This is a genomic window from Cobetia amphilecti (assembly GCF_032923285.1).
Classification (GTDB): Bacteria; Pseudomonadota; Gammaproteobacteria; order Pseudomonadales; family Halomonadaceae; genus Cobetia; species Cobetia amphilecti.
Genome location: NZ_CP136695.1, coordinates 2,534,439 through 2,995,811 on the forward strand (window position 1 = coordinate 2,534,439; position 461,373 = coordinate 2,995,811).

A 461,373-nucleotide genomic window follows, 5' to 3' on the forward strand; every position below is an offset into this window, starting at 1 on the left:
CAGGACGACAACGACACCAGCTGACTGACACTCATGCCAGACAAAAGATCCGCCATCTCTTGATCGAGACCCAGGCGTACCAGCGCCATTTCCGTATCTTCGACCAACAAGCGCTGCACAAGCAGAAGATACGACAGATTGACACTCTGTATATCATTGAGCAGTGAGGACATCATGATTCCCTGAGTGGTCTGATCGTCCCGAGCTACCGCCAACCCTGGCGCTCGACCGTCATTCCTTATGGTTTTGATGTGATGAAACGAAATACTCAATGGCGCCGGACCAATGGCGCCATGCGGGCTAGCGGCTTCATGACCAAATGAGCCACCCACTTTAAGATGGCGATTCTAATACTTAATCACGTAATGGACCAGACTCTTCATCAACATTTTTTTACATACCACTACGCTATATGCACAAAAGCTGCATCAAGCCGCCGAAATGGCAGCAAGGTGTGTCAGAAAAGCCCTCAATCTTGTCTTCAAGACGACTTGCATAATCACGATGCACCAGATTTGTCATACAAAGCAATAGCAAGCGGATGGTGCGCACAGTATGTTGCATTTTCGTGAAAGGTGGGCCTGACCCTTTCCCGCCACCCGGGGCATGCCTTGTACAATATCGAGCAATTGCCCCGAACGGGCCGCCAACAGGCAGCAAGTTACCCCTGCGTAAAGGCGAGGAATAACGCAATGTCAGCACTTGTCCAGAATGGGCTATCTGCTATTTCAACGCTGTGAGAGGACCCGCCAGCGGCTCGCCCAAATGGGCTTCTCTCGCCGCTTCAACACAATAAAACACTGCATATGAGGGTTCTGGCACAAACAACATGCAGGATCGAGCTGCATTTACAGGGCGACCCTCGGCGGAGTTTCAATACCGGATCCACGCAAGCAGTTCGCCTGAGTGACACTTTATTTAAATATTATAAATAAATTATATTTCTCGATATCCTGGCCTGTGGCGTGACGCCTGAAGTGTCACTTCACACCTCCACAGTCGCCATGCAGTGGCATGCCATAAAAACATTCGCCAGGACTCAATGAGCAAGAATCGTACAAGGATGAAACATCATCCTGCAGGGCGGGGCATTCGAGAATCTTACTCGGAAGGCGTCTTCTGTGAGCGATGTCTCTCTGCCCATAGCTCGGCGATCTTGACGACGACCTGCATCAAGGCTGTGGGCAATTCCTTGCGTGCCGGCAGGCCGGTGGCCAGCATTTCGACCAACTCGGGCATTTCATGCACGCTCAGACCCAGCGAATTGGCCCGCTGCTGGATGCGCTGCCCCAGCCTCTCACCCTGGGTATGCATGAAATCCGTCGCTTGCTCTGCCGTGGCCCGAGGGGCATCGACAGATGTGCCATCAGAAGACGCGGGCGCCTCATGATCAGGCACTGCATCGACGGGGCGTACGTGCACCCTGGGCGCCATCCCGGCCAGACCTTGCGCGAGCGCATGCTGCAGCTCGCGCAAGGCCGTATCACGCTCGCCTGCGTTGCTGGAGGGTTGCGTCAGTCGCTCTATCTCGACCACCAATGCCACAGGCGCAGAGAGCTGATACCAGGTCAGGTTCAGTGCAAGCGTTGCCCGCGCGGCAGCATTACTGCTCTCACTGCTCCTGCTCTTCTCCCCCCTCTCACTTTCCGCACTTTTCACACTACCGGGCGCTGGCGCCTGCCCTTCGCCCTGCTCCGCAGTGTCTCGCGTGGCAAGATTTTCCTGCTCGGAAGTCACCTGTGGTTTGCGATCGCTGCCCGCCTCGCCATCGCTGTCGCCTGCCACCAAGGTCAGCGACATCTTCCACCGTTGAGCCTCGCCGTGATCACTGCGGCGACTGTCAGGTGTGGCGTCATGCGCAGCCACGGGCGTCACGCCCAATGGCGCTGCACGTCGCACCTCCTCATCCCGCGAGCGATGCCGATAAGGCGGCCCCGGGAAATACAGGCTGAAGAAGACATGCAGGCCGGGCATCAACAGGCCCTGCCAATGGAAGGGCTGACCCAGAATCAACAACAGCTGTTGCTGTACCAGCCCGCTGGCAAGGGCGTCTGAGCCACTCGCCTGGCGAGATACATCAGAGGCGGCAGGTTGAGCGACGCCCAATTGCATGTTGGCGCGATAGGCACCCAGCGCACTGGCTTCATGAGAGCCAGCGCCCTGTCGGGCCGCGTCAATGCCACCCGGCGGCAAGAGCATGTCACTGCTCGGGCGAGCCATGCCCGGGCGCGACTCACGGCGCAGCTCTGCTCGCATGTCTCGCATGCGCCAGACAAAGGCGTCCTCGCGTGCCGCCTCCCAGGGGATGAAGCGCGCCTCCGCCAGCACCGGCCATTGCCGCCAGGCCAACAGAGCCTCCAATCTGGCATTGGCAAGCTGCGGATGACCGGCGAGGTCGGCCAATCCCAGCCGATTCTCGACCCAGGCGAGCAGGTCCGCTTCGTAGAAGAGCCCGCTCTGGTGGATCTGCTGGCTCAAGGCCGCCGACAGACTGAGAAGTGATGCGCTGGACAGCGCCATGGGCGCCAGAAGACCGGGCAAGGGCTGGCCGCGCGCCAACAGAGAAACCAGCGACTGCCCTTCCGGCAGCGCCAACCCGACCCGCGCGGACGGCGAGCCGCTGGCTACCAGCTGTGACAGGGCATCGAGCAAACGCGACATCGTCTGCGTCTGCGTCGTCAGTTCGACGGAAGCACCGGACAGCGGGAGGGAAGAGGAAGCTGACGCGAGGGCGCCAGCGGGAGAAGTGGAGGCTTGCGAGGCTGTCAGCAACGCTGCGCTGGCATTCAATGACGGGGCCGCAGGCCTTGCGCCTGAGCCTGTACCAGTTCCCGTATGGAAGAGCGGATTGGCGCCATTCTGGCCGCCACTGCCCTTGCCATCTTCCGCCCCCAGCCCCTGGCGCGACTGGAGAGCGGAGGTCGGGAAGACGACACCGGAGTCCGCCGGCGGCGGGCGTTGTGCCGCCCTCCCCAACACCTGATGGAGCAGACTATCGATCAAGGGATTGATGCCGCTCATGTCGTGCAATCCTCATTGCCAGGGAGGCCGTCAGGGAGTCATGCGCGAGGGCTTGGAGGCTCGGCTCTCCCCGCGCCCGACCAAGCCTTGCTCTGCTGAGCTTGGCCGCCCTGATCGTAACTTGCCTGGTCTTGGCTGTTCTGGCCTTGGCTATTCTGGCCTTGGCTACTGTGACCTCAGCTATTTTGACCGTAGCTGCCCTGGCCATAATTGCCCTGGCCATAGCTGCGTGCCAGCTTGCGGCGCGTACCCACATCCCCGAGCACTTCCTGCAACTGACTCTGGCGCGCCTTGAGCTGGACGGTCAGCTCTGATTCCAGCGTGGTCAGCGTGCGCAGACGTTGTTCCAGCGCCCTGCGCGTCTCGGCGTTGCCACCTCGCGGCATGCGCAGCTGCTGCATCTTCTCGATATAGCTGGCCTGCCCGCCGAGTACCGCGGGCCAATCACCCAGGCGTGCTGAACGCAGCATGGCATTCATCTGCTCCAGCAGCTCATCGCATTGCTGGAAGGTGTCATCGGCGAGCAGTGCATTGCTGTCCATGGTCAGCCCATTCCCTTGTCGTGTACGGCAATTTGACGCCAGGCGTCTCCCAGCTCGTTGAGCAGGCGACGCGCCTCTTCGAGCTTTTCCGGGCTGTTGCCCAGGTTGGCCTGCATGATCAGGCGCGCGATGTAGTCATACATGCGATCAAGATTGGTCGCGACCTCATTGCCCTGCTCATGATCCAGACAGGCACGCAGACCTTCGGTGACGATGCTGGTCGCCTTGGCCAGCGACTGCCCCTTGGCAACCACGTCGCCGGTCTCCATCTGCAGACGCGCCGCCGCCAGCGCGCGGTCTGCTCCCTCGAACAACATCACGATCAACTGGTGTGGACTGGCGGAAAGCACACCGGATTCCACGCCGACACGGGCATAGGCATTGGCGCCACGATAGCGACTCATGGTGATTGGGTTCCCTTGTTCATGGCGTTTGTCAGTATCTCTGTCAGATATGGAGCCGTCGTCGGCATGCCGTCTCGACTGCGGGCATCGCCGGACTCATCGAATCTCGCAAGCGCATGGCGGATGGCCTGGGCCTGGGTCAGTGACCAGTGACCAGTGACCAATGACCAATGACCAGTGACCAGCGACCAGCGACCAATGTCTCAGGGCATCAGCCACCGATCAGCCCGTCATGTCCCAGCTGTTTTCCAGCGTTTCCAGCTGACTGGTCAGGTAGTCACTGGTGGATGTCAGGTTGGCCACCAGGATGTCGAGTTCCGTGAACTGCTCCCGATAACGCTCGATGGTGGCCTCGATGGTGTCTTCGGTCTGCTCATACTGACTGGCGAGACTCTCCAACGACCCCTCGATGCCTTCCGTGGTGCTTTCCAGCGTCCCGTCCTCCCCGACCACCTCTTCCAGCAGACTGGACATCTGGCTGGCGAAGCCGCTGGTGCCCGCCTCATCATCGGAGATGAAGAACCCCGACATCACCGCCAGCTGCTCACTGTCGGCAGCCTCGATCACGGCACTGTCGAATTCGAGCTTGCCATCGTTGGTACGGCTCACTCCCAGCGAGGAGAGCGCATAGAAATCGCCCTCACTGGTGAAATTCAGCGCCGAGGTCAGGCGACTCTCGATGGTGCGCAGCGTCGAATCGCCCAGCAATTCCCCCGCGGTCCCTTCATCGGCATTGAAGGCGGTGTAATTGTCGATGGTGTCCTGCAGGTCGTTGTAGGCATTGACGAAGGTCTCCATCGCCTTGCTTACCGACTCGGCGTTCTCCTTGACGGTGACCACGCTCGCAGTCGTGTTGGTCTCGCTAAGCGTCAGGGTCAAGCCATCCACGGCATCATCGATGACATTGGAGGTGGCTTGCATGCTGATGCCGTTGACGCTGAACTCGGCATTGCGCGCCGCGACGACTTCCTCCATCCCGCTGGCTGAAGGATCATTGCTTGTCGCGTCATAGCTCGCCGGGTCATGGCTGAGCAGGCTATCGAGCTCTGCCACCTCACCGCTGGTCGAGAGGCTCATCACCGCCTCGTTGCCCGTCTCGTCCGAGGTCATCACCAGGCGATACGGCGTGTCGGAGCCATCATTGACGATCGAGGCCGTGACCCCGAGACCCGCCTCATTGATGGCATCACGAATGCCTTCCAGCGTGTTGTTGCTCTCGTCGATGACGATGCTGGCGCTGCGCTCGGCGTCCGCCGCATAGCTGCCGTCACTGGCCAGCGTGCCCAATGACAGCGTCAGCGTGGTCGCAGTGCCATCACCGATGGCCTCATCACGACTCGCCTGGCCCGTCGTCGCCAGACTCTGCGCCTGCGCCAGCTGGGTGACAGCCACCGAATAACTGCCCGCACTCACTTCCGAGGTTGCCGTGGCACTGACGCCCGAGCCAATGGCGGTGGTGGTCATGCCGGCATAGGTGTCGGCATCGGCCAGCGCCGCGGCGGCGGTATCCAGGGATTCCAGGCGACTTTGTATCGTGCCCCAGGCCGACAACTCGGCCTCGTAACTTGCCTGCTGGGTCTCGATCGGCGTGAGCTTCTGACGCTCTGCCGTCTCCAGATCCGTCAGCAGACTGTTGAGGTCGAGCCCAGAGCCAATCCCCAGCGATGAAATCGTCGCCATATGCACCTCTCGATAGGGTGAAGGTATTTTCACATGCCCGCTGAGCCGCCATCAGGCGAAAAAGCACGCATACCGGGCGTATTTGTCTGTCTGAGTGTTGGGGCTATCGGCACAGGGTTCGTGAACTTGAGGGCTTTCTTGGTTCGTGAACTTGAGGGCTTTCTTGTGCAGACGTTTTCTTGTGTGAGCGCCTTCTTCTTTCGACCGCCTTCTTCTTTCGACCGCCTTCTTCTTTCGACCGCCTTCTTCTTTCGGCCACCTTCTTCTTCCGACCATCTTCTTTTTCGATCGCCTTCCTTTTTGATCACCTCCCGAGCACACCCCTCACTAGACCTCAGACTACAGAAAGGTAGTCACCCTACAGCGCCTACGACGTATCGCTTACCGCACCGCAAACGTTTGCGGTTCATAATTGGCGCCATTGTGAACCAGCGGATTCAGACACTGGATCGACTCATTCCTGCTTTACCCAAGGACTGCGACGTGAAACGACACGGCATCTTGAACGGACCTCTCAGTGGCCACCTCGCCCGTCTCGGCCATACCCATACCGTGGTGATCGCCGACGCCGGCCTGCCGATTCCCGAGGGCGTGCCCTGTGTCGATCTCGCGGTAGTCCCCGGCCTGCCCGCCATGCTGCCGGTGCTGGACGCCCTGCTGGCCGAGCTGTGCATCGAGGCCACGACCCTGGCCGAGGAACTGCCGGTCAAGAGCCCCTCGTTCCATAACGCCATCGTCGAACGCCTGGACACCCTGGACCGCCTGTCCCTCGCACCGATCGCTCGCCAGCAGCTCAGTCATGAAGCCTTCAAGGCGGCGCTGCCCGAGGCGAGCGTCATCGTGCGCACGGGCGAGTGCACGCCGTACGCCAACGTGATCCTGCACTGTGGAGTGCCCTTCTGATGCAGAGCCATGCACAACCGCGGGTGCTGATGGCACTCAAGGGCATCGACAAGGGCTTCTCCGGGGTCAGCGTGCTCAAGGGTGTCGACCTGACGCTGCGCGCGGGGCGCGTGCATGCGCTGGCCGGCGAGAATGGCGCCGGCAAGTCGACGCTGATGAAGATTCTCTCCGGCGTCTATCGCTATGACGCCGGCACGCTGTGGCTGCGGGACGAGGAAGTGGTCTTCACCACCCCGCGTCAGGCGATGGACAGTCGCATCGCCATCATCCACCAGGAACTCAATCTGGTGCCGGGCCTGTCCGCCGGCGAGAACATCTTCCTCGGCCGTGAGCCACGCACCGCGCTGGGCACCGTCGACTGGAAGCGCCTGCACCGCGATGCCCGCCAGCTGCTCGACCGTCTGCGCCAATCGCTGGATTCGCGCACCGCCGTCAGCGAGCTGAGCATCGGTCAGCAGCAGATGGTCGAGATCGCGCGTGCGCTGTCGCTGGACGCCGAGATCATCATCATGGATGAGCCCACCGACGCGCTGACAGACATCGAGACCGAGATTCTCGCCGAGGTCGTCGCGGAGCTGCGCGCCGAAGGCCGCTCGCTGGTCCTGATCACCCACCGTCTGAACGAGATCTTCAGCATGTGCGATGAAGTCGCCGTGCTGCGCGATGGCCAGATGATCCACCAGGGGCCGACGGCGGAGCTGGATGAAGATGGCCTGATTCGCCTGATGGTCGGTCGCGAGCTGGCAGAACGCTACCCTTACACGCCCGCCAGCCCTGATGGCGAGGTGATGCTCGAGGTCAAGGATCTCGAGGCGCCGGGCGTCAAGGGCATCAGTTTCTCGGCCCGCCGCGGAGAAGTGCTCGGCTTTGGCGGCCTGATGGGCGCCGGGCGCACCGAACTGGCCCGCGCCCTGTGCGGCGATACCCGCATCAGCGCCGGCAGCGTGCAGCTGCATGGCCAGCCTGTGAGACTTTCCTCACCGGCCGAGGCATTGGCCGCGGGCCTGGTGTATGTACCGGAAGACCGCAAGCAGGCGGGCCTGATTCTCGCCCACTCGGTGGCCAGCAACATGTCGTTGAGCGCCCTGCCGAGTTTCTGTGGCGCGTTCGGGCGCATTCGTCATGGCGAGGAAGCCGCCGCCGTCGAAAGCTTCGTCAAGAGCATGCAGATCAAGGTCAGCAATACCGACCAGCCGGTCGATACGCTGTCCGGCGGCAACCAGCAGAAGGTGTCGCTGGCCAAGGCACTGATGCCGGCGCCGGAGCTGGTGATTCTCGACGAACCGACCCGTGGCGTGGATGTCGGCGCCAAGCGCGAGATCTACCTGCTGATCAACGAGCTCAAGCGCCAGGGCAAGTGCGTGCTGCTGATCTCCTCCGAAATGCCCGAGCTGCTCGGTCTGGCCGATCGCATTCTGGTGGTCGCCGATGGGCGCATCTCCGGCGAATTCAGCCGTGAGAACGCGACCCAGGAAGCGATCATGACCGCGGCCTCGGGCCTCGAGAGCCCGCTCAGCGGCGACAGCACTTCGAAAACCAGCACTTCATCGACAAACGCTGCATCGCGCGATACCGCCCGCCCGTCTTCTACCCCCGATTCCTCCGCTTCCCGCCACGAGATGCCGAACTGATGTCTACTCCTTCTTCCTCTGCCGCCAGCGGCCGCCGCCTCGACGTCAGGCGCCTGCTGGTCGAGAACAAGGCGCTGATTGCGCTGGCTCTGTTGATCGCCGTGAGTGCCGGCCTGTCCGACAACTTCCTGTCGTCCGACAACCTGCTCAACGTGCTCCGCCAGACCAGCATCAATGCCATCATCGCCATGGGCGTGACCTTCGTCATTCTCACCGCGGGTATCGATCTGTCTGTCGGCGCGGTACTGGCGCTGACCGGCGCCTTCGCGGCCTCGATGACCGCCGCCGGCCTCTCCCCCTGGTTGAGCGTGCCGGGCACCATCATCGCCGGTGCCGGCCTGGGTGCCATTTCCGGCCTGTTCGTCGCCTTCGGTCGCATCCAGGCCTTCATCGTCACGCTGGTGGCGATGACGATGCTACGTGGTGCCACGCTCGTCTACACCGATGGCCGCCCGGTCTCCATCGGCGTCAGCGAAGCCGCAGACAGCTTCTGGAATCTGGGCGGCGGTTACTGGCTCGGCGTACCAATCCCGATCTACATGATGTTCTTCGTCTACGTGCTGTGCTGGGGCGTGCTGCATCACACCCGCTTCGGACGTCACGTCTATGCGGTCGGCGGTGGTGAGAAGGTCGCGCGTCTGTCCGGCATCAACGTCAATCGCATCAAGATCAGCGTCTATGCCATTGCGGGTGCCTTCGCGGCACTGGCCGGTGCCATCCTGGCCGCGCGTCTGGGCTCGGCACAGCCGAATGCCGGCACCGGTTACGAGCTGGACGCCATCGCGGCGGTCGTCATCGGCGGCACCAGCCTGATGGGTGGCCGTGGACGCATCTTCGGCACCTTGATCGGTGCACTGGTTATCGGCGTGCTCAACAATGCGCTGAACATCATGGGCGTCTCCAGCTACTACCAGATGATCGCCAAGGGCGCCGTCATACTGCTCGCGGTACTGATCGACAGCCGCGCGCAGAAATAGAAGAGCAAGTACGTAATACACAACACGATTTCATTCCCGGCAGCATCGAAGACCCTCGCCCCCGTGCGCCAACCACGGGGGCCCTCCAGCGGGTCGCCGACAACAACGAAAGGACCATCGCCATGAAGAAGAACGGAAAACTGCTCACCTCCACGCTGACCACCGCCATCACTGCCGCAGGCCTGAGCTTGATGCCGGTGCAATCCGCCATGGCCGACAAGATCGCGCTGGTGGTCTCGACGCTGAACAACCCGTTCTTCGTCAGCCTCCAGCAGGGTGCCAAGGACAAGGCCGAGGAACTGGGCCACGAGCTGATCGTGCTGGATTCCGGCGATGACGCCGCGCGTGAGCTGTCCAATGTCGAGGACGCCCTGTCCCGCGGCGTCGATCTGCTGCTGATCAACCCGACCGATTCCGATGCCGTGGTCTCCAGCGTGCGCACCGCCAATGGCCGCGATGTGCCGGTGGTGACACTGGATCGCAGCGCCAACGGCGGTCGGGTCGCGGCGCACGTCGCCTCCGACAACGTCGCCGGTGGCGAACTGGCAGGCAATTTCATCGCCGAGAAACTCGCAGGCAAAGGTGAGATCGTGCAGCTGGAAGGTGTCGCTGGCGCCTCGGCCACGCGCGATCGCGGTGAAGGCTTCATGAAGGCCATCGACGGCCAGACAGGCCTCAGCCTGGTGGCCACTCAGCCGGCCAACTTCAACCGCACCCAGGGCCTGAACGTGATGGAGAACCTGCTGCAGGCGCATCCGGGCGTGAATGCCGTCTTTGCCCAGAACGATGAGATGGCGCTCGGTGCCCAGCGTGCCCTGCAGGCCGCCGGCAAGGACATCCTGCTGGTCGGCTTCGATGGCACCGATGAGGGCATCAAGGCCGTGCAGGCCGGCAAGATGGACGCCACCGTCGCCCAGCAGCCGGCACTGATCGGCAGCCTCGGCGTCGACACCGCCGACAAGCTGCTCAAGGACGAAGACGTCGAGAAGACCATCTCCGTGCCGCTCAAGCTGATCACCGAATAAGCGATCACACGGCTCACGCCGCCTGCATCGCGGGACAGGACGCCGGCCACTGGCCGGCGTTTTTTCGTCTTTTTGCGTCTTTCCATCAATGGCGTGTCTTGCTCGCCTCGCAGGGCCAGTGACGCCCGCTCGACTTTCACCATCAGGCTCACCACCAGGGATAGAACAGTGATTCGACTCAAGGATGTGGCGGCACACGCTGGAGTTTCGGTAACCACGGTGTCGCATGTCGTGAATGCCACCCGCCCGGTGGCCAGTGCGACCGAGGCGCGGGTACGCGAATCGATCGCCGCGCTCGGCTATCGACCGGACAGCGTCGCCCGTGCGCTGAAATCCAACCGCAGCCGCACCCTGGGGATGATTGTCACCAGTGCGCACAACCCCTTCTTCGCCGAGGTGATCCGCGGCGTCGAGGACCGCTGCTACCAGGCAGGTTACAGCCTGATCCTGTGCAACAGTGACGATATCGATGCCAAGCAGCTCAGCTATCTCGAGACGCTGCGGGATCGACGCATCGATGGCCTGGTGGTGATGACCGCCGAGAACGGCGCCGGCTTTCTCGAGGCGCTCAGTGCCCTGCCACTGCCGACGGTGATGATGGACGCCGAGCCCCAGCCGGGCTGGGACATGACGGTAGTCAATGATGATTCACGCCTGGGGGGCAGGCTTGCCATCGAGCACCTGCTGGCGCAGGGGATCGAGCGCATCGCCCTGCTGACCGGGCCTCGTGATCATGCCCGTTCCCGCGAGCGCCTGAGCGGAGCACTGGACGCCCTGCACACCGCCGGCCTGGGACTTGCCGAGGACTGGCAGATCGCGACCCAGTTGATGCTGGCCGACGGTCATCGCGCGGCCCACCTGCTGCTGGCCAATCCGGCCGACAGACCTGATGCCATCTTCGCCTTCAATGACCTGCTGGCGCTGGGCTGTCTGCGCGCCGCCCAGGACCTGGGCCTTGAGGTACCTCAGCAACTCTCGATCATCGGCTACGACGATATCGAGATCAGTGCCTACCTCTCACCCGCCCTGACCACCATCCGCCAGCCGATCTATGCGCTGGGTACCACGGCCGTCGATCAACTGATCGCGCGTCTGGAAGGCACCCCCTTCCCGGGCCAGACTCAACTGGCCCCGAGGCTGGTGGAACGCGACAGTGTCGCGCGGCCAGGCCAGTGCCTTCTGGGCCACGTTTGAGCGCAGCCAGGCTAGATCACAGATCTATACCAGATGAGCATCAAACATATCAAACAACAACATTTCTCTTATAGGTCAACACTGCCTACTCTGCCCCTCGTGAATCACCGCTGCCACGCTTGGCAGCACGAACATGAGGACACCCAGGTGACAGGCACTTCCCCTTCAAGCTCTTCCCAATCGGACACTGCCCGATCAGATACTGTCCAGGCAGGCACTGACACGCCGGCATCGACACCAGAGGCCGACAGCACGCCCGCCATTGGCCGCGGGTTGTTGCTGCTGATGGCGATCGCGGTCGCCGCGACCGCCGCCAATCTGTACTACAACCAGCCGCTGCTGGCGGAGATGGCCCGCTCACTGGGCGTGAGCCAGGGCATGATCGGCCTGATCCCCTCCGCGACCCAATTCGGGTATGCCGCCGCCATCCTGCTGATCTCGCCGTTGGGCGACACCATGGACAGACGCCAGCTGATCCGCAATCTGTCCATCACCCTGGCACTGGCCTCACTGGGCATCTTCCTGGCCCCCAGCTTCTGGCCGCTGTTGCTGGCAAGCTTCGTGGCCGGGCTGGGCGCCAACATCACCCAGCAGCTGATACCGCTGACCGCCTCGCTCTCCACCCCCGAGGCGCGCGGCAAGAACATCGCCACCCTGATGACGGGACTGACCATCGGCATACTGCTGTCACGCACCCTGAGCGGCAGCATCGGCGGATACTGGGGCTGGCGCAGCGTCTTCCTGGTCGCGGCCATCATCACCGTCATCATCGGTCTGCTGCTGCATCGTCATCTGCCCAGCCGCGCGCCTGCCGTGCAGATGGCCTACCCCAGACTGATCGCCTCGATGGGTACGCTGTTCAAGCAACATGCCCTGCTGCGGGAATCCGCGCTGACCGGCGCGCTGTGGTTCGCGGCCTTCAATGCCATGTGGGCGACGCTGGCCATTCACGTCACCGATGCGCCGTTTGACTACAGCGTCCAGCAGGCGGGGCTGTTCGGCATCATCGGACTGGCGGGAATCTTCGGTGCCAAGGCGGCGGGCCGACTGGTCAATCGTGTCGGCGCGGGGCGCCTGATCAGCTTCGCCCTGGTGATGGTGCTGGCGTCCTTCGCGGTGCTCGCCGCGTGGGGTGACAGCCTGGCCGGACTGATCGTCGGCATCATCCTGCTGGACCTGGGCGTCTTCGCGGCCCAGATTCCCAACCAGGTGCGCGTGTTCTCGATCGACCCCAAGGCCCAGAGCCGCATGAACGCCGTCTACATGCTGTGCTACTACCTCGGTGCGGCAGCCGGTTCCGCCATCGGCGTCAAGATGATGAGCGTGTATGGCTGGCAGGGCATGTCGCTGTTCGGGCTGGCACTGGCAGCGGTGGCACTGGTTCATCATGGTGTGAAGCAGCGCCGCTCGGCCTCTTCAACACAGTGAGATCAGGACAGTGAGATCAAGACAGTGAGACGAGAGCGCAAGCGAAGCGATGAAAGGCTGAGAGCCTGAGATGGCACCTGGTCAGCACGTCGAGTCATGGGCAATCACACCCCATGCCACGGCAGCTGGCCAGGCGCCTGAAATGGTGGCGCAATTCAGGTAAACTCTGCGCGCCATTTCGGTGCGTCGCCGAGGTGGTACGCGATTCACGACCCGTTATCGGGGCAAGAACCCGTCAAACCCTCGAGATCCACATGAAGCTCATCGTCAAACTTATCCTCGGCATCATTGCCGGCCTGCTGATCGGCCTGATGGCCCCGGATGCCCTCGTACGTGCCGCGCTGACCGCCAAGGTCATCATCGGCCAGCTGATCAACTTCACCATCCCGTTGATCATCCTGTTCTACGTCATGAGCGGCATCGCGTCGCTGCCGAAGAATTCCGGCGCCATGCTGGGTCGCACCGTCGGCATGGCCTACGGGTCGACGATTCTGGCCGGCATCTTCGCCTTCCTGGTGGCCAGCAACCTGCTGCCCGGCATGCTGTCCGGCATGGCACCGGTCGCTGAAGGCCGCGATGCCCTGACTCCCTTTCTCGATCTCGAAATCCCCGCGGCACTGCCGGTGATGACGGCCCTGGTGCTGGCCTTCGTGTTCGGCGTGGTCATCAGCCGCCGCGAACTGCCGACCCTGAAAAGCGCCGTCTTTGAATCGCGTGAAGTGGTCGAGGTGTTCCTCAATCGCGTCATCATCCCGCTGCTGCCCCTGTTCATCGCCGGTACCTTTGCCGAGATGGCTTACGAGGGCAAGGCGCTATCGACACTGGATACCTTCTGGAAGGTGCTGGTGCTGGCGATCGTGATGCACTGGATCTGGCTGAGCACGGCCTACCTGATCACCGGCCTGATCCAGCGTCGTTCTCCGCTGGGCCTCCTGCGCAACATGCTGCCGGCCTACCTGACGGCGCTGGGCACCATGTCGTCGGCGGCGACCATTCCGGTCAGCCTGCGTCAGACCAAGGCCAATGGCGTCAGCGATGAAGTGGCCAACTTCAGCGTGCCGCTGTGCGCCACCATCCACCTGTCCGGTTCCACCATCACCATCGTCACCTGCGCCACCGCCGTGATGATGATGAGCCACAACCTGGCACTCGCAAGCCTCGGCGAAGTGATTCCATTTCTGATCATGCTGGGCCTGACCATGATCGCCGCGCCCGGGGCACCGGGTGGCGCGGTGATGGCGGCGCTTGGCGTGCTGGGCAGCATGCTCGGCTTTGGCGAGGCGGAACTTGGCCTGATGATCGCGCTGTACCTGGCCCAGGACAGCTTCGGTACCGCCACCAACGTCACCGGCGATGGCGTGATCGCGCTTTGGGTCGATCACTTCGCGCGCCGCGATGGTGTGGTGGCTACGCCGGAGCCGGATGCCGCGACCGGCGAAGCACCGGTGGCACGCTCACAGCCGTGAGCTGCCGCATGTGCTGAGCCACATGCGCTGACAGTCGTCAAAAGCCCCGCCTCTTTTCGGAGACGGGGCTTTTTCATGCCCGCGGCCATCCATACGCTCATCTCCACGGTCTTCCTCACGATCATCTTTACGGTCAGCCTGCAGGATGGCGTGCCGACGGGAGGTGAGACATGACGCCGCGCCGCGCCTGACACCCACAGGCCAAACGGCTACCATTGGCGCCCACGCGCGAGCGCTGTCATCGCTGCCGTACGCCATCACCCTGTTACCGTTGCCGGAGTGCCAGATGTCCCTGCTTCCCCCTGCACTGTTCTGTCCTTCGATATCACTACCGATATCTCGCCCGCGCCTGGCACGCATGTTCGCCACCCTGTCGCTCACCTCTGCCAGCCTGACCCTCGCCCAGCACGCCAGCGCGCTGGAGATCGGCATGCCCGCCGATGGCGGTGTCAGCGTCAGTCCCGCCGTGATGCTCGAAGCCGAGGGCACCCTCGATGACCAACTGAGCAGCCCGCTGATGCTCAAGCAGTTCTCAAGCCACGAGGCCGTGGAGCAAGGACTGAGCGATGGTAGCCTCGACGCCGCCTACCTGACGCCGCAGATGCTCAAGGCACTGACCGAAAGCGGCATGTCACTGCGAGTGCTGGACGGCGCGGATCTCGACGATGTCAGCCTGGTCGCGCGTGACGAACTGATCCGCTACACCGAATTGTTCGAGCCGCAGGAGCTGCTGATCCGCTTCCTCAACGACACCACGCGTGCGGTGCGAGTGGTGATGAGCGATGACGATGCACGCTCGCATCTGGCCTTGAAGCAATGGGTCGAGGCCAAGGTCGGCTCCAGCATGCAGCTGGTCAGCCCGCGCTCGCTGGAAGAGCTCGAAGGCGATGAATATGTCGGCGATGCGCCCCAGGCGCTGATCAACAGCCGCAAGATGCACGCCGCCTTCCTCAACGGCGATGACGCGACGCGTCTGGTGGCGCTGCATCCGCTGTCCAAGGACTGGCTGCCGCGCGCCGACATGCTCGACCTGCCGCGCATGCTGCTGGTCAGTCGTGCCAATATCGAGGACGCGAGTCTTGAGGCCGAGCTCGAGTCGCTGGCCGTCGCACACGCCCGCATGCAGCAGAGCCTGCACGGCGAGGAGCCGATGAAGCTCGCCTTCACGCTCAAGCAGGCCTGGCCGGCGGATGCCGGTGAGGCGCCGAGCCTGCCCAGGGTGGTGCATGCGCTGAACGGGCGCGCTATCCCGACCGCCGACATGCGCACCGCCCTCAAGGACTGGCTGGGCGAGCAACAGTCAGCGGTCAGCTGGCCTGAGCTCCAGCAGTAGACCCAGGTGTAGACCCGGCCGCAGGCCCAGCAGTCACGCCCGCCACAGGGCAAATGACATACACAAAAAAACCCGCCGATTGGCGGGTTTTTTCGATCAACGGCAACGATCAGGCGTCGAGGGCTTCAGCGATCTGGGACTGAGCCTTCGGGCCGATGCCCTTGACTTCAGAGATCACGCCATCGGCGTGAGCCTTGCGAACCTTGGCGACATCGTCGTAGCCAGCGTCAGTCAGGGCACGGATAGCGGCAGCGTTGAGGCCGAGGTCTTCCAGAGAGGCCGCATCGGCTTCTTCGGTCGCTTCCTCGACGGCTGCGCCCATCGGCATCATGCGAGACTGGGCGATGGCCTGTTCGCGTGCCAGACGTGCCTTGTACTGCACCAGCTTCTGGTTGAACTCGTGTTCGACCTGCTTGCGGTGCTTGTCAGAGGCTGCGGCTTTCTCGCTCAGGCGTTCGTTGCGAGCGCGCAGGTCTTCGACTTCCTTCTTTGCCTTGTCACGGGCATTACGGAGCTTGTCGGCTTCTTTGCTGGCTTCACGCAGCTGACGCTCCAGCTCCTTGATGCGGGCGTTCTGGTCCTGCTTGGTGTCCTGCTCCTGAAACAGGGATGCAAGCTGGTCGTCAAGATTAGCGTCGGTCATACTGCTATGTTGCCTCGAATAATTGATAAAGAGCTAAAGTCTGGGCGCACATTCTACCGCAGTTCTTCAGTTTGTGCTGCATTTGAGCGCAACCCGAGCGGGATGAATGTGAATCGGGGGTCCTGCATGGGGCAATATTACCCCAACTGTGTGACATCGCCAGCCACGGACGACACTGAACGCGGGATGAGACGTCACTGAACGCACACGACAACCGAACTATCGGCGCCATGGCGCAGGTCACGGAAAAGACAGCCCGCTGATCATGGGCTGTCTTTTTTTCGCGGTTACCCAGCACTTGCGCAGGCCTGTCAGCAGAGATCTCAGTGTCTGCATCGGACTCAGTGCTTGCGCCAGTCCTCGAGCTTGTCGCTCAGCTGCTGACGACGCGTGTCGGGCGATGCCAGCGTCTCGGACTGATGACCTTCCCCGAAGCGATTCTCGAGATAGTCCATCAGGTTGATCAGCTCATCATCGGTCAGGCTGTCATCGAAGGCCGGCATGAAGACACTGTGGCCATTGTTCTCACGCTGCACGCCATTGAGGATCGCCTGAGCCAGATTGTCCGGATAGACACTCCCGGTCACGCTGTTGTGGAACAGCGACGGGTAGTAGCCATCCTGGGTGCCGGCGCCATCCGCGCCGTGACACATGGCGCAGTGACCCAGATACAGACGCACGCCCGGAGTGGCGTCGGTCAGCTGACCGACCAGGTCTTCATCATCGGGGCGCTTCTCCAACGGCTGACCACGCAGCAACAGCACGTCATCGGCCGGTGCGCCCTGATTGAAGCGCGTGGCGACCTGCGGCTCGCTTTCAGCCTCGCGATCGCCATCATTGACCGCCTCGCCCTGCTCGCCCTTGCCATCCACCGCCGGAATCGACTTCAGATAGACCGCGATGGCGCGCAGGTCATCTTCACTCATGTGACGCATGGAGTGTTCAACCACATCCGCCATCGGGCCGCCAGCCTGCGCCTTGCCCTTGAGGTTGCCGGTCGCCAGATAGGTCTGGATATCCTGCTCACTCCAGCTGCCCAGACCATCCTGCATGTCGGGCGTGAGGTTGAAGGCGCGCCAGCCTTCGATCATCGCCCCGCCGAGATAGCCTTCTTCATCACCGGTCAGTGCCGTTTCCTGGAAGGCGAAGCCACGCTCGGTGTGACAGCTGCCACAGTGGCCCGGCCCCTGAACGAGATAGGCGCCACGGTTCCAGTCGGCGCTCTTGTCGTCGTGGTCCTGCCACGGCTCCAGAGGCGAGAAGATCTCTTCCCACAGCGCCATCGGCCAGCGCATGTTGAGCGGGAACGGAATCTCGCTTTCGCGGTTGGGCGTGCTGCTCGGCGTCACCTCATGCATGTTCCAGGCGTAGAGCGCCTTGATGTCCTCATCCGTCAGACGGGCGTAGGACGGGAACGGCATCGCCGGATAGAGGTTGTGACCATCGGCAGCCTCGCCCTCGCGCAGCACACGGGTGTACTCCTCGAGGGTGTAGTTGCCGATGCCGTGCTCGGTGTCCGGGGTGATGTTGGTGGCGTAGATTTCGCCCACCGGCGTCTCGAAGCCGAGGCCACCGGCATATTCATCGCCGTCCTCGGTGCTGTGACAGGCCGCGCAATCGCTGGCGCGCGCCATGTACAGGCCCTTCTCGATCAGCGCGGGGTCATTGGTAGCGGCCTTGTCGGCTTCCACCTGCCTGGCGTGCTCGTCATCACCGCTGCCACAGGCACTGAGCAACAAGGCGCTGGTGCCAGCAATGGCGGCCAGGCGGACGGCACGGGTCAGGCGTGCAGGGCGAAGGATCGGGCGGGCACCGCGACCTTTCTCATCAATGGCATCACGGGTGCCAGCAGTACGGACGTGCGGGACCATGCTTATATTTCCTGTTCGAGCAGATCGGCAATACGCAGAGACAACGCCGCAATGGTCAGGGTGCAATTGACCGACCCGACGGTGGGCATGCTGCCGGAGCTGGCGACAAACAGGTTGTCATGGCCGTGTACTCGGCAATCGCGATCCACCACGGAGTCTTTGGGGTTGTCTCCCATCAGGGTCGTACCGCAGATATGCTGGTTGTTGGAGAACTCATCACGGAACGCAATGTCGGTGCCTCCCATCAGCTGAGCGATACGCGCATATTGTTCACGGGTATGCGCGGCGCTGCGCTTGACGTAATCATCAATAGCATAACGGAATTCCGGGCGCGGCAGGCCGAGAGCGTCACGTTTTTTTGACGGCGTGATGCGATTGGCGGCCTCCGGCAACAGCTCGTGGAAGCTGTCGAACTGCACATAGCGGCTGGCGCGGTTATCGATCTGCGCCTGCAATTCCGCACCGAGCCTTAGCGGTGTTTCCGACAGCACCTCCGTCGTCATCTGCTGCGTGCGGGCAATGTTGGACAGGTGCAGCTTCTTGGACGCGAAGTCCTTGCGGAAGTCGCCGTCGCGCCAGGTGATGATCGAGGTCATCTCCTGAGGGCCACGCCCGGCCCACAGCGGCTCATCGGCCAGAAAGCTCACCCCGGTGCCGGGATGGTCCATAAGATGCCGGCCGACCATGTCGTTCTGGTTACCCACCCCATCGGGGGTATGGGCGTTGACCGACATCTGCATCAGCTTGGGCGTCTCGATGCCATTGGCCGCCAGCACCACCCGCGCCGCACTCAGGCGATGCTGCTTGCCGTCGGGGTCCAGATAGCGCACTTCGCGAATCTTGCCGCGGGCGTCGCTTTCCAGGTGATGCACGATGGCATTGTCGATCAGTCTGGCACCGGCACGTTCGGCCTTCTCGACATGGATGATACCGGAATACATCGCGCCGATCGGGCAGATGGGCATGCAGTTGTTGTTGCCACAGCAGGTCGGGCGCTCATCATAGGGGCGGCTATTGCGCGCCACCGGCTCGGTGACCATGTCAAAGCCGTGGGGATTGATGCGCTCGCTGACCCGCCGCTCGTTCCACGACAGCGGCAGCGGCGCCATCGGATACTCGGCACTGCGCGGGCTGCCGAGATCGACATCATTCGGCCCCCAGACACCCAGCGCGACCTCGGCACGGAAGTAATAGTCTTCCAGGTCGTCATAGCCGATCGGCCAGTCGCGCCCGACGTCATACTCGCTCTTGAGCACGAAATCGCTGGGCAGGAAACGCCAGGATGACGCCGCCCAGTGCCAAGTAGTGCCGCCGACAGCGCGAATGTACTGGGCGTCGTAGGCCTGCTCGCCCTTCTGCACCAGATAGTCGGCATTCTCGCCGTAAAGCATTGGATGGGGCGCCGCCTTGCTGGCAGGATAAGGCCCCATGAAGTCCATCTTGTTGGCCTGGTTGCGGAAGCGCTCGACGATCTGCCAGCGCTGCATGCGCGGGCCTGCTTCCAGCATGATGACCGACTTGCCGGCCTCGGCCAGGCGATGTGCGATCAGGGCACCGGCGACACCAGACCCGACCACGATCACATCGGCATCATACGAACGGGATTCCTCGGCCATGCAGGATTCTCCTCGGGGGAAATGGGAACAGAAACAGGGGCGGTCAGGACGCCGCTGACAGGTCTAGCACGCAGGCGATGTCAGTAGCTGATGCCATGCTCGGCAAGAAGCTCAAGGCCAAGGGCAGACTCAAGCCCCGCCGACCTACCACGCGCTAGCCTGGGGAGAAAGGGTGGCCACTCAGGCCTTGGGTACCTCTGCCCAGAAACCCGGGCGGTTAGGACAATAGCTACGCACCACCTGCACATCGCGCGGCCCGGCATACATGCCAGCGCGCTCGAAGGCGATAACCTCGGCAGCGGGGTCACTGATCGACTTTCCGACCGTGCCCAGCATCCAGGCTTGCAGCAGACGGCGCACCAGCGCCATCTCGCCGCCACTCAGGTCTTCTTGAGTCAGGTAATCACGCGACTCGCCCAAGGCCAGCAAGCGGGTCTTGAGGGCCGGCAAGCTGCCGACACCGGGCACTCCCTCAGCCGGAATTCTCGCCATCGCCTCGAAGTAACGCTGACCCAGCCGCTCATCCAATGTCTTGTCGCTGAGTAACCAGCGCGACAGGGCCATGAATGTCGCGAAGGCACTGTCATCCTGGGTCTGATGCTCGTCAGATACTGTCTCGGCCAGGGCCTGAAGGGACAGGCCGCCGAACACGGCAATGCCTGCTCCACCCAGCCCCAGCTTCAATAGCTGACGACGTGAAGGATTAGTAGCGCTCTGGGATGTCGACATGCGGCCCTCTCGGACAATGAATGGTTCACTCGGCGCCAGCTCACAGCGCACAAGGCGGTAATGCCACCTGAGCTGCACTCAAGCAACCAAGCATACCTTCTGCGGCTTTGGAGAGCTCTTGAGCAGCCCCTACACAGGGATTGATGAGCAGTATGGTAACAAGCGCCATCACATTATAGACAAACGTATAATGAACAAGGAGTTCCTGTTTAAGCAACGCCAGAGGCATGCTTTGCGCAACCCAGCCAGTTCACAGGCAAACGTATCTTACTGGCCTAATGACAAGGGTTGGTCGAAACCGCGAGAGTTACCAGCGGGTATCGGTAAGTCCGTGCGAATGCCTTGGGCTGAAAGCGGCGTCAACCGCGCCTGCCTGACGCTCGCCGGTAGTTCCCTGACTGTGCTCGGCGCAGTAGGATGTGGGCAAAGGCAGCAGGTGTGGCCAGACTGGCTCGCTCTCGAGCCGACGCACGCGCCGTCCATCACTCGACTTCAGGGAAGACTCGCCATGCTTCGTCACTTGCGTACTCCGCTCGCTCTACTCATGTGCACCGCCGTTCTTGCCGGGTGTGAGAGCGCCTCGCGCATGGCCGACAGCATTTCACTGCCGGACTTCGGCTCCTCGCAGACCGAACAGGGCGAGCAGCGCGTCCAGCGCACCGTCGCCTTCCCGGAGGCGGAGTACGCCAAGCTCGACAAGACCGGCACCTCGGTGATCAAGGGCCGCATGTCCTATGAGTGGCAGGGCCAGACGATCTACGCCAACCGGGCGGGAATCTCGATCGCGCCGGTCACCACCTACTCCGCCGAAGCCGCCGAACTGGCTCTGGCGGGCAAGACGGCGTCTCGCGCCGACCCGCGTGCCCAGGCCTACACCCACATCGTGCGCACTGACAGCAATGGCTACTTCAATGCCACTGGCCTGCCATCCGGCACCTTCTATGTCGCCGGTGTCATCCAGCTGCCGGACGGCACACGCAGCCCGCTGATTCTCAGTCAGGTGCAGATCGGCCGTGGCCAGACCCGCACCATCGAGCTGAGCCGCTGACAGCCCGCGTGTTTCTCTTGCTCTGCTTGCTGCCCTTGCACCGTCGGATGATGGCCACCGCCCCATGACGACACTCTCGCTGCGCGCCTATACCCCGCAGGCCACGAGTCATGACCACGACCACCACCAGCTGGTGCTGCCGATCCGCGGCCATCTCGATATCCAGGTCGGCAGCCATCACGGCACCGTGGTCACCGGCGAGTGTGTCATCATTCGCCCCGGGGAGTCGCACCTGTTTCATGCCAAGGACGCCGCGCGTTTCATCGTCGCTGACCTGGACTACCTGCCCGACAATCTCGCGGCGTCGCAACGCGTGGTGTTCTCGATCAGCACCCTGCTGATGAACTACCTGCTGTTTCTCGAAGCGCAACTACAGGGTGAGGTCGACAAGCACATCGATCAGCTCTCCATCGCGCTGTTTCTCGGTCTGCTGGAGAAGCAGACCTGTGATCAACGCGTCGATCGTCGTCTGCTCAGAGTGCTCGACGTCATGAACGCGCAGCTGGCCCAGCCCCACGATGTGGCATCCCTGGCCCGACTCGCCCACCTGAGCCCGACCCAGTTCCACAAGGTGTTCCGCGACAATCTGGGCGTCAGCGTCAAGCAGTACCTGACCGCCAGACGCATGGAGCGCGCGCGGGCGCAGTTGATCCATACCGATCTCAGCGTCCAGCAGGTCGCCGAGGCCGTCGGCTATCAGAACCTCTCCGCCTTCTCTCGGCGCTTTTCCTGCTACTTCGGCCAGTCGCCACGCGAGATGACACGCCAGTATTCGAGCCTCACTCCCGCGAGCGACTGACTCGAACATCTGAACAAGCGATTGAGCACCCGAACCCAGCAGTCAATCACCGCACTCTGGCGGCATATGACGTTTTGATTCTCCTGGCAGAACAGTGCGTAGTTTCAGCACAATATATTCTCGCGATGAGGCGTAATCTCGTGCACACCGAGACACACTTCATTGCGAGCCATCCACCATGCAGCACTACTTCTCCCGGACGCCCTTCCGCCCAGCGCTGGAACGCCAGATCGGCAATCTTTCCGTCCTCACGGCCGCCCTGTTATGGGGTACGACCGGCACCGCCGCCCACTTCAATCAGGATGTCAGTCCCTTGGCCACCGGCGCCTTCGCCATGGGCTTTGGCGGCATTCTGCAGGCCGTGCTGTCGCGACGAATCCTCCATGAGGAGCTGGCCGTCCTGCTGGTCCACAAGCATCTCGTGCTGTGGGCGGGGCTGTTCATCATCGTCTACCCACTGGCCTTCTATTCGGCCATGGAATACACCGGCGTCGCGATGGGCACCGTCATCACCATCGCCACGGCGCCGTTGGCGGCAGCGGTGCTGGAATATGTGCTGGACCGCAAGCGCGTCAGTGCGCAGTGGTACGCGGCGCTGATGCTGGGCATGGCCGGCGTGGGGTTGATGGCCATGGGCGAGACACGCCTGGCAGACACGGCGGCAAACGCCACTGCCAACGGCGTTGCCAGCGATAGCCGCAAGCTCATCGGTATCGGGCTGGGCGTGCTGGCCGGCGCGAGCTACGCCACCTATTCGCTGCTCGCCAGACGCATGATACTGCTGGGCGTGCATCGCCGTGCGGCAATGGGGGCGATGTTCGGCTGTGCCGGCGTCATGCTGTTGATCGGCCTGGCCATCAGCTGCCTGTTCCTCGATCCGCGTCTGTTCGCCACGCCGGTGAATTCGGCGGTCGCCATCTATATGGCGCTGATCCCGATGCTGCTGGCCAGCCTCATCTTCGGACGCGGGCTTGCCAGCGTGCCCATCAGCCGGGTGACGGTACTGACCATGTTCGAGCCACTGGTGGCGGGCCTGTTGGCCGTTATCGTGGTCGGCGAGCAGTTCACGCTGATGGGCGCCATCGGCATGGTGCTGATCATGACCTGCCTGATGCTTCAATTGCGTTCGCAGGCAACGCAGGCGCCGATGGCCAGCCCGCAGGCAGACCTCGCGTCCTGGACGACGCCCGACACGGCCTGCGACGCTCTAGTTGATACACACGGCGACACTGCCCAATGGGGTGAGCGTGATCCGTGGAGCGATACCGAGCATGGCCGCGATGCCAATCAAGGGCCGGAGCGAGGAGCGGAGTCATGGCAGCGTCATGACGCCTGACGGCAATGAGGGAATTGTTGGCAAGTTAGAGTACGCGCCCTGAGCGGCAGCCAGCTGGCGCGGCAACTCACTTGCCCGAAAGTGGTTTCAGCACACTTTCGCCAGCGCTTATGCTGCGACTGAAAACGGCCACGGGATTGGCAAGACACGCAAGGACATCACCATGACAACCACACGCTCCGATATCGCTGCCTCTTCAAGGTCGACCGACATGGGGAGCCTGGCCGTCCTGTTTGCCGCGCTGCTGTGGGGCACCACCGGCACGGCGGCCCACTTCAATCAGGATGTCAGTCCGCTGGCGACCGGCGCCTTCGCCATGGGCGTCGGCGGCCTGCTTCAGGCAGTGATCGCACGGCCCAACATCATGGGCTGCCTGGGCCTGTTGATGGCACAGAAGCGCTGGGTATTGCTCGGCGCCATGTGTGTCGTCATCTATCCGCTGGCCTTCTACTCCTCGATGCATCTGGCCGGCGTCGCCATCGGCACGGTGATTACCATCGCCACGGCGCCACTGGCCGCGGCGATTCTGGAGCGCCTGTTCGGCCACCACCGACTCACGCTGAGCTGGTATCTCAGCCTCGCGCTGGGCATTGCCGGTGTGGTGATGATGGCGATGGGCGAAACGGACACTCATGGCGGAGACATTGCCGCCGTCAGGGCCGGCGACGACCCGATGGCGACAGGGTCAGGGGGCGTGCCTGATGCTGACTGGCAACGTCTGGGTGGTATCGTACTGGGCATCATCGCCGGCACGACCTACGCCGCCTATTCGCTGATCGCCCGGCTCATGATGGACCACGGCACCCACGCCCGCGCTGCCATGGGCAGCCTGTTCGGCGTCGCCGGTATCGCGCTGATCGCAGGCCTGGGCCTCAGCATGCTGGTGGCCGACCCGCGCCTGTTCGCCACCCCCGGCAACACATCGGTCGCGCTCTACATGGCATTGGTGCCGATGTTCCTCGGCTATATCGCCTTCGGCTACGGCCTGAAGACCGTCGCCGCCAGCAAGGCCACCCTGCTCACCCTGTTCGAACCGCTGGTCGCCGCGCTGCTCGCCGTCACCATCGTCGGGGAACATATCGCTCCGCTCGGCTGGCTCGGCATGGCGCTGATCGCCGTCTGCCTGGTGATTCAGGTGAAGCCAGCAACCGCCTGATCAACGCGAGCGGCACGACGAGATGGCCCCGGATACAAAAAACACAAAGCCCCAGGCTGAGTTTCAGGCTGGGGCTTTGCATTGCTGGGCATAAGCTCTCGGGCTCACGCCATTTCAATCACTCGCCGTGAAGAGCGCGCGACGTCAGTGCGAGGCAAGCTCGGCGGCATCAGCTTGCGGCGTTATCCGACGTACGCCCTTGGCATCCTGCGCGTAGGCACGATGACGCACATCCCAAAGCTCCACGGCATGCTGGATGTTGAGCCAGAACTCCGGCGTATTGCCTAGTGCAGCCGCCAGCTTGATGGCCATCGGGGCCGTCAAGGTCCCCTTGTCATGCACGATACGGCTCAGGGTATTTCTGTGCACTCCCATCGCCTCGGCCAAGGTGCGAATGTCGATGTTCATCGGCTCCAGAAACTCTGCCGTCAACATCTCTCCTACCGTCAGTGGGCGCCGCTGGGTATTTCTCATCACTGCTACCTCCTCTAGCCCTTGTAAGCATGCGGGTCTAGATATGTTTGATGGGCAATCCCTGCCTCCCATCGAAAGATGAGTCGATACTGCTTGTTGACACGAATCGAGCAATAACCTGCGAGATTGCCCTGCAGATGCTCGAACCGATTGCCCGGTGGAATCCTCAGATCAGACTCCTGACTTGCGGCATCGAGAATCTGCAACTTGCAATAGAGCGAACTGGAGATCACCGCAGGTATCTTGCGGTGGCCAACATCATGCTCATAGAAGCTCTCGAGCCACACATCCCTGAATTCCACCGCCATGGCAGCACCTTTTTCCCCTCATTCTATGCACAACCATGTTGTGCATCAAGTGGCTCTACCCTGAAGTAGCTCTCCCTAGACGCTTCTTCCCCCATGAAAAACGCCCAACGAGTCCAGGACTCGTTGGGCGTTTCATATTTCTCTGCCCTTCACATCAGAAGCTCAGCCACTCAGGCCGCCGTCTTGTTGGCCAGTTCGACCTTGGCAAGCTTGATCAGCCCGCCATAGACGACGAAGGCGACCACAACACCCACAACGGGCGGCATGAAGGGTGAGCTCCAGGCGCACAGGCAGGCGATGGCGTAGGCGGCGAGGCCCGGCCAGTGGTAATCGATCTTGGGCATCTCGGCGAGGCGCGGATACTGCCCTTTGTGACCGAGCCAGAAGTTGGCCATGATCACGCCGCCGATCGGCGGGATGAAGGTGCCGAGCAAAATCAGGAACGGAATCAGCCACTCATACATGCCGAGTACCGCCAACACGGTGCCGATGGCCGCGCCGCCCAAGGTGACACGCTGACGATGCGGGGTACGCAGCAGATTGCAGCCGGCGATCGCGAAGTTGTAGATGGTGTTGTCCTGGGTGGTCCAGATATTGAGGAACAGCATCAGGACGGCGAGGCTGACCAGCCCCTGGGCGATCATCACGTCGACGATATCGGCCTGCTGGTAAATCATCGCGCCGAGCGCGCCGGTGAGCACCATCAGGCCATTGCCGACGAAGAAGGCCGCCAGGGTGGCGATGACGGCGATTTTCGGCGAACGCGCGAAGCGGCTCCAGTTGGTCGCCTGGGTGCCGCCACTGATGAAGGTGCCGATCACCGCGGTGATGGCGGCCGTCCAGCTCATGGAATCCGTCGGCGTCAGTGCCGCAAGGCCTGCGACACCGCCGACATCGATCATGCCGGTGTAGAGACTGAACAGGATGAACAGCAACATGGCCGGCACAGCGATGCGCGAGAGCATGTCCAGCCCGCGATAACCGATCATCGCCGTCAGACAGAAGGCGAAACCGAAGATGACCATCAGCGGTGTGGTCAGCCACTCCGGCAAGCCGAGCGTCTTGACCAGCACGATGGCAATGGTCGCGGTGCCCCAGGCGTACCAGCCGATCTGGGTGAACCCGAGCACGAAGTCAGACAGGCGGCTGCCCTTCTCGCCAAAGCACAGCCGGCCCATCAGCACCGAATTCAGACCGCTCTTGCAGGCGATATAGGCCAGGGCGGCAGCGTAACCGCCGAGCAGCAGATTGCCGATCACGATGATCCACAGCAGTTCATTGAGCGCGAACGCGGCACCCAATGACCCACCCGCCCACATGGTGGCGGTAAAGAAGGTGAAGCCGAGCAGCACCATCGAGGTGGAGAGCAGCCCCCGTCGTGCCGAGGCAGGCACTTCGCTCAAGGGATAATCATTGCCGGATTCGCCTGCCATCGTTGCATGGTCTGCGGAATGAGGTGAGGAGTGTTCTGCCATGAGTGCCTTCCTGGAGCTCGGTCGTGAGTCGTCGAGCCTTGTGGTGGTGTCAGCCTGCCTGAACGCCGGCCACCGCCCCCTGCGGGCAAGGTGGCGGGTAGAGCGGCGGTCGCTACCCTATCACCACGCAAGATTCACGCCACCCATCCTCAAACCGTGCAAGATGCCAGCTCGCCGCCCGTGCCATGAAGCTGACACAGCCGTCAGGTTCTGGCCTGGCTACAGGCGCGGTTAGGCGCAAGACAGCCTCCAGAAATGATTATGCGACAAGTCCGGCGCAGTACCTACGACCCCCTCAGGTACGCCGACGTTGGCATCATCTTGACCGCCAGACACCAGAACGCCACGCGGCGCACTCTTTCAGTGCAGCGCGTGGCGTGGCTCTCGCCCTCCCTCACTGACATCAAAACCTGACGCCGAATACAGGATGCAAATTTTTCAGCCTTTCCTTGTTTAGTGGTTCATGCTGAAGCCCTTCAGCTGCTCGCCAGCACCCCTTCGCTGGCATTGACCTCTTCGCTGTCCATCAGGCGCAACCGGACCGGCACCGATTTCGAGGCGGGCGTGTTGCTGCGCGCATCACGGTGATCCAGCGGAATCAGGTCATTGGTTTCCGGGTAGTACGCTGCCAGACAGCCGGTCGGGATGTCGTATTCCTTGAGCTTGAAGCCCGCCATGCTGCGCTCGACGCCGTCTTCGCTGACCGTTTCCAGCGTCACGCGCTGACCCTCGCTCAGGCCCAGCGTCTCGAGATCCTGCGGGCTGATCATCACCACCATCCGCGTGCCATAGACGTCACGATAGCGGTCGTCATTTGAATAGACAGTGGTATTGAACTGATCATGGCCGCGCATGGTGATGAGCAGGAAGGTGCTATCCATGTCCAGGGTCTCATGGGTGACCTTGTCGAGCCCCTCCTCATCCGTGCCCAGCCCCTGGGGGAACAGGAAGTTGGCACGCCCCGAGTCGGTATGCCAGATACGCTCGCGCGGGGCGATGCGAATATGGAAGCCGCCCTGAGCCAGGCGCGCGTTGTAGTCAGGGAAGATCTGCGGGAAGACCTCTTCGATGCGATCACGAATCCGCGCGTAATCCGCCTGCAGCCAATCCCAATCCAAGGTGGGATGCGGCGGCAACGTCGCCTTGGCCAGCTGGCAGGTGATGGCGATCTCGGAGTGCAGGCTTGGGTCCGCCGGCGCCATCACGCCACGCGACGGTGCCACGTTGCACATGCCGTCCTCGGCACTGGAGACCTGCTCCGCGCCCTTGCCATCGGCGCCGGCCTGCAGGTCACGCTCGCTATGGCCAATCGTGGGCAGCACCCATCCATGCTTGCCAGGGTGCAGGTGACTGCGGTTGAGCTTGGTGGCGATATGCACCGTCATGTCCATCTCGTGAACCTTCTCGACCACGCGCTTCTGATCAGGAATCGCGCGGAAGAAGTTGCCGCCCATGCCGATGAAGGCGCGTACCTCGCCGCGTAGAATCGCCTCGCAGCATTCGGCGACATCATGGCCGTTCTCGCGCGGGCACTTGATATCGAAGACCCGATCGAAGGCATCCAGCATCGCGTCATTGGGCAGATTCTCAATGCCGACGGTGCGGTCGCCCTGCACATTGGAATGGCCGCGTATCGGGCAGGCCCCCGCGCCGGGCTTGCCGATATTGCCGCGCAGCAGCAACAGATTGATGATCTGCTGGATGGTGTCGCCGCCGCGCGCATGCTGGGTGATGCCCATGCCCCAGCAGCAGATCACGCGCTCGGCCTCCAGATAGGTCTGCCCCGCCTGTTCCAGCGATTCACGTGACAGGCCGGACATGGCGACCAGATCCTGCCACTCTAGCTTGCGGCAATGCTCGGCGAAGGCATCAAAACCGTGGGTGTGCTGGGCGATGAAGTCGTGATCCAGATAGCCCACCGCATGCGGATTGCGCTCGCGCAGCGCATCGTCGGCCTCGATCACGTACTTGCACATCGCCTGCACGGCGGCGAGGTCCCCGCCAATGCGCAGCTGATGATACTGACTGCTGATCTCGACACCCTTGCCGCTCAACATGTCCTTGGGTGACTGCGGGTCGGCAAAGCTGACCAGTGCCCGCTCACGCAGGGGGTTGAAGCTGACCACCTCGGCCCCGCGGCCACGCGCCTCGTGGAGATCCCCCATCATGCGCGGGCTGTTGGTGCCGCTGTTCTGGCCGAAGATGAAGATGGCATCGGCCTGCTTGAAGTCCTCGAGATTGACCGTCGCCTTGCCGATGCCGATGGACTCCGGCAGCGCCCGCGAGGTGGTCTCGTGGCACATGTTCGAGCAGTCCGGGAAGTTGTTGGTGCCGTACATGCGCCCGAACAGGGAAAACAGGAACGCCGCTTCGTTGGAGGTGCGCCCCGAGGTATAGAACTCGACCTGGTTCGGGTCCTCATAGCGCTTGAGGCGCTGGCCGATCTCAGCGTAGGCCGCTTCCCAGCTGGTGATCTCGTAGCGGTCCGTCTGGGCGTTATAGCGCAGGGGTCGCGTCAAGCGCCCTTCCTTCTCCAGATGGTGATCCGACCACTCGCGCAGCTCGCTGAGCGTGTTGTTGGCGAACAGCTCATCACTGACACGTTCACGTGTCGCCTCCCACGCCAGCGCCTTGGCACCGTTTTCGCAGAAGTTGGCACCCTTGGGCTTGTCGCCATTCGGCCAGGCGCAGCTCGGGCAATAGAAGCCATCGGGCTTGTTCATCTTCATCAGGCTGCGATGGCCTTCGATGGGCAAATGCTCCTGCCAGATGAACTTCTCGACCGCCTTAATCGACGGCCAGCCACCGCCCGGTGGACGGTCCAGCTGACTGCCGGACAGCGACGCCGATAACGCCGGTGCGTGAGACCCCTTGGGGCTGAAGGAATCGACTGGCGTGGTCTGGTCTTGGGACATGTCGGGGCTCCTGACGGTGGCGGCCGGCAGCTGGCATCGATCAGACACCGTTGCGGGCACGCCACCGAGCAAAGAATTCAAGGGTCACCCTTGTTTCCTTGCCTCGCGCCAAGGCTTTTTCAAGGCCGATCGGCGTTGCGCACTTGAACTTCCGCCGATCCGCCACCAGAGTTGTACACACCTGACACAAGCAAGCCCGCACTTGAGCAAGACCGCACACAAGCAGACCCGCCACTCAACACGCCAGACATGATGAGGAGCTGGAACATGACCGTATTTGAAGCCCTGCGCGAGACCCACGACGAACAACGCCGCCTGCTGGACATGCTGCTGCAGACCGAAGGTGACAGCGAGCCGCGCGATGACCTGTTCAAGCGCCTCAAGGAATCGCTCACCAATCACGCCGGTGCTGAGGAGCGTGCGCTCTACATGCCGATGATGGAGCACGACATGACGCAGGAGAAGGCGCGTCACAGTGTCGCCGAGCACCATGAGATCGATGAGCTGGTCGAGAAGCTCGAGGCGACCGACTACAGCTCGCCGGGCTGGCTGGCCACAGCCAAGCAGCTCGAGCACCTGGTGACCCACCACCTGGATGAGGAAGAGCAGGAAGTCTTCCAGCTGGCAGGCCGCGTCTTCGATGACGCCACCAAGAAGCGCCTGGCCGAGGAGTATCACCAGGACATGAAGGCACGCGAAGCGGCCTGAGCCAGAATCCAGCATCGGGCCTAATCGAAAGCGCTTGGCGTTGTGACAGGCTGAACGCTATCGATAAGCGCAGATGAAGCACACGAAAACGGGCTGACCACATCATGTGGCCAGCCCGTTTTGTCATGCGTTCATCCTGCGGTGAAGGCGCTGCTGTCTCTCACAGCGTGTGTCATAGCGAGTGAGGCGAAGAGTCATCCATCACGTCATCAGCAACGAGACACTCAGCTTACTTGCGACGCGGCTGGCGTGCGGCACCCTTGGATGCCGGCTTTCTGGTCGGGCTGCCTGAGCGCTTGCCATTGCCTTTTCCGGCCTTCGTCTTGTCATCAGACTTCTCCGCACGCCCGACGTAACGCGCGATCCAGATGGTGTGCTTGGCCCCCGAGCTACCATGCGCGTAGACCTGACGTGCCTCGGCCTTGAAACCGGCCCGCGACAGGCGCTGCGAGAAGCGCGCATCGGCCGTGGCCGACCACACCGCCAGAATGCCGGCCGGGCGCAACGCCTTGGCACACACCGCCAGCCCCTCTGCACTGTAGAGCCAGTCGTTGTCATCCGCGGTCAGGCCTTCCGGGCCATTGTCCACATCCAGCATGATGGCATCGAAGCCACCGGGCGCTTCACGCAGCACCTCGGCCACATCGCGATTCTCGACTGTCGTGCGCGGATCCCGAATTGGATAACCCGCCTTGGCCCCCAGCGGGCCGTCATTCCAGGCCACCACTCCCGGCACCAGCTCGGCGACGACCACCTCGGCATCTGCCTTGAAGTGCTTGAGTGCGGCGGCCAGGGTGAAGCCCATCCCCAAGCCGCCGATCAATACGCGCTGCGGCGTCGCCGGCGTGCCGCGACTCTTGAGCAGACCGGCAGGAATCTCAGCCAGCGCATCTTCCGAGCCATGCATGCGGGTATTCATCAGCTGCCCGCCCTTGCCGCTCTCGATCTTGATGACGAAGTCCTCGCCATACTCGAACAGACACAACGAATCCGTCGTGCCGGGGATAGGCGCGGTATCGAGCAGCACAAAGCGTTTCATGGCACATCCATAGAAGGAAAAATGATCATCTGTCAGGTGGCTTGGTGGCCATCCTGACTATATTCAACATGACGGACATCTGTACGACATGGGGGAGCGTTATTCTAACAGTCAGAACCCCGTGGCAGGTATTCGCCTACGCGAAGGCATGAAGTTTCGTGAAATCACGATAAAAATGAGAGCATGCGCGCATCAAGGCTGGAAGATATTCGCGAATTCTCTAATACTAGCATTTGAAGAACGCAACACCGTCGTAAACCAAACACTCTCAGCACGAACACTCTCAGTACGAGCTGTCACCTTTAGACCAATGACCGATGCGCCAAGGAAAGCGCAGGGGTCACGCCGGAAGATGGGCAAGCCCCACCGTCGGCGAGGCAGAGTGACACTTGAAGTAACACTCAAGATTCCGACTCATCGGAACCCGAAAAGAGGATATTTCGATGCCGCATACCCATCCGGAGCGACTCGCGTCGGTCAGTTCCAGCCAGGTCGAGGAACACTTTCGCGATCTCCACCCCATCGTGGCGTTAGTCTCGGCCACTCGGTTGCTGCAATTCCTCGAACGGGAAGGTCTGACATTGCATGCACACCGGGCCCTGTGCGCCAGCATCATTCGCAAGGCACTGCCCAGCCTCGAAACCGGCCCCGGGCATGATCCTGCCAATCTGCCGAGCCTGCACGGAATAGAACAGACCGAGGAAAGCGAGCCGCGTATTCCTTTTACCCAGTCCAGCGCAGCGGGCGCCAGCACACCAGCCACCATGCATGACAAGCATGAGGATATCGCCTCCTGACAACCGTCAGGCTTGCCGATGACGAGACATTCTGACGCCCAGCTCCGTTCACACGGGGCTGGGCGTTTTTATATCGCTAAACAAGAAAATCATGATCAAGGGGGTTTAATCCGCAAAGATCGTCCACAGATCTGTGGGAAGACGTTCAGCGTCTGAACGCGCAGCAGCGCATTCACGATCAACGAACCGGAGGTGACGGCATGACTCAGCAACAGCCCCCACAGCATCAGAACCATCAACCGGGCGATGAACATCGCATGGACCCCAAGCCCGAATATATCCGCGAGAGCTATCGCGGCAGCGGCAAACTGCTGGGCAAGGTGGCAGTCATCACCGGTGGTGACAGCGGTATCGGTCGCGCCGCCGCCGTGCACTTCGCACGCGAGGGTGCCGATTGTCTGATCACGCACTTGGGCAGTGAAGAAGTCGATGCCCAGGAGACCATCCGTCTGATCGAAGCCGAAGGCAGACGCGGACGCCGCATCGCAGGGGATATCGGCGACCCGGCCTTCTGCCGCAAGGTCGTCGAGGGCGCGATGGAGGAATTCGGACAGCTGAATATTCTGGTCAACAATGCCGCTGAGCAGTACGACTGGGATGACGTGACCGAGATCGATGACGAGCAGATCGAGCTCACCTTCAAGACCAATCTGTTCAGTCACTTCTACATGATCAAGGCCGCCGTGCCGCACCTCTCCAAAGGCGATTCCATCATCGCCACCTCATCCGTCAACGCCTTCAAGGGCAATGACAGCCTGATCGATTACAGCGCCACCAAGGGCGCCATCCAGGGGCTGGTACGTTCACTGTCCGGCACGCTGATGGACCGCGGCATTCGCGTCAATGCCGTCGCGCCCGGCCCGGTGTGGACTCCCTTGATCCCCGCCAGCTTCGAGGATGAGAAGGTCGCCAACTTCGGCCAGCAGGTGCCGATGGAACGCCCCGGCCAGCCAAGCGAAATGGGCCCGGCCTACGTCTATCTGGCCAGCGAAGACTCAAGCTACATGACAGGCCAGACGATTCACCTCAATGGCGGCGTCGTGCTCAACACCTGATCGCAGACCTTCAGCACACACCTGAGCAAGCCGGGTGTGATGTGACATGCTCAACACGAAACAGGCCGCCCCATCTTGGGCGGCCTGTTTCGTGTGTCGCGGGCTATGTCCGCAGGATGACTCAGCGTGCGCCGCGCAGGCGCTCGGCCTGGGCCAGCGTGCAATCACTGAGCAGATCCAGCGCGCCCAACGCCTGGCCTCCGGTCACGAAGGGATGCGCTTCGCTTGGCTTGCGAGTCTCAAGGTCCGCGATTCGTCCGGGCGTGCCGTCACGCTTGGGGTGATTGGACAGGAAGACGTCTACGCCGGCTTGCTGCGCGATCTGATGCATGCGTGACGCCGAGGCAGAATAGCCACGCAGTCTGGCCTCATCCGGCCCGAAGTTGAAGCCAGTGCCGCCCCACAACACGGCGTGATGCACTTCATCGCCATCCTTGACCGGGAACACCAGCGACAGCGTGCCGGGGGTATGGCCGGGCGTGATGTACATGCCGAGCGTGGTGTCACCCAGCGTCAGCCTCTCATCGTCGATGACCTGATGGTCCCGCTCTGGCGGCTCTCCCCAGCGCGGGTTGTCGATGCGCTGCTCGGGGTCATCCAGCATGTCCCAATCGATCTGGGTCATGATCACCTCGGGCGCATACTGCTCCACGATCCAGGACTGGCCGCCGTAATGGTCGCCATGGCCATGGGTAATCACCAGATAGCGAATATCGGCAGGGTCCAGACCCAGCTCGCGCATGCCTGGCGCGATGATGGTCTCGGCCTGATTCGGAGTGTTCATCGCATCGATGAGAATGATGCCCTCGGAGGTGGTCAAGGCCCAGCTCGACACCTGGCCATTGCCGACGAAGTAGAGATTGTCGAATACCCTGTGCGGCCCCAGCGACTTGCGCTTGTCAGCGGAGGGCTTCGATCTGGGTCTGGGCTTGGCAGTTTCATCCTCGGAGTGTCGGTGGCGCTTGCCCGCGTCCACCAGGGGTGCCTCGAGGCTACACAGGCTGTGAAGGCCGGGATACCCCTCACCCGCCGCCAACCCCCGTTGCGCAAGCTGGGTCGCAAGCGGCGACATCGCCGCAGCAGGAGCATCAGCTGGCTGCGATGCCGCGCTGGCCAAGGCGAAACCTGACAGCGGCAGGCCGATCACCCCTGCCAACAGTCCTGCCGTTACTAGCCGAGAATTCCCCATAGATAGCCCTATCTCACCAAGATGAATGGATTCAGCGTCGAAGATTGTCACCAACGTCACATTTTCGCAACAGTGCGTTGCGCTGCGCCAATGCAAAGCATTATCATTCAAAAAGTGCACGAATGATGCACACACATAACGATAATCTCGGGAACTTCAATCGATGCCAGCGCACCCTCCTGCACCTCACCGCCCCATGGCCTCACGCTCAGCCGTCTTGTTGGCCCTGGCGGCGCTCCCCTCTCTGGTGGTACTCCCGAGCCATGCCTCCGACCAGCTGGAAGACATCGTCGTCACCGCGTCCGGTCACGATCAGATGGTCAAGGACGCCCCGGCCTCGATGAGCGTGATCACGCGCGAGAGCCTTGAAGGCCGTCATTACAGCGACCTCACCGATGCGCTGCGCGGCTTGCCCGGCGTGACGGTATCCAGCGGCGGATACTCCAAGGACATCAGCATTCGCGGCATGCCCGGTGAATACACGCTGATCCTAGTGGATGGCCGCCCGATCGACAGCCGTGATACGCGACCGAGTGGCAGTGGTGGCTTCGAGCAGGATTGGCTGCCGCCACTGGAAGCGATCGAGCGTATCGAGGTAGTACGTGGCCCGATGTCGACGCGTTATGGCTCCGATGCCATCGGCGGGGTCATCAATATCATCACCCGCAAGACGCAGGAGGAATGGGTCACCAATCTGCACTATGACACCTTCATCCCCCAGCACAGCGTGTCGGGACATGAACGCCAGAGCCGCATTCGCACCTCGGGCCCGCTCATCGATGGGTTGCTGGGCCTGAGCGTCAGCGCCGGACAGACCACGCGCCAGGAAGATGACATCACCCGCGGCTACCCACAGCGCAAGCGTCAGGACCTCGACACCAAGCTCAGCCTCACGCCGGACGACAACCAGCGCATCGAGGCCGAATTCGCCTACCATGACCAGAATCGCCAGACCGAGGAAGACCGCAGTCAGGGCCAGGACAGTGATCGTGATTGGGATACTCGCCGCTTCAGCCTGAGCCATCAGGGTGACTGGGCCAGCGCCAGCACCAATTCCTACGTCCAGTACGAGACGTCACGCAACGATAGCCGTGACATCACGCTGAGCAATACCAAGGCGAGCAGCAACGTGCTGATTCCGCTGGGCGATCACCTGACCACCCTGGGCGTGAGCTTCGAGGAGGAGCACCTCGAGGACAACGACACCAACGCTCTGAGCGAGATCAACGAGATCCGCAACAGCCGCTGGTCACTGTTCGCCGAGGACGAATGGCTGCTGACCGACGACTGGGCGCTGACCGGCGGCGTGCGTCTGGATGAAGACGAGAACTACGGCAGCCACCTGTCACCGCGTCTTTACAGCGTCTATCAACTGGCCGACAGCTGGACGCTCAAGACGGGCGTGGCGACCGGTTACAAGGCGCCAAGCCTGCGTCAGGTCGCCGACAACTGGGTACAGGACAGTCGCGGCGGCGATATCTACGGCAATCCGGATCTGGAAGCCGAGACCTCTCTCAGCCGCGAGATCGGCCTGCTGTATGACAATGCCAGAGGCACCCAGGCGGGCGTGACCCTGTTCCGCAGCGACTTCGATAACAAGATCGTCACCGAACTGTGCCCGGATGGCGCCTGCGCCGGCGGCGCGGATGATGCGCGCTGGTACAACAACGTCGACAGTGCCGTCACCCAGGGCGTCGAGCTGAGTCTCAATCAGGAGCTGCGTCACGACCTCGCGCTGGCACTCAGCTACACCTATACCGATTCCGAGCAGACCAGTGGCGAGAACAAGGGCCAACCGCTGACCCAGATTCCCCGCCACCAGGCCACGGCTCAGCTGGACTGGCAGCTCAACCATCGCCTCAATCACTGGACACGAGTCGACTGGCGTGGCGAAGAGACTCAGCCCGCCACCGGTGTCACCAGTCGTACCGTTATCGCGCCGTCCTACACGATCGTCGATACCGGCGTCAGCTTCGATGCCACCACTCAGCTGACACTTAGCGCCGGCCTCTACAACCTGTTCGACAAACGCGTGCGCTACGACGATTTCGGCTACGTGGAAGATGGTCGCCGCCTGTGGGTCGGCGTCGACTACACCCTCTAGCACTGACTCCGGCCGCCAACGGCTAGCCTCCCATGCAATGAGCGATCAGTCCGCTGCATGGGAGGTAATCGCGGCTTTCCTCGCCACGCCTCTCTTCTCTCCTCTTCTGGTCTCCTCTTTTCTCTCCTCTTTCCGCCTTCCCCCTTTGTCTCGTCTTCAGTGCCTCGCTGGCCTGTCACCTCTGCTCTCCCTGCCAGTATCAGGCCCTGCTGTTTGTCCGTATCAGTCATTTCAGTCGGCTGAAAGCCAGTGGCCTCTCTATTCTGGTAGCAGCCACAGGCGTTGCCGTGGACAGGACTGAGCGTTACCCGCTCTGCAGGAGGCAAGCATGTCCAAGCTGATTCTTTCACTGGATGGCGGCGGCATACGCGGGGCGGCCACCGCGCAGTTTCTGATGCGTGTCGACGCGACACTCAGAAATGACCACCAGACCAGCCTGCGTGAGCGGGTCGATTTCTATGCGGGCACCAGTACCGGCAGTCTGATCGCGCTGGCGCTGGCCACCACCAACATGAGCCTCGAGGACATAAGCGGGCTCTACAGCGCGACCAGCGCCAAACAGATCTTCGCCGACAACCGCGGCTGGTTCGAACTCGATGGCATCAATGCGCCCAAGTACGAGGCCAAGGGCAAGAGCACGATGCTCAAGAAGCACCTCGGCCAGGCCAAGCTCAGGGATGTCCCCGCTGGCAAGCAGGTGCTTGTCGTCACCTACGGGATCGAGAGACGCCGCCCGCATGTCTTGAAGTCGAGCAAGCGCGAGCATCACAAGCTGCTGGCCTGGCAGGTCGCGGACGCCTCCAGCGCGGCGCCCACCTACTTCCCGACCCGTGACATGAAGCTGGGGCCAGACAACGAGCAGACCTGGCTGATCGATGGCGGCGTCATCGCCAACAACCCCACCATGTGCGCCATCGCCGAAGCCTGTCGTCTGTGGCCGCATGAGCCGCGTCGCGTGTTGTCGATCGGCACCGGAACACGCACGCGCAAGATCAATGGCCCGGATTCCCAGCACTGGGGCGCAGTGCAGTGGGTGCTGGAAGGCAGCCTGATCGACGTGCTCTCCGATGAGAAGGTGGTCGGCTATCAGGCCATCACCATCTCGCCGCCGGGCAGCTATATCCGCGTCAATGCCGAGATGCGCCCACAGCCCGGCATGCTCAAGGCACCTGATGACGCGATGGATGACATCAGTACCACCAACATCAAGCACTTGAAGGCCATGGGCGATTTCTGGTTCGCGCAATACGGTGACGCCGTGGTGGCCCTGATCACCGACCGCTATCAAGGCCCGTCGCTGGATCGCATCGATCCCGCCACCGGCAAGCCCGAGGCCTACGAGCCTCACTGAGCACGCCTTGCGCGACGCGAACTCGGAGACGCCTGTCAGCGATTTTGCTACTCTGCGCTGCCGTGCTTCACGCTGACCCGAGTTTATTTAATGACACATGGCACACCGCAAGACACTCGCATTCGCCCCGCCACCTCAACATGGCGAATGCTGGTAACTCTCACTTTATCTCTGGCGATTCTCGTACCCACTACAGCACAGTCAGACGATGATATGCGCTTTGACCAGCCGGAAGCCTTCGCCACCCTGAAGAAGGCGGTCAGCTATTTCGATGAAATGGATACCTTGCCGGAAGAGGCCTGGATCAGCCGCGATCAAGCGTCTGCGCGCAGCGATATGGACGAGATGATCGAGGAAGCCATGCAGGCCCTCGACGTGCCACAACTCTCGACACTGCGCAGCACCTATCGCCAGGTCGAGGACAAGATTCGCGAATCGCGCGGCGAGATTTCCGAGTTGAAGGAAAAGCGCATCCTCGCGCCGGACACTGATGTCTCGACGCTGACGCGCCTCACGCCCACCGATACCCTGCGCGAATTCACCGCCAGCACGCGCGGCGATTATGATCTGCTGATCGCCGCGCATGAGAAGAACATCGCCGCCTATCAAGGCGAGCTGACCACGCTGGAAGGCAAGCTGGCCGCGCGACTCGAGGAGATCGGCATCACCCTGACGCCGGACCAGGTCCAGGTGTGGCTGTCCTCGGTGGTCGGCGATGATGTGCTGACCATGAGTGTCGTGTTCGCCAGCATCAAGTCGGTGGCCCAGCAGCTCGCCGAGCTGACCCGCGACAGCGGCGAGAACCTCGACTACGCGCGCCGCTATTACGGCATGGTCGTCATGCTTCACCGCATGATCGTGACCATGCAGCAGGACTTCATCACGCGCGTGAATGATGAGGTATTGCCGCAACTTCAAGGCTTCGCCGACGAAGCCGAGGCCACCACGCGCGAAGCCCGTACGCTGATCAAGCAAGGCGGATCACGCGAGAGTCTGGAGAACAACATCCGCGCCAATGCGCTGACGCTCAAGACGATCAACCTGTATCGCTCGCTGGTGACCGAGCAGCGCGACCGCGTCACGACCTCTCTGACCAAGAGCCAGCGCGAGCTTGCGGTGGCGACCAATACCTATCGCACCGTCAAGCTCAGCGCCCACGTCGCCGACCTGATCCGCCAGGGCGTCAAGACCTTCGACACCCTCGCCGGCCTGCAAGTACCGGTTGCCACCAGCTTCGAGAACAGCGCCATGCGCGAGGAATTCCGCAAGCTGACCGAGCGCATGCAGCAGGCAAAATAACCCACGCAATCAGCGTCGATACCACGCCTTCGCCCTGCCGGCGGAGGCGTTTTCAGTTGTGGCGGCGAATATCCCGCATGCTCAGAATGCTCTCCAGCGTGCGTCTCAGGCGCGCCACCTCACTGACCAGACTCTCGCCCGCCAGCATGCCGACCCCCAGTACCAGCCCACGTCGTGAATCCTCGCTGCTGCAGACCATGCTCAGTGGCCGCACGATCAGATGCTCCTTGACCATCAGCTGCGCGACGCGCTGGTCATCGATCTCGGGGGCGAACTGCACGCACAGGCTGATGCCGCGCGACGGCGGCGAGACGCTGATCACGCCCTTCACCTGACACAACTGGTCATGCACCACCTGCTGCCGGCCGAGATAATCGCGCTGGATGCGCTGATACCAGGCGTCCAGATCGCCATCGGCGATGAACTGCGCCAGCACCGCCTGATCCAGCATGCGCCCCTCGCGGAACACCTCGCTGCGCAGGCGGTTCATCGGCCCGGCCAGCGCGCGCGGCACCACCAGATAGCCCAGCCGCAGCCCGGGAAACATCAGCTTGGAGAACGACCCCACCAGCAGGCGATTGCCGGAATCGGGATCAAACAGCAGCTCACCGTGATCATCACCGCTGAACTCGTAATCATCCTCGAGGATATAGGCGGGCTGACAGGCCTCGCACAGTCTCTGCTTGTCACGCCGCGAGGTGGGCACACTCAGCGGATAGTGATGCGAGCCGGTGAAATAGGCGATCTGTACCGGCCCCTCGCCAAGCGAGGTGAGATCGTGTCCTGCCTCACTTGTCGTATCACTCGTCGCATCGCTCACCGGCCGCCAGGGGATCTGCCGGGTCTCAAGGCCTGCGGCCAGAAAGACATTGCGCGCGCCCCAATAACAGGGCGACTCCATCACCACCCGCTGCCCGGCATCCGCCAGCGCCAGCGCGCACAGCTCGATGCCGTGGTGGGTGCCCTCGGTGATGATGATCTGCTGGGTATCACAATCGATATTGCGCCAACGACGCAGAAAATCGCGGATCTCACGCTTGAGTGGACCATAGCCGCCGCTGGAGTAGGACAGCAGCAGCGCGTTGTGCGGCACCGTCACGCTGGCATATAGCTGACGCCACTTGCGCATCGGAAAGCGCGCGATGTCCGGAATGCCCGGCACGAAGGCGCCACTCTGGATCAAACTCGCCCCTTGCCCGCCCAGCACCTTGCGGGCCCGCGCCGACAACGGCAGCGGTGCCGGTGCTGCCCCCGTCGCGCCCGCCCCTGATTCACCCGGCCCTAACTCCGCCGCCCCGAACTCCCCCGACCCCGCGCTTGTCCTGCGCGCATGCGGGCGACGCGTCCAGGTGCCCTGCCCCTGGCCGGTGTGCAGATAGCCTTCCTCGATCAGCGACTTGATCGCCAAGGCCAGCGTATTGCGCGCCACCCCCAGCGCCTCGCACAGCTTGCGATGCGGCGGCAGCCGCGCGCCCAGCGGCCATTGCTCACGAATCACCTCGAGCAACGCCTGCTCCAGCCGCACCTGCTTGCCCAGCGTCTCGGACTGGCGGCGATAACATTCGATCAGCGGCTCAAGCGCGGCCAGTTCCATCCCGGTCTCCCGTTGTCGTTGACGTTACCGTTGTCGTAGTGCTGTCACGCAGCTACCCGAGGTCGTCCCCCCCCCGCCAGCCACTCGCCTGACAGGCGGCGCGCAACGCCCATTCAGCCTTGATTATCCGCAGCCCCTGCCGATTGGTCCAGTCAAACGTAAAATTGGTCTATTCGCCATCGGGCATGGCGCTGGTAGCGTGTGTTTCAGGCGTTGCCTACTGACTGATGCTCACAGCGAAATGATTGCTGAATCGCTCTTGGCTCCCCCTTTACAGGAGCGACCTTTCAGCAAGCATCAGCCAGCGACAGGACTGTCATTACTTCTCGTTCATGCCAGCAAGCTTTGGATTTGAAATTGAGAAGAGCGCACGGGACATCAGCAGAAACGGCTTCGCTATATAACAAATTCCAAGATCGATTTGAGTATTCCAATGAACAACAGTACTCCCCCTGCAGAACAGCTAGTCAGAGTCCTTGCGCGTGGCGACGTCCTGGCACTTGCCTTCGGCGCCATGGTCGGTTGGGGCTGGATCGTCCTCACCGGCGGCATGATTCAGGATGCCGGCAGCGTCGGCGCCATCATCGCTTTCATCATTGGCGGCATCGCCGTCGTCCTGATCGGTCTGACCTATGCAGAACTGGCAGCAGCCATGCCCAAGGTGGGCGGTGAGCATGTCTACAGCTACCGGGCCATGGGGCACTTCTCTTCGTTCCTGTGCACCTGGACCATCATTCTCGGCTATCTGAGCGTGGTGTCCTTCGAGGCGGTGGCATTGCCCACGGTCATCGAGAACCTCGCGCCCAACTATGCCGTTGGCCACATGTGGACCATCGCCGGTTGGGATGTGAAGGCGACCTGGGTGGCTGTCGGTGTCGGCGGCTCGCTGGCCATGATGGCGATCAACTATGTCGGGATCACCACCGCCGCACTCCTGCAGAAGGTCGTCACAGGCGTGATTCTGATCGCCGGCGTCCTGTTCGTGACCGGCGCCTTGTTCGAAGGTGATGTCGCCAACATGACACCGCTGTTCACCCAATCCGAAGGCGGCGTGGTGGCAGGCATCATCGCGGTGCTGGTACTGGTGCCTTTCCTGTTCGTCGGCTTCGACGTCATTCCGCAGGCCGCAGAGGAAATCAATCTGCCCTACAACGCCATCGGCAAGGTGCTGATGATGTCCGTGGTACTGGCCGTGGTCTGGTATGCGCTGATCATCCTGGCCACCAGCATGGCACTGGACCATGACTCCCTGCTGGCAAGTTCACTGAGCGTGCCGGACGCCATGGGCGCCCTGTTCAATTCGCCCTGGGCCAGCAAGCTGATGATCCTTGCAGGCATCGCCGGCATCATCACCAGCTGGAATGCCTTCTACATCGGTGGCTCTCGCGCCATCTATGCCTTGGCACATGCCGGCATGCTACCTGCCTGGCTGGGCAAGCTGCACCCCAAGCACAAGACGCCCACCAATGCGGTACTGCTGATCGGTCTGCTGTCCTGCATCGCGCCTTTCTTCGGTCGTCCGGCACTGGTGTGGATCGTCGATGCGGGTGGCCTGGGTATCGTCATCGCCTATCTGTTCGTCGCGATCTCGTTCCTGATTCTGCGTATCCGTGAGCCCGATATGCCGCGTCCGTTCCGCGTCCGCCACGGCAAGCTCTGCGGCACACTGGCCATCCTCCTGTCCTTCGGCATGGCCTGCCTGTATCTGCCGGGTAGCCCTTCCGCGCTGACCGGCACCGAATGGCTGATCTTCGGCGCCTGGATGGCTCTGGGTCTGGTGATGTATGTCATCGCCCTGAAGCAATTCGGCCGAGCCTATAGCGACCGTGTCATGGCCCCGGCTTTCACGGCGCAGTAAACACGCAATACCTACACCGCTGGGCAGTCTGTTCCGCCTGCCCAGCCATCTCGACTCAGTCATATTCGAGCCGACTCGAGAGCAGCTGACGCCTCTTGCGACATGCTGCTCACTCCATGAATGACCTGCACGCCAGAACGCCAGAGGAGCTTCACATGTCCCGTTCCGCCCTCCCGATCAGCGACTTCCTGAAGCGCTACGTCAACTCGGAAACCAGCAGCGACGTCTTCGTCCCGGCGCTCATCGGTACCGAGCACCGCGAGACCGGCACCACCTTCAACGTGACCAATCCGGCCACCGGCGAGCAGCTGGCGCGTGTCGCCGAGGTCAGCGCCGATGACACCCGTGACGCCGTCGCCGCGGCCGAGATCGCCGGCAACGCCTGGAAGAAGGTGCCGGTGAAGGAGCGTTCCGCACTGCTGCGTCGCTGGTTCGATCTGGTGCTGGCGCACCGTGAAGACCTCGCCCAGCTGATGACGCTGGAACAGGGCAAGCCGATGGCGGAGTCGCGTGGCGAGGTGACCTATGGTGCCTCCTTCATCGAATTCTTCGCCGAAGAAGCCAAGCGCATGGCCGGTGAGACCCTGCCGTCCCATGGCGCCGACAAGCGCCTGATGGTGCTGCGCGAGCCGATCGGTGTGGTGGCCGCGATCACGCCGTGGAACTTCCCGCTGGCGATGATCACCCGCAAGTGCGCCCCGGCGATCGCCGCAGGTTGTGCGGTAGTCATCAAGCCGGCCGAAGCCACGCCGCTGACCGCACTGGCATTGGCGGACCTGGCGCTGGAAGCCGGCCTGCCGAAGGGGCTGATCAGTGTCGTCACCGCCATGAAGCCGATCGCCATCGGGGAAGTGCTGACCACCGACCCGCGCATCCGCAAGGTGTCCTTCACCGGCTCCACCCCGGTGGGCAAGACGTTGATGGCGCAGTGTGCTTCCACCGTCAAGAAGACCGCGATGGAGCTGGGCGGCAACGCACCCTTCATCGTCTTCGATGATGCCGACCTGGATGCAGCCGTCGATGGCGCCATCGCCTCCAAGTTCCGCAACGCCGGCCAGACCTGCGTATGCACCAACCGCTTCCTCGTTCAGGACGGTGTCTACGACGCCTTCGTCGAGAAGCTCGCGGCACGTGTCGAGAGCATGCAGGTCGGTGATGGCCTGGTCGAAGGCAACACCATCGGCCCGCTGATCAACGATGCTGCGGTCAACAAGGTGCAGAGCCACGTCGATGATGCCGTCAACAAGGGCGCGCGCCTGGTCACCGGCGGCAAGAAGCACGCTCTCGGCCACAGCTTCTTCGAGCCGACCGTGCTGGCCGATGTCACCACCGACATGGTCGTCGCGGATGAGGAAACCTTCGGCCCGCTGGCGCCGGTGTTCCGCTTTGGCAAGGACGAGGAAGCCATCGCGATGGCCAACGACACCCCGTTCGGGCTGGCTGCGTATTTCTACGCCAACGATTACCGCCGCATCTGGCACACGCTGGAAGCGCTGGAATACGGCATGGTCGGCGTCAATGAAGGCCTGATCTCCACCGAACTCGCGCCCTTCGGTGGCATCAAGGAATCCGGTCTGGGTCGCGAAGGCTCGCACCACGGTCTGGAAGAGTTCACCGAGCTCAAGTACGTCTGCATCGGCGGCCTTTGATCTCACGACAACGTCTCACCACTTGCACAAGACAACGGTGGCATGGCCCGCGCCATGCCACCGGCAACAAGAAAAGGAGCCTGACATGAGCCACTCTCAGCTGAGCAACGAACAACTCGACGTCCTCAAGCACAAGTACGTCGCCAAGGGTGCCGTCACCGCCACGCCGCAGTTCGCCGACACCGCACTGAACGCGGAAATCTGGGATGCGGACGGCAACCGCTGGATCGACTTCGCCGGTGGTATCGGCGTGCTCAACCTGGGCCACCGTCACCCGAAGATCGTCGCCGCCGTCAAGGCGCAGCTCGACAAGGTCATGCATACCGCCGCGGGCGTCATCTCCTATGCCCCGTACGTGCAACTGAGCCAGAAGCTGGCCGAGATGACGCCTGTGCGTGGCCCGGAACGCAAGACCTTGCTGGTCAACTCCGGCGCGGAAGCGGTCGAGAACGCCATCAAGATCGCGCGTGCCGCCACTGGCCGCAGCGGCGTCATCACCTTCGACGGCGCCTTCCACGGCCGTACCATGATGACCCTGGCGATGACCGGCAAGGTGCTGCCGTACAAGAATGACTTCGGCCCGATGCCGGGTGACATCTTCCGTGCGCCCTACCCGAACCCGATTCACGGCATCAGCGAAGAGCAGTCCCTGAACGCCATCCGCACCCTGTTCAAGACTGACATCGCACCGCACCGCACCGCAGCCATCGTCATCGAGCCGGTGCAGGGCGAAGGCGGCTTCTACATCGCTTCGCCGAGCTTCCTGACCGCGCTGCGTGAGCTGTGTGACGAGCACGGCATCCTGCTGATCGCCGATGAAGTGCAGTCCGGCTTTGCGCGTACCGGCAAGCTGTTCGCGATGGAGCACAGTGGTGTCGAGGCCGACATCATGACCATGGCCAAGAGCCTGGCCAACGGCATGCCGCTGTCGGCCGTCGTGGGTACCGCCGAGGTGATGGATGCCTCCGGCCCGGGTTCGCTCGGTGGCACCTACAGCGGCAACCCGCTGTCCTGCGCAGCGGCGCTGGCCGTCATCGACGTCATTCGTGAAGAAAACATCCTGGAGCGCAGCACCCAGATGGGCGAGCTGCTGGCCGCGCGTTTCGCCAAGTGGGAAGAACGCTTCGCACATGTCGCGCACTCACGCAACCAGGGCTCCATGGCCGCATTTGAGCTGGTGGACGCCGATGGCCAGCCGGATCCCGCCGCGACGGCTGCCGTGTGTGCCAAGGCCAAGGAGCTGGGTCTGATCCTGCTGTCGTGTGGCTTCTACTCCAACACCATCCGTATCCTGGTGCCGCTGACCGTCGAGCCGGAAGTGCTCGAGGAAGGTCTCGATATCGTCGAGCAGGCGCTGGAAAGCCTCGCCTGATCGCTTGCCTGTCGCAGAACGTCTAGCGCAGGCATGCAGAAAAACAGCGGCCACCTACGGGTGGCCGTTTTGCGTTTTCTGCAACCTGACATCGCACATTATGACACGACAAAAGGTGACGCCATCATTGTGAAAAGACTGAAGATATGCCGCACGACCCGGCCACAAGGCATGAAATGAATTATCACGCCAAGCCCTGCCGCTGCGGAGTTCTTCAACCACCAATCGCGCACCTCACCGTTAGTTGCCCATCTAAATATATAGCCAATCGGCTTGATGATTCGTTGGGATAGCCTTTATCGCTCATTTATCATATCCGGCCTGTTTCCCTCCCACCTCCAGCCGGTTTCTGCCATGCCACATGTGTCCATCCACCCGCACTGCCTGCACGAGCGTTGCCTGCGCGGGCAAGCTCTGATCGTCAGTCAGATCACCAGCCTGAGCGACAGTCAGATCATCAGCTCCACGAGTGACACCCACCATGTCTGACAGCAACGCCACCGACTTCAAACGCAGCATGCAGCAGCGCCATCTGGTGATGTTGTCATTGGGCGGTGTCATCGGCACCGGCCTGTTTCTCAGCTCCGGCTATACCATCCAGCAGGCGGGCCCGGCGGGTGCGGTACTTGCCTATCTGATCGGCGGCCTGGTGGTCTATCTGGTGATGATGTGCCTCGGCGAACTGGCCGTGCATCACCCGGAACCCGGCGCCTTCAGCGCCCACGCCACTCGTTATCTGGGCCCTGCCACCGGCTATACCGTGGCCTGGCTCTACTGGCTGACCTGGGCCGTGGCGCTGGGGTCGGAATTCACCGCCTCCGCCGTGTTCATGGGGCGCTGGTTCCCCGGCGTCGAACCGTGGATCTGGTGCGGCATCTTCTCGCTGATCGTGTTCGGCATGAACATCGTCTCGGCGCGCTTCTTCGCCGAATCCGAATTCTGGCTGTCGCTGATCAAGGTCGCCGCGGTGATCGTGTTCATCGCGGTGGGCGCCGCCGCCATGTTCGGCTTCACCCCCCTGGCGGGTAACGTCGAGGCGCCGGGCGTCACGCGTATTCTGCAGGAAGGCGTGTTCGATCACGGCGTGATGCCGATCCTGATGACGCTGCTGGCCGTCAGCTTCGCCTTCTCCGGCACCGAGCTGATCGGCATCGCCGCCGGCGAAAGCGAGAACCCCGAGAAGAACGTGCCCCTGGCGATCCGCGCGACCCTGTGGCGCCTGATCATCTTCTTCATCGGCACCATCATCGTCATCGCCGCCCTGTTGCCTCAGGACAGCGCCGGCCTCAAGGAAAGCCCCTTCGTGGCGGTCTTCCAGCTCACCGGCATTCCCTACGCGGCGGATATCATGAACTTCGTGATCATCACCGCGCTGCTGTCAGCGGCCAATTCCGGCCTCTACGCCGCCTCGCGCATGCTGTGGACCCTGGCGGACCAGAAGACGCTGCCGCGCGTGTTCAGTCGCGTCAATCAGCGCGGCATTCCGGTGCCCGCACTGCTGATCACCATGCTCGGCGGCTTGCTGTCGTTGCTCTCCAGCGTGTATGCCGAGGACACCCTCTATCTGGCGCTGGTGTCGATTTCCGGGCTTGCCGTGGTGCTGGTGTGGATGGCGATCGCCGCCAGTCAGTTCAGCTTCCGCCGCCAGTGGCTGAAGGCCGGCCATAGCGCCAGCGAGCTGACCTACCGTGCGCCGCTGTATCCCGTCGTGCCGATTACCGCCTTCCTGTTCTGCGCGCTGGCCTGCATCGGCATCGCCTTCGATCCCAACCAGCGCATCGCGCTCTACTTCGGCGTGCCCTTCGTGGCGCTGTGCTATCTGGTGCACTATCTGACCCATCGCACGTCTGGTGACGCCGCGAAATCTGTAAACCCGACCCCGCAGGAGGCCCTCGATGCCCGCTGATGCCACCCGCAATCCGCTGAGCGCCATCACCGCGCGCCAGCCCTTCATGATCGTCGATGGCGCCCTGGCCACCGAGCTTGAGCGCGCCGGGTTCGATCTCAACGACTCGCTGTGGTCGGCCAAGGTGCTCGCCGATGATCCGCAGGCGATCGTCGATGTCCACCGCGCCTACTTCGAGGCCGGTGCCGATGTCGCCACCACGGCCAGCTATCAGGCAACGCTCGAGGGCCTGATGGCACGCAGCCTGAGCGAGACCCAGGCCAGCGCCTTGATCCAGCGCTCCGTGACCCTGGCGGCGCAGGCCCGCAGCGACTATCTGGCCGCGCACCCGGAGCGCCTGGACTGCCCGCCGCTGGTCGCGGCCTCCGTCGGCCCCTATGGCGCCTGGCTCGCCGATGGCAGCGAATACCGTGGCGGCTACGCGCTGGACCGCGCCGGCCTGCGCGACTTCCACCGTGCCCGCCTCGCCACGCTGCTCGATGCCAAGCCGGACGTGCTTGCCGTCGAGACGCTGCCGTGTGCCGAGGAAGCACTGGCCGTGTGTGATCTGCTGCGGGATGACTTCCCGACGGCGCGTGCCTGGATCGCCTTCAGCGCGCGCAACGCCACCGAATTGAGCGACGGCACGCCGATCCGTGACGCCGTGCGCGCCATCGCCGACTGCGAGCAGGTGGTCGCCATCGGCGTCAACTGCACCGCGCTTGAGCACATCGAATCGCTGGTGCGCGAGATTCGCGGCGAGACGGACAAGGACATCGTCATCTACCCGAACTCCGGTGAGGTCTATGATCCGGTCACCAAGACCTGGTCTGCCGCCTGCGCCGTCTCGGTAGATGCCGATGGCCACGGCTCTGAGCATGGCTCTGAACATGGCTATGACCACGACCATGACCTCGCCGGCTGGACACCGCGCTGGCTGGCCGCCGGCGCCACGGCTATCGGTGGCTGCTGCCGCACCGGCCCGGACGACATCCGCGCCCTGTCGGATCTGCGCAAGGCACTGAGTTGATTGAGTTGCGGAGTCCGGTGCAGTAATTACACAGCACTGAACCCGAACGCCCTGCCCGGTCATGACACATGATCGGTCAGGGCGTTTTCGGTAGCGTCCCACGCCCAGAATCTCTAGGATGGCAGGACACTGGTGAGCGATTGCTCAAAATCATTTCGACGTGCTTGTTTCGACGTACACTTTTCGCGACGTAACTTTTCGACGTGCTCTCACGGTGGCCTTCACGCTGTAGTGAAGAGCGCATGAGAGATCAGCAGGAGAATCCCGATGTCACAGCTCGATATCCAGGTCGCCTACGACGTGGTCTGCCCCTGGTGCTGGATCGGCAAGCGCCATCTCGATGATGCCATCGCGCAACTCGACTTCAAGGATGAGGTGCGCGTGAACTACCTGCCCTTCCAGCTCAATCCGTGGGTGCCGCGTGAAGGCATGCTGCGGGCCGACTACCGCGCGCAGAAGTTCGGCAGTGTCGAGCGCGGCGCGGAACTCGATGCCCAGGTGGCCCAGGCCGGCGCGCAGAGTGGCGTCACCTTCCGTCATGCCCTGATGGAGCGCACGCCCAACTCCACCGATGCCCAGCGCATCGTCTGGCGCCAGCAATCCAAGGGCCTGGCGGAGCGCCCGCTGCTGGAAGCCCTGTTCAGCGCCTACTTCCACGATGGCAAGGACGTGGGTGACCGGCAGGTGCTGGCCGAGATCGCAAGCCAGCACGATGACGACCTGAGCATCGAGCAGACGCTGGCCTTCCTTGAATCCGACGCGGGCGAGCAGGAAGTCGCCGCCCAGCAGGAGGCGCTGCGCAACGCCGGTATCCAGTCGGTGCCCAGCACCATCGTCGGCCAGTACTACGTGCCCGGCGCGCAGCCGGTGGAAGTGCTGGTGCAGATGCTCAACGAGGCGCGTGCCCAGCAGGCGGGTTGATCCGCCCCGCATTACCCGATTGCCCTGACAGACGACACGCCCTTCGCAAGGATGGCGTGTCGTTTTGCGTTCAGGCATAAAGGAAAAGCTTATAGAGGCAAGCCACGACAACAAGACGACTCACGACAAGGACTGCTGCATGCCGCGCCCCATCATTCTCGATTGCGATCCCGGCCACGACGATGCCATCTCGCTGATTCTGGCCCTCAGCGCTGCTGAACTTGAGGTGCTGGCCGTCACCACCAGCGCCGGCAATCAGACGCCCGACAAGACGCTCAACAATGCGCTGCGGGTGCTCACCCTGCTGGGCCGCCACGATATCCCGGTGGCGGGCGGTGCGCCCAAGCCCTTGGCGCGCGAGCTGATCATCGCCGACAACGTGCATGGCGAAAGTGGCCTGGATGGCCCTGAACTGCCAGACCCCGGCTTTGCCCCCGTCACCCAGAGCGCCATCGAGCTGATGGCCGAGAAGGTTCGCGCCTGTGAGCAGAAGGTCACGTTGGTGCCCTCTGGCCCGCTGACCAATATCGCGCTGTTTCTCGCAGCCTACCCTGAGCTTCACTCGCGCATCGACAGCATCGTGCTGATGGGCGGCGCGGCCGGTGTCGGCAACTGGACGCCCGCCGCCGAGTTCAACATCTTCGTCGACCCCGAAGCCGCCGACATCGTGTTCAAGTCCGGCCTGCCCATCGTCATGTGCGGGCTTGATGTCACCCATCAGGCGCAGATCATGGATGAGGACATCGAGCGCATCCGCGCCATCGACAATCCCGTCGCCCAGTGTGTCGCCGAGCTGCTCGACTTCTTCATGATCTACCATCGCGACCCGAAGTGGGGCTTCAACGGCGCGCCGTTGCATGATCCCTGCACCATCGCCTGGCTGCTGGCGCCTGAGCTGTTCACCACGGTGGAGTGCTGGGTCGGCGTCGAGACACAGGGCGAGCACACCCAGGGCATGACGGTGGTGGACCGCTATCAGCTCACCGGCAAGCCGCACAACGCCAGGGTGCTGTTCGAGATCGACCGCCAGGGCTTCGTCGAGCTGATCGTCCGGCAGCTGGCGCAGCATTTCCCTCGCTAGCCCCCCTAGATAGCCCCCTCGCTAGCCCGCTCGCCAGCATCCAGAAGGCAGTCGCCCAGCCAGCGCCGTGCGAGGGGGTCTTTCCTGCTGAGAGCAGCGCTTCCCTATAGAGAGCCGCCATGTCAGAGACCGATCGCCACGCCAGTGACACCCCGCAACAGGCGCACGTCCATAAGCACGAGCATAAGCACGGCCATAAACACAGCTACGACTACCTTATCGTGGGCTCGGGCTTTGGCGGCTCGGTGTGCGCGCATCGCCTGACCGAGAAAGGCTATCGCGTGGCGGTCATGGAACAGGGCAAGCGCTGGACACCGGACAACATGCCCCGCTCCAACTGGCGGCTGAGTCGCTGGCTGTGGCGGCCGATGCTGGGGCTGCGCGGCTTCTTCACCATGAGCTTTTTCCGCCATGTCATCGTGCTGCATGGCAACGCGGTGGGCGGCGGCTCCATCACCTATGCGCAGACGCTGCTGGTGCCGCCCGACAGGGTGTGGGACAACGGCCAGTGGGCGGGGCTCAATGACTGGCATGCGGTGATGCCGGCGCACTACGCCACGGCGAAGCAGATGCTCGGAGTGACGACCAATCGGATCATCGCGCCGGCGGATCACCACTTGAAACGCATGGCGGAAGTCGCCGGCTGCGAAGACACCTGGTACCCCACCGAGGTCGGCATCTTCTTCGGCCCCGAGGGTGAAAGCGCCACGTCGGCTGCCGGTAGCGCGCATGCAGACCCCTACTTCGCTGGCGAAGGCCCTGAAAGACACAGCTGCATCGGCTGCGGGGGCTGCATGATGGGCTGCCGACATGGCGCCAAGAACAGCCTCGACAAGAACTATCTGTATCTGGCCGAGAAGCACGGTGCCCAGGTGCACGCCGAGACCAAGGTGATCGATGTCGTGCCGCTCAATGGCAAGGTGGATGGGGCCGATGGCTATGTGGTGACGACGGTGCCCTCCACCTTCGCCGGGCTCTATCTCGGGCTGGGCAAGCGCCGTGTCACCTGTCAGTCCATCGTCTTCGCAGGCTCGTCGCTCGGCACCCAGGAGTTGCTGTTCCACCTCAGGGACAAGGGCTCATTGCCGAACATCTCGAACGCGCTGGGCAAGCGGGTGCGTACCAATGCGGAGTCGTTGATCAGCTGTCGCATGCCGTACAGTCACGATGACATGTCCAAGGGCATCGCCATCGGCTCCGGCATTCATATCGATGAGCACACCCATATCGAAGCCACGCGCTATCCGGCGGGCTCCGACTTCATGGGGCTGCTGTTCACCGCGATGGCCAGGGGCAAGCCCGGCTGGACGCGCCCCTTCTCGTGGCTCAAGGCCATGGCGAAAGTGGTGGTAGCCAATCCGCGCCGCGCGCTGAAATTCCAGCTGCCGTGGGGCTTCGCGAAGGAGACGATCATCTTTCTGTGCATGCAGACGGCGGATGGCCACCTCAACATGACACTGAAACGCCTGTGGTACTGGCCGCTGCGCAAGGCGCTGGTCACCGAGGGCAAGCGCATCCCGACCTTCATCCCCGAGGCGAATGATTTCGTCACGCGTGGCGCAGAGGCCATCGGCGCCATCCCCGGCAGCAGCATCCCCGAGATACTTTTCAACATCCCGACCACAGCGCATTGCATGGGCGGCGCGGCCATGGCGGCCTCCCCCGAGGACGGCGTCTGCGATGGGCAGAATCGCGTCTTCCATTACCGCAACATGCTGATCTGCGACAGCTCGATGCTCGCCGCCAACCTGGGCGTCAATCCCAGCCTGACCATCACCGCACTGGCGGAACATGCGATGAGCCATATCCCACGCAAGGACTGACCTTCACAACGCCCGATGTGGATAGTGCTGGTGCATGAAGTGATAGTGCAAGAGGTGCTGGTGTAGAGAGAGAACGACGGCTGGTATCATTGCCCGCCAGCAACTCAGGCGATGTGCGTGCAACGCGCGGGATCGATCAACACGGGAGCACAGCAATGAAACGGGTGTCACTCTTCACCATGGCGAACTGCCCACACTGCAAGACAGCCAAGCAGTATCTGGAGCAGCAGAAGATCGGCTTCCGCCTGGTGGACGTCCGATCCCCCGCGGGACAGAAGGAATTCGCCAAGACAGGCTTTCGCAGCGTGCCTGTCCTGAAGATTGGTGATCAGTTCCTGAAGGGGTTCAGCGTGAAAGGCTTCAATCAGTTGTATAAGGGTTGAGCGCGGGAGCTTTCAGTAGCGACAGCATCTCCTGCATTTTAAATATATCGCAATACTCATACACCTTATGCACAGCGTGGATATAGCACTACATTGGAAGAAGATTATTATACCATTAGAAGAATCTCGATCGCTTCAATATGAGATTTTACAATAGCGCAAGAATTATCATCCCGCCAACAATTTAAACTATCTAACAATAGAACTAACCACACATAAAAACCAAACACTCTAGAATATAAGTTCTGTCCCCACCTTATCTACCCCAATCATATAGCTTTCCTTCAGATCCTATCCACATACCATCACCTAAGTATGCAGGGCCGCCAGCTCCATCTGAACATGCATCATAGATATCTTGCATTTCATTATCATACGAATCTAATTTTTTCGCTTTACTCTTTAGCTCTTCCGTTCTTTTGTCTGCCGAGCCTTGAGGGACAAAATAGCGACTGAGGTCTTCTTCATTACTACTAAAGCTTTTTGCGAATCGAAGCACACCCTCAAACAAGTTGAATTTTGTATGGGGCAAAGAGTGTCTAACAACTTCCCCATCATGTAGTGTCTTATCGTAAAAACCATAAGAGGTCACTTCCCCATGCTCTTTCTTTGAAATAATCTGGATATCTATTCCATTTTTTCTATGAAGTATATATGCAACATTAGCATCATTAGTTTTTGCAAAAGCCGCTCTATACATTTTATTTCTGAGCTTACATGACATCCACCCCAAATCTTTAAGGGATTTTGCAAAAGCATAAGGAGTCGATACTCCTATGTGTACAGGTGATTTTTTAGGAAGAACGATATTTCCACTATAATCTAAGGCTATTTCTTCTCTTCGACATTCAATTCTTCCATTACAGTCCCAGTTCAAATATCTAAGCTGTGCGATTCGAGCAAATCTTAACTTTCCATCTCCCCTTCTAACTATAACCTCATCACCAGCTTTCAAGTCAGTACGAAAACATTGGACAGGAAATTCTTTAGAGCTTTCAGAAAAAGAAACGAATGCAATTATATAACTCATCCCCAACCTCCACTATTAGATAGTATAACTTTACAGACAAACAGAAAATAACTTAAAACACGAGGTCATCAAATATCTCAGGTTTTGGGTAATACTTACAGAAAACCTTTCATACATCCTAATATATTATATGCTTCTATATGTCATGGCATTCGGCCCCACATCCAAAGTGGCCCCTAATACAACATAAGCATATACAATCACTTATAGCTAAAATTAAATAGAATCTCTATAACAAAATAAAATCAAAGTTACTCATTATACAGATCAAGGTACATTATGTAATCCCACCTCATGCAGCCGCTCAATATTCGCCACTAGATCGGTAAATCTCTCCCCCTGGATATGCACGTGATCCTTCAGCGCTTGCTCGGCAGCAACGGCGTCGCCGGCTTCGATGGCGGCGACGATGGCTTCGTGTTCCGCGTAGGAGCTGTGCATGCGATGGCGGACGTGGAGTTGCAGGCGGCGGTATGGCTTGAGGATGGCGTGCAGGCGCGTAGCTTCTTCGGTGAGGAAGGCGTTGTGGCTGGCGCGGTAGAGGCAGTGATGAAAGAGGCCGTTCTCGTAGTAGTAGCCATTGGCGTCGTCGGCTTCCAGGCGTTCACGGCAGGCGGCGTGGGCGTCCTTGAGTTCAGAAAGCTCCTGCGTGGTGATGCGCCGCGCGGCGAGTCGACCGCACATGGCTTCCAGTTCCGCCATGACTTCAAAGCGTTCCACCAGCTCCGAGACCCCCAGCTGCGTCACGAAGGTGCCGCGCTTGGGCACCACCTTCACCATGCCGGAGGCGGCCAACTGCTGCAGCGCCTCGCGGATCGGCGTGCGTGAGCACTGGTACTCGCGCCCCAGGGCCTCGGGATCGAGCTTGGTCCCCGGCGGGAAGCGCCCTTCGACGATGGCATCTTCGAGCAGATCGCGAAGGCGCTGGGTGTGGGACATCTTGATCATCTGCGGCGTCCTTTTACTGATGCTGAGCACTGATGCTGAGTGCTGATGCTGAGCACTGGTGCTGATGCCTTGCGGCCATGTTGCGGTGACGATGGCGCCAATCCCTGCCGACCTCCACCTCAATCCCCTCACAGACATGCCAACCGGCTATGAGGCCAGTCGCTGCCTCGTCCCCTTGCCTTCATTGAACAGGGGAAGTGGCCGCGCAGGAAACTGACTTTAGTCGTGTCTGGCATGCCAGGACTTGACGCTAACACACCAGACGCCTATCTGTTGTATACAACAAGACGAAGCCAAATATTCAAGTTTCAGACGCCATACTGAGCAATGGATATGACCCCATCATCGCAGCTTCGCGTCTCGCGCCTTGAGGAAGACCGCCATGAACATCAATCTGAGTTTTCTGCAGGATCTGCTGACCCATGTCGGCCAGCGTGCCCGCCAGCAGGTCGGCCTCTCGCCAGGCGCCGGCAATGAAGACACCGCCCTCGCCCGCCTGACCGAGAGCTGCCACAACCTCACCGAGAGCAGCGGTGAAGCCTCGCGCATCATGATGGCCCAGCGGGCGCTTGAGGATTATCAGCAGCTGGACCACGAGCAGCGCCTCGCCTTCTTCCATGTGCTGGCCGAGCACTACGCCGCCGATGAAGCACGTATTCACGCCGCCTATGCGGCCTATCGTGAATCCCCCGACAACGCCAACCTGAGCACGCTATTCGCCGCCAGCGAACCCAGGCGCCAATCGCTGCTGCGCCGTCTGAACCTGTGCCCCGGCGGCACCTATGAAATCGTGCGCATGCGCGCCGACCTGCTCAAGCTCATCAAGCAGCACCCGGAGCTCAAACCGCTGGATGCCGACTTCGCGCATCTGTTCGCCTCCTGGTTCAATCGTGGCTTCCTGATGCTGGAGGCCATCGACTGGAACACCCCCGCGGCGGTGCTGGAGAAGATCATCCGCTATGAGGCGGTGCATGCCATCCAGGACTGGAGCGACCTGCGCGGGCGTCTCGACCCCGAGGACCGCCGCTGCTACGCCTTCTTCCACCCGGCCATCGGCGATGAACCGCTGATCTTCGTCGAGGTAGCGCTGTGCAAGGGCGTGCCCAACAACATCCAGCATCTGCTCGCCAACAGCGGCCAGACCACCGAGCGCGAGGCGGACACCGCCGTCTTCTACAGCATCAGCAATTGCCAGAAGGGCCTGAAAGGCATCTCGTTCGGCAACTTCCTGATCAAGCAAGTAGTGCAGGAGCTGCAACGTGAACTGCCCAATCTCAGCCGCTTCGTCACCCTCTCGCCGGTGCCCGGCTTCAGTCAGTGGCTCGAACGTGCACGTGACGAGGAAGGCCTGGAAGTCTCCGACCTGCTGGCCCATCACCTGCAGCACGATGACTGGATGAATGACGAGGAAGCCCAGCAGAAGATGGCGCCGGAGCTGCGTGCCCTCGCCGCCCACTATCTGGTCAACGTCAAGCATCGCAGCGGCCAGCCGATGGACCCGGTCGCCCGCTTCCACCTCGGCAACGGTGCCAGCCTGCATCGCCTCAACTGGCCCGGCGACACCTCGCCCAATGGCCGCCAGCAGGCCCACGGCCTGATGGTGAATTACCTCTACGAGCCGCACCGTATCGAGCAGAACCACGAGGCCTTCAGCCGCAACGACAGCGTGGTGTGCAGCAGCGAGGTCAAGAAGGAGTCGAAAGCCAACAAGGAACTGGCCAAGGTCCCCAGGCGCGAAACTAAAAAGGAAACCGATTCCCTGTCCAGTTCGGCCCAATCCAGTTCACCACTGCCATCAAAAGCAGCCGAACAGCCGCCCGCGCCGAAGTCGGCTGCTGATGCCAACGACAGCAAGCAAGCGCCTGAGTCTTTGGAAGAATAAGCCGCTCGAAAAATAAGTCGCTCGAAGAATGAGTCGCTCGGCAGGCACGCCGCCTGCCGGAGCACACCTGACCACGACGTCTCTCGCTTTGCGTCAATGACGTCTCATGACAAGACAACACCTCACTACAAGAACAACGCCATTGGAGCCAATGATGTCTCACGCCAACCACGACAACCTCTATCTGCAATTCGCGCGCAACTTCGATGAGCGCCCGGATACCACCTTCCTCGATACCGTCGAAGGCCACGGCTACACCTTTGCCCAGGCGCGCACCGCCGCCGGCCAGATGGCCAGTGCCCTGCGCGAGCTGGGCGTGGCACCGGGCGACCGCGTCGCGGTGCAGATCGACAAGAGCTGCGAGACCGTCATCCTGTATCTGGCCTGCCTGCAGGTCGGGGCGGTCTATCTGCCGCTGAACACCGCCTACACAGGTGAGGAGATCCGCTACTTCCTGGGCGACGCCGGCCCGCACCTGTATGTCTGCCAGCCCAAGGTGCTGGAGACGGCACGCGAACTCGGCAAGCAATGCGGCGTGCCGCGCATCGAGAGCCTCGGTACGGAGCAGGACGGCAGCCTGATGGAACAGGCCCGCCAGTGCAGCGCGAGCCACGAGGTCGAGCCACGCGCCGCCGATGATCTTGCCGCCATTCTGTATACCTCCGGCACCACCGGACGCAGCAAGGGCGCGATGCTGACCCAAGCCAACCTGGCCTCCAACTGTCAGGCACTGGCCGAGGCCTGGCGCTTCAGCGCGGACGACCACCTGATCCACGCCCTGCCCATCTTCCATACCCACGGGCTGTTCGTGGCCTGCAATATCGTGCTGACCGTCGGCGCTTCGATGACCTTCCTGCCCAAGTTCGATGCCGAGCAGATTCTCGATCTGATGCCGCGCTCCAGCGTGCTGATGGGCGTGCCGACCTTCTATACGCGCCTGCTGGAATCCGAGCGCCTCAACCGCGAGACGACCGCCAGCATGCGCCTGTTCGTCTCCGGTTCCGCGCCGCTGCTCAGCGAGACCCATAGCGAATTCAGCGCACGCACCGGCCACGCGATTCTCGAACGCTACGGCATGACCGAGACCAACATGAACACCTCCAACCCCTATGATGGCGAGCGTCGTCCGGGCACGGTGGGCATGGCGCTGCCCGGCAGCGAGGTGCGCGTCACCGACCGCGAGACAGGCGCCATCCTGCCGCGCGGCGAGACCGGCCTGATCGAGGTGCGTGGATCGAACGTCTTCAAGGGCTACTGGAAGATGCCGGAGAAGACCGCCAGCGAATTCCGCGAGGATGGCTTCTTCATCACCGGTGATCTTGGCCATATCGATGCCGATGGCTATCTGTGCATCAGCGGCCGCGACAAGGACCTGATCATCTCCGGCGGCTACAACATCTACCCCAAGGAGGTGGAGCTGCTGATCGATGACATGCCCGGCGTCAACGAATCGGCGGTGTTCGGCGTGCCACATCCTGACTTCGGCGAAGGCGTCTGCGCGGTGGTGGTGATGCAGCCCGGCCACCAGGACAGTCTCGATGAAGCGGCGGTGCTGGTCGCCCTCAGCGACAAGCTGGCCCGCTACAAGCAGCCCAAGCGCGTGTTCTTCATCGACAGCCTGCCACGCAACGTGATGGGCAAGGTGCAGAAGAAACAGCTGCGCGAGGAGTATGCCGAGCTGTTCGCACCTGAGCCGGCCCGCTCACACGGCTGAGCCACCACAGCCAGGCCTGACCCCCGATACATTCGTGCCAGCGGCATGGCGTGACGCCATCACGTCATGCCGGTGGGTTAACTCACCCTCAAGCCCTGCCAAGGACAGACAAAGGACAGGCAAAGGACGCGCAATAGTCAGACACAAGACACGTAAAGCCAGGCTAGCCAACCTGGAGAAAGAGATAAGTTAGATACATCAGAAAGACGACAAGACGCCACACTGATTCACCACCACTTCTCCACAACAACAAGAAGGTATTACGCCATGGTGATCTACGGAGTTGCCCTGCTCGCAGGGTGCATGATGGCCGGTCTCGTGATCGGTGATCTGCTCGGAGAAATGCTCAATATCGATTCCAATCTCGGCGGCGTCGGCATCGCGATGCTGCTGCTCATCTTCATTACCGGCGTGCTCAAGGACCGCGGCAAGATGGCCGACAGTACCGCCAGCGGCATCAATTTCTGGAACGCGATGTACATCCCCATCGTGGTCGCGATGGCCGCCAGCCAGAACGTGGTCGCGGCCTTCAGCGGCGGCATGGTCGCGCTGGTGGCGGGCGTACTGGCCGTGGTGCTGGGGCTGGCCCTCGTGCCGCTGCTGACCGGCAAGCGTCCCGAGAATGCGCTGGAAGATGACCCGCTCGCCGGCGAGACCCGCTATACGCCGACCAGAACCTCAGTGACGACGGGTGCGCCGGTGCTGGACCGCAGCCGCCAAACCTCCTCCACTCCTGCGCACAGACACTGAGGGCTGAACCATGATCGAGTCACTCGTCCAACTGTTCGACAAGTATCATCTGGTCGCCGCCTTCGCCGTGATCGGCCTGGCGATGTATGTCGCCTACTGGATCAGCAACAACCTGACCCACGGCAAGCTGCACGGCTCCGCCATCGCCATCATTCTCGGCCTGGTGCTGGCCTATGTGGGCGGCGCGACCACCGGCGGCAGCAAGGGGCTCTCGGATGTCACGCTGTTCTCGGGGCTTGGCCTGATGGGCGGCGGCATGCTGCGTGATCTCGCGATCATCGCCACCGCCTACGGGGTCAACCTGAAGGAAATCCGCCAGACCGGCTTCCGCGGGGTCGTGGCGCTGTTCGTCGGCGTGCTGATCTCCTTCATCGCCGGTGGGGGCGTCGCCATCGCCTTCGGCTATACCGACCCGGTCGATATCACCACCATCGGCGCGGGCGCGGTCACCTACATCGTCGGCCCGGTCACCGGTGCCACCCTGGGGGCCAGCTCCGAAGTGGTCGCGCTGTCGATCGCGGCCGGACTGGTGAAGTCGATTCTGACCATGGTCGCCACGCCGATGACGGCGCGCCTGATCGGGCTCGACAATCCCCGCTCCGCGATGATCTTCGGCGGCCTGATCGGCACCACCAGCGGCGTCGCGGCCGGTCTCGCCGCCACCGATGCCCGCCTCGTGCCCTATGGTGCGATGACGGCCACCTTCTATACCGGCCTGGGCATTCTGCTCGCCCCGACGGTGCTGTTCCTGGCGGTACGTGCGGTGATGTAAGCGTTGCTCTGTTACAGACCGCTCTGTTACAGACCGCTCTGACACAAGCTGCTCTGAAACAAGCGCTGAAACAAGACGACGGCGGCATCAGCAAGGACAAAACGTCCCACGCTGATGCCGCCGTCGTGTCTTTACTGTCTAGCTGCTTCCTTTCAACTGCACGCACGCGCTTTCGCACTTTCGCGCAGGCAAGCCTGATCAGCGCTCCCCCAACAACATTTCCATCACCGAGCGCGCGGCGGGCCACATCACGCTGCCGTGGTCTTCGCCTGCATAACGCCGCCATTGCACCTCGATCTGCGGGCAGCGCTCGCCCAACTGGCGGGCATAGGCATGGGCGTTGTCGATCATCGCACGCTGGACACGCAGCCTGTCCCGCTTTGGGTCATTGCGCTGTGGCTGCGGCGATTGCTCGCGTCCGCCAGCGGCAATCAACACCGGGCCCGCCGCCTCGGAGCAGGCAAGACGCAGCGGCCAGTTGGCCTGGTCATTCTCCTGCAGCCACCACAGCGATGGGCTGATCGCGAAGATCGCGCCGAAGGCTTCTGGCTGTTGCTGCTGGGCATGGAGCGCGAACAGGCCGCCAAGCGAGTGACCGACCAGCGCTGGACGTTCGAGATCGAGCGGATAGCGTGAGGCCAGTTCAGGCGGCAAGGATTGCGTCAGATAGGCCAGAAACTGCGCCCCGCCACCCGTGCCTTCAGGTGCGGTGCCGCTGGTGAGCGGTGGCGTGAAGTCCTGGTAGCGCAGTGTCGTGACGGTGGCGCGCGTCGCCGCTGCCTGCTCGTCACTGCCCGCATAGCCGACCGCGACGATGGCGAGGTTCGCCGGTGCCTTGTCAAAGCCGCGACGCCCCAATATGTCTCGCGCCGCCGTGAACAGATCGAGATGGCGATTGCCGTCCAGTACCAGCAGCACGGGATAGCCCCCTTGCGGCGGCGCAACCCTGGGCAATGCCACCTGGATCAGATAGTCGTGCCCCGTGAGGCGCGAATGCTGGGTGAAGGAGGTCGTGGTGCCTGCCAGCGCCTCATCAGTGGCGTGAGTCATGGCAAGGGCCGGCAAGCCGACAGTAGCGGATGTCAGCATGATGAGCCCCCATGCCTGTAGCCGGGCGAAAAGCCTCATGCGTGCACGCAATCCGAGAGCCACCATCAGAACTCATACTTCATGGTCGCGACGGCGCTGGCCGGGCGTCCCACGAAGTTGAAGACACTGGCAGAACCGGCGCGCACGTAATATTCGCGGTCGAACAGATTGTAGACGTTCAGCTGGCCGCTGAGTCGTGGCGTGAACTGATAACCGAGCATGGCATCGAATACCGCGTAGCCCGGTGCATGGATGGTGCCCTGGGTGTTGTCGAAGTCACTCAGCGCCGTCATGCCGGCACCGACGGAAACGCCGTCCAGCAGGTTGCCTTCGAAGCGATACTGGGTCCACAGATTGACCATGTTGTTGGGCATCAGCATCAACAGGGCATCGGAGCTGCCGGCCTCCAGCACTTCGGAGTCCATGTAGGTGTAGCCGAAGATGACATCCCACTGCGGCGTGATGTTGCCGGCCAGCTCAAGCTCCGCACCGGTGATGCGCATCTTGCCGGAATCCACCGAGTAATCGACGCTGCTGTCAGTGGAGGATGCCGCGCGGTGGCTGTCGGTCAGCTGGAAGCCACTGATGCGCGCATTGAGGGCGCCATCCAGATAGCTGCCCTTGATGCCGATCTCGTATTGCTCGCCTTCCCGCGGGTCGATCAGGTCACCGTCCTCGCCTTCGCTGGTCTGAGGCTCGAAGACCTTGGAGTAGCTGGCATAGACGGAGTGATCGGCGTCCAGGTCGTACACGAGTCCGCCGTAGGGCGTGACAGCCGTGTCCTGCATGTCGCTGCTGCCGCCATTGATCTTGTCTTCTGAATCCGCCGAGAAATGGCTGACCCGCGCGCCCAATATCACGGCCAGCGGCGCCACGGGACGCAGCGTCACCTTGCCGTACAGGCCCTGTTCTTCGAGGGTGGTCTTGGTGCGCGACAGGCTGTAGCCACTGACGCCGTCACGCGCGTTGCCGAGAATGTCGACATAGGCCAGGTTGTTCAGCTCGCTGATGCTGGCGCTGGAGCCGGTCAGGTCGCTGGTGCGCGCCGCGGTGGTGTCCGCTTCTGAGGTCTTGTAGTCGACCCCGACCACGAATTCGTTCTGGTTGCCGAAGGCATCGAAGCCCTGGGTGTAGCTGGCATCCACGCTCACCGAGGTCTCATCGGTGAAACCGGCATAGCCCGCGACACTGCTCATGTCGCCGCTATCACTGAGCGCGGAGCCACTGTAGGCGTACTCGTAATCGGCATTGCGATCACTGTAACGCGCCGCCAGCCGTCCATAGCCGCGCGAACTGAAGTGGTGCGTCAGCTCGGCGATGACATCGGTGGAGTCGCTTTCGAAGCTGTTCCAGTCCGCGCCATAGAAAGCCGAACTTCGTGCGTAGGTGAAGTCGCCATCGCTGCCCACCGGCTGACCCTGATTGACGGTGATGTCCTTAGTGTTGTGGATCACACCAAGTGACAGCTCGGTGTTCTCGTCAAGATCGATCTCCAGCGCGCCATAGAAATCATTCAGCGTGTTGTCGTTGTCATCGACCCACTGCGCCTGCTCCGTGGAGCGGGTCACCAGGCGCCCGCGGATACGGCCCTGCTCATCGATGGGCCCGGAGATATCGACGCTGACGCTTCTGTCATCCAGCGTGCCGACGCTGCCGCTGATGGAGCCCTGGAAGGTATCGGTCGGACGCTTGCGCACCAGATTGATGACGCCGCCCAGCTCACTGGTGCTGTTGAAGAGGCCAGACGGCCCGCGCATGACCTCGACCCGATCGATGGCGGTCAGCGAAGGCACCGAGCCCGTCAGGCTCGACATCGGCGCGGACAGGCCATCGATGCTGTAGGCATCGTACTCATAGCCACGCGCAAAGATGGACGAGCGGCCACTGTCGTTGTTCAGCACCCGCACGCCCGGCGTACGCGCCGCCAGCTGATCCAGGGTGATGAAGTTCTGGTCCTCGATGGCGTCATGGGTCACGACGCTGACCGACTGCGGAATGTCGCGCAGCGAGGCCGGCACCTTGGAGCCCACCGTGGCGGCATCCACGCTGTAGCCACCATTCTCCTCACTGGAGGCCATGTCATACAGGCGCAGGCCAGTGACCCGCTGCGTCTCCAGCACCAGCGTCGATTCGTCCGCCTGCGCCGGCAGGCTGACCAGCACCACGCCGGCCCCGAGCATCAAACGACGCGCCCCTGCCCCACACAGCACGCCTCCGCGAGTCTTCATCTTCTTCATCATGTCCCCTTGCCTCGTGCTCATTGTCTTGTGCTCACTGCCTGTCGCCACTAATGATAATTATTTGCATTTGATGCATTGACGGGGCATTTTGGCACTCAATGACGGCAAAAACCTTTGCTGAACGCTTCTTCATGTTTGCAGGTGCGACAAGATGCATGTCCGGTCACAACGTGGTGCCCCTCTCCTACCCAAAGCCACTGCTTCATCCCCCTCGTCCTCTGACAGAGCGCCTCTCGACAACCTTCGTGGCGACAGCGCAAGGCCCAGGATCATCGAGCTGGAACACGTCCACCGCATGGCGCGCGCCCTGACCAGCGACCACCAGTGCGAGCCTGCCGAGGGCCAGTCCGGCGATGGTGCGCTGATCGGCAACATGCATCTGCACGAGGCTCAGCCCGGGTTGTTCATGCGCCTCAACCGTGTGCGCAAACGTGCCGACCTGATGATTCGCTCCCGTATCGAGCCGTCCCTCAAGATCGCCGTGGTGTGGCGCGGGGAGCCGAAGGTCAGTTTCGGCCCGGACAGCCATGCACTGGCACCGGGGCGCGCGCTATGCATCGCCCTCGATGAAGTGACGGAATTCGCGCTCAAGAGCGTGAAAGGCACGCAGGAGCACAGCACCATCCTGTCGCTGACGCCGGCGTGGCTGAAATTGCATCTGGGGGTATCACGCGCCAGCCAGCTGATGCCCGAGGCGCGGCATCTGGCCCATTACGTCTGGCAGCCGTCTGCGCGTCTGATCGAGCGACTGGAGGAATTCAGCCGCCAACGGCCGGGGACGCTGGCGCTGCGCCTCGGCATCGAATCATTGGCGCTGGAAGTGATCAGCGAATGTCTGGCGGCCAGCGCCTCTCTTTCTCATCCGACTCCCGAAGGGCTTGGCGAGCACTGGGCGGCAAGGCTGGAAGACTGGATACACAGCGGGGAAGCCGCCTATCTGAGCCAGGCGGAGATGGCGGCGCGGCTGGGCATGAGCGTGCGCCAGTTGCAGCGCCGCTATCGCGACGCCTACGGCCAGACCCTGGCGCAGGACCTGCGGCGGCGGCAGCTGACCCGAGTGGCGCACCTGCTGCAGGACCGCAAGCTGACGATTGAAGCCGCAGCCGAACTGGCGGGCTATCGCAGCGCGGCCAACTTTGCCACCGCCTTTCGCCGCCAGTTCGGCGTGCCGCCCAGTCAGCGGCCGGTGGTGCCGGCGTAGCGACGCTTGGACTTGGCGATGACCCGTTGCTAATGTTGAGCGTCGTCGCGGCATGCGCCCTGCTGGCGGTGCAGGCAGACCGCAGCCGCATACGGACGAACGACAACAGTACGCAAAAACAGCACGAACTGAACATCACGAAGAACAGCACGACACAACAAGATCTCGCCACGCTCTCGCACAAGGACACTGTCATGTCGGTTGACAACATGAAGCTGGAATCCCTCGCCCTGCATCACGGCTATACCTCGGAAGCCACCACCAAGGCGGCGGCGGTACCGATCTACCAGACCACCTCCTACACCTTCGATGACACCCAGCACGGCGCGGACCTCTTCGATCTCAAGGTGCCGGGCAACATCTACACCCGCATCATGAACCCGACCAATGACGTGCTGGAGCAGCGCATGGCCGCCGTCGAGGGCGGTATCGCGGCGCTGGCGGTGGCTTCCGGCATGGCGGCGATCACCTATGCCATCCAGGCGCTGGTGCAGGTCGGCGACAACATCGTCAGCACCAGCCAGCTGTATGGCGGCACCTACAACCTGTTCGCCCATAGCCTGCCGCGTCAGGGGGTAGAGGTGCGCATGGCGGCCTTCGATGACTTCGCCGGCCTCGAGGCACTGATCGATGACAAGACCCGCGCCGTCTTCTGCGAGTCCATCGGCAACCCTGCCGGCAACATCGTCGATCTCGCGCGTCTGGCCGAGATCGCCCACCAGCATGGCGTGCCGCTGATCGTCGACAACACCGTCGCCACGCCAGTGCTGTGCCGCGCCTTCGATCACGGCGCCGATATCGTGATCCACTCGCTGACCAAGTACATCGGCGGCCACGGCACCACCGTGGGTGGCATCATCATCGATTCCGGCAAGTTCGACTGGGTCGCCAACAAGGAGCGCTTCCCGATTCTCAACGAGCCGGACCCCTCCTACCACGGCGTCGTCTACACCGAAGCCTTCGGGCCGGCTGCCTATATCGGGCGTTGCCGCGTGGTGCCGCTGCGCAATACCGGCGCGGCGCTGTCACCGCAGAGCGCCTTCCTGCTGCTTCAAGGCCTGGAAACCCTCAGCCTGCGTATGGAGCGCCACTGCAGCAATGCGCTCACGCTGGCCGAGTATCTGCAGCAGCACCCGAGCGTCAGCTGGGTCAACTACGGCGCGCTGCCGGATAGCCCCTATCACGCCACCTGCCAGAAGATCACCGGCGGCAAGGCCTCCGGCATCGTGAGCTTCGGCATCAAGACGGACGCGACTGGTGACGACAAGGCCGAAGCCGGGCGCATCGCCGGCGGCAAGTTCATCGATGCGCTGCAGATGATTCTGCGCCTGGTCAATATCGGCGATGCCAAGTCGCTGGCCTGCCACCCGGCCTCCACCACTCACCGCCAGCTCAACGAGGAAGAACTTGCCAAGGCCGGTGTCTCGGCGGATCTGGTGCGCATCTCGGTGGGGATCGAGCACATCGACGACATCATCGCCGATGTCAGCCAGGCGCTGGACAAGGCGGTAGCCTGACCCGAGCGCGGCTCTTAAACGACAGTCAGGCGCCATTCAGGCGCCAATCAGGCTGCCTCAGTGATATCTCAGCGCCCGCGAAGACACCCCTCTTCGCGGGCGCCTTGTGTTGCGTACCCCGATGACTGCCGCTTCGCCCAGGCCTGACAGAACCGCAATGGCAACAAAGAAATATAACGGTATATAAAAGGACTGGACTACAGGATTGGCGAACCATCGAGACTCAGCATAAATCTGGTTAATACCAAGAATAAAAAATCGAAACTACCGAAATACACGAACAGAACACACTCTTGGTCAAGGCGCACACAGAGGCGCCTGTCACAACGATAACAACTCCAAGAGGTGTCCCGATGAAGCGTACCCTGCTGACCGCTGCAATTGCCGCTACCGCTATCCTGCCGCTGAGCGCCGCTCAGGCTCAGGATATCAAGCTCGGCCACGTGCTGGCGCCCACCCATAGCTGGAACATCGCTGCGGAAGGTTTTGCCAAGGATGTCGCCGAGGCCACTGATGGCCGCGTCAATTTCCAGGTCTTCCCCAGCGGACAGCTCGGCAACGAGAAGACGGTCGTGGAAGGCATGCAGATCGGCAGCGTGCCGGCTGGCGTGATCGGCTGTGGCTCCTTCCAGCCGCTGGATGCCCGCTTCGGCATCGTCGAGCTGCCCTACTCCTGGCCGGACCGCGAACACGCCTACGCCGCCTACGATGGCAAGCTGGGCGATGCGCTCGAGGAAGTCGCTGACGAGCACAACATGAAGATCCTGTCGTGGTGGGAAAACGGCTTCCGTCACGTCACCAACAACCGTGGCCCCATCACCACCCCGGAAGACCTCGCCGGCCTGAAGATTCGCGTCACGCCGGACAAGATGCGTCTGGATACCTTCACCGCACTGGGTTCAAGCCCGGCGCCGCTGTCCTTCGGTGAGCTCTACTCCGCGCTGCAGCAGGGCGTGTTCGATGCCCAGGAAAACCCGCTGGCCATCATCTATTCCTCTTCCTTCAGCGAAGTGCAGGACTACGTCTCCCTCACCGGTCACGTCTGGGCACCGGCATGTCTGACCATCTCCAACTTCACCTGGAACCAGCTCTCCGAGCAGGATCAGGCCGCGGTGCAGAAGAGCGCCGACGAATGGCGTGACAAGCAGCGCGCGATGACCCAGAAGGATGACGCCGAGCTGGTCGCCAAGCTGGAAGAGGCAGGCATGCAGGTCAACGAGGTCGACACCGCGCCCTTCAATGCCAAGGTGCAGGGTGTCTGGGCCGAGTACACCGACGTCTTCGGGCCTGAGCTGATGGGCCTGGTCGAGCAATACCGCAAGGGCGAGTAACGATGTCTTCCGCCTCTCCCTCCGTCAAGCCGCTGGCCGTGTTGTGTGCCGTGCGTACCTTGATGATCACCCTCTCACGTTGGAGCTGCCGGGGCTGTCTGGCCCTGGCTGCCAGCGGAGTCGCCGCGCTGTCGGCACTGGTGATCTGGACCGTCTTCATGCGCTGGGTCATGGGTCAGCCGCCGCACTGGGCAGAAGAATTGCCGCAATTGGTGCTGGTATGGACCACCCTGCTGGCCGCGGTGTCCTGCACCCGCAACCGCACTCACCTGAGCGCGGGCCTGCTGCCGCTGCTGGTGCGCTCGGTGCGTATCCAGCGCATTACCGGACGCATCACTGACGCGATGATCCTGATCATGCTGCTGTTGCTGGCCAAGGCAGGCATGGATCTGACCGCCATCACGATGCGTCAGACCACCACCGCGCTGCAGATTCCGGCCGGTATCGTCTATCTGTCCGTGCCGCTGTGCTGCACCGCGATGGCACTGGTACAGCTGGAGCACCTGCTGACGCCGACCGCAACCTCCCGTGACCCCCTGGCCGATGACGCCACGTCATCCCCACGCCAAGGAGATGCCTCATGACTCTCGGCGCCCTGGCTCTGCTCGGCGTATTCGCGCTCGGCATCCTCATCGACATCCCCATCGCCTTCGCGCTGTTGATGTCGGCCCTCTTCTACCTGCTGGCCTTCGGTGCCGCGCCCATGATGGTCTCGGCGCAGCAATTCGTGGCCGGGATGGAAAGCTTCACCTTGCTGGCGATCCCGCTGTTCGTGCTCGCCGCCCAGTTGATGAACCGCGCCGGCCTGACCGAACGTCTGGTACGCCTGTGCATGGCGATGGTCGGTGATATCCGCGGCGGCCTGGCGGTGGTCGCGGTGCTGGCCTGCATGATGTTCGGCGCGCTGTCCGGCTCCGGCGTGGCGGACGTGATCGCCATCGGCAGCATGCTGCTGCCCACCATGGCCCGCAACGGCTATGACAAGGGCTTCAGCAGTGCGCTGGTCGGTACCGCCAGCTCCATCGGCACCGTGATTCCGCCCAGCATCGTGATGATCGTCTACGGCACCACCTCCAATACCTCGGTGGGCCAGCTGTTCATGGGCGGCATCATCCCCGGCCTGATGCTGACCGTCGCGCTGGTCGGCGTCGCCCTCTACATGTCACGCAAGCATGGCTGGTCGGGCGGTGTCGCGGCCCGTGTGCCCGGCGAGCGTCGCCGCGCCCTGCTCAGCGCCATGCCGGCCCTGATGGTGCCGGTGATGATCATCGGCGGTATCCGCTTCGGGGTCTTCACGCCCACCGAAGCCGCCGCCTCCGCGATTCTCTACGCCATCATCATCGGCACCTGTGTCTATCGCAGCCTGACCTGGCGCGGCTTCCTGGACAGCGTCCGCGCAACCGCCGAGACCACCGGCGCCATCCTGTTGATCATCGGTGCGGCCGGCATGTTCGCCTGGGGCCTGACCTACGAGCAGGTGCCGCAGGCCATCGCCCAGCTGATCGGCGAATTCACTGACAGCCGCATCAGCGTCCTGCTGCTGCTGACCGCCGTGCTGCTGGTGCTGGGGTCCTTCATGGAAAGCGTGGCGATCATCATCATCGTGACACCCATCGTGATGCCGCTGCTGGCGCAATACGGCATCAGCCCGGTGCAGTTCGGGGTACTGCTGACCGTCAACCTGGCCATCGGCGCCAATACGCCGCCGCTGGGCATCGACCTGATGGCCGCCTGTCGCATCGCCGGCATCAACGTCAGCGATTCGCTGCGCCCGCTGGGCCTGATGCTGGGCGCGATGCTGACCGTGCTGATGCTGATAACCTTCATTCCGGAACTCGTGCTGTTCCTGCCCAACCTGATGGAGGGCTGAGTGATGACCACCGCCATGGACCACAAGCTTCCCCAGCGCTGGCTGTTCGTGCCGGGTGACGACGCTGCCCGTCTGCAGGCCGCCCTCACCAGCGGCGCCGATGCCATCGTGGTCGATCTCGAAGAGTTCACCCCGGCCGCCGGACGCAAGCTTGCCATCAGTCGCTTCGCCGACTTCGCCAGACGCGCCCGTGACCTGAAGGTGTGGCCGGCCGTGCGCCTCAACCTGCTGGAGCACGGCGGTCGCGACGAACTGGCAGAGCTGATCAGCACCACCCTGGGCGATCCCACCGGGACTCCCGCCGCCATCTTCCTGCCCGCCGTCGAGCAACGCGCCCAGCTGGCCGCGCTGGATGACGCCCTCGCCGAGCAGGAAGCCCTGCATGGCCTGCCACGGGGCAGTCTGAAGAGCGTCGCGACGCTGGAAAGCCAGGCCGGACTGCTGGCCGCCGAGGAACTGCTCGCCGCGGGCGATGACACGCCACGCCTGCTGGGAGCCCTGATCGGTACCGGGGATCTGGCCACGGATCTGGGCCTGATGCACGACCAGCCCGCCGCCATCACCGAGATGCTCAAGCCGTGGCGTCAGCGGCTGGCGCAGGCCTGCAAGACCCATCGCCGGCTGGCCATCGATGGCCCGTGGCGCTGGAAGCACGGGCTGGGCACCGACCAGCACTGGGCCAATCAGCAGGGGCTGCAGGCGCGTTGCGTCATCTACCCCGAACAGCTCGAGGCGCTTTATGACCTCATGCCCGCTCGCGGCGCTGACCCGATGCCCGTCGACAGCACCGCGCCTCAGATCTGAGCCGCTGCCCTGCCGAGCGCCGCACCGAATTCATTACCGCGTCAAGAGTACCGACGTCTCAACACCGAATTCTCAACACAGATTTCTCAACTTCCGAATTCTCAACACTGATTTCTCAACAGCGAATTCTCAACACCGAATTCTCAACAACAACGAGAGCACTCCCATGACTCAGGCCGCGAACACCTCCTCCGCTTCCACTCTGCCGCTGCGCAATGGCGGGCAGATCCTCGTCGACCAGATCCGTCTGCACGGCACCAAGCGTGTCTTCCTGGTGCCGGGCGAAAGCTACCTGCCGTGCATCGATGCACTCAATGAGCACAAGGGCGCCATCGAGCCCATCGTCTGCCGCCAGGAAAGTGGCGCAGGCTACATGGCCGAAGCTTACGGCAAGCTGACCAACGAGCCGGGCGTGTGCTTCGTCACCCGTGGCCCGGGCGCCACCAACGCCTCCATCGCCGTGCACACCGCCTATCAGGATTCCACGCCGATGATCCTGTTCATCGGTCAGGTCGGGGGCGACTTCATCGAGCGCGAAGCCTTCCAGGAAATCGATTACCGCCGCATGTTCGGCGAGATGACCAAGTGGGTCGCGCAGATCGACGACACCTCGCGCATTCCGGAATACATCGCGCGTGCCTATCAGGTGGCACGCAGCGGCCGTCCGGGACCGGTGGTGCTGGCACTGCCCGAAGACACCCTGTGGGGCGAAGCCCAGGTCGCGGACGTCAAGCCGCACCCGCGTCTGGCCACCTATCCGGGTCAGCCGCAGCTGGATGAGCTCAAGCGCCTGCTCGCGACTGCCGAGCGCCCCTTCCTGCTGGTCGGTGGCAGCGGCTGGACCCGCGATGCCCAGGTCGCGCTGGAAGGCTTCGCCGAGCGTTTCGATATCCCCACCGGTGTCGCCTGGCGCCGTCTGGAGTGCGTCGATGCCGAACTGCCGCAATTCGCCGGTCACGTCGGCATGGGCATGCATGACGCGCTGCGTCAGCAGCTGGTCGAGAGTGATCTGGTGATCGCCGTCGGCACCCGTATCGGCGAAGCCACCAGCGAAGGCTACAGCTGGATCCAGTCGCCGGTGCCGACCCAGAAGCTGGTGCACATCTACGCAGACCCGGAAGAGCTGGGCCGTGTCTATCAGCCGACGCTGGCCATCAATACCGACGTCAACGGCTTCGCACTGGCGCTCTCCACCCTGTCCCCGGATAGCGCCCCGCGCTGGTCCGGCATTACCCGCGAGGCGCGCGCCGCCTATCTGGCCACGCTGGAAGAGCAGCCGTCGCCGGGCCCGCTGAGCCTGGACAAGGTCAGCTTGACCGTCGACCGCATTCTCGATGGCAAGGGCTGCATCAGCGTCGGCGCCGGCAACTACGCGCTCTACGCACACCGCTACGTGCGCTTCCGTGGCCTGGGCAGCTCGCTGGCCCCGACCGTCGGTTCCATGGGTTATGGCCTGCCCGCCGCCATCTCCAGCAAGCTGGAATTCCCGGAACGCCCCGCCGTCTGCTACGCCGGTGATGGCTGCTTCCAGATGAACCTGCAGGAACTGGGCGTGGCACTGCAGTACCGCCTCGGCGTCGTGGTGCTGGTGTTCAACAACGGCATGTGGGGCACCATCCGCGCCCACCAGGAAAACGACTTCCCGGGCCGCGAGATCGCGCTGACCTTCACCAACCCGGACTTCGCCGCGCTGGTCACCGCCTACGGCGGCCTGGGCCAGGTGGTGGAGAAGGACGAGGACTTCGAGGAAAGCTTCAAGCGCGCCCTGGAATTCGCCGACCGCGAGCGTCTGCCGGCCCTGATCGAGCTGCGCTATGACCCGGACGGCATCGCCCCGGGCAAGCTGCTCAGCGGCATCCGTGAAGATGCCCTCACGCGCAACGCAGCCGAGTAAGTCACAGGGAGGCGCGCCTTCCCGCCTTCGGACGACCTTCCCGTCGCCCGAAGGCGGGAAGGTCGCCAGTCAGAACAGTTGAACCATGCCGCCAGAGCGCGACGACAGGAGTCATACAACAACATGTCCACTACCACTACCCCTTCAGCTCCCTCTGCCAATACCGAACAGACCCAGCAGATTCTGGATAGCTTCGCCCTGCGCGTCGACGGCAAGCGCCTGTGGGACGCGCTGATGACATTGGCCGAGATCGGCGCGACGCCCAAGGGCGGCAACTGCCGTCTGGCCCTGACCGAAGAAGACCGCGCCGGCCGTGAGCTGGTCACCGGCTGGCTCGAGGCCGCTGGCCTGACACTGCGCGTCGACGAGATCGGCAACATCTTCGCCCGTCGTCCGGGCCGCAATGACAGCCTGCCGCCGGTCGCCACCGGCAGCCACATCGACACCCAGCCCACCGGCGGCAAGTTCGACGGTTGCTACGGCGTGCTGGCTGGCCTGGAAGTCATGCGCGTGCTGGATGAGCGCGGCATCGAGACCGAGGCCCCGCTGGAAGTGGTGATCTGGACCAACGAGGAAGGCAGCCGCTTCGTGCCGGTGATGATGGGGTCCGGCGTGCATGCGGGCTTGATCCCGCTCGAGAAGGCCCTGGCCGCCACCGACCGTGACGGCGACAGCGTTGCCGCGTCACTGGCGCGAACCGGCTATGCCGGCGACGTGCCGGTGGGCAGCCATGATTTCGGCGCCTATTTCGAGGCGCATATCGAGCAGGGCCCGGTGCTGGAACAGGAAGAGATCATCATCGGTGCCGTCACCGGCTCGCTGGGTCTGCACTGGTTCGACGTGGTGGTCAGCGGTCAGGAAGCCCACGCCGGCCCGACGCCGATGCCCTACCGCCGCGATGCGCTCAAGACCGCCTGCGCGCTGGTCAGCGACATCCTGACGCTGGCCGATGCCTACCAGCCCAACGGTCGCGTCACCTGCGGCGAATTCAATGTGCATCCCAACTCGCGCAACGTGATTCCGGGCCAGGTGCGCTTCAGCGTCGACCTGCGTCACCTGGAACCGGCCGTGCTGGCCGAGATGCACGACCAGCTCAAGGCGCTGTGCCTCAAGCATCACGCCGCCAACCAGAGCGACAAACAACGCGTGGACATCGAGCTGATCGAGGTCCAGCACATTCCGCCGACGCCCTTCGCGCCGGAACTGATCGAGATGGTGCGCAGCGCCAGCCAGGAACTGGAACTCAGCTACCGCGACATGGAAACCGGCGCCGGTCACGACGCCGTGCAGATCGCCGGCATCAATCCGGTGGCGATGATCTTCGTGCCCTGCGAAGACGGCATCAGCCACAACGAGAGCGAGAACGCCGAACCGTCCGATCTCGAGGATGGCGCCAACGTCCTGCTGCTGGCGATGCTCAAGCGTGCCGGCATCGTCAGCTCTGACACTGACGACGCCAATGCGACCCACAACACCGCGGAGAACGCCCAATGAGCACTGCCACATCCGCCCCGCTGACGCATGCCGACTGGCAGCAACGCGCCGCCGCGCTGACCTTCGAGACGCGTGCCTTCATTGATGGCGCCTATACCGAAAGCACCGGCTGCGACACCTTCCCGGCCTACAACCCGGCCACCGGCGAAGTGCTGGCGCATATCACCGCCTGCACCGAGCAGGATATCGACCGCGCCGTGATGGCCGCGCGTCGTGCCTTCGAATCCGGTGTCTGGTCGCGTCAGTCCCCCCAGGCCCGCAAGGCCGTGCTGCAACGCTTTGCTCAGCTGATCAGCGACAATGCCGAAGAACTGGCGCTGCTGCAGACGCTGGAAATGGGCAAGCCGATCGGCGACAGCCTGGGCTTTGATCTGGCGGAAACCGCGCGCTCGGTGGCCTGGTACGCCGAGGCCATCGACAAGCATTACGGCGAGATCGCGCCCACCGGCGAGAACGTGCACGCCACCATTACCCGTGAAGCGCTGGGCGTGGTCGCGGCGGTGGTGCCGTGGAACTTCCCGCTGATGATCGCTTCCTGGAAGTTCGCGCCGGCGCTGGCACTGGGCAACAGCGTGGTGCTCAAGCCGGCCGAAGCCTCAAGCCTGAGTGCGCTGCGTCTGGCGGCACTCGCCGATGAAGCCGGCATTCCGGCAGGCGTGTTCAACGTCACGCCGGGCCTGGGCGCGGTGGCGGGTCAGGCGCTCGGCCTGCACATGGAAGTCGATGCGCTGGCCTTCACCGGTTCCACCGCGACCGGCAAGCGCTTCATGCGCTATGCCAGCGACTCCAACCTCAAGCGTGTGTGGCTGGAGTGTGGCGGCAAGTCGCCGCATATCGTGTTCGCCGATTGTCCGGACCTGGACCAGGCCGCGCGCGCCGCCGCCGACGCCATCTTCATCAATCAGGGCGAAGTCTGCATCGCCGGTTCGCGCCTGTATGTCGATGAGGCCATCTTCGATGACTTCATGCCGCGTCTGATCGCCTGCGCCCGCGCCATGCCGGCCGGTGACCCGCTCGACCCGGCCACGCGCATGGGCGCACTGGTCAGCGCGGACCACCACGAGAAGGTGCTCGGCTTCGTCGAGACGGCGCTCTCGGAAGGCATGACGCTGCACCAGGGCGGTCAGGCGATCGCGCCCAGCGACGCCACCGCCGGCGGCTGGTATCTGGAGCCGACCATCGTGGAAGGCGGCCAGAACAGCACCGTGATGCGCGAGGAAATCTTCGGTCCTGTGCTCGGCGTGACCCGCTTCAGCGGCGAGGAAGAAGCCATCGAGCTGGCCAATGATTCCATCTACGGGCTGGGCGCTGGTCTGTGGACCCGCGATCTGGCGCGTGCCCATCGTGTCTCGCGGCGTCTCAAGGCGGGTCTGGTGTGGGTCAACTGCTACGCCGATGGCGATATCAGCGTGCCCTTCGGTGGCGTCAAGCAGTCCGGTTTCGGGCGTGACAAGTCACTGCACGCGCTGGACAAGTACTCCGACCTGAAGACCACCTGGATCAATCTCGCCTACTGAGGCCAGTGACGACCCACCCACCCAAGAAGGCACCGCTGTCATCCGATGTTGCAGGATGGCAGCGGTGCCTTGGGTGGTAGTCGAGAAATGAGGTTGGAAAGCGCTTGAGAAAAGGGGCTTGAAACTGAGGTTCGGTCTAGTGAGTCTCGGCCGCGCCCTCGCCCTCACCGGAATCAGGCCGTTCAGCATCAAGATCAGCATGCACGGCGGCAAGCGGGTCGCGACTGGCCGGCGCGCCGTCGGCTGGGTGAGAGGCCGCGGCGGGCTGCATTTCCAGCCCGCGATGCAGGCGCTCTTCCAGCGGCACCTTGGCCAGCGCGTTGTGCATGAAGTTGACGAAGGTGGATTCGGCGGCACTGAAACGCGCCTCGCGATGCCACATCAGGTGCAGGTCGATATCGGCCACGCCACCGTAGGGCGGCAGGGGCCACAGCTCCCCTTCCGCGACTTCACGGCGCACGATGTGCTCGGGCATGCAGCCGATGCCCCAACCGGCCAGCACCATGCGGCGGATTTCCTGCAGGCTGCTGGACTGACCGATCACCGGACCCTGCACGCCTTCGCGGGCACGGAACATCGCCAGCGGTGACAGCACGCCATCAAGCTGCTCACTGCCAAAGGAGACATAGCGTTCATTGCGCAGCGCATCCATCGGCAGGTTCTGCTGACCGAACAACGGATGCATGCGACCACAGAAGTAGCGGTAATTCTGGCGCGCCAGCACCTGGGACATCAGCTGTTCAGGCGTCTGCTGGGCCAGACAGATACCCAAGGCCCCCTGGCGCTGCAGCAAACCCTGCTGCACCTCGTGACTGGACATTTCCTGGATCGAGAAGGTGACCTGGGGGAAACAGCGGTGAAAGCGTGCGAACACGCTATCAAGGAAACGGCATTCAATGCCGGTGATGAACAGGAGCGAGACATGTCCGGAAATCTCCGTATGACTATTGCCCACCTCAGAGGCGAGACGCGCCACATTGGCGTAGATCTCCACCGCCTCGCGATAGACCACCTGCCCCGCCCCGGTCACGCGAAAACTGTGACTGTCCCGTTCGATCAGACGCTGCCCCAGGCGCTCTTCCAGGCGCTTGAGTGACAGACTCACCGCTGGCTGTGACAGGTAGAGACGCGCCGCGGCCCGACTGACGCTTTCCTCCTGGACGATGACGATGAATGTTCTCAGCAGGTTCCAGTCCAGCGTGTCATGTATGGGTCGCATGGCGATTGTTCCTGTCCCGAAAGTGGCGCGACCGGCAAGAGCGCAATGAAACGCACTCTCGGTGGTACGCTAGATGGTAATAAAGTCAGCACCGCGTCACCAACGTCTGCCCTCGAGTGATATATTCCCCCTCGCTCAAGACACTAATGACGATCAATACAATATCAATAAAGCGGAAAACACGACGATGTTCGATACCCGAGAAACCTTCATTCTCTCGATCATGATCATAGCATGTGGCGTATTTCTGATGGGGCTTTCGCTCTATTTCTTCCGCCGCATCAAGACCTATGATGATTACAATGTCGCAGGCCGTTCCACCTCGACCTTCCCGCTGATCTGTACGCTGATCGGTACCGCCGTCGGCGGTTCTACCCTGCTGGGCTTCGTCTCCAAGGGCTACACCTTCGGCATGGGCCAGCTGTGGCTGCCGGTGGGCATGACCTTCGCGGGCATTGCGCTGTACTTCTTCATCGGCAAGATCCACGCCGAGGGCGAGCGCCTCAACATGGTGACCCTGGCCGACTTCCTGGTCAGTCGCTTTGGCGAAGGCGTCAGGGTGCCGACCCTGCTCAGCATCCTGTGTGCCTACGCGGCCATCACCGGCATGCAGTTCGTGGCCGTGGCCACGGTGCTCAAGCTGGTGTTCGGCCTGGCACTGCCGGTGGGCATCCTGCTGACCTGGGCACTGCTGACCGCCAAGACATGGCTGGGCGGCCTGATGGCGGTCATCTGGTCAGACGCCATCCTGGGCACCCTGCAGACCCTGGGCATCTTCTTCCTGCTGGTCACCGTCTACTACGCCAGCGGCAGCTGGGAATTCATCAGCGCGGCCCCCATGCCCGAAGGCAACCCTGACTTCCTGAGCCTGACCGGCATTTCCGGGCATGAACTGGCGGTCTACATGCTGACCATCGGCGCCTATCAGTTCGTGCGCCAGGACCTGTGGCAGCGCTTCTGGGCCGCGCGCAGCCTCAAGGCGGCACGTACCGGTTACGCCGTCGCCATCGTCTTCACGCTGCTGGTCGGCGGTGCCGTGGTCCTGATCGGCGCCTTCGCCAAGCTGGGACTGGATATCGCGGTCGCCAATCCGGACCTGTCCTTCTACGCCATCATCAAGGCCACCCTGCCGTTGCCGCTGATGGTCAGCATGGTCGTCGTGCTGCTGGCGACCATCATCTCGTGCGCCGATTCGTTCTTCATCGCCGGTGCGTCCTCCATCGCCAATGACATCATCAAGCCGCGCATGAAGGGCCGCGATGATGCCTTCATGCTGCGCATGAGCCGCCACTCGGTGGTCGCCATGTCCTTGATTTCGCTGGGCCTGGCGCTCTACGCACCGCGTCTGCTCGATATCTGGATTCTCGGCAGCGCGATGCTGGTCTGCGGTGTGCTGGTGCCGACGGTGGTCGCGCTGTGCCGTCGCACACCAGACCCGCGTGGCGGGGTAATCATGATGTGGGGCGGGTTGGCCACCGCCGTGCTGTGGCAGGTGCTGGGCCATCCCTTCGGCCTGCACCCGGTGATGATCGGCCTGCCGGTCTCGCTGGCGTTGATGCCGCTGGCGCTGCGCAAGCCGAGCCTGAGCCTCTCGACCGAGTCCGCGGCGCGCTGAGGCGACTTCTCGGCCCGCTGGCCTGTCGCACTGACTAGCCGAGCTGACTGATTGAGCTGACTGACTGAGAGAACAGTTGCGCTCAGTGCTTATCAAGTAATGATGCACCACCCGAAAGCCCCCGTTGCCGATGCTCTCAAGAGGTCATCGGCAACGGGGGCTTTCCCGTGTTCAGGATCCATCGCTCTGCGGGTTTCCTGCTCGCCACTATGACGGCCATTCTGCTGACCGAGCAGATGGCTTCAGGCAAGTTTATCGCGAGCGACTACCCACTATCCTTGCGACGACTTGGCTGCCTTTTTTGCCATCAATCGGCCAATTTCTCATCGGAATCCCCTCATGTTGTCACCGCGCAATACACACATATTATCTTACATAAATTTGGCAAATACTGCGTATTGAAATTTGAAAGCCCAAAAGGCTGATGATTCGTTGACCGCGAAGGGAGGGCCTCATAGATTGAAGGCGTACCATCACAACAAGAAGCAGGGACAGGTACCGCATGCATCTCCCGGACGCAGCATCATGGTCACGAGAAGTCCCGCATGCACTGCCCCGCTCACAATAACGATAACGTGGATACTGCTATGAAAACCCTCAAGCCCGCTCTGTTGCTCCCGCTGCTCGCCCTCCTCCCGGCCACCCAGTCCATGGCCACCGAATTGCGCATGCTGTCCAGTTACGACCAGACCACTGCCTACTCCCGCGAGATTGCCCAGCGCTTCATCAAGGAAGTCGAAGCCAACAAGGCCGCCGACCTCACCATCAAGCTGACCGGCCCGGATGTGGTGCCGCCCTTCGAGCAGCTGCAGCCTGTCGCGGCCGGTGTCTTCCAGCTGCTGTATACCCACGCCGCTTACCACACCAACACCACCGGCGTCGGCGCCGCGATGGATGGCGTGGCGGTGAATCCGGAACAGACGCGTGAATCCGGCCTGTGGGACATGGTCGATGAGCACTACAACGGCCTGGGCCTCAAGCTGATCGCGATTCCGCCGCTGGGCAGCCACGGCTTCCAGTACGTGCTGAAGGAGCCGATCACCGGTACGCCGGGTCTGGATGGCCGTCGTCTGCGCGGCAGCCCCACCTATACCAACGTCACCAAGGGCCTGGGCGGTACGCCGGTGCTGATGTCCAGTGGTGATGTCTACTCCGCGATGGACCGTGGCGTGATCGACGGCGCGGCCTGGGGCCTGAATGGCGTCAAGGACATGGGCTGGCAGGAAGTCGCCGGCTACTACTCCAAGCCGACCTTCGGTCAGACCTACAACTTCGTGCTGATGAACCTGAATGCCTTCAACACCCTGTCGCCGGAACAGCAGCAAGTGCTGCTCGACGAAGGCCGTGAGCTGGAAACCGAGATCGTCCCGATCCTGGATGAACTGGCGGTCGAAGAGTGGAAGGCGCTGGACGAAGCCGGCATGCAGCCTACCGAATTCGCACCGGAAGACGCCGAGCGTCTGGATGCCCTCGTCACCGACGGTATCTGGCAGCTGGGCATCGACAAGACCCCGGACACGGTGACCGCCATGCGTGAACTGGCGATCGAGAAGAACCTGACCACCGTCAGCGAGTAAGGAATCCACCATGCTAACCCTGCTTGCACGTGTGCATGACGGCGTGACGCGAGCAGGCTTCCTTCTGGGCGGTGTCACCTTGTGTGGCATCGTCCTGTGCTTCTGGCTGGAAGTCATCGCGCGCTACTTCTTCAACTCTCCCACCCTGTGGTCCGGCGCGATGGTGGCTTACCTGCTATGCCTCTCGATTTCGCTGGCAACGCCGGAACTGGCACGCACCCATGGCCATATCGCCATCACCGTGCTGCCGGAGCGCCTCGGCCCTGCCGCGCGCGCCTTCTATGACCGTCTCCTCGCCCTGGTGACCGGCGCCGTCTGCGCCGTGGCCGGTTGGATCTGCGTGCAGGAAAGCCTGCGTCAGTTCCATTACCACACCACCACCGCCATGGGCCTCGACATTCCCAAGTACTGGGTCTCCAGCTTCATCGCCTACGCGATGATCAGCGCCGCCCTGTACTTCCTGCGCCACGCCTTTGGCCGCTCGACTAGCCGCGCGACACCCTCGGCGACCGCCGACACCAGAAAAGGACCCTGAGTCATGGAATGGTATACCTCTCTGGGCCTGGCCATCGCCTTGCTGATGGGCCTGTTCGCCCTCGGCATTCCCGTTTTCGCCGCCTTCCTGACCATCAACGTACTCGGCACGCTGTGGTTGATGGGCACCGCCGGTTTCGGCATGTTCGCCAACAGTGTCTACGACAGCATGACCTCGGAGACGCTGACCACCATCGCGCTGTTCGTGCTGATGGGGGAGCTGCTGTTCCGCTCCGGCTCCATCGATGTGATCTTCGACTCGCTGGATGCCCTGATGGGTCGCATGAAGGGTCGCCTCTACTTCTTCGTCGTCGCCCTCTCGACGCTGTTCGGTGCCCTGTCCGGCTCGGCACTGGCCGTGACCGCCATGCTCAGCCGCTCGGCGCTGCCGACCATGCAGGAGCGCGGCTATGACGACAGGCTCTCCATCGGCCTGATTCTGGGCGGCGCGAGTCTCGCGCCGATCATCCCGCCGAGCCTGTTGGTGATCATCATCGGCTCGATGGTGGATGTCTCCATCGCACGCCTTCTGATCGCGGGTATCCTGCCCGGCATCCTGCTGGCCGCACTGTTCATCCTCTATGTGAAGGTACGCATCACGCTGGACCCGCGTCGCGCGCCGCCCGTCGATGAAAGCGGCGGCGGCACGGCCCAGGAAAAGCGCCGCGCCGTGATCAACATGCTGCCGTTCACCATCATCATCTTCGCCGTGCTCGGCCTGATTCTGCTCGGCATCGCCACGCCGTCCGAATCCGCCGCCACCGGCGTACTGGGCTCGCTGGTAGTCGCGGCCTACTACCGCAAGTTCTCGTTCAAGATGGCCGGCGAGGCGGTGATGTCCTCGCTCAAGGTCAGCACCATGATCATCCTGATCCTGGCGTGTTCGAAGCTGTTCTCGCAGCTGTTGAGCTTCACCGGCGCCACCAGCGGTCTGGTGAGCAGCGTGACCGGGCTGGACCTCGACCCGGTATGGATGCTGCTGATCCTGATGCTGATTCCGCTGATCGCCTGCATGTTCATCGACCAGATCGCCTTCATGATGGTGGTGATTCCCATCTACGCGCCGCTGGTCAAGTTGTATGGCTTTGATCCGGTGTGGTTCTGGACGCTGTTCTTGATCAACATCTCGGTGGGCAGTCTGACCCCGCCCTTCGGCTACAACCTGTTCGCGGTGAAAGGCGCCGCCCCGGCGACACCGATGCAGACCATCTACGCCGCGGCCTGGCCGATCGTCATCTGCTTCCTGTTCGCGATGCTGATGCTCTACTGGGCCCCGTGGCTGACGACCTTCCTGCCCAGCCTGATCTGACCGACCACGACGAGAGACTTCCATGTACCAACTCAATGACATGCCAGCGCAGGTCGCGCCTGAACGGCTGGAACAGCTCAAGCAGTGCGAGACGGCCACCATCGGCCACTTCCACACTCACGGCTTCGTCGAACCGGCGATTGCCAGCATGCTGCCCGAGGTGCGCATCGCCGGTACCGCCGTCACCGTCTCGCTGCCGCCGGAAGATGGCACCCTGCTCAACCACCTGATGCGCCTGGTGCGTCCGGGCGATGTGCTGATCGTGCATCGTCAGGGCGATCGCCACCGCGCCTGCTGGGGCGGCGTGATGACGGAAGTCGCCTCGCGCCTCGGCGTGGCAGGCGTGGTGATCGATGGCATGGCCACCGATGCGCTGACCATTCGCGACAAGCAGTTCCCGGTCTGGAGTCGCGGTGTCGCCTCGCTGACCACCCGCTTCGCCGGTATCGGCGGCGCGCTCAATGTGCCGGTCAGCATCGGCGGTGTCGTCGTCAATCCGGGCGATGCCATCCTCGCCGATGAAAGCGGCGTCATCGTGATGGCGCCCGAGGAAGTCTCGGCCATCGCCAGCCACGCCATCGAGGTGCAAGAAGCCGAAGAAGTCCTGCTGGCGAAGATTGCCGACGGCGCCTGCCTGCCGGACCTCACCGGCTCCAGCAAGCTGATCGAGGAAGTGAACGCACGCGGTTGATCCACCCTCCTGATTCGCCCGCGAGACGCTGATTCTCTAGAGAGAAGCTGAGTCTTTAGAGAGATGCTGAAACCAAAAAAGGCCACCAGATTGCTCTGGTGGCCTTTTGGGTTCTGACACGGTCTGTCTGACATGGTCAGTCCGACGCGGGCTGAGGACTGCCCATCACTGATGGGTGATCACCGCCTCACAGCTGACCGGAAAATTCAGCGAATTGGCGATGAAGCACAGCGCATGCGCCCGGTGGTGCAGCTCATGGGCGAGCGCGATATCGTCACCGGCGGCCAGCGTGATCTCGGGGCGCAGCACGATGGAGGTGAAGCGTCCCGCCTCGCCCGGGCTCTCTGCCTGAGTCTTGTCATCGGCGGCGGGCGCACCTTCCTGCATCGTGCCCTCGGCGCGGTCGTGATAGCTCATGACACGAATGCCGGCCTCAGCACACAGATGCAGATACCACAGCTTGTGGCAGGCCGAGACGGAGGCCACCAGCATGTCTTCCGGATTCCAGCGGCCAGCGTCGCCCCGAAAGGCGGGATCGGCGGAGCCTTCCAGGCTCGGCTTGCCACTGACACGGGCCACGAAATCACGCTCATAGGCGGTGTAATGGCGGGTGCCATCACCGCGATTGCCGGTCCACTCAAGTTCAACCGAATACTGGTGTCGTCTGGACATCGTTGTCTGCTGCTCTCTCACAAGGGGAACCGCGTGCGTCGCATGACGCGCAGTCTGATACTTCTGCCTGATTAGGCATCTGAACAGCGTCAGCACGCAAGAAGTCACCGTAGGCCGATGATAGGATTGAATCGATCGCACTCTGACAGGATGTCACGCATGGCGTTTGCCGTAACACGCTCCTTTGGGGCAATTCCCGGGCTGGCTGCCGCCGCCCTGACGCTCGGACTGGGCCTGAGCCTGGGCTTGTGTCTCATCACCCCCGGTGCCTCGGCACGCGCCGAAGCCGCACAGTTTCGCCCCACGCCCAAGGTCATCAATACGCTGAGCAGTACCTACGGCTTCGTCATCGCCCAGGACATCACGCTGTCACGCATCGCCGATGAGTATCCCGGCCTCGCGCCGGATGCGGAACTGGCCTCCGCCTACTTCAAGAATGCCTTCCCGAACATCACCCATCGTCTGGCGGAAAACCTCGCCACCCTGATGGGCAAGGACCACGCACGCGAAGTGCTGGAGGGCATTCGCCGTCAGATAAAGAAGGAACTGGATTCGCAGCTGACCACCGACAAGCTGACCAGCGACTTCGCGGCCCGCTTCATCGAGGCCATTCACCTGCGCGCCCAGGGGGAATACCTGCCCTCGCCGTTCAAGGAATTCCTGCTGGCGACCAAGTATCAGATCGAGCCGGTGTACGAGCTGTACGACGGCTATTTCCAGGAATTCCACACCAAGGGCCACGCCAAGTCACTGGGCATCAACCTGGCGCTGCATCTGCCCGCCTCGTGGTCTGCCGCCGAGGGTCGCCTGCCGCATATCGTGCAGAAATGGCAGAGTCAGGCGGGTACCGGTACCGACATGATCATCCTCGAGATCTATGATCTGCATGGCGACACCGTCAGCGACGCGCAGCTCAAGGTAATGGCCGCCACAGACCAACTGGCGCAATGGGCGCCCATCAACAGTCAGATGCTCGACTCCGGCCTGACCCGAGTGGATCACCGTCAGGTCTACTGGTTCGATATCGCCATGACACAACGACACCAGGGCATGCCCATCACCTCGCAGACCCGCGAATACGGCCTCTTCCTCGATGACAAGCTGATCCGCCTGCACTGCACCAGCTACCACCCCACCGCCGACGGCACCACCTACGCCAAAGCCAAGACAGACCTCACCGTCGACGAAGGCTTCAGCGAGATCAAGCCGTTATGTGAGGGGGTGATGGGGAGCTTGGTGGTGATGGAACATTAATGTAAAAACCAGAAATAACCCAAAATATCGTTTATAAAAACACAGATCAATATAAAAAATGGGCAATACCTCGCCAACAATTCGTTAACTAGGCACGTTATTGTCATTTTATCGAAATTCACTATATTTACAACCAACACCCTAGCATTATTATTTGATATATACTATAGCTTTACCGCCATTAATTTATTTTGACTTCGCCTATTACACAATTCAAAATAGATTAACCTTGAGCTTTATACAGCCGCAATAAAGACGTTTATACAATATTATTCAGCCTAACTACCCCAGACCTCCAAAGATGCATCAGTGCCAATAATTCTTTCGTACACCGGCACCGCCAGTTCATATACATTATTATTTCGCCTATTCCTATCAGATACTTTATCAATTTTAAAACCAGGCTGTGCCAATACGATTTTATAACTCCACTCGTTTACAGAAAAGCTTTTTACAATATTATTAAAGGCTTCGTTTTTCCCAAAAATGATTTTAGACTTTTTAGCATCCTTTAATCTATCATTGAGTCGATCAAATAAATTTGGTGAAGATACCCAATGTATACTACGCATAGCCTGAGCAAATAGCTCATCACAATCTGATTTTCTACACCCAGGAGCATCTCTAGCTGAATATTTGCAATGTACAAGTGTGATGACAGATAGAGTTACATCTACTACTATCATGTCTGCTATTTCATTAGCCCCATCATCTAAAAAAATCAAATCACTACTTTCAATCAATAGCGGCATATAGAATTCTGCAACATGATTAATTACCGGCTTATCAATGCCTGCCTCATTACCAATCACTATATCCTCATAAGCCTCCGCCCTTATATTACATCCTTCCCAATTCTTCACAACCCATAAATTCTCCGGGAGTTTTTCTATACTTTTATTTGGTATTAACTTATTTCTTCCAACAACCACAGTGCCATCAGGCATAATAAGTGAAGGTAAATATCTATTAAAAACTTCTTCAATATCCCCCTCTGCTAGGGTTTCATTATATCTATCTACTCTTATTACAAAACCTCTAGCTCCGTCTATCTTTAAAAACGGAATTTCATTAGTGCCATACTCAAATTTAAGTTTATCATCCCCGATTACAACTTCACCACTTACTACACCAGTAGTATTATCTATCGCTTTAATCAACATATCAGGGACAATATTATGGTAACTGCCTCCCTTTACCCTACTTATAGTTACGTCCAAAGCTCTGTAAAATAAACTGTCAGGTATTATTGCAATTGGTAACTCATAAACTCTATCAATAGTTTCAGATTTCATCAAAAATGACAACCCAGGCAGATTGTTTATAACTGGGCCATCGTTAATTAGACTACTTAAATTTTCACACCACGCACCAAACTCAGATGCAGTACCACGTTGCGCAGACCAAACACGACCATTTTTAACACCAACCCCCCATACTTTTTTATTCTCAAATTTTAGCAAGGCATGTCCAATACCAAATATACGACCATCACTTGCCCTAACAGAACTCTGTACAGAAGTTCCGATAAAAGTCTTATAGGCTGGATGTGAAGGTCCATTAGTTGCAGCATTCTTCATACCTACCATTAAATAGTCTTTTTGCGGAAATGTCGAAAGGACTTTATAAAGCCTATTATGTGGTAGAGGATGTAGATTTGCGTACATAGCAGCTTTGATATTTTTAAAAGCTTTCATGCTAGTGGTTAGCTCAAAAAGAAGATTTCGGCTATGATTCACATATATAATGTGAACATCTAGCATATTCTCTATATAAATTTGGTTTGAAGCCCATTCTATGGGTTTAGGCCATGAGGTTACTATAGTTATCGGCGATGACTTATCTGCTTGCTCGTAATAAGCAATCTCAACACCTTCCTTACTTTTATAATCAATTAAATTAATGTCACCTAATATTGTGGATGTTGGAAGCTCATATATTGTTGCACTAAAATAAACTGAAAGCTCTGGTAACTGGAAACTTTCTTTAAAGATTGAGGTCGATTGATATAGCTTTGCAGATGAAAGCTTCTTTTCAGCTATTTCAGGTAATAGCAAGCCCCAAGATTTGTTTGTTTTATAAAGTGGAATAACTTCCTTTTTAACTTCATCTATATTTGCGATCAGCTTAGCGTTTGCCTGTTGGCTTTGATGCTTTCTAGATATCCGGCCCAAGAACTGAATTGTATATGGAATAGACCTTGGCGTTGAGTGGAGTACTGCAATGTTGAGGTTTGGTATATCCAATCCTTCGCTAGCCATACCAATACAAATCAATCCATCTAACTCACGGCATCTGACTTTATTTATGATACTCTGATTTACATTAGAGCTTCTTTTATTATGAATCACATCGATATTAAAGCCTTGAGCTCGATACAAGGTCAATAACGCCTCAGCATCTTTAATCGAGTCAGTTCTTACTAAAATTGAATTATTCTCATTGAGATTAAATATTTCGAATGCTTTTTCAATTAGTGTCTGATCGCTTACGTTTTTATGAAAACCTGCATTGATAGGCACCAAATCAACTGCTCTCAAGACTCCATCTGCAAGAGCTTCTTCTAAGCTATAATGATATACAATTTTAGCTTTCATACGTTGTCTATCTTGACGATAAGGTGTTGCAGTGAAGAAGAATCTTGGTATTAATTGGTAGAATGAATTTAAATCTCGCCATGTTGGAGCGGGTTCGTGATGTGCTTCATCAATAAAAACTGCATCTAGTAAATTAGCAGGTATCGGTGTTAGATCTTTAAAATAAGGTGATATACTATTGGGATGAGCAACTATAATGTCATGCTCACGTAATAACTCAACCCATGTTTCTTTATCCTTGACCCTTTTCGTTACCTCGTAGACATTCACAGGACCTAGATCATCATCTATACAGCCAATTTCCTTTAAAATATTCAGGTTAGTAAATTGATCTTTTAATTGTCTTCTAAGGATAGTGCTAGAAACCACGATTAACACTTTTTTTAACTTTAACTCAAAACAGGCTGCTAACATTACAGCTGTTTTACCTGTTCCTGTGGGCATGCTAATCAAAGAAGCTATTTCTTTATTCTTTAGAGTTTGCTGGCTCTTCAGAGCCCAAATAGCCCCTAATTGACAATTCCTAAGACCTGGTGACTTTATCGGCTGTAGCCTATAGCTTTGAATATTGTTGACAAAAAAACTCATACATTACCTATGTAAGTTGTTTAAGCTTCCTCACCACCGACGGCTGGCTAATTCCTGCCCTCTTCGCTATTGCATAGGTACTGGGCAGCTCGGCTGCCATCTCGCGTAGCCATTGCGCTTCGATACGTGCCAGGCCTTCCTTGAGAGTTTCGTTGGGGCCGAGTTTGGGGACTGGCATGGCTACCGCCCCCTCAGCGGCAGGCTCTGAGAGGGAATTGGGACTATGAGAGTTATCGGTAGTGGTAAAACTTTCAGTAACGCCTATTCCATTAGATTTGTCATTACTGAAGCCAAATGAATTGCCTAGTCCATTAGCGTTATTCGTGGAACAAGTGTTGAGCAGTGTTTTCACTGAGTCGCTGTCGATGACATCACTGGGGGCGCTGAGCCAGGCGCGTTCCAGCCAGTTTTCCAGTTCGCGGATATTGCCGAGCCAGTCCTGGCGCATGAGGATGGGCCATAACGAGGCGTCGAGGAGTTTGCGGCGACCATGACGTTGATTGAGGCGGGAGAGGTGTTGCTCGATCAGGGCGGGAATGTCCTCGCGGCGTTCACGCAGCGGCGGCAGGCTGACGGGGAGCACATTGATGCGGTAGTAGAGGTCGAGGCGGAACTGGCCCTGCTCCACACGGGCGGCGAGGTCTTGATTGGTGGCGACGACCAGTCGGAAGTCCGCACGGCGGGTGGTGGTGTCGCCCAGGCGGGTGATCATCCCGTCCTGAATCACCTTGAGCAGCTTGGTCTGGGTGGCCAGCGGCAGCTCACCGATCTCATCGAGGAACAGGGTGCCGCCTTCGGCCTGCTCCATCAGGCCTGCCTTGCCACGGTTGCCCGCGCCGGTGAAGGCACCGGCCTGATAGCCGAACATCTCGGACTCGAACAGGCTCTCGGGGATGGCGCCGCAGTTCACCTCGATGAAGGGGCCGTCGGCGCGTTGGCTCCAGCGATGCAGTTGATGGGCGAAGGCCGTCTTGCCGACCCCGGATTCGCCCAGCATCAATACCGTGGCGTTGGTGGGCGCGACCCGCTTGAGCAGCAGTGCTATCTCGCGCATCACCGGGCTTCTGACCTGCAGCTCACCCAGCTCCAGCGCGGCGTCTTCGCACTCGGCCTGCTCGCGCGCTGATTGTTCACGTTGCCGCTGTTCAGCTTGGCTCTGTGCATATTGCTCCGTGTCGTGGACTGCTTGCGCTGCCCCCGCCGTTGCCCGATCGCCCTCTGCCTGACTGACGCCACTCAGCTCACCGCCGCGCGAGTTGCGGCGCAGGTGATCACTGAAACGCTGCTGGAGCACCGCGTATTCCTGCTGCAACAGCTGGATATCGGTGAGATCCATCGAGCGGCTGACCACGCACTCGAGCTTGCCCGCGACGAACACCGGATGCGCCTGCGCCACCACCCGACGGCCGGTGGCGGTGAGCTGCATCATCTGCAGGGTGCGCCCCGTGCGCAGCACCTCCAGGCTGATAGAGGGCTTGAGCACGCCGCTAGCTTCCAGCTCATGCACGTTGGCAGCACACAACTCCTCGCGGGTCATGCCATAGACCGCCGCGGCGCCGGGGCTGACATCTGTCACCTGACCATCCGCATTGACCACGAAGTAGTGATCATGAGCGGTGTCGATGATGGTCTTGAGAATCTGACGGTCGAGCTCTGACATGGCGGGCACCTCATGGTCGAGCCTGTGAATCGGGCGGGGCTTTCCAGCAGTTCTTTGCAGCAGTTCTTTCCAACGCTTCTTTCTATCGCTTCTTTCTATCGCTTCTTCCTGCCGTTTCTTTCCAGCAGGTCTTTCTCGCACTGCGCTGAAGACACTCTCGATGATGCCCGAATGTGATCCACAAATGAATCAGTGATCCATTTTTGAATCATTTATGGCGCACGAGTGATCCATAAATGAATCACTCAGCCACCGCCCTCAAATAAAACTCAATAAAATCAATAGATTAATAATTGGCATGGTTACTGCAATGCTAGGGTATGCGCCAAGGAAGATCGCCGGCTTTCATGACACTGTCCGGCCTGCCGATCAGGCGAACAATCACAATACCCCGCTCGCCGTCACGCTAGCGCGAGCGACTCAAGACCCTGGAGAGACAGATGAGCGAGTTCAATCAGCCGCTGGGCGGCAACGACATGCCACGTTTCGGCGGCCCGGCCACCATGATGCGTCTGCCGGCTCAGGAAACCGCGGAAGGCCTGGACGCCGCCTTCATCGGCATTCCGCTGGACATCGGTACCTCCAACCGTCCGGGCGCACGTCTCGGCCCGCGCCAGATCCGTGATGAATCGCGCATGCTGCGCCCCTACAACATGGCCACCCGCGCCGCGCCCTTCGACAGCCTGCAGGTGGCAGACATCGGCGATGTGCCGATCAACACCTTCCACCTGCCCAAGAGCATGGACATCATCGAGCAGTTCTACGATGAGGTGCTGAGCCACGACTGCGTGCCGCTGACGCTGGGCGGCGATCACACCGTCACCCTGCCGGTGCTGCGTGCCATCGCCAAGAAGCACGGCCCGGTCGGCCTGATCCACATCGATGCCCATGCCGACGTCAACGACCACATGTTCGGCGAGCCCATCGCCCACGGCACACCGATTCGACGCGCCCAGGAAGAAGGCCTGCTCGACAGCAATCGCGTGGTGCAGATCGGCCTGCGTGGCACCGGCTACTCCGCCGATGACTTCGACTGGTGCCGCCAGCAGGGCTTCCGTGTCGAGACCGCCGAGATGTGCTGGTTCAAGTCACTCGCCCCGCTGATGGCCGAAGTGCGCGACATGATGGGCGACCGCCCGGTTTACATCACCTTCGACATCGATGGCCTGGACCCCTCCGTCGCCCCCGGCACCGGCACCGTGGAAGCCGGCGGCCTGACCATGCCGCAGGGCATGGAAATCGTGCGCGGCGCGCGCGGCCTCAACATCGTCGGCGGTGACCTGATGGAAGTCTCCCCGCCCTACGACACCAGCGGCAACACCGCGCTGATGGGCGCGACCCTGCTCTACGAGATGCTCTGTGTACTGCCGGGCGTGCAACAGCGCGACTGATCCACGAACGACCCACGAATGACCCGCTGTCCTGCTGCACCCGCGCCGGGGGCCCGTCCCACCCTCGGCGCACACAGAATCACCCGAGACGATACGGCATGATGCATCACACAATGCTCGGCTAGAGCCTGACCATTACAACAAGATCTAGGTGACCCGAATGACAACCAGCATCGACTCCGCGGCGGACCATACGCCGCCCCGCGCTATATCCGGTTCTAACTCAAGTTCTGTATCAAGTGCTGAACAGCCTGAGACCGCCAAGCCACAGAAAGCGCAGAAAGACCTCATCGCCACCCGCCCCGTGCCGCTGACGGCCAGGGGACTGATGAAATTCCTGGTGCCGTCACTGCTCGGCGTCAGCTTCTTCCTGGTGCCGTTCAGTGTCGGCGACACCATCAACATCGGCATGGGCCTGATGGCCGATTGGCTCAAGGCCACGCTCGGCAGCGCCTTGCCCGCCATCGCAGTCGCGGTGCTGTGTCTGTCGGTGATCCTCACCGGCTTCGTCAAGCTCGCCAAGCCCGCCTGGGCACGCCAGGGCGCGGCGCACGAGCTGTTCGATGTCTCGCCGGTATGGTTCGCCATGCGCGCCCTCGGCGCCATCTTCGCGTTGATGACCTACTTCCAGTGGGGGCCGACCCAGGTCACCGCAGCCTTCACCGGCGGCGTGATGCTCAATGATCTCGCGCCGGTACTGCTGACCTTCTTCTTCTTCGCGGCCATTCTGCTGCCGCTGCTGGTCGACTTCGGCTTCATGGAATTCATCGGCAGCCTGGTGCGTCGTCCGTTCCGCGCCATCTTCAATCTGCCCGGGCGCAGTGCCATCGACGCCACCGCCTCGTGGATGGGTTCCGGCACCGTCGGCGTGCTGATCACCACCCAGCAGTACGAGCAGGGCTTCTACAGCAAGCGCGAAGCGGCAGTGATCGCCACCAACTTCTCGGTGGTCTCGATCGCCTTCGCGTTGCTGGTCACCAGCTTCATGAACATCAACCACCTGTTCGTGCCTTTCTACCTGACCGTCGTCATCGCGGGCCTTATCGCCGCCGTCATCGTGCCGCGTCTGCCGCCGCTGTCACGCAAGCGTGATGATTATCATGAGCCGGTCGGCTGCCAGATCAGTGAAGAGAACCAGAGCGACTGTGGCGTACTGCGCTACTCACTGGGCATGGCGGTCGCGCGCGCCGAGCATGCGCCGGGCCCGCTCAAGCTGGTGAAATCGGCCGGCTTCAACGTGGCGGACATCTTCCTCGGCCTGCTGCCGGTGGTGATCGCCATCGGCACCGTGGCGCTGATGCTGGCCGAGTTCACGCCGGTGTTCACCTGGCTCTCCTACCCGATGATTCCGCTGCTGGAACTGCTGCAGATTCCCCACGCGGCAGAGGCAGCCCCGGCGACGCTGGTCGGCTTTGCCGACATGTTCCTGCCGGCGGTGCTGGCCAAGGACATCGACAGCGAACTGACGCGCTTCGTGATCGCCTGCCTGTCGCTGACCCAGTTGATCTACATGTCCGAGATCGGCGCCCTGCTGCTCAAGTCGAAGATTCCGCTCAAGATCTGGGAATTGGTGGCCATCTTCGTACTGCGCACGCTGATCACCCTGCCGATCATCGCCGGTATCGCGCATCTGTTCGTGTTCTGAGCCAAGCGGGCACTCAACTTGTTTCTCATCTCATACGGGAGCACCACGGTGCTCCCGTCATTGGAATAACCTGCCATGACCTGTGCTGAACTCCTGATCCGACTGCTGCGTGACACCTACGGCGTCGACACCGTCTTCGGTATTCCCGGCGTGCATACCGTCGAGCTCTACCGTGGCCTGGAGCCGGATGCCGATCCCGCCGCGCGCAGCATTCGCCACGTCACCCCGCGCCATGAACAAGGCGCCGGCTTCATGGCCGATGGCTATGCCCGCAGCACCGGCAAGCCCGGGGTGTGCTTCATCATCACCGGCCCGGGGATGACCAACATCACCACCGCGATGGGCCAGGCACTGGCCGACTCCATCCCGATGCTGGTGATCTCCAGCGTCAATCGCACCGACACCCTCGGCCGTGGCCAGGGGCGTCTGCACGAGCTGCCCAGCCAGCAGCAACTGGTATCGGGCGTGGCGCGCTTCAGCCACACCCTGCTCGACCCGTCCGCGCTGCCGGAAGTGCTGGCCCGCGCCTTCGCGCTGTTCGATGGCGCCCGCCCCGGCCCTGCGCATATCGAGATTCCCATCGACCTGTTCAATGCCGAGATCGCACCGCCCGCCGGTCGCACCACGCATGACTTCACGCGCCCGCGCATCGGCCGCCTCGCGCCGGACCCGGCCCTGCTCGCTGAGGCCGTGAGCCTGCTGCAGGGCGCCGAGCGTCCGCTGGTGCTGCTGGGCGGTGGCTGTGTCACCGCACCCGACGCGGCCCGCCAGCTGGTGGAGGCGCTCGATGCCCCCACCGTCACCACCATCAATGCCAAGGGCCTGCTGGGCGGCGCCCACCCGCTGGATCTCGGCGCCAATGCCGCGCTGCCTGCGGTACGTGAACTGGCGCGCGACGCCGATGTGGTGCTGGCGATCGGCACCGAACTTGGCGAGACCGACTACGACGTGGTGTTCGATGATGGCTTCGTGATCGGCGGTCAGCTGATCCGCATCGATATCGACCCCGAACAGCTGGCGCGCAACCAGCAGGCGACACTCGCCATCGTCGCCGACGCCGGCCTGGCACTGGAGACTCTCGCCGCGAGCGTTGCTGATGGCCTGGGCGAAACCTATGACAAGACGGCTGACGCAGAGGCGGGCAAGACACGCGGCGCGCAGATCACCGCCGCCACGCTTGAAGCCCTCGCGCTGCCGACTGACCCGGCCTTCGCGCCCTACGTGCCGCTGTTCGACACCCTCAAGCAAGCGCTGCCGGAGGCGATCTGGGTCGGCGATTCCTGCGCGACCGTCTACGCCGCCAATCACCTGCTCAGCCAGCCGGCGCCGCGCCGCTACTTCAATGCCTCCACCGGCTACGGCACGCTCGGCTACGGCCTGCCCGCCGCAATGGGCGCGACCCTGGGTCGCCCGGACCTGCCGGTGATCGCGCTGGTCGGCGATGGCGGCATCATGTTCACGCTGTCCGAACTCGCCTGCGCGGTGGAAGAACAGCTGCCGGTGGTGATCGTGCTGTGGCACAACCAGGGCTATGAAGAGATTCGCCGCTTCATGGACAACGCCGGCGTCACGCGGCTGGGCGTCGACATCAAGGCCCCCGACTTCCAGCTGCTCGCCCAGGGCTTCGGCTGCGCCGCCGTGGCGATCGACTCCCCCAGTGAGCTGGCGACCGCGATCAGCGAGCGCGACGCAAGCGCCCCGCTGCTGGTGGAAATCGACGCGGCGGGATGGCAGCGCTCAATCGCCGGCTGAGTCCGGCTAGGCGCAGCGCATCATTCTCACGAACAATGCCCGCCTGTGACCCTGTGGTGGCAGGCGGCATGGAACTCTCATGCCAGAAACTCACATGTCAGGAATGTCCATGCACAAGCTCGATCATCAGTTCATCAACAACGAGTGGGTCAAGTCCCACGGCGAGCGTCGTCTGGCGGTCACCAACCCCTTCGAGGAGACCGTCATCGCCGAGGTGACGGCAGGTGATGCGCGTGATGTACAGGCCGCCGTCGCGGCCGCCGCCGAGGCCTTCGAGGGTTGGCAGGCACTGAGTGGCGCCGAGCGTGCGGTCTATCTGGAGGCCTTCGCCGAGGGGCTGACCACCCGCCGGGAAGCGCTGATGGAGATGTCGTGTCGCAACAACGGCAAGATTCGCGCCGAGGCCGAGATCGATCTCGATGACGCCATTGGCTGCTACCGCTATTACGCCGCCCAGGCACGCGCGCTGGATGCGCGTCAGGGTGCGGAGGTCGCGCATGATGTCGAAGGCTATGCCGCGCACACCTATCACGAGCCGGCAGGCGTGGTGGGATTGATCACGCCGTGGAACTTCCCGCTGGTCACCAGCGCCTGGAAGGTCGCGCCGGCGCTCGCCGCGGGCTGCACCCTGGTGATCAAGCCGTCTGAAGTGACGCCGCTGCCGGAACAGGTGATGGCCGAGATCGCGCTGGAAGCCGGACTGCCGGCGGGCGTGTTCAACCTGCTGCACGGCGATGGCGAGGGTATCGGCGCGCCGCTGACCCGTCATCCGCGCATCGACAAGATTTCCTTCACCGGCAGCAATGTGGTCGGCGAGAAGGTCATGCAGGCCGCGGCCTGCGGCACGCGCGGCGTCTCCCTCGAGCTTGGCGGCAAGTCGCCGATCATCGTGCTCGACGATGCCGACGTCGAGGAAGCCGCCGACTGGGTGATGGCGGGCATCTACTTCAATGCCGGTCAGATCTGCTCTGCCACCTCGCGCCTGCTGGTGCATGAAGCCATCGCCGATGAGCTGCACGCCGCACTGGCCAGCCGCATCGATGCGCTGGTGTTGGGTGACCCGCTGGACGCCGCGACCCAGATGGGCCCGATGACCAGCGCCCGCCAGCGCGACACCGTGCTGAGCTATCTGAACGTGGCGCGCGAGGAAGGCCTGACGGCGCTGCGCGATGGCACCCATCGCAGCCTGCCGAGCAAGGGCTACTTCGTGGCGCCGACGCTTTACACCGATGTGCCGGTGACAAGCCGTCTGTGGCGCGAGGAGATCTTCGGGCCGGTGCTGTGCTCGCGCCGCGTCGCCGATGAGGCCGAGGCGATCCGCCTCGCCAATGACTGTGATTTCGGGCTGGTGGCCACGGTGGTCAGCGGCGACGCTCGCCGCGCCCAGCAGCTCGGCCGTCGCCTGCGCGCCGGGGTGGTGTGGTACAACAGCGAGCAGCTGCCGCTGGTGCAGGCCAGCTGGGGTGGCTTCAAGCGCAGCGGCATCGGCCGTGAGCTGGGGCCGTGGGGCCTGGCGGGCTATCTGGAGGTCAAGCACATCATCGGCCCGGTGCTCGACTGAACGTATTGACTGAACGTATTGACTGAACATCTTGTGTGACCAGATAAGAAAACGCCCCGCCTCGGCAATCACCGAGGCGGGGCGTTTTCGTTCACGGCTCTTCCTTGCAACCAGCCCCTTCTCCTATCAGCCGACCGCCGCCGTCTGGCTGATGCCATCCCGCGCGCATGACTGGCCGCAATGGCTGCCGTGAATGCTCAGCGCCTGCCAGGCATCGAAGGTACTGAGGTAGATGTCGCCACCGAGATTGGCCGGCAGCTCCGAGCACTTGAGGCGGTCCATCACCGGGCCCTTCACCTCACTCAGATGCAGCTTCACGCCAGCGGCGCTCAGGCGCTCATTGATGACTTCCAGGCTTTCCAGCGCCGAGGCGTCGATCAGGTTGACCGCCTGACAAGCCAGCACCAGATGCTTGAGCGAGGGGCGTTCGGCCATCAGCGCCAGCACCGTGTCTTCCAGATAGCGCGCATTGGCGAAATACAGGCTCTCGTCAATGCGCAGAATCGCCAGTTCGGGGTCGGTCTCCACCTCATGACGCTCGACATTGCGAAAGTGCTCGCTGCCCGGCACGCGCCCGACCAACGCACTGTGCGGCTGACTGGTGCGCTTGAGATAGAGCCCCAGCGACACGGCGATGCCGACGATGATGCCGCTCTCCACCCCCTGCGCGAGAGTGATGATCAGCGTGATCATCAGCGCCGCACCGTCACCCTTCGAGTAGCGGAAGGTGCGCTTGATCGCCGCGATGTCGATCAGGCTGGTGGTGGCGACGATGATGATCGCCGCCAGCGTCGCGCGCGGCAGCCAGGCCAACCAGTCGGTCAGCCACAGGCTGGCGAGCAGAATGCCGATGGCGGTGAAGGCCCCCGCCAAGGGCGTGGCGGCACCGGCATCGAAGTTGACCACCGAGCGCGACAGCCCGCCCGAGATCGGCATGCCGCCGCTGACGCCTGCGCCCATGTTGGAGACGCCCAGCGCGATCAGCTCCTTGTCGGGGTCGATGCGCTGACGGCGCCGCGCGGCGAGGGTCTGGGCCAGCGCCAGCGATTCGACGAAGCCGACCACGCTGATCAAGAGTGCCGAGATCAACAGACCCGACCAGTCATGGCTGACAAGGCTTGGCAGGCTGAGATCGGGCAGCCCGCCGGGCACGGCACCGACCAGCGCCATGCTGCTTTTGCCCTGCTCAAGCTGTTCGCCCTGAACGAGAGGATCACTCAGGCCCCAGGCCAGCAGGCTGGAGACGATGACGGCGATGATCGGCGTGGTCTTGCACAGCATGCCCGCCGCGCTCTCGCTCATCCGCAAGGCCATCAGGCCGTGCTTGAGATGACGGCGTGCCAGGATCAGCCACGCCAGGCAGCCCAGCCCGATGGCGAGTGTCGGCCAGTGCAGCCCTTGCCCGCCTGCCGACAGCGACTCGCCCATCGCGATCAGATTGCCGCCGCTCAGGCTCAGGCCAGTGATGGGCCCGAGCTGACTGGCGATGATCAGGATGCCCGAGGCGGTCATGAAGCCCGAGATCACCGGGTGGCTGATGAAATTTACCAGCACTCCCAGGCGCAACAGCCCCATGGCGATCAGCATCGCGCCGGAGAGAAAGGCCAGCAGCAGTGCGGCGGCCAGCATCTCGGGCGTGGAAAGCGCCGCACCATCGGCGCCGCTCATGCCCGCGATCGCCGAGGCCGTCATCAGCGAGATGATCGCCACCGGCCCCACCGCCAGGGTGCTGCTGGTGCCGAACAGCGCATACAGCACCAGCGGCAACATGCTGGCGTAGAGGCCGACCTGCGCCGGCAGCCCCGCCAGCAGCGCATAGGCCAGCGCCTGCGGCACCAGCATGACACTGACGATCACCGCCGCCAGCAGGTCACGCCCAAGACTGTGGCGGTCATAGTGGGCAAGCCAACCCGCCAGCGGCAGCCAGCGGGCAAGCGAGGACCCCTTTGCCTCTCGAACCGGCTCAGACATCGCGTGACGCCGGACGCGCCAGCCATTCGTGGCCCTTGAGCAGCAGGTTCCAGTAGATGAACGGCAGACCCCGTGCCTTGAGCTGCCAGGCCAGGCGAGTCGGACGCGTGCCGTCATTGACCCACTTGGGGAAGGTCGGCTGCAGTTCGCCGCCGTAGCCGAATTCCGCCAGCACGATGCGGCCATTCTCCACCGTCAGCGGGCAGGAGCCATAGCCCCGATAGCCCGCCGTGAGCGCACCACCGGTCAGCGTGGCCAGCAGGTTCTCGACCACCACGGGGGCCTGCTTGCGCACCGCCGCGGCGGTCTTGGCATTCGAGGTACCGCTGACATCGCCCAGCCCGAAGATGTCGGGATGGCTCATGTGCTGCAGGGTCTCGGGTTCGAGATCCAGCCAGCCGGCGGCATTGGCCAGCCCGGATTGGGCGATCAACGCCGGCGCCTTCTGGGGCGGCACCACATGCAGCATGTCGAAGGACTGCTCGACGATCTGCGGCTCGCCACCCTCCTCGGCTGCCGGCACCTCGAAGCGTGCCGTCTGCGTCTCGCCATCCACCGCGACCAAGCGCTGATGGAACCTCACGTCGATGCCATAGCCCGCGACCGCCTCTTCCAGCGCGGGCACGTAGGCCGGCACGCCGAACATCACGCCGCCGGCGTTATGGAAGCTGACCTCGAGCTGCGACAAGACGTTCTCGCGTTGCCAGTGATCGCAGGCCAGATACATCGCCTTCTGCGGCGCACCGGCGCACTTGATGGGCATCGGCGGCTGGGTAAACAGCGCCTTGCCGCCCTTGAGGGTCTGCACCAGCTGCCAGGTATAGGGCGCGAGATCATAGCGATAGTTGGAGGTGACGCCATTTTCGCCCAGCGTCTCCTCCAGCCCGTCGATGGCGCCCCAGTCCAGCTCAAGACCGATGGCGATCACCAGGCGCTCGTAGCGCAGGCGATGGCCATTGCCGAGCGTGACTTCATGTGCCTCGGCATCGATGCCGGTGGCCGTATCGCGATACCAGTGCACGCCCTTGGGCATCACCGAGTGCATCGGCTTGCGCGTGAATTCCGGCGTGAAGATGCCGCCACCGACCATCGTCCAGCCCGGCTGATAGCTGTGCTGCTCGGCGGGTTCGACGATGGCGATGTCCATGCCCGGCTGGCGCTTGAGCAGACTGGCCGCCACCGCGATACCGCCGGCCCCGCCACCGATGATCACCACCTTGTGGGCGTTGGGTGCCAGGCGGTGATTGGCGGCGCGGGTCGCTTCCGAGGCCGAATCAGCCCCCTGATTGTCACAAGGCGTCGTTGCAGAATCCGAAACTGGCGGGGTCTGTGGCGTGCTCTGGCTCATCGATAAGGCTCCCATCGCGGAAATTCGTCCATTTGAGTCACAAAATTACGTAAGCAAGCTACATAGGCAAAGCGCCTGGACATACTCCCTGCCGGCATGGCAGCCATCACAGCTGATCAAACGGCAGGTTGAGCGGAATCTTGAGATAGGCGCGACCGTTGTCTTCCGCCGGCGGCATCTGGCCGGCGCGCATGTTCACCTGCACCGCCGGCAGCATCAGACGCGGCATGCCAAGCCCGGCATCACGCTTGGTACGCATGTCGACGAAGGCCTGCTCATCGATGCCGTCATGCACATGGATATTGTGCTCACGCTGCTTACCCACCGACGTCTGGCAGCAGAAGCCTTCACGCCCTTCGGCCGAATAATCATGGCACAGGAAGATGCGTGTGCTGTCCGGAAGCGAAAGCACCTTGTGAATCGAGCGATACAGCGTACGCGCATCGCCGCCGGGGAAATCGCAGCGCGCGGTGCCGTAATCGGGCATGAACAGCGTATCGCCGACGAAGACGGCGTCACCGATCACGTAGCTCACGCAGGCCGGCGTATGGCCCGGCGTATGCAGCACGCGGCATTCAAGCCCCCCGATCGCCAGGCTGTCGCCCTCTTCCAGCAAGCGATCGAACTGGCGGCCATCACGCGCGAAGCCCGCCTCGGCGGCGAAGATATCGGCAAAGATGTCCTGCACTTCGCGTATGCGCGCCCCGATCGCCAGCTGGCAATCCAGCTTGCCTTTCAGGTAGGCGGCCGCCGACAGGTGGTCGGCGTGGACGTGGGTTTCGAGAATCCACACCACCTCGAGGGATTCGGCTTCGATATGCGCAAGCAAGGCATCCGCTGAGCGGGTACTGGTGTGGCCTGCGGGATAATCGAAGTCGAGCACGGGATCGATGATCGCGCACTGGCGGGACTGCGGATCGCGCACCAGGTGCGTGAAGGTGTTGCTGTCTTCGTCGAAGAAGCTCTCGACCTGGGGGCGCTGTGTTGAGGTTGCCATCTTCCGACCTCCTGTTTCGCTCAAGGATTGATGCCTCAAGCCTACGCCTGAAACGGCAACAACGCAAAAAAAGAATAACGTTAAAACCAAATAGAATATACAGGAGTGATTTTCAATAACCTGTTGTTCTAGCGAATTAATTCCCAAATAGGTAATGAGCGACAACCCTTACCGAAATGCCTTTAACCATAAGGTATAGCTGATGGACTGAAGAGCACACGCTATGCTGGGATTGCGCGGTGACACGATTCAGCTCTACAATCTTGCACGATTAAGTTTCACAAGTTGATGTCACTTACCCTAGCCCTCATTGGACGAGCTACGCCATGTCACGAATACTTCAATGGTCGATCACGGTTGCCCTCGCCGGCTTCCTGTTCGGTTTCGATACCGCCGTCATCTCAGGAGCTGATACTGCACTGCAAAGTCAGTGGGGTCTCAGCGATCTGAACCACGGCCTCATCATCATGTCGATGGCACTTTGGGGCACGGTAATCGGCGCCATTTTCGGCAATTGGCCAACCGACCACTTCGGGCGCCGAGCCACGTTGATTGGCATCGGTATCCTGTATCTGGTCTCGGCGTTGGGTTCCGCTCTGGCCACTGATCCATATGTGTTCTCGTTCTTCCGTCTGCTGGGCGGGCTAGGCGTGGGGGCCTCTTCCGTCGCGGCGCCTATCTACATCTCGGAAATCGCACCGCGCGAACGGCGTGGAGCGCTGGTCGGGCTCTATCAGTTCAACATCGTCTTCGGGATTCTGATCGCTTTTGTCTCCAACTACTTCATCGGCTTCATCGATGGCGAGAACTGGCGCTGGATGTTGGGCGTGGAAGCTGTGCCTGCCGCACTCTATCTCATGATGATCTGCAAGGTGCCACGTAGCCCGCGCTGGTTGATTCTCAAGCGTAATGATGAAGCTGGAGCAGCCGAGATCATCAAGCTGATCAACCCCAAGGCCGATATCGCCGAAGAAATCGCCATCATTCGTGGCACCGAGAGCGACGGGAGTGCCAAGCAACATACCCGCCTGTTCGCCTGGCGCTACCGCCTGCCTATCCTGTTTGCTTTCCTGATTGCCGCATTCAATCAACTTTCTGGCATCAACTTCATCATCTACTACGCACCGCGGATTTTGGCCGAGGCTCAGCTCGAATCTAGTGCTGCATTGCTCTCTACAGCGGGAATCGGGGTCATCAATCTGATATTCACAATGCTGGGTATGTCATTGATCGACAAACTGGGGCGCCGGACCCTGATTCTGATCGGCTCCGCCGGGTACCTAGTATCACTGTGCCTAATCTCTTGGGCATTCTATCTGCAAGACTTCTCCGCCATGGGCGGGTATGGCGTGCCGGTGCTGCTTGGCGTATTCATCGCTGCACATGCCATGAGTCAGGGTGCTGTAATCTGGGTATTCATCTCTGAAATCTTCCCCAACAAGGTACGCGCCATGGGTCAGTCCTTCGGCAGCTCTGTGCACTGGATCTTCGCGGCACTGATCGCGCTGCTGATGCCGACCATCCTCAGCCACTTCAGTGGCGGGCCGGTGTTCGCCTTCTTTGCCTTCATGATGCTGCTGCAACTAGTCTTCGTTCTGTTCTTCATGCCCGAGACCAAAGGTGTCTCGCTTGAGGAACTGCAGGGCTGCCTGATTCGTCCCTCACGCAAGGAGAAGGCCGCGGAGCTCGCGCCACAAGGCAACTACTGATGCTCTGAATGTCTGGGCTTTGACACTGTTACGACAGTGTCGCCGGGCCTGACTCAACATCGCTATCCAGACGCCGACACCCCGCCCTGTGCGGGGTGTCGGCGTTTATGGCTCTGGCAGTCATGCCCGCCAGGAGCCCCTGCCGGGCGTCGCCTCACGACATGAGAGCGGCTCCGCTACCCACAACGCACATGGCTTGCTGCCCTCCTCCTGCGCTGACGCGCGCCAGATCGCTACGTGCAAATAGCGTGGTATCGTCGCCGGCTCAATCACCAGCCAGAGCGGCGATTTTCAGCGCCATATGTCGGGATTATTACGGATATATTCTTTGGTCTCGTCATTCTTGCCAAGCTAATCAAAACAGTGAAAAGATCGCTTCCGAAACGTTTCGGGTAACGGTTTCCGCTCACAGTTACCGCAAAGGAAAAGTGCCATGCCGCCGAACATCACACTCAAGCATCTCGCCAGCCAGCTGGGCCTGTCAGTCACGACGGTCTCGCGGGCATTGGGCGGATTCGAGGATGTCAGCGCCACGACCCGTGAGCGAGTGCAGGCCTACGCCAGTGAAGTGGGCTACAAGCCCAATCAGAGCGCACGCCGTCTGAAGACAGGCCGCACCTCCTCGGTGGGTTACATCATGAACGGCGCCCAGGGCGACTTTCGTGATCAGTTCAACACCCGCCTGCTGGTCGCGCTGGGCCAGGCGCTGCACGACGCCGCACCGGAACATGACCTCATCGTCACCACGGTGCCCGAGGACCGCGACGAGCTGGACACCTACAAGCGCTTCATCGATGGCGGCAAGGTCGATTCCTTCGTGGTGGCCCGTACCCGCATTCAGGACCCGCGCGTCGACTTCCTGCTCGACAGCGGCATCCCCTTCGTCACTCACGGTCGTACCGGCCGCGCCAGCGAGCACGACTGGGTCGACATCAATGCCGCCGACGGCTTCATGCGCGCCACCTGCCATCTGATTGGCCTGGGCCATCGCAACATCCTGTTCCTCAATTTCTTCAGCGACCTCTTCACCGCTGTCGAACGTGAAACCGGCTATCTGCAGGCGATGCACGACGCCGGCCTCGCGCCCAGCTCACGCCATTGCCCACACGGCTATGCCAGCGCCTATCAGGTCGCCCATGAAGCGCTGTCCGGGGCCAACGCCCCCACCGCCTTCGTATGTGCCAGCGACATCTTCGCCTACGGCGTGATGGAAGCGGTCAGCGCCTGCGGCCATATACCCGGCAAGGACATCGCCATCATCGGCGCCGATAACCTGCCGCCGCAGATGTACCGCCAGCCCAGTCTCAGCACCCTGGACATCTCGTTCGAGACCGTCAGTCAGGCGCTGATCGAACTGGTGCTGGCACCGCAGGATGGCGCGCCACGCCATCGCTGCTTCGATTACGGCCTGCTGCTGCGCGATACCACTGCCTGAGCACACAGGACCATCGACTGACCTCACGACGCCAGACGCCTGACCGCAAACGCCTGATCTGATAATGCCATCGCCAGAACGTGGTCAGCGTGACGCCAGAAAAACAACACCCGCCCGGGGAGACCTCCATGCGCAAGATGCCAACCGCCCTCGCTTTGCTGGCGCTGCTGGGCAGTACGTCCGCCCTCGCTGACATCACCTTCTTCAGCACCCAGGCCAGACCGCTGGAAGAGGCCCAGCAGATGCGCGAGATCGCGCTGGCACCCTACGCCGAGGCCATCAATTACATGCCGCAGGAGACAAGCACCTTCCTGTCGCGTCTCGAGGCGGAGAAGACCAGCCCAGATGGCGCGCTGGATCTGCTCGGCGGGCTGCACGGCGAACTGGGGTCGCTGACGCCCAGCATTCTGGCGCCGCTGGATGACCTGCAAGGCTCGCTTGCGGAGGCGGGCATCAGCCAGCAGTACATGACGCTGGGCAAGCTGGGCGGCGACCAGCAGCGCTACATTCCGTGGATGCAGGCGACCTACATCATGGCCGCCAATCGCAAGGCGCTGCCCTACCTGCCCGAAGGCGCTGACCTGAACGCGCTGAGCTATGACGAGCTGCTGGCCTGGGGCCGCAACATGCAGGAGGCCACCGGCAGCCCCAAGCTGGGCTTCCCGGCCGGTCGCAAGGGGCTGATCCACCGCTTCCTGGAAGGCTATCTCTACCCGTCCTTCACCCACTCGGTGGTGCGTGAGTTCCGCAGCGATGACGCCGTGGCCATGTGGCAGAAGTTCCGCGAGATCTGGGCGGTGACCAATCCGCGCTCCACCGCCTACGGCTTCATGCAGGAACCGCTGCTCAATGGCGAGGTGTGGGTCGCCTTCGATCACACCGCGCGCTTGAAGGATGCCTTCAACAAGCAGCCGGATCAGTACGTGGCCTTCCCGGCCCCTGCCGGCCCCAGCGGGCGCGGCTACATGCCGGTGGTCGCTGGCCTGGCGGTACCCGCCAATGCCACGAATCCCGAAGCCTCGCGCAAGCTGATCCGCTATCTGATGACGCCCGAGGCACAGATTCGCACCCTGCGGGCCACCAACTTCTTCCCGGTAGTAGAGGCTGGGCTGCCCGATGACCTGCCCGCCAGCATTCGCATGTCCGGCAAGGCGGTCGCGGCCCAGTCCTCCGCTGATGACGCCGTGCTCTCGCTGCTGCCCAGTGGCCTGGGCCAGCAGTCGGGCCTGTTCAACAAGATCTACCGCGATGCCTTCGTGCAGATCGTACTGCGCGACGCCGACATCGAGGAGACGCTGGATATCCTCGCCCCGCGCCTGCAGACGCTGATCAACACATCAGGCGCAGGCTGCTGGCTCCCGGATACGCCCAGCGACGGCCCCTGCCCGGTCAAGTAAGCCGCTGGCACCAGAACGCAACACTCAAGAACGCATCACTCGTCACACACGCATCACTCGCAACACACGCAATACAGCAGCAGCAACGGCACCCCCCGACGGGTCGCCATGACGGAACGCCAACCCCTGTCATGCCGACCCGGTGCCACCAAAACATTCCGACAAGCCATCACAACAACGCCAAAGGTGAGCAAAGATGAAGCACGATCGCTGGCTACCTTATTACCTGATCGCCCCCAGCCTGCTGTTCATGGGTGCCTTCTTTCTCTATCCGTTCATCCAGATCTTCGCCGAGGCCTTCACCAGCAGTGACGGCAACGTGGGCCTGGCCAACTTCACGCGCATCTATCAGGACTTCAACTTCTGGCCGTCACTCAAGAACACCCTGCTGCTGACCGGGGTCGTGGTGCCGCTGCAGCTGGTGCTGGCCATCGGCATGGCGCTGATGGTCACCAAGATGAACAAGGGCCGCGACAGCACCCTCTACATCTGGACCATCCCGCTGGGCATCTCCGATCTGGCCGCCGGCATCATCTGGCTGGCGATCCTCGAGCAGTTCGGCTTCCTCAATAGCTTCCTGAGCGCGGTCAGCGTGATCGATGCGCCGGCGTCCTGGCTCAACTATCAGAATGCCTTCGCGCTGTTCCTGGCCGTGGTGGTCGCCGAGATCTGGCGCGGTACCGCCATCGTGCTGGTGATCCTGGTGTCGGGCATGGGGCTGATCCCCAAGGAATATGACGAGGCCGGTCAGGTGTTCGGCGCCAGCTACTGGCAGCGCCTGTGGAAGATCACTCTGCCGATGCTGCGCCCCAGCATCCAGTCGGCGCTGATTCTGCGCACCCTGCTGGCACTCGAGGTCTTCGCGGTCGTGATGATGCTGGGCGGCAGTGACATGCCGGTACTGATGAGCGAGACCTTCGACTGGCAGTTCCTCTACCAGCAGACAGGTGCCGCTGCGGCCTACGCGGTGTTGATCATGCTGATCTCGGTGGTCATCACCGGCTTCTACATCAAGTTCCTCAATGTGCCGAAGGAGGCTCGCTGATGAAATCCTCTTCTTCCGAGGCCGTCATGCCGTCATCGCTTTCGTCACGCGCAAGCGCCTCCTCCGACGACTCCTCACGCCAGGTAGCGCAGACCGCCCACAAGCCACGTCGCAATGACATGGCCTGGAAATGGCTGTTCCGGGCTGGCGTCTCGATCCTGGTGCTGTGGGTGCTGGTGCCCATCGCCCTGCTGATGCTCAACAGCGTCAGCACGCCGGAGCAGATCACCGGCTGGCCCAAGACCCTGACCCCGGCGCTGAGCTTCGAGACCCTCGACTTCTTCTGGCACTACCAGGGCGTGATCAGCGCACTGGGCAACTCGCTGCTGGCCGCCGTCTTCACCATGGTGATCGCCATCGTGCTCGGCGCACCGGCAGGCTATGCACTGGCCCGCTTCGTGTTCCCGGGCATGAATGCCTACCGCATGATCATCATCCTGTCGCGGGCCTTCCCGATGCCGCTGCTGGCGCTGCCGCTGGCCGTCATCTTCATCCAGGTCGGCATCGATGACTCCATCCTGGGCCTGGCGATGGTGCACGCCACCCTGGCACTGCCGTTTGCGGTGCTGATCACCTCCAGCCTGTTCATGGGCATTCCGGTGGAACTCGAGGAAGCCGCCTGGTTGATGGGCTGCAACCGCTGGCAGGCCTTCCGCCGCGTGGTGCTGCCGCTGGCCGCCCCGGGCATCACCGCCTCGGCCGTGTTCGCCTTCGTGATCTCGTGGAACGAGGTGTTCGCCTCGGCAATCCTCACCGTCGAGAACCGCACCCTGACCGCCTTCCTGGTGCAGAGCCTTTCCGAGTCACCTGCCGAGATCAAGTATGCCGGTGGTCTGATTCTGGTCGTCCCGGCGCTGCTGTTCCTGTTCGCGATCAGGAAGTACCTGTTCAGCATGTGGGGCATTTCCAACCGCTAACGTACGCCCGCTCATCAGGCCAATGACCGGCGGCGATCTTCATCGTCCCTCGCAAGCGAGTTCACTTCCTCGCCGCCGCTCTCGATCAAAGGAGTCAGACCATGTCAGCCATCCAAATCAGCGCCGTACGCAAGCAGTTCGGCAAGCAGGAAATCCTCAAGTCCATCGATCTCGAGATCCGCGACAAGGAATTCACCGTGCTGCTCGGCCCGTCCGGCTGCGGCAAGTCCACCCTGCTGCGCATCATCGCGGGGCTGGAATACGAGAGCAGCGGCTCGATCCGCATCGGCGAGCGTGAGATCACCTCGCTGGCACCGCGCGATCGTCGCATCGCGATGGTGTTCCAGAACTACGCCGTCTTCCCGCACATGACCGTGGCGGAGAACATCGCCTTCGGCCTGCGCGTGCGCAAGGACAGCGAGGCGCATATCCAGCGCAAGGTGAAGGAAACCGCCGCACTGATGCATATCGAGGACCGCCTCGATCACTACTCCGGTCAGCTCTCCGGCGGTCAGCGTCAGCGGGTCGCGGTCGCGCGCGCCCTGGCGATGGAGCCGGAAGTGCTGCTGATGGATGAGCCGCTGTCGAATCTGGATGCCCTGCTGCGTCTGGAGATGCGCGCCGAGCTCAAGACCATTCTCGCCGCCTCCGACACCACCACCATCTACGTGACCCACGACCAGGTCGAAGCCATGAGCCTGGCGGACCGCATCGCGGTCATGAAGGGTGGCCAGATCGAGCAGTACGCGCCGCCCTCCGAGATCTACCACTACCCGGCGACCGAATTCGTCGGCAGCTTCATCGGCAACCCGCCGATGAACTTCATCCCGCCGGATGCACGCTGGAATCACCCGACCCGCCCCGAGCAGTCGAGCCAGCAGGTGCACAAGTGCGGTATCCGCCCCGAGGACTTCGAGGTGCGCTTCGAGCCCACCGAGAACTTCGCCCCGGTGCGCGTGCTGGTCTCGGAATTGCTGGGATCGCACAAGCAGCTGACCGCGCGTTTCGGTGACGAGATGATTCGCGTCAACGTGCCGAGTGATCTCGATGTCGGCAATGGCAGCGACATCCATATCCGCCCGCTGGCCGAGAAGGTGCGCTTCTACGACCACAGCGGCCACCTGATGTCGGCGTAAGGCACCCCGACCCCTCTCTACCCAACCTTTCATCCCGAACGGAGCCGACTTACATGAATGCCAAGCTCGACGCGCTCAGCGCTCACGACGTTCTCAAGCTCAACGACCTGGGCGGCTACACCGTGCCCACGCGTGGCCTCTATCCCTTCCAGTGGAACTGGGACGCCGCCATCACCGCGCTGGGCTGGCTGGCCGCCGGTGACGAAGCGCGTGCCTGGCGTGAGGTCGAGCGCCTGCTGGAAGGTCAGTGGGACAACGGCATGGTGCCGCATATCGTCTTCCACGGTGACGCGGAAACCTACTTCCCGGGGCCGGAAGTCTGGGGCGTCAAGCATAGCCCGTCGACCAGTGCCATCTCCCAGCCGCCGGTGCTGGCAAGTGTCATGAAGCTGCTGTTCGAGGAAGGCCGTGATCGCCGGCTTGCCGAGGAAAAGCTGGCCGCCACCCTGCCCGGCGTCATCCGCTACCACCTGTGGTTCTACCGCGATCGTGATCCGGAACACACCGGCCGCGTGTGCAGCTATCACCCGTGGGAATCGGGCATGGACAACAGCCCCCAGTGGGATGGCCCGCTGGCTGGCGTGCCGCCGGTCGATGCCGAATACGTGCGTCGCGATACCGGGCTGGTCGATCCGTCCGAGCGCCCGCACAAGTACGAATATGATCGCTACATCTATCTGGTGAAGTTCTTCCAGCAGAACGAGCACGACGCCGAGGTGCTGTATCGCGACTGCCCGTACCGCGTCGAGGACATCAGCCTGATCTCCATCCTGCACCGTGGCACGCGCGACCTGATCGCGCTGTGCGAAGAGGATGCCGCAGGTCTGGGTCTGGTCAACACCAACGGCGAGGCACTCTTCAGCCTCAAGCAGTCGCTGGCGCGCACCGAGGAAGGCGTGCAGGCGCTGTGGAGCGATGAGCTGGGCTGCTTCCTGAGCCGTGATGCGCGTGCCAACGTGCTGCTGGAGCACGTCACCACCGCCGGCATTCTGCCGCTGTTCGCCGGTGTCGCCAGCGGCGCCCAGGCGCAGCGCATGGGCGGTCTGCTCGAGGAATGGCTGGAACAGGCGCCCTTCGGTGTCGCCTCCACCCATCCGGCCAGCACCCGCTTCGAGCCGAAGCGTTACTGGCGCGGACCGAGCTGGTTGCACATCAACTGGATGCTGGCCATCGGCTGCGAGGAATATGGCATGTCCCGCGAGGCCGACCAGATCAAGCAGGCCAGCCAGAAGTGCATCGAGGCCGCCGGCTACTACGAGTACTTCAACTCGGTGACCGGCGAAGGCTGTGGCGGTCGCGACTTCTCCTGGACCGCGGCGATGGACCTCTACTGGCTCAACCCGCTGGAGAGCTTCACCGCCAGCAAGGCGGCAACCGGCGTCGTGGAGGCTTCCTGATGACTCAGCACGCCTCTCAGCAGCAGTCTCAACAACAGTCTCAACAAGCCTCTCCACTGATGCAGGCACCGCAAAAGGCACCGCTGTCACGCCAGGCAGTACCGCCCATGCCGGCAACGTTCGCCAGCCGCGGCTTTCTGGGCGAGCATATCCGCTCGATCATGGACTTCTATCTGCCCAAGGCGATAGATCATGAGCGCGGTGGCTACTTCCAGGCCTGGCGCGACGACGGCACGGTGTATACGCCCGCGGCGCGTCATCTGGTCAGCAGCACGCGAATGGTCTTCAACTTCGCGATGGAATACCTGCGCAGCGGTGATGAGCAGTGTCTGGCCGCGACCCGTCACGGCATCGACTACCTGCGCGATGTCCATCTCGATCCGCAGACCGGTGGCTATCTGTGGTCGCTGAGCGAGCAAGGCGAGGCGGACCACACCAACCAGTGCTACGGCCTGGCGTTCGTGATGCTGGCCTATGCGACAGCCTGGCGCGCCGGTATCGAGGAGGCTCGCGGCTGGCTCGAGGAGACCCGCGCGCTGATGGAAGACAAGTTCTGGTCGCCGGAGGCGGGGCTCTATGCCGACGAGGCCAGCGCCGATTGGCAGACGCTGTCCGACTACCGTGGCCAGAACGCCAACATGCATGCCTGTGAAGCCATGCTGGCCGCCTTCGAGGCCACCGACGAGGCGCACTATCTGGAGCGGGCCATGACCCTGGCCAGCAACATCTGCCAGCGTCAGGCCGCCAAGGCCGATGGCCTGATCTGGGAGCATTACGATCACGACTGGAACGTCGACTGGGACTACAACCGCGACGACCCCAAGAACCTCTATCGTCCGTGGGGCTTCCAGCCGGGTCACCTGACGGAATGGGCCAAGCTGCTGCTGATGCTCAAGCGACATCGCGATGACGACTGGCTGCTGCCGACCGCGCAGCGTCTGTTCGATACCGCCTTGGATCTGGCCTGGGACAGCGAACGCGGCGGCATCTACTACGGCTTCGCGCCGGATGGCACCATCTGCGACGACGACAAGTACTTCTGGGTGCAGGTCGAGAGCCTGGTGGCCGCGGCGCTGCTGCACGAGGCCACCGGCGATTCACACTACGCCGAGTGGTACGAGCGCCTGTGGGGCTACGCCTGGCAGCACTTCATCGATCACCAGCACGGTGCCTGGTATCGCCTGCTGAATGCCGACAACCAGCGCTTCGATGACCTGAAGAGCTCGCCGGGTGCCAAGTGTGACTATCACAGTCTCGGCGCCTGCCATGAACTGTTGCGCGTGATCACCCGCGACTGACTGCCCGCCGGGCCGTGAATGGCGGCCCGCAGCCAGTCTCGATACGCTCGACACGTTCGATACACCCGACTACCCGACACGCCGCCTCCCGCGGCGTGTCGGGTCGCTGCGTTGTGGGCGCCTGGTTCAGTGGCAATGACGACCCGCGCTATTATTTCGAACACCCTCCGTGTTTCTTTAGAGCACCGCTCCTGACAATACTGGATTGCGCTGACCGCCCCGACAGAGGGTGGCAGCCGACAGCCGCGGGCATGCCCCGAGGCGCTGCATTCCAGACGTTTCATCAGCTAGAGAAACTACAATAACAAGCGGAGTCCCACATGCCCCTTTCTCAACTCCTGGACTGGCGGTTGCACCTGCTGGTCGTGGTGCTGTCTCTCGGCGCCGAACTGATCGGTATTCTCAAGTTCCCGCTCGGCCCCGGCACCTTGCTGCTGTTGCCGCTGTTCTATGCCTTCATTGCCGCCGTACTGTGCAATCCGCACCTGTTCAGTGGCACCAGGCGCTTCATCCCGCCGGTGGTCAGCGCGGCGGCAGGGCCGGTCATCCTGCTGTCGATCATGCCGTTCATTGCCCGCTTCGGTTCCACCATCGGTCCGGCCATCGAGCAGCTGATCTCGGCGGGTCCGGCACTGATCCTGCAGGAGCTGGGCAACCTGGGCACCATGCTGATCGCGATGCCGATCGCGGTGGTGGTGCTCAAGATGGGCCGCGAGGCGATCGGCGCGACCTACTCCATCGCGCGTGAGCCCAATATCGCGATCATCTCCGACAAATACGGCCTCAAGGGCCCGGAAGGCGTCGGCGTGATGGGCGTCTATGTCGTGGGCACCATGTTCGGCACCCTGTGGTTCGCGTTGATGGCGGGCTATCTGACCTCACTGGACATCTTCGACCCGCGTGCACTGGCCATGGCCTGCGGTGTCGGCAGCGGCAGCATGGTGGCGGCGTGTTCCGGCGCCATCGCTGGTGCCCTGCCGGAGATGGGCGAAGAACTGCTGGCCTTCGCCGGCGCCAGCAACCTGCTGACCTATGCCACCGGCCTCTACGTGTCGCTGTTCATCGCCCTGCCGGTCGCCGAGCGCCTGTTCCGCTTCTTCAGCCGCAAGCGGGCCGGCAGCGATGACGCCATGAATGACGAGGAAGCCAAGCTTGCCTCCGAGGCACTGGTTGAAGATCGCCCGGAAAACCAGCTAGGCAAGACGGCCATGGTCGTCGCGGCAGTCTGCGTGGTCGGCTGGGTGGTCAATACCATCAATGGTGCCAGCCTGATCGACGCCGCCCCCGGCATGCTGATCCTGTACGTGATGACCATGCTCGGCCTGCTGGTCGCCCGCGTCATGCCCTTCTACCTGCCGGCCATCGCCTGGGTGTCGCTGGTCAGCATCCTGATGACGTTGCCGTGGTTCCCGGGCAGCGGCTGGATCACCGAGCAGCTGGGCTTCGTCAACTTCCTCGCCATCGTCACGCCAGTGCTCGGCTATGCGGGTCTGGCGCTGAGCAAGCGCGAGTTCAGCATGTTCCGCCAGGCGGGCTGGAAGCTGGTGATCATCTCGCTGCTGGTCTTCACTGGCACCTATATCGGCTCGGCGGTCGTGGCGCAGGCACTGCTCTGATCACCAGGGCTTCGGGCTTTACCTTTCGCATTACCTTTCGCTTCTCACTTTGCTACCCCCTTCTCATCACTTTCACGCCGGTACTCCAGGGTGCCGGTTTCCACAGGAATTCAGCATGCAACTACCCGACAAGATCGACGAGGCACTGCTGCGCAGCTGGCGTCATGAGTTTCATCAGCATCCCGAGACGGCCTTCGAGGAGCACCGCACCTCGGCGCGCGTCGCCGAGATCCTGCGTGCGACAGGCCTGGAAGTCACCACGGGACTCGCCGAGACCGGCGTGATCGCGGTGCTCGACGGCAAGCTGGGCACGGGCCAGACCATCGGCCTGCGCGCCGACATGGATGCGCTGGATGTCACCGAGGCCAACGCCGTCTCACATTGCTCACACACACCGGGCAAGATGCATGCCTGTGGCCATGATGGCCACACCACCATGTTGCTGGGCGCGGCCTGTGAACTGGCACGCGACCCTGACTTTGCCGGCCGCGTGGTGTTCGTGTTCCAGCCGGCCGAGGAGAACGAAGGCGGCGGCCGCCGCATGGTCGAGGACGGCCTGTTCGAGCAGTTCCCGATGGATGCCATCTATGGCCTGCACAACTGGCCAGGGCTGGCACTCGGCGAGGCGGCGGTGCATGAAGAGGCGGTGATGGCGGCCTTCGATGTCTTCACCCTGACCCTGAGCGGCCACGGCTGCCACGCCGCCATGCCGCATCTGGGCAAGGACACCATCCTGGCGGCCTGTCAGCTGGTGACCCAGCTGCAGGGGCTGATCAGCCGCGAGACGCCGGCGCACCAGACCGCGATTCTCAGCATCACCCAGTTCCATGCCGGTGATGCCTTCAACGTGATGCCGGAAGAGGTCGAACTGCGCGGCACCCTGCGCTGCTTCGACCCGGCACTGCGCGCGCATCTGCAGCAGCGCTTCCATGACGCCGTCGATGCCATGGCGACCTTCCACGGTCTCAAGGTCAACTTCGACTATCAGCCGCGCTATCCCGCGACGCTCAATGCGCCCGGCCATGCCGAACGCTGCGCCAGCGTTCTCGAGCAGCTGCCGAGCATCCAGCGGGTCCATCGTGATCTGCCGCCCTCGATGGCCTCGGAAGACTTCGCCTATCTGCTGCAGGAATGCCCGGGCGCCTATATCTGGCTGGGCAACGGCGAAGACAGCGCCTCGCTGCACAACCCGCACTACGACTTCAATGATGCTGCCACGCCCATCGGCGTCAGCTACTGGACGTCGCTGGTGCGTCAGCTGCTGGCCGCCGCCTGAGGCCAGGTGAACAAACCCTCGAGGGATGCTCAGCATGAAGATCTGCGTGATTGGCGACGCGCCCATTGGCACTCGGGCCATACAGGCGCTTGCGCATGCCGGAGTCGAGGGCGTCATGGCAGTGGCAGCGCCCGAGGGGCAAGTCGCGAGTCATTCGTCCTTCAGCGCCGAGGTCTACCTGATGGCGCTGGCCACATCGCAACAGGTGCAGAAGGTACTGACGGGCAAGCAAGGCCTGCTGCGCAGGGCGCCGCCAGGCAGTACCGTGATCGATCTATGCAGTGGTGACGTCACGCTCAGCCGCGAACTGGCCGTGCAGACACGCCTCGCCGGCCATCACTGGCTAGAAGCGGCCACCAGTCGCAATCCGGCTGATGAGGCGAATGACAGCCTGACGCTGTTGATCGGCAGTGATGAGGCGACAGTGACGCGCATGTCAGCGCTGCTCGACGCCATCTGCACGCAGCATCTGCACGTCGGGGACGCCGGCTGTGGCCATGCCGCCGCCCTGGCCAGCGACTATCTGCATGCCGCGCACCTGATCACCACTGCCGAGGCGGTCGCCATGGCCTATCGCGCGGGCGTGACACCCCAGGCGTGCATCGATGCCATCAATCTGGGCGCCGGGCGCAGTGCCGTGAGCGAGGTGAATTTTCCGCGCTGGGTGCTGCCGGGCCGCTATGACTCGGGGATCTCCACCGGTCAGCTGCGCCGCGACCTGAGGCTGGCGCGCAGTTTCGTCACCACGCTCAACCTGCCGGAAGGCTTGATGAAGGCAGTCTTCGAGCGCTGTCAGCCGCCGGAGCTGTGTCCGGCGGACGAGGATGATCTCCATCATCTGTGCGATCGCTGGCTGAGCAAGGTGCCTGCCCAGCTGCCCCCGCCTCGACTAACCGAAACCAGAGCCCCTAAACCACAAGCCCTTGCTATCAGCGCGCTTCCTGACGCGGACCACTGAAAGCCGCGATCCAGCGCTCAAGATGGCGCAGTAGCTGCAGGCTGGCACGCGGCATGCGCCGCCCGACCCGCGTGATGATATGTGCGCGGGCCTGGCGGAAGCTGGCGCACTCCACATCCCGCGCGATCAACACGCCCTCCTGAAGCTCACGCGCCGCGGCGAAGGCCGGCAACAGCGTGATGCACAGCTCGGAGCGCGCCGCCTGCTTGAGCACTTCCATGGAATTGGTCTGCACCACCATATGCGGGCGCACCCCTGCCTCACGAAAACCATCGTCCATCAGCTGACGCACGCCGTGGTTCGGCCCCCACAGCGCCATGGGATGCTGTGCCACTTCCTCGAGCGTCAGCGCATGGGACTCGCTCGCCAGCGGATGCTCCGGTGACATGATGGCCACCAGCGGCTGCGGGCTCGAATGCCAGAAGCGCAACTGGGGATGGATCCGCTCGTGATACATCAGGCCGATATCCGCCTCATCCTCGATCACGCTGTCGATGATGCTCTGCATGCTGCCGGTATCGACCTTGAGCGTGATGCCGGGGTACTGCTTGCGAAAGGCGCGCAGCGGGCTGTTGATGATATCGCCGACGAAGCCTTCGCCGATGATCAGGCGGATTTCCCCGGTTTCCAGACGTTGATAGGCATCGAGGCGCTCGCCGAGGTGCTGGTCGAGCTTCTCTCGCTGCAGAATGTAATCTAGCAGCATCTCGCCGACCCGCGTCGGCTGCACGCCGTCACGGGTGCGCTCGATAAGCGAGGCGGCCATGGCCTCTTCGAGCAGACCTATCTGACGACTGACAGCCGAGGGGGCGATGTTCAGACGCGCGGCGGCACGCCGGATGGAGCCGGCTTCGACGGTGACCTGAAAATAGACGAGACGCTGATGCGGGATATCCATGAGGCGCTCTGCAAAGGATGGGAGAGTGGCTAAGAAAAGCGGAGAGTCTTCACACAAGACGCAGCCAGCAGAGTACCCGATATCCGGGCGCCTCGGGCAGCGCGCGGTTGAACTCATCCTCCCTCAACGCCATATCAAAATAAATCATCGCCTCGCCTCCTCGCCTCTCCTCCTCTTCATGACAGTTCTCACAGCTCTCGGCGCTGTGACACGAGGGCAGACGATCAGCGTCGCGGGCTGACCGAATGGAGGGGCAGACACAAGCGCCATTCTGAAGCCAGTGCGCGAATAGGCTAAGATGGACCATCGCTTCACTGACTGTGCCTGCGTGACAAGCCACACAGTCCCAAAAACAAGGAGATTCAATATGCTGACCATCTCCAATTCGGTAGCGCTGGCCGACTGGGAAATCGACCTTACCCAGATTCGCGCCCAGGGCAATGGCGGACAGAACGTCAACAAGGTCGCCTCCGCCGTTCACCTGCGCTTCGATGTGCAGCGTTCGACGCTGCCCGGCTTCTACAAGGAGCGCCTGATGCAGCTGTCGGATCAGCGCATCAGCAAGGAAGGCGTCATCATCATCAAGGCGCAGAGCCATCGCACCCTCGAGCTGAACAAGGAAGATGCGCTGGCGCGCCTCAAGGCGATGATTCTGGAGGCCGTCAAGGTACAGAAGGCGCGCCGTGCGACAGCGCCCAGCAAGGGGGCCAAGCGTCGCCGGGTCGACAGCAAGACGCGCAAGGGCAAGATCAAGGCCATGCGCGGCAAGGTACAAGACTGACCCCACCACAGGCGGCGGCCAGCTCACAGCTCACGTCAGGGACGACAATTCATGCGCAACATCATCAGCTCGGCCGTGCTGGGCGGCCTGCTGGCCGTGGGGATGGTCTGGAGTGGCAGCTATCTCAAGCAGGCCGCGCAGGTGTGGGAATCTTCCAGCCGCGTGGTCACCGTCAAGGGGCTCGCGGAGCGTGAGGTCAAGGCCGATCTGGCCCTCTGGCCGCTGCACTTCAGCGTCAATGCCAATCAGCTGACCGGGCTTCATGAGGCGCTGGCCAATGATGAGCGCAAGATTCGCGCCTTTCTCACCGCCCGGGGCTTCCCCGCCGACCAGGTCAGCGTGACCTCTCCCCAGGTGACTGACCTCTATACCAACAGCTACAACGCTCAGCGCCCGGATGAACGCTATCGCGCCGAAGCCACGGTGCTGGTGCGCTCGCCCAAGGTCGACCTCGTCAAGCAAAGTGCCTCACTAACCGGTGAGCTGGTGCGCGAAGGCATCCTGCTCTCGGCTGACTATGCCTATCGCACCGAATTCCTGTTCACGGGGCTTGAAGCCATCAAGCCCGACATGATCGCGGCCGCGACCGCGGATGCCCGGCGCGCCGCCCAGCAGTTCGCGGAGGATTCCGGCAGCACGGTGGGTCACATCAAGCATGCCAGCCAGGGCTATTTCTCGATCTCGGATCTCGACAGCTATACCCCTGACATCAAGAAAGTCAGAGTCGTGACCACCATCGACTACACCCTGAGCCACTGATCACCTCTCGACAGCCCCCTTCTTCGCCATATGGAGCCCCCATGTCCGATACCCCGCTGAGCAAGACCCAGACGAGCTTCTATCGACGCCTGTTCGTGGCCCACCTCATCGCGCATGACATCGCCAGTGTACCGGCCATCATCGCTGCCACCGGCATGCCGCGGCGCACCGCCCAGGACACCATCACTGCCCTGGGTGAGCTCGAGATCGTCTGTGAATTCCAGCGTGAGGAAGGCCAGCGCAACAATATCGGCCACTACGTGATTCGTGACTGGGGGCCGATCAATGCCCAGTGGGTCGCCGACAACGCCGAGCGCCTGCAGAAGACACTGGGCTATGCGTGAGAGGCGTGAGCTTCATCGAAAACGAGGTCCGAGAAATGACGGTCGAAAATGAGGGTCTAGGGATGAGGATCGAGAAGTGAAGGTCGACAGATGGCTTTCAAGAACAAGCTCTCAAGAATGAGCTCTCAAGCATGAGGCCTGCAGCATGATGGCTGAGATATGACGGCCGAGATTCTGAACAGTGCCGTTCAGCATGGCGTGATCGCCATGCTGATCCAGCTGGCGCTATGGCCGCTATTTGGCGTGTGGTCGGCAGGTGCCATCGCCGTGGCCCTGTTTCTGGGCCGCGAGATCGCTCAGCACGAATACAAGGGCGACGGCCCCAAGGCGGAGCGCTGGGACTACGGACTGCTGCAACACTGGAATCTGGATTCCTGTCTCGATGTCGCCCTGCCGCTGCTCTGCTGTATGTGCCTGGCCAGCACGGTCTGGGCGCTCAGGCGCTATCGGGCCAGAACATGACCCTGTGCGCGCCCTGCGAATAAATGAGACGCGCACATGCACGTCGAAGAGCAGATGCACGGCGAAGAGTGAACGTCGTAAAAAGCGTGTGCCGCAAAAGCCCGTGCCGCAACAGTGTACGCCGTAAAAAGTGAAAAACCTGCGCAGTCTTCTCTGAACGGCTCCCCTTCCCCAGCGCTGCGTTCTACCCTTCCTTGTCCTGCTGGTTTTTCTTGTCTTTGTAGTCTTTCTGGCTGTCTCGCTTGCCCTGCGCTCGCCTGTCTCTTGCCTGCATCTGGCATGCTTTTCCCCTCAGCACGGCGCAACGACATTCGCTGAAGAACGTTGCCTCAAGCATCATCAGCCAACGGCAACGCTGGTGACACTGCGCCGTGCGGCGCTCGATGCAGTGGCAGAAGGCACAGAGGCTGCGCGACGACGCAGCGGATGTCGGGCGCGATCCTGCAGGTATGCCGAGAGCGTTTCCGGGCGAATGCCGGGATGCTGGAAGACGTAATCCTCGGTGATGATCGACAGAAATTCAGCACTGCGTGCACCCGCGACCTCAAACCCCAGGATGAAATGCCGCGACTGAGAGACCTCGAAGCAGTAGTTCTCGGCGGCCACGGCGCAGGTCTGCACCACATAGCCTCCGCCCAGCTGTTCTCTGAGGATGGATCGTTCGGGATTGAATCGAGATGCCGTGTAAATGTCTATGATTTTCATTATCACCCCAATATCGACTGGCGCAGCATATACGAAAACTCTAATACTTACATGCTTAGATAACTCATCCTGTTTACCTCGCCTTTCGAACCGACAGAAAATTGATCCACATCAATTCAATCGGCAGCGCTTTCAGGGTCACATGCCAGAGGCATCTACCTGGATCAACACAAAAGAACTTGCGCGAGCACAGCGCTGATTGAGCTGAGGGGCCAGGAAAGTGAGCAATACGGGCGAAGGCGAGATGCGGGAGACAGGCTGGTTGTCGCGGGAAGGGAAATGAAGAAGGGAAATGAGGAGCGGAGAATGGAAAAGAAGAGCGCAGAACGAACAGTAAAGAGGCAGGTATCTTTCGGACATGCGAAAACGCAAAAAGGCCATCCGTTTCCGGATGGCCTTTTCACTTGAATCTGGTCGGGACGACAGGATTCGAACCTGCGACCTCTGCAACCCCATTGCAGCGCGCTACCAAGCTGCGCCACGTCCCGACAGTGCCTGGAAGAGCTTCCCCCTCAAGACGAGACGTAATGTACCGCATTGATCTCAAAAAGAAAAGCAGGAATCTCACATTTCTTTACCTGCGTCGTGATCTGTTGTCGCAGTGACGCCTGAATCCGCTGTCGGCATTGCAAAATGCCCGGGTGCGACGCATGTTCAAGAAGCAGGCATTCATTTCGCACCTTCGAATACAACGCCCCATGAACGACAAACGTCCAGAGGAGTTCGCGACTGATGATCCAATTCACGCTTACCACCACGCTCAAGGGCGGCACCAGCGTCAGCGGAGACCCCATCAAGGTCAGCGCCGACAGCGCTCCTGCCGCCGGCAGCCAGATCACCAAGGGGCAATGGCCGGCACTCGATGCCCTGTCACCCAACTTTCCGGTGACAGTCACAGGAGTCGAAGAGGATGACGATGGCAACACCCTAGTGCGCCTCAAGGAAGCCGATAGCCCGGATGCCAACGATCCCGACAGCTACCGCTACACGCCCTGGAAGTAAGCGAGCGGCGCAGGAAATCATTGGGAAAGCGTGAGAGGGTATCGCGTCAGGTCAAACAGGCGTCATCTTGCGCATTACCCGAAAATCAACCTATATCGTTGCGCGCAATGATATATAAGACAAGTTTTGACCCGCACTTCGTTAGCATAAGGTTTGCGCGTCTTCGTTGGCTCTGGCCAGCTGTGGCTGATGATGAGGTGGTGTATTATCCGCCTTTACCGGTTGGTGCCTGGCGTGCACTGACATTTCGATGCCCGAGGTCACATGGTCAGCCCATTGAAATTGATAGTTACCTCCTGGCGTTGGCTGGTCGGCAAGACCGGCTCCGCGCGCGAGATACTCCATCATGGCTTTCTCGTTTCCGCTGTCTTCATCGGATTGATCTCGGCCCTCTTCAATTCCCTATTTGACCTCACCCTTCCTGCGTACAACATCGTGCTGGTCACCACCAGCGCGTTCATCGCCCTGATGTGGTATCGCTCGCGCTTTCATGGTGAGTTCCAGCGCATGGCCTGGTTGTTCTGTGCGCTTGTGACCTTCGTGATGCTGCCTGGCAATTGGCTATTCAATCATGGCGCAACCGGTCCCACCCTGCTGTTCTATCTAATGGCGGCAGCCTATGTGCTAGCGGTACTTCCAGCTAATCCCAAGCGCCGTGGCATCATCATCATTGGACTCATGTTCATGCCTTGGGGGCTGCTGGCCTTCGAGTATTCAAGGCCGGGGCTGGTCAGCGGCTATGCCACAGAAGGCATGCGCTTCATTGACATGGGCTTCAGTTACACGCTCTCTTTTGGACTGCTCAGCGTAGTGATCGCAGGCTACGCTCGACGCATCCATGAAGAGCGTGATATTGCCAATGCCTATGCCGCTCGACTCGAGCGCCTCAACTTGCTGGATAGCCTAACCGGACTCTACAACCATCGCGCCATCCACGAACAGGCTAAAGCCTGGATCAGGCGTTCGCAAAGTTCCTGTTTGCTAATCTGTGATCTGGATCATTTCAAGATGATCAATGACAACCACGGGCATCCATACGGCGACACGGTACTGGAAGAATTCTCACGCCATGTCAGTCTGCTAACGCAGGAGTTCTCGGGAGAAGCAGGGCGCTATGGCGGCGAGGAGTTCATGATCCTGATTCCCGGCACCCTGGCGACGGCTCGCCAGTTCGACAGATGCCTGCGGGAGCGCTGCGAAGCCTCGCCCCTGCTGCACGGGGTGATACTCTTCAGCACCGGCGCCAGCGAATTGCACGAAGATGACACCCTGTCGAGCTGGGTCAAGCGCAGTGATGACGCTCTCTATCACGCCAAGGAAAATGGCCGAGGCCGTCTGATGGTCGACAAGGACCTGAACGTCATCTGAACCCCGGCAGGATCGAATCAGCCTCGATCAAGGCAGCCGCTCCGGCTGAGCCATCCCTAAATACATCGCCCCCGCAAGCAAGGCTTGAGGGGGCGATGTATTTAGGGGCAGAGCAAGGGCAAGATGCGAGGCCAATACACCCAACGCGAAGCAAACCGAGGCCGCTTAGCGCTCGCCCTTCAGCCATTCGAGATTGATCTCGTGCTGGCCGTTGTCATCGGTGATGAAGATGGTTCCTTCGGAGATCATTACGGTCCACTTGATGTTGCGTAGCAGCGACTCAGTGATGGCGTCCAGCGAACCTTCCGGCACGGCCGCGATGTTGAGGTTGGAGAGCCCCGCCACCGCCGGCACGACCTTGGCTTCCCACACGCGCAAGCTGCCATAGGCCAGCAGCGAGGTTCGCTCGGTGCGTCGCGAGCACCAGGTCAGGCGCTCGGCATCCGGCTGACCGACTTCAATCCAATGCAGGACACGGCCATCGAGGCTCTTTTCCCACAGCGCCGGCTCATCGACATCGGACAGGCCACGACCGAACGCGATGTTCTCGCTGTACCACAGGGCGTGGCCCAGCAGACGCACGCAGAGACGCAGTTCGGTTTCGGAGGGATGACGAGCCACCGTGAAGCGCAGGGTCTCGTAGACGCCGCGATCCAGGTCGGTCAGCGACAGATCCACCTTGTAAGGCGTGGAAGACAGGGCCATGAAAATCTCTTCTTGAAAAGGCAGACGTCTTGGAAAGGCGATGGCAGGCAGTCACTCTGCCGATAAAGCACCATGCTCCTCGACTGAACCACGCGCATGACAATACAAGCGCGTGGGTGCGGAGCGCAGAGTCTACCCTAGCCGGGCCCTGAACGCCCGACTCCTGCCTGGCATGCCCGCCCTCAGGCGAGGTGACGCGCCACCAGGGCATCGATGGCATCGATATCGCTCAGGCTTTCGCGCGCCATGATCAGCTCGCGCCCGAGCGACAGCGCACGTCGCTCGGCGCGTGCGCGGGTAGTCTCATCGCTGATGGATTCGAGCTCCAGAATATGCGCAAGCCCCACGGTGCGGCGGATCAGCTCACAACCGGCGTAGCCGAGCGCATCACGTAACATGCGAGCCAACAGACGATCTGCCACGCCCGGCGCAGCGAAGCTGGCATCCGGCGTGTGGGCGGCCTGCTCACGATACTCACGAGCGAAGCTTTCCCAGCTGGCGACCGCCTGGGCACGCAGCTGCGCCACGTAGTCACGCTTGTCGCCCTGCTCTGCCTCAAGCTCGGTATGCGCACAGGCCGCCAGCCACAGTGCCGCCAGCCAGCTGCCGATATCGAAGCCCCCCGGGCCGAAGAAGCCGAATTCGGGATCGATGACCTTGGTGCTGTCTTCCCGCACGAAGATCGAGCCGGCATGCAGATCGCCATGCAGCAGCGCCTCGGGCGCGGACAGGAAACGCTGCTTGAGCTCGGCCACTTCGACTTTCAGGGCGGCGTCCTGCCACAAGGCTTCGGCATCCGCGCGCAGCGCCGGATTGATGCTGTTGCGCTCGTGATCGCAGAACGGATCGATGAAGAACAGGTCTTCGGTGATCTTGCACTGATCGGGATTGATGAAGCGTGCGACGCGCGCCTTCTTGTCGTGGGCATCGAGTGCCAGATCGCTGCTGCGATACAGCGTGGTGGCCAGAAAACTCCCCATCTGCTCGCCCAGCCGCGGCAATGACGCGCGCTCCAGGAAGGCATGGCGCAGATTGCGGTGATCGCCGATATCTTCCATCACGATCGCCGAGCGAGCTTCATCGAAGTGATGGAGCGCCGGTACCAGGTTCGGTGCGCAGGCGGCCTCGAATTGCAGGGTTTCCGCCTCGATGCGCACACGTACCAGCGACAACGGCCAGCTTTCGCCGATGATGCGCACCCAGGGCAGGCCCTGCTTGACGATCACCGAGGCGGAGCGGTCCGGCGTGCAGACGCGATAGACATAGTTGATGTTGCCATCGCCGATCTCTTCGACCTGAAGTTCTTCAGCGGTCGTGAAGGCCGGATAGCGCGCACCCACGTGCTGGCGCGCGAAGGCGATCACATCCGCATCATCGCGAAACTGATAGTCGATGGAGGGTGAAGTGCTAGCGGTGGAGTCTTGAGCAGTCATGGCAGGTCTCAGCGCTGAATCATGAAGTCGCCGGCCTCGATGGCGCTTGGCGTGCGTGGCACGTGAAGCACTTCAAGGCTCTCACCTTATTTCTTAAAGAAATAAGAAGGCGATCAGTTATAGCGAGAAGATGCCTCCTGGCGCGGCGATTGGCAAGACCTGCCGAGTGAGTTTTACTCAGCTCGGCAGGCGCTTGTCGCATGCAGGGTGCTGCATTACTGGATGGGTGCCAGCAGATAGGCCGCGCGCGAGACCAGCTTACGCCACATCGGCCGCGCATCCAGCTCTTCGCAGCTAATTTCACGACAGTGGCGGAAGTCCTCTTCGAGCATCGCCTCCACTTCCGAGGCGAACTGGTGATCGGGCACGAACGCCGTGATCTCGAAGTTGAGGCGGAAGGAGCGATTGTCGAGATTTACGGTGCCGATGGTCGCCGTATGGCTATCCATCAACATCACCTTCTGATGCAGGAAGCCGGGCTGATAGCGGAATACACGCACACCGGAGCGAATCATCTCGGACAGGAACGAGAACGCCGACAGGAATACCAGTAGGTGATCGGGACGCTCAGGAATCATCACCCGCACATCCACCCCACGCAACGCCGCGATCTTGAGCGCATCCTGCACCCCCTGGTCCGGCACGAAATAGGGACTGGTAATCCAGATACGACTGACCGAGGAGTGAATCGCCTGCTGCACCAGCAGACTGGCCGTCTCTCGGCGGTCCGCCGGGCCGGAGGGCACGATCACCACATGCTGACATTCGTCACAGCTGATCTGTGGCTGCCATTCGAGCGACAGCACCTCACCGGTCGCCCAGTGCCAGTCTTCCCAGAAGGCTTCCTGCAGGCCCATCACGCTGGGCCCCTCAAGCTTGAGGTGGGTATCGCGCCAAGCGCCATAGCGCTCGGAATGACCCAGATACTCATTGCCGACATTCAGCCCGCCGACGAAGCCGACGCGGCCGTCGATGACGGTGACCTTGCGGTGATTGCGGAAGTTGATCTGGAAGCGATGGCGCCAACCGCGCGAGGAATTGAAGGCACTGACCTCACACCCCGACTCCATCAGATCATTCAGATAGCCATCGGGCAGCTTGCGCGAGCCGATCTCGTCATACAGGAAACAGACTCGCACGCCGCGTTCGGCGCGGCGCATCAACTTCTGCTTGAGACGCACCCCCAGCTCATCGTTACGTACGATGAAGAACTGGATCAGGATGTAATCCTCGGCGGCGTCGATAGCATGAAACAGTGCATCGAAGGTGTGCTCGCCATTGATCAGCAACTTGGCGCGGTTGCCGGTAGTGACCGGCATCATCGCCAGACGCTCGATGGCATCCAGATGGGTGGGATTGCCTCCCAGCGGGCGTGACAGCCACGGCGACAGCTTGGGCCGAAAGCGCATCAGCACGCGGCGCATGGTCGAATCGCGCTCCTCACGAGCGCTGACGTAACCATAGAAGCGTGGACGTCCGAACACCCAGTACAGTGGCAGCGCCACGTAGGGGAATGTCAGCAGACACAGAATCCAGGCGATCGCCCCTTGTGAAGTGCGGCTCGACATCAGGGCCATGACGGCAGACATGGCACCGAGGATATGACTGGTCAGAAGTAGAAAGCCGAGTAGCCAGGCGGTCATTGCAACTCCATTGCAGGCGTCAGGGTTGCCAGAGTATGCCACAGCAGCGCGCGCGACGATGCCGTTGCATTGGCGCTCAGGAAGATGTCTTGAGCGCCGCAAAGCCAAGAACCCCGCCGATGAATGATCACGGGCGGGGTTCTTCATGTCATCTCACAAGGACGTATGTCACAAGGACGCATGTCGCAGGGACGTGACGATTCATCACTCGGCCGTCATCAGGCGCGGCTGGCGATGATTTCCTTCCACTTGGCTGGGCCCGTCTGGTGCACGGAGACGCCCGCGCTGTCGACGGCCACGGTCACCGGCATGTCTTCGACCTCGAATTCGTAGATCGCTTCCATGCCCAGGTCTTCAAACGCCAGCACGCGTGACTTCTTGATCGCCTGGGCGACCAGGTAGGCAGCGCCGCCGACGGCCATCAGGTAGCTGGACTTGTTGTCACGTATGGCGTCGATCGCGGTCGGGCCACGCTCTGCCTTGCCGACCATGCCCAGGAGGCCGGTCTCTTCCAGCAGGGTGCGCGTGAACTTGTCCATGCGGGTCGCGGTGGTCGGGCCAGCCGGACCGACGACTTCGTCACGGATCGGGTCGACCGGGCCGACGTAGTAGATGAAGCGACCCTTGAGGTCGACCGGCAGCTGCTCGCCGCGCGCCAGCATCTCGGTCATGCGCTTGTGAGCGGCATCACGGCCGGTCAGCAGCTTGCCATTGAGCAGCAGGGTGTCGCCCGGCTGCCAGCTCTGCACTTCCTCGGGCGTCACGGTGTCGAGGTTGACACGCTTGACGCTGTCGCCCGCTTCACGGGTGATTTCCGGCCAGTCCTCGAGCTTGGGTGCCGGCAGTTCTGCCACACCGCTGCCATCCAGGGTGAAGTGCACGTGACGGGTCGCCGCGCAGTTCGGGATGATCGCCACCGGCTTGTTGGCCGCGTGGGTCGGGTAATCCATGACCTTGATGTCGAGCACGGTGGTCAGACCGCCGAGGCCCTGGGCGCCGACGCCAGTCGCATTGACCTTCTCGAACAGCTCGAGACGGATCTCTTCGGCGCGGTTGGAGGCACCACGCGCCTGCAGCTCCTGGATATCGATCGGCTCGAGCAGGGATTCCTTGGCCAGCTGCATCGCCTTCTCGGCGGTACCGCCGATACCGATACCCAGCATGCCGGGCGGACACCACCCAGCGCCCATCTTCGGAATCTGCTCCAGCACCCAGTCGACCACGGAGTCGGACGGGTTGAGCATCGCGAACTTGGACTTGGCTTCGCTGCCGCCGCCCTTGGCCGCAACGTGGATCTCGACGCTGTCACCCGGCACCAGCTTGTGATGGATGATGGCCGGGGTGTTGTCCTTGGTGTTGGCACGCTTGCCGTCCGGGTCTGCCAGCACGGAGGCGCGCAGCACGTTGTCCGGTAGCAGATAGGCGCGACGCACGCCTTCGTTGACCATGTCATCCAGACCCATGTCGGCCTCGAAGCGCACGTTCATGCCGACGTGAACAAAGACGGTGACGATACCGGTGTCCTGACAGATGGGACGATGACCCAGGGCACACATCCGGGAGTTGATCAGGATCTGCGCGATGGCATCCTTGGCGGCAGGATTCTCTTCACGCTCGTACGCCGCGTTCATGGCGTCGATGAAATCCTTCGGATGGTAGTAGGAGATGTACTGCAGCGCGTCGGCGACGCTCTGGATCAGGTCATCCTGGCGGATCACGGTCATCAGGATCGGCTCCTCAAGGGCAAGCGATGGGAAAGACAGACACACTGGCGCGCAGGGCACAGGGGCGATTACTGTTGTCAGGCACGGCAATCGCGCCGCCACGGGGCGAGCGTCAGGTCAGGTGCGCAGAATTATACCTCATGCGAGCACGAGGCGGCAGAGCGAATCCTGCAACCCGCAAGTCATGAGAATTCAGCAGGTTAGGGCCCAGTCTGCGTGAGGCTCTCCCGGCCGGAGCCGCCTGCTTCGCTGCCGCCAGTCGAGTGCATCGCGAGGCGACTGACGCCGTCCCGCTGCGGTACCGTCTTGCCATGCAGCCTCTCCTTTTTTAACCACGATGACCGTTCAATGACGCCACGCTACTGTTCACCACGCCCCTGCTCGCCACCTTTGTTCTTGCCACCCTCCTTCTCGTCACGCTCCTTTTCTCGACGTCTGCTGTCACTGGCCGCTGCCGCGCTCACTGTGTTGCTGGCAGGCTGTGGCACCCAGCCGGGTTCTGACGCAGGTGACGGGAGCGATACCTTCGACTGGGTGACGTCTTCTCCCGAGGGCAAGAGCAATTCGCGGGTTCGCCATCTGGTGCTGCACTACACCGATGATGATCTGCGCGGCTCCCTGATCAGCCTGACCGGCTCTCAGGTCAGCGCGCATTATCTGCTGTCGGCGCCGATGCCTGAGACCGGCCTGCCGCGCGTCTATCCGCTGGTGCCGGAAGCGCGCCGTGCCTGGCATGCCGGCGTCAGCCAGTGGGGTGAGCGCAGCAACCTCAATGACACCTCCATCGGCATCGAGATCGTCAATGCCGGGCCGCTGGCACTCGTGCCAATGCAGGCAGGCGAACAGGAAGATGCCAGGGCGGCGGTCGCCAGACGGTGGTCCCCCTCGCGTGACTTCGCGCCTTGGAGCGAGGCGCAAATTACTGCATTGCTAACGCTGCTCAAGCCCATCATCGCGCGTCATGGCATCAAGGCGGTGGATGTCGTCGGGCATTCGGACATCGCCCCTGAGCGCAAGACCGACCCCGGCCCGCGCTTCCCATGGCAACGCCTGCATGAGGCCGGCATCGGCGCCTGGCCACGCACCTCTGACGTGCTGTGCTTCCAGCGTCAGCTGGCAAGCGAGGGTCTGCCATCACAAGAGGTTCTGCTCACGGCGCTCACGCATTACGGTTATCCGGTGGACGCCGCACGTCCCGAATTGGCGATTGCCGCATTCCAGGCACATTTTCGTCCCGGGGCGATCAGCGGGGCTTTCGATGCCGAAAGTGCCGCGATATTGCTGGCGCTCAACACACGTTACCGCCAGTCACTGGGCTGCCAGCCAACCTGAGACCGCCAGGTGTGGGAACCGGGCAGTCACCTGAATGTCATTTCTCTGCCACATTTTTGACGCAGCATCGGTTCGTCCTTAACGCGCCAAACAGATTTGCATGGCAGTTTGACGACCGCCATCTACTCTGGGGTGAGGCATGACCAGAGAGGGTCATGGACAGACAAGCTAGCGACTGGCTCGGAGAAGCCGGAATACCCCATCACAATGAGGTTCATCATGGCTGACAACATTCTCAGTGCAGTACCTGATACGGCAGCAGACATGACAACACCCGCCACATCCCCCGGCGCTCTCGGATTCGTCGTCTGTGATGACAATCGTATCTACGGCGCGGGCATGAGCGAAGAAGACTGCCTCGATAACGCCCTCGAGTGCCTGTGTGGTTACTGTGAGCGCAGCGCGCTCAAGAAAATGCTGGAACTATGCCAGGCCGGCGTGCGCTACCCCCTGCGCCAGCTTCCCGCCAGCCAGGCATGCGTCAACAGCTGCCAGGCCTCGGGCCCCACCGATCATTACCGCATTCATGACGGCGTCGCCTACATGCCCGAAGAGTTTCCCAAATCGCTATCAGCCTGACCTCTGTTCACGCAGGTCACTGGTGCTGATAAAGGGACTGGCACGAGCAGCACACCAGTGACCGAGCCAGCCTTTGTCCTCTCCTCCTTCCCACACTTCCACCTCATCCCCATCTCGAGAGCGAAAGAAGACGCCGCCCCCGACACTGACGATTCAGTTCCGGGGGCGGCGTCCTGCCTTGGTGAATCCGATCACTGCCAGCGATCAGCCTCCGAGATAGGCGCGGCGCACGTCGTCGTTGGCCAGCAGCGCCTTGCCGCTATCCGCCAATACCACTCGACCATGCTCCAGTACATAACCGCGATCGGCGATCGACAAGGCACGATGGGCGTTCTGCTCCACCAGGAAGATGGTGGTGCCCTGCTCGCGCAGCTGCTCGACGATCTCGAAGATCTGCCCGATCACGATGGGCGCCAGCCCCAGCGATGGCTCATCGAGCAACAACAGCCGCGGCCGACTCATCAGGGCGCGCCCAATGGCCAGCATCTGCTGCTCCCCACCGGACATGGTGCCGCCGCGCTGCTGGAAGCGCTCCTTGAGACGCGGGAAAAGCCCCAGCACGTGCTCGATGCTGCGCTCGTTCTCCTCCTTGCTCTGGTAATAGCCGCCCATGGCCAGGTTTTCCTCCACCGTCATGCCGGTGAAGATGCGGCGACCTTCCGGCACCACCGACAGCCCGCCACGCATCACGCGCGCCGTGGGCGTGCCGGTGATCTCCTCGCCCTCGAACCACACCCGCCCGCTGGTCGGACGCGGATCGCCACAGATCGACATCAGAAGCGTCGTCTTGCCGGCGCCGTTGGCACCTATCAGCGTCACGATCTCGCCCTGGCCGACGGCCAGCGAAACATCATTGAGCGCCTGCACCGGCCCGTAGTGGGTGGTCAGATGCTCGAGGGCCAGCATGGCCTCCCGGGGCGCGAGTTCCTCACCGGCAAGCGTGGCCTCGGGCGTCACGTCTTCGACATGCTCACTCATGATCACTCTTCCCCCAGATAGGCCTTGATCACGGCATCGTTGCGCCGTATGTCCTTCGGACTGCCATCCGCCAGCGGCTGGCCCTGATTGACCACGTAGATGTGGTCCGAGATGCCCATCACCAGACTCATGTCATGCTCGATCAACAGCACCGAGATGCCCTCATCGCGGGTCAGGCTGACGATCAGATCATCCAGATCACGTGTCTCGTTGGGATTGAGGCCCGCCGCCGGCTCATCCAGCATCAGCAGCCGCGGCCTGGCGACCATGCAGCGCGCGATCTCGAGTCGGCGCTGCTGGCCATAGGCCAGATTGCCGGCCTCGCGGTTGGCGAATTCGAGCAGACCGACTCGCTCCAGCCAGTCGCCGGCATGCTGCATCAGCGCCTTTTCACTGCGTCGATAGCCCGGCGTCTTGAACAGTCCCTTGAGAAGATTACGCTCGGCGTGCATGTGCTGCGCCACCAGCAGATTCTCGATGACGGTCATCTCCTTGAACAGCCGCACGTTCTGGAAGGTGCGCACCATGCCGGCCTGGGCGATGCGATAGCCCGGCAGTCGATGCATGGCGCGGTTCTGGAAATACACCTCGCCACCGGTGGGCTGATAGAAGCCGGAGATGCAGTTGAAGACGGTGGTCTTGCCCGCACCATTCGGCCCGATGACCGACACCACCTCGCCCGGATGCACCTGGAGCGTCACGCCGTCCACGGCCTTGAGGCCACCGAATTGCATGGTGAGATCGCGCACATCCAGCAATGGCGCTCCGCCCTCGGCGCGCGCCTGACGACGCGAGGAGGCGACCGGTATCGGATTGTCGCGGTCCTGCTTGTCACGGACCTGATTGTCATGTGTGTCAGCCACGGTCGAGCTCCATCTGCGGTCGTTTGAGCGGCACCAGTCCCTGAGGACGCCAGACCATCATCAACACCATCATCAGCCCGAACAGCAGCATGCGATATTCATTGAATTCGCGTGCCAGCTCCGGCAACAGCGTCATGGCGATCGCCGCCAGAATCACGCCCAGCTGCGAGCCCATTCCGCCCAGCACCACGATGGCCAGAATGATCGCCGACTCGATGAAGGTGAAGGACTCGGGGCTGATGAAGCCCTGACGCGCGGCGAAGAAGGCGCCGGCGAAGCCCGCGAAGCTCGCACCGATCGTGAAGGCCGAGAGCTTGATGCCGGTGGGGTTCATGCCCAGCGAGCGACAGGCGATATCATCCTCGCGTAGTGCCTCCCACGCGCGCCCGATGGGCATGCGAAGCAAGCGGTAGATCACGAACAGCGTGATCAGCACCAGGATCAAGGCCAGCAAATACAGGTAGATCACCTTAAGGGCCGGGTCGTAGTCGATGCCGAAGTACTCATGGAAGGCGATATTGCCCTCGTCGGCCCGCCGCGAGAACTCGAGGTTGAACAAGGTCGGCTTGGGAATGCGCGCAATGCCATTCGGGCCGCCGGTCAACTCGGTCCAATTGTTGAGCAGGATGCGGATGATCTCGCCGAAGCCCAGCGTCACGATGGCCAGGTAATCCCCGCGCAATCGCAGTACCGGGAAGCCGAGCAGATAGCCGAACAGCGCCGTCATCAACCCGGCGATGGGCAATGCCTCCCAGAAGCTGAAGCCCAGATAGCTGTTGAGCAGCGCATAGGTATAGGCCCCGACGGCGTAGAAGCCCACGTAGCCGAGATCCAGCAGTCCGGCGAGCCCCACTACCACGTTGAGCCCCAGGCCCAGCATGATGTAGATCAGCGTCAGGGTGGCGAGATCCACCGCCGAGCGGTTGGAGAGAAACGGGAAGATCAGCAGTGCACCGATGGCCAGCATGATCCACAGTTGACGCTTCTGACCGCTCATCACATCAGGGACGCTGAAACGCGAGGGTTTGCGGGTGCGCGCCCGCCACTCCTCGATCTGCGGGCGTACCAGCTGATGCAGGAAGACGGCCAGCGCCGCAGCCAGCAACCAGCCCCAGGTATCCATGCCCATCAAGCGCACCGTGGTGGTGATGCCGGTGGATTCGAGCTGTACCCCCAGCACCGAGCCGCCCAGCACGAGGGTCAGCACGGCGGCCGCGAGCGCCGACCACCAGGGGCGCCGATAGGCAGGCTGGGGCGGCAACGTCTCGGCAGGCGAGGTGCCCGCCTTCTTCAGAGTCTGTTTCGCAAGCTTGGGCATCAGATCTTCTCCACTTCGGGCTTGCCGAGAATCCCGGAGGGACGGAACAGCAGAATCAGGATCAGCAGTCCGAAGGCCACCACATCCTTGTATTCCGTGGACAGGTAACCGCCGGTCAGTGCCTCCGCGACTCCCAACAGCAGCCCGCCCAGCATCGCGCCGGGGATGCTGCCGATACCGCCCAGCACCGCCGCCGTGAACGCCTTGAGGCCGGCGAGGAATCCGATGTAGGGATTGACCACGCCGTAATACATGCCGAGCAGCAGGCCCGCCACGGCGGCAAGCGCCGCCCCGATCACGAAGGTCATCGAGATGATCATGTCGGTATTGATGCCCAGCAGACGCGCCATGCCGGCATCCTGCGAGCAGGCACGACAGGCACGTCCCAGGCGGGAGCGCGAGATGAAGAACGACAGCAGCAGCATGCACACCAGGGTGACGCTGAAGATGATCACCTGCATGTAGGAGAGATTGACCGCGAAGCTTTCCAGCCCGAACTCCCAACCGCCCGGGATCAGGCTGGAGATCGCCATGTCACGCGAGCCCTGGGCCAGACGCATGTAGTTCTGCAGGAAAATCGACATGCCGATCGCCGAAATCAGTGCGATCAGACGCTTGGAGCCACGTACCGGGCGATAGGCCACCCGCTCCACGGCAAAGCCGTAGGCGCAGGACACCAGTACCGCCACCAGCAAGGCGGCCGCCATCAGAAAGAAGGGGTTGGCGATGCCCAGCATGCCCAGCGCCGCGATGACGATGAAGGTCACGTAGGTGCCGATCATGTAGATCTCGCCGTGGGCGAAATTGATCATGCCGATGATGCCGTAAACCATCGTGTAGCCGATGGCGATCAAGGCATAGGTACTGCCGATGGTCAGGCCATTGATGACCTGTTGCAGGAAGTAGAGGATGTCTTCCATTGAAACGACCCTTGGCCGCGACTGTCTTCGGCTTGTGGCCGGTGACCGTCAGGGAAATGCCGCATGCGCGGCGACAACGGGAAGGCACGGCGATATTGCATCACCGTGGACTCGACCGAACGGAGAAGCCCGCCATGCCAGCTGGCATGACGGGAAGCGTCTCGGGGTTGATCCACCACGGCCACATGAGGTCTCGAATAAGGTCTCAAATGATCGCTCAAATGAGGTGCCAGATGAGATGTCACATGGCCGTGGCGAAGGCTGGGCTCAGACGAGCAGAGGCCAGCCGATGATCAATGTGCCGCTTCGCTCTTGGTTCCGTCGGCGTGCCAGTTGTAGACGACGAAGTTGAAGTCCTTCAGATCGCCCTTCTCGTCGTATTCGACCTTGCCGATGGGCGTGTCGAAGCTGTTGGCGCGCAGATATTCGGCAACGTCATACGGATCGGTGGAGTCGGCGCCCTTGATGCCATCGGCGATCAGTTCCACTGCGGTGTAGGCCGGCATGACGAACGGGCCGGAGGGGTCCTGATCCTTGTCCTTGAAGGCCGCGACCAGATCGGCGTTCTTCGGGTCTGTCTCGAAGGCCGGCGGCAGCGTCACGTAAAGCCCTTCGGAGGCCTGACCGGCGATCTTCGAAATGTCCGGGTTGCCGACCCCTTCCGGGCCCATGAAGGGGGCATCGAAGCCCAGCTCACGCGACTGACGCAGCAAGAGGCCCAGCTCCGGGTGATAGCCGCCGTAATAGACGAAGTCGACGTTCTCCTTCTTGAGCTTGGAGATCAACGCCGAGAAATCCTTGTCGCCCGCCGTGATGCCCTCGAACAGCACCACATCGATGCCTGCTTCCTCGACGGTGTCGCGCACGCCGGTGGCGATGCCTTCCCCGTACTGCTGCTTGTCGTGGATCACGGCCATGTGCTTGGGCTTGATCGTCTCGGCGATATAGCGCCCGGCGACCGGCCCCTGCAGGGAATCCAGACCGATGGTGCGGAAGACCAGCTCATAGCCCTGCTCGGTGATGGTCGGGCTGGTGGACGCCGCCGTGATCATCATCACGCCTTCCTCGGCGTAGATGTCCGAGGCAGGCTGGGTCGCGCTGGAGCACAGGTGGCCGATCACGTACTGGACACCGTCATTGACGATCTGGTTGGCCACCGCCACCGCCTGCTTGGGATCACAGGCGTCGTCGTATTTGACGCCCTTGAGCATCTCGCCGTCGACGCCACCGGCGGCATTGATCCGCTCGATGGCCATCTCGGCACCGATGAACTGCATGTCACCGTACTGGGCGACCGGTCCCGTGACCGGGCCTGCCATGGCGATGGTGATATCGGCCTGAGCCTGGGTGGACATCGCCGCGGCGATACCGAGAGCGAGAAGAGACCTGCGCATCATGATGAGAATTCCTGTTCCCGATTATTGTTGTACTACGGCCGGGCAGACCTGACTGACGCCTGGTGGCAGCGCTGGGCTGACCGAAAAGGGCTGGCGACAGTGTCTGTCATTCGCTGACCTTGTGCGCCGCTGCCAGCCTGCAGGCAGGGGGTCGACACGTCAGGAATGCCTTGAAAGCATTATTGGCAGCAGCGAATACGCATGTAAAGTGACCGTTTGGGCGCTCATGAATGCGGCTCGGCAGCCTGCCAATAGCGAAAAGCACCACGCTTTCCAATGCGGCCAGACAATCCTCGGAAATCCCGATCAAAGCCAGTCATTGGCACATGCCAACACGCGGATAACAGGATTTCCCTCTCCTCTCGCACCATCAGGACGCACCTCAGCCCCCTGCCCGGCTACGCCCAAGGTTGTAAGAGAAGCAATCCTGCCGCCCTCCCCGAGCAACTGGCTGCTCCTGAGCCATCTACTGAGCTGCAATGTGATGATCTGCAAGGCAACATGCAAGATAACGGGATAACTTGTTGATGGCACTCCCCCGTCAGATATCCGCTAGCCCTGAACGCCACGCGCCCGACGATGGGTGACATCGTCGGGCGCGCAGGGTCATGCCTTGAGTGACTCGGGTGCTGGGGATGGAGGATAGCGTCAGCCCAGCGCGATCAGGCGATTGCGGACATCGTTGATCTGATCGCGCAGTCGACCGGCTTCCTCGAACTCGAGGTTCTTGGCCGCGGCAAACATGGCATCTTCGAGACGGCTGATTTCCTTCTCGAGCGCCTGAGGGCCTTCGGCCGCCAGCGCAGCGTAGTCCGGCGTCTCTTCCGCCACCTGACGCTCGCTGCCCTTGCGACGGCTGCTCTTGCGGCCCGGCGCCTGGGCACCTTCCATGATATCCGCCACCGACTTGGTGATGGTGCGCGGCGTGATGCCGTGCTCGTCATTGAAGGCCATCTGCTTCTCACGACGGCGTTCGGTCTCGGCGATGGCCCGCTGCATGGAATCGGTGATGCGGTCCCCGTACAGGATGGCCTTGCCGTTGGCGTTACGCGCCGCGCGACCGATGGTCTGTATCAGGGAGCGTTCCGAGCGCAGGAAGCCCTCCTTGTCGGCATCCAGAATCGCCACCAGCGAGACCTCCGGAATATCGAGGCCCTCACGCAGCAGGTTGATACCGACCAGCACATCGAACTTGCCCAGACGCAGGTCACGAATGATCTCGACGCGCTCGACGGTATCGATATCGGAGTGCAGATAGCGCACCCGCACGTCGTGCTCGCCCAGATACTCGGTCAGGTCTTCCGACATGCGCTTGGTCAGCGTGGTGATCAGCACGCGCTCGCCGACCTTGGTGCGCGCGCGAATCTCCGAGAGTACGTCATCCACCTGGGTCGAGGCCGAACGCACCTCGATGACCGGATCGAGCAGCCCAGTGGGACGTACCACCTGCTCCACCACCTGGCCAGCATGCTCTTCCTCGTAGGGGCCAGGCGTCGCCGAGACGAATACGGTCTGCGGCAGAATGCTTTCCCACTCCTCGAATTTCATCGGGCGATTGTCGAGGGCCGACGGCAGGCGGAAGCCGTACTCCACAAGCGTTTCCTTGCGCGAGCGGTCACCGCGATACATGCCGCCGACCTGCGGCACACTGACGTGGGACTCATCGATGAAGACCAGCGCGTCCTTGGGCAGGTAGTCGAAGAAGGTCGGCGGCGCATTGCCGGGATCACGCCCCGACAGATAGCGCGAGTAGTTCTCGATGCCGTTGCAGTAGCCCAGCTCCATCATCATCTCGATGTCATAGAGGGTGCGCTGCTCCAAGCGCTGGGCCTCGACCAGCTTGTCGTGCTTGCGCAGGTAATCGAGGCGCTCGACCAGCTCTTCCTTGATGTGATCGACCGCAGCGACGATGGTCTCGCGCGGCGTCACATAGTGACTCTTGGGATAGATGGTCATGCGCGGCACCGACTCGGCCACTTCACCGGTCAGCGGATCGAACAGCCGGATGGAATCGATCTCGTCATCGAACAGCTCGACACGCACCGCCTGCTCTTCGGAATCGGCCGGGAAGATGTCGATCACGTCGCCGCGCACCCGATAGGTACCGCGCCGGAAATCCATGTCGTTGCGGGTGTACTGCAGCTCCGCCAGACGCCTGAGGAAGCCGCGCTGATCGATCTGCTCGCCACGATTGAAGTGCAGGCGCATCTTCAGGTATTGGTCCGGATCACCCAGGCCGTAGATGGCCGAGACGGAGACCACGATGATCGCATCGCGGCGTTCCAGCAGCGCCTTGGTCGCCGACAGGCGCATCTGCTCGATGTGGTCGTTGATCGAGGCATCCTTCTCGATGAAGGTGTCCGAGGAGGCAACGTAGGCTTCGGGCTGGTAGTAATCGTAATAGGAGACGAAATATTCGACGGCGTTGTCGGGGAAGAACGACTTGAACTCGCCGTACAGCTGCGCCGCCAGCGTCTTGTTGGGGGCCATGACGATGGCCGGACGCTGCAGGCGCTCCACGATGTTGGCCACCGTGAAGGTCTTGCCGGAACCGGTCACGCCCAGAAGGGTCTGATGCGCCAGACCCGCGTCCAGGCCGGTGATCAGCTTCTCGATGGCCGCCGGTTGGTCACCGGCCGGCTGAAACTTGGAATTGATGCGAAATGGTTTGCTCATGCGCTCTCAATGGTGGCAGTCAGTCGGGTCTTCAACTGACGACAGGCAGATGATTGCCCAGCGGCATCATTCGCTCGCGGGCGCTTCTCGACTGGTCACCGAGACCCGGGTGCTGGTCATCAGGCGATGGATGGGGCAACGCTCGGAGATCTCAATCAGGCGCGCGCGGGTCTCGGCATCCAGCTCTTGGCCCTCCTCGGCCAGGAACTGCATGCTGACCGTGAGACGATATTCGCTGTTGCTGCCACGGCGCTCGTCGCTGTCGTCCCGGTCCACCGTGGTGATGATCCCCGCCAGCGGCAAGCCCTTGCGCCGGGCGTACATCTGCACGGTGATCGACTTGCAGGCCCCCAGCGACAGGTCGAAGTAGTCATGCGGGTCCGGGGCGCTCTCGTCGCCACCGACCACCGCCGGCACATCGACCAGCAACTCATCAAAGCTTGCGACCTGTACCCGTTGCACGAAGCTGCCTGATCGACGGCTGATTACCTCGATACTCATTCGTCACCTCCCTGTCGCTGATCTGTCCGTGATCCCGCTCGTGAGACGTTGCCTGTTTCCCGCCTGTGCAGCGTCACCGCACTGCGGTCACTTGACCTTGTAACCGGCCTTCTCGACCGTCTTGACCAGCGCGTCATAACGCACCTGACCGTCGACTTCGGCAAAGCCACGCCCGACCTCGGCTTCCTTGACGCCATCCATCATCATCAGCGCCGTGGTGACCTTGTTGACGTCCTTGACGCTCTCGACGCCGATCAGAGTAAGAGAAAAACTGGCCATCGTGTCATTCCTGTCATGCAGTAAAAAAGGGGCGCCGCGGCGCATTGCAGCCGTCAAGAATAGCACGGTTGCCTGACAGTCAGCGCCCATCAGACTCGGCGCGAGCCAGGCCGTAGAAACGCCTGGCAGGACGGGAACACTGATTTGCCCGTTCTTTTACTGCCACTTGGGGCACAAGGGGCTGACAGCCGCCAGCTGGCGCGTGACAATGCGGGCATCCGACATGCCGCATGGTTGCCAGTGCGCCACCGGCAGTTCACTCCTTCGCAACAGGATGGTGGTAGATGAATCCCTTGAAGACCCTGATGCAAGACCACGGCTACCAGCTCGGCGAGGACGGCCGCCTGACGCTGGGTGAGCCAGCCGACGCCTCCATGCCACTCGCTGACATAACCAAGAATATACTGACCGAAAATGCACTGACCCCGCTGGGCAATTTCGAAGTACTCGAGGTCTGCGGCAAGGATGGCGAACGCTTTCTGCAGGGACAGACCTCACAGCAGCTGAGTCTGGTCGATGGCGAGTTGGCGCCGCTGACGACCTTCTGCACCCCGAAGGGACGCATTCTGGCCATGGCCCAGCTGCTGCGCGTCAGTGAAGAGCGTCTGTGGGTGGTGATGCCGGCTGGCACCGCCGAACCGCTGCGTGCCCATCTGGCCAAGTTCGCGCCCTTCTACAAGGTAACGCTGGAGGTGTCGAGTGAGCTGAGCATGCTCGGCCTGCTCGGCGAGCAGACTCTGGCGGCCTGTGCCGATGCCCTCGCGGCACCTGCGCTGGCCGAGCATGACCTGGCCATGCGCTCGGTCCTCCAGTCGCCCTTGCAGTCGAGCGAGGAAGAAGAACCGCAGACCTGCGCGCTGGCGCGCCAGCCGTCAGGCAATACCCAGCGCGCGATACTGGTCGGACCGCATGCCGCCCTGGCAGACCTCGCGACGGCGCTTTTCGCACGCGATGTGGCCGCCAGCGACGAAACCCGCTGGCGCCTGGAAGATATCCGCGCCGGTCTGCAGTGGGTCACCTCCGCGCAGACTGACAGCTGGCTGCCGCAGATGCTCAATCTGGAAGCCCTCGCCGCGATCAGCTTCAAGAAGGGCTGCTACACCGGTCAGGAAGTCGTGGCACGCGCCCACTTCCGCGGCCAGGTCAAGAAGCGCCTGCAACGCCTGACGACGGTGCAGCCGGCCGACTTGCCAGCGGTGGGCAGCAAGGTCACAAGTCCCGACGGCAAGTCCCTCGGCGAAGTGCTGCAGGCAGCCCATGATGAGCAGGGACGTCTGGAGCTGCTGGCCGTGATCAGCCTGCGCGATGAAGAGATCGCATTGGCATTGGAAAATGGCACCCAGCTTGAGCGCAGCGCACTGCCCTATGCCGTCGAGCGTCGCGACCCGGAGCAGCTCAAGGGCTGAAGGGTACGGATTGAAAGGCTGATCGTCCTGAAGGACTGATCGCTTGAAAGCCGCCACAGGAAAGCCCCGCACGTGCCTACGTGCGGGGCTTTTATCTACCACGGATTGCTGATTTCAGCCGCCTGCCGGGGCGCCCAGCCCTTACAGCCCTTCCGGCAGCCAGCCATCTCCTGCGATCAGGTGCTCGATCAGCTCCTGCACCGGCATCGGTCGTGCATAGAGATAGCCCTGATGCAGCGAGCAGCCATGCGCGAGCAATTCGGCTCGCTGCTCCGGCGTCTCGATGCCTTCGGCCACCACTGCAAGATGGAAGGCCTCCGCCAGCCCCAGCATCGCTTCGATCATGGCCTGCCCCTTGCTGGAGCCCAGCGCCGTCACGAACTGCCGATCGATCTTGAGCTTGTCGAACGGTAGCCGCTGCAACTGTGACAGCGAGGAGTAGCCCGTGCCGAAATCGTCCAGTGCCAACGCCACGCCGTGAGCCCGGATGGTCTGGAACAGCACGGCCAGGGCCTGGATGTCATCCGGCAGCTGGCTCTCGACCAGTTCAAGCGTCAGGCGCTCACACAGCTCCGGATGCCGGAACAACATTTCCAGGTCTGACAGGAAGCGCTTGTCCATCATGTGGCGCACGGTCACGTTGACGCTCAGATGCAGCTCATGGCCGCTTTCGTGGACGTGCATCAGGGTCGCGATGCTTTCCTTGAGCACCCAACGCCCCAGCGCGACATCCAGGCGGGCGGACTCGACGATGGCCATGAAATCCGCCGAGCCCATCAAGCCATGTTCGGGGTGCTGCCAGCGAATCAGCGCCTCCGACAGCTGCAAGCGGCCGGTACGCCCGTCGACGATCGGCTGCACGAAGAGCCTGAGCTGATTCTCGCGCAGCGCGACGGTGAACTCGGCCTCCAGCTGCTTGAGGCGACGCAACTCACGCTCCGCCTCATCATCGAAGAAATGCCACTCGCGTTGGCATTGCTGGGTATCGTGCAAGGCACGCTCGGCGCGATAGACCAGCGCATCCACCTGATGGCCATCCTCGGGATAGCGCGTGATGCCCAGGCTCGGCTGCAGATAGATCACCTCATCATCGAGCGTGACCTTGTCGCGCACGGCATTCAGCAAGTTGTCCAGCCAGCCGCTGATGCCGCCACGCGTCGCTTCCAGCAGCCGGCGCTGGACCATGATCAGCAACCTGTCGGTCTCGAGGCGCGCCACATCGCCCGAATTTCCCAGCAAGGGAGCAATGCGCTTCTGGACCTGCTCCAGCTGGTAGTTGCCCGGCTCGGCGCCGGCATGATCGTAGAGCACCTGCAAGCCGCCGATCCGTAGCGCCATCAGCACGAAGCCCTCCATCGGCGCGACCTCGCCCAGCTGGTCAATCCTCACCTTGATCATGCGTAACATGCCCTCACGGCTGAGCAGGCCTGTGTCGAGATCCATCTCGCGCTCCTTCAGCAACTGCTGCTGGAGCAGCACGCGCTCCTGCTCCAGTCCTCTTACCACCAGCGTATCCAGGGTCATGTCCAGCAACGGCATCATCTCGGTGGGGTTGAGTCGATGCCCACGACTGGCCACTAGCAGCAATTCGCTGCGCCCGGGATGCGGCGAGACCGAATAGCCCATCAGCTGGCTGGCGCCCAGTCGCTGACACAGCAGCAGCGCGCGATCTTCCTGCTCATCGACACTCCTGTCGACGCTCCCATCGTCATCGCGTCGCGAGCGATCACCGGCTGACACGCACACGCGCCCCACCGGCAGGCGCCAGAGAGGATCACGCCGCAACGATGCCTCACTCAACCACTCACGCTCATCGTGACTCTGCAGAATCAGGTAGCCGGCGTTGGGATTTCCCACCTCACGCCGATAGATGATGATCTCTGCCCCCAGCATCTCGCGCACGCGCTGCAGGTACCGAGTGAGAGAGGCACGCGCGTTCTGCGGCGTGTGGGTTTCATAGGGGACGCTCAGGAATTGCTGATTGAGGATGCTGTGGCGCTGGTATTGATGCTCGAGATAGGCGCCATAGGCCCGACTCGCCCTTCGGCGCCGACTATCGCGCACCAGCATGCCGATGGTGCCCATGCCCGCCAGCAAAATGATCAACAGCAGCACCGCCAGCGGAGTGCCCATCTCCTGCAGCAACTGAGCGACGCGATTTTCATCCTGCCAGCAGGCCTTGGCATGGTTGTAGCGATCGGCACGGCCGGATGCCGGCAAGGCCACGCAGATCTGCTGCGTCGCGATGGGCTGTGGCATGGCGTTGCTGACGACCTGCAAACCCTTCAAGCCCAGTACGGCCGCCTGCTCGTCCAGCAGGTCTGTCGTGAGCGGCATGCCCAAAATCAACAGCCCCTGCTCGTCTCGCGGTGGCAAGGCCTCCTCATCCTCGTAGAGCCCCTGCATGCCGATCAGCCATGGCTGGTTATCGACGATCAACCAGGCCAGCTGGGGTTGTGTCGGTGACTGGCGGGCAGCCTGCATGACGGGGGCGAGCGCACGTCGCCAGCTCACCGGCTGCTTGCCCAGCCAGTCGGCCCCCGGCGACCCGGCGTTGTGCTGCACCCAGGCTGCCACCTGCCCATCGCCACGCACCGCAGAGATCAGATGTATGCCGGTATTGATGGCGAACTCGGGGCCATACATGTACTCGAGCCAGGTCGTGTCGAGCTCGGGCTCGCGCAGAAACCTGGTCACGGCTTCTTCCCAGTAGCCGTTCTCCTGCAACTGTCCTGCGAGCAGGCGCTGTTCACTCTTGACCCACAAGGCCATCCGCTGCCTGTCGGACTCACGATCCGCCTCGCGGGATTGCGTGATCTGGCTGGCCGTCAACCAGGCAGTGGCCAGCAATGCCGCCAGCAACAGCAGCGGCAGCAGGTACATCCGATAGCGGGGGCCAGCAGGCAGGGAGGCGTGCGCGAAGACAGCAGAAGACTCGTGTGCCGGCACACGAGAGGAGGAACGCGATGCTGAAGAATCTGACATTGATTTACCGATGATGAGGCGACCTCCTGAACCGGGTCGGCAGGCTGTCGCCTAGCCTATGAGGTCAGTCTAGATCAGACGTTCAGTTGAAGAATACGCTGCACATTCGTCGTGGTGGATAACGCGATATCGTGGCGACTGCTCGCGCGGAGTTCCGCCACCACGTCCGCGACCTTCGCCACTCGCGATGGTTCATTGCGCTGACCCTGAAACCCGCACAGCGGCATGTCGGGGCTATCGGTTTCCAGCACGAAGCCATCGTCGGGCAGTGACGCCACCACTCCGCGCAGCTTGTTGGCACGCGGGTAGGTCACGCTACCGCCCAGCCCCAGCACGAAGCCAAGCTCGAGAAAGCGCTCCGCCTGCACCTGACTGCCCGCGAAGGCGTGGATGATGCCGCCACGGGTGAGTCGTGCCTGCTTGATACGCTTGGCGACTTCGTCATTGGCGCGCACGCAGTGCACGATGACAGGCAGGGAGAATTCGCGTGCCATGCTCAGCTGGACCTCGAACAGCTGCCATTGGGCATCATGATCGGCCAGTCGCGCATCGAAGCCACATTCGCCCAACGCGACGACCTGGCCAGCATGCTGATCGAGGGCCTGATGAAGCGCCGCCAGCGCGTCATCGCCATGCTCGGACAGAAAATAGGGGTGCAGTCCCAGGGCGCCGAAGATACGCGCCGGTGAATCCACCAGCGCCAGCACTGCCGGGAAGCTTGCCACCGTGGTGGCGGGCACCACGAAGGCCGAGACATCTTCCTGCTCGGCACGCGCGATGACCGCCTCACGATCCGGCGTGAAGTCAGCGAAATCCAGATGGCAATGGCTGTCGATCAGCATGGAATCTCCCGGGGATGGTCGTACAGCCATCGTGCTATATCTGCGTGTGACAGACAAACGAAGGGACCGGCCTGGTGGCCGGTCCCCTGAGGACGAGTATCGATATTGCTTGTCAGTCACCGTGACTGACGCAGATGGCCTAGGCCGCCTCCACCGGCGCTGCCGGCGCCAGCTCGGAGGTGCAATGACCACAACGGGTCGCCGCCAGCGGCACCTTGGAAAGGCAATACGGGCAATCCTTGTCGGTGACCTCTTCCGGCGCTTCCTCGGCTTCCTTCTTGAGCTTGTTGATCTGTCGGATCAACACGAACACCGCCAGCGCCACTAGGGCGAAGCTGATGATGGCATTGATGAACAAGCCATAGTTCAGCGTGACGGCTCCCGCTTCCTTGGCGGCCTCGAGACTGGCATAGGGCGCGGCCTGAGCGCCTTCCTTGAGGACGACAAAGAAATTGGCGAAATCGACTCCGCCGATCAGCAGCCCGATCAGCGGGTTGAGCATGTCACCGACCAGACTCTTGACGATCAGTGTGAATGCCCCGCCGATGATGATGCCGACCGCCATGTCGACGACGCTTCCCTTGACGGCAAAATCACGAAATTCCTGCATGAATCCGGACATCTGTCATCTCCTGTCACTCGCTAACCATCCGGTGGATTGCCACGCATCATGCATGGCCCGCACTGAGACACATCCCACGCCATTGTTGTTGTCATTGTCTGCGCCCTACCGACCTTCGCCCCAGCAAGCTTCATCACACGGATGCCAGCAAGACAACATGACCCAAACATTATGCCGTGCTGATGCCACGCCATGGGTTGGCTGTGTAAACGTAGGGTTACACGCATGTCTGGACACAAAAAACGCCACCTTTATCCGGGCATAAAAAAACGCCACCCCGAGGGGTGGCGTTCTTCATGGCGTGATCGACAGACTCGCTATCGCAGCGCCATTACTACATCGCCGCTGCAGCAACTCCGTCGCGGCAACGCCGTTATGGCAACTGTCTCAGTGCTCACGAGTCGCGCGGAAGGTAATGTCCGGCCAGCGTTCCTGGGTCAGCTGCAGGTTGACGCGGGTCGGCGCGATGTAGGTCAGCCAGCCACCGCCGTCGTAGGCCAGGTTGGCACTGGCCTTGCGCTTGAAGTCTTCCAGCATCTTGGTGTCATCGCAGTAGATCCAGCGTGCGGTCTGCACATTGATCGCCTCATAGATGCACTCGACCTTGTACTCTTCCTTCAGGCGGTGAGCGACCACGTCAAACTGCAGCGTACCGACGGCACCGACGATCAGGTCGTTGTTGTCGAACGGCTGGAAGACCTGGGTCGCGCCCTCTTCGGAGAGCTGCTGCAGGCCCTTCTGCAGCGCCTTCATCTTCAGCGGGTCCTTCAGGCGCACGCGCTTGAACAGTTCCGGCGCGAAGTGCGGAATGCCGGTGAAGCGCATGTCCTCGCCGATGGTGAAGGTATCACCGATCTGGATGGTGCCGTGGTTGTGCAGGCCGATGATATCGCCCGGCCAGGCCTCTTCCACGTGGGAGCGGTCCGCCGCCATGAAGGTCAGGGCGTCAGGAATCTTGACGTCCTTGTTGATGCGCACGTGGCGCATCTTCATGTTCTTCTCGTACTTGCCGGAGCAGACACGCAGGAAGGCGACACGGTCACGGTGTTTCGGGTCCATGTTGGCCTGGATCTTGAACACGAAGCCGGTGAAGCGCTCATCGTGGGCGGTGACTTCGCGGGTATCGGTATCGCGCGGCTGGGGCGGCGGGGCATATTCGACGAAGCCGTCGAGCATCTCGCGCACGCCGAAGTTGCCCATGGCAGTACCGAAGTAGACCGGCGTCAGCTCACCGCGACGATAGGCCTCGAGATCGAACTCGTGGGAGGCGCCGCGCACCAGCTCGACTTCCATGCTCAACTCTTCGATCAGGTCTTCGCCCAGCACTTCGATGGCTTCGGAGCTATCGAGGCCCTTGATGCGCACGTCATCGGGAATGCGGTTGCCCTGGCCCTGCTTGTAGAGATGGATCTCGTCATTGAGCAGGTGATAGACGCCCTTGAAACCCTTGCCGACACCGATCGGCCAGGTCATCGGCGCACACTGGATGTTGAGCACCGTCTCGACTTCGTCCATCACCTCGATGGGGTCACGCGTCTCGCGGTCCATCTTATTGACGAAGGTCAGGATCGGCGTGGTGCGCAGGCGGCAGACTTCCATCAGCTTGATGGTGCGGTCCTCGACACCCTTGGCACCATCGATGACCATCAGTGCCGAGTCGACGGCAGTCAGCGTCCGGTAGGTATCTTCGGAGAAGTCCTCGTGCCCGGGGGTATCCAGCAGGTTGACCATGCGGTCCTTGTAGGGGAACTGCATCACGGAGGTGGTCACGGAGATGCCACGCTCCTGCTCCATCTTCATCCAGTCAGAGGTCGCGTGGCGATCGGCCCGCTTGCTCTTGACCGAGCCGGCCATCTGGATGGCATTCCCGAACAGCAGCAGCTTCTCGGTAATGGTGGTCTTACCGGCATCCGGGTGAGAGATGATGGCGAATGTACGGCGCACATCCGCCGACTTGGCAATCTGGGAATCTGACATGAGCTGAAAGGCATCCGGCCCGACGTGAGGCACGCCGCGCGCACTGTTGGGTGAATAGCAGAACAAGACGAATGGCGCGCATTGTAGCGGCTGCCGCGGCGCGGCAACAGAGGCGAGCGTGATCTACACGCCTTCGATCATCCCTACGCGCACGAAAATGCCAAGGCCTTACTCCTCGCCCTCGGACAGGGTCTCAACGATACGGCACTGCGCCACCACCCCGCCGGCACAGCAGTGTGTCAGGCGCTGCAACTCCTCCTCCATGACGGCGAGATCGCGCTGACGCTTGCGCACCTCGGCCAGCTGCGCCTCGATGCGCGCGTCTATCTGATGGCACGGCAACGCCTGCTGATCCGCCAGCCCCAGCAAGGCGCGGATATCGTCCAGCGAGAAACCCAGACGCCGGCAACGGCGGATGAAGGTCAACCGGCGCAGTTGTGCTTTGCCATATTCGCGATAGCCGTTGACCGCACGCCGCTGCGGGGCCAACAGCCCTTGCTTCTCGTAGTAGCGGATCGTCACCGCCTGGACGCCTGAGGCCTTGGCCAGCTGACCGATGCTCATCGCCCCTGTAACAGCCCCTGTGCAAGCCGATGATCTTTGCGGGTCTTGCGCTGCTATTCCCGGCTCGCGCTCGGATCCTTGTGTCATGATGCTTGACCTTATAGTGACTATAACCTCCATGCTGTCAGCAATACGACAGGAGGCCAAGACCCCTTATGAAAAGCTGTTGCGAAAGCAAGTCCGACGAGCTGGTAGAGCTCAGAGCCTCTCAGGGCAAGGTGCTCAAGATATTGCTGGCACTGAATGCCAGCATGTTCTTCATCGAATTCACCGCAGCCTGGTGGCTGGGCTCCACCGCACTGCTGGGGGATTCACTCGACATGTTCGGCGATGCCAGCGTCTACGCCCTGACCCTTTATGTCCTGCATCGCAGCGTGCGTGAACGTGCATTGAGCGCGCTGGTGAAAGGCATCGTGATGCTGGCGCTGGGCGTGATCGTCCTTGGCGAGGCGGGCTATCAGGCCCTCAATGGCGTCGCCCCTGCCGCACACGGCATGGGCGCCTTCGCCCTGCTGGCGCTGGCCGTCAATCTGGTCTGCTTCGGCCTGCTGTGGCGCTTCAAGTCGGATGATCTGAACATGCGCTCCACCTGGCTGTGTTCACGCAATGACATCATCGCCAATGCCTCGGTCTTCGGGGCCGCGATACTGGTGGGCTGGACGGGCTCCCGCTGGCCGGATGTGCTGCTGGGGGCGGCGATTGCCGCACTCTTCCTGCAGTCCGCCTGGCAGGTGATTCGCGACGCGCGAGTAGAGCTTGGCGAGGCCAAGCAGGCCGAAAGCGCGCAAGCTGAGCATGAGCAAGACGCAAGCTCGCAAACCTCTGACGCTCCGCCATCATCCTGCGCCACCCGCAGTTGTTGCGCGCCATCCACGGCTGCCGTGGTGGTCGAGCAGACACCCGCCAGCGGCGACAGCTCCAGCAAGTGCTGTCGGTGAGACGATGACCCGAGACAAGAAAGCGCCCCGTCGAGACCGCCGAGGCGCTTTCTTGTCGGGATACCGACAATGATCAGCCCACCGGACAATCTGGCTGACGCTCGGGGTGGGCCTGCTGGAAGGCTTCCATTGACTGACAGGCCGCCTCGATGGCCAGAATCCTCGGGTAGGCCTTGAATTCACACTCGAAGCGCCGTGCATTGTAGAGCTGGGGCATCAGGCAGGCATCCGCCATGCCCGGGCTATCGCCATGGCAGAAACGCCCTGCACTTTCCGCCAGCATCACTTCCAGACGCGCGAAGCCCTCGGCGACCCAGTGTCGGTACCACTCAAGGCGCTGCTCCTGGGTGACCTCAAGCCGATCGGTCAGATAATTGAGCACGCGCGGATTGTTGAGCGGATGCATCTCACAGGCCATGAACTGGCACAGTGAGCGCACCTTCGCACGCGCTTCCGCCGCTGAGGGCAACAGCGCCGGGGTGGGCCAGCGCTCCTCCAGATATTCCATGATCGCGAGCGACTGGGTCAGAGCCACAGATGTTGGGGTATCTCCCACCATCAGGGTCGGCACCAGCCCCTGAGGATTGATGGCCAGATAGTCCTCGCTGCGCTGTTCGCCCTTGAGCAGATTGACCGGCACCTGAGCGACCTCAATCCCCTTGAGCGCCAGCGCGATTCTTACCCGATAGCTGGTAGATGAACGGTAATAGCCATACAGACTCATTGAACTCATGCTGCGCTCCCCTGTGACGCGGTTGAATGCCGGCCGCCCCTTCGCACTGCCTCGCACCCTGTTGGCTTTGGGCTTACCGGCACACGACGTCTTCCCGAGACGTGTCTCTAAGAAGCTCTGCCTCTCGACGACGCCCTCAGGCGTCCAACTGCGTCACCTGCTGATCAATGGCGCCGAAGATGCTCTGGCCATCGCGATCGTACATCTCGATGCGGATGCGATCACCAAAACGCATGAAGGGCGTGCGAATCTCATCGAACAGGATCTTCTCGACCATGCGCACTTCGGCCAGACAGCTGTAGCCCACGCCCCCTTCGCTGATCGGTTTGCCGGGGCCGCCATCCTTGCCGGGATTGGACACGGTGCCTGAGCCGATGATCGCACCGGCGCCCAGAGGGCGAGTCTTCGCGGCATGCGCCACCAGCTGCGGGAAGCTGAAGATCATGTCTGGCCCGGACTCTGGCTCACCGAACTTCTCACCATTGAGATGCACGCTCAGCGGCAGATGCACGCGCCCCTCCTGCCAGGCATCCCCCAGCTCGTCCGGCGTCACGGCGATGGGCGAGAAGCTTGACGACGGCTTGGCCTGGAAGAAGCCGAAGCCCTTGGCCAGCTCGCCGGGGATCAGCCCACGCAGACTGACGTCATTGACCAGCATCAACAGGCGAATGTGGTCCTCGGCCTGCTCCGGACTGACGTGCATCGGCACATCATCGGTGATGACGGCGATCTCGCCTTCGAAATCGATGCCATGCTCCTCACTGACGCATACGATATCGGCGCTGGGGGCCAGGAAGCTGTCGCTGCCGCCCTGATACATCAGCGGGTCATGCCAGAAGGTCTCGGGCATCTCGGCGCCACGCGCCTGACGCACCAGCTGCACATGGTTCAGATACGCCGAGCCGTCTGCCCACTGATAACTGCGCGGCAGCGGGGAATGCAGCGCCTGACTTTCCAGCGCAAAGGCGTCCGTCAGCGTGCCATCATTGAGCGCCGCGTAGCGTTGCTCGAGCCCGGGCGCCAGCGACGTCCAGTCTTCCAGCAGCGCCTGCAGGGTCGTGGCGACATCCGCGACCTTGACGGCGCGGGTCAGGTCACGGGAGACCAGCAGCAGCGTTCCATCACGGGAACCATCCTGGTAGGTAGCGAATTTCATGGGTGCCTCCTTGAAGAGCAACGTGAGCAATAATGCAGGAATTGCCTAGGGTCGGATGACGATGAACAGTCAAAGGTCATCACGTATGCAGGGTGAATTAAGGGGTGAATTGAGGAGTGGTGTGAGGCGTGAAGTGCGACGCGAGCCCCTGCCATACCGAGCCGTAGTCGCGCTGACGAGCGCTCGACGACAGGGCCTGCGGGGTGGGCTGGAACAGATAGCGACTCTCGAACATGAAGGCGAGCGTATTGCTCTGATAGCGGGGGGCAAGTTCCGCCTGACTGGCGGCCTCGAAGGTGGCAGCGTCGGGGCCATGCGGGGTCATGGCGTTGTGCAGACTCGCGCCGCCCGGGCGGAAGCCTTCGCGCTTGGCGTCATATTCGCCATGGATCAGCCCCATCAACTCGCTCATCAGGTTGCGATGGAAATACGGCGGCCGGAAGGTGTTCTCGGCGACCATCCAGCGTGGCGGAAATATCACGAAGTCGAGATTGGCGACCCCGGCGGTGTCCGACGGTGATGTCAGCACGGTGAAGATCGAGGGGTCAGGATGATCGAAGCTGACCGTATTGATCGTATTGAAGGTCGCCAGATCATATTTGTAGGGCGCGTAGTTGCCGTGCCAGGCCACGACATCCAGCGGTGAATGATCCAGGCTCGCGCGCCAGAAACGCCCACCGAACTTGGCCACCAGCGTGAAGTCACCGGCTTCGTCCTCGAAACGTGCCGATGGTGCGAGGAAGTCACGCGGATTGGCCAGTCCATTGCTGCCGATGGGTCCCAGCGAGGGCAACTCGAGAGGCGCGCCATAGTTCTCGGCCACATAGCCTCGACAGCCCTCCGCGTGCCCCGCCAGCGGATTGAGTTGGAACTTGATACCACGCGGAATCACGACGATCTCGCCGCTGGCGACTTCCAGCAGGCCTAGCTCGCTGCGCACCTCGATGGCACCCTGCTGCGGCACGATCAGCAATTCGCCATCAGCATTGTAGAAAAAGCGCTGCTGCATGCCGCGAGAGAAGGCGTAGAGGTGCGTGGCACAGCCCTGCTGCGCCTGGGCATCCCCATTGACCGCCAGCGTGATCAGGCCTTCCAGAAAATCGCCAGCGCAGAACGCGATGGGGTCCCAGCGCATCGGGTTGGGATCCGGCATTCTCTCGGCCAGCGGTGCGGTGGCGACCTGCGGCATCTCCATGGGCTGATAGGCGCCCTGCACCACCGAGGGCCGAATGCGGTAAAGCCAGCTGCGCAGATTGTGGCTACGCGGCGCGGTGAAGGCCGAGCCGCTCAACTGCTCCGCGTACAGGCCATAGGGGCATTGCTGGGGAGAGTTCTGGCCCTGCGGCAAGGCGCCAGGCAACGCCTCGCTGGAGACATGATTTCGAAAACCGGCGTGATAATGACACTCAGCATTGCGCTCGCGCATGACGATTCATCTCCTTGTGGGCTCGCGGCTCCTGATGACCTGGGGCATCCACGGCACGACATGCCGCCATCGCCCTTAAATAGTTACATATGAAACCATATAGACAGATTCATACCTTGGCAATCGCTCGAGTGCTCGACTTTTGTCTTGCTCGCTGTCGAAAGTGGTAACATCGGTAACCTGATCCCACCGCCATGCACTGTCGTGACAACGCTGGTCAGCCCTCTCACCGAGACAGGTAACTCTCGATGCAACGCACTGATGACACTCCCGAAGCGCGCGATGCCCTTGATGGGGAAGCCTCACAGGACACGCCCAGCTGCGAGCTGGATCTTGACCAGTTCCTGCCCTATCGCCTCAACCGACTGGCCGAGCGCACCAGTGAGGCGATGTTCGCCCGCTATGGCGAGCGCTTCGCCATCAATGTCGCCGAGTGGCGTCTGCTGGCCTGGTTGAGCCGCGGTGTGCCGATGACCGCGCGGGAAATCAGCCTGCGCACCCACATGGACAAGGTACGCGTCTCGCGCGCCGTCAAATCACTGGAGAGCCGTGAACTGATCCTGCGTCGTCCGAGCGAGCAGGACCAGCGTGCGCAGCTACTCGTTCTCACCGCCGAGGGAGAGGCCATGCTCGCCGAGCTGATTCCCGAAGCGCGGCGTTTCGAGGATGAACTGCTCGGCGCCGTCAATGCACGCCAATACCGTGATCTGCTGCTCACCATGCAGGCTCTGGAGCGACAACTGGATCAACTGCCGGGCGGTGACTGAGGCAGGCATGCAAGGCACTCGTCAACAGGATGACAGGGGATTTCCTGCCCGCCATTTTGTGTGATGTACAATTATGGTATAGGTTATGTAATGCTTTTAAGGAGCCTTGCCAGCATGCATCGCAAACCGCACCTGCCCAGCAAGCCATGTCAGACCTGCCAGCGCCCCTTCACGTGGCGCAAGAAGTGGCAGGACTGTTGGGACGACGTACGCCATTACAGTCAGCGCTGTCGTCGCAACGCACGCCAGCTGGCACGGGAGGCGCGCGATGACGTCCACTGACCCTTGGCTGGTATGGTTGAACGAGGACCTGCGCCTCGATGACAACCCGTTGTGGCAAGCCGCGCTCGAGGAGCGAGCCTCCCATCTGCTGGTCGTGCATGTGGTGGCGGAGACGACCTTTCAGCCCTTCGGCAGCGTCAGCCCCGGGGAGCCACGCCTGCAGCCGCTCAGCACGGGACGGCAACATGCCCTGCTCGGGAGCCTGGAGTCGCTGCGCACGCGACTTCAGGCGCTGGGCAGTGACCTGCTGATCCTCCATGGCGACGCGGCACAGCTGATTCCGCAGCTGGCAAGGCAATATGGCTGCCGAGGCGTCATCGCGCGCCGCGCCACGGGCGTGGTGGAACAACGCCAGCAACGTGCGGTATCGAGCCAGTGTCGCCTGCGGCAATTGAACAGTGGTTTGCTGCTGGACGAAGACGAGCTGCCGGAACCACTCGTCGCACTCCCCGAGAGCTTCAGTGCCTTCCGGCGCAAGCTGGAGAAGGCACGCCCGAGCCTCACCGACATGCCTGCCCCGCTGGACGCGCCGTCCACGCTCCCCGGTTGGCCAGAGTCCGCCTCTCGCGGCTTTCAGGGCACGGCCAGGCACCTGCTCAAGGCTCGCCACTGGCAGGCCGACACCCGTGGCGAATACACCTTTTCCCCCGGAGAGCCCGCCGGCTTGCAGCGCCTGCAGGATTACCTGAGCCCGGCCTTCGCCGGCCAGTACAAGACCACCCGCAACCGTCTCAGCGGCGCAGATTTCTCGACCCGCTTCTCCGTGTGGCTGGCACTGGGCTGTCTGTCACCGCGGCGGATACTGGACACGCTGCACCGCTTTCAGACCACACTGCCCGAGGACTGCGCGCATCCGCAGGCTGCCTTCAAGGACAGCGACTGGATCCGCGTCGAGCTTTTATGGCGCGAGTACTTCCACTGGGATGCACGGCGGCTGGGCAGGCACACCTTCACGGGCGAGTCCCCAAGCCACGACGCGGCTCAGCCGCGCAGCCATGCGCAGACGTCGGAAGCGCTTGAACGCTGGCAGACCGGAATGACCGGGATACCGTGGGTCGATGCCGGCATGCGCGAACTGGCGGCTACCGGCTGGCTGAGCAACCGCATGCGCCAGAACGTGGCGAGCTTTCTGGTCAAGGACCTTGGCGTGGACTGGCGCCAAGGAGCGGCCTGGTTCGAGCATCAGCTACTGGATCACGACGTCGCCTCCAACTGGGGCAACTGGCGCTATCTGGCGGGTATCGGACGTGATCCGCGCGGGGATCGCCACTTCAACATGATGAAGCAGGCACGCCAGCATGATCCTCTCGGCCATTACGTCAGCCGCTGGATACCGGAGCTTGCGACACTACCCGCCGGCATGCAGCGCCATGCGCCCTGGCTCGCCTGGTCAAGCAGCGCAGGGCGCAACGGATCAGCGGGCCACTACCCGCGCCAGCCTCTCACGCATGTCGAGGGTTGGGAGGCCCATCTGGCCGACATCACACCGACACGCGTGACGCCCTGGCTGAGTGGCTCCTTCGAGCGAGGCTGACAAGCGTTGAACAACGAAGAGAGCGCCACAAAGCGGGCACAACGAAGAGAAAGCAACGCAGGGGATTGCATGGCGCCTTGGCGCTAACTGGCCGTCAGGGCTGCACTTTATGAGCCTTATTCACTATCATGGCCGCATTCCTCGCAGGAGTCGTCATGAATCAGCCGCTACCGCCACCACTGTCCACGCCGCACCGCAATCTCATTCGTCTAACCATCGCGCGCGGCATCACCTGGACCGGCTTTCTCATCCTGATCATCTTCGGGCTCGAGATCATCGGCTTTCAGCTCAATGTGCTGCCCGTCATCTCGATCATCATCGCGATGGGGCTGGTCAATGTCGCGACCTGGTGGCGCCTCGGGCAGTCGCATCCCGTCACCGACACCGAGAACCTGATTCACCTGCTGGTGGATATCGCCGGTCTGACGATGCTGTTCTTCCATACCGGTGGCTCCACCAATCCCTTCGTGCCCTATTATCTGGTGCCGGTGACCATGGCGGCCGCAACGCTCCCTTGGCGCTACGCCTGGGTGATTGCCGCGGTCGGCATGGGCTGTTACAGCTTCCTGATGGTGTTCTATGAGCCGGTGCCACAGCTGGCGACCTATGAGCTGGGTGGACGCATCAGCCTGCATGTCATCGGCATGTGGCTGAACTTCGGCCTGTCGGCGTCGCTGGTGACCTACTTCATCTACAAGATGGCCCATGCCCTGCGCACCCGGGATCAGGCGCTGTCCACCACGCGTGAGGCCGCCCTGCGCAGTGAACAGGTATTGGCGGTGGCCAGCCAGGCCGCCGGCACCGCGCATGAACTGGGCACCCCGCTCTCCACCATGGCAGTGCTGCTGAGCGAGATGCGCGAGGATGCCAAGGACAGGAATGACCCTCAGCTGGAGGATGATCTTGCCCTGCTTCGCAGTCAGGTCGACACCTGCAAGCAACGCCTGCAGGCGATGGTGGCCGCGGCCGACCGCCGCCGCATGGAGCAGCCTCAACCCATCAATGCAGCCCAATGGCTGGAGGAAATCGTGCAGCGCTGGCTGGTGGTGCGCCCGGACGTGCAGCATAGCGTCGAGGTGACGCCCGGCGCTGAACAGGCCTCCATGCTGGTAGATACCACGCTTGAGCAGGCGCTGATGAACCTACTCAACAATGCCGCTGACGCCTGCCCGGATGATATCGAGATCACCCTGGAGCAACGCGATCAAGAAGTGCTGATCGACATCCGCGATCATGGCGGTGGTGTGCCCATGGCGGTGGCGGACCAGCTCGGTGAGACCTTCATCTCCACCAAATCCAAGGGCATGGGCATCGGCCTGTTCCTCACGCATGCCACCATCAATCGGTTCGGTGGCGGCGTCAGTCTGTACAACCACGAAGATGGCGGCACCTTGACGGAAGTGCGCCTCCCCCTTCATCTGACATGATGGCGGCAAAGACCGCCCAAGCGAGAACCCTGATGAGCGATGCAACCCGACTGCTGATCATCGACGATGATGAATTCTTCTGCCAGGTCACGGCGCGCGCCATGACGCGTCGCGGCTATGAAGTGGAAGTGGCCCGTGATGAAGCCCAGGCACTCAGCGTGGCACGCAGCCACCGCCCGGAGCTGATCACGCTCGACCTGAAGCTCGAGCAGAGCTCCGGCCTCAAGCTGCTGCCCGAGCTGATCGCCCTGCTGCCTGACACGCGTATCGTGGTGCTGACCGGTTATTCCAGCATCGCCACCGCGGTGGAAGCCATCAAGCTCGGCGCGGTCAACTACCTGTGCAAGCCCGCCGATGCCGACGAGATTCTCAACGCCTTCAACCGCGAGGGCGGCGACCCTGCCGCCGTGATCTCCGACAACCCGCCGTCAGTCAACCGCCTGACTTGGGAGCACATTCAGAAGGTGCTCAACGAGCACGATGGCAACATCTCCTCCACCGCCCGCGCCCTGGGCATGCACCGCCGCACCCTGCAACGCAAGCTACAGAAGCGCCCGGTCAAGCGCTGAGACCGTGCCGCTGGCCTGGTCTGCGCCAAGGCGACACTTTGCTGTCGGCCAAGCAAAAGCCCTCACCATCCTCGCTCGCAAGCGCGAATCGATGGTGAGGGCTTGGTGTCTCTGCACTGCCTGGAATGAGCCGTTGCTCAAGGGTACGCCGTTACTGCGCCGTCCACCCCAGATCCATGTTGAAGCTGGAGCCGGTCACTGAGCCTGCCTTGTCGGAGGCCAGCCATACCGCCATGTCCGCCACCTCGGAGGGATCGATCATGTGCTTGATCGCCGCGCCTTTGAGCATGATCTTCTCGATCACTTCATCCTCGGGCATGTCATTGAGCTTGGCCTGCTCGGCGATCTGCTTGTCGACCAGCGGCGTGCGCACGTAGGCCGGGCAGATGGCATTGGCGGTGATGCCGCATTCGCCCCCTTCCAGCGCAGCGGTTCTGGTCAGCCCCATCAAGCCGTGCTTGGCGCTGACGTAGGCCGCCTTGCCCGGTGACGCGACATGGGCGTGAATGGACGCCATGTTGACGATGCGCCCACACCCATTCTTCTCCATGTGCGGCCAAGCCGCCTGGATCAGCGTGAATGGCGCACTCAGCATCAAGGCGATGATCTGATTCCACTTGGCTTCGGGGAAGTCCTTGATGCGCTCGACATGCTGGATGCCGGCATTGTTGACCAGAATATCGAGACGCCCGAAACGGGACACGGCTTCATCCACCGCCGCACGACACTGCTCGGCATCCGTCAGGTCGGCCTTGAAGAAGGCAGCCCCTGCCTTGTCGGCGACTTCTGCCCCCTCATCACTGAAATCGACCGCCAGCACCTGATGCCCGGCATCGCACATCGCCTGCATGATGGCGGCGCCGATACCACTGGCGGTGCCGGTCACCAGTGCAACACGGACAGGGGAAGACTGTTGTTCACTCATGCGAATCTCCTGACAGAGGGGAATGTCATGCTGCTCTGCAACATATAATGAAGATAGCGCTAATCTAGCCGTCTTTGCCACCCGACCATCGCCGAGTTGCACTCCCCGCTGGCATTATCGGGCGCCAGCCAGCATCACAGCCGCATGATGCATTCGACGCAATCATTGGCCTCCGCTGACGCAACCCGGCGGACACGCACTATTCACGACGAGAAACGAACCTGCTACGACGGGAAGCGAACCTGCACCAGCAGCCCCGGGGCCTGCGGCGTTCCCAAGGGGCTCTCCTTCAGCGCCAGCGCTGCGCCTAGACGTTCGGCGAGCTCGCGCACGATGGAAAGGCCCAGCCCGGAACCTTGAGTCTTCTGGCCGGCCAGACGCACGAAGCGTTCAAAGACGCGCTCGCGTTCACGCAGCGGGATTCCGGGGCCCGTATCGGCCACTTCCATGCGCCATCCAGCGTCGTCGCGGCGGATATCCAGATGCACCTCTCCGCCTTCTGGCGTATAGCGCAGCGCATTGTCGAGCAGATTGCGCAGCAGCACGTAGAGGCCGTTCTCATGACTGACCAACTGCGCGCCGGGTGCAACCTCGACATGCAGCATGATGCCTCGCTGGCGTGCCATGGGGCCCAGGTCCCGCGCCAGCTCATGGGTCAGCTGGGCGAGATCGACCGGACGACGCGGTGCCTCTGCCCCGCTTTCCAGTCGTGACAGGGTCAACAGCTGCTCCACTACCCGCGTCATGCGATTGACGCCATCCACGATCATGCGTGCCGAGCGCCGCGAGGCCTCATCCCTGGCATCGGCCTCCAGATTCTGGGCATGCACCTTGATGCCCGCCAGGGGAGTCCGCAATTCGTGGGCGGCATTGGCCGTGAAGCGCCGCTCCTTGTCGAGGGTGTCCGCCAGACGCGCCAGCAACCCATTGAGGGCATCCACCATGCCGCGTATCTCGTCCGGCGCCTCGCTGGCATCCAACGGCTCAAGGTACCCGGGTTGACGGGCCGTGATCTGATGACTGATGCGCAAGACGGGACGAAACCCCCGCGAGACCGCCACACCGATCAGCAAGGCGATCACGAGCAACCCGACCACCAGCGCCAGCACGTTGTGCAACGCAATCTGGCCGGTCAGTTCATCGCGCACATCTTCACGCTGGGCCGCCGTGACCCAGATGCCACTCTCGGGGAAATACAGCGTGAAGGTGAACCAGTCATGGTGATTGTCATGCTGCCTGCCATAGCCGGGCACCGGCAGGTAATCGAGCACCACGGAGCGTGAAGAGAGGCCAAGCAACGGCTGGCCCAGCGCGTCCCACATCTGGAAGATCAGCTTGTCTTCATAGACATGTCCCAGCGGGGATTTCTCGTGGCCATCGGCAAAGCTCAGGGAGGGTGGACGCAGACTGAACTGGCCCGATGTCATCTGCTGCAACGTTTCCTGACGCGCGGCCGGTGTCAACGACGCGAGTCGGGACTGATAGAGTCGCCCCAGCATGCGTGCATTCTGGGCCAGCTCAGCGTCGAACAGCTCATCAATCTGCTCGCGGGAATCGAAGTAGCTCCAGGCGGCGGCCGTCCCCAGCACGATCACGACGCCACCGATCAGGTTGCGCCGCAGGAAACTGCGGATGGATTTCACGTGAGTTCCCCCAGCCGATAGCCCACGCCGCGCACGGTCTTGACCACCCCGGTGCCGAACTTGCGCCGCAGATGGTGGACATGTACCTCGATGACATTGCTCTCGACATCGCCATCCCAGCCATAGAGCTGCTCGACGAGCTGATCCCGGCTGAAGACACGACTGGGGTGCAGCAGCAGGAACTCCAGCAGATCAAATTCGCGCCGCCCCAGCGCGACCTCACTACCGGAGAGCGTGACAGTGCGGCCAGCCTGATCAATGCGCAACGGCCCCAACTGCAGGCAACCGCTGGCCTGCCCGGCATGGCGCCTCACCAACGCACGCAGACGCGCCACCAGCTCGGCAATGTCGAACGGCTTGACCAGATAATCATCCGCGCCGCCGTCCAGACCACGTACCCGGTCGCTGATGTCATCACGTGCCGTCAGGATCAATACCGGCAACGTCTGGCCCTGACGGCGCAGGTGACTCAAGACCTGCAGACCGTCGAGATCCGGCAGGCCAAGGTCCAGCACCAGCACATCAAAGGGCGAATGCTTGAGCGTGGCGGCGACGTTGGCGCCCTCCTTCAACCATTCAGTGCTCATGCCTTCGCGGCGCAGGGTATGGTTGACCCCCTCGCCCAACAACGGATCATCTTCGACGAGCAGAACTCGCATCTGGACTCCTTGAAATCGTTCTGATTCTGCCATGTCATATCAGGACATGAGACAAGACGTCCGCCACCGAAAGGTGACGGACGTCGAAAGCATACTGTGGGCGGTGTCGACAGATCAGCCAGCCATCACACACCACTGCGTGCGCGGCGCCCCTGGTGCCGAGCATGGCGCCACCTGGCCAGACGCACCGTCAGCAGCATCCTCTGCTCGCGCAGCCCGAGCGCGCCACGCTCCAGCATGCGGCGCGGCCCGCCGATGACACGCCGCAGCGCCTCACCCGCCATCAGCCAGCCATACGCGAGCGGGTGCCTGGCTCGCGCCAGCCGCAGTCGGAAGATCAGCTTGCGCGCCTGACGCGCCACACTGACAGGATGATTGCCCTGATGGCGCGCCAGGCGCATCAAAAGAGGGTCCTCTTCACCGGTGATCAGCGCCGGGGTATGCAAGCGGATACGTGAGTGCTTCGCTGTCGGCAGCGGAACGAAAAAGTCGCCGTCTGCCTGCACGGTCAACTCCAGCAGCGGGCGTCGGCTATCCGCCGAGCCATGAAGCTCAAGACACTCCAGTACCTTGGCGCGCACCTCGGCCGGCCACCCCCCACGCTCGAGCACATGCCAGGCGCGGCCACTCTCCAGATGCCAGCGGCCATCGCCCGGCAGGCTTAGCAAGGTATCGGGGCGCTCCGAAGCCGGGATGTTGTGCAGTTGCGTGCATAGCGCGTCACCCCTCACATCTGCGTGCGTCAGTGACAGGCGGCGGTGTTGCTGGCCACTCGGGGTGGGCAACAACCTGCACAGCAAGGCAAGGTCATCCCCCTCTCGCTCGACCAGAATCAATGCAGCCCCTGCCGCCGCCAGCTGCCAACAGAGTTCTCGACAACTGGAGGCCATCGGCGCCTCGACCAGTACACGATGCCCGGCTAGGCCAGCGGGCTTGAGCTTTGCAGCGGTGTGGGCAAGACCAGTGCGTTCAAGAACTGTGCGTGCAAGAGAAATGAACATGAGGGCTTTCCTTGGGTCGAGGCATTGCCAGACACAGAAGCGCGAGTGGATGACACGCCTTGTGGACCTGCATAGGAGCATGATCGATCAGCTCACTGACAGACATGTGGCAACGAGGTGACATTTCCACAAGACGTGCTGGCGATTCCCATGGCCAACACGCAAGCGCTGAGCTTAACCATGGAGTGATCACCAGCATGAATGGCTGCGCTTAACGCAAACTTAAGCTCTCACAAGACGATGCCACGATAACGCTGGCCTTCCTGCTTCTTGCTCGCCGCTTGCTCACCTCCAGCTCGACTCTCCACCAATGCCCCTGATGCTCAGAAGCCGAACAGCCTGACGATAGGCGGCACGATGAAGGCGGTCAGCAGACCGGTCAGCCCCATCGACATGCCAGCGAAGGCACCCGCCAGCGTGCTCACCGACGAGAAGCAGAACGCAGTACCGATGCCATGCGCCGACAAGCCCATGGTGAAGCCCTTGACGGTATCGTCTCGCGCCCCTGCCAGTCGCATGACAACGGGGCCTAGCACACAGCCGAGGGTGCCGGTCAGCAGCACCAGCCCTGCCGTCAGCGAGGGGATACCGCCCAATTTTTCGGCGATCCCCATCGCGATCGGTGATGTGACGGATTTGGGCGCCAGGCTCAGGGCCACCTGGGTATGTGCTCCCAGCGCCAGTGACAGCCCCAGGGTAGTGGTCACGGCAGTGACGATGCCAACGCAACAAGCCGTCAGCAGTGGCCACAGCATCTGCTTGACCCGATCGAGATGGTCAAACAACGGTACCGCCAACGCGACGGTGGCCGGCCCGAGCAGGAAGTGGATGAACTGGGCCCCTTCGAAATAGGTGGGATAGTCAGTGTCCGTCAGCCACAAAAACGCGATGATCAGTGCGATGGAGACCAGTACCGGATGCGCCAGCGATGCGCCCCGGGCCAGACGATTGATCGCCGTCGCCAGCAGAAAGGCCACCAGCGTCAACAGCAGATGCAGCAACGGAGAAGCGCTCAGGTACACCCACAGGGCGTCAAGCGGGGCCAGATTCATGAGGACACCTCATCGGCGCTGGGTGACTTGCCCCCTGCTCCACTCGGTGTCGCAGAACCTCGATCGATCAGACGTTGCAACAGCCAGGCCGTGACGAACTGGGTGACCGCGATCGACGCAACCAGCGTGATGGCGATGGCGGTGAGATCACGTGCGATGAGCTCGAAATGCACCATCACACCAACGCCCGCGGGCACGAACAGCAGCGACAGATGCGAGAGCAGGCCATTGCTGGCAAGCCTGAGACTGGCAGGCACGCGTTCCCGCAGCAGCGCACGGGCCAGTTGACGTTGGCCGAGGTCTCGATTCGCATTCTCGTCAACACGCAGTACTCCTTCCCCCTCTCTATCCGGTGTAGGCAACAACCGTTTGCGTAGCCGCCCTCGCAACATCAACCCCAGCAGCAGGAACAACATTCCCAGTACTGGCCCTGGCACCGGAAGCAACAATGCACGCCCCGTTACCTCACCGAGAAACTGGCAAAGCAGCAGGATGCAGAACCCCTTGATCAACGCCATTCCTTACAGACTCCTCTTAGCCGTGTCAGCCTTTCAGGCCGCCGTTCTGACAATTATGTCACAGCCGTCCCTGACGCCAGTCCCTCCCCCTCAGTATTGAAGACACCAACAACGGTGCGGCAACGCTTTACTGTGGTAGTCTGCGATCTCGATCACACAACACCGTTACAGACAGGGAAGGCTGCGACAACATGCCAGATTCTCTCGGGCTTGATACTTCCGTTATTCCCAATTGGATCAAGACATTGCGGCATGAGGAGGATCATCAGGCCCTGATGATTCTTGAGCTAGCTGCAGAACTGGCAGACGCTCCTATCGCAATGATCAATCTTCGTGATGGTGGGCAGCTCAAGCGCTGGTTGAGTTTGGACGACAACGTGCACGAGTCCATCCCTATAAACGATGCCCTGTGTGGTATGGCGGTGATGCAAGCTAGCCCTCTTATCACATGTGACGCTCGTCAACAGTCGGAACTCGCTAGATGCAGTTCGGTATTTGCCGACGGCATTCGTTATTACATTGGCTTGCCCCTAAAGGCAGACAATGGCGAGATAATCGGTTGCATGAGCCTAGCGGACTCTGAACCTCGTCAACAGTTGCCCAGCTCAGAAATCCTCGTTCGATTGAACAAGCTAGCGTTACTGGCGACCGAAGCGCTAAAACGTCAGATCAATCAAAGCCATCTCAACGCAGAGTTCGAAGACAGTCAGTCGCGAGCCAGCTGGATATTGCGAAGTATTTCTGATGGCATCCTCGAATGGAAAACAGGCAACGAGAGACTGACTATCTCTACACGCCTAGAGAATCTATTGGGGTACGAGGCCGGGACTCTCGATACCGGACTTGAGGCATTGTATGGAAGAGTCGCGTTTGACATGCGTGACGACTTCAAAGCCTTGATCGGCTCCAAACGATTAAGTGGGACGCCCTTCAATTGCGAGCTGCTAATTCGAACCCAGCAAGGGGATCATCGCTGGTTCGAACTACGTGCGCAATTTGAGGTCAGGAACGGCGCACCCTATCGTTTCATTGGCTCATTGCTGGATATCCACCAACAGCATCTGGCCAAGGATGCCCAGGCTGATAAGTTACGCCGCTATGAACGTCAACAGGCGGCATTGATTGAGCTCGGCAATACACGCCACGACAACAGCACGCACCTAGATAGCCTACTGCCATGGTTATGCGAGCAAGTCGCCAAAGGACTGCAGATACGCAAGGTGAGCTTCTGGTATATGAATGCCGCCCACGACTGCCTTTCACTCGCCCACGTCCATGATGCATGGATTCCCCCTCCGCACGATGCGACGCTTAGTACGGTCCCGACCAGCCTCACTAGAAAACACAACGGACTCTATTTCGAAGCCCTAGATGCCGGACGCGCTCTCGCGTTGGCCGATGTGACCAAGGCCAATCAAGAGTTGCTGTTTGATGGAACCTTCCGATGCAGCGTGAAAGCCATCATCGACAGCCCGATCCGTGTGGCGGGCCAGGTGGTGGCCGTCATCTGCTGCACAGAAAGCCATGCCCCGCGTCAATGGACAGATGATGAGCAGGCATTTCTGGCATCGGTATCTGATCACGTATCACAGCTTATGACCGAATTTGAGCAACAGGCCTCTCAGAAACGCCTGCGTGCAAGTGAGCGACGGTACCGAGCCACCTTCGAGCACTCTGCTGTGGGTATGGCGCACCTAAGTACCAGTGGCCAGCTATTGCGCGTCAATCAACGACTCGAAAGCATCTTGGGCTACACCTCTACCACCCTGTCCCAGAGTGTCATTCGCGAACTGATCGAGCCGGAAGACTTGGAAAGCTTCCTGCTGCAACATCAAGCCCTGATCGAGCAGCGCAAGGACTTCTTTACCCAGCAATGCCGCTTCATACACGCCTCCGGCAACTCAGTACATGCAGAGATTAGTGTCTCTGCTGTCGAGGCGACACCAGATCAGGATGGTTATACGCTACTGGCGTTGATAGACAATACGCTCAATCACACCATGTCGCAGCGCATGGCCCATGAGGCTAACCACGACAGCCTGACTGGCTTGCTCAATCGCGGCGCATTCAAACGTAAACTAACGACGCTTTGCGATGATGCGCGCGCTACCCGTGCGCTGCATTGCCTCGCATACATCGATTTGGATCAGTTCAAGGTCGTCAATGACACCTGCGGCCACTCCGCCGGCGATGCACTTTTGATCCAGCTGGTCGACGTCATTGCCGCCGGCTTACGCAAGCAAGACCGTCTCGCGCGCTTGGGAGGGGATGAATTCGGCTTGCTGATGTCCAACATAACACTGGATGACGCCGAGGCGCTGCTCGAAGAGATGCGCCAGTCTGTCACCAACTTCCGATTCATGTGGGAAGACAAATTGTTCACCATTAGTACCAGTATTGGCCTAGTGAGCATCGACAGCAACCACAACGACCCCCACCAGCTGCTGAGTGCCGCCGACGCTGCCTGCTACGAGGCCAAGGATGCCGGACGCAACCGTGTTCATCTGTAGTGGTCAAGTGTTTTTGGCCACCGAGCTTTGAGCATTCCAGTAGTTCTTTTCTGCCAAGTTCGGCGGTATCCCATCGTTATGCTTGTGCGGCCTGAGGCTGCTGTAGTAACCGATCATATAATCAGTGACAGATCGCTTCGCCGCAGCGACATCGGGATAGCCGATCTCTGGTATCCATTCCGTTTTCAGGCTTCTGAAGAAGCGCTCTGTTGGGGCATTGTCCCAGCAATTGCCACGGCGACTGAGACTCAGCGTCATTCGGTAGCGCCAAAGCATCTGCCGGAATGCCCGGCTGGTGTACTGGCAACCCTGATCCGAATGAAACAGGATATTCCGTGGCTCTCCACGCGATTCGTAGGCCATGGTCAGCGCTTTCTTTACCAGCTCCGTGTTCGGCGATAGGGACAATGCCCACCCCACGGGTTTACGAGCATACAAGTCGATGACCACTGCCAGATAAGCCCAGCGTGCCCCTGTCCAAATATAGGTAATGTCGCCGGTCCATACCTGATTGGGCTTCTTTACATCGAACTCCCGATCAAGAACATTCGGTATATCCAGGTGTGGCTGATCAGCCTTCTTGTAGGCGTGCCTCGGCGGCTGCGAACTCATCAGCCCCAGCTGCTTCATCCGCCTGCTGGCCCGATAACGACTCAACTGTATTCCTGCCTGCGTTTGCGATGCTGCGAGCGCCGGCAGAGCCGTTACTGACGGTATGCGCCTCGACAACCTGATCCAGCAGCTTCTGCTCAGTCTCACAAGGTCTTCTATCCCGACCACGCCAAGCCCGGTAGCTACTGCGATGCACCCCAAACACCTGACACAAGTGCTGCACCGCGTAGCTCTCTTCAAGTCGCTCGATTATCGAGAATTGCTCAGGGAGTCCGACATCAAGAGAGCGGTAGCCTTTTTTAATATTGCCTTCTCTTCTTCCACTCGCCGCAGCTTGCGCTTCAGTTCCTGGATCTCACGCTGTTCCGGCGTCAGAGCCTCACCTTTCAGCGGCGCCTTGCCTGCCCGCTCAGCGCGAAGCCTGCGAACCCAATACTCCATGGTGGATTTGCCAACCCCCATGGCCTCACACGCCGCCTTCAGCGTGTAGCCCTGGTCGACCACGAGCTGGGCCGCTTCCATGCGAAATTCCGGGCTAAACGTTCTCTTCTTCGTCATCATCTGCACCTGATTGTCTCTGTGAGCCATCATACACTCAAAGTCAGGTGGCCAGATTCACTGTGCCACTACAATCGTCACAGTGAATCCGGTGACGAGGTGGCTCGGCGAATGCAGGAAATGCACTGGCTGGCAGAAATCACCGCAGCCATCGAAGAACAACGGCTGGTGCTTTATCAACAACCGATTGTCAGCACCCTCGCCACTGCAGAGCCTACCAACGAACTTCATTACGAAGTACTAGTACGCTTGAAAGGCAGGGAAGGAGCCATCATCTCTCCGGGCGCCTTTCTGCCTGCGGCGGAGCGTTATGGCCTGTCAGCCGCCATCGATGAACATGTTATTCGCCAATATCTGAACTGGCTCGCAGCGCACCCTGCGCATGCCCAGCGACTGACCATGGTGTCACTCAACCTCTCCGGGCACTCCATCAGCAGCCCGAGCTTTCGCGACCTGCTGGTCACGATGGTCCGCGACAGTGGCATCCCGGGTGACAAGCTCTGTTTCGAAATCACCGAATCCGTCGCCATCACGCGGCTGGGCGATGCGCGCGCCTTCTTCGAGGCTCTCGGCGCACTCGGCTGCTCCTTCGCACTGGATGACTTTGGGAGTGGGGTATCGTCCTTCGGCTACCTGAAAAACCTGCCCGTCGACTTCCTGAAGATCGATGGCGCCTTCATACGCGACATGGACACCAACCGCGTCTCTTACTCCATCGCCCGCGCCATTGCCGAGGTAGCGCGTGAAATGGGCATGAAAACTGTAGCCGAATTCGTAGGTAGTCCGGAGGTACTCGCCTCCGTCGCCACCGTCGGTGCCGATTTTGTGCAGGGCTATGCGCTGGGCATGCCGGAACCCCTCGAGGCAATCGCTATACTCTCCAATACCGACGATAATCAAGAGAAGCGACATGCTGACGACCCGGCCTAAAGCACGGTCTTACGGGCCCGTGATGGCTAGACGCAGCCTCTTGCTCCTAAAGCTGGCTAAATCCGCTGGCTGAACTAGAGCAAGCTGAGCCAAGGGCTTGCCGAATCAAGGCGGAGCGCTCCATAGAGCAAAGCGCGGTATTCCCTCGAGACCACACAACCCCCTCTTTCCAAAGCCCTCTCCAGAGCCAGACCAGAGAAGCCCAGTCTCCAAGCGGCAAACGCCACTCGGAGGCTGGGCTTCTGTTCTCTTATTCAAAATTCAGGGTGCAGGAAGGAGAATAGCGGTGTCAGAAACCTGATTCGCGACGCCAGACTCCCACCACTTCACGCTAGGTGCGGCTCAACAGGCTGCGCGGCTCAGTCTCGACGTTGACCATGCCCCGCCGGCCAGGCATCGAGAGTGTCAGCGCCTGGGAAAAGTCCACTGGCTCAAGCGTGACTCGATAGAGGCTACGCATCAGTTCCAGCTGCCCTTCCTCGCCCTCGCGAACCTTCAAGTCCCCACCATCGGGCGAGGCCATTTCCGGCTGCTCAAGCACCGCGACTGCCTGAGGTTCGACGCTGACCACGCGCATTTCCAGCCGCTTGCCTACCGGCGCCAGCGGATAGAACCAGCAGTGGCACCTTCATCGACGCGCAGCACCTTTTCCTCTTCCATCCGGGCCGTCAGGGTCACCTGCCGGGGATTGCGCAGCGTCATCACCCACTCCCCTTAACCGACCCAGCCCCCTTCTCTCAAGGCAGGATTTAGCGAGTGCACCTTGCCGGCGAATGCCGCCTCCAGCTGACCGGTCGCCTGCTCGGCTTGCAGCGCGCGGCCCCGTTGGCGCTGCACGTCCAGATCAGCCTGCACCACTGGGCTATCCTGCAGCAGCCTGCGATCCAGACCACTGGCGGAGCGACACCAGCCCAGCTGCTCCACGCGATGCTCGGCGGGGAAAATCCATAAAATATTTTTAAAAACAGAATATTGATTACATCAGTTTCTTGACCCACAGCGCAGCCGCTTCCACCAGCTTCTGGTGCGCATGGCGGAAGGCCTCTTCGCTCTTGCGATAGGGATCGGGAATCTCTTCCCCCTGGCCGCTAGCCAGCCAGCGGCCGAACAGCATCGTCTTGCCACTGACCTGCGGTGCCATCTGGTTGATGGCGCGGCGATGGCCATCGCTCATGACCAGAATCAGGTCTGCAGCCGTCAGCATCTCGACCGACACCTGGCGCGCTCGATGCTCATCTACCTCGAGCCCTGACTCGACGGCGAAGCGTGCTGCCGTGGGTTCGACCGAGTGATCGACCAGTGCGCCCACACCCGCCGAGTGCACCGTCTTGCCAGGCAACGCCTGCTTCAGCAGTGACTCGCCGACCGGACTGCGACAGATATTGCCGGTACATACCACCAGAATATTGTTGAACACGCTGACTTCCTCTTCCTTGTGACGCTTGCACTCATGTTGATGGCCCGGCACGCGGCAAGCTTGGCCCCGCACGGACGTCAGATGCCCATTGTCGCATGCTGGCAGCCTGTTCGGCAGGTTCACATTTGACCGCTTCGCGATCGACCACTGATGACACCTGTGGCTTTTCAAGGGACAACAGCGTGCTCATATGGCAACACTGAGGTGACCCGACGCAATAGCCCCAGCCCCTTGAAGATCTCAGGCAATATCGCCAAGTCCTGGTGTGTAGCCAATGAAGTGACTGGCTCAAGGGCCGATCTCGATCCCTCGCGATCCCCATTCAGTCACTTGCTGAACCAGCACCCACCAGGGAGGCAAGATGAGCAACAAGACACTGACCGCATCCAACCCGGCCAATGACAAGGTTCTCAAGGAATACGCCATGCTGAGCAAGGAAGAGGTTCAGCAGAAACTGGAGCAGACGCACAAGGCGTACTCGAGCTTCAGCCAGACCACCGTGCAGGATCGTGCGCAGCGCCTCACCGTTCTGGCGGACCTGATCGATGAGCATCAGAAGGAAATTGCCACGCAGATCGCTCATGAGATGGGCAAGCCCTATGATCAGGGCATCAGCGAGACGCAGATTTCCTCCAGCATCGCGCGCTTCTATGCCGACAACCTGCCCAAGCTGATGGAAACCGAGCAGCGTGATGTCGATGGTGCCGTGCGTGCCAAGATCGTCAAGGACCCCATCGGCGCCGTCCTCGGCGTGATGCCGTGGAACTATCCGCTCTATCAGGTCATCCGTTTCGCAGCTCCGGCCCTGGCGGGCGGCAATGTCTGCCTGATGAAGCACGCCTCCAATGTCCCGGGCTGCGCCGATCTGATCACCCAGCTGTTCCACAAGGCCGACTTTGAAGAGGGTATCTTCACCTGGTTGCCGGTGGGCTCGGAGATGATCGAAGACATCATCAATGATCCCGTTGTCCAGGGCGTCACCCTGACCGGCAGTGAAGAGGCGGGTCGCAAGGTCGCCGAGCAGGCAGGCGCAGCGCTCAAGCCAAGCGTACTGGAGCTGGGTGGTATCGACCCACTGATCGTGCTGGATGATGCCGACATCGAGCGTGCGGTGGATCTCGCCATCGCCGGGCGTTTCGACAACACCGGCCAGAGCTGCGCCGCGTCCAAGCGCCTGATCGTCGACAAGTCCCTCGCCGAGGACTTCTCCAAGCGTCTGATCGAGAAGGTCAAGGACATGCGCATGGATGATCCGATGAGCGAAGGGGTCGATATCGGCCCGATGTCTCGCAAGGACCTGCGCGATGACCTGCATGACCAGGTCCAGCGCGCCATCAAGTCAGGTGCCAAGCTTGAGTGCGGTGGTGAGATTCCGGATCGCGACGGTGCCTGGTATCCGCCGACGGTGCTGACCAATGTCACCCAGGGCAATCCGGCCTTCAATGAAGAACTGTTCGGGCCGGTCGCCTCCGTGGTGGTCGCCGACAACGAAGCGCATGCCATCGAGCTTGCCAACGACTGCCCCTATGGCCTGGGCAGCACCGTGGTGGCCAAGGACGACGAACGGGGTGAACGCGTCTCTCGTCAGCTGCAGGCCGGCATGAGCTTCGTCAACCGTCCGACCACGCCCTTCGCCCAGCTGCCTTTCGGTGGCGTCAAAGGCAGTGGCTATGGCCGTGAGCAGAGCGAATATGGCTTCGGTGCCTTCATGAACATCCGCACCGTCTATGTCGCTGAGCACTGAGTCGCTGAGCACAGACTCGTTGCGCGTCAAGGCGTAACGTGATGTCAGCGACGCTGAAGAGCTAAAAAGACTGCAGCGGATGATTCACTCCAGTCCCTTCGCTGCAACGAACAACGCCCCGCTTTTCAGCGGGGCGTTTTGCGTCAAGGGTTCGCAAGCTCTGCCTTGCGATATTCCCTCCCTCAACCAGCGCGCTGATCGCACTCATCACATCAGCGCGTCACGCAGCCCTGCGGGCATGCCTCACCTTCCAGCTGAACCGTGACGTGCGAGATGTCATGGCCGTCGCGCAGATAGTCCTGAACACGCTCCAGCACATCGCCGGGCACGCTGGTGGCGGCCACGACGACATGCAGACTGGCAATCGGTGATTGTGGCGTCAGCCCCCAAAGATGCAGGTCATGTACGCTCTCCACGCCTTCAAGCGCCAGGACGCCCGCCTGGATATCGGCGTGATCGAGCTGCTCAGGCGTGCCTTCCAGCAAGGTGTGCGCCGAACGCTTCACCAACGACCAGGCGCCGCGCAATATCAGTACCGCCGCGAGCACTGACAACAGCGGGTCAGCCTGATTCCAGCCAGTGGTCATGATGATCAGCGAGGCGACAATGGCCGCCACCGAGCCGAGCAGGTCCCCCATTACGTGCAATACCGCGCCGCGCAGATTGAGGTTGTCCTGGTCGCCCTGATGCAGGATACGAAATGCCGCGATATTGACGACCAGCCCAAGTACGGCGATGGCCAGCATCGGCCCCGCCAGTACTTCGGAGGGCAGCCAGAGCCGCTTGATGGCGGCCACCACGATCGCCGCCCCGATCACCAGCAGGGTCAGGCCATTGACGAATGCGGCCAGCACCTGAAAGCGCGCATAGCCGAAGGTCAGCTTGCGGGTCGCCGCCCGATGCCCGAGGCGAAATGCGCCCCAAGCCAACGCCAGCGAGACCGTATCACTGAGCATGTGCCCGGCATCCGCCAAGAGGGCCAGTGAGCCCGCGACCAGCCCGCCGACCACTTCCGCCAGCATGAAACCGCCCGTCAGATACATCGCCAGCTTGACGCGTCGCTCGCTGTCGGCTGTTACCTCAGGCGCATGATCATGGTGGTGACCGTGATGATGATCATGTGAGTGGCTGTGCGAATGGCCGTGTGAATGGCCATGCGAGTGCCCGTCTGAAGGGTCGGAGCCATGAGAATGATCGTGAGCGTGCTGCCCGGAAGGCTCATGCGAGGGTTCGCGAACCTCATCTTGCGGTGTCGATGCCATTCAACCTCCGGCCATCTAATGAAAAAAGAAACGTGTCTGCATGATGCGCAGTGTAACGTCGAAAGTCGCGCGGCTTTCAAGACGCATTGGCGGATTTGCGCGTTCCGATAAAGGCCAGCAGCCACTGCGCCAGCTTGATAGGATAGTTATCACTTGCGACGCAACGAATAAAGGATTCCCGCCTTCCCCATGAGCCTCTCCTCCGAGACGACCCCTTCCCGCTCGCCCCTCAAGGCCGATCTGCTGCTCCTGCTGGTCACCATCATCGCCGCCGCAGGCTGGATATTCTCCAAGGAGGCAATGGCCGGCATGCCTCCTCTGCTGTTCATCGGCAGTCGCTTCCTGCTTGCGGGGCTCATTCTGGCCATCTTCGATGCGCGCTCACTGGGCCAGCTGTCCACCGCGCGCAAGCTGCGCGCAAGCGGCGTCGGAGTCCTGTTCGGGGGCGCCATGGCCTGCTGGTCACTGGAGGTCGCACTGTCTGATCAGCTGGGCGTGATCGCCTTCATCAACAGCTTCGGCATCCTGCTGGTGCCGGTACTCGCACGACTGCTGTTCAAGGACAGACCGCCGCTGAGCACCTGGATCGCACTGCCCACCGCCCTGCTCGGTTTCGCCCTGCTCGGCATGGGCCAGCCCGGCGCGACCGATGGCTTCACCATCGAGCCCGCCCAGTGGCTCATCTTCGGCGCCGCCTGCCTGTTCGCTCTGGTGTTCAACTTCAATTCACGCCTGGTGCGCAATATCCCGGCCCTGCCGCTGACGGCCATCCAGCTGATGACCACCGGCGTCACCTGCCTGATACTCTCGGCGCTCAGCGAGAGCTGGCCCGCCGGCATCAGTCTCGACATCCTGAGCTGGTTCCTGGCCAGCACCCTGATCGCCAGCACGCTGCGTTTCTTCCTGCAGATCTACGCACAAGGCCTGACCACCCCCAGCCATGCCTCGGTCATCCTGATGCTGGAAGCGGTCTGGGCCGCCCTGATGTCGGCCGCCTGGTTCGGTGAGCGCATGACCCTGATCCAGATGACCGGTTGCGGCCTCATCTTCACTGCCCTGTTGATCAATCGCTGGCAATGGATCTCACGCCTGTGGCGTCAGCGGCGGGTTGCCTCGTGAGAACAGCGTCCTGACTTGAGTGTCAGGCATGTCGCCACCATGTCTGACGCTTGAGCATTCGACTTCCCGCCCCATTCTCTGCCACCGGAGCCACCATGATCCCCACGCTACTCGGCGTACTGACGCTGCTGATGGCAGCCTTCACCCTGCTGCCACTGACGCGTATTCGCCATTGGTCGGTGCGCATCATGGACTTCCCCCGTCTGCAGCTGGCCGCCTTGTGGGCGATGTTGTTGATCGCCGACCTCGCGGTGTCCCAGCTTGCCTTCGGGCTCAGGGTGTCACTGGCCGTGATCGCCGTGGCCGGGCTTGTCTATCAGGCACACTGGATCGTGCCCTATACCCGCCTCTTTCCCTGCGAGTCCGCGCGTACCAGACAGCACGACCGGCAGCGTCAGGTCCGCCTGCTCACCGCCAATGTCCTGACCAGCAATCACGATAGTGACAAGCTGCTGGCCATCGTCGAACGCGAACAGCCCGACGTGCTGGTGACGCTGGAATCCGATGACTGGTGGCAGCAGCGGCTCGACGTGCTCGAGGCGGATAGCGAGCAATACGGCTATACGCACACTCTCAAATGCCCGCTGGACAACCTCTATGGCATGCATGTCTATTCACGCCTGCCACTGCATGACGCCAGCATCGACTACCTGGTCGAAGAGGATGTGCCGTCGATGCATGCGCAACTGGAGCTGGCCAGCGGTGACCGCGTGCGAGTGCACTTCCTGCACCCGGCGCCGCCCAGCCCGACCGAGAATGACGAGTCATCCGAGCGGGATGCCGAGCTGATCATCGTGGCGCGCAGCGTCGCCGACAGCCAGCAACCGGTGATCGTCACCGGTGACCTCAACGACGTGGCCTGGTCTCGCACCACGCGCCTGTTCCGCAAGCTGTCCGGCCTGCTGGACCCCCGCGTCGGCCGCGGCATGTTCAATACCTTCCACGCCAACATTCCCCTGCTGCGCTGGCCACTGGATCACCTCTTCCACAGCGAGCATTTCAGTGTGGTGCGCGTGGCGCGCATGGAAGCCTTCGGCTCCGATCACTTCCCGCTGCTCACCGAACTGGCGCTGACGCCCGCCCAGGACACCGACGAGACACTCGATGCCCCGGAGCCGGATGCCGACGACCAGGCCGAGGCCAGCGAGACCGCCAGTGACGAGAATGTCAGCCAGCAGGACGTGCCGAAACCGGGTCGCTGAGCCCGACATGCCTGAGGTGGCATTTGGCTGAATTCTCCAAAAGGTCCCAGACTGGCTGATGAGGGTTGAGCCATACGGGAGGCAGGCATGCGAGGACTCGACTGGCTGGGCACGCGGCTGGCGCGTCATCTCACGGCGCCGGGCAAGCTGCCGGCGCATCGCGCCACGTCATCACCGGAAAAGCTGGCTGCCACCCTGCGGCGCGGCGATGTCCTGCTGGTCGAGGGCTCCTCGCGTATCAGCTCCGCCATTCGCTACCTCACCCAGTCGACCTGGTCTCATGCCGCGCTCTGCGTGCGCACGCCGCTGGACAGCAGAGGACGTCCGGTCAGGGGCGACTGCCTGTTGGAAGCGGACGTCACCGCCGGGGTGCGCCGCGTCCCCCTCAACCATTACTGGCATCAGCACACGCGCATCTGCCGCCCGGTCGGACTCACGGAGGAGGAGATCAGCGCGTTGATCGCCCATGCCGAGGCGCGGCTGGGCCATCAATATGACCTGCGCAACATCGTCGATCTGGCTCGCTATCTGATTCGCACGCCACCGGTGCCAAGCCGCTATCGGCGCCGCATGCTGGCACTGGGCAGCGGCGACCCGACCCGCGCGATCTGCTCATCGCTGATCGCCGAAGCCTTCCAGGCCGTGCGCTATCCCATCCTGCCAGACAGTGACGTCCTGCCCTCCAGCGACCCGGCATGCCTGCACTGCTATCAGGAGTTGCTGCATATCCGCCATCACAGCCTGTTTGCGCCCTGCGACTTCGATATCTCGCCCTACTTCGACATCATCAAGCCGACCCTGTGCGCCGGATTCGACCCCCATCGCCTGCAGTGGAGCGAACCGCCCGCCTGATCTGGTATGCTGCGCGCCATCCGCGGCCTTGCTGGCCGGCACCTTGGCATCAGTTCTGCTGTGCCGACTGCGCCGCCTGCCGCCCTCTGACACTCTTCACGACCGGAACCACGCCCGTGACCAATAACGACATCATCCGTCGCCTCCGCTACGCGCTGAACCTCTCCGACACCGACATGATCAACACCTTCGCTGCCGCGGACCACGAGGTCTCACGCGCCCAGATCAGCGATTGGCTCAAGCGCGATGATGATGAGGCTCAGCAGCGCATCAAGGACATCGACCTGGCCAGGTTCCTCAATGGCCTGATCAACGTGCGTCGCGGCAAGCGCGAAGGCGCCCAGCCGGCGCCTGAAAAGCGTCTCGACAACAACGTGATTCTGCGCAAGCTCAAGATCGCCTTCGAGCTCAAGGATGACGACATGCTCGAGCTGCTGGCATTGGCCGGTTTCGAACTGATCACCAAGTCCGAGCTGTCTGCCTTCTTCCGCAAGCCCGATCATCGCCACTACCGCGAGTGCAAGGACCAGATCCTGCGCAACCTGCTCAAGGGCATCGAGCTGCGCCATCGTCGCCATGACCCGGAGACCGAGCAGCACGCCGTCGATCCGGTCTGATCAGACCCTGATGTGCTCTCAACAACAACGCCGCCCCGGAATCCGGAGCGGCGTTGTTGTATGACGGCAATGGCGATACCAACAGCGGCTCAGCATTCGCGGTTGGGGCGCCCTTCCATGGTGGCCAGGCGCGCCAGCAACGGCGCCATGCGGTGCTGACTCCCTTCCGCCGCCGCGACCAGCGCCGGCAATACCCAGGACGGCAGGCCAGGCATCAGACGGTAATAGACCCATTGCCCCTGGCGGCGGTCCAGCAGCAGACCGCAATTGCGCAACTGGGCCAGATGGCGCGACACCTTGGGCTGCGACTCCTGCAACACGTAGGTCATCTCGCATACGCAAAGCTCGCCTTCTGCATGGATAAGCAACATCAGCACAAGGCGTGTATCGTCGCTGAGGCATTTGAAAAGACGTGTCGGGGTCAGAAGAGACAATGCAGAATTCCACCTGATTCAATGATGTGAGCGTGCCGCCAACCACAGCTGCAAGCGCGTGCGAATTTCGTTCAAGGCGCGCCCATAGGACACCGCAGTATCCTGATTGCGCGGATCTTCGATATCCCAGAACATCAGCTCATCGGTCTGGCCATCCCACTGGCGACACTGCTGCTGCGCCTTCTGACACAGCACGATGACGGCATCGAAGGACTGAGAGCGGTAGCGTTCGATCGACTCGCTCGCCAGACCTGAATTATCCACCCCGGCGCGCGCCAGAGCGTCCAACGCGTGCTGTTGCGGGGCATCAGGCGCGACACCGGCACTGAAGGCGTCAAACTCGTCCCCCGCCATGGTTGCGCAGCAATGCCTCCCCCATCAGGGAGCGGGCAGAATTGGCATTGCACAGAAAAAGCACTCGCTGTTTGGACATGACTCATCTCCAGAGCTGCAATTTTACCTTACCATAGGGTCGCATATCAGAAGTACCGCGCTTGTATAACAAACTGATGTCAGTAGCCTTTCAGGTCTCGGCGCCCCACCTTTAGATCACTTTTTGCAACAAACCCGGCACCAAACCCTGCAACAGACGCGAACGGGCCAGCGCAGTGACCGGCAACTGCCAGGCACACCACGCCAGCCCGCGAAGATCGCCACATGCCACATGCCAGAGATGAGGATCGCCCTCTACATGCTGAACAAGTATCTCGATGACACTCACGTCGAAAAATATGCATAAAAATATATGTGTATCATTTTATTGCAGTCGCGTGACATCTCCGCTGAGCATCCTGTCGGAATCTGTCAACATAGTTGGCACATGAAGTGGTTCTGGCTTTTTAAAACCCTATTGCCTGCGGTATCGGATCCCGCTCCGGATTCAAATGCACTATCTCCGGCAGGTCGAGTTTTCGGATGTCACCTGACCATCGCTCCGGGTGACGCTGCTTCGCGGCCTCGAAGACCTCTCGGCGCTGCGTCAGAATGCCTTTGGCCTCGCCGTCATGACGCTGGCTCGGCGTGACGTAGCGAAGGGCGCTGTGCTGGTGCTCATGGTTGTACCACTCGGTAAATTGCTGAACCCAGTCCTGAGCCTCGGCCAGGGTGGCGAACCCGTCGACGGGGAAGCCCGGCCGGTACTTCAGCGTCTTGAAGGCCGACTCGGCGAAGGCATTGTCGTTGCTGACTCGCGGTCGGCTGTACGAGGGAGTGATGCCCAGGTCATAGAGCTTTTCCAGGAAGGTCGCTGCCTTCATCGGGCTGCCGTTATCTGAATGCAGAATCAAGGGTTTATGACGATCTGTCAGGCGCTCTCGCCAGCAGGTTTTCTGAATCAACTCAGCGGCCAGCTCGCCAGTCTCTGTTTCATAGATCTCGTGCCCGACGATCTTGCGGCTGAAGACGTCCATTATCAGGTACAGATACCACCAAGTGCCGCGCGCGGGACCGGGCAGCCACGAAATGTCCCAGCACCAAAGCTGGTTCGGCGCCGTCGCCTGGTGAGTGGTCGGTGGGCGCTTACGCTGAGGGGCCTGCTGTCGGCCCCGGTGATGTTGCTGATCATATTCATGAAGCACTCGGTATATCGTCGACTCAGAGGCCAGATAGCGGCCCTTGTCAGCCTGATCGGCCACGATGAAGGCCGGAGGGCGGCTTCGGTACTCTGGAGCGTTGCACAACGCCACGATCGCTTTTCGCTCCTCGGGAGATAGCTTGTTGGCCGGTTCCGGGCGATCGGCGTCGGGGCGGCGGTCCGCCGTCACTTCGCCTTCTGCGACCCAGCGGTAGTAGGTCCGCACGTTGATGCCCATCACCTGACAGGCCTTGGCCAGCCGAGCCCCGTCACGCTGGGCGTCTTGCACCAGGGTCACGATGCGCTGGCGATCCGGGAGGCTGGTCAGTCGTCCTCGTCGTGGGTCGTGCCCCAGATCGCCTCGGCTTTTTTTGACAGGGTCAACAGGGCCGCCGTCTCGGCGAGGGCCTTGTCCTTGCGGTGCAGCTCGCGCTCCAACTTACGGAGCCGCTTTTGCTCCGCCTTGCGAGCCTGGCGTTGTTGCTTGGCCTGCGCTGCCACGTCGTCGTTGGCGTTCATGCAGGCATCCCGCCAGGCTTCCACCTGCTCGGGGTAGAGCCCACGCTCGCGGCAATAGGCGCTGAGTTCGGCCTCGTTCATCGGGGCCGTCTCCAGGACGATCTGGAACTTCTCCTGACTGGTCCACTGGTCGGGCTGGGTGGAACGTGATGGCAAAACTTGTCCTCGCTCTCTGGCCTGTTTCCGCCAATTGTAGAGGGTTGTTGCAGTGATGCCTTCCTGTTTGGCCAATTCCGGGATGGTCATGCTCATAGGCGGCGCCATCTTCTTGAGGATGGCTTCCTTACGCTCTGTGGAATAACGCACGTTGATCACCTCTCAATCCGTTTAGGTGACAACTACGCTGGCAGATAAGGGCCCCTCCTCAGCGCTTCTGGCGAAAGCCCAAGGCCTGGCAAGCAGCTAGCAGTTAGCAGTTAGCAGCTAAAGGTTCTTGCTAGTCATCATCGCCCTCTTCCGCACTCTTCTGGCGCGCCTTGCGCTCCTGCTCTTCTTCCATGGCCGCCATGATGTTCTCGAGCAGCGCATCCACGTCCGGCGCTTCGGCGTCGTCCTCATAAAGGCCCGTCAGCTCGACATCCGGGTCCATATCACCGGCCTCGAACAATGCCCAGATCTCGTCGGCGTAGCGTGTCTGTGCCAGTTCAGGCGCGAACATCGCGTAGTAGGCGGTGATATTGGCGACATCCCGCGCCAACATGCTCTTGGCATTATTGTTGGCCGCGGCATCGACTGCCTGCGGCAGATCAATGATCACCGGGCCATAGTCATCGACCAGCACGTTGAACTCGGACAGGTCACCATGCACCAGCCCGGCATGCAGCATGCGCACGATGTACTGCATCATCAGCGCATGGTCTTCCCGCGCCTGCTCGGCGGACATCGAGACATCATTCAGGCGCGGTGCCACATTGCCGTCGTCATCGGTGACCAGCTCCATCAGCAGCACGCCATCGAAGCAGCCGAACGGCTGCGGCACGCGCACACCGGCATCGGCCAGACGATACAGCGCATCGACCTCGGCATTCTGCCAGGCGGCTTCCTGCTGGTTGCGTCCGAAGCCGGAGCCCTTCTCCATCGCCCGTTGACGGCGACTGTTACGCACCTTGCGGCCTTCCTGATACAGCACAGCCTGCTTGAAGCTGCGCTGGGCAGCATCCTTGTAGACCTTGGCACAGCGAATCTCTTCTCCGCAGCGCACGACGTAAACCGAGGCTTCCTTGCCACTCATCAAGGGGCGGAGCACTTCATCGACCAGACCGTCATCTATGAGCGGCTGGATTCTCTTTGGCGTTTTCATCGCGTTCTTATACGCGTTTTGCGATACATCGGGAATCACCCTGTAGCAATTTTGTGACATACCTTACGACAAAACCCCCGCCAATGCGTCATTGGCGGGGGTTTCAGCATTCACTGACAGACTGCCTGATCGGCAGCAGCGCCAGCGCTTATTGGGCGTTCTTGAGGCTCTGCATGTCAATCACGAAACGATACTTGACCTTGCCCTCCTGCATGCGCTTCCAGGCATCATTGATGGTGTCGATGTCGATCATCTCGATATCGCAGCCAATGTCGTGCTCGGCGCAGTAGTCGAGCACTTCCTGGGTCTCCGGCATGCCACCGATCAACGAGCCCGCCAGTACACGGCGCTTCATGACCAGGTTGCCGCCCTGCAGCGCGGGGTCCACTTCCTGCACCAGGCCGACGAGGATATGCGTGCCGTCGTACTTCAGGGTATTTAGGTAGGGGTTGAGATCATGCGGCACCGGCACCGTGTCGAGCAGGAAGTCGAAGGTTTCAGTGGCGGCTGCCATCTGCTCGTCATCCGTCGAGACGATCACATGATCGACACCATTCTCGCGCGCTTCCTCGACCTTGCTCTCGCTGCGGGTGAAGAGCGTCACTTCACAGCCCATCGCCTTGGCGAACTTGATGCCCATGTGGCCTAGGCCGCCCATGCCGATCACCCCGACCTTGTCGCCGGACTTCACGCCGTAGTGACGCAGCGGCGAATAGGTCGTGACACCCGCGCACAGCAGCGGCGCGGCCACTGCCGGGTCGAGCTTGTCCGGGATGGAGACCACGAAGCGTTCGCTGACGACGATCTTGTCGGAATAGCCGCCCTGGGTGAGGCTGCCATCGTGACGGTCCGGGCTGCCGTAGGTCATGGTCATGCCGTCGAGGCAATATTGCTCGAGCCCCTTCTGACAGGCGCTGCATTCACGGCAGGAATCCACCATGCAGCCGACGCCGACCATGTCGCCCACCTTGTACTGACTGACGTCATTGCCCACCTGGATCACCCGACCCACGATCTCGTGCCCCGGCACCAGCGGATACTGAGAAAAGCCCCAGTCATTGCGGCCGACGTGCAGATCCGAGTGACAGACACCGCAGTAGAGAATCTCGATGGCCACGTCATCCGGTCGCGGCTGGCGACGCTCGAAGTTCCAGGGCGCCAGGTCTGCCGTTTCGGATGCCACCGCATAAGCGCGAGTCTGGCCGGCAAAATCACCATTGGAAGGGCTTGTCATGGAGTCTCTCCTTGCTTGGCTGAGCGACGGGCAGCCTGACCATCAAAGATGATTCAGCGCCCGTAAAAGGATTCGCATGCCATGCGGCAATCGCGATCATGCCCACTGACCTCTTGCCGACAGCCCGACTTTTCAATGGCTTGGCCGCCCTGCATCACTGTGTTGGTCAGATCGCAACAGCGAGCCACCACGCTACGCGAGGCTTGCAGACACAAGGAAAAGCGACGCAAAACATCAGGCTTCTGATTCCAAATTGATGCCATCAAGCAGCAAAGTTGCCACTGTGTTATCATTCACTTTCACCCCTCACGTCTTGGAACGGAGTCCCGCATGGCGAATACTCGTACTGCTGCAAAGAAAAAAGCCCCGGCTGCTGTCGAAACCTCAGCCTCGCTTGAAGCTCAGATGCAGGCCTTCCTGGACCGTGGTGGCAAGGTGGATGTGATTGAATCCGGTGTCAGCGGCCAGGTCATTGGCGTCAAGCCGACCAAGCCGTCAAACCCTGCTGCCAAGAGCTGAGGCTTGCCATCAAGCCTTGGTGCTCGAACGCGCTGCTCGCCTCACTCAACTGGCGCCTGCCATCGAGTCACTGACCGTGAGAGCGTTGTTCATCGCTAGACCTCCAGCCGCTGCCCTGCATCATCAGGTAGCGGCCGGCTTCTTTCTGGGGAGAGGAAAATCACCTCTTGCCTACCCTTGCTCCTCCCGCCACGGCGACGCCCATGCCAGGATCCTCTTCGCGCGACAGCTCTCTCGACTCCCGCCAGCACTGCGCGCATGTCTCTCGCGACGCGGATGGGGCACGCACACGCCTGGCCGTCTTCATTGATGTGCAGAACATCTACTACACCACCCGCGACACCTTCGGTCGGCAGTTCGATTATCGTCGCCTATGGGCAGAGCTCGAGCGCCTCGGCTCGATTCAGCATGCCTACGCCTACGCGATCGACCGTGGCGACCCCAAGCAGCAGCAATTCCAGCAGCGCCTGCGCGAGATAGGCTTTGAGGTCAAACTCAAGCCCTTCATACAGCGCGGCGACGGCTCGGCCAAGGGCGACTGGGATGTCGGCATCACCATCGACGTGATGGAAGCCGCCCCCGAGGTCGATGAGATCATCCTCGCCTCCGGCGATGGCGACTTCGCCCTGCTGCTGGATCATGTCGCGGCGCGCCACGATGTGACTACACACGTCTACGGCGTCGGAGCCCTCACCGCCCTCGCCCTGATGAAAAGCGCCCATCACTTCCGCGAAGTCGATGAAAGCCTGCTGATGCGCTGACACCGATCGATCGCGTCTCAACCGCGCTCGAATCCTGTCTGTCGCACAAGAAACGCCCGCACGCCCTCAACTAAACAAGAGGATGTGCGGGCGTTTTCGTCTGGGCTACCAGCGGCCTGCCAGGCATTCAGGCTTTACCGCGAACTTGCCGACTAGCTCTGTGGTGCGGCACTCAGCGTCAATTCGATGGCGTCGTGGCGCCAGTGTTCATCATCGCAGTCCACCGCGCGGCCATTCTGATCGAAGTTGATGCGGGTGATGCGTTGCGCGGGACTGCCCTGTGCGGCGTTCAGCGCGGCGGCGGCCTCAGCGTCGAACACCGTGGAGGCCAGCTCGAAGCTCACGCGACTGACACGAATGGCGTATTCGTGTCGATAGAGGTCGGTCAGGGAGTGGGCTCCGAGGTCGAAATCGAGGATGCCCGGGAAGCAGTCACGTCGCAGGTGATGGCAGACATGCAGCACGCGCCGCCCATCGATACGCCGCACGCGAGTGATGCGATAGACCACTGAGCCCTCCGCAATCCCCAGTCGCTGCGCGATCACCGCGTTGGCAGCGACTTCTCCTGCCGCCAGTACCTCGGTGCTGGCCACCCGCTGCTGTGACTCGACCATGTCGCGAAATGGCAGGCACGCCAGCAAGTCATAGCGCAGTCGTGGCGGCGAGACGAACCAGCCCCGCCGATTCTCGCGATAGATACGACCCTCCGCCTCCAGCTGCAGCAGGGTGTCGCGCAGGGTGACCCGCGTCGTGGCAAAGCGTTCGATCATCTCGCGCTCGGAAGGCAGGCGCTGTGAAGCGCGTAGCGGCGCTGCCTCAAGATGGTTCAGCAGCTTGCCCTTGAGCCCTGCCACGGGGACATCCGCGTCAGGAGTTGCCGATGAAGCGGCGTCACTCTGGGGCTCAAGCGAAGATGAAGGCATGCGAAGTTCCTGAAAGATAACGAAAGACAGCAATTTCTGGCGAGTCACTTGCATGACATCCAGGGCGTCCAGGATGGAAAGGGTCAGAGAGAAGCGATTTCTGTGGTCTAGTTCAGATGACCCGCAAAGCTCAGTGCGTCTTTCCAAGACACGCTTGTCGAGACACGCATGAGGAGAATAGTGGCATTGGCGTGACAACTCGGTGACAGCGCAGCTCTGGCTGCCACGCCAGCTCAGCCATCACGTGCAGGCTCATGCCTTGCACGCCTATGGCTGTGGAAGATAGCGAGGACTGGAGCCCGCGGCAAGGCGCGGAGAAGGCACGGAGAAGGTATGAAGGAGGCAGAGGCAGAGCCGCCACCCCATGCCATGACAACGACATGTTGACGACACGCAACTGTCACAGGCGAGCGCTAGAGTCGATCGTGCCTTTCGAACTGAACTAGACCACACAATCTCGGCTGCCTCGGCACTTGCCTGAGCACTGGTCTGATCAATGATCCGAGAACTGGCCTGAGCAATGACCTGAGCACCCGGACGTGCTCTCAGCGTGTCGACAGGGTGCCTGATGCCCGTCACGCCTTACCTTCAGCGCAGCGATTGTTCATCACCTACTGGGGAAATCTCCTTGAAGTCGATTGCCACTACCTCATCCCGCTCCACCGGCCTGCTGGTTTCCACCTGCATGGCCGCCCTGTTGGGCAGTGCCTCCGTCAGTGCCGCCGACATGCCGGCTGACCTTCTCGAGGCCGCTCAGTCCGAAGGCCGTGTCGATAGCGTCGGCATGCCGGACAGCTGGGCCAACTGGAAGGACACCTGGGCAGACCTCGAGTCGAAGTATTCCATCGCGCATAGCGATACCGACATGAGCTCCGCCGAGGAAGTCGCCAAGTTCAAGGCCGAGGGTGAGAACGCCACCGCCGATATCGGTGACGTGGGCTTCGCCTTCGGTCCGATCGCGGTGCAGCAAGGCGTGACCCAGGCCTACAAGACCACGACCTGGGAGCAGATCCCGGAGTGGGCCAAAGACAAGGATGGCCACTGGGTACTGGGCTACACCGGCACCATTTCCTTCATGATCAACAAGACACTGGTCAGCGAAGATGAGCGCCCGACCTCCTTCGCCGATCTCGCCGAGGGTGATTACAAGGTGTCCGTCGGCGCCGTGGGCAAGGCCTCCCAGGCCAACAACGCCATTCTCGCCGCCGCCTTCGCCAATGGCGGCAAGGAATCCGACCTGACACCGGGCCTGGAAGTCTTCGCGGAACTGGCGCGCCAGGGCCGTCTGTCACTGGCAGAGCCGAGCATCGCCAACCTGGAGAAAGGCGAAGTCGAAGTCGCCCTGCTGTGGGACTTCAATGCCCTGAACTATCGCGATCAGATCAACCGCGACACCTTCGAGGTCGTCATCCCGTCTGATGCCTCTGTCACCTCCGGCTACGCCACCATCATCAACAAGCATGCCGCGCACCCGAATGCCGCCAAGCTGGCCCGTGAGTACATCCTCTCCGACGCCGGTCAGCTGAACCTGGCCAAGGGCTATGCCCGTCCTATCCGCGCCGAGCACCTCACCCTGCCTGAGGATATCGCCGCCAAGCTGCTGCCCAACGAGCAGTACGCCAATGCACGTCCGGTCCAGGACTTCGCAGGCTGGGAAGCCAGTGCCAAGCAGTTGCCACGTCAGTGGCAGTCCCAGGTACTGATCCACCAGCAGTGATCCCCGACCTCTGCTTCACGCGAGCAGAGCGCGCACCATCCTGACAGACGGCATCGCCTTTGCGGTGCCGTCTTGAGCTTCACGGAGTCACCATGTCTCAGCGTGTCATTCTTGTCGTGCTCGACGGCCTCAACCACGCCGTGGGTCATCATGCCATGGGCTATCTGAGTGCCCTGGTCGAGGCCGGCCGTGGCCAGTATCAATCACTGGACTGCGAGCTGCCGGCCATGTCGCGCCCGCTCTATGAATGCCTGCTGACCGGCGACCTGCCTGTCGACTCAGGTATCGTCAACAACGGCATCGTGCGCCGCTCACGCGGCATCAGCCTGTTCGACCTTGCCAGCCAGCAGGGCAAGCGCACGGCTGCCGCCGCCTATCATTGGGTCAGCGAACTCTATGTCGCGGCCCCCTTCGTGCCGGCCCGCCATCGCTGGCTCGACAATCCGGAATCCGCCATCCAGGCGGGCATCTTCTACTGGCAGGATCTTTATCCGGATGACCATCTGTTCAGTGACGCCGAAATGCTGCGCCTGCGTCACGACCCGGATTTCCTGCTGGTGCATAGCATGAACATCGACGATGCCGGCCATCGTCATGGCGGCGATACACCGCAGTATCGCAATGCCGCACGGCATGCCGACGTCGCCCTGGCCGACTACCTGCCGGCATGGCTGGAAGCCGGCTATCAGGTGATGGTCACCGCCGATCACGGCATGAATGCCGACCGCTCACACTCCGGCCTGCTGGAAGAGGAGCGTCGCGTGCCGCTGTGGACCTTCGGCAACGCCTTCGCCAACGGCGCCGCGACGGACCTCAAGCAACGCGAACTCTGCGGCACCCTGGCCACACTGCTGGGGCTTGAGCACAGCAAGGCGAGCAATCCGTCGCTGCTGGCGAGCCATGCTGCCACGCGAGGCCTCAAGTGATGTCTGCCGCATTGAAGCGTCGCCTGACCAGCCCCGTCATGTGGCTGCTGCCGTTTGCGCTGATCTTCGGCGCCTTCCAGATCGCGCCGCTGGTGTGGGTGATGATCAGCGCCTTCAAGACCACTACTGGCTGGGGGCTGGCCAACTTTCACGAGATCGCCTCCTCGGCCTTCTTCCGCCAGGCCATCTGGCGCAGCCTCGAGATCTCCTTCATGTCCAGCGTGCTGGGACTGGCGATCGCCGCCGTGACCTGTCACAGCATGCACCGCTGCGGCCCGCGCCTGACGCGCATGATGATCGCCTTCACCAACATGACCAGCAACTTCGCCGGTGTCCCGCTGGCCTTCGCCTTCATCATCCTGATGGGCGCCAACGGCATGCTGACCCTGATGCTGGAGCGCTTCGGCCTGCTCGAGGACTTCAATCTCTACTCGCGCACCGGCCTGATCGTCATCTACACCTGGTTCCAGATTCCGCTGGGCATCCTGTTGCTGTACCCCGCCTTCAGCACCCTGAAGACGGAATGGCGAGAAGCCGCCAGCCTGCTGGGCGCCAATCGCCTCGCCTACTGGCAGCACATCGGTCTGCCGGTGCTGTGGCCGTCACTGGCAGGTACGCTCACCGTGCTGTTCGCCAATGCCATGGGCGCCTACGCCACCGTCTATGCGCTGGTGAATACCAGCTACAACCTGATGACCATCCGCATCGCCAATCTGGTCTCCGGAGACCTGTTCCTGCAGCCAGAACTGGCCAGTGCACTGGCCCTGGTGCTGGTCGTCATTCTCGTCATCGTCACGCTGATTCAGCAATGGCTCATGCGCAGGAGCTACCATGTCACTTCCCGCTGAACTGCCCTATCGCCACGGCAAGCCCTTGCTGCCCAGCCTGATGGCGCGCCTGCGCCGCGTGAATGTCTATACCTTCATCGTCACCAGTGTCTTCGCACTGCTGGCACTGCCACTGATCGCGACGCTGTTCTACGCCCTGGCGACACGCTGGGGCGCCAGCCTGACTCCCGACGCCCTGACCGTGAAATGGTTTCTGGAACTCTGGACCACGCCGCGTTTTCTGGCGGCGTTCGGGCGCTCGCTGCTGGTCGCCGTCGGCGCGCTGGCACTGTCGTTGCTGCTGATCGTACCGGTGGTATTTCTCGCCCACACACGCTATCCGCGCCTGGACAGCGTGATGAATGGGCTGATCCTGCTGCCCTTCGCCGTGCCACCCATCGTGTCATCGGTCGGCCTGCTGCAGCTCTACGCGGGCGGCCCGCTGGCCATCGTCGGCACGCCGTGGATCCTGATCCCCACCTACTTCACCATCGTGCTGCCCTTCATGTACCGCGCTCTGGCCAACAGCCTGCGTGCGCTGGACGTGGCGTCCCTGATGGAGGCCGCTCAACTGCTGGGGGCAAGTCCGCTCAAGGCGTTCTTCCTGGTCGTACTGCCCAATATCCGCGTCGGCATCCAGATTGCCGTCTTCCTGGCCTTCTCGTTCCTGGCCGGCGAATTCGTGTTTGCCAACATGCTGGTCGGCACGCGCTTCGAGACCCTGCAGGTCTATCTGAACAATATCCGCGGCGCCAGCGGCCACTTCACCAGCGCCCTGGTCATCACCCTGTTCGTGTTCACCCTGATCCTGACCTGGCTCGGCAATCGTCAGCCCGCCGAGCAGGAGATGCCCGCGGATGACCCCGACGAGGCGCTGGCCACCACCATGACCGACGGCTTGCCCGGCCCACTGCCGAGCGCCGACCCTGAGCCGCGCCACACTCACCACCAGTCGTCAGACTCCGCACCCCGAGGGGACCGCTGATGCTTGCCATCGACACCGCCACCACTTTCGATAGCCAGAGCGCCGGCGGCCTTCTGACCAGCGCCCTGCGCGAACGCGCCGCCGACCAGCACTACCTTAAGCTCAATGGCCTGGCCAAGAGCTTCGGCAAGACCCAGGTGTTCGCCGAGATAGAGGCCGAGATCGCGCGCGGGGAATTCATCACCTTGCTCGGCCCCTCCGGCTGCGGCAAGTCGACCCTGCTGCGCGCCATCGCCGGCCTCAATGATGTCGATGCCGGCCAGATCATCGTCGATGGTCACGACATCACGTCGCTGCCGCCGCAGCGTCGCGGCATCGGCATGGTCTTCCAGCACTATGCGCTGTTCCCCAACATGCGCGTGGCGGAGAACGTGGCCTTCGGGCTGCGCATGAAGAAGGTGCGCCCGGAAGAGCGCGAGCGGCGTGTCAGCGAGGTGCTCAGACTGGTGGAGCTGACCGATCAGGCGCAGCGTTTCCCGCACCAGTTGTCTGGCGGTCAGCGTCAGCGTGTGGCGCTGGCACGCGCGCTGGTGGTCGAGCCGCAGATCCTGCTGCTGGATGAGCCGCTGTCGGCACTCGATGCACGTATCCGCCGCCATCTGCGTGATCAGATCCGTGACATCCAGAAGAGCCTCGGCCTGACCACCCTGTTCGTAACCCACGATCAGGAAGAGGCACTGCTGCTGTCGGACCGCATCTTCCTGATGCATCAGGGGCGCATCCTGCAACAGGGCAATGCCGAGTCGCTGTATACGCGGCCGGTGGATGCCACGGCGGCAGGCTTCATGGGGCATTACAATCTGATCGGTCGCGAGCTGGCGCGCCCGCTGCTCGGCTATGAAAGCGACAGCCCGCGCGTGGCACTGCGTCCGGAAGCGCTGTATCTGCAACCGGACACCAGCCCCCAGGGACAGCAGGATGAATATGCCAACTTCCCGACCCAGCCCTTGCCGGACAATGCCGGCCCCGGCTGCCCGGGCGTGATTCGTCGCCACCAGCTGCTCGGCAATATCGTGCGTTACGAGGTGGACTGTCAGGGACTGCGCCTGAATGTCGATGTCCTCAATCGCAGCGCTCGGCAGTTATTGCCGCGCCATCTGCGCGTGATGCTGCACGCCGATCTGGATGAGGTTCAGGCGCTGGGCGGTAACGAGACCGCCGCCATGTCGCAGGTGCCCCATGGATGACATCACAGGACTTGCCATCTTCGATCTCGACGACACCTTGCTCGAGGGCGATGCCACGGGGCTTTGGGCCGACTGGTTGATCGCAAAGGGCTGGATCGCCGATGGCGAGGAATATCGCGCGATCTGGGCACAACAGATGCTGGACTACGCGGCCGGTGAGCTCGACATGGAGACCCACCTGACCCACCTGCTGGCCCCGCTGGCAGGGCGCGCCGTCAGTGAGGTCGATGCCGAGGTGGCACGCTTTCTCGATGCCGAGCTGATGCCGCGCCTGTATCGTGAGGGGCTGGAGCGAATTCACTGGCACCGCGCGCAGAATCATCAGGTCGTGATCATCTCGGCCTCGACGGCGCACCTGGTCGCCCCCCTCGCCGAACGTCTGGCGCTGGACGCGGCCCTGGCCACGGCCCTTGAGACCGAGCAAGGCTGCTACAACGGGCGGGCCCGTGGCATTCGCACCTTCCGCGAGGGCAAGCTCGCGGCACTCAAGGCATGGCAACAGCAACATGCAGGCCACAGCGCCGGGGTGCCCAGCTGGGGCTATTCGGATTCACGCAATGATCTGGCCTTGCTGGAGTTCGTCGATCACCCCTTCGCCGTCCACCCGGACCCGACCCTCGCCAGCCTGGCGCAACAGCGCGCCTGGCAGACACTACGTTGGCAATGAAGGAAACCAGGTTGGCAACAAGAAACGCTGGGCTGGGATCGAGAGACTGGACTAGAGTCGAGAGTCCCTGCGCTGGAATTGAGAGAAAGTGCATAATAGGCGACGCTGGGCGTAAAAAAAGGCACTCTATGCCAAAAATGCAAGCATAAAGGAAGCCATGCAATGGCCAAGGTCAGGGTCAGTCGGACCGCACGTGTACCCGATCCCATGCGCGTCAGGCGCTATCTGAAAGCCCCCGAAGTCGGCCCACGCGTGCTGTTCTTCAGTGGCGGTACCGCGCTGACCGGGGCCTCACGCACCCTGACCCGCTATACCCACCACAGCATCCATCTGGTGACGCCGTTCGACTCCGGTGGCAGCTCGGCCAAACTGCGCGACGCCTTCTCGATGCCCGCCATCGGCGATCTGCGTTCACGCCTGATGGCGCTGGCCGATGACAGCGTCCTGGGCCATCCCGACATCTATCGCCTGTTTACCCACCGCCTGCCACGTGAAGCGCGCCCGGAGATGTTACATGCCACGCTGCGCGAGCTGGCGGCCGGACGTCATCCGTTGACCATGGCGGTCGCGGAACCGATGCGCACCCTGATCTGCCATCAGCTGGGCTTTCTCATCGACGCCATGCCGGAAGGCTTCGATCTGCGCGGCGCCAGCATCGGCAATCTGATCATTGCCGGTGGCTATCTGAACCATCACCAGCAGCTGGATCAGATCATCTTCCTGTTCTCCAAGCTGGTACATGTACGCGGCACGGTGCGCGCCGTGGTCAATGCCGATTGCCATCTAGCGGTGACGCTGCAAGATGGTCGCGAGATCATCGGCCAGCACCGCATCACCGGCAAGGAAGTCGCCCCCCTCGATTCGCCCATCGCGCGCATGCGTCTGGCCGCGACGGAGGGCGACCACCATGTGCCCGTGGTGCCGGAGCTGCACGCCAACAATCGCCAGTTGATCGAGTCGGCCGAGCTGATCTGCTTCCCTCCCGGCAGCTTCTACTCCAGCGTGCTCGCCAATCTGCTGCCCAAGGGCGTCGGGCGCGCGGTGCTGGCCAACCCCTGCCCCAAGGTCTACATCCCCAACTGCTGCCCGGACCCGGAGCAGACCGGCAAGCGCATGGATGAGCTGGTCAGCGTGTTGCTCGACACCCTGTGTGCCGACCTCACCGGCCGCATGGAAGACTGCCCCACCGAGAACCTGCTCAACATCGTGCTCCTCGACAGCCAGCGCGGTGACTATCCCGGCGGCCCATGCATCGAGGCGCTCGAGCGCATGGGCATCACCGTGATCGACACCCGTCTGATCAGCGAGCAGAGCGCGCCCTACTACGACAACGAGCTGCTGGTCACCGCGCTGCTGTCACTGGTGTGACACCAACCGCGAGCTACTCGGCCTGAAGTTGCACTGCATGAGTTGCTCGGCAGAAAAAGCACGCCCCCGCCTGCCAACAGCAGACGGGGGCGTTCTTTTTCAGATACGACGTCGGGGCTTAGATCACGCCACGCACCGCGCCGAGGATCACCATCCCCAGCACCAGCTTCCAGGGGGCCAGCGAGAAACGCGTCAGAGCGATGAAGGCGGCCAGCGCGATCACCAGGTCCGTTCGGCTCAGCACGCTGGTGGTCCATAGCGGGTCATAGAGCGCCATGCCCAGCACGCCCACCACGGCCGCATTGGCACCGGCGAGCGCAGCGCGCGCCCCGGCGCGGGCGCGCAGACGCCCCCACAAAGGCGCCACACCGATCAGCAGCAGAATCCCCGGCAGGAAGATGCTCAACAGCGCAATGACGGCACCGAGCAGTGCCGAGCCTCCGCCCACCTGCGCCATGCCGGCCCCCAGCCAGGCGGCAAAGGTGAACAGCGGCCCCGGCACCGCCTGAGCGGCGCCATAGCCGGTGAGGAAGGTATCGGCCGCGATCTGGCCCATCTCCACGGTGGAGGCCTCCAGCAGCGGCAGCACCACGTGCCCGCCCCCGAATACCAGCGCCCCGGTACGATAGAAGATATCGACCAGACTGCCGGAGGCCACCAACGGCAGGCCGATCAACAACACGAAGAACGCGATCAGGCAGTAGCGCGCTAGGCGCGTCGAGACCGGCAATGACAGCCCCGCGGCCTGGGCTTGCTGGCGCCCGGATGCCGCCTTGTCATCACGACACAGCAGGCTGCCGAGCACTGCGCCCATCGCGATCACCCCGACCTGCGCCCAGGCGCTCTGTGCCAGCGCCAGGCCCAGCATCGCCAACAGCGCCAGACAGGTACGCCGCAAGTCCGGGCACAGCTTGCGCGCCATGCCCCAGATCGCCTGGGCGACGACGGCCACCGCCACCAGCTTCAAGCCGTGGATCACCCCGGAGGCTAGCGGCCCTTCGAGGCTGCCCGCCACCAGTGCCAATACCAGCAACGCCAGCGCAGACGGCAAGGTGAAGCCGATCCACGCCAGTATCCCGCCCATCACGCCACCGCCACGCACCATGCCCAGCGCGAAACCGACCTGGCTGCTGGCCGGCCCCGGCAGAAACTGACAGAGCGCGACCAGCTCGGCGTAGGGCTTGTCACTCAACCAGCCTCGCCTGCGTACCAGCTCATCGTGGAAGTATCCCAGGTGGGCAATCGGGCCGCCGAAGCTGGTCAGCCCCAGCGTGAGGAAGGTGCGCAGCACTTCACTGCGCCGCGCCTTGTCGCTCGCAAGCGGAGCATCAGGCGTCACGTGGTCGCGCTCACGACTTGCAGTTTCATCCGGATGTGACATGACGTTTCTCTTGGAGCGGAAAGGAAAGGATAACGATCAGAAATCCAGCGAGGGGCTTAGCAAGAGCTATACGAAAGAATTTTCACTTGCTGACGCTACGGTGACATCAGGTGAATGCGCAATGAGCTGATCCCCGCACCCCTTGCATCACCCACCAGACTATCGCCGCCAGATGACAGGAAGCCCGCCCCATGGTTGGGACGGGCTTCCTGCATGAGGGCTTCCTGCATAAGGGCTTAGGCGTCAGGTGCCCGGTGAAGGCTTTAGTTGGCCGACGTCTCCTGAGTGGAAGCATGCTGCGTGTCCGAGGGCAACGCGATGGCCATCACCGCGCTCGCCGCCACCAGTGCCGCCGACCACCACAGGCAGGCTTCCAGACCATAGGCCTGATAGAGCCAACCGGACAGCAACGTGCCCAGCAGGCGCCCCATGGCGTTGGCCATGTAATAGAAGCCGACATCCATCGACACGCCTTCACTGCGCGCGAAGCGCACGATCAGGTAGCTGTGCCAGCTGGAATTGACGGCGAAGATGACGCCGAACACCAGCAGACCGATGATCAACCACTCAAGGGGTGCCAGCCCCAACAGGATGGCCGCACTGCTGTCGCCACCCTGCTGCGCGTCCAGCAACATGCTCGCCATCAGCGCGGGCAACAACGCCAGCACGCCGGCCAGCAGCACGGTCATCCAGCGCACGCCCGCATCACCGCTCAAGCGACGCGCGATCGGCCCGGTAATGTGCGGGGCCTGGGTCTGCACCCCGCCATAACCGATCACCCACGCGGCCATCAGGATACCGACCGTCCAGAAGTTCCAGCCATGTACCTCGGCCAGATAGACCGGTAAGGCGACCACGAACCAGACATCACGTGCCGCGAACAGGCACATGCGCGCCGCCGACAGCACATTGACCGCCCGCGAGGTCGAGAACATCTCACGAAACGCCGGCTTGCGGCTGGCCTTGCTCTGCCCCAGCGATGCCGAGAGCTTGCGCAGTGACAGCACCAGCACCACGGCCAGCATGAGCCACATGGCCAATACCGTGCCCTGGAAGCCGATGAGACTGAGCGCCGCGCCACCGAGGAAGAAGCCCAGACCCTTGAGGGCATTCTTGGAGCCGGTCAGCAGCGCGACCCAGCGATACAGTGCGCTCTGCGACTGCGCCGCCTGCTGCCCCTTCGGCACCAGCACCTTGATGGCGCTCTTGGCGCTCATCTTGTTGAGGTCCTTGGCGATGCCCGACAGCGCCTGGGCGATCATCACCCAGACCACCGTCAGCATGGACTCCGGCACCAACAGCATGCCGAGCGCCACCAGCTGCATCGCAAGCCCGGCATTCATGGTGCGATTGAGGCCGAGCCGCGCCCCCAGCCAGCCGCCGACGAGGTTGGTGACGACACCGAAGGCTTCGTAGAACAGGAACAGCAGCGCGATATCCAGCGCCGAATAGCCCAGCGAATGGAAATGCAGCACCACCAGCATGCGCAGTGCGCCTCCCCGTCACCAGCAGGTACTGGCGCACCTCATGGGGCAGCTCTCGCAGGCGGGCAAGCATTTCAGCGCTCCCGTGTGCTGGCGTCGGCCAGATCACCCAGGCCCACTTTCAGCGCCAGCTCTGCGGTGCGGTTGGCATAGCCCCACTCGTTGTCATACCAGGCGTACAGCTTAAGCTGGGTACCCGCGACGACCATGGTCGAGGGCGCATCGATGATGCTGGAGCGGGAATCGGTACGGAAATCGATCGACACCAGCGGGCGTGTCTCGTAGCCCAGCACGCCGGCCAGTTCACCTTCCGCCGCGCTCTGCAGCGCCTGATTGACCTCTTCCATCGTCACTTCGCGGTTGAGCTCGAACACCATGTCGGTCAGGGAGGCATTGGCCAGCGGCACACGAATGGCGTGGCCGTTCAAGCGGCCTTCCAGCTCCGGGAAGATGGCGCTGATCGCCTTGGCGGAGCCGGTGGTCGTCGGAATCAGGCTCATGCCGCAGGCGCGCGCGCGGCGCAGGTCCTTGTGCGGCGCATCCAGAATCGTCTGGGTATTGGTGATGTCGTGCACGGTGGTCATGGAGCCATGACGAATGCCGAACTGCTCCTGAATCACCTTGATCACCGGTGCCAGGCAGTTGGTGGTGCAGCTGGCCGCCGTCACGATGCGATGCTGTTCGGCGTTGTAGAGGTGGTCGTTGACGCCCATGACGATGTTGAGCACGCCCTCTTCCTTGACCGGCGCGGAGACCACGACCCGCGCGACGCCCTGCTCGAGATAGGCGTTCAGCACCTCGGTGCTCTTCTTCTTGCCGGAGGCCTCGATCACCACATCGCAGCCCGACCAGTCGGTGTCACCGATCTCACGCTGGCTTGAGAATGCCGTGCGCTGACCATCGAGGGTGATGGAATCCGCGTCGCTGGTGATACCGGCGCCCGGCGACCACTGGCCATGCACGGAATCGAATTCCAGTAGATGGGCGAAGGTCGCGGCATCGCCACCCGGGTCATTGATGCGCACCACGTCCAGCGCGATATCCTCGCGCAGCTTCCACAGCGCGCGCAAGGCGAGACGACCGATGCGCCCGAAGCCGTTGATACCGACGCGCAGGGCCGGCATGCCCTCCGGCACGCTGATGGACGAGGAATAGGACGGAGCGCTATGAGCAGGACACATGGGCATTTCCTTGAGAGTGTTCGAAAAGATTCGGCTAACGTTCTACGGCCTGTGCGCTCAGCAGCAGCGCACAGGGCGGTTGGGCATCGTCTCCAGCCACGCCACCCAGCGCGACACCTCGCGGGCGTTGGCCTGACAGAGAGTCTCGAGAATCTGATGGCACCAGGCCGGCAGATCAGGTGCCAGGCGGTAGTGCACCCACTGGCCACGCCGCTGGCTGGTCAGCAGGCCAGCATCTCTCAGCTGGGCGAGATGCCGCGAGACCTTGGGTTGGGAGATGGGCATGGCGCGCTGCTCCAGCAGCCAGATAAGCTCACAGACACACAACTCTTCCATCTGGGCCAACAGCTGCACGACGGTCAGGCGAGTGTCCTCGGCAAGGCACTTGAAGACCTGCAACGGTGTCAGGCAGGCCGCCATGTCTCCCACTCCATCAATAACGTCATTGGTTGACTGTTTCATGGCGATGTCCTCGCGTATGCCTGAGCCACCTTGCTCCCCTCTCGATTCCCCCACCCGATTCCCTCTCCCGCCCCCCTCTCACCGGCACCTGACGCATGGCGAGGCAGGTTGCCTGCCAGCCGGCTGAAGCGCGGAGACATACGAAATATCATATATGTGTTTTTCCATATATCAAGTGACACATGCATGACAGTTGGATGACAGCCGGCGCCTGAATCGATGGCAGCGATGGAGATCGAGTGGAGGGGGAATGGAGGACAAATAAAGCGCGATCAGAGTGTCGCTTGGCTCGATGTACCAGCGGGTAGCCGGTCACACCATCGCCACTGTTGCGCAAACGGCACGCATATGTTGCCTGGCCTCAAAAGCGAATGCGCTTGCGAACAAAAGTCGAGCGGCGTTAGTGTGTGCCCATCAAGCACACCAAGTGCCCTTTTGAATCACGCATCCCTCGTGATGCACAGGAGAGACAAATGGCGGATTTCGCACAAGTCGTCGATAGCAACTACACCCAGGAAGTCATCGAGAGCGAGCAGCCGGTGCTGGTCAAGTTCTGGGCACCGTGGTGCGGCCCGTGCAAGATGCTCGACCCGATCGTCGAATCCATCGCCGAAGAACAGGGCGATGCCCTCAAGGTTGTTGCCATCAATGTCGATGATGCACCGGACCTCGCCGCCCAGAATGGCGTCCGTGGCCTGCCGACCATCGCGCTGTTCAAGTCCGGCGAGAAGCTCGAAGCCCTGACCGGCGTCCAGCCGAAGGAAAACTTCGACGCCATGATCTCGCGTCACGCCTGATCGAATCGGCCGCTGGCCGCAAGGCCCTGACGCTGCAATAAAAACGCCCTCCATGAGGGCGTTTTTTTGGTCTGCACGGTGCTTTAGGTTACTCTATGCCCATGATTTTTCAGGCAATTATCGTCATAGAGAAATTCCTGCCTTCAAGATATCGCTGACCGCGACAGTAACACCAGCATTACCACGACAAGGAAACATTGATGCCTGACCCCGTCCGTTCGACCCGAAATCTGGGCATGGTCGCCCTGCTTACCGGCCTGCTGACGGGCTGCGCCAACGGCCATACGACCCTGCCGGCCACCACCTCAGCGCTCAAGGCCGGGCCTGCCTACGGTGAAATGCGCTCTGTCGCCGTCATGCAGATTCGCCCCGGTAATGTGGCGGTGACGCCCAATGGACAGGTCTTCGCCACCATCCACCCGATGGATGGGGATCACGACGTGCAGCTGGTCGAGATCACCGGCCAGAACAGCTATCGCGCCTGGCCCTCCCCCGCCTTGCAGACGCATGCCGGCCGCTACAGCGATGCCACCATCGATTCCCCGCTGGGCATCTATCAGGATGGCCAGGGCGGTCTTTGGATCACCGACATGGGGCTGCATCTGGGCAAGACCCGCCTGTGGGGCTTCGATATTGCCTCGGGCAAGCTGATCACCAAGCTGACTCTGCCGGCGAATATCGCCCCCGAGGGCAGCTTCGTGCAGGACCTGGCAGTGGACCGCAGCCGCGGCGTGGCCTATCTGGCAGACATCGCCAATCCGGGCTTGATCACCGTCGACCTAGAGAGCGGAGAGGCCACCCGCTTCAGCGAGCACCCGGCGCTTGAGGCAGAACCTGGTGCCAAGCTCAAGATCGATGGCAAGGCCGTCCAGTTCAATGGCAAGCCTGCCCAGGTCGGCGTCGACCCGATCACCCTGTCCGGCGATGGCGAGACGGTCTTCTTCGGCGCCATGACCGGCCACAGCTGGTACAGCGTACCGGCCAGACTGCTGCGCGAAGGCGCCGATCACGCCACCATCGCCGCTGCCATCACGCGCGTCGGCGACAAGCCCGTTTCCGATGGTGCGGACACCGCCGGTGGCACTCACTACTTCACCAACCTCAATCAGCACGGGCTGGATGTATTGGGCGCCGATGGCAAACTGACGCCGCTGGTGCGCGATGAGCGTCTCGACTGGCCGGATGGCGTGCGCATGGCGGCCGACGGCTGGCTCTATGTCACCGTCAATCAGCTCGACAGCACGCCGTCCTTCAATGACGGCAAGGAAAGCGGCCAGGCGCCGTACCGTATCTTCAAGGTCTGGCCCGTCGACAATTGAGTCGATAATTGAATCGGCAATAGAGAGGTCGGTCGCGTCGACCCTCTGAAAGACAACGCCCGCATTCCTTGGTCAGGAATGCGGGCGTTGTCTTTCTGCAAGGCACCACATCAGTCGGGCTGTCGGAATATCACGAACTCATGCTCACATTGCGGGCAATGCCCCGAGTAGACCGCCCCGGACTTGCTCAGGCGTACGCTGTGATGCTCGCAGGCCGGACAGCCCTGCTTGAGTGATGTGTTGGCGTTGCAGACCTGACATTTGACGTAATAGCCGTAGGGGCCGTAACGCCCCAGCAGTGCATCTTTTTCCTGACATTTCTGGCACTGGACTCGCACTTCCTGTGGCGCTTGCGTGGTGGCGGAAGCCTTCAGGCGTGCGGTGATTCTGTCGAGGTGCTCGCTCAACTGTGGCGAGGCCAGACATGCTTCAGGCACTGGCGACCCGACAAGTGCCTCGGTCGGCAGCACTGGTGTTTCGGCTCTGGTTTCAGCTTTGGGCTTGGCGACGCTCTCGGCGCTTGCCTTCGCCTCATTGACTGCCTCGGCGGCGGGGATGGCAACTGCCGCTGCACTCGAATCGCCTCCCTGCCTGGCCATGGCGCGCGGCTTCTTATTACAGCGCCCCTGGCTGCCGCGCTCCTGTTCGCCACGCCCATTGCTGCCAGGCGCATTGTCGCCAATGCCATTGCCGCCATGAGCACTGTAGCCCGCGCCATTGTTAACGAGATTTTTGCTACCGAGGTCTTTGTTAGCGAGGTCTTTGTTGGCGAGGACTTTGCTGGCAGATTCGCGGATACCACCCTCATTGACCGCCCATCGACTCGCAGCACTGTCAGCGGCATCAGGCGTCTTCGCTGCCGGCGGCGGGCGACGACTCACCTCGCGACGGACGCTCTCGACGACATGCGCGCGACGCGAACGGGCGTCCTGCTTGAGCAGGAACTCGCTGACACGCTCAAGCTCATCCTTGGTGAACTCCGGACGCGTATCGAACAGCAAGGCACGCTTGACCATCGACCGCGCCCCGATCAGGCCACTGACCTGCTCGTGGAGAAACTCCGGCTTCACCACCTGAGCCGAGACCCCCTTGGCCATATCGTCACGGTGCACAATGGCATTGCTCGAGACGGCGCACAGCACTTTCCATTGTCGACCGGCAAAGCCGCCTTGCAGCCCCAGGGTCTTGTTCATCAAACGAGTGCGATGCTCGATCAACAGGCGCTTGAGAATATCCTGCTGCAATTCCGCCTGACGCAGTGGTGACTTGAGCCCAGACCAATTGCCTCGATAGCTGCGCTGCCATTCACCTGCCGCATTGACCCTGACTTCACCAGTGATGCTTTTCGACTCGATGATGATGAAGCCGAAGGGATGCATGACCAGATGATCGATCTGGGCATTCTCCTCACCATGTTTCAGTCGCAGATCATTGAAGATCACGACCTCGGGGTCGTCCCCGAAGGCACGCCGTAGATGGAAGGCCACATCCTCTTCCTGGCGGTGACCATACCTGGCGCGCTCATCGTCGCCACTGTAGACCTCTTTTTCCTTGGCTATCATCTGCTCGTCCCTGAAGCGCTGATTACATCCTTGTCAGCCCAATATATCGCTATTGCCCGTAAATACGCCATGCAACATGCGTCAATAAACAGTTTTCATCAAGAGATTATAAAGTTTATTTAAATCAGCCCGACTCCACTGCCATGCTTCAGGTGCGGGATAATCGTTAACACTCTGCGCCAGGACATATCCGCGCCACTTTACGCGCTGTTGTCAGGACAAGTCTGGGGCGCCAGACATCAGCCACTCACAGCGTCAGGCGGGTGGCGAGAAACTCGACGAAGGCGCTGATGCGCGGCGACAGCGTACTGTTGCGGTAATAGACCGCCTGGATCTGCTCGCGGGGGTTGGGACTCTGGATCTGGCCGGGCAACACTTCCACCAGAGCGCCGGTCTTGAGGTCATTGCCCAGCATGAAGCGCGAGATCAGCGCGATACCATGCCCCGCCAGGCACAGCTGACGCATGACTTCGCCACTGGTGGTCGGCAGATGAGGTGTCGTGTCAAAGCCCTGTGCGGAACCCTTGAGCGGCCAGCGATTGAGACGACTGGGGGGCAGGAACCCCAGCAGCTGATGGGTCTGCAGCGCCGCGACACTGGACGGCACGCCATGCTCGGCCAGATAGGCAGGGCTTGCGACCAGATGCAGCGTGGAGCGCCCCAGCACCTTGGCGTGCAGCGTGGAATCATCCAGCTCGCCGATGCGGATGGCCACATCGGTACGCTGTTCCAGCAGGTTGATGATGTCATCGGCCGCTGACAGCTCCAGCGCGATGCCGGGATAGCTGCGTGAGAACTCCGCGACCAGCGGCACCAGCTGATGCAGCACGAAGGGGCTCGCGGCATCGACGCGCAGCCGGCCACTGGGCTGATCGCGCTGCTGCAACAGAGCCTCTTCGGCACTGCCGAGCAGCAACAAGCCCTCGCGCACGCGTTCGACGAAGCCGCGCCCCTCATCGGTCAGCGCCACGCTGCGTGTAGTGCGGTTCAGTAGCGGCGTTTCCAGCTCACCTTCCAGGCGCTGGATGGCCCGCGATACCTTGGCCACCGGAATGTTCAACCGATTGGCGGCGGCGCTGAAGCCCCCGCTATCCACCACGGCCAGTAGCAACTCGAGGTCATCCGAACGGCTGCGCATGCTGCGATCTCCTTGAAAGTGCAAGATGCATGGTCCCATGCATCTTTGCAGAAATCACAATAATCATCCGCATCATGATCGCTTCTGCAATATGGCTTGCCGATCAAATCACTCAGCAAAAGGATGTCGCCTAGAGCCCACCACGGCGGCGTTCGCCGGGGCGCAACATCCTGACGCGTGCCTTGGGGGTGCGCCGCGGCAATGCCGGAGGCGCCGGCGGTGTCTCCAGCTGACCCGAGGGCGAGACATCACTGGCGCCGATCGAGCCGCCCAGCGTCGTCGCGAATTCCGAGCGCTGACGAGGCCTGCCATCTGGCGCGGCGTGCGCACCCTCGCGACTCTCCCCGCCCGTGCCCGCTGCCTCCGACGGATCCTGATCATGCCTCTGGCCGTTGACTTGCGAAGCCAGCGGAGGCGGCGGAATGATCACCCAGGCAAAGGTCGGCAAGGTCAGATGCCAATAGATCGCCGGCAGGCGAATCGCCAGTATCAGCAAGATGGCAGCGCCAGTGGCCCACGCCAGGCCAACGCCCGCCTCGAGAAGCGCGATATAGAGAATGCCACCCGCCAGCGACGCCGAGGCGTAGATTTCCTGACGCAACACCATCGGCACACGGCGCGCGAGCACATCGCGGATCATGCCACCCGCCACGCCGCTCATGGTGCCCATCAAGACGGCCACGATGCCATCCACGCCCAGCATGCGCGCCTTGTGTGCGCCCAACACCGTAAACAGCGCCAACCCGAAGGCATCAGTCACCGGCAGGAAAACCCGCGTCAGGCGGTGGATATAATGAAAGCCCAGCGTCGCCACCATTACCGTCAACAGGATGACCCACAGATAGATCGGCTGCTCGACCCAGAACACCGGGCCGATTCCCAGCACGAGATCACGCAGCGTACCGCCGCCGATACCAGTCACGGCGCCCAGCACCAGCATGCCGATCGGGTCCATGCGTGAACGGCACGCCACGACGACACCGGTCAGGGCAAAGATCATCACACCGGCCAGGTCGAGCCAGGTTATCCAGTTCATTCTCGTGAAGCCTCCTGCAGTGCGCTGGCGGGCGCATGAAACAATGGCGTGTATGCTTGTCGCGAACCGTGATGGCACTCTCTGCCAAGTCGTCTGCTGCGATGGCGTTTCGGCGCAGCGGCGCGATCATACTCCCTTTTGCGGCTTTTTTTGCGCCCTCGACATCATCCGCGCCACCTTCAGAGAGCGCAGGATGATGAACCGCCTCAGGGCGTGGCCTGACCACGGCGGGCGGTCGCGCTGGGCGGCTCACCGAATCGCTGACGATAGGCACGCGAGAAGTGCGCCAGATGCGTGAATCCGACGCCGAGAGCCGCCTGGGAAACGCTGCGACTGCTGTCGGCCAATACGCACCGCGCATGATCCAGGCGCATGCCGAGATAGCGCTGCTTGGGCGTTTCCTCAAAATGCGCCATGAACAGACGCGTCAACTGGCGCTGGGATTGGCCGACCAGACGGCAGATGTCGGGGATCGTCAGCACCTGGGCAAGATTGGCCTCCATCACGGCCAGCGCCTTGACCACACTGCGTGGCAGCGAATCGTCTCGAGTACTGACAGCAGCAGGCGACGCCAGATGCCCGCGCTGATGCACCAGCTGCCGCCCGACGGCGTCCGCCAGCGACGGCCCGTACAGAAACTCGATCCACGCCAGCATCATGTCGATACTGGCCGCGCCGCCAGAGCCCGTCAGCCGCTCGCCCTGCCATTCATAGTCGGCCTGACTGATCTCGAGTTGAGGAAATTCCTCGCGAAAGGCCGGCACGCTCTCCCAGTGCAGGGCGACCCGATGACCGGCGAGCACCCCGGCGCGCGCCAGAATGAAGGGGGCGGTATCCAAGCCTCCCAGCCAGGCGCCATGGGCTGCCAGATGACGAATCACGCCACGCGCCAGGCTGCCGACGCTGACTTCCGGTCCGTAGGATGACACCACCATCAGGCGCGTTTGCGCCCCACTCTGGCCACCCGACGACGGCTCATCGACTAGAGACGACAAGGCGCCATCGACGTCGATGCGCACGCCATTGCTGGCCACGACAGCCTCGCCATCACTGGACAACAGGCGCCAGGCGAACAGCGGCCGTCCAAAGCGATTGGCGACCCGTAGCGGTTCCAGCAGGCAGAACAACGTCAACATCGAGAAGCGCGGCACCAACCAGACATTCAGCGTGTGCTCGGCGGCCCCCGGCGCCAGCAGCGGCGGTGAATCCGGGCGCGGATACGGCGCAGAGAGAGGCTCCGGCGCCGTCGCTAGAGGAAGCATGCGGGATTGCGAGGGCCGTTCAGAGTGTTCAGACGGTTTTGACAATTCAGACCGTGCTGACAGTTCAGAGGATTCAACTGGTTCGGGTGGCGGTTCAGACATGTAGCAAATTTCATCAACTTGCGGCCATTTACCTCAACCTTACCCGTGTCAGGCACTTGAGGTAAGTGGCACGGGGTTGAAACCCGAGAACGGCCTAAGCGACGCTAGCCGGCGAAGGCTCGGCCCAGCGCTTGCGGATCCTGCTGAGCAAACAGCTCGCAGCGATCTCGTCCCGAGGCCTTGGCGCGATAAAGCGCCTCATCCGCCTGCTTGAGAATGGTCTCGAAGCTGCAACCCTGGCCGGTGCCTGCAGCAGAGACCCCGATACTGATGGTGACAATACCATGGCGTGAACTTCCCGCATGCGGTAGCGCCAGGTCGCGAACATGGCGGCGAATCTCTTCTGCGCGCGCTAATGCTTGTTGCGATGAACTGGATGGCAGCAGCACCACAAACTCTTCTCCCCCGAAGCGCGCCACGATATCGACATCAGGGTGCACACTTTCGAAGATGGCCGTCGCGATACGCTTGAGACATAGGTCCCCTTTCACGTGACCATAGTGGTCGTTGTAGGACTTGAAATGGTCGACATCGATCATGGCCACGCCGTATTGAAGACGGCTGTCAACCTGCTTTCCGAGCAGCGAACTCACGAGACTGTCGAAGTGACGCCGGTTATAGACTTCGGTCAATGGGTCGATCGAGGCCAGGCGTCGGAACTCTTCATTCTTCTCGGTGAACTCCTCGACCCTGAGCTGCTCACGCAGCAACAGCAGGTAGGAAAGGCGCTCGGCCTTTTCGCTGCGCAGATTGGAAATGATCGAAAACAGCGTGATGGACAAAAACACCATCAACGCCATGAAACCCGCCGAGGCATAGGGCGCAGGATGGGCATTGACCAGATACAGCATCACGCCGAAATGGAAGGCCGAAGAGCACAGGGCATACCAGAAGCGCAGCTGAAACAGGACATTGCCCACCAGCACGATAAGGCCAAGTGCGAACAGATCGAGGAAGGAATGTGGCGAGACTGACAACTGGATCAACAGGGCGGTGAAGATCATCGCGAAGCACACCAGCGCAGTCATCAACATCTCACGCAATACCGGCGAGACACCCCGCTTGAGCAGGTAGATGCAGATCAAGGCGATGGGCGTCATGACCCCGACGCGAATGACGATGGCCTCCAGCATGTGGTCTGGGCGAAAGCGCCAGTCATTGAGCAGAAACAGCACATAGATACTGATCGCCACCGCGCCCATGCAGGCGAGCTTGTGACTGCGCGCGACATGGATATCGTGCTCGAAGCGCGCTTCTATCTCGGCCGGGAAATGCACTCCCAGACCGCCCTCACGCTGTATCTGTCTGTCCACCTGCACCATCAGATCATTCATTCACGTCCCCTCCCTTGAGGACAGCCAATCAATGATCTCACTCTATACAAGGCGACACGGATCAATAAGCGATCGGGCGCAAACGTGACAATCGTTCACAACCTTGTGAAATGCCTGTCCAAGTTTAATACAACTTCTTGATCGAGCCCAGCGCTCGACTACCAGAGCGGAGTGCCCCTCGACATCCCTCCGCTCACGATATTCCCTGCGCAATCTCAGCGCTTGAGACTCCAGGGAGCGGCGATGCGGAAGAAGCGCAACGCCACTGCCTCATCCACCGGCCGTGTCAGTAGCGACACCAGCACGAAGACCGGCAGGTTGAGCATCAGTCCCCAGAAACCGGCATGCAAGCCTAGCGGATGTGGCCACACGACGGTAAACAGCACCGTGACCACGAAGCCGGCACTGATGCCGCTGATGACACCTGCCGCCGAGGCACGTGGCCAGAAGAACATGCCCAGAAATGCCGGCAATACCTGAGAGGCAAAGCCCAGCCCGATCAAGAGAATCATCACCAGATTGCCCGGCTCCCAGATCGCCAGGGGTGCCACGATCAGAAACATCACCGGGAAGATCAGCCAGCGCGCCAGCTTGCCAGCGCGTTGGTCATCAAGCTTCAGGCCCGGCTGCAGCACATCACGACTCAGGCTCAGGGCTACCGAGTGAATGAAGGGCTCGCTGGAGGACATCGAGGCCGCCAGCGTGCCCGCGCCCAACAGGCCCACCAGCCAGACCGGCATGTTGGCCATCGCGTATTCGAGCACCACGGTGTCGGCGCGCGCAAGCTCCGGCAGGCTGTAGATACCAATGAAGCCGACCACCACCAGCGGCAGGATCACCACATAGTAGGTCGGCAGCCAGCTGGCACTGCGGCGGATGGTGCCGGCGGAGGCGGCGCTCATCCATTGGGTCCATACCGGCGGCATGAAGGACAGCATCGAGACGATGATCGAGGTGGTCCAGAAGCTGAAGCTCATGTCGCCGCCGGCGCCGGGCAGACGCAGATACTCCGGATGGCTGGCCTCAAGACGCGTGAACACGCCACTGAAGCCCCATTCGCCGGTGGAGAGATAGGCCGCCCACAGGCCGATTGCCCAGGCAACGACCAGCATCAACACGCCCTGGAAGGCATTGGTGCGCCCGATGGCGCGCTGGCCGCTGACGAACAGATAGACGGCAATCGCGCTGAGCACCAGCAACACGCCAGCCCAGAGCGGAATGCGCCCGCCGCTCATCACCAGCAGGATGTAGGCCGAGCCGATGGTCTGCAGGACCGCATAGGCGATGGAGGCAATCGACATCACCAGCGCCGACAGCGCGCCCAGCAGAGGGCTCTGATAGCGGTCCGCGATCGCGCTTGCCTGGGTGACATGCCCGAACTGCTCGCCGAACTTCCACACCTTGGGGCCGAAGTACCAGGCCACCAGCGCCAGATAGGCCAGATAGATGGCGACATAGAACACCGGCACGCCCTTGCTGTAGGCCCAGCCCGGCGCGCCCATGAAGGTGTAGGCACTGACGCTGCCGGCGGCGATCAACAGATAGAGCGTCACGGGCCCCATCGAGCGTCCGGCGACCCCCCACTGCTCCAGCGTGTCCATGCGTCGGCCACCCCGCGCGCCGAGACCGATGGCCATGGCGAGGACGACATACCCCAGGGTGACCAGCAAGGGCACGCTGTCATGCACGGACGAAAAGGCATTCGGATCGATCACGCGGTGCCTCCGTCTCTTTCGCCAGCGGACGCTTTTGACAGCGGGTCTGCGCCGTGGCGGCGGCGCAACAGGCAATTGCCCAGCAACATCGCGCCACTGCAGGCGAAGATGATCAGGTAACTCCAGATGATCAATGACGGCATGCCCCACAACAGGGTCTGCTGATTGATCCAGCCGATCACCGGCCAGATACCCATCACGACCAGCAGCAGGAAGATCACCAGCAGGCACCAGCCCCGCCAGGTCGAGGGCACGACGAGGCGCGGCAAGGAACAGGGAGTCTCTACAGCCCGGGCATCAGGCTGAGAGGAAGACGGGGTGTCAGGCGCGGCCAAGACGATCTCCGATGTGAACAGGGAGTGAATGAAAATTCTCGGCGCGCAGTGTAGCCGCTGCGCCCTGCCCTGTGGAGTCACCCTGGTGAATCCCGCTGTTGAGTCGCCCTGTCGAGTCCCCCTGTTGAATCACGCTGTTGAATCACGCTGTTGAGTCACCCTGTGGCGCCATCTGGCGTGAGATCGCGGCGACGATACAAGCTGACAGGGACAGGGAAAGGCGCTGCAAGGATGGGAGAAATGACGCCGTCGCCGGACATTTTTACGAAAACTGCAAAAGTCTTTCATCATTTCGTGCGTTTATCACAAAGGTAACTCACGGCAGACTGCACAGCATCCAAGACCCACCCATTGCTGATGGAGAACTGCATGCCCCTTGCCCTGCTGGCGCTGACATTGAGCGCCTTTGCCATCGGGACCACCGAGTTCGTGATCGTCGGACTGGTACCCACCATCGCTCAGGACCTGAGCGTCTCTCTGCCTTCCGCTGGCCTGCTGGTCAGCCTGTATGCCGTCGGTGTCGCCATCGGCGCCCCCGTGCTGACCGCCATGACCGGCCGCTTCAATCGCAAGCTGGTACTGCTGGCCCTGATGGCACTGTTCATCGCCGGCAACCTGCTGGCCTGGCAGGCACCCAGCTACAGCTCGCTGATCACGGCGCGCATCCTGACTGGCCTGGCCCACGGGGTCTTCTTCTCCATCGGCTCCACCATCGCGACAAGCCTGGTGAGCAAGGACAAGGAAGCCAGTGCGATCGCCATCATGTTCACCGGCCTGACCGTGGCACTGGTCACCGGCGTGCCGCTGGGCACCTGGATCGGTCAGCACTTTGGCTGGCGCGCCACCTTCCTCGTGGTCTCGGTCCTCGGTCTGCTGGCATTGATCGGCAGCGCCATCCTGGTGCCCAACAATCTCAAGAAGAGCGTACCGGCCACCTTCGCCCAACAGCTCAAGGTTCTGACCCATCCGCGCCTGCTGCTGGTCTACCTGATCACCATTCTCGGCTACGGCGGCACCTTCACGGCCTTCACCTATCTGGCCCCGCTGCTGCAGGACGTCAGTGGCTTCAATGAAGGCGCCATCAGTCTGATCATGCTGGTCTACGGTATCTCGGTCGCCATCGGCAACATCCAGGGCGGCAAGCTGGCTGACCGCATGGGCCCGATCCGCGCCCTGACCCTGATCTTCGGTGGCCTGATCGTCATCCTCGGCGTGCTGACCTTCACTGCCGCCAACCCGATCACCGCCGTGATCACCATCCTGATCTGGGGTGCCTTCGCCTTCGGCAACGTGCCGGGCCTGCAAGTCTACGTCGTGCAGCAGGCCGAACGCTTCGTGCCGCAGGCCGTTGATGTGGCCTCCGGCCTCAACATCGCCGCCTTCAACATCGGCATCGCACTGGGCTCCATCGTCGGTGGCCAGGTGGTCTCCGGGATGGCACTGACCGACACCGCCTGGATCGGCGCGCTGATCGTCACCGCCGCCCTGCTGCTGACCCTGCTGGCCGGTCGCCTCGACAAGCGTCACGCCTCTTCCATCGCGACCGCCTGATCCGCCGCGAAGCCTCCCGCCATCACGACGTGCCCCCGATTCCGACAGCTCAGCCTGCTGGCTCGGGGCACCGTCGTCTACCCACCTGCTTGCTGAAGGAGTCCACCATGATCTCCCCGTCCCGTCCGCTGGATCGCCTCACCCAAGGCCCCCTGACCCTGGGCGTCGAACTGCCCCTCGACAATGACTGGGTCCGCACTGACAGAGCCCCCTCCACGCCCTTCGGCGTGCCTGACATGCGCGCCCATGCCGAGCTGATCGGTCAGGTCGACAGGCTCGGCTTCCGCGCCGCCTGGCTGCGTGACGTGCCGCTGTTCGACCCCGCCTTCGGCGATGCCGGTCAGGTCTTCGAGCTGTTCACCTACCTGGGCTATCTGGCCAGTCACACCGACAACCTGCTGCTGGGCACTGCCGCCGCGGTGCTGCCACTGCGCCAGCCGTGGCTGGTGAGAAAGGCCGCCGCCAGCGTGCAGGCCCTGAGCGAAGACCGCCTGCTGCTGGGCGTCGCCAGTGGCGACCGACCGGCGGAATACCCGCTGTTCGGCGAAGAGTTCGCGACCCGTGGTGCCGCCTTCCGTCATGCGGTGGATGTCATCAAGGGCCAGGCGGACGACGCCCTGAGCGAAGGTCAGGCCATCCTGCCTGCCGCGACGCGTGCGCCGCTGTTGAGTGCCGGGCTCTCCCAGCAGACCCCCGAGTGGATCGGTCGCGAGATGGACGGCTGGCTGGCCTACCCGGGCACGCCGGAGGACCACATCCGTCGCGTGGCCCTCTGGCGTCAGGTCGCCGGCGACAAGCCCTACGTCAGTTTCATCCACCTCAATCTGGAAGAAGATCCGCACGCCCCGGTGCGTCGTCATCGCTTCGGGTTGTCGAGTGGCCGCCTTGCCCTCATGGAAGAACTGTCGGCCATGCAGGATGCCGGGGTGAATCACATCGGCTTCCACCTGCGTCGCAATCGCCGCCCGCTCACGGAAACCCTCGAGGAACTGGGGCGTGAGGTGCTGCCGCACTTCTCATGAGGGCGCAAGGGTTGCACTGATCTGCCCGGCTGACTGAGCGCACTGGCAAGCCGGGCGGGTCGCGCGGCCTGCCCTCGCCATGGCGGAAAGGATTCATCGTTCACGCTGCAAGGAGATCCCATGTCAAATTCCACAGAGACCACCACACAAGACATCAGTCACAGCGCCACTCGGGCACCCGCCTGGGTATGGCAAGGCCCGGGCGAGCCTGAGACGCTCGAGCAGTCAGAGGTGGACATCGGCGCGCCGGGAGACGACGAGGTACTGGTCGCCACGCGTGCCATCGGCCTCAATCCCGTCGACTGGAAGTTCATGGCGATGGACAGCGAGTTGTGGCAAGCCGGCCAGATTCCCGGCGTCGATGCCTCCGGCGAGGTGATTGCCTGCGGTGCCAATGTCCGCCACGTATCGCCGGGCGATCGCATCGCGGTCCACACCACCCTGGCGGGGCCGGGCACCTTCAGCAAACGCCTGCGTGTCCCGGCGCGCGCCGTGATGCGCCTGCCCGTCACCCTGGGCTTCAATGACGCCGCCGCCTTCCCGTGCCCGGCACTGACCGCCTGGCTTGCGATCGACAAGCTGCCCGTCAAGGCCGGGCGACGCCTGCTGATCACCGGCGCCTCCGGCAGCGTGGGCCGCTGGTTGATCCAGCTGGCCAGACAGCGCAACTTCCACGTCATTGGCGTTGCCTCCGAGAAGCGCCACGCGGACCTCAAGGCGCTGGGCGCCGACGAGACGCTTGCGGACGCCAAGCAGCTGGACGCGCCGGTCTTCGCCGTGATCGATACCGTCAATGGTGATCACGCCCACAAGATGACCCGTCATCTGGGGGCCAATGGCCACATCGTCTGCATTCAGGACCGCCTGGAGCAGGCGGCCGCGCCGGCCTTCGATCGCGCCATCTCGCAGCACGAAGTTGCACTGGGTGCGCTGCACTGGGCGGGTGACGACGAGGACTGGGCACGCCTGGTCGAGGCGGGGGAAGGTCTGCTCGAAGCGATCGCCGATGGCTCCATGAACCAGCCGGCGCCCTGCATCGAGCCGTTCACGGCGCTGCCGGCCTGCCTCGCCGAACTGAAGAGTGGTGAGCGTCGCGCCCTGAAATTCGTGATCACGGCCAACGAATGAGGCGCATGGAGGGCGGCGCAGGATTGTTGCGCAACCGGCACATGACTGATGCGTAGGCACGCCATTGTCGCGCCAGTTTCACAGCCCCAGTAAACACGACACAACACATGGAAACGTCCCCGCCGCACCCGGCGAGAACGTCAACAGGAGTTACCGCATGTCGACTACCCTACCGAATCCCGGCTTTGGCACCTTCCGTCTGGAAGGCGATACCCTGCGTGAGAGCATGAAGGCGGCGCTGGACGCCGGTTATCGTCATTTCGATACCGCCCAGTTCTACGGCAACGAAGCCGAAGTGGGACAGGTGCTCGCCGACAGCGGCATCCCGCGCAGCGAGCTGTTCGTCACCACCAAGATCTGGTACGACCGCCTCCAGCCCGGTGATCTTGAGAAGAGCGTCGAGGAAAGCCTCGAAAAGCTCCAGATGGACTACGTCGACCTGCTGTTGATCCACTGGCCGTCACCCAATGACGAAGTCGCAATGGAGGACTACCTGCCGGCGCTCGCCAAGATGAAGGCCGAGGAGAAGACACGCCATATCGGCATCTCCAACTTCACCTGCGAGCAGATGGAACGCGCCGTCGGCATTCTGGGGCGTGATGAGCTGCTGACCAATCAGGTCGAAGTGCATCCCTTCCTGCAGAACCGAAAGGTACTCGACAAGTGTCAGGAGCTGGGGCTCGAGGTCAGCGCCTTCATGCCGCTGGCCGTCGGCAAGGTGATGGATGACGAGACGCTCAAGATCATCGCGGACCGCCATGGTGTCAGCCCGGCGCAGATCGCTCTGGCGTGGCTGAAGATGCAGGATATCGTGACCTTCCCGTCCTCCACCAAGCCGAAGAACATCCGCAGCAACTTCGAGGCCTTCTCGCTGACACTGACCGGCGAGGACATGGCCAAGATCGCCGAGCTGGACCGCGGCGAGCGTATCGCCAACCCGGACATCGCCCCCGACTGGGACTGATGGACTGAGCCCAACTGACTGAACCTGATCGACGGGTCCAGTGACAAGAAAGCCTCCCGGGCACCCTGCCCGGGAGGCTTTTTCCGTTTCCCCCTGCCATGATTTGATCCCGATGGATGCTCAGCGATCCAGCCAGCAGACACGGGTCACGGCCTCGGTGCCGGGGCGTGGCGCCGCGAAATCATGCTCATGCAGTAGATAGATCACCGTCCTGCCCGCCAGCCAGTCAGCGAGACCCTGCGCGACGCGTTGCGCTGTCGTGGCATCCAGCCCCGAGAAAGGCTCATCCAGCAGCACGAGGCCGGGGTTGGTCAACGCCAGGCGCGCCAGACTGATGCGCCGGGCCTGGCCACCCGACACCTGACGACCGCCCTCACCAACGCGTGTCGCCAGCCCCTGCGGCAGACTCGCGACCCAGTCGGCGAGATCCACCGCGGCCAGCACCCGCCACAGCGCGGCATCATCGGCGTCGGCTGCCCCCAGTCGCAGGTTGTCAGCCAGACTGGCATCGAACAGATCGACCTGCTGGGTGAGGCAGCCGACGCCCTCGGCAATCGCCAGAGGCGCGTAGTGATGCACCTCACGGCCATTGAGTAACACCCGCCCGCCCTGCTCTTCAGTACCCCCGCCCTGCTGTTCATTACATCTGCTCTGCAGGCCGCGGGAGGCTAGGCTGGTCTGCCCGGTCAGCAGCGCCGCCAGCGTCGACTTGCCAGCGCCGGAGGCGCCACAGATCGCGACCTGCGCACCGGCTTCGACAGTGAGCGAGACGTTTGAAAATGCCTCAAACAAGGCGCCCGGATAGCGATAGCTGACCTGCTCCAGCGAGACGCTGATCGGCCCCGCTGACAGGCGAGCATCACCGTGCACGACCCCCGCGGCGTGCTCGATATCGTTGAGGCGCTCCGCGGCGCCAAGCGTCGCCCCGGCCTGGCTGAAGGCCGCCGGCAGCCCCGCCAGCCCCTCACCCAGCGCCATCGCCGCGAGCGGCAGCATCACCAGCATCGGGCCGCTGAGCTGGCCATCGCGCAGGGCGAGCATGCCCATCGCTAGCAACAGCAACCAGGCGAGTCCGATCACCAGCACGGCCAGCGCATTGCCGACGGCACTGATGACCGCCAGCCGCCATTGGTCCGCCAGCAGACGCGCCTCCACCGCCTCCAGCTGCTCACGCACATGGCCAAGCGCCGCGTAGGCCTCGAGTTCGGCATGCCCGCGCAGCGCCTCCATCAGGCTGGAGCGCAATGCCTCGAGAGTGGTCACACGCCGACGGCTGGCCACCAGCCCCCAGCGTGCCTGCCCGAGTGTCAGCCACGCCCAGCCAGTCAACAGCAAGAGCGCCAGCCACGGCGTCGCGCCCGGTAGCCACACCAGCGTGATGCCAAGCAGCGCCACAATCAGCAGCAAGGCCATCACCGGAGGCGCCGCCAGACGCAGATAGAGCGCATCGAGGGTGTCAATATCCGCGGTCAGACGATTGAGCCAGTCACTGGAGCGCCGGGCTGCCAGCCGTGCGGGGTCCATGCTGACCAGCGAGGCAAAGGCACTGCCGCGCAGGCTGGCCAGCAGTCGCAGGATGGTGTCGTGATTGTAGAGACGCTCCAGATAGCGCGAGACGGTGCGCGAGACGGCAAACAGGCGAATCGCGCTGCCCGGCGTGTAGACATCCAGCACGGCGACGGCACCGGCAGCCAGCGCAGCCCCCGTCAGGGCCGACGCCGTGATGAACCACCCCGAGACCGCCAGCAGCCCGAGTGCCGACAGCGCGGTCATTGTCATCAGCACCACGCCCAGCAGCAAGCGACGACGGTAGCGCTCATGCACCCGCCACCAGGGCGCCAGCGTGGCCAGTGCCTCGCGCGTCGAGGGAGTGGAGCCAGGGCCGAGAGTGCGAGCGGGTTCGATCATGATGTGCCCTCCCCAGCATCCTGTGTCTCTCCAATGGTGCCAACGACCCCATCGCGGGTCAGGCACAGCTGACGCGTCGCCATGGCCCTCAAGGCCGGATGGTGGGTGGCGATGACAAGCGTACGGCCTTCTTCGGCCAACGCCTGGAAGCCGGCGATCAGGCGCTGTTCGGTCTCGGCGTCCAGACTGGCGGTCGGCTCGTCGAGCAACACCAGCGGCGCATCGCTCAAGAAGACCCGCGCCAGCGCCAGACGCTGAGCCTGGCCGCCGGACAGCCCACGCCCGCCTTCGCCCAACGGGCTGGCGATGCCCTGCGGCAATGCGGCCAGCACCTCGGTAAGGCCGGCACGCGTCAGCGCCTGCGCGATGTCATCGTCACTGGCGTCTGGCGCGGTGATGCGCAGGTTGTCGGCCAGACTGCCCTGCATCAGCAGCGGCCGTTGATCCATCCAGGCAAGGCGTATGGCCGCATGGCGACGACAGCGGCCTTCATCGGGTGCCACGAATCCCGCCATCAGTTGCAACAGCGATGACTTGCCGGCCCCGGACGGGCCGCTGATCACCAGCACCTCGAGGGTCTTCAAGGTGAGATCCAGCGGGCCAAGCACCCTGCCCCGTCCGGGATGCGTCAGCGTGACGGCCTCCAGCTGCAACATCACATCGCCAGGCAGCGACATACTGGCCGACGCCATCGTGGAGGCCTGACGCGCCGGCGCAATGGGCGTGTCGAGCAGCTCCAGCAGCGAGTCCGCGGCGGCCAAGGCCGAGGCGCGATCATGATAGTGCTGTGACAGGGTGCGCAGCGGCTGGAAGAACTCCGGCGCCAGCAGCAGGATCAGCAGGCCGCTGAACAGGGTCAGCGACTGGGCGGGCCCGAAGGGAATGTCGCCCAGCAGGCCGAAGCCGATATAGATCGCGACCACCGCGATCGACACCGACGAGAAGAACTCCAGTACCGCTGATGAGAGGAAGGCGAGGCGCAGCGTGCGCAGACTGCGGCGGCGATAATCATCGGCGACCAGCGTGACCTCGCGCGTGGCCTGCTCGCCCAAGCCGAACAGGCGCAGCGTGGTGATCCCGCGTACGCGATCGACGAAGTGGCGCGACAGGCGCGCGACCGCGACGAACTGCTCGCGATTGAGCGACTCGGCCCCCATGCCGACCAGCGCCATGAACAGCGGAATCAGCGGCGCGGTCAGCGCGAGCAGAATCGCCGCCAGCCAGTCCTGACTGACCACGATGGCCAGAATCACCAGCGGGCTGATCAGCACCAGGCGCAGCTGGACGTAGAAACGCGCGAAGTAGCCTTCCAACGCCTCGACCTGCTCGACCCAGCGCTGGGCCACATCGGCGCCATGAAACTGCGCGGCGCGCACCGGGCCTAATGCCTGCAGGTGATCCATTACATCTCGACGCACCCGCTGGCGCAGGCGCTGACTGGCTTTTTGGGCACATAGCTCCTGCGCGGCACTCAGCAAGGCACGCACCGCCAGCAGCGCCACCAGGCCGCCGAACGGCCACCACAGGCGAGCCAACGCCGCGGGCTGTTCGATTACCTGAGTGACCAGCCAGGCCAGCAGTACCAGTTGCGCAACCGTTGCCAGCCCCGCCAATGCGCCGCACAGCGCCGCCATAGCCAACAGGCGACGCTCGCGCGTCGCCTGTTGGCTGAGCCACTTGCCGGCAGCCTTGCGTCTGGCCTTGTCGCGCTCCTTGCCAGTGACACTGTCGTCGCTGACGCTGGCGCGCGCCGTGTCATTGCCAGCGGCGCTGGTCGGGGCCTCCTGCGCTGCCCCCTGCGTGAGGTCAGTGATAGCCACCGTCCTGCACCTTGCCGCGGAAGACCCAGTAGCTCCAGGCGGTATAGCCCAGCACGATGGGAATCACGAACAATACGCCGATCAGCAGGAACAGCTGCGCGCCCGGGTCTGACGCCGCATCCCAGATGGTGATGTCCGGCGGCACCAGATACGGCCACTTGCTGAAGATCAGCCCCAGATAGGTGAACAGGAACAGTCCCAGAGTCGCGACGAACGGCTGGCCCTCCAAACGCTTGCTGACGGCACGCCAGATGAAGGCCGCACAGCACAGCGCCAGCACCGGGAAGACCCAGAACATGCCGATATGATTGAACCAGCGCTCCCGCACGTATTCATCGACGAACGGCGTGTAGAGGCTGATGACCCCGAAGCCGACCAGCACGGCAATCAGCAACTTGGGCGTGATGCGATAGGCCCATGCCTGAACCTCGCCTTCACTCTTCAGAATGGTCCAGGTGGCCCCCAGCAGAGCGTAGCCCGCCACCAGCGCGAGCCCGGTGATCACCGTGAAGGGGGTCAGCCAGTCAAAGGCGCCGCCGACATAGACATGGCCTTCGGTGGCAAAGCCCTGGATATAGGTCCCGACCACCACGCCCTGACAGAAGGTCGCCACGTAGGAACCGCCACTGAAGGCGACGTTCCACCAATGCCGATTGCGCGTGGACTTGAAGCGGAATTCAAACGCAATCCCGCGGAAGATCAAGCCGGCCAGCATCAGGAAGACCCCCAGATACAGCGCCGGCAGCAGAATGGAGTACACCGCCGGAAACGCCGCCAGCAAGCCGGCCCCGCCCAGCACCAGCCAGGTTTCATTGCCGTCCCAGACCGGCGCGACCGAATTCATCATCACGTCACGGGCGTGTTCATCCGGGGCGAAGGGATAGAGGATGCCGACCCCGAGATCGAAGCCATCCATCAGGATGTACATCATGATGCCGAAGCCGATGATCAGCGCCCAGATCATGGTCAGATTGATCAGTTCCATGTGCTCAACTCCTTACCGTACGGCTGGCATCATCATCGAGACTCTCGTGCGCGGCGGACAGCGGGCGCATCGCGGTTTCGACATCGTCATGCGGCAGCTCGGGCTGCATGCCGCCACGGATGACGCGCGTCAGGTAGTAGCTACCGGTCACGAAGACCACCAGATAGACCAGGAAGTAGCCGATCAGCGTGGCAAGCACCATCCAGCCGGTCAGTGACGGCGTGACGGCCTCCTGCTGGGTCATCATCTCGTAGACCAGCCACGGAGAGCGTCCGGCCTCGGTGACGAACCACCCGGCCAGCACGGCGAAGAATGGCGCGATCGACATCAGACGCAGCGTCTGCAGGAAGGGGCGCGAGCGGTAGAGCTTGCCATCGCGACGCAGGAACAGGCCGATGAACGCCACCGCGATCATCACCAGCCCCACCGCCACCATCACGCGGAACGACCAGAACACGAACCACACCGGCGGCTGCATGTCGGGCTCGACCTCCTTGAGGCCCGGCACCACGCCATCGGGGTCATGGGTCAGGATCAGGCTGGCCAGCTTCGGGATCGCGATCTCGAAGTGGTTCATCTGGGCCTCCTTGTCCGGCCAGGCGAACAGCAGCAAGGGCGCGCCCGACTGGGTTTCCCAGTTGCCTTCCATCGCCGCGACCTTGGTCGGCTGATGCTCCAGCGTGTTGATGCCGTGCATGTCACCCACCACCGCCTGCGCCGGCGCCAGCACCAGCAGTAGCCACATGCACATGGACAGCGCGCGCTTGTTGGCCTCGACATCACGTCCGATCAGCAGATACCAGGCGCTCACCCCGGCCACCACGAAGCCGCCGGTCAAGAACGAGGCGATCGCCATATGCGTGAAGCGATACGGGAAGGAGGCATTGAAGATGGCCGCACTCCAGTCATTCACGAAGAAGTGGCCATCAATGAAGTCGACGCCCGCCGGTGTCTGCATCCAGCTGTTGGAGGACAGAATCCAGAAGGAGGAGATGAAGGTGCCCAATGACACCATCAGTGCCGCGAACAGGTGGACGCCTTCCGGCACCTTGCCACGCCCGAACAGCAGTACGCCGAGGAAGCCGGCTTCGAGGAAGAAGGCAGTCACCACCTCATAGCTGAGCATCGGGCCGATGAAGTTGGAGGTGGCATAACTGAAGTTGCTCCAGTTGGTGCCGAACTGGAAGGCCATCACGATGCCGGAGACCACGCCCATCGCGAAGACCACGGCGAATACCTTCACCCAGAACGCTGCAAGGCGCTCCCAGGCGGCATTGCCTGTCTTGTAGAAAAGGCCATGCAACAAGGCCACATAGGATGCCAGGCCGATGGTAAACACCGGAAAGACGGCATGAAATGACACGACAAATCCGAACTGTATGCGTGACAGGATCACGGGATCCAGTTCCATGGGCGACTCCTCAGGACTCCAGGGGTTGTACTCTGTTCATCCCGTTGTGGGACGCACAGTCGCAGCGATATCACGGTCAGGCCCGTGACGACAAGGCATACCACCAAACTCCATCGATCATGGCAGTCATCTTTCTACCAGCTGACCCAAAGAGCATAGAAAACACCAGGCTATCGTGCACGATGACGCTTTGCCGCAGGCCCAGCCAACCGATCAATCGCCATGGTGGTGATCGATCAGGCCCGCCATATTGCGTGACAGCATCCACGTATTTTCCACTCGGCATGCTCAGGCTTGCCATCTATATTTCGCCGCACATCCGCCTTTATTGACGTACATCAAGAGAAACACAAGACGAGCATCGGATTCGACCAATGAAGCTGATCGTGCCCGAATTAGGTGATAGAACAGAAAGTATCAAGTAGCGCAGCCGTGACAAGGGAGGCCAGGTCGACATGAACGTCTATTCCTCCAATATTGCGGTCGACTCTGCCACGACCTCCTCTTCGTCCAACGTCTTTCCTGCCTCTATCTTTTCATCTTCATCAGTCTCCCCAGCGACTTCTACGCCATCGGCTTCTGTCGCCTCGACCTCTGAAGCCTCGATCTCTGCAGCTCCGACGCCTGACTCAGCTCCTTCGTCGGCGCATGATAAAGATCTGCATACACTCGCTGAGGCAGGCTCAGGCTCCGTTGCCATGGGCAAGGTCATTGCCGTACGCGGGGCTGTGGTGGATGTCACCTTCCTCACATCTGAACTACCGGCGCTCAAGACGGCGTTGTTCATCGAGCGTGCGGACCGGCCCACTCTGATACTTGAAATACACAGTCATCTAAGTGTCGACACGCTGCGTGCGGTGGCCTTTGACTCCACCGCCGGGCTGGCACGCGGTCAAGCCGTCCACGCCACCGGCAGTCCGGTCAGTGTCCCCGTGGGAGACGCCGTGCTCGGTCGGTTGCTCAATGTCGTGGGTGACACGCGTGACAATGGCCCAGTCCTGCCTGCTGACACCCCACGACGCCCCATCCATGCCCTGGCCCCTGCCCTTGATTCACAGATAGGGGCCAGCGAGATGTTCGAGACCGGCATCAAGATCATCGACCTGCTGACGCCGATGGCCCAGGGTGGCAAGGCTGCGATGTTCGGCGGTGCCGGTGTTGGCAAGACGGTGCTGGTGATGGAGCTGATCCGTGCCATGGTCGAGAAATACCAGGGTATTTCGGTTTTCGCCGGTATCGGCGAGCGCTCCCGCGAGGGCCATGAGTTGCTCACCGAAATGAAGAGCTCCGGCGTTCTCGAACGCAGCGTGCTGGTCTATGGCCAGATGAACGAGCCGCCCGGCGCCCGCTGGCGTGCACCATTGACGGCCTTGACCATGGCGGAATACTTCCGCGACCAGCAACACCGCAACGTGCTACTGCTGATGGATAACGTCTTTCGCTTCGTGCAAGCCGGTGCGGAAGTTTCCAGTCTGCTGGGGCGACTGCCTTCACGCGTCGGCTATCAACCGACGCTGGCCAGTGAAGTCGCAAGTCTGCAGGAGCGTATCGCATCGGTCGCAGGCTCGGCCGTGACGGCAATCCAGGCCGTCTACGTACCCGCGGATGACTTCACCGACCCGGCAGTGACGACGATTTCCAGTCATATGGACTGCGTCATCATGCTGTCGCGCAACATGGCGGCGGAAGGCTTCTACCCCGCGATTGACCCGCTGGAATCCTCTTCGATGTTGCTGGACCCGCTGGTGGTAGGTGAAACGCATTACCAGGTCGCCGATGAGGTTCGCCGCACGCTGGCGCGCTTTCGCGAGCTGGCCGACATCATCTCGTTGTTGGGCGTCGAGGAGTTGGGGGCTGCAGATCGCCTGGTAGTGGTCCGTGCGCGTCGTCTGCAGCGCTTCTTGACCCAGCCATTCATGGTCACCGAAGCCTTCACCGGCTCTCCCGGCGCCAGCGTGCCCCTGGCTGACACCTTGGCCGGCTGCCGCGCCATCCTGGCAGGTGAGACCGATGACTGGGCCGAGAGCTCTCTGTACATGGTCGGCAGCCTTGACGCCGCGCAGTGCAAGGAAGCCTCGAGCTCAAGGGGTGGCGCATGAAGCTCTCCATCGTCACACCGCTGAGCATCATCGTCGAACAAGACATCGACAGTCTGCGCGCCGAGGATCCCAGCGGCAGCTTCGGCATCCTCAAGGGCCACTGCGACTTCATGACGGCACTCAGCATCTCGGCCATCAGCTGGCGACTGGGAGCTGAGCAACACTTCTGTGCGCTACGTGGCGGCGTGCTCACCCTCCGCCAAGGTGACATCACGATCGCAACCCGCGAAGCCGTGACTGGCGATGACCTGGAGACATTGGATCGCCAGGTACTGACACGCTTTCGTGAAGACCGGGAGCATGAGCGGCACGAGCATGTCGAGGGCCTTCGGCTCCAGCTCAATGCCCTGCGCCAGATGGTGGCGCGACGTGGCAAAGCCAAGAGAGAGTGGCGATGAAAGTGCCACACAAACCTGCACCGAGTGCACGGGCAACAAGAGACGCCACGCCCCACGGTGACAATGATCCTCTGCTAAATGCCGTTCGCCGCAAGCGAGAACGCCACTCACGCTGGCTACGCGAGGGAGATCTTTCCGTCGGCCGCCGTCTGGCGCAGATCGGCGTGCTGGGCTGGATCATCATCACGCCTACGCTGGCTGGTCTTTATCTTGGTCGCTGGCTCGATGGCCGACTGGCAACTGACATCTTCTGGAGTGCTCCCCTGATGATGGCCGGGGTGGCGATCGGCGGCTGGTCCGCCTGGAAATGGATGAACGCACGATGATCGACATGACGGACATGCCCCAGGTGCTGGTGCTGCGAGAACTGCTGGCGCACTGGCTGAGTGAGATACCCGCCAGCGTGCTGTATCCGGCATGTCTGATCGGTGGCCTGTTGCTGGGACATGGCTATTTTCATGCGCTGAAACGGACGGCAGAGCTGATCGTCCGCCAGACAAACCCGATGCTCGGCGTGCTGCTGACCCTGGGACGACTGACCTTGATGACACTGGGTCTGCTGCTGGCCGTGCAGGCGGGAGCTACCGCCTTGCTGGTCACTCTGATCGGCATCCTCATCGCCAAGGCAGGGCACATGCGCAAGCCACCGCCTGTCAGTTTGCGGCCAGACAGCTTACGACAAGGCAGCTTGAGGCCAGACAAGCTCCGATCTGACGAGCTCAAATCAGGCACGCTCCCACCAGGAAAGCCACGGGAGACTCAGTCATGAACTCTCCTCTGGAATCACAGCCCCTGTTTTACCTCGGCCCCCTGCCGATCACCCAGGCCATCGTGACCAGCTGGGCCATCATGGCCATTCTGGTGATCGGAAGCTATCTGCTGACGCGCCATCTGACGCGATTGCCCGACAAACGCCAGGCAGCGCTTGAGCTGATGGTCTCGGTGCTCGACCTCCAGATTCGTGAGACTAGCGGTGCGTCACCGGCCCCCTACCGCAGCTTCATCGGCAGCCTGTTCCTGTTCATTCTCGTCGCCAACGGATCTTCGCTGCTGCCAGGGGTCGAGCCCCCTACTGCCCAGATGGAGACCGATGTGGCGCTGGCACTACTGGTCTTCGTGTCAGTGGTCTGGTTCGGGATACGCAGCAATGGTGTGCGTGGCTACCTGCGCTCGTTTGCGGCACCCAATGCCGTGATGATTCCACTAAACATGATGGAGAGTGTGACCCGCACCTTCTCGATGTTCGTGCGCCTGTTCGGCAACGTGATGAGTGGCGTGTTCATCATCGGCATCGTCGCTTCACTGGCGGGGCTGCTGGTACCTATCCCCTTGATGGCGCTGGACTTGCTCACCGGTCTGGTACAGGCCTATATCTTCGCGATTCTGGCGCTGGTGTTCATCACCTCGACCATCGAGGAAGGACAGGCAAGGAATCATTGACACTCGTGGCAGGGAATCGTGTTGGGGGGCTTCTCCAAGACCTGTCTCAAGTGATGGCGGAAAGGCCTGTCAGAACAATCCCCGTACGATCCGCCACACCGCTGTTGACCAGTACATATATTGACCACTGCTTAAAGAGACAAGGAGTCGAAATGGACCTGATAGCTTTCGCCAGCATCATCGGGGCAGCGTTTGCCGTGGCCTTCGGTGCCATTGGCCCTGCCCTCGCCGAGGGACGCGCCGTCGCCGCGGCAATGGATGCCATCGCTCGCCAGCCCGAGGCTGCCAACACCATCTCGCGCACGTTGTTCGTCGGTCTGGCCATGATCGAGACGACCGCCATCTACTGTCTGGTCATCTCGTTGCTGCTGCTGTTCGCCAACCCCTTGCTGGGATGACGCCATGACCATCGACTGGTGGGGTATCGGTCTGCAGGCACTCAATGTCCTGATTCTGACCTGGCTGTTGTCACGAGTGTTGTGGCGACCGATCGTCAATGCCATTGAGCAGCGTCGCGCCGCCATCCAAGCCGAGCTGGAGACTGCCAGTGCGACACAGACCAGAGCAGAGGCTCTCCTGGCCGAGGTCGAGCAGACGCGGGCACAGCTCATGGCGGAGTGCGGCTCCATACGCGAGGCTCGCCTGAGTGAAGCCGCCGCCAGCGCCGATGCGCTCCTCAGCAGTGCTCACCAGCAGGTAGAACGCTTGCAGCAGCAAGCGCAGTCCCAGATCACGCAGCAACGCCATCAGGCACGTCAGCAAGATGTGCGAGACGCCACTACATTGGCGGTGGATATCGCGACGCGTCTACTCAAGCAGCTCAACGGCCAGAGTCTTGATGAGGCATTTCGCACACGACTGCTGGACTCCCTGGCATCGATGTCAGCGACGCAACGCGAGGCGTTGGTCACCACGCAGGAACCTATCCACGTGGTCTCCGTCGCGACACTGCCCCTCCATGAGCAGCACGCATTGAGAGACGCCATTGCCGACACGTTGGGCCAACAGGCAAGGATAGCCTTCGAGTGCGACCCTGAGATGATCGCGGGGCTGGAATTGCGTTCCGCGCATTTCGTGCTGCACAACAGCTGGCGTGCCGACCTCAGAAGCGTCGACAGGGAGATGCAGGATGTCATCTGATCAGACACCGAGCTGGCTGCTGGCGGCAAAAGAGGCACTGGAAGATGCCCCTCTGGGAGTCCACGCCGAGCAACATGGACGCGTCGAGGAGATCGCCGACGGTGTCGCCACCATCTCCGGTTTGCCCGATGTCGGCCTGGAGGAAGTCCTGCACTTTGCACGTGGCCAGCTGGGGTTCGTGCAGGTACTCGATGAGGACCGCATCGGCTGCGTACTGCTTGACACCTTCGATGCCGGCAATGCCGTCGAAGCTGGCGATGCCGTCCATGCCAGCGGAGACGTCGTGCAGGTACCGGTGGGGGAGGTATTGCTGGGCCGCGTGGTGGACCCGCTTGGCCGCCCGCTGGATGACCTTGGGCCCCTCGAGAGTGAACTGCACTGGCCCATCGAACGACCGGCCCCCTCGATCATCGAACGTGAACTGGTCACCGAACCCGTGCAGACCGGCATTCTGGCCATCGATACCTTGTTCGCACTGGGGCGCGGTCAGCGCGAATTAATCGTTGGCGATCATGCCACCGGCAAGACGACGCTGGCCATCGACACCCTGATTGCCCAGCGCGACAACGACATGGTGTGTGTGTACGTCGCGGTAGGCCAGAAGACCTCCAGCGTGAGGCGTGTGATCGATGCACTCTCCGCTCACGGCAACTTCTCGCGCTGTATCGTGATGGTGGCCGGCTCGGCCACGGCGCCCGGTCTGCAATGGATCGCGCCCTACGCGGGGATGACCATGGCGGAGTACTTCCGCGACAACGGACAACATGCCGTGATCGTGATCGACGACCTCTCCAAACACGCCGCGACCCATCGCGAGATTGCACTGCTGACGCGCCAGTCGCCAGGTCGCGAGGCCTATCCCGGCGATGTCTTCTATCTGCATGCACGCCTGTTGGAGCGTGCCGCCAGACTCTCGTCCGAATGTGGCGGTGGCTCCCTGACCGCCCTGCCCATCGCCGAGACGGACTCGGGCAATCTCTCGGCCTATATCCCCACCAATCTGATCTCGATCACTGACGGCCAGGTGGTGATGGACGCCGCACTCTTCCATCAAGGCCAGAAACCGGCAGTTGATGTCGGTCTGAGCGTCAGCCGAGTCGGCGGCAAGACGCAAGCTGTCGCGCTGCGCAAGGCCGCGGGCACCCTGCGTCTGGATTATGCCCAGTTTCTCGAACTGGAGGTCTTCACGCGGTTCGGCGGCATGCCGGATGGCCGGGTCCGCGACCAACTCAAGCGTGGTGAGCGTATTCGCGCCCTCCTGCATCAACCACAACATATGCCGTTGCGCCTGGTGGATGAGGTCGCATTGCTGCTGGCACTGCATGCCGGACACTTCGATGACCTGCCGGTCGGCTTCCTTCCCGCCCTCGTTCGCGAACTGCCGGCCGCACTGGACCGCGATGCAGCGTCGGGAGTCGCCGAGTTGAGCGCTGACACACATGCACCTTGCAGCGACGCGACGCATGATCGTCTGCTGACAGCGGTGACAAGTCTGATGGGCAGAATCAGTGAGGCCGAAAAATGAGCGAACGCATGGCCGAGATCAGCGCCCATATCGACAGCGTTCGCCAATTGGGCTCCGTGGTGAACGCGATCAAGGGGATTGCCGCTGCACGTGCTCGCAACGCCCGCGCCGAGGTGCAGGCAGTGGATCGCTACAGCGCGGTGATAGTCGAAGCAGTGGTGTCAGCATTCGGTCACGATATTGCCACCTGCACTCACGACACTCGTAAGCAGGAGCCTGCCAGTGATGATGCAAGCACCGGGTGGTTGCTGTTTCTGGCCGAACAGGGTTTTGCCGGCGCCTTCAGTGAGCGACTCCTGGACAGCCTCGGCACTGCGCTCGGTTCCGCCCCTCTCATGGTGGTGGGAACACGCGGACTCTCGATACTGGCCGCACGCGAGATCACGCCATTGTGGTCGGCGCCCATGCCATCCCACTCGCCTGGCATCCCGGCACTGGCCGACACCCTGACGACAGTCATCCATGATCAACTAAGCAAAGGGCATTTTGAGCGCCTGGAGCTGGTGTATACCCGCTGGGAAGGGGGGGCACCACAGCGGGTACATCGCCGCCTGCTGCCACTGGAGCTTGAGAGCTTCGCGCCAGGGAGTCCCCAGGACGCGCGCATATCAACGCCTCACACCGCTGCCAGACCACGGGAGCGTCCTCTGCTGCAATTGCCCCCTGCGCAGCTGCTTGAGCAACTTTATCAAGATGTGGTGCATGCCCAACTCTGCCAGGCGGCACTGCACGCCTTCGCCGCCGAGAACGAGGCGCGCATGCAAGCCATGGCCTCCGCCGCCAGCCAAATAGAGCGAGAACTTGCCGACTACAAGACCACACTGCAGCAGGTACGCCAAGAAACGATTACCGCTGAAATCATCGAGCTGGGCAAGGGCGCCAGCAGCACTGAACGCAAGACCCGCTAATGCCAACACCAGACAGGATCACTGACGAAGATCAGGCTGCCATCGCCAGTACGCAGGCATGATCGGATCAGACCGCACACCGTCTCGCACGAAGTGTGCCCAAATCAAGATGCCCCCAGTCAAGGTGCGTCTCAACAGGAGGTGCCATGCAGTCGCCAGCCCAGCCCGGTGCATCGAGCTATCATCTGTCTCAGCGCGAGGGTGGCGCAGAAGCCACTTGCACGACACAGACCAGCACCGTGTCACACGCGATCGAGGGTGACGATGAGACAACGCTTGCACCATCGCTTTACGACACAATCGACCGCATCGTGCATGCAGGAGTCGCCAGGTCCACCCTGGGCCTTTCCCCCTCGGTGCTTACAGAGGCCTGGATGGACTGGGCCGTACACATGGCGATCTCTCCCGGCAAGCAGATGCAGTTGCTGGAATCTGCCCTGTGGGGGAGCTGGGCCGTCTATCAGGAAGCGCTCGGGATAAAGGAACAGGCTGTCGACCAACCGGACGGCAAGGATCAAGGCGGCAAGTCTCAAGAAAGCGAGGCTCAGGAAAGCGGGGCAAAAGGTAGAGCACAGGCAGGCCCACATATTGCCGATCGGCGCTTCCGTGATGCCGCCTGGCAGCAGCTCCCCTTCTCACTGTGGGCGAACGCCCATGCCCAGAACTGGCAATGGTGGCAACAGGCGGTGACCGGTGTACACGGCATGTCGCCGGCGCACGAGAACCTGCTGGCCTTCGTGTCAGGGCTGATGGTGGATACTCTGTCACCCTCGAATTATGCGCAGACCAACCCTGAAGTGATGACGACCACCCTCAGTGAGGGTGGCAAAAACCTGATGCGAGGTGCTCAGCATCTGATGGAGGACCTGGAACGGCGCGGACGGGCAGCGAGTGCAACACCGGCCTCCACTTCAGCTTTGCATGACGCTGCCTCATCGGCACAGCAACCACCTGTCGAGGTTGGCCAGACACTGGCGATCACACCTGGCAAGGTGGTGATGCGCAACCGCCTGATCGAGTTGATCCAGTACTCGCCTGCCACGGAAACGGTCCAGGCGGAGCCGGTATTGATCGTGCCCGCCTGGATCATGAAGTACTACATTCTCGACCTCTCGCCCCACAATTCGCTGGTGCGCTTCCTGGTGAACCAGGGCTACAGCGTCTTCATGGTCTCGTGGACCAACCCCGATGCAACGCTTCGCGACATGGGCCTGGAGGACTATCGCCATCTGGGCGTGCTCGAGGCCATCGATGCCATCCAGGCAGTCACAGCCGCCAAACACCTGCATGCCGTCGGCTATTGTCTCGGCGGCACCCTGCTCTCCATTGCCGCCGCAGCGATGGGTCGCGATGGCGATGAACGCCTTGCCAGCGTCAGCCTGTTCGCCGCGCAGACGGATTTCACCGAAGCCGGTGAACTGCGTCTGTTCATCAGCGATTCCCAGGTCACGCTGATCGAGGACATGATGGCCGACAAGGGCTATCTCTCCTCCGAGCAGATGGCTGGCACCTTTGCCTTGCTGCGCGCCAGAGACCTCATCTGGGCACCCGTCGTCGACCACTACCTGCTCGGCAAGCCCAGCCACTCCTTTGATCTCATGACCTGGAATGCTGATGCCACGCGCATGCCAGCCACAATGCATGCCGAGTATCTGCGACGCCTCTATCTGAACAACGACCTGGCCGAAGGCCACTATCGAGTCGCTGGCAAGGCCGTCAGCGTTTCCGATATCCGCGCGCCCATCTTTGCGGTGGGGACCGAGGATGATCACGTCGCCCCTTGGGAATCGGTCTACAAATTGCATCTGTTCGCGGATAGCGAAATGACCTTCGTGCTGGCCAATGGTGGCCATAACGCCGGCATCATCTCGGAACCCGGCCACTCTCGACGCCATTATCGCATCGCCACGACAGGGGCTACTGACGCCTATCGCGCACCAAACGAATGGCTTTCCGATACCACCGAGCAGGACGGTTCATGGTGGCCGGCCTTTGCCAACTGGCTCGAGGCGCACTCAAGTCAGCGCGTTGCGCCTCCGCCGATGGGCATGGAGCACGGGCGTTATCGCGTGCTCTGTGATGCACCCGGCACCTACGTGAAGCAAACCTGAGCCACCCGACACATCCGATCAACGAGGCCAATCATGTCGCTCCAATCGCCAGACTCATCTGAGACTCCCGGTACAGCTGACTCTCCCGCCCCTCTCAAGCCGCTTGAAGGCAAGGTAGTGCTGGTGGTGGGCGTGGCGAATGCGCATTCCATTGCTACCGGCTGCGTGAAGGCGTTTCGTGCGGCCGGAGCACACATCGTGATGACCTATCTGAATGCCAAGGCCAGAGCCTATGTGGAGCCTGTGGCAAAGGAGGTGGGTGCAGCGCTGCTGTTGCCGCTGGATGTCGAGGCCGCAGGCGAGATGGAAACCGTGTTTTCTCAGATCGAAACTCGCTTCGGGCGCCTCGATGTTCTGGTGCACTCCATCGCCTATTGTCCGCTGGAAGACCTGCATGGCCGGGTAACGGACTGTTCACGCCAAGGCTTCTCACGCGCGATGGATATCTCGGTGCACTCATTGATCCGCATGGCACGATTGGCCGAACCATTGATGTTCGAAGGTGGCAGCATCCTGGCCATGAGTTATTACGGCGGCGAGAAGGTAGTCGATCACTACAACATCATGGGGCCGGTCAAGGCGGCACTGGAGGGAACGGTACGCTCGTTGGCCGTGGAGCTGGGGCCACGTCGTATCCGTGTCAATGCCCTGTCACCGGGCCCACTCAAGACACGAGCCGGGTCCGGCATCGCACATTTCGATGAGCTGATCGACGATGCTCGTACTCGCGCCCCTGAAGGTGTTCTGGTGACGATCGAGGATGTCGGCAACTTGGCGGTGATTTACGCAAGCCCCGCGACCCGTCGCGTCACAGGGGAAACGGTCCATATCGATGGAGGTCTGCATGTCCGAGCATGACGACAACGTGTCACGCGCAAGCTCGCCTGAGAAAGGTCCGAATGATTCATCAGATGAGCCACCCCGCAAAGGCCCGATGCAGGAGGGGCTGCTCGGATTCGGTGAGCCACTCGTCCCACCCCGAGAAGGACAGACAGTTCACGACACAGCCCCCAGCGACAGCTTGCAGTACATCGAGAATCGTACCTGGGATGATATCGCCGTTGGCGATAGCGCCGAGCTGGTGCGTACTCTGCAGGCGAAGGATATTCAGCTCTTCGCGGTGATGTCCGGTGACGTCAATCCCGCCCACGTCGATGAGGAATTTGCCAGTACTGACATGTTCCATGGCGTCATCGCACATGGCATGTGGGGCGGCGCCTTGATCTCGGCCGTGCTGGGAACCGAACTGCCGGGGCCGGGCACCATCTTTCTCGACCAGACCCTGAGCTTCAAGGCGCCGGTGCGTCTGGGCGATACCCTCGCCGTGCGTCTGGAGGTCAGCGAGAAGCTGCCCAAGGGACGCCTGCTCCTGGCATGCCGCTGCACGAACCAGCAAGGTGAGACGGTCATTGAGGGTGTGGCCAAGGTCATCGCGCCACGCGAGCGCATAAGACGTCCGCGCGTGGTATTGCCCGAAGTGCATCTGCACGTCCAGGGCGCTCAGTACAAGCGCTTGATCGCGGCCACCGAAGGACTGGCCGCGATTGCCACCGCCATCGTGCATCCCTGCGATGTGCTATCGCTGGGAGGTGCGCTGGAAGCGGGTCGCCATGGACTGATCCAGCCTGTCCTGATCGGACCGAAGGCGCGCATTCTCGCCGCTGCCGCCCAGGCCGGCGAATCACTCACAGGCATCGAGATCATCGATGCTCCCCATAGCCACGCAGCGGCCGCAATGGCCGTAGCAATGGTGCGCAGTGGCAAGGTCAATGCGCTCATGAAAGGCGCATTGCATACCGATGAACTGATGGAAGCAGTGGTCAATGCAGAGCTTGGCCTGCGCACCGAGCGCCGCATGAGTCATGTCTATGCGCTGGATGTGCCAACCTATCCCAAGCCACTGCTGGTAACGGATGCCGCCATCAACATCTATCCCGATCTCGCCCACAAGCGAGATATCGTTCAGAACGCCATCGACATGATGCAGTCACTTGGCGTGACCTGCCCAAAGGTAGCGCTGCTGTCGGCGGTGGAAACGATCAATCCTCACATCACCTCCACGCTCGATGCCGCTGCCCTTTGCAAGATGGCGGACCGTGGCCAGATCCAGGGAGGGATGATCGATGGTCCTCTGGCGTTCGACAATGCCATCTCGGCCAAGGCCGCTGCCGAGAAGGGCATTCATTCTCAGGTCGCGGGGGATGCCGATATCCTGGTCGCGCCAGATCTGGAAGCCGCCAACATGATCGCCAAGCAGCTGATCTATCTTGCAGGAGCCGATGCCGCCGGTATCGTGCTCGGTGCACGAGTCCCGATCATTCTCACCAGTCGCGCAGACAGCCTGCTGTCACGACTGGCTTCCTGCGCGTTGGCACAGCGCTATCTAAACCACCAGACGGAAATCCGCTCATGACAGATGTCACGCTGGTGCTGAACGCAGGCTCCTCCAGCATCAAGTTTGCCCTCTTCCCAGCAGTGGAGGGTGTACAGGAGCCAGTATTGCGCGGCAAGCTCTCCGGCATCGGCAGCCATCCCAGGTTCACAGCGCAAACCCGCGATGGCACCACCCCGAATTGGGATGCTCAGCTGCCATTGCATCCGAGGGCCAGTCACGAGGATCTGATACCGGCGCTTTTCGACTGGCTGGAGCGCCATGATGATGGCCTGACCATCACTGCAGCCGGTCATCGCGTCGTGCATGGCGGCCGCGAGCATCACGGCCCCGCACGTGTCTGCCCGACCTTGCTTGACGATCTGGCCGAGCTGATCCCGCTGGCCCCCAATCATCAGCCCCACAGCCTGGTAGCGATCCAGTGTCTCGTCGATGCAGTCCCACGACTCCCGCAGGTCGTGTGCTTCGATACCAGCTTTCATCGCACCCAGGATTCAATGGCGCAGACCTTCGCCCTACCCCGAGCCCTCAGCGAGTCTGGCATCGTGCGCTATGGCTTTCATGGTCTCTCATATCAGTACATCGCCGACCGGCTGCCCGAGACGCCACTCGGAACGCGCAGCGAAGGTCGAGTCATCGTCGCGCATCTTGGCAATGGGGCCAGCCTGTGCGCTATGAGGCAGCGCAGGAGTGTCGCCACCAGCATGGGCTTCACTGCACTGGAAGGATTGATGATGGGTCAGCGCTGCGGCTCGCTAGACCCCGGTGTACTGCTGCACCTGCTGGATGGCAAGGGCATGAGCACGACGGAACTTCGCCACCTCCTCTATGAGGAATCGGGGCTATTGGGGGTCTCCGGCATCAGCAATGACATGGCAGAATTGGAGGCCCATCCAGCGCCCGAGGCACGCGAAGCCATCGAGATGTTCTGCTATCGCGCCGCCTGCGAAATGACATCATTGGCAACGGCGTTGGGAGGCCTCGATAGCATCGTGTTCACCGCCGGTATCGGCGAGAACTCGGCACTGGTGCGCCATTTGATCATCCAGCGTCTCGCTTGGCTCGGTGCGACGCTGGACACTGATGCCAATCAGCGCAACGCCACCTCAATCACTGGCAAGGACTCTGCCCTCGAGATCCTCGTCATCCCCACCGATGAAGAAGGTATCATCGCCAGCGAGACCCGGCGTCTGCTGTCAGTACAGCCCACCTCTTCTCACCGTACGATACAGCAGTCGCGCCCCTGATGCTTGGCGTCATAGAGCGCCGCATCGGCGGCACGTACCAGATCGGTCAGATTGGTGTGCTGCTCGGCCTTGTAGCTCACCGCCCCGACGCTGACGGTCAGCACTTTCGCCACGGAGCTGTCAGGGTGGATCAGTTTGAGCGCACGCACCTTGCGGCGGATGCGTTCGGCGCAGGCACGCAATTGCCGCTCGGTCACTGACTCCAGCAGAACCAGGAATTCCTCGCCGCCATAGCGCACCACCATGCCCGGCTGCGGGCCGATGCCGGCCTGGAGCGCACCGGCAACCTGCTGCAGGCAGTGATCCCCTTCCACATGTCCATGATGGTCGTTGTAGGCCTTGAAGTGATCGACATCCACCATCAGGATCGCCAGCCCGTCCTCTCGGGTCAGGTCCGCCCAGCGCTGGGCCAGATCCCGCTCCAGGTGACGCCGGTTGTAGACGCCCGTCAGTGCATCGCAGTTGGCCTCTCGGGTAAGACGTTGCCCGGCAGCGCGCTTCTCCTCCAGCAACAGCCGCTCACGCTGGCGCAGCAACCACACCTGACGCTGATTGTACTCGAGCTGATGGTTGGCCAATAGCGAGAGCCCTGTGGTGCTGGCGAAGATCACCATCGCCAGCAGCTCCAGCCCCTCCTGGCCGGCAGGTTCCAACGCGATCACACCGGCCATGATGAGCGTGCAGGTCAGCGACGCCGTCAGTGCCTGGAGGAAGCGCAGTCGAAAGAGAATGTTGCCGACCATCGGAAAGAAGCCGAACAACAGCGTATCGACATGCGAAAGCTCGGTGCGCGACAGCTGCAACAGGATGGCGCTGACCAGCATGGTGTTGATCACCAGCGCGGTCATCAGCCACTCCTTGAGCCGCATGGAAGGCGCGCGCTGCACCAGAGGAAGCACCAGCATGGCCACCACGCAAACACAGCCCAGCCGCAGCATGGCGGCCAGTGCCAGGTCCTCACTGCGATGAATGGTGTCACTGATCAGGAAGGTGGCATACATCACGAAGGCGAAGATGCCGGAATACAGCAAGCCGCGCGTGCGCGAGACGCGCGCCTCTTCCACATACCGGGTCTCGAGGGCGTCGGGGAACATGAGCCGCCAGCGTGACGCGCCGCGACCGTCGATCAACCCCTCGACGACACCGCGCTCGGCGGCCAACGCCGCCGGCATCGTCGCCTTGCCGGCGCCGGGGAGTCGCTTTTGACTTCTCATGACAGGCCCGCTCCGCCCATCGGCGGCCTGTGATCAGGCGACTCTGCCTTCTGTTCATCGTGCTGCGCATTCTGCCGCTCACCCTGCTGCGCAGCCTGGCGCTCATCATCAAGGCCATCGTGAAGGCCATCACGCAGGTCATCACTGGCCTGGGCGCGCACCTTGCCATGGCCGTTACCACGTTGCACGCAGGTACGGTTGCGGCCATGGCGCTTGGCACGATAGAGCCCCTTGTCGGCCTGATCGACCCAGCGGCTGAGCAGCGTCTCGACCGCCATGTCACGCGTCATCTCATCCTCCATTCCCTCGCCCTCGAGCAGGCGCGACAAGGGGATGACGCAAAGCCCCACACTCACAGTGACGACGCCGAGTTCCGACTCGCGGTGAGGCAGCTTTAGCGACTTGACGGCATAGCGCATCGCCTCGGCCAGGCTGTGCGCATGCTCGAGATCTCGCACGGCCACCAGGGCGGTAAATTCCTCGCCACCGAAGCGGACGACGCTGGCCAACGCAGCCTCTTTCCCCTCGAGAGCACCGGCGATGCCAGCGCCTTTTTCCCTGTCCAGTGTTTCCTGCAAGGCCTGGGCGATCTGATACAGGCAGTTGTCGCCCGGGACATGTCCGTAGTGATCATTGAAGGCCTTGAAGTGATCGACATCCATCATCATCAGCGCCAGACATGGTAACGGTGGCACCGGATGGGACGCGGACACGCCGTTCTTCGCCTGCTGAGCATCGCCATGGTGCTGCTTGAGCACCTCGATCAGATGACGGCGATTGTAGAGCTGGGTCAGCGGGTCGAGACAGGCCATTTCCTGCAGCTCGGCATTGCGTGACTCCACATCCTGCAGGCGCAGTTGATCGATGGAGGTCATCAGATAGGCATGACGGGCCGAGAACTCGATGCGGAAGCTGGCAATCAGCGAAAACAGGCAGAACGCCATGAAGACGAAGACGATCGCGAAGTCCATATGGGCATAGGGCATCGATACGCTCAGCGCTACGCTGATCACGATGACCATCCCCCCTGCCGACAGCACCAGAGCCGCGACGAAACGCAGCTGCATCAGGACGATACCGACCAGTGGCACCACGCCCAGCGCATAGAGTTCGAGGAAGCAGCGCAGGTGGTTCTCGCGCACTGCCAGCCACGCCGCCAGGCCGATCACGCCCCACAGGGTCGCGACCAGCAGCGCCTCACGCCCGACGGGGCGGCTGACCTCGCTCTTGAGGGCCAGCACGAGGATCGCGACCGGCGCATAGACGGTGTCATAAAGCACGAACATCAGCTGAAAGATGATCAGGCTCCAGCAGCGCATTACTGCACGACTCATGCGCCGACGATGCTCGAACTGTTCAAAGTCCCTCTCGAGTTCAGGGGCAAAGCTCAGCCTTGCAGGAGTCGTGGCACTCAGGTGTTGCTCCAATATTGCCATTCGTGAAGGCATGTCTGATTTCCCTTCAATCGCCCTGCTTTCTTTATCACATGCGCAAATGTTGAAAGCCACGCTGACGGAGATGTTCAAGCGCCGCATGTCCGTGTTGATACCTCGCTCGTGAACGAAAATCCAACGAAAACACCGGACCTCGATGAGGCCCGGCGTTCCTGATAAAGCTGATTTCTCTGGCTGGTTCAACCGACAATGGCGTTGAGCAGCAACAGGGTGATGATGGAAATGGCCCAGGCCAGCGTCGTCGGCAGGGTCAGCACCAGCATCTGATGCTTGGTGCTCTTGACGCCGAGCATGCGATTGACGACCCAGAAATAGCTGTCATTGAAGTAGCTGAAGAACATCGCGCCGATACAGGCGGCCTGCGCGGCCAGCACCATGTTGACGTCCGGCATGCCCATCAGGATCGGCGCGGAGATCGAGGCCGCGGTAATCATCGACACCGTGCCACTCCCCTGGATGAAGCGCACCAGCGTGGCGATGATGAACGGGATCAACAGCGGCTGAAGCCCCAGTGCCGCGACCTGCATGGCGATGTAATCGCCGCCGCCACTGGCACGCAGTACCGAGCCCAGTGCACCACCGGCACCGGTGACCAGCAGGATGATCCCCGCCGTCTCGACGCCCTTTTCCAGTTGATCGAACACTTCCTGCCTGGGGGTCTTCGGCATCAGGCCATAGATGGCGACCAGCACCCCGATGCCCACGGCGATCACCGGGTTGCCGATGAAGGCGATGGTACTGGTAAGCGCATTGCTGGTATCGCCCATCACGGCACTGACCAGCGTGTTGAGGAAGATCAGCGCGATGGGCAGGCCGATCGGCATGCAGGACATCAGCAGGGACGGCAGTTCCGATTCAGGCAGCATGCTGTCGGTGTCATGCTTGACGCTATCTTCGAAGCCACCCGGCTGGGCTTCCAGCATCGCCTCGATGCGCGGGCCCATGATACGGGCGTAGATCACCAGTGCGATCAGCGCAGGAGCGGTGATCACCAGGCCCCAGCCGATCATCAGACCGATGTCGACACCGAAGATACCCGCCACGCCCAGCGGACCCGGGGTCGGTGGCACGCTAGAGTGGGTGATGATCAGGCCAGCCGCCAGCGCGATGCCCAGACCGATCACCGAACGTCCGCTGTTGCGAGCCAGTGAACGCACCAGCGGGTTGAGGATGACGTAGGCCGAATCACAGAAGATCGGAATGGAGACGATGTAGCCCGTCAGCGCCATCGCGGCCTCTTCCTTGTTCTTGCCCAGCAGATTGAGGATAGCGTAGGCCATGCGCTGCCCGGCACCAGTCACCTCCAGGATACGCCCCATCATCACGCCGAAGCCGATCACGAGACCGATGGTGGAAAGCGTCTTGCCGAAACCGGTGGTGATGGCACTGATGACCTCATTGGGCGGCATGCCGCCGATCAACCCCGCCAGTGAGGCGGCGATGATCAAGGCCAGCAAGGCATGCACGCGGGTTTTCAATACCAGATAGATCATGACGAAGATGGCGATGCCCAGGCCGATGATGACCTGTGGCCCCGCGACGGCGGCGTCTGTCATGGGGGGCTACTCCTGTAGTTTGTTATTGTGTGGCGCAAGGTATGCGGTGTCGGCGCTGCCGACTGGCATGACGCCGATCGTTGTTATTGACGTACTGATGTGACGAGCAGCTCTGGCAAAGGTGTCTAGCGAGCTCGTCTTGGATAAGATGCCCAGACGCTGGCTAGGCGTTGGCGCTCTCATCGCGATACGCATTGAGAATCTCGTGCAGGTCGGCATCGCCTACGAAGCCCAGCGAACGCGCCTTGCGGGTGTCAAAGCGCGCCGGCCAGCTGCCGACGATGGCGGTGATACGCGGGTCAGGCTCATGCTTGACGAGTGCCAGCGCCTGCTCGCCGGCGATATCCTTGAGCGCCGCGAGCATTGACGCGACGCTGACGGTGATGCCCGGCAGCATGAAGCAGCGAGAGAGGCCGAAGTCCGCGCTCGCCACCTCCGCGCCCTTGAGCAGAGCCGCGACCACCCGACGGGGCGACATTACGAACATCTCGAGCTCGCTCGGTACCGGGCAGATGGCGGCTTCGCCATTGAGCGGTTCGCGCAGGATGGAGGAGGCGAAGCTCGAGGCTGCCGCATTGGGACGCCCGGGGCGCACGATGATGGTGGGCAGACGCAGCACGCAGCCATCCACCAGCCCGCGACGGCTGTAGTCATTGATCAGCAGTTCCGACATCGCCTTCTGGGTGCCGTAGGAGTTCTGCGGCACCAGCGCGGTCATGTCGCTCAGCGTCTCGGGAAGATCGCCTCCGTAGGCGGCGACCGAACTGGCCATCACCAGCCGGGTGTCGCGCAATCCACGCGCCGCGCAGCCTTCCAGCAGCAGGCGAGTTGCGTCGAAGTTGACGCGCATGCCGAGCGCCAGGTCCGCCTCGGCCGCCGAGCTGACCACGGCTGCCAGGTGATAGATCACCTGCGGCTCGCCCGCCAGGCAGCGATCAAGCACCTCGGCATCGGCGATATCGCCTGCCACGATCTCGATATCCAGCGAGGTGGCCGGTTCGACTGCCAGACATGACGCCGCCTCGGGACGTGGCGCCTCGATCTGATCCAACAGGGTCAAGCGTGACAATGGCTGCCCCTTCAGGCTACCCGTGTCGATCAAGGCCTCGGTCAGGCGCTGACCGAGAAATCCGGCAGCGCCGGTAATCATGACGTGCATCGTGTGGACTCCTTGCTCGCCGCCTGGCATGACGGCTCATGACGTGTTGTCGTTATTGGCGTTTCTGCTGTCTTGAGTCGTGATCAGGCGGTGCCGGACTGGCCGTCGTTGAGCCCGAAGGCGCGACCCCAGCCGAGGCCTGCGCGCGTCTCACCCCGCGGACGGTATTCACAGCCGATCCAGCCGTCGTAACCCAGACTCTCCAGCCGGTCGAACAGCGCCGGATAATGCACTTCACCGACATCCGGCTCGCGACGGTCCGGCACGCCGGCGATCTGCACATGGCCCATATGCGCGAACTGCGATTCCAGATTGCGGATCAGATCGCCCTCGACGATCTGGCAGTGATAGAGATCGAACTGCACCTTGAGGTTGGCGGCGCCGACCTGGGCGAGAATCTCGCGTGCCTGCGCCTGACCACTCAGATAGAAGCCGGGCATGTCGCGCGGATTGATCGGTTCGATCAGCAGTGTCTTGCCGACCTTCTCAAGCTCGGCGGCGGCGTAACGCAGGTTGTGGATGTAGGTCTCGGTGCAACGCGCGCGCATGGCGTCATCCGCGCCCTGCGGTACCAGGCCCGCCATGGCATGCACGCGCGGACAGTCGAGCACCTGGGCATAGCGAATCGCCTCGGCCACCGAGGCCCGAAACTCCTCCTCGCGCCCCGGCAGACAGGTCAGGCCACGCTCACCGGCCTCCCAGTCGCCCGGCGGCAGATTGAACAGCACCTGCGACAGCTGGTGCTCATCGAGCCTTGCGCGCAATTCTTGCGGGGAATAGGCATAGGGGAAGAGATATTCGACCCCGCGAAAACCACTTTCGGCCGCAGCCGCGAAGCGATCGAGAAAGTCATGCTCGGTGAACAGCATGCTGAGATTGGCGGCCAATCGGGTCATGTCAGATCCTTGGATTTCACAGACGAAGACGTCATCACTCAGGGGCGCCCGAACCTGGCTTCGAGTTCCGCCACCTGTTCCGGGGTCATCCCACGTGGGTTCTTGCCCTGCAGCAGCAGGAACAGCTTGGCGGTTTCCTCAAGCTCTTCCGTGGCATAGACCGCCGCTTCCAGGGTCTTGCCGGCCACCACCGGGCCATGATTGGCCAGCAACACGGCGCAGTGCTTGCCGGCCAGGCCACGCACGGCATCGCCCAGCGCGGGGTCGCCCGGCATGTAGTAAGGCACCAGCGGCAACTTGCCGACCCGCATCACGTAATAGGCCGTCAGCGGAGGAATGCACTCGCAGGGATTCACGTCCGGCAGGCAGGACACCGCCACCGAGTGGGTCGAATGCAGGTGGACGATGGCACCCGACTGCGGGCGCTCGTCATACATGGCGCGATGCAGGAAGTGCTCCTTGGTCGGCGCGTCGCCATCGATCAACACGCCCTGGGCATCGAGGCGCGAGATGCGCGCCGGGTCCAGACGCCCCAGGCAGGCATTGGTCGGCGTCATCAACCAGCCGCCATCGTCCAGCCGCTGGCTGATGTTGCCGCTGGCCCCCATGGTCAGGCCGCGGTCGAACAGTGACTTGCCGTAGGTGGCGATCTGCTCACGCAACACGTTGATATCGTGCTGTGACTGACTCATGCGTTCTCCTCGCGAGGATTCATGGCATCCAGCACGTCGAATGCCCGGGTAAAGAAGTCTTCACCCCCGAAGTTGCCGGACTTGAGTGTCAGCGAGAGCATCGCCTCCGGCTGCGAGGGGCCGGCGGCCGGGTGCGGTGCCTGTGTCCAGGGCACACCGGGGTCGATCTGACCGCCGATACGCAGCTCACGGATGTCGAGCGCCGAGACCACCGCGCCGGAGGTTTCTCCCCCCGCCACCAGCAGGCGCCCGACGCCTTCCGCGACCAGGGTGCTGGCCAGACTGGCCAGGGCGCACTCGATGAGCTCACCGGCCTGCTTGACGCCCAGTGACGCCTGCGCCGCCTTGACACTTTCCGGCTCGGCCGAGGCGTAGATAAGAAATGGCTTGGGGTCCGTCGCCGCCAGTTGCTCACGGGCGAACTCCAGCGCCGCCTCGAAGTGGGTATCGCTCGCGTTGAGCTTGACGGGGTCCAGCGCGAAGGCAGCATGCTGCTGAGTGAAGTGCGCCACCTGCTTGAGCGTCATGCGAGAACAACTGCCGGACAGCACCATCGCGGCGCCCTTCGCCGGGGCCAGCACCGCTGCATCATCGATCGGCTCAAGCCAGCCCTTGCGGCGGTACTGGGCAGGCAAGGCCTGCGCGAGGCCAGAGCCACCGGTGACCAGCGCGTGATCGACCAGCGCCTCGGCCAGTACCTCGAGATCCTGCTCATCGAGGCTGTCACAGACCACATGACGAACGTTTTGATGGGCAAGCTCGTCCAGACGCTGACGGGCCTCCTGCGCGCCGCGGCACAGAGTGGCGTGATCGAGCAGCCCCACGCCATGCGGCGTCTGGCGTGACAGCACGCGCACGATGTCGGCATCGGTCATCGGGTTGAGAGGATGATGCTGCATGCCGCTGTCATTGAGCAGGCGGTCGCCGACGAACAGATGGCCCTGATAGACACTGCGTCCGTTGATGGGGAAGGCCGGCACGAAGGCCGTCTGCGTGGCAGACAAGGCCTCCAGCAAGGCATCGGCGACCGGCCCGATATTGCCCTCGGGCGTGGAATCGAACGTCGAGCAGTACTTGAAGAACAGCTGGCGCGCGCCCTGGGCTTTCAGCCATTCAAGCGCCGCGAGAGATTCACTGATCGCCTGATCCACCGGGCAGCTGCGCGACTTGAGCGCGACCACCACGGCGTCGACCTCAGTCAGATCCAGCCCGTTCGCCGCCCCTTCCTGCAGCGCGTCCTGGGGTACCCCGATCACCTGCACGGTGCGCATGCCGGCACGTACCAGGTTGTTGGCAAGATCCGTCGCGCCGGTGAAGTCATCGGCGATTCCGCCCAGTACGATCGGCATCACTGCGCTCCTTCATCATTCGCGGCCGGCAGGCTGAAGCTGCCGAGACGCTGATAGACCTTGATGACGGCCGAGTCGTCCTCGCGCCCGAAACCTGCGCCACTGGCGGCGGTGAACTGCTGCAGGGCACTACCGGCCACCGGCATGGCAAGCTTCAGCTCGCGCCCGGTGCTGTGCACGATGTTCAGGTCCTTGACGAAGATGTCGACGGCCGACAGCGGCGTGTAATCGCCCTTGAGTATGTGCGGCACGCGATTCTCGAACATCCAGGAATTGCCCGCGGAATGGGTGATGACGTCATAGAGGGTGTCGGGGTCGATCCCCATGCTCATGCCCAGCGCCATGGCTTCTGCCGCCGCCGCGATGTGCACGCCAGCGAGATGCTGGTTGACCAGCTTGACGCTCGAGCCCGGGCCGGCGCAGTCGCCCAGCCGATAGACATTGGCTGCCATCGCCGCCAGCACGCGTTCCGCCTTGACGTAAGCCGCTTCACTGCCGGAGGACATCACGGACAGCTCACCACTGCGTGCCTTGACGGCGCCGCCGCTGATCGGGGCGTCGAGCAGCTCCAGCTGCATGCCGTTCAGGCGGGTTTCCAGTTCACGTGCGAAGCTCGGCGCCACGGTGGCGCACTGGATCACCAGGCTACCCGGCGCGAGTCGCTCGGCCAGACCGCCCTCACCCTGCGCCCCGAGCAGCACCTGCTCGACCTGATCGGCATTCACCACGACCAGCACCACCACCTGACACTCGGCCGCCAGTTCCAGCGGCGAGGCAACGGCGCGGCCACCCGCCGCTTCGAACGCCTGACAGGCGGCGGGCGAGATATCACAGCCGATCACGTCCAGGCCTGCTTCCAGCATGGCGCGCGCACTGCCCATTCCCATCGCGCCGAGGCCGACAAGGCCGATCACCGGTGAAGTCGTTGCTGCTGTCATCTCGCATCTCCCGCGGAAGCTGTTCAAGTGCTGATCAAGGCGGCCTCATGCGGCACACCGATCAACACTTCGCTGAATGTTAGCGCTATCATGTTAGCGCTAACATCATTAATAGATTAGGCTCCAAGCCACGACAAGAGGCAAATGAGAAAACGCGACATATGTCTAATCCACCATCATCTCCCCGCCGCAACCGCAAGGGTGCCATGCAGCCGACCCTGAATGACGTGGCCCGGGAAGCCGGGGTCTCCTCGATCACCGTCTCGCGCTACTTCAATAGCCCCGACAGCGTGCGCGAAGCGACACGCGTCAAGGTCGAAGCGGCCATCGAGAAGGTCGGCTACGTGCGCAACATGATTGCCGGCAGCCTGGCCTCGGCCTCCAGTCGCGTGATTCCGGTGATCGTGCCCTCGTTGTCCAACGTGGTATTCATCGACGTGATCAAGGGCCTGCAGGACGAATTCGAGGCACACGGCTATCAGCTGCTGCTGGGCAAGACGGATTACGATCTGGCTCGGGAAACCCAGCTGATCCGTACCTTTCTGGGCTGGTCGGCCGCGGGCCTGGTGGTGACGGGGCTGCGCCATGACGATGCGACGCGCCAGATACTGGAGAACTGGAATCAGCCGATCGTTGAGATCATGGAGCTGGGGGAAGGGTTGGATCTGAACGTGGGGATGGATCATGTCGCCGCTGGGCGCGCCATGACCGAGCACCTGCTGGCACGCGGATATCGCACGATCCACTTCGCCGGTGCCGAGCTCGATCGCGACTATCGCGCGGCGATGCGCTATGCCGGGCACCGTGAGGCGCTGGCGGCGGCCGGCATCGAGGACGCCCCCCTGCTCGACCTGCCCGTGCGTCAACAGATGACCAGCGGTGCTCAGGCGCTTGAGCGTATCAAAGCGACATTCCCTGACTGCGACGCCATCCACTTCGCCAACGATGACATGGCCTGTGGCGCGATTCTCGCCGCCGCGCGGCTTGGGGTGCGCATCCCAGAGGATATCGCCATCGCCGGCTTCAATGGCCTGCCAATCGGGGAGCATGTCACGCCGCGCCTCACCACCATCGTCTCACCGCGGGAGCAGATAGGCCGTGTGGCCGCACGCAAGTTGCTGGCACGCATCAACGGTGACCCCGTCGGGGAACTGAGTCATGACCTGGGGTTCACGCTGCGGGTCGGTGACAGCACTTGAAGCCGCGAAGCTTCTCAAGGCGCAGTCCGGTTGACTCACGATTGAGGCCTCTCAAAGGTGCATTTACGTCATTCAGGGCGGGCTGGTACCCAGCCTCGTCAAAGTTGACGTAAAACGCAAAGTATCCGGCGCGTTCTGATCATCTCGCCGCCCCCAACTTCACGACACTGTGTTCAACAAAGGCGCAGAGGCAATGCGACCGGGGCGTGCAGGTTGACGTCTGGCGACATGGCCGCTGCGACTTACCGCAGACAAGTGTCCTGACACGTGAGGCTCGACGATGAATCGCAAGACTATCCTGACATGCGCCATCACTGGCGCGGGTGATACCGCCAGCAAGAACCCGAATGTTCCGGTGACGCCGAAGCAGATCGCCGATGACTGCATCGCGGCGGCCAAGGCCGGCGCCAGCGTGGCCCACATTCACGTGCGTGATCCGGAGACCGGCGGCATCAGCCACTCCACCGAGCACTTCCGTGAAGTCATGGACCGTGTGCGTTCAGCCGACACCGACATCGTCATGAACATCACCGCAGGTGGCGGCGGCGACTGGATTCCGGATGCCAACGACCCGACCCGTGGCGGCCCGGGCACCGATATCCAGACCCCGGCCGAGCGTCATGCGCCGATCCAGGAACTGCTGCCGGAACTGTGCACCCTAGACTGCGGCAGCCTGAACTTCGGCGACATGGTCTACATCAACACCGCTGACTGGCTGCGTGAGCACGCTCGTCTGGTGCAGGCCGCTGGCGTCAAGCCGGAGCTCGAATGCTTCGACCTGGGCCACGTCTGGTTCGCTCGCCAGCTGCAGCAGGAAGGCCTGCTCGACGACGACCTGCTGTTCCAGCTGTGCCTGGGCATTCCTTGGGGCGCGGAAGCCGACACCGAAACCATGCTGACCATGAAGAACAAGCTGCCGACCAACTCCAACTGGGCAGCCTTCGGTATCGGCCGCATGCAGATACCGATGGTCGCACAGGCCGTGCTGCTGGGCGGTCACGCTCGCGTCGGTCTCGAAGACAACCTCTATCTGTCCAAGGGTGTGATGGCCACAAACGCTCAGCTGGTCGAGAAGTCCTCTGGCATCATCGAGAACCTGGGCTCCAGCGTGATGCCCCCGGCCGAGACTCGCGCCTTCCTCAAGCTGCGTGATCCGTCCACCGGCAAGACCGCCGGCGACGTGGCAGCCCTCGAAACCGCAGGCGGTGTCGCATGAGCCAGTTATCTGTCGTAGGAACCGGTGTCATCGGCAACGGCTGGATCTCCCGCGCGCTGGCCAATGGCTGGGACGTGGTCGCCTTTGATCCGGCCCCGGATGCCGAAGCCCGCACTCGCGCCTTCGTCGAGAATGCCTGGCATGCACTGGAGAAGGATGGCCTGGCGGAAGGCGCTTCCGTCGATCGTCTGCGCTTCGCCGCGACCCTCGAAGAAGCTGTCGTCGGTGCTGATCTGATCCAGGAAAACGTGCCGGAGCGTCTGCCGCTCAAGCAGGAAATCCTCAGCGCTATCGATGCCGCGGCAGAAGAGCACGTGGTGATCGGCTCTTCCACCTCCGGATTCAAGCCGACCGATCTGCAACAGGACTGCAAGAAGGCGCCGGGCCGCGTCATCGTCGCCCACCCCTTCAACCCGGTCTATCTGCTGCCGCTGGTCGAGCTGGTGGGTGGCGAGCACACCTCCCCGGCGCTGCTGGAAGGCGCACGCGAAGACTATCAAGCACTGGCCATGCGTCCACTGATCGTGCGTCGCGAGATCGAAGGTCACATCGCGGATCGTCTGATGGAAGCGCTGTGGCGTGAAGCCCTGCACCTGGTCAACGATGGCGTCGCCACCACCGAAGAGATCGACGCGGCCGTCGTCTATGGCTGTGGTCTGCGCTGGTCGCTGATGGGCACCTTCCTGACCTTCCACCTCGCCGGCGGCGAGCCGGGCATGCGTCACATGCTCGAGCAGTTCGGCCCGGCCCTGAAACTGCCGTGGACCAAACTCGAAGCGCCGGAGCTGACCGACGAGCTGATCGACAAGGTCGTGGAAGGCTGCGAATACCAGGCAGCGGGTCGCCCGGTTGCCGAGCTGGATCGTCGTCGCGATGACTTCCTGGTCGAGCTGCTGACGCTGACGCGCAAGTACTGGCCGGAAGCCGAAGGTCTCGAGGGGCGTATCTGATGGACCTGCTCAAGATCACGGTGCCGCATGAGTGGGTCGACTACAACGGCCACATGAATGATGCCGAATACGCGCGTGCCTTCTCGATGGCGGTCGAGGCGCTGATGGAGCACGTGGGCCTGGATGCCGAGGGTCGTCGCGAACACGACCTGACCATCTACACCCTGGAGACGCACCTGTGCTACCTGGCGGAGGCGCACGAAGGCCAGACACTCAAGGTCAAGGTCCTGCTGCTGGATCACGACCCCAAGCGTCAGCACGTGCTGTTCACTCTGACCGATGCCGACGGCGGCGAGATTGCCACCAGCGAGCAGATGTTGATGGCGATGAGCATCAGTGGCGGTCGTCCGACCCCCTGCCCGGAAGCGGTGGCGGAGCGCATCGCCGCCCTGCCCCAGCCGGCAGGCGACGAGGACTGGCCCAAGGCGGCCGGTCGTCGTATCGCCATCCGCCGCAAGACGACCTGAGACGTGTGACAACCGATGTCCGCTTCGGATAACAAGTCGCTGATTTAGCGTCGAAACCCGCACCCTGCCAGTCTTCTGGCGGGGTGTTATTGTCTTGGGACACCCGCCGAGAGCCGACTCATGACCATGACGCCTTCCCCCATCACCTGTCGCGCCTTCATCGATGACTTCGCGCGCGGCATGGATGAAATGGTAGAGATGCCGCTGGCAGACGCCCGCAAGCGCTATGAACAACTGTGCCAGCAACTTGGTGCGCCGCTCGCCGAGGGCGTCACGACCCACGAGAATCATGTCGAGATCGCCGGCCGGGCAACGCCGCTGCGCCTGCGCCACTTCATCCCGGAGGTGGCACGCAAGGCAGACGGCAACCTGCCAGCACCGGTGGTGTTTCTGCACGGCGGGGCCTGGCAGATAGGCTCGCCCGAGAGCCATCAGGGCATCGCCTCCAGCCTGGCCGCCCAGCTGGGGCGTGAGGTGGTCAGTGTCGATTATCGCCTGCTGCCGGACGCCAACTATCAGGACGCACTGGCGGATTGCCTGGCGACCATCGAGCACCTCTCCGCCACTGTCGAACCGGTGGCCATCGTCGGTGACAGCGCCGGCGCTCGACTGGCGATGGATGTGGCGCGCCGACTCGATACCGAGATGCCCAACATCGGCCTGCAGGGCACGCGCATGCAAAGCCTCGGCACCCACGGCGCGGAAATGGAGACGGCCCACCATCAGGAACATCCGGCCCCCGAGAAGCCCACAAGCTATGTGCTGGGGCTGATCTACCCGCCGATGGACCCGGTCTTCGTGCTGGCCAAGGAGAACGAGTTCGCGCTGGGTTCGGATGCGCCGCTACTCGGCCGCGATGAAGTGGTCAGCATGTGGCTGACCGTCGCCGAGGGCGACCGCTCCGCCAGCTATTCGCCCTCGCCGGCCCATTCCCAGCAGCCGCCGGCACGCCAGATCGAAGTGCTGGCCGCCGAACATGACCCGCTGACCCAACCGCTGGAGGCAGCGGTGGATGTCTGGCGCTGGCGCGGTGCCGATGTCGGCTATCGCAGTGCAAGCGGCATGGTGCATGCGGCGCTGCATGCACATCATGCGCTCCCCGAGATGCAGCACGCCTGGCAGGCCTTCTGTGAAGCCCTCGATCGGCGTCTGTGCGCCCTGGACTAGCGCAAAACGCCCAGCCACGAAAGTCGTGACTGGGCGTTTGTGTATCTGGTGACAGACATAGCTGGTGACCGACATAGTTGACGGCAGATATAGCTGATGACCGAAGGGCCTGGTGATGACCGCTCGAGCGTCAGCTGTCGGTCAAGTCTTCAGGCTCGCCGGTGACATGAAGCGCAGCTCGATGGCGACCGGGCACTGACGGATGCGCTGATGCCACTCTTGCTCCAGCCGCTCCCGCGTCATGTCCTGAGACGAATCCTCCGTCAGTACGACCACGACGATCAGTCTGAAATTGGCATCAAGGGTGCGGTCCGCCAGCAGCGCCTCGTAGAGCAGACTTTGCAGCACCGTCTGCGCTCTGGCGTAGTGCTTGAGCACCTTCACTTCAATGAACGTGAAGGGGGCACTTTCTCCCTCGAGCAGCGCATCGAAGCAGGCATCGGTCTCGCCGACACGCACATGCCGCGTCATTCCACCGCTCGCACCACCGCCACCACCACCCGCAGTGGAGGACTCCTGCATCTGACGCAGCACCGCATCCTTCAGCTGGGTCATCTGCTGGCGATGATGATCCAGATGCTCGGCACGCGATAACGGCGCCTTCTCGTCGGTGCCGTCCTGCGGGCTCAACAGCTGCGCAACATCGGCATCGTCGACGGCCTGCCCACTATCCTCATCTGCGGCTGATACCTGAGCCTCGGCGCCTACTCCGCCCTGCTGCCAATCACTCTCCCCCAGCGACTCCTGCACCTCGCGAGTCAGACGCTTCTCCTGCTCGGCTGGCGATAGCGTGCGCATGAAGGAGCGATCCTTGTCGTAATCCCCCGGCGCATACAACTTGCCGTGATGATGGGTCACGAGTCGATAGAACACCGCCAGCACCAGCAGCGGAAACACCACGATGAAACCGATCAACGGCCAACGCTCCGCCACCGTCAGCGTCTCGGCCGCCGAATTCAGCAGCAGACTCGCGAAGCCATAGATCAACGAGATGAACAACGCGATGATCCCCAGCGGGTTCCGCGCCAACTGCCTGGCATATTTCATGAACTGCATACGCGCTCCATTCCTTGGGGCTTACTGAGGGCATCCACATGCAATGGGGGCGAGCAGCCCGATAATGCAAGAGGCCAACCTCACCACTGCATCACGATGAAGGTCAGGGTCATCACGCCGATGGCGGCCAGCCAGGCGCCCAGCACGCGCTGGGCGATGACGAAAGCCGTCTCGGGGAGCAAACGCCCGGCTAGTGCAAGAACTCCCCTGCCGGCGACAACGATGAGGAGTATGGCCGTCATCACGCCCAGCAGTATTGCCACTGGGGTAGTGGCCACGTCATGACCGACGAACAGCAGGGCGACCACCAGCCTCGACAACACTGCCGGGATACGCGCCATCAGCGCCCTGCCCCACAGCGTGCGCAGCGGTAGATGAATCGACACCAGCAAGGCCACGACGATCGCGAAACCCACGACTCCCATCACCAGGTAATCCGGTGCGGCAAGGTGGCGCACGAACTTGCAGCAATTGTTGAAAGCAGCGCCCTTGTGTTGAAAGCAGCGTCCTTGGCCAGGTCTCAGCGCGTCTGGCGCGGGGAATGCCCGAAGTGGTTGCGGTAGGCACGTGAGAAGCTGGAGCTGGAGGTGAAACCGCTCGACAACCCGACCGAGAGAATATCGAGGTCGGTTTCCTTGAGCAGATGCCGCGCCCGCTCCAGGCGCAGCCGCAGGTACCAGGCCCGCGGTGAGGTCGACAGCTCCTGTTCGAACAGGCGCTGCAACTGGCGCAGCGAGACGCGACAGCGCTTCGCCAGCTCCTCCAGCGACAAGGGGGTGTCCAGGTTCTGCTCCATCAGGGCGACCGCATCCACCAGCTGGCGCTTGTGGGTGCCCAGGCGGCGCGCCAACGTCATGCGCTGCTGGTCCGTCCGCGTGCGCATGCGGTCGTGTACCAGCTGCTCCGAGACATCCACCGCCAGCGCCGTACCGTGTCGGCGGGCAATCACATCCAGCGCCATGTCCATCGCGGCTGCCCCACCGGCACAGGAAAAGCGCCGCGCGCCCAGCTCGAACAGCTCATCCGAGGTACTGATGGTCGGGAAGCGCTCACGAAACGCCGGCAGGCTTTCCCAGTGCAGCGTGACCCGCTCGCCGTCCAGCAGTCCTGCCGCCGCCAGCAGGAAACAGCCGGTATCCAGGCCGCCCAGCACACAGCCTCCGCCATCGAGACGATGCAGCCAGCCCGTCAAGGCGCGATTGAGGTGCGCCTCTGGCTCGAAACCACTGCATACCGCCAGCGAAGGCAGGGAGCGAATATCGAGAATGCTGTGGTCGGCGACCAGCGTCATGCCACTGGAAGACGTGACCGGCTGGCCATCCTCACTGATGAGCAGCCAGCGAAACAGCGGCTTGCCACTGATGCGATTGGCGATGCGCAGAGGCTCCACGGCCGCGAAGAACGCCATCATCGAGAAGCGTGGCAGCAAGAGAAACCCGATGGTTTCCGGTAGCGGGCCGATGTAATCGAGTCGCATCGTGCAGTGGCTCCAGAGAGTGAGAAGGTGAATCCGTCCTGCCCGGCGGCTGAGCGCAAGCAGCGTCAATGACGTTGTGAGGGCAAGCGTCCGGGGGCAGGCTCCGCTCACGCCCCTGCATCGCCGGAATGTTATCCCGAAAGCGTCCCAAAGACGGCCAACATCGTCGCTTTCAGGCAACAAGTGGTCGCATCACGTCAAAAATATCATTACATGATTTCTGCCTCTCTGACAGCCACGACGCCACTGCGCGATAGCCCTTGCCAATGAGTCTGCGTGACCGAATGGGCTCGCTGGCGAACGCGCTTTTCTAAAACAGCCAATTTTCCAGAAGCCGTAGCCATCAAAATCAATTCTATTCATAATATATTGTAATGCTTTGAGGGAGTTAGCGTCTTCCCGCGCCGCTCGACAAGCATTCACATCTTCATCTCGTTGCCTTATCGACAACAATTTTTCGCGACAGATGAACGGTCATTCCGCCGTGACCGCGACAGGGAACGCTGGCCCTACGACCAGCTCGAACAGGAGATATTGCGTGACCCCACCTCAGCCTGACCCCGCCTCACCTGACAATTCCAGTACCAAAAACGCCAGCACCAAAAAAACCACCTCAGACGGCAGCGCCGCTGCAGTCGTCGGTTCTCAGCGCTACCATTCGCCGGACCTGAGCCTGCGCGTCGAGACCTCCGGCCCGCTCAAGGGCATGCACAAGGGCATGACCCTGACCTCCGCCGGCCTGCTGCTGCTTTTCGTTCTCGCCACCGGCCTGGCTCCCGAGCTGTCCTCCAGCCTGTTCGGCGCCGCGCGCGCCTGGATCGAATCCACCTTCGGCACCTATTACCTGGTGACCATCGTCGGTCTGATCGGCCTGTGCATTGCCCTCGTCTTCTCCCCCTGGGGCAAGCTGCGCCTGGGCGCGCCGGATAGCCGCCCCGAATTCTCGCGCTTCACCTGGATCTCGATGCTGCTCTCGGCAGGCGTCGGGATCGGCATCCTGTTCTTCGGCGTCGCCGAACCGATGTTCTACTTCGACAACTCCGGCGGCTTCGGCTACCCCAACAATCCGCACGCTGACCTCGCCGGCCATATGGCGATGGATCACGCCCGTGCCGTCGACGCTCTCAAGCAAGCATTCTTCCACTGGGGCCTGCACGGCTGGGCGGTCTATGTCATCGTCGGCATGACGCTGGCCTACTTCGCCTATCGTCGCAATCTGCCGCTGGCACTGCGCTCCGCGCTCTATCCGCTGATCGGTGACCGCATCTATGGCCCCATCGGCCATGCCGTCGACATCATGGGCGTGCTGGGCTGCGTGTTCGGTATCGCCACCTCACTGGGGCTGGGCGTCAGTCAGATCGCCGTCGGCCTCAACCGCCTGACCGGTATCGACTCGGGTATCGGCACCCAGGTCGTGTTGATCGCGGTCATCAGTGTCATCTCCATCGCCTCGGCGGTCTCCGGCGTCCAGCGCGGCATCCGCATCATTTCCGAGCTGAATGTCGGCGTGTCCGTCATCGTGGTCGGCAGCTTCTTGATCGGTGGCCCGACCCTGTGGCTGATCAGCATGTTCGGCGAGACGGTTGTCTCCTACGTGCGTGACGTCATTCCCATGGGGCTGTGGGTCGCGAGCACGCCGGTCGAGCGCGACTGGCAGGATGCCTGGACCATCTTCTACTGGGCATGGTGGCTGGCATGGGCGCCGTTCATCGGTCTGTTCATCGCGCGTATCTCCAAGGGCCGCACCCTGCGTGAGTTCATCCTCGGCGTGCTGATTGCCCCGCCGCTGATCATCTTCATCTGGCAGACCCTGTTCGGCGGCACCGCACTGCATCAGGAGCTGAACGCGGCCATGGGCCCGGGCACCGGCCAGCTGATGGGCATGATTCGCGACTGGAATCTGCCAGAGGCACTATTCGCTACCGCCGATGCGCTGGTGAGCAATGACATTCTCAGTACCGTGCTGACGTCGCTGCTGATCTTCCTGCTGATCAGCTGGTTCGTGACCAGCTCCGACTCCAGCACCCTAGTCATCACCACCATCCTGTCGATGGGTGATGAAAACCCGCTGCCGCGTCACCGCATCTTCTGGGGTGTCTGCATCGGCTCCGTCGCGGCGGTGCTGCTGATGGCAGGCGGACTCAAGGCGCTGCAGACGGTCCTGATGGCTGCCGCCCTGCCGGTCAGCTTCGTGATCCTTGCCATGACGCTTGGCTTACTGGTCGCGCTGGTCGATGAATCGCGCAGCATGATCACGTCGCGTCGTCAGCCGAAGACCGGCCCGCAAGCCACGCCGCGAACGGTCAGCCAGACCAACGCGAGCTAAGGCCTCTGACAGTGATTTCGTGACGCAGGATTCCATGATGCAAGCGTAGAGAAGGCAGCGTGGCGCTCTCGGCACTTGCACCGGAATCACAGGCCTACTGGCCCGCATTTATTAGAATGTGTGTGATCACAGCATCAGCATCGCGTGACCTTAGCGTCACAATCGTGTCACCCACGCATCACCAATGCCCGCTCAGGCCAACACCTGAGCGGGCATTGTCATTTCTGGCGTCTTTTGCATGCTCTTCACGTCGTATTGTGGCAAGCAGGCGTCGCTTGCCTCCAACGTCCCCACACCGCACCTGACTAGTCTGGAAGTGCGCAACTATCTGCCTGACAGCCGGTTTCATTACTGACAGGACATTGACCGAAAAAGTGCCCAGCCAGGCAAGCATCACGCACTCTGCGTTCTCGAAATTGGCCACCCCCGGCATTGCCCTGGTCGTGAACACCATCCCCCACTTTAGCCACCGGCCTTATCCGTATCGATTCCGCTCTCAAGGCCTCAAGGCACTCAGGCCGCAGCAGAAGCGACAGCTCAAACAGCAATTAGGACGACAGCCCACACAACAACTACAACAATTTAGGAGTCTTCTCATGGCAGCGACAGACCATGATCCGCTCGGTGATCCCGCACGACACCCTTCGCAAGGCAATGCCCTCTCGGCACATATCCAAGTGGAAACCAGCGGCCCGCTCAAGGGCATGCACAAGGGCATGACCCTGACCTCGGCCGGCCTGTTGCTGGCGTTCGTCGTCGGGGCTGGCCTCTCTCCCGATGGGGCGGCCACCATCTTCGGTGCCGCGCGCAGCTGGATCGAACATACCTTCGGCACCTACTACCTGGTGCTGGTGGTCGCGATGATCGCCCTGTCGCTGGTACTGGTGTGCTCACCGTGGGGCAGCCTGCGCCTCGGCCCCAAGGACAGCGCCCCGGAGTTCTCGCGTTTCACCTGGATCTCGATGTTGCTCTCGGCAGGTGTCGGCATCGGCGTGCTGTTCTTCGGTGTCGCGGAGCCGATGTTCTATTTCGACAATTCCGGTGGCTTCGGTTACCCCAACAACCCGCACGCGGATCTGGCCGGCGCGACTGCCATGGATCACGCCCGCGCCGTCGAGGCGCTCAAGGTGGCCTTCTTCCACTGGGGGCTGCATGGTTGGGCGATCTACGGCATGGTCGGCATGACGCTGGCCTACTTCGCCTATCGCAAGAAACTGCCGCTGGCGCTACGTTCCGCGCTCTATCCGCTGATCGGTGATCGCATCTACGGCCCGATCGGCCATGCCGTCGACATTATGGGCGTGCTGGGCTGCGTGTTCGGTATCGCCACGTCGCTGGGGCTGGGCGTCAGCCAGATCGCGGTGGGCCTCAATCGCCTCACCGGACTGGATGCCGGCATCGGCACCCAGCTGGCGCTGATCGTCGCGATCAGTGCGATCTCCATCGCCTCGGCGGTTTCCGGCATCAAGCGCGGAATTCGCTTCATCTCCGAGCTGAACATCGGCGTGTCGGTCCTCGTGGTCGGCAGCTTCCTGATCGGCGGCCCGACGCTGTGGCTGATCTCGCTGTTCGGCGAGACGCTGCTGGCCTATCTGCGCGATGTGGTGCCGATGGGGCTGTGGGTCGCCGAGACCGCGGAAGAAAACAGCTGGCAGGTCGGCTGGACCATCTTCTACTGGGCCTGGTGGCTGGCGTGGGCGCCGTTCATCGGGCTGTTCATCGCCCGCATCTCCAAGGGCCGCACCCTGCGTGAATTCATTCTGGGCGTGCTGATCGCGCCGCCGCTGATCATCTTCATCTGGCAGGCGCTGTTCGGCGGTACCGGCCTGTATCAGGAGCTGACGGCCAGCATGGGTGCTGGCAGCGGCGAGCTGATGACGCTGGTGCGCAACTGGAATCTGCCCGAAGCGCTGTTCGCCACCGCCGATGCCCTGGCGGGCAACAGCGTGCTGAGCGTCATCCTGTCGTCTCTGCTGATCTTCCTGTTGATCAGCTGGTTCGTGACCAGCTCGGATTCCAGCACCCTGGTGGTCACGACCATCCTGTCGCTGGGCGATGAAGAACCGCTGGCGCGCCACCGCATCTTCTGGGGCATCTGCATCGGGCTGGTGGCCGGTACGTTGCTGATGGCGGGCGGGCTCAAGGCGCTGCAGACCATCCTGATGGCCGCCGCCCTGCCGATGAGCTTCGTGATCGTGGCGATGACGCTGGGCCTTCTGGTGGCGCTATGTCAGGAATCCGGCATCGCGCTCATGAAACTCGGCAAGCCCAAGCCGGACAGAAGCCAGGCCTGAGCTTGAGGCTGAGAGTAAGCCTGAACTTGTGCCAGTCCCCACATAAAGCCTCACTGGCATGACATGCTCTGCCAGACCGGTCCTGCCAACCGCACTCGCCGAGCCATCCCGTCACAGGGGCGGCTCGGCGAGTCGCGTTGGGCAACACATCAAGCTCATGCCTGCCGATATCGCGCTGGAGTGGGCCGTCATGTCGCAACAAGCCAATTAGTTGTCGTGCATATCCAAAACTGCTTACCCAGTACGGATAGTCTTATGAGGTCCTTGCCATTCACAGGAGCTCAGCATCGGCCTCTTCAACGCGTCACCTCATCCCCGCATCACGTTGCCAGCCACGACAATAACAACACCAGGACTCGCACAATGACCCACCACTCGCCCTCTGCACAGCCTGCTTCTGATCAATCCGCGTCTGAACAGTCCGTCTCTGGACAGTCCAATCATGAACAACAGAACACGCACTCCGCTGACGACATCTGCGGGCTGGGACACTCGGCCTGTGGCAAGGAGCAGTACCTGACCTCGATCGCGACCGTCTGCGTGATCGCGCTGCTGATCGGTGCCGCCGCCCTGTTTCCCCAAGGATTTCTGGCCAGTCTCGACCTGATCAAGGGCTCGGTGATCGGCAACTTCGGCTTCCTGTTCACCTGGCCGGCCTTTGCCGTCTCGCTGCTGCTGGTCGCGGTCTGCTTTACCCCGCTGGGCAAGCTGCGCTTCGGCGAAGGCGACCCTGAATTCCATACCCTGAGCTGGATGGGCATGCTGTTCGCCACCGGCATGGGCATCGGCCTGCTCACCTGGGGCGTGCTGGAACCCAAATATCACACCGATGCCGGCCTGAGCACCGACATGGCGCTGCTCAACGCCTTCAATCACTGGGGCCTGCTCGCCTGGGCCGGTTATCTGGCCATCGGCGCGCTCTTCGCCCACGCCATGTACAACATGAAGATGGTCAAGCCCGCCGAAGAACTGCTGGGCAACGGCCTGTGGAGCAAGCTGAACCTGATCAGCCTCGTCGTTTCCACCGTCATCGGCCTGTCGCTGTCCTTCACTTACGCGACCACCCCGATCCAGCAGGGACTGGTCAAGCTGGTCGGCATCGAGTTCAGCCCGACCCTGATCATCTGCGTGCTGGCCGTATGCGCCATCATCTCCTCCGCCTCGGGCCTCAAGCGCGGCATCAAGTGGCTGAGCAACTACAACACCCTGTTCGCGATCATCCTGATGCTCGGCGTGCTGGTGCTGACCGTGCCCGGCGATATCCTCTCCACCTTCGTGCGCCTGGTGCCGGAATACCTGCTCAAGTACCCCGCGATGGCCACCGATATCGGTCTGGGCGATCCGGAGCGCAAGACATGGCTGGCAGACTGGCTGTATGCCTTCGAGGCGGCCTGGTATGGCTGGTTCATCTTCACCGGCGTCTTCATCGCCCGCATTTCCAAGGGCCGCACCCTGCGTGGCATGGTGCTGGGCGTGATGCTAGTGCCGACCCTGTTCTCGTGCCTGTGGTTCGTGGTCTTCGGGCTCGGCAGCCTGAGCCTGGGCGTCGATGACGTGTTCAAGCTGATCGACACCATCGACAGCAGCGGCCTGCTGTCCCTCATCCTGACGCTCAACATCCTGCTGTTCTTCATCACCAGTGCCGACTCCGCGGGCCTGGTGTGCGAGATGCTGACCGTCAAACGCTCACGCGCCTTCTGGATCGTCTCCATGGCGGCACTGGCCGTCGTGGTCAGCTGGCTGGGCGGCGATGTCTACAAGACCCTGCTGAGCCTGATCTCGGTCGCCGCCATCCCGGTCGCCTTCGGTATCTTCGCGCTGGTAATCGCCTTCGTGATCCGCGTACGCCGTGATCGCGCCACCCGCGCCGTCCCGGCACCGGCGCCACTCACCCAGCGCTGAACGCCATGGCGTGAGATGCGTCGCAGCGCGTACTGATGCGATGCATGACAACGCAATCTGTCCAACGCGATCTATCCAAAACACCGGCCCTGCCCTCAAATGAGGTGTAGGGCCGTGTCACGTCTGATGAACACTTTCTTCGCTACCTACCAGGAACGACACGTCTTGCGCCTTCGCCGTATTGACAGTCCATCAGCACACACTGATAGGCTGAAATGACTGGCAGAATGCTGGATTTTCAGCGCTTCATGCTGGCAAGACATCAAACATCCACAAGCCTTGCTAGCATTGGTATTGCTGACAGGGCCATTGCGAACATCGCCATTGCGCTCAGGTATGTGCCGAGTGCCATCCGATCCAAGGTGAAGCAAGTGCCTTGCCATGCGGAAGATCGTCTTGCCCAGCGCCTGCCTCAAGTCGTCACCCAACAATCACAATGACATAGACAGGTAATGACATGTCCCCGACTTCCCAGCAGAATCCTGGGCAGCAGAACACTGCTCACCCGCCCAATGACGCCTCACACGCAGCGCCTGACTCCCCTTCGCTGACATTCCGCTTCGGTGCCTGGGGCGCCGCCATCCCGTTGATCTTCTTTGTCGTCTGGGCAATCACGACCAGCGTGATGGGGCTGTCCTCTGAAATCGGCCTGGTCATGGGGGCACTGTTCGGGCTGACCCTCGGCCTGTTCTTCTGCACCAGCCGCTGGGAGGACTATGCCAACGGCCTGTTCGATGGGCTGACGCAGCCCATCGGGGTGGTCGCCATCGTCGCCTGGTTCTATGCCGGGATGTTCGCTCAGGTTCTGCAGGTCGGGGGACTGGTCGAAGGGCTTGTCTGGCTGGGCGGCATCTCGGACATGACCGGCGGCTGGTTCGTCGGGCTCACCTTCCTGCTCGCAGCCGTGTTCTCGACCGCTGTCGGTACTGGTTACGGCACCACCGTCGCCTTCTGCACGCTGATGTATCCGGCCGGCATCGCGGTGGGCGGTGACCCCACCCTGCTGTTTGCCGCAATTCTGTCCGGTGCCATCTTCGGCGATAACCTGGCCCCGGTGTCGGACACCACCATCGTCTCCGCCACGACCCAGGGCGCGGATGTCCCCGGCGTGGTGAAAAGCCGCTTCAAGTACTCGATTGCGGCAGCCTTGCCGGCGCTGGCGCTGTTCGTGATCTTCGGCGGCAGCGAGCAAGGCGGCATCACCGACCCCGCGGCGGTTCAATCGATGCAGGAGGCCGCCGATCCAGCGGGCCTGATCATGCTGGCGCCCTTTGCACTGGTGCTGATACTGGCACTGCGTGGACAGCATCTGCTGACCTCTCTGACCTGGGGCATACTGCTCGCCATTCCTGTCATGCTGATCGCCGGCACCGGCAGCCTGCCACAGATCATCGCCTTCGATGCCGAGGCCGATGGCGTCATGACTGGTGCATTGGTTCGCGGCGTCGAAGGTTACGTCAACATGGGCATCCTGATCCTGCTGATCGTCGGTGCCGCCCACCTGATGACCCTCGGCGGCACCATGGAGCATGTCACGCGCCTGCTGATGCGCTGGATCAAGCAATCGATGCGCCGCGCCGAAGTGGCCATCTGGGGCATCGTGGCGCTGCTCAACAGCGCCATCACCATCAATACCGCCGCCGAGATCGCGGCCGCACCCTTCGTGCGTGCGCTGGGCACCCGCTACCGCATCCATCGCTATCGCCGCGCCAACATGCTGGACGCCGTGACCTCTGCGCTGGGCTACATCTTCCCTTGGGGTGCACCGGTACTGCTTGGCTGGTCGACGATCCAGTCCATGCAGGGCACCTATGATTGGCTGCCCTCCGTCTCACCGACCGCCGTCTTCCCGTTTGTCTTCCAGGGCTGGTTCCTCGTGGCCATCATGCTGCTGGCCGCCGTCACTAGCTGGGGGCTGACCTTTGAAGATCAGGATGGCAACGAACTCAAGGAGCGTCCGGCCAGCTGAGCGCACGATCCGCACCACACCGCTGACAGACCCCGACTACGCTGAAAGCCTGTGCCATCACGTTTCCCGCAGGCGTTCAGCGTCCATCGGAAGCGAACAGGACCACGACAGACAGGAGCGACGCATGCCAGCCAGTTTCCACGACCACCTCAGCCGCCAGATCAATGAGCTGCATGAAGAAGGTCTCTACAAGCAAGAGCGCGAGATCACCTCGCCCCAGCGTGCCAGCCTGCGGGTCGCGGGCGGTGATGAACACGAGGGGCAAGGGTCGGAGGTGATCAACTTCTGCGCCAACAACTATCTGGGCCTGGCCGATAGCCCCGAGCTGATCGCGGCCGCGCAACAGGCGCTGGAGCGTGACGGCTTCGGCATGGCCTCGGTGCGCTTCATTTGCGGCACTCATCATCAGCATCGCGTACTGGAAAAACGCCTCGCAGCCTTTCTCGGCATGGACGATGCCATCCTCTACTCCTCGTGTTTCGACGCCAATGGCGGCCTGTTCGAGACACTCTTCGGCCCTGAAGACGCCATCATTTCCGATGCGCTCAATCATGCCTCCATCATTGATGGCGTGCGCCTGTGCAAGGCCAGCCGCTATCGCTATGCCAACAATGACATGCGCGAACTCGAGGCCCGTCTCCAGCAAGCGGACGCCGCCGATGCACGCTTCAAGCTGATCGCCACCGACGGTGTCTTCTCGATGGATGGCGTGATCGCCAACCTCAAGGGCATCTGCGAGCTCGCCAGACGCTACGATGCGCTGGTGATGGTGGATGACTCCCACGCCACCGGCTTCGTGGGGGCCAACGGGCGTGGCAGCCACGAATACCATGACGTGATGGATCAGATCGACATCATCACCACCACCTTCGGCAAGGCCTTGGGCGGCGCCTCGGGCGGAGTGACGGCAGCGCGCGGGCCCATCGTCGAGTGGCTGCGCCAGCGCTCGCGCCCTTATCTGTTCTCCAACTCGCTGGCGCCGCCCATCGTGGCGGCAACGCTCAAGGCACTGGACAAGGTCGAGGACAGCGCCGAGGCGCGCCATCAACTGTGGGAGAACGTCGAACGCTTTCGTCGTGACATGCAGGAGGCCGGCTTCACCCTCGCGGGTGCCGGTCACGCCATCATTCCGGTGATGATCGGCGATGCACGCCTGGCGGGCGACTTCGCCAATCGCCTGCTGGAGGCCGGCATCTACGTGATCGGCTTTTCCTACCCGGTGGTGCCCAAGGGACAGGCGCGCATTCGCACCCAGATCTCGGCGGCACATACCCCGGAGCAGATCGAGACGGCCATTGCCGCCTTCACGCGTATCGGGGGCGAGATGGGCGTGATCGAGTCCACAACGGGAGGTGATGCATGAAGGCGCTGGCCAAACTCAAGGCCGAACCCGGCATCTGGATGACCGAGACGGCCGTGCCGGAAATCGGCCATAACGATGTGCTGATCAAGATCCGCAAGACCGCGATCTGCGGCACGGACATGCACATCTATCAATGGGATGAGTGGTCGCAGGCGACTGTGCCGGTGCCGATGGTCACCGGTCATGAGTATGCGGGGGAAATCGTCGCACTGGGCAGCGAGGTGCGTGGCTACGAGATCGGCGACCGTGTCTCGGGCGAAGGGCACATCACCTGCGGCCATTGCCGCAACTGCCGCGCCGGGCGTCGCCATCTGTGTCGCAATACCGAGGGCGTGGGCGTCAACCGCCCCGGCGCCTTCGCCGAATACCTCGCCCTGCCCGCCTACAACCTCTTCAAGCTGCCGGATGAGATCAGCGATGACCTGGCGGCCATCTTCGACCCCTTCGGCAATGCCGTGCATACGGCGCTGGCGTTCGATGTGGTCGGCGAGGACGTGTTGATCACCGGCGCCGGGCCCATCGGCATCATGGCGGCAGCGGTCATCCGCCATATCGGAGCTCGCCACGTGGTGATCACCGACGTGAATGACTATCGACTGGCACTGGCTGAGCGGATGGGCGCGACGCGTACCGTCAATGTCAGCCGCGAATCCCTGAAGGAGGTGATGGCGGAGCTCGACATGCATGAGGGCTTCGATGTGGTGCTGGAAATGTCCGGCGTGCCTTCCGCCGTCGAGCAGATGCTCGATGTCATCAACCACGGCGGCAAGATCGCCATGCTGGGCATTCCGCCCGGCGAGATGGCCATCGACTGGACCAAGGTCATCTTCAAGGGCCTCACCATCAAGGGCATCTACGGTCGTGAGATGTTCGAGACCTGGTACAAGATGGCCAGCCTGATCCAGTCAGGGCTGGATCTCTCGCCCATCATCACCCATCGCCTTGACGTCGCAGACTTCCAGCAGGGCTTCGAGATCATGGGCTCCGGTCAGTCGGGCAAGGTGGTGCTCGACTGGGACTGAGGGCGTCTGCTCGGCTCAGTCTCCACGCAAGTCAGTCGCCGGCGCGCGAGGCAACAGCCCGAAGGTCTCACCCATGCCGGGGGCGGCAAGGCGCTCGAGGAACCATTTGAGCGCCTTGCCCTGACGACCACTGCGCCACGCGAGCGAGAGATCGATCGGCGCGCGCTGCGTCTCCAGCTGCAGCAGTGCCAGACTGCCCTCCTCCAACTGACGATGGATTCGATGGCGCGGCAGATAGCCGACCCCCAGCCCCTTGCGCTGGACCTCGATCTTCTGCGCCGTGGTCTTGACGATGATCTGGCTGCGGCCATCCAGCAAGCCGGAAGAATGGCCGGGCAGGCTGCGCGAACTGTCCGCCACGATCACGGTGGGATATTCCTGCAGCGCCTCGATGGCAATCGGCTGCGCCAGCCGGGTCAGCGGATGATCTGCCGCCACGGCGAAGACCGGTTCTATTGCGCCGAACCGCCGGCACGCAAGCCCAGACACCGGTGGCTCGCCAGGCGCGCCGATCACCAAATCACAGCGATTGTCGTGCAGCGCATCCCAGGCCCCCGCCATCACCTCCTCACTCAACACCACCCGCGTGCGCGGCTGGATGGCCTGGAATTCCTCCAACAGCGGATAGAGCGCGTCCGGATCAAGAATGGTATCGACGCAGATACGCAGCTCGACCTCCCAGCCGGCTCCCGCCTGACGCGCCAGCGCCGTCATCTCCTCGGTGGCCAGCAGAATGCGCCGCCCATGCGCCAGCACCAGGTGGCCCGCATCGGTCAGCTCGGCCTTGCGGCGCGAGCGATCGAACAGCGGCACGCCCAGCTCTTCCTCCAGCTTCTGGACCGAATAGGAAATCGCCGAGGGCACGCGATGCAGTGTCTCGGCGGCCGCGGCGAAACTGCCCCGCCGCTCGATGGCATCCAGCACGCGCAGGGCGTCGAGTGTGATGGGTGAAACCATGATTCAAAAATTCTGATCATTGAGACCAGAATCCTCCGTTATTTTTTTGATAAGCCACATTCTATAGTAGCTCTATCGATCAAACACACTGTTCTGAAAGACCTCATATCCCTGATCAATGGAGCCACACATGGTCAAGTCTGCCCTCTCTCGCCTGATGACCACCGATTCCAGCCTCGCAAGCCTGGTGCTGCGCGTCCCAACCGGCATCATCTTCATGGCCCACGGTTCACAGAAACTGTTCGGCGCCTTCGGCGGCTACGGTCTGGAAGGCACCGGTCAGTGGATGGCCTCCATCGGTATCGAGCCCGGCTATCTGATGGCGCTGCTGTCCGGCAGCGGCGAGTTCTTCGGCGGACTGGCGATCCTGATCGGCTTGCTGACACGTCCGGCGGCTGCCGTGCTGGCCTTCACCATGCTGGTCGCCATCCTGACCGTGCATATCGGCAATGGGCTGTTCGCGAGCAATAACGGCTACGAATACGCGCTGGCACTGCTGACCATCGCGGCGAGCCTGGTGATCACCGGCGGCGGCAAGCTGTCACTCGACCGTCTGCTGAGCCCGGCCAGGCACGATTCATAAGCCTGCTGAAGGCTGGCTATTCATTACTCAATGCGCGCCCGCACAGTCTCAGGAGGTTGCCATGCTCACGTTACGCCCCGGCAATGAGCGCGGCCATGCCAGGTTCGCCTGGCTGGAGAGCCGCCATAGCTTCTCCTTCGCCAGCTACTACGACCCGGCTCACATGGGCGTCTCCGTGCTGCGCGTGATCAACGATGACCGCGTGGCGCCGGGCGCGGGCTTCGATCCGCACTCGCACAGCGACATGGAAATCATCAGCTATGTGCTGTCAGGCAGTATCGAGCACCGCGACAGCATGGGCTCACGACACACTCTGGGGGTCGGCGAAGTCCAGCTGATGAGTGCGGGGACGGGCATCGAGCACAGCGAGTACAACGCCTCGTCCCGCGAGCCACTGCGCTTTCTGCAGATCTGGATCACGCCACAGGCCAAGGGGCTGCCGCCGCGCTATCAGCAGCAGCCCTTCGCCGCCCGCGACGGCCTTACCCTGTTGATCGCACCACCGGCGCAAGCCGCGCCTGGGGTGCTGACCATCAATCAGGATGCCCGGATGTATCGCATCGGCCTGCAAGGAGATGACGAGCAGCGCACAGCACTGGAACTGCCGCTGAACGCAAGGCGCCGCTACTATCTGCACGTGATCGAAGGGTCCACGCGCTTGAGCGCGGACGATGCGCATAGTGTCTCGCTTGGCGCAGGCGACGCCGTGACGCTGGATCAAGCATCACGGCTCGCGCTGAGCGAAGCCCACCGGCTGCATGCCCTGCTGTTCGACCTGCCCGCCTGAGCCGTTGATGCTGACCAATTCCTGATGGCCAAAAAAGACGCCGCCTCCTTGCCCAGTCGATATGGGTGAGGAAGCGGCGTCTTTCTGTCTGCCACTGCCAGCACGGAGCGCTGCACGGAACGACTCACGGAGCGATTCATGGAACGACGCAACCCGCACAAAGTCACATGGTAGAGTAAGGCCTGCAGCGCAGAGTATGAAGCTGGCAGCCATTGCCGACACCTTCAGATGACGGAGACAGCGCCATGACGAATAAGACCATCATCGCCGCCGAGCCGCCTGAGACACTCAGGCTGCCAGCACCGGATCAGGTAGCGCAGACGGACGATGGCAGTCGCCCACATCAGGAGGCCCTCGACGCCCATGCCGAGGATTACTCGGAAGCCGGCTTCTGGCGCAAGGTGAGCGGCGCCGCCAGAAAGGCTGGCAAGCGCGTGCTCAATCCCGCATTCCGCATGTATTTCGCCGCCCACGACCCCGACACGCCTCTCTGGGCGCGCACCACCATCTATGGGGCGCTGGGCTATTTCATCTCGCCCATCGATGGTCTACCCGACTTCACGCCACTGCTTGGCTACACCGATGACCTGACGCTGATGGCGGGTGCCGTCGCCATCGTCGCCGCGCATATCAAGCCGGAACATTCCGCGCGCGCGGAGACGACGCTCAAGCGCTGGTTCGATTGAGCTGGCGACTCTTGCATGTCTTCACATATACAAATGCAACAATATTCAACAAAAGTTAACAATGGTTGAAAGGCGTTGTCTGGCCCGTGTTTAGCCTTGTGACATGCGCATGTTACGGTGAGCGACAACTTCGCCACGCTCGAGAATTCGTCATATGCCCGTCACTCGAATGCCCATGCCATTGATGAAACTCGCTACCGCGAGCATTGCCCTGATGGTGATGGTCGGCTGTGTGTCGCGCGCGCAGATCGATGTCCCGAAGGTCACGCCGGTGGAGGCGCAGGCCTACCAGCACAAGGTGTTCTATTCCGACGTCTATTACAGCCAGCCACAGGCCAACCTGTTTTCTGGCGCTGCCCAACAGGCCATGCAACCACTGGGCCACATCAAGCTGTCGCGCATCTGTTCACCTGCGATGACCCACTTCAATCAATTGCTGCGTGAGCAATTGCCCGCGTCTTCGCGCATCACCCATGATGCACGTACCAGCGACTACCGCCTGCAGGTTGAAATCCAGGCCCATGAGAATCGCGGCCCTGTCTATCTTGATTACCTGATCGCCCAGAACCTGACCAAGAACCTGCTGACCTTCGGTGTCGCCAATGAAGATTTCGATATCATTGCCGATTTCGATGTCCAGTATCGTCTCTACGACAAGAACGAGCAGTTGCTGTTCAGCAAGGATTACGCCGTTCAGGACTCCGTGCCGCACCAGGCAGGCAACTTCGACTTCGGAGATCGCATCTTCCTGCCAGCCCAGAACATGATGAAGAAGTACCTGCTGCTGACGATGAATGATTTCTTCGTCAATGCCAGTCGCCCGAGCCCTGAACTTGCCGCCGTGCTCAGCGATAGCTGACAGCGAGGCAAATCCAGCACGCACTGGCAACACTCGACGTCATACACGCCACAACACGACAACGCCTCGCCAGCCATGCTGACGAGGCGTTGTCGTGTTTCAGGCCCCTTCATCCCTTCACTATTGCCCTCGAGACTCGCGCATCGTGCACCTCGCGGCATTCATCACGAGCAGAAGGAAGGCGCTAGTTCAGGGTTCACGAGACGTCATTGACTTGTCTGTTACGTCTGCTTCGCCTGCGCGTCTCTTGAGGTGTCCTTGCGCAAGCCTAGCGGCATGCGCAGCAACACATCCGGGCGATTCTGCGCCAGGCTCAGCACCGTGATCGCGAGCAGAATCAGCGCCATGCCACCTATCTGCATGGCACTCAGGCCTTGTCCCAGAATCAACAGGCCATACAGGGTGGCAGTGATCGGCTCTATCATGGCGACGATGGAGGCGACCGACGGCAAGCTATGACGCAGCCCGGCAATATAGCAATAGAAGGACAGGCCACCGCCCACCAGCCCGAACAGGATGAAGACCCACCACTCATCGGCGAAGGGCACCGCAATCGCCTGCCCCATATCCGTGAACGGCACCATGATCAAGGTGCTCAAGCCCAGCGCGATGGCCAGGATGCCCGGCACACTGCCATGCCGCGAAGCGGACTTGAAGGCAAAGATGAACACGGCATAAGACACGCCCGCCAACAAGCCAAAGGCGATGCCGAGTGGGGTGACAGAGGCAGAGCCGGATTGCAGCACGCCTGTCAGCAATACGATTCCAATCATCACCACCACGATCGATCCCAACTTGGTCGGCGTCGGTTTCTCGACCCGCGCCAGGAAAGAGGCGATATAGACAAAGATGGGCGCGCTATACATCAGCGTGGCAGCCACTGCGACGCTGCTTTCATTGACACTCTTGAAATAGAACATGAAATTGCCGGCGACACCCAGCCCCGCCAGCAACGACCACCCCAACAGACCACGCGTGGAGTCGGCCGGGCGCTTGTGATAGCCCAGCAGGAACATCCAGCCCAGCATGCAGATGAACCCCACCATGGCGCGCCAGAACGAAATGACTTCGGCCTGCCAGCCCCACGACATCAACTGACTTCCCAGCCCACCGGTAATCCCCCACTGGAGGGCTGCCAGAATGACCAATAACGTGCCCCATTGTGCCATGCACTCTCCATAGACGTGATTGATTGAGGAAAGACAGCGTACCAAGACACGCCCGGAGCCTGTAAATATACACAGCCGGCTTATTTGTACTTTCTTTTATTTAAATGGTATCCAATTGTTATCCTCAATCAGCCAACGAAAGATAAACTTGGAAAACTGTCGCCAATGCATGACAGACATGACGACTACAAGTGTCTTGCCACAGAATCATGCGCGACTTCTTGAATAATTCAAGGATATATCCTTGCCTGAACAGGCCTTCATTTCGCCCACCATCTCGAGACAATGACGACCACCAGAAAGAAGGGATTCACACAAGCCAACAAGGCGTGAGCCGCCCTTATGGCGCGCAAGACAACCCCACCCGACAAGCTTTTTGTTCGCCATTCCTCCTTCTATTGAGGCGATTGGGGCACGTTAAGCGCGTGACATGCAGATGTCATTGGCCGGACGCCCTTCCTGTCATGCTCAGGAAGCAGACGCCTCTCACCCGGTAAACGGCCGCCTTTTAGTCTAATAAACTGACCTGCTGTGCGTGATGAGTGGGCTGCGATACTTCACAGAGTCATTGACTATCAATGAGTTGGCGCAAATAAACCTCACGATCATCACTGGTAATACCAGATGACCTCAAGTAGCAGAAACAAATGGACTCTCTTACCTTGAGCTAGCGTCAGGTGCGACATAACCACGTACCCACCAACAACAAAGACTTATAAAACGACGTTCGCCACGCAACATAGGGAGAGTGCTGCACATGAATCAGTCGCTATTGGCACTATTGGCCTTTGTGCCATTGCTGCTCGCCGGGGTGCTGTTGATCGGCTTTCGCATGGCCGCCCGCCTCGCCATGCCCATCGTCTTCGTGGTCACTGCACTGATCGCCCTGCTGGCCTGGGACATGACCTTCACTCGTGTCCTGGCCTCGTCCCTGCAGGGGCTGATACTGACGGTCGCGATCCTGTGGATCATCTTCGGCGCCCTGCTGCTGCTCAATACCCTCAAGCATTCCGGTGGCATTGCCGCGATACGCAACGGCTTCTCCGGCATCAGCCCGGACCGCCGCGTGCAGGCCATCATCGTCGCCTGGCTGTTCGGCTGCTTCATCGAAGGTGCCTCCGGCTTCGGCACCCCTGCCGCCGTCGCCGCCCCCTTGATGGTGGCGCTTGGCTTCCCGGCCCTGGCGGCGGTCGTGGTGGGCATGATGGTGCAATCGACGCCAGTCTCCTTCGGTGCGGTCGGCACTCCGATCGTGGTCGGGGTCTCCGGTGGCCTCGACAAGGCCGGTGTCAGCGAGACACTGGCCGCGAATGGCTCGAGCTGGGACGCCTACTTCCAGCTGGTGACCTCTGAGGTCGCCATCACCCACGGCATCATCGGGATCTGCATGCCGTTGATCATGGTCGCGGTGATGGTGCGCTTCTTCGGCGCCAATCGCTCCTGGCGTGAAGGGCTGGAAGTCGCGCCCTTCGCGCTGTTCGCCGGTGTCTGCTTCGTGGTGCCTTACGTACTGGCAGGCGTGCTGCTGGGGCCGGAATTTCCATCGATGATCGGCGCCATGGTGGGGCTCGCCATCGTGGTACCTGCGGCGCGCAAGGGCTTCCTGCTGCCCAGCCGGAGCTGGGACTTCCCGAATGCTGACAGCTGGCCCGCGGAGTGGATCGGCAAGCTGGACATGACACTTGAGCCCGTCGAGGGCCGCAAGCCGCTCTCGGTCGGCATGGGGTGGCTGCCGTATGTGCTGCTCGCGGTGCTGCTGGTGATGTCGCGCGTCATCGCGCCGATCAAGGAAGCGCTGACCTCATGGAGCTTCGGCTGGAACGGCATTCTCGGGGAGACTGACATCTCCGGCAGTCTACAGCCCTTGTACCTGCCCGGCGGTATTCTGGTGGTCGTGGTACTGCTGACCATCGTGCTGCACCGCATGCGCATGCGAGACGTCAGTGCTGCCGTCAGCGAATCCAGCCGCACCATCCTCGGCGCAGGCTTCGTGCTGCTGTTCACGATTCCGATGGTGCGCATCCTGATCAACTCCGGCGTCAACGAGGCGGATCTGGTGTCGATGCCGGTGGCGATGGCGCAGTTCATCGCCGATAGCGTGGGCGATATCTATCCGCTGTTCGCGCCGAGTGTCGGCGCCCTCGGGGCCTTCATCGCCGGCTCCAACACCGTCTCCAACCTGATGTTGGCCGATTTCCAGTTCAACGTCGCCCAGGCCCTGGGCATCTCCAGCGCCATGATGGTCGCCCTCCAGGCGGTCGGCGCGGCTGCCGGCAACATGATCGCCATCCACAACGTGGTGGCTGCCTCGGCCACCGTCGGCCTCCTGGGTCGCGAAGGCGTCACGCTTCGCAAGACGATCCTGCCGACACTCTACTACGTGATCTTCGCTGGCATTATCGGCATGATCGCCTTCCACGGCCTGGGGGTGGTCGACGGCTTGATGAGCTGACAACACGCCTCGTCACACTCTGGCAAACGACAGCAGGCCCGCATTGTGTGCGGGCCTGCTGTCGTGTAGAGGTCATCAACATAATATTGAATGTGTTTATTCCAGGGGCCTGTTTATCAACAAGGCACGGCGTAATAAATTGCCCAACATCGCCGAAACGGCAGCCTTCATGTCGCAAGTTTCTGGAGCAGACATCCCATGACCCATTCTGTATTGCCCCCTACCCGACTACAGCAGACCCGGTTGCAGCAGGCCCGCGAGCTCGAACTTCCTTCCCGCGAAGCCATGCTGCGGCGCGCCCCTCCGTCCAGCAATTCTGGGACAGCCATCGTCAGCTGCTGAGTGACGCCTGGCGTGAATGGGAAGCCGTCGAGCAAGACGACCTCGCCATCCTCGATAGTGGATTGATCGACGAGGCGCTGCGCACTGCCGTCAAGCAGGCGTGGGAAAATCCCGAGCGCGAAACGGACGTCAAGGCGCTGATGACAGAAGTCGCCACTGACGTCTATAAGTTCCAGCTCTTCGATGTCGAGCACATTGCTGATTTGCGCAACATGCTGGAACAAGCATGGGACGCCGGTATTCCGTTGCGCCCGCCCTACGGCATCGTGCTCAATCGACGCGGCGCCATGCTCGACCGTCGCTCAGAGGGCTATCTGGCGGCACCGAGTTTCCAGGCGTTCTATCAGCAACTGCTGGACACCTACATGCGCCCGATCTCGCGGCTGCTGTTCCCGGAAATCATCGGCTACGACAGCCAGTCCTTCGGCTTCTCGATCCACTATCAGCCCACCACGGACGCCTCGATTCGACAGCATACCGACGCCTCGTCCGTGACCCTCAACATCAACATGAACCTGCCCGACGAGACCTTCGAGGGCTCTGAACTGGACGTTCTGGACGCCGCGAGCGGCGACGCAGTGCGCTTCTCGTTCACGCCCGGCTCGGCCATGCTGCATCGCGGTAATGTGCCGCATGCCGCGCAGCCGATCACCAGCGGCCAGCGCTCCAACCTGGTGCTGTGGTTGTATGGTGAGCGAGGCCAGATACCGCCACAGGGCGCGCAACGTCGGGCGATACCTGCCAGGGACCGCTGGGTCTCCTCGAGCGCCGAACAGGATGATTTCGCACCGTTCTGATGGCTATCGCTAGTGAGCAAAAACGACAAAGGGGGCCTTTGATAGGCCCCCTTTGTCGTTGTCATGCGCTCGATAACGCCGCTCAATCATCCGCTCATGACCATCTGATCATGGCCTCGCCTGCCATAACGGGAAAGCCGAGCAGGTCACGAAGGGTCGCGGCATCCGGCGAGAGAGTCAGCCAGCTCACGGCGGCGATATTGAGCAGTACCGCACACCAGAACATGAACTGGTAGCTTGTCTTGCGCGTCTTGTGGCGCAGGCTTTGCTGGGCGATCAGCGCGCCCGGCCAGCCACACAGCAGCTCCATGAAGTGCAGGGTATCCTCGCGGACTCTCTGTTCACTCTCAGCAGCGGCCAGTTTATCTACTCGATACGCCATGTACGCCACCAGGCTCATGCCCAGATACGCTGCAGGCAACATCCATGGCAGACGCTCCTGCCACCAGCCCGCTCCGAGTACGGCCATCACGGCTAACGCCACCAACCATGCAAGCCACACCCCGGTAGAGGTGGTGGAAGCTCCGGCCCCATGGGTGCGAAAGCGGATGGCACGTGGGCGGTTGTTGTCATCCATGCCCAACTGATAGTGCACCTGCGCGCTGGCCTTGGGTCGCCCGCGCCCTTGGTAGGCGCTGATATGGGCAAAGACATCCTTGCCACCCGACGCCGGGGTGATGAAGCCAAAGCCCTTGTCATCGTTCCAGCGCGTCAATCGTCCTTGAAGGTTCATCGTCTCATCTCTTCCCTAGCACGCCCTTAGCCGATGAAGGTGCCCGTGGCGTTGCCGCCGCCCTTGCCACCGGAGCCACCATCGCCGTTGTTGTCGTCATCTTTTTCATCTCTTTCATCTCTGTCACCCCTGCCATCCTTGCGCTCCCGCTCGTCACGCTGATCGCCCCATGAGTCCTGATCCTGCGAGTCAGCGCCGCCTTGTTCATGGTCGCGGATATCGGTAGCAGAGGCCTTTTGCGAATTGGCGTATACGGCGAGCGCATCATCGGGATTGCGCGCCGAGACCTGGGCCTGTTCTTGATAGCCCTGGGTTTCCAGCAGGCTCGCGTACCACAGGTTGCCCTTGAGGCTGATGGTCAAGTTGAGGCCCAGGAACAGGATATTGGAGATCAGCTGCCCTCCCTGCGTAGCCGGAATGAAGACCGAGCTGAGCACGATGAAGCCGAACAGACTGGCCGCCAGCAGCCACATGCGCTTGTAGAGCGCCCAGAACAGGCCGAAGAAGAATGCCGGCCACGACCAGCCGATCTTGACGGCACGCGTCCCGTGCTCGGGATGCGTCAGAATACGAAATGAAGCCATCGTGAAAATCCTTGTCTGTGATGCCGAGCGGGCAACAAGCTGCGACAAGCTCGGATAAATGACACACGCTTCGTACTATACCGCCAGCCACTTGTCAGGACCATGAACTGATCTATCGCTATCTCACTGATTCTCCTCAAGCTTGTCAGCCGCGCCGAGTCATTCATGTCCAGTCATTCGCACCGAGCCCTTCGCACAAAGCCGTTCACACCAAGCCATTCGCGCCCGACGACGCAGCTCAAAGCGTCTGGATGACCAGCGGCTGATCATTGGCCGGGTAGGCACAGCACATCAACACCTGCCCCTGAGCCACGCCAGCCTGTGGCGGCTCGGGATACTTGACCTCACCCTCGAGCAGTCGCAATGCGCAGCTGCCACAGCGCCCGGCACGGCAACTGGACAGGGTATTCACGCCTGACTGCTCGGCCAGCTCAAGCAGACTGCCCTGTTGGGGTGTCCACTGTCGTGTGATTCCCGCAGCACTGGCCGATGGCTGCCCGGGTGCCACGCGAGGCGTGAAGGTGACCCGAGTACGCTCCGGCAAGCTCGTCTGGAAGTCTGCCGATAGCGCAACCGCGGTTGCCTCCCCGTCCTCCAGCGAACCACGCCCGAAGAATTCGTGATGCAGTTGCTCACGCGGTAACCCCAGCGCCAGCAAGACGGCATATTGCGCGCGCATGAAGCCCTCGGAACCACATAGATAGACATGGCTGGAGGCAAGCTCCGGCAGGCTGCCCACCAGACTCACCAGCTCCAATCTGCCCACAGATTGATGCCGCCCGGCCACGAGATCCGCCGCACTCGGGCGCGACAATGCGATATGCAGATGCAGCCACGCATGGGCGCGCGACCAGCGCTCCAGCGTGTCGAGAAATGCCAGCTCACGCCCATCACGCGCGGCATGCAGGAAGACCACTTCACCGAGCGGCGGATGCCCCGCTTCTGCCTGCTGTATCAAGGCCTCCAGCATGGCGATCATCGGCGTGATGCCGACGCCGGATGACAACAGCACGTAAGGTGCTGGCAAGTCCTGCAACACGAAATCCCCCGCCGGGGGTGTCGCTTCCAGTACATCGCCCACCGCGAATTCATCATGTAGCAATCGTGAGGCAAGTCCCTTGGGGTCGCGGCGTACCGAGATGCGATAGGCACTCTGCCCCGCCCGCCAGGCCTGCGAAATGCTGTAGCTACGCATCACCGCGATCTCGCCGCAGGACAAGGGCTTGCGTGGCGTGGAGACCAGACGCAGGGTCAGATACTGGCCGGGGTGATAGGCGTCGATTTCCGCCGGCTCGCGCTCCTGCCCCGCTTGCGGCCATGGCGCCAGATAAAAGGAGGTGATCGAGTCGCTTTCGCGCACCTTGTCGATGACGCGCAGACGACGCAAGGGTACGGGCGCCTCGTCAGGGGCCAGCCAGTCACCTGTCTGCTCAAGCGCGGGCGAAGGCTCGATCAGACGCCCCTGCGCCGGCAAGGCATGCTCGACATGCAGTACCTGCTCCGGCACCACATCCACGATGCGCTCGGCGCCCGCGACCAGCGCTGCCCGCTGGGGGTTCCAGTCGACCCGGGCATGCCCCTTGAGCACCAACGCCTCGCCCGTGATGAAGTCGGGAATCAACAGGCTGACGCGGGGATCCAGCTCGATATTGCCCAGGGTGTTGAAGAAGTGATTGCCGGCAAAATCGGGAAACGACAGGCTGCCATCGGCATTCAGGTGCAGAAAGCCTGGCCTGCCGCCACGATGCGAGACATCCACGCCGTTGGGCGCAGCATCGTCCAGCTCACCTGCGCGGGTCGCGATGAAGAAGGTGTCCGCCTGGGCCAGCAAGGCGCGCGCCTCTTCATCGTTCCATGTCGCCTCGTCATTGAGTGCCACCTCGCGGCTGACCAGCGCTTTCGCCTGCTCGGCAGCCCAGTCGATCTCACGTTGCTGGATGTATTGCGGACAGTTGCCGAAGCTCTGATCGACCCCGATCCGCAGCCCATCGGGCGCCATGCCCGCCACCGCTTCAGGGGCAAGCAGGGTGCCATTCAGGCGATTGCGCCGCCGACTGGCCAGATCCAGCCCCAGCACGCCGATCCTGGTACCGGGAGTGAAATCCAGCCCCAGCAATTTCCCCAGCGCCGGTCGTGCATGCACCTGCAGCTCACCGGGCGTGGCATTGCAAAGCTGCCCGGGCGGCGCAAGGCTCACCACCGCCCACGGCCAGCCGTCGCTGTCAGGCACGCCCATGAACAGCACCGGCAGACTCGCGAAGAACGCGACATGCTGCTCAGGCATGCGGTCGCGCACGTAGGGGGCGACCTGGTCGAGATAATGCTCCGGCACGCCTGCGCGAGCCTGGACACGTCGCTCACCTGCATGAAACACCTGCCGATGCTCATTCATGGACAAACCCTCAGAATGACGGTGGAGCTCAGGCCAGTACCGGGCTCGTCGCCATGCCCACGAAGCCCGGCTCGGCTTCGAGACGCGCAAGCCAGCCACGAATGGCGGGATAAGGACTCAGGCTGACACCCCCCTCCGGGGCATGGGCGATGTAGCTGTAACCCGCGATGTCGGCCAACGTCAGGCGCTCCTCCACCAGGTATTGCCGCTGATCCAGATGGGACTCCATGACGGCGAACAGGGCATGCGCGCGGGCGATGGCCTGCTCGTGGTCAAAGGGAGCACCGAAGACGGTCACCAGACGTGCCGTGCAGGGCCAGCGGCAATCTCCCCGGCCGCGACCGAGAGCCAGCGTTGCACTTGGGCCGCTGCCAAGGCGTCTCCGGGCATGAAGCGTCTTTCGCCGTCATAGCGCTGGGCCAGATAGACGAGGATGGCGTTGGAATCACTCAGGAAGACGCCATTGTCTTCGATGGCCGGCACCTGCCCGAACGGACTGATCCTGAGGAAGTCGGGCGCCTTGTGCGCGCCGTTGGCCATGTCGAGATCCACCGTCTCATAGGGAATGTCCAACAGCGCCAGCATCAGCTCGACGCGGTGACAGTGGCCGGACTTCGGATTGCGGAACAGACGGATGGGCGCTGACGCGGCAGCAAGGCGTGGGTTCATGATTCACCTGACGATGTGAGGAAAGAGGAAAGAGCCGAGAGCGGCAAAGCGCAGTGCGCTGCAGGAAACGTGGAAGACGATGACGACTCAGAAGCCGAAATCGCTCAACCCGGGGTGGTCATCCGGTCGGCGCCCCAATGGCCAATGGAACTTGCGCTCGCTCTGCGCGATGGGGTGCTCATTGATGCTGGCGTGGCGATGGGTCATCAGCCCCTGCTCATCAAACTGCCAGTTCTCATTGCCGTAGGCGCGAAACCACTGGCCGCTGTCATTGCGATATTCATAGGCGTAACGCACGGCGATCCGATTCCCTGCGCTGGCCCACAGCTCCTTGATCAGGCGGTAGTCGAGCTCGCTTGCCCACTTGCGGGTGAGGAAGACCACCACCTCATCACGGCCGTTCACGAATTCGGCGCGATTGCGCCAGCGGGTGTCCGGCGAATACGCCAGCGCTACCTTCTCGGGGTCACGGCCATTCCAGCCGTCTTCGGCAAGACGCACCTTGTGTGCCGCAGTGTCTGGCGTGAACGGTGGCAAGGGATGGCGGGGGAGATTGGCTGACATGAAAGAGGCTCCAGCGGTTGGGGTGATCAAACACATCCCCACACTACTCTCCTCATCTGGCTGCTAGAATCCTCAGCAGACACAATTGATCATTCCAGATAATGACAATAATCGACGCCAATGGGAGCCACAGATGGACCGACTGCAGACACTGGAGGTCTTCGTGGCCGTGGCGGATGCCGAAAGCTTCGCGGCAGGTAGCAGGGCGCTGGGCATGAGCGCCCCCTCGGTGACACGCGGCATCAATGCCCTGGAAGCCCGCCTGGGCGCACGTCTGTTCACGCGCACCACACGTCGCGTGCGCCTGACCGAGATCGGTGAGCGGTATCTGGCGGATGCACGGCGCATCCTGGCGGAGCTTCAGGCAGCGGAGGATGGTGTCAGCGGCGCCGCGACACGCCCCACTGGCGTATTGCGCATCACCTGTCCCACCGAATTCGGCCGTCTCCATGTGATGCCACTGCTGATGGAATACCTCGAACGCTACCCCGAGATGCGCGCCGAGGTGGTCATGGTGGACCGCGTGGTCAACATGATAGAGGAAGGCTTCGATATCGCCGTGCGTATCGGTTCCCTGCCGTCCTCGGGGCTTTCGGCACTGAGAGTCGGCAGCGTGCGGCGCGTGGTGTGTGGCTCACCGAGCTATTTCGCCCGCGAGGGCACGCCGGACTCGCTGGAGGCCTTGGCCGGACAGCGCATCGTTGCCTCGAGCAACATGAATGCCAGCAAGGAGTGGCGCTTCGGCCACGCAGGAGAACATGCCATACGAGTGAGCCCCCGGCTAACGATGAGCAGCATTGCCGCCTGCATCGAGGCGGCCCGCAGTGGTTGGGGCATCACCCGCGTGCTGTCCTATCAGGTCGGCGAGGATCTCGCCGCGGGTCGCCTGCAGGCCGTACTGGAGGAGCTAGAGCCACCGCCGCTACCGATCCACCTGTTGCACAGCGAGGGGCGCGGCGCGGTGGCCAAGGTACGCACCTTCCTGGATTTTGCCGCCGAACGCCTGCGCGCCAATTCTGTACTGAATCCCTCACCGTCAGCGCGATTGACCGACTGAGCCCCCCTCCAACGGGCTGAAGGCCGTCATGTCCTGTTGCAACAGGCTCGACAGCCGACTGGCGCCATCACTCAACTGACGGCCCAGGCGGCTGATCAACTGCACATGCGGCGTGACGAACTGGGCTTCCTGCAGCGGAATTCGACACAGGCGGCCAGCGGCGACCTCCTCGGAGACCACGAATTCCGGCAGCAGCGTCACGCCGCCATGCAGCGCGAATTGCTTGAGCATGGCGAGGGCGTTGCAGGTCAAGGTCGGACTCAGCATCACGCCGGCCTGATGTTCGGCCTGGGCCACGATCTGGCGGATGCCGAATGACACCTCCGGCAGGGCCAGGGAGTGACCGGCCAGCGCCGCCAGCGACAGCGGAGCGGCCTCACCTGCCGCCCGCCTTGAGCCTTCCTGAGCCCCGAACTGTTGAGCCAAGGCATGCTGCGGATTGACCACTGCACACACCGGCTGCGGCCGCGAGACATGCGTGCGAATCTTCGGATCACGAGTCGGGTGAAACACCAGCCCCAGATGCGCCTCGTCCTCGACCACCTGCCGGATCACTTCATTGGTTCCACACAGATTCACCTTGAGTTCGATGCCCGGATAGCGTGCGGAAAAACGACTCAATGGCCCCGCCAGCCCCTCGATGAAGCCCTCACCGATCGCCAGCACCAGCGAGCCGCTTTGCAGCCCCTTCAATGACTGCAACGACTCGAGCAGAACCTCCTGCTGCGCCAGACGCTGCCGGTAATACTCCAGCACCCGCTCCCCCGCCTCCGTCGGCTTGACCCCGCGACGATGGCGCTCAAGCAGCGGCATGCCCAGCTCATGCTCCAGCTGGGTGATCTGTCGACTGACCGCGGAAGGCGCCACATTCAGGAAATCCGCTGCCGCACGCACGCTCCCGAGTCTTGCCGCCTCATGGAAATGACTGATACGTCGATCCTGCACCAGACTCATCACGCCCCCAGTATTGCCTTGAAGGCAACATTAAAGTGAATTCGGGATTATTGCTGGAACACAGAAGCGCTGTCCATACTCGAGTCACCGGGTGCTACTCCCCCTTCACCACGACAGGAATCACACAATGACAACAACCGTCGGTGTCATCGGATTGGGCAACATGGGCGGCGGCATAGCCGCAACCCTTGCTCGCCACGACTTCCCCGTATTCGGGTTCGATCTCTCTCAGGCTGCGCGTGACAGGGCCGCTGCGACAGGCGTCACGCCGGTCAATTCCCTCAACGAGCTGCTCGAGAAGGTTGATGTGGTGATCCTCTCGCTGCCCAAGGCCGAGCATGTCGAACGCCTGTGTCTAGGCGGCGAAGACGCGCCAGTCAGCGATGCAGCAGAAGACCACCATAAGGCCGAAAGCCTGCTGGCCCTCGCCAGGCCGGGGCTGATCGTGATCGACACCACCACCTCGACTCCCGAGACCAGCCGCAAGGTGGCGGCGGCGCTGGCGACGCGCGGTATCAACTTTATCGACGCCCCGGTGTCCGGCGGCCCCAAGGGCGCCGCGAGCGGCAGCATGTCGATGGTGATCGGCGCCGAGGATGAGGTGCTGGCAAGCGCCATGCCGGTGCTGGAGGCCATGAGCGGCAGTCGAGTGCACGTCGGTCGCTGCGGGGCGGGCAATGTCGCCAAGATCGCCAACAACATGCTCGCCGCCTGCCACCTGATCAGCACAGCGGAAGCCGTTGCCATGGCCGCCAGAGCGGGCGTCTCCCCCGAGAAGTTGCTGGAAGGCGTGAATGCGGGTTCCGGGCGCAGTGGCGCGAGCCAGGTGATGTTCCCCAACTGGGTGATCAACAAGGCCTACGATTCCGGCTTCACCATGGGCCTGATGCGCAAGGATGTCGGGTTGGCCAGTGATCTGGCGCAACAGCTCGGGATGGAACTGCCCCTCGCCAACGCCGTCGCCCAGCTATGGAACGAGAGCCGCGCGACGCTGGATGACAGCGAGGATTTCTGCGCCATCGTGCAACGCACTGACCCGACTCTCTTCGGTCACGGAGCATAAGCCATGCTGACCCACGACATGACCCCGGCATTCTCAACGACTCAGCGTATCGCCGAACTGATGCAGGCGTTTCAGGGCAGCAGCCAATCTCATGACGACACTCTTGTCGTCAGCAGCCTGATCGGTGGCGAGTTCATCAAAGGTAGCGGTGAGAGCATCGAGGTGCGCAACGCCCAGGATGACAGCCTGATGCTGTCCTTCCCGGATGCCGACATCTCTCAGGTAGCGCTTGCCAATGCCGCCAGCCGCGAGGCCCAGCAGCAATGGGCTGCCCTGACCGCCCAGGCCCGCGGGCGCGCCATCTACCGCATAGGCGGCCTGGTCCGAGAACAGGCCGACACCCTGGCCGAACTCGAGGCGCTGAGCGCCAACAAGCCGATTCGCGATGCACGGGTCGAGGTGGCCAAGGTCGCCGAGATGTTCGAGTACTACGCGGGCTGGGCCGACAAGCTGCACGGTGAGGTGATTCCGGTCCCGACCTCGCACCTCAACTACGTCACCTACGAGCCGCTGGGCACCGTACTGCAGATCACGCCGTGGAACGCGCCCATCTTCACCGCCGGCTGGCAGATCGCCCCGGCCATCACCGCCGGCAATGCGGTGATTCTCAAGCCCTCGGAGCTGACGGCGCTGTCCTCGCTGGCGCTGGGCGTGTTGATCGAGCGCGCCGGTGTGCCGCGCGGGCTGGTCAATGTCATCGCCGGCTACGGCCATAGCATCGGCCAGGCGTTGATCGCCGAGGGCGACATCCGCAAGGTGGTGTTCGTCGGCTCGCCCGCCACCGGCCGCCACATCGCCACCGCCACGGCGCAGCGCTGCATCCCCTGCGTGCTGGAGCTGGGCGGCAAGTCCGCCAACATCGTGTTCGAGGATGCCGATCTCGAGGTGGCCCTGCGCGGCGCCCAGGCGGCCATCTTCTCCGGCGCCGGTCAGAGCTGCGTGTCCGGCTCACGCCTGCTGGTGCAGGCCTCGATCTTCGACAAGTTCACCACTGCGCTGGCCGAAGCTGCCACGCAGTTCACGCTCGGTGACCCGCAGGACCCTAACACCCAGATCGGCCCGATCAACAACGCGAAGCAATACCAGCATGTGACGTCGATGCTTGCCGGCGCCATCGAGGACGGCGCGCGCCTCGCCGATGGCTCAGCAGAGCCCATTCCAGTCACCGGCGGCTATCATGTCGCGCCGACGGTACTGCTGGGCGACAACGCCATGGCCTGCGCGCAGGAAGAGATCTTCGGCCCGGTCGTGGTGGCCATACCGTTCGAGGAGGAAGCCGACGCCATCCGCATCGCCAACGACAGTCGCTTCGGGCTGGCCGGCGCCGTCTGGACACGCGACGTCGGCCGCGCCCACCGCGTGGCACGCCAGGTGCGTGCCGGCACCTTCTGGGTCAATGGCTACAAGACCATTCACGTCAGCTCGCCCTTCGGCGGCTACGGCGAGAGCGGCTATGGCCGATCCTCAGGGCTGGATGCGCTGCGCGAATACAGCGAAGTGAAGAGCGTGTGGGTCGAGACGGCAGCCGAGCCCGCCGCCAGCTTCGGCTATGGGGCCAGCTTGGAATGAAGATTGGGCAGTAAGCAGTCGTTACCTCACAGTCCTGATTTGCTACCACCGAGCGCTGCCATCGACATGGGGTAGCGCTCGAAGGGTGATTTCGGCCATATAACGTCACACCCACTGCCTGACCGAGGTTTCTTCCCCCTCCGCAACTCGAACGTAAGCGACCGGTGATCCCATCTACCGCAGAGTCCTGAATTCCGTCACGTTAGATGTCCACCTATCAATAAGTGGACACTTATCATGACGGAATCAAGCGTGTTGGAAGTTCCTCGCAAGCGTCGCCGCTTCACTGCCGCCTTCAAGGCCAGGATCGTCGAAGCGTGTCAGCAACCCGGTGCCTCCGTTGCCGGAGTGGCGTTGGAGCACAGCCTGAATGCTAACCTGGTCCACAATTGGATCCGTACCACCCGTCAGCAAACGGCTGTGCCAGAAATACCGGCATTTGTACCGGTGCCCATGACTCGCGAGTTGTCACCGGCCACTCCCCAGCAACAGGTGGCGAACCCTATTCGCCTCACCATCCCGCACCCCAACGGCCCGATGGTCATCGAGTGGCCTGCCTCGGAGGCCGACACCTGTCGATCTCTGATTCGGGAGCTGCTCGCATGATCCGCATCGACGAAATCTGGCTGGCTACCGCCCCCCTGGATATGCGGGCCGGTCCGGACACTGCGTTGGCCCGAGTGGTGAAGGTCTTCGGCGCGGCTCGCCCGCATTGTGCTTATCTGTTCGCCAACCGGCGTGGCAACCGCATTAAGGTGCTGGTCCACGATGGTCTGGGCATCTGGCTGTGCGCCAGGCGCCTGAACCAGGGCAAGTTCCACTGGGCTGGCAACCGGCATGGCGATTGCGTCGAGCTCTGCCCTGAGCAGGCCATGGCACTGGTGCAGGGCCTACCCTGGCAGCGTCTCGGCACCGACGGCGTCATCTCTGTCGTCTGACACGCCAGGCCAGGTACGGCACAGAACCTCCCGGCCCGCTATTCGCTGATGCGCCAATCCCACTGCCTTCGGCGGGCTGGCATACTGGCGGAATGACGACGCCCCCCGACCTGACTCAACTCTCTCCCGATCAGCTCCGCCACTTGGCGGCAACGCTGATGACGCAGGTGGAGGAAAAGGAGAAAGCGCTACGCCACAGCGAGCAGGTCAATCAAAAGCTGACCTATGAAATGGCATTGCTCAAGCGCCACGCCTTCGGCAAGCGCAGCGAGCAGCTCAATGTCCTGCAGATCAGCCTGCTGGAGGAAGGGGTGGACGCCGACATTGCTGCCATCGAGACCGAGCTGGAAGAGCTCCACCTCACTGCTGCCACGCCAGTGGCAAGGAAGACGCCCAAGCGCACGCCCTTACCTCCCGAGCTACCGCGCACCGAGATTCATCATGATCCGGAGAATGATCACTGCCGGTGTGGTTGTCAGCTGAGGCGGATCGGCGAGGAAATCAGTGAGAAGTTGGATTACACGCCGGGCGTGTTCCACGTCGAGCGGCATATCCGTGGCAAGTGGGTCTGCGACCAATGCGAGACACTGACCCAGGCACCGATGCCGACGCAGATCATTGACAAGGGCATCCCCACCGCCGGCTTGCTGGCCCAGGTGCTGATCGCCAAATATGCTGATCACCTGCCACTCTATCGCCAGGAGCAGATCTTCGCCCGCGCCGGCGTAGCGATTCCGCGCTCCACCCTGGCCGAGTGGGTCGGCACCTGCGGGGTGCGACTTCAGCCGCTGATCGATGCACTGCGTGAAGTGTTGCTCAACGAGCCGGTGCTGCATGCCGACGAAACGCCGGTACCGATGCTGGCCCCTGGCAAGAAGAAGACGCACCGCGCCTATCTCTGGGCCTACGCCACCACCCCGTATGCCGGGTTGAAGGCCGTAATCTACGACTTCAGCGAGGGACGTGGCGGACAACATGCCCGCGACTTCCTCGGGAAGTGGCGAGGCAAGCTGGTCTGTGACGACTACAGCGGCTACAAGCAGAGCTTCGCCAACGGTGTTACCGAGATCGGTTGCATGGCCCATGCCCGCCGTAAATTTGTCGATCTGCACGTCGCTGGCAAGAGCCAGATCGCCGGGCAGGCTATCGAACTGATCGGTCAGCTATACCAGGTGGAGCGTGAGGTACAGTCACTCAGTGCGGAAGAGCGTCAACGGCTGCGGGAGACGAAAGCAAAGCCCATCGCCGATGCGCTACATCGCTGGATGCTGGCGCATCGCGAGAAGGTCCCGAATGGTTCGGCGACGGCGAAAGCGTTGGATTACAGCCTGAAGCGCTGGGCGGCGTTGACGCGCTACCTGGATGACGGCGCGTTGCCGATCGATAACAACCGGGTGGAGAATCTGATTCGCCCCTGGGTGCCCTATCTGCCAGCGTAGTTGTCACCTAAACGGATTGAGAGGTGATCAACGTGCGTTATTCCACAGAACGTAAGGAAGCCATCCTCAAGAAGATGGCGCCGCCTACGAGCATGACCATCCCGGAATTGGCCGAACAGGAAGGCATCACCGCAACAACCCTCTACAATTGGCGGAAACAGGCCAGAGAGCGAGGACAAGTTTTGCCATCACGTTCCACCCAGCCCGACCAGTGGACCAGCCAGGAGAAGTTCCAGATCGTCCTGGAGACGGCCCCGATGAACGCGGCCGAACTCAGTGCCTATTGCCGCGAGCGTGGGCTCTACCCCGAGCAGGTGGAGGCTTGGCGGGATGCCTGCATGAACGCCAACGACGACGTGGCAGCGCAGGCCAAGCAACAACGCCAGGCTCGCAAGGCGGAGCAAAAGCGGCTCCGTAAGTTGGAGCGCGAGCTGCACCGTAAGGACAAGGCCCTCGCCGAGACGGCGGCCCTGTTGGCCCTGTCAAAAAAAGCCGAGGCGATCTGGGGCACGACCCACGACGAGGACGACTGACCAGCCTCCCGGATCGCCAGCACATCGTGACCCTGGTGCAAGACGCCCAGCGTGACGGGGCTCGGCTGGTCAAGGCCTGTCAGGTGATGGGCATCAACGTGCGGACCTATTTCCGCTGGGTCGCAGAAGGCGAAGTGACGGCGGACCGCCGCCCCGGCGCCGATCGCCCGGAACCCGCCAACAAGCTATCTCCCGAGGAGCGAAAAGCGATCGTGGCGTTGTGCAACGCTCCAGAATATCGAAGCCGCCCTCCGGCCTTCATCGTGGCCGATCAGGCTGACAAGGGCCACTATCTGGCCTCTGAGTCGACGATATACCGAGTGCTTCATGAATATGATCAGCAACATCACCGGGGCCGACAGCAGGCCCCTCAGCGTAATCGCCCACCGACCACTCACCAGGCGACGGCGCCGAACCAGCTTTGGTGCTGGGACATTTCGTGGCTGCCCGGTCCCGCGCGCGGCACTTGGTGGTATCTGTACCTGATCATGGACGTCTTCAGTCGCAAGATCGTCGGGCACGAGATCTATGAAACAGAGACTGGCGAGCTGGCTGCTGAGTTGATTCAGAAAGCCTGCTGGCGAGAGCGCCTGACAGATCGTCATAAACCCTTGATTCTGCATTCAGATAACGGCAGCCCGATGAAGGCAGCGACCTTCCTGGAAAAGCTCTATGACCTGGGCATCACACCATCGTACAGCCGGCCGCGAGTCAGCAACGACAATGCCTTCGCCGAGTCGGCCTTCAAGACGCTGAAGTACCGGCCGGGCTTCCCCGTCGACGGGTTCGCCACCCTGGCCGAGGCTCAGGACTGGGTTCAGCAATTTACCGAGTGGTACAACCATGAGCACCGGCACAGCGCCCTTCGCTACGTCACGCCGAGCCAGCGTCATAACGGCGAGGCCAAAGGCATTCTGACGCAGCGCCGAGAGGTCTTCGAGGCCGCGAAGCAGCGTCACCCGGAGCGGTGGTCAGGCGACATCCGGAAACTCGATCTGCCGGAGATAGTGCATCTGAATCCGGAGCGGGATCCGGTACCGCAGGCAGTAGGATTTTAAAAAGCCAGAACCACTTCATGTGCCAACTATGTTGACAGATTCCGGGTGCTAGGGCGTTCAAACTGGCTGTTCGCCGGATCTCTGCGCAGTGGCCAGCGTGCTGTCACCATCATGAGCCTCATTCAGTGTGCCAAGCTGAACGGCCATGAGCCCTATACCTACCTGAAGAATGTGCTGGAAAGGCTGCCGACCCAAAAGGCTAGCCAAGTGCACGAACTTCTGCCCCATCATTGGCAGCATACTGCGTGATCACTCGCAAGCGGTGATGCCCGAACGCTTACACTCGAACGTACTTGGCGTTTGATAGCTTGATCCCACCATGACTGATCTTTTTGCCCTGACACAATAAGTGAAACGTAAGTAAACACCCCCAGTGCCCATGGACACTGCGACTAAAGATCAGCTTGCAGCACACTTCAATGACACTACGATGGGAACGATCCCATCACTTTTGAATTTCCGAGTGTGACATGCCTTCAGACAACCAAAGCACTTTCGTATCTAGCCGCCGCGCTACCCTGAGGCAAGTTGCACAAGAGGCTCGCGCATCGAAGACTAGTGTCTCTCGCTACTTTGGTGGAGCACGCGAGCAATTATCACCCGACCTACAGAAGCGCATTGCTCAGGCAGCCGCTCAACTTAACTATCGTCCCAACTTAATAGCACGCAGTCTTAAGGGAGGCCGTACCGGCCTGATTGGTATGCTGGTTGCAGATATCCGGAACCCCTTTTCGGTTGCCGCCATGCATGGGGTGGAACAAGCAGCACGAGAGCAAGGCTTCTCTCTAATGGTTTGCAACACCAACAATGATCCTCTCCTTGAACAGGTCCATCTGACTCAATTGACCAGTTATGGTATTGAGGGTTTGGTAGTCAATGCCAGTGGGCAGGCCAGCCAAGAACTTATTGATCTGGCCACTAACGGGTTTCCTATAGTGCTATTGGACCGTCAATTACCGGGAATCGAGGCAGACATGGTTGGACTCGACAATGATGCCGCCATCGACATCGCTATTGCGCATCTCAGAGAGGCTGGATATCGAGACGTTCTCTACCTGAGCGAACCAATCAACCACACCAGTTCACGCCAAGAACGCTTGTCGCGACTCACCTATCAGCTAGCCGCGCATGAGGGCACGCTAAATGGCCATACCTTTATGCTATCGCTATCTCATGACCTAGCTTCATTGTCACCCGTGATAGAACAGTTCATGTCCACGGCAAATCGACCTGCCATTCTGTGTGGCAATGGCAATATGACGTTGATGGCGGCACGTTGCCTCAAACAGCTCAAGCTGGACCTCGGCTCTATTGGCCTCCTGGGAATTGACGAGCTGGAGTGGTGCAGTCTACTTACTCCGGGCATCACGACATTGGCGCAACCTACGGAAGAAATCGGGCGGCGTGCCTTTGCCTGTCTGCTGGAGCGCAATCGTGAGGCCTACGTCGGGCAGTCACGGCATATCCGCTATCACCCAACATTGATCAAGCGTGGCTCAACATCCTGTCCTGACTTCCACGCTACCTGAATCACTTATCTTTTCATTTCTGACATGCCTTAACCCTTATAAGGAGACAAGGAAGGATGACGTCATATCTTGATATGGTACCGTTACCAAAGCCTGATCGTTCTTCAACTCTTCCGCAGGTTTCCGTCTGCACCTCTGCTTTCGGTAGTACCTTGATACTGGCACAGGGGCAGGCCGCCAGCCTGGACTGGATACGTGAGGCCGGGGCCGACAAGGTCGAGATTCGTCGCGAATTATTACCTACTGACTTCCAAGCTTTTGATATGCTGGGCGCGCAATGCGCAGAACATTCACTTGGCGTAATTTATTCCACAGCAGATGGGCTCTGGAATGAAACGCGTCCTGCCGAAAGCGTGTCTAGGCGACTACACGAGGCACGTGCACTGGGAGCGGAAAGCATCAAGTTCGCACTCGGTGACTATCGTGGGGCCGGTCGAGATACTTGGCAAGCGCTGTCAGTCTTGTTTACCGATAGCGGGGTCCCTCAGATACTGATCGAGAACGATCAGACCTCACAAGGTGGCTCCATCTCCGCGATGACTGCCTGTTTGAAGGATGCCGAACATGCTGGCTGTTCATTAGGAATGACGTTCGATATTGGCAATTGGCAATGGTGTGGCGCCAGCGCACAGCAAGCCGCGGAGCGCCTCGGCCGACATGTACGCTATGTACACTGCAAAGGTGTGAGTACTGATATCTCAGGCAAATGCCACGCGCGCGTACCAAGTGACAAAGATCTTTGCGAGTGGTCTACAATGTTCCGCCATTTTCCTAAAGATGTAATGCGCGCTATTGAATATCCACTGCAACCCACACCCCCTCTTGCGCAAGACGATATGAGACATGCCGATCTTCGCTATCCTTTATCCGACCTACCAAGCATTACTCGTCGCGAGGTCGAGCGGCTGAGAGCGATCACTACTACTCGGTAAATACTACTCTGTCTCCAAGCACGATTTTTGTGACCGCTTTACCACATGCTGGATTTTTCTTGTTCCACACAATCATTCCTGGAGTATTCGTGAACAAATCACACTTTCGTAAAAATTCTCCGGAGATCATCGCTTTTGGCGAAGCCATGGCTATGCTGGTAGCCGATGAAACCGGTGCACTAGAGTGCGTAGATCACTTCCATCGCCGAGTGGCAGGGGCAGATACCAATGTCGCTATCGGTCTAGCACGACTGGGCTTTCATGTTGGTTGGTTGAGCCGCGTGGGTGACGATAGCTTTGGGCGCTATCTACGCAAGACACTCGGCGACGAGGGGCTGGACTGCCAGTTCTTGCATACCGACCCCCTGCACTCCACCGGATTGGTGTTCAAGGCACGCGCCAATCATAGTGAGGATCCTGCAGTGGAGTACTACCGCCGCAACAGTGCTGCAAGCCAGCTATGCATTGAGGACGCGAAAGGCATCGACTTTTCGCAATTGCGTCATTTGCATGCCACAGGCATTCCACCCGCGCTATCTTCTGCCACTTGCGAGCTTTCAGAGTACATGATGGCAAAGGCACGTAATGCCGGAGCCAGTATCTCGTTCGACCCCAATCTGCGACCTTCCCTATGGAAAAACGAAAACGTGATGCGAGAGACTCTCAATACTCTGGCAGTAAAAGCTGATTGGGTATTACCGGGGCTATCTGAAGGGCGCCTTTTAACCGGCCATGAAAGACCAGAAGCCATCGCTGACTTCTATCTCGATCGCGGTGCGCGAGCTGTGATTATCAAACTCGGTCCACAAGGTAGCTACTATCGGGGGGTTCTCAATGGCCAGCTTGAGTCCTATACGGTCGAAGGCATTCCGGTGACACGCGTCCTAGATACCGTTGGTGCTGGTGATGGCTTTGCCGTAGGTCTTATCAGCGCTTTGCTGGAAGGCTTCACTCCATCTGAAGCACTGCATCGTGCCAATTTAATAGGAGCTCGTGCCGTCCAAGTTATAGGCGATATGGAAGGGTTGCCAAACAGTGATCAGCTGAAAGACCTCACCCAACATCTCATCTGACCTGCAAACATCAGGCAGCACAAAATTTCGTTTTATTGACACAGGAGTGACACCTCATGAGAAAACGTATCGTTGCCTTTCGCCGACTCAACCAGGAACAGCTTACACAGCTTCGGCAGCATTACGATGTCGATTTCTTCGAGCATCATGAAGACGCGGATAGCCCGGCCTTTCATGCGGCGCTTGCCAAAGCACATGGCCTCATCACTGCTGGCCTTAAGGTCACACCACAGCTGATCGATAGCGCGCCGCATCTGGAAACCATCGCAAGCATCTCGGTCGGCTATGACAATTATCCGCTAGCAACGCTGAACGAACGAAATATTCTGCTGTGCAACACCCCGGATGTATTGACCGAAACCACAGCAGATACTGGATTTCTTCTGATCATGGCAACTGCACGTCGAGCAATTGAACTGGCCAGCTGGGTAAAAGACGGTCACTGGAAGTCTAGCATTGGACCTGACCTCTTCGGGAGTGATGTTCACGGCAAGACACTAGGAATGGTGGGATTCGGCCGTATCGGAGCTGCCATCGCACGTAGGGGATCACTTGGCTTCGGCATGCAGATACGCTACACCATGGCATCGCCAAAACCCGAACTGGAGAAGGAACTGGGTGCACAGCGCTTAAGTTTGCAAGAACTGCTGGCAACGTCCGACTTCGTCTGCGTGAGCGTGCCGCTGAATGCAGATACCGAAAAGCTGATTGATTCAGCTGCCTTGAAGCGTATGAAGCCCAACGGCATTCTGATCAACATCTCGCGTGGCAAGGTCATCGACGAGCAGGCGCTGATTGAGGCTCTTAACACGGGGCAAATTGGCGCGGCAGGGCTGGACGTGTTCGAGCAGGAACCACTGCCAGTTGAATCTCCTCTCCCGTATATGCCCAACGTGGTTGCCTTACCTCACATCGGGTCGGCCACCCATGAGACGCGTGCCGCAATGGCCCAGCGTGCAGTCGATAACATGTTACTGGCGCTGGCGGGCAGTAACCCGATCAGCCCAGTGAACCCAGAAGTACTGACAAGAAGAGCCTCTGTCTAATTCATATCCCTACCACTAGACGAATAGCTTAGGACCTGCTGCGCAATCCTCTAGACCAAAGAAGAGTCGATGAATGACGAAATTGTCGCTAGTTTGACTGTATGATTTAGATCAATCCAAAAAAAACAGAATGCTCAGTGGCATTCACCGCCTGATCAGCACCAATTGCTACAGGAATCGTCCTTCTCATGACCGACACTCGACTTTCACGCGACAGCAGCAGTGTTACTCTGCAAGACATTGCCGCCCATGCTGGTGTCTCGCGCAGCACGGTATCGCTGGTGCTACGCGAAAGCCCATTGGTGGCGGAGCGTACACGTCGCAAGGTTCAGAAATCGATAAAGACATTAGGCTATGTCTACAATCGCGGCGCCGCTGCCATGCGTGGAGGACGTACGCAAACCCTGGGTGTCGTGGTCTATGACATTGCCAATCCGTTCTTCGGTGCCATGGTGGCAGGCATCAATGCGGAACTAAGCCAGCAGGACTATGTGTCATTCCTGGCTAACAGTGAAGACTCAGTGTCTCGCCAACAACGTTTCCTTGAACGTATGCGCGAACATCGTGTCGATGGACTACTTCTATGCCCTGCCGCCGGCAGCTCGCCTGACCTGATCAAAACGATCGAAGACTGGGGGATGCCTTGCGTCCAAATTCTGCGCTATCTCGGCACCCCACCGTACGATTACGCAGGCACTGACTTTCGTCATGTCGTAAGACTGGGGATGGATCATCTAGTATCACTTGGACATCAGCGCATCGCCTTCGTCGGGGGCGCCGAGCACGCAGTCAGCCAGGATCGCCTCAAGGCCTATGATGAATGCCTGCTACGCCATGGGCTTGCCTATCGCCGCCTGATTCTTGGCGAAGGTGTCACTCGCAAGGATGGTTTCCTGCTTATTCAAGAGTTAATGCAGGAAACCTCTCGGCCCACGGCAGTCATGTGTCACAACGACATGGTGGCCTTCGGTGTCATGCTGGGGCTCAAGCGCATAGGCCTAACACCGGGTAAAGACTGCGCAGTCATCGGCACTGATAATGTCGAAGAGGCAGCTTTGGGCGATCCACCTCTGACAAGTGTAGCCACGCATCCTTATGCGATTGGCGAACAGGCGGCTCGATTGGCATTGCGCCGAATAGCTGCTCCCAAGGCCCCCCGTGAGCAGGTTGTGCTATCCCCAAGCCTGGTGATTCGCGACTCGTGTGGCAAACCACTCAGCGAGAATGACATTCGAAGAGATATCACTGCATGCCTCAATTGAGAATTACTTACACAAGCAACCTAGTTTGGTACATGAGAATCAGATGTTGAAGCGCACATCTGATTGCATCAGACACTAATCGTTTCGACCCTTCCAGAGCGCCACCCATCGACAACAACAATGCCATGCCAGGAGTTAATTATGAACTTTAACTGGATCGATCCAAAAAAAATTCGTCGCCTACCCCGCACTCTTCTCACAGGCTCACTATTGACAGTAATCCTTGGAGCTTCAACTACAGCACACGCCATGGACCTGCGATTTGGCCACGGGGGCACGGCTGAAACAGCTTATCAACTTGGCGCAGAGCGCTTCAGTGAGTTGCTGTCTGACCAGACCGACGGTGAAATCAGCGTCACTATCCTCGGGAACTCGGTCATGGGGCATGAGACGGAAATGTTTGAGCAAGAAATGGCTGGTGCGCTCGACATGGCTATTGTCAGCCCAGGCCTGATCACAGACTTCTCTCATTCTGCCAACATCTTCTCGGTACCTTTTCTGTATCGAGATGTCGATCACTGGCAAAAGGTTTTGGATGGCCAAGTAGGCCAAGAGATCGCCGACCGTATTTCACAGGAAACCGGTGTCAAGGTATTGGCCTACTTTGGTGGTGGCAAACGCGAAGTCGTCAGCACAAAACCTGTGAATCGTCTTGAAGACCTCAAGGGGTTGAAGATTCGTACCAACCCGACGAAGCCTTTGATCACAGCCTGGCAGGCTATTGGAGTCAAGCCATCGGTCATGGCTTGGAAAGAGATTTATACCGGGCTGCAACTGGGTGCCATTGACGGTCTACTGAACGAGCCGGAATGGGTATTGCGGATGCGCTTCAACGAAGTTGCTCCACATCTCGTCATGACTGATCACGACATTACTGTGCGCCTTCTTACCATGTCAGAACAGACGTGGGAGCGCCTGAACGAAAGCGAACAGCAAGCAGTCACCAAGGCAGCACGTGAATCAGCCGCCTATGCTCGCAAGGTGCAGCTCAAACAAGATGCCGAAGCTCTCGAATCACTCGTCAACCAAGGAATGATCCTGCACAAGATTGATCGCGACAAGATGCAAGAGATGGTCAAGGAACCTCTGAAGAAGGTAGTCGCCGATATGGATCTGACCGACCTCTACCAGATGATCAAGGATGTCAACTAAGCGGAAATGACGATAAAACGGCACCCCACCATCCGGGGCGCCGTTCTCTTACTCCTATAAACGAGGACAGCGCTAATGTCGCTTATTCTCTCCGCGCTGACACGCCTGAACCGTGTGCTGGAAAAAATATTGTATGCTTTACTTCTCGCATTGCTGTTTGGATTTATTGCTCTCATCATCTATCAGATTCTCAGTCGCAATCTGCCGCTACTCCCCCGCTTATTTTGGACAGAGGAGTTCAGTCGCTTCGCCTTCCAATGGATGATCATGCTAGGAACCGCGGTGGGTGTACTGCATGCCGATCATTTCGTATTGGAAGCTTTTCCGAGTGGAACTCGCGCTGATCAAATGACCCGTTGGGCACGTGATCTGGCTTGTCTGGCCACAGGTATCATCTTCGTCTGGTTCGGAAAGGACTTCGCTATTTCTGGCCTAAGACGAAGTGCAACTGCTTCTGGCATGTCGATGATTTATGTCTACAGTGTATTCACTGCCTGTGGCGGATTCATCATCCTGTTCAGTCTTGAACGCCTACTACATGCTGCATTACACGGGATGTCCGCCATGGAGAAAGTGCTTAACACTCCCAATGCCGTCGACGAAATGGCGTCTAATGATATATCCGCAGATAATGGCGCTATAAACTCCTTATCCTCTACTAATGATACATTAAATCAGGGAGGTCATGCCTGATGCTGTCCATGGATATGATTTTCATCTTGCCCTGGGCTTTGTTTGCGCTACTAGGCATTCTTATCGTCCTTGGTGTACCAATCGCCATGGCATTGGTACTTACTGCAACCAGCATTATTTTCCTGGATCCACGTCTGACCTTTTGGATCATGTTCCAACGCATGTATAACGGCATGGATTCCTTCGTGCTTTTAGCAGTCCCTCTATTTCTGCTAGCAGGCAACTTGATGAATGCCGCTCAAATCACGGATCGTCTAATCACTCTTTGTATGCGTTTGGTAGGACACGTCAGAGGAGCACTGGCACACGTCAACGTTTTGGTCAGCATGCTTTTCGCCGGCGTCTCCGGCTCCTCTACTGCTGACAGCGCAGGCATCGGGACCGTACTTATTCCTGCCATGAAGCGTGAAGGTTACCCGGTCAACTTCTCGGTTGCCGTCACGGCGGCATCTTCCGTCATGGGTATCATAATTCCGCCCTCGATCAACATGATTATCTGGGGTGCATTGACCAACACTTCGATTGCAGGACTTTTCCTGGGCGGCATAATACCGGGATTGATGATAGGGATGGCTCAACTCGGTCTGAATATGCTATTCGTACGGAAGTACGATGTGCCCGTACGCAAGCGCGCTTCCATGGCCGAACTGATGAGTTCAGGCAAGGATGGCCTACTGGCCGCGGGGATCCCCATTGTCATCATCGGTGGCATCATCAGTGGTATCGTTACACCGACTGAAGCTGCAGTAATTGCAGTTCTCTATGCATTGGCACTCGGGTTTGTGGTCTACCGTGAACTCAGTCTTCACCAAGTGTTCGCTGCCTCAACCGATACCGTCAAACTCTGTTCTCTTTCACTTTTCAGCTTAGTTGGTGCCTCTATCTTCGGCTATCTGATCAGTTTCTATCAGATACCACCGAAATTGATGGAAGGCGTCAGTATCAGCGATCCTATTGTACTACTACTAATAATGACAGCCGTCATGCTGTTAATCGGTACCTTCATGGACTCGCTACCAGCCATGGCGATCATGGCTCCTATCTTCTATCCATTGGCGATGTCGGCGGGAGTTAACCCGGTACAATTCGGTGTGATTGGGGTCATGGCGCTTGGAATGGGACTTGTTACCCCCCCCTATGGCCTGTGCCTCATGATTTCAGCAAAGATAGGTGGCATCCCATTATTGCAGGCTCTGGGAATGACTATGATTTATCTTGCAATTATGCTAGCTGTCATAGTGCTACTAATCTTCTTCCCGGATCTGATACTTGCCATACCGCGCCTTATTGCGCCAGACTTCGTCTAAAATTGGGCTTTCCAACAACAACTCTTGACCTTGCAACCAATCATTATCCGGACATCTTAAACACTCTTTGAGTAATGTCCGGAGTTGCCCGCCTCTCACTCTTTCGCTCCTTAACTTCTCCTATTTTCTATTTCATTTATACAGTGCGTCCACTCTATCGGCGGAATAAGAGTCGGATATGCAGAACTCTAACCCCACCCTGGAAAAGGTCCTTCTAACGAGGAATCTTGGTCGGCCACGAAAACGTTGCCGCTACAGCGTCGTAGATAAGAACTATGACAGTGACAAGTTGCGCCGTTACTGCGACCACGCACGAATCAAGCCGGGCACCGCTCAACCAAAGATGATGCGCCCCACCCGTTAAGGTCCCCCCCGTGGTTTCAATAATTCTATGCACCGTCAACGAACAGCGTGGAGCGCTCATTCAGTTGGCTGAAAGAGTTCCGCCGTATTGCGACGCAATATGAGAAGTTGGCCCGTAGCTTTTATGTGAGGGTATGCCTAGCATACGTCGCTTCCTACGAGCCGACTTTGCGTATAGAACCTAGCATCAGAGGCGTTATTCGGTGAGATTATAGATGAGTTCATCAATTGTAGCGCTGAGGAAAGGATGCGAACGTGGCATTTATCTGGATCCATTGTCTAACTAAATACCCCACAGACCAACTCTGTGGGGTATTTTCTGATCATGATGTTTCCTCTTCGCTTTTACTCTTTACTGTCAATGGCCAACTAATATCGAAAGAAACTTTGTGTGACGCGTGCGTCACCTTATCTGCCAGCGTAGTTGTCACCTAAACGGATTGAGAGGTGATCAACGTGCGTTATTCCACAGAGCGTAAGGAAGCCATCCTCAAGAAGATGGCGCCGCCTATGAGCATGACCATCCCGGAATTGGCCAAACAGGAAGGCATCACTGCAACAACCCTCTACAATTGGCGGAAACAGGCCAGAGAGCGAGGACAAGTTTTGCCATCACGTTCCACCCAGCCCGACCAGTGGACCAGTCAGGAGAAGTTCCAGATCGTCCTGGAGACGGCCCCGATGAACGAGGCCGAACTCAGCGCCTATTGCCGCGAGCGTGGGCTCTACCCCGAGCAGGTGGAAGCCTGGCGGGATGCCTGCATGAACGCCAACGACGACGTGGCAGCGCAGGCCAAGCAACAACGCCAGGCTCGCAAGGCGGAGCAAAAGCGGCTCCGTAAGTTGGAGCGCGAGCTGCACCGCAAGGACAAGGCCCTCGCCGAGACGGCGGCCCTGTTGACCCTGTCAAAAAAAGCCGAGGCGATCTGGGGCACGACCCACGACGAGGACGACTGACCAGCCTCCCGGATCGCCAGCGCATCGTGACCCTGGTGCAAGACGCCCAGCGTGACGGGGCTCGGCTGGCCAAGGCCTGTCAGGTGATGGGCATCAACGTGCGGACCTACTACCGCTGGGTCGCAGAAGGCGAAGTGACGGCGGACCGCCGCCCCGACGCCGATCGCCCGGAACCGGCCAACAAGCTATCTCCCGAGGAGCGAAAAGCGATCGTGGCGTTGTGCAACGCTCCAGAGTACCGAAGCCGCCCTCCGGCCTTCATCGTGGCCGATCAGGCTGACAAGGGCCGCTATCTGGCCTCTGAGTCGACGATATACCGAGTGCTTCATGAATATGATCAGCAACATCACCGGGGCCGACAGCAGGCCCCTCAGCGTAAGCGCCCACCGACCACTCACCAGGCGACGGCGCCGAACCAGCTTTGGTGCTGGGACATTTCGTGGCTGCCCGGTCCCGCGCGCGGCACTTGGTGGTATCTGTACCTGATAATGGACGTCTTCAGCCGCAAGATCGTCGGGCACGAGATCTATGAAACAGAGACTGGCGAGCTGGCCGCTGAGTTGATTCAGAAAACCTGCTGGCGAGAGCGCCTGACAGATCGTCATAAACCCTTGATTCTGCATTCAGATAACGGCAGCCCGATGAAGGCAGCGACCTTCCTGGAAAAGCTCTATGACCTGGGCATCACTCCCTCGTACAGCCGACCGCGAGTCAGCAACGACAATGCCTTCGCCGAGTCGGCCTTCAAGACGCTGAAGTACCGGCCGGGCTTCCCCGTCGACGGGTTCGCCACCCTGGCCGAGGCTCAGGACTGGGTTCAGCAATTTACCGAGTGGTACAACCATGAGCACCAGCACAGCGCCCTTCGCTACGTCACGCCGAGCCAGCGTCATGACGGCGAGGCCAAAGGCATTCTGACGCAGCGCCGAGAGGTCTTCGAGGCCGCGAAGCAGCGTCACCCGGAGCGATGGTCAGGTGACATCCGAAAACTCGACCTGCCGGAGATAGTGCATTTGAATCCGGAGCGGGATCCGATACCGCAGGCAATAGGGTTTTAAAAAGCCAGAACCACTTCATGTGCCAACTATGTTGACAGATTCCGGTCAGGCCGGATAGAAAGGCCAGATAATAGGCAGCAAAACGACGCAGACCAAGTAGCCCACGACCACCAGGGGCAGACCCGCCTTGACGTAGTCATTGAAGCGATATCCCCCGATCCCCAACACCATGGTGTTGGCCGGCATGCCCAGCGGCGTTGCAAAGGCGCAGGAGCCGCCGATGCAGATCGCCATCAATACCGCACTGGGGTCAGCGCCCAATCCCACCGAGATCGCACCGCCTATAGGGGCCAACAGGGCTGTCGTGGCCGTATTGGACATGAACTGCGAGAGACCCGCGGATATCACGAACAGTACACTGAGCAAAACGCGCGGTGATGGGGCTTCGCCCAGATAGGCGACCACATGCTCCGCCATCATCGTGCCCAGCCCCGTCTTCTGCATTGCGATGGCCATAGGCAGCATGCCCGCGAAGAGGAAGATGACGCGGGAATCGATGGCTTCCAGCGCACGGCGCTCCTTCATGACACCCGCCAAGACCAGCAGCAGTGCCCCCATGACACCGATGACATGCATGGGGAAACCGATTACGTCATCGAAGACCATCGCCAGAATGGTGAGCACCAGCACACCCAACGCCAGGTACTGCTTCCAGAGCGGGGCCATGGTCGGTTGCTCGTCATACATCTCGACCCCATCGCCGCCGGGACGATCCGGCAGGAGCTTGTAGCCGATGGTCAGGAAGTACAGCAGGCCGAAGATCATCATCGGAATGCCGATCATTGCAAAGGAGAAGAAACCGAAGGACTGAGCGCCATCGGTCATCTTGCTCAAGGTGCTGTCGACGATCAGGTTGCCAGGTGCCCCGATCAAGGACAGATTACCGCCCATTGCCGAAGCGAAGGCGAGCGGCATCAGAAGCTTGGAGCGGCGAATCCCGGAGCGACTGGCGATGCCGACCACCGCAGGAATCAAGACGGCAGCCGTGCCGGTATTGGACAGAAAGCCGGACAGAATCGCTGTCACCAGCATGATGGCCAGCAGCAGCTGTCGCTCTGTCTTGGCGAAATGCGTCACGATGCCACCGATACGATTGGCCATGCCGGTTTCGAACAAGGCACCGCCGACGACGAACATCGCGCAGAAGAGAATCACGTTCTTGTTGATGAACCCGGAAAAGGCTTCCTCTGGCGTGAGGATGTCGCCCAGCACGAGACTGATCAGTACCAGCATGGCAGTCAGGGCAAGTGGAATCTTTTCCGAGACGAACAGTACGATCGCGACCATGAGAATGGCCAGCGTCAGAAGTTGCGCGTCCATTTTATTATCCTTGTGGTTGGAACCTTCACGCGCAGGGGGCAGGCATGGCGTTCCTGCCCCCTGGATGCTGCAAGGACTGCGTCAGGCGATGGCGGCGCTCTAACGTATCGCGCGAACCCGTTCACAGACGGCATCGGTGATCTCGCGCGTGGTGGCGCTGCCGCCCAGATCTGGCGCATGCAGACCCGAAGCGACCACTTCTTCAATGGCGGTCATGAGGCGCTTGGCCAGAGCCGTCTCACCCAGATGCTCCAGCATCATGACGGCCGTCCAGAAGGCGCCCACCGGATTGGCGATGCCCTTGCCGGTGATATCGAAGGCAGAGCCGTGGATAGGCTCGAACATGGAGGGGAAGGTGCCTTCCGGATTGAGGTTGGCGGTCGGGGCAATCCCCAGGCTGCCGCTCAGAGCCGCAGCGAGATCGGAAATGATATCGGCATGCAGGTTGGTCGCGACGATGACGTCTAGCATGTGGGGCTTGAGGACCATGCGTGTCGTGATGGCGTCGACCAGTTCACGCGTGATCGTGACGTCCGGGTAGTCCTTGGCGACTTCGAAGAAGATCTCGTCCCACAACACCATACCGTGGCGCTGGGCATTGGACTTGGTCACCAGCGTGAGATGCTTGCGCGGACGGGACTGCGCCATTTCAAAGGCGAAGCGGTGAATGCGCTCGATGCCCTTGCGAGTGAAGATCGAGACTTCAGTCCCCACCTCCTCCGGAAGCCCCTGGTGGACACGGCCGCCATTCCCGGAGTATTCCCCTTCACTGTTTTCGCGAATGATGACCCAGTCGATATCCTCCGCCTGCTGAAGACGGCTGGTGATCCCCGGGAAAACACGGGCGGGGCGCACATTGGCGTACTGATCGAACCCCTGACAGATCTTGAGGCGCAGGTCCCACAGCGAGATGTGATCCGGCACCTTTTCGCTGCCTACGGCGCCGAAATAGATGGCATCAAAGGTCTTGAGCTCCTCGATGCCGCCATCCGGAATGTACTGGCCAGTCTTGAGGTACCGCTCGGAGCTCCAGTCGAAGTCGACGAAGTCGAAGGTGACGTCGGTATTGTCTTCCGCCAGCACTTCCAGCACACGCTTGCCGGCTTCGATGACTTCAAGACCGATACCATCGCCCGGGATGACTGCAATACGGTGGCTATTCATGATGTAGGCTCTCTTGTCATTGGGGTGGGTGAATCAAGGCGTGATCACACACTAGCCAGCGAGCAACCGAGCCGACAATGCACTAGCATTCACAACACCTTCAACCAGGAAGTTGAAAATGCAATCGCTCACAGAACTCGATTTCTTCCTGACGCTCTGTCGGGAAGGCAGCATGTCCAACGCCGCCCGCGTGCTGGACATCAGTCCGGCAGCCGTCAGCAAGCGACTGGCAAACATTGAAAAAAGACTCAAGATTCAATTATTTAACCGCAGCACGCGCTCCATGAGCCTCACGCCCGAAGGCCAGATATATCAGCGCCATGCGGAACAGACCTTGAGCCAGGTGCTGGAGATGGAAGAGCAGCTTTCCCGCCATGAGGGGCAGGTAAGAGGAAGACTAAAGGTGAACGCCCCGCTGGGCTTCGGGCGCAAGTACATGGCGCCCATCATCTCGGGCTTCGTTCAGGCGTATCCGCAGGTCGAGGTGACATTGCATCTTTCCGACATCCCGCACGCCATGGTCGATGGTGCCTTTGACGTCGCCATTCGATTCGGCGAGCTGCCCGATTCCAATCTGCATGCGCGCAAGATCGCCTCACACCGCCGCATCGTCTGTGCCTCTCCGCATTACCTTGCCCGCCACGGGTGCCCGCAGCATCCCGATGAACTGGCCAACCACGAATGCATCACCCTGCATCAGAATCGGGACTCATGGAGCATCTGGAAATTTCAGGGCAGTGAGGAAACCTGTAGCGTCATGGTGGGCGGCAGCCTGTCCACCAATGATGGGGAAAGCGCCCTTCGCTGGGCCCTGGATGGCCGCGGAATCGTGCTGCGAGCGGAATGGGATGTGGCGCCTTATGTCGAGGCGGGAGAACTCAAGATACTGTTCGAGGAGTATCAATTGCCCAATGCCGACATCCATCTGGTCTATCAACATCATGCCGTGCTGCCGCTTCGGATCCGCCATTTCATTGAGCACACTCAGGATTATCTGGCCCGCCACCCTTTCAAGTGACACGGCAATCCCTTCAAATTACGCACGGCTATCTACAGGGACAGGGCTTCATTGCGACAACGAAATGCCCTGATGCAGGCGTGCATCAGGGCATTGGGGAAAAGCAGCTCATTCACTTGCTCAGAGACCTCAAGGCGATCACAGAGGTGGCGTGATCACGCCCCTTCCGCCTCGGCGTCCTGCTGCTTGGCCAGCTTGTGACCGTCTTCTGATTGTCCGATCTTCCAGTAGCTGGAGACATAGAAGTGGGACTTGGGGATCTCATGCACCTGCTTGAGGTGCGCACGCAGCGCTCGCATGCTGCCGAATTCACAGGCCGCCCAGACAGACACCTGGCCCTCTAGGCTCGGCAAGGAGGCGATCTTGTCCAGCAGCGGCTGGCCGCTCGGGTCCGGTTGCGCATTGATGACCCAGTGCAGCTCGATGCCGGCAGGATGCTCAAGCGTCTGGATATCGGCTTCGCTGGTCACCTCGATGACGGCGTGACCGCGCGCCTGGGCCGGTAGCTCGGCCAGATTGACGCTGATCGCCGGCAAGGCCGTCATGTCACCCGCCAGCAGGAACCAGTCGGCTTCCATGTTGATCAGCTTCTTTGGCCCCGGGCCGCCGATGGTGATGCGGTCCCCCGGCTGGGCGCTGACGGCCCAGGCAGATGCCGGGCCGGCGTGATCGTGCAGCGCAAAATCAACATCGATCTCGGTCGAACGGTGATGACGAATGGTATAGGTGCGCATCATCGGGCGCTCGCCTTCCCCGCGCGGAAACACCAGTTTGATATAGGCGCTCTCCTGCCCCTCGGGAATGGAGCCGATATTCTCCCCGCCCAAGGTGACGCGCAGCATATGCTCCGTCACCGGGGTGGAACGAATCACTTCAAGCTCTCGCATTGCGGGCTTACCCATCTTGCGCACTCCTCTGGCAAACGCCTTCAAGTTGTTCAGCATCGCGTGCTTCACACTCGCTTGTATTGTGGATCATGGCAGATGCCGTTTTCATGAATGTGGCGACCTCCTCATCGCTGAGGTCTCCCGCCATCCGCTGAGCGGTCTCATCTTCCAGGGCTTCAATCTCTTTGAGCATGTCGTGGCCCGCCTCGGTAAGGGCGAGAAACAGGCTGCGACGGTCCTGCGGATTTTCCGTCTTGATGATCAATCCCGCCGTCAACAATTCATTGAGCACCCGCGTCACGCGCGCCTTGTCCTGCCCCAAATGCTGCACGATCTTGTGCGCCGTACACTCGGAGGTACGACCAATGCCCTTCAGCACCCGAATGTGCGTGACAGGCAGATCAAGCTGGTAGCGCTGGATGCCCAAGCGAAGCTGCCTGCGATAGACATGCATCAGCTGATGCAGCACATCATTGAGTGATGTCTGACTCATGTGTCACTCACCATATGGTTGGTATAGGTCAACTATATTGGCAGATAGTTGATACTGTCAACAAACACATGATCGAGAAGCATTCTCATCTTAATGCCGAAAATCTCATATGCCTATCACGCTTCCCTCCACTGCCAAGCGCGCTTTCGGCAACTCTTGCTGCGTGACATGGTGACAGCGAGCGGGAACCTGCTAAGGTCGAAGACCACACATTCCTGACGCCCACGAGAGGCATCGATGGCTGAACTCTGCCTGCTGTTTGATTCCGATGGCACCCTGGTTGATAGCGAAATCCTCCTCGCCGAGGCCATGTCCAGCACCCTGCCCCGCTATGGTCTGCCGTTTACCAGCGACCGCTACATGAACGAGTTTCGCGGCATGCGTTTCATGAGCATCGTGCGCACGCTGGAGGCAGTTCATGGCGTTCTGGAAGAAGCCCCCACACGGCGCATGGAAGGCGAGATGCGCGCCCTGCTGGAAGAGATGATGAAGGCACACCTGACGGCGATGCCCGGCATGTCAGCCGCCTTGATGGAGCTTGAAGGCTACCCCTGTGGCGTGGTGTCCAACGGGCCTGAGCGCAAGGTGCGTCTGGCGCTCGATACCACACGCCTGGCGCGCTTCTTCGATGGCCATATCTACAGCGCCTATACCCTGGGCGTGTGGAAGCCGGACCCGCGTATCTATCGACTCGCAGCCGAGCAGATGGGCTTTTCGCCATCACATTGTGTGGTGATCGATGATGCCATCGTTGGGGTACAGGCAGGGCTGGATGCCGGCATGCAGGTCATCCACTTCGCCCATCACGACGACGGCCATGAAACGCCGCGTGGCGCACTGCGAATGCACCATGCGCGCGAGCTGCCGAGACTGGTGGCGCAGATTTCCCAGAAGCTCGCGGCGCGGAACTAAAAGCTCGCTGCGCAGTACTAGACATCGTCGCGTCTTCTCCCTCAATTCCCGCCCAATGAAACCCCGTCTCGTGAAATCCCGCCCCTCGAGGCGGGATTTTTCATGCCTGGCGCACAAAACAGGCTGCTCGTGGTGTGACTCACTCACTCTGTCGCAGCCACCAGCGCTCCCGTTCGCGGATGCCGCACCCTCCTCTCCTTCCGATACGAATAGGCAAGTTTTAGCGACTATAGCGCCTATATATCGTCATTAGCGATACTTATAGTGTCTCTTCAGCAAACACGCACCAGACACGCAAGGCTCACAGGACACGACCGTACGCAAAGCCAGACGCAGCTCTCGTGTGCTCCCCTGACATGACCAAAGCGCAACCGCCGCATACCTGCCATCAGGATCTTGACCATGACTCGCAACACCCCATTTGGCCCCAAGGGCTGGACCCCGGACAGAATCGGCTCGCTCGTCGGCAAGACCTATCTCATCACCGGCGCCAATAGCGGCGCGGGCTTTCAGGCGACGCGCATATTGCTGAGCAAGGGTGCCGCCGTCGTGATGCTGAATCGCAACCCGACCAGATCAGAGGCGGCCATCGCGGCGCTGCAAGAGGAGTTTGGCCCCGCGGCGAATGTCAGTCATATACGCATGGATCTGGCGGAACTGGCCTGCGTACGCAGAGCGGCCGCGGAAGTGCTGGAGGAGGTCCCGCAGATCGATGCCCTCATCTGCAATGGCGCCATCGCCCAGGTTTCCCGACAGCAACTCACCGTCGACGGTTTCGAAAGTCAGCTGGGCGTGAATCACTACGGGCATTTCCTGCTGTGCGGGCTGCTGTTCGAGCGTATCGATGCCTCCAACGGGCGGATCGTCGTGGTCTCCAGTGAAGGCCACAAGATGGGCCTGAAAACCATCCAGTTCGATGACATGAACTGGGAGCACAACTATCACCCGAACAAGGTCTATAGCCACAGCAAGCTGGCGCAGATGATGTTCGCCTATGAATTGCAGGACAGGATTGAGGCGGCAGACCGCCAGGTAAACGTCTTTGTCTGCCATCCGGGCGCGTCCAATACCTCACTGATTCGTGACAACGCCAATCTGGCGACTCGACTCAGCTGGGCAGTGATGGTGAAGACGGGCATGGCGCAGACGGCGGAGAAAGGCGCTTACCCGGAAGTCATGTGCGCCACCGAGGAGACCCTCAGGCAGCGGGCCTACCATGGCCCGACGGGGCTGATGAATTTCGGCGGGCCGGTGGGCGAGTGCGAATTGGGGGCATTCGTTCTGGAGAAGAGCCTCATGACCCGGTTATGGCAAGTCTCGGAGAAGGCAACGCAGTTGAGCTGGCCGATTTGACCTTGAGCCGACCACCGACCTTCCCGCCACCTTCAGGGAGGCGAATCCCATGAATGTATCACTGGTAGTGACAGGTCTTCTGATGATGATTCCGAACATGTCGTTTGCCAACAGCCTTTATGACGAGTTCATCCAGCCGGAGACCTCGATTCAGGACAGTGAAGGCAATACCTATCGCAGCGTGAAGATTGGTGATCAGACCTGGCTTGCCGACAACCTTAGAACGACTCGCTTTCAGGATGGCTCGCCCATCCGGACGGCATTCATCCCTGAGGATGACCCAGACAACCTGTTGTCATATGGCCGTCTATATGACTGGCACGATGTCAGTGATGCACGCAATCTTTGCCCGGCGGGCTGGAGAGTCGCCTCGGATGAGGACTGGAAAGCGCTGGAACGCGCCATCGGAATTGCAGAAAAGGAGATCGACTCGACGGGCTGGCGTGGCGATCATGATATCGCCATCACGCTCAAGGCGACTCAACCCGACTCCCTGTTGACGTCCTTCGATCAGGCGCGCATCAATCTCACCGGCTTTTCTGCCAGACCGGCGGGCGTGAAGTGGAAGGGCTGGTATATCACCCAAGGCGCCTACGCCGAATTCTGGACCCGCAGTGAGGCAGCGCCGACGAAAGCGTTTGCCAGAACACTGGCCTAATCCTGGTGGAATCCGCGCAAGGGCGAGATCCGCCGAGCGACACTTGGCAAGAATGGCATGTTCTCGGTGAGATGTGTAAAGGACTGATCAGGGCACAACACTGGGGCAGTCGGTAGTGATATAGGCGCGAGGAGCGCTCGAGCAAGGACTCTGATCCGCTGAATCACGCCGATTGAAGACATTCTGGCGTCAGCGATTGAACGCGTGGTTCAACAAGAATCCTTGCTGAAGGGTTCCTGCCGGTTCCGGGAGCAAGATGACATCGTCATGGTCAAGCGTCTTTCCGCAAATGGCGGGCTTCACGTTATTGTGTCGTACTGATCATTGCTGGCTGGCAGCTAGCGCTCAGAAAGACTCGACCATGATGTCACGCACACTCCATCCCGGAGGTGATATCGGCTGTCAGGCGCTCTCGCTCAAGGCATGTTCGATGCGGGTGGCGGGGACACTCTTGCCGGCATCATTCACGAAATCCGTCGCGTGATTCTTGTCTTCAATGGCCCACTTGCGAGCATGTTCGCGGCTGCCTTCTTCACTCAAGGCGTGCTGCACCCTGCCTGCCGCCACGCTCATGCCGCTTTCCACATAGACTTGCGTGCTGCGCTCGGCCGGCTGCGCCTGCCCCATGATACGGCTCTCGCTCAATGCCTCACGGACACGGATATCGCTTTCGCCATTGTCGGCAAATGCCGCATTGCTCACAGCACACAGCGCAGCTGTCACACACAGTACTTTCATGGCTTTCATGATGTCACTTCTCGTCTTTTGCGTTGGGTTGGGTTGGTCAGATCTGCAAGACTTGCACTTTACTGAACGTCAGATTGATAGAGCTCAAGATTGATGGAACGTGAAATCGATAGAACGTCGGGTTGGTGGCGCCAAGGGCCTGTGAGCCAAGGGCCTGTGAGCCAAGCGCGTTGTCAGCCGATAGATTCCCCGAACAGGCTTCACCGGCACCCTTGGTCACGCCTGACCTCACATATTGAACTTCACCAATGTCACGATACGTGACAGGCCCTGGGCCGCCGCCAATGACTGCGCAGTATTGCCACGCGCATCTTGGATCGAGGGGTCGGCACCTGCCTGCAGCAACAGCTTGATGATGTCTTCATTGCCGAACAGAGACGCCATCATCAGCGCCGTCTGGCCACTGTAATTGCGATGATTCACATCACAGTCGGTATTGGCGATCAGCCATCTGGCTGTCTCGTCAAAGCCGCGAAATGCCACGCCCATGAAGGCATTGCTGCCCTTCTCATCGAGTGCACAGGCGTCAGCTCCGGCAGACTTCAGCAGCGCCAGGGTGTCGGTATGCCCGTAGTAGGCCGCGAGAATGAAAGGGGTATAGCTGCGGGAATTGGTGACCGAGAGATCACCGCCCTGCTGAACATATTTCCGAATCGCGGCATTGTCGCCGTCGCGTGCGGCGTCAAAGATATCGATGTCGCCAGCCGCGACAGCCTGCCCTGCCATCACCATCATCAGCAGACTGGCCAACACCGCCAGCCATCTTCTGCCCAGGCCGTGTTGCTGCCCGCTGGGGTCTGTGGCTCGCATCGTATGCATCTTGCGCTCCTCTCTGGTCTTTCGCTCGTGTTGAGCTCGTCTGGCGCACATGTTGCGCTCGTGTTGCGGCCGGCAGAGGAGCGCAAGCTCCCCTGCCGGGTGAAACAGGTCCGGGACTTCCGGGCAGCGGTTGATCGCGATCGCATCACGCTTTTCTTCATACGCTTTGCTTTCAGCCGCTGCCTCAGATGTCTCAGTCCTCGATCAGCTCTTCAACGTCATCCATGTCGACGTCTGCCACCTCGGCCAGACGCTCACCGTATTCGTGGTCGGCCTGGTAGAAGTGGCTGACCATGATCTCGCGGATCTCCTCGTTCTTGACCTTGCCCAGGTCAGTCCCCAGCGCCTGGATCAGAGCGTCCTGATCCTGCTCGGAGAAGGAGCGATACAGCTCACCGGCCTGAGCGAAGTTCTGCTGCTTGCCGATCGGCTGCTGCTGGGTGGTGCCATTCAGGGTGTAGCGCTTGTACTCGTACTGGCTGTCATCCACCAGCGAGTCGGCGTTGCGGCTCGGCTGATAGTTGATGGAGCCGGAACGCGGCTTGGAGTAACCCGCGCCGTCCTGATGGTTGTTGTGCACCTCATTCTTGGGCGCATTCACCGGCAGCTGCATGAAGTTGGCCCCCAGGCGATAACGCTGGGCATCGGCGTAGGCGAACAGACGCCCCTGCAGCATGCGGTCTTCGGACGGCTCGACACCCGGCACCAGGTTGGCCGGCGACATGGCCGCCTGCTCGGTTTCCTGGAAGAAGTTGTCCGGCGTACGATTCAGCGTCAGCTCACCGACCTTGCGGGCAGGAATCAGGTCTTCCGGCCACAACTTGGTGGTATCGAGCGGATTGAAATCGAAGCTGTTCAGCTGGCTGGGATCCAGGGTCTGGATATAGAGATCCCAGACCGGGTCATCGCCGGCATCCAGATGGGTGTAGAGGTCATCGGTCAGATGGTTGAAGTCAGTGGACTGCACCTTGGCGGCTTCTTGCGGCGTCATGCCGTGGTTGCCCTGACGCGACTTCCAGGTGAACTTCACGTACTTCCAGTCGCCTTCGGCATTGACGAACTTGAAGGCATGCACGCCAGAACCATCCATCTCACGCAGGCTGGTCGGAATCCCCAGCGGCGAGTAGAGGTAGGTCAGCATGTTGGTGCTTTCGGGGATATGGCTGAAGAAATCGAAGTAGCGATTCGGGTCCTGCAGGTTGGTACGCGGGTCCGGCTTCAGCGCATGGATCATGTCCGGGAACTTCATCGCATCGCGGATGAAGAACACCGGGAAGTTGATGCCCACGATGTCCCAGTTGCCCTGCTCGGTGTAGAACTTGACGGCGAAGCCACGCGGGTCACGCAGGGTTTCCGGCGAGCCCTTGCTGTTGATCACGCTGGAGAAGCGCACGAAGACCGGCGTCACCTGGCCCTTGTCCTGGAAAGGTGCCGCGACGGTCAGGTCGGTGAGGTCCGCGGTGGCACGGAACTCACCGTAGGCACCGGTACCGCGAGCGTGGACGACACGCTCCGGAATGCGCTCGCGCTCGAAGTGCGCCAGCTTCTCCAGCAGGTGGTGGTCCTGCAGGAGTGTCGGGCCGTTCGGGCCGGCGGTCAGGGAATTCTGGTTGTTGCCTACCGGCGCACCATTGGAGCGAGTCATCACTTCCTGCTGCGCCAGACTGCTGGCAGAAAGGCCCAGCGCCATCACGGCCGTCAGGGTCTTCATGGGAAAACGTACGTTCAGCATCTCGCAAATTCCTCGTTAAATCAGGGAGTAACGGGGCGAGGAGTATTGGCGAGAAGCTCCCATAGCAAAAATAAATAAAAGCTAACCAGGGAATAGCGAAAACCTAACGTGTTGCAATATAAGCACCAGTTGATTCATCCCGCCAACGAGGAACCCGAGGTGGCATCCGGCACGACGTGCACAACTTACTGCATGTTCATGCATACAGGTGTCGAGCTGCTGCGGTTTTCAGGTCAGATGCAAACTCCTACCTCATAAATCGCCCAGCAAGAGACCGCCAACCCAAGGCCTGAGGGCCAGACGTTCAGGCCAGGATTGTTGCGTCCTGTCATCCAATCCGAGCGGCTCTGGATACTCGATGCTGGCCGTCGCCCACCACGAATACACACGGATGAAGCCCCACCATCCGCCCACTCCCCTTTTTGCCTTGTCGTCCGCTGCCGTCCGCCTGCTTGAGAGCCTACTGTTGAGCACCTCTTGCCAAGCGCTGTAGGACTTGATCGTCCCTGGCTGGAATAACCGAGAGAAATGAACGAGAGACGTGGCCGAGCGAAGGGCTGGGCATGGTAGGCCTGAGCCTGGCCAAACCTGCGCCTTGTCAGGCGTTTCCATACGCCAGAAACGACAAGAGCCCCTCATGTTGAGGGGCCCTTGTCGTTAGGTTTTGCGCCGTCTCTTTCAGCGCATAGCGCGGTTACGCCTGGCGATTCGTCTTCTTCGGCTTGCGATGGAAGGCCGGCATGTCATCGATGACCAGTACCGGATTCAGCTCTTCCTTGGGGAAGTCATTCTTGAGCCAGCGCAGCATCGAGAGCGCCAGAATCAGCATCACCGGAATCATCGGCAGCGCCACCACGATGGTCGAGGTCTGCACCGTCTGCAGGCCACCCAACTGGATCAACGCGACCCCGACGGCCGCAATCAGGAAGGCCCAGATCAAGCGGAACGAGCGCTTGGGCTCCTGATACCCGGACAGCTTGCGTGAGGTCACCGAGGCCAACACGTAGGCCGAGCTGTCCAGCGTGGTCGCCAGGAAGATGAAGCACAGCAGGATGAAGGCCACCGTGACCAGCTTGGCATACGGCAGGGTCTGCAGAATGCCTTCCACCGCCAGCGGGATACCGCCGCTGTCCAGCAGCGCCTTGATGTCCAGCGCGCCGCTGATCTGCAGATCCAGCGCGTAACCGCCCCACACCGCGAAGAATACCCAGGTTCCCAGCGAGCCGAACACCAGCTCCGCGATGATCAGCTCACGAATGGTACGGCCGCGCGAGATACGCGCCACGAACAGACCCACCATCGGCGCGTAGGCGATCCACCAGGCCCAGTAGAAGACGGTCCAGTCCTTCCAGAAGGTGGAATCCCCCGCCGGGTCGGTCCACAGGCTCATCGGGATGAAGTTGCCCAGGGTCTTGCCGAGGCTGTTGACGAAGCCTTCGACCATGAACTGCGAGTCACCGACGATGAAGGTGAAGGCCAGCAGGAAGATCGCCAGGATCACGTTGACGTCGGAGAGAATCTTGATGCCCTTGGCCAGGCCGAACCAGACACTGGCGGAGAACATCGCCGTCCAGATGCACAGCACCGCGACTTCCAGCCCGAAGTTAGCTTCCATGCCGAGGATGCCACTGACCAGCTGAGATACCAGCGGTACCGCCAGCCCCAGCGAGGTGCCGACGCCGCCGACGATCCCGAACACAACGATGGAATCCAGCAACACGCCCCAGGCGCCATCCGCATGACGGCCCAGTACGCCGCGCGAGGCGACGGACAGACGCACGCCATCACGCTTCTTGACGTACATGGAGTAGGCGATCGGCAGGCCCGGCAGGCAATAGAAGGCCCATGGCGTCAGCCCCCAGTGGAACTGACCGAAGGCCAGCGCCCACTCCGCGGCCTCACGGCTCTTGGCCGCCACGTGATAGGCCGGCGAGGTGTAGTAGTAGATCGGCTCGACCCACGCCCAGTTGACGATCGCGATCCCCATCCCGCAGGTGAAGATCATCGCCACCCAGCTGAAGTAGGAGAAATCGGGCGTGTCCTCTGCCCCGCCCAGGCGGACGTTGCCGTAGCGGCTGAAGGCCAGCCAGATGAGGAATCCTACGACGCTCAGGCCGGCCACCAGATACAGCCAGCCGAACTTGCCGGTGGCGAAGGAGAAAGCGGCATTGATCAGCGCGGTGCTGGCATCCGGGAACAGGATGACCGGGCCGATGAAGGCCAGGATGACCAATACGGCGGGGATGAAGACACGCGGGTCCAGATGATCGCCATCACTGGCGGGGGGAACTGCTTCTTGCACGACTACCACCTTAGTGAGAAAGCCCGAGCAAGAGGGGCGAGACGTCGCTCTTGCTCGGGCAGTTCGCTGTATTCAATAATTTTTCGTAATGAAAAGAGCGCGGCATTATACATTTTTTATTCCACGCGCATTATACTTTCCCGGCAACCGCGAAAAGCATGAATCGCGACACGGTATTTTCTCATGCAAACATGAATTTCATTCATTAATCTCGCACTGCGCACTTCACATCCTCGCGCCCCCTCGTACCTTCTTAACGCCTTCCTCGACCAAGTTTCCGCCAGACGCGAACAGGCCGCCGACACGTCAATGTCGGCGGCCTGTGGGTCTCAAGCGCTCATGAGCGGCGACTGTCACGCAGAAGCCAGCACCTGACGCGGCAGTCTTTCCGCTCCTTGCTTCGCGAGGGTCTCGCCAGCCGATGCGCCAACGTCACACGCAGAAGCCTCGATGTTCACCTCGTGTCATAAGACGCTCAGCGCTTGAGCACTTCTCATGCTCTGGAAGCTACCCCCTGCAGGCTCAGGGTCAGACAAGCCGGCCTTGAGCGATCAGCACTGGCTGACGCATTGGGGACATGCAGGGCCTCGTATCAGTCTCCTCCGACAGCTGACTCCAGAATCCATCCAGCGGCTTTCTCCGCGATCATCAGGGTCGGCGAGTTGGTATTGCCGCTGACGATGGTCGGCATGATGCCGGCATCTGCCACCCGCAACCCCTGGATGCCGCGCACACGCAGACGGCTGTCGACCACCGCCATCGGGTCATCAGCGCGCCCCATCCGCGTGGTGCCCACCGGATGGAAGATGGTGGTGCCGATATCGCCGGCGAGCCTGGCGAGCTCTTCATCAGTCTGGTACTCGACCCCCGGCTTGATCTCCTCGGGCTTGTAGCGCGCAAAGGCTGGCTGGGAGGCGATACGCCGCGTGACCCGCAGGGAATCGGCCGCGACCTTGCGGTCTTCATCGGTGCTCAGATAGTTGGGCGCGATCGCTGGGGCCTGACGCGGGTCGGCGCTCTGCAGACGCACCGTGCCACGGCTAGTGGGGTTGAGATTGCAGACACTCGCGGTGATCGCCGGGAAGGGATGCAACGGCTGCCCGAAGGCCTCGAGGCTCAGCGGCTGGACGTGATACTGGATATTGGGGTGGGCGTAGTCATCGCTGCTGCGCGTGAAGGCCCCCAGCTGCGACGGCGCCATGCTCATCGGCCCGGAACGCTTGAACAGGTACTGCATGCCGATGCCCATCTTGCCCAGCAAGGTGCTGGCCATGGCGTTCAGGGTCTTGGCATTGGTGACCTTGTAGACTGAACGGATCTGCAGGTGGTCCTGCAGGTTCTCGCCGACGCCGGGCAGGTCCTTCACTACCTCGACGCCATGTTCCTCCAGCAATGCCCTGGGCCCGACGCCCGAAACCTGCAACAGATGTGGCGAGCCGATGGCGCCGGCACACAGCACGACCTCACGCTTCGCCGAGAGGTTGATGACCTTGCCATCACGCACGACCTGTATCCCCGTGCAGCGCAGATCGGAGGCTTGCTTCGCTGCGTCCGTCGCCCCTGTGCCAGCCCGTGTTTCAGCCCCCATGCCCTGCTCGCCGCCCGCAAATAGCAGACGATTGACCTGGGTGGAATGCCACAGGGTCAGGTTGCTGCGCTTGAGCGCCGGGCGCAGGAAGGCCTTGGCCGTGTTCCAGCGCCAACCCGCCCGCTGGTTGACCTCGAAATAGGCCACCCCTTCATTGCTGCCACGGTTGAAGTCCTTGGTGCGCGGAATGCCGGCCTGCTCGGCCGCAATGGCGAAGTCATCCAGTACTTCCCAATTGAGTCGTTGACGCTCGACGCGCCATTCCCCGCCGTGACCGTGGAAATCATGCTGCCCAGGATCACTGCTGGCGCCGTCATCCAGTAGCGCGTGATCCTCGTGACGCATGAAGTCAGCCAGACACTGCTCCCAACGCCACTCGTCGTCGCCGGACACCTCGGCCCAGTGATCGTAATCCCGCGCCTGGCCGCGCATGTAGATCATGCCGTTGATGCTGGAACAGCCGCCCAGCGTCTTGCCGCGCGGATAGATCAGCGAACGGCCGTTGAGTCCCTTGTCCGGCTCGGTGCGGAACATCCAGTCGGTGCGCGGGTTGTTGATGCAGTACAGATAGCCCACCGGAATGTGAATCCAGTGATAGTTGTCACGTCCGCCCGCCTCGACCAGCAACACGCGGTGGTCAGGGTTGGCGCTGAGACGATTGGCCATCAGGCAGCCGGCGGAACCGGCGCCCACGATGATGTAATCGAATTCAGAGAGATCGTCGCCCGGTTTGGCGGGGCGAGCGTCCTGCTCGCCCTCCGGGGATCGATGCGGGTTGTTCTTGTTGTCTGACATGACGCGTCCCTCTCCAGACAGCTGGCGTATGCTGGTAGGTAACCAGAATGCAGATGACCGCAGTCGCGAGCGACTTACTTGGCCGTCGGCATGGCGAACTCGGCACCGGCATCGATGGAATCCGTCCAGCGCTGCATGATGGACTTCTGCTTGGTGTAGAAACGCACCCCTTCTTCTCCGTAGGCGTGGGTATCCCCGAATAGGGAGCTCTTCCAGCCACCGAAACCGTGCCAGGCCATCGGGACCGGAATCGGCACGTTGATGCCGACCATGCCCACCTGAATGCGGCGCCCGAATTCCCGCGCGACACTGCCGCTCTCGGTGAAGCAACTCACGCCGTTGCCGAATTCGTGCTCGTTGATCAGCTGGATGGCGGTCGCGACGTCCGGCACACGGACACAGGCCAGGACCGGGCCGAAGATCTCTTCCTTGTAGATGGTCATATCCGGCGTGACGTGATCGAACAGCGTGCCGCCCATCCAGAAGCCTTCAGTGCTGTCGCCGCCGATGTCGTTGCCGGTGAACTCACGCCCGTCGACGATCATCTCGGCGCCTTCCGCGACACCCTTTTCGATGTAACCGCAGATACGCTCATGCGCCTGACGGGTGACGATCGGGCCCATCTCGGCGTCCAGATTCATGCCGTCCTTGATCTTGAGCTCGCGGGCACGCTCGGCCAGACGCGGCACCAGGGTGTCCGCCACATCGCCCACCATTACCGCGACACTGATGGCCATGCAGCGCTCGCCGGCGGAGCCGTAGGCCGCGCCGATCAGGGCATCCACCGCCTTGTCGAGATTGGCGTCCGGCATCACCACCATGTGGTTCTTGGCGCCACCCAGTGCTTGGATGCGCTTGCCGTGACGTGCTCCGCGCTCATAGATCAGGTTGGCGATCGGGGTCGAGCCCACGAAGGACAGGGCGCGCACCTTGGGATGATCGATCAGCGCCTCGACGGAATCCTTGTCGCCCTGCACCACGTTGAAGACGCCATCCGGCAGACCCGCCTGCTTGAGCAGGTCCGCCATCATCAGCGAGGCACTGGGGTCCAGCGGGCTCGGCTTGAGCACGAAGCTGTTGCCTGCCGCGATGGCAACCGGGAACATCCACATCGGCACCATCACCGGGAAGTTGAACGGCGTGATGCCAGCGACGACGCCCAGCGGCTGGCGCATCGTCCAGTTGTCGATGCCGGTACTGATCTGGTCGGTGAAATCACCCTTGAGCAGCTGCGGGATACCGCAGGCGAATTCGACGATATCAATGCCGCGTGCCACTTCGCCCTGGGCGTCGGTGAATACCTTGCCGTGCTCGCGGGTGATCGCCTCCGCCAGCTCGTCCTTGTGCTCGTTGAGCAATGCGAGGAACTTGAACATCACTCGGGCACGGCGAATCGGCGGCGTGTCGGCCCAGGCCGGGAAAGCGGCGTTGGCAGCAGCCACGGCGGCATCGACATCACTGTTACGGGCCAGCGCGACCTGACCGGTCACCTTGCCGGTGGCCGGATTGAAGACATCCTGAGTGACGCTGGAGTCGCCTCGAGTCACCTGGCCGTTGATGAAATGCTGGATAGCGTTGGCTGCTGTCGTCATGGTGCTGATCTCCGCTGGCGGTGTTTTATAGGAATAAGCCTGTGTCATGCACATGTCTGGCGCTGAAGGTCCTTCGCCTGGTCTATGACGAACGAGGACATGCCATCAGCAAGTGTTCATGAAATTACGCCGCCACGCGCAGGGTGCAATTGAGTAATTCTTGGGTGAGATATAACGATTGCTGATATCCGATTTCGCTCAGACATTTCTCCACTTCCCTCGAGAACCAGAGCAACAGTTAAGCGCTTATAATCAATCAGTTACAATGAATAAAAAGGAAGAGATTTCGACAGCGACAGGCGCTTCGATCACGAGGCCTGTCCCGGGTGAACACGGCTTACCGCGACTAATGGCCAATAGGTGGCAGAGAACGCATTCAGGCCACAATGCGTGATGCAGGGCCAGCAGCACGTGTCTCGCCGGCCAGAAAATGCCAAACACAGGGATGTCACTGATGCAGGATCTGTCCCGACTCAACGCCTTTGTCACCGTGGCGCGCACCGGCAGCGTGTCGCGAGCGGCGCAGGCGTTGCACCTCACCCAGCCCGCGATCAGCCTCAAGCTCAAGCAATTGCAGGAAGGCCTGGGATTGAGCCTGTTCGAGCGTCACCCCCATGGCCTGTTGTTGACGGCCGACGGCCAAGCCTTGCTGCCCAGTGCCGAGAAGACCTTGGCCAGCGCACGTGGCTTCGAGCAGGCCGCCGCGGCACTGCACAGCACAGTGCGCGGCAAGCTGCGCATCGGCACCATCGTCGACCCGGAATTCATTCGTCTGGGCAGCTTGCTGCGCCATCTTCTGGAACGCGCACCCAATCTGGAAACGGAACTCCATCACGGCATGAGCGGCTGCGTCCTCAAGGCGCTGCGCCAGAATGAACTGGAAATCGGCTTCTACCTCGCTCCCCCCGGAGAAGGCCCACGCGATGACTCCCTCTGTTATCGCGAGCTGGCATTCTTCGACTATTTCATTCTCGCCCCCAGCGGCTGGTCAGCGCGCCTGACGGACACTGACTGGCCTTCCCTGGCCGCCCTGCCGTGGATCGTGACGCCGGAAAACTCCGTTCACTCACGCCTGCTGGCGCATGCCATGCGTGACAGTCAGTGCACACCCCACCGCGTCGCGCAGGTGGATCAGGAAGTCTGCATGCTGGACCTGGTGCGCGCCGGCGTCGGGCTGACACTGGCTCGCGATGTACTGGCGCTGGCCGAGCGCCAGGAACGAGGCCTCAATATCGTGCCGGATACCCGCCTGCCCTGTGCCTTGAGTGTGGTGTGGCGTCACGACAAGCAACACGAGCCCTGTGTAGAAGCCGCTCTGCAAAGTCTCGAAGAGGTCTGGCCGTCCGAGTGAAGGAAGGTGGCCTCCCGAGATCGGACAGCAAGCGTCATGCTGACCAGAGAGGCCGGCGTGCATTCCGCGTTCTCCCTTCTTGCACTGCCATGCAGCACACTTGATCGCCTCGGAGCTCTGGTGTCAGGGCGCGGGGCTACTCCGTTGGCGCGGGATGGATTATGCTAGTCCTGATACTGAAAAAAGCCGCATGTCCCGCCAGAGGCCGAGGGAAGGCTCCTACTCATGCGCTAGCGAAGTATCCCCAGATGGCAGCACTGTCGAATCACAAGGTAATACAATGATAGATTTCAATAATAAAGGCTTTTTTAAACTCAAACAGAACGATGAATATGCCGAACGCGTCAATGACCTGCTGATCGAGGGCGAAGAAATCATTTCAGCCTATAAATCAATGCGTGACGGGGTCGTGTTTACCAACAAGCGTATTATCGCTGTCAATGTTCAAGGCTTGACCGGCAGCAAGAAAGATTTCACCTCGCTCCCCTACAAGAAGATTGAAACCTATTCCATCGAAACTTCCGGCACCTTTGATCTTGATTCAGAGCTCACGATCTATTTCTCGGCACTCGGTACGGTGAGATTTGAATTTACCGGCAAGACACGCCTTACCGAAATCTCGCAAGTCATCACCACCTATGTGTGTTGACTCCCTGCTGCTTCAGATGTGAATTCCTTTGATCAAACGGGGTTACCCAGATGAGTGACATGTCAGTCGACCAATTCGAAGAAAGCATGAAACGCGAACTCGACAAGTTCGTGCGTAGTACCAACAGAACCGCCAGCTCAACCTCCCGAGAGACCGCTCCTCGCGCGCGTCCTGAAGCACCCCGCGCCAGAGAAACCACCACGCCTCTCAAGGGGCTCAGAGTGACACTGGGCGTCAAGAACAAGCGGCTGGCATGGGAAGAGCCCTTCACGGTGCAGACTGACAGCATCTCCAAGGTTCAAGCCAAAATTCAGGCAGAGAAAGCGGCGCGCAAGGCCGGCTGGAAGATCATCAGCCATGTGATCGACTGGAATGACACCGAACGAGCTCCCGACGCTCGCTGACGACGCGCCAGCCGCTGACATCGGTTGTTCCGCTAGTTCATATCGATATTACCGAAAGGCAATTCTGTAGCACGCGGCATAGTCTCTGTAGACACATTCATTGTCTGGAGGGGGATATCGATGAAATACTTTGATGCATTATTCTCGTTGATCGCCGCGGTACTGGTCTCTGCACTACTCCCTTTTGAAGTGGAACAAGGCAATCGTTCTACCCCACAAGCACCGCATGAACGCTCTATTCTGGTGATAGAGGGATTGCTGAAGGAGAGTGAGGACAACGCATCGGTTGATACGTGAGTCACCATCACTGGATCATCGTGATAGCGAGTCGACTTGCGGCGTAAACGGACAATCCGGTCAATCGCCCGGATATTCCCATAATACGCTCATGCGCAGCGACTTCACTCGAGGAGGCCGAATGGCGGACATTCAACTACGTATTGAATTGATGGACACGGATCCCCTGGTCTGGCGTCGAGTCGTCGTGCCAGAAACGATCAATCTGCACCGACTACACGAGCTTATCCAGGACGTGATGGGGTGGGAGGAGCAACACCTCTACGAGTTTGAGTGTGACGGCCGCTACTACGCTGAACCCGACGACTTCAGCGAACGCCCCATTACCATGTCGCGAAATGCCAAGCTGAAGACCCTGGTGAATCGGGCCAAGGGGAATGACTTCCATTATCTCTATGATTTTGGCGATGACTGGAAACATCGCATTGTCATCGAAGCAACAGAGGTAGAGGCAGTATCCCCCTGTCCAAGATGGCTGGATGGTGCCATGGCGTGCCCGCCAGAGGATATCGGCGGTGTGCAGGGGTATGCTGCCCTGAAAGCCGCCAGTGCCGGCGAGCAGGATCCTCATGGTCACGAGCTACTTCAGATGCTGGGGGAAGACTTCTCGCCGGAGGCACTGGATGAGGAGGCCATTGAAGAGCACCTCATCCCCTTCCAGGCGGGCTTCAATCGCATGGCATGACTCAAGAGACAATAGCGGCCCTTATTGAACGTGAGTCGGGGATTCAAGCGCTTGCGCACTCCCGTGCAGCCGCATTTCCTTCGCCAAGACACGACAATGCCCCGACCTGGCGACAGGACGGGGCATTGTCGTAGTGAATGGGCCACATGAGGTGTAATTACCCCCTCCGACGGCCTACTGACGGCCATTACCAGCGCTAACACCGAAAGACCACACTCAGGTTGTTCGCTGGCATCTCGACCACCTTGTCGAGCCGCAAGCCGTTGCGCTCTGCTTCCTCGATGACCGCCTCCAGATCACGCACGCCCCATAGCGGGTTGCGGCTCTTGAGCTGCACATCAAAGCCTTCGTTGCTCGGCGCCGTGTGCTGCCCTCCCCGCTTGTAGGGACCGTAGAGATACAGCACGCCGTCCTTCGGGAGACGTCGACCGGCCTGCAACATCAGCTCGGACGTGACCCGCCACGGCGAGATATGGATCAGATTGATCGCCACCAGCGCATCGCAGGCCACCTCAGGCCACTCGGCCTGTACATCCAGCGTGATCGGCGCCTTGAGGTTGGGCAAGGCGGCCTCGGCGCGCCAGTCCGCGATGGACTCCAAGGCACGCGGGCTGGCATCGCTGGGCTGCCACTCCAGATGAGGCAACCCGTGGGCGAAATGTACCGCGTGCTCGCCGCTGCCACTGGCCAGTTCCAGCACCTGACGCCGCGCTGCCAGCACATCCCGCAGGACATCGAGAATCACATCACGATTGCGGGCGACCGCCGGGCTGGCGAGACGCTGACTGTGCGCCACCTCGACATCCTGCTGCGATGATTGCGACGTCGCGCTGGGCAAGTCATCGGGTAACTCGGGGGTGGCCATGCAGCACTCCTTTCAACAGGATAAATGACTCAGAACGAAAAGATGGCTAGATCATAACAAAGCGCCGCACCCCTGAGGGGCACGGCGCTCGAGCAAACAGTGGTTGGATCGGGGCATTTCGGTCAGGTTATCTCGTTCGGGCTATCTGAAGCAGGCCACATGAACGACTCTAGCGGGCACGCGCCACCGTGGAACGGGCGCGCCAGAAATCCAGCACCCGCAGCGGGTCGCCCACTTCATGGGCCTTGTGTTGCGCGTTGTGCGCCATGGCACGCGTCGCATCACGATTGCCCAGCAGGCGCTCGAGGGCGGCTGTCCATTCTGCCGGATCATCCCCCACCAACAGGCCATCGACGCCGTCCTCGATCAGATCGACATAGGGCGCCCGGCGACTGTAGATGCCCACCCCGCCCATGCAGGTGATATCGAGAAACCGCAACCAGGAGGCAGCACGGTTGTCGGAGTTTTCCATCAAGGGCGCCAGCCCGATGGCGATCCGACGCCGCGAGCAATAATCCTGAAAGGCCTCCCAGCTGACGGCCTCCATCGTCTTGAGGCGGGGAATATCGCTGAGCGCCAGCGGCAGATGGCGGCCCATCATCAGTTCCACCTCACTGTCCGAATGCCGCGTCTGGATATCGCGCAGCACTGGGGCCAGCGTGAGGATGTCCTCACGATGCGCCAGAGTGCCGTGAAAGCCGATGCACCAGTCGCTCTGCTCGAGATGATGCAGATCCGGCAGCATGCCAGTCAACGGCGGCGTCAACAGGCTGACTTTGGGATGCAGACTCGCCAGAGCGGCCTCCAGCTGCTCGCTGACCACGACGACCTCATCCGCCAGCGCGAACAATCGCTGCTGCAATTGAGCCGCTTCAGCCTCAGAGCCTGCTTCAGGGGTGGAGGTGTCCTGCTCCGATGGCAGCAACTCAGGCGAATACAGATGATCGACGAGGTAGCAGATACGACCGTGCTGCTCACGATGTGCTTCCAGCATCTCGATCCATTCCCGCCCCAGGCTACGCGCGATCAGCAGGCAAGCGCCGGTAAGGCGCGCCTGGGCAAGCTTGGGGGAGAACTTCCAGCGGCGGGTTTCAAAACGCTCGACACGTGTGCCTTCCTTGCGCAACGCGGCCATGGCAGGCAGGAAGAAATAGATATCTTCCAGCGCCTGGGCTTCATCACTGAGTACGATCCAACGAGGAGTGGTCGGGAAGGCGGTCATGTCAGTCTCCTTTACTCGAGGCATTCATGGTCCCGGCACGTTCAGCGTCACCGCCAAACAAGCGCGAGCGAGAGCACACACTGACTCTGGGACGCTTACTTTGAGCTTAATGATTTCTGGGCATCACACCACTCAAATTTTGCTGCTGTGTAGCGGATGTAATCAACGTGTTACCTGCGTTGGACACCAAATCGCCGCTGGCAGTGTCAGATTGGTCGTCCTCAGCTCCAGAAATGACAAGGCCCGCAGGGGTAGCTGCGGGCCTTGTGGGTTGATGAACTCGATGTCGAACCAGGTCATTTGCCTTGCGTAAAGCTGACTCTCATCACGCCACGCGTATCAGTTCGTGGCGGTCTTCACCGAGTGCCGTGGCACGGCGAACATCCTCCAGTCGCTTGAGCAGGTACTGGCCATAGCCAGTCTTACTGAGACGCTGGCCGAGCGCGAACATCTCATCGTCATCGATCCAGCCATTTCCCCAGGCGATCTCTTCCAGACAGGCGATCTTGAGTCCCTGACGATGCTCGATGGTCTGCACGTACTGCCCAGCCTCCAGCAGGCTGTCATGCGTGCCGGTGTCCAGCCAGGCGAAGCCACGCCCCAAGCGCTCGACATGCAGGTCGCCCCGCTCTAGATAGGCATTGTTGATGCAGGTGATTTCCAGCTCCCCCCGAGAGGAAGGCTTGACGCGCTTGGCGATCTCCACGACATCGTTGTCGTAGAAATAAAGGCCGGTCACCGCAAAGGGCGAACGAGGATGGGCAGGCTTTTCTTCGATGGAAAGCGCCTTGCCCTGCTCGTCGAACTCCACCACGCCAAAGCGCTCCGGGTCCTGCACCAGATAACCGAAGACGGTCGCCCCCGTGGCACGGGACGCGGCGTGCTTGAGCTGACCCGTAAAGTTGGGGCCATGGAAGATGTTGTCCCCCAGCACCAGGCAGACATCATCATCACCGATGAAGTCCTCGGCGATCAGGAAAGCCTGAGCCAGCCCGTCCGGGCTAGGCTGCACGGCATATTCAAAGCGAACGCCATATTGCTCACCACTGCCCAGCAGCTGCTGATACTGCGGCAAGTCCTCAGACGTCGAGATGATCATGATGTCCTGGATGCCGGCCAACATCAGGACCGAGGCGGGATAGAAGATCATCGGCTTGTCGTAGATAGGCAGCAACTGCTTTGAAACGCCTAACGTGATCGGGTGCAAGCGAGTGCCGGAGCCCCCCGCGAGAATGATGCCTTTCCGTGCCATGTTACGCTCCCTGTCCCTGCTGAATTTCCGCTGTCGTCGCGGATCAGTCAGTGCCTACGCTTCCTGGCCCAGTGAACTGACAAGCTCACCTGGCTCCCTGACGCAGCATCTGATTCAGCTCATAGCGTAAACAGCAAGAAGACCGCCTGCAGCATGGTTTTCGCCGCAAGATTGCGCATTTTACTGCTATTAATAAAGCTTATCAAAATATCACTAAATCAATATATATAGCTCAGGGCTGGGCAAGGCAGGAGCATGATGAGACTCATGCCAAGTCACCTCAGGCAGTTGAGTCACTTCATCTCCTGCACGGTGCCCGGATCAGATCTCGGCTCCCAGACGCTCTCCCTGATAGCGGCCATCACGAATCCGCTGCCACCACTCAGGATTATCCAGATACCACTGAACCGTCTTACGCAGGCCCGACTCGAAGGTCTCCTGCGGCCGCCACCCCAGATCACGCGCTATCTTGTCGGCATCAATGGCATAACGCAGATCGTGCCCGGGCCTGTCGGTCACGAAGGTGATCAAATCACGGTAATGCGCAAGACCTTTAGGCTTTTGCGGCACCAAGGCTTCCAACGTCTCACAGATCAGGCGTACCACGTCGATATTGCGCTGCTCGTTATGCCCGCCGATGTTGTAGCTCTCCCCCAGCGGCGCATCACACGCCACCTTGATCAAGGCACGCGCGTGGTCCTCGACATACAGCCAATCGCGCACCTGATGGCCATTGCCATACACCGGCAGTGGCTTGCCTGCCAGGGCATTGAGGATGGTCAGGGGAATCAACTTCTCGGGGAAGTGATAGGGGCCATAATTGTTCGAGCAGTTGGTCATCACTGTCGGTAGACCGAAGGTCCGCTGCCAGGCTCTTACCAGATGGTCCGACCCCGCCTTGCTGGCCGAATAGGGAGAACTCGGCGCATAGGGTGTCAGCTCCGTAAAGCCGGGGTCATCCACTGCAAGATCACCAAACACCTCATCGGTCGAGATGTGATGGAAGCGGAACGTCTCAGCCTTGGCAGGATTCACCAATGCCAATTGCTTCCAGTAACGGCGTGACGCCTCCAGCAACCGGCAGGTACCCATGACGTTGGTTTCGATGAAGGCCTCCGGCCCATCGATGGAGCGATCGACATGACTCTCGGCGGCGAGGTGCATGACGATATCCGGCTGATGCACACTGAAGATTCGTGCCAGTGCCTCAGCATCACAGATGTCCGCATGCTCGAAGACATACCGCGGATGATCACTGACGGACTCCAGCGAATCCAGATTGCCCGCATAGGTCAGCTTGTCCAGGTTGACCACTTCATGGGACGTCGAATCGATCAGCTCGCGCACCACGGCAGAGCCGATGAACCCGGCACCGCCGGTAATCAGGAACTTCATGCTTCACCTCAGCCACGCACTCGGCGCAGAAAGAAAATTGAGAGTGCAGAGAATCAAGGGTCAGAGTCATGGGGCTGCCACACAACATCCCTGGGCTCGTCCCTTGTTGTCTCCTGATGATACGCTACCGCCCCGCCCGCCCTTGGCCGATTAGCGTGCAGTATCACAGCTGAAATTCCTCGCCCGAATGGCATACCCACATAATGAGAACCAACTTATATAGAGAGCGAGATGACTCCGTCTCCAGTATGACAGGCACAAAAAAGCCCCGTACGCGTAGCGAACGGGGCTTTTCACTCTCTCGTCCATCATGAGGGAGGCCTGGCTTGCCAAGGTGGCTAAAGGATGAGCCTCAGGGCTTGATGACACGCAAAATCTGACGTCAGCAATAAAGCTCACTGACTCCTGGCGCTGTCACAACGCCCTGTCACAAGGCTCTGTCACATGAGCCCGGGTCAAAGATCCCCGTTGTCAGCAGGCACGAACCAGGAAGCCATCTCACCTCGCGCGGCGGCCTTGCGATCATCACGCTGCCGCTCCGCTTCCAGCACACGATATTGGAGCCGATTGATCCACTCGAAGCCAAGTCCCGGCAAGGGGGAAAAGGGAGTCGTGCGACTCATCCCCCACAGTGCAAAGCGTGTACTGCCCTGCTCTGCTTCACCACGCCCATGCATGCCGTAGGTATTGGCGATCAACAGTGTGTTGGCCTTGACGGCAAAGTGCTTGACCTCGCCTAGACCGAAGCGCTCGAGATCCCCTTCATCCACACGGAAAGACCCACGCTGCGTGTATCGATTGGGGTGGTCGCGTGCGATCAGGCTCATATGCTTTTCCCATGACAGACGCGCTGGCGACATGCGCGTGGAGCCCGGGACAAACATGAAAGGCCCCTGGGCAGGTGTCACATCCTGCAGATACAGCCAGAACTTCATGGTGGGCTGGAAGGTATCCACATGCAGGGACTTCTGGGGATCGCGCTCATGGCTTTCCAGCACGCCATTGTGAATACGCTCCAGATGCATGATGGGCTGTCGCGCATGGCCACTGCAGTAACGCATCAGGCGCCTGAACCGCTTGTCACGCATCAAGGCCTGCATTTCCGGTAAGGCTGCTACATTTTCCGGCGCCATTACACGACGACGGGTCAAGGTATCTGCCTGGCGACACTGACGAATCTCGCCACGTGCCCCCTCAGCCTCTCTGACCAATCGCTCGTACTGCTCCGCAGGCAGAAAATCCTCCAGCATCAGGTAGCCATCATGCTGAAAGGCCTTACGCTGCTCTCGCGGCACCCCATAGGCAAACCAGGCCTGACGTACACGCATCATCCAATGCGCGGCGCGCAAGCGCACCAGATGAAGCCCACGACGGTTCAGCCCGGGGTTCCCCAGCACAGGATTGGCCACGAAGGACTTGGCACCCGTAAATGCCCCTAGTGTATCCATGCATCTAGCAGCAAGAGACCGCATGCCTGACTCCTTCACCACATTTTCGGCAAGAAACTCAACCGATCTTCCGAGCATCCTGGAGCTTGAGAACTCCGGTCAAAGCACCATTGTCATCTACTACCAACAGAGAGGTGACGTTGGCTTTCAACATGGTGTTCTCGGCAGCCGAGAACATTTCGTTTTCATTGATCGTCATGGGGGTGCGGGTCATGATATCGCCCCCTGTCACGCCATCCAGCCCTTGATTATCGAAGAGTGAGCGACGCAAGTCACCGTCCGTGATCAAGCCTTGAATAATGCCATTGTCAGCAATGACGGTCAGCCCTAACCCGCCTTGCGTGATCGTCATGATCACTTCGCGCAAGGAATCTGTCGGGGTATTACAGGGGACTGGGGAGTGCATGACATCACGGACACGCGTCAGCAAACGACGACCAAGGCTGCCGCCGGGATGGAACGCCGCGAAATCCTGAGGCATGAAATGACGGCGCTCGATCAAGGCAACGGCAAGCGCATCCCCCATGGCCAAGGTCACAGTGGTCGAGGTAGTAGGTGCCAGATTGTTGGGGCACGCCTCACGATCAACACCGACATCCAGCACCAGATCACTGTTCTTGCCAAGGGTCGAACCGGGATTGCCTACCAAGGCAATGATTTTGACCCCGAAGTGTTTCAGTGACGGAATCAGGCGGATGACCTCTTCAGTTTCTCCACTGTAGGAAATCAAAATGGCCACATCCCCTTTGGTAAACATCCCCAGGTCGCCATGATAGGCCTCTGCTGGATGTACCGCGAAACTGGGCGTACCGGTCGAAGCCAAGGTGGCTGCAATCTTGTTGCCAATGATGCCTGACTTGCCCATCCCGGAGACGATCACCCGACCAGAAGTCGTCATGATCATGCGTACCGACTCTTCAAACTCATTTCCCAAACGCTCAGAAGTCGCTTGCAGTGCCTCCGCCTGAGTCACGAATACTTTCTTTCCAATCTCGACGCTTGGCATTTCCTTACCCTCTGTCCATGATGCCTGGCTGCCCAGCAGAGATGTGCTGAGCAGCTTCCTTCATTGTTTATTGTGCAACTTTAGCAACATTGCCCAGGAACCCCGAAGCAGTGCTATAAACCGCTTCCCTCCCCTGTGCCAAAAGGATTCGGTCGGCCAGTTCTCTGACAGCGCCCTTGCCCCCTGGCAGTGACAACACTTCATCGGCTTGTGCCTTGATATAGTCCGGTGCATCCGCGACAGCGTAGGCTCTACCACACGCATCGAAGGCTGGGAGGTCTATGACATCATCGCCAATGAATACTGTCTGCTCCGCAGTCGAACCCGCTGCCGCCATCAATTCCTGGCATGCAGCGTGTTTATCCTTCACGCCAAGCTTGGCATGAGAGATCCCGAGATCGGCAATGCGTTTGCGCAGCGTGGCAGAATCGCGCCCCGAAAGGACCGCCACCTGAATGCCTGACTCCTCCAGCAAGCGGATTCCCAGGCCATCCCGGACATGGAACTGCTTCAAGGATTCACCCGAGGCATCGTAATAGATACCACCATCAGTCAAGACGCCATCAACATCCGTAATCAGTAGCCGAGTCTGAGCCAATGGATCAGGCTTGCTCTGCGGTGTGCGGCCTTCTATCAGAGCACGTACCGTCTCCAGACACTCAGGGGTATCAACGCCGGGCCCGGTTTCCTCTACCTCAATGACATGGATCTTGATACCGGCATGCATGAGGCGAAGCTGTTCCAGCGATTCAGCACGTTCTGCCATGGACTGGGGTAGCCGTGAATATCCTTCCAAGACCTCGCGTCGATAGGCGTAGACTCCGACATGCTTACGATACCTGGCTTCTTCAACCTCGCGAGGGTAAGGAATCGGAGAGCGACTGAAGTACAAAGCATCATCGAATTGATCGCACAGAACCTTGACCGTGTTCGGATTCTTGGCTTCCTCCGATGAGATAGCATGACAAAGTGTTCCCACTTTTGCCTGGCTATTCTGCATGGACGCCACCAGCAACTCGAGGTCCTCCGGCCGCACCAATGGCTCATCGCCTTGCACGTTGAGGTAGATATCGGCGGAGACCTTCTGCATTACCTCAACCAGACGGTCCGTGCCAGAGGCATGCTCTGGTGAGGTCATGACTGCCTGCCCGCCAAAAGCCTCTACTGCGTCGAATACACGCTCGTCGTCCGTGGCAACCCATACCGCATCAATTCCTGCTACCTGAGTGGCACGCTCCACCACATGCTGCACCATCGGCTTGCCAGCAATGTCTGCCAGGGGCTTCCCTGGCAGACGGCTGGAGCCGTAACGGGCAGGAATGATGATGACCGTTTTCTGGTTCATCTCAATCGTCACGACGCTATTCCCTTTGCAGACTTATTCAATGACCAGCTCTGGAAGTGACTTCACTGCATCATCGATAGCCTTGACCTGTTGCAGGAAAGGTTCGAGTTGATGCAGCGGCAAAGCGCTGGGCCCATCGCACTTGGCATTGTCAGGGTCCGGGTGCGCTTCCAGGAACAAGCCTGCCAGGCCAGTGGCCATGCCAGCTCTCGCCAATGTCACTACCTGCTGACGACGACCACCAGAAGCGGCGCCGGTCGCTTCACGCTGCTGCAACGCATGGGTGACATCGAAGATGATCGGAAGATTCCCGGTCACGCGCTTCATGACATCGATGCCGAGCATGTCGACTACCAGATTGTCATAACCGAAGCTTGTACCACGATCACAGAGTATGAGATCGCTATTGCCCGCTTCCTTGAACTTCTCGACGATGTTCACCACCTGCCCCGGGCTCAGGAACTGCGGCTTCTTGATATTGATCGTCTTGCCAGTCTTGGCCATGGCCACGACCAGATCTGTCTGACGAGCCAGGAAAGCCGGCAGCTGCAGGATATCGGCCACTTCCGCCACAGGTTCACACTGCCAAGTCTCATGGACATCGGTGATGACCTTGACGCCGAACTCAGCCTTTACATCCTGGAAGATTCGCATGCCCTCTTCCAGCCCCGGGCCACGATACGAATGAATCGAGGACCGATTGGCCTTGTCGAAACTGGCCTTGAATACATAGGGAATACCAAGCCGGTTGGTAACCTCTACATAATGCTCACAAGCCCGCATCGCAAGATCGCGAGATTCAAGAACGTTGATGCCACCAAATAAACTAAAGCGGCTGTCATTACTGTAACTCATTACTATTCACCTAAATTAGAATTAAAGTTTTTCATGATAACGCGATGAAGTTTATCTGAAGTTTTAGATAAGAAACTCTTATATTTTTGTACATCGCCACCGTTCATATTTGCTTGTCGTTTAATAATCTTCTTTTTACGAAGCAAGTAGTCAGTTGATGTATCCTCAATCAGTACAGGGTGATATATTCCTTTGCTATCGGAAGACTTTAAATCCGACAAATAGTGAAAGTTATAGTATTGTCCAGATGATGACCATCTATACGATTCACAAAAACTCTCACCAAAATAATCTTCCAAGCTCTTGAGAACAAATCCCTCACTTTTCAGAAGATTGGCTACGAAGCCTTCATCACCAGGATATAAATCTTGGCTAGAATTCACTATAGTAAGCTCTTTACGCTTTTCAAACATCCGGCTTGCAAATTTGGAAGAAAAATAATTAATCGAGAAGCAGCATCCAAAGACATTGTCATCTGACAGCTTGTACGAGAATTTCGATGACGAATACCAAATCCACGAAGAGTCTCGCTTACCAAACTTAAGCGCCATGTAATCAACGTCGGGATCAACACCAGCCAGCAATTTATTTAATCTTTGATCACAAATTATTGCATCATCTTCTACAAGCCAATACCCATCATAGTTAGGGAATCTCTTAATAACGGGATACAATGCATAATCTCCACACTTCCAACCTATAGTTGGGAAATCATGTCTAAGATTATTTTCATCCAGCCATTCGCGGTTATACGAACACTTATTTACATACCCTGAGACAGAACTTGCTTTAGTCTCATCTACAGCGAATACTACATTTAGTCCAGAAGCGCGATAGTAATTAGCAAGGTAAAAAGCTTGTGAGTCAACATTATTAGTACGTATACAAACTAGAACGTTGGCCATTATTTTTCCTTAATAAAATTACGTAGGCTCTGATCAATATCATTTGCTCTTTCTGATATAATTTTTGAATCGGGTATATACAGGTTTTTCACTATATCAACGGGTGAGCTTAAAGACTCGTGTGTTATAAACTTATTATGATCACGATTTATCGATGAGAAATAGTCGTGAAATTTGAAATCACCACCTTTATGTAAGGCTTTAACTCTCAACCACACGTTTGGTATTAATAAAGCATCACAGAAAATAAGTCCATGTAAACTCTGACTCACAATGTATTTATATTTTCTTAACTCATCAACAAAATCTTGAATAGAATCAGTACGTATATCAATCAATTCAATATTCTTATCCTCTAGTACTTTTTCGACCCATTCATTATTCATTTGAGAGTGATGCGGAATTAAACCGACTTTAGCATTGTTATCTTCTTTGGTTTGATATACCGGACTAAACATGTTGTACAAAAGTAATCCTGGATCTCCCACGGAGCATGTACTTTGTACCGATATTGGTAGCAAGCTTTTTGTAAAATAGCCTCTCACGAACTTAAAATCAATTTTCTTAGCTTTAACTAGACTATCTACAAGCTCAATATCAACCTCTGGGTTCATAAAACCACTGCCTAGAACATAGGTTTTCTTGGTTTTTTTTGAAGCCACTGTTGGAAGCCAGTTCAGAATACTGCCTGTACTAATAAAATCACATCTTTCGATGGATACTTTCTTCAAATCAAACCCATAATATTCCTTAAAAATTATACGTGTAATTTCATCGCCTAGATTGTAACTTGAACTATTGGGATCACGCCACCAAAATGCTAAATTTTTCATTTTAAGAAACCTTGTAAAAATATTTAAAATTAGAGATTAGTTTATTGTTTGAGTCATTAAAAAAACTATATGGATCTTTAAGAAACTTATGATACTGCTTCTCTGTAGAAAACTTTCTCACAATTAAATTTAACAAATTAAACTTTAATTTTGGTTTGGGAGTATTATTAAACAGCACAATAGCGCCTTCTTTCCACAAGCTGTAAGCTAATGTAGAATCTTTATCACCAGGGTTCAAGTTAATTAATTTTTTTGACTTTCTACCGCTAAATATATTTTCAAATTCGATATCAGAAAACAACATTGCATCTTGTGGGCTAGGCTTTTCAAGCATATCTAAAAAAGGAGTGACAGCATATTTAGAGGATAGCCCAACATAATTAAAGTGGCTTGAAGTTTTACTAAGCACGTCACTATAGTCACTACTAAATTCAACGATAGAATTATGGACTTGTTCTATAAATTCTTTCCTAGCTTTATCAGTGTTATTGACTACAAATACGGGATTGAAATCTTCACCTACGATGTCTATTTTTTTAAAGGAGTCCTGATTGTTTAAGAATACATTCTCAAACATCAGTATATATTTTTGATATAACTTAAAACTTTCCTTGTCTATATCAAGCTCACTCGCGAAATATGAATAAGCGTGCATATTATTATCAAGCACATTTCTCTGAATGTCTTTCGATGTGACGAAATAAAATCCCGTTACGGGTCTATCTAAAAAAACAGATATCGACCTTTGCAGAGTTCCCCCATGGCCTATATCGACTATACCAACACTGTCAGCACTGAATAAACCTTTATGAGAGTAATATTTTACAAGATTCCTTCTCTCGTGGGCAGCGTTATCTAAGATATCATGCGAAAGACCAACGATAAGTCTTTGAAGTTTGTCCTTATCTTTCTTGTAATCAGCAAGATCGCAGAGAGATTCATACCCTGCCTCTTTGACGATAACTATATTAGGATCGCTCAATCCAAATCTTGTTTCGAGTAAGCTTCCGATCGATTGCGGCGTGAAATTCAAACTTAATAAGTCAATAAGGTCTTGAGTAGTTTTCAGAGCTGCTACGTTTACACTCCTTCTGGAGGCATATAGGTAGTGACTTTTAATCTTTTCACCACCAATTTTATGGTTATATTTATCGAAGGCCCTCTTAATAATCTCGCCATCTCTAGCAAGAAAGTAAAGATCTGTTAAACCCTGACTCACAGCTTGTTTATATAACCACTCTGCCATGCCACTAAATAACGGGCCAAGTACACAGTAACCTAGTAATTCTGCACTACCTGCAGTGAAGCTAGTATCAGATATACTAGCTTCACTCATGAATATTTTTTCAGACACAAGAGACTTAGTGATGCTCTTGCTAGTAAGAAATTCATTACTATCTTGTTTTTCTAAGGACTTTAGTACTGGATGTTTATTATGCAAATAATCATAGGACCGTTCTATATGTAGAGTATTTAAACCGTGATCTTTAGCTTTTTCGATATCAGATCTTAAGTTATCACCAATATGAAGCACATTCTTATTAGCTATGTCCAGATCTTTTTTTACATAACTAAACATATTACCTGTATGTTTCAGTAAATGTGTTTCACTCGAGACGTATAATTTATGGTAATGAGTTATATTGGCGTTAGATAAAAGCTCCTTAACAAAAGCACTACTATAGAATATGTCAGATATTATAACAATCTTTTTGTTTTTAGATACAGCATAATTATAAATATCCATGCCTGATTTTCTAGGCATGCAAAGATTAACATCTAAGCCGTGCTCTAAATTACTAAGCTCATACGTAGCGTCATTATTTAATTTAAATTTTTGTTGGAGTGCTGAATATCGCTCATCTATTGAGATCTCTTCGCCGCAGGTGCGCAGATCAGGTGTTATCAAATTCCTAGCTTTTTCCCTCTCAGATCTAAATATACCTTTTAACTCATGCTCAGCAGGCAGTTTACTATCTAAGATATCAAAAGCATGATTAGGGTTAGAAAGAGGTCTTTCTATTAAAGTACCAAACACATCAAAAGAAACATATTCTGCTTTATCTACTAATTTTTTCCACTGATTAAGCCTAGCAGAATATTTTTCTAACAAAATTTTAGGAGGCTCAACTTTTTCAACTTTAGTTTTATTTATATTAGATATACTTTCAGTAATCGATTTTGGCGCAGATAGCTTTTGGACTCTTCGATCCACGGCTAACAGAGTCTGTCTAATATCTTCGACTTTATCAACAGTTTTATATCCCCAATAAAAAGCCAACATATCTCTAAGCTTATCTTTTGTATCGAGAAACATTACCCGATCACATTTTTTTGTTGACAAAATTGGTGATAAAATATCAGCCCAAAAGTGGGGGCTAATAAACTCTTGATAAATTGTTTGATAATTAGGGAAGCCTGCACCAACAGGAAATACAGGTTTATACCAGAACTCTGAGGATATACCAAAGCATGCAGCTTCATGGACTACTGAAGAGGATATCGAAGCTACTTTTTTGATTTTTCCACTAGCTAATAAAGAGTAAGTAGGTTTATCTATAAATGAAGCAGAGGGATGCTCATTAATATATTTTAATATTTCTTCATCACCCTTTTTCACATAGGGATGACGTGAATAGTAAACTTTATCGTATTTTTTAGCTAGCTCTTCGAACTTTTCTTTAAAATCCAAAAGATTTAACATTCTACCGTTTGAACAAATAGCCTTATCATTAAGTGTCTGGCCTATAAAAAGAGCAGAGTTATCAGGTATATTTATTGAAGGTCGACGATACCCCTTATAAAACTGTACTTTAAGCCTATTGGCATAAAGCTTAAATATTTCTTCGTCTATTCTAAATTCTGATATTTTATTATGTATATCTTCATTAGATGAAGAAAATCCGAATAAAATATCATCTAAGAAACGTACTGGATGTAGCCAAAAGTCTATCCAAGTGACGTTAATTTTATCAAGTAGATATCTAGTTTGTTCTGATAGTTCATAACCAATTATCACATCGCCTGGTGTCAGAAACTCACTTAAATAGCCTAAAGAATCATCTGAAATCTCATTAGCATCGTACCAGAATTGTACTTCGTGAATATTTAATTCGATACCAGATTTTTCAAAAAACTTAATACGGGAAAACTTATCATTATTACTCAAAGATGAACTAAATTCTACAACCTTAGACCCTGTAGCTTTACCAATAGGGTAAGATAATATATCGACCACCCATTTTCTATTCGAAAATTGCTCCTTTTCTTTTGTCATAATAAAATCAGAAGATAAATATACAGTCATTTTAGCGCCTCAATAAACTAATGCTAGCTATGATTTAAGTCAAGAGCCTTGCAGTTGCAACAAGCTCTTTTTATTAGTAATAACATCAATCGCTTTATCTATAGATATAAGTGTATCTTCATCATACAGGGTCATAGTTGTTTGTCGTTCTTTAAGTTTATTAAGTCCGGCCAAAGAAGCATTTAAACGATTCTTTTCTTGATTATAGCGCGCTTTGTCAAGAACATTGCACGTCAATGCAATTTTATTATATTCTAATTGTGCCGCTTTATATTCTTCCCACCAGTCTCGCAATATTTTTTCTAGCCTATTACTTTCTTTATCAGTTATTCCAGACCTTTTTAAACTTAAGTAAGCTTGTAGCAAACCATCATGTTTTAAAAGCTTTTGATTCATTATTTTTTGCTGCTCTATCAATTTTTCTAGATCATTTTTCTCACTATGATGAACTGTAACTTTTTTACTTGTTTTCCCTGGACTATTATTTATCTTATCAATATCGCTATGATACGCTAATATAGCATCCTTTATATCACTGAACCATAATGCTTTGCCATTCACTAAATATATGCCAGCTTCACATAATTCATGTAAAATCCTTTCTCCATGTGAAACCATTATCAGTGAAGCTTGTCCAATACGTCGCTGAAATAGTTGCTGAGCCTTCGCTTTAAAAGCCCTATCCCCTACCGCAGTAGCTTCATCAGATATATATACATCAAAATCAAACGCGAAGGAGAGACCAAAGGAAAGACGTGAACGCATTCCGGAAGAGTAGGTTCTGACTGGCTCATCGAAAGCCGCACCGATTTCCGCGAAGTCTTCCACAAAGTCGACTATTTTAGCAACGTCCTTCGCACGCCCCTGTGCACGTGCCACAAATTTGACATTCTGGCGCCCTGTCATGCTGCTTTGCATCCCGCCAGATAATCCGATTGGCCAAGACACACGACTATGCCGAATGACTTCACCACGCTCGGGAGTGTCCATTCCGGCAATTAATCTGAGCAAGGTCGACTTGCCAGCACCATTGGCACCGATGAGACCAACGCTCACACCGGATGGAATTGTCAGGTTGATATTGCGTAAAACCCAATCGCTACCATGATGATTGTGGTAACGCTTGTAGAGATTTTTGATCTCTATCATAGCTCAGTCCCGATGTTCTTTGATAATCAGCATCAACATGCTAGCAATAAATGCCAGAAAGATAGTGATCAACGCAAAAACTGTAATATTGTAAAGACGCTCAGGTTGAGTAGAATATTCTGGCATAAGAGGACTCTGTAACACACTAACTTGCTTCAACTTACGAGCTGCTTCAAGACGTGTATTTTCGAGCGCAGCGAGCGCACTGGAGTAGGTCTCCTGAGCAAACTTAGCCTTGAGTTCTAATGTTTCATACTTAGACGAAATGCTGTTAAGTGAACCGCCCGTCGCCTGTGCCAGGCGATCACGTTGCTTGGCAATCTGCTCGCGCATTGCCTCTATTTCGGCCTGTACGCGGCGCATGTCAGAAGCACGATTACTTTGATAGCTTCCTAGCGCCTTGCGCTGGGCCTGTAAAGTGGCTAACTGGCCTTCTAGGGTCGCCACTACCTGATTGATACTCTCAACTGTGCTCGTCGGTGAAACTAGGCCTTCCTTGTTTTGGAATGTCAACAAAGCTTCTCTGGCGTCATCCAAGCGTCCTTCCAATCGCCCAAGCTGTTTTTCCAAGAAAGTAACCTGCTCTTCTGCCAGTCTACGGCCCATTTCATTCATATGGTCTTCACCGGCCGAAAGCAAAAGCTCCGTCATACGGTGGGCGAATTCTGGTGTATAAGCTTGCACTTCGATTACTAGAACCCCTGAGTATTCATCCATTTCTATCTTGACTCGACGAAGATAATAATCATGTAACTCTTCGATTGGAGCATTCTGATCCATTAGTGATGAAAAGAAGTCACCATGTTGACTGTAGTGCTCTCTGAAGCTGAGCTTTGCATCAGCCAATCTCAACATATCAGTAGAAAGCAGATATTCACGCAGCAGCAGCAAGTCCTTATCAGAACTTCCCCCTGTCAGCAAGGAAGACACACTAAAGTCTGCTGAAGCTACCTGTGGGCTTTCGAGCACTACGGTTGCCTTCGACACATAACGATCCGATGCCCACAAGGACCAGTATAAAGTTACTAACACGATAGCGATCAATGCCAATGCCCAATGGGGCTGTCGAGTCATAAAGGCTTTCATAGATTACTTCGCCTTGAGTTTATGTGAGAAACGGATATGTAACATCAGTCCAAGTGCATTCAATGATAAGATGAAGAACCACAGATAGAGCAGGCTCGTCCCCTTGACTACATGATATCCCTCGAAGAATCCGAGTCGGAGCAACTCCAGTCCATGAGGGATTGGATTCCACATCAAATATTCCAAAAGCCAATGGGGTAGATGATTGATAGGAAATATGACACCAGAAATTATCAATAATGGCAGACTAATGATCTTGACTATTCTTTCCAGCTCTTCTACGAGCGTAGCGACTACTGACAGCGTCAGACCCAACCCCAAACCCAAACCCCAGAGGGATAACCAGCTGAAGAGAGCGTAAAGGGCATCGTCTGGGACAAGGGGTATTCCCAGCAGCAAACCTCCAGCGATGAATAGCAGGAAAACGAAGGTCCGCAGCATACCTTCCAGGAAATTACGCACCATGACAGGATCCGATGTCTGCACCTGACGATAGGTAAACAGCGCCTGGTTGGCATTGATAGCTCCCATGCCGCGCATCATTCCTTCTCTGACGAGATGAAACCCCATTAAGCCCACGATCAACCAAGGTATAAACTCTGCGTTGACAATTAATCTGTCATTTAATACAAAGGAGCGGATGAATATCATAATACCGATAAGTGCTATCGGCTCCGCTATCATCCAGAACCAGCCCATGCGGTCCGCCATGGTACGACCAATGGCTTCGCGGATGAACATCGCGTACCAGACGCTACGCGTCACGGCCCAGGTGGAGCGGGTCTTAGGCCCGCTCTTGTCGTCGCTTGAGGAGCGTTCAGTTGAAGTACTCATTTCAATGGCCATTATCAGAGGTCAATCGCAACTTTCGTAGCGACTGCAACTTGATAGAGGATCTGCGTGATGCTGGTGGCCAGCTGCAGGTTCTTGGTCGGCGGTTCCGGCAGTACCAGAATCTGATCACCCGAGCGCAGCTCGACTTCTTCAGCGCGACGCACGGCGCCGTTCTGACGCACAACGAGAATCTGGTCTTCATCCGCGTGCTGCGTGAAGCCACCGGCGCTGTTGATGTAATCCATCACCGTCATGCCCTGGGTGTAGACCATGGCCTGGGGCACCACGACTTCGCCGCTGATCAACAGGGAGTCGCTGATTTCCGGGATGGTGATGACATCGCCATCCTGCAGACGCACATCGGCGATGTTGCCGTCTTCACGCGCCACGACCAGTCGTCCAGTCGGTTCTTCCTTCTTCGCCTGCTCGACGAACTTCTCGATCATCTCGGCTTCCTGGACACGAAGCTCGGATTCTTCGGTGGTCGATGAAGACGCGCCGAGATAGGTGGCCTGAAGACGCTTGAGACTGTCCTGCAGTGCCTGCGCCTGCTGTTCCTTGACGCTCTCACGACGAATGGAAACGCTCTGGTAATCGGTCAGCCCTTTCGGCACCCCGACGGCATTGAGCAATTCCCCAAGGTGGGCATCGCGCGGCAGTGCATAACGTGACGGGCCATAGAAGCTGCCTTCCAGCTGCACGACGATGGTCTCGTCACGCTGGTCGGCACTGAACAGCACTTCATCACCAGCGCGCACGTCAGCAGCGCGGAATTCCGTCACCGGCAGATAGCGCGAGACGGGGCCGTCCGGACGAGAGCCCCGCAGCAGCACGTGAGAGACACCCGACTTGAGACGCGCCAGGTTCAGGACGTCTTCGCCACTCAGACGCGAGTCGGTGAGCTCATAGCGGTAATCACGCTCGACATCCCCGACCACGCTGATCGCCGGGCCACGTTCCTCGACGACGACGGTATCGCCATCGCGGAACTGCGGACGAGCGATCTCGCCGTTGATCAGGAAGTCATAGAGATCGACCGTATTGATGACGCGGCCATTGCGCTTGATCTTGATCTTGCGGTAGCTGCCCAGTGCCTGGTCGATGCCGCCGGCCTGATCAAGGAAATAGAGCATGGAATCATTCGGGGTCCCGGCGTAGCGTCCCGGATTCTTGACATACCCGGTGACGAAGACGCCCACCGGCTGCACGCCCTGCAGATTGGTGTAGACGCTGACGTTCTCGGGATACACCTCTTGAATGGCGCTGCGTACCTTGCCATCCAGCTGGGCATTGGTGGTGCCCTGCACCTTCACCGGACCGATGCCCGGCAGGAAGATGTTGCCCTGCGCATCGACAGGCAGCACGGACTCCATCTCGACCCCACCCCAGACACGCAGAGTGATCTGGTCACCCGGCTTGATGGTGTAGCTGCTGTTGAGGCCATCGGCCATCATGCCGCGGAAACCACCGGTAAAGAGGTTTTCGCCGAACGGCGGCAGGGAATCAGGGTCGGTCTGCGCACGGGAGGTCAGCGGCCCGTAGGTTCCGCTACGCCAATCGGCACGCGCCTTGTCTTCTACACTGTCCGTCTTTTGCGGGATGCTGGAGGCCTGGTCATTGCTGGACAGGATGGAGCCACTGTCCAGGCCGGCTGCCATGGCAGGGCTGGCGTTCAGGCACGCTACCGCCACCAGGCACCCGGCCCGGAGCAAGAATCTGGAAATCGTCATCGGGCTAGGCCCCTCGTAGTGCAAAGAAAATTGTGCAAAAAATAGTGCAGTGTCGGTCAGGGGTGACAGTGCCGGCCACACCAGCCTGCCTCCTGCAGTAGTCGCTTCGCGCTGATCCCGGTATGGGCCTTTCAGCGAGAAGTTGTTGAGAAACTCCTCAGCGGGCTTCTTCCAGCAGGCCAGTCACCAACCGCTGAGTCACCCAGGTGCCCTCGCCGGCCTTGCCGTCATTGCTGGTACGGCACGACAGTTCCTTGCTGGGTAGATCACGCTGATTAGAGACCGTCAGCTCGCGACAGATACGTCCGCTGGCTGCGAAATAGCGCTCATGGGCGACTACTTCGACATTGCTGCCCCAGGGGCTGGTCGGCACGGCAATCACGCTGCCAGGGGCGGCGCTGTCGAGAAATGACGAGACATCCGCCGGCAGCGACGCAGCGCCGGTCAAATTGGCCAGGTTGGTACTGCCGGCACCGGTGGATTCCGGATAGGAGGTCGCGCATCCCGAAATAGCCAAGGCAAGTCCTGCTGCACAGGCCAAGCGAACAATACGGACTGAAGCCTGACGATAAAATTTCTGGTTCATGAAAGTGTCCTGATGCTGCAAAGGGCCGCATAAGCTAGTAGAACCGGGTTCCACACGGTTCGCTGTGCGGCAAGAAGGTTCATACGCCTCAAAATAAGCATGGCTGCAAGCAGCAACCGATTCATGTGGAGGGGGCCCACGTGAGAAACTGGTATTGCCTGTACGTCCGGAGACTGGAGTTTCTGATGGTGCGCATGTCTTCCAGCTCTGCAATGAAATTGACTTGAGGTTGACACGCCGCTGGGTCACTTCGATGACTCCCCCTTGCACCATTTCTGATGATGACTCGGCAGCTAGCACGGCGAGGTGCTAACAACCCACGCCGAGCATCTCGCCTTGAAAGGAGCCAAGCCAGATGGCTTTCTCTTGAGCGACTTTGAAGAGGAAGGCGACACCCATGGGCTATGTCAGCAGTCAGCGGGTGTCGATATAGAGGAAGAGTCCGAACAGCAAGCAGGAAGACAGCCATGGCCAAAGCGTGCCCGAAAGGGGCAAATGCATTGACGCCCTGCAGAATCAACGACACGGCAGTGGCCATCATCAGCCACTCCGCCGGCCAACGATTCCAGACAAGCCCTGCCAACACTCCTACCGTCACCACCAGGGTGATAAAAGCATCCATGTGCTGCGCGATTTCCATCTACTAGCGTTCCCTTGGCGTCCTGCCGCTTCTTCTGGTCAAGCCCTGCGCTTCACGTTCATATGAAGCTCAAGCATTAATGAAAATGCATGGCAGAGCGTTGCACTTTAGCAGCAAAGCTATTACTGCTGAAGCATGCAGTGAAAAAGCTGACAAACAAAATAAAGCACCTGTTAATAATTTGCCTGCTACCAATATCGCGAGCAAAGACTTGATTGAATTCGTTCGTCACTTTGCGTACTTTCCCTATTTGCGGACCCTGAGTCAACGGTCTCCCACGACAGCCTCACCAGTCGTGCTGAGCATCACGAGTAAGCAGTCACTTTTCATATCTGAAACGGACACCCTGCATGCTGAAGGCGGCAATGAATCAAGGATGGGGGCTTCTCATGCGTGCTCTGCCCTGCGCCTCTCACGCTCGGCATGGATCAGCAGATGTCACGAATGACGCGACCTCTGGGGCATCGCTCTGTTTTTCTTCAGGTATTTATCGCCAACCACTTCTTGCTTGCTTCATTCCCGAGTTGCTGCCACTGACAAGAGGGCGTACACCCATTTCATGTCAGAAAAATTACGACTCTCTCGCCTACAAGAATTTATTCTTCGCTGCCGAGCGACGTGCCCCAACAGGTACACTGGGCGGAAAAAATGTAGGAAAAGAACGACATCCAGCAGCGAGCGAGACTGAATCTTTATCAGAGTTCGGGGCATCGGAAGGGCTAAATACCGCGCTAGAATTCGTAGGCCAGAAATCCTCGACAAGCATCGTTCGTGTCGTGGGTTGGGGGCATAAACCTACTGCGAAGCGCGCGCGCCAATATGCGCTTGAGCATGGATTGCCCTACGTCGCATTGGAGGATGGTTTCCTGCGCTCCCTGACCCTGGCAAGCGCCGGTTACCCTGGCATGGCGATGGTGGTCGATCATCAGGGCATCTATTACGATGCGCGCCAACCGAGCGATCTCGAGCAACTGATCAATGAAGCGCCGACGCGTCAGAGTGAGGCGTTGCTGGCGCGCGCGCGCGCGGCTCTCGAAAGCCTGCGCATGCATCGCTTGAGCAAGTACAACCATGCACCAGAGCGCAAGCTCCCTGCCCGAAAGCCTGGCATGCAGCGACTTCTCATCGTGGATCAGACCGCCGAGGATGCGTCTGTCGTGGGTGGCATGGCCAGCCCGGAGACTTTCCTTGCCATGCTGAGGGAGGCCTGTGCCATCGAGGGAACCGAGGTGTGGGTCAAGGTGCATCCGGATGTGATCGCTGGCAAGAAGCGCGGCTATCTACTGGAGGAGGCGCGCAAGCTTGGCTGCACGCTGCTGAGTGACGACATCAACCCCTGGAGCCTGTTCGAACAGGTCGATGGCGTCCATGTCGTGACCAGCCAGCTTGGATTCGAGGCCCTCATAGCAGGCCTGCCGGTGACCTGCCACGGCATGCCGTTCTATGCCGGCTGGGGTCTGACGGATGATCGGCAGCAATGTCCGCGCCGAGGGCAGTCACGCACGCTTGAACAGGTGTTTGCCGCGGCCTATCTCGAATACAGCCGCTATGCCAACCCCTATACCCAGCAGGTCGCGACGCTCGAAGAGATCATCCAGCTGCTTGCAGACCAGAAGCGAATGGCTACCAGACTTGCCGGGCGCTGGCAGGGGCTCGAGTTTTCTGGCTGGAAGCAGAAGTTCATCGGTTATTTCCTTGGCCCCTGGTCTCAGCTGCGTTTCGAGAAGAAGCCTGAACGCGCGCTGCAACGTCTTTCTCCGCAGGACACCGGCTCGCCCCCTCAGAGAATATTGAGCTGGGCTGGCCGTACGCCGCCAGAGCGCCAAGCGCAGGTGAGGAAGGCAGGCGGTGAACTCTGGATGATGGAAGATGGCTTTCTGCGCTCAGTCGGCCTGGGTGTCGACCTCACCCGCCCCCTGTCACTGGTGGTTGACGACAAGGCCATGCACTTCGATGCCAGCCGAGCCAGCACGCTAGAAGAGTGGCTGGAGCATCATGAGCCAAGTGATGCAGAGCTGGCCCGTGCACGCCGACTGAGAGAGCGCATCATTTCGCTGGGGTTGAGCAAGTACAACTATCAGGACGACACGCTGCCCGACTTGCGAGAGCTTGCTCAGGGTCGGGAGATTGTCCTTGTGGTGGGCCAGGTGGAATCGGACGCCTCCATTCGCCATGCCTGCCCCGGCATTCGTACCAACCAGGCTTTGCTTGAGGCGGCGCGAGAATTGCATCCTGAAGCTTACGTGATCTACAAGCCGCATCCTGACGTTGTATCAGGAGGCCGTGTGGGAGAAGTGTCGCAAACGCCCGGCACCTATGACCTCGAGCTTTCAAAGGGCAATATCAGCGATCTGTTCACACAGATCGACCGCCTGCATACGCTGTGCTCGTTGGCCGGCTTTGAAGCCCTGATACGAGGAGTGCCCGTCACGACCCATGGCCTGCCCTTCTATGCCGGTTGGGGGTTGACTAATGACCAAATCGACTGTCCAAGACGGACGCGCATCTTGAGCGTGGATGCCCTTGTCGCTGGTGCGCTGATCGAATATCCGATCTACGTGGATCCCGATCGGGGGGACTTATGCAATGCCGAAACAGTCGTCACAATACTTGAACGCCAACGAAGCATGCTCAGGAATGGCACCATGCGACTTTCATTACCCTGGAAAACCCGGCTATATCGCGGCTATCGAGCATTGTTCATCGGGAAGCACTGACTCATGGAACATGGACGTCTGACACCAACCCTCAGCCTCACGCCACCAACCGGTGCCGACATGCCTGTCAGCGCAAGGCTTGGGCAGGCGTTGGAGCGGATCATGGGCGATGGCGCTCTTGCAAAGCTGTCTGATGATGCCGTCTTGACGCCCCCGCTGAGTCAGCCTTCAGCCCCTCTCATCAGCGATGGCTGGGCAGCATCGAAGGCACCCGATATCCAGCTGCGCCCCCGTGAGGGGGGACGCCGGCGCGTCTTCATGTTGCTGCAGGGGGTGTGCTCGCCTTTCTTCCTGCAGCTGGCGAAAAAGCTCAAGCAGGGTGGCCATGAGGTCATCAAGGTCAACTTCAACAGCGGCGACAGTTTCTACTGGCGCCACGACAAGGCGTATGCCTATCGCGGCAAGCTTGAGGACCTCGGCGACTGGATCGCCGAACTCTGGCGCAAGCATCACGTCACCGATCAGGTATTGTTCGGCGACCGACGCCCGGTACATCGTGATGCCGTGCTCAAGGCGGAATATCTCGGCATCCGTACCCACGTGTTCGAGGAGGGCTACTTCCGCCCTTACTGGGTGACACTGGAGCGCGAAGGCGTCAATGGCCACTCCCTGCTGCCACGCGACCCTGACTGGTTCCGTGAGGCAGGCAGACATCTCGAAGATGCCCCCACGCCGCAGCGTTTCAAGTCCTCCTTCCGTGAGCGTGCGCGTCATGACATCACCTACCACCTGGCGGGAGCGGCCAATCCGCTGCTGTTCCCGCGCTACCGCCCGCACAGCATTCACGCCGTGCAGGAATATGCGGGCTATGCGACACGACTACCCTTGATGCGCTGGTACAAGCGGCGTGACGCCAAGCGTATCGATCAGCTGATGGGCAGTGGCGCGCCCTACTACATGCTGCCGCTGCAGCTGAATACCGATGCCCAGATACGCCACCATTCGCGCTTCGCCAACATGCAGGAAGTCATCCAGCGAGTGATGAAGAGCTTCGCCCTGAATGCGCCACGCAGTGCACGCCTGGTGATCAAGAACCATCCCCTCGACATGGGTCTGGTGGATTACCCGGGACTGATTCGCTCATTGGAGCGCCGCTACGATCTGATCGGGCGTATCGTCTATCTGGAGAGCGGCAATCTGGAGAAGCTGCTGCAGCAGGCCAAGGGCATGATCACGGTCAACAGCACGACCGGCAACGTGGCGCTGCAGTATCGCTGCCCGACCTTCTGCATGGGCGACCCGATCTTCAACTTGCCGGGCCTAACCTTCCAGGGTTCGCTGCATGATTTCTGGACCCAGGGCCAGCGCCCCGACACCACGCTCTTCCGACATTTCCGCAATACGGTGATTCATACCGTGCAGCTCAATGGCGGCTTCTACTGCAAGCCGGGTATGCAACTGGCCGTGTTGGGCGCCTCCAAGATACTGTGCGCCGAACGCTCGCCGCTGGAGAACATGTTGAGCCGCTGCTGAACATGCGAAAAGACTGCTGGACCACGCAACAACGGTGAGACACGCCAACGATGGCAGCCTCTCTCACCCGACCATAACGAGAAACGCAAGGGAACTGCCGACCTTCGGTGTCGGGATTCAAGGAGACCAAAGATGACGGCCATGCCCCCCCAGCAGCCAGAGCCTACCGACGCTGAACGCGCCGCTGGCACTCACCGAGCGGATAACCGACCTGCAGAGAGCGACGCCAGTGCGAAAGCCGCGCAGGATGCCAGCCGCCTGCGGCGCGTCCTGATCACCGGTGCCACGGGCGAGATAGGCGGCGCCCTGGCGCGCGCCTACGCCGAGACGGGCACCACGCTGATTCTCACCGGCCGCAAGCAGCGCAAGCTCGATGCGATCGCCAACGACTGCCGCAAGCTGGGCGCCGAGGTGGAATGCACGGTACTCAACCTGTGTGATGAAGAGACCCTGTTCACCTGGCTGGATGAAGTCTGCGCGCGTGGCGTGCCGGACATCGCCATCGCCAATGCCGGCATGAATACCGATATCGGCCCCCAGGGCAACGGAGAGCGCTGGGAGGATTCACGCCGCCTGCTGCAGACCAACGTGATCGGCACGCTGGGCATGGCTCACCATCTGGCCATGGCGATGAAACAGCGCGGCAGTGGTCAGCTGGTACTGCTCAGCTCCCTGGCGGCCTGGCATGGACTGGCATTGACGCCCAGCTACAGCGGCAGCAAGGCGGCGGTCAAGGCGTATGGCGAAGGCCTGCGCAGCTGGCTCAAACCCCATGGCGTGGGTGTCACCGTCGTCATGCCCGGCTATGTCACCTCGCCGATGTGCGAGGCCATGCCAGGGCCCAAGCCCTTCGAGATACCACCCGAGAAGGCCGCACGCCGCATCCTCAAGGGTGCAGCGCGCAACCGGGCGCGTATCAGCTTCCCCTTCCCGCTCAACTTCGGGTGCTGGTGGTTGAGTGTCCTGCCCGCCGGAATCTCCCAGCGCCTGCTCGGGTGGTTCAATTACACTCATTGATCGGGGCTTGCGTCTTCGTGAGCCTGAACCGTGAGCCGGGCCGTCATGAGCAGCAGGCGATGACTCAGCTTTTTCCATTGTCATGACAATGAGTTAGCGTAATACCCCAGCACCTGCCACTGGAGTACATCGTGCAGGATCGATTAAGGAAGACAGTGGCGGGAACGCCATAGCGTCAGTTGAATACGCTGGAACGATCAGGATCTGGACACCAGAGCGCCTGAAAATACTGCGGCGAGGGGCCGACTTGTCACTCCCCTCGTCGCCATGGATCTTGATCAGGGTCGAGTACTCGACCGGACACTACACAGCCCCTGCGACGGCAGAGGCTAACGAGGTCGGCATTACATGGAGTTTGTCATTGCGTTTGTGTCTTTCATGGCCGGGCCACTGCTGGTCGGCCTCGGGTTGACGCTGGGGCTTGAGCATCTGCTGCTGAAACAGATGACGACACCGCCAGCCGCATTCTGGCGTCGCCCCGTCAGCGCCAGGCTGGCACATGTCGGGTACTGGTGCGCCAGCTGGTCACTGTGCACCTTGATCACCCAGCGCCCCTGGTTCTCGCTGATCGTCGTCAATGCGCTATGGCTGGTGGTGCTGCAGGTCAGCCACACCAAGTACGTGTCGCTGCGCGAACCCTTCCTCAGCCAGGACTTCGAGTACTTCACCGACGCCATCAAGCATCCGCGCCTGTACATCCCCTTCTTCGGCATCGGGCTGACCATCGCCGCGACCACGGCCGGGGCGCTGGCGATCGGTCTGGGACTCTGGCTCGAGCCCGCGCTGGGCTTCTCCGCCGCCTACTCAGGCAATGCCGCTGTGTGGCTGGTGCCGTTGATCAGCGCACTGCTCGGCGCGAGCCTCCTGGTCTACGCCCTGGGCAACCGTCTGGCCAGCAAGGTAATGCTGGTCCCCGAGTTCGACCTCAGCGAGCTGGGCATGGTGGCCTACCTGCTGTCCTATGCGCGGCTGGCGCGTCGCCCGCTGACGCCGCTGCGCAACCCCTTGGAGGAGGCACAGCGCGAACTCGACGCCACCTTGCGCGAACTCGATGACGAGGCCGCCACCAAGGCACTGCCCCATGTGGTCAGCGTGCAGAGCGAATCATTCTTCGATGCCCGCCGCGTCTATCCCCGGGTACGTGACGACCTGCTGCCGAACCTGGACCGCTGCCACTTCACCGCCTTGGCCCAGGGCCTGCCATGTGGTCGCTTGGCCGTGCCGGCGTGGGGCGCCAATACCGTGCGCACCGAGACCGCCTTCCTGACGGGGCTGACCGCCGAGGAGCTCGGCGTGCACCAGTTCAATCCCTACCATCAGTTGGCGCGTCGCGCCGTGCCCAATCTGGCCGCCAGCTACAAGGCAATGGGCTATCGCACGCTGTGCATCCACCCCTACCCGGGCACCTTCTACCTGCGCAATCAGGTGCTGAAACAGCTCGGTTTCGATGAATTCCTCGACATCGCCCACTTCAGCGATGCCGACAGGAGTGGCCAGTACATCAGTGATGCCGCCGTGGCCGCCAAGGTGGAAGACTGCCTGCTGGAAGCCGGCGACACGCCGTTGTTCATCCAGGTGATCACCATGGAGAATCACGGCCCGCTGCACCTGGAAACCTTCGACAGTGCACGTCTGGCGGAGTGGTACGACGGAGACCTGCCGGAGAACTGTCAGGAACTGGGCATCTATCTGCGTCATCTGGTGAATGCCGACGCGATGATCGATCAGCTCACCACCGCGCTGGCGCGACTGCCGCGTGGCGGGCTGCTGTGTTTCTATGGAGACCATGTGCCGATCATGCCCGAGGTCTACACGACCCTGGGCGAGCCCAATGGCGTGACCGACAGCTTCATCTGGTCCAGCGCCCTGCCGGAGTCCGACGACACCGCCCGCCAGACCATGGCGGCCGTGCGCGACAAGGACCCGGAGCTGATGGAGTGGGCCCTCGATTGCGAAGGGCCCTTCAAGACTGACGAGCAATGCCGCAAGGGCGACCCGCGCGTCATCAATATCGATACATTAGGAAGTGCGCTGCTGAAGGCGACCGCGAAACATGCTCGCCACAGTGCCGTGACTCAGAAGTTCAGGAGCTTGTCATGACCCGACGCGTTGCCATCATCGGCGCAGCCAGCCGTTTCCCCGGCACCACTCAGGCCACCCTGTGGGACGACCTCCTGGCCGGCAAGGACATGGTGACCGAAGTCGCCGACGACCGCTGGAGCAAGGAGTCTCTCTCGCACCCGGACAAGAAAGCCCCGGGCATGAGCTACAGCTTCGCCGCAGGTTCACTGGGCGACATCACCGGCTTTGACCCCGCCTTCTTCGGCATCAGCCCGCGCGAAGCCGCCAGCATGGACCCTCAGCAACGCATGCTGCTGGAGATGAGCTGGGAAGCCATCGAGCACGCCGGCATCCCGGCCGAGAAGATGCGCGGCTCACGCTGTGGCGTCTTCATGGGCATCGCGAGCCTGGATTATTCCTATCGCATGGCGGATGACCTGAGCGCCATCGGCCCGAATACCGCGACCGGCAATACCTCCAGCGTGGCCTCCAACCGCCTGTCGTATGCCTTCGACCTGCACGGCCCGAGCCTGTCGCTGGATACCGCCTGCTCTTCTTCGATGGTCGCCTTCCATCAGGCCTGCCAGTCGATCAGAAGCGGCGAGACCGACATGGCGCTGACCGGCGGCATCAGCCTGCACCTGCATCCGTACGGCTTCCTGATCTTCTCCAAGGCCACGATGCTGTCGAAGACCGGCCGCTGTCAGGTATTCGATGAGGCCGGCGACGGCTATGCGCGCTCCGAAGGCGGCGGCGTCTTCCTGCTCAAGGATCTCGATCAGGCCATCGCAGATGGCGATCGCATTCTCGCCGTGGTGGCCTCTTCCGTGGTCAATACCGATGGCTACAAGTCCGGCCTGACCGTGCCCAACCCGGCGGCGCAGATCCAGTTGATGGAACAGGCCTGCGAGCAGGCCGGCATCAGCCCGGACGAGATCGACTACCTCGAGGCCCACGGTACCGGCACCGCAGTCGGTGACCCGCTGGAAACCCGCGCCATCGGTGCCGCCATCGGCCAGAAGCGCTCCAGTCCGCTGCCGATCGGCTCGATCAAGAGCAACATGGGTCACCTGGAAACCGCCTCTGGCGTGGCAGGCCTGGCCAAGGCACTGGGCGTGATCGCGCACCGTGAAGTGCCCGCAACGATCAAGATCCAGCGCCTGAATCCGAAGATTCGTACCGACGAGTGGAATCTGGATATCGTCACTCAGCCGCGCAAGCTCAAGGCGGACGGGCGCCTGGTCGTCGGCGTCAACTCCTTCGGCTTCGGTGGCGCCAATGCCCACGTGCTGCTGGAAAGTGCCCCCGAACAGTCGTTAGCGCAACCGCATACTGAAGGCGAACAGACGCCGCCGCTGCGCCTGAGCGCCCGTTCGCCACAGGCGCTCAAGCAATCCGCGCTGGAGCTGGCAGAGCACCTGCGTGAGCTCGCCGCCCACGACATGGCGCCAAGTCTCTACGATCTCGCCTGGCAGCTGGCCGCTCGTCGCGAGCACCATGTGCATGGCGCCCTGCTCAGCGCGGATACCTTCACCACCTTGCTTGAGGACCTCGACACCCTCGGCAGCGAGGGGGATCTCGGTGACCATCCACGCATCACCCTGGCAGACCGTCTGCCAGCATTGCCGAGCGCCAGCGACAATGGTGCATCGCCACGCCATGGCGCAAAAGTCGTCAGCAGCGTGCAGCAAGAGCGCGGCCCGGTGTTCGTGTATTCCGGCAATGGCTGCCAGTGGGCCGGCATGGGTCGTACCCTGCTGGAAGAATCCGCCAGCGTGCGCGCCTGTCTCGAGCGCCTCGATGTCGCCTTCCGCGACTTCAATGGCTTCGAGCTGCTCAAGGAGCTGGACGGCAGCCTGAGCGAGAAAGGCGAGAACCGCCTGGACGCCACCGAGATCGCCCAGCCGACGCTGTTCGCGCTGCAGGTCGCGATCACCGAATGGCTGATCGAACGCGGTATCCGCCCCGCTGCCGTCACCGGCCACAGTGTCGGCGAAGTCGCTGCCGCCTGGGCCAGTGGCGCGCTGACGCTCGAACAGGCCACCCGCGTCATCTTCCAGCGCAGCTACCACCAGGGGCGCACCCGGGGCACCGGCGCGATGATGGCCGTCGGCCTCGGCGAGTGTGAAATGCGCGAGTGGCTGGAGCAGCCGCAATGGGCGTCGCTGTCACTGGCTGGCATCAATGGCCCGCGCGGCACCACCCTGGCCGGCGAGCGTGAGCTGCTGGAAGCACTGAGCAAGGAGCTCTCCGCCCAAGGCACCTTCGCACGGGTACTGGGGCTGGATTACGCCTTCCACAGCCCGGCGATGGACCCGATCAAGCCCGGCCTGCTCGAATCCCTCGACGGCCTGACGCCCCGCGCCACCCATACCCCGTTCATCTCCACCGTCACCGGCAGCGTCATTGCCGGCGAGCAGCTGGATGCACGCTACTGGTGGGAGAACATCCGGCAGCCGGTCATGTTCGAGGCCGCCGTCACGTCGCTGGTCAACTGGCACTCCGAGGCGGAGGAGAACGCTGCCCTCGGCCGCCATCGCCTGCTGGTCGAGATCGGCGCACACCCGATCCTGCGCAGCTACCTGAACGACATCCTCAAGGCGCGCAGTGACGAGGCGCCCGCCGGCCAGGTGCTCGCCAGTCTCGACCGTCGCCATGCCGGGCTAGATGCCCTGGAGCATCTGCGCGGTCGCGTGCTGCTTTCCGGCGCCGTCGACATCACCGGCCTGTTCCCGGTCGCCGGTCAGTTCGTCGAGCTGCCAAGCTACCCGTGGCAACGCATCCCGTGCTGGATCCAGACCACCAGCGAAAGCCAGCGTCTGCTGGATCGTCATTACGTGCACCCGCTGCTCGGTTATCGTCTCGCTCAGCAACGCCTGACCTGGGAAGCCCAGCTCGACACCCAGAAGGTCGCGTGGCTGGCCGACCACCAGGTCGGCGAGAGCGCCGTCTTCCCGGGGGCCGGCTATCTGGAGCAGTGCCTGGCCGCCGCCCACGAATGGCAGGCCGCCAGCGCCGATGCGGACAGCCTGCCCGACGTGCTGGATCTGGAAGACTTCGAGATTCGCGCCCCGCTGCTGCTCGATGACAGCACCCTGCGCCTGACCCGCCTGTCGCTGGACAGCGCCAATGGCGCAATGCGTCTGGAAAGTCGTGAGACTCGCGCAGAAGATGCCGACAAGTGGAACCTGCACGCCGTGGCGCGCGCCTTCACCGCCACGCGTGGACGTTTGCTGGAGCGAGCCGCCCCGATCATGCCGACTCGCGCCGCCGATTTCGGCCGCGATGAGCACGTGGCGGCTGCCGCACAACTCGGCCTGCATTACGGCCCGCATTTCCGCGCCGCCGAGCAGATCTGGGTCGACGCGGGCAACGACCATCACGCACCGGGCACTGCGCGTCCGCAGGTGCTGGCCCGTTTCTCGCTGACCGAGGAAATGGCCAGCCAGGACGCCGACTTCCACCTGCACCCCGGCGTGCTCGATAGCGCCTTCCAGCTGTTCATTCCGCTGCTGGGGGTGCTCAAGGGCCAGATGGCGGCCAGCAATGGCATGGCCTTCGTGCCGGTGCGCGTCGGTCGCCTGCAGGTGCGTGAGCAGGTACGCGCCTCGCAGATCGTCACCGCACGCGTCGTGCTGCGCTCGCGTGGCCCGCACTCCCTGTGTGCCGACTTCGAGCTGTTCGACGCCGAAGGCCGCGCCGTGGCAGTTGCCGAAGAGGCCCGCTTCCGCGCCGTACGCCTGGGACGTGATGGCACGGCGCATCTGGATTACCTGGATATCGAACTGACTGCCGCACCGCACCCGCTCACTCAGCCGTCCGCACCGGTATTGGATCTCGCAGGCCTGGTGAATGACGCCATGCAGGCGTCAGGGGCTGCCGATGGTGGTGAGGATGGTGATGCGAATGTTGGTGAGAGCGACGCGGCCGCCAGCGCACAGATGCTGATGGCCGACAGCCAATGTTTCCGCGATGAGTTGGAGCCGCTGCTCGACAGCCTGATGCTCGCCAGCGTCCACGAGACTCTGCTGCGTCACGCAGCGCCGGGCGACCCGGAGCTTGCCCACCTGGATCACGAGGCACTGTCGCGCTGGCAGCGCCGTTGTCCGTTGTTCAGCCGTGCCCTGCTCGACTGGGCCGAGTCACAAGGCCTGACGGAAGCACTCGACAACGGCGACTGGCAGATCAACTCGCTGGATCTGCCCGCCGCCAATGACATCTGGCAGCTGCTGGTACGCGACTACCCGGGCCAGTTCCCGCTGACGCATGCCGCCGGTCGCCTGCACCTGCATCTGGATGAATGGCTCAATCGCGGCATGCCGTTGGACGGGACTCAGTCAGAAGGGACTCAGCTGGACGGCACCGCTGATGAAGCGGTGGCAGATCGCGAGGCGCTGCTCTCGACGGACGCCAGTGCCGCACTGGAGCATCTGCGCCAGCCGCTGATCCCGACGCTGCTCAAGACGGCGGTCGGCAATGCCGGCTGGCAGTGGTTGAGCGCACAGCTCGATCAACGCATCAGCAGCGCGCTTGCCACTCTGCCTGCCGGCCAGCGCCTCGATGTGCTGGAACTGGGGGCCGGCGGCCCCTGGCTGGGCCAGCGTCTCGCGACACTGCGCGAGGCGGATGCACGCAACGGTCGCTACGCGGCGCTGGATTACCGCTTCGTGGCCGCCAGTGCCGGCGCCCTCAGTGAAGCCAATCGCCTGCAGGATGACTTGCCGCTGATCGACGTGATCGCGGGCGAGTCCTTCGAGGACACCGCCACGCCCCGCAAGGCTCAGCTCGCCATCGTGCATCTGGACTTCGAGGCACCGTCACAGGCGCGCGAGCTGCTGACAGCACTGATCGCCTGTCTGGCCCCCGGCGCGCAGCTGCTGCTGTGTGGCTGTGAACCGGCGGCCTGGGCCGGGCCGATTCTGGCCCTCGATGATGGTAAGCAGCTGCGCAGTCATCCGGGCATCGCGCAATGGCAGCGTCTCTTGACCCAGCTGGGCCTCGACATCGAGTCACCAGCGCCTGCCAGCGACAGCCTAGCCAGCGATCACCTGGGTACTGAAACATCAGGTGCCTGGTGGCTGTCCGCGACACTTGCCGCTCAGGCACAGCTTGCGGAAGGCCAGACGGCGCCAAGTGGATCAGTTGAAAGCGAAGCAGTGGCAAGCTTAGCCGCAGAAAGCAAAGCTGTAGAAAGCCAAGCCGCCACGCTCTCCATCGCGCTATTGGATTGCCCGCAGGCACCGGCGGATCAAGCACTGCTGACGCGCTTGAGCGACTCACTCGCCGCGCCTGGTCATCAGGTCAGCCATCAGCGCCTGTCAGCCAGCCTGCCTGCGGACGTGTCCGCATTGATCGAGCAGCTTGGCGACGTTGATCACCTGATCGCGCTGCCCAGTGCTGCGGCGACAGCTGAGCAGAATGGTGCGGATCACACCAATGCTCTCCAGTGCGCACGCCAACAACTGCTGACGCAAGTCGCCCAGGCCTTTGACAGCGCCCAGGAGCAGGACGACAGCCGCGTGGCCCCGACCCTGTGGGTGCTGACACATGACGTGGCGACGCTGTGGCAGACAGATGGCGCCCCCGCGGCGACCCCGCCGGCGGATGCCGCCAGCTGGGGCTTTGCGCGCAGTCTGGCCAACGAGAGCCAGTCGCTGGCCATTCGCCTGCTGGATACGCCGACGCTGGAGCACGACGCCGTCAGCATGCCGGCCTTGATGGGCGCGCTGGTACAGGAACTCGAAGCGCCGGATCACGAGCAGGAAGTGGTGCTGAATGCTACTGGCGCGCGCTTCGCGACACGCCTGCGTCAGGTAGCAGCGCCTCAGCAGGCCGCTGGTGGCGAGAGTGCCCGCTTGCAGATCTCAGGCTCGCAGACATCAGCCTCTAAAGCCCCAGGCACCCAGCGCCACGGCGTCAGCCTCGGCTTCAGCCAGCCCGGCCAATTGCGCAATCTGGAATGGCAGCCACGCATTCTGCCCGCCGTGGCAGCCGGCGAAGTCGAAGTGCGTGTCGAGGCGACCGGCCTCAACTTCCGCGATGTCATGTACACCCTCGGCCTGCTGTCGGATGAGGCCATCGAACACGGCTTCTCCGGCCCGAGCCTGGGACTCGAGTTCTCGGGCATCGTCACTCAGGCCGGTACCAATGCCGAATTCAAGGTCGGTGAGCGCGTGGTCGGCTTCGGCCCGGCCAGCTTCTCCGACCGTCTGGTGATCGCCGACACGGCGCTGGCCCATGTGCCCCACGGCGTCAGCCTGGAAGCCGCGGCGACCATCCCGACCACCTTCTTCACCGTCTACTACGCGCTCAAGCATCTGGCACGGTTGGAAGAAGGCGAGAAGGTACTGATTCACGGCGCCGCCGGCGGCGTGGGCATCGCGGCATTGCAGATCGCCGAATGGCTGGGCGCCGAGGTGTTCGCCACCGTCGGCTCGCCGGCCAAGCGCGACTTCCTTGCGCTGATGGGCATCACCAACGTCTATGACTCGCGCAGCCATGGCTTCGCCGAGGATATCCTGGCCGATCTCGCCGCACGTCAGCAGCGTGACCCATCCGTCGATGCGCGTGGTGTCGATGTGGTGCTCAACTCGCTGGCCGGTGAAGCCATCGCCCAGAACCTGCGCGTGCTCAAGCCGTTCGGGCGCTTCTGTGAGCTGGGCAAGCGCGACTTCTACGAGAACACCCCGATGGGGCTGCGTCCGTTCCGCAATAACCTCAGCTACTTCGGCATCGATTCCGATCAGCTGATGAAGGAATGCCCGGGCCTGACCACGCGCCTGTTCCGCGAGATGATGGCGCTGTTCGAGGACGGTACCCTGGCGCCGCTGCCCTACACCACCTTCGATGCCAGTCAGGTGGTCGAGGCCTTCCGCTACATGCAGCAGGCCCGCCAGATCGGCAAGGTCGTCGTCACTCAGCGCGTCGCCGAACACGCCGCTGAACAGACAGCCAGTGCAGTGTCCCATCAACACGACGCGCAAGCGGCCAAGGGAAAGACACTGACATTCGACCCGGCGGGCAGCTATCTGGTCACCGGCGGTCTGGGCGGCTTTGGCCTGCGCAGCGCCGAATGGCTGGCCGCGATGGGCGCGCGTGAACTGGTCCTGCTCGGGCGTTCCGGCGCGGCCAGTGAAGAAGCACAGCAAGGTGTCGCGCGTCTCGAGGCCCAGGGCGTGAACGTGCATGCGCTGGCCTGCGATGTCGCCGATGAGGCCGCGTTATCAAAGGTGTTCGCACGCTTCGGCAAGTCCGCTGACGCCGATGGCATCGCACCGCTCAAGGGCATCATTCATGCCGCCGCGGTAATCGATGATGCACTGATTCGCCATCTCGATGCCGAGGGTATCCAGCGTGTGATGACGCCGAAGCTGGAAGGTGCACGCCTGCTGGATCACCTGAGTGCCGAGCATGCGCTTGACTTCTTCGTGCTCTACTCCTCGGCTACCACCCTGTTCGGCAACCCGGGACAGAGCGTCTACGTGGCGGCCAACCACTGGCTGGAGGGGCTTGCCGCCCACCGTCGTGCACGTGGCCTGCCCGCCACCTGCGCACGCTGGGGCGCGATCGAGGATGCCGGCTTCCTGGCACGCAACGAGAAGACGCGCGAAGCACTCAAGAATCGCCTCGGTGGCGATGCGCTGATGGCAGACCATGCCCTGGCCTGTCTCGGCAAGATGATCAGCGCGGATCAACAGGCCCAAGCACTCGGCCTGCCAGGTCGCTCACTGGGCGTGCTAGAACTGGACTGGGGCGCGCTTGCACGCTTCCTACCAACCGCCGCTACACCCCGCTTTGAGGAAATCGCGCGTCGCGCCGGTGAGGATGACTCCAGTCAGGCACAGCAAGATGATATCGCCGCGATACTGGCAGGGCTTACAGGTGAGGCGCTTCAGACGGCCATCGTTGAGATACTCAAAGGCGAGCTGAGCAAGATTCTACTGATCGATGACACGGCCATTGACGTCAATAAGAGCGTCTATGATATGGGCTTCGATTCACTGATGGGGGTGGAGCTGATGACGGCAGTCGAGGTGCGTCTGGGGATCAGCATTCCGGTGATGATGATCAGTGAAGCCGCCACCCTGTGGCGTCTCGCGGAGCGCCTGATGCACAAGATGTCAAATACCGACGGCGAGGATGCCGAAATCAGCTCGGAAGACCAGGCCATGGCGCAGCTGGTGAAGCAACATGGCAGTGAAGCAGCCACAGCGACTTCTAAACGCGGTGAGATGGTCAGCAAGTAACGCGTAATACTAGATGATCATCCAATCCTGAAATTAGTTGATACTTTTGGAACTCAAACGAGCACAATTTTGCATCGGTCGTTTGAGTTCCAAATCCATTTGAGGCTGAATTTGTAGATAGCACTCGCTCGTGCCTCAGCACTTGCCTCGAGCAGACCGAAGTGGAGATGCCAGCCATAAGGACCTGTAGACACCTTGAAATACGGCTACGTTGACAGGCGCTGACGTCGATCAACTAGTAAGCGATGAATCCAGGGAATGAAGTGAACATCAATATTTCAACCATTTTAGGACGCTAACTTCAAATTTGATGCCGAAAGTATCTACACCCTCTTACACTTATTGCGCTAAAAAATAAATGACAACTAGTGTTTTACTTACTAGAGTATTATAGCCAGCGGTGTTGCCTAAACGGACAATAGGCATCATCCAGTAAGTTCCCATATTTTCATGAGATGAGATCACCTTCATGGACGAAATGAGCATCCTGTCTGTCAACGCACATAGAGACATCGTAGATCATGTGCCTTTAGCTATCACTACGAGTACCGAAGGTTACGCATTGCTCCTTGCCCGAACGCAGCAGGCTACTTATCTCGTGATCGTCCAGCTGATGGGACGCACTGTCTCGACAATAGAACTCGCCTCATCGCGTTATGCGGAATTTGTCATTCAGCTAATCGATGAACAAATTCGGCAACACCCTGGGCTTCGGGGAGAGGAGCTCAATACGCACATTACTCTCAGAGCCAAGAACCATTTAACCCGTACCCCACTGCCTGGCGACTTTCTGGCTCCTATCGCTTGATCGCCCTGGCCGCTGAGTGCAACCGCTCGCCTGGCGGCCAGCCAAGAACGGCGATAAGACCTTGATATGGCAGCACACGTTGGATAATTGACATTATTGTGTGCGCAACGCCCCGTGCCGTCCCCCTCTTCGACCAGCATGATCTCAGTGCACTCACGAACTCGCACGCTTGCCTGCAAGACGCCTCCTGAAAGCCTGAGAGATTCGTCCCCACACCTGCAAAGACTTGCCCTCTTGCGCGTGCACACTCATCATCGGGGAAAAGACTGCTTCTACTTCAAGGACTTCCTCTTTGGCATCTCGTCACTCCTCCGGCCCCAACCCCCGCGACATGAAACAACAGTTGTTGGACAAAGCGCGTGCCCGTCGCACCCAAGCTACCGCCGCCATGGCGGGCGAGGCTGACAATGATGTGTTTGCCCCCAGGACACCGACACTGGAGATCAGCGACGACTTCGTGCGCTTCGATCGCCAACCCGGCTATCAGCAACTCAGCATGATGCAGCAGGCAGGCGCCGCCTTTGGCGTGCCGGAGCCCTTCTTCCGCGTGCATGACGGCTGCGCCGGTGCCACGACGCGTATCGAGGGGCGTGAGCTGGTCAACTTCGCCAGCTACAACTACCTCGACTACTCGCGCCATCCGGAAGTGGTCAAGGCCGCGGCGGATGCTGCCGCGCACTATGGCACCTCGGTGTCGGCCTCACGCGCCGTTTCTGGCGAGCGTCCGATCCACCAGCAGCTGGAAGCTGCCGTCGCGCGTACCTACGACGTCGAGGATGCGGTGGTCTTCGTCAGCGGCCACGCCACCAATGTCTCCACGCTGGGCTATCTGCTCGGGCCGAAGGACTTGATCCTGCATGACGAGTGGATCCACAACAGCTCGCTGGTCGGCGCTCAGCTGTCCGGCGCGCGGCGTATGCCGTTCGCACACAATGACCCGGAGGCGCTCGAAGCGCTGTTACGTGCCCAGCGGGGCAAGTTCGAGCGCGTGCTGATTGTCACCGAAGGCCTCTATAGCATGGACGGCGACGTGCCGGACCTGCCGCGTCTGATCGCCCTCAAGCAGAAGTACCGCTGCTGGCTGATGGTCGACGAAGCCCACTCCTTCGGCGTGCTCGGCGAGCGTGGTCTCGGCCTGAGAGAGCATTACAACATCGCCGCGCGTGACGTCGATATCTGGATGGGCACGATGAGCAAGACGCTGTCCGGCTGCGGCGGCTATATCGCCGGCTGCAAGGAGCTGGTCAGCATGCTGCGCTACTTCGCGCCGGGCTTCCTCTACTCGGTGGGCATGCCAGCGCAGGTCGCCGCCCCATCACTGAAGATTCTCGAACTGCTGCAGGGCGATGATGCCAGGCAGCGTATCGCCCGCCTGCACGCCGTCTCCGGCTACTTCCTCAAGCGCGCCCGCGCCCTGGGACTCGATGTTGGCGACAGCCTGGGCGTTGCCGTCGTACCGGTGATTCTGGGTAGCTCCATCGTCGCCGCCCGCCTCTCCAACCAGCTGTTCGAGGCGGGCTTCAACGTCCAGCCCATCCTGCACCCCGCCGTGCCAGAGAAGAGCGCGCGGCTGCGCTTCTTCCTCTCCTGCGAGCACACCGAAGCGCAAGTCGACGCCGTCCTCGACACGCTCATGCAGCAGCTGAGCAATATCAAGGCGGGTCTTTGACCAAGGTTGTGAGCCAGAGTGACAAGTCAGCGCAGGAAGTCAGGATGGTGAGCCAAGGCTGATCAGGGGTTCGCAACGCCTTCCCTGCTGACACACCCCACAACGAAAAACGCGGCCCTGCTTTTCAGCGGGGCCGCGTTTTTTATCACGACAGGAATCAGTGGCGGAGCCAGGTGTCAGTGGCTCAAGACTGCTCTACCTTCATTTCGCTCAGCACCTGCTCGAACACTTCCTTGGGCTGAGCACCGCTCAGGGCCCTACGACGATTAAAGACGAAGGTCGGCACGCTGGAGATGCCCATCTGCTTCCAGTGGTTTTCATGCTGCACGACCTGCTCACGTGCCTCGGCGTCATCGAGTTGCGCGAGCCCTTCCGTGGCATCCAGCCCGACCGCGGCCAGCGAGTCCGCCATCACGGCGCGGTCCGACATGTCCTTCTGCAAGGTGAAGTAGTCAGCGTAGAACTGCATCATCAGATCATGCTGCATGCCCTGTTCGGCGGCGTACTCGAGCAGGACGTGGAGCTCGAGAGTATTCACCATGCGCATGTCGTCGAAGAAATTGAAGACCAGGCCTTCCTCGGCCGCCAGAGCGGTCAGATTGCGACGTGCCTCGGCACTGGCCTTGGGCGTGGTGTCGTACTTGCGCTCGATATGGGCGCGCAGATTCTCGCCGTGTGCCGACATGTCCGGGTTCAGCTCGAAGGGCTGCCATTCGATCTCGACCTTGTCTTCCAGGCCCAGTGACTTAATGGCGCTCTCGAGGCGCTTGTAGCCAATGATGCACCACGGGCATACCACATCGGAGACGATGTCGATCTTGAGCTTGTCTTGCATATCCATTCTCCTGAGCGGCGAGGCAACACGCCTTACCGCTCGTCAATATTCGTGAGCGACTGCTCAAATTTGCGCGTACTGTAGACCCCGTGCGTGCTCAGGTCAAAGCCTCTCCAGAGTGTCGGATCGCCTGAGCGTCGAATCGCCAGAGCGCCAAGGACTGAATCTCGAGAGCGCCATGCGCTGAACGCTGTCGCCTCTCCAGGTCTGACATTCCATGCAGACATCCCGATCAGCCCTGATTGGCTTGGGCTTTATCGCAAGCGGCAGGCGGAGATACCTCAAGGCGACGCTCATGCGCGCGCAGCGTACCCCAGACGATCGCTAACCAGTAGGCGTAGACCATCACGCCGCTGGCCTGAGAGAACATCACCCAGGTCATCCCGAAGTCGAGGAAGGTCAGCGGCAGCAGTACCCCGGCGACAGCCAGTGAGCGCAATGTAAGGTCGTCACTGTCCAGACGACGATAGAAGAGGCGCAGCGGCACCAGATAGAGGGCCAGCAACGCAAGCAGCCCCAACACCCCGCGCTTGACCCACGCATCGAGAAACTCGTTATGGGGATGTTCATACGGCTGCACATGGCGGCTCAGCTCGCCCTGTTCGATCATCGCATCACGCGCCTCGGCATATCCTGTCTCGCCCCTGCCTAGCCACGGCTGCTCGGCAATCATCAGCAAGGCGCCCCGCCACATTTCGAGACGCGCCCCCGCCGAGGTGCCGGCATTGCGGTCCTCCACGTACTTCGTGACATCCGAGACACCGGCTTCGACACGTTGCTGGATACCGGTGGCCGGCGTCATCACCATCAGAGCGATCACCCCGGCACACATGAAGACGCCCAACCGCAGCACACGCCGCGAGATCACCTCACCATAACTGCGATACAGCACCCAGGCGGCAAACGGGAAGCCGATCCAACCGCCGCGCGTCCCCGACATCAAGGAGCCGATGATGCCGAATGCGCCACCAATCAGCAGCGCCAGCAACCAATAGCGCCGCCTAGCTCCCGCCTGACTCATCGCCCAACCAAGGCCTGCCAGACACATCAGCCCCATCAACATGCAGATATCGCCGAAGTTGATGGTATTGGTGAAGCCACCCGCACGATGCACGCCCCACACCAACTTCTGCCACATCGCCCAACTGCCGGTCAGCACACTGCCGAAGATCAAACCGCCCCACATGGCCCCGAGCGAAGGGGGGCACGACAACACCAGCAACAGCACCGGCACAGCCAACAACAGACGAATCGGCACGCTTGTCGTCTGCCATGCATCCCCCTGCAGCAGGATACTTACCAGCAATAGGGCCGCGAGGCCTGCCACCACGCCGATCACCGCCAGGTCTTCCTTGTGGGCGGCACCCAACAGCGGGCGCGGCTCTCGCAGCAAGCAATAGCTACTGATCAACACCAGCAACGCCGGTCCCAAGCTATAGCCAGAAGGCATCACCAGGCTGAGCAAGCCGAACAGGAAAACACTGCAGGAAACGGCGCGCGAGATCATAGGGGAAAAATACTGAGCAACTCCGGATGAATCCGAGCGCGCAGCAGAAGCGAATGACGGCATACCTGGCCTTCCTGATCCAAAGATGACGATGTGAACGGTGATACGGGCATCTCGGCCGAATACGACCAAGCGCCGTCGTGAGCTTGATGAGCGGGATAGCCTGACACAACTGCCCTCCTCCTTGGCATCAGGCGCACAGCATGAAAGTCATCACCTGCTCCCTCTACCCCGTACCTTGTTAACCCATACGAAAACGCCGCATCACAAGGATGCGGCGTTTGAGTTTGATCAAGAATCAGAGCTCTGGATCAATCGTTGCCGAACAGATCGCGGGTGTAGACCTTATCGACCACATCAGCTAGCTCTTCCGCCATGCGATTGCTCAGGATGACGTCCGCCTCCTGCTTGAACGCCTCGAGATCCCGCATGACGCGTGAACCGAAGAAGGTGTCTTCTTCCAGCACCGGCTCGTATACCACAACTTCCACGCCCTTGGCCTTGATGCGCTTCATCACACCCTGCATGGCACTGGCGCGGAAGTTGTCAGAACCGGACTTCATCACCAGGCGATATACCCCCACCACCTGCGGGTTGCGCTTGAGCACGGATTCCGCGATGAAATCCTTGCGCGTGGTGTTGGCATCGACGATGGCCTGGATCATGTTGTTGGGCACTTCCTGATAATTGGCCAACAACTGCTTGGTATCCTTCGGCAGACAGTAGCCCCCATACCCGAATGACGGGTTGTGGTAATGCTGCCCGATGCGCGGGTCCAATCCCACACCTTCGATGATCTGCCTGGCATCCAGGCCATGCGATTCGGCGTAGGTATCCAGCTCATTGAAGTAGGCAACGCGCATCGCCAGGTAGGTATTGGCGAACAGCTTGATGGCTTCTGCCTCAGTGCTGTCAGTGAAGAGCACATCAACACCCTGCTTGATCGCGCCTTCCTTGAGCAAACCAGCGAACACCTCGGCACGCTCGGAGCGCTCACCGACGATGATACGAGACGGATGCAGGTTGTCGTACAGTGCCTTGCCTTCGCGCAGAAACTCCGGCGAGAACATCAGATTCTGTGTCTGGAAACGCTCACGCGCCTCAGCCGTATAGCCCACAGGTACTGTAGACTTGATCACCATCACCGCGTCAGGATTGATATCGCGCACATCCTGAATCACCGCTTCAACACTCCTGGTATTGAAATAGTTGGTGGTCGCATCGTAATCCGTCGGAGTGGCGATAATCACGAAATCGGCATCGCGGTAGGCCACTTCCTTGTCGAGGGTAGCGCGGAAATTCAGATCTCCACGTGCCAGAAACTCATGGATCTCGTTATCGACGATAGGCGAGATACCACGGTTCAGGCCTTCCACCTTCTCCGGCACGATATCCAACGCGACGACTTCATGATGCTGAGAAAGCAGCATGGCGTTGGAAAGACCGACATAGCCGGTGCCTGCGATGGCAATTTTCATTTCAAATATTTCCTGTGTTTACCGTAACGAAAAGCTAAAAATACTGAAGACATCAGACTGCTGGCAGGCGCTGAAGTTCCTAGAGGGAAAGCCAAGTTGAATCACCGCCATCCTCCTTGAGCAATCTGATATCAACATCAGCACAGTCATGTACTGCCAAGAGCTATCAGTGAATCTCAACTGATATGACGATAGCCACTGAACAATACAAATGAAAACCTGACTATAAAGATGACATCTTGATTAGGTAACGAGCAGCGAAACCCTCCTAGATGGAGAAGTAGTTGCGGTACCACTCCACAAAACGGCGAGCCCCTTCTTCTACCCCGACTTGCGGACGATAGCCAGTCGCAGCAAAGAAATCTTCAGTATCTGCCCAGGTCTGAGACACATCCCCTGGCTGCATATCCATATAGTTTTTCTTGGCCTCAATACCCGTCGCTTTCTCAACGGCACTGATGAAGTCCATCAGCTGAACCGGACTACCATTACCGATATTGTAGAGGGCATAGGGTGCAGGGCTTTCATCAGGCGCCAGACCTTCCGCTGCCGACTTCTGACCGGCCTGAGGAATTACGTCCTTGATACGAATAATGCCCTCAACGATATCATCAATGTAGGTAAAGTCACGCGACAAGTCACCGTGATTATACACATCGATGGACTTGCCCTCGAAAATGGCCTTGGTGAACTTGTACATGGCCATATCCGGGCGGCCCCATGGGCCATACACGGTGAAGAAGCGCAAGCCAGTCGTCGGAATATCGTAAAGATGTGAGTAAGTATGAGCCATCAACTCATTGGACTTCTTGCTCGCCGCATACAGGCTGACAGGGTGATCCACACCATCCTTGGTAGAGAACGGAACCTTGGCATTCAGGCCGTAAACAGAGCTGGAAGAGGCATAGACCAGATGTTCAATCTTGTGATGACGGCAGCCTTCCAGGATGTTCAAGAAACCCAGCATATTGGCATCCGCATAGGCATGCGGGTTTTCCAGCGAATAGCGTACCCCTGCTTGAGCAGCCAGATGGATGACATGAGAGATCTCGTTGTCAGCAAAGACTTTCTCTACTGCATCACGATCTGCAAGATCAAGCTTCAGAAACGTAAATTCAGGAGATTGCTGGATAAGCTCGAGGCGAGCCTCTTTCAGCGAGACATCGTAGTAGTCATTGAGGGAATCAATACCAATTACATTATGGCCTGCTTCCAGCAGACGTTTACTGACTTCAGCGCCTATGAATCCCGCCACTCCAGTTACTACAATCATATTAACCTCTAGCTATATTCATTTAACGGATTTATCATACTGTACTGCAATATTTAGGAGCTATTTATCTCTCAAGGATATTAGGTAAAAATAATATACAATAACAACATCTCCAATAACCCTTGAGAAAAAGTAAGACCCTTTAAATGAAGCCGCAACCATAGTAAACAACATTAAGGTAAGGTAAAACTCTTTGTTGCTATATTTATATTCCACAACCTTAGTAGCTATACTAATATAAAGTAAAAAAACTAGGGAGCAATATAAGAAGGGAGATAAAAAACCATTACCCCAAAGAAATCTTATAAAAAAAACATCCGAATTAACGATATTTTGCTTAGGAGAAACTGAGTTACCAATAACAAAAACGGAATTATCATTAGGCAGAGTATAATGATTATTAATTAGATCTTTAGAGCTGTAATCGAGAACTTCATTTCCTTTGTACATATTAATAAAAATAACAAAAGATTTATCGACAGTTTTTTTTATCACATCAGAGTTTTCATATTTAGACATTACTAACGGTACAGACAAACTTGCGACAAAGACCAATGCTATAAATTTTTTAAAGAACAAACTAAAGCTTCTGGACTTTAGTACTAGAGCTAGTATAACAACAATACCAATAAGTAAAGCAGTTCTCGATGTAATAGTAAGGCTTATAAGCAAGACAACAAAAACAATGTGCTTAAAAACAAGCATATACTTATTATGCTTATCAATAGCACCTAAACTTATTATTCCCAATACACTTAACAACCCAGCAACTGGATAACCACTCATAAGACCAGGCTTTCTATAGGGGGTAATTACTGCTTCAGAAAAATCAGGATTTAATAGGAACTTTTCTATTCCAAAATGATAATGTAGCGTGTATTGCAATATAACGACCAGCGCATTAACAAAAGAAGCTATTACAATCGATAAAAGCAGGGCATTAGCTTTTGCTGTGTATTTTCCATACATTAAACATAAAACAAAAAAAACTAAAAATAACCGCAATGGCTTTAATATAAATTCTGAAACAAACTGGAAGTTATTAAATATTGAGGACAATAAAGACAATAAAATTAATAGAAGACATCCTGTTAAGAATAAAACATGCAACTTGCTTAACTTAAAACAAACTTTACTTTGCAATATTTTAATTGTTAACAATAAGCATAACGATAAAAAACTTAAATCTATTACGCCGACTTTTGGTAGTAATATGAAAAAAGTTAAAAGTAAAAACTCAATTAACATGTCGCTCTCAGACTAAGTTTGATTAACAATATATGACTAAGCGACTCAAAAATTGCAATTTTCGACGCGACCATTAATTACTCTATCAGCAACGTTGAGATACTCTTGAATGACTATTTTTTCATCGAATTTACGTTCTGCTATTAGTCTGGATTGTTTCTTCATTTCTAAGAAATCTTGATCCGAAAGTAGCATAATTTTTTCCATTGCATTAAGCAAGCTCTCTGCAGAACGCGGTTCGATTAAAAAACCATTTAAACCATCTACAACTACGTCACTACACCCAGGAGTATTAGTTGTAATTATAATTTTACCAGACGCGGCAGCTTCTAGAAGAACTCTGGGAGTACCTTCCGGATAATATGATGGAAGTACAACAACATCAGCAGAGCGCATAACTTTATGCATCTCATCAGATTGACCAATAAATTTAATATTATTATTATTTTTTGTATATGAACATATCTCCAATTCCCCCACTCCACGCTCAGTATTATCAGCTACTCCAGCTAATATAAAGGAGCTATTCACATATCTCTTACTAAATTTATTAGCACTTTCTAAATATTCGATCACCCCCTTCTGTTTAATTAATCTCGATGCCATTAAAAATTCAACTCGGCCGCTATTAGTTATATAATTAGGTTTAAATTTATTTAAGTCGACTCCAGACCCTGGTAATAAACTTGCTTTATCACTCGAAATATACCCAATTTTTATAAAGTGATTCATATCAGCTGAATTTTGAAAAAAGCAATGTGCTGATTTTTTATAAAAATAAGATATCATGCTTTTATAGATTAGGCCTGTAAATCCATTAATCAGGGATGCTTGACCTACCCCGGACACATTCACGACAACAGGCTTTTTTAGCAGTACACCAGCTATCAAGGTATACAAATTAGTTTTAGGATTAAAAGAGAATACTAAGCGATGCTTAACAGAAGACAGTTTAGTTATAATAGAGATTAGTGAGTGTATTTCGTTAATTATATTTTTACTTTGTGGCTTAAGCTTTATCGGCTCGAAACAAACGCTATTGGAAATAGTTACTTTTGAATCTTCAGGGGTATAAACATAACACTTAAACCCACAATCTGTAAATGACGTAAGTGTTGATTCTCTAAAATTCTTAATATACCACTTGCTATTAGCTATAAAGGCAATTTCAGGTTCTTTTATTAGCATGTAATTCATTCTCAAAGTTTAGATTTAACAACATATTTAAGATGGCTGTAAAGATACAAAAACTGCTCTTTAGATAAGAATATGGACCTTGTCAAATAAGTCAAAAACATAATAGGATTTTTTTTACTTCTCATTGCTTTCAGAAATAGCTTCTGACTTCTTTGGTGTTTAAAATTTTCTTTATCATCAAATTTAATGAACTTTTGAAGGCCGCTAAGACTATCCCGATAAGCTAAAGTATTCTTCTTATAGCTGTTTATTATAAATCTTTGACATTTTCTTTGTAAAAGAGATTTTTTTACAGAAATCGAATTATTATTAATGCGATAATAAACTAAAGGGTCGGGGTGGTTAGAAATAGTATAGTTATGTAAAATGGCTCGTAGAATGAAATCTAAGTCTTGAGCCGCAGGTATATCCCTGTATCCTTCTAAAGCTTCATAAACCTCTCTTTTTACAAACCAAGTAGGGTGATATGCAATACTTTTACATAAAACTTGTTCCTTCAGCTTCGTGAAGTCACTTGGATTACTTGATAGACCTACTACAGTCTCATTTTCATCAATCCTATATATGCTACTGCCACATAGGCTTATGCTAGGATTGCTTTTCATAAACTCAAACTGCTTCATATACCTATCAGCAAAATTGATATCATCTGAGTCTAAGCGTGCGATATAGTCCCCAGAAGAAACCTGGAACGCCTTATTAAGTGAGCTAGCTAACCCTATATTTTGCTTATTCTTCACATAAATTAATTTAAAATTGATATCTACTACATCAGACTTTATTTTATTTATAAGAACATCGACATCTTTTTCGTATTGAGGATTATCAAGTACTACTATTAGCTCATTGAAAAAATAATTTTGGTTAGTCTGATCCACTACTGACCGTAATGATTTTTCAATCCAATCTATAGGCTCTTTGTAAATAGAAATAATAGTTGATATTCTTTTCATAGATCAAAACTCCTTTATAGCCCGTTGTTCTATATATCGTTTAAAATCATCTCATATTTCTCAGCTATGACATCTTTATCAAATTCCCTAGATCTATTCACCATTTTGTCTTTATCAAAGCGCATTGTTTCAAAATCAATTAAAGCCGACTTTAAAGAGCTTGGAGACATATATCTGTATAACACTCCAAGTGAATTGTTATAATAATCTGTAGTAAGATCTGAATCTATAGTTAAGATTTCACGTGGCCCCGTTTTACAATCAGTAGAAATAATAGGCACCCCTAAAGCTAACGACTCCAACAATACATTAGGAAATCCTTCAGACCTTGATGATAGCAATAAAGCCTTTGCATGCTTCATATATAAATATGGATTATTTTTTGATCCAATGAAAAATATATTTTGCGAGCCCTTCGCTAATTCTTTTAAATACGTATATTCTTCACCACTACCAACAATCAGTAAATTGTATTTTTTCAAACTATTGAATACTGAAATAATTTCGGGAATGTTTTTTACTGAGCTTAATCTACCTACAAAAATAAAATAATCCTTAGGTAATTTTTCTTCTTCTAACTTATTTTGTACATTGGCATCTAGGTTAATTTTATCTACATCAATACAGTTCTGAACAACATAATTATTAGTAGCAGGTATTCGGTTCTTAAAGGCTTCTAACATTCCTTCAGTCAAAAAGATTCTTTTATCACCTTTGCGATACAATATTTTAATAAGAGACAAGTTAATTTTATTTAACAAGCTTTTATTGAATTTGTACTTTTCAATCGAACCATGAGTGACAAGAATGCTTTGGTATTTAATTAAATAACGGCATATGGCATTAATATAATTTGATCTAAATAAATGACTTATTACAATGCAATCTTTATTTCCTCTAATACATAGTAACAGCTTAAGTAAACAAGTTATATTCAAAACAAACGAGAGCTTACTACCGGTTAAATACTTACTTAATGGTGAGCAAATAATATCTACAGATTTTTCAACTGAATATTTTATATTATTTTCGATTAATATTATAGAAACAGATTTACCGGTAGAAGACATTGAGTTAGCAAGATCTGCTGCCGCTTTTTCACCGCCACCATTAGACAAAGAGTTTACTAATATAAATATTTTTTTACTATCCATTATTTCATAACTCTTTTAAAGGAATGGCGGGGACACCAATATATATTTTCCCATCACTAAGACTTTTTGAAACAACCGCGCCTGCTCCAATTACAATATCGTTTCCTATAGTAACGCCTGGCAAAATTACTGCATTCGCGCCTATATGCACTCGATTTCCTATATTAACATTGTTGAATGTGTGAGTGCCATCAAATTTATTATAATCTAAAGTAGTTGATAGGATTTTTACCCCAGCCGATATTGACACATTAGAGCCTATTACAATCCCTCCAGAAGCATTTATATAAGAATAATCATTAAACGTAACATTATCACCAATTTCTAATTTTTTTGGGCATACTACTCGAACAGGACCATAGGTATGAAAGCCATTGCCATAGCTCTTTAATTTCCGTTTGAGTATAATTCTATTAATTTTATTTAAAATTCTAAATATCATTTAAGCATTCTTCCAAATATAAATCGATAAGAAATTGTAATCGAGCTCAGTGGAGCTAAATAAGCTATGATAAAGACAGGTAACGATAGATACCTATCCGATACATACTCAAAGAACAATAGCATTGTCACTATTGTTATAGCCGCTGAGATCGAGACTACATACTTCAAGCTCGTATTTTTCCTTATAGCGATAGCGGATTGACAACAATAATAATTAGACACCGCCACTCCCCCCATTAAGATTGCCAGAAATATTAGCTGGATATTTTCTAAGTTATATTCTATTATGGCAGAGGACACTTCTAATATAAATATACAACACAAAGTTAATACAAGGAAGGCTGCAATTAAATTGTGCTTAACTATGATATCTTTAACTTTTTCTTTTAACAAAAGAGTTTTACTTTTTTCTTTAATGAAAGCTAAGACAACTGGTTCACAAACCTTCATGATTAAAGATGAAATTCTTTGCAATATCCCGAACTTACCTAGTGTAGCAGCCCCCAAATTTTGATTTATCAATATACCTAATATTGGCATTAATGAAGCCGAAATAATTCGGTAAGAAACCACATTATAAGAATTTTGCAGTATGGTTTTGATAACATATGCTCGAATAGTAACCCTCTGAAAATCCTTCCTTCTGTATAGTATCAAGCAAAGATTTGGTAAGAACAACAAAGCTCCATGCATTAATGCTATTATTTCTATAGCAATACCTTTAAAAATAGAGAAAAGTATAACTAACAAAACTATAGACTTAATAATTACTTGGATCTTAATGACAGTATTACCATAACCATTCGTAGCATACCAAATATTATAATTAAACAGCTCTGCTGCTAGAAATAGCATCATATAGGCCAACATAGAACTGCTAAATCCATATCTTACGGACATTGCAATACCAATGGCAACTATTATAAATATAATCAGCTTAACTATAAATAAATTGGCTACTAGTAGTGCACCTCTATGACTCAACGCTCTTTTTAGTAATAATGGCGCGGCTCCTAACTCAACTATTATCACCAAGAATGCAACAATAGTCTGGGCTAAGAAATATTCTCCGTAGGCATCTAATGAATAACCCGTGATCAGCAAAGGTATAAATATCAAAGGAAAAACAACTTCGATCCCTTTATTTATAACTAGTATTTTCATGTTGCTTCTGAAGCTACTAGACATTTACCTAGCTCCAGAACCAAATATCACTGTTTTTATTGTTCTAACCAGGATAAGTAAATCCAACCAAAAGGAAAAGTTTTTTATATAATAAAAATCATACTCTAGCTTCTCTATCATACCTTCTACTTCTGCTGCATATCCCTGTTCTACTTGGGCCCAGCCAGTGATACCAGGACGCACAACATGACGGTAGTGGAAGAATGGTACGTCTTTCTCGTACCACTCCGTCAGGCTCATGGATTCTGGGCGTGGCCCGATCATGCTCATATCGCCTTTCAATACATTGAATAATTGGGGCAGTTCATCCAGACGACACTTGCGGATAAAGTGTCCTACACGAGTAATACGGGGATCGTGACCTTCCTGAGTGAAACCGGTGCCCTTCATATCAGTATACATGCTACGAAATTTGTAAACAGTGAAGGGACGGCAATGGAATCCCATACGCGGCTGACAGAATAGTGCTTTACCGGAGCTATCCAGACGAATGGCAATTGCCGTCAATAACATGACGGGGGCCAGCAACGGAATCAGGATTAACGCGGCGAGAATATCCATACCGCGCTTGATGACTTCATAGTCTTCACGCGGTGTCAGCGAGCCAAATTCGTTGGCATAGAGGTGATCTAGCAGGACCTTGCCAGTAATCATTTCATGCGCCTGGGTGGCGTGGTAGACCGGAATACGATGAATCGTGCAGTCAGCAAGGAAGCGTTGCCATTCTTCCGGGAGATCCGCACGTAAATCCGCGACTACTGCATCGATACGCTTCATACCCACAAGTGTAGGGGCCTCCAGCTGGTACCAATACACTGATTTGCTGTGATCATCACACAACGCAGGCGCCTTGCCGAAAGGCACTACTGCCATACGTTTAGTAGTCAGTTTGCTGTCGACATAATAGAAAGCCCCGCCAAAGATGATCGCCAGTACAAAGGAGATACCCACCTGGAGACGAGACACTTCAATTTCCAATACACTGCAGATGATGATCAGCAAGGTATAGGAAGCCGCGACGGTTGGGATGACATAGGTGAAGGATCGTGTCCCCGGTAACTGGCACAGGCGATTGATCAATGTCAGTGATAGGGTGAAAGCTGCAGCAGTCCCCATAATCGCATTCCACTGCGCCAGTGTGGAGGTATTCCAGAAATCAAATCCCCAGCGGTACATGGCAGGCAGTACGACAACCAGCAGCACGCCAAAAAATGTCTGTATACGCTTACTGGCCAGCAAGCGCTCGTAATGACGTGAGTAACGTCGTTGATGCTCCATGGTAGAGCTCGCTTCTTTCATGACGGGTTCCCTTCGAAATCAATACGGCTAATGGCCAAATAGAGTGCGATCATTTATAGCTGTAATTGTAATAGCCATAGTTTTCGCCATAGGCGCCGGCGGCCTTGTGCTCCATCGCATTGAGTATGCCGCCTTTGACTGCAACACCAGAGGCGGCCAGTCGCTTGAGAGAGACTTCCACTTCCTTGGGCGCATTCACCTCAAAGCGTGTCACCAATAGTGTCGTTCCTACATGCTTACCGATGACGGCAGCATCGGTAACAGCAAGGATTGGCGGTGAATCGATGATAACCAGATCAAAGCGCTCGCTGACCGCATTCAGAAAATCCTTGAAACGAGCGCTCATCAGCAGCTCAGAAGGATTGGGCGGCGCAATACCACGTGCCACATAGGAGAGTGTCTCAAGCGCAGAAACCGGGCGAATAACATCTTCCAGAGACTTCTTTCCTGCCAGGTAATCACTCAAGCCACACTCGGAGCGTTCATCGAAGATGGAGTGCATATGCCCCTTGCGCATATCGGCATCTACCACCAATACACGCTGCCCAGCCTGGGCACAGACGGCCGCCAGGTTGGCAGAAACGAAACTCTTGCCGATACCCGGGCTAGGGCCGGTGATCATCAGCGTATTGGAAGAGGATTCCATCATCGCGAAGTGCAGGCTGGTGCGCAGGCCGCGTAGCGCCTCAATCGCCAGGTCAGCCGGATTGCGCGCGGCAAGCAAGCCATTGGGAATTTCACGTGAGTGTTTATCTGTCTTCCGTTTTACCTTGCGGCTCAACTTGCCCTGCTCATCCGAAAGCGGAATGGTGGCATACATCGGCAGACCCAGCGCTTCAAGCTGGTCTGGCGATTCCACGCCACGGCGGAATGCCGCACGCAACAGAATGACACCCACTGACAGTATGCCACCCAGCAGTGTCATGATAATCACGATCATGGCTTTCTTGGGTTTGACAGGCTGCGGCAAGATACCCGCTTCATCCAGAATACGTACATTACCGACCGTACTGGCTTGGGCGATTTCCATTTCCTGCACTTTATTCAATAGTTGCACATAGATAGCTTGGGTCACTTCCACACTGCGTGTCAGGCGCAACACTTCCTGCTGAGTCTCAGGTAGGTCCTTTACCTGGGCATTCAGCTTGCCCATCTCGCGCTTGAGTTGTGCCTTCTTCTCGAGCAAGGCTTTGTAAGTCGGATGGCTGGGCGTGTAACGCTTGGCAATCTCAGCTTCGGTCAACTCCAGCTGGTTGACCTGGGCTTCCAGGTTCACTATCCGCTCCAGCACCGACTGGGTTTCCAGCGATAGATCCACACTGTCACGCGAAGTCCTGAATTTATTCAGGCGCGACTCCGCTGCATCCAGCTGTGCCCGCACTTTGGGCACCTGATTATCGAGGAACTCGAGACTGTTACGTGCTTCTTCGCTCTGGCGCTGCACATTCTGCGAATAATAGATATCCGCGATGGTATTCAAAGTACGCTGCAGTGCTTGCGGCTGCTCCCCCGTCATCGACCAAGAGAGAATGCCGGTTTCCTTGCCCTGCTCTGCAACGGAGAAGGAATTACGCAGATCTTGAATCGCTTGCATGCGGCTGATATGGGTCAGCTCGAATTCCGCACCTTGCGCAGCATTCAAGGAGGTCACACGCAGGTTGAGCTGGCCGTTGGCGAAGCTGTCCAGTTGATTGACTCTCCCTTTGCCAAGCGACTCCCCCTCAAGGAAAAGCTCATAATGGGACTCATCCAGCACGCGCAGGGTGATGGTGCTACCAAGCATGGCATCAGCGACTGGCATTTCACTGACAGTAATGCTTTCCCCTGCCCAGGTGCTTGCCCAGCCTTGCGCAAAGTCCGGGCGTTCTACCCCACGCCGCACGAGAAAATCACCCAGTAGAGGCAGACGCTTCGGGGTAATAGCAATATCCAAATTGAGCAGGTCTACCGCACGGCCCAACACCATCCGTGAACGTATGATCTCGATCTCGGATTGAGACGGTGGCTCATTGCCTAGCAGGGAGTTGACGTCTGCCAGTGGGTTGGTCGAAGGCGCATCATCAATCTGTATCAGGGCATCCACCTTGTAGATAGGCGTCGCCAACAGTGCGTAGATCACCCCGATGACGGCAAACAGGCCAGTGATCGCGATGATCCATTGCTTGTGATCAATCAAGATGCCGAACAAGCGCCCCAGATCAATCGCATCGTCATCGTTGTCGCGAGCGGTTGCCGTTGGCATCGCTCCAGGGGCCGTATGTTGCGGGGTCTGATTCATGAAACACCCTTCGAGTGCTGCGGCTCTCGTGAGAACCAGTGGTAGATGGTAATGAACAGGGAAATAAGATGCTGGTGCGGATCAATCATCACTACGCAGATCATCGAAATCACTGGCGGAGCGAGTTACCTGATAGACCGCGGTCAGAGTCGGCATCAACTGATTGACGACTCGGTTCCAACGACTGAGCGGCGCGGCCGTGACATAGACCACATCGGAAGGCTGGAGCATGAATTCGGCACCAATGACGAAGGCTGCAGAATCGCGGGCATCCAGCTGATAGACGGTCGCCAGCTTGCCGCTACTGGTATCGGCACGCCGCACGACGAAGATGCCCTTGGCATCGGCCTGGCCTTCATCGATACCACCGGACTGGGCAATGGCATCCGTCAGCGAAATACGCGAATTGCCCATCGCCAGGCTGCCCGGCAGTTGTACCTCACCCATCACATACACTTTCTGATTGCCCACATCCGGGATATGCAGCACATCACCGTCGCGCAGCAAGCGGTTGTTGCTCAGTGCGCCATTCTGCAGCAAGTCATACAGCGAGAAGTGTTCATCACTGTCATCACGCGTCAGTACCACGTCGTGCCAGTTGGCCAGCGTCGACAGGCCGCCTGCCTGATTGACGGCATCCAAGATGGTCAGCGGCACATTGGTGATCGGCAGGATTCCCGGCGTTTGCACCTGGCCGGTGACGTATACCTTCTGGGATTTGAATGCCGCCACCTGCACATCGATCTGCGGTGAGGCGATATAACCAGACAGGCGACGTTCGATGACGGCGCGCAGTTCCTTGACCGTCAGCCCTGCTGCTTTGACGCGCCCGATGTAGGGATAAAAGATGGTGCCATCGCTGTGCACACTGTTGCCGGATTCGATGGCGCTGCGTTCAGAACCGGCAGGAATGGTCAGTTCGGGGTGATCGTAGACGATGATGTTGAGCACATCACCGCGACCAATGCGGTAATCGTAATCGGCCAGCTGCTGCTCAAGCAGCTGATTATCACGCTGGCCCTGGCCACGACTGTCATTCAGGGCATCTACCATGCCGAAGGTGATCGGCTTGACCTCAAGCGCATCATCCAGCGGGGCCGTTTCTGTCTGATAGTCCATATCGCCACCGGGGGCGAAAGCACAGCCCGTGGTAGACAACATGGCAATCAACAGCGCGGTGGTCATTGCCAGGCGGGGGCGCGGCGACAACGCACAGCCCTTGCCAAACATGGTGACCTTGATCATGTAAAACCCCCGAAAACTGCAAGATGGAATGGACAGCCTCATGCTGCCTTGGAAGAGAAGGCGTCGTGGTCAGGCCGCGACGTAGTCAATCGAAAGTCGTCAACCGAAAATAGGCTCAGCAGCGGAGTCCCGACGTGTCAGTCAGGGTGAAGAGACAGAATGTAGAGAAAGGATGCGCTGGGTGAATCTCGAGGACAGCCAGAGAGCTGAGCTGTTTGATGTTGGCCTGCATTGCGCAAGCCCTGTGCGGTAAGTCTCTCCGACCCCATCGACCTTTCGTGAGCGTGAGCTGGTTTTAGGCACGCTACCGCCCCAGGGTGGTTGACGGCGCATCCCTGAGGCCCTGACATGAAGATCTTGATGTCTTCCAGCTTGTATCGTGCTTGACTACCTGTTTCCCAGGCAGCATCAATCCCTCACTGACGCAAGAAAGCCTTGCTGCGAGTGGTACCCCGAATTCAAGGCAAGATCATTCCTCTTGAGGAAAATCCGGCGCACTGAACTCGTGGACAGATATCGAGCACAAAATTCAATTAGCTAATACTTAACAACCAGAAAGGTAATCCCGAAATTCAAGACGCAACAAACCCTAGCAGAGCAATCATCTTGTAGATCGCCAGTGCTATCAGATGAGGACTTGTTTTTGTTCAATTGAGTACAGGATTCAGGTTTCGAGCCAATAAGACTTGTACAACCCTATCGGCTCGCACTGCCTGGATGGCACCAGTCACTGCAAATCCAATGGCTGACACGCCATGACAGCCTGTTACCGACACTGCTGAGGAGAGAATCTATCGGGCGTTGGTAGAGACACCAGCACCGCAAGCGCAAGATCCTTCCTGCGTGTCGTCAACACGGCATGACGTTCCACCGGTGACCCATCCTTTCTGTGTCGCAAAAAAGAAACACAGCCTTTTCAATAAGGGACGCATGATACTGCATTCTGGGACTCTCGTTCCACCCTTTATTCATATTCCCCTGCCGCCCACCAAGGTCTGAAAGCGAGACGATACCACCTAAATGACTGATATTTATGGTATTATGCGGCCCGCTGGGCTCCAGGAGCCGCATTGCAGGGCATTAGATCATGAATCATTACGTATCCAAAAGGCGACACCAAGCTCGGCTACGGCCAACCGCGATACGCATCAGCATCAATCAGAAACGACACATTTACACAAAGTACCAATTAACCAATAACAAAATGACTAGCCTTCCCATCAAAGCATCATCAATCAGTATTGAAATAGACTTCCCGATTAAGATAACGAGTTTCACGACCCAGAATTCAAGCCCGTATGCTCTCTTCCGAGATTGGCCAATTTTTACCCACTCGCATTTCTTGCGATTATTGTCGAGAACCCAAGGTCATTCTCGTCAAGCGTGATGACGCGATCATCATATTCGATGGTTGTTTACGGTTAGATGTCAGTCGACCAACAACCTGAACTCTGTTAATTTTCACGACATTCGCGTATTGAAATCTTTCTCACAAGGCGATAGAACGTAGGCATCATTAATATCTCGCCGCACCAACTGTTTCCCATAAAGAAACAATGATTCAGAAAAATCAAAACTTTGCATGGGCGCAAACGCGCGCAGAGTTTCACCACCATGAAAGAAGGGAACCCACATGAAACGTATTTCTACCTTGCTGGCCATTGCTGGTTTAGCACTGACTCCAATGGCCCATGCAGAAAGCGAAGCGCCCGCTCAGGCTAGCACTACATCAACCAGCGCTGGCGCCGGTGGTGGTGCCGCTGCCGGAGCTGGCGCAGCCGGCGGCATGGCTGCAGGAACGATCGCGACAGTGGCGGTAGGAGTCGCGGCAGCCGTGGGTGTTGCAGCCAAGGTAGCCTCTGGCGATGACAGCAGCAGTAGCACCACCGGCACTACAGGTACTACTGGCACCACTGGCACGACAGGTACCACTGGCACCACAGGTACCTTCTGATCACCATGAAGCCGACAACCATCACGATGGGGGGCCGCCTGGCGGCCCCTTTGCTTGTGTCTGGTGCGCTGATGCTCGGTGGTTGCTCTTCTCTTGAGCAGGGACAGATTGCGCAAACCGCTCTGGCGTTCATCGACAGCGACCAATTCGATGCCGAGCGTGCGCGCGCCCTGCCCTATGCCACGCTGCGCTTAAGCTATGACGGCAACACCGGGATGGTGGTGTTGGCGTCTCTGGAGACAGCGACCCGCAAAGACAGGGACGCAACGGACGCGACCTATCAGCAAGAACACACAGGGCTGACACCTCTGGCAGCCCTGCCCTCTTCCGCCACGCCTGTTGAGTCGAAGGCAAGACAGCCTTCGACCACGACAGAGCTGGTACGTTTCGAAACGGCGGATCATGCCTTCGTGCGTCTGGAGAACGGCTGGCTGAGCGGTACCGCCGGCTTCGACACCGACCTGCTGGACATGCGACGCGACGTATCACTGACCACGCTGATGTCTGCGCTGGACAGTGGCGACCCCACGCACAGCTATGTGATTCACTCACGCTGGCAGCGCGCCGATGGCATAGAGGGTTATGCGCAGGGCCAGGCAAGCTGGCAATGCGCGGCTCCCGCCGTGCAGGCCTTGCCGTTGGGCGATCAGACCGTGGCCCAGTGTGAGGAAAACATCCTCTGGCAAGATGGCTCGCGTAGCGTCAATCGCTATGCGGTTGCTACTGTGAATGATCCCCCCGCGACTGATGCCAATGCGGCACCAAGAATCTGGGCGGCGGATGTTCAACCCTGGCCGGATTCTCATTATTGGAGCTGGGAGGTCGCGCGTGGCTGGTGGTAAGTGCCCAGAAATTTTCTTTCAGCGCCATGATCATGCCGCGCCGGTTGCACGAGTCGGCAGTGTGCCTTCTGTCCATCAAGGTGTCGTGTCTCTTGCCCGTCGAGGTGTCGTGAAAAGCTATCTGCATGAACGTCTGAAGGCCGCCCTTGGCGTCGCGATGCTCGCGTCTGCTTGCGGTGCACTTTTGCTGCCTGGCGCAGCGCTGGCCAGCGAGACTCCGGCAGCATCGTCAGCCCCATCCCAAGACCAGGATGCCAGCGCCCAGACACTGACCATCAGTGAGGCGCTATCGCGCCAGCTCGGCGTGCTGACGAATGCCAATGGTATCGAGTGGCCGCATGCGTTCGTGGCCACCCAGCATACACGCGACAGGACACGTGAGCTGGGGCGTCGCCTGTTCTTCGAGCTGCGTCAACTGAGCTCGCAGGCCGTCTTTGATGATCGGCTGTCGGCTGAAGGGCTCAAGCACTGGATGCGCATCATCGGTCGTACGCCGGTCGAGGGGCGTCAGGTCGGGCGGATCGATCCCATCGCTTTGTGGCGTTTTCCGCGCCTGGACATCCCGCTCACGACGGGTGATTGGATAGGCCAATGTCAGACCGAGACGCGCATTCAGCTCTGGAGTGCCGTTGGCGTGCGCCAGCTGGACTGGCGCCCCGGCCTGACGCTGCACGACGCCATCGCTGGCCTACCGGGCGCGCAGGCGGACTCGGAACACGCCAGCGTCATCACGCTGGGCGGCAGAATCATCGTCCGCGGCATCAGCGCCTGGAATGACCAGCCCTATACGCTGGCGCCGGGCGACCGTGTCGTGGTCAACATGCCGCGTATCTCGGCGGCCGCCGCCTGGGTCAATCGCAGCCTGCCCGAGTGGTTGAGTCTGCAATGGCCGGGCAAGGAGTGCCGCAGCGTGGACGCCATCACAGGAGAGCCACAGCAGCGCGACTACCTGCAGGTAGCGCGGCAATACGCTGACAGTGATGATCGTGATGACAGTGATGACCGCGATGACAAGGACAGTGGCTCGCTCCCTCAGGGCGACACTCCATGGGCGACGTGACAATGACACAGCAGGACGCCTCGTGCTCAGGCAGGCAAAGGATGGCAGCAGACAGCATGGATCATTCGCACTTCACTTCCATGGCGCCGACGCGTGCCCGGCTCATTCCCTTGACGCGCGCCATCCGGCAGCTGGCCATGCTCAGTGCGGGCATGCTGCTGGCCCCGATGAGCTACGCCGGCCTGCTGGATGGTCCGCAGCCGATCGAGACACGTCTCAGTGGCCTCGGGCATGGTCAATCGGACTTCGGTGGCGTCGGCCTGATGCAGACCCCCACCGCGCGCATGCAGAAACCGGGCAGCATTCACTTCTCCTATAGCCAGGTCGAACCTTACCGCCGCTATAACGTCAGTTTGCAGCCGCTCGATTGGCTGGAGGTCGGCTTCCGCTACACGGAAGTCACCAACCGCCTTTACGGCGAAGCCATCGCTGGCGACCGCAACTACCTGGACAAGGGTGTCGACGCCAAGTTTCGTCTGTGGGAAGAGAGCCGTTATCTGCCCGAAGTCGCGGTCGGCCTGCGCGACATGGGTGGTACCAGCCTGTTCGGCAGTGAGTATCTGGTCGCCAGCAAGCGCTGGTATGACCTCGACTTCACGCTGGGGCTGGGCTGGGGCTATCTCGGTTCACGCGGTGATATCAGCAACCCGCTCGGCTGGGTGCGTGACAGCTACAACGACCGCCCCGGGCGTGGCGAGACCGGCGGTGATCAGGGCGGTGAGTTCTCCCTCAACAGCCTGTTCAAGGGTGATGTCGGCATCTTCGGCGGCGTGGAATGGCAGACACCGTGGGATCCGCTGGTGTTGATGGCAGAGCTTGATGGCAATGACTATCAGAGCGAGCCGCAGGACAACGATCAAGAACAGGATAGCCCGATCAACTTGGGTGCCCGCCTGAGCGTGACCGACAACCTGACCGTCAAGGCCGGCTGGGAGCGTGGCAATACCGCGATGTTCGGCGTCAACTTCGGGGTGGATCTCGCCGGGCTCTCGCAGGCCAAGCTGGATAGCCCGCCGGAGCGCTTGATTGCCGGGGCCCCCACGCGCAACCAGGTCAGCTGGCCAGAGCTCTCCCGCGAGATTCAGGCGCAATCGGGCATTCGTGTCGATAGCCTCTCGCGCAAGGGAACGGCGCTGATCGTCAGTGGCGAGAGCACGCGTTTCCGCTCCACCGCTCAGGCCGAAGGGCGTGCCAACCGCGTGCTGCACAACCGGCTGGATGACGATTTCGAGAGCTTCCATTACCGCCTGCGTTCTGGCGGTCTGGATACGCGCGAAGATGTCCATTCCCGCGCCGATGTCGTCAGTGCCGGACACGATGCGCGCCAGCAGCTGCGCTATACCCACAGCGTCTATGCATTGGCGGCCACCGAGCCGACCGATGAGCATGGCGAAGGCGCGGCCCGCTACAGCGGTGAAAAGGTGCTGCTCGAGAATCCTGATGATCGCTGGAGCGCCGGCTTCTCGCCTGGCCTCAACCAGAACATCGGCGGCCCGGATGGCTACCTGTATCAGGCCTATCTGCGCGGCTCCGCCTCATGGCGGACCGATCGTCACGGCTGGCTCTCCGGTTCGGCGCAGCTGACCCTGTTCGACAACTTCGACAAGTTCGATTACATCTCGGACTCCAAGCTGCCCAGGGTTCGCTCCTATATCGGTCGCTATATCGAAGAGACCGACGTCGGCATCAATAACCTGCAGTACACCCGCACACACCAGTTCGGGCGTGACTGGTACGGCATGGCCTATGGCGGCATTCTGGAGATGATGTATGCCGGTGTGGGCGCGGAGGTGCTCTATCGCCCGCTGGGCTCGCCACTGGCCTACGGGGTCGATGTGAACTGGGTCAAGCAGCGCGAGTTCGATCAGCAGTTCGGCCTGCGCGATTACTCGACCACCACTGGCCATGCCAGCATCTACTGGGATACCGGCTATGAAGACGTGTTGGCCAAGGCCAGCTTCGGCCGCTACCTGGCAGAAGATGTCGGCATGACGCTGGATCTCTCACGCGGCTTCGCCAATGGCGCACGCATGGGCGCCTGGGCCACCTTCACCGATGCCGGCGACGACTTCGGCGAGGGTAGCTTCGACAAGGGCCTCTACATCGTGCTGCCGCTGGATGCGTTCTTCATGCATTCCAGCCGTGATAATGTCGGCCTGGCCTGGAATCCGCTGACCCGTGATGGTGGCGCACGTCTCAGCCGCAAGTTCAGCCTGTATGACATGACCAGCTATCGCGACATGGATGACTACTGGCGCGGCTTCGCTTCCCAGGTCTGGAAGTGAACGACGCCATGAGCTGTTCTTTGCCTCGAGGCGGTCTAGGTAATGAGCGGATCTCCGTAATGAGCTGGCCTGAGTCATAGGACAATAGCCGCACCCACAAGAAGGCCCCGATCCACAGGATCGGGGCCTTCTTTCGTGTCAGCTGCGCAGAAACAACTAAGCAGCTTACAAGCTACCGGCTCATGTCATGTGCTCAGCGCTTGGTGAAGTTGTTGCGCACCAGGTCGACCACATCATCCATGCGACCATTGAGCACCGCCTTGGCGGAGTAGAGCGCGGTGGAGGCGACCTGGCCGGCTTCCACATGCGGCGGCATCACCAGCTCCATGCGGTTGACCTTGACCTCGAGCACCCCGGGGCCGTCCTGGGCCAGCAGACTCTTCACCGCCTCATCCAGCTCGTGCTTCTCCTCGACGCGACGCCCCCACAGCCCCATGGACTGAGCCAGCAGCGAGAAGTCGGGATTCTCGAGCTCGGTGTAAGTATCCAGAATGCCCTCGACCTTCTGCTCAAGCTCGACGAAGCCCAACGTGCTGTTGTTGAAGATGACGATCTTGAGCGGGATCTTCTCCTGCTTGAGGGTCAACAGGTCCCCCATCAGCATGGCAAGGCCACCATCGCCACACATGGCGATCACCTGACGCTGCGGGTAGGCCTTCTGGATGCCGATGGCCTGAGGGTAGGCGTTGGCCATGGTGCCGTGCATCAGGCTCGGCAGCGTGCGGCGCTTGCCGTTGGCCCGGATGTGACGCAGGCACCACACCATCGGGCTACCGCCATCGGCGGTGAACACGGCGTCTTCGCTGGCGTGACGATCCAGCGCCAGTGTCAGCTCCTGCGGGTGGATGAGACGCTCGTCATCGGAGGTAACGGCGGCATCGTCTCTCGCCTCGAGATACTTCTTGCGGCAGCTGTCGAGCCAGGCGCTGTCATCACGCGGGTCGACGCGGGTCAGCAGCGCCGCGCAGGTATCCTTGACGCTACCGACGACCCCGAGATCCACCGGGTGGCGGATACCGATCTTGCCGGGGTCCAGATCGACCTGAATCACCGTCGCTTTGTCCGGATAGAACTGGGTCCATGCGAAACTGCAGCCGAGCAGCAGCAAGGTGTCACACTCCGCGACGGCCTCGTAGCCGCCCTGCAGCCCGAACACACCGGTCATGCCGACTTCGAGTTCATTGTCGGGCTCGATAAAGTCCTTGGCGCGCGACGTCCAGGCGATTGGCGCCTTGAGCCGCCGTGCCAGCGCCAGTACTTCCTCCTGCGCGTGCTGACAGCCGATACCGGCATAGATCGAGACCTTGCCCGGCGCATTCAGCGCCTCGGCGACGGCGGCCAACTCCTGCTCCCCGGGGCGAATCACCGGCGCGAAGCGATGGGCACGCCACGGCAGCGAGGCCTTGGGCTTCTGGGTGAATAGGTCCCCCGGGACGATCAGCACCGCGACCCCGCCTTCCGCCAGCGCCTTCTGCGCCGCGATGGCGACCATGCGGCGGGCATTCTCGGGGTTGGTCAGGTACTCACAGAACACGCTGTACTGGGAATAGAGCGCCTTCTGATCCACATCCTGCGGGAAGCCGACGCCCATCTCGCTGGTATCGATCTGCGAAGCAATGAACACCACCGGCGCGCCATTGCGATGTGATTCGATCAGACCATTCAGAAAGTGCGTGCTGCCCGGCCCGCAGGTACCGGCACAGCAGGAAAGCTCGCCACTGATGAAGGACTCGCCCCCTGCCGCGAAACCGGCCACCTCCTCGTGCCGCACATGCACCCACTCCATCTCGGAGCGCCGAATGGCGTCGGTGAAGTGGTTGATGGTGTCACCCACGATGCCGTAGCAACGCTTGGCGCCTGCCTCAAGCAGTGAATCGACGATGATCTCGGAGACGGACGAAGATGTGGTTAGTGCCATGGAGGTGCTTTCCTTTTCCGGTGAACTTTCGGGTCAGGATGAGCAATGCATTCACTCATTCGAATAAACAGTGAACAAGACTTTGGGATCGAGACGCGGAAAACAATGGCCAGCCACGAAACTCACGTTGGCACACCGCGTTGCGTCAAGCGTACGATGAGGCCATACACCCTAGAGGCTTGAGGAGAACACCATGCAGCAAGCAGCGGGAAGCAGTGGCTCAATCAGCCTCAATCCCGACAGCAAACGCACGTCCATGGGCGAGCTGCTGGGTGTCGAGCTGCCGATCATCCAGGCCCCGATGGCCGGGGTCTCGACTCCACAGTTGGCGGCCGCTGTCTGCAATGCCGGTGGACTGGGCTCGCTGGGAGCAGGAGCCACTGATGCAGCAGGCGCACGCCGCATGATCCAAGAGTTGCAGTCACTGACCGACAAGCCCTTCAACATCAATGTCTTCGTGCATCAGGCCCCCGTTCATGACACAGAACGTCAAACGGAATGGCTCAAATGGCTGGCCCCTCACTTCCAGGCCTTCGACACAGAGCCTCCTACCCAGCTCGATGCGCTCTATACCAGCTTTGCCGATGATCCTGACATGTTGGCGATGTTACTCGAGACTCGTCCGCCGATTGTCAGCTTCCACTTCGGACTCCCCTCTTCGCAGGCCATTGCTGCCTTGAAGACAGCGGGCATCTCGCTCTTCGCAACGGCGACCTGCCTTGAGGAAGCCATCGCCATTGAACGAGCTGGTCTGGACGCCATCGTGGCGCAAGGGTTTGAAGCCGGGGGACATCGCGGCATGTTCGATCCACAAGCCGCAGATGCCGAGCTGAGTACTGCCGCACTGACACGGCTGCTGGTACATGAGACGCACCTGCCGATCATCGCCGCGGGCGGCATCATGGATGGTGCGGGCATTGCCGCTGCTCTCGCATGTGGCGCCGTGGCGGCACAGCTCGGCACCGTCTTCATCGCCTGCCCGGAATCCAGCGCCGATGACGCCTATCGAGACGCACTCACCGGGTCAGCAGCGCATCACACGCGAATGACCTCGATCGTCTCGGGCCGTCCCGCGCGCATTCTCGCCAACCGATTCGCCAGCCTGATGGAGGAACCTTCACGCCTCACCCCACCGGACTATCCTCTGAGCTACGCGGCAGGCAAGGCGCTCAACGCCGCAGCCAGATCAAAAGGGGAAACCGGTTTCGGGGCGCAATGGGCGGGGCAAGGGGCCCCGCTGGCTAGGGCAATACCAGCGGAAGAATTGATGGATGTACTGAAGCAGGAATGGATTGAAGAGTCTGGCAATGCGAAGAAGTGATCAATGCTTCATCTTGTCCTTCGTCGTGTAATACACGCTATCGATATGCGAGAGCATGGCGCGTTCAGCAGCATCCGGGTCACCGGCACGTAGCGCCTCGACAATACGCACATGCTCTTCATAGCTGCGCTTGATCGAGCCGTGTTCGGCCATGACCTGGCGGCGAATGTTGAGCGCGTAGGTATAAAGCTCATCGGCATAGCGGATCAGGATCTCGTTGCGCGAGTATTCGGCGATGACGTGATGGAAGTTCTGATCCGAGAGCTGGAAGTTCACCGGCGAGTCGAAGTGCTGTGACTGAGCCTCCAGCAAGGCGTCCAGCTTCTTGAGCCCTGCTTCATCGATGTGCCGCGCAGCGCGGCGGGCGATGGCCGATTCCACCACGATCCGGCTCTCGAAGACGCTCTCGATATCCAGGTTGTTGAGCTCATCGCCCTGCTGACGCGCGGGATGGTTGCGGAAGCTGTCGATCACGGCCTCACTGGCGCAGACCCGTGACTTGCTGCCGTGCGAGACATTCAAGAGGCCATAGCCCGTCAGCAGCGCCAGCCCCCCGCGCACCGTCTCACGACTCACTTCAAACAACTGCGCCAGCTCACGCTCGCTGGGCAGCTCATCTCCATCGCGCAGCAGCCCCGTCAGGATCATCTCGATGAGCTTGTCGGCGAGAATTTCCTTCTTGGTCTGATTCTTCAGCGCTTTCTCGAAGGCGAAAGGCGTCTGCTTCATGCAGCCTCCACTGGTATATATTTCATACCAGAATAACCGACAACCGCTAATTGCGCATCCACAAACCGACCATGGTCGCAATTTTCGAGAAAACCTTGACCGATCAGCGTGGCCTCGGCTAATTTTTATCTCAACTGGTCTGGTAAACCAACCAGCAGACCATAAAGTGCGAATTGATTGAAGAAACCTACAACAACGCCAACTCTCACAAGGCTGGAATTCACATGTCCGCAACACGTCCTGTCATTGCCCTCACCCTTGGTGACCCCGCCGGTATCGGCCCGGAGCTGATCGCCCGCCTGGTCGCGGAACCCGAGCAATTCGCCGAGACCCACAGCGTGCTGGTCGGCGATCAGTGGCTGTGGGAGCAGGGCCAACGCCAGGCCGGTCTCTTCACCCAGCTGCCACGCGTCGCAAGCTTCGCCGAGGCCCGCCAGCATGAAGGGCTGTCATTGATGCTGGTGGAAAGCGTGGCGCAAGAGGATGTGACGCTGGCCGAGGAAAGCGCCGCCTGTGGCGCCTCGACCCTCGCGGTGCTGTCTCGCTGCCTGGAGGCGGCCCAGAACGAGGAAGTCGATGCCATCTGCTTCGCGCCGCTCAACAAGCTGTCGATGAAGAAAGGCGGTCTGGGGCATGAGGACGAGCTGCACTTCTTCGCGGAGAAACTGGGAGTCGAGGGCTATTTCTGCGAGTTCAACACCCTGGGGACGCTGTGGACCTCGCGCATCTCCTCGCACATCCCGCTCAAGGACGCCGCCGAGTACGTCACCCAAGAGCGCATCATCGCCGCCAGCCAGCTGATTCATGACTCGCTGAAACTGGCTGGCTTCGAGCGCCCGCGCATCGCCGTCGCCGCCTTCAATCCCCACGGTGGCGAAGGTGGCACCTGTGGCCGCGAGGAAATCGACGTCATCGCGCCGGCCGTCGCGCGCTGCAATGAACAGGGCTACCCGGTCGAAGGCCCCTTCCCGGCCGACACCATATTTATCAAGGCGCGCGATGGCGAGTACGACGCCATTGTGACCATGTACCACGACCAGGGGCAGATCGCGATCAAGCTGCTGGGCTTCAAGTCCGGCGTCACCGTCCAGGGCGGCCTGCCTATCCCCATCACCACGCCGGCCCACGGCACCGCCTTCGATATCGCCGGTCAGGGCAAGGCGGACGTCAACCCGACCCGCAATGCCTTCGCGATCGCCAAGCGCATGGGCACCAACCTGCGTGCGCTGCGCCTCGAGACCGCTTCTGCCTGATGTGACCACGCCTCTCGCTCATGAACCTGAATCAACGCCATCCACAACAAGGATAATTCGATGAAGATCACCAACGTCAGAACCCGCGTCTTCGAATGGAAAGGCCACACCGTCCCCCCGACCGCCCACTTCTGCTCCAACGCCATGGACGAGCTGTGGGACAAGGGCGACTCGATGGGCACCTTCCGCTTCCACGGCTGGACAGTGGTGGAGATCGAGACCGACAACGGCCTGGTCGGGCTGGGTAATGTGGCGCTGGCGCCGCGCATCGCCAAGGCGATCATCGATCAGTACCTCACGCCGCTGATCATCGGTCAGGACCCCTTCGACTACGAATACCTGTGGCAGCGCATGTACCGCTCCACCCACGCCTGGGGCCGCAAGGGCATCGGCATGGCCGCCATCTCCGGCGTCGATATCGCCATCTGGGACATCATGGGCAAGGCGGTAGGCAAGCCGGTCTTCAAGCTGCTGGGCGGACGTACCAAGGAGAAGATTCCCTGCTACGCCTCCAAGCTCTACCGCACCGACCTCAAGGGCATGCAGGAAGAGGCCCAGTCCTATCTGGATCAAGGCTTCACCGCCATGAAGATGCGCTTCGGCTACGGTCCGCGTGACGGGGTCGAGGGCGTGCGTGCCAACCTGGATAGCGTGGCCGCCGTGCGTGAAGTCATCGGCGAGGATGTCGATCTGATGCTCGAGTGCTACATGGGCTGGAACCTGGACTACGCCAAGCGCATGTTGCCGAAGCTAGAACGCTTCCAGCCGCGCTGGCTGGAAGAGCCGGTGATCGCCGATGACATCGATGGCTACGCCGAACTCAATCAGCTGACCAGCATCCCCATCTCCGGTGGCGAGCACGAATTCACCCATTACGGCTTCCGCCAGCTGCTGGAAAAGCGTGCCGTCTCCGTCATCCAGTACGACACCAACCGGGTCGGTGGTATCACCGCCGCGCGCAAGATCAACGCCCTCGCCGAGTCCTTCAGCGTGCCGGTCATTCCGCACGCCGGCCAGATGCACAACTACCACCTGACCATGGCCTCACTGGCCTCACCGATGAGCGAGTACTTCCCAGTGCATGATGTCGAGATCGGCAACGAGCTCTTCTACTACATCTTCAAGGGTGACCCGGAGCCGGTGAACGGCTTCATCGATCTCGACGAAGAGACCCCGGGGCTGGGCCTCGAGCTGAACAGCGACTACTTCGATCAGTTCAACATCATCGAGTGAGGAAGCCATCATGAGACTCGTCCAACTTCGCACCGCCAATGGCCCGCGGGTCGCCGTGGTCGAAAGCCGCGACCAGCTGCGCCTGCTCGACTTCCCCGGTGGCACCTATGAGCTGGCCTCCCGCGCCATCGAGCTGGGCATCGGGCTCAGCGCGCTGATCGAACAGCACTACTCGCACACCCTGGTCGACTACAAGCAGGCGGTCGATCGCCGCGAACTGCTGCCGCCGGTCTCCCACCCCGACCGCGCGCGCTGCACCGTCACCGGCACAGGCCTGACCCATCTGGGCAGCGCCGATACCCGCGACGCCATGCATGCCGCCGCCCAGGCACAGAGCGAGAATGACGCCAACGTCACCGACTCGATGCGCATGTTCCGCATGGGCATCGAGGGCGGCAAGCCCGCCGCGGGTCAGGTCGGCGCGCAGCCGGAGTGGTTCTACAAGGGTGATGGCAGCATCGTGGTCGCGCCGGAAACCGCGATCAACGTGCCGGCCTTCGCCGAGGATGCCGGCGAAGAGCCCGAGCTGGTCGGCCTGTACCTCAACGATGCCAATGGCCAGCCGCACCGTATCGGCTACGCCGTGGGCAATGAATTCTCCGACCACATCACCGAGCGCGCCAATTATCTGTGGCTGGCCCATTCCAAACTGCGCGCCTGCAGCTACGGGCCTGAGCTGCTGATCGGCGAGCTGCCCCAACACCTGGAAGGCACCAGCCGTATCACCCGCGAAGGCCAGACCCTGTGGGAGAAGCCCTTCCTGACCGGTGAGGCCAACATGGCCCACAGCCTGGCCAACCTGGAACACCACCACTTCAAGTACGCCCAGTTCCGCGCGCCCGGTGACCTGCATGTGCACTTCTTCGGCACCGCCACGCTGAGCTTCGCCGATCAGATCAAGGTGCAGGAAGGAGACCGCTTCGAGATCGAACTGCCGGCCTTCGGGCGCGCGCTGCGCAACCCGGTCGCGTTCGAGTCCCACGACAACCAAGCGGAGCAGCCATCCGCCATGGCAGTGCTTTAGGGCCGCCGATCAACACAAGAAGTAGAGAAAGGATCAGGGTCTTGAGACTTCCGCCCTCCCACGGCCCTGAACCCAGCAGTACCAGTACCAGTAATATCAGCGTCAACACGCCGCCAACGCATCACGACAATAACGAGAAAAGGGTTTCGCCATGACAACCTCACGTCGCCACACCACCGCCACCCTCCTGACCGCCGCCCTGCTCAGCCTGGCGATGACAGGCACTGCCACTGCCGCCACCTCGCTGACCTTCGCGCATGCCCACCCGGTCACCGATTCGCAGCATCTGGCCGCCGAGCGCTTCGCCGAACGTCTCGCTGAGCGCAGCGCGGGAGAATTGACGGTCAAGATCTTCCCCAACGGCCAGCTGGGCAATGACCAGGCGATGATTTCCGGTGTCCGCAGCGGCACCATCGATCTGGAGCTCTCGGGCAATCCCTACTTCAGTGGTCTGGTCAGCGAGCTCAACGTGCTGGACCTGCCCTTCCTGTTCGACACCCGCGAGCAGGCCTATCAGGTACTGGACGGCGAGGTCGGTCAGGACCTGCTGACTGCCATGCAGCCTCAGCAGATCGAAGGGCTCGCCTTCTGGGAAATCGGCTTCCGCAACCTGACCAACTCGCGCCGCGCGGTAGAAACCGCCGATGACATCAGCGGCCTGACGCTGCGCACCACCCCGAACCCGGCTCATATCGCCGCCTTCCAGGCCCTCGGCGCCAACCCGACCCCGATGCCCTTCGCGGAGCTTTATACCGCGTTGGAAACCCGCACCGTGGATGGCCAGGAGAATCCGGTCAGCCTGATTCGCTCCGCCAACCTGTATTCGGTGCAGGACCATCTGTCGCTGACCGCGCATGCCTATACCGCTGCGCCCTTGATCATGAACAAGCAGACGTTCGACAACCTCGCCCCCGAACTGCAGACGCTGATCAAGGAAGAAGCCCGCGAAGCGGCCCGCTATCAGCGCCAGCTCAATCATGACAATGAACAGGGCGATCTGGCCTTCCTCGAGGAACAGGGCATGCAGGTCGTACGCGAACCCGATACCGCCAGCATGCGGGCCAAGGTCGCCGAGCCGGTGCGCGCCGAGTTCACCGCCAAGCACGGCAGCGAACTGCTGGAACGCATCGACGCCGCTCTCGCCCACTGATCACGCTCGCCTGACTCGCCACTGGAAGGAAGCTCGCCATGCTCTCTGACTCACTCCAATCCCCGGTGATGCCTGCATCTCTTGCCGAACTGGGCGAGCAACGCGAGCGCTATCTGGCCACGCAGCAGGATGATGACCTGCCGATCATCGATGCCCACATGCATGTCTGGGACCCGACGCGCAATTACCACCCCTGGCTGTGCGATGAGCCGATGATTCCCTTCCGCTACGGCGACTATGCCGCGATTCGTCGTCCCTACCTGCCCGCCGAGCACCTCAAGGCGGCGGGAAAGGCGCATCGCGTGATGGGCTGCGTCTACATGGAAGCGGAATGGGCGCGGGGCGATGCGCTCAAGGAAGTGCGCTGGGTCGAGGAGACTGCCCGCGAGACCGGCTGGCCGAACGCCATGATCGCCCAGGCCTGGCTGGATCAGGACGACATCGCCGAGCAACTCGCAACGCTGTGTGAGCCACGTACCCCCAGAGGCAGCCTGGTCATGGGCATTCGCCACAAGCCGACCGCGCTGGAACGTCATGACCCGAGGCTTGCCACCCAAACCATGCCCGGCTCGCTGCGCTGCCCGCGTTATCAGTACGGCGTCAGTGAAGTCGCGCGTCGCGGGCTTATCTTCGAGCTGCAGGTGCCCTGGTGGCACCTTGAGGAACTGCTACCACTGCTTGACCGCCACCCCGAGATGCCGGTGGTGATCAATCACGCTGGCGTGCCCGGTGATCGTCACCCCGACACCCTGCGTCAGTGGTCGCGGGCCCTCGCCAAGGTCGCCGCCTGGCCACAGGTGATGATCAAGTTCTCGGGGCTGGGTATCGCGGGGCAGCCCTGGCGGCTGGAAGACAACCGTGAGGTCTTTGCCATCGTGCTGCGCCATTTCGGAGTCCACCGCGTGATGTTCGCCAGCAACTTCCCGGTCGATGGACTGGTGACCTCACTCGATACGCTGTTGCAGTCCTTCAAGGACCTCAGCCGCTCCTTGAGCCCCGAACACCGCCTCAAGCTGTTCTGTGACAACGCCGTGCGCCGCTACCGCTTGAGCGCTACCGACGGGCCGGAATGACCTCGACCGCCACGAAAGCGATTGCCACAACGACAGCTCCTATAACAACAACTTGCAAGGAATTCGCCATGCTTACCCGCCACGCCCTGTCCATCAAAGCTCTTTTCCACAAATCCCCGTCCAACAAAGCCCTGCTCAAGACGGTCTCCACGCTGGGACTGATGCTGACCTTCGCGACCACTGCCCACGCCGAGATCACCGCGCGCATGGGCACCAGCCTGCCGGATGCCCACCCGCAGACGCTGGGGGCCAAGAAGTTCGCACAACTCGTCGAGGAAAGATCCGACGGCGAGATCACCGTCAAGGTGTTCTCCAACGGCATTCTGGGCAACGACGTCAACATGACCTCGATGCTGCAGTCAGGGACTCTGGATTTCACCGTACCGTCCACCGCGACCCTCAGCAGCCTCAATCCTGACTTCAACATCGTCAGCCTGCCCTTCCAGTTCGATGACAGTGCACATGCGGACGCGGTGCTGGATGGCGAGGCTGGCCGAGCCCTGCTCGCAAGCCTCGATGACAAGCAGCTGGTGGCACTCGAGTACTGGGAAAACGGCTTCCGTCACATGACCAACAGCCGCCGCCCCATCGAGACGCTTGAGGACATCGAAGGCCTCAAGATTCGCACCATGCAGAACGCGCTCTACATCGACCTCTTCAATGGGCTGAATGCCAATGCCGTGCCCATGGCGGTCAATGAACTGTTCACGGCCATGGAGACCCGCACGGTGGATGGCCAGGAAAACCCCTACACCGTGATCGATGCCAAGCGCTTCTTCGAAGTCCAGAAGTACCTCTCGCGCACCGCGCATGCCTATGACGCCTTGGTGCTGGTCGCCTCGGCAGGCTTCATGGAGTCACTCGATGAGGCGCAGCGCCAGCTGGTCCGCGAGGCCGCCCGTGAAGCCACGCTCTATCAGCGCGAACAGAGCCGCGCCCTGAACGAGGAATTGCTGAGTGCCCTTGAGAAGAAGATGGCCGTCAACGTGGTCGCGGACAGTGAGCGCCAGCGCATGCGTGAGGCCCTGGCACCGGTGATCCAGCAGCACACCCAGGCGCTTGACGCAGACGTGGTGACGCAGTTCCAGACCGCCCTGGCCGACGCGCGCTGATCCCTGTCATCAGCGCCTGTGTCATCAGTCCCTGACATCAGTCCCAGCCACCGACACGCGGCAGTGCCCTTTTCGCTGCAACCAGAGGGGCGCAATGACAGCGCTGCCGCACCGTCATCGAGATGCCTCCTTCGGGGATGACACCATGAACAAACTGACCCAAGAGATGCCGTTATCCATGCCGATCAAACCGCCCTCTGCCACGCATGCCGAGTCCCGCAAGGCCGCTGGCGCTGCGCAGGACACGGCAGCTCCGCAGAACAAGACAACTGTGCAGGAAAAGATAGCCCCGCAGGACAAGGCCGCCCCCTCGAGCATTGCCGTCGGCATCACGGCGCTGTTCAAGGGACTCGAGAAGACCCTGACCCTGCTGATGGTGCTGGCGCTGGTGGCGATGATCGTACTGGTATTCGTCAATGTGGTGCTGCGCTACGGCTTCAACAGCGGCATCTCGATCAGTGTCGAGCTGTCCCGCTTCCTGTTCGTGTGGGTCACCTTCATGGGTGCGGTCACGGCACTGATCCGCCAGGAGCACCTGAGCGTCAATACCTTCGCCGACAAGCTGCCTGCGGCCATGCGCGCAGGGCTTGATCGGCTGGTGACCCTGGCGATGCTCGGCTGCTGCCTGATGCTGCTCAAGGGCAGCTATGCCCAGACGGTGCTCAACTGGAGCAACCTCTCTCCCATCAGCGGCATTCCGGTCGGCGTCTTCTATCTCGCCGGCCTGATGGCGGGCGTGCTGATGTCACTGATTCTGCTCTGGCGTCTGCTGACGCCGCTGACACTGCATGCTGTCACGCCGCGCGTCGCGCCGAGCCACGCCTCTGATTCGCAAGGAGATACGCCATGACCATCGGGCTCTTCCTCGGCTCCCTGCTGGCCGCGATCGGCCTGAGCCTCCCCATCGCCTTCGCCCTGCTGGTCAGTGCCATCGTGCTGATGCTGCATCTGGATCTGTTCAACTCGCAGATCCTAGCCCAGAACCTGGTCAATGGCGCCGACAGCTACACCCTGCTGGCCATTCCCTTCTTCCTCACCGCCGGTGAAGTGATGTCGCGCGGCGGGCTTTCCCAGCGCATCGTCACGCTGGCGATGTCACTGGTGGGCCACCGCAAGGGCGGGCTCGGCTTCGTGGCCATCTTCGCCGCCATCGTCATGGCCAGCCTGTCCGGTTCCGCCGTCGCCGATACCGCGGCGCTGGCCAGCATGCTGCTGCCGATGATGCACAAGGCCGGCTATCCGCTCGGCCGCTCCTCCGGCCTGATGGCCGCCGGTGGCATCATCGCGCCGATCATCCCGCCCTCCATTCCGCTGATCATCATCGGGGTCGCCGGTGGCATCTCCATCGGCAAGCTGTTCCTCGCCGGCATCGTGCCTGGGCTGATCATGGGTGTGACCCTGGTGGTGATGTGGCTGTTCATGACGCGCAAGGAAGATCTGGTGGTCACGAAGAAGGCCAGCGGGCGTGAACGCCTCAAGGCCCTCAAGGACAGCTTCTGGGCCATCATGCTGCCGGTCATCATCATCGGCGGCATCAAGAGCGGCATCTTCACCCCGACCGAGGCCGGTGTGGTCGCGGCGGTCTACGCCATCTTCGTCGCCACCGTGGTCTACCGCGAACTCGACCTCAGCCAGCTCTACGCCGTGCTCGCCCAGGCCGCCCGCAGCACCGCCATCGTGATGTTCCTGGTCGCTGCGGCGATGGTCGCCTCCTGGCTGATCAGCATCGCCCAACTGCCGCTGATGGTGGCCGGCCTGCTGCAGCCGCTCGCCGATGACCCGCGCATCCTGATGCTCGCCATCATGGGCATCGTGCTGGTGGTCGGCATGGTGATGGACCTGACGCCGACCATTCTGGTGCTCACCCCGATCCTGATGCCCATCGTCAAGCTGGCCGGCATCGACCCGGTCTACTTCGGGATCATGTTCGTTCTCAACTGCGCCATCGGCCTGATCACCCCGCCGGTCGGCAACGTGCTCAACGTGATCACCAGCGTCGGCAATCTCAAGTTCGAGAAGGCGGTCAGTGGCGTCGCGCCCTTCGCCCTCGCCTATGTGGTGATTCTGCTGCTGTTCGTCGCCTTCCCGCAGATCATCACCGTACCGCTTTACTGGATGACCTCATGATGACTTTGACGATGATGAGTTGGGCGCTACTTAGGGCAACCCTGCGCTCAATCATGCCTGTATGGAGATGCAGATGACCTCGCCTTCGATCAAAAGCAATATTCGCGCGCGATCCTTGATCGATGCGCACCATCACTTCTGGGCACTGGATGGCCAGGTGGCGTACCCCTGGTTGGAAGAGTCGCCGGTGGAGAACTTCTTTCTCGGCGATTACGCCGCGATCCGCCGGCCCTTTGTGGCCGCGGACTTGAAGCGACTGGTGCCTGAGGGCTTCCGGCTGGTGGGCAGTGTGCACTGTGAAGCCGAGGCTGCACGCTCGCAGGCACTGGTAGAGACGCGCTGGATCACCCAACAGCAGGCCACTCATGCACTACCGAGCGCGCATGTCGGCTGGGCCGCCTTCGGCACTGACGAGTGCGCCGCTCAGCTGGACGCCCAGCGCGAATCGCCGCTGTTTCGTGGCGTGCGCGCCAAGCCGGTCACCGCCGCCACGCCCCAGACCCGCCAGTCGGTGGCGGGCACCAGCGGCAGTCTGCAGGACCCGCGCTGGTGCGAGGGACTGGCGCTGCTCAAGGAGCGTGACCTGAGCTGGGACCTGCGCGTGCCCGCCTGGCATCTTGAAGAGGCGGCCGCGACGCTTGAGGACTTCGCCGGCTTGCGCGTCATCCTCAACCACAGTGGGCTGCCGTGGGATCGCACGCCACAAGGCCTTACTCAATGGCGCGCAGGCATGCGGGCGCTTGCCGACAACCCGAATGTCGCCGTGAAGCTGTCGGAATTGGGCACGCCCTGGCATGCCTGGGATGCCGGTGCCAATCGCGAGCTGCTGTGTGAAGTGCTGGATATCTTCGGCGCCCAGCGCTGCCTGTTCGCCAGCAACTTCCCGGTCTCCGGCCTCAAGGTCAGCTATGGCGACTGGCTAGCGCTGGTGACCAGCGCCATTGAACAAACGACGAGCGCCGATCTGTGCCAGAACACCCTCGACAAGGTACTGCACGACAACGCCATTCACTGGTATCGGCTACCGATTGCCGCTATCGCATCGCCTACGGGCGCTGCCGCTGTCCCCAGCTCCACCGCTACTACGCCTTCTATTACGTCCTCTACTGCAACCCACACGACACCCACGGCCTGACTCAACCTGCCTCAGGGCTTCACTTATCAAGGAGAAGACACGATGTCACTCAACGGTCATCAGCTTATCGGACAACGCAGCTGCGCCGCTCAGGGCGAGGCGATCCACGCCATCAATCCGGCCACGGGTGAGCGCCTGGAGCCCGCCTATCCGGGCGCCAACGCGAGTACGGTGGAAGAGGCCTGCCAGCTGGCCAGTCAGGCCTTCGATGCCTATCGCGCCACGTCGCCCGACGCGAGAGCCGTCTTCCTCGAGACCATCGCCGAGGAAATCGATGCACTGGGCGACACCCTGACCCAGCGCGCCCTGCAGGAAACCGGCCTGCCCGAGGCACGCCTAAACGGTGAACGCGGCCGCACCTGCGGGCAGCTCAAGCTGTTCGCCAAGGTACTGCGCCGCGGTGAGTGGCAGGATGTGCGCGTCGATCCTGCGCTGCCGGAACGTGCGCCCCTGCCGCGTGCCGACCTGCGCCAACGTCAGATCCCGCTGGGCCCGGTGGCCGTCTTCGGGGCCAGCAACTTCCCGTTGGCCTTCTCGGTGGCCGGTGGCGATACCGCTTCAGCGCTGGCCGCGGGCTGCCCGGTGGTGGTCAAGGGACACTCGGCCCACCCGGGCACCTCGGAACTGGTCGGTCAGGCCGTGGCGCGCGCCGCCAAGCGTTGCGACATGCCGGAAGGTGTCTTCTCACTACTATTTGGCCCGGGCAATGAGGTCGGCCAGGCACTGGTCAAGCATCCCGAGATCCAGGCGGTCGGCTTTACCGGCTCGCGCAGCGGGGGCACCGCTCTGCTGGCCCTCGCTCAGGCTCGCCCACAGCCGATTCCGGTCTATGCCGAGATGAGCAGCATCAACCCGGTCATCCTGATGCCGGCCGCACTGGAAGCCCGCGGCGAAGCGCTGGGCAGCGCATTCGTCGGCTCGCTCAACATGGGCGCCGGTCAGTTCTGCACCAACCCGGGGCTAGTGCTGGCCATCAAGGGCGAAGCACTGAAGCGCTTCAAGCAAGCCGCCATCCCCGCCATCAAGGCAAGTCCGGTGCAGACCATGCTGACGCCGGGCATCCACAAGGCCTATGCCGAAGGCGTGGCGAGCCTGTCCTCACAGCCCGGCATCACCTGCCTGGCCAGTGGCGAAAGCGACTCTCCCATCGCCAGCCCCTGTCAGACCCAGCTGTTCAGCACCCAGGCGAGTGACTTCCTGGTCAATGAAGCCATGCAGGCGGAAGTCTTCGGCTCCAGCTCGTTGATCATCGAATGCGATGATCTCGCTCAGCTCAAGCAGGTCTGCAGCGCGCTGGAAGGCCAGCTGACCGCCACTCTGCACCTGGATGAGGCCGATCACGATGCCGCACGTCAGCTGCTGCCAGTGCTGGAGCGTCGCGCCGGGCGCATCCTCGTCAATGGCTGGCCGACAGGGGTCGAAGTCTGCGATGCCATGGTCCACGGTGGCCCCTGGCCCGCCACCTCCGACAGTCGCACCACCTCAGTCGGCACCGCCGCGATTCACCGCTTCCTGCGCCCGGTCTGCTATCAGGACCTACCGGATGCCCTGCTGCCACCGGAACTCAAGCACGACGCGCCCTCCGACATCAATCGACTGGTGGATGGGGTACGGGAAGGTCAATGAAGTACAACGACTGTAACTAGAATACTTGCTTAGCGTTTCTGTTAGGTGCCCGCCGGATAGGTGAAGGCACACGAGCGGCTGGAGGCCGTATGCCAGCCGCTCGAGCCAATAGCAACTCATCAGGGTTTACTTGCAAGATAAATTCTTCTTTAATCAATTGCATCGATCTGCAATGCGACTCGCCCTGGCTGTACCTCGTCCAGCTTGAACTATGACTTACCAGCACTACCACATTTCCCCCAATGCGGCAGGATGGTAGCAACAGAGCGGTAAACCGGATTCCCGAGAAGGCACGACCTCGTGAACCTCAGCGATATGCTATACCTGTATCAGTTCCTCCAGATGCGCCCATAGCTGGCTCACCCCATACTGAGAGGACTGCTTGAAGACGCTCTTTCCTCGTCATTGATACTTATTCATCGTAGGGTGTTACCGTAGCAAAAAGAGGGCTGTATGGAGGGTCAAAAAGTGGTCAACTGGTTAGTAATATTGAAGGCGCAGCTGGAAGTGCAAGAGCGAATTTTGCAACAAGCGCCACTTGAGGAGATCCTTGACGCTGTCACGCGTCAAGTCGAGCTACTACTCCCAGAGGCAATTATTGGGTTCATGAGCTTTGATACCAAGGATAAAACGCTCAGTCTTCTTCGCAGTCGATACTTCTCATTACCTTACCAAGAATGCCTTCAGTCGGTTGAGGTCGGACCTGATGTGGCATCTTTCGGCTGTGCAGCCTTTTATCATAAGCCTATAATCACTGAAGATATCCGCACTGACTCGCGCTGGTCAGCATTCTACGATGCCGCAGAAAGCGAAGGACTACGTGCATGTTGGTCGACCCCTATCCTGACCACTAAAAACGAACTGATTGGGATTTTCAGCATCTACTTCCGTAAGCCCTGCTATCCTGATGAGGTCAGTCGACTAGGCTTAGAGCAATCCGCTGGGCTATTATCTTTGGCCTTTCTGCGTAAACGCGATATTACCGATCTTCGGATGCTATCTGAGTGGCATCGTTCGCTTTACTTGAATCACCCTGAAGGAGTCTATGAGTTTGACTTAACAGGGCGCTTCCAGCGTGGTAATGCGGCACTTACTCGCATTACGGGATATCATGAAAAAGAGTTGATCGGTCGACACTTCAATGAGTTTATCGAGCCAGCATATCGCGAACTGACACAGTCAGGATATAATATTGCCAGACAAGGTGGGACACACCAGTATGAGACTGTAGGGATCCACCGTGATGGTCATAACTATCGACTACAGATTTTTAATTTCCCAGTTTCAGTAGATGGTGAAGTGGTAGGGGTCTACGGTGTCTGCCACGACATTACCCAACAGCGCGAACAAGAAGTTCAGCTTTCCTACCAGGCGACACATGATTTGCTTACTGGTCTACCCAACCTCACATTTTTCGACGAGTGCCTACAGGTTTTATTTAAAAACAATCGACATGATCAGCTGTCGTTTACAATAATGCAAATTGGCCTAGATGGATTCAAAACGATAAACCGTAGTCTTGGTTACCAAAATGGCAATCAACTGCTGATAGCAGTGAGCCTCCGATTACGCCAAACAGTAGATAGTGCTGTCACATTAGCCCGTATAGGCGGGGACGAGTTCGCCCTATTAATTCCCTCTCAAGATAGTCGCCAGTCCAGTATCGAGTTAGCTGAGCGCATACTAGACTCACTGTCTAGCCCCTTTGTAATTGATGATACACCTCTCCGTATCAGTGCCAGCATCGGTATCGTTGACAACATCGAGGACGTACGATGCTCCCGCGAGCTGATGCCGATGGCCGACTTAGCCATGCTCGATGCCAAACGGCAGGGCTACAACACTTGGTGCTGGTATCTCAGTGGTCAAAACCAACTCAACCGGGATAACGTACAGTTACATCATGACCTGCATACAGCACTACATAAGGATCAGAATCAGTTTGAGCTTTATTACCAGCCTATCGTAGAGGCGGTAAATGGACGTATATGCGGATTAGAGGCATTGATTCGTTGGCACCACCCCACTCGTGGATTAGTCTCTCCTGGAGTGTTCATTCCCCTAGCCGAACAAACGGGGCAAATTGTTCAACTAGGCCGTTGGATACTGCGCCATGCATGCCAAAATGCCGTAGAGATGCGCGCCAAAAGCGAACAAGTGATACCAGTCGCCGTCAATGTTTCGTCTCTTCAGTTTAGGCGCGACGATTTCTTGAGAAACCTTCAAGAAATACTAGATGAAACTTGCTTGCCGCCACATTTATTGGAGCTGGAGATTACCGAGAGCGTACTCATAGATTGGGCCCATAAAGCTATCGAATTGATCAATGCACTTAAGACAATGGGCATCCGGGTCGCGCTAGACGATTTCGGCACTGGCTACTCCAGCCTCAGCTATCTACGTGATTTACCAATTCACAAGGTAAAACTCGATCGAGCTTTCATCCAAGATATTGATTCCAATCGCAGCCATGCTGCAATTGTGGAAGGTATCATCACTATGTCACATCATTTAAACTTAGTTGTAGTCGCAGAGGGCATTGAGAATCAAGAACAACAACAAGCTCTAATATGCCATAACTGCGATTTATTGCAGGGTTTCTATTTTGCCAAACCTATGCCAAAAAGAGAGTACATGGGGCTACCTAATCTACTCCCACTGCTTTCTGATGCCTGAGTATCAGGTTAAACACGCTATCGATAGCCAGGGCCTGTCACCCCGGTAATGCTGAGTAATAGCAGCACGAGGCCTCATATTAAACTGGGTTACTGGAGTCAAGTACACATCCTCGTAATCACGCAGAGTCTGGTGCTTATCGACTGGATTGGCCATCGGCGCGGTATCTGTCGCTGATGGCCATCATCATAACCTTACCAACGCTTCCTCACACGGGCCGACAGCTGACTCCGGTCTTCTGGTGACTTCGAAATCTCGAACCAAGCGAGTAGCAACCCGGCGTATCGAGCGTCGCTAAAGTCATTGAGGTCTATGTGAGATCGTAGGCCATCACCTACAGGTTGGCTCGAGCGAGCCGCACCTACTAACCGAGCCTTCTCTCTTCGTGGTTAAGGGTGCCAGCATTACGCACTAGGTCTAGGACGCCCGAGATCATAACAAAGACGGGACTCAACCGCGCGGCCAGCCACAGCGGCGCTTTCTTCTGACACAATCTACTGCCAGACACCGCCTGATTGACTACAACTCCAGACTAGTTATTACAGATTTAGATATAAAATTTTAAAACTCCTGAAGATCACATTGAAAAATACTTTGATGGACACTTTCAGCATACATCGCTCCCCATGCAAGGACTTCCTCCATACCCCAGCGAGCTACAGCTGCCTAAAAGTCCGATATGTTGAGCCCTCCTGCTCAGACATTCTGCCCTGACACACCACCCTCCCCAGCCTTGGCGATCAGCCAATCTCGGAACAGTCGCGCGGAGGCCGAGAGCGGTCGATCGAGATCAAACACGAGATGCTCCGCGAGGCCGGTGATCGCGCGATGATCCGTGACACGAACCAGCTCGCCCTTGGCGATGGCGTCCGCCGCCATGAAGTCCCACGCCAGTCCGATGCCGGCACCTCGCTGGATGGCGGCGAAGGTCAGCGTCAGCTGGTTGAAGGTGATGTCTGACTTGGGCGGGCGGTAGTGAATACCGAAATGGGCGAACCAATGAGACCAGTCCATGCAGTTCCAGGAGGAGTCCAGCTGAATCAGCGGCCGCTGAGCCAGCTCTTCCAGCGAAAGCTCCTGCTCCTTGATCACATCGGGGCGCGCCACCGGATAGATATCTTCGTGAATCAGCGGCGTGGCACCCAGCGCTGGCCATTCGCCGTCGCCATAGAGGATCGCGAGATCATGGTCCGACACCATGCTGGCACCCATCTCGTTGCTGGCGTGGATATGCACGGTGATCTCGGGGTGCTCGGCGCTGAAGCGCAACAGGCAGGGGAACAGCCAGTACTGGGAGACGGCATGCGTTGCCAGCACGCTGACGGTGTCAGAGTGCTGAAGCGCGCGCAGGCGCTGTCCGGCCATCTCGAGCCCTTGCAGCGCCGGCAGAATGTGCTGCTGGTAGAGCATTCCCGCCTTGGAAAGCGTGACACCGCGCGCCTTGCGCACGAACAGCGGCGTGCCAAGTGACGCTTCCAGCGCGCGAATCTGCTTGCTGATGGCGCTCTGGGTCAGGCACAGCTCATCGGCGGCACGGGTGAAGCTTCCCAAGCGACTCACGGACTCGAAGGCCGCGAGTCCCTCCAGTGAGGGAAGATGGCGAAAACGTCCTGCCATGGGGGCTCCCTGTATTTGGAATTGTGTCAGTGTTCGTCATTGCGCTCGCGCGGATGGCTCCAGGCAGCTCTCTCGGCGCACATTCCTTGATGGAATGTCTGGATGCGGCAAAGTCGCTGCTTGATCCCGAAGTAACGCATTAGAGTGACCCCTTGATCAAGACAAGGGCGACTCATCATGAAAAAAGCAATAGTCCATGCTGGCATGGCAGGCCCCCTCTGGGGAGGCGTCATCGTGTTGCCCTCATTACTTGGCGACATCCATCCAGTGGTCATCAGCTGCGCACGTTTCGGGCTCTACGGACTGTTTGCCGCGGCGATCGCGTTACCCCATGCTCGCCGTCTGTCCGCTCGCCTCACTGCGCGCGATACCCGCTTGCTGCTGGAGTTGGCGCTGACAGGCAATGTGGCGTATTTCATCCTGCTGACGGCAGCAGTCCAATATGCCGGTGTGGCCATTGCGGCATTGATCAACGGGCTGGTGCCGGTGGCGGTGATGTTGATCGGGAGACGCCATATTCAGGCGAGCCGCCTGTCCGTGAGCCTGTCCCTGACACTGATCGGGGTGGGAATCGTCTGCATGAACGTGCCTGTTCTACTTCGCTTCCTGCAGGGGGCAGGAGAGTGGCGAGACCTGATCGGCGTGCTGTGTGGCTCGCTCGGCGTGATGTCCTGGGCATGGTTCGCGTTGCGCAATGCCCAACAACTCAAGGCAGGTCGTTTTTCCGCGCGTGAATGGTCCACCCTGCAAGGCATCGCGACCGGGGTCGTGGCAGTGATGATTCTTGTGTTGGTCGCCGTCTTGCAGCCGCGGATATTGCCGCTGGAGCTCTCGTCTGAACGCTGGCTGGCCTTCACTGCTGCAGCCCTGTTCATGTCGGTCGGGGGCTCCTGGATCGCCAATGCCCTGTGGAATTCCTCGGCCCAGCGCCTGCCGGTATCGGTGGGCGGACAGATGATCGTCTTCGAGACCTGCTGCGCGTTGCTCTACGGATATCTGCTGGCATGGCAATGGCCGCAGAGCAATGAAGTGCTGGGCATGCTGCTGATTCTCGGCGGTGTGATGTGGACGCTGCGCGCCGAGCAGCGTGTGGCCGGCCCTCGAGAGGTTGCGAAAGGCGTACCTGTTACGGGATCAGAGCAGTGAAATACCCCGCCTGATGAAGTCTGGGTTGGCCGATGGTCATTCCTCGCACATTTCACTCGCCTATTTCACTCGCCTATTTCAGACACGACAAGGCCGCCCTTTGAGGCGGCCTTGTCGTGTCTGGCGGGCAGTCTCCACCACTGCCCTCTCGACCATTGCTCTCAGCCATAGCGCTTAACCATGGCGCTCAACCATAGCTATCAACCATAGAAGTGCTCGACAAGACTCATGGGAATCGCCGGCACGTAGGTGACCAACATCAGCACCAGGAAGAGCACGAAAATCATCGGCAGATTGACCTTGGTGGTTTCCCACATGTCCGTCTTGGCGATGGAGCATGAGGTGGCCAGTACCGAAGCCACGGGTGGTGTCTGCTGACCGATGGCCAGATTGAGGGTCAGGATCAGGCCGAAGTGGATGGGGTCGATGCCGATCTGCTGGATCAATGGCATCACGATCGGTACCACCAGGATGATGGCAGCGGCGCCATGCAGGAACATGCCGAGCAGGAGCAGCAGAATGTTGAGCAACGCCAGCACCGCCACCGGGTCCGTGGTGATCGCGGTGATCTCCTGAGCCAGCTGTTGCGGCAGCTGCATCTCGGTGAGGAATAGCCCCAGTACCGCGGATGTGGCGACCAGCAGCATCACGACGGAAGTCTGGATCACGCCATCGATCACCGCGCGATACAGCACCTGCAGGTTCAGCTCACGATAGACCAGCCCCCCGATGACCAGCGCCGCCAGCACGGCGATGCCTGCGCCTTCGGTGGCGGTCACGAAGCCACCGAAGATGCCGCCCAGAATGATGACCGGCAGCGTCAGGGCCCAGAAGGCCTCGCGGAACGCCTTGCCGAGTGTCGACAGCGAGAAGGCAGCCTCACGCGGCATGTCGTACTTGCGGGCGTAGTAGTAGCAGAGCATCGCCAGCCCCAGACCACCCAGAATCCCCGGGATGATGCCTGCGACGAACAGCTTGACGATGGACGTGTCCGCGATGGCCCCGTAGAGAATCATCGACAGCGACGGCGGAATGATGATGGCAAGCGACGCCGAAGACGACGTGATCGCCGCCGAGAACTGCGGCGTGTACTTGCGCTTCTTCATCTCGGGAATCAGCACCGAACCCGTGGCGGCCACATCGGCCACCGCAGAGCCGGAAATCTCGGCGAAGAACAGCGATACCCCGACATTGACCATCGCCAGGCCACCGCGCACGAATCCGACCATGGCCGTGACGAGGTTGATCAGTCGCATGGAGATGCCCGAGGTATTCATCAGCGCGCCGGCCAGAATGAACAGCGGAATCGCGATCAGCGGGAACTTGGTGGCGCCATTGAAGAGCGTCAGTGGCACGTTCACCAGCGCGTCCACGCCCATGAAGATCACCACTCCGACGACCCCGACGGTGCCGATGGCGACCGCAATGGGCACGTTGATCAACACCAGTGCGAACAGCGCCGCGATAATGATCAGTAGCGTCATGAACGGTGCTCCTTGAGGTCTTGCTCGGCCAGACGGATGGCTTCCGCGATCTCTTCCTCTTCACTGTTGACGCCTGCACACATCTTGCGCCAGGCATGAGGCAGACTCAGCAGTTCACACAGAATGAAGAGCGCCGCACTGATCGGAATCACCGACTGGGTGACGTCTAGACCGATGGTCGGCAAGGCGATGAGGGAGTCCCAGGCCAGCACGTCCAGCACCTGATAGCCGAACCAGCCCACCACGGCAAAGAAACCGATCACGATTAGCTCAGAGGTAATGAACAGCGTACTGCGCAGTGCGATGGGCGCCTTGGTGATCAGACCAGGGAAGCCCATGTGGGAACGCTTCAGAGCCGCCAGACCAGCACCATAGAAGCTGAGCCAAGCCAGATTGATCGAGGCGACCTCGTCATACCAGGGCAAGGAGCCACCGAAGGTACGCAAGGCCACCGCCGCCAGCACGATCACCGTCAGCGAGAGCAGTAACCCGACGGTGAACACTTCCAGGCAGCGTTCCACCACCTGGTTGACTCTGTCCAGCAGAGTCACGTCAGTCGTGGCCGTCAGTCCTTCCCCACTCTCGGTGGGGAAGGTTGCCTTGGCCGCATGGGAATGCGAGCTCATGACTTACTCCTTGGCCAGTGCCATGGCCCGGTCAACCATCGCCTGGCCACCGTCGACCTTGTCGGAGAACGCCTGATAGACCGGCGCACTCGCGGTGACGAAGGCATCCCGATCCACCTCATTGACGGCCATGCCGCCCGCCTTGAGGCTCGCCAGCAGCTTGTCATCCAGTTCTGCACCCTTGGCGAAGGCCCAGCTCTGGGTCTCGGCGGACACCTCGGCAATCGCGGCCTTCACGTCCTCGGGCATCTTGCCCCAGCCGGCCTGACTGCTGGTCAGCCAGATGGGCGAATAGACATGATTGGAGAGTGACAGGTACTTCTGGACCTCCTGGAACTTGGCACCATCGATGTTGGAAAGCGGGTTCTCCTGGCCGTCGACCACCCCGGTCTGGAGTGCCACGAAGACTTCCGAGAAGGCCATCGGTGTCGGATTGGCGCCCCACGCCGTGAACATGCCGGTACGCCATTCGCTCTGCGGGGTGCGCAGCTTCAGCCCGTCCAGGTCTTCCGGCTCCACCACGGGATGTTCATTGTTGGTGATCTGGCGGAAGCCGTTCTCCCAGGTGGAGACCAGTTTGAGGCCCTTTGCCTTGGCATCCTCGGCCAGGTCAGTCATCACGATCTCGTCATCGATGCGCTTGAGGTGCTCGCGATCCTTGACCATGAACGGCATGTCAAACAGCGCAAAACTTGGCGAGACGGACGACATCACCGAGGAAATCGCGGCCAGATCGACCGTGCCGAGGCGCAGCTTCTGGATCAGCTGGCGCTCATCGCCCAGCTGACCGCTGTGGTAGTACTCGACCTGATGCTCATCCCCGAGTCGAGCCTGCAGACTATCGGCGAAATGTTGTGCAGTCAGACCTTGCAGACTGTTGGGGCTACCGCCGATGGCAAACACGATCTTCTCGGCATGCGCGGTGGTGGTACCCAAGGCGGCGGCTAACAGCGTGGCGGCAAGCATGGCTCGCTTCATTGTCGAATCCCTTTGATTGTTATGATTCTGGATATGGACGTATCGGGCCTGGCTTGCCATTTGATCGCTCCGGACCTGAGTCTGTGTTGGCGAGACTGACTCACGTGCGTCACGTTCAAATTCCACTCCCTCAAGTGGACTGCAAACCATACCAGATGAAGCAAAACTTAGTCGTCCACTGCCGCATCGGTCAATCACATCGCCGCAGAAATAGACCTTTGTCTAGCGAAACACGCAACAATCCCCCTTCCACAGCCTCATCTGGACTGGATGGCAAACCACATACCGACATCGCCCGTCTGCTATCGTTAGCAGCGGTGTCTGGAGGTTTTTTAGCCCTGCAAAACCAAAAGCCCCGCCGATTTTCTCGGCGGGGCGTGCATGCGGATCAAAGACGTCAACGCCTCGAAATAGGGCGTAACTAAAGAACGAAGCTGAAGAACCAGGCTGGACTTCACTTAGTCACGGCGACCCCAGGCCACGGCGTCGTGCGGGTGAAGGCTTTCGATATGCCGTACATGCACATGCGCCTCGCCGTCTGAGATCGCCAGGCCATTGATCAACCTGCGTGCAGCGTCTTCGACGAACATCAGATTCTGACCATTGAGCGCCGCGAAGGCCTGCTCATCAGCGCGTTTCACGGCCGTCTGGACCGGCGTGGCCACGGCCTGTTCGATGGCATCGATCAGTGCGATCAACCCCAAATCCCGCGCAGCGGGCTTCAGCTCGACCTGGACCTGCGCCTCGCTACGCTGGCTGTGGGGCGTGGCCAGAGTAGCGTTGTGGGTGAGCCACTCGGCGACCTGCGCAGGCGTCAGCGTGGTGTCATTGCGATGAGCCGCCAGGAATGCCTGCTCGATCAGCTGGCGCGACAGGGCCGCCGAGCACGGACAGGTGGAGGAATACCCCACCGTGACACTGGCCTGCAGTGTGAACCTGTCCTCGTGCAGGCTGGCCTCCAGCGTGACGGGATAGGACTTCCATCCTGAGAGTTGCGGTGTGACTAGCGCCGGACGTTTCACCAACAGCGCGAATTCCAGCCTGACGCGTGCATTGCGCGAGGCGCAGTCGTGATGGCTTGCCACCATCGCGGCGAGCACGTCCTGCAGATTGCCCGGGGTCAGTGGCTCGCCCTCCGCCAGCCCATCCAGCAGGCGGTAAAGGCGCGACATGTGAATACCCTTGGTATGCGGCATCGGCAGGTCGACCTGCGCATCCACGTGGGCATGCAATTCACGGCGATAATCGCCCTCCTCGATGAGTACAGGCAGATCGATCCCCTGCATGCCCACCCATTCCAGGGGACTCAAGGAGCGCGAGCGCTCGGTCAGGGAAACGTCGGGGAGTATTGCGGTCATTCGTCAGATATCCAAAGCGGCCCTCGTCAGTGACCGCCTCCCTCAGGATGCAGGAAGGCGGCACTAAGCTCAGCCTAAGTGTGGGGTGTGTCAGAAGAAATGAAGAGCAGAGCGCGGACGGCTCGTCGTCAGCGCAGGATCATCCCGCCAGTCGTGAGGAATGATGGCCGGTAATCTTCCACTCGCCGAGAATCTCCTCGAAGGTGAACAGAAAACGGGCCGGAATCGTGACCGTCTCGTCAGCGACGCGATATTCGAAGGTGTAGTGCCCTCCAATCACGACGGTACCCAGCTTGCGACTGACTCGGGGTGAGTACTCCCCCAACTCGCAGGCCAGCGCTTCATTGGCGAGAAAGCCATCGAAGTAGGCCTGTCGTTGCTGGCGATTCTCACGCACATCATCGGCGACCGTCGGCACCAGAATCGCGTCCTCTGCATACAGCGAGAGAAGCGTCTCCTTCTCCCCGCGAGTGACGGCAATCGCCCAGCGCTCCAGCGTGCGCGTCGCGGCATTGATGCAGAACTCTGCGTCACGCTCACTCAGCAGTGGCGATGTCGGGTGGGGCATGCGGTGGCTCTCCCTTGAGGATGAGGCTCTTGAGGAAAGACGGGGGCCGACAGCGCCCCCGTCGATTTGTCACGGAGCGATCAGGCGTCGGCACACCGCAGGATGCCCTGTCCCAGGCGCTCGATCAGCTGCGGATACAGCGTCTCGCCCAGCGGCAGTCCCACACCCAGCGGCTCGAAGACGATGGAGGTCTTGACACCGGTTCCCTCGAAGACGCTCTCGATCAACGCCGGGTTGTACTGTGGCTCTCGGAAGACGCACTGGATGTCGTCCTGCTTCACGCGCGCCTGGATCTCCTTGACGCGGGCCGGGCTGGGGGTGGAGGCGTCGCCCAGCGAGATGGCACCAGACGCCGGCACGTCGAAGCGGTGCTCGAAGTACTGATAGGCATCATGGAAGACAATGTAGCGAGTGCCCTGCACCTGAGCCAGACGCGCTGACAGTGATTCGGTCAGCGCCTCGAGCTCCTGCTGCCCCGCCTGGGCATTGCTGCGATAGGTCGCCGCGTGCTCCGGGTCCTGTGCTGCCAGTGACTCCGCAATGGCGCCCAGCCAGGTGTGAGCATTCACCGGGTCCAGCCAGCCATGGGGATTCTCGCCGTCATGACCATGCTCGTCGTGATGCTCGTCGTGATCTGCATGGGCTTCGTGATCGCCATCGTGATGCTCGTCATGGTCGCCGTGATGCTCGTCGTGATCCGCATGGGCTTCGTGGCCACCATGCTCGTCGTGCTCTTCGCCATGCGCGGAAGAGGCTTCATCAGCGTGATGATGTGCCTCGAAGGTGGGGCCCGAACGATAGGTCAAGTGCAGGGTGCCCGGCACCTCCATCAACTCGACGGCATCGGCATCCGCGGCCAGCGACGCACGCGCCTTGGCAAGCCAGGGCGTCAGCTCATCACTGACGAAGAACACCACATCCGCATCGGACAGTGCCCTGGCCTCGGAGGGACGCATGGAATAGCCATGCGGTGAAGCGCCTGACTGGATGACCAGATCGGGGCTGCCCAGCTCCCCCATGACACGTGCCACCAGTGAGTGCACCGGGGGGATGTCCACCGCGACCGATGGCACCTCGGCCACTGCCACGGCAGGTGCCAGCATCAGGGGCAGAGAGAGGGAAGGCAGTAACCGATGGCGCATGGCGGTTCTCCAATAGAGGCGATATCGCGGAAGGAAGATCGAAGGCTGCAATGACCAGACCCAATATGTTATAACATAACATTAATTGTTACTGCCCCGTCAACTCTTCAGCGCCAAGAGGTCCCCATGTCGCTGTTATCGATCAAAAATCTGTGTGTCACGCTCGGCAGGCATCGTATCCTCGATGCGATCGATCTCGAGGTTGAGCGCGGCGAAATCGTTACCCTGGTAGGCCCCAATGGCTCAGGCAAGTCCACGTTGCTTCGCAGCATCATCGGGGCGGTGTCCCCGACGAGCGGGCGGATACATCGTCAACAAGGCTGCAGAATCGGCTACGTCCCCCAGCGCCTGAGCCTGGACCCGACACTGCCGATGACGGTGGTGCGTTTCCTGAATCTGCCCCATCGCCATTCGCGCGCGGCGGTGGCAAATGCCCTGGCGCAGGCCGGCATCCCCGGCGTCGAGCAACAGCAGATCGCCGACCTCTCGGGGGGACAATTCCAGCGTATTCTGCTGGCCCGTGCCCTGATGGATTCGCCCGATATATTGCTGCTCGATGAGGCAACCCAAGGGCTGGATCACCGTGGCATCGCGGACTTCTACCGTCAGATCGATCGCGTCCGCCACACCCTCGGCTGCGGGGTACTGATGGTCAGTCACGAGCTGCATGTGGTGATGCGCGCCTCCGACCGTGTCGTCTGCCTGCATGGCCACGTCTGCTGTCAGGGCACGCCTGAGCGTGTCATGACCTCACCGGCCTACCAGGATCTGTTCGGGCTCGATACCGCTGATGCCCTGGCCTTCTATCGCCATGAGCATTCACACGATCACTCTCCTGCTCAGTCTCACGATCACTCTGACTCTCGCACCCACTCGCCCGCTGACGCTGCGCCCACCTGTCGGCCCTCATCCGGACCTACACCTGCACCTGCACCCGCGCCTGCAGCCAAGCCTGTGCTCAAGCAAACAACGCAGAGCCGAGAACCAGCGCTCCAGCTCATTGCACCGAACGCAGAGGGATGTCACTGATGTTGGAGGGACTGATACTGGATGACTTCATGCTCCGCGCCGCCCTGGCCGGGATATTAGTGGCGCTTGCGGCAGCGCCGCTGGGCTGTTTCGTCGTCTGGCGACGCATGGCCTATTTCGGCGACGCCACGGCCCATGCCGCGATCCTCGGCGTGGCGCTGTCGCTCTTGATGTCCACCTCGATTCTGGCCGGCGTGCTCGTCGTCTCGCTGATCATGGCGACACTGGTCACGCTGCTCAGCGGACGCGGCTACGCCATGGACACCCTGCTTGGCGTGATGGCGCACTCCGCACTCGCCTTCGGCCTGGTGGCCGTCTCCTTCCTGCCCGGCGTACGCATTGACCTGATGGCCTATCTGTTCGGCGATATCCTGGCGGTCAGCAAGACAGACCTCGCAATCATCGCCGCAGGTGGCGTGTTGGTCATCGGCCTCATCTACTGGCGCTGGTCGGCGCTGCTCACTGCCACCCTGAATGAGGACCTGGCGCGTGCCAGCGGCATCAACCCGCGACGCGAGCAGCTGGTGCTGACACTGTCGCTGGCCGTGGTGGTCGCGGTTGCATTGAAGGTGGTCGGTGCGCTGTTGATCACCGCACTGCTGATCATCCCGGCGGCCACGGCGCGCCGCTTCTGTCACACCCCGGAACTGATGGCGATCGCCGCCGCTATCATCGGCGGAGTCTCCACCACCGGCGGGCTGCAAGCAGCTTACTGGCTGGATACCCCCACCGGCCCCACCATCGTGTGCCTCGCCACCCTGCTGTTTGCCCTGAGCACTGCAGCGGCACGCATCTCACGCCTTGTCGCACAGACCGGCAGCGAAGCGTCTGCTCGAGGAAAGTGACGGCCCCTGCCTACTTGATCAGCACAACAGTACCGATCAGGAGCGCCAAAGACGCGCCAGCAATGAAGACACCCCACTGATCGCGGATCAGCGGGGTGTCTGGCGAGTGTCAGCAGTTCAGAGACTCATGCGCCGTCGCTCATTCCCAGGCGGGGAACGGGTCTGGCAGGTCACGCCAGGCTTCCTTGCCCGCCAGCAGCGTGGCGTCATCGAGCTGGCACTCATCCAGCGCCTGGCGGATACGGGCTTCATCCAGGTTCTGACCGATGAATACCAGCTCCTGGCGCATGTCACCGAACGGCTCCTGCCACTTTTCTCGGATCGACTCCAGGTACTCGGGGTCTTCTGGCCATTCGACCTCCGGGACTGCCTTCCAGAACATGCCGCCGAACCCGTAGTGCGCGATGCCGCCGGCCTGGTTCCACTGCCCGGCAAACTGCGGCCGCGTGGCCAGCCAGAAGAAGCCCTTGGAGCGCAGCAGCTTGCCGCCGAACCAGTCTCCGTGGAGCAACTGGTGGAATTTCTCGGGATGGAACGGCACGCGCGCATGGTAGGAGAAGCTAGAGATGCCATATTCCTCGGTCTCCGGCACGTGCTCGCCGCGCATCTCCTTCAGCCAGCCCGGTGCCTGTTGCGCGCGATCGAAACTGAAGCGGCCAGTGTCCAGCACCTTGGAAAGCGGCACGGCACCCTTCGTCATGGGCAGAATCTCGGCCTCCGGGTTGAGCGAGCGCAGCACCGCGCTCAGCTCGGCAAGCTGTGAGGCATCGAGCAAATCCGTCTTGCTTATCAACAACACATCACAGAATTCGATCTGATCGACCAGCAGATCCGCGACATTGCGCTCATCGTCTTCGCCGAGGCTTTCACCCGCTTCGGCCAGTGACTGCGCTTCGCGATACTGGGTCAGGAAGTTGGCGCCATCCACGACGGTGACCATGGTGTCGAGACGCGCGACACTGGAGAGGCACTGACCGTCCTCGTCCTCGAAGGTGAAGGTTTCCGCCACCGGTAGCGGCTCGGAAATGCCGGTGGATTCGATCACCAGGCAATCGAAGCGCCCTTCCTCGGCCAGTCGCCGTACCTCGATGAGCAGGTCCTCACGCAGCGTGCAGCAGATGCAGCCGTTACTCATCTCGACCAGCTGCTCCTCGGCACGATTGAGCGTCACCTCGTTGTCCGCACCGGGCGCGCCACGCACCATGGCAGCATCGATGTTGACCTCGCTCATGTCATTGACGATCACCGCCACCCGACGCCCTTCGCGGTTGGCAAGGATGTGATTGAGCAGCGTCGTCTTGCCGGCGCCCAGAAAGCCGGACAGCACGGTCACTGGCAGGGCCGGAGGCAGTGAAGCGGGCCTGTCAGGAGAGGAAGTCGATTGCAGAGTTGTCATCAGTCATTGCCTTGAATTCGTGAGGGGGCATCACGCCGAATCAGGTGCTGCATGACGCCCATGAGGGCTTGTCTCACAGAGCCCTTGTCAGAGCCCTTGCATCAGCAAGCACGATTGCGCGGCAGGTCGAGGAATGCGCCATCATCCACTCGACCCCAAAATGATACGTTATAACATTTCTACAAGGCAATCCCTTACCCCCTGCCTATAGAAGACAAAAAACGCCCCGCTGACAGGTCAGCGGGGCGTCGATAGCGCAATGAATCCAATGCGAGAGTTCATGTCATCGTCATGAATTCCCTCAACCTGAAATCTTCCTAGACCGCCATGATCACGGCAGAGGCCATCACCGCCCCACCCACCAGACGTGAAGCGATGGCGGGCACGCCCATCAGGCGCTGGCCGATTGCACGGCCCAGCAACGCCAGGGCCAGAGTTGCGACCACGAAGCCCGCCATGTAGCCCGAGGCGCTGCCAGCCGCCGGCATTTCCAGCGCATGGGCGAAACCGTGGCAGGCCATGAAGCCGGTAACCATGACGGCACCAGCCAGGGTCGGCAGACGCAGCAGCAGCGCTACCAGCGCGCCAGAGGCCAGCACCGAGAGCAGAATGCCCTGCTCGGCGATCAGCGCATGCAGCGCCTGACCACCGCTGAGCAGCGCGATGCCCGCCCCCGCCAGCATGCCGACGACCATTAACAGCGGCGTGGCAAGCGTCAAGGCCCGCGACTGACGCGCACTCCAGATGCCGATGGCCAGCATGGCCAGCAGGTGGTCCAGCCCGGTGAAGGGATGCGACAGGCCCGCCATCAGTCCCTGGGCATCATGGCCGGGGTGGGCGAAAGCCGAGGTCGCCACCAGCAGCAGCGAGGTGGCAAGCAGTGCGGAGTGAGAACGCTTCATGTGTCATTCCTGAACAAGATGATGATAAATCCCCCGACACCCGTGGTGAGGCGAATGCCGGGAGACAATGGCTCGTAGACAAGTGGTAGAAAACGCTGCGCCGTCAGGCCTGTGCCGCCAGCTTTTGCGGGCGACGCTCCGGCAACATGCCGCGATCCAGAATGAAGGCGATGATCTCTTCCAGCCCGACACCGTCATACAGATTGGCGAACACGAAGGGCCGCTCACCGCGCATCTTGCGCGAATCGCGATCCATCACTTCGAGGGAGGCATGCACCTGCTCGGCGATGTCGATCTTGTTGATGATCAGAAGATCCGACTTGGTGATGCCCGGACCGCCCTTGCGCGGAATCTTGTCGCCTGCCGAGACATCGATCACATAGAGGGTAAGATCGGAAAGCTCGGGGCTGAAGGTCGCGGACAGGTTGTCGCCGCCGGATTCCACCAGCACCAGCTCCATATCCGGGTGACGCGCCTGCAGATCATCGATGGCCGCCAGATTCATCGAGGCATCCTCGCGAATCGCGGTATGCGGGCAGCCGCCGGTCTCGACCCCGAGGATACGGTCCGCGCCCAGTGCTTCATGTCGCAGCAGGAAATCGGCATCTTCGCGGGTGTAGATGTCATTGGTGACCACCCCGATGTCGTAATGATCGCGCAGGGCCAGACACAGCTGGCGCAGCAGCGCCGTCTTGCCGGAGCCCACCGGCCCACCCACTCCTACGCGTAGACAATGCTTCATGGCAGCTTCCTTTCTCGTGAGATATCAGACGTTCATGTCGGTCGGTTCAGGCGCCGCCGCCTCAAGACAGGCGGCCTTGGCTCAACTCCTGAACAGACGGGAATATTGGGTTTCGTGCTGAGCGGAGGCGAGTGCCAGCCCCGGCAATATCGGGCCAAGCTCACCATCCAGACGCGCAAGCGCCTGCGCGACGACCTCAACCACACGGGGGCGCAGCTGCTCGGTCAGACGTTGGGCGGCGGTATGTCCCAGCGGCATGGCCTTGCAGGCCACCGCCAGCTGATTCTCGAGCCAGGCCCAGGCGAAGCCGATCAAGGCCTGACGCGGCGGCACTCCACGTTGATGCGCCACCCAGGCAAACACCGTCACATAGCCGGGTGACTGCGGCATCAGCGCGCTTGGCGGTTCGAGCTCGAGACTTCTGAGCAGGCGCAGCAGCGCCGCCCCGAGACGCGCGTCCTCATCGCTGAGTTCGGCGGTTTCGCGCGTCGCCTTGAGCCAGCCATCCCACTCGTCGAGCGCCGGTGCATCCCCCACGGCCCACGCCTGCTGCAGACGCACCAACAGTGGCAGTTCGCAACGGCCAAGCCCGTCTTCCAGCACGCCGTCGATCCACTCGCCAAGCTCCTGCTCCTGAGTGACCCAGCCAAGCTCGAAGGCACTCTCCAGCCCTTGAGACCAGGCAAAGGCGCCGATGGGCAAGGCCGGACTCACCAGCTGCAACAGCCCCAATAGCGCCAGATCCTCCTGCGCCGGCAGGCCCGCCATAGAATCAGTGCTCATGCGTGTGCTCATGGGCGTGGTTGTGAGAATGGCCGTGGCTGTGCTCATGGGCATGGGCATGGTCGTGAGCATGTGAGTGGCCGTGAGAATGAGCATGCCCCTGCCCCGCCTGGGCATAGGCACCCGGCTCAGGGTCAAAAGGCGCCTCGTGATGGGTGAGGGTCGCGCCGAGGCGCTCGGCCAGTTCTTCCAGCACGTGATCCGGCGGGAAGCGCACCCAGCCGGTTGAGCTCTCTGCTTCGCCCTTTGCTTCGGACTTTCCTTCACTACTGCCAGCGTCAGGCGTCTGCATGCCGATGGCGAGCTGCACATGGCGATTGCCCAGGTGATAGCAGAGCGCGGCCATCGGGCGCCCGGCGGCGATGTGGGCAGTCACTACCGGCTCATCCGCGGCGCGGATGCGGATCACCTCACCCTCGCGCGAGGCCAGCCGATCGCCGTCACGCAGTACCGGTCCGCGATCCAGAAACAGGCCGACCTCGCGTCCGCCGTCCGTGGTGGCTCGCAGACGACCGCGGATGCGCAGCTCCAGCGGCAGGGTCAGGGTGTCGAGAGGCTCGGCGTCGGTGTGAGTGCTCGCTGGGGAGCCTGAACCACTGGCGTCTGGCAGGCGATGTATCAATTCCATCATGGCGTCGATCTCGAATAGGGAGTCAGAACAGGCACTTGAAACAGGCCTTCAGAACAGGTGATAGCGCTGGGCCAGCGGCAGCTCGCTAGCAGGCTCACAGGTCAGCAGCTCACCGTCGGCGAAGACTTCGTAGGTCTCGGGGTCAACCTTGAGCTCCGGGCAGGCGTCATTGAGTTTCATGTCGCACTTGCGCACCTGACGTACGTCGCGGCAGGCGGACAGCGGGCTGTCGAGCCCGAGCGCTTCCCCAACACCCGCCTTGAGTGCCGCCTGGGAGACGAAGGTCAAGCGCGTGGCGCTGGCCGCCTTGCCGAAGGCGCCGAACATCGGGCGGTAATGCACCGGTTGCGGTGTAGGAATCGAGGCATTCGGGTCGCCCATGGGTGCGGCAGCAATCATGCCGCCCTTGAGGATGCAGGCCGGTTTGACGCCGAAGAACGCCGGCGACCACAGCACAAGGTCCGCCAGCTTGCCGACCTCGATGGAGCCGACCTCATGGGCGATGCCATGGGTGATGGCCGAGTTGATGGTGTACTTGGCGATATAGCGACGCGCGCGGAAGTTGTCGGTGCCGCGCTCGCTGTCCTCTGCCAGCAGGCCGCGCTGTTCGCGCATCTTGTGCGCCGTCTGCCAGGTACGGCAGATCACCTCGCCCACGCGGCCCATCGCCTGGGAATCCGAGGACATCATCGAGATGACACCCAGGTCATGCAGGATGTCCTCGGCGGCGATGGTCTCGCGGCGAATGCGCGAATCGGCGAAGGCGACGTCCTCGGGGATACTCGGGTCCAGGTGGTGGCAGACCATCAGCATGTCGAGGTGCTCATCCACCGTGTTGACGGTGTAGGGACGCGTCGGGTTGGTGGAGGACGGCAGCACGTTGGGCCGCGAGCAGGCGGTGATGATATCCGGGGCATGGCCGCCACCGGCGCCTTCGGTGTGGAAGGTGTGGATGCAGCGGTCCTTGAAGGCTGCCAGGGTGTCCTCGACGAAGCCCGACTCGTTCAGGGTGTCGGTATGGATCGCCACCTGCACGTCATAGGCATCGGCGACGGTCAGACAGTTGTCGATGGAGGCCGGCGACGTGCCCCAGTCTTCATGCAGCTTCAGGCCGATCACGCCGGCCTCGATCTGCTGCTCCAGGCCCTGTGGCAGCGAGGCATTGCCCTTGCCGAGAAAGCCGATGTTCATCGGCAGGCTATCCACCGCCTGCAGCATCTTGCCGATATGCCACGGCCCCGGCGTACAGGTGGTGGCATTGGTGCCGGTGGCAGGCCCGGTGCCGCCGCCGAGCATGGTGGTGATGCCGCTCATCAGCGCCTCTTCCACCTGCTGGGGGCAGATGAAGTGGATGTGCGGGTCGACACCACCGGCGGTGAGAATCTTGCCCTCACCGGCGATGATCTCGGTGCCTGGGCCAATCACGATATCCACGTCGGGCTGGGTATCGGGATTGCCCGCCTTGCCGATGGCCGCGATGCGCCCGGCCTTGAGGCCGACATCCGCCTTGACGATGCCCCACCAGTCCAGAATCAGCGCATTGGTGATCACGGTATCCATCACGCTGTCATCGGCGCGCTGGCTCTGGCCCATGCCATCGCGGATCACCTTGCCACCGCCGAACTTCACTTCTTCCCCGTAATGGGTGAAATCCTTCTCCACCTCGATCCACAGCGCGGTGTCGCCCAGACGCACGCGGTCCCCGGTGGTCGGGCCGTACATGTCGGCATAGGCCTGTCGCGTTATCTTCATGGGTTGCCTCTTGATCCCTGAGCTACAGCTTTTAAGCCAACGCTTCTGAGCTGCAGTTGCTGAACTGCCGTTGCCAAGTGAGCTCCGAACTGAATGCCTGTCAGCGCCATTGCCTGGCGCATTGAGGTAAAGGGCGTCGCTCGCTCAGCGCTCGACACTGCCGTCATCCTTGAGTTGCCCCATCACCTCGCCACGGAAGCCATAGATATGACGGCTGCCGGCGAAGGGGATCAGCGTGACGTCACGCGTCTGTCCCGGTTCGAAGCGGATCGCCGTGCCGGCGGCGATGTCCAGGCGCTGCCCGAGGGCGGCCTCACGATCAAACACCAGCGCCGGATTGGCCTCGGCAAAGTGATAGTGCGAGCCGATCTGGATCGGCCGGTCGCCGGTATTGCCGACCGAGAGCGTGGTGCGCAGACGGTCTTCGCAGAGAGAGATCTCGCCGTCAGCCACCAGGTATTCACCGGGAATCATGATTGATCGCCTCACACGATGGGGTTGTGAACGGTCACCAGCTTGGTGCCGTCCGGGAAGGTCGCCTCGACCTGCACTTCGGGAATCATCTCGGCGATGCCCTCCATCACGTCGTCACGGGTCAGCACCTCCGCGCCGCGCCCCATCAGCTCGGCCACGCTCAAGCCTTCGCGGGCGCCTTCCAGAATCTCGGCGCTGATCAAGGCGATGGATTCCGGGTAGTTGAGCTTGAGGCCCTTGGCCTTGCGGCGTTCCGCCAGCAGCGCTGCGGTGAACAGCAACAGCTTGTCCTTGTCTCTTGGCGTCAGTTCCATGTCGTGGCTCTTGTGGTTGTCATTCAGTGGGGGCTTTCGAGATCAGGTCAGCCAGATACGTGGCACCTGTGCCTCAAGCCCCGTCATCAGAGGGCGCAGGAGCTGCCATGCCTGCTGGCACAGCGCCCAGGCCTCGTTGCGTTCATGGCCCAGATAGCGCAGCAGCAATACGCCTTCGCGGCGGGTCACCGCCCAGCGCGGGGAAGCCGGCATCGCCTCACGCAGCGCCTCGATGGCCGCCGCCTCATCCTCGAGTCCGACCGCCCACAGCGTGGCCTGCACACTGCAGCCGCCCTGCCCCCAGCGTCCGGTGAAGCGCGGATGCAGCGGGTCCAGCGACTGGCGCTCGATCCACACTGGCTTGCCGTCGCGGGTCAGGCGAAAGCGTTGTTCGAGATGGCCGCTGACGAAGGGCAGCTCACCGACCGGGCGCCCCAGTGCCAGCACTTCCCAGCCCAGACAGCGCGCAGAGCCGGCAAGCTCGAGGGTAGTGGTCTGCTCGCCGCGCGAGCCATTGAAGGCCAGCGTTTCCTGAGGTAGCCATTCCAGGGTGGCCCCGTCGGCGACCTTGAGGTGCGTATGCTGGCCCCAGGCCACGCCATTGCGATCCGCCTTGTAGAGCTTGGCCGCCGCCGGCGTGGTCAACAGCACATGCGCGCCCTCCTCCACCTCGGCCTCGATCTGCAGCGCATCGCCGCTGACCAGCCCACCGGGGGGATGCAGCAGATAGACGTGGCAGCAGCCGTGGCGGCCTTCGGGGTAGAAGGGTCGCTGCACGCGCAGCGGGCCGTGATGGCGTCTGCGCGTCAGGCGGGTGATGGCACGCCCGCCATCACTGGTGTCGCGCGCATCCGCCTCGAACCGCAGCGCCAGCGCGGCCTGCCACTGGCGCTGGTCATCGAAGCGGTGGCCGGAGGCATTGGCCTCACTGCGCACGGCATCCGTCGCGCCGTCAGCGGGAATCACGCATCGGATCGTCATACGGTCAGGTGCTGCTTGATGAGTTCATCGGACAGCGCCGCGATATCGCCTTCGGCTACCCGCCGGCCGCGATCCATGATCACGAAGCGGTCGGCGTACTTGCGCGCGAAGGGCAGCTTCTGCTCGACCAGCAGTACCGTCAGGCCGTCTTCCTTGATCAGGCGACGGATGACCTCGCCGATCTGGGCGACGATATTGGGCTGGATGCCCTCACCGGGTTCATCGAGGATCAGCAGGCGCGGTTCGATCACCAGTGCGCGGCCGATGGCCAGCTGTTGCTGCTGGCCGCCAGAGAGGTCGCCCCCGCGGCGGTGACGCATCTCCTTGAGCACGGGGAACAGCTCATAGATGCGCTCGGGAATCTGGCGCAGGCCATCGCGACGCACGGCAAGCCCGGTGCGCAGGTTCTCTTCCACCGTCATCATCGGGAAGATCTGTCGCCCCTGGGGGACATAGCCGACCCCCAGGCGGGCGCGCTCCTCGAGCTTGCGCCGCGTCAGATCAAGTGGCTCGTTGCTGCTGGCATCGCGACCGGAATCGCTGCCACTGGCATCGCCATCGGCGCGGTACAGAAGCTTGCCGTCACGGACGCTCTCCTCGCCCATGATGCATTTCATCAGCGTGGTCTTGCCGACGCCGTTGCGGCCCATCACGCAGGTGCATTGCCCAACGGGAATCTCCAGCGTCAGGTCCCACAGCGTGTGGCTTTCCCCATAGAACTGGTTGAGCGTGTCGATGGACAGCAGCGGCGACTCGCCGCTCGGCATCGGTGCCTTGGTGTTCAGCGCTTGCGTCATCCGTCACTCTCTCCCAGGTAGACCTCGACGACTTTCGGGTCGCTCGATACCGCATCCATGCTGCCTTCCGCCAATACCGCGCCCTGATGCAACACCGTGACCTTGCGCGCGATGGAGCGCACGAAGCCCATGTCGTGCTCGACCACCACCACCGACTGACGCCCCGCCAGGCTGGTCAACAGCTCCGCGGTGCGCTCCATCTCCTGCTCGGTCATGCCGGCCACCGGCTCATCGACCAGCAGCAGCCGCGGCTTCTGCATCAGCAGCATGCCGATCTCCAGCCACTGCTTCTGGCCGTGGGACAGGATGCCCGCCTCGCGCGCATGCCACTCCTTGAGGTGAATCGTCTCGAGCACTTCCTCGATCCTGGCGCGGGTCTCGCCGCTCATGCGCGCGGCCAGCGTCGGAAAGATGCGCTTGTCGGTGGCCATGGCCAGTTCGAGATTCTCGAACACGCTGAGCGCCTCGAAGACGGTGGGCTTCTGGAACTTGCGCCCGATGCCCAGGGTGGCGATTTCGGGCTCACTCATGCGCAGCAGATCGTGACGACTGCCGAACCACACCGAGCCACTGTCGGGGTGCGTCTTGCCGGTGATGATGTCCATCATCGTGGTCTTGCCCGCGCCGTTGGGGCCGATGATGCAGCGCAGCTCGCCATCGTCGATGGTCAGGTTGAGGTCATTGATCGCCTTGAAGCCATCGAAGCTGACACTGACATCCTCCAGATAGAGGATCGGCCCGTGGGTCACGTCCACCGGCGAGATGCGCGGGGTCAGGAAGTCGAACACGCGGTCACGCGTGGCCATCTCTTTCAACAGGCTCATGCGGTGGCCTCCTCGATGGGACGGGAACCGGATGCCGATTCGCTCTTCGCCGCGGACGACTGCGAACGCCTTCCCCAGCCACGCTGAGCGAACAGGCCGGCGATGCCCTTGGGCAACAGCACGGTGACCAGCACGAACAGGCCGCCGAGGGCGAACAGCCAGGCATCCGGCATGATGCCGGTGAACACCGTCTTGGCGTAGTTGACGATCAGCGCGCCCAGTACGGCACCGTAGAGCGTCGCGCGGCCGCCGAGCGCCACCCACACCACCACCTCGATGGAGAACAGCGGCGAGAACTCGCCGGGATTGATGATGCCGACCTGCGGCACGTACAGCGCACCCGCGACCCCGGCCAACATCGCCGAGACCACGAAAATGAACAGCTGGACACGTTCGACGCGGTAACCCAGAAAGCGCGTGCGCGCCTCGGCGTCGCGACAGGCGATGCTCAAACGTCCCAGCTTGGAGCCGACGATGCCACGACACAGCAGATAGCCCAGCCCCAGCGCCACAGCGCTGGCGATGAACAGCGCGATGCGCACCGCATCCGTGCGCAGGTCGAAGCCGAGAATGTCCTTGAAGTCGGTCAGGCCGTTGTTGCCACCGAAGCCCATCTCGTTGCGGAAGAACGCCAGCATCAAGGCGAAGGTCAGCGCCTGGGTGATGATCGAGAGATAGACGCCGGTGACGCGGGAGCGGAAGGCGAGGAAGCCGAACACCAGCGCCAGCAGCCCCGGCGCCAACAGTACCATCAGGAAGGCGAAGGCCGGCATGTCGAAGCCCTGCCAGAACCACGGCAGCTCCTGCCAGTTGAGGAAGACCATGAAGTCCGGTAGTTCCGGATTGCCATAGACGCCGCGGTCACCGATCTCGCGCATCAGGTACATGCCCATGGCGTAACCGCCCAGCGCGAAGAAGGCGCCGTGACCCAGGCTGAGAATGCCCAGGTAGCCCCAGACAAGATCCACCGCCACCGCCAGCAGCGCATAGCACAGGTACTTGCCCAGCAGAGTGACGGTGAAGGTGCTGACATGCAGCAGATGCCCCTCGGGCAGCAGCACATGCAGCAGCGTGATCGCGAGCACCGACAGCGTCAGCACCGCGAGGAAGATCTGGGTGGAGCGCTCCGTGAAGGGGCGCGCCAGCCAGGAACGTGAATCAGGCATGGATCAACCCTCCGCGGCGCGGCCCTTCTGCGGGAAGAGTCCCCGCGGGCGCTTTTGAATGAACAGGATGATGAAGACCAGTACCACGATCTTGGCGAGAACCGCGCCCGCCCAGGGCTCGAGGAACTGATTGAGCAGCCCCAGCGACATGCCGGCCACCAGCGTGCCCCACAGATTGCCGACCCCGCCGAACACCACGACCATGAAGGAATCGATGATGTAGTTCTGGCCCAGGTTCGGCCCGACGTTGGTGATCTGGGAGAGCGCGACCCCGGCCAGGCCGGCAACGCCGGAGCCCAGCGCGAAGGTCATGATGTCGACACGGGTTGCCTTGATGCCCATCGAGCGCGCCATGGCACGGTTCTGGGTCACCGCCCGCACCTCGAGGCCGAGACGGGTGCGGCGCATGATCAGCATCAGACCGGCGAACACGAACAGTGCGAAGCCGATGATGTAGAGGCGATTGAGCGTCAGTGACAGCGCCTCGTTGATCATCAGCGAGCCACTCATCCACTCCGGCGTGACCACGATGCGATTCAAGGGCGAGATGGTGGTACGCACCAGCTGCTGCAGGATCAGACTGATGCCGAAGGTGGCCAGCAAGGTCTCCAGCGGACGCCCCTTGAGGTGCTGGATGACGCTGCGCTCGATGACGATTCCCACCGCCGCCGCGACCAGAAAGCCCGCCGGAATCGACAGCAACAGCGCCAGCCCCGGCTGCCCCGGCAGCAGCTGCTGCATGCCCCAGGTGGTGTAGGCGCCCAGCATGATTAGTTCGCCATGCGCCATGTTGATCACGCCCATGACACCGAAGGTGATGGCAAGCCCGATGGCGGCCAGCACCAGTACCGAGCCCAGCGATAGGCCGAAGTAGAGCGTCTCGAGCCCGCTGTTGAGCTGGAGCTTCTGCTCGATACCGGCCAGCGCCACCTTGGCGGCCTGGGCCAGCTGCGGATCATCACTCGCCGCGGCGCCATTGATGGCGGCGATCGCGGCGGCGTTCAGGCTGCCGGAGAGCGTCTCCAGTGCCGCGGGGTCGCCAGTGACTTCCAGCTGCTGGATGGCGAGCGCTTCCTTGAGCGTGGCGCGAATAGCGTCATCGCCTTCCTGCTCGATCAGGCTCGGCAGCCGCTCGGCCATGGCCTCGTCGACACTGCCACGCAGACCGCGCGCCGCCGCGAGTCTGACCTCGGCATCCGGAGAAGACAGGTCGATCATCGAGAGCACGCCATCGATATGCCCGCGCAGCGAGTTGTTGCTGCGCAGTGCCTTGAGGTCGCGGCGCGAGACCTTGCCCGCCGATTCTCCCGACAGGGCGTCGGAGACGGTCCATTCGCGGCCGCGATTGTTGTCGATGATCAAGAAGCGCTCGGCGTCCTTGAGACGAGCCAGCTTGCTGGCAGAAAAGGCTTCCAGCCAGCCACGTGCACGTGCATCGCCGCTCATCGCGATCTCATCGATCACGGCTGGCTTGGCCGGGTTGCGTGCCTCGGCGAGCCGGGTCAACAGGGATTGAGCAGCGCCGTCAGACAGGCGCGCAGACTGGCCAGTCGCAGACTCGGACTGGGCAGCAGCAAACAGGGGGAATGACAGCAGACAGACCAGCAGCATCCACTGCCAGCACCCGCGGTACATCGTTGCAAAGGAGATAGACATCAAGAAGGCCATCCATGGTGAACGCGCAAAGGCGTCATCAGTTTCCGAGGGCATCACGGCCTCGGAGCTGACACTCAACGAGGCGGCATGCAGGCTCCCCTGCACGCCGCCTCGCTCTCAGAACGTGCTACGCATCATTGCGTCGCAACGCTCTGTTGAGCCCCACAGGAATGGGTCACGACATTGTAGTTGCCGCATTCCATCGGCTTGCGCCAGTCACTGATCAGGTCCTTGGAACCTTCCAGATAATCCGACCAGGCATCGCCTGCCACGGTGGACGGGGTCTGCCAGACGACGGAGAATTGGCCGTTGTCCTGGATCTCGCCGATCAGCACCGGCTTGGTGATGTGATGGTTGGGCATCATGGTGGCGTAGCCGCCGGTCAGGTTGGGCACCGAGACACCGATGATGGCATCCTTGACCGCATCGACCTCGACACTGCCGGCCTTGCGAGCGGCTTCCATCCACATGTTGAAGCCGATGTAGTGGGCTTCCATCGGGTCATTGGTGACCGCATCTTCCTTGCCGGTGTAATCGATCCACTCATCGATGAAGTCGTAGTTGGTGTCGCTGTCCACGCTCATGAAGTAGTTCCAAGCGGCCAGGTGGCCGACCAGCGGCGCGGTATCGATGCCCGAGAGCTCCTGCTCGCCCACCGAGAAGGCCACCACCGGGATGTCCTCGGCATTGATGCCCTGGTTGGCCAGCTCACGATAGAACGGCACATTGGCATCGCCATTGATGGTGGACACCACGGCCGTCTTCTTGCCGGCACTGCCGAAGGACTTGATATCCGAGACGATGGACTGCCAGTTGGAATGGCCGAAGGGGGTGTAATTGACCATCACATCCGCGTCCGCCACGCCCTTCGACTTGAGGTAGGCGGCCAGGATCTTGTTGGTGGTACGCGGATAGACATAATCCGTGCCCGCCAGCACCCAGCGCTCCACGCCCACGTCGTTCATCAGGTAATCCACTGCCGGAATCGCCTGCTGATTGGGCGCCGCTCCAGTGTAGAAGACGTTCTCCGAGGACTCCTCGCCCTCATACTGCACCGGATAGAACAGCAGGCCGTTGAGCTCCTCGACCACCGGCAGCACCGACTTGCGCGAGACGGATGTCCAGTTGCCGAAGATCACGTCGACCTTGTCCTGCGCCAGCAGCTCACGCGCCTTCTCGGCGAACAGCGGCCAGTTGGAGGCCGGGTCGACCACGACAGGCTCCAGCTTGCGTCCCAGCAGCCCGCCCTTCTCGTTCTGCTTCTCGATCAGCATCAACATGGTGTCTTTCAGTGTCGACTCACTGATCGCCATGGTGCCGGATAGTGAATGCAGGATGCCGACCTTGATCGGCCCCTCTTCTGCCTGAGCGACATTGGCCAGCGAGAAACCGACACAGGCGGATAGCATTGCGGCAGCGATTTTCTTGTTCACGACATTCCCTCGTGTCTTGTTGTACTTGTTATCCCTCTTCGTGTAGTGCAATCGATATGCCAATCAATGCCATAGCACCGACCTGCCTAGTACATTCCACTGCTGTCACTACTTTTAGTTAGATAACCAAACATCCTGAGCGCACCAAAAAAGCGCATGACAACACAGCTTCTTTTTGATCGCGCACCAATTCGGTGATCTTTCACAATTTTCGTAGTCTGTGCTCTGTTACATAGCAAGGTGAAAGACTTTTTTGTCTTTATCTTGCCGCTTACTGGTGCATTCCTAGCTAGCGACATAATGATCACAGGCGATATGTCATGCCGGGGATACTTCCCGCCTTTGCACTTCTCGCTCTCCTCAGAGAATAGCGGCGCCTGATATATAGACTGGAGGATTGCGGCCATCGAGTCGCTGAAGATCGCCTTCCCAGATTCACGAAGCTCGATAGCGTACGAGTTGACTGCGAGCGACTCCGCAGGACAAGAGACGTCAGCGAACTGGCGTCAGATACTGTCTGCCAATCGAGGTACTTCATGATCATCCCACTGCCATGTATTCCTTCACTCTTCGGTGTAAAGCGAACACCCTCAAAGTGTCTTCCTTCCTTCTGCTCAGCCACATCGCAAGGAGGAAATCATGTCGCCTAAGAAGAAGGCCGTAGGCCTGCCCACCGATGTGTCGTCATGGTCCGACATGGAAGATAGCCATGCGCTGACAGGCGATATGGAATTGTCACGCGCTGCCAGACGATTGCTGTCTGACAGCATGGCCAAGAACACGATTCTGGCATTCCGATCAGATATTCGAGGCTTCTTGAAAGCCGGCTACTCACTCCCCGCCACTGCCCAGCAAGTTGCCAATTATCTGGCCGAGTTGCATATCAAAGGCCGCAAGCCTGCCACGATTTCCCGCCATGCCAGCTCGCTGGGCACCTGGCATGTTTACATGCAGCTGCCCTCTCCCACCCTGAGCCTGGAAGTGAAGGGCGTATTGAAGGGGATTCATCGCAAGAGTGATGGACGGCACCGTCAAGCGCCCGCATTGCGACTCCATCATTTACAACAGCTGCTGAATGCGCTGGATCTCGAGTCACCGCGGGATCTACGTAATGCCAGCATGTTCTGTCTGTGTTTCTACGGAGCGTTTCGCTCCAGTGAGGTGGTCGCACTCTACAGGGAGGATATCGAGTGGCGTGATGGCGGTATCGTGATCACGTTGCGCCACAGTAAAACCAATCAAAGCGGACGGATCGAGCAAAAGACGCTTCCCCGTAATCCTGCGGGCGGTCGTTGCTGTCCGGTGAGTCTGCTGGAAACCTGGTTGGAGCGGAGCGGTATTCAGCGAGGTGCCTTATATCGATCTATTGATCAGGGAGGCGGGCTGGGAGCCGGCAGAATGCATCCCGTCACCTTCAGCAACCTTCTCAAACAGGCGCTCATACGGGCGGGTCTAGCAGAGGAAGGCTTCACGACCCACAGCTTTCGTGCTGGCTTCATTACCGAAGCACATCTCCGCGGGAAGAGCGACCAACAGATAAAGCGCATCAGCGGACACCGGGACCAGAAAACCTTCGAACGCTACATTCGCATGGCGGATGACATGCATGACCCGGGCAACGACATCTTTTGATAGCTCGCACTCTGAAAATCGCTGCCAAGGACGGTAGCACTTCCATGGACACCAATGAGGTGATATTTATCCTACTATAAGGATGAGGTAATTAATAAGACACCAAGGAGGGATCATGACCGATACCTACGCCCCACTACCTGAGGCTGAGTTTGTCATCTCAGGCAAGTTACGGAGTCGTTCACGACGCTCCCTTGGCGATCTCATCTACCTTCGCCCCTCGCGCAAAGGCACAACGATATCTCACAAGCGTGTTCTGCTCCGGCACCTACCCATCGTGCTTGTCAGTGCTCAGGGCCATGCTGAGTTGCTCAACAATGGGACGCTCTTGCGCCAATTAAATGGGCTCACTCTCGAGAACTTCCATTCCCTTCAGGTTTTCGAAGTGGACCGGCAAACCCTCACCTATGAGGAGCTGGAGGTGTTGCGCTACCTGTCAGAGGTACTGCCCCAGGAGCTTTTCAATACCTCACACGTGATGGACGCCCGAGCTTTCATCAAGCAGCTCAACGAAAAGCCTGGACTGGAAGAGAAACTGGCTCGCATCGTATTCGGGTTATCGAAACCCACCCTGGATATCAAGAGCCTCATGATCTTGACCCAAGGACGCTGGGCCAAGAGTACGCTGCAACGCGCTCATAGCCCGAAAGGGCAGCGTAGCCCCGACGATGAGCCCGTGGTGTCAGAGTCTCCCTCTACCGCGACAAAACGGGAGAACGAGGCACAAAAGGAAGCACCAACCTCAGCGACGATCACTCCCCCAGCGTCTAAGCCGACAACGCCGCCCCGATGGCAAAAAGCGCTGAGCACACCCCCGGACACAGCGAATCCCGCCCCCTCACCGACTTGCAAGCCTAAGGGGGCCACACAGAAGATGGGCGATCTGTTTGACGATCAGCAGGACGACACAGAGAGCTCCTCGTCATGACGCATGACACTCCCGAGAGCAAGACGTGGCTCCCCGAGACAATACTCCGCCAATGGGCAGATCAACTGGGTGACCGAGTATTGTCGGCTTTAGAGGAAAGGCACTTATGGCCGTTTCTTCAGCGCAACCTCCCCCCCTGTAGCCAAGCGGACCTCTGGATATCCGCTCAGATTCATGCGCAGGATGAGAACGATCCTGAATTGCTTGACCTCATCAGCAAGCTCCTGAGACTTCTCCCACTTGAGCCGGGCCCTTTACAGACAATACGTCAGAGCCATCCCTTACATAGTCACCTGACCTTTCCCGACAAATTCGGCCCCACCATGGTGCGAACAGATATCGCAACTCAGGCATCACAGATTGCACGCCACGGTACAGCCTCAACACCCTACCTCGCATTCTTGCCAAACAATGGCGAGCAGTCTCCCATTGAGCACAATCGGCGATTGATTCGCCTCGCCCTGCGCGACATGGCGGGTTACCACTCAGACCCTCTTGTCGATCCCAGTATCTATTACCAACATCTGTCGACGTTACGCATCGCATTGAGGTACATGTTGCCACGTTGGCAGCACCCGATCGTATGGAGTCATTCTGCCAGTCTCTCGTTGCTCAGTGCCTGGAAAAGCATGCCCTGGCTGGCGAACGATAAGTCGAAGCTTTATAACCACTTGAATCGAGCCTATGAACTGCTCTCCGGTAATCCAGCCCTTGGAACTCGACGCGCGCGCTACACGAAACGAAGCCCGCAACGCTCTGTCTTTTTTCAAGACACTTTCAAGCACAACTTCTCGCCTGTTGCCTCCAGCCCTGAACTACCTGAGACACTCGATGCACCACTGCGCCCGGACGGGGACGAGGAGGACGACGACGCCAGCCTCGAACGAGACAGCATCTCACACCAGCAAGAAGAGGAAGCCCCCTTCTATCGCACGGGGGACAGCCTGCTGACGCCGGAAGATTGCAGGGTAATCGCTCGCAAGCGTCAACAAACCTCTATCGCGCAGAGCCTGGGAAGTCTGTCGAATTTCGCCACGACTCAGGGGCAGATCCGCAGAATACTGGCATTACCTCTGCCGCCTGATGCCAAACTGCTGGTGCAGCTTGTACTCGCGACTGGTATTGCCCCAGTACGTCTCAGTCAGATGCGTGTGACGGATGTAGCGCAGGAAGCGCTGCTCCGCACTACGGCGGTATCGCGTGGTCAACCGCTGCAGTGGGTTGCTGAAAGCAAGACACTCTACATCCCCGTCATTCATGCACCGTCAGGCAGTCCACCACTCTCTCTACGACTACCGAACACCCTCGCGGCATCACTCAATCAATTGAGTGATGCGACAACTCAGCCTCTGATAAAGACTCTGACGCTGCTCAATCGCCAGCTGGTGCAACACATGAGGTCAGACACTGGCACCACTCCCACGGCTCAGCGCGTTGTCAGAGCCGCGCGGCATCACATTCTCGGCATGGCGAAGACGGATATCGAAGCAGAGTGGCTTAACGGGGAACTCAGTCTGAAAACAGCAGCGCCTGCCGCTTACCGCAAGATGCCCATGCGTGAGCTACAGCAGCTCATGAACGCGTCGCTTGAATGGTGGGGAATCGCAACACCGAAGAAAGCGGTTGCACTTCCCAGTGAGACGCAAGCCATCACGGCCTTGGGCTCGAGCGTGACACTGACGCATCATACGGCCAGAGAGGCACTGAAGGGCTTGTATGATCTGGTGCAAGCTGGCCTTTCTGACTTCCCCAAAGCCGCCCGTACGCAAAGTCATTCGCAAGATGTCTGCTCGGCCTTGATCGAACTCAATAGCGCCCTTTGCTGCTACACGCTCCTAGCCGTTCAGCTGACAGCAGGACTGCGCCCGATAGGCCCCACCACGCGAATGTATCGGCGTGGACGCCTGCTTTGGGTCGCTGACAAGGATTCGGGGCACTACAGAGAAAGCCGGGTAATCCCGCTACCTCTCCCAGTTTGCCAGAACCTCGACACCCTAGAGGCGTGGCAGACCGCCTGGCGGCAACACTGGCCACGGAAGGGAAAGACTTGGCTGTCATGGCCTGAAAACGAGGAGGCTCTGGCCATGTGGTGGTCGAGGCGCAGGGCAAGCCTCAATCTGACAGCAAAGCCTTTCCGACAGACCTACATGCGAGACTGGATCAGTGCATGCCATCAGGCACCGCAGCTGACAACATCATCACGCAGGGCACTCGATACCCTACTGACACTACCCGATAATGCGCCACGTCATTTCGTCGCCCAGACACTTGATGGTCGAATGCAAGCGAACACGCTGGATATGCTGCTGGGTCATGTCAAACGCGGCCAGCAACGCCACGCCCCCTATGCCAGCAACATCTGCCTACCGCCCGAAATGCAACGCCTCTTGGGGGTCTTGTCCGAGGAGTTGAGGATAAGGGTACTACCTCTAAAGGATTTGCCATGAGCGGAGACTGGATATTTTCCATTGCTCGTGAAAAGGATGCTCCAGTAACCCGATTACTGACCAGGCCCGATCCTGACTTGCACCTAAAGTTCATGAAAACCCACCACATGCAGGAGCTTTGGCGGCGATGGGAGGAGCGCCGACTTGATCGAATCAAGGGCAGGCAACGCCAGCAAAGCCTGCACCTTCTGTATTGGCTCGAGCGTCACGCCAAGCGCCAACCAGCCAACGATGTACCAGCAGAGGCCGGGAGCATTACGCTGGCACTCAACCACACGCAAGCCGAAGCCATGGTCGAGGAACTGAGGCGGTGGAGAAGCGTGCACCATCGTCGCCCGATAGGGCGTCGCGAAGCCTACGGCGTCATCGGCCACTTTCTGGAGGAGGTCAATCAAAGCCCGGGAGTCCTGGCGATGCTGCCACAGTGGCCCACGCTAGCCAGGCGCAAAAGCGTGCTGCCAATGGATGCGAAGGCTCTGGCCAGCACAGCAAGGGTCTTGCCGATCATCCGCGAGCTACGTCGTTCCGGCACTGACTTTCCCCTGCTACGCGCTGCCGTAGAGCTCGGCGTGCGTGCAGGGCTGGGGCAACAAGTTATTCTGGTCACATTGGCCTGCCTCACGCGCCGTCACTTCGAGGGTGATCGAAATACCCCTAATGAGTGGGTCTGGATCCCTGCTCACTCGACCCCACCACGGATCATGTCGTCTCACCTGACGGCCTACCGTCTGCCATTGGAGTCGACACTGGCGACAGCATTCAAGACACTGAGAGCTAAGAAACCCGCCACCGCCAAGGACAAATGGTTACTGGCCGAGAGGCCGGAAGACGAACCTCTCTCGATTACCGAGCGGATTCGCATCATCAAGGAGCGCATGAGACAGGAGCTGGCGTCCCTGGTCACCACGCTGCCCCTGACGATCGAGGAACGCCGGACACTAAAACTAACGACCCTGTTGAGAGCATTGCCCCATGCCGCAGTACTAGGGGGGTTGCCAGGCTATTGGGTGAGTCAATTCAGTCGCTATCCAATTCCCTACAGTAGCGCCCAAGGGCTTTATGAGCCCCACTCGTACTTCGCTCGGCTGGAGGCCCCTCCTGCTAACCCCGTCATGGCGGCTCATTCCATCGACCGCCAGCATGAGCCCGTGGCGAATGACGACAAGATGAGCACCGTGGATCTTTTCGCAGCCGAGGCGTCAGAAACGAAGGCTCCATATCCCCCCACCGTGCTGACACAACCTCCGGGGCAGCGCTTGATTAGCGGAGCTTTCTGGTCAATTGACTGGCTTCCTTCTGCAAGACGTATCATCAAGCAATGGATCGGTGTCATTTCCTCTGATTATCTGCGCAAGACAAGCGACGAGAAGGTCAGAGGGCGCCTGGAGGCTCTGTTACTCGAGACAAGTAGGCGTCTCACCAAACTCATGGGCATCCGCCATAGCTATCCGGCCATGGTGCTCTATTGGCTCCATGATCTGCGCGTGACTCGCATGCTACGCGTCAGTTCACTGCACACCTATCTGTCTCGCAGCCTGCCGATGGCAATGGCGGACTACGCCTTGTCGATCGATATCCAGGAATGGGATAACGACAGCGCCCAGGAAATGTACTGGTGTGTGCCACACGATATGGGCTGGTCTGCCAGCACAACACAGAGCTTTCTTGGCAATATGGGGCAGCTCATCCGCTTCATGCACAGTATGGGAGTATTGTTGGACGTCGAGCCGCCGATATCAGGCAACAGTAAAGCTCCCAGCGCTAAACGAATTCATTTTGCCACCCTGAGACAGATGGAAAAGGTACGGGGCCATCTTCTTTCCAAGCCCGATACAACGCCTGATGCCACCATGCAATGGCTCAGCATCGCCCTCAGCTTCCACGGTGGTATGCGCGCCAGCGAAGTCTGCGCCCTGACGCTACAAGACATTCGCATCGAATGTCCTCAGGGGACCTTCTCACTCGAGCACTGGTTGGAGGATCACCCCCCGGCCGCCCCCTCACCGGCGCTGTCTGACACAGAGTTCTCACCTCCTGCATTGCATGAGATGGAGACCATTCGCGAGGCATTGAGTGAGCAATTGAGTTCATTGCCAGAGATTGAGTGCCGCGTCTATATTCGCGGTGGGAAGACCCCTGCTGCCCGGCGCGTACTTCCGCTACACCTTCTGACATTCTTCGGAGATATCCAGTTGTTGGCAGCGTGGTGGGTTTATCGGCGGCGATGCTTCCCCACGACAGCCCTCCCTGACATCGCCCTGTTCGGCCCGAGTGACAGCGGTCTGGCCTTCAACCACGCCGGTCTGATCGCCCCGGCGATCGACACCATGAGAGATGTGCTGGGAAACGCTATCGACTTTCACTCGTTACGTCACGCAGCCGTCAGCTGGTGGCTGATCCGTCTTGAAGCAGCGCAGAATCGAGACATTCTCGATGACTTGCAGGAGCACGGCTCCTGGGGCTTGCAAAAAGCGCCCCTGAAACGCTTTCTTGAGGGAGTTCAGGGCTATGCCGGGGAAGATAGCCGGGAACGTGGCATGTTGCTGTATCAACTCGCCATCTGGATCGGCCACCGCACACCGGAGCAGACATTGACGCACTATGCCCATAGTCTGGAGTACCTGCATCGTCAGGCCATGCGGCGCGCCAGTAAGTACACCCAGGCGATTACGCCCTGGATCTCCCACGCGCAATAAAGACAGCACCACGTCTCATCAGAAACCTCCTGCTCTGCAAGCCTTGCACAAGTTGAATCATGGCATAACACACCACTTAACGAGCGCGCCCAATATAGTGACGCTGGATGAATTTAGGTAGTCTGCTCTCCCTGGACTCATCGAGTGAGTAACATGTGTCGCCCAATCTCATCAGGACTTTTTCATGAAGCGTTATGAACGCTTTGCCGCCGAGATTTCCAACCTGATTCGCACAGGCATTCTCGCACCGGGTGAGCGCGTGCCGTCGGTGCGTCAGGCCAGCAAGGCGCATGGCATCAGCCCCTCTACCGTCTTCCAGGCGTATTACCTGCTGGAGAATCAGGGCCTGATCAGCGCGCGGCCGCGCTCGGGGTATTTCGTGCGTGACAATGCCTCGCGGATACTCGATGAGCCGCATGTCGCCCTGCAGCAGCAAGCCCCTTCCGATGTCGCCGTCAGTGAACTGGTGTTCTCAGTGCTGGGCTCACTGCGCGACAACGACACCGTCCCCTTCGGGTCTGCCTTCCCGAGCCCGGAGCTCTTTCCGCTCGCTCGGCTTGCGACCAGCATGACACGTGGGCTGCGCCAGCTGTCATCGCATGCCGTGATCTCCGACATGACCACAGGCCATCCTGACCTGTGCCGACAGATCGCTCAGCGCTACATGGTCAACGGCATGCAGCTGCCGACGGAGGAGCTGGTGATCACCAATGGCGCCATGGAGGCGCTCAATCTTGGCCTGCAATGTGTCACCCAGCCCGGGGACCTTGTCGCCATCGAGGCGCCGGCCTTCTATGCCACGCTTCAGGTGCTTGAGCGGCTCAAGCTGCGCGCGGTGGAAATTCCGGTACACCCGCGCGACGGGATTGATCTCGAGGTACTCGAGAATCGTCTGGAGACGCTGCCCATCAAGGCCTGCTGGTTCATGAGTCATCTGCAGAATCCGCTGGGGGCCAGCCTGAGCGATGCACGCAAGGCCGAACTGTATGCGCTGCTCTGCCGTCATCAGCTGCCGATGCTGGAGGATGATGTCTACGCGGAACTGTATTTCGATCAACGTGCCGAGGTGTCGCCCCCGCAACCCGTCAAGGCGCTGGATGTCGAGGGCCTGGTGATGCATTGCGGGTCGTTCTCCAAGTGCCTGGCACCGGGCTATCGGGTGGGCTGGATATCCGCGGGGCGGCATACCCGGGAGATTTCGCGCCTCAAGCTGATGACGACCATCTCGCCATCGCTGCCCGCCCAAGTGGCCCTGGCCGACTACCTTCAGCATGGCGGCTACGACCGCCACCTGCGCAAGCTACGTCTGGCGCTCGAGACCCAGCAGACAGCCATGCTGGCAGCCATTGATCGCTACTTCCCCGAAGACACTCGCGTGACCCACCCCCACGGGGGTCATTTCCTGTGGTGCGAGCTTCCCGAGCACATCGACTCGCTGGCCCTGTTTCAGCAGGCGCTGGCCCACGGCATCAGCCTGGCGCCGGGGCCTATCTTCTCGGCCACCCAGGGCTTCAAGCATTGCATTCGCTTGAGCTACGGCCACCCATGGGACGCGGCGTCAGAGCGCGCCATGCAGACATTGGGTGAATTGCTCAAGGCAGCCTGAAACGCGGACCGCTCAGACGATATGCGAGGTGCGAGGTGCGAGATGTAAGGAATGCCTTGAGTATGTGCGCGCACGAGTGCGCGCAAATGCCGCAGCCCTTGTGGCCGCCTTGCCACACAGTCTTCACTCGTCATCCGCGGGGGCGAAAACAGCCTTTTGCGGCGCATATCACTCGCGCGACAGCTGCTTGCCACGCCTGGATGTCGCAGCTTGTTGCGCATCTTGATTGCATGCCCTGATGCCGCACGCGTGCCCCTTAAGGAAGCGCCAGAGCCCGCCATGGCGGGGCCTGCCGCCAAGGGCGATACGACAAGCATCTGATCCCGTCATGGTGCTGACGTGAATCAGAGTGCGCCCTCCTGACCGGCTCGCCTTGCTGGCTTCTCGCCATACCACCTGGCTGGCCGACTGACTGGCTCACGGGCATTTAACGACCTACCAAGATTCAGCTTGCAACTGATATGGTTTTTTCTCGCACAACTGAGCCTGTTATGGCTTCCGGCGGCTCCCTAGAGTAGCGGCGAAGATTCAGGCAGGGCCGTCCCCCTTGCCGCCTACTCAGGAGACATTGCCATGTTCGGCACCGAGGCCATCGACCTGGCCAGGATACAGTTCGCCTTCACCATCTCGTTTCACATCATCTTCCCGGCCATCACCATTGGCCTCGCCAGCTATCTGGCGGTACTGGAAGGCATGTGGTTGAAGACAGGCACACAGGTCTACCGCAACCTCTATCATTTCTGGTCGAAGATTTTCGCGGTCAACTTCGCGATGGGTGTGGTGTCAGGACTGGTCATGGCCTACCAGTTCGGCACGCATTGGAGCGGCTTCTCGGCCTTTGCCGGCAGCGTGACCGGGCCACTGCTGACCTATGAAGTGCTGACCGCCTTCTTTCTCGAAGCCGGCTTCCTCGGCGTGATGCTGTTTGGCTGGAATCGCGTCGGCCGCGGCCTGCACTTCTTCTCGACCTGCATGGTGGCGCTCGGCACCCTGGTCTCGATGTTCTGGATCCTGTCGTCCAACAGCTGGATGCAGACCCCTCAGGGGCATGAGGTCATCGATGGCATCGTCGTGCCGGTCGACTGGCTCGCGATCGTCTTCAATCCCTCCTTCCCCTATCGCCTGGCCCACATGGCACTGGCCTCCTTCCTGAGCACCTCGCTGTTCGTCGCTGCCTCCGCCGCCTGGTTGCTGCTCAAGAAACGCGACACCCCGGAAGTGCGCAAGATGCTCGTCATGGCGGTGCTGATGTTGATGGTGACCGCCCCGCTGCAGGCCTTCGTCGGCGACATGCATGGCCTGAATACGCTCAAGCATCAACCGGCCAAGATCGCGGCCATCGAAGGCCATTGGGACAACAGCCATGGGGAACCGACGCCGTTGATCCTGTTCGGTGTGCCCGACATGCAGCGCGAAGAGACGCGATTTGCGCTCGAGATTCCGGCCCTCGGCAGCCTGCTGTTGATGCATGACATCGACAAACAGGTGCCGGCGCTCAAGGACTTCCCCGCCGCCGACCGCCCCAATTCGACCGTCGTGTTCTGGAGCTTCCGCCTGATGGTCGGCCTGGGCCTTGCGATGATTCTGCTCGGCCTCTCGGGTGTCTATCTGGCTCGCAAGGGCAGGCTCTTCACCTCGCGGCGCTGGCTGAGGCTGGCCGTCGCCATGGGGCCGGCCGGGCTGATCGCGATACTCGCAGGCTGGTTCACCACCGAAGTCGGCCGCCAGCCGTGGGTGATCTACGGCTTGATGAGAACGGAAGATGCCGTCTCAGCCCACAGTGCCGTTCACCTCAGCATCAGCCTGACAGCCTTTGTCACGGTCTACTTCATCGTCTTCGGCACGGGGATCAACTACATCTTCAAGCTGATCAAGAAAGGGCCTGAGGGTGATGACAGCCACGCCCCCAGCGGCGGCCCCGGCAAGCCACGCACGCCATCCCGCCCACTGTCGGCCATCGAGGAATCTCTCGACGGCACCACTCACTGACCGGAGCGATGAACGCTATGGGTATCGACCTTTCTGTCATCTGGGCGGGCATCATCCTGTTCGGCCTGATGATGTACGTGATCATGGACGGCTTTGATCTGGGCATCGGCATTCTCTTCCCGTGGGTGGAGGAAAAGGTGGACCGCGATGTGATGATGAATACCGTGGCGCCCGTGTGGGATGGCAACGAGACATGGCTGGTGCTGGGCGGCGCGGGGCTGTTCGCGGCCTTCCCGCTGGCCTACGCCGTCTTGCTGGAAGCCCTGAGCATTCCTCTTGTCGCCATGTTGATCGGCCTCATCTTCCGCGGTGTCGCCTTCGAATTTCGCTTCAAGGCCTCGGATGCGAGTCGCCACTGGTGGGACAAGGCCTTCGTGGGCGGCTCGGTGCTGGCTACCTTCAGTCAAGGCGTCGCACTGGGAGGCTACATCCAGGGCATCGCCTTCGATGGGGTTCACTTCAGCGGCGGTTCGCTGGACTGGCTGTCACCCTTCCCGCTGTTCTGCGGTGTGGCGCTGCTGTTCACCTATGCATTGCTCGGCAGCACCTGGCTGATCATGAAGACCGAAGGCATTCTCCAGGCGCGCATGTTTGCCCTGACGCGCCCGCTGACGCTGTGGGTATTGATCATGATCGCGGCCGTCAGTCTGTGGACTCCGCTGGCCCACCCCGCCATCGCCGAACGCTGGTTCACGCTGCCGCAGCTGTTCTGGTTCCTGCCGGTGCCAGTGCTGGTAGTGCTGGCTGGTTATGCGCTGATCCGCGCCGTCGCCTTTGAATATCATGCCCAGCCTTTCCTGCTGGTGCTGGCCTTGATCTTCCTGGGCTACAGCGGTTTCGGCATCAGCATGTGGCCTGACATCATTCCCGGTCATGTGACGATCTGGGAAGCGGCCTCTCCGCCACAAAGCCAGGGCTTTGCCCTCGTCGGCACGCTCTTCATCCTGCCGATCATCCTGGTGTATACCGCGTGGAGCTACTTCGTGTTCAAGGGCAAGGTCCGTCATACCGATGGCTACCATTGAGAGGTGCTGACATGACATCCCCGACACACGAGTCACCCTCAGCACCACTGCATACCCCCACAGCCAGACCCGGCGGTGAGCCATCCGGGACGCCCGCGCGCCCGGCCAGCTGGCTCAGCAAGATCGGCTGGCTGGTGCTGATCTGGGGAGGCAGCGTAAGCGCGCTGGGCCTCGTCTCTCTGGCACTGCGTCGCTTCATGCAGGCCGCGGGCCTTACGCCCTGAAAGCAGCGAAAGAAGACATCAAGTAGACACAAAAAGACGCCGGAGCAGCGAATGCTCCGGCGTCTTTCTTGTTGGTCTGGGGGCTTGGTGAACCGATTGACCTGAATGACGAGTCAATGCAGGGCGCAAACGTGACGGGTCACTCCCTCCCCCCATCACGGCGACTTTAGACATCAACCTCCAGTGCGGCATAGGCGACCATCTCGACCAGCATCTCTTCGCGTGCAAACCCGGAGACGATGATGGCAGCCCGGTTGGGATAGGGCTCACGCACATAATCTGCATAGAGGCTATTCACTGTCGCCAGGTGCTCGCGATCAGTCACATAGATCAGCACCTGAGTCAGCGAGGAGGCGTCACCACCGGCGCATTCCAGGGTATGAATCAGATTATCCAGCGTCTGGCGGGTCTGGGCAGCAATCCCGCCCTCCACGACATTGCCGGCGGCATCGATAGGAATCTGGGCAGTGAACAGGATGCCATTGCCGACACTCGCCCATGACAGGGGTGCACGAGAAGCAAAAAGATCGGTCTTGACGGGATGAACCATGGGTATTCCTCGAGAATCTTTCGATGGCGCACTCCATGACCCGCCGGCGCAAGAGCGGCGGATCATGGAATGATGGGACGTATTGAGAGGCGAGAGGTCAGTCGTTGTCGGTGGAACCGGCGCCGGCACCACTGCGAGAATCTTCCGTTGCCTCGACCAGCAGGCGTGTCGAGAGTGCTTTCAGGCGTGACCAGAGTTCGTCATCCACCTCGATGCCTTCCTGCATGGCTCGTTGGCGACAGGCGAGCAGCTTCGACTCTTCATGACAGGCCAGCAGGTCGACGTCATAGTCGGAGCGAAGGGATGGCAGCAGGTCGACATGGTTGGCCATCACCAGCGTGATGCCATCATTGGGCTCATTTTCTTCTGGCACTTCACGCACGGCATAGACCCGTATCTCGGGGACCGAGCTGTTGGCTCTGAAGCCCACGACCTGCTCGATCATGGGGCAGCCGACCGCCTCGTCCACGTCCTGGGCGTTGCGCCAGAAGGCGGTGACATTCATGCCGCGCCCCGCAAGGCGCGCCAGATAACCCATGATCAGCTGCCGATTGTGGCAATGCTGGATCTTGATGACGGCGAGGCCACGCGCACGTGCCTTGGCGAAGCCGAGTTCCAGCGCCAGCGATGAGCTCTTCAATACGCTGTGACCGTGGCTGTCGAGTACCGCAAGGTCGCCATCGGCATAGACGATCTCCGGCGGACGCTCATCGGTATCCTCCAGCAAGAAACGCAGTCCGCGATTGAGCGCCGCCAGCCCTTCCAGCTCATAGAGCTGCATCCAGGCCACCATGTCGGCGGCGTCACCGGCGTCACCGTCTTCAAAGCCCATCGCCTGAAAGGCCTTGCGACACAGTCCGTGAAGCTCGTTGTAGGAGACCTTCATGACATTCCTCCCACTGTCGTGGTATTGACCTGCCGAGGGTCGGCGGTCATCTCTGACAGCACCGTGCGCGCAATCTGTGGAGCCAGCGGGAAGCTCCAATCATCAAATGCGACAGGATCCTGCGGCTCGGCGTTGAGTTCCTCCACCAGCGGAGCCCCCTGGAAGAGCGTGATACGCACCCAACGATCAGACTTCGGATCGAAACGACTGGCACCGAAGAACGATAGCTTGGTCCGCAACAGGTGCATGGGCTTCATGTCGCGCGCCCACAGATTGGCGCGTATCTCGCCGAAACTCGTGCTGGCCATGCTCTGAATGCGGCGAACGATATCCTTGTGACGCGGGCAATGGATCAGGAATTCCACCACCAAGGCACGAGGGTGATCTTCCAGGTACTGACTGATCGCCGCATGGGTATCGGCGACACGCGGGGCAATCGCCAGTTTCATTTCCTTGTCGGCACCTGCCTCCCTGTCGCGGACTCCCAGACGGGGCTCCTCCTTCTCAACCGAGCGATACCAGAACCAGTGGCGATTCTCGGCGAGTGAAAAATCAACGCGCAACGCCCAGTCGTAGTGCGTTTCGATCACCTGTTTGAGGTGAACCAGCGGCATGTCCGGGGTCAGCTCCAGGCTTTCCTCCACGGCCATCAGGTCCTCATAGCGGTCGACGATGCTCGGATACAGCTCCAGCAGCAGAGTGTTCACCAGCTCCTGAGCCTCGAGCCCATGCTGCTGGTGACTCCAGTCGATCAGCTCCTGCCAGAGCTCCGGCGACAGCGGCACGAGTTCGAGCCATGTCATCAGCTCAGGCAAGGACGCCACCGTGGCCTGGTTGCGCAGGGTCTGCTCGTGATCGTCCGTGACCGTCTGGCGCAGATGAGTCTCGGCGCGCTTGAGGAGTGCCAGCAGACGTGAACGCTCCTGCTCTCCCGGCACCTGTGCCGTCACCTCGGCAAGCGCCAGTTCTCGGCTTTCCACCCAGCGCTGTACCAGCTGCGGATGATTGATCAGGAACGGTGCCATCCCAAGGCCGGTGGAGTTGCCGATGCCCAGATAGCGCTTCAATGAGGTTGCCAGAGGTGCGGCGGTCTCGGGAGCCCGGGCACGGGCCATGTGCTCTATCTGCTGGATCGAGAAGTGACGCAGCAGATAGACGCCCAGCATCTGGGCAGAAAATGGCCGATGGAAATCCGCGTTGTCCTTGAGACGGTCATAGTCCGCGATGCCGAACTTGCCATTGCCATAGACGGCCGTAGTCCGATACAGATAGCCGACCCGGGTCAGCCATTCAGGATCAGGTTGCTGGCCTGCACTCAGTGCCTCCAGGAAGCTTGCGAAGTTACGCAAGCTACGGTTGGCACGCGAAAGGACCAGCAGTCTGGGATGCTGGCGCCCGGCTTCCTGCAACGGCACATTGGCCGCCATCTGCTCAAGAAGCGCATCATCCACGTCACCCTCCACTACGCCGAAGGTGACATCCCAGGCTTCGGCGATGACGCGGTCAGAGCGTGCGGAATCCTCAAGTGCCTGAGAGAATATGACGCCGTGATAGCGCTTGCTGGGCGTCTGCAGGCAGTAGATCGCCACACCGTGACCGAGGGCATCCAGTTCGAAGCGGGTCGTGGTGATCTTCCATTTTTCATGTGCCATCTGGCGCACCAGACTTCTCACGAAACTCAGACGACTGGCATGCAGGCTGCCGAGGCGCTCCAGCTGCATCACATCGTCCGGTGCCCGCAGTCGCAGACGTTGCTCGGTGGATGAGAGGCGTGCGCCCTGGTGATTGCGAGACATATCAACGCTCTCCTGCGTCTTCCGGGGCCGGCATGGCTGACCGCTGGCTGGTGATTCCCTGCGCACGTGCCATCGCGAAGGCTGATTGAGGTCCTGTCCACAATGAGGGCAGCAGCACCAGCGAGACAGGGATGGCCGTGATGACGATGAACTGCTGAAGCGCACTGATCTGACCGGCCCCCATATAGAGGAGTATCGCAGCCATCAACGCCATGCTGATGCCCCAGAAGGCACGCACCAGCGGGCTGGGGTCATCGTGTCCGGCACTGACGACGGCGATCGCGTAGCTCATCGAGTCACCGGTGGTGGCGACGAAGATGGTGGTCAGCGTCAGGATGGCAGCTGCCATTGCGGTCCCGCCGGGCAATGCCTGCGCCACGGTGAGGGTCGCGACATCGAACTGGAAGTTGTTGAGCGCTTCGGTGAGGTCGATCACGCCGGTGAACTGATAGAAGATGCCCGCCCCGCCCAGCAGGGTGAACCAGACAGCGGTGGCCAGTGGCGCCAGCACGGCAACGGTCAGGATCATCTGACGGATGGTTCTGCCCTTGGAGATGCGCGCCACGAAGATCGCCATCAGCGGGCCATAGCCGAGGAACCAGGCAAAGAAGAAGACGGTCCACCACTGCATCCACCAGTCTGGAGCGCTCTGTGCCGTCATGGTCGACATGGTGAAGAACGAGCTCAGATACTCGCCAAAGCCCTGGGTGAAGGCATTGACCATGAACAGGGTCGGCCCGAAGACGAAGATTACCGCTGCCACGCCCAGCGCCAGGAAGACGTTGAAGCGCGACATGATCTGGATGCCCTTGTCGATGCCGGTCACGGCCGAGGTCACATAGATCACCCCGAGCACTACCAGCACGCTCAGCTGCGTCGAATAATCATTGGTCACGCCAAAGAGCTCATGCAGGCCGAAGCTGACCTGGGTGGCCAGAAAACCGATGGGGCCCACCGTTCCTGCCACCACGGCGATGACGCACATGGCATCCACCACCCCGCCCAGCTTACCCTTCATGATCTTCTCGCCGAACACGGGATACAGCAGCGTTCTCGGCTGCAGAGGCTGACCCTTGTCGTAATGGGCATGCGCTAGCACGATGGCAGTCAAGCTGCCCAGAATGGCCCAGGCAAGAAAGCCCCAGTGCATGAAGGATTGCGCCAGTGCAGGCGCGATGGCGTTCGCAGTGCCCGGCTCGGTATCAAAGGCAGGTGGCGTCACCAGGAAGTGGTACACCGGTTCGCCGGCAGCGAAGAAGACCCCGCCTCCCGCCAGCAAGGTGCACATGATGATCGACACCCACTTGAAGGTGGATAGCTCAGGCGTTCGCGTGCCACCGATACGGGCACTGGCCGCAGGCGTTGCGGTCAGCCCCAGGGCAATGAAGAAGGTGAGCAGCAACAGAATCTGGAAGTAGCTGCCCAGTGTTCTGGCGGTCCAGGCAAAGCCGGCACTGATGGCTTGCGCGACCCCTTCAAGATCAAACAGGGACAGGCCGACGAACAGCAGTATGAAGCCGATGCTGCAGGTCAGAACGACAGGGTCGCCAAAGCGGTACTGACCTTCCGGTAACGCATCCGACGTGGCGGACGTCGTGGTCTTGCGAGATGAAGTCATGTGGCATTCCTCTGACGAGCTCTCGTCATTGGCAGGCATTTATTATGGTTGTTGGTTGCCGAGCGATACCCTGAGGATTCCTGGCTCGGCACAGGTGCCATGGCATAGCGTTACGGCGATCAGGCAGGCGCGGTCTCCTGACGGGTCGCGGCGCGCTCGAGGAGCGCGACCCAGTTCTTGCCCATGATGCCGGCCACTTCGTCCTCGGACATGCCGACCTTGCGCAAACCAGCAATCAGGTTGGGGAAGTCACGACTGTCTCGTAGCCAGGACAGCGGGCGCGGCCAGTCAGCGTTGCTGGCACTGCCTTCACCGTAATCCATATCCTTGGACCAGCGGCCATTGCGCATCCACTCCAGAATAGACACCGGTTGGTTCTGGCACAGGTCGGTACCGATCCCCAGGTGCTCGACGCCCATCAGGTCTGCGGTTCTGGCGATCATTTCGCAGTATTCGGTCAGGGTACAGTCGGAGCCATTGTGCAAGTGGAAGGGATACGCCGAGAACCCCAGCAGACCATCACTCTCCGCGATGGCCTTGAGCACCTTGTCGGATTTGTTGCGCTTTGCCGGGTGGAAGCTTTCCGGGTTGGCATGGGAAATGATCACGGGGCGCTCGGATATCTCGATCGCCTCGAGCGTGGAGCGCTCTGCGCTGTGTGACATGTCGATGACCATGCCGACGCGATTCATCTCACGGATCACCTGGCGTCCGAAGCGTGTGATCCCGCTGTCTTCCGCCTCATAACACCCGCAGGCCAGCAGACTCTGGTTGTTGTAGGTCAGCTGCATGATCATCAACCCGAGGTCACGCATCACCTCGACCATGTCGATATCGTCCTCGATGGGGGAGCAGTTCTGCGCCCCCAGGATGATGCCGACACGCCCACTGGCCTGTGCAACCGCGATGTCCTGCGGCACATGCACGGGCATGATCAGATCAGGCCAGGCCTCGAAACGACGATTCCACTCGCCAAGACGCGACAACGTCTCTCGCGTCGTCTCGTGGTACACGAGGGTGGCATGCACGGCGTCCAGCCCGCCTTCACGCATCTGTTCAAATATCTCGCGTGACCAGTTGGAATACTGCAGGCCATCGATCGTCAGCATTGTCTTTGACATGGGGCCTCCTCACGCCTTGATGTAGCAGGTCTTCACGACGGTGTAGAACTCTCGCGCGTATCGCCCCTGCTCACGAGGCCCGAAACTTGAAGCCTTACGTCCGCCGAAGGGCACGTGGTAATCAGTTCCTGCAGTCGGCAGGTTCACCATCACGCAGCCGGTCTCGGCACGCGCCTTGAAGCTGCTGGCCAGTTTCAGGGAGTTGGTGATGATGCCCGCCGTGAGCCCGAAGTGTGTGTCATTGAGCACATTGATGGCCTCTTCTGCGTCGCTCACCTTGATGACACAGGCGATGGGACCGAAGATCTCCTCGCGATTGATGGCCATGTCGTTGCTGGTATTTACCAGCAACGCCGGGCTCATGAAGTAGCCCTCGGTGGCGCACTCCACACGCTCGCCGCCGCAGACCAACGTTGCGCCCTCTTGCTGCGCGCGCTGTACCCAGGACAGGTTGGACTCGAGCTGCTTGGCATCGACTGCAGGCCCCATGTGCACGCCCTCTTCCAATGCGTGGCCGACGCGTACCTGAGACAGGCGCTGAGTCAGCTTTTCCACGAACTCGTCATGGACTGATTCCATCACGATCAGCCGCGAAGATGCCGTGCATTTCTGCCCAGTGCCTGAGTAGGCACCATTGAAGGCTGCCTCGACGGCCAGCTCCATGTCGGCATCATCGGCGATGATCAGGGCGTTCTTGGAGCCCATTTCCAGCTGGCACTTGACCAGATTGGCGGCAGTGGCCGCCGCCACTCGACGTCCCACTTCCAGAGAGCCGGTGAAGGACAGGGCATGAATGTCAGGGCTGGAGATCAGTTCATCCCCGATGCTGCTGCCCGGGCCCATCACCAAATTGAAAGTGCCTGCCGGGAGTGACTGGCGATGAATGATTTCGGTCAGCGCCCATGCGCTCGCAGGGACCAGATTGGCCGGCTTGAAGACGACCGAGTTGCCGAAGGCCAGCGCAGGCGCAATCTTCCAGACCGCTGTCGCCATCGGGAAATTCCAGGGGCTGATCACACCGACGACACCGACGGGTTCCCGACGGACCTCGACCTCAACGCCAGGACGCACCGAGTCTGCGCGCTCATCAATCTGGCGCAGCACTTCAGCGCCGTAGTAATGGAAGAACTGCCCGGAGCGATGTACCTCACCCACTCCCTCCGCCAGGGTCTTGCCCTCCTCACGTGCCAACAGCTCACCCAACTCCGCCTTGCGTGCGATCAGCTCATCGCCGATGGCCATCAACACGGAATAACGTTGCTCGAGACCCGACTGGGCCCATTGTGCCTGGCCACGCTTGGCCGCCTGGATGGCATCGGCAACCTGATCGACACTGGCCTGCGCATATTGGCCGATGACATCACGGGTATCGGACGGATTGAGATTGGCGATGCTGCCCTGACCTGCGACCCACTGACCATCGATGTAGAGATCGTGAGCAGCGGCGTGAGTGGCGGTAGTGGTGTGGTGTGACATGTGAACCTCCTTGAACGCGGTGACAACAGACTAGGAGGACCAGAGGGATAAAGATAATCAATAATAAATACCCTATGATAAATTTCCCTTACCACTTTGAAGAGGATCGACGCGATGGTCGCAGAGCTGAAGATCACGCCACTGCGCTATGTCCTGGCAGTGGTGGATCACGGTGGTTTTCACGCTGCCTCTCGTTATCTGCATCGCACGCAGCCAGCCCTGTCGATGGCCATCCGCGAGCTGGAAAACCGCCTAGGGGAGGCACTGTTCGAGAAGGGTGCCAAGGCGACCCTGACCCCCTATGGCAGCTACTGCGTGCCGCGCTTTCGGGAGCTGATCAATCAGCATGATCGTCTGAGCCGGGAACTACAGGCGCGCGCCGCCAAGGAGGCAGGCCAACTGGACATGGCAGTGGTGCCGTCAGTGGCCAGCCGACTGATGCCGAAACTGCTCTCCGAGTTCGTCAGTCGCTATCCGGGGATCAAGGTCGGCCTCCACGATGGAAACGCCGATTTTGTCCGCGAGCAGGTCATCAGCGGTCAGGTCGACATCGGCATCACCAGCCTGTGGGGATTGGAGGAAGAACTGCTCTTTCATCCCTTGTTCCATGACGAAGTCGGCGTGGTCTGCCGTGACGATCACCCCCTGGCCGAGCGCCAGACTCTGACATGGCAAGCACTGGAGACAGAATCCCTGATCGGCAATGGCACCTCGCGGCTGTTGCAGGGCACGGCGGCCGAGTCACTGCTCGAAATGCATGCCTTGTATATCTCCAACATGATTTCGCTGACAGCCACGCTGGTCGCCGGGATGGGGGTCACGACGCTGCCCCGCCTGGCATTTCCGCAGGAATATGAGCGCCTGCGGTTCATTGAGCTCGCTGAACCGCGGGTCAGTCGCGAAGTGGGCCTGATTCGCCGCAAGGGCGCCAGCTTGTCGCCGGCGGCGCAGGCCATGGAGAGCTTCATCATTGAAAGCCTCGGCGCCGAACAATGAGTCCTTCATGGCCCGTCGCCTGCGCCTTATCCTGCGCCTTTCGATAGTGACGCTGTCGCCCACGGGATGTCGGCCCGGGTGGCGGCCATGCGAAGATAGCGCTCCGAAACGCCCAGGGCGTTACCCCCGCCAGGTTTTGACAGGAGGCATGCGTGTATTCGATTCGTCTGTGGGCCGCACGTCACGCGCGATTGCTGGAGCTCACCTATCAGGCCGTCGAGCCGGTGATCATCAAACTGCAGCCGCTGTGGAAGTCCGTCGGTTACGCACGCGCCGAGAAGCCCGTCGCCAGACTGGAGCAAGCCTGCAAGGGCTTGCTGTTTGACTGTCAGATGTGTGGCCAGTGCATTCTGAGTTCGACCGGCATGTCCTGCTCAATGAACTGCCCCAAGCACCTGCGCAACGGCCCCTGCGGCGGTGTCATGCAGAATGGCAACTGTGAAGTCGAACCGGACACGCGCTGCGTGTGGGTGGAAGCCTGGGAAGGCAGCCAGCGGATGAAGGACAACGACGCGATCCAGATCGTGCAGTTGCCGGTGGACCATCGCCTGCAGGGCACCTCATCCTGGCTGCGCGTGGCTCGGCAAGCCGCTGAACGCCGAGAGAGCCTGAAATGACCTCCAGACTCACTATCCCGGACAACACCCAACCGCCACCTACCGAGCGCGATAGCAACGTAGGTCACCTGGAGAGAGTGCTTCGCAGCGGTCAGTTTGCCGTCACCGCCGAGCTGGCACCGCCCGACTCGGCCGATCCACAGGAGGTGAATGCGCGCGCGCAGTTGTTTGCCGGCCATGTGGATGCCATGAACGCCACCGATGGCTCGGGCGCCAACTGCCATATGTCGAGCATGGCGATGTGTGCCCTGCTGGCCCGCGAAGGCCATGAGACGGTGATGCAGATCTCGTGTCGTGACAGAAACCGCATCGCCATCCAAGGCGATGTGCTGGGCGCTGCGGCACTGGGCATCCGCAATCTGCTATGCCTGACCGGAGATGGCGTGCAGGTCGGGGATCACCCCGAGGCCAAGCCGGTGTACGACCTCGACTCCCTGTCACTGCTGGAAATCGTCGCCGGGCTGCGTGACAAGCACGCCTTTGCCAGCGGCCGAGCACTGACCTCAGCGCCCCCGGTATTTCTCGGCGCAGCCGCCAACCCCTTCGCCCCGCCCTTCGCGTTTCGCCCTCACCGTCTGGCCAAGAAGATTGCCGCCGGCGCCCAGTTCATCCAGACACAGTACTGCTTCGACCTGCCGCGCTTTCAGGACTTCATGCATCGTGCCCGTGATCTGGGCCTGCTGGAGAAATGCTTCATCCTGCCCGGCGTCGGCCCGCTGGCCTCGGCACGCACCGCCGAGTGGATGCGCCGCCATGTTCCCGGCGTGCATATCCCGGATGACGTGCTCAAGCGCTTGGAGGGAGCCCGGGATCAGAAGGCGGAGGGCCGTGATATCTGCATCGAGATGATCCAGCAGCTGCGTGAGATCGAGGGCGTCAGCGGCGTGCATATCATGGCGCATCGTCAGGAAGCCTTCGTGCCCGAGATCATCCAGCGCGCGGACATTCTGGGGGCGCGTATGCCATGGACACCCGAACCTCGCCCAACCCCTTCTCCGTAAACCCGCTAGCCTGTGATTGATAGCGTCAAACTTCAGGAAGCAATGACAGGGTGATGACCAACAACAAGATTGATATCCGCTCGGGCACCCTTGTCGATATCGCGTTGGCGAGGCTGGTGGCGGCGTTCGTGTTCTTCTGTCTGATGCCTGTTCAGGTTTTGGCCTACGGCCAGTACTACCTCAGGAAGCCGACAAACGATACGAGATGCTGTCAAATGAATCATCTGATACCCTGAAGAGGTATCAGATGAAGTCACGGGAGAGAGCTATGCAAGCCGCTATCAAAGAGTATCGCCCAAAACCAGCCGCTCGGAAGGACGACTTCTGGAGGGCTCTGGGTCTTCCCTCGCGTGGAGCCAAGCTGCATGAAGCGCTGAGTGCCGGCATCTCGTACAAAGTCTATACCAAGCTCACCGAGGCCTCCGGGCTTGAGAGCAAGGAGTTGGCACGGTATGTGGTCATTCCTCCGGCAACCCTGAAGCGTCGTGCCGATACTGGCTACTTCAAACCTGCCGAGGGCGATCGGCTTTACCGTTTCGCTGAGGTGTACAAGAGCGCGGTGGACCTGTTCGAAGGCGACAAGGCGAAGGCGAAAGAATGGTTGCTCAGCCCCGTGCGTGGGCTGGGGGGCCGTCGACCGGTCGAGATGGTGGCTACCACTGCTGGCGCCGAAGCCGTTCTAGATCTGATCGGCCGGCTTGAGCATGGCGTCTTTGCATGACTGTGGTGCGCGGTTATCGGCTCGTTAAGCGGAAGTGGCTAAAGACAGCCTTTGATGGGGAAGGGGCTCGGCTGTACGGCGGGCGCTGGAACAGCAAAGGCAAGGCCTGTGTGTACCTCGCGAGCACAGAGTCATTGGCCATGCTCGAGGTGATGGTTCACCTGGAAGACAATCAGCTGCTGAAGGAGTATGCGCTCCTGGAGGTGACATTCCGGGAGGAGGTACTAATGCAGCTCCCGGAGGACGTTCTGCCAGCAGATTGGCGAGCTGAGCCGGCGCCACCCTCCACAGCCGAGATCGGTGACGACTGGCTTGAGGGACAGTCGAGCCTAGCTCTGGCGGTTCCGAGTGTGGTCGCGCCCCGAGAAACGAACTATCTCGTTAATCCAGAGCACCCCGCTTTTCTGGTGCTGGCCCAGAGTGCCGAAGAGGTCGAATTCACTCCAGATCGTCGCCTGTAGCGCCCGCTCCTCAGTGTCAGCGCTTCCCTTGGACCGGGAAAGCCGTGTGTTGCCCTTTCTTTCTCTCAGAAGCGCTATTACCTCGCTCCTTCGCCCCTCTGACACTTTATGCCTGCACAGCAATCGAGAGAAAGACGTTGCCCTTCCAACATGATGACGCTACCTCTTGCGGAGTCGAAATGCTGGGGCAGTCGGATAGCGATTCTTGCTGTACCCTGCCGTTGATGGCTGGGGAGGTTCGGGCTGGGTTTTCCATCCACGCGGATGCGGAACTTGATCACGTCCTGGGCCTCACCGAACACCTGATCTCTCACCTCAGCGCCAGCTACTTCTGTCGAGCCAAGGGCGACAGCATGGTGGGCTATAGCATTCATGATTAGGTTTTGCTTAGCGATGACAAATCGCTGGTGGCTGTGACAAGCGACATCATTGTGGTTGCCCTCGACAGTGAGCTGACCTGCAAGCAGCTGGGCCAATGGCATGGCCAGCCGGCATTGCTGTCGGGGGGGGGGCCCCGAGCACCAGCCTATCACGCTGCGTGGCGGAGAGTTTAAGGCTTGGGCATAGTAACCCACACATCCATTATCGCCGTCGCCGAGGCCGAATGATCGGGTTTCAAAAATGCTTGTAGCCTTACCGAGAGGGTCATGCTGCTTTGGAGCAATCATCAATACCGACACGGGCCACGTCACTTCTCATGAGACCTCTGCTACCGGCGTTGTAAAACTCACCTTGATCCAGTCCATCAGTGCCTGTTTGGACGCAGAGTGCTCATCGGGATTTACGTCGATCAATGCGTACCCGCAATCGGTACTCAGCCCAAATTCCTCCAGCGCGATCAGGACGCCCGATGCCAGCGCTTCTTCACACAGGCCCTGCCAGCCAAGTGCGATACCCTGCCCTGCGGCGGCGGCCTGCAATAGCAGAGGGTAATTGTTCAGTGTCAGTTCGCGTTGCCCGCCATCCCCATGAATGCCCTGCGCGGCGAGATAGGTCGGCCAATCCATCCAGGCCTGGCCCTGTTCCGCCGTCAAGGTGAGCAGGGGCAAATGGCTGAGTTGCTCGAGGCTCTCGATCGGGCCGTGCCGCTCCAGGAATGCCGGACTGCAGACAGGAAAGACGCGTTCGCGCAACAGCCGTGGCTGGGGGTCATCAGCCCCTCGAAACAGGATGGCGACATCCATCTCCTGCATTGAGTGATCCAACACGCCCTGATTGGTCATGAAACGCACATCAATGCTCGGATTCAGGCGCCGGAATTCCGTAAGGTGCGGCATCAACCAGGCACTGGCGAAGGCAAAGTCCGTCAGCAGATTGAGCGGGCCACAGGTCTGCGGGTGCTGAATATGATTGATGCTCTGCTCGATGACATCGAAGCCTTCCGTCACACCCTTGAACAGCTCCTCACCGGCCTCTGTCAGACGTACCCCGCGATGCACCCGCCGAAAGAGCGCGACGCCCAACGAAGATTCAAGCGCCTTGATCTGCTGACTCACGGCGGACTGGGTGGAGCGCAATTCCTGAGCGGCACGCGTGAACGCCAGATGACGAGCCGCCACCTCAAATACACGCAATAGATTGGGTGACACATGCCGGCCGATGTTTGCCATAAACTCTGCTAATACCTCGAATTAAAAAACAGCCAGTTTACAGGTCATTGGCCACCAGTGAGACTCGCTCGGTGCATTGAACCCCCGATGCGACATGTCCCACATCCAATAATAAGCCAGAGGCCTCAAGATGACTCGACAGCCCAATATCCTGTTTCTCATGGCAGACCAGATGACTGCTTCCTGCCTGCCCTTCTACGGTCATCCGCTGGTCAAGACACCGCACCTTTCGCGCCTGGCAAGCCAAGGTGTCGTCTTCGATGCGGCCTACTGCAACAGCCCCCTCTGTGCTCCGTCACGCTTCACGCTGATGACCGGCCAGCTGCCCTCCCGCATCGGTGGCTTCGACAATGCAGCCGACCTGGCAGCCGACATTCCGACCTTCGCTCATTACCTGCGTGATGCCGGCTACAAGACTGCTCTCTCCGGCAAGATGCACTTCTGCGGCCCGGACCAGCTGCACGGGTTCGAGCAACGCCTGACCACCGATATCTATCCGGCCGACTATGGCTGGTTCGTGGACTGGGAGAACTTCGACAAGCGCCCGACCTACTATCACAACATGTCATCGGTCATTCAGGCTGGGCCTGCCGTGCGCACCAACCAGCTGGACTTCGATGATGAAGTCGCCTTCCGTGCCCGCCGCTACCTGTACGATCAGGCACGCAGCGCCGATGAGCGGCCCTTCTGCCTGACTGTCTCGCTGACGCACCCGCACGATCCATACGCCATCCCTCAGCAATACTGGGACCGCTACCGGCATGAAGATATCGACATGCCGACGCTGACCTACCAGTCCGCGCCACGTGACCCGCATTCCGAACGCCTGCGTTACGTCTATCAGATGCAGGAAGGTACGGTGAACGAAGCGCAGATCCGCAATGCCCGGCATGCCTACTACGGCGCCATCAGCTACGTGGACGATCAGATCGGCACCATTCTGGCGACGCTGGAAGAGACGGGGCTGGATGACAACACCATCATCGTGTTCTCGGGCGATCACGGCGACATGCTGGGAGAACGTGGCCTCTGGTACAAGATGAGCTGGTTCGAGAATTCCGCCCGTGTGCCGATGATCGTGCATACCCCCAGCCACTTCAGCCCCGCGCGGGTCAGCGCCTGTGTCTCGACCATGGACCTGCTGCCGACCTTCGCCGAGCTGGCCGGCTACGGCACACCGCCCGATTACGCCGCACCGCTGGATGGCCGCAGCCTCGTACCACACCTTGAAGGCAAGGAAGGCCATGACGAGGTCATCGGTGAGTACATGGGCGAAGGCGCGGTGGCTCCGCTGATCATGATCCGTCGCGACTCCTACAAGTTCATCCACTCTCCCGCCGACCCTGACCAGCTCTACGACCTGTCTCATGATCCGCTGGAAGTGGAGAATCTCGCCGATTCCCCCCTGCATGCCGAGCTCATGGCAGAGCTGCGCGCGGAGGTCGCCGAGCGCTGGGACATGCCGCAACTCCATGAAGCGGTCCTGGCCAGCCAGCGCCGTCGGCGTCTGGTGTCACGTGCCCTGTCCAGGGGCAAGACCACCGCCTGGGATCACGACCCACAATTCGATGCCAGCACTCAGTACATGCGCAATACCATTGATCTCGATGACCTTGAGCGCCGTTCACGCTTCCCCGAAGCCCCTGCCTGCTGATGGCCAAGCCACGCTGCTGGCAACTCACTCACCTCGTTCATTTTCTTCGGGAGCTTGAGCATGACACCAAAGGATGCAGCGCATCATGTCGCGCATGATGCGCCCCAGACAGACTCGGGTAGCCACCTGAATCATGCGGTCTTTCGCTACTCTCTGATCGCCATCGTACTGCTCGTGGTCTACGCCATGGGCTTCACGGAACAGGCCACCGCCTTCTTCAAGCATTGCCTGGACTGGATCGGCAACACCTTCGGCTGGTACTACATGCTGGCCGTCACACTCTATGTCGTGTTCGTGGTCGGTATCGGCTTGTCCCGCTTCGGCCGCATTCGACTGGGGCCAGACCACTCACGGCCAGAGTTCTCGACGCTTTCCTGGTCGGCCATGCTGTTCGCGGCAGGTATCGGTGGCGCCATTCTGTTCTTCGTGGTCTCCGAACCACTCTCACACTTCCTGACACCGCCAGGCGGTCCCGGGACCAGCGAAGAGATGCAGCGCCGTGCCATCGTGCAGACCTTCATGCACTGGGGCATTTCCGGCTGGGGCGTCTTCGTGGTGATGGGCATGGCACTGGCCTATTTCAGCTATCGCCATCGACTGCCGCTGGCCATCCGCTCGACACTCTTCCCGCTGCTCGGCAAGCGCATCTATGGCCCCATCGGCAACGCGGTGGACATCACCGCCGTTCTGGCCACCGTCTTCGGCATCGCCACCGCCCTCGGAATTGGCGTGATGCAGATGAACTACGGTCTGAACTATCTGTTCGGTGTCGGTGAAGGGCTGGTCTCGCAGCTTCTGATCATCATCATGGTGATCGTACTGGGCACGCTTTCGGTGATCTCCGGCGTAGAGAAAGGCATCCGCAGGCTATCGGAACTGAACCTGCTGCTGGTCGGAGGACTGGTACTGTTCGTGATGCTCCAGGGCCCCACGCTGCACCTGCTCAATGCACTGGTGACCAATGTCGGCGACTATGCCAGCGCCTATCTCGGCCTGAGTTTTGAAACCTACGCCTATGCCCCCGACAAGCAGCCATGGTTCAACAGCTGGACCGTCTTCTTCTGGGGCTTCTGGATTTCCTGGGCACCGTTCGTCGGCCTGTTCCTGGCGCGTATCTCGCGAGGACGCACCATTCGCCAGTTCGTCGCCGGCGCTCTGTTCATCCCGCTGTCCTTCATCATGATCATGATGAGTGTCTTCGGTAACTCGGCCATCGAGCTGGTGCAGTCCGGTGTCGTGGAACTGGGCGAGCAGGCACTCAATACGCCGCAGACCAGCATCTATACCTTCCTGGAACAACTGCCCGGCGTGGGCTTTACCGCCAGCCTTCTGACACTTCTGAGCATCGTGTTCTTCGTGACCTCTGCCGATTCCGGCGCCCTGGTACTCTCCAATTTCACCTATGTGCTGCGTGACGTGAACCACGATGCCCCCATACGGCTGCGTATCTTCTGGTCCGTTGTCATCGGCGTGATCACCATTGCGCTATTGATGGCCGGTGGCCTGCAGACACTGCAAAGCGTTGCCGTGATCACGGCTCTGCCATTCTCTGCGGTCATTTTCCTGGTGATGATCAGCATGTACCGCGCGCTGAGCATCGAAAGCGACAAGGCCGAAGCGCGCCAGATGGTGTCCATCGTCAGCGGTGAAGACAGTGACTGGCGTGAGCGGCTATCACGGACATTGGATGGCTCGACACGACATGGCGCTGCCAGCCTGCTCAAGCATTCGGTACGCCCGGCATTGCAGCAGCTGGCCAGCGAGCTGCAGGCTCATGGCCATCAGGCCTCGGTCACGGAGCGCGACAGTGAAGAAATAGAGGGTGGCTGCCCGACGCTGCAGGTCGATTTCCCCGGTGCCCCCAGCTTCCTGTATCAGGTGCGCCCATGCCGCATGCGGACTCCCAGCTTCCTGCCTGCGGACGATGACTACTACCTGCGCCTGGATGTGCATCTCGCCGAAGGCGGCATCGGTCAGGACCTCAATGGCTTCACACGCAATCAGGTGATCCATGACGTGCTGAATGAATATCAGCGCCACCTGCTGTTCCTCAGCCAGGTCGATGCCACCCTCAACCTGGCCAATATCCCGGGGGGACACATGATGAATGAGCCGGTCGATGATGCCTCTCAGCAACCGGTATCGGGTGCGCAATCTCCCTCGGCACCACTGGCAGGACGCACCTGATATTCGCGACTCCATCAAGCGTCTTTCAGTGACAATGCTACTGGCATGAAAACGATACGGGCACCCTGATCAGGGCGCCCGTATCGTTTTCATTTTCGCGTACACGACTCACGTTGGCATGTCGTTCATATGACCGCATCGTCTCTCATTGCGACAGGTCAATCTTCCCCGAGAGTCGGTATTTTCCGCCGGCAAGATGTTCGAAAAGTGAGTCATCGGCACAAGCTTACTGCTCAACCAGCGGTCGCTGCCTCACGCGCTGTCGCGACATCTGTATCCACGCCAGCCTCAGGGCTGACCTCAGTGCCAACCCCAGCGCTCGCCTCCAGCGCCCCAACCTCTTCAAGCTTGCCCTTGCCGGTGACGATGGCTTCCAGGTGATCGCAGAAGTCACTCAGCGCATCGCTGACATGGCCCGGCGAGCGATGAAGCTCGATTTCCACATGGCCAAGCGGCGGCAAGCCTTCGTCATCGCCGACGATTCGACAGCCGGAGGGCACGCTGCGCGGTGTCTTGACGGTCAGTGCCAGTCCGGCCTTCACCGGCAGATTGATGCCCGTCGGTGACTGGCTCGAGTAACGCACATCCCACTGTCGGTCATCCCGCCCCAAGGCGGCGAAGGCATGCGCGCGGAAGATGCAGCCTTCCGGATTGAGCGCGAGCGGCAGTACCTCCCAGTCTGCAAGCGACTGGTCCTCGGCGACCACCCACACCATGCGTTCGCGCCCCAATAGCCGCCCGGTCTGGGTCGGCCCGTGACGCACCACCAGCACGGCGTCCAGCAAGCCTTCCTGAAAATCATGCACCAGCGAGGCGCTGATCTTGCAGGTCACCTCCAGGCGCACTTCGGGGTGATCCACGGCGAAGCGCGACAGCAATTCGGGCAGGTAGGTACTGGCCTGTTCTTCCGACGTGCCCAGCCGGATGAGCTCATTCTTGCGATCGACCCCGAGCACCTGCCGCGCCTCATCCTGCAGCTTGAGAATGTGCCGCGCATAGGGCAGCAACCGCCCTCCCGACGCGGTGAGTTCCACCCGACGGCTGGTGCGGGACAGCAGCGCCCCGCCCATCTGATCCTCCAGCCGCTTGATCTGCAGACTGACGGCAGACTGGGTGCGATGCAGCACCTTGCCGGCGGCACTGAACCCTTCACATTCGGCCACCGTGACAAAGGCACGAAGCAGGTCGGTATCCATGATCTATGAGCCCTCGCAATGCATTTGATCTTGACCATTCATTTCTATTATCAAAACACGCCCTCTAACCTATTCCTACGTTATTTAGCGATCAGGGAACAGGAGGCCGGGCATGAACGCAATCCAGCAGCAGGACAGTGATACCTCTCTCGATGGGCTGATAGATCTAGAACACTATCCCATCCATCGACTGACAGAAGCGCGGGGTCGCGAACTGATGCGCCAATGTCGCGAACAGCTCGCGCAGGATGGCTGCGTTGTGCTGGAGGGCTTCGTGCCGCAGGAGGCGCTGGCACGTCTGGAGCAGGAAACGGAGCGTCTTTCACCGCTGGCGCACTACAACCAGACCGTCACCAACCCCTACAACAGCGACGGTGATGACTCACTGCCCGCATCGCATCCGCGCAATCGCTTCGATGATCGCACCAACGGTTTCGTGGCGGGGGATCGCATCGGCTCAGACACCCTGATTCGCCAGGTCTACTCGCATCCCGATTTCCAGCACTTCATCGCCAGCGTCGTCGGCATGGACGACATTCACCAATATGCCGACCCGCTCGCGGATCTGGTCGTCAACGTGCTGCGCGATGGCTGCCAGCATCCTTGGCACTACGACACCAACGAATTCATCGTCACGATGATGACCCGCCAGTCCGATGCGGGTGGCCGCTTCGAATACGCCGCCGGTATCCGCAGTCCCGAGGGCGAGAACTTCGAGGGCGTCGAGAAGGTGCTCGACGGAGACCGCTCGCGCCTGACCGCCATCGATCTGAAGCCGGGCGACCTGCAGATCTTCTTCGGTCGCTACTCCCTGCATCGCGTCACGCCGGTTCGCGGTGAGCGAGAACGCCATACCGTGATCTTCGCTTACGCAAAGGAGCCCGGGTTCATCGGTCGCCCCGAGCGCGCCCAGCGAATCTTCGGCCGCATGGCACCTATCCACGAGCGCCTGCTCAAGGAAGGCATGCAGCGCAGCGACAACCTGGCGGACTGACATACCCGAGCCCGGTGCGCCCTGTCTTTTACCAGCGCCTGTGCCAGTCCTTTTTCCAGCGCCTTTCCTGACCTTTTCACCAAACCGTGAGCCGAGACCAATCATGAGCATCGTCGACTTTGAACGCCTGACCGACAGTGAACCCGCAAGCTTCCCGGTCGTGCCGTCCGCGCCAATGGCCAATGGCGACAGCATTCCCACGGCCTTTGACCCTGTGCAGCTGCGCGGCGGTCGTCTGGCCCGCCTGCGCGCCATGATGGCGGAGCAGGGCTACGCCGCCGTGGTGCTGTTTGATCCCAACAATCAGCGCTATGCCACCGGCTCGCGCAACATGTTCGGCTACTTCCTGCGCAACTCCACCCGCTATATCTATGTGCCCCTCGAGGGGCCGGTGATCCTGTTCGAATACCCCGGTAGCGCCCACGTCTCGACCTGGCTTGAAACCATCGATGAGGCGCGCACGTCCAAGGTGGTGTGGTCCGCCGTCAACCAGCGCGACAACCTCTCGAGCGACCCGTTCGGCATCGAGATTGCCCAGCTGATCGAGGAGCATGGTGGCGGCAATCGCAAGGTCGGGCTGGACCGCTGCACCCTGAATCTGGCGCGCTCGCTGGAAGCGCAGGGACTTGAGGTCTTTGACTGCATGCAGGACACCCTGCATTGCCGCCGCCTCAAGACGCCTGAGGAAATTGCCTGTCTGGCCCAGTCGATGGCCGGAAGCGAGGCCGCGGTTGCCGCCGTGGAAGCCGCCATCAAGCCCGGTGTCACCGAAAATGAGCTGTTCGCCATCATGTACGGCGATGTCATCCGCCAGGGCGGTGAGTTCATCGAGACCCGCCTGCTGTCGTCCGGGCCGCGCACCAATCCGTGGTTCAACGAGGCCAGCGACCGCGTGATTCGCCCCGGCGAGCTGGTCGCGCTGGATACCGACACCATCGGCTGCCACGGCTACTACTCCGACTTCTCACGCACCTTCCATGTCGGGCCGGGCCGACCGACCGCCTATCAGCAGAGTCTGTACCAGATGGCGCACGAGCAGGTGCACCACAACATGTCGATCCTCAAGCCCGGCATCAGCTATCGCGAGATCGCCGAGAGCGCCTGGAAGATTCCCGAGCGTTTCCTCGACCGCCGTTACCCCTCGATCATTCACGGCGTCGGCATGCATGGCGAGACGCCACTGGTCGCGCACCACATGGACTTTGATCGCTTCTCCAAGGATGGCGTGCTGGAACCCGGCATGGTGGTCTCGGTGGAAAGCTATATCGGCGAAGTCGGCGCGGCCGATGGCGTCAAGCTGGAGGAAGAGGTGCTGATCACCGAGACCGGCATCGAGAAGATCTCGCGCTATCCCTTCGATGAGGCACTGCTGGGGCGTCAATTCTGAGCACTGGTCAATCCAGGCTCACAGCAACCTCAGCTCAAGACAGCGACTTTCTCTGCCACATTCTCTGCGACTGAACACAAGGCTGAAAACTGACCGATGGATACCCTGACTCACCTGATTGGCGGTGACGCCGTGACTGGCGAACGCACCCTGGATGTGCTCAATCCGGCCACCGCGCAAGCCGTGCGCCGCCTGCCACTGGCCGATGCCGCCATCGTGCAAGGTGCGATAGCCGCCGCCAGCGATGCCCTGCCCGCCTGGCGCGCCATGCCGCCCGCCAAGCGCGCTCAGGTCATGTATCGCTTCAAGACATTGCTGGAACGGGATGCTCAAGAGATCTGCGCCCTGATCAGTGAAGAGCACGGCAAGGTGCTCGACGACGCCATGGGCGAACTCAAGCGCGGCATCGAGAATGTCGAATATGCCTGCGGCGTGCCGGAGCTGCTCAAGGGCGAGTATTCCCACAATGCCGGGCCGAGCATCGACACCTGGTCCAACCATCAACCGCTGGGCATCGTGGCCGGTGTCACGCCGTTCAACTTCCCGGCCATGGTGCCGCTCTGGATGTTCCCGATGGCGCTGGCCTGCGGCAATGCCTTCATCCTCAAGCCGTCGGAACAGAGTCCGTCGGCGGCCAACAAGATGGCCCACCTGCTGCACGAAGCCGGACTGCCCGCGGGGCTCTTCAGCGTGGTGCATGGTGATCGTGAAGCCGTCGAGGCGCTGATCGCGGCCCCGGAGGTCAAGGCGATGAGCTTCGTCGGCTCGACGCCCGTGGCGCGGAGCCTCTACGAAGGCGGCACCCGTCAGGGCAAGCGGATCCAGGCGCTGGGGGGCGCCAAGAATCACGCCGTGGTATTGCCGGACGCCGATCTCGACAATGCCGCCAGCACCTTGATCGGGGCCGCCTTCGGCAGCGCAGGCGAGCGCTGCATGGCCATCTCGGTGGCCGTCTGCGTGGGGGATGAAACCGCGGATGCCCTGATCGAACGTCTCGCGCCTCAGGCACGCGCCATGAGCATCGGCCCGGGCACTGAATCCGGTCACGACATGGGCGCCCTGATCAATGCCTCGCAGCGCGACAAGGTCGCCGGCTATATCGAGGCAGGCGCCAGCGCTGGCGCCCAGCTGATCGTGGATGGCCGCACTCACCCGCTGGTCGAGAGCTCGCCCGGCTTCTTCATGGGCGCCACGCTGTTCGATCGCGTCACGCCGGACATGAGCATCTATCGTGACGAGATCTTCGGCCCGGTACTCTGCGTGGTGCGCGTGGCAAGCTTCGAAGACGCCATCGCACTGATCAATGACCACCAGTACGGCAACGGCACCTGCCTCTTCACCCGCGATGGCGAGGCCGGACGTCGCTTCGCCGACCAGATCGAGGTCGGCATGGTCGGCATCAACGTGCCCTTGCCGGTACCGGTAGCCTTCCACAGCTTCGGCGGCTGGAAGGACTCGCTGTTCGGTGACCTGCACGCCTATGGCCCCGACGCCGTGCGCTTCTATACCCGGCGCAAGAGCGTGTCCCAGCGCTGGCCTGAGCGCAGTGCACAGGAAGCCGCTCAGTTCAGCTTCCCGTCCTGAGCCGCATTGCCGGCAACGCAAACAAGACATCCGCGACATAAACAAGACGCCCGCGCCAGAATTCTGGCGCGGGCGTCTTGCTGTTCGACAAGCTTAATTGCTTAACACCAGTCGCTCAGCGATAGCCCAGCATCAGGTCACGGACCAGCGGCGTATCGGCGTCGCGGTGCGTCGGCAGCTCGAAACGGGCCTTGGCGATCGCGGTACGCGACAGCTCGGCATGTATCAGCATCTCGCGGTCTTCCGCCTGGGCCAGCGTCTCCCCGCGCGGGCCAAGAATTCGCGACCCGCCCCAGAAATGACTGCCGCCTTCCGGCCCGAAGCGATTGGCCATGATGACCGGCGTGCCGTAGGTCATGGCGTAGAACTGGAGATTGATCGCCCAGTTCTGCTCGTTGGAGAAATCATCGCTGACGATGCCCGAGGCCGAATTGATCGGCGCACACAGCACGGTGGGACGCGCGAGCATGGCGGCGTGCACCAGGCCCGGATTCCACAGGTCCGCGCAGATCAGTGAGGTGGCCGACCAGCCTTCGCGCACATCGTTCTGGGTCAGGTCGCTGCCGTGGGTGAACAGCTTGCCCTCCTCCAGCCCGCCATAGGTCGGCAGGTTCAGCTTGCGATGCACGGCCTGCAGCGCGCCGTGCTGCAGAATCGCCAAGGCGTTGTAGTACTCCCCCGGACTGGCCTCCTCGACAAAGCCCACCACCAGCTGCATGTCGCCCGCGGCACGCGCGAGCATCAACAAGCGCGGGTCATGCGGCGGAAAGGCCAGATCAATGACCCGGCTGCCCATGCCATAGCCCGTCAGCGACAGCTCCGGGAAGACCAGCAAGTCCAGATCGACATCCCGCGCCTGATGGATGATGTCGAGATGACGTTCCAGGTTGGCCTCAATATCGCCGAGGGTGGCGTTGATCTGGGCCGCGCCAACGCGCAGGTGATCTTGATGGTGCATGAACAAGTCTCGGTAATGAAAAGAGAAGGCAACGAATAGCAGGAGCCAGGGTCAAGGTCAGGTAGAAAACCAGGGCCAAGGCCAGGAAGCAGGCCAATGAGAATCAAGCGCCGCGCAGAATGTCAGCCGCGGCCGCCATATTCAAGCCGGTGCTCCCAGAAGCGCCAGCAGCTCGGAGACCGGTCGTGACTCCAGGTCCATCACGACATCACGCAACCTGGCCGCGCGGTCTCCCAGCACCGGTTCCGCCAGGGCCTGATACTTGGCCAGCACCTGAGCATCCGTCAGCGGCTTGTCCGGATTGCCCAATGCCTCATGGTCTGCGCTTTCCAGCACCTCACCACTTTTCAGCACGATTCGCGCACGAGCCCAGCGCTCGGCGGGGAAACGGGCATTGAATACGGCATCCTCCTCGATGACCACCTTGCTCGCCAGAGCCTTGAGCCCGTCATCGTCAAGGGCATCGCAAACACCTTCCACATCCACGCTGCCCCGCCCCAGGGCACAGGCGACCGACCACGGCAGACTGTATTGCGCCTGCTCCGTGGTGTCGGGGTGCATGACATGCAGCCGCTTGCCCTCATGGAAGGTGATGATCTCGATACGCGTGATGTCGTCAGGCTCAGCCACGGCGCCTGCCAAAGACAGTACTGCCTCCACTGCCGGCTGCGCCCAGCGACACACCGGATAGGCCTTGAAGTACTGCTCGAACAGATAATGACGCTGGCCGAGGTCCTGCCACAGCGCAGCAACCTCCGGCGCCGTGACCGTCAAGGCTGGCGCTCCGGTGAAACCATCTTCCGCCAGCAACGCCGCCGAGATGCCGGTCATCGCCCCCCAGCCGGAGCCATCCTTGAGCATGGTGGGATGATCGATGCAGCGCATCATCTGGCTGCGTGGTCCATAGAACTCGGCGATGCCCAACGCATGGTGCAACGTCTCACGATCAAAGCCGCGCAGACGCGCAGCCACTGCGGCCACGCCCAGCGCATTCCAGGCCCCCGACGTATGGTAATCGGGGCTCTGGGCATGCAAGGCGATGCCCGCGCGCGTGGCGATCTCATAGCCATAGGCCAGCAACGCCAGAAACGCATGCCCGCTGAGTTGCCGGGTTTCCGGGAGTGCCAGCAGGCCGGGCAACAAGGCCACCCCCGCATGCCCCTTGGTCAGCACCTGGCCGTCGTGGGCGTCCAGCGCATCGATCAACCAGCCACCCTGTAGGGCGACACCACTGGAAGAAGCCGTGCCGCTGGTAAACAACAGCGGCAAGTCGCCGCCGTGCTGACGCGTGACATAGCGAGCCGCCTTGGCCGCCAGGGGAGTCCGCGTCGCACCTGCCGCGACGCCCAGCAGATCCAGCAGGCAGCGCTTGGCCTGGTGCAACTGCTCTGTGCTGAGACGGGTCTCGTCATAATCATGGATCAGGGACAACGGCGCAGGCGCCAGGCGATCCTCGGCAGGTGCATGAGAGGTGGGCAAAGCATGAGGGGTGGGTATAGCGTGAGACAGACAATCCGGAGCAGACATGGGACTTCTCCAATTTGGCAGACACGAAAATGACCAACGGGATGGCGGCAGATGTGGGCGAGGCAGACAAGGCCGCCAGAGACGACAAGGCCGCCCGCAGGCGGCCTTGTCGTGCTAGCGTAGCCCCTGAGCCTCGCTATCAAAGGATCAGGCGTACCTGAAGGTCACATGAGGCCGTGTTCCTTCAGGAAGTCCTCGGCGACCTGCTCGATGGTCTTCTTCTCGACATCGACCTGCGCATTCAGGCTCGCCATGGTGTCGTCATTGAGCTCGGCGGACAGCGCATTCATCTGCGACTCGAGTTCCGGATTGGCCTTGAGCGACTCCTCACGCACCACCGGCGTCAGGGCATAGGCCGGGAAATAGCCCTTGTCGTCCTCAAGCACCGTAAAATCGAAGGCCGGAATGCGGCCATCGGTGGCGAACACCAAGCCGACATCGACCTGACCATCACGCAGGGCCTGGTAGACCAGACCGGAATCCATGCGCTTGACGTCGGCGCGCCCGACACGGAAGTCATAGGCTTTCTGCAGCGGGCGCCAGCCATCATCACGCGCGTAGAATTCGGCGTTCAGCGCGAAGGACAGACCCTTTTCGTCGTTGACCGCCTGCGCGAGGTCGGACAGTGAAGCGATACCGCGCTCCTGGGCATCCGCCTCACGCATTGCCAGTGCGTAGGTATTGTTGGCCGCAGACGGCTCCAGCCACACCAGACCCTTCTCGCCGTCCAGCTCCTTGACGCGGGCATAGGTGTCTTCCGGGCTCAGGCGCTCACTGACATCGTTGTAGTTGATCAATGAGGTGCCGGTGTACTCCCAATAGAGGTCGATCTGGCCGTTTTCCTGCGCCTGACGCAGAACGGCGGAGCCCATGCCGGAGCGCTCTTCCACGTCATACCCCAAGCCTTCCAGATACTGCCCCGTCATGCTGGCGAGAATCTGTTGTTCGGTGAAGTTCTTGCCACCCACCACAATCTCGTCAGCCTGCGCCGTGGAAAGTGAAGCGGCCAGTGCCGCGCCGGTCAGCAGAGTCGTCAAGGTCTTCATGGTGTTCTCCTATCCTGTGAAATTTCGGTCCAGCCGGTTGTTGTTGTTCAGGTCGTGCAGTCTGTCACCACGCGCTGAGCGGGTCGGCGCGTGGGTCTTCGTTCATGCCCGCGCCGGGTTGACGCCTCGCGGCACCACGAGGAAGGCCACGAAGGCCACCAGCACATCCACCCCGATCGCCAGCAGCGCCGTGGGAATGGCGCCGGACAGCATCATGATGGGGTCGTAGAGGTCGATCCCGGTAAAGATCAACTCCCCCAACCCACCGGCACCGATCAGGAAGGCCAGCGGTACCGTGCCAACATTGATGGCCAGGGCGGTACGAATGCCGGCAAACATCACATACAGCGCATTGGGCAGCTCGACCCGCATCAGACGCTGAAGTGGCGACATCCCAATGCCGGAAGCCGCTTCCTTCAGCGCCGGTGAGACTCCCTTGAGCCCGGTATAGGTATTGCGCGTAATGGGCAGCAGGGTCGCGACGAACAATCCGAAGACCGCCGGCACGGTGCCGATGCCCAGAAAGCTCATCGACAGGGCCAGCACCGCCAGTGTCGGGATGGTGGTGCCCACGTTGAGCACCTGCATGGCGGATTCGGCGTAACGCGTCATGCTCGGTCGCGACAGGATGATGCCCAGCGGGACCGCGACCAGGATCGCCAGCCCGCCGGACAGTGCCGTCAACCAGAGGTGCTGTACCGTCAGAAACTGAATGTCCGGGATATAGAAGAGAAACTCTTCGATCACGCCACTCGATTGACTCCAGACCCCGGCCATGAAGATCGCAATTACGGCCACCAGTCGTAGCAAGCCCGTCAATTTCATTGTCGGCATGGGCTTACTCCTTATGCACCGTGGTCGCGGACATCTCACCCGCCGGACCTGGCGCCCCGCCGGCGACACCTCCTGAATGCGCCCGATAACGAGAGCCCAGATGGTGGGTGATGGCGCGCTGAGTGATCTGGCCAATGATTCGGCCCTGATCATCGACGCACGGTATCCAGGTCATGTCGTTGGCAAACATCAGTGAGGCGACCTTGCGCAAGTCATCATCCAAGGTGACCACGACGGGCACGCTCTGGAAATGATCACGGCAATGGCCTTTGGACGTACGGGCGATGGCAGCACTGACAATCCCGACCGGCTGGCGCTTGTCATTTACCATCACGATGCTGTTCTGGTAGCCGTAGGCCTCAATGCGTTCAAGCGCCGTGGTCAAGGTGTCATCCGGCGTGACCATGCCGATATCTTCGCTGGCCAGATCTCGAACCTTGACCAGATTCAGGCGCTTCAAGGCGCGATCTTCGCCCAGGAACGATTCGACGAATTCGTTCTTCGGCGCCGCCAGCAATTCATCGGGCGGTGAATACTGCACCAGCTTGCCACCGCGGAAGATGGCGATGCGATCGCCCATCTTGATCGCCTCATCGATATCGTGGCTGACGAACATGATCGTTTTCTTGAGATCCTGCTGCATCTTGAGGAACTCATCCTGGATCACTGCACGATTGATGGGGTCGATGGCGCCAAAGGGCTCATCCATCAGCATCACGGGCGGATCTGCGGCCAGGGCACGTGCCACGCCGATACGCTGCTGCTGACCACCGGACAGCTCGCTCGGATAGCGCTTGAGGAAGGCATCAGGTTCGAGCGCGATCATCCGCATCAGCTCGCGGGCACGTTCGCGATAGCGCGTCTTGTCCCAGCCCAGCAGCCTGGGGACCACTGTGATGTTCTCCTCGATGGTCATGTTCGGGAACAGACCGATCTGCTGGATCACGTAGCCGATATTGCGGCGCAGGTCCTGGGTATTGAGGTTGGTAGTATCTTCACCATTGATCAGCACCCGCCCGGAGGTCGGACGAATGATGCGGTTGATCATCTTGAGACTGGTGGTCTTGCCGCAGCCGGAGGGGCCGAGCAGGATGCAGATCTCACCGCTCGGGACCTTCATGCTGATGTGGTCGGCCGCCGTCACGGCGCCCTTCGGGGTATCGAAGACTTTTGTCAGGTTGTCGAGTTCGATCATGAAGCGTTCCTTGTCGTGTTGGCAGAATATCGCGCGAATGACGCGTCAGGCAGCGGCCGCTGTCGTGCGGTCCATGCCCTTGGGCGTCAGGCGCTTCTGCAGCGCCAACAATGCATAGTCGACGAGGATGGCCAGCACGCTGACTGCCACCGCCCCGACAATCAGCTGACGCGGGTCTGACTGGGAAATCCCTCGGCTGATGAAGGTCCCGAGCCCCCCGGCACCAATGTATGCCGCGATTGCCATCACCCCGATGTTCAGTACCACGGCAGTTCGCACGCCCGCCATGATGATCGGTACCGCCAGTGGGATCTCTACCATCCACAGGCGCTGGTTCTGACTCATGCCGACCCCTCTAGCGGCTTCACGCAGCGCCGGGTCGACATTATTGATCGCGGTGTAGGTGTTACGAATGATCGGCAGCTGCGAATACAGCAACACGGCGATCACGGCCGGCACATAGCCGATGCCCTGCCCGATCAACGACAGAATCGGGATCATGATGCCGAACAGCGCGATGGAGGGAATCGTCACGATGATCGAAGCGATATACAGCACGGTCTTGGCGGCTCGCTCGTTCTTGGTGATCGCGATACCGATGGGCACGCCGGTCAGCGTGGCGATTCCTACCGCCACCCCGACCAGCGAGATGTGCTCAAGCGTACGTGTGGTCAAGAGCTCTAGATTGTCCAAAGCATACTGGATCAGTTCCAAGCGAGATCTCCTTGCTTTTATTGTGTTCTGCACGGGCTCCGCACCGCGGCGCACTCCGAAGGGTCAGAGCCCAAAAGATCAGGGCAACAAGATCAGAGTCGTCAGGCACGACGGAAGCCGGTCGAAACGGGAACCTGCTTAGCTTAGCAAAGCGAGATAGCAGTTATTTATCGATTTGGATGAGCATGCAAAATGCCAGTTATTAAAAACAGTGATCCTCCATGTCTCATGCGTCTCAGGAGGTGCCACTGCCCCATCGGCACCGCAATTCACCGAATCGATGTGCAGAATCGAGGCCAACCCTGCAGCGCTATCCGCTTACCGGGCGACGATGGTAACAAAATATGGCGGATCACTAACCGACGGCCCCGGAAAGTTCATATATATCAGAGAATTAGTATCGAAATATCCGCCATGCGTCTCCCTGAGGGAGGCTAGACAGATAGAGGCGTCAGGGGGCTGGCTGAGCACAAGGCTGCCAACGCCTGACACATGCGGTGAGGGTGGGACGGTGTGGAGGGATAGCAAACATCTTCAACCAAGACACCCGTCCGAGAGAAGATGGGTGTCTTTGCTGCGCAAGAGCCAGGTTCTACACGAAATTCGGCGACCAACACCCAGGGAGGTAGGCCACGCCTATCCTCGTGCAAAAGCTACGGACCAACGCTTCGTCCGACGACAGAGGGTTAGCGACATACACCGTCACATACCAGCTCTTTGAAAGAGGCGGGTGAGATCGGCGGGCCAAGATAAAACCCTTGCACCTGGTCACAGGATAGACTGGAGACCCTCTCGAGCTGCTCGGTCGTTTCCACACCGCCGATAGTCACATTGAGAGACAGGGCATGCCCCATTCTGATGATCGCATCCACGACCGCCTCATGACGCTCGGAATGATCGAGGTACATGAGAAAGCTGCGATCAATCTTGATGCCATCGAATGGATAGCTTTGCAGGTACCCCAGAGAGGAGTAATCCGTCCCGAAATTATCCATCGACAGCCGAACCCCAAGCGCTTTGAGATCGCTCATCGTCGTCAGGATCGCCTCGGAATCCTCCCGCACGATGTTCTCGGTGATTTCCAGCTCCAGACGTTCAGCAGACAAGCCAGTCTCCTCGAGTACCCGTTGGATCCGCTGGACCAGATCATGACGCTGGAACTCGACCGGCGACAGATTGACTGACACCCAAAGCTCGTTTTCCCAACTCATGGCGTTCCAGCAGGCTTCTCGCAAGACCCAATCGCTGATCTCGAAAATCACGCCATTTTCTTCTGCCACAGGAATGAAGCAAGCCGGACTTAACACACCCCGAATAGGGTGATGCCAGCGTACCAACGCCTCTGCCCCGATGATGCCCTGAGTCATTGCATCGAAACGCGGCTGAAACTCAAGCCGCAACTCCTTGCGCGCGACAGCCTGGCACAAATCCATTTCCAGCTGACGTCGCTCCATGATGCGCTCGCTCATAGAAGGGTCGTAAATGCATGCCACATTTCTGCCCTGGGACTTGGCTTCATAAAGCGCAATATCCGCACCCCGCAACATCGCATCATGAGTCAATGCATGATACGGCGCGGCGACGATACCAATGCTGGTCCCGACGTGAATCACGTGATTCCCGATCGGGATCGGTTGATTGATCTTGTCGATCAGACACTGGCCCAGTCGTGCTGCGTCCTGAGACGTCTTGCACTGCGTGGCGACCACAATGAATTCATCTCCCCCGAGTCTTGCGACCATATCGCGATCCTCTATGCAGCCTTGGATCGCTTTCGCAATTTCACGGAGCACCTGATCCCCAACTGCGTGCCCGTAGGTATCATTGACCGGCTTGAAGCGATCAAGATCGAGGGCCAGCACGAATAATGGATGATCACCACTCACCTCGGTACTCAACTTCTCGCCAAGAAACCGATCGAGGCGGTGACGATTGGCGAGACCGGTCAACGGATCGTGTTGACTGATATGTTCAATCTTGGCCTTGGCTTCCATTTCACGCGTAATGTCACACACGGTTCCCTGATAGCCCTTTAGCTCTCCCCCGACACGAAATTCACTGGCAAAAATCTGACAATATCTCACGCGCCCCTCGCCATCCCGCAGCTCACACTCGATAGGCTGACGCCCGGCAGCCGCCCCACGTGTGGCAATGGCCACCAAAGTCGACGCGTTGTACTGCAAAAGCTCTGACAACGGCCTTCCGATCCACGCCGAAGTCGATAACCCTGTCAGCGGCTCAAAGCGCTCAGACAGATAGACCAAGACCTGGTCTGTATCGGATTGCCAGATCCAGTCGGACGAAATTTCTGACAGATTCTTGAAACGCTGCTCGCTGACTTTCAGGGAGCCCTGCACTTCATCCACAACCTTGCTGGCATGATTGATACGCTTGCGCAGCCATATCAACAGGAACAGTACCAGCCCTCCTACCAATACCCAGATAGGCAGCACCTTGATGAGGATGTTTTGGCCATAAGCGGTTTTCTGCCATTGCACCACAATATCCCCAACCTCCTCGCTGGCGAGAATCACGTAGGGTTCCTCGAGGCCTTCCCCTGCCCCAATGCCAGCACGCAAGCCTTTCAAGTCATAACTGTCGGCCAGTGCGGCCAGTTTTGTCGCATCCAGAATGTCAACATACAAAAGATAGGAAAGCGTCTCGAACTGTACATAAGAACTATCCGGCCGAATGACGGCAGCCGAGACGACAGCGGGTACGCCATTGACTGCCGTATATTCAGACGCGACCTCATCCTCCAGTGACCCCTCTCTGGCTTTTTCCAGCAGGCGTGGCAGATCACTCTGGATCCACTCCTCTACCTTGATATCAGTCAATTCACCGTTGATGAGAGCGTAACGGGTAGCGCCTGCTGGCCCCACAATAAATACGCCATTCAGTCCATAGGTGGGATATAGAGAAGCCCCAATATTATCTCGTTCATACGCCCACTCATGATCGACTTCACCATAGGTATAGTCATAGGAATCAATCCAGAAGGCATAGTCGTCCAGGGCGATGGCAATCTGTTCCAATCGGCTATTCAACGCCAATGAAACATCAGACTTGTCATGCGCCAGCTGGTCTTCGTCGACCGCCAGACTGAGGTATATCAGGCTGCCACCCGACATAAGAAACAGGGCGACGATAACGAACATGAGGAGTCGTGACGCCAGGCGGGTGGCGTCAATGTAGTGAGAACCTTTCTCAACTGGGGGAGGTTCGGAATATGGCGTCATGGTCATCCGGCGAGTTAAGGCTGTAGAAAGTCGCATATCATCCTCGATCACGGCAAACACTGACACGGTGGTTAACGGCGGTTGTGGGGCGTCCTTTAACGCATCACGGTGACAGCCGCCTCTCCCTATCCCTATTTCAGGCAGTGTCCGAGAGCAATCAGAGAACAGACTGACTCGACACTCTCTGGTGTAAAGGCATGTAACAAGGTCCATTCACCTTATGCGAGTCCTGTGGCGGGTAAGTCGACCCACTTACCAGAACGTAGTGTCGATGATAAAGAAACTTGCCGTTTAAGACTCAACGCAAATTATCCTGAGCGACCCCGCACGCCCACTATCAGCCGCTTTGAGCAGCTGCGATCCCCTAAAATTTAATCGATCTCATTACACCAGAAAGCGCCCCTCCATCATGGCGCCAGAAGTGTCATGTCGCCGGTCGCTACCGGGGCGGGCAGAAAGGCAGGTGCCCATTCTCATATGTTGCCCCTCTACTACTGAATCGATGACTTCAACGTGAGGTGACGGATCACAGGTTACCCTCTGGCAAGTTGACCCTGTGGCTCACCACGTCAAGGAGTCAGTTCGTCCTGTGGAATATGGAAAGCTCGCTCCCGGGGAGGAGGGCCCTGAGTCGCAAGCACTGTCTCCTTGTCGCATGCCGGGCCGGCCTAATACCGCGCCGTGCCCCCACAACGATGCCAGCCCCTTGGCGCGCATCTCCTCCGACTCCGTCGTAGTCACCCAGCGAGACGATATGCGATTGGTCGTCGCTTTCCCGTAACGATCGGTAGGAGGTCATGTCGTAAGCCGCCGCTCTGGACCTTCGCGCCATCTCATCGGCTTGCAATGACTGAGACCGCACCTCGCCCAGACAGATAAGCGCGTTATCCATCATGCTGGGATACCTGACTGAAGTCTCGACAACCTTCTTTTATTCCATCGACGACAATATGCCGCTGAAGACTCTTGCGGGCTTGTCAACATTCTTATTGGAATGCATTCATCTGAAAGCGGATAACAAATCGCGGCAACATGAAATGTCGTCTCCCCAATGTCTTCCGACTGCTAACCCTCTTCGCTTTCATTTCATGGCAACCAATATATTTACTTCTCTACATAGCGCATTCAGCTTCTCCATCCTCACGATTCCATTCTGTAAACCCAATACCACTCACGCACCGAATACAGAAAAACCTTTTAAAACAATAGGTTAAATCACAATAACTCGCTTACCCAACAATTTAACCTCTGTCGCTCAGAATGAAATCGTGAGGGATCAGCGTTCTGAAGATTGACTTCCCAGAATCACTCACTGTCGTAAGGTCGAAACAACTGACTACTACTTGTCAGGACCATGATCCAATTCATGATTATCGATCAGAGGTTGACCTCCATGACAGACTCAAACGCACCGTATACCAATATCTTTCGGGATGCTGGCAATCTTCCCGTTGACAATAACTCGTGTCCTCAGAGTGAACGTATCAATCGAGTATTGATCCCTCTGCTGAGTGATTATGCCGAACAGAAATATCACTTCACGATTGTGAAATGTCGAGATGCCCTATTAGGGGACGCATCGCTCACCACCATCAGCAAGCACTATCTGTATAAATTTATCGCCAAACGCTTGAAGACCTGCATCGAACAGGGGTTCGCCATCGAGGTGGGTCTCCAGGGCAAGAAACGAAAGGTCTTTCAAATGCTCTGTCCTCCGACGAGTCCACGTGCCGTCAATCGACCCGCGCCCCTCTCCACTCCGCCTCTCTTGCCTGAGGCGACCAAGACCGAGATGCCCTTCACCTCCTCCCAAGACCAAGCCCCAGCCACCGAACCTGAATTCACCGACGAAGACAAACGCAGCTTGAAGGAGTTGGCTCGTCAACAACTCATCACCCTGGAAGAGAGCGAACTCATGATCGAGTGTTTCGACTTTCTGCTGAACGAAAAGCCGAAGTGGTGCCACCCGCTTCATCATTGCCGAGAACAGGCTGCCGCGAGGGCGATCCGGGCAAAGGCGTATCACAAGGCATTCCTCACCCTCTCCGAACAACCGACCACGGAGGGCGACACATGAGACGTCGATCGCAAAACCGTCTACTGAAAGGCGGGGCAACTCCTCCCTTGCGAGGCTGGCAGGCGCGATGCATCGAAACCGCGCTGCAGACATTGAGTGAGGACCGCCCTCACTTTCTGTGTCAAGCCACCCCGGGGGCCGGAAAGATGCTGATGTCGGCGGTTCTGGCCGAAGAGCTGTTACTCAATGGCAGCATCGATCAGGTTCTCTACTTGGGCCCAACAACGGCGGTCGTTCAGCATGCAAGAACGCAGTTTGAACAGGTGCTGGGACGCCCCTTGCGAGGGAACCTCCACGACGTGGGCGCCTGCGTGACCTATCACGCGCTTCATCATCGACTCGGGGAGTTGAAGACGCTTTGTCAGCGAGGCCGAGTCTTGATGGTTTGGGATGAAAGTCATCATGCCGCCAGCCAGACCAGCCTCGATGGCGAGCATACCTCGGGGCTGAATCAATGGGGAAAAGCCCTGCTATCCCTTGAGCAACACGTTCGTTTCACCCTCGCGCTTTCCGGCACGCCGTGGCGGACAGATGGCAGCTGTCTCCCGCTATTGCATTACCATGAGCACGACTCATCCTCGCCCAAGGCTGCGCACCGCCCGTCTCGTCGCCTGGTTCCAGACTTCGTCTACTCGCTGCGAGACGCCATCGACGATCAAGTGTGCAGAACCCCAACGATTCATCTGCTGGATAATCGCGACATTCTGCTGCGAACCAAGACAGCAAGCGCCTATCACTCGACGGTACAGCGCTATCAAAGCCTTCCCGCACTGATGCGGCATCCCAAGGTGCCGTATGCGAGTCTGGTACGCCACCGCGAGCTCAGCAGGCATCTTTTGATGCTGGCCGCTGGTAGCCTGGTTGGATGGCGGGAGCAAGATCCACAGGCAGGTGGACTGGTGATCGCATCCGATATTGCCCATGCCAACGCCATTGCGGGTCTGCTGGAGCAGCAGGGGTATACCACCTGCCTGGTCACCAGCCAGTCACCTGATGCCCATGAGAGGTTAGCGAGCTTTCAGCAGGCTCGGACGCAATGGATCGTCTCCGTCAATATGGTGAGCGAAGGCGTCGACTTACCGCGGCTTCGCGTGTGTTGTTATCTGAGCCATATCAAGACCGAGCAATACTTTCGCCAGGCATTGGGCCGCATCATTCGTCGTCAGCACCACCATGATGCACTATGTGACTTCTATATGCTCCAAGACCCCTTGCTGGAACGCTATGCCAAACGCGTGCTGGAAGACCTGCCGGAGCCACACTCGCGAATCCAGTACTCAAGCTTCGCCGGCAGCCCCGTCCAGCGCTCGTCCCTTGCACTACCGATACGGCAAGCGCCAAGTCTCGACGACACAGCAGAGGGCGATGTGTTGCTGCCCCCACACAGACGGCCACCCGGCACTCTCCCACCCTATCATTCACCTTCGCTAGCAGCAGGAAGACCCCATCCCGAGACAGATCAGGGACTTCTCTCGGGGATCCATTTCTCTCACGACTTCATCACGCACGTGATTCTCCTCACATGACGAATCGGGCGAGAGTGTCTATCGCCCCACACCGCTTCACCCGACGTACCGGCCTTTCTCGAGAGAGGCCGGTACGTCGGGTGGATAGGCGGCCCCCCTTAAGGCTCCAGAAACCTGTCCAGCCGCCCCCATCACGCTGCGGCTACCGGCACGTCAGATGACACAGTGGGCATGCCAGCCACAGTGCGCGGTACGTGAAAGGCTGTCAGACCATCGCCGCGTTCTCTTTCCTATTCTCCTGGTGGAACACGGAACGACACACCCGTCATCAGGAGGAGGCGATGTCCTTTGAGAACAGCCACCTGCTGCCGCATGAAGACACCTCTGCCCCCTTCCCTACGTGAGACTACTGGCCATATTCCATGGTCCGTCCCTACCTCGGCCTGACCGGATAGCGGCTCGTGAAGGCCACTCGGGTCGGGCTATCCCATCGGCGATATCTGCCCAAAGAGTCAGCGCAACACGCTTGGCTTCCTGGATGCAAAGCCACGATACGACGTAATCAGCCGTCATCCCTTATATCCATGCTGTAAATAACGAACGCAATAAACCCTATATAACGCGGCGCTCATCATCATAAAAAAACCACAAATCATTTCCCTTTCACCATGGCACCGCGTTACGATGTCACCTCACTTCTCCTCGCTCCACACCACTCGATATGCCCTCAGAGACGGAAATTTCTGGTCAGCGCACTGCGCTCGACTCACAGCTCCCGCAGCCAGCATAACCTGTTGACATAACTCCTAAAATTGACAAGTTTTGCTGAATGACAAGAAACGCTGACCCCTAGAATGGCTTACCATATGACAACAAAGTGCGATTGCGCACCTATTGCCCTACAGCAAGTCATTGATTTAATTAAGCACATAAAATAAGGGGGACTATCTATCTACCTATTGCAACGGCTCGAAGTGAGCATCACTGAATCCTTGTATCGATTCACCAAGACGCACAACGGGCCATTTTCTCGGCCCCCCATAAGAAAAATGCATACCCTCCGATAACACTCACCCCCTACTTAGGTCCCATGCCTCGCTCCCATAATGGCCACGATATACAACCGTGCTAATGGAGAGATGCCTGCATGTCCCTGACCAATGCCCTGTCCGATGCGCTGCCGCTGACCCTGAGCGAGTCGCCGCTGTCACTGAACCTGATCACCGCCGAAGGCCTGGAGCCGGTCAGCCCGCTGTGGCTGCGCGAGCGCACCCAGGACCCGGAGCAGCTCGATGAGGTGACCACCCAGCGTCTGTTCGATTCGCATGCCATCGACGTCAACCTCGAGCTGACCGCGGCGCGCCCGGTCGACGAGACGCACGTGGAATTCACCTTCAGTGACGGGCATTGCGAGGTGTATGACCTCACCATGCTGGCGCATGAACTGCAGGGCATCACGCCGTTCCCCAAGCCCGAGAGCTGGGATGCGAGCATCGATCAGCAGGCGCAGCGCGTCGACTGGGAGAAGATGGGCAACAATGAGGACTTCCAGAAGGCATTGAAGGCCTATCTGCGCTTTGGCTACATCATCGTGCAGAACGTGCCGACCGACCCGGAGCGCATTCTGGAAGTGGCCGGTCACTTCGGCTACGTGAAGGACACCAACTTCGGCAGCTACTTCGAGGTGTACTCGCGCCCGACGGGCAATGACCTGGCCTACCGCAGCGTGGCGCTCGGGCCGCACACCGACAACCCGTATCGTGATCCGGTGCCGGGCATCCAGATGCTGCATTGCCTGGTCAACGAGACCACCGGCGGCCTGTCCACGCTGGTCGACAGCCTCAATGCGCTCAAGCAGCTCAAGGCCGAGATGCCT

The 461,373-nt window shown here is 60.3% G+C and carries 377 protein-coding genes, 1 tRNA gene and 6 pseudogenes (2 of these 384 running past the window's edge); 205 read left to right on the plus strand and 179 right to left on the minus strand.

Features of this window, described 5'->3' with window-relative positions; translation table 11 throughout:
- From flhD to fliD, 5 genes are all read right to left on the minus strand, one after another.
- Nucleotides 1-173, minus strand: partial view of a flagellar transcriptional regulator FlhD gene (gene flhD / locus R1T44_RS10830; RefSeq protein WP_166018115.1) — the 5' portion only. Its footprint begins 160 nt before the window's first position; the window shows 173 of its 333 coding nt (coding positions 1-173); it begins with the start codon at nt 171-173; the stop codon falls past the left edge of the window.
- A 928-nt stretch (nt 174-1,101) separates the two neighbouring features.
- Nucleotides 1,102-3,021, minus strand: coding sequence for a hypothetical protein (locus tag R1T44_RS10835; protein ID WP_317292003.1), 1,920 nt, complete (start codon nt 3,019-3,021; stop codon nt 1,102-1,104).
- Between the two features lie 176 nt (nt 3,022-3,197).
- A complete protein-coding gene (locus R1T44_RS10840) occupies nt 3,198-3,563 on the minus strand; it encodes a flagellar protein FliT (RefSeq protein WP_192838854.1) in 366 nt (121 codons plus the stop codon).
- Nucleotides 3,564-3,565: 2 nt separating this feature from the next.
- Entirely contained in the window at nt 3,566-3,967 is a 402-nt protein-coding gene (fliS, locus tag R1T44_RS10845) for a flagellar export chaperone FliS (protein ID WP_317292004.1), read from the minus strand.
- 222 nt (nt 3,968-4,189) lie between these two features.
- The gene (gene fliD / locus R1T44_RS10850) at nt 4,190-5,647 is read right to left on the minus strand and encodes a flagellar filament capping protein FliD (protein ID WP_317292005.1); all 1,458 of its coding nucleotides are present in this window, start codon (nt 5,645-5,647) and stop codon (nt 4,190-4,192) included.
- Between the two features lie 33 nt (nt 5,648-5,680).
- On the opposite strand from fliD, the gene rbsD reads away from it, so the two are divergent.
- From rbsD to R1T44_RS10890, 8 genes are all read left to right on the plus strand, one after another.
- Nucleotides 5,681-6,550: a D-ribose pyranase gene (gene rbsD / locus R1T44_RS10855; RefSeq protein WP_317292006.1), complete on the plus strand. Its 870-nt coding sequence runs from the start codon at nt 5,681-5,683 to the stop codon at nt 6,548-6,550.
- Nucleotides 6,550-8,181, plus strand: a complete 1,632-nt coding sequence (locus tag R1T44_RS10860; protein WP_317292007.1) for a sugar ABC transporter ATP-binding protein — start codon at nt 6,550-6,552, stop codon at nt 8,179-8,181. The genes rbsD and R1T44_RS10860 overlap by 1 nt, the downstream gene beginning before the upstream one ends.
- On the plus strand, nt 8,181-9,158 hold the full coding sequence (rbsC, locus tag R1T44_RS10865) for a ribose ABC transporter permease (protein ID WP_317292008.1): 978 nt from the start codon (nt 8,181-8,183) through the stop codon (nt 9,156-9,158). The genes R1T44_RS10860 and rbsC overlap by 1 nt, the downstream gene beginning before the upstream one ends.
- Before the next feature lie 122 nt (nt 9,159-9,280).
- Nucleotides 9,281-10,183 carry a ribose ABC transporter substrate-binding protein RbsB gene (gene rbsB, locus R1T44_RS10870; protein ID WP_317292009.1) on the plus strand — a complete coding sequence of 301 codons (903 nt, stop codon included), beginning with the start codon at nt 9,281-9,283 and terminating at the stop codon, nt 10,181-10,183.
- A 186-nt stretch (nt 10,184-10,369) separates the two neighbouring features.
- Complete coding sequence (locus R1T44_RS10875; protein WP_317292937.1) at nt 10,370-11,377, plus strand: LacI family DNA-binding transcriptional regulator; 1,008 nt, start codon at nt 10,370-10,372, stop codon at nt 11,375-11,377.
- Nucleotides 11,378-11,524: 147 nt separating this feature from the next.
- On the plus strand, nt 11,525-12,805 hold the full coding sequence (locus R1T44_RS10880) for an MFS transporter (protein ID WP_317292010.1): 1,281 nt from the start codon (nt 11,525-11,527) through the stop codon (nt 12,803-12,805).
- A 254-nt stretch (nt 12,806-13,059) separates the two neighbouring features.
- On the plus strand, nt 13,060-14,271 hold the full coding sequence (locus R1T44_RS10885; protein WP_054556589.1) for a dicarboxylate/amino acid:cation symporter: 1,212 nt from the start codon (nt 13,060-13,062) through the stop codon (nt 14,269-14,271).
- 286 nt (nt 14,272-14,557) lie between these two features.
- Nucleotides 14,558-15,604: a hypothetical protein gene (locus R1T44_RS10890; RefSeq protein WP_317292011.1), complete on the plus strand. Its 1,047-nt coding sequence runs from the start codon at nt 14,558-14,560 to the stop codon at nt 15,602-15,604.
- Nucleotides 15,605-15,713: 109 nt separating this feature from the next.
- Here the strand turns inward: R1T44_RS10890 and R1T44_RS10895 are convergent, their stop codons facing one another.
- The 4 genes from R1T44_RS10895 to R1T44_RS10910 all read right to left on the minus strand — a co-directional run bounded on the left by R1T44_RS10895 (nt 15,714) and on the right by R1T44_RS10910 (nt 20,463).
- The gene (locus R1T44_RS10895; protein WP_054556587.1) at nt 15,714-16,247 is read right to left on the minus strand and encodes a hypothetical protein; all 534 of its coding nucleotides are present in this window, start codon (nt 16,245-16,247) and stop codon (nt 15,714-15,716) included.
- A 341-nt stretch (nt 16,248-16,588) separates the two neighbouring features.
- The gene (locus R1T44_RS10900) at nt 16,589-18,118 is read right to left on the minus strand and encodes a c-type cytochrome (protein ID WP_317292012.1); all 1,530 of its coding nucleotides are present in this window, start codon (nt 18,116-18,118) and stop codon (nt 16,589-16,591) included.
- Between the two features lie 2 nt (nt 18,119-18,120).
- Entirely contained in the window at nt 18,121-19,734 is a 1,614-nt protein-coding gene (locus tag R1T44_RS10905; RefSeq protein WP_317292013.1) for a GMC family oxidoreductase, read from the minus strand.
- Nucleotides 19,735-19,914: 180 nt separating this feature from the next.
- Complete coding sequence (locus R1T44_RS10910) at nt 19,915-20,463, minus strand: sugar dehydrogenase complex small subunit (protein ID WP_153635851.1); 549 nt, start codon at nt 20,461-20,463, stop codon at nt 19,915-19,917.
- 586 nt (nt 20,464-21,049) lie between these two features.
- Between R1T44_RS10910 and R1T44_RS10915 the strand changes: the two genes are divergently transcribed.
- The 4 genes from R1T44_RS10915 to R1T44_RS10930 all read left to right on the plus strand — a co-directional run bounded on the left by R1T44_RS10915 (nt 21,050) and on the right by R1T44_RS10930 (nt 24,802).
- Nucleotides 21,050-21,511, plus strand: coding sequence for a carboxypeptidase regulatory-like domain-containing protein (locus tag R1T44_RS10915; RefSeq protein WP_317292014.1), 462 nt, complete (start codon nt 21,050-21,052; stop codon nt 21,509-21,511).
- A gap of 64 nt (nt 21,512-21,575) precedes the next feature.
- On the plus strand, nt 21,576-22,310 hold the full coding sequence (locus R1T44_RS10920) for an AraC family transcriptional regulator (RefSeq protein WP_153635853.1): 735 nt from the start codon (nt 21,576-21,578) through the stop codon (nt 22,308-22,310).
- 178 nt (nt 22,311-22,488) lie between these two features.
- The gene (locus tag R1T44_RS10925; protein WP_317292015.1) at nt 22,489-23,646 is read left to right on the plus strand and encodes a DMT family transporter; all 1,158 of its coding nucleotides are present in this window, start codon (nt 22,489-22,491) and stop codon (nt 23,644-23,646) included.
- 163 nt (nt 23,647-23,809) lie between these two features.
- On the plus strand, nt 23,810-24,802 hold the full coding sequence (locus R1T44_RS10930; RefSeq protein WP_317292016.1) for a DMT family transporter: 993 nt from the start codon (nt 23,810-23,812) through the stop codon (nt 24,800-24,802).
- A 144-nt stretch (nt 24,803-24,946) separates the two neighbouring features.
- Here R1T44_RS10930 and R1T44_RS10935 read toward each other — a convergent pair whose 3' ends face one another.
- The 4 genes from R1T44_RS10935 to R1T44_RS10950 all read right to left on the minus strand — a co-directional run bounded on the left by R1T44_RS10935 (nt 24,947) and on the right by R1T44_RS10950 (nt 29,974).
- Nucleotides 24,947-25,276, minus strand: a complete 330-nt coding sequence (locus R1T44_RS10935) for a HigA family addiction module antitoxin (protein WP_317292017.1) — start codon at nt 25,274-25,276, stop codon at nt 24,947-24,949.
- A gap of 14 nt (nt 25,277-25,290) precedes the next feature.
- Nucleotides 25,291-25,584, minus strand: coding sequence for a type II toxin-antitoxin system RelE/ParE family toxin (locus R1T44_RS10940; protein ID WP_317292018.1), 294 nt, complete (start codon nt 25,582-25,584; stop codon nt 25,291-25,293).
- 170 nt (nt 25,585-25,754) lie between these two features.
- Nucleotides 25,755-27,059, minus strand: coding sequence for a cytosine permease (codB, locus tag R1T44_RS10945; RefSeq protein ID WP_394805755.1), 1,305 nt, complete (start codon nt 27,057-27,059; stop codon nt 25,755-25,757).
- Nucleotides 27,060-27,535: 476 nt separating this feature from the next.
- Entirely contained in the window at nt 27,536-29,974 is a 2,439-nt protein-coding gene (locus R1T44_RS10950; RefSeq protein WP_317292019.1) for an FdhF/YdeP family oxidoreductase, read from the minus strand.
- Nucleotides 29,975-30,241: 267 nt separating this feature from the next.
- Between R1T44_RS10950 and R1T44_RS10955 the strand changes: the two genes are divergently transcribed.
- Nucleotides 30,242-30,682 (plus strand): hemerythrin domain-containing protein, encoded by a 441-nt coding sequence (locus R1T44_RS10955; RefSeq protein ID WP_153635859.1) that lies wholly within the window; start codon nt 30,242-30,244, stop codon nt 30,680-30,682.
- Nucleotides 30,683-30,911: 229 nt separating this feature from the next.
- Here R1T44_RS10955 and R1T44_RS10960 read toward each other — a convergent pair whose 3' ends face one another.
- On the minus strand, nt 30,912-31,721 hold the full coding sequence (locus R1T44_RS10960; protein WP_457851496.1) for a spermidine synthase: 810 nt from the start codon (nt 31,719-31,721) through the stop codon (nt 30,912-30,914).
- Between the two features lie 443 nt (nt 31,722-32,164).
- Here R1T44_RS10960 and R1T44_RS10965 point away from each other — a divergent pair, with 443 nt between their 5' ends.
- Both R1T44_RS10965 and R1T44_RS10970 read left to right on the plus strand, forming a co-directional pair.
- Nucleotides 32,165-32,518: a hypothetical protein gene (locus R1T44_RS10965; RefSeq protein ID WP_317292020.1), complete on the plus strand. Its 354-nt coding sequence runs from the start codon at nt 32,165-32,167 to the stop codon at nt 32,516-32,518.
- 200 nt (nt 32,519-32,718) lie between these two features.
- Nucleotides 32,719-33,573, plus strand: a complete 855-nt coding sequence (locus R1T44_RS10970) for an SDR family oxidoreductase (protein ID WP_317292021.1) — start codon at nt 32,719-32,721, stop codon at nt 33,571-33,573.
- Nucleotides 33,574-33,694: 121 nt separating this feature from the next.
- Here R1T44_RS10970 and R1T44_RS10975 read toward each other — a convergent pair whose 3' ends face one another.
- A complete protein-coding gene (locus R1T44_RS10975; protein WP_317292939.1) occupies nt 33,695-34,720 on the minus strand; it encodes an MBL fold metallo-hydrolase in 1,026 nt (341 codons plus the stop codon).
- 238 nt (nt 34,721-34,958) lie between these two features.
- Here R1T44_RS10975 and R1T44_RS10980 point away from each other — a divergent pair, with 238 nt between their 5' ends.
- The 3 genes from R1T44_RS10980 to R1T44_RS10990 all read left to right on the plus strand — a co-directional run bounded on the left by R1T44_RS10980 (nt 34,959) and on the right by R1T44_RS10990 (nt 39,516).
- A complete protein-coding gene (locus tag R1T44_RS10980) occupies nt 34,959-36,866 on the plus strand; it encodes a TonB-dependent receptor domain-containing protein (protein WP_317292022.1) in 1,908 nt (635 codons plus the stop codon).
- 328 nt (nt 36,867-37,194) lie between these two features.
- A complete protein-coding gene (locus tag R1T44_RS10985; protein WP_317292023.1) occupies nt 37,195-38,217 on the plus strand; it encodes a patatin-like phospholipase family protein in 1,023 nt (340 codons plus the stop codon).
- A 213-nt stretch (nt 38,218-38,430) separates the two neighbouring features.
- Nucleotides 38,431-39,516 carry a hypothetical protein gene (locus R1T44_RS10990; protein WP_317292024.1) on the plus strand — a complete coding sequence of 362 codons (1,086 nt, stop codon included), beginning with the start codon at nt 38,431-38,433 and terminating at the stop codon, nt 39,514-39,516.
- A gap of 52 nt (nt 39,517-39,568) precedes the next feature.
- Here R1T44_RS10990 and R1T44_RS10995 read toward each other — a convergent pair whose 3' ends face one another.
- Nucleotides 39,569-41,110, minus strand: coding sequence for an aminotransferase-like domain-containing protein (locus R1T44_RS10995; RefSeq protein WP_317292025.1), 1,542 nt, complete (start codon nt 41,108-41,110; stop codon nt 39,569-39,571).
- Between the two features lie 433 nt (nt 41,111-41,543).
- Between R1T44_RS10995 and R1T44_RS11000 the strand changes: the two genes are divergently transcribed.
- From R1T44_RS11000 to R1T44_RS11045, 10 genes are all read left to right on the plus strand, one after another.
- A complete protein-coding gene (locus R1T44_RS11000; RefSeq protein ID WP_131432121.1) occupies nt 41,544-42,968 on the plus strand; it encodes an APC family permease in 1,425 nt (474 codons plus the stop codon).
- Between the two features lie 155 nt (nt 42,969-43,123).
- Nucleotides 43,124-44,617: an NAD-dependent succinate-semialdehyde dehydrogenase gene (locus tag R1T44_RS11005; RefSeq protein ID WP_317292026.1), complete on the plus strand. Its 1,494-nt coding sequence runs from the start codon at nt 43,124-43,126 to the stop codon at nt 44,615-44,617.
- A gap of 85 nt (nt 44,618-44,702) precedes the next feature.
- On the plus strand, nt 44,703-45,989 hold the full coding sequence (gene gabT / locus R1T44_RS11010; RefSeq protein WP_394805756.1) for a 4-aminobutyrate--2-oxoglutarate transaminase: 1,287 nt from the start codon (nt 44,703-44,705) through the stop codon (nt 45,987-45,989).
- A gap of 354 nt (nt 45,990-46,343) precedes the next feature.
- Nucleotides 46,344-46,478: a hypothetical protein gene (locus R1T44_RS11015; protein WP_317292027.1), complete on the plus strand. Its 135-nt coding sequence runs from the start codon at nt 46,344-46,346 to the stop codon at nt 46,476-46,478.
- Nucleotides 46,471-47,895, plus strand: a complete 1,425-nt coding sequence (locus R1T44_RS11020; RefSeq protein ID WP_317292028.1) for an amino acid permease — start codon at nt 46,471-46,473, stop codon at nt 47,893-47,895. Before R1T44_RS11015 ends, R1T44_RS11020 begins: the two co-directional genes overlap by 8 nt.
- Nucleotides 47,885-48,904 (plus strand): homocysteine S-methyltransferase, encoded by a 1,020-nt coding sequence (gene mmuM / locus R1T44_RS11025; RefSeq protein WP_317292029.1) that lies wholly within the window; start codon nt 47,885-47,887, stop codon nt 48,902-48,904. The genes R1T44_RS11020 and mmuM overlap by 11 nt, the downstream gene beginning before the upstream one ends.
- Before the next feature lie 267 nt (nt 48,905-49,171).
- Nucleotides 49,172-49,825, plus strand: coding sequence for a DsbA family oxidoreductase (locus R1T44_RS11030; protein ID WP_317292030.1), 654 nt, complete (start codon nt 49,172-49,174; stop codon nt 49,823-49,825).
- 139 nt (nt 49,826-49,964) lie between these two features.
- The gene (gene rihA / locus R1T44_RS11035) at nt 49,965-50,906 is read left to right on the plus strand and encodes a pyrimidine-specific ribonucleoside hydrolase RihA (protein ID WP_317292031.1); all 942 of its coding nucleotides are present in this window, start codon (nt 49,965-49,967) and stop codon (nt 50,904-50,906) included.
- Between the two features lie 119 nt (nt 50,907-51,025).
- Nucleotides 51,026-52,729, plus strand: coding sequence for a GMC family oxidoreductase (locus R1T44_RS11040; RefSeq protein ID WP_317292032.1), 1,704 nt, complete (start codon nt 51,026-51,028; stop codon nt 52,727-52,729).
- Between the two features lie 155 nt (nt 52,730-52,884).
- Nucleotides 52,885-53,112, plus strand: a complete 228-nt coding sequence (locus tag R1T44_RS11045) for a glutaredoxin family protein (protein WP_107336525.1) — start codon at nt 52,885-52,887, stop codon at nt 53,110-53,112.
- A 256-nt stretch (nt 53,113-53,368) separates the two neighbouring features.
- Here the strand turns inward: R1T44_RS11045 and R1T44_RS11050 are convergent, their stop codons facing one another.
- Entirely contained in the window at nt 53,369-54,142 is a 774-nt protein-coding gene (locus tag R1T44_RS11050) for a hypothetical protein (protein ID WP_317292033.1), read from the minus strand.
- 267 nt (nt 54,143-54,409) lie between these two features.
- A complete protein-coding gene (locus R1T44_RS11055) occupies nt 54,410-55,090 on the minus strand; it encodes a GntR family transcriptional regulator (RefSeq protein ID WP_317292034.1) in 681 nt (226 codons plus the stop codon).
- Nucleotides 55,091-55,478: 388 nt separating this feature from the next.
- Here R1T44_RS11055 and R1T44_RS11060 point away from each other — a divergent pair, with 388 nt between their 5' ends.
- The 4 genes from R1T44_RS11060 to madM all read left to right on the plus strand — a co-directional run bounded on the left by R1T44_RS11060 (nt 55,479) and on the right by madM (nt 60,208).
- Nucleotides 55,479-56,972: a malonyl-CoA decarboxylase gene (locus tag R1T44_RS11060; RefSeq protein ID WP_394805778.1), complete on the plus strand. Its 1,494-nt coding sequence runs from the start codon at nt 55,479-55,481 to the stop codon at nt 56,970-56,972.
- A 154-nt stretch (nt 56,973-57,126) separates the two neighbouring features.
- Nucleotides 57,127-58,686 carry a malonate--CoA ligase gene (locus tag R1T44_RS11065; protein ID WP_317292036.1) on the plus strand — a complete coding sequence of 520 codons (1,560 nt, stop codon included), beginning with the start codon at nt 57,127-57,129 and terminating at the stop codon, nt 58,684-58,686.
- A 267-nt stretch (nt 58,687-58,953) separates the two neighbouring features.
- Nucleotides 58,954-59,436: a malonate transporter subunit MadL gene (madL, locus tag R1T44_RS11070; protein WP_317292037.1), complete on the plus strand. Its 483-nt coding sequence runs from the start codon at nt 58,954-58,956 to the stop codon at nt 59,434-59,436.
- Between the two features lie 10 nt (nt 59,437-59,446).
- Nucleotides 59,447-60,208: a malonate transporter subunit MadM gene (madM, locus tag R1T44_RS11075; protein ID WP_054556957.1), complete on the plus strand. Its 762-nt coding sequence runs from the start codon at nt 59,447-59,449 to the stop codon at nt 60,206-60,208.
- Between the two features lie 198 nt (nt 60,209-60,406).
- Here madM and R1T44_RS11080 read toward each other — a convergent pair whose 3' ends face one another.
- The gene (locus R1T44_RS11080) at nt 60,407-61,297 is read right to left on the minus strand and encodes an alpha/beta hydrolase (RefSeq protein WP_317292038.1); all 891 of its coding nucleotides are present in this window, start codon (nt 61,295-61,297) and stop codon (nt 60,407-60,409) included.
- 65 nt (nt 61,298-61,362) lie between these two features.
- Nucleotides 61,363-63,537, minus strand: coding sequence for a TonB-dependent siderophore receptor (locus R1T44_RS11085; RefSeq protein ID WP_317292039.1), 2,175 nt, complete (start codon nt 63,535-63,537; stop codon nt 61,363-61,365).
- A 295-nt stretch (nt 63,538-63,832) separates the two neighbouring features.
- On the opposite strand from R1T44_RS11085, the gene R1T44_RS11090 reads away from it, so the two are divergent.
- From R1T44_RS11090 to R1T44_RS11130, 9 genes are all read left to right on the plus strand, one after another.
- Nucleotides 63,833-64,738, plus strand: a complete 906-nt coding sequence (locus R1T44_RS11090; RefSeq protein ID WP_317292040.1) for a helix-turn-helix transcriptional regulator — start codon at nt 63,833-63,835, stop codon at nt 64,736-64,738.
- Between the two features lie 209 nt (nt 64,739-64,947).
- Nucleotides 64,948-66,255: an O-acetylhomoserine aminocarboxypropyltransferase/cysteine synthase family protein gene (locus R1T44_RS11095; protein WP_216060894.1), complete on the plus strand. Its 1,308-nt coding sequence runs from the start codon at nt 64,948-64,950 to the stop codon at nt 66,253-66,255.
- A gap of 353 nt (nt 66,256-66,608) precedes the next feature.
- Nucleotides 66,609-67,586: a TRAP transporter substrate-binding protein gene (locus R1T44_RS11100; protein ID WP_043334979.1), complete on the plus strand. Its 978-nt coding sequence runs from the start codon at nt 66,609-66,611 to the stop codon at nt 67,584-67,586.
- 2 nt (nt 67,587-67,588) lie between these two features.
- On the plus strand, nt 67,589-68,170 hold the full coding sequence (locus tag R1T44_RS11105; RefSeq protein ID WP_317292041.1) for a TRAP transporter small permease: 582 nt from the start codon (nt 67,589-67,591) through the stop codon (nt 68,168-68,170).
- On the plus strand, nt 68,167-69,456 hold the full coding sequence (locus R1T44_RS11110) for a TRAP transporter large permease (RefSeq protein ID WP_317292042.1): 1,290 nt from the start codon (nt 68,167-68,169) through the stop codon (nt 69,454-69,456). The genes R1T44_RS11105 and R1T44_RS11110 overlap by 4 nt, the downstream gene beginning before the upstream one ends.
- A 3-nt stretch (nt 69,457-69,459) precedes the next feature.
- The gene (locus tag R1T44_RS11115; protein ID WP_317292043.1) at nt 69,460-70,260 is read left to right on the plus strand and encodes an aldolase/citrate lyase family protein; all 801 of its coding nucleotides are present in this window, start codon (nt 69,460-69,462) and stop codon (nt 70,258-70,260) included.
- Nucleotides 70,261-70,426: 166 nt separating this feature from the next.
- On the plus strand, nt 70,427-72,154 hold the full coding sequence (locus R1T44_RS11120) for a thiamine pyrophosphate-binding protein (RefSeq protein ID WP_192838896.1): 1,728 nt from the start codon (nt 70,427-70,429) through the stop codon (nt 72,152-72,154).
- A 123-nt stretch (nt 72,155-72,277) separates the two neighbouring features.
- Entirely contained in the window at nt 72,278-73,648 is a 1,371-nt protein-coding gene (locus R1T44_RS11125; RefSeq protein ID WP_284891877.1) for a Zn-dependent hydrolase, read from the plus strand.
- Entirely contained in the window at nt 73,645-75,165 is a 1,521-nt protein-coding gene (locus R1T44_RS11130) for an aldehyde dehydrogenase (protein WP_317292044.1), read from the plus strand. Before R1T44_RS11125 ends, R1T44_RS11130 begins: the two co-directional genes overlap by 4 nt.
- A gap of 136 nt (nt 75,166-75,301) precedes the next feature.
- Here the strand turns inward: R1T44_RS11130 and R1T44_RS11135 are convergent, their stop codons facing one another.
- Nucleotides 75,302-76,384: a LysR family transcriptional regulator gene (locus R1T44_RS11135; protein ID WP_317292045.1), complete on the minus strand. Its 1,083-nt coding sequence runs from the start codon at nt 76,382-76,384 to the stop codon at nt 75,302-75,304.
- A gap of 187 nt (nt 76,385-76,571) precedes the next feature.
- Here R1T44_RS11135 and R1T44_RS11140 point away from each other — a divergent pair, with 187 nt between their 5' ends.
- The 5 genes from R1T44_RS11140 (at nt 76,572) to R1T44_RS11160 (ending at nt 82,110) form a co-directional block, all read left to right on the plus strand.
- Nucleotides 76,572-77,999, plus strand: a complete 1,428-nt coding sequence (locus tag R1T44_RS11140; RefSeq protein WP_192838900.1) for a sodium:solute symporter family protein — start codon at nt 76,572-76,574, stop codon at nt 77,997-77,999.
- Between the two features lie 587 nt (nt 78,000-78,586).
- Nucleotides 78,587-79,576, plus strand: coding sequence for a TRAP transporter substrate-binding protein DctP (gene dctP / locus R1T44_RS11145; RefSeq protein ID WP_043334967.1), 990 nt, complete (start codon nt 78,587-78,589; stop codon nt 79,574-79,576).
- Between the two features lie 10 nt (nt 79,577-79,586).
- On the plus strand, nt 79,587-80,111 hold the full coding sequence (locus R1T44_RS11150; protein WP_317292046.1) for a TRAP transporter small permease: 525 nt from the start codon (nt 79,587-79,589) through the stop codon (nt 80,109-80,111).
- 3 nt (nt 80,112-80,114) lie between these two features.
- Entirely contained in the window at nt 80,115-81,419 is a 1,305-nt protein-coding gene (locus tag R1T44_RS11155) for a TRAP transporter large permease (protein WP_054556964.1), read from the plus strand.
- Nucleotides 81,420-81,441: 22 nt separating this feature from the next.
- Nucleotides 81,442-82,110 (plus strand): RraA family protein, encoded by a 669-nt coding sequence (locus R1T44_RS11160; RefSeq protein ID WP_131432145.1) that lies wholly within the window; start codon nt 81,442-81,444, stop codon nt 82,108-82,110.
- A 165-nt stretch (nt 82,111-82,275) separates the two neighbouring features.
- On the opposite strand, the gene R1T44_RS11165 is transcribed toward R1T44_RS11160, so the two are convergent.
- Nucleotides 82,276-82,782 carry an OsmC family protein gene (locus tag R1T44_RS11165; RefSeq protein ID WP_317292047.1) on the minus strand — a complete coding sequence of 169 codons (507 nt, stop codon included), beginning with the start codon at nt 82,780-82,782 and terminating at the stop codon, nt 82,276-82,278.
- 159 nt (nt 82,783-82,941) lie between these two features.
- Here R1T44_RS11165 and R1T44_RS11170 point away from each other — a divergent pair, with 159 nt between their 5' ends.
- On the plus strand, nt 82,942-84,036 hold the full coding sequence (locus R1T44_RS11170; protein WP_317292048.1) for a hypothetical protein: 1,095 nt from the start codon (nt 82,942-82,944) through the stop codon (nt 84,034-84,036).
- A 278-nt stretch (nt 84,037-84,314) separates the two neighbouring features.
- On the opposite strand, the gene R1T44_RS11175 is transcribed toward R1T44_RS11170, so the two are convergent.
- Nucleotides 84,315-87,221: a DEAD/DEAH box helicase gene (locus R1T44_RS11175; protein WP_317292049.1), complete on the minus strand. Its 2,907-nt coding sequence runs from the start codon at nt 87,219-87,221 to the stop codon at nt 84,315-84,317.
- A 7-nt stretch (nt 87,222-87,228) separates the two neighbouring features.
- Nucleotides 87,229-88,881: a sigma-54 interaction domain-containing protein gene (locus R1T44_RS11180; protein ID WP_317292050.1), complete on the minus strand. Its 1,653-nt coding sequence runs from the start codon at nt 88,879-88,881 to the stop codon at nt 87,229-87,231.
- A gap of 440 nt (nt 88,882-89,321) precedes the next feature.
- Here R1T44_RS11180 and speB point away from each other — a divergent pair, with 440 nt between their 5' ends.
- The 4 genes from speB to R1T44_RS11200 all read left to right on the plus strand — a co-directional run bounded on the left by speB (nt 89,322) and on the right by R1T44_RS11200 (nt 95,230).
- Nucleotides 89,322-90,272 (plus strand): agmatinase, encoded by a 951-nt coding sequence (speB, locus tag R1T44_RS11185; protein ID WP_317292051.1) that lies wholly within the window; start codon nt 89,322-89,324, stop codon nt 90,270-90,272.
- Between the two features lie 328 nt (nt 90,273-90,600).
- Nucleotides 90,601-91,917: a YjiH family protein gene (locus R1T44_RS11190; RefSeq protein ID WP_131433041.1), complete on the plus strand. Its 1,317-nt coding sequence runs from the start codon at nt 90,601-90,603 to the stop codon at nt 91,915-91,917.
- Between the two features lie 75 nt (nt 91,918-91,992).
- Nucleotides 91,993-93,669, plus strand: coding sequence for a 5-guanidino-2-oxopentanoate decarboxylase (locus R1T44_RS11195; protein WP_317292052.1), 1,677 nt, complete (start codon nt 91,993-91,995; stop codon nt 93,667-93,669).
- Nucleotides 93,670-93,778: 109 nt separating this feature from the next.
- Nucleotides 93,779-95,230 carry an aldehyde dehydrogenase family protein gene (locus R1T44_RS11200; protein ID WP_317292053.1) on the plus strand — a complete coding sequence of 484 codons (1,452 nt, stop codon included), beginning with the start codon at nt 93,779-93,781 and terminating at the stop codon, nt 95,228-95,230.
- A gap of 126 nt (nt 95,231-95,356) precedes the next feature.
- On the opposite strand, the gene R1T44_RS11205 is transcribed toward R1T44_RS11200, so the two are convergent.
- The 3 genes from R1T44_RS11205 to R1T44_RS11215 all read right to left on the minus strand — a co-directional run bounded on the left by R1T44_RS11205 (nt 95,357) and on the right by R1T44_RS11215 (nt 99,546).
- Nucleotides 95,357-97,201 (minus strand): SulP family inorganic anion transporter, encoded by a 1,845-nt coding sequence (locus R1T44_RS11205; RefSeq protein ID WP_317292054.1) that lies wholly within the window; start codon nt 97,199-97,201, stop codon nt 95,357-95,359.
- Nucleotides 97,194-98,549, minus strand: coding sequence for an NAD(P)/FAD-dependent oxidoreductase (locus R1T44_RS11210; RefSeq protein ID WP_317292055.1), 1,356 nt, complete (start codon nt 98,547-98,549; stop codon nt 97,194-97,196). Before R1T44_RS11210 ends, R1T44_RS11205 begins: the two co-directional genes overlap by 8 nt.
- Before the next feature lie 106 nt (nt 98,550-98,655).
- Complete coding sequence (locus R1T44_RS11215; protein ID WP_317292056.1) at nt 98,656-99,546, minus strand: MBL fold metallo-hydrolase; 891 nt, start codon at nt 99,544-99,546, stop codon at nt 98,656-98,658.
- Nucleotides 99,547-99,872: 326 nt separating this feature from the next.
- Between R1T44_RS11215 and R1T44_RS11220 the strand changes: the two genes are divergently transcribed.
- From R1T44_RS11220 to R1T44_RS11270, 11 genes are all read left to right on the plus strand, one after another.
- Nucleotides 99,873-101,255 carry a sugar porter family MFS transporter gene (locus tag R1T44_RS11220; RefSeq protein WP_317292057.1) on the plus strand — a complete coding sequence of 461 codons (1,383 nt, stop codon included), beginning with the start codon at nt 99,873-99,875 and terminating at the stop codon, nt 101,253-101,255.
- 433 nt (nt 101,256-101,688) lie between these two features.
- Nucleotides 101,689-102,690, plus strand: coding sequence for a substrate-binding domain-containing protein (locus tag R1T44_RS11225; RefSeq protein WP_317292058.1), 1,002 nt, complete (start codon nt 101,689-101,691; stop codon nt 102,688-102,690).
- A gap of 128 nt (nt 102,691-102,818) precedes the next feature.
- Nucleotides 102,819-104,087 carry an ABC transporter substrate-binding protein gene (locus tag R1T44_RS11230; RefSeq protein ID WP_317292059.1) on the plus strand — a complete coding sequence of 423 codons (1,269 nt, stop codon included), beginning with the start codon at nt 102,819-102,821 and terminating at the stop codon, nt 104,085-104,087.
- Nucleotides 104,088-104,283: 196 nt separating this feature from the next.
- Nucleotides 104,284-105,132, plus strand: a complete 849-nt coding sequence (locus R1T44_RS11235; RefSeq protein ID WP_317292060.1) for a carbohydrate ABC transporter permease — start codon at nt 104,284-104,286, stop codon at nt 105,130-105,132.
- Complete coding sequence (locus tag R1T44_RS11240) at nt 105,132-106,049, plus strand: carbohydrate ABC transporter permease (RefSeq protein ID WP_317292061.1); 918 nt, start codon at nt 105,132-105,134, stop codon at nt 106,047-106,049. The genes R1T44_RS11235 and R1T44_RS11240 overlap by 1 nt, the downstream gene beginning before the upstream one ends.
- Nucleotides 106,050-106,150: 101 nt before the next feature.
- Complete coding sequence (locus tag R1T44_RS11245; RefSeq protein ID WP_107334666.1) at nt 106,151-107,185, plus strand: ABC transporter ATP-binding protein; 1,035 nt, start codon at nt 106,151-106,153, stop codon at nt 107,183-107,185.
- A gap of 53 nt (nt 107,186-107,238) precedes the next feature.
- Nucleotides 107,239-108,582, plus strand: coding sequence for an MGH1-like glycoside hydrolase domain-containing protein (locus tag R1T44_RS11250; RefSeq protein ID WP_284726976.1), 1,344 nt, complete (start codon nt 107,239-107,241; stop codon nt 108,580-108,582).
- Nucleotides 108,582-109,880: an AGE family epimerase/isomerase gene (locus R1T44_RS11255; protein ID WP_317292062.1), complete on the plus strand. Its 1,299-nt coding sequence runs from the start codon at nt 108,582-108,584 to the stop codon at nt 109,878-109,880. Before R1T44_RS11250 ends, R1T44_RS11255 begins: the two co-directional genes overlap by 1 nt.
- Before the next feature lie 320 nt (nt 109,881-110,200).
- Nucleotides 110,201-111,496, plus strand: coding sequence for a DUF3100 domain-containing protein (locus R1T44_RS11260; protein WP_107334664.1), 1,296 nt, complete (start codon nt 110,201-110,203; stop codon nt 111,494-111,496).
- Between the two features lie 115 nt (nt 111,497-111,611).
- On the plus strand, nt 111,612-112,772 hold the full coding sequence (locus R1T44_RS11265) for a M20 aminoacylase family protein (RefSeq protein ID WP_317292063.1): 1,161 nt from the start codon (nt 111,612-111,614) through the stop codon (nt 112,770-112,772).
- Between the two features lie 34 nt (nt 112,773-112,806).
- On the plus strand, nt 112,807-113,730 hold the full coding sequence (locus tag R1T44_RS11270; protein WP_317292064.1) for an NAD(P)-dependent oxidoreductase: 924 nt from the start codon (nt 112,807-112,809) through the stop codon (nt 113,728-113,730).
- Here the strand turns inward: R1T44_RS11270 and R1T44_RS11275 are convergent.
- On the minus strand, nt 113,702-114,628 hold the full coding sequence (locus R1T44_RS11275) for a LysR family transcriptional regulator (protein WP_279839903.1): 927 nt from the start codon (nt 114,626-114,628) through the stop codon (nt 113,702-113,704). The two genes, R1T44_RS11270 and R1T44_RS11275, sit on opposite strands and share 29 nt — an antisense overlap.
- A 367-nt stretch (nt 114,629-114,995) precedes the next feature.
- Between R1T44_RS11275 and arfB the strand changes: the two genes are divergently transcribed.
- The 4 genes from arfB (at nt 114,996) to R1T44_RS11295 (ending at nt 116,974) form a co-directional block, all read left to right on the plus strand.
- The gene (gene arfB / locus R1T44_RS11280; protein ID WP_043334927.1) at nt 114,996-115,409 is read left to right on the plus strand and encodes an alternative ribosome rescue aminoacyl-tRNA hydrolase ArfB; all 414 of its coding nucleotides are present in this window, start codon (nt 114,996-114,998) and stop codon (nt 115,407-115,409) included.
- A 51-nt stretch (nt 115,410-115,460) separates the two neighbouring features.
- Nucleotides 115,461-116,168: an SIMPL domain-containing protein gene (locus R1T44_RS11285; RefSeq protein WP_317292065.1), complete on the plus strand. Its 708-nt coding sequence runs from the start codon at nt 115,461-115,463 to the stop codon at nt 116,166-116,168.
- A gap of 41 nt (nt 116,169-116,209) precedes the next feature.
- Nucleotides 116,210-116,512 carry a winged helix-turn-helix domain-containing protein gene (locus R1T44_RS11290; RefSeq protein ID WP_192838920.1) on the plus strand — a complete coding sequence of 101 codons (303 nt, stop codon included), beginning with the start codon at nt 116,210-116,212 and terminating at the stop codon, nt 116,510-116,512.
- Nucleotides 116,513-116,671: 159 nt separating this feature from the next.
- Nucleotides 116,672-116,974 carry a hypothetical protein gene (locus tag R1T44_RS11295; protein ID WP_317292066.1) on the plus strand — a complete coding sequence of 101 codons (303 nt, stop codon included), beginning with the start codon at nt 116,672-116,674 and terminating at the stop codon, nt 116,972-116,974.
- A 339-nt stretch (nt 116,975-117,313) separates the two neighbouring features.
- On the opposite strand, the gene R1T44_RS11300 is transcribed toward R1T44_RS11295, so the two are convergent.
- Both R1T44_RS11300 and R1T44_RS11305 read right to left on the minus strand, forming a co-directional pair.
- Nucleotides 117,314-117,595, minus strand: coding sequence for a hypothetical protein (locus R1T44_RS11300; protein WP_317292067.1), 282 nt, complete (start codon nt 117,593-117,595; stop codon nt 117,314-117,316).
- Nucleotides 117,596-118,090: 495 nt separating this feature from the next.
- A tRNA-Pro gene (locus R1T44_RS11305) sits at nt 118,091-118,167 on the minus strand.
- Between the two features lie 244 nt (nt 118,168-118,411).
- Between R1T44_RS11305 and R1T44_RS11310 the strand changes: the two genes are divergently transcribed.
- Both R1T44_RS11310 and R1T44_RS11315 read left to right on the plus strand, forming a co-directional pair.
- A complete protein-coding gene (locus R1T44_RS11310) occupies nt 118,412-118,681 on the plus strand; it encodes a hypothetical protein (protein WP_107334657.1) in 270 nt (89 codons plus the stop codon).
- Between the two features lie 264 nt (nt 118,682-118,945).
- The gene (locus R1T44_RS11315) at nt 118,946-120,049 is read left to right on the plus strand and encodes a GGDEF domain-containing protein (protein WP_317292068.1); all 1,104 of its coding nucleotides are present in this window, start codon (nt 118,946-118,948) and stop codon (nt 120,047-120,049) included.
- 165 nt (nt 120,050-120,214) lie between these two features.
- Here R1T44_RS11315 and R1T44_RS11320 read toward each other — a convergent pair whose 3' ends face one another.
- The 4 genes from R1T44_RS11320 to R1T44_RS11335 form a co-directional block, all read right to left on the minus strand.
- The gene (locus tag R1T44_RS11320; RefSeq protein WP_317292069.1) at nt 120,215-120,754 is read right to left on the minus strand and encodes a YaeQ family protein; all 540 of its coding nucleotides are present in this window, start codon (nt 120,752-120,754) and stop codon (nt 120,215-120,217) included.
- A gap of 182 nt (nt 120,755-120,936) precedes the next feature.
- On the minus strand, nt 120,937-122,187 hold the full coding sequence (mtnK, locus tag R1T44_RS11325; protein WP_317292070.1) for an S-methyl-5-thioribose kinase: 1,251 nt from the start codon (nt 122,185-122,187) through the stop codon (nt 120,937-120,939).
- Nucleotides 122,188-122,402: 215 nt separating this feature from the next.
- Complete coding sequence (gene cls / locus R1T44_RS11330; protein ID WP_192838926.1) at nt 122,403-123,830, minus strand: cardiolipin synthase; 1,428 nt, start codon at nt 123,828-123,830, stop codon at nt 122,403-122,405.
- A 218-nt stretch (nt 123,831-124,048) separates the two neighbouring features.
- Nucleotides 124,049-125,554: a fumarate hydratase gene (locus tag R1T44_RS11335; RefSeq protein WP_317292071.1), complete on the minus strand. Its 1,506-nt coding sequence runs from the start codon at nt 125,552-125,554 to the stop codon at nt 124,049-124,051.
- A 396-nt stretch (nt 125,555-125,950) separates the two neighbouring features.
- Between R1T44_RS11335 and R1T44_RS11340 the strand changes: the two genes are divergently transcribed.
- Nucleotides 125,951-126,886 (plus strand): N-acetylmuramoyl-L-alanine amidase, encoded by a 936-nt coding sequence (locus R1T44_RS11340; RefSeq protein ID WP_317292072.1) that lies wholly within the window; start codon nt 125,951-125,953, stop codon nt 126,884-126,886.
- 219 nt (nt 126,887-127,105) lie between these two features.
- Nucleotides 127,106-127,465 (plus strand): hypothetical protein, encoded by a 360-nt coding sequence (locus tag R1T44_RS11345; protein ID WP_131432180.1) that lies wholly within the window; start codon nt 127,106-127,108, stop codon nt 127,463-127,465.
- A 204-nt stretch (nt 127,466-127,669) separates the two neighbouring features.
- Here the strand turns inward: R1T44_RS11345 and R1T44_RS11350 are convergent, their stop codons facing one another.
- The 8 genes from R1T44_RS11350 to R1T44_RS11385 all read right to left on the minus strand — a co-directional run bounded on the left by R1T44_RS11350 (nt 127,670) and on the right by R1T44_RS11385 (nt 136,397).
- The gene (locus R1T44_RS11350) at nt 127,670-128,371 is read right to left on the minus strand and encodes an ABC transporter ATP-binding protein (protein WP_043336899.1); all 702 of its coding nucleotides are present in this window, start codon (nt 128,369-128,371) and stop codon (nt 127,670-127,672) included.
- A 74-nt stretch (nt 128,372-128,445) separates the two neighbouring features.
- Nucleotides 128,446-129,201 carry a high-affinity branched-chain amino acid ABC transporter ATP-binding protein LivG gene (livG, locus tag R1T44_RS11355; protein ID WP_284727046.1) on the minus strand — a complete coding sequence of 252 codons (756 nt, stop codon included), beginning with the start codon at nt 129,199-129,201 and terminating at the stop codon, nt 128,446-128,448.
- A 97-nt stretch (nt 129,202-129,298) separates the two neighbouring features.
- Complete coding sequence (gene livM / locus R1T44_RS11360; protein ID WP_082388855.1) at nt 129,299-130,624, minus strand: high-affinity branched-chain amino acid ABC transporter permease LivM; 1,326 nt, start codon at nt 130,622-130,624, stop codon at nt 129,299-129,301.
- Nucleotides 130,624-131,544 carry a high-affinity branched-chain amino acid ABC transporter permease LivH gene (livH, locus tag R1T44_RS11365; protein WP_317292073.1) on the minus strand — a complete coding sequence of 307 codons (921 nt, stop codon included), beginning with the start codon at nt 131,542-131,544 and terminating at the stop codon, nt 130,624-130,626. The genes livM and livH overlap by 1 nt, the downstream gene beginning before the upstream one ends.
- Nucleotides 131,545-131,837: 293 nt before the next feature.
- Nucleotides 131,838-132,938, minus strand: a complete 1,101-nt coding sequence (locus tag R1T44_RS11370) for a branched-chain amino acid ABC transporter substrate-binding protein (protein ID WP_378080433.1) — start codon at nt 132,936-132,938, stop codon at nt 131,838-131,840.
- Between the two features lie 651 nt (nt 132,939-133,589).
- Entirely contained in the window at nt 133,590-135,617 is a 2,028-nt protein-coding gene (gene uvrB, locus R1T44_RS11375) for an excinuclease ABC subunit UvrB (protein ID WP_054556998.1), read from the minus strand.
- A 66-nt stretch (nt 135,618-135,683) separates the two neighbouring features.
- Nucleotides 135,684-136,118 (minus strand): OsmC family protein, encoded by a 435-nt coding sequence (locus R1T44_RS11380; RefSeq protein WP_131432182.1) that lies wholly within the window; start codon nt 136,116-136,118, stop codon nt 135,684-135,686.
- 87 nt (nt 136,119-136,205) lie between these two features.
- Nucleotides 136,206-136,397 carry a hypothetical protein gene (locus tag R1T44_RS11385; RefSeq protein ID WP_054557000.1) on the minus strand — a complete coding sequence of 64 codons (192 nt, stop codon included), beginning with the start codon at nt 136,395-136,397 and terminating at the stop codon, nt 136,206-136,208.
- Nucleotides 136,398-136,681: 284 nt separating this feature from the next.
- Between R1T44_RS11385 and ygfZ the strand changes: the two genes are divergently transcribed.
- Complete coding sequence (ygfZ, locus tag R1T44_RS11390; RefSeq protein WP_284726983.1) at nt 136,682-137,803, plus strand: CAF17-like 4Fe-4S cluster assembly/insertion protein YgfZ; 1,122 nt, start codon at nt 136,682-136,684, stop codon at nt 137,801-137,803.
- Nucleotides 137,804-137,944: 141 nt separating this feature from the next.
- Here ygfZ and R1T44_RS11395 read toward each other — a convergent pair whose 3' ends face one another.
- From R1T44_RS11395 to R1T44_RS11415, 5 genes are all read right to left on the minus strand, one after another.
- Nucleotides 137,945-140,788, minus strand: coding sequence for an EAL domain-containing protein (locus R1T44_RS11395; protein ID WP_284726984.1), 2,844 nt, complete (start codon nt 140,786-140,788; stop codon nt 137,945-137,947).
- Between the two features lie 74 nt (nt 140,789-140,862).
- Nucleotides 140,863-141,630, minus strand: a complete 768-nt coding sequence (locus tag R1T44_RS11400; RefSeq protein ID WP_131432184.1) for a TatD family hydrolase — start codon at nt 141,628-141,630, stop codon at nt 140,863-140,865.
- A gap of 139 nt (nt 141,631-141,769) precedes the next feature.
- On the minus strand, nt 141,770-142,252 hold the full coding sequence (gene mscL, locus R1T44_RS11405) for a large conductance mechanosensitive channel protein MscL (RefSeq protein WP_054557004.1): 483 nt from the start codon (nt 142,250-142,252) through the stop codon (nt 141,770-141,772).
- Between the two features lie 387 nt (nt 142,253-142,639).
- The gene (locus tag R1T44_RS11410) at nt 142,640-144,229 is read right to left on the minus strand and encodes a peptide chain release factor 3 (protein WP_131432185.1); all 1,590 of its coding nucleotides are present in this window, start codon (nt 144,227-144,229) and stop codon (nt 142,640-142,642) included.
- 168 nt (nt 144,230-144,397) lie between these two features.
- Nucleotides 144,398-144,793, minus strand: a complete 396-nt coding sequence (locus R1T44_RS11415) for a MerR family transcriptional regulator (RefSeq protein WP_131432186.1) — start codon at nt 144,791-144,793, stop codon at nt 144,398-144,400.
- Nucleotides 144,794-144,948: 155 nt separating this feature from the next.
- On the opposite strand from R1T44_RS11415, the gene R1T44_RS11420 reads away from it, so the two are divergent.
- On the plus strand, nt 144,949-145,731 hold the full coding sequence (locus tag R1T44_RS11420; RefSeq protein ID WP_317292074.1) for a cation diffusion facilitator family transporter: 783 nt from the start codon (nt 144,949-144,951) through the stop codon (nt 145,729-145,731).
- 73 nt (nt 145,732-145,804) lie between these two features.
- Here R1T44_RS11420 and maiA read toward each other — a convergent pair whose 3' ends face one another.
- The 3 genes from maiA to hmgA all read right to left on the minus strand — a co-directional run bounded on the left by maiA (nt 145,805) and on the right by hmgA (nt 149,046).
- Nucleotides 145,805-146,455, minus strand: coding sequence for a maleylacetoacetate isomerase (gene maiA / locus R1T44_RS11425; protein WP_131433049.1), 651 nt, complete (start codon nt 146,453-146,455; stop codon nt 145,805-145,807).
- Nucleotides 146,456-146,600: 145 nt separating this feature from the next.
- Nucleotides 146,601-147,620 (minus strand): fumarylacetoacetate hydrolase family protein, encoded by a 1,020-nt coding sequence (locus R1T44_RS11430; protein ID WP_131432188.1) that lies wholly within the window; start codon nt 147,618-147,620, stop codon nt 146,601-146,603.
- A gap of 97 nt (nt 147,621-147,717) precedes the next feature.
- A complete protein-coding gene (gene hmgA / locus R1T44_RS11435) occupies nt 147,718-149,046 on the minus strand; it encodes a homogentisate 1,2-dioxygenase (protein ID WP_284726985.1) in 1,329 nt (442 codons plus the stop codon).
- A 248-nt stretch (nt 149,047-149,294) separates the two neighbouring features.
- Here hmgA and R1T44_RS11440 point away from each other — a divergent pair, with 248 nt between their 5' ends.
- The 5 genes from R1T44_RS11440 (at nt 149,295) to R1T44_RS11460 (ending at nt 153,625) form a co-directional block, all read left to right on the plus strand.
- Nucleotides 149,295-149,813, plus strand: coding sequence for a MarR family winged helix-turn-helix transcriptional regulator (locus R1T44_RS11440; protein ID WP_131432190.1), 519 nt, complete (start codon nt 149,295-149,297; stop codon nt 149,811-149,813).
- Nucleotides 149,814-149,927: 114 nt separating this feature from the next.
- Entirely contained in the window at nt 149,928-150,095 is a 168-nt protein-coding gene (locus tag R1T44_RS11445; RefSeq protein WP_131432191.1) for a DUF2256 domain-containing protein, read from the plus strand.
- Complete coding sequence (locus R1T44_RS11450) at nt 150,082-151,629, plus strand: DASH family cryptochrome (RefSeq protein WP_284726986.1); 1,548 nt, start codon at nt 150,082-150,084, stop codon at nt 151,627-151,629. Before R1T44_RS11445 ends, R1T44_RS11450 begins: the two co-directional genes overlap by 14 nt.
- A gap of 155 nt (nt 151,630-151,784) precedes the next feature.
- Nucleotides 151,785-153,056 (plus strand): ATP-binding protein, encoded by a 1,272-nt coding sequence (locus R1T44_RS11455; RefSeq protein WP_107334634.1) that lies wholly within the window; start codon nt 151,785-151,787, stop codon nt 153,054-153,056.
- A 32-nt stretch (nt 153,057-153,088) separates the two neighbouring features.
- Nucleotides 153,089-153,625 (plus strand): response regulator transcription factor, encoded by a 537-nt coding sequence (locus tag R1T44_RS11460; RefSeq protein ID WP_317292075.1) that lies wholly within the window; start codon nt 153,089-153,091, stop codon nt 153,623-153,625.
- Nucleotides 153,626-153,776: 151 nt separating this feature from the next.
- Here the strand turns inward: R1T44_RS11460 and R1T44_RS11465 are convergent, their stop codons facing one another.
- From R1T44_RS11465 to R1T44_RS11490, 6 genes are all read right to left on the minus strand, one after another.
- Nucleotides 153,777-154,550 (minus strand): 3-hydroxybutyrate dehydrogenase, encoded by a 774-nt coding sequence (locus R1T44_RS11465; RefSeq protein WP_317292076.1) that lies wholly within the window; start codon nt 154,548-154,550, stop codon nt 153,777-153,779.
- A gap of 224 nt (nt 154,551-154,774) precedes the next feature.
- Nucleotides 154,775-156,193, minus strand: a complete 1,419-nt coding sequence (locus tag R1T44_RS11470) for an ATP-binding protein (RefSeq protein WP_317292077.1) — start codon at nt 156,191-156,193, stop codon at nt 154,775-154,777.
- Nucleotides 156,190-156,852: a response regulator gene (locus tag R1T44_RS11475; protein WP_107334631.1), complete on the minus strand. Its 663-nt coding sequence runs from the start codon at nt 156,850-156,852 to the stop codon at nt 156,190-156,192. The genes R1T44_RS11470 and R1T44_RS11475 overlap by 4 nt, the downstream gene beginning before the upstream one ends.
- Nucleotides 156,853-156,977: 125 nt before the next feature.
- On the minus strand, nt 156,978-157,853 hold the full coding sequence (locus tag R1T44_RS11480) for a hypothetical protein (RefSeq protein WP_131432196.1): 876 nt from the start codon (nt 157,851-157,853) through the stop codon (nt 156,978-156,980).
- Nucleotides 157,854-158,176: 323 nt separating this feature from the next.
- Nucleotides 158,177-158,905, minus strand: a complete 729-nt coding sequence (locus tag R1T44_RS11485; RefSeq protein ID WP_131432197.1) for an LrgB family protein — start codon at nt 158,903-158,905, stop codon at nt 158,177-158,179.
- A complete protein-coding gene (locus tag R1T44_RS11490; RefSeq protein ID WP_107334628.1) occupies nt 158,902-159,423 on the minus strand; it encodes a CidA/LrgA family protein in 522 nt (173 codons plus the stop codon). Before R1T44_RS11490 ends, R1T44_RS11485 begins: the two co-directional genes overlap by 4 nt.
- Nucleotides 159,424-159,614: 191 nt before the next feature.
- On the opposite strand from R1T44_RS11490, the gene R1T44_RS11495 reads away from it, so the two are divergent.
- Nucleotides 159,615-161,933, plus strand: a complete 2,319-nt coding sequence (locus R1T44_RS11495) for a diguanylate cyclase domain-containing protein (RefSeq protein WP_317292078.1) — start codon at nt 159,615-159,617, stop codon at nt 161,931-161,933.
- Between the two features lie 3 nt (nt 161,934-161,936).
- On the opposite strand, the pseudogene R1T44_RS11500 reads toward R1T44_RS11495, so the two are convergent.
- Nucleotides 161,937-163,106, minus strand: a pseudogene (locus R1T44_RS11500) (IS3 family transposase).
- 108 nt (nt 163,107-163,214) lie between these two features.
- Here R1T44_RS11500 and R1T44_RS11505 point away from each other — a divergent pair.
- The gene (locus R1T44_RS11505; protein WP_317292079.1) at nt 163,215-164,033 is read left to right on the plus strand and encodes an EAL domain-containing protein; all 819 of its coding nucleotides are present in this window, start codon (nt 163,215-163,217) and stop codon (nt 164,031-164,033) included.
- Between the two features lie 331 nt (nt 164,034-164,364).
- Here the strand turns inward: R1T44_RS11505 and R1T44_RS11510 are convergent, their stop codons facing one another.
- The 3 genes from R1T44_RS11510 to R1T44_RS11520 all read right to left on the minus strand — a co-directional run bounded on the left by R1T44_RS11510 (nt 164,365) and on the right by R1T44_RS11520 (nt 165,450).
- Nucleotides 164,365-164,604, minus strand: coding sequence for a hypothetical protein (locus tag R1T44_RS11510; RefSeq protein ID WP_159055708.1), 240 nt, complete (start codon nt 164,602-164,604; stop codon nt 164,365-164,367).
- Between the two features lie 143 nt (nt 164,605-164,747).
- Nucleotides 164,748-164,957 carry a hypothetical protein gene (locus R1T44_RS11515; RefSeq protein WP_131432200.1) on the minus strand — a complete coding sequence of 70 codons (210 nt, stop codon included), beginning with the start codon at nt 164,955-164,957 and terminating at the stop codon, nt 164,748-164,750.
- Nucleotides 164,958-165,009: 52 nt separating this feature from the next.
- On the minus strand, nt 165,010-165,450 hold the full coding sequence (locus tag R1T44_RS11520) for an arsenate reductase/protein-tyrosine-phosphatase family protein (RefSeq protein ID WP_284726990.1): 441 nt from the start codon (nt 165,448-165,450) through the stop codon (nt 165,010-165,012).
- 361 nt (nt 165,451-165,811) lie between these two features.
- Between R1T44_RS11520 and R1T44_RS11525 the strand changes: the two genes are divergently transcribed.
- Nucleotides 165,812-167,194 (plus strand): NAD-dependent succinate-semialdehyde dehydrogenase, encoded by a 1,383-nt coding sequence (locus tag R1T44_RS11525; RefSeq protein WP_107334624.1) that lies wholly within the window; start codon nt 165,812-165,814, stop codon nt 167,192-167,194.
- A 212-nt stretch (nt 167,195-167,406) separates the two neighbouring features.
- On the opposite strand, the gene R1T44_RS11530 is transcribed toward R1T44_RS11525, so the two are convergent.
- Nucleotides 167,407-168,456: a cation diffusion facilitator family transporter gene (locus tag R1T44_RS11530; RefSeq protein WP_213114429.1), complete on the minus strand. Its 1,050-nt coding sequence runs from the start codon at nt 168,454-168,456 to the stop codon at nt 167,407-167,409.
- A gap of 189 nt (nt 168,457-168,645) precedes the next feature.
- Here R1T44_RS11530 and R1T44_RS11535 point away from each other — a divergent pair, with 189 nt between their 5' ends.
- The 4 genes from R1T44_RS11535 (at nt 168,646) to R1T44_RS11550 (ending at nt 172,246) form a co-directional block, all read left to right on the plus strand.
- The gene (locus tag R1T44_RS11535) at nt 168,646-169,575 is read left to right on the plus strand and encodes a DMT family transporter (protein ID WP_317292080.1); all 930 of its coding nucleotides are present in this window, start codon (nt 168,646-168,648) and stop codon (nt 169,573-169,575) included.
- Nucleotides 169,576-169,670: 95 nt separating this feature from the next.
- A complete protein-coding gene (locus tag R1T44_RS11540) occupies nt 169,671-170,777 on the plus strand; it encodes an endonuclease/exonuclease/phosphatase family protein (RefSeq protein ID WP_107334622.1) in 1,107 nt (368 codons plus the stop codon).
- An 87-nt stretch (nt 170,778-170,864) separates the two neighbouring features.
- Entirely contained in the window at nt 170,865-171,629 is a 765-nt protein-coding gene (locus tag R1T44_RS11545; RefSeq protein WP_284726991.1) for a YiiX/YebB-like N1pC/P60 family cysteine hydrolase, read from the plus strand.
- Between the two features lie 116 nt (nt 171,630-171,745).
- Nucleotides 171,746-172,246 (plus strand): YehS family protein, encoded by a 501-nt coding sequence (locus R1T44_RS11550; RefSeq protein WP_054557257.1) that lies wholly within the window; start codon nt 171,746-171,748, stop codon nt 172,244-172,246.
- Nucleotides 172,247-172,335: 89 nt separating this feature from the next.
- On the opposite strand, the gene R1T44_RS11555 is transcribed toward R1T44_RS11550, so the two are convergent.
- The 5 genes from R1T44_RS11555 to R1T44_RS11575 all read right to left on the minus strand — a co-directional run bounded on the left by R1T44_RS11555 (nt 172,336) and on the right by R1T44_RS11575 (nt 177,306).
- Nucleotides 172,336-172,671: a metalloregulator ArsR/SmtB family transcription factor gene (locus R1T44_RS11555; RefSeq protein WP_283248893.1), complete on the minus strand. Its 336-nt coding sequence runs from the start codon at nt 172,669-172,671 to the stop codon at nt 172,336-172,338.
- A gap of 27 nt (nt 172,672-172,698) precedes the next feature.
- Nucleotides 172,699-173,034: an arsenate-mycothiol transferase ArsC gene (locus R1T44_RS11560; protein ID WP_394805757.1), complete on the minus strand. Its 336-nt coding sequence runs from the start codon at nt 173,032-173,034 to the stop codon at nt 172,699-172,701.
- 485 nt (nt 173,035-173,519) lie between these two features.
- A protein-coding gene (locus R1T44_RS11565; RefSeq protein WP_284727461.1) for an IS3 family transposase occupies nt 173,520-175,036 on the minus strand; the annotation gives its coding sequence in 2 pieces (ribosomal slippage) (nt 173,520-174,599 and nt 174,602-175,036; 1,515 coding nt in all).
- A gap of 172 nt (nt 175,037-175,208) precedes the next feature.
- The gene (locus R1T44_RS11570; protein WP_054557253.1) at nt 175,209-176,072 is read right to left on the minus strand and encodes a PA4780 family RIO1-like protein kinase; all 864 of its coding nucleotides are present in this window, start codon (nt 176,070-176,072) and stop codon (nt 175,209-175,211) included.
- Nucleotides 176,073-176,220: 148 nt separating this feature from the next.
- Nucleotides 176,221-177,306, minus strand: coding sequence for an NAD(P)-dependent alcohol dehydrogenase (locus R1T44_RS11575; RefSeq protein WP_284726993.1), 1,086 nt, complete (start codon nt 177,304-177,306; stop codon nt 176,221-176,223).
- Between the two features lie 330 nt (nt 177,307-177,636).
- Between R1T44_RS11575 and R1T44_RS11580 the strand changes: the two genes are divergently transcribed.
- Both R1T44_RS11580 and R1T44_RS11585 read left to right on the plus strand, forming a co-directional pair.
- Nucleotides 177,637-177,825, plus strand: coding sequence for a hypothetical protein (locus R1T44_RS11580; RefSeq protein WP_084589604.1), 189 nt, complete (start codon nt 177,637-177,639; stop codon nt 177,823-177,825).
- Nucleotides 177,826-178,028: 203 nt separating this feature from the next.
- Complete coding sequence (locus R1T44_RS11585) at nt 178,029-178,586, plus strand: LabA-like NYN domain-containing protein (protein WP_317292081.1); 558 nt, start codon at nt 178,029-178,031, stop codon at nt 178,584-178,586.
- 152 nt (nt 178,587-178,738) lie between these two features.
- Here R1T44_RS11585 and R1T44_RS11590 read toward each other — a convergent pair whose 3' ends face one another.
- Entirely contained in the window at nt 178,739-179,509 is a 771-nt protein-coding gene (locus R1T44_RS11590) for a UTRA domain-containing protein (RefSeq protein WP_317292082.1), read from the minus strand.
- A gap of 628 nt (nt 179,510-180,137) precedes the next feature.
- Between R1T44_RS11590 and R1T44_RS11595 the strand changes: the two genes are divergently transcribed.
- From R1T44_RS11595 to R1T44_RS11625, 7 genes are all read left to right on the plus strand, one after another.
- Nucleotides 180,138-181,226, plus strand: coding sequence for an ABC transporter substrate-binding protein (locus R1T44_RS11595; protein WP_225996643.1), 1,089 nt, complete (start codon nt 180,138-180,140; stop codon nt 181,224-181,226).
- Between the two features lie 92 nt (nt 181,227-181,318).
- Nucleotides 181,319-182,152 carry an alkaline phosphatase family protein gene (locus tag R1T44_RS11600; RefSeq protein WP_153635957.1) on the plus strand — a complete coding sequence of 278 codons (834 nt, stop codon included), beginning with the start codon at nt 181,319-181,321 and terminating at the stop codon, nt 182,150-182,152.
- Nucleotides 182,152-183,000, plus strand: coding sequence for an ABC transporter permease (locus tag R1T44_RS11605; protein ID WP_153635958.1), 849 nt, complete (start codon nt 182,152-182,154; stop codon nt 182,998-183,000). The genes R1T44_RS11600 and R1T44_RS11605 overlap by 1 nt, the downstream gene beginning before the upstream one ends.
- Nucleotides 182,984-183,964, plus strand: coding sequence for an ABC transporter permease (locus R1T44_RS11610; protein WP_242007639.1), 981 nt, complete (start codon nt 182,984-182,986; stop codon nt 183,962-183,964). The genes R1T44_RS11605 and R1T44_RS11610 overlap by 17 nt, the downstream gene beginning before the upstream one ends.
- The gene (locus R1T44_RS11615; protein WP_131432210.1) at nt 183,964-185,151 is read left to right on the plus strand and encodes an ABC transporter ATP-binding protein; all 1,188 of its coding nucleotides are present in this window, start codon (nt 183,964-183,966) and stop codon (nt 185,149-185,151) included. The genes R1T44_RS11610 and R1T44_RS11615 overlap by 1 nt, the downstream gene beginning before the upstream one ends.
- On the plus strand, nt 185,144-185,818 hold the full coding sequence (locus tag R1T44_RS11620; RefSeq protein WP_317292083.1) for an HAD family hydrolase: 675 nt from the start codon (nt 185,144-185,146) through the stop codon (nt 185,816-185,818). Before R1T44_RS11615 ends, R1T44_RS11620 begins: the two co-directional genes overlap by 8 nt.
- Nucleotides 185,819-185,980: 162 nt before the next feature.
- A complete protein-coding gene (locus tag R1T44_RS11625) occupies nt 185,981-187,186 on the plus strand; it encodes a GAK system CofD-like protein (RefSeq protein ID WP_153635959.1) in 1,206 nt (401 codons plus the stop codon).
- Nucleotides 187,187-187,304: 118 nt separating this feature from the next.
- Here the strand turns inward: R1T44_RS11625 and chrA are convergent, their stop codons facing one another.
- From chrA to R1T44_RS11645, 4 genes and pseudogenes are all read right to left on the minus strand, one after another.
- A complete protein-coding gene (chrA, locus tag R1T44_RS11630) occupies nt 187,305-188,567 on the minus strand; it encodes a chromate efflux transporter (protein WP_317292084.1) in 1,263 nt (420 codons plus the stop codon).
- A gap of 263 nt (nt 188,568-188,830) precedes the next feature.
- Nucleotides 188,831-190,124 (minus strand): annotated as a pseudogene (gene arsJ / locus R1T44_RS11635) (organoarsenical effux MFS transporter ArsJ).
- A 1-nt stretch (nt 190,125) separates the two neighbouring features.
- Nucleotides 190,126-191,175, minus strand: a complete 1,050-nt coding sequence (locus R1T44_RS11640; protein ID WP_153636890.1) for an ArsJ-associated glyceraldehyde-3-phosphate dehydrogenase — start codon at nt 191,173-191,175, stop codon at nt 190,126-190,128.
- A gap of 114 nt (nt 191,176-191,289) precedes the next feature.
- Entirely contained in the window at nt 191,290-191,694 is a 405-nt protein-coding gene (locus R1T44_RS11645; RefSeq protein WP_242007640.1) for a metalloregulator ArsR/SmtB family transcription factor, read from the minus strand.
- A gap of 473 nt (nt 191,695-192,167) precedes the next feature.
- On the opposite strand from R1T44_RS11645, the gene trxA reads away from it, so the two are divergent.
- Together trxA and R1T44_RS11655 are read left to right on the plus strand one after the other, a co-directional pair.
- The gene (gene trxA, locus R1T44_RS11650; RefSeq protein ID WP_054557199.1) at nt 192,168-192,491 is read left to right on the plus strand and encodes a thioredoxin; all 324 of its coding nucleotides are present in this window, start codon (nt 192,168-192,170) and stop codon (nt 192,489-192,491) included.
- Between the two features lie 200 nt (nt 192,492-192,691).
- Nucleotides 192,692-193,810 (plus strand): L-dopachrome tautomerase-related protein, encoded by a 1,119-nt coding sequence (locus tag R1T44_RS11655; RefSeq protein ID WP_153635962.1) that lies wholly within the window; start codon nt 192,692-192,694, stop codon nt 193,808-193,810.
- 110 nt (nt 193,811-193,920) lie between these two features.
- Here the strand turns inward: R1T44_RS11655 and R1T44_RS11660 are convergent, their stop codons facing one another.
- The 7 genes and pseudogenes from R1T44_RS11660 to R1T44_RS11690 all read right to left on the minus strand — a co-directional run bounded on the left by R1T44_RS11660 (nt 193,921) and on the right by R1T44_RS11690 (nt 202,228).
- A complete protein-coding gene (locus tag R1T44_RS11660) occupies nt 193,921-195,372 on the minus strand; it encodes a nuclease-related domain-containing protein (protein ID WP_153635963.1) in 1,452 nt (483 codons plus the stop codon).
- Nucleotides 195,373-195,619: 247 nt separating this feature from the next.
- Nucleotides 195,620-196,510, minus strand: a complete 891-nt coding sequence (locus tag R1T44_RS11665; protein WP_153635964.1) for a LysR family transcriptional regulator — start codon at nt 196,508-196,510, stop codon at nt 195,620-195,622.
- 415 nt (nt 196,511-196,925) lie between these two features.
- Nucleotides 196,926-197,546: pseudogene (locus tag R1T44_RS11670) on the minus strand (trimeric intracellular cation channel family protein); the annotation flags it as partial.
- Nucleotides 197,547-197,752: 206 nt separating this feature from the next.
- A complete protein-coding gene (locus tag R1T44_RS11675; protein ID WP_153635966.1) occupies nt 197,753-198,808 on the minus strand; it encodes a GlxA family transcriptional regulator in 1,056 nt (351 codons plus the stop codon).
- A 206-nt stretch (nt 198,809-199,014) separates the two neighbouring features.
- Nucleotides 199,015-200,244, minus strand: a complete 1,230-nt coding sequence (locus R1T44_RS11680) for a GGDEF domain-containing protein (protein ID WP_153635967.1) — start codon at nt 200,242-200,244, stop codon at nt 199,015-199,017.
- Nucleotides 200,245-200,459: 215 nt separating this feature from the next.
- Nucleotides 200,460-201,881 carry a sodium:solute symporter family protein gene (locus R1T44_RS11685; RefSeq protein WP_242007813.1) on the minus strand — a complete coding sequence of 474 codons (1,422 nt, stop codon included), beginning with the start codon at nt 201,879-201,881 and terminating at the stop codon, nt 200,460-200,462.
- Nucleotides 201,882-201,955: 74 nt separating this feature from the next.
- On the minus strand, nt 201,956-202,228 hold the full coding sequence (locus R1T44_RS11690) for a hypothetical protein (RefSeq protein ID WP_197738654.1): 273 nt from the start codon (nt 202,226-202,228) through the stop codon (nt 201,956-201,958).
- Between the two features lie 435 nt (nt 202,229-202,663).
- On the opposite strand from R1T44_RS11690, the gene R1T44_RS11695 reads away from it, so the two are divergent.
- The 4 genes from R1T44_RS11695 to dkgB all read left to right on the plus strand — a co-directional run bounded on the left by R1T44_RS11695 (nt 202,664) and on the right by dkgB (nt 206,959).
- On the plus strand, nt 202,664-203,845 hold the full coding sequence (locus tag R1T44_RS11695) for an MFS transporter (protein ID WP_317292085.1): 1,182 nt from the start codon (nt 202,664-202,666) through the stop codon (nt 203,843-203,845).
- Nucleotides 203,846-203,952: 107 nt separating this feature from the next.
- Nucleotides 203,953-204,867, plus strand: coding sequence for a TIGR03571 family LLM class oxidoreductase (locus R1T44_RS11700; RefSeq protein WP_153635969.1), 915 nt, complete (start codon nt 203,953-203,955; stop codon nt 204,865-204,867).
- A gap of 120 nt (nt 204,868-204,987) precedes the next feature.
- Nucleotides 204,988-205,995, plus strand: a complete 1,008-nt coding sequence (locus tag R1T44_RS11705; protein ID WP_317292086.1) for an alcohol dehydrogenase catalytic domain-containing protein — start codon at nt 204,988-204,990, stop codon at nt 205,993-205,995.
- A gap of 157 nt (nt 205,996-206,152) precedes the next feature.
- Entirely contained in the window at nt 206,153-206,959 is an 807-nt protein-coding gene (gene dkgB / locus R1T44_RS11710) for a 2,5-didehydrogluconate reductase DkgB (RefSeq protein WP_153635971.1), read from the plus strand.
- 120 nt (nt 206,960-207,079) lie between these two features.
- On the opposite strand, the gene R1T44_RS11715 is transcribed toward dkgB, so the two are convergent.
- The 4 genes from R1T44_RS11715 to R1T44_RS11730 are packed head-to-tail and all read right to left on the minus strand — an operon-like array spanning nt 207,080 to nt 213,083.
- On the minus strand, nt 207,080-208,867 hold the full coding sequence (locus R1T44_RS11715) for an amino acid ABC transporter ATP-binding/permease protein (protein ID WP_153635972.1): 1,788 nt from the start codon (nt 208,865-208,867) through the stop codon (nt 207,080-207,082).
- On the minus strand, nt 208,864-210,687 hold the full coding sequence (gene cydD / locus R1T44_RS11720) for a thiol reductant ABC exporter subunit CydD (RefSeq protein WP_317292087.1): 1,824 nt from the start codon (nt 210,685-210,687) through the stop codon (nt 208,864-208,866). Before cydD ends, R1T44_RS11715 begins: the two co-directional genes overlap by 4 nt.
- Nucleotides 210,674-211,672 (minus strand): cytochrome d ubiquinol oxidase subunit II, encoded by a 999-nt coding sequence (gene cydB, locus R1T44_RS11725; protein WP_288387901.1) that lies wholly within the window; start codon nt 211,670-211,672, stop codon nt 210,674-210,676. Before cydB (R1T44_RS11725) ends, cydD begins: the two co-directional genes overlap by 14 nt.
- A gap of 4 nt (nt 211,673-211,676) precedes the next feature.
- Nucleotides 211,677-213,083 (minus strand): cytochrome ubiquinol oxidase subunit I, encoded by a 1,407-nt coding sequence (locus R1T44_RS11730; RefSeq protein ID WP_054557186.1) that lies wholly within the window; start codon nt 213,081-213,083, stop codon nt 211,677-211,679.
- 698 nt (nt 213,084-213,781) lie between these two features.
- On the opposite strand from R1T44_RS11730, the gene atpD reads away from it, so the two are divergent.
- The 14 genes and pseudogenes from atpD (at nt 213,782) to R1T44_RS11795 (ending at nt 226,343) form a co-directional block, all read left to right on the plus strand.
- The gene (gene atpD / locus R1T44_RS11735; protein ID WP_131432225.1) at nt 213,782-215,182 is read left to right on the plus strand and encodes a F0F1 ATP synthase subunit beta; all 1,401 of its coding nucleotides are present in this window, start codon (nt 213,782-213,784) and stop codon (nt 215,180-215,182) included.
- On the plus strand, nt 215,179-215,580 hold the full coding sequence (locus tag R1T44_RS11740; protein WP_153635975.1) for a F0F1 ATP synthase subunit epsilon: 402 nt from the start codon (nt 215,179-215,181) through the stop codon (nt 215,578-215,580). The genes atpD and R1T44_RS11740 overlap by 4 nt, the downstream gene beginning before the upstream one ends.
- A complete protein-coding gene (locus R1T44_RS11745; protein WP_153635976.1) occupies nt 215,577-215,906 on the plus strand; it encodes an AtpZ/AtpI family protein in 330 nt (109 codons plus the stop codon). Before R1T44_RS11740 ends, R1T44_RS11745 begins: the two co-directional genes overlap by 4 nt.
- The gene (locus R1T44_RS11750; protein WP_172978682.1) at nt 215,903-216,349 is read left to right on the plus strand and encodes an N-ATPase subunit AtpR; all 447 of its coding nucleotides are present in this window, start codon (nt 215,903-215,905) and stop codon (nt 216,347-216,349) included. The genes R1T44_RS11745 and R1T44_RS11750 overlap by 4 nt, the downstream gene beginning before the upstream one ends.
- Entirely contained in the window at nt 216,346-217,020 is a 675-nt protein-coding gene (locus R1T44_RS11755; RefSeq protein ID WP_131432228.1) for a F0F1 ATP synthase subunit A, read from the plus strand. The genes R1T44_RS11750 and R1T44_RS11755 overlap by 4 nt, the downstream gene beginning before the upstream one ends.
- A 152-nt stretch (nt 217,021-217,172) precedes the next feature.
- Nucleotides 217,173-217,418: a F0F1 ATP synthase subunit C gene (locus R1T44_RS11760; RefSeq protein ID WP_107334590.1), complete on the plus strand. Its 246-nt coding sequence runs from the start codon at nt 217,173-217,175 to the stop codon at nt 217,416-217,418.
- Between the two features lie 4 nt (nt 217,419-217,422).
- Nucleotides 217,423-218,160, plus strand: coding sequence for a F0F1 ATP synthase subunit delta (locus R1T44_RS11765; RefSeq protein ID WP_153635978.1), 738 nt, complete (start codon nt 217,423-217,425; stop codon nt 218,158-218,160).
- On the plus strand, nt 218,150-219,685 hold the full coding sequence (locus R1T44_RS11770; protein ID WP_153635979.1) for a F0F1 ATP synthase subunit alpha: 1,536 nt from the start codon (nt 218,150-218,152) through the stop codon (nt 219,683-219,685). Before R1T44_RS11765 ends, R1T44_RS11770 begins: the two co-directional genes overlap by 11 nt.
- Nucleotides 219,686-219,693: 8 nt before the next feature.
- Nucleotides 219,694-220,593, plus strand: coding sequence for a F0F1 ATP synthase subunit gamma (locus R1T44_RS11775; RefSeq protein ID WP_317292088.1), 900 nt, complete (start codon nt 219,694-219,696; stop codon nt 220,591-220,593).
- A 146-nt stretch (nt 220,594-220,739) separates the two neighbouring features.
- A pseudogene (locus tag R1T44_RS17535) lies at nt 220,740-220,949 on the plus strand (poly-beta-hydroxybutyrate polymerase N-terminal domain-containing protein); the annotation flags it as partial.
- Nucleotides 220,950-220,967: 18 nt separating this feature from the next.
- Nucleotides 220,968-222,704, plus strand: coding sequence for a PHA/PHB synthase family protein (locus R1T44_RS11780; RefSeq protein WP_457851506.1), 1,737 nt, complete (start codon nt 220,968-220,970; stop codon nt 222,702-222,704).
- 117 nt (nt 222,705-222,821) lie between these two features.
- On the plus strand, nt 222,822-223,562 hold the full coding sequence (fabI, locus tag R1T44_RS11785) for an enoyl-ACP reductase FabI (RefSeq protein ID WP_317292089.1): 741 nt from the start codon (nt 222,822-222,824) through the stop codon (nt 223,560-223,562).
- Entirely contained in the window at nt 223,549-225,117 is a 1,569-nt protein-coding gene (locus R1T44_RS11790) for a bifunctional enoyl-CoA hydratase/phosphate acetyltransferase (RefSeq protein ID WP_339927386.1), read from the plus strand. Before fabI ends, R1T44_RS11790 begins: the two co-directional genes overlap by 14 nt.
- A complete protein-coding gene (locus R1T44_RS11795; protein WP_284727010.1) occupies nt 225,114-226,343 on the plus strand; it encodes an acetate/propionate family kinase in 1,230 nt (409 codons plus the stop codon). Before R1T44_RS11790 ends, R1T44_RS11795 begins: the two co-directional genes overlap by 4 nt.
- On the opposite strand, the gene R1T44_RS11800 is transcribed toward R1T44_RS11795, so the two are convergent.
- The 8 genes from R1T44_RS11800 to ltnD all read right to left on the minus strand — a co-directional run bounded on the left by R1T44_RS11800 (nt 226,313) and on the right by ltnD (nt 235,601).
- Complete coding sequence (locus R1T44_RS11800) at nt 226,313-227,557, minus strand: GGDEF domain-containing protein (protein ID WP_284727011.1); 1,245 nt, start codon at nt 227,555-227,557, stop codon at nt 226,313-226,315. The genes R1T44_RS11795 and R1T44_RS11800 overlap by 31 nt on opposite strands.
- Entirely contained in the window at nt 227,554-228,891 is a 1,338-nt protein-coding gene (locus R1T44_RS11805) for a GGDEF domain-containing protein (RefSeq protein WP_284727012.1), read from the minus strand. Before R1T44_RS11805 ends, R1T44_RS11800 begins: the two co-directional genes overlap by 4 nt.
- 299 nt (nt 228,892-229,190) lie before the next feature.
- Nucleotides 229,191-230,567, minus strand: a complete 1,377-nt coding sequence (locus R1T44_RS11810; protein ID WP_317292090.1) for a GntP family permease — start codon at nt 230,565-230,567, stop codon at nt 229,191-229,193.
- 163 nt (nt 230,568-230,730) lie between these two features.
- Nucleotides 230,731-231,726 (minus strand): D-erythronate dehydrogenase, encoded by a 996-nt coding sequence (gene denD / locus R1T44_RS11815; protein WP_284727013.1) that lies wholly within the window; start codon nt 231,724-231,726, stop codon nt 230,731-230,733.
- A gap of 83 nt (nt 231,727-231,809) precedes the next feature.
- Nucleotides 231,810-232,622: a 2-oxo-tetronate isomerase gene (gene otnI / locus R1T44_RS11820; RefSeq protein WP_284727014.1), complete on the minus strand. Its 813-nt coding sequence runs from the start codon at nt 232,620-232,622 to the stop codon at nt 231,810-231,812.
- Nucleotides 232,623-232,660: 38 nt separating this feature from the next.
- The gene (otnC, locus tag R1T44_RS11825) at nt 232,661-233,314 is read right to left on the minus strand and encodes a 3-oxo-tetronate 4-phosphate decarboxylase (RefSeq protein WP_153635988.1); all 654 of its coding nucleotides are present in this window, start codon (nt 233,312-233,314) and stop codon (nt 232,661-232,663) included.
- A complete protein-coding gene (gene otnK / locus R1T44_RS11830) occupies nt 233,311-234,663 on the minus strand; it encodes a 3-oxo-tetronate kinase (RefSeq protein WP_284727015.1) in 1,353 nt (450 codons plus the stop codon). Before otnK ends, otnC begins: the two co-directional genes overlap by 4 nt.
- Nucleotides 234,663-235,601, minus strand: a complete 939-nt coding sequence (gene ltnD, locus R1T44_RS11835; RefSeq protein WP_213114457.1) for an L-threonate dehydrogenase — start codon at nt 235,599-235,601, stop codon at nt 234,663-234,665. Before ltnD ends, otnK begins: the two co-directional genes overlap by 1 nt.
- Nucleotides 235,602-235,762: 161 nt before the next feature.
- Between ltnD and R1T44_RS11840 the strand changes: the two genes are divergently transcribed.
- The 5 genes from R1T44_RS11840 to R1T44_RS11860 all read left to right on the plus strand — a co-directional run bounded on the left by R1T44_RS11840 (nt 235,763) and on the right by R1T44_RS11860 (nt 240,600).
- Nucleotides 235,763-236,800 carry a LacI family DNA-binding transcriptional regulator gene (locus tag R1T44_RS11840; RefSeq protein WP_213114458.1) on the plus strand — a complete coding sequence of 346 codons (1,038 nt, stop codon included), beginning with the start codon at nt 235,763-235,765 and terminating at the stop codon, nt 236,798-236,800.
- Between the two features lie 280 nt (nt 236,801-237,080).
- Complete coding sequence (locus R1T44_RS11845; RefSeq protein WP_317292091.1) at nt 237,081-238,016, plus strand: BKACE family enzyme; 936 nt, start codon at nt 237,081-237,083, stop codon at nt 238,014-238,016.
- The gene (locus tag R1T44_RS11850; RefSeq protein WP_176494133.1) at nt 238,013-238,966 is read left to right on the plus strand and encodes an L-carnitine dehydrogenase; all 954 of its coding nucleotides are present in this window, start codon (nt 238,013-238,015) and stop codon (nt 238,964-238,966) included. The genes R1T44_RS11845 and R1T44_RS11850 overlap by 4 nt, the downstream gene beginning before the upstream one ends.
- Nucleotides 238,966-239,433: a thioesterase family protein gene (locus R1T44_RS11855; protein WP_213114460.1), complete on the plus strand. Its 468-nt coding sequence runs from the start codon at nt 238,966-238,968 to the stop codon at nt 239,431-239,433. The genes R1T44_RS11850 and R1T44_RS11855 overlap by 1 nt, the downstream gene beginning before the upstream one ends.
- Before the next feature lie 120 nt (nt 239,434-239,553).
- The gene (locus R1T44_RS11860) at nt 239,554-240,600 is read left to right on the plus strand and encodes an alpha/beta hydrolase (protein ID WP_284727017.1); all 1,047 of its coding nucleotides are present in this window, start codon (nt 239,554-239,556) and stop codon (nt 240,598-240,600) included.
- A 141-nt stretch (nt 240,601-240,741) separates the two neighbouring features.
- On the opposite strand, the gene R1T44_RS11865 is transcribed toward R1T44_RS11860, so the two are convergent.
- From R1T44_RS11865 to R1T44_RS11875, 3 genes are all read right to left on the minus strand, one after another.
- On the minus strand, nt 240,742-241,656 hold the full coding sequence (locus R1T44_RS11865; protein WP_284727018.1) for a hypothetical protein: 915 nt from the start codon (nt 241,654-241,656) through the stop codon (nt 240,742-240,744).
- Between the two features lie 80 nt (nt 241,657-241,736).
- Nucleotides 241,737-242,114: a hypothetical protein gene (locus R1T44_RS11870; protein WP_284727019.1), complete on the minus strand. Its 378-nt coding sequence runs from the start codon at nt 242,112-242,114 to the stop codon at nt 241,737-241,739.
- A 62-nt stretch (nt 242,115-242,176) separates the two neighbouring features.
- Nucleotides 242,177-243,133, minus strand: a complete 957-nt coding sequence (locus R1T44_RS11875) for a GlxA family transcriptional regulator (RefSeq protein ID WP_054557162.1) — start codon at nt 243,131-243,133, stop codon at nt 242,177-242,179.
- A 538-nt stretch (nt 243,134-243,671) separates the two neighbouring features.
- Between R1T44_RS11875 and R1T44_RS11880 the strand changes: the two genes are divergently transcribed.
- From R1T44_RS11880 to tdh, 7 genes are all read left to right on the plus strand, one after another.
- Nucleotides 243,672-245,459: a BCCT family transporter gene (locus R1T44_RS11880; RefSeq protein ID WP_284727020.1), complete on the plus strand. Its 1,788-nt coding sequence runs from the start codon at nt 243,672-243,674 to the stop codon at nt 245,457-245,459.
- Between the two features lie 596 nt (nt 245,460-246,055).
- Nucleotides 246,056-247,753: a BCCT family transporter gene (locus tag R1T44_RS11885; RefSeq protein WP_284727021.1), complete on the plus strand. Its 1,698-nt coding sequence runs from the start codon at nt 246,056-246,058 to the stop codon at nt 247,751-247,753.
- 363 nt (nt 247,754-248,116) lie between these two features.
- Nucleotides 248,117-249,655 (plus strand): BCCT family transporter, encoded by a 1,539-nt coding sequence (locus R1T44_RS11890; protein WP_284727022.1) that lies wholly within the window; start codon nt 248,117-248,119, stop codon nt 249,653-249,655.
- A 227-nt stretch (nt 249,656-249,882) separates the two neighbouring features.
- Entirely contained in the window at nt 249,883-250,095 is a 213-nt protein-coding gene (locus R1T44_RS11895; protein ID WP_284727023.1) for a hypothetical protein, read from the plus strand.
- 17 nt (nt 250,096-250,112) lie between these two features.
- Nucleotides 250,113-251,624, plus strand: a complete 1,512-nt coding sequence (locus tag R1T44_RS11900) for a Na+/H+ antiporter NhaC family protein (RefSeq protein ID WP_284727024.1) — start codon at nt 250,113-250,115, stop codon at nt 251,622-251,624.
- Between the two features lie 124 nt (nt 251,625-251,748).
- Nucleotides 251,749-252,987, plus strand: a complete 1,239-nt coding sequence (locus tag R1T44_RS11905; protein WP_317292092.1) for a glycine C-acetyltransferase — start codon at nt 251,749-251,751, stop codon at nt 252,985-252,987.
- Nucleotides 252,984-254,009: an L-threonine 3-dehydrogenase gene (gene tdh, locus R1T44_RS11910; protein WP_317292093.1), complete on the plus strand. Its 1,026-nt coding sequence runs from the start codon at nt 252,984-252,986 to the stop codon at nt 254,007-254,009. Before R1T44_RS11905 ends, tdh begins: the two co-directional genes overlap by 4 nt.
- A 15-nt stretch (nt 254,010-254,024) precedes the next feature.
- Here tdh and R1T44_RS11915 read toward each other — a convergent pair whose 3' ends face one another.
- Entirely contained in the window at nt 254,025-254,966 is a 942-nt protein-coding gene (locus R1T44_RS11915; RefSeq protein ID WP_284727027.1) for a LysR substrate-binding domain-containing protein, read from the minus strand.
- Nucleotides 254,967-255,096: 130 nt separating this feature from the next.
- Here R1T44_RS11915 and R1T44_RS11920 point away from each other — a divergent pair, with 130 nt between their 5' ends.
- From R1T44_RS11920 to R1T44_RS11935, 4 genes are all read left to right on the plus strand, one after another.
- A complete protein-coding gene (locus R1T44_RS11920) occupies nt 255,097-255,549 on the plus strand; it encodes a DoxX family protein (protein ID WP_284727028.1) in 453 nt (150 codons plus the stop codon).
- 61 nt (nt 255,550-255,610) lie between these two features.
- Nucleotides 255,611-256,336, plus strand: coding sequence for a pirin family protein (locus R1T44_RS11925; protein ID WP_284727029.1), 726 nt, complete (start codon nt 255,611-255,613; stop codon nt 256,334-256,336).
- A gap of 245 nt (nt 256,337-256,581) precedes the next feature.
- Nucleotides 256,582-257,022 carry a YkvA family protein gene (locus tag R1T44_RS11930; RefSeq protein ID WP_284727030.1) on the plus strand — a complete coding sequence of 147 codons (441 nt, stop codon included), beginning with the start codon at nt 256,582-256,584 and terminating at the stop codon, nt 257,020-257,022.
- A gap of 175 nt (nt 257,023-257,197) precedes the next feature.
- On the plus strand, nt 257,198-257,881 hold the full coding sequence (locus R1T44_RS11935) for a hypothetical protein (RefSeq protein WP_284727031.1): 684 nt from the start codon (nt 257,198-257,200) through the stop codon (nt 257,879-257,881).
- Between the two features lie 221 nt (nt 257,882-258,102).
- Here R1T44_RS11935 and R1T44_RS11940 read toward each other — a convergent pair whose 3' ends face one another.
- The gene (locus R1T44_RS11940) at nt 258,103-259,050 is read right to left on the minus strand and encodes a DMT family transporter (protein ID WP_284727032.1); all 948 of its coding nucleotides are present in this window, start codon (nt 259,048-259,050) and stop codon (nt 258,103-258,105) included.
- A gap of 757 nt (nt 259,051-259,807) precedes the next feature.
- Here R1T44_RS11940 and R1T44_RS11945 point away from each other — a divergent pair.
- The gene (locus R1T44_RS11945) at nt 259,808-261,502 is read left to right on the plus strand and encodes an L-lactate permease (protein WP_284727033.1); all 1,695 of its coding nucleotides are present in this window, start codon (nt 259,808-259,810) and stop codon (nt 261,500-261,502) included.
- Nucleotides 261,503-261,906: 404 nt separating this feature from the next.
- Nucleotides 261,907-262,641, plus strand: coding sequence for a 2OG-Fe(II) oxygenase family protein (locus R1T44_RS11950; RefSeq protein WP_284727034.1), 735 nt, complete (start codon nt 261,907-261,909; stop codon nt 262,639-262,641).
- A gap of 94 nt (nt 262,642-262,735) precedes the next feature.
- Here the strand turns inward: R1T44_RS11950 and R1T44_RS11955 are convergent, their stop codons facing one another.
- The 6 genes from R1T44_RS11955 to R1T44_RS11985 all read right to left on the minus strand — a co-directional run bounded on the left by R1T44_RS11955 (nt 262,736) and on the right by R1T44_RS11985 (nt 267,583).
- Nucleotides 262,736-263,374, minus strand: coding sequence for a cold shock and DUF1294 domain-containing protein (locus R1T44_RS11955; RefSeq protein ID WP_345947322.1), 639 nt, complete (start codon nt 263,372-263,374; stop codon nt 262,736-262,738).
- 26 nt (nt 263,375-263,400) lie between these two features.
- Nucleotides 263,401-263,958, minus strand: coding sequence for a DUF2628 domain-containing protein (locus R1T44_RS11965; protein WP_288388102.1), 558 nt, complete (start codon nt 263,956-263,958; stop codon nt 263,401-263,403).
- A gap of 238 nt (nt 263,959-264,196) precedes the next feature.
- A complete protein-coding gene (locus tag R1T44_RS11970) occupies nt 264,197-266,350 on the minus strand; it encodes a 2Fe-2S iron-sulfur cluster-binding protein (protein ID WP_284727036.1) in 2,154 nt (717 codons plus the stop codon).
- A 28-nt stretch (nt 266,351-266,378) separates the two neighbouring features.
- On the minus strand, nt 266,379-266,648 hold the full coding sequence (locus tag R1T44_RS11975; RefSeq protein ID WP_284727037.1) for a glutathione binding-like protein: 270 nt from the start codon (nt 266,646-266,648) through the stop codon (nt 266,379-266,381).
- Nucleotides 266,645-267,019, minus strand: a complete 375-nt coding sequence (locus R1T44_RS11980; protein WP_242007645.1) for a glutathione S-transferase N-terminal domain-containing protein — start codon at nt 267,017-267,019, stop codon at nt 266,645-266,647. Before R1T44_RS11980 ends, R1T44_RS11975 begins: the two co-directional genes overlap by 4 nt.
- Before the next feature lie 87 nt (nt 267,020-267,106).
- Nucleotides 267,107-267,583, minus strand: a complete 477-nt coding sequence (locus tag R1T44_RS11985) for a nuclear transport factor 2 family protein (protein ID WP_153636015.1) — start codon at nt 267,581-267,583, stop codon at nt 267,107-267,109.
- Nucleotides 267,584-267,716: 133 nt separating this feature from the next.
- On the opposite strand from R1T44_RS11985, the gene R1T44_RS11990 reads away from it, so the two are divergent.
- Nucleotides 267,717-268,640, plus strand: a complete 924-nt coding sequence (locus R1T44_RS11990; RefSeq protein WP_153636016.1) for a LysR substrate-binding domain-containing protein — start codon at nt 267,717-267,719, stop codon at nt 268,638-268,640.
- On the opposite strand, the gene R1T44_RS11995 is transcribed toward R1T44_RS11990, so the two are convergent.
- Entirely contained in the window at nt 268,620-269,594 is a 975-nt protein-coding gene (locus R1T44_RS11995) for a LysR family transcriptional regulator (protein ID WP_284727038.1), read from the minus strand. The genes R1T44_RS11990 and R1T44_RS11995 overlap by 21 nt on opposite strands.
- A gap of 127 nt (nt 269,595-269,721) precedes the next feature.
- Between R1T44_RS11995 and R1T44_RS12000 the strand changes: the two genes are divergently transcribed.
- The 17 genes and pseudogenes from R1T44_RS12000 (at nt 269,722) to R1T44_RS12080 (ending at nt 287,566) form a co-directional block, all read left to right on the plus strand.
- Nucleotides 269,722-270,657, plus strand: coding sequence for an NAD(P)-dependent oxidoreductase (locus R1T44_RS12000; RefSeq protein ID WP_213115188.1), 936 nt, complete (start codon nt 269,722-269,724; stop codon nt 270,655-270,657).
- A 3-nt stretch (nt 270,658-270,660) separates the two neighbouring features.
- Nucleotides 270,661-272,226: an aldehyde dehydrogenase family protein gene (locus R1T44_RS12005; RefSeq protein ID WP_284727039.1), complete on the plus strand. Its 1,566-nt coding sequence runs from the start codon at nt 270,661-270,663 to the stop codon at nt 272,224-272,226.
- 237 nt (nt 272,227-272,463) lie between these two features.
- On the plus strand, nt 272,464-272,832 hold the full coding sequence (tnpA, locus tag R1T44_RS12010; protein ID WP_317292094.1) for an IS66-like element accessory protein TnpA: 369 nt from the start codon (nt 272,464-272,466) through the stop codon (nt 272,830-272,832).
- Complete coding sequence (tnpB, locus tag R1T44_RS12015) at nt 272,829-273,164, plus strand: IS66 family insertion sequence element accessory protein TnpB (protein ID WP_284727041.1); 336 nt, start codon at nt 272,829-272,831, stop codon at nt 273,162-273,164. Before tnpA ends, tnpB begins: the two co-directional genes overlap by 4 nt.
- 92 nt (nt 273,165-273,256) lie before the next feature.
- Nucleotides 273,257-274,582, plus strand: a pseudogene (tnpC, locus tag R1T44_RS12020) (IS66 family transposase); the annotation flags it as partial.
- A 95-nt stretch (nt 274,583-274,677) separates the two neighbouring features.
- A protein-coding gene (locus tag R1T44_RS12025) for an IS3 family transposase (protein ID WP_317292928.1) occupies nt 274,678-276,194 on the plus strand; the annotation gives its coding sequence in 2 pieces (ribosomal slippage) (nt 274,678-275,112 and nt 275,115-276,194; 1,515 coding nt in all).
- Between the two features lie 48 nt (nt 276,195-276,242).
- A pseudogene (locus tag R1T44_RS12030) lies at nt 276,243-276,443 on the plus strand (transposase domain-containing protein); the annotation flags it as partial.
- Between the two features lie 221 nt (nt 276,444-276,664).
- Complete coding sequence (locus R1T44_RS12035; RefSeq protein ID WP_284727435.1) at nt 276,665-277,723, plus strand: LacI family DNA-binding transcriptional regulator; 1,059 nt, start codon at nt 276,665-276,667, stop codon at nt 277,721-277,723.
- A 56-nt stretch (nt 277,724-277,779) separates the two neighbouring features.
- Nucleotides 277,780-278,655: a sugar phosphate isomerase/epimerase family protein gene (locus tag R1T44_RS12040; RefSeq protein WP_213115190.1), complete on the plus strand. Its 876-nt coding sequence runs from the start codon at nt 277,780-277,782 to the stop codon at nt 278,653-278,655.
- Nucleotides 278,656-278,744: 89 nt separating this feature from the next.
- Nucleotides 278,745-279,728 carry a sugar kinase gene (locus R1T44_RS12045; protein WP_284727436.1) on the plus strand — a complete coding sequence of 328 codons (984 nt, stop codon included), beginning with the start codon at nt 278,745-278,747 and terminating at the stop codon, nt 279,726-279,728.
- Between the two features lie 56 nt (nt 279,729-279,784).
- Nucleotides 279,785-280,774, plus strand: coding sequence for a 2-hydroxyacid dehydrogenase (locus R1T44_RS12050; protein ID WP_213115191.1), 990 nt, complete (start codon nt 279,785-279,787; stop codon nt 280,772-280,774).
- A gap of 188 nt (nt 280,775-280,962) precedes the next feature.
- Nucleotides 280,963-282,036, plus strand: a complete 1,074-nt coding sequence (locus tag R1T44_RS12055) for a LacI family DNA-binding transcriptional regulator (protein WP_213115192.1) — start codon at nt 280,963-280,965, stop codon at nt 282,034-282,036.
- Nucleotides 282,037-282,177: 141 nt separating this feature from the next.
- A complete protein-coding gene (locus R1T44_RS12060) occupies nt 282,178-283,188 on the plus strand; it encodes a TRAP transporter substrate-binding protein (RefSeq protein ID WP_213115193.1) in 1,011 nt (336 codons plus the stop codon).
- A 75-nt stretch (nt 283,189-283,263) separates the two neighbouring features.
- Nucleotides 283,264-283,881 carry a TRAP transporter small permease gene (locus tag R1T44_RS12065; RefSeq protein WP_213115194.1) on the plus strand — a complete coding sequence of 206 codons (618 nt, stop codon included), beginning with the start codon at nt 283,264-283,266 and terminating at the stop codon, nt 283,879-283,881.
- A complete protein-coding gene (locus R1T44_RS12070; RefSeq protein ID WP_213115195.1) occupies nt 283,881-285,188 on the plus strand; it encodes a TRAP transporter large permease in 1,308 nt (435 codons plus the stop codon). Before R1T44_RS12065 ends, R1T44_RS12070 begins: the two co-directional genes overlap by 1 nt.
- Nucleotides 285,189-285,599: 411 nt before the next feature.
- The gene (locus tag R1T44_RS12075; protein ID WP_213115196.1) at nt 285,600-285,758 is read left to right on the plus strand and encodes a transposase; all 159 of its coding nucleotides are present in this window, start codon (nt 285,600-285,602) and stop codon (nt 285,756-285,758) included.
- Nucleotides 285,759-286,049: 291 nt separating this feature from the next.
- A protein-coding gene (locus R1T44_RS12080; protein WP_284727461.1) for an IS3 family transposase occupies nt 286,050-287,566 on the plus strand; the annotation gives its coding sequence in 2 pieces (ribosomal slippage) (nt 286,050-286,484 and nt 286,487-287,566; 1,515 coding nt in all).
- A gap of 45 nt (nt 287,567-287,611) precedes the next feature.
- Here R1T44_RS12080 and R1T44_RS12085 read toward each other — a convergent pair.
- Nucleotides 287,612-288,886 (minus strand): SLC13 family permease, encoded by a 1,275-nt coding sequence (locus R1T44_RS12085; RefSeq protein ID WP_213115290.1) that lies wholly within the window; start codon nt 288,884-288,886, stop codon nt 287,612-287,614.
- 99 nt (nt 288,887-288,985) lie between these two features.
- A complete protein-coding gene (locus R1T44_RS12090) occupies nt 288,986-290,050 on the minus strand; it encodes a tartrate dehydrogenase (RefSeq protein ID WP_284727437.1) in 1,065 nt (354 codons plus the stop codon).
- 118 nt (nt 290,051-290,168) lie between these two features.
- Here R1T44_RS12090 and R1T44_RS12095 point away from each other — a divergent pair, with 118 nt between their 5' ends.
- The gene (locus R1T44_RS12095) at nt 290,169-291,068 is read left to right on the plus strand and encodes a LysR substrate-binding domain-containing protein (protein WP_317292095.1); all 900 of its coding nucleotides are present in this window, start codon (nt 290,169-290,171) and stop codon (nt 291,066-291,068) included.
- Between the two features lie 155 nt (nt 291,069-291,223).
- Here the strand turns inward: R1T44_RS12095 and R1T44_RS12100 are convergent, their stop codons facing one another.
- Nucleotides 291,224-291,970: a siderophore-interacting protein gene (locus R1T44_RS12100; RefSeq protein WP_213115288.1), complete on the minus strand. Its 747-nt coding sequence runs from the start codon at nt 291,968-291,970 to the stop codon at nt 291,224-291,226.
- Nucleotides 291,963-292,448: a MarR family winged helix-turn-helix transcriptional regulator gene (locus R1T44_RS12105; protein ID WP_284727438.1), complete on the minus strand. Its 486-nt coding sequence runs from the start codon at nt 292,446-292,448 to the stop codon at nt 291,963-291,965. The genes R1T44_RS12100 and R1T44_RS12105 overlap by 8 nt, the downstream gene beginning before the upstream one ends.
- Nucleotides 292,449-292,685: 237 nt before the next feature.
- Between R1T44_RS12105 and R1T44_RS12110 the strand changes: the two genes are divergently transcribed.
- The 3 genes from R1T44_RS12110 (at nt 292,686) to R1T44_RS12120 (ending at nt 295,371) form a co-directional block, all read left to right on the plus strand.
- Nucleotides 292,686-293,360, plus strand: a complete 675-nt coding sequence (locus R1T44_RS12110; RefSeq protein WP_213115286.1) for an HAD family hydrolase — start codon at nt 292,686-292,688, stop codon at nt 293,358-293,360.
- 402 nt (nt 293,361-293,762) lie between these two features.
- Nucleotides 293,763-294,713, plus strand: coding sequence for an SDR family oxidoreductase (locus R1T44_RS12115; protein WP_284727439.1), 951 nt, complete (start codon nt 293,763-293,765; stop codon nt 294,711-294,713).
- A gap of 49 nt (nt 294,714-294,762) precedes the next feature.
- Nucleotides 294,763-295,371: a fibrobacter succinogenes major paralogous domain-containing protein gene (locus R1T44_RS12120; protein ID WP_284727440.1), complete on the plus strand. Its 609-nt coding sequence runs from the start codon at nt 294,763-294,765 to the stop codon at nt 295,369-295,371.
- A gap of 402 nt (nt 295,372-295,773) precedes the next feature.
- On the opposite strand, the gene R1T44_RS12125 is transcribed toward R1T44_RS12120, so the two are convergent.
- The 6 genes from R1T44_RS12125 to R1T44_RS12150 form a co-directional block, all read right to left on the minus strand.
- The gene (locus R1T44_RS12125) at nt 295,774-296,118 is read right to left on the minus strand and encodes a hypothetical protein (protein WP_284727441.1); all 345 of its coding nucleotides are present in this window, start codon (nt 296,116-296,118) and stop codon (nt 295,774-295,776) included.
- Nucleotides 296,119-296,346: 228 nt separating this feature from the next.
- Nucleotides 296,347-296,937, minus strand: coding sequence for an ankyrin repeat domain-containing protein (locus R1T44_RS12130; RefSeq protein WP_213115203.1), 591 nt, complete (start codon nt 296,935-296,937; stop codon nt 296,347-296,349).
- 193 nt (nt 296,938-297,130) lie between these two features.
- Nucleotides 297,131-298,669 (minus strand): catalase, encoded by a 1,539-nt coding sequence (locus R1T44_RS12135; protein ID WP_284727442.1) that lies wholly within the window; start codon nt 298,667-298,669, stop codon nt 297,131-297,133.
- 694 nt (nt 298,670-299,363) lie between these two features.
- Complete coding sequence (locus R1T44_RS12140) at nt 299,364-300,971, minus strand: BCCT family transporter (RefSeq protein ID WP_284727443.1); 1,608 nt, start codon at nt 300,969-300,971, stop codon at nt 299,364-299,366.
- Nucleotides 300,972-301,563: 592 nt separating this feature from the next.
- Nucleotides 301,564-303,354: a GMC family oxidoreductase gene (locus tag R1T44_RS12145; RefSeq protein WP_284727444.1), complete on the minus strand. Its 1,791-nt coding sequence runs from the start codon at nt 303,352-303,354 to the stop codon at nt 301,564-301,566.
- Nucleotides 303,355-303,428: 74 nt separating this feature from the next.
- Nucleotides 303,429-304,946 (minus strand): CoA-acylating methylmalonate-semialdehyde dehydrogenase, encoded by a 1,518-nt coding sequence (locus R1T44_RS12150; RefSeq protein WP_284727445.1) that lies wholly within the window; start codon nt 304,944-304,946, stop codon nt 303,429-303,431.
- Nucleotides 304,947-305,400: 454 nt separating this feature from the next.
- On the opposite strand from R1T44_RS12150, the gene R1T44_RS12155 reads away from it, so the two are divergent.
- The 5 genes from R1T44_RS12155 to R1T44_RS12175 all read left to right on the plus strand — a co-directional run bounded on the left by R1T44_RS12155 (nt 305,401) and on the right by R1T44_RS12175 (nt 308,332).
- A complete protein-coding gene (locus R1T44_RS12155) occupies nt 305,401-306,297 on the plus strand; it encodes a LysR family transcriptional regulator (protein WP_024952721.1) in 897 nt (298 codons plus the stop codon).
- Between the two features lie 280 nt (nt 306,298-306,577).
- Nucleotides 306,578-306,946 (plus strand): PH domain-containing protein, encoded by a 369-nt coding sequence (locus R1T44_RS12160; protein ID WP_024952722.1) that lies wholly within the window; start codon nt 306,578-306,580, stop codon nt 306,944-306,946.
- 86 nt (nt 306,947-307,032) lie between these two features.
- Nucleotides 307,033-307,350 (plus strand): hypothetical protein, encoded by a 318-nt coding sequence (locus R1T44_RS12165; protein ID WP_213115207.1) that lies wholly within the window; start codon nt 307,033-307,035, stop codon nt 307,348-307,350.
- A 120-nt stretch (nt 307,351-307,470) separates the two neighbouring features.
- Complete coding sequence (locus tag R1T44_RS12170) at nt 307,471-307,647, plus strand: hypothetical protein (RefSeq protein ID WP_156941181.1); 177 nt, start codon at nt 307,471-307,473, stop codon at nt 307,645-307,647.
- Between the two features lie 121 nt (nt 307,648-307,768).
- Entirely contained in the window at nt 307,769-308,332 is a 564-nt protein-coding gene (locus R1T44_RS12175) for a plasmid pRiA4b ORF-3 family protein (protein WP_213115208.1), read from the plus strand.
- A 196-nt stretch (nt 308,333-308,528) separates the two neighbouring features.
- Here the strand turns inward: R1T44_RS12175 and R1T44_RS12180 are convergent, their stop codons facing one another.
- The 16 genes from R1T44_RS12180 to R1T44_RS12255 all read right to left on the minus strand — a co-directional run bounded on the left by R1T44_RS12180 (nt 308,529) and on the right by R1T44_RS12255 (nt 328,081).
- Nucleotides 308,529-309,197 (minus strand): DUF938 domain-containing protein, encoded by a 669-nt coding sequence (locus tag R1T44_RS12180; RefSeq protein ID WP_317292096.1) that lies wholly within the window; start codon nt 309,195-309,197, stop codon nt 308,529-308,531.
- 169 nt (nt 309,198-309,366) lie between these two features.
- The gene (locus tag R1T44_RS12185; protein ID WP_317292097.1) at nt 309,367-310,419 is read right to left on the minus strand and encodes a glycosyltransferase family protein; all 1,053 of its coding nucleotides are present in this window, start codon (nt 310,417-310,419) and stop codon (nt 309,367-309,369) included.
- 325 nt (nt 310,420-310,744) lie between these two features.
- Nucleotides 310,745-311,671 (minus strand): glucose-1-phosphate thymidylyltransferase RfbA, encoded by a 927-nt coding sequence (gene rfbA, locus R1T44_RS12190; RefSeq protein WP_317292098.1) that lies wholly within the window; start codon nt 311,669-311,671, stop codon nt 310,745-310,747.
- A 321-nt stretch (nt 311,672-311,992) separates the two neighbouring features.
- Nucleotides 311,993-313,066 (minus strand): dTDP-glucose 4,6-dehydratase, encoded by a 1,074-nt coding sequence (rfbB, locus tag R1T44_RS12195; RefSeq protein ID WP_288388146.1) that lies wholly within the window; start codon nt 313,064-313,066, stop codon nt 311,993-311,995.
- Nucleotides 313,067-313,521: 455 nt separating this feature from the next.
- Nucleotides 313,522-314,538 (minus strand): phytanoyl-CoA dioxygenase family protein, encoded by a 1,017-nt coding sequence (locus R1T44_RS12200; RefSeq protein ID WP_288388145.1) that lies wholly within the window; start codon nt 314,536-314,538, stop codon nt 313,522-313,524.
- Nucleotides 314,539-314,572: 34 nt separating this feature from the next.
- Entirely contained in the window at nt 314,573-315,520 is a 948-nt protein-coding gene (locus R1T44_RS12205) for a KpsF/GutQ family sugar-phosphate isomerase (protein ID WP_288388144.1), read from the minus strand.
- A 67-nt stretch (nt 315,521-315,587) separates the two neighbouring features.
- Complete coding sequence (gene kdsB / locus R1T44_RS12210) at nt 315,588-316,877, minus strand: 3-deoxy-manno-octulosonate cytidylyltransferase (protein ID WP_317292099.1); 1,290 nt, start codon at nt 316,875-316,877, stop codon at nt 315,588-315,590.
- A gap of 21 nt (nt 316,878-316,898) precedes the next feature.
- Nucleotides 316,899-317,720 carry a 3-deoxy-8-phosphooctulonate synthase gene (gene kdsA / locus R1T44_RS12215; RefSeq protein ID WP_317292100.1) on the minus strand — a complete coding sequence of 274 codons (822 nt, stop codon included), beginning with the start codon at nt 317,718-317,720 and terminating at the stop codon, nt 316,899-316,901.
- Nucleotides 317,721-317,722: 2 nt separating this feature from the next.
- Nucleotides 317,723-318,625: a hypothetical protein gene (locus tag R1T44_RS12220; RefSeq protein WP_317292101.1), complete on the minus strand. Its 903-nt coding sequence runs from the start codon at nt 318,623-318,625 to the stop codon at nt 317,723-317,725.
- Nucleotides 318,625-319,458: a polysaccharide pyruvyl transferase family protein gene (locus tag R1T44_RS12225; RefSeq protein ID WP_317292102.1), complete on the minus strand. Its 834-nt coding sequence runs from the start codon at nt 319,456-319,458 to the stop codon at nt 318,625-318,627. The genes R1T44_RS12220 and R1T44_RS12225 overlap by 1 nt, the downstream gene beginning before the upstream one ends.
- 1 nt (nt 319,459) lies before the next feature.
- Nucleotides 319,460-322,765: an HAD-IA family hydrolase gene (locus R1T44_RS12230; RefSeq protein WP_317292103.1), complete on the minus strand. Its 3,306-nt coding sequence runs from the start codon at nt 322,763-322,765 to the stop codon at nt 319,460-319,462.
- A gap of 39 nt (nt 322,766-322,804) precedes the next feature.
- Nucleotides 322,805-323,914 (minus strand): ABC transporter ATP-binding protein, encoded by a 1,110-nt coding sequence (locus R1T44_RS12235; protein ID WP_317292104.1) that lies wholly within the window; start codon nt 323,912-323,914, stop codon nt 322,805-322,807.
- A 3-nt stretch (nt 323,915-323,917) separates the two neighbouring features.
- Entirely contained in the window at nt 323,918-325,000 is a 1,083-nt protein-coding gene (locus R1T44_RS12240) for a chain-length determining protein (RefSeq protein WP_317292105.1), read from the minus strand.
- Between the two features lie 3 nt (nt 325,001-325,003).
- Nucleotides 325,004-325,846 (minus strand): ABC transporter permease, encoded by an 843-nt coding sequence (locus tag R1T44_RS12245; protein WP_317292106.1) that lies wholly within the window; start codon nt 325,844-325,846, stop codon nt 325,004-325,006.
- 2 nt (nt 325,847-325,848) lie between these two features.
- Complete coding sequence (locus R1T44_RS12250) at nt 325,849-327,492, minus strand: polysaccharide biosynthesis/export family protein (RefSeq protein ID WP_317292107.1); 1,644 nt, start codon at nt 327,490-327,492, stop codon at nt 325,849-325,851.
- 229 nt (nt 327,493-327,721) lie between these two features.
- Complete coding sequence (locus R1T44_RS12255; RefSeq protein WP_288388067.1) at nt 327,722-328,081, minus strand: DVU3141 family protein; 360 nt, start codon at nt 328,079-328,081, stop codon at nt 327,722-327,724.
- 1,059 nt (nt 328,082-329,140) lie between these two features.
- Between R1T44_RS12255 and R1T44_RS12260 the strand changes: the two genes are divergently transcribed.
- From R1T44_RS12260 to R1T44_RS12285, 6 genes are all read left to right on the plus strand, one after another.
- Nucleotides 329,141-331,507, plus strand: coding sequence for a capsular polysaccharide biosynthesis protein (locus R1T44_RS12260; protein WP_288388068.1), 2,367 nt, complete (start codon nt 329,141-329,143; stop codon nt 331,505-331,507).
- Nucleotides 331,508-331,510: 3 nt separating this feature from the next.
- Nucleotides 331,511-332,980 carry a capsule biosynthesis protein gene (locus R1T44_RS12265; protein WP_317292108.1) on the plus strand — a complete coding sequence of 490 codons (1,470 nt, stop codon included), beginning with the start codon at nt 331,511-331,513 and terminating at the stop codon, nt 332,978-332,980.
- Between the two features lie 132 nt (nt 332,981-333,112).
- Nucleotides 333,113-333,997, plus strand: a complete 885-nt coding sequence (locus R1T44_RS12270; protein ID WP_288388070.1) for an SDR family NAD(P)-dependent oxidoreductase — start codon at nt 333,113-333,115, stop codon at nt 333,995-333,997.
- 378 nt (nt 333,998-334,375) lie between these two features.
- Nucleotides 334,376-336,097: an LTA synthase family protein gene (locus tag R1T44_RS12275; RefSeq protein WP_288388071.1), complete on the plus strand. Its 1,722-nt coding sequence runs from the start codon at nt 334,376-334,378 to the stop codon at nt 336,095-336,097.
- The gene (locus tag R1T44_RS12280) at nt 336,094-344,304 is read left to right on the plus strand and encodes a type I polyketide synthase (RefSeq protein WP_317292109.1); all 8,211 of its coding nucleotides are present in this window, start codon (nt 336,094-336,096) and stop codon (nt 344,302-344,304) included. The genes R1T44_RS12275 and R1T44_RS12280 overlap by 4 nt, the downstream gene beginning before the upstream one ends.
- Nucleotides 344,305-345,443: 1,139 nt before the next feature.
- The gene (locus R1T44_RS12285) at nt 345,444-346,781 is read left to right on the plus strand and encodes an aminotransferase class I/II-fold pyridoxal phosphate-dependent enzyme (RefSeq protein WP_288388112.1); all 1,338 of its coding nucleotides are present in this window, start codon (nt 345,444-345,446) and stop codon (nt 346,779-346,781) included.
- Between the two features lie 184 nt (nt 346,782-346,965).
- On the opposite strand, the gene R1T44_RS12290 is transcribed toward R1T44_RS12285, so the two are convergent.
- The 13 genes from R1T44_RS12290 to R1T44_RS12350 all read right to left on the minus strand — a co-directional run bounded on the left by R1T44_RS12290 (nt 346,966) and on the right by R1T44_RS12350 (nt 362,817).
- Nucleotides 346,966-347,616 (minus strand): DsbA family oxidoreductase, encoded by a 651-nt coding sequence (locus R1T44_RS12290; protein WP_288388110.1) that lies wholly within the window; start codon nt 347,614-347,616, stop codon nt 346,966-346,968.
- Nucleotides 347,617-347,848: 232 nt separating this feature from the next.
- Nucleotides 347,849-349,009: an O-antigen ligase family protein gene (locus R1T44_RS12295; protein WP_317292110.1), complete on the minus strand. Its 1,161-nt coding sequence runs from the start codon at nt 349,007-349,009 to the stop codon at nt 347,849-347,851.
- Between the two features lie 425 nt (nt 349,010-349,434).
- The gene (locus tag R1T44_RS12300; protein ID WP_317292111.1) at nt 349,435-350,601 is read right to left on the minus strand and encodes a nucleotide sugar dehydrogenase; all 1,167 of its coding nucleotides are present in this window, start codon (nt 350,599-350,601) and stop codon (nt 349,435-349,437) included.
- A 268-nt stretch (nt 350,602-350,869) separates the two neighbouring features.
- Entirely contained in the window at nt 350,870-351,874 is a 1,005-nt protein-coding gene (locus R1T44_RS12305) for an NAD-dependent epimerase (RefSeq protein ID WP_317292112.1), read from the minus strand.
- 60 nt (nt 351,875-351,934) lie between these two features.
- The gene (locus R1T44_RS12310) at nt 351,935-353,122 is read right to left on the minus strand and encodes a hypothetical protein (RefSeq protein ID WP_317292113.1); all 1,188 of its coding nucleotides are present in this window, start codon (nt 353,120-353,122) and stop codon (nt 351,935-351,937) included.
- A gap of 45 nt (nt 353,123-353,167) precedes the next feature.
- On the minus strand, nt 353,168-354,310 hold the full coding sequence (locus R1T44_RS12315) for a glycosyltransferase family 4 protein (RefSeq protein WP_317292114.1): 1,143 nt from the start codon (nt 354,308-354,310) through the stop codon (nt 353,168-353,170).
- 11 nt (nt 354,311-354,321) lie between these two features.
- Nucleotides 354,322-355,272, minus strand: coding sequence for a glycosyltransferase (locus R1T44_RS12320; RefSeq protein WP_317292115.1), 951 nt, complete (start codon nt 355,270-355,272; stop codon nt 354,322-354,324).
- A gap of 29 nt (nt 355,273-355,301) precedes the next feature.
- Nucleotides 355,302-356,426 carry a glycosyltransferase gene (locus tag R1T44_RS12325; protein ID WP_317292116.1) on the minus strand — a complete coding sequence of 375 codons (1,125 nt, stop codon included), beginning with the start codon at nt 356,424-356,426 and terminating at the stop codon, nt 355,302-355,304.
- 4 nt (nt 356,427-356,430) lie between these two features.
- Nucleotides 356,431-356,868 (minus strand): acyltransferase, encoded by a 438-nt coding sequence (locus tag R1T44_RS12330; RefSeq protein ID WP_317292117.1) that lies wholly within the window; start codon nt 356,866-356,868, stop codon nt 356,431-356,433.
- Nucleotides 356,865-358,058, minus strand: coding sequence for a hypothetical protein (locus tag R1T44_RS12335; protein WP_317292118.1), 1,194 nt, complete (start codon nt 358,056-358,058; stop codon nt 356,865-356,867). Before R1T44_RS12335 ends, R1T44_RS12330 begins: the two co-directional genes overlap by 4 nt.
- A complete protein-coding gene (locus R1T44_RS12340) occupies nt 358,059-359,354 on the minus strand; it encodes an exopolysaccharide biosynthesis polyprenyl glycosylphosphotransferase (protein WP_317292119.1) in 1,296 nt (431 codons plus the stop codon). It abuts the gene before it with no gap.
- Between the two features lie 49 nt (nt 359,355-359,403).
- Nucleotides 359,404-361,632, minus strand: coding sequence for a polysaccharide biosynthesis tyrosine autokinase (locus R1T44_RS12345; RefSeq protein WP_317292120.1), 2,229 nt, complete (start codon nt 361,630-361,632; stop codon nt 359,404-359,406).
- Nucleotides 361,633-361,713: 81 nt separating this feature from the next.
- A complete protein-coding gene (locus tag R1T44_RS12350) occupies nt 361,714-362,817 on the minus strand; it encodes a polysaccharide export protein (protein ID WP_457851507.1) in 1,104 nt (367 codons plus the stop codon).
- A gap of 1,846 nt (nt 362,818-364,663) precedes the next feature.
- On the opposite strand from R1T44_RS12350, the gene R1T44_RS12355 reads away from it, so the two are divergent.
- The 4 genes from R1T44_RS12355 (at nt 364,664) to R1T44_RS12370 (ending at nt 369,018) form a co-directional block, all read left to right on the plus strand.
- On the plus strand, nt 364,664-364,831 hold the full coding sequence (locus R1T44_RS12355; RefSeq protein WP_317292122.1) for a hypothetical protein: 168 nt from the start codon (nt 364,664-364,666) through the stop codon (nt 364,829-364,831).
- A gap of 5 nt (nt 364,832-364,836) precedes the next feature.
- The gene (locus R1T44_RS12360; RefSeq protein WP_288388159.1) at nt 364,837-365,673 is read left to right on the plus strand and encodes a hypothetical protein; all 837 of its coding nucleotides are present in this window, start codon (nt 364,837-364,839) and stop codon (nt 365,671-365,673) included.
- Nucleotides 365,674-365,782: 109 nt separating this feature from the next.
- Nucleotides 365,783-366,733 (plus strand): capsule biosynthesis GfcC family protein, encoded by a 951-nt coding sequence (locus R1T44_RS12365; protein ID WP_288388160.1) that lies wholly within the window; start codon nt 365,783-365,785, stop codon nt 366,731-366,733.
- A 56-nt stretch (nt 366,734-366,789) separates the two neighbouring features.
- On the plus strand, nt 366,790-369,018 hold the full coding sequence (locus R1T44_RS12370) for a YjbH domain-containing protein (RefSeq protein WP_288388161.1): 2,229 nt from the start codon (nt 366,790-366,792) through the stop codon (nt 369,016-369,018).
- A 193-nt stretch (nt 369,019-369,211) separates the two neighbouring features.
- On the opposite strand, the gene R1T44_RS12375 is transcribed toward R1T44_RS12370, so the two are convergent.
- Complete coding sequence (locus R1T44_RS12375) at nt 369,212-370,936, minus strand: thiamine pyrophosphate-dependent enzyme (RefSeq protein ID WP_317292123.1); 1,725 nt, start codon at nt 370,934-370,936, stop codon at nt 369,212-369,214.
- 256 nt (nt 370,937-371,192) lie between these two features.
- Between R1T44_RS12375 and R1T44_RS12380 the strand changes: the two genes are divergently transcribed.
- The gene (locus R1T44_RS12380; RefSeq protein ID WP_317292943.1) at nt 371,193-372,257 is read left to right on the plus strand and encodes an NAD(P)H-dependent flavin oxidoreductase; all 1,065 of its coding nucleotides are present in this window, start codon (nt 371,193-371,195) and stop codon (nt 372,255-372,257) included.
- Here the strand turns inward: R1T44_RS12380 and R1T44_RS12385 are convergent, their stop codons facing one another.
- Nucleotides 372,258-372,986: a FadR/GntR family transcriptional regulator gene (locus R1T44_RS12385; protein WP_288388213.1), complete on the minus strand. Its 729-nt coding sequence runs from the start codon at nt 372,984-372,986 to the stop codon at nt 372,258-372,260.
- 224 nt (nt 372,987-373,210) lie between these two features.
- On the opposite strand from R1T44_RS12385, the gene R1T44_RS12390 reads away from it, so the two are divergent.
- The 11 genes from R1T44_RS12390 (at nt 373,211) to R1T44_RS12440 (ending at nt 387,395) form a co-directional block, all read left to right on the plus strand.
- Complete coding sequence (locus R1T44_RS12390) at nt 373,211-374,239, plus strand: 4-hydroxythreonine-4-phosphate dehydrogenase PdxA (protein ID WP_303592700.1); 1,029 nt, start codon at nt 373,211-373,213, stop codon at nt 374,237-374,239.
- Nucleotides 374,240-374,299: 60 nt separating this feature from the next.
- Entirely contained in the window at nt 374,300-375,472 is a 1,173-nt protein-coding gene (locus R1T44_RS12395; protein ID WP_024952543.1) for an L-rhamnonate dehydratase, read from the plus strand.
- A gap of 10 nt (nt 375,473-375,482) precedes the next feature.
- Nucleotides 375,483-376,496, plus strand: coding sequence for an AraD1 family protein (gene araD1 / locus R1T44_RS12400; RefSeq protein ID WP_317292124.1), 1,014 nt, complete (start codon nt 375,483-375,485; stop codon nt 376,494-376,496).
- 151 nt (nt 376,497-376,647) lie between these two features.
- A complete protein-coding gene (locus tag R1T44_RS12405; RefSeq protein ID WP_288388162.1) occupies nt 376,648-377,646 on the plus strand; it encodes a TRAP transporter substrate-binding protein in 999 nt (332 codons plus the stop codon).
- Nucleotides 377,647-377,684: 38 nt separating this feature from the next.
- Nucleotides 377,685-378,719 (plus strand): amidohydrolase family protein, encoded by a 1,035-nt coding sequence (locus R1T44_RS12410; protein WP_288388163.1) that lies wholly within the window; start codon nt 377,685-377,687, stop codon nt 378,717-378,719.
- A gap of 68 nt (nt 378,720-378,787) precedes the next feature.
- Complete coding sequence (locus R1T44_RS12415; RefSeq protein WP_288388164.1) at nt 378,788-379,831, plus strand: TRAP transporter substrate-binding protein; 1,044 nt, start codon at nt 378,788-378,790, stop codon at nt 379,829-379,831.
- A gap of 145 nt (nt 379,832-379,976) precedes the next feature.
- Nucleotides 379,977-380,681, plus strand: coding sequence for a TRAP transporter small permease (locus R1T44_RS12420; protein ID WP_288388165.1), 705 nt, complete (start codon nt 379,977-379,979; stop codon nt 380,679-380,681).
- On the plus strand, nt 380,678-381,958 hold the full coding sequence (locus tag R1T44_RS12425) for a TRAP transporter large permease subunit (RefSeq protein ID WP_288388166.1): 1,281 nt from the start codon (nt 380,678-380,680) through the stop codon (nt 381,956-381,958). The genes R1T44_RS12420 and R1T44_RS12425 overlap by 4 nt, the downstream gene beginning before the upstream one ends.
- A 73-nt stretch (nt 381,959-382,031) precedes the next feature.
- Nucleotides 382,032-383,093: an amidohydrolase family protein gene (locus R1T44_RS12430; protein WP_317292125.1), complete on the plus strand. Its 1,062-nt coding sequence runs from the start codon at nt 382,032-382,034 to the stop codon at nt 383,091-383,093.
- 42 nt (nt 383,094-383,135) lie between these two features.
- Nucleotides 383,136-384,719: an aldehyde dehydrogenase (NADP(+)) gene (locus R1T44_RS12435; RefSeq protein ID WP_317292126.1), complete on the plus strand. Its 1,584-nt coding sequence runs from the start codon at nt 383,136-383,138 to the stop codon at nt 384,717-384,719.
- 453 nt (nt 384,720-385,172) lie between these two features.
- Entirely contained in the window at nt 385,173-387,395 is a 2,223-nt protein-coding gene (locus R1T44_RS12440; protein ID WP_317292127.1) for a sensor domain-containing phosphodiesterase, read from the plus strand.
- Nucleotides 387,396-388,091: 696 nt separating this feature from the next.
- Here the strand turns inward: R1T44_RS12440 and R1T44_RS12445 are convergent.
- On the minus strand, nt 388,092-389,012 hold the full coding sequence (locus R1T44_RS12445; RefSeq protein ID WP_317292128.1) for a LysR substrate-binding domain-containing protein: 921 nt from the start codon (nt 389,010-389,012) through the stop codon (nt 388,092-388,094).
- A gap of 204 nt (nt 389,013-389,216) precedes the next feature.
- On the opposite strand from R1T44_RS12445, the gene R1T44_RS12450 reads away from it, so the two are divergent.
- Complete coding sequence (locus R1T44_RS12450) at nt 389,217-390,158, plus strand: DMT family transporter (protein WP_288388130.1); 942 nt, start codon at nt 389,217-389,219, stop codon at nt 390,156-390,158.
- A gap of 200 nt (nt 390,159-390,358) precedes the next feature.
- Here the strand turns inward: R1T44_RS12450 and R1T44_RS12455 are convergent, their stop codons facing one another.
- From R1T44_RS12455 to R1T44_RS12480, 6 genes are all read right to left on the minus strand, one after another.
- Nucleotides 390,359-391,642: a TRAP transporter large permease gene (locus R1T44_RS12455; protein WP_024952532.1), complete on the minus strand. Its 1,284-nt coding sequence runs from the start codon at nt 391,640-391,642 to the stop codon at nt 390,359-390,361.
- Nucleotides 391,639-392,268, minus strand: coding sequence for a TRAP transporter small permease (locus R1T44_RS12460; RefSeq protein WP_131432344.1), 630 nt, complete (start codon nt 392,266-392,268; stop codon nt 391,639-391,641). The genes R1T44_RS12455 and R1T44_RS12460 overlap by 4 nt, the downstream gene beginning before the upstream one ends.
- Nucleotides 392,269-392,271: 3 nt before the next feature.
- A complete protein-coding gene (locus R1T44_RS12465) occupies nt 392,272-393,246 on the minus strand; it encodes a TRAP transporter substrate-binding protein (RefSeq protein ID WP_131432345.1) in 975 nt (324 codons plus the stop codon).
- A gap of 458 nt (nt 393,247-393,704) precedes the next feature.
- The gene (gene folE2, locus R1T44_RS12470) at nt 393,705-394,604 is read right to left on the minus strand and encodes a GTP cyclohydrolase FolE2 (RefSeq protein ID WP_131432346.1); all 900 of its coding nucleotides are present in this window, start codon (nt 394,602-394,604) and stop codon (nt 393,705-393,707) included.
- Between the two features lie 139 nt (nt 394,605-394,743).
- The gene (locus R1T44_RS12475) at nt 394,744-395,172 is read right to left on the minus strand and encodes a DUF4440 domain-containing protein (RefSeq protein WP_131432347.1); all 429 of its coding nucleotides are present in this window, start codon (nt 395,170-395,172) and stop codon (nt 394,744-394,746) included.
- A gap of 80 nt (nt 395,173-395,252) precedes the next feature.
- Nucleotides 395,253-396,314 (minus strand): zinc ABC transporter substrate-binding protein, encoded by a 1,062-nt coding sequence (locus tag R1T44_RS12480; protein WP_131432348.1) that lies wholly within the window; start codon nt 396,312-396,314, stop codon nt 395,253-395,255.
- 126 nt (nt 396,315-396,440) lie between these two features.
- Here R1T44_RS12480 and R1T44_RS12485 point away from each other — a divergent pair, with 126 nt between their 5' ends.
- The gene (locus tag R1T44_RS12485) at nt 396,441-397,343 is read left to right on the plus strand and encodes a metal ABC transporter ATP-binding protein (protein ID WP_131432349.1); all 903 of its coding nucleotides are present in this window, start codon (nt 396,441-396,443) and stop codon (nt 397,341-397,343) included.
- On the plus strand, nt 397,343-398,188 hold the full coding sequence (locus R1T44_RS12490) for a metal ABC transporter permease (RefSeq protein WP_131432350.1): 846 nt from the start codon (nt 397,343-397,345) through the stop codon (nt 398,186-398,188). Before R1T44_RS12485 ends, R1T44_RS12490 begins: the two co-directional genes overlap by 1 nt.
- 139 nt (nt 398,189-398,327) lie before the next feature.
- Here R1T44_RS12490 and zigA read toward each other — a convergent pair whose 3' ends face one another.
- The 14 genes from zigA to urtA form a co-directional block, all read right to left on the minus strand.
- Nucleotides 398,328-399,584: a zinc metallochaperone GTPase ZigA gene (zigA, locus tag R1T44_RS12495; RefSeq protein ID WP_131432351.1), complete on the minus strand. Its 1,257-nt coding sequence runs from the start codon at nt 399,582-399,584 to the stop codon at nt 398,328-398,330.
- A gap of 317 nt (nt 399,585-399,901) precedes the next feature.
- Nucleotides 399,902-400,486, minus strand: a complete 585-nt coding sequence (locus tag R1T44_RS12500; protein WP_131432352.1) for a HupE/UreJ family protein — start codon at nt 400,484-400,486, stop codon at nt 399,902-399,904.
- A gap of 103 nt (nt 400,487-400,589) precedes the next feature.
- On the minus strand, nt 400,590-401,228 hold the full coding sequence (gene ureG / locus R1T44_RS12505; RefSeq protein WP_131432353.1) for an urease accessory protein UreG: 639 nt from the start codon (nt 401,226-401,228) through the stop codon (nt 400,590-400,592).
- 81 nt (nt 401,229-401,309) lie between these two features.
- Complete coding sequence (locus R1T44_RS12510; protein ID WP_205741732.1) at nt 401,310-402,011, minus strand: urease accessory protein UreF; 702 nt, start codon at nt 402,009-402,011, stop codon at nt 401,310-401,312.
- Entirely contained in the window at nt 402,001-402,642 is a 642-nt protein-coding gene (gene ureE / locus R1T44_RS12515; protein WP_131432355.1) for an urease accessory protein UreE, read from the minus strand. The genes R1T44_RS12510 and ureE overlap by 11 nt, the downstream gene beginning before the upstream one ends.
- 48 nt (nt 402,643-402,690) lie before the next feature.
- Nucleotides 402,691-404,394, minus strand: coding sequence for an urease subunit alpha (gene ureC, locus R1T44_RS12520; RefSeq protein ID WP_024952522.1), 1,704 nt, complete (start codon nt 404,392-404,394; stop codon nt 402,691-402,693).
- Nucleotides 404,395-404,538: 144 nt separating this feature from the next.
- On the minus strand, nt 404,539-404,868 hold the full coding sequence (locus R1T44_RS12525; protein ID WP_107336426.1) for an urease subunit beta: 330 nt from the start codon (nt 404,866-404,868) through the stop codon (nt 404,539-404,541).
- Between the two features lie 11 nt (nt 404,869-404,879).
- Nucleotides 404,880-405,182, minus strand: a complete 303-nt coding sequence (ureA, locus tag R1T44_RS12530) for an urease subunit gamma (RefSeq protein ID WP_024952521.1) — start codon at nt 405,180-405,182, stop codon at nt 404,880-404,882.
- 42 nt (nt 405,183-405,224) lie between these two features.
- Complete coding sequence (locus R1T44_RS12535) at nt 405,225-406,163, minus strand: urease accessory protein UreD (RefSeq protein WP_131432357.1); 939 nt, start codon at nt 406,161-406,163, stop codon at nt 405,225-405,227.
- Nucleotides 406,160-406,909, minus strand: a complete 750-nt coding sequence (urtE, locus tag R1T44_RS12540; RefSeq protein WP_131433094.1) for an urea ABC transporter ATP-binding subunit UrtE — start codon at nt 406,907-406,909, stop codon at nt 406,160-406,162. Before urtE ends, R1T44_RS12535 begins: the two co-directional genes overlap by 4 nt.
- Before the next feature lie 47 nt (nt 406,910-406,956).
- On the minus strand, nt 406,957-407,784 hold the full coding sequence (gene urtD / locus R1T44_RS12545; protein ID WP_131432358.1) for an urea ABC transporter ATP-binding protein UrtD: 828 nt from the start codon (nt 407,782-407,784) through the stop codon (nt 406,957-406,959).
- Complete coding sequence (urtC, locus tag R1T44_RS12550; RefSeq protein WP_131432359.1) at nt 407,781-408,950, minus strand: urea ABC transporter permease subunit UrtC; 1,170 nt, start codon at nt 408,948-408,950, stop codon at nt 407,781-407,783. Before urtC ends, urtD begins: the two co-directional genes overlap by 4 nt.
- A gap of 3 nt (nt 408,951-408,953) precedes the next feature.
- Complete coding sequence (gene urtB / locus R1T44_RS12555; RefSeq protein WP_286173844.1) at nt 408,954-410,606, minus strand: urea ABC transporter permease subunit UrtB; 1,653 nt, start codon at nt 410,604-410,606, stop codon at nt 408,954-408,956.
- A gap of 134 nt (nt 410,607-410,740) precedes the next feature.
- Complete coding sequence (gene urtA, locus R1T44_RS12560; protein ID WP_317292944.1) at nt 410,741-412,015, minus strand: urea ABC transporter substrate-binding protein; 1,275 nt, start codon at nt 412,013-412,015, stop codon at nt 410,741-410,743.
- A gap of 663 nt (nt 412,016-412,678) precedes the next feature.
- Here urtA and R1T44_RS12565 point away from each other — a divergent pair.
- From R1T44_RS12565 to R1T44_RS12600, 8 genes are all read left to right on the plus strand, one after another.
- Nucleotides 412,679-413,671 (plus strand): site-specific integrase, encoded by a 993-nt coding sequence (locus R1T44_RS12565; RefSeq protein WP_317292129.1) that lies wholly within the window; start codon nt 412,679-412,681, stop codon nt 413,669-413,671.
- 115 nt (nt 413,672-413,786) lie between these two features.
- The gene (locus tag R1T44_RS12570; RefSeq protein WP_131432360.1) at nt 413,787-414,599 is read left to right on the plus strand and encodes a hypothetical protein; all 813 of its coding nucleotides are present in this window, start codon (nt 413,787-413,789) and stop codon (nt 414,597-414,599) included.
- Entirely contained in the window at nt 414,596-417,046 is a 2,451-nt protein-coding gene (locus R1T44_RS12575; protein WP_317292130.1) for a hypothetical protein, read from the plus strand. The genes R1T44_RS12570 and R1T44_RS12575 overlap by 4 nt, the downstream gene beginning before the upstream one ends.
- Nucleotides 417,043-419,742, plus strand: coding sequence for a hypothetical protein (locus R1T44_RS12580; RefSeq protein WP_317292131.1), 2,700 nt, complete (start codon nt 417,043-417,045; stop codon nt 419,740-419,742). Before R1T44_RS12575 ends, R1T44_RS12580 begins: the two co-directional genes overlap by 4 nt.
- Before the next feature lie 184 nt (nt 419,743-419,926).
- Nucleotides 419,927-421,348, plus strand: coding sequence for an aminotransferase-like domain-containing protein (locus tag R1T44_RS12585; protein ID WP_317292132.1), 1,422 nt, complete (start codon nt 419,927-419,929; stop codon nt 421,346-421,348).
- 573 nt (nt 421,349-421,921) lie between these two features.
- Nucleotides 421,922-423,337: a cytochrome ubiquinol oxidase subunit I gene (locus tag R1T44_RS12590; protein ID WP_035160064.1), complete on the plus strand. Its 1,416-nt coding sequence runs from the start codon at nt 421,922-421,924 to the stop codon at nt 423,335-423,337.
- 17 nt (nt 423,338-423,354) lie between these two features.
- The gene (cydB, locus tag R1T44_RS12595; protein ID WP_024952510.1) at nt 423,355-424,362 is read left to right on the plus strand and encodes a cytochrome d ubiquinol oxidase subunit II; all 1,008 of its coding nucleotides are present in this window, start codon (nt 423,355-423,357) and stop codon (nt 424,360-424,362) included.
- Between the two features lie 11 nt (nt 424,363-424,373).
- The gene (locus tag R1T44_RS12600; RefSeq protein ID WP_024952509.1) at nt 424,374-424,586 is read left to right on the plus strand and encodes a DUF2474 domain-containing protein; all 213 of its coding nucleotides are present in this window, start codon (nt 424,374-424,376) and stop codon (nt 424,584-424,586) included.
- A gap of 166 nt (nt 424,587-424,752) precedes the next feature.
- Here the strand turns inward: R1T44_RS12600 and R1T44_RS12605 are convergent, their stop codons facing one another.
- The 6 genes from R1T44_RS12605 to R1T44_RS12630 all read right to left on the minus strand — a co-directional run bounded on the left by R1T44_RS12605 (nt 424,753) and on the right by R1T44_RS12630 (nt 432,033).
- Nucleotides 424,753-425,136 carry a RidA family protein gene (locus tag R1T44_RS12605; RefSeq protein WP_131432364.1) on the minus strand — a complete coding sequence of 128 codons (384 nt, stop codon included), beginning with the start codon at nt 425,134-425,136 and terminating at the stop codon, nt 424,753-424,755.
- A 97-nt stretch (nt 425,137-425,233) separates the two neighbouring features.
- On the minus strand, nt 425,234-426,022 hold the full coding sequence (locus R1T44_RS12610) for a DUF3726 domain-containing protein (protein WP_107336417.1): 789 nt from the start codon (nt 426,020-426,022) through the stop codon (nt 425,234-425,236).
- On the minus strand, nt 426,019-427,818 hold the full coding sequence (locus tag R1T44_RS12615) for a hypothetical protein (protein ID WP_205741733.1): 1,800 nt from the start codon (nt 427,816-427,818) through the stop codon (nt 426,019-426,021). The genes R1T44_RS12610 and R1T44_RS12615 overlap by 4 nt, the downstream gene beginning before the upstream one ends.
- A gap of 1 nt (nt 427,819) precedes the next feature.
- Nucleotides 427,820-429,436 (minus strand): BCCT family transporter, encoded by a 1,617-nt coding sequence (locus R1T44_RS12620; RefSeq protein ID WP_131432365.1) that lies wholly within the window; start codon nt 429,434-429,436, stop codon nt 427,820-427,822.
- Nucleotides 429,437-429,555: 119 nt separating this feature from the next.
- Nucleotides 429,556-430,557, minus strand: a complete 1,002-nt coding sequence (locus tag R1T44_RS12625) for a dipeptidase (RefSeq protein WP_205741734.1) — start codon at nt 430,555-430,557, stop codon at nt 429,556-429,558.
- Between the two features lie 9 nt (nt 430,558-430,566).
- A complete protein-coding gene (locus tag R1T44_RS12630; protein WP_288387997.1) occupies nt 430,567-432,033 on the minus strand; it encodes an aldehyde dehydrogenase family protein in 1,467 nt (488 codons plus the stop codon).
- A gap of 114 nt (nt 432,034-432,147) precedes the next feature.
- Between R1T44_RS12630 and R1T44_RS12635 the strand changes: the two genes are divergently transcribed.
- The 6 genes from R1T44_RS12635 (at nt 432,148) to R1T44_RS12660 (ending at nt 435,829) form a co-directional block, all read left to right on the plus strand.
- Complete coding sequence (locus R1T44_RS12635) at nt 432,148-433,029, plus strand: LysR family transcriptional regulator (protein WP_131432367.1); 882 nt, start codon at nt 432,148-432,150, stop codon at nt 433,027-433,029.
- Nucleotides 433,030-433,181: 152 nt separating this feature from the next.
- Nucleotides 433,182-433,646 carry a methylenetetrahydrofolate reductase C-terminal domain-containing protein gene (locus R1T44_RS12640; RefSeq protein ID WP_077373944.1) on the plus strand — a complete coding sequence of 155 codons (465 nt, stop codon included), beginning with the start codon at nt 433,182-433,184 and terminating at the stop codon, nt 433,644-433,646.
- Nucleotides 433,643-434,647, plus strand: coding sequence for a methylenetetrahydrofolate reductase (locus R1T44_RS12645; protein ID WP_317292133.1), 1,005 nt, complete (start codon nt 433,643-433,645; stop codon nt 434,645-434,647). Before R1T44_RS12640 ends, R1T44_RS12645 begins: the two co-directional genes overlap by 4 nt.
- A 53-nt stretch (nt 434,648-434,700) precedes the next feature.
- Nucleotides 434,701-434,883, plus strand: a complete 183-nt coding sequence (locus tag R1T44_RS12650; RefSeq protein ID WP_054556200.1) for a hypothetical protein — start codon at nt 434,701-434,703, stop codon at nt 434,881-434,883.
- A gap of 32 nt (nt 434,884-434,915) precedes the next feature.
- Nucleotides 434,916-435,368: a type II RES/Xre toxin-antitoxin system antitoxin gene (gene parS, locus R1T44_RS12655; RefSeq protein ID WP_024952500.1), complete on the plus strand. Its 453-nt coding sequence runs from the start codon at nt 434,916-434,918 to the stop codon at nt 435,366-435,368.
- Complete coding sequence (locus R1T44_RS12660) at nt 435,365-435,829, plus strand: RES family NAD+ phosphorylase (protein WP_131432370.1); 465 nt, start codon at nt 435,365-435,367, stop codon at nt 435,827-435,829. Before parS ends, R1T44_RS12660 begins: the two co-directional genes overlap by 4 nt.
- 695 nt (nt 435,830-436,524) lie before the next feature.
- On the opposite strand, the gene R1T44_RS12665 is transcribed toward R1T44_RS12660, so the two are convergent.
- Nucleotides 436,525-437,439, minus strand: a complete 915-nt coding sequence (locus tag R1T44_RS12665; RefSeq protein WP_131432371.1) for a LysR substrate-binding domain-containing protein — start codon at nt 437,437-437,439, stop codon at nt 436,525-436,527.
- Between the two features lie 130 nt (nt 437,440-437,569).
- On the opposite strand from R1T44_RS12665, the gene betC reads away from it, so the two are divergent.
- Nucleotides 437,570-439,093 (plus strand): choline-sulfatase, encoded by a 1,524-nt coding sequence (gene betC, locus R1T44_RS12670; protein WP_288388076.1) that lies wholly within the window; start codon nt 437,570-437,572, stop codon nt 439,091-439,093.
- Between the two features lie 60 nt (nt 439,094-439,153).
- Entirely contained in the window at nt 439,154-441,280 is a 2,127-nt protein-coding gene (betT, locus tag R1T44_RS12675) for a choline BCCT transporter BetT (protein ID WP_288388075.1), read from the plus strand.
- Between the two features lie 233 nt (nt 441,281-441,513).
- On the opposite strand, the gene R1T44_RS12680 is transcribed toward betT, so the two are convergent.
- Entirely contained in the window at nt 441,514-442,476 is a 963-nt protein-coding gene (locus R1T44_RS12680) for a LysR family transcriptional regulator (protein WP_288388074.1), read from the minus strand.
- A 112-nt stretch (nt 442,477-442,588) separates the two neighbouring features.
- On the opposite strand from R1T44_RS12680, the gene R1T44_RS12685 reads away from it, so the two are divergent.
- From R1T44_RS12685 to R1T44_RS12695, 3 genes are all read left to right on the plus strand, one after another.
- Nucleotides 442,589-443,470: a HalD/BesD family halogenase gene (locus tag R1T44_RS12685; protein WP_200017222.1), complete on the plus strand. Its 882-nt coding sequence runs from the start codon at nt 442,589-442,591 to the stop codon at nt 443,468-443,470.
- Nucleotides 443,471-443,573: 103 nt separating this feature from the next.
- Nucleotides 443,574-444,857 (plus strand): M24 family metallopeptidase, encoded by a 1,284-nt coding sequence (locus tag R1T44_RS12690; RefSeq protein WP_317292134.1) that lies wholly within the window; start codon nt 443,574-443,576, stop codon nt 444,855-444,857.
- Between the two features lie 96 nt (nt 444,858-444,953).
- The gene (locus R1T44_RS12695) at nt 444,954-446,441 is read left to right on the plus strand and encodes a CoA-acylating methylmalonate-semialdehyde dehydrogenase (protein ID WP_288388275.1); all 1,488 of its coding nucleotides are present in this window, start codon (nt 444,954-444,956) and stop codon (nt 446,439-446,441) included.
- A gap of 115 nt (nt 446,442-446,556) precedes the next feature.
- Here the strand turns inward: R1T44_RS12695 and R1T44_RS12700 are convergent, their stop codons facing one another.
- The 7 genes from R1T44_RS12700 to R1T44_RS12730 all read right to left on the minus strand — a co-directional run bounded on the left by R1T44_RS12700 (nt 446,557) and on the right by R1T44_RS12730 (nt 455,873).
- Nucleotides 446,557-447,399, minus strand: coding sequence for a nitrilase-related carbon-nitrogen hydrolase (locus R1T44_RS12700; RefSeq protein WP_131432377.1), 843 nt, complete (start codon nt 447,397-447,399; stop codon nt 446,557-446,559).
- Between the two features lie 141 nt (nt 447,400-447,540).
- Nucleotides 447,541-448,926 carry an MmgE/PrpD family protein gene (locus R1T44_RS12705; RefSeq protein WP_317292135.1) on the minus strand — a complete coding sequence of 462 codons (1,386 nt, stop codon included), beginning with the start codon at nt 448,924-448,926 and terminating at the stop codon, nt 447,541-447,543.
- 164 nt (nt 448,927-449,090) lie between these two features.
- Nucleotides 449,091-449,972 carry a glycine betaine ABC transporter substrate-binding protein gene (locus R1T44_RS12710; protein WP_288388205.1) on the minus strand — a complete coding sequence of 294 codons (882 nt, stop codon included), beginning with the start codon at nt 449,970-449,972 and terminating at the stop codon, nt 449,091-449,093.
- A 102-nt stretch (nt 449,973-450,074) separates the two neighbouring features.
- On the minus strand, nt 450,075-450,806 hold the full coding sequence (locus R1T44_RS12715; RefSeq protein WP_107336400.1) for an ABC transporter permease: 732 nt from the start codon (nt 450,804-450,806) through the stop codon (nt 450,075-450,077).
- 4 nt (nt 450,807-450,810) lie between these two features.
- Complete coding sequence (locus tag R1T44_RS12720) at nt 450,811-452,001, minus strand: ABC transporter ATP-binding protein (protein ID WP_234368134.1); 1,191 nt, start codon at nt 451,999-452,001, stop codon at nt 450,811-450,813.
- A gap of 45 nt (nt 452,002-452,046) precedes the next feature.
- Nucleotides 452,047-452,715, minus strand: coding sequence for an ABC transporter permease (locus R1T44_RS12725; RefSeq protein ID WP_107336399.1), 669 nt, complete (start codon nt 452,713-452,715; stop codon nt 452,047-452,049).
- 686 nt (nt 452,716-453,401) lie between these two features.
- Nucleotides 453,402-455,873 (minus strand): bifunctional diguanylate cyclase/phosphodiesterase, encoded by a 2,472-nt coding sequence (locus R1T44_RS12730; RefSeq protein ID WP_288387919.1) that lies wholly within the window; start codon nt 455,871-455,873, stop codon nt 453,402-453,404.
- Nucleotides 455,874-457,320: 1,447 nt separating this feature from the next.
- On the opposite strand from R1T44_RS12730, the gene R1T44_RS12735 reads away from it, so the two are divergent.
- The 3 genes from R1T44_RS12735 to R1T44_RS12745 form a co-directional block, all read left to right on the plus strand.
- Nucleotides 457,321-458,031, plus strand: coding sequence for a hypothetical protein (locus tag R1T44_RS12735; RefSeq protein WP_286989258.1), 711 nt, complete (start codon nt 457,321-457,323; stop codon nt 458,029-458,031).
- A complete protein-coding gene (locus R1T44_RS12740) occupies nt 458,028-459,557 on the plus strand; it encodes a DEAD/DEAH box helicase (RefSeq protein ID WP_288387918.1) in 1,530 nt (509 codons plus the stop codon). The genes R1T44_RS12735 and R1T44_RS12740 overlap by 4 nt, the downstream gene beginning before the upstream one ends.
- A 1,087-nt stretch (nt 459,558-460,644) precedes the next feature.
- Nucleotides 460,645-461,373 carry the 5' portion of a TauD/TfdA family dioxygenase gene (locus R1T44_RS12745; protein ID WP_054556214.1) on the plus strand. Its footprint extends 441 nt past the window's final position, so 729 of the gene's 1,170 nt are visible here — the first part of the coding sequence; its start codon is at nt 460,645-460,647; its stop codon lies beyond the right edge, outside the window.

Coding starts and splice junctions, on each gene's coding strand:
- R1T44_RS12615 (WP_205741733.1), bottom strand. CDS start 427,818: ATGTCTCGCAATCACCAGGGCGCACGCCTCTCATCCACCGAGCAACGT.
- R1T44_RS10970 (WP_317292021.1), top strand. CDS start 32,719: ATGACTCAGCAACAGCCCCCACAGCATCAGAACCATCAACCGGGCGAT.
- R1T44_RS11860 (WP_284727017.1), top strand. CDS start 239,554: ATGACCATGACGCCTTCCCCCATCACCTGTCGCGCCTTCATCGATGAC.
- R1T44_RS12590 (WP_035160064.1), top strand. CDS start 421,922: ATGTTCGGCACCGAGGCCATCGACCTGGCCAGGATACAGTTCGCCTTC.
- R1T44_RS11805 (WP_284727012.1), bottom strand. CDS start 228,891: ATGAGTCGTGCAGTAATGCGCTGCTGGAGCCTGATCATCTTTCAGCTG.
- R1T44_RS12265 (WP_317292108.1), top strand. CDS start 331,511: ATGGAACATGGACGTCTGACACCAACCCTCAGCCTCACGCCACCAACC.
- R1T44_RS12330 (WP_317292117.1), bottom strand. CDS start 356,868: ATGATATTTAGAATTTTAAATAAAATTAATAGAATTATACTCAAACGG.
- R1T44_RS12680 (WP_288388074.1), bottom strand. CDS start 442,476: ATGGATACCGACCTGCTTCGTGCCTTTGTCACGGTGGCCGAATGTGAA.
- R1T44_RS11560 (WP_394805757.1), bottom strand. CDS start 173,034: ATGGCGGGGGACGAGTTTGACGCCTTCAGTGCCGGTGTCGCGCCTGAT.
- R1T44_RS11230 (WP_317292059.1), top strand. CDS start 102,819: ATGCGCAAGATGCCAACCGCCCTCGCTTTGCTGGCGCTGCTGGGCAGT.
- R1T44_RS11095 (WP_216060894.1), top strand. CDS start 64,948: ATGAAGCTGGAATCCCTCGCCCTGCATCACGGCTATACCTCGGAAGCC.
- R1T44_RS12125 (WP_284727441.1), bottom strand. CDS start 296,118: ATGAAAGCCATGAAAGTACTGTGTGTGACAGCTGCGCTGTGTGCTGTG.
- R1T44_RS11045 (WP_107336525.1), top strand. CDS start 52,885: ATGAAACGGGTGTCACTCTTCACCATGGCGAACTGCCCACACTGCAAG.
- R1T44_RS11455 (WP_107334634.1), top strand. CDS start 151,785: ATGAATCAGCCGCTACCGCCACCACTGTCCACGCCGCACCGCAATCTC.
- R1T44_RS11770 (WP_153635979.1), top strand. CDS start 218,150: ATGTCATCTGATCAGACACCGAGCTGGCTGCTGGCGGCAAAAGAGGCA.
- mscL (WP_054557004.1), bottom strand. CDS start 142,252: ATGTCCGGATTCATGCAGGAATTTCGTGATTTTGCCGTCAAGGGAAGC.
- R1T44_RS11265 (WP_317292063.1), top strand. CDS start 111,612: ATGCAACTACCCGACAAGATCGACGAGGCACTGCTGCGCAGCTGGCGT.
- R1T44_RS10885 (WP_054556589.1), top strand. CDS start 13,060: ATGAAGCTCATCGTCAAACTTATCCTCGGCATCATTGCCGGCCTGCTG.
- R1T44_RS11065 (WP_317292036.1), top strand. CDS start 57,127: ATGTCTCACGCCAACCACGACAACCTCTATCTGCAATTCGCGCGCAAC.
- R1T44_RS12460 (WP_131432344.1), bottom strand. CDS start 392,268: ATGAGCTCGCATTCCCATGCGGCCAAGGCAACCTTCCCCACCGAGAGT.
- R1T44_RS11270 (WP_317292064.1), top strand. CDS start 112,807: ATGAAGATCTGCGTGATTGGCGACGCGCCCATTGGCACTCGGGCCATA.
- R1T44_RS12285 (WP_288388112.1), top strand. CDS start 345,444: ATGAAACAACAGTTGTTGGACAAAGCGCGTGCCCGTCGCACCCAAGCT.
- livM (WP_082388855.1), bottom strand. CDS start 130,624: ATGCCCAAGCTTGCGAAACAGACTCTGAAGAAGGCGGGCACCTCGCCT.
- R1T44_RS12260 (WP_288388068.1), top strand. CDS start 329,141: ATGCTGAAGGCGGCAATGAATCAAGGATGGGGGCTTCTCATGCGTGCT.
- R1T44_RS11685 (WP_242007813.1), bottom strand. CDS start 201,881: ATGGCCATCGGTCTCGGCGCGCGGGGTGGCCGACGCATGGACACGCTG.
- R1T44_RS10950 (WP_317292019.1), bottom strand. CDS start 29,974: ATGTCCCAAGACCAGACCACGCCAGTCGATTCCTTCAGCCCCAAGGGG.
- R1T44_RS11875 (WP_054557162.1), bottom strand. CDS start 243,133: ATGCGACTCGATTACATCGGCCCGCTACCGGAAACCATCGGGTTTCTC.
- R1T44_RS11410 (WP_131432185.1), bottom strand. CDS start 144,229: ATGTCAGATTCCCAGATTGCCAAGTCGGCGGATGTGCGCCGTACATTC.
- R1T44_RS11385 (WP_054557000.1), bottom strand. CDS start 136,397: ATGGCCAGTTTTTCTCTTACTCTGATCGGCGTCGAGAGCGTCAAGGAC.
- R1T44_RS12205 (WP_288388144.1), bottom strand. CDS start 315,520: ATGCCAAGCGTCGAGATTGGAAAGAAAGTATTCGTGACTCAGGCGGAG.
- R1T44_RS12665 (WP_131432371.1), bottom strand. CDS start 437,439: ATGGCAAACATCGGCCGGCATGTGTCACCCAATCTATTGCGTGTATTT.
- ltnD (WP_213114457.1), bottom strand. CDS start 235,601: ATGACAGCAGCAACGACTTCACCGGTGATCGGCCTTGTCGGCCTCGGC.
- R1T44_RS10890 (WP_317292011.1), top strand. CDS start 14,558: ATGTCCCTGCTTCCCCCTGCACTGTTCTGTCCTTCGATATCACTACCG.
- R1T44_RS11315 (WP_317292068.1), top strand. CDS start 118,946: ATGGTCAGCCCATTGAAATTGATAGTTACCTCCTGGCGTTGGCTGGTC.
- R1T44_RS11005 (WP_317292026.1), top strand. CDS start 43,124: ATGTCCCGTTCCGCCCTCCCGATCAGCGACTTCCTGAAGCGCTACGTC.
- R1T44_RS12145 (WP_284727444.1), bottom strand. CDS start 303,354: ATGTCAGACAACAAGAACAACCCGCATCGATCCCCGGAGGGCGAGCAG.
- R1T44_RS12235 (WP_317292104.1), bottom strand. CDS start 323,914: ATGATAGAGATCAAAAATCTCTACAAGCGTTACCACAATCATCATGGT.
- R1T44_RS12340 (WP_317292119.1), bottom strand. CDS start 359,354: ATGAAAGAAGCGAGCTCTACCATGGAGCATCAACGACGTTACTCACGT.
- R1T44_RS11110 (WP_317292042.1), top strand. CDS start 68,167: ATGACTCTCGGCGCCCTGGCTCTGCTCGGCGTATTCGCGCTCGGCATC.
- R1T44_RS12430 (WP_317292125.1), top strand. CDS start 382,032: ATGACCTCGCCTTCGATCAAAAGCAATATTCGCGCGCGATCCTTGATC.
- R1T44_RS11810 (WP_317292090.1), bottom strand. CDS start 230,567: ATGACAGACGCCGCCGTCGCGGGGCCACAGGTCATCATCGGCCTGGGC.
- R1T44_RS11140 (WP_192838900.1), top strand. CDS start 76,572: ATGTTCGATACCCGAGAAACCTTCATTCTCTCGATCATGATCATAGCA.
- R1T44_RS12165 (WP_213115207.1), top strand. CDS start 307,033: ATGAAACGCGAACTCGACAAGTTCGTGCGTAGTACCAACAGAACCGCC.
- R1T44_RS12630 (WP_288387997.1), bottom strand. CDS start 432,033: ATGTCACACCACACCACTACCGCCACTCACGCCGCTGCTCACGATCTC.
- R1T44_RS11275 (WP_279839903.1), bottom strand. CDS start 114,628: ATGGATATCCCGCATCAGCGTCTCGTCTATTTTCAGGTCACCGTCGAA.
- R1T44_RS11165 (WP_317292047.1), bottom strand. CDS start 82,782: ATGTCCAGACGACACCAGTATTCGGTTGAACTTGAGTGGACCGGCAAT.
- R1T44_RS11380 (WP_131432182.1), bottom strand. CDS start 136,118: ATGAGTATCGAGGTAATCAGCCGTCGATCAGGCAGCTTCGTGCAACGG.
- R1T44_RS11675 (WP_153635966.1), bottom strand. CDS start 198,808: ATGCTTCCTCTAGCGACGGCGCCGGAGCCTCTCTCTGCGCCGTATCCG.
- R1T44_RS12410 (WP_288388163.1), top strand. CDS start 377,685: ATGCTCTCTGACTCACTCCAATCCCCGGTGATGCCTGCATCTCTTGCC.
- R1T44_RS12605 (WP_131432364.1), bottom strand. CDS start 425,136: ATGGTTCATCCCGTCAAGACCGATCTTTTTGCTTCTCGTGCACCCCTG.
- cydB (WP_288387901.1), bottom strand. CDS start 211,672: ATGGAACTGATCAATCTGACCATGATCTGGGCGCTGATCATCGGCTTC.
- R1T44_RS11345 (WP_131432180.1), top strand. CDS start 127,106: ATGGCTGACAACATTCTCAGTGCAGTACCTGATACGGCAGCAGACATG.
- R1T44_RS11285 (WP_317292065.1), top strand. CDS start 115,461: ATGCGCAACATCATCAGCTCGGCCGTGCTGGGCGGCCTGCTGGCCGTG.
- R1T44_RS11310 (WP_107334657.1), top strand. CDS start 118,412: ATGATCCAATTCACGCTTACCACCACGCTCAAGGGCGGCACCAGCGTC.
- R1T44_RS11090 (WP_317292040.1), top strand. CDS start 63,833: ATGGCGCGCGCCCTGACCAGCGACCACCAGTGCGAGCCTGCCGAGGGC.
- R1T44_RS12635 (WP_131432367.1), top strand. CDS start 432,148: ATGGTCGCAGAGCTGAAGATCACGCCACTGCGCTATGTCCTGGCAGTG.
- gabT (WP_394805756.1), top strand. CDS start 44,703: ATGAGCCACTCTCAGCTGAGCAACGAACAACTCGACGTCCTCAAGCAC.
- R1T44_RS11100 (WP_043334979.1), top strand. CDS start 66,609: ATGAAGCGTACCCTGCTGACCGCTGCAATTGCCGCTACCGCTATCCTG.
- R1T44_RS10840 (WP_192838854.1), bottom strand. CDS start 3,563: ATGGACAGCAATGCACTGCTCGCCGATGACACCTTCCAGCAATGCGAT.
- R1T44_RS12130 (WP_213115203.1), bottom strand. CDS start 296,937: ATGCATACGATGCGAGCCACAGACCCCAGCGGGCAGCAACACGGCCTG.
- chrA (WP_317292084.1), bottom strand. CDS start 188,567: ATGTCACATCCGGATGAAACTGCAAGTCGTGAGCGCGACCACGTGACG.
- folE2 (WP_131432346.1), bottom strand. CDS start 394,604: ATGACCGCAATACTCCCCGACGTTTCCCTGACCGAGCGCTCGCGCTCC.
- otnI (WP_284727014.1), bottom strand. CDS start 232,622: ATGACCCGATTGGCCGCCAATCTCAGCATGCTGTTCACCGAGCATGAC.
- R1T44_RS11430 (WP_131432188.1), bottom strand. CDS start 147,620: ATGAAATTCGCTACCTACCAGGATGGTTCCCGTGATGGAACGCTGCTG.
- R1T44_RS11800 (WP_284727011.1), bottom strand. CDS start 227,557: ATGAGAAGTCAAAAGCGACTCCCCGGCGCCGGCAAGGCGACGATGCCG.
- R1T44_RS11485 (WP_131432197.1), bottom strand. CDS start 158,905: ATGAATCTGGCCCCGCTTGACGCCCTGTGGGTGTACCTGAGCGCTTCT.
- R1T44_RS12105 (WP_284727438.1), bottom strand. CDS start 292,448: ATGAGTCAGACATCACTCAATGATGTGCTGCATCAGCTGATGCATGTC.
- R1T44_RS12355 (WP_317292122.1), top strand. CDS start 364,664: ATGGCTGCAGGAACGATCGCGACAGTGGCGGTAGGAGTCGCGGCAGCC.
- madL (WP_317292037.1), top strand. CDS start 58,954: ATGGTGATCTACGGAGTTGCCCTGCTCGCAGGGTGCATGATGGCCGGT.
- R1T44_RS11695 (WP_317292085.1), top strand. CDS start 202,664: ATGCCCCTTGCCCTGCTGGCGCTGACATTGAGCGCCTTTGCCATCGGG.
- R1T44_RS11080 (WP_317292038.1), bottom strand. CDS start 61,297: ATGCTGACATCCGCTACTGTCGGCTTGCCGGCCCTTGCCATGACTCAC.
- R1T44_RS12580 (WP_317292131.1), top strand. CDS start 417,043: ATGAGCGGAGACTGGATATTTTCCATTGCTCGTGAAAAGGATGCTCCA.
- R1T44_RS12435 (WP_317292126.1), top strand. CDS start 383,136: ATGTCACTCAACGGTCATCAGCTTATCGGACAACGCAGCTGCGCCGCT.
- R1T44_RS12535 (WP_131432357.1), bottom strand. CDS start 406,163: ATGACGATCCGATGCGTGATTCCCGCTGACGGCGCGACGGATGCCGTG.
- R1T44_RS11995 (WP_284727038.1), bottom strand. CDS start 269,594: ATGAGTCTGGTGCAGGATCGACGTATCAGTCATTTCCATGAGGCGGCA.
- R1T44_RS11885 (WP_284727021.1), top strand. CDS start 246,056: ATGGCAGCGACAGACCATGATCCGCTCGGTGATCCCGCACGACACCCT.
- R1T44_RS11890 (WP_284727022.1), top strand. CDS start 248,117: ATGACCCACCACTCGCCCTCTGCACAGCCTGCTTCTGATCAATCCGCG.
- R1T44_RS12485 (WP_131432349.1), top strand. CDS start 396,441: ATGTCGCTGTTATCGATCAAAAATCTGTGTGTCACGCTCGGCAGGCAT.
- codB (WP_394805755.1), bottom strand. CDS start 27,059: ATGGCAGAACACTCCTCACCTCATTCCGCAGACCATGCAACGATGGCA.
- madM (WP_054556957.1), top strand. CDS start 59,447: ATGATCGAGTCACTCGTCCAACTGTTCGACAAGTATCATCTGGTCGCC.
- R1T44_RS12175 (WP_213115208.1), top strand. CDS start 307,769: ATGGCGGACATTCAACTACGTATTGAATTGATGGACACGGATCCCCTG.
- parS (WP_024952500.1), top strand. CDS start 434,916: ATGCAAGCCGCTATCAAAGAGTATCGCCCAAAACCAGCCGCTCGGAAG.
- arfB (WP_043334927.1), top strand. CDS start 114,996: ATGCTGACCATCTCCAATTCGGTAGCGCTGGCCGACTGGGAAATCGAC.
- R1T44_RS11745 (WP_153635976.1), top strand. CDS start 215,577: ATGAAAGTGCCACACAAACCTGCACCGAGTGCACGGGCAACAAGAGAC.
- ureC (WP_024952522.1), bottom strand. CDS start 404,394: ATGAAGATAACGCGACAGGCCTATGCCGACATGTACGGCCCGACCACC.
- R1T44_RS12275 (WP_288388071.1), top strand. CDS start 334,376: ATGGCCGGGCCACTGCTGGTCGGCCTCGGGTTGACGCTGGGGCTTGAG.
- R1T44_RS11945 (WP_284727033.1), top strand. CDS start 259,808: ATGAATCAGTCGCTATTGGCACTATTGGCCTTTGTGCCATTGCTGCTC.
- R1T44_RS10910 (WP_153635851.1), bottom strand. CDS start 20,463: ATGTCGACATCCCAGAGCGCTACTAATCCTTCACGTCGTCAGCTATTG.
- R1T44_RS12085 (WP_213115290.1), bottom strand. CDS start 288,886: ATGGACGCGCAACTTCTGACGCTGGCCATTCTCATGGTCGCGATCGTA.
- R1T44_RS11250 (WP_284726976.1), top strand. CDS start 107,239: ATGAATGCCAAGCTCGACGCGCTCAGCGCTCACGACGTTCTCAAGCTC.
- R1T44_RS12375 (WP_317292123.1), bottom strand. CDS start 370,936: ATGGCACTAACCACATCTTCGTCCGTCTCCGAGATCATCGTCGATTCA.
- R1T44_RS12445 (WP_317292128.1), bottom strand. CDS start 389,012: ATGGCAGGACGTTTTCGCCATCTTCCCTCACTGGAGGGACTCGCGGCC.
- R1T44_RS10920 (WP_153635853.1), top strand. CDS start 21,576: ATGACGACACTCTCGCTGCGCGCCTATACCCCGCAGGCCACGAGTCAT.
- R1T44_RS11290 (WP_192838920.1), top strand. CDS start 116,210: ATGTCCGATACCCCGCTGAGCAAGACCCAGACGAGCTTCTATCGACGC.
- denD (WP_284727013.1), bottom strand. CDS start 231,726: ATGCACGTCATGATTACCGGCGCTGCCGGATTTCTCGGTCAGCGCCTG.
- tnpB (WP_284727041.1), top strand. CDS start 272,829: ATGATCCGCATCGACGAAATCTGGCTGGCTACCGCCCCCCTGGATATG.
- R1T44_RS11765 (WP_153635978.1), top strand. CDS start 217,423: ATGACCATCGACTGGTGGGGTATCGGTCTGCAGGCACTCAATGTCCTG.
- R1T44_RS12120 (WP_284727440.1), top strand. CDS start 294,763: ATGAATGTATCACTGGTAGTGACAGGTCTTCTGATGATGATTCCGAAC.
- speB (WP_317292051.1), top strand. CDS start 89,322: ATGAGCGAGTTCAATCAGCCGCTGGGCGGCAACGACATGCCACGTTTC.
- ureE (WP_131432355.1), bottom strand. CDS start 402,642: ATGATGGAATTGATACATCGCCTGCCAGACGCCAGTGGTTCAGGCTCC.
- R1T44_RS12055 (WP_213115192.1), top strand. CDS start 280,963: ATGACCGACACTCGACTTTCACGCGACAGCAGCAGTGTTACTCTGCAA.
- otnC (WP_153635988.1), bottom strand. CDS start 233,314: ATGAGTCAGTCACAGCACGATATCAACGTGTTGCGTGAGCAGATCGCC.
- R1T44_RS11545 (WP_284726991.1), top strand. CDS start 170,865: ATGCGAGGACTCGACTGGCTGGGCACGCGGCTGGCGCGTCATCTCACG.
- R1T44_RS12570 (WP_131432360.1), top strand. CDS start 413,787: ATGACCGATACCTACGCCCCACTACCTGAGGCTGAGTTTGTCATCTCA.
- fliD (WP_317292005.1), bottom strand. CDS start 5,647: ATGGCGACGATTTCATCGCTGGGGATTGGCTCTGGGCTCGACCTCAAC.
- R1T44_RS11655 (WP_153635962.1), top strand. CDS start 192,692: ATGCCTGACCCCGTCCGTTCGACCCGAAATCTGGGCATGGTCGCCCTG.
- R1T44_RS12240 (WP_317292105.1), bottom strand. CDS start 325,000: ATGAAAGCCTTTATGACTCGACAGCCCCATTGGGCATTGGCATTGATC.
- R1T44_RS12380 (WP_317292943.1), top strand. CDS start 371,193: ATGGGCGAGCTGCTGGGTGTCGAGCTGCCGATCATCCAGGCCCCGATG.
- R1T44_RS10995 (WP_317292025.1), bottom strand. CDS start 41,110: ATGGAACTGGCCGCGCTTGAGCCGCTGATCGAATGTTATCGCCGCCAG.
- urtD (WP_131432358.1), bottom strand. CDS start 407,784: ATGAGCCTGTTGAAAGAGATGGCCACGCGTGACCGCGTGTTCGACTTC.
- R1T44_RS12180 (WP_317292096.1), bottom strand. CDS start 309,197: ATGGCCACCCCCGAGTTACCCGATGACTTGCCCAGCGCGACGTCGCAA.
- R1T44_RS11505 (WP_317292079.1), top strand. CDS start 163,215: ATGCAGGAAATGCACTGGCTGGCAGAAATCACCGCAGCCATCGAAGAA.
- R1T44_RS11235 (WP_317292060.1), top strand. CDS start 104,284: ATGAAGCACGATCGCTGGCTACCTTATTACCTGATCGCCCCCAGCCTG.
- R1T44_RS12715 (WP_107336400.1), bottom strand. CDS start 450,806: ATGCCGACAATGAAATTGACGGGCTTGCTACGACTGGTGGCCGTAATT.
- R1T44_RS12250 (WP_317292107.1), bottom strand. CDS start 327,492: ATGGCAGCCGGCCTGGACAGTGGCTCCATCCTGTCCAGCAATGACCAG.
- trxA (WP_054557199.1), top strand. CDS start 192,168: ATGGCGGATTTCGCACAAGTCGTCGATAGCAACTACACCCAGGAAGTC.
- R1T44_RS11680 (WP_153635967.1), bottom strand. CDS start 200,244: ATGAATGATCTGATGGTGCAGGTGGACAGACAGATACAGCGTGAGGGC.
- R1T44_RS11605 (WP_153635958.1), top strand. CDS start 182,152: ATGTCTGCCGCATTGAAGCGTCGCCTGACCAGCCCCGTCATGTGGCTG.
- R1T44_RS12005 (WP_284727039.1), top strand. CDS start 270,661: ATGCTGACCCACGACATGACCCCGGCATTCTCAACGACTCAGCGTATC.
- R1T44_RS12350 (WP_457851507.1), bottom strand. CDS start 362,817: ATGACCACCGCGCTGTTGATTGCCATGTTGTCTACCACGGGCTGTGCT.
- R1T44_RS12395 (WP_024952543.1), top strand. CDS start 374,300: ATGAAGATCACCAACGTCAGAACCCGCGTCTTCGAATGGAAAGGCCAC.
- R1T44_RS12110 (WP_213115286.1), top strand. CDS start 292,686: ATGGCTGAACTCTGCCTGCTGTTTGATTCCGATGGCACCCTGGTTGAT.
- rbsC (WP_317292008.1), top strand. CDS start 8,181: ATGTCTACTCCTTCTTCCTCTGCCGCCAGCGGCCGCCGCCTCGACGTC.
- R1T44_RS11750 (WP_172978682.1), top strand. CDS start 215,903: ATGATCGACATGACGGACATGCCCCAGGTGCTGGTGCTGCGAGAACTG.
- R1T44_RS11895 (WP_284727023.1), top strand. CDS start 249,883: ATGCTGGATTTTCAGCGCTTCATGCTGGCAAGACATCAAACATCCACA.
- R1T44_RS11450 (WP_284726986.1), top strand. CDS start 150,082: ATGACGTCCACTGACCCTTGGCTGGTATGGTTGAACGAGGACCTGCGC.
- R1T44_RS11935 (WP_284727031.1), top strand. CDS start 257,198: ATGCCATTGATGAAACTCGCTACCGCGAGCATTGCCCTGATGGTGATG.
- fliS (WP_317292004.1), bottom strand. CDS start 3,967: ATGAGTCGCTATCGTGGCGCCAATGCCTATGCCCGTGTCGGCGTGGAA.
- R1T44_RS12135 (WP_284727442.1), bottom strand. CDS start 298,669: ATGCTGAACGTACGTTTTCCCATGAAGACCCTGACGGCCGTGATGGCG.
- R1T44_RS11845 (WP_317292091.1), top strand. CDS start 237,081: ATGAATCGCAAGACTATCCTGACATGCGCCATCACTGGCGCGGGTGAT.
- R1T44_RS12050 (WP_213115191.1), top strand. CDS start 279,785: ATGAGAAAACGTATCGTTGCCTTTCGCCGACTCAACCAGGAACAGCTT.
- R1T44_RS12405 (WP_288388162.1), top strand. CDS start 376,648: ATGACAACCTCACGTCGCCACACCACCGCCACCCTCCTGACCGCCGCC.
- maiA (WP_131433049.1), bottom strand. CDS start 146,455: ATGAGTCTGTATGGCTATTACCGTTCATCTACCAGCTATCGGGTAAGA.
- R1T44_RS12305 (WP_317292112.1), bottom strand. CDS start 351,874: ATGATTGTAGTAACTGGAGTGGCGGGATTCATAGGCGCTGAAGTCAGT.
- R1T44_RS11135 (WP_317292045.1), bottom strand. CDS start 76,384: ATGCGACCCATACATGACACGCTGGACTGGAACCTGCTGAGAACATTC.
- R1T44_RS11660 (WP_153635963.1), bottom strand. CDS start 195,372: ATGATAGCCAAGGAAAAAGAGGTCTACAGTGGCGACGATGAGCGCGCC.
- mtnK (WP_317292070.1), bottom strand. CDS start 122,187: ATGACTGCTCAAGACTCCACCGCTAGCACTTCACCCTCCATCGACTAT.
- R1T44_RS12620 (WP_131432365.1), bottom strand. CDS start 429,436: ATGACTTCATCTCGCAAGACCACGACGTCCGCCACGTCGGATGCGTTA.
- R1T44_RS12115 (WP_284727439.1), top strand. CDS start 293,763: ATGACTCGCAACACCCCATTTGGCCCCAAGGGCTGGACCCCGGACAGA.
- cydB (WP_024952510.1), top strand. CDS start 423,355: ATGGGTATCGACCTTTCTGTCATCTGGGCGGGCATCATCCTGTTCGGC.
- R1T44_RS11320 (WP_317292069.1), bottom strand. CDS start 120,754: ATGGCCCTGTCTTCCACGCCTTACAAGGTGGATCTGTCGCTGACCGAC.
- R1T44_RS11865 (WP_284727018.1), bottom strand. CDS start 241,656: ATGCAGTTCATGAAATATGCCAGGCAGTTGGCGCGGAACCCGCTGGGG.
- R1T44_RS10915 (WP_317292014.1), top strand. CDS start 21,050: ATGGCCGACAGCATTTCACTGCCGGACTTCGGCTCCTCGCAGACCGAA.
- R1T44_RS11480 (WP_131432196.1), bottom strand. CDS start 157,853: ATGTTCATTTCTCTTGCACGCACAGTTCTTGAACGCACTGGTCTTGCC.
- R1T44_RS12070 (WP_213115195.1), top strand. CDS start 283,881: ATGCTGTCCATGGATATGATTTTCATCTTGCCCTGGGCTTTGTTTGCG.
- R1T44_RS12385 (WP_288388213.1), bottom strand. CDS start 372,986: ATGAAGCAGACGCCTTTCGCCTTCGAGAAAGCGCTGAAGAATCAGACC.
- R1T44_RS12300 (WP_317292111.1), bottom strand. CDS start 350,601: ATGAAAATTGCCATCGCAGGCACCGGCTATGTCGGTCTTTCCAACGCC.
- R1T44_RS12170 (WP_156941181.1), top strand. CDS start 307,471: ATGAAATACTTTGATGCATTATTCTCGTTGATCGCCGCGGTACTGGTC.
- R1T44_RS10860 (WP_317292007.1), top strand. CDS start 6,550: ATGCAGAGCCATGCACAACCGCGGGTGCTGATGGCACTCAAGGGCATC.
- atpD (WP_131432225.1), top strand. CDS start 213,782: ATGGGCAAGGTCATTGCCGTACGCGGGGCTGTGGTGGATGTCACCTTC.
- R1T44_RS12720 (WP_234368134.1), bottom strand. CDS start 452,001: ATGATCGAACTCGACAACCTGACAAAAGTCTTCGATACCCCGAAGGGC.
- tdh (WP_317292093.1), top strand. CDS start 252,984: ATGAAGGCGCTGGCCAAACTCAAGGCCGAACCCGGCATCTGGATGACC.
- R1T44_RS11245 (WP_107334666.1), top strand. CDS start 106,151: ATGTCAGCCATCCAAATCAGCGCCGTACGCAAGCAGTTCGGCAAGCAG.
- R1T44_RS12480 (WP_131432348.1), bottom strand. CDS start 396,314: ATGCGCCATCGGTTACTGCCTTCCCTCTCTCTGCCCCTGATGCTGGCA.
- R1T44_RS12600 (WP_024952509.1), top strand. CDS start 424,374: ATGACATCCCCGACACACGAGTCACCCTCAGCACCACTGCATACCCCC.
- R1T44_RS11645 (WP_242007640.1), bottom strand. CDS start 191,694: ATGAAACAGTCAACCAATGACGTTATTGATGGAGTGGGAGACATGGCG.
- R1T44_RS12160 (WP_024952722.1), top strand. CDS start 306,578: ATGATAGATTTCAATAATAAAGGCTTTTTTAAACTCAAACAGAACGAT.
- R1T44_RS11180 (WP_317292050.1), bottom strand. CDS start 88,881: ATGTCAGAGCTCGACCGTCAGATTCTCAAGACCATCATCGACACCGCT.
- R1T44_RS11790 (WP_339927386.1), top strand. CDS start 223,549: ATGTCCGAGCATGACGACAACGTGTCACGCGCAAGCTCGCCTGAGAAA.
- rbsD (WP_317292006.1), top strand. CDS start 5,681: ATGCCCGCTGAGCCGCCATCAGGCGAAAAAGCACGCATACCGGGCGTA.
- R1T44_RS11465 (WP_317292076.1), bottom strand. CDS start 154,550: ATGAGTGAACAACAGTCTTCCCCTGTCCGTGTTGCACTGGTGACCGGC.
- R1T44_RS12465 (WP_131432345.1), bottom strand. CDS start 393,246: ATGAAGCGAGCCATGCTTGCCGCCACGCTGTTAGCCGCCGCCTTGGGT.
- R1T44_RS10965 (WP_317292020.1), top strand. CDS start 32,165: ATGCCGCATACCCATCCGGAGCGACTCGCGTCGGTCAGTTCCAGCCAG.
- R1T44_RS12440 (WP_317292127.1), top strand. CDS start 385,173: ATGGAGGGTCAAAAAGTGGTCAACTGGTTAGTAATATTGAAGGCGCAG.
- R1T44_RS12455 (WP_024952532.1), bottom strand. CDS start 391,642: ATGACGCTACTGATCATTATCGCGGCGCTGTTCGCACTGGTGTTGATC.
- R1T44_RS11160 (WP_131432145.1), top strand. CDS start 81,442: ATGTACCAACTCAATGACATGCCAGCGCAGGTCGCGCCTGAACGGCTG.
- R1T44_RS12610 (WP_107336417.1), bottom strand. CDS start 426,022: ATGAAGGTCTCCTACAACGAGCTTCACGGACTGTGTCGCAAGGCCTTT.
- R1T44_RS12420 (WP_288388165.1), top strand. CDS start 379,977: ATGAACAAACTGACCCAAGAGATGCCGTTATCCATGCCGATCAAACCG.
- tnpA (WP_317292094.1), top strand. CDS start 272,464: ATGACGGAATCAAGCGTGTTGGAAGTTCCTCGCAAGCGTCGCCGCTTC.
- R1T44_RS11535 (WP_317292080.1), top strand. CDS start 168,646: ATGAGCCTCTCCTCCGAGACGACCCCTTCCCGCTCGCCCCTCAAGGCC.
- R1T44_RS11050 (WP_317292033.1), bottom strand. CDS start 54,142: ATGAGTTATATAATTGCATTCGTTTCTTTTTCTGAAAGCTCTAAAGAA.
- R1T44_RS12650 (WP_054556200.1), top strand. CDS start 434,701: ATGACCAACAACAAGATTGATATCCGCTCGGGCACCCTTGTCGATATC.
- R1T44_RS11530 (WP_213114429.1), bottom strand. CDS start 168,456: ATGGCATCGACACCGCAAGATGAGGTTCGCGAACCCTCGCATGAGCCT.
- urtA (WP_317292944.1), bottom strand. CDS start 412,015: ATGCTATCCGCCTGTGTCGGTTTCTCGCTGGCCAATGTCGCTCAGGCA.
- R1T44_RS12705 (WP_317292135.1), bottom strand. CDS start 448,926: ATGTCTGCTCCGGATTGTCTGTCTCACGCTATACCCACCCCTCATGCT.
- mmuM (WP_317292029.1), top strand. CDS start 47,885: ATGCCCGCTGATGCCACCCGCAATCCGCTGAGCGCCATCACCGCGCGC.
- R1T44_RS11600 (WP_153635957.1), top strand. CDS start 181,319: ATGTCTCAGCGTGTCATTCTTGTCGTGCTCGACGGCCTCAACCACGCC.
- R1T44_RS12695 (WP_288388275.1), top strand. CDS start 444,954: ATGGATACCCTGACTCACCTGATTGGCGGTGACGCCGTGACTGGCGAA.
- R1T44_RS11540 (WP_107334622.1), top strand. CDS start 169,671: ATGATCCCCACGCTACTCGGCGTACTGACGCTGCTGATGGCAGCCTTC.
- R1T44_RS11525 (WP_107334624.1), top strand. CDS start 165,812: ATGAGCAACAAGACACTGACCGCATCCAACCCGGCCAATGACAAGGTT.
- R1T44_RS11850 (WP_176494133.1), top strand. CDS start 238,013: ATGAGCCAGTTATCTGTCGTAGGAACCGGTGTCATCGGCAACGGCTGG.
- ureG (WP_131432353.1), bottom strand. CDS start 401,228: ATGAAGCATTGTCTACGCGTAGGAGTGGGTGGGCCGGTGGGCTCCGGC.
- R1T44_RS11740 (WP_153635975.1), top strand. CDS start 215,179: ATGAAGCTCTCCATCGTCACACCGCTGAGCATCATCGTCGAACAAGAC.
- R1T44_RS11625 (WP_153635959.1), top strand. CDS start 185,981: ATGGCCAAGGTCAGGGTCAGTCGGACCGCACGTGTACCCGATCCCATG.
- R1T44_RS12065 (WP_213115194.1), top strand. CDS start 283,264: ATGTCGCTTATTCTCTCCGCGCTGACACGCCTGAACCGTGTGCTGGAA.
- R1T44_RS11775 (WP_317292088.1), top strand. CDS start 219,694: ATGGCCGAGATCAGCGCCCATATCGACAGCGTTCGCCAATTGGGCTCC.
- R1T44_RS11905 (WP_317292092.1), top strand. CDS start 251,749: ATGCCAGCCAGTTTCCACGACCACCTCAGCCGCCAGATCAATGAGCTG.
- R1T44_RS12090 (WP_284727437.1), bottom strand. CDS start 290,050: ATGAATAGCCACCGTATTGCAGTCATCCCGGGCGATGGTATCGGTCTT.
- rfbA (WP_317292098.1), bottom strand. CDS start 311,671: ATGGCACGGAAAGGCATCATTCTCGCGGGGGGCTCCGGCACTCGCTTG.
- R1T44_RS11420 (WP_317292074.1), top strand. CDS start 144,949: ATGAAAAGCTGTTGCGAAAGCAAGTCCGACGAGCTGGTAGAGCTCAGA.
- urtB (WP_286173844.1), bottom strand. CDS start 410,606: ATGTCTATCTCCTTTGCAACGATGTACCGCGGGTGCTGGCAGTGGATG.
- R1T44_RS11700 (WP_153635969.1), top strand. CDS start 203,953: ATGATCTCCCCGTCCCGTCCGCTGGATCGCCTCACCCAAGGCCCCCTG.
- R1T44_RS11125 (WP_284891877.1), top strand. CDS start 72,278: ATGTCCACTACCACTACCCCTTCAGCTCCCTCTGCCAATACCGAACAG.
- livH (WP_317292073.1), bottom strand. CDS start 131,544: ATGGAAGACATCCTCTACTTCCTGCAACAGGTCATCAATGGCCTGACC.
- R1T44_RS12200 (WP_288388145.1), bottom strand. CDS start 314,538: ATGCGGTCTCTTGCTGCTAGATGCATGGATACACTAGGGGCATTTACG.
- R1T44_RS11575 (WP_284726993.1), bottom strand. CDS start 177,306: ATGACAAGCCCTTCCAATGGTGATTTTGCCGGCCAGACTCGCGCTTAT.
- R1T44_RS10990 (WP_317292024.1), top strand. CDS start 38,431: ATGCGCTTTGACCAGCCGGAAGCCTTCGCCACCCTGAAGAAGGCGGTC.
- R1T44_RS10895 (WP_054556587.1), bottom strand. CDS start 16,247: ATGACCGACGCTAATCTTGACGACCAGCTTGCATCCCTGTTTCAGGAG.
- R1T44_RS11570 (WP_054557253.1), bottom strand. CDS start 176,072: ATGAAAACGCCAAAGAGAATCCAGCCGCTCATAGATGACGGTCTGGTC.
- ureA (WP_024952521.1), bottom strand. CDS start 405,182: ATGGAACTGACGCCAAGAGACAAGGACAAGCTGTTGCTGTTCACCGCA.
- R1T44_RS12700 (WP_131432377.1), bottom strand. CDS start 447,399: ATGCACCATCAAGATCACCTGCGCGTTGGCGCGGCCCAGATCAACGCC.
- R1T44_RS12425 (WP_288388166.1), top strand. CDS start 380,678: ATGACCATCGGGCTCTTCCTCGGCTCCCTGCTGGCCGCGATCGGCCTG.
- R1T44_RS11040 (WP_317292032.1), top strand. CDS start 51,026: ATGTCAGAGACCGATCGCCACGCCAGTGACACCCCGCAACAGGCGCAC.
- R1T44_RS11120 (WP_192838896.1), top strand. CDS start 70,427: ATGACTCAGGCCGCGAACACCTCCTCCGCTTCCACTCTGCCGCTGCGC.
- zigA (WP_131432351.1), bottom strand. CDS start 399,584: ATGACAACTCTGCAATCGACTTCCTCTCCTGACAGGCCCGCTTCACTG.
- R1T44_RS11460 (WP_317292075.1), top strand. CDS start 153,089: ATGAGCGATGCAACCCGACTGCTGATCATCGACGATGATGAATTCTTC.
- R1T44_RS12735 (WP_286989258.1), top strand. CDS start 457,321: ATGATTATCGATCAGAGGTTGACCTCCATGACAGACTCAAACGCACCG.
- R1T44_RS12345 (WP_317292120.1), bottom strand. CDS start 361,632: ATGAATCAGACCCCGCAACATACGGCCCCTGGAGCGATGCCAACGGCA.
- R1T44_RS12565 (WP_317292129.1), top strand. CDS start 412,679: ATGTCGCCTAAGAAGAAGGCCGTAGGCCTGCCCACCGATGTGTCGTCA.
- R1T44_RS10905 (WP_317292013.1), bottom strand. CDS start 19,734: ATGGCCGAGGAATCCCGTTCGTATGATGCCGATGTGATCGTGGTCGGG.
- rbsB (WP_317292009.1), top strand. CDS start 9,281: ATGAAGAAGAACGGAAAACTGCTCACCTCCACGCTGACCACCGCCATC.
- R1T44_RS11115 (WP_317292043.1), top strand. CDS start 69,460: ATGACCACCGCCATGGACCACAAGCTTCCCCAGCGCTGGCTGTTCGTG.
- R1T44_RS12225 (WP_317292102.1), bottom strand. CDS start 319,458: ATGAAAAATTTAGCATTTTGGTGGCGTGATCCCAATAGTTCAAGTTAC.
- R1T44_RS11915 (WP_284727027.1), bottom strand. CDS start 254,966: ATGGTTTCACCCATCACACTCGACGCCCTGCGCGTGCTGGATGCCATC.
- R1T44_RS11615 (WP_131432210.1), top strand. CDS start 183,964: ATGCTTGCCATCGACACCGCCACCACTTTCGATAGCCAGAGCGCCGGC.
- R1T44_RS11210 (WP_317292055.1), bottom strand. CDS start 98,549: ATGAGCCAGAGCACGCCACAGACCCCGCCAGTTTCGGATTCTGCAACG.
- R1T44_RS12335 (WP_317292118.1), bottom strand. CDS start 358,058: ATGTCTAGTAGCTTCAGAAGCAACATGAAAATACTAGTTATAAATAAA.
- kdsA (WP_317292100.1), bottom strand. CDS start 317,720: ATGAGTTACAGTAATGACAGCCGCTTTAGTTTATTTGGTGGCATCAAC.
- R1T44_RS11780 (WP_457851506.1), top strand. CDS start 220,968: ATGGACTGGGCCGTACACATGGCGATCTCTCCCGGCAAGCAGATGCAG.
- R1T44_RS11015 (WP_317292027.1), top strand. CDS start 46,344: ATGCCACATGTGTCCATCCACCCGCACTGCCTGCACGAGCGTTGCCTG.
- R1T44_RS11020 (WP_317292028.1), top strand. CDS start 46,471: ATGTCTGACAGCAACGCCACCGACTTCAAACGCAGCATGCAGCAGCGC.
- R1T44_RS11475 (WP_107334631.1), bottom strand. CDS start 156,852: ATGCGAGTTCTGCTCGTCGAAGATGATCCGTTGTTGGGCGAGGGGGTC.
- R1T44_RS11105 (WP_317292041.1), top strand. CDS start 67,589: ATGTCTTCCGCCTCTCCCTCCGTCAAGCCGCTGGCCGTGTTGTGTGCC.
- R1T44_RS12710 (WP_288388205.1), bottom strand. CDS start 449,972: ATGAAGACCTTGACGACTCTGCTGACCGGCGCGGCACTGGCCGCTTCA.
- R1T44_RS11920 (WP_284727028.1), top strand. CDS start 255,097: ATGGTCAAGTCTGCCCTCTCTCGCCTGATGACCACCGATTCCAGCCTC.
- R1T44_RS11755 (WP_131432228.1), top strand. CDS start 216,346: ATGAACTCTCCTCTGGAATCACAGCCCCTGTTTTACCTCGGCCCCCTG.
- cls (WP_192838926.1), bottom strand. CDS start 123,830: ATGACCGCCTGGCTACTCGGCTTTCTACTTCTGACCAGTCATATCCTC.
- R1T44_RS11840 (WP_213114458.1), top strand. CDS start 235,763: ATGTCTAATCCACCATCATCTCCCCGCCGCAACCGCAAGGGTGCCATG.
- R1T44_RS12475 (WP_131432347.1), bottom strand. CDS start 395,172: ATGCCCCACCCGACATCGCCACTGCTGAGTGAGCGTGACGCAGAGTTC.
- R1T44_RS11665 (WP_153635964.1), bottom strand. CDS start 196,510: ATGCGCAGCCGTTCGGATGACCTCGAGTTGCTACTGGCCGTGGTGGAT.
- R1T44_RS12490 (WP_131432350.1), top strand. CDS start 397,343: ATGTTGGAGGGACTGATACTGGATGACTTCATGCTCCGCGCCGCCCTG.
- rihA (WP_317292031.1), top strand. CDS start 49,965: ATGCCGCGCCCCATCATTCTCGATTGCGATCCCGGCCACGACGATGCC.
- R1T44_RS11395 (WP_284726984.1), bottom strand. CDS start 140,788: ATGTCAGATTCTTCAGCATCGCGTTCCTCCTCTCGTGTGCCGGCACAC.
- hmgA (WP_284726985.1), bottom strand. CDS start 149,046: ATGCGCGAGCGCAATGCTGAGTGTCATTATCACGCCGGTTTTCGAAAT.
- uvrB (WP_054556998.1), bottom strand. CDS start 135,617: ATGAGCAAACCATTTCGCATCAATTCCAAGTTTCAGCCGGCCGGTGAC.
- R1T44_RS12625 (WP_205741734.1), bottom strand. CDS start 430,557: ATGTCAAAGACAATGCTGACGATCGATGGCCTGCAGTATTCCAACTGG.
- R1T44_RS10955 (WP_153635859.1), top strand. CDS start 30,242: ATGACCGTATTTGAAGCCCTGCGCGAGACCCACGACGAACAACGCCGC.
- R1T44_RS12645 (WP_317292133.1), top strand. CDS start 433,643: ATGACCTCCAGACTCACTATCCCGGACAACACCCAACCGCCACCTACC.
- R1T44_RS11610 (WP_242007639.1), top strand. CDS start 182,984: ATGTCACTTCCCGCTGAACTGCCCTATCGCCACGGCAAGCCCTTGCTG.
- R1T44_RS11970 (WP_284727036.1), bottom strand. CDS start 266,350: ATGAATGAGCATCGGCAGGTGTTTCATGCAGGTGAGCGACGTGTCCAG.
- R1T44_RS12230 (WP_317292103.1), bottom strand. CDS start 322,765: ATGACTGTATATTTATCTTCTGATTTTATTATGACAAAAGAAAAGGAG.
- R1T44_RS11215 (WP_317292056.1), bottom strand. CDS start 99,546: ATGGCAACCTCAACACAGCGCCCCCAGGTCGAGAGCTTCTTCGACGAA.
- R1T44_RS11440 (WP_131432190.1), top strand. CDS start 149,295: ATGCAACGCACTGATGACACTCCCGAAGCGCGCGATGCCCTTGATGGG.
- R1T44_RS11190 (WP_131433041.1), top strand. CDS start 90,601: ATGAAATTCCTGGTGCCGTCACTGCTCGGCGTCAGCTTCTTCCTGGTG.
- R1T44_RS12510 (WP_205741732.1), bottom strand. CDS start 402,011: ATGAGCACTGATTCTATGGCGGGCCTGCCGGCGCAGGAGGATCTGGCG.
- R1T44_RS12095 (WP_317292095.1), top strand. CDS start 290,169: ATGCAATCGCTCACAGAACTCGATTTCTTCCTGACGCTCTGTCGGGAA.
- R1T44_RS10835 (WP_317292003.1), bottom strand. CDS start 3,021: ATGAGCGGCATCAATCCCTTGATCGATAGTCTGCTCCATCAGGTGTTG.
- R1T44_RS11255 (WP_317292062.1), top strand. CDS start 108,582: ATGACTCAGCACGCCTCTCAGCAGCAGTCTCAACAACAGTCTCAACAA.
- R1T44_RS11220 (WP_317292057.1), top strand. CDS start 99,873: ATGTCACGAATACTTCAATGGTCGATCACGGTTGCCCTCGCCGGCTTC.
- R1T44_RS12370 (WP_288388161.1), top strand. CDS start 366,790: ATGGATCATTCGCACTTCACTTCCATGGCGCCGACGCGTGCCCGGCTC.
- R1T44_RS11985 (WP_153636015.1), bottom strand. CDS start 267,583: ATGTCAGCCAATCTCCCCCGCCATCCCTTGCCACCGTTCACGCCAGAC.
- R1T44_RS12575 (WP_317292130.1), top strand. CDS start 414,596: ATGACGCATGACACTCCCGAGAGCAAGACGTGGCTCCCCGAGACAATA.
- betC (WP_288388076.1), top strand. CDS start 437,570: ATGACTCGACAGCCCAATATCCTGTTTCTCATGGCAGACCAGATGACT.
- R1T44_RS11400 (WP_131432184.1), bottom strand. CDS start 141,630: ATGCTGATCGACAGCCATTGCCATCTGGATTTCGCTGACTTCACGCCG.
- R1T44_RS11170 (WP_317292048.1), top strand. CDS start 82,942: ATGGCGTTTGCCGTAACACGCTCCTTTGGGGCAATTCCCGGGCTGGCT.
- urtC (WP_131432359.1), bottom strand. CDS start 408,950: ATGCCTGATTCACGTTCCTGGCTGGCGCGCCCCTTCACGGAGCGCTCC.
- otnK (WP_284727015.1), bottom strand. CDS start 234,663: ATGCCGATCGTACTGGGCGGAATCGCCGATGACTTCACCGGCGCGACG.
- R1T44_RS12035 (WP_284727435.1), top strand. CDS start 276,665: ATGCCTTCAGACAACCAAAGCACTTTCGTATCTAGCCGCCGCGCTACC.
- R1T44_RS12415 (WP_288388164.1), top strand. CDS start 378,788: ATGCTTACCCGCCACGCCCTGTCCATCAAAGCTCTTTTCCACAAATCC.
- R1T44_RS11490 (WP_107334628.1), bottom strand. CDS start 159,423: ATGGCGTTGATCAAGGGGTTCTGCATCCTGCTGCTTTGCCAGTTTCTC.
- R1T44_RS10960 (WP_457851496.1), bottom strand. CDS start 31,721: ATGAAACGCTTTGTGCTGCTCGATACCGCGCCTATCCCCGGCACGACG.
- R1T44_RS11195 (WP_317292052.1), top strand. CDS start 91,993: ATGACCTGTGCTGAACTCCTGATCCGACTGCTGCGTGACACCTACGGC.
- R1T44_RS12280 (WP_317292109.1), top strand. CDS start 336,094: ATGACCCGACGCGTTGCCATCATCGGCGCAGCCAGCCGTTTCCCCGGC.
- dkgB (WP_153635971.1), top strand. CDS start 206,153: ATGTCGACTACCCTACCGAATCCCGGCTTTGGCACCTTCCGTCTGGAA.
- R1T44_RS12360 (WP_288388159.1), top strand. CDS start 364,837: ATGAAGCCGACAACCATCACGATGGGGGGCCGCCTGGCGGCCCCTTTG.
- R1T44_RS12185 (WP_317292097.1), bottom strand. CDS start 310,419: ATGACCGCCTTCCCGACCACTCCTCGTTGGATCGTACTCAGTGATGAA.
- R1T44_RS11980 (WP_242007645.1), bottom strand. CDS start 267,019: ATGAACCCACGCCTTGCTGCCGCGTCAGCGCCCATCCGTCTGTTCCGC.
- R1T44_RS11795 (WP_284727010.1), top strand. CDS start 225,114: ATGACAGATGTCACGCTGGTGCTGAACGCAGGCTCCTCCAGCATCAAG.
- R1T44_RS11940 (WP_284727032.1), bottom strand. CDS start 259,050: ATGGCACAATGGGGCACGTTATTGGTCATTCTGGCAGCCCTCCAGTGG.
- ygfZ (WP_284726983.1), top strand. CDS start 136,682: ATGAATCCCTTGAAGACCCTGATGCAAGACCACGGCTACCAGCTCGGC.
- R1T44_RS11335 (WP_317292071.1), bottom strand. CDS start 125,554: ATGACCGTGATCCGCCAGGATGACCTGATCCAGAGCGTCGCCGACGCG.
- R1T44_RS11240 (WP_317292061.1), top strand. CDS start 105,132: ATGAAATCCTCTTCTTCCGAGGCCGTCATGCCGTCATCGCTTTCGTCA.
- R1T44_RS12660 (WP_131432370.1), top strand. CDS start 435,365: ATGACTGTGGTGCGCGGTTATCGGCTCGTTAAGCGGAAGTGGCTAAAG.
- R1T44_RS11150 (WP_317292046.1), top strand. CDS start 79,587: ATGCTAACCCTGCTTGCACGTGTGCATGACGGCGTGACGCGAGCAGGC.
- R1T44_RS11175 (WP_317292049.1), bottom strand. CDS start 87,221: ATGAGTTTTTTTGTCAACAATATTCAAAGCTATAGGCTACAGCCGATA.
- R1T44_RS12245 (WP_317292106.1), bottom strand. CDS start 325,846: ATGGCCATTGAAATGAGTACTTCAACTGAACGCTCCTCAAGCGACGAC.
- R1T44_RS12310 (WP_317292113.1), bottom strand. CDS start 353,122: ATGTTAATTGAGTTTTTACTTTTAACTTTTTTCATATTACTACCAAAA.
- R1T44_RS12040 (WP_213115190.1), top strand. CDS start 277,780: ATGACGTCATATCTTGATATGGTACCGTTACCAAAGCCTGATCGTTCT.
- R1T44_RS11955 (WP_345947322.1), bottom strand. CDS start 263,374: ATGAACCTTCAAGGACGATTGACGCGCTGGAACGATGACAAGGGCTTT.
- R1T44_RS11130 (WP_317292044.1), top strand. CDS start 73,645: ATGAGCACTGCCACATCCGCCCCGCTGACGCATGCCGACTGGCAGCAA.
- R1T44_RS11930 (WP_284727030.1), top strand. CDS start 256,582: ATGACGAATAAGACCATCATCGCCGCCGAGCCGCCTGAGACACTCAGG.
- R1T44_RS11350 (WP_043336899.1), bottom strand. CDS start 128,371: ATGCTGGCCCTCGAGCATCTGACCACCCACTACGGGCCGGTGCAGGCG.
- R1T44_RS11855 (WP_213114460.1), top strand. CDS start 238,966: ATGGACCTGCTCAAGATCACGGTGCCGCATGAGTGGGTCGACTACAAC.
- R1T44_RS11225 (WP_317292058.1), top strand. CDS start 101,689: ATGCCGCCGAACATCACACTCAAGCATCTCGCCAGCCAGCTGGGCCTG.
- R1T44_RS12000 (WP_213115188.1), top strand. CDS start 269,722: ATGACAACAACCGTCGGTGTCATCGGATTGGGCAACATGGGCGGCGGC.
- dctP (WP_043334967.1), top strand. CDS start 78,587: ATGAAAACCCTCAAGCCCGCTCTGTTGCTCCCGCTGCTCGCCCTCCTC.
- R1T44_RS11580 (WP_084589604.1), top strand. CDS start 177,637: ATGGCGAATACTCGTACTGCTGCAAAGAAAAAAGCCCCGGCTGCTGTC.
- R1T44_RS12585 (WP_317292132.1), top strand. CDS start 419,927: ATGAAGCGTTATGAACGCTTTGCCGCCGAGATTTCCAACCTGATTCGC.
- R1T44_RS10930 (WP_317292016.1), top strand. CDS start 23,810: ATGACAACCACACGCTCCGATATCGCTGCCTCTTCAAGGTCGACCGAC.
- R1T44_RS11900 (WP_284727024.1), top strand. CDS start 250,113: ATGTCCCCGACTTCCCAGCAGAATCCTGGGCAGCAGAACACTGCTCAC.
- R1T44_RS12270 (WP_288388070.1), top strand. CDS start 333,113: ATGACGGCCATGCCCCCCCAGCAGCCAGAGCCTACCGACGCTGAACGC.
- R1T44_RS12155 (WP_024952721.1), top strand. CDS start 305,401: ATGCAGGATCTGTCCCGACTCAACGCCTTTGTCACCGTGGCGCGCACC.
- R1T44_RS11205 (WP_317292054.1), bottom strand. CDS start 97,201: ATGTCTGAGCCGGTTCGAGAGGCAAAGGGGTCCTCGCTTGCCCGCTGG.
- R1T44_RS11030 (WP_317292030.1), top strand. CDS start 49,172: ATGTCACAGCTCGATATCCAGGTCGCCTACGACGTGGTCTGCCCCTGG.
- R1T44_RS11590 (WP_317292082.1), bottom strand. CDS start 179,509: ATGCCTTCATCTTCGCTTGAGCCCCAGAGTGACGCCGCTTCATCGGCA.
- R1T44_RS11000 (WP_131432121.1), top strand. CDS start 41,544: ATGAACAACAGTACTCCCCCTGCAGAACAGCTAGTCAGAGTCCTTGCG.
- R1T44_RS11925 (WP_284727029.1), top strand. CDS start 255,611: ATGCTCACGTTACGCCCCGGCAATGAGCGCGGCCATGCCAGGTTCGCC.
- R1T44_RS10980 (WP_317292022.1), top strand. CDS start 34,959: ATGGCCTCACGCTCAGCCGTCTTGTTGGCCCTGGCGGCGCTCCCCTCT.
- R1T44_RS12100 (WP_213115288.1), bottom strand. CDS start 291,970: ATGGGTAAGCCCGCAATGCGAGAGCTTGAAGTGATTCGTTCCACCCCG.
- R1T44_RS12315 (WP_317292114.1), bottom strand. CDS start 354,310: ATGCTAATAAAAGAACCTGAAATTGCCTTTATAGCTAATAGCAAGTGG.
- R1T44_RS10940 (WP_317292018.1), bottom strand. CDS start 25,584: ATGGCGGTGGAATTCAGGGATGTGTGGCTCGAGAGCTTCTATGAGCAT.
- R1T44_RS10935 (WP_317292017.1), bottom strand. CDS start 25,276: ATGAGAAATACCCAGCGGCGCCCACTGACGGTAGGAGAGATGTTGACG.
- R1T44_RS10985 (WP_317292023.1), top strand. CDS start 37,195: ATGTCCAAGCTGATTCTTTCACTGGATGGCGGCGGCATACGCGGGGCG.
- R1T44_RS11260 (WP_107334664.1), top strand. CDS start 110,201: ATGCCCCTTTCTCAACTCCTGGACTGGCGGTTGCACCTGCTGGTCGTG.
- R1T44_RS11370 (WP_378080433.1), bottom strand. CDS start 132,938: ATGCGCAGGTCTCTTCTCGCTCTCGGTATCGCCGCGGCGATGTCCACC.
- R1T44_RS12690 (WP_317292134.1), top strand. CDS start 443,574: ATGAGCATCGTCGACTTTGAACGCCTGACCGACAGTGAACCCGCAAGC.
- R1T44_RS11965 (WP_288388102.1), bottom strand. CDS start 263,958: ATGGCTTCATTTCGTATTCTGACGCATCCCGAGCACGGGACGCGTGCC.
- R1T44_RS11715 (WP_153635972.1), bottom strand. CDS start 208,867: ATGATCGAACCCGCTCGCACTCTCGGCCCTGGCTCCACTCCCTCGACG.
- araD1 (WP_317292124.1), top strand. CDS start 375,483: ATGAGACTCGTCCAACTTCGCACCGCCAATGGCCCGCGGGTCGCCGTG.
- R1T44_RS10925 (WP_317292015.1), top strand. CDS start 22,489: ATGCAGCACTACTTCTCCCGGACGCCCTTCCGCCCAGCGCTGGAACGC.
- R1T44_RS12525 (WP_107336426.1), bottom strand. CDS start 404,868: ATGATTCCCGGTGAATACCTGGTGGCTGACGGCGAGATCTCTCTCTGC.
- R1T44_RS12740 (WP_288387918.1), top strand. CDS start 458,028: ATGAGACGTCGATCGCAAAACCGTCTACTGAAAGGCGGGGCAACTCCT.
- R1T44_RS11640 (WP_153636890.1), bottom strand. CDS start 191,175: ATGCCGGCCCTGCGCGTCGGTATCAACGGCTTCGGGCGCATCGGTCGT.
- R1T44_RS11085 (WP_317292039.1), bottom strand. CDS start 63,537: ATGATGAAGAAGATGAAGACTCGCGGAGGCGTGCTGTGTGGGGCAGGG.
- R1T44_RS11445 (WP_131432191.1), top strand. CDS start 149,928: ATGCATCGCAAACCGCACCTGCCCAGCAAGCCATGTCAGACCTGCCAG.
- R1T44_RS11705 (WP_317292086.1), top strand. CDS start 204,988: ATGTCAAATTCCACAGAGACCACCACACAAGACATCAGTCACAGCGCC.
- R1T44_RS11620 (WP_317292083.1), top strand. CDS start 185,144: ATGGATGACATCACAGGACTTGCCATCTTCGATCTCGACGACACCTTG.
- R1T44_RS11495 (WP_317292078.1), top strand. CDS start 159,615: ATGCCAGATTCTCTCGGGCTTGATACTTCCGTTATTCCCAATTGGATC.
- R1T44_RS12500 (WP_131432352.1), bottom strand. CDS start 400,486: ATGAAGCGTTCTCACTCCGCACTGCTTGCCACCTCGCTGCTGCTGGTG.
- R1T44_RS12150 (WP_284727445.1), bottom strand. CDS start 304,946: ATGACGACAGCAGCCAACGCTATCCAGCATTTCATCAACGGCCAGGTG.
- R1T44_RS12290 (WP_288388110.1), bottom strand. CDS start 347,616: ATGCAAGACAAGCTCAAGATCGACATCGTCTCCGATGTGGTATGCCCG.
- R1T44_RS11760 (WP_107334590.1), top strand. CDS start 217,173: ATGGACCTGATAGCTTTCGCCAGCATCATCGGGGCAGCGTTTGCCGTG.
- R1T44_RS10900 (WP_317292012.1), bottom strand. CDS start 18,118: ATGGTCCCGCACGTCCGTACTGCTGGCACCCGTGATGCCATTGATGAG.
- R1T44_RS12325 (WP_317292116.1), bottom strand. CDS start 356,426: ATGGATAGTAAAAAAATATTTATATTAGTAAACTCTTTGTCTAATGGT.
- R1T44_RS11155 (WP_054556964.1), top strand. CDS start 80,115: ATGGAATGGTATACCTCTCTGGGCCTGGCCATCGCCTTGCTGATGGGC.
- rfbB (WP_288388146.1), bottom strand. CDS start 313,066: ATGAAGTTCCTGATTACCGGCGGTGCCGGGTTCATCGGCTCTGCCGTG.
- R1T44_RS12730 (WP_288387919.1), bottom strand. CDS start 455,873: ATGTTCGTTATCGTCGCCCTGTTTCTTATGTCGGGTGGCAGCCTGATA.
- betT (WP_288388075.1), top strand. CDS start 439,154: ATGACACCAAAGGATGCAGCGCATCATGTCGCGCATGATGCGCCCCAG.
- R1T44_RS12220 (WP_317292101.1), bottom strand. CDS start 318,625: ATGGCCAACGTTCTAGTTTGTATACGTACTAATAATGTTGACTCACAA.
- R1T44_RS12390 (WP_303592700.1), top strand. CDS start 373,211: ATGTCCGCAACACGTCCTGTCATTGCCCTCACCCTTGGTGACCCCGCC.
- R1T44_RS11415 (WP_131432186.1), bottom strand. CDS start 144,793: ATGAGCATCGGTCAGCTGGCCAAGGCCTCAGGCGTCCAGGCGGTGACG.
- R1T44_RS11730 (WP_054557186.1), bottom strand. CDS start 213,083: ATGGAACTGGATCCCGTGATCCTGTCACGCATACAGTTCGGATTTGTC.
- R1T44_RS11585 (WP_317292081.1), top strand. CDS start 178,029: ATGCCAGGATCCTCTTCGCGCGACAGCTCTCTCGACTCCCGCCAGCAC.
- R1T44_RS12060 (WP_213115193.1), top strand. CDS start 282,178: ATGAACTTTAACTGGATCGATCCAAAAAAAATTCGTCGCCTACCCCGC.
- R1T44_RS12450 (WP_288388130.1), top strand. CDS start 389,217: ATGGCAGGCCCCCTCTGGGGAGGCGTCATCGTGTTGCCCTCATTACTT.
- R1T44_RS11200 (WP_317292053.1), top strand. CDS start 93,779: ATGCACAAGCTCGATCATCAGTTCATCAACAACGAGTGGGTCAAGTCC.
- R1T44_RS11295 (WP_317292066.1), top strand. CDS start 116,672: ATGACGGCCGAGATTCTGAACAGTGCCGTTCAGCATGGCGTGATCGCC.
- R1T44_RS12685 (WP_200017222.1), top strand. CDS start 442,589: ATGAACGCAATCCAGCAGCAGGACAGTGATACCTCTCTCGATGGGCTG.
- R1T44_RS11055 (WP_317292034.1), bottom strand. CDS start 55,090: ATGATCAAGATGTCCCACACCCAGCGCCTTCGCGATCTGCTCGAAGAT.
- R1T44_RS12320 (WP_317292115.1), bottom strand. CDS start 355,272: ATGAAAAGAATATCAACTATTATTTCTATTTACAAAGAGCCTATAGAT.
- R1T44_RS11990 (WP_153636016.1), top strand. CDS start 267,717: ATGGACCGACTGCAGACACTGGAGGTCTTCGTGGCCGTGGCGGATGCC.